The sequence below is a fragment of the Paenibacillus sp. JT22N12 genome, assembly GCF_056269365.1.
In genome coordinates, this window is record NZ_JBWDNU010000003.1 from 115,343 (window position 1) to 576,715 (window position 461,373).

Consider the following 461,373-nt stretch of genomic DNA (forward strand, 5'->3'; position numbering starts at 1 on the left):
TAGGGAAAGGCCTGCATGCCTTTCAGCAAATCATTGCGTATGGCCTCAAGGTAACGCACATGATCATCCCAAAAAAACAAAGCATAGCATTCTTTCATATATTCCCGGTGAATTCCCTCAGGGAAAATCTCCTGCCATGGGCAAATGGATGAATAAATGATGTTGAGAAGACGAGTCCGGTCGGGAATAGACTGCTTGCTGTCCTGGAGCAGCTTTTCAAAGACCGCATCATGATAAACCCAATGCAGGGCCTCCCATTCCTGGTAAACAGACGATTCCATCCCTTCATTTCTGTCTCCCCTGTGAAAATCCAGCAGCTGCTGCTGGGATATTTCATAAACCGTCTGGTTGACGGAGCCCTCAAAGAACAAGGTGGTGGAGACAGCTGCCTGAAGCGACTTTTTATGCTGAAGCAGAGGGTTGTCCTTCATATCCGTGACGATGACCAGGCGTAATTCCGTTGAACCCAAGAGGCTCTGATGGAGCTGCTTCAATTGGCTTTCTTCCCAATCCAGGCTAAGCCACATTCCAACGCCAACAGCCAGGAAACGGTGCGTACCGGATTCTTCGGGAAGGCTCTGTGAGGGGGAGACCGAGAGATCGACCAGAATGCCGCCAACCTTTTTCTCCCGGAACGGGGCTATCGCCCTGTGTGCTTCTTCCATGCGAATTCTGCCGGTAATGCGGGAGAGTACCTTCTCCACGCTTTCCTTCTCGAGCTGCGTCTTTACGATATAATCGATGGCACCGACACGCATGGATTCCTGAATATGCTCAAATTCCTGATGGCAGGTCAGCACAACGCTCCAGACGCTCGGGTATTGCTGCTTGACTCTTCTCATCAATTCGAGCCCTCCCATAACGGGCATCGTCAAATCGGCAATAAGCAAATCGACCTCATGGTTCCTCAAATAGGCCAAAGCTGCTTTTCCATTGCTTGCCTCACCCACAATCTCAATGCCAAAGCGAGCCCACGGGGTCGTGGTGATAAGGCCCTTTCTGACTAATTTCTCGTCATCCACAATTAATGCCTTGATCATGGCTAGCTCTCACTCCTTTATGCAAATGCCCGTGAAATAGGTCGAATGGGTTGTTCTAGCTATCATAGCCACAGTCGCATTTATTTTCAAGGAGCCGCCAACTCACTCTTTTACCGAGCCCATTACAATTCCATGTACAAAATAACGCTGCAAAAAGGGATAAATGATCAGAATCGGCACCATCGCCACGACCAGCTTCGCCGCATTCAGGGTTCTCTCGGAAGTATTCATAACCTTGATCAACTGCTCGGTGGTTAAGCTTTTTATCAGCTCGGGATCGATCCTGACGACCAGCTGTTGAATATAGGTCTGGAGCGGATACTGCTCCGGCCGGTTCATGTAGATCAAGCCATCCAGAAAAGCATTCCAATGGTTAACGATGCTAAACAACGAAACGGTGGCCAGCGATGGCAGCGCGAGCGGCAGATAGATCAGTATAAGCGTTTTCCAGGGGCCGGATCCATCGACCACCGCGGCCTCCTCCAATTCCTTGGGCAGGCTGCGGAAGAAATTCATCACCAGAATGACATTGAGCACCGGCACCGCTGTCGGGAGAACCAGGGCCCAAATACTGTTCTGCAGGCCCAATGTGGTTACAACGATGAACAATGGAATAAGCCCGGCAGTAAACAGCATGCACACAACCAGAAACCACATATAGATATTGCGCCCGGGAAACAGTTTCGGCTGCTTGGACAGCGGATAGGCCATCAGCACCGTAACGGCAAAATTGATCGCCCCGCCCAGAAGCACCCGCTTAACGGAAACGCCGAAGGCCGTAAAAAATTTCTCATCCCCCAGCACGATCTGGTAGGAGCTCAGATTAAACCCGACAGGAAAGAAACGAACAAGTCCCGCATTAGCCGATGCTTTCTCACTGAAGGAAAGCACTACCGTGTACCAGGTCGGGTATAGACTCAGCAGGGTGACGACAGCCAGAAAGATAAGGATTCCCGCGTCGACAAGCCGAACGGATAACGTTTGTGATCTTACCATGATCGATTCCCTTCCAACTAGAATATTCGGTATTTGGCAAATCTGGCGGCTAACAGGTACGAAATAATGATGAGAATAATGCTGACGACCGATTTCAGCAGCCCAACGGCGGTCGCAAGACCGTACTGCTGCTCCAGAAGACCGATTCGATAGACATACGTATCGATGATGTCGCTTGAAGAATAAACAAGCGGATTATATAAATTAAATACCTGGTCAAAGCCCGCATTCAATATATTTCCCAAGCTTAGGGTGGATAGCAGCACAATGGTCGGGGCAATACCCGGCAGGGTGATATGGAGCAGCCGCTGCATGCGTCCCGCGCCGTCAATAGCTACAGCCTCGTACAAAGCCGGATTAATGGCCGTAAGTGCGGCCAAATAAACGATCGTATTAAATCCGAATTCCTTCCATACATCGCTTCCAACCAGAATACCGCGGAACCAGGTATTGTCGGCCAGGAAGATCCTGCCCTCGAAGCCAAACAGACCAAACAGCTGATTGACGACGCCATCCAGTGAAAAGATGGATGCCAGCACGCCCGACAAAATGACCCAGGACATAAAATGCGGCAGGTAAACGATCGTCTGCACCCAGCGCTTAAACCAGCTGAGGCGTACCTCATGAAGCAAAAGAGCAAACACAATCGGGACGATCAGATTGGCAATCGTCTTGAGAACGGCAATAATCAGGGTGTTCATAAATACACTGCGGATATCCTTCAGATGAAACATGAAATCAAAATTATCAAAGCCTGACCATTCCTGTTTCCAGACTGATTTGCCCGGTATGAAGTCCTGAAAGGCAATGGCAATTCCCAGCATGGGAAGAACGCTGAAAATAATCAGCAGAATCATGCCGGGAAGCAGCATCGCATGATAATGAAGATAGGTCTTTTTGTTTTTCATCGCTAACCACCGTCATCCAAATTTTGTGTAAAAAGGCGCCGATCCCGGATCTGACGCCCTTTTGCGAAATGTTATTGCTTGGCGGCCTCCTGGACCTCTTTGACAATGTCGTCTCCGCCCGCGCTCTTCCAATCGGCTACGTATTGATCAAAGGAATCGACAGGCGCCTCGCCCACAATAATTTTCAGGAAAGCTTCATTCTCCATTTTTTGCAGAATGGCCCATTTCTTCTCCATCGTCTTCGTTGTGCCGAAGAACTCGCTGCGGGCGATATTGATATCGCTTGCTTCCACTACCGCAGAGCCGACATTCCTTGCGGTCGCTTCGCTCCAGGCGCTAAGATCCTTCTTCGGCGATTCCTCATTGATTTTCCAGGCTTCATACCACTTCTGCACTTCGCCGCTGGCCTCCGATTCACCCTTGGAATCGATCAGCTCTTTCAGCTTCAAGTAACCTTGATACACGATATCTTCATAGTCGACACCCAGCGAAAAGGGAAGAGCGCTGGAATCAACCACAATGCCTTTGTACAGATCGGCAGCATCAGGATCCACATTTTTCCCTATGGCCAGCATCTCGTTCAGTACCTTTACTACCGCTTCGGGATGCTTGTAATCCTTGTTCACCACAATGAAATTAGTCGACGGATTCTGATCGTATGTGTTGAACTTTCCGGCTTCGTCAAGCGGCGTGGTAAAAGCAACCCATTCCGCCTTGGAATCATTCTTGACGGAATCCTTCAAGGCGCCGTATGGAAACCACCAGGGTGCAAAAGCAATTCCCACCTGACCTGCTGCAACCAGCTCGTTCGGGTCCTTGCGGACGATAAACTCTTTGTCAATCAGACCATCCGCATACAGCTGATGAAGCTTGTCCAGCGCCGCCTTCATCTCTGGAAAGTTCGAGCTGTAACCGATCTGACCCGATGCATCCTTCATCCATTGACCCTTGTAGGCATGGAGGGCGCCGAGAATCGGATCAAATCCGTGATTGGTGTTCAGCCCTGTCAATACGGGCACGCCTGTGAAGCCATACGTATCTTTCTTGCCGTTGCCATCCGGATCGTTCTCTACGAAAGCTTTGGCAATCGCAATCAGATCATCCAGTGTCTTGGGAGGCTGAAGGCCTTCTTTCTCCAGCCAGTCCGCTCTGATCCAGGTCAGGTTGAATTCTCCGCCAATATTGGTGGAGGGAAGCGCCATCAGCTTGCCGTCGAAGGTTGCTTTGGACAACACCCGATCATCATAGGAATCATAGACTTCTTTGACCAGCGGACTGGCGGTCGTTTCATAAGCGCTGGTCAAATCTGCAATCTGCTCCGTTTCCACGAGCTGCTTCAGCTGCTGCTCATTGACGGAAAACACGTCCGGCAAATCGCGTGTGGAGATGGCAAGCGATATTTTCTGCTGATAGGCTTCGGGCGTTTCGACCAGCCAATCATTCTCGACCTTGATATTGAATTTTTTCTCCATAAATTGGTAATAGGCATTATCGTCGAAGGTTTCTCCGGCAGGCAGCCCGGAATTTTTGGAATTGATCACTTTGGCTACCGAGAACGTTACAGGCTCCTTGTAGGCGGTGAAAGGTCCCGCGCTTGCTTCGTCCGCCTGCGAATTTCCTGCGTTTTTGTCTGTATCCGCATTATTGTTGCTGCCGCAAGCCGTTGTTGCCACCATCATTACTGCAATAAATAAAACAACCCATTTTCGATTCAACCTGATTGCCCCCTTAGTTAATTTATGCGTATTTAAAGGTTTCCTAACGTTAGTATAGAGGCTGGAGGGAAGGACCCGGGAGAGAATCTCGTCACACCAGGGGGGAATTTCAACCGTTTCTTTGCCCGGTGAGGAGTGATAGCAGACGCAGCTAGTATCGGAAATAATCGGGCAAGAAGAAACGGCTTTGCCGTCCTTTGACGGGCAAGTTAGCTTCTTCCCTCCGAAAAATCAGAAAAGGCGAAGCCACATTTTATACTTTCTCATATTTTAAGAAAAAACCGTCAGGAATAATCCGGTTCCCTGACGGTTCTTTTTTTCGCCATAGCAACTTTTACGTTACCCCAACAACCATTCTCGTCAAAGATTACTCGCTTCAGTACCTTCTGTTCTGTTCCACACCTCTAATCACCAAAAATCGCAAAGAGGATGAAGTCCTGCTTCACCCTCACAAGAAAGGTCTGCCTGAGCTCCTGTAAGCCATAGGAGTTCAGGCAGACCTTTTGATTTTACAGCATCTGCTGTGAAGAAATTGCAATGATGCGGATATTCCGGTGGATCGTAAAGTCATAGCGGATAATGGCAAGCCACCTGTCTCTCCCCGTCTGCAGACTGGAGGAGAGGCTCCTCCACTCTGCAGCGATCCCGGGCAATGGGACAACGCGGGTGAAAACGGCAGCCCGAAGGCGGATTGGCGGGAGACGGCACATCCCCCTGCAAAATAATCCGTTCGTTCTTGCGGTGCAGTGCAGCCTGAGGAATAGCGGAAAGCAGCACGGACGTATAAGGATGCAGCGGGTGCGCAAACAGCTCATCCGTCGGGGCCACCTCCACCATTTTCCCCAAATACATGACACCAACGCGATTGGATATATGGCGCACCACATGAAGTCCATGGGCAATAAACAAATAAGTCAGCCCCAGCTCCTTCTGCAGCTTCATCATCAGGTTCAGCACTTGAGACTGTACTGAAACATCCAATGCGGATACCGCTTCGTCCGCTATGATGAATTTGGGATTCAGCGCGATTGCGCGGGCGATGCCGATACGTTGTCGCTGTCCGCCTGAGAACTCATGCGGGTACCGGTTGCGCCGGCTGACATCCAGCCCTACCAGCTCCATCAGCTGCACGACCCGGTCATCCTTCTCCTTGGACGACATTCTCCGGTGAATGCGCAGAGGCTCGCCTATGAGATCCCGAACCAGAAAGCGCGGATTCAAGGAGCTGTACGGATCTTGAAAAATAATCTGCATTCCCTCGCGGAGCCGGCGAAGATCCTGGCTGCGTACCTCATGAATATTCTGACCGTCAAACCGGATTTCTCCGCCGGTCGCCTTCTTCAGCTTCAACAAAACCCGGGCCAATGTGGATTTTCCGCAGCCCGATTCACCGACCAAACCGAATGTCTCGCCGGACCGGATCCCGAAGGAAACGTCATCGACCGCCTTCACATGGCCAACTACGCGATTCAGCAGCCCGGTCCTGATGGGATAATACATCTTCACATGCTTGGCTTCCACCAAATACGGCTGGTTCATGGAAGGCCCACCTCCGTCCCGGTTCCATTCACAGCTTCCGTCTTCTGCTGCTCTTCTGCGGCAGTGGCCGACTGAGTGGCTCCAACCGTATCGCGGAGCCAGCAGGCGGCCTTATGTCCGGTCGCAGATTCCAGCAGAGGAGGCTCCTCTTCCCGGCAAATCTCCATCACATACGGACAGCGGGAGTGAAAACGGCAGCCGGAAGGCAGCCTGCTGATGGGGGGAATGGCACCCTTAATCGTATATAATTCTTCTCCGCGATTCCCATCCATGCCAGGGATGGATCGCAGAAGTCCCATCGTATAGGGGTGGCGGGGATGCCCGAAAATCTCCTCTACCGTCCCCTCTTCCACAACGGTTCCCGCATACATGACCGCAATACGGTCCGCGACTTCAGCCGCCACCCCCATATCATGGGTGATCAGCAGCATCGACATCCGGAATTCCCGCTTTAATTGGAGAAGCAGCTCCAGAATCTGTGCCTGCACCGTCACATCAAGCGCCGTCGTCGGCTCATCCGCGATCAGCAATTGCGGATTGCAGGAGAGCGCCATGGCAATGACGACCCGTTGGCACATCCCGCCGGACATTTCATAGGGATACTGTTTCGCACGTATTTCAGGAGCGGGAATGCCCACCAGCCGAAGCATCTCCACACTTCTATGCCATGCTTCCTTCCGGTTTAAATGCTTATGAACCTGAAGAACCTCCGCAATTTGGTCCCCTACCGTGAAGACGGGATTCAGCGCGGACATCGGATCCTGGAATATCATGGCGATTAAGCTGCCGCGAATCCGCAGCATTTCGCTCTGCCTTTTCTGTGCCAGATCCTCTCCGTTAAATAGGATCTGACCGTCCATGATTACCCCGCCGGCATAATCGACGAGCCGTACGACCGAGAGCGCGGTAACGCTTTTCCCGCTGCCCGATTCGCCTACCACACAGAGAGTCTGCCCTTTATCCAAAGTGAGCGAGACGCGGTCCGTTGCCTTGACCATGCCCTGGTCCGACAGAAAACCGGTTGTCAAATTCCGGATTTCAAGTATTGTTTCCGCCATTGGTCCAGCCTCCTTCGCGGGATCGTGGTCTTCCTGGGGTCCAGCCCGTCGCGGATTCCATCCCCGATAAAATTCACGGACAGCACGACTAACAGGATGCACAGGCCGGGATATACAGCTTGTATAGGATCAACAAGCATAAATTCCTGCGCGTTGCTGAGCATCAGCCCCCAGCTCGTGTCCGGCGTCTGAACGCCCAGGCCCAGGTAGGATAAGGCCGATTCGCTCAGAATGGCACCGCCTACCATCAGCGTGGCCGTCACAATGATCGGAGCGGACGCATTGCGAAGAAGATGGCGGAAAATAATGCCCCAGCTGGTCACGCCGGTCGCCCTTGCCGCCTCCACATACTGCATCTCCCGCAGCTGGAGATAATTGCCCCGGACAAGCCGCGCCACGCCCATCCAGCTGGTGAAGGCCAATACCATGATCATGTAGGACATTTTCGAACCAAAAACGGCCAAAATCAAGATATTAAGGAACAGCGAGGGGATGGAATTCATGACGTCTACCAGACGCATGGCTATCGTATCCACCCAGCCGCCAAAATACCCGGATACCGCTCCAATCAGCGTACCGATCACGACGGACACGAAAGCAACGGCAAATCCGACCGAAAGCGAGATTCGGCTGCTGTACAACAGCCGGGAGAATATGTCCCTTCCCAGCTCGTCCGTCCCTAGCAGATGATTGTCCGTACCGGCCGGCAGGTTAGGGAACATCATGTCAATCCGGGTAGGATCATAAGGAGCGATCCATTTGGCCAGGAAAGCCGCCAGGATGAACAGAAGCAGTACCGCAAGCCCCGTAACGGCAAACGGATTATGCAGAAATTTCTTCCAGGCCGCCCTCCATGGTCCCGGCGGGCGCGCTTCCACCAAGGCATCTTGAAGATCTGCCGGCGGTCTTGGCTCCGGATTCCAGTTTCCTTGCGGGAGAGGCTTCCCGTGCTCCACTTCAATCATAATGAGGCTCCTCCCTCCCGTCCCAGCTGGACCCTCGGATCTACAAGAGCATAGAGGATATCCGCAGCAAGATTGCCGATAACGACGATGACCGATACGATCAGCGTGATGGACATCAGCACGGAGTATTCCCTTGCTACCGCCATCTCGACAAACAGCCGGCCCATTCCGGGCCAATTGAACACACTTTCCGTCAGCACGGCGCCCCCTACCAGAATGGGCAGATCGAGTCCGAGGACTGTAATAATCGGAATCAGAGCATTCCGCAAGGCATGGCGGAAAATGACTCTGCGTTCTTTCAATCCCTTAGCCCTTGCCGTACGGATATAATCCTGATTCAGAACCTCCAGCATACTGGACCGGGCATACTTGGAGTAGGAGGCCAGAAATCCAAGCGCGAGTACGGTCACGGGAAGTACAAGGTGAAGGAGCAAATTGCCGAGATTGCCTTCCATCCCCATCGTCCACATATCGGACAAGGGCAGCCAATTCAGCTTAACGGCGAAATACTCCTGCAGCAGAATCCCAAACCAGAACGTCGGCATGGCGAATCCGATATACGAGATGAAGGAAGCCGTGTGATCGGACAGCCCATATTCGACCGTGCTGTTATAAATCCCCCATGGAATGGCAATCAATAAGGAAATCAACCATGCCGAGCCCATCAGTACCATCGTGTTGAGCACGGTCGGCCACAGAATATCGCCGACTGGAATATGATTTTTGAAGGTGTGCCCGAGATCCCCCTGCAGCAAATTCCCAAGCCATATAAAAAATTGGACGGGAACGGAGCGGTCAAGCCCCAGATTATGCGCCTGAATCTTTGCCGCCTCCGGCGACATTCCGGGACCGAGAAACACCTGGGTCGGTCCGCCCGGCGCCGCATGGATCATGGCGAAGGTCAGCACAGAGATCAAGAACAGCACAAGGACGGATTGCAGCAAGCGGCGTATTAAATACTCAGTCATTGAGACGTCCCCCGATTCCTGTACAGGGGAAGGCATCATGTTACCTTCCCCTGTCATTTTGGCTGCTTGGCTTGGTTACTTTTTGTCTGACCACCAATTGATGGCGTGGAACAGGTACCCGTATGCCAGGGAAGATTCAGGACGATCCTCCTCAGCCCAATGAACGGTAGTGGAATCAATGCCTTGAGGAAGGCCGTATTGATACAGAAACACATAAGGCAGGTCGGTGGAGATCTCTTTGCCGATTTCGTGATAAATACTTGTCCGCTCGGCTTGGTCGACCGTCAGCTGCCCTTTCACCCACAACTCATCCAGCTTCTCATTTTTGTACCACCCGCTGTTTTGTCCGGCAGGCGGAAAATACTTGGACGAGAAAATGCTCTCCGCATCCGGATCAGGGTTGGACAGCGACCATGACAGAAGAACGGCCGGGAACTTGCCTGGCGTAACATTCTGGTCGATCCATGTGGCAAAATCGATGCCTTTGGGCTTGACTTCAATCCCGACATCCTTCAGGTTCTGCTGAATGACTGCCGCCACCTGCTCGCGACGGCTGTTACCCGCATTATATTGCAGCTCGAAGGAGAAGCGGTGCCCGTCTTTTTCCAGTATCCCGTCTTTCCCGGCCGCCCAGCCATCCTCTGCCAGCAGACTCTTCGCCTTCTCTGCATCATATGTGTAGTTGACCGCCTCATCGCCGGGATCTGCCCATGACCCGGGCAGGAACGGCGAGTTCATCAGTCCTCCGGATCCCTTCAGTACATTGTCTACCATACCTTGACGATTAATGGCGTAGGCGATAGCCTGCCGGGTCTTTTGCCCTTTGAACGGGGAATAGTTGTCCGGGAAATTCTCGTCTTTAAAGTTAAACGATACGTACTCATACGTCGGACCCGGCTCCAGGATGATGCTCAGGTTGTCATGCTCCTTGACCGCATCGATTTGAGTGACCGGAACGGCCTGCGTCATTTGGACATCGCCCTTGATCAGGGCTTGAACCTCTGTATTTTGATCCGCATAGATCTTGTAAATGATCTTGGCTATATGCGGCTTCTTTTCTCCCCAGTAATCCGGATTTGCTTCAAGGGTAATATACTGGCCTTGTTTCCACTCGGTCCATTTCCACGGGCCGCTGGTGACCGTTTTGGCGGGATCCACTCCGTAAGGATTCGTCTTGAGATCCTTGAGGGGGACATCTTTGAGTATGTGTGCGGGAAGAATGGAGATAAATAGCGAGAATTGAAAAGGAGCATAGACCTGCTTCAATTTAATGTCGACCGTCTGATCGTCTACTTTAGTAACGGATTCAATCTTATCGTACATGCTGATTCCCGGTGATGCCGCTTCCGGATTGCGGAGCGTATCGTATGTATATACGATATCGTCGGCGGTAATCGGCTGTCCGTCGCTCCATTTGGCCGTTGTTTTCAATTTGACTGTATATGTTTTTCCATCCTCGCTGATTTTCGGCAGCTCCGCACCGATCGACCAAGGCTCAACCGCCAGATTGGCATTGCGGTCCAGATCGTACAGCTTGGCAAAGATCAGGGTTTCGATATCTCCGGAGGACGTATCATTAATGTACAGCGGGTTTATGGAAACAATATCGGAGAACGTGCTGATTGTCAGCGTTCCTCCTTCTACAGGCGCACCCGGGGTTTCTGAACTGTCAGCCGGGGCGGCTGGTTCGTCAGTAGCATTGGTGGCAGGGGCTGTGGTGGACGGTTCTGTTGTTTCGGAGTTTGCAGGGCTGTTGGAATCGGTGCATCCCGCCAGCAGAATACCAATAAGCGCGATAATGGACAAACAGGACATCCATGGGGTAACTTTCTTCATAAATTAAACCTCCTCATAGTAAATAAACTCCCGGCTTTCACCGAGGCTAATTGGAGCCATTCCGCTCCTTAATAAACAAAAAACAAAACTACATATACCTAACATAAAATCATATAAACCTATCATTTATGTAACATTAAATATCACCTTTACCTCCCGATACATAATGTATCACATAAAATAAATGCTGTACATAAATTTCCATTCAAAAATACGCCATATTATGCAATCAAATTTGTCCTAATTCTAAGACTGCTTGTCATCCCTCATAAGATTAGTATATAAAACATTAAGATATGTTATTTTAAATAACATTATGGTTGAATCGTTTGATTTTAAAGTAAGCGCTTACTATTTTGTTGACAATGCTTCCAACAAAATCTTGCCGAGCTATCTATTTTACTATCCGCCACCTTTCATCCCTATAGATTTTTGTTACCAGGTTAGCTGATAATTCTCCCCTTACCTCTTGTAAAATGGATTACTTTCCTGAAATATACCAAATTTAACGAACGTTTACCATAGAAATAATTTAATTTTCTAAATAATCTAAAAATAACTGATTTGACTTCAGTCATTCGCCCTATCCGTTCATTTATGGCAGCTTCCACTTGCAGATCATCAGCAAATGACCGCCCTGCAGCTCGGCGTTCAGGCTTCCATTCATCTTCTCCATCAGACTTCGTGCAATGGATAAGCCAAGGCCTGTTCCCTTGCCCGATCTTGTCTGATCCGCTGTGTAGAACCGGTCGAATAAAACATTCAGATCGCTGCCGGTCAGATGTCTGGCCTCATTAGCAATGGTCAATACGGCCGTACCCTGGCGCATCTCGAGAATAATCCTGACCTGACCGCTCGTATGTTTAATGGTATTAAGGAGCAGGTTCTCGGCAACTCTCCTGACTGCCGATTCGTCCGCATACAGGATGATATCGGACTCCGGCAGCTGAAGATCCGGCGTTATATGATATTCATTGAACTGGTCGTACAAGCCCGTGACGATATCCGGGAGCAGAATGTTTAATCTCAGCCGTTCATGCTTCATCGGGTAATCCGGGGATTCAATAACCGACAGCTCAAAAAAATCATTCAGCAGCACCTGCAGCCGCTTCGTTCTGTTTTTGACGATGCCGACATATTCCTGCTTTTCCTCTCCGGTTATTTCATCCGACTCCAACAGCTGAATATAACCGAAAATCGACGTAAGCGGTGTCCGGATATCATGTGAAATATTGGCCACCGCCTGCCTCAGCTCATTTTCGGTACGCCTTCGCTGCGCTTCCGCCTCCACGACTAGATCCGACTGCCGGTTAATCTCCGCCGCGAGGGATTCAATATGCCGATCGAAGAACGTCAAATCCAGTTTTTTTCCTGTCCGCCCATCATTGTATGCTTTGAGCTTGCTTGTCATCCTTTTCATTTCCCGTTTCACAAACCAAAGGCGGACTAAACAGGCAGCCGCCGCTATAACCGAGATGATCGTGATATAGAGCATGCCCTTCATCCGCCTTTCCGCCTGCTATTTGATTTCTTTTCTCCGGTAAACCAGAACGCCAAGCGCCCCGAACGCCGCAATCGTCAGGACTGGGACCAGCAGGATCTCCAGCAGCTCACCGCTCCCGAAATGAAATTTTGTGATTTCGAGCAGCAGCTTGAACACCGAATAGTCATAGATGGTGCCCAGGAAATGAACATATTGGCCCAAACCGGGGAGAATGGAATCGATCATCAGAAATAAAAATATCAGGAAACCGATCGTCTTGCCGCTGTCCGTGAAGATCGTCGCGAACAATGCGGCTATAGCGCCAAAAGCAGCCGCATAAAGAAGCATCAATCCTATGGTGCCCGGGATATAACCGGCGGCAGCTTCCGCTGGCAGCTCGCCGAAGCCGGACAACACAGTGGTGATCAATGTGCTGACAACCGGGAAAATGATGGAGATGACCAGAGTCCCGACCGTGAAGCCAAACAGCTTGGCTATAAAAATCCGGATCCGGCTGCTGCCCGACGATGCGATGGTTTTCATGACCCCGGTCGAGTATTCGCTGGAGATGAAGAATCCAGCCAGAATGGCCGTTCCGAATTTGATGATATAGGTATTTCCAGCCATGCTCTCCAGAAAGAAATCCGCTCCGTGAACGACTCCCCCGTCTGATTGATTATCGATGTAGATAATAATCGGGTAAGCTGCCGCGATGAAGAGCAGCAGGTAAACCAGCATCCGGAAGGCACGGTCTTTGCGCAGCTTGAACAATTCCGCCATAATCAGGTTGCTCATGTCCGCGCACCCCCGATCCGCTTCGTGAAGAAGCTCTCCAGATCCTCGCCCATCGGCATGAACTCTTCTATTTCCAGACCCGAAGCCGCAAGTGCGGTCGAGATTTTCCCGGGATGTTCGAGAAGCGCGTACAACCGGATAACACCGCCAGGCATCACTTCAAAATCCGTCGTTGCAAGCTTGTTCTGAATAACCGAGGCCGCCTTGGCCGGATCATTCACCTTAATGTGCACATACTGTTGGCATTTCTCGTTCAATTCCTTCGCCGTCAGCTGTTCCAGCAGCTGCCCGTGATGAATAATCCCATAATGGCTGGCCAGCAGATACAGCTCGCTGAGAATATGACTGGAAATCAGAATCGTGATGCCTCTTTCACTGTTCAACCGTTTGAGCAGCTCCCTCATTTCAACCACGCCCATAGGGTCCAGACCATTGGTCGGCTCGTCAAGAATAAGGAACTCCGGGTCGCCCAGAAGCGCTATCGCAAGACCCAGCCGCTGCTTCATCCCCAGCGAGAAATTTTTCGCTTTTTTCCTGCCGGTGCCCTCAAGCCCGACAATTTCAAGCGTTTTGCGGACATTTTCTTTGCCCGGAATGCCCCGCAGCAGCCGGTTCGCTTCGACATTCTCATGCGCTGTCATTTGGGGGAACAACGCCGGACTTTCAATGATCGACCCGATCCGCTTGCGCGCGGCCACAAGCCCGCTTCCGCCGGTTTCCCCGAACAGCTCGAGCGTGCCTTCAGTGGGGAAAGCAAGCCCTGCCACGATGCGGATCAGCGTCGATTTGCCAGCTCCGTTCTGGCCGATAAAACCGTATATGGACCCTTTCCTGATCGACAGGTTCACTTTGTCCAAGGCATTGCTGCCCTTGAAGCTCTTGGTCAAATTATGGGTTTGCAGCAGATACTGACTCATTCCTCCTGGCCTCCTCTTATGTGATAGCTCAAGTATAGAAACGAAAACATAAGAGGAGCTAAAGACAATCCTTAAGAAAGTCTTAAGCTGCTTAATGGATGAACCACTCAGGGCTTAAGCCGGTATCCCATTCCCCATACCGTCTCGATAAATTCTTCGTTCGGACTTGCTTTGGCCAGCTTGCTCCGCAGATTGCTCATATGGACGTTAATCGTATTATCATCTCCGAAAAACTCTTCTCCCCATACGCTTTCATACACGTTCGCCTTGGTAAATACCTTCTTGGGCGAGGACATGAGGAGGGCCAGTATCTCATATTCCCTTGCCGTCAATGACAGCAGCTCTGCGCCTAAAGTGACCGATTTTGCTTCCGGATCAAGAATAATCGATTTATAGGCCAGTTGACGGCTTCGTGCATCCGACGTTGAATCGCGCCTGTATCTGCGCAGATGGGAGTCAATCCGGGCCGATACCTCCTCGATGTCGAAGGGCTTCGTAATATAATCGTCCGCGCCGGTCCGCAGCATGGCAACCTTCGTCCGCTGCTCCTCCTTGGCCGAAATCACGATTACCGGCACAGGGCCAAGCTCATGAATCCGGGCCAGCAGCTCCTCGCCGCTCATGCCGGGGAGCATCAGATCAAGCAGCACCATATGCCATGCCTGCTTGTCCAGATAGAGCAGAGCTTCGGTTCCGGAGTAGGCCGGCTGGGGCAGATAACCGCTTTTTCTTATAATATTGCACAGCAGCTGGTTGATGTCGTTATCATCCTCCACCACCAGGATTTGTATCATTTTGTCCATAGGAATCAGTTCACCTTCAGAGGGAGAGATTGTTGGAGACGTCCTTCAAGCGCAGGGAAGCAAGTTTTCACTTGATCCCTTTACTAATCAAAGGAGGTGAAAAATACATCATTGAGAATCGTTTTTGCTTTTTTCAGGCTGCGCGTATCCAGTTGTTTAAGCATGTTTACGATCGCGTTCATTTCCTCGTCTTCCTCTGACTCATGCCGGGTCATTGAGCGTGTTTTCTCAAGCTCTGATTCCCCGGGTTCCGAATTTACCCACGATGCTTGCAGGGTATCCTCGAAGCCACGGATAAGAAATATCAATTCAGCCTCGTCATATTTCTGGAGAAAACGGGTTATCCCTATATTCATCTGCTTATGCAGAGCTTGATGCAGTTGAAATATTTCTTTGCCCAAGGGAGTCGTGTGGAAGAGCACTTCTTTCTTATTATCCAGAAGATATTCCGTGCGGATAATTTGCTGCTGCACTAATTTTCTGGTGATCTTGGACACGCTGCCTTTGGGGATTCCAAATTGTCTGGAGATGGAAGCTCCATTCACCGGCTCAAGATGTCCAATGGCATCGATTACGTGAAGCATCATGACCGTGGACTCCTGAAGGAAATCAATGATCGCGGGATTGCCGCAGTTCCGGAGCAACCACTCCTTTTCTTCGTCATCCTCCGATTGAAACCGCTTATGTAATTTGGGAATTGTCTCGATCAATTTCTTTATTAGAATGTCCTTATCAGGCAGATGACCGGCAGAATGAATCATGGAAGGATCTCCTCGCAAGCTTTTCTTATGCCCAGTTTAACAAACAGCCAGGAATAAATAAAGTTTCCCGGAAACAATATTGACAGAAAGGAAATATAAACGTATTATTGTTTCCGTGATACAATTTTATATTCTGGAAACAATAATTCAAAGAGGAGATTTGTATATGAATGTCGTCATTATCTTCGATCATCCTTACGGAGCGTCCGCATCCGAGAATATTCCCCATCACAGAAGCTATTCCGCGGCTCTCTTGGCCGCCGTTATGCGGGGTCTTGCCGCCAAGGGCCACAAGATTGATCTTATCGATTTGGCTACAGACGGATTTAATCCCGTCATGTCTGCCGAAGAGCTTGCCTCCTGGCGGCAAAAGAAGACCAGTGACCCCCTCGCTGCCGATTACCAGCGGCGTCTTATTGCCGCGGATCATATTGTTTTCATTTTTCCCGTCTGGTGGGAGACGATGCCGGCTCTTACCAAAGGATTCCTCGATAAGGTATTCGTAGAGGGCACGATCTATAAGGAAACCAAACCGGGAAGACCATTCCACAGCCTGCTTCCCAATGTTAAAGGAGTTTCCCTCTTGACCGTAATGAGCACTCCCGACTTTATCTACCGGTGGTTATTCGGAAATCCCGTTACCAAGATTCTATTCCGGGGTACTTTCCGCAAAATAGGTATCCGCAAGCTTCGCTGGTACAACTACACAGGCATGAACAACCGCAGTCCGGAGACGAGGCGGCAGTATCTGATAAAAACAGAGCAGCGGTTCGCTCAATTGTAATTCATTTTAACAGGAGATGCCTGTCGTGGCCCCGTCTCTTGACAGAGGAAGAAGATTTTTTCACCATAGCAGTTTCCCGGGTTCCGGCTGCTTCCTCCTGTTACCCTATCTTAAAGAAAACTTCATGCAAGCAAGCATTAACACGATAAAGTATTTTGCAAAAGCAAAAAAACTACCCTCCGTATAGACCGGAGGGCAGCTGTGAAGCAGAAGTCAGGCTGATCTTCTCAATTTCATAAATTGCAGACAAGCGACAATAAGCAATTCGCTTAACGCCATGGCAATCAACAGGATACCCACGGAAAAGATCGCAATAAATCCTGTAAACAACAGTAAAGCGGCAGAGGTCATATAACCGGGAATGTATTTCCTCACTGACGAGAACAGTCCGACGACGGCGCCGAGCACAATCAGAAACCAATAAAAGACTGCAGGAATGGCCGTAATGATTCTCTCATCCTGAACATAGTAAACCAGAAAAACGAGGAGGAAAAAAAGAAAGACCCCATTTACCGAAATGAGAAAATTCGGGGAAACAGGATCTCTCTCCTCTTTGCTCCGGACGGAAATAAACATGGAGGCCAGGACGAGAAGTAAAGAGGCAACAGGAAGCAGCCACACAAAGATCATCCTTTCGTAAGGTGCCTTGGTAACACATATGCTGCAGCACTGGAATTCAATACCATTAGTGTAACACGAATATGTCATTATTTCCGATAAGAAAAACAACTTTCACAAGCCTTTGGCGGCAAACCGGGCTTTCATAGACCTTATTGGCATCGATTGAAATAAAGGGCAGGCGTTTCCCTGGGGAAACGGCCTGCCCTCCAATATCCTTTATCGTCAGATGCCGGTGAAAATCCGGCAGCATGGCACCACAGTTATATACCAGCCGGGCCGGTATCACTTACAAAACCGTACTCCCGCCTTTTGACTTCCTCCCGGCGCTGCTTCTCGATCGCCTTGAGGCCGATTTCGCCGGCGTCGCGGGGATTCACGACGAACAGGCCGTCATCGTCGCCGACGACCAAATCTCCGGGCTGCACACTTACGCCGGCTACGCTGACCGTTGTGTTGACCTCGCCTTCAAGCTCCATTGCGCGCGTCGTCTTGGCGCTGATGCCCCTGGAATAGACGGGGAAGCCGAGCTTCGTAATGGCGCGCACATCAGTGACGCAGCCGGATACGACCACGCCGGCAATTTGCTTGGCCATGGCCGCATAGGTTCTGAATTCCCCCCAGCACGCCCGGTCGTCATCGCCGGACATGTCGACGACCAGAACGTCGCCAGGCCGGGCAAGCTCCAGCGCGTGTCGAATCGCGGTGGAATCCAAATGCGGAATACGCACCGTGACCGCATTGCCCAGAAGCTGAATCGGCCGAAACAAGGGCTGCAGTCCATGGATGAAACCAAAATCGGTAAAGTGTCCGATGGTGGATGGACTGACCGCCTCATACATTTCCAACAGCTCCGGGGTTACGCCCTGGACCCTCGGTTCGATACGGAACATGAATACACATCCTTTCTTTACAATCCATCTTGTAAAACTCCCTCACCGTGTTCGCCGTCATAATCTCACCAGACTGGACGAATCCGAACCGATCAGCTGACTGGTCTTATCCAGCAGCAAATCATGGGACAGCGACGTATAGCAGGTGTAGAGATGCCTGGTGTTGTAAATATCATAAACATTCCCGCCGCGCACAGCTTTGAGCTCCTTCCAGCGCCTGCTGGCAAACAGCGTCTCTGCCTGCCGGCGGATCGCCTCATCCATTTTCCGGGTGCCGTCATGCTTATGGCTGGTCAACAGAATCCGATCCGCGTCATATCCCGCAAGCTCCTCCGGAGTTATTTCCCTGTAGTGCCTGATCTCGGCTACGCCCTTGGGCATATTCAACTGCAAATCCCCATACAGCACCGTGCCCAGATTGCGCTGGCCGTAAATGCAGAGGGAATCCTCCCCGATACCGACGATCAGCATCGTTTCGTCGCCGACTTTGCGGCGCACCTGCTTGCGGGTTCTCTCGGCCTTGTAATCGTAGCGCTCCAGCCACTCCCCCGCTTCCTTCTCCTTGCCCACAATTCTTGCGACTGATTGAAAATGGATCCGCCAGTCCTGGAAGAACGGCAGGGTGATAGTCGGAGCGATCTGGTCAAACATTTTCTCCTTTTGCGATTTCTCAAAGTCCCGAAATTCGCAGGTAACGATCAAATCCGGCTGGGCTGTCATCAGCTTCTCCAGGTCGGGCTTATAGCCGCCAATAGCGATCGTATTGCGGAACTGGGTCGTCACGGGATATCCATTATTAATCACAGCGGCGTAGGGCTCAATGCCGAGCGCCACGAGGTGGCCTGTCAATAAATGCTTCAGCGAGGCTATTTTCTCCGAATATCTGATCTTGTTCACATACGCGGAGGGCGAGCGTCCCGTCGCCGCTTTGAATTTGCGGCTGAAATAAAATTCATCACTGAACCCGACGCTGTGGGCAATCGTCCGGAAGGAATCGCGGGAAAGCACCAGCGACTGCTTCGCCTGATTGATACGGATGTCCGTGAGATATTCCATCGGACTTTTGCCGACCTTCTTCTTGAACGCGCGCGAATAATAATCCGCGCTCATCCCGGCCATAACCGCGAGTTTATTGCGGGTAATTCCCTCATGGTAATGCTGTTCCATATAATCGAGCGTCAGGTCCAATGTCTGGTTCGGGCTAGGACTTTGCTCGCGGAGCGTATCCTTGAACAAGACGCAGATCATTTCCTGGAAGAGAATATTGGCCTTCATCCGGTCCCAGGAATCCTTGCTGCGCAGCTTGCGCTCTATCTCCCCGGCCTTATCGGACAGAAAATCAAAAATAGCAATAGCCAGCTCAATCGGACCGTCCAGCGCCACAGGCACGAAACGATTCTCCGCAGCCTGCACCGCGCGAAACCGTATTTGATAATAATCCGTGCTCCGCCCCGGGTCGACGACCAGCTTCAGGCTCGCGCCGGGAGCCGCAAGAAATACCTTCTGCCGGTGCAAAGCGCAGATTTGACCGTCGACGATAATCTCCCCTGCTGCTTCCTTGAACAGCAGCAGGGTATGCATGGAGGCTTCACGCTGAAAAAAAGATTGCCCCGCACTGACATGCTCTATCTCTTCCAGCTTGTATAAATAGGAGGCGAACAATTCGAAACGGTCGTGATCCTTTTTCATGATTTAAGCCCCACACTCCACTAAATGAGAATAATTCTCAATTTAACGAGAATTATTCTCATTATATAGAAGAGGTACCGATTTATCCAGATGATGAAAAGGATTTTGCACAATTCCTTTCCCCGAAGGCATGCTGCCGGGAACGCCTTCCTGTTCCAGCAGCGGCTTCACAATAAGCTTGAGCGGCCAATCGTGGCGGGCAAATAAAATCTCTTCCATTTGTGAGCGGACCTCCACCTGGAACGGGAGAGACCGCATGGCTGCTTTCAGACTCACCTGCAGAGTAAGCCACAACGCTCTTTCTTCCACGGAATAGATGGCGGTCAGCATATCGATAATGGAATACAAATTGACCTGGATGCCCAATGTCTGCATGTAAAACAGCAGCTTCTCCGGCGTTTCGTTATACAGGCTGTTGGAGTAGCCCGGTCTGATCCGGTATTCCGGATCGCCAATACCCTGCGCCGCAAGCCACGGCAGATGAAGACGGACGGAGTCGTGATCGCGGAGCAGCATCCCTTCGATTCTCCCGTCCTTCCAGACCAGGACACTGTTCTGCCCATGGATCTCCGGAAGCAGGCCGATCCGGTACAAGCGCAAATTGATATCGAAGAAGGCATCGCATACTTCCCCGAACAGCTTCCTGACGGAAGCCTCATTGGCCTCCAGGCCGCGGACCTTCATCCAGACATCAAAGAAATGCCGGTCAGGGCCAGTCACCCGTGCCGCCAGCGCGGACATCGGCACCAGACGCACTCCGGAATCGGCGGCAAGCTCCGGCGGATAGGTCCGGATCATGGCCCCCAGATGCCGCGGGGGATCGTCGAACAGACTTCCGCCTTGGGGCATATACCCCCACCACTTGGTCTCCTCGCACAGGAACAGCCGTTTCCCCAGCACATCGTCGCGCTCCTTCGCCTGCGACAGCAGCGCCTGTCCCCGCTCTCCGTTCATCAGCTTGACGGCCGGAAGATAGCGGGAAGCGCCCAATGAAAACACGCTGAGCGGGAGTTTCACATAGTGACGGCCTCCGTCCTTCGGCGCCAGCGACCTGACAGATGAGGTCGCCTGGAATATGCCCGCTTCCGCATCCAGCGGGATACAGCTGCCCGATTCGAATGCCGGCGAAAGCTGCTGCGGAAGGATGTTCATTTGCCAGGGATGAACGGGAAGGGCGATAAAGCTTTCCGGCGGCAGCCCCCTTTGGGCCATTTCCCGGTACACAAGTCCGCGTTCCGCCTCTGAGAGCAGCAGCTCTGCGGGAGTGGCCGCAGGATCACCGGCCGCGGCACCCGAACCGGCCACGATGCACTCCCGCCGTACGGCGATCCAGCGCATGGGGATATCCCCGCCGAATTCCGCGATATACCGGCGGTAATCCTCCTGCGCAAGGCCCGTCTTGGCTTTGGCCACGGGATGGAACGGCCTGTCCCGCAGCGAAGCATACCGCTCCAGCTGCTGGAAGAAAGCCGCCGGGGGCAGGCTCAGCAGATCCTGCCCCGGAATGCTGCTGCCCAGAGACCATGAGAGCTGGCGGACGGTTTCCTCAAGCAGCTGCAGAAAACGGCCCACGCCTGCCTGCTCCCTCTTGTCCTTCTCCAGACACAGCCTTATGACCAGCTCCATCAGCCGAACGGGCTTCAGGCGCTCTATGGCTGCTCCGGAACCATCCGCATCCGTCCCAATTCGGTACACGCCGCCCGCCTTGACATAACGGTAGGGCTGAAAGACTGCGGCCCGGATCGGAAAGCAGACATATTCTCCCCTTTCTCTGCCCGTCCACCACCGGTACATCAGCGGATCATCCGGTCCCGCCTGCGCTGCTGCCGCCGGCATCCCGGTGGCATTACCGGCGACCGCCTCCCACTGCCTGCGGGAGAGCGCCTCCGCGTCCGCTTGATCCCAGAAGCCTTCCGCCAGCAGACTGTTGATCAGATCGGTCATTACCTGCTCCTCGGCGTCATTTGCCTCCTTGACGTCTGTATCCAATGCCTTCTCCTCTGTGCTTGTCGATTTCATTCGCTTAACTTTCCCCCTTCATATTCATTGTCGAGATACAGCCTCCCGGGATGGGGATGGCTGAGAAAATCACGATGCGAGATCGTCCAGCCATACGCTCCGGCAATCGTGAAGAGCAGGACATCCCCGATCCGCAATCGCTCCACCGGAACATCCCCGGCAAGTATATCCTTGGGCGTACACAGCTCCCCGGCAATCGTTACCTTGCTACGCACCAGCTCAGGCCTTGCAAAAGGATAATCCCAGCGCTCCACCGGAACTACTTTAAAGGGATGATTATGCTTCCATGACGCCGGCAGCCGGAAATGATGCGTACCGCCCCGGATTATGCCATAATGCTTGCCGTGGCTGGTTTTCAAATCAATAACCTCGGCCGCATAATAACCGCATTCCGCAACCATATAACGGCCGGGCTCGAACAGCAGCTGGACGCCCGGAATGCGGTGTGCGTCCAGCACCACCCGAAGCTCGCTCATGAACGTCTCCCATGCAAAATGGCGGAAGGGCTCGGTATAGGAAACCCCGAAGCCGCCGCCAGCATTGACATACTTGATTGACAGCCCAAACTGCTCGATCCAGCCCTTGACCCGCTGCAAATAGGTGGCAACGAGCCTTGCATGCAGCACCGCATCCAGGTTATTGGATATCGAATGCATATGGAAGCCTTCCAGCTTCACATGCGGCAGCGTCCTCAGCAGCGCAATCGCTTCTGGCACCTGCGCTTCGTCCATGCCGAACTGCGTGGCGCGGCCGGCCATCGTCACGGTCGCCAGCGGAACCTCCTCATGCAGATTGATCCGCAGCAGCACCGACACCGTCTGCCCCCTCCGCTCCGCAATCCAGGCAATCCGGCGCAGCTCATGCAGGCTTTCCGCATGGATCAGCATCACGCCGCGCTCCATTGCCTCCTCAAGCTCCGCATCCTTCTTCCCCGGTCCGCCAAACAGCACCGGAATATCCGCGGAAACCTCGCGGATCATGCGGACCTCGCCGATCGAGGCCGCCTCGAAGCCGTTCACCACAGGTGCCAGGCATTCCAGAATCCGGCGGTCGGGATTGGCTTTAATGGCATAAAACAAGCTGGCCTCCTGCTGCGGAATATCCCGGACCATTCCCTGCACATGCCTGCGCAGCGCGTTCAAATCGTAGATAAAGGAGCATACAGGGCCGCTCCCCCCATGAATCAGCTCTCTGAGGCCAGCTTCCACCCCGCTGTCCAATACCGCATTGCTCATGATTTCTCCCCCTGTCCAATCGGGTCTTTATCACTGGATTTGACCCCGTTCAGCCGCGCCTGCAGCGCCCGGAAAGCAATGCCCCGCTCATCCCCCAATACAAACGCCGATGCTCCTCTATCCCGCCAATACTCGTAATCCCCGTCAGCCCGGGGAATGGCGCAGTAGGCAACGCCCTGATCCCGGGCAGCACGCAGAATCCCGTTCAGCCCTTCTCTCACTTCCCGGGCGCCGGTCTGCCAGGGAACGCCGAGGGATTGCGACAGATCGGCCGCACCCTCCAGCACCATATCGATGCCGGGAACAGCCAGTATTTCGGCTGCGCGCTCAACGCCCTCACGGCTTTCAATCATGGGAACAAGCATAATCTCTCCGTTCGCGCGGCGCATATAATCGACGAGATCAACCTTGCCGAACACGCCGGGTCTGCCGCTGTTCATGCTGCGGCTGCCTTCGGGGTAGAATTTGGCGGCCCGAACGAGCCGCTCCGCCTGTTCGGCGCTCTCCATATGCGGCACGACAATCCCCTGCGCTCCGCTGTCCAGCACCTGCAGAATCAGCTTCGGGTGTACCTCGGGAACTCGCACCAATGCGGTAATTCCGGCCGATTCCGCAGCCCGTATCATATTTTCCAGCGTCTCCGGATTGACCATGACATGCTCCATATCGATAATGACAAAATCAAATCCGGCATAGCCGATCATTTCCACTGCAACCGGAGCCGGAATGGAAGCGAACAAGCCGAATGCCTGTTCACCCGCGCGCAATTTGGCCTTTAAGCGGTTGGACTTCAGCATGAGGACGGCCTGAACGGGTAAAGCGGGTTGCGGCCCGCTCTGAACCGGGATTCCCCATCGCCGAACAGCCGTCTTTTGGTCAGCTCTTCGATCTGCACCGTTTCTTCGAATAGGTCAAACAAGCGGTATCTCTCCTTATGCTGCGGATGCTTTTGCTGGTAGTCGACAATGATTTTTGCCGTTGCTGCCCAGAAGCGGTCCTCTCCCAGCTGATAGTGCTCCTCCAGAAACATCGCAAGCTCCGACAAGCAGATGAAGAAGAAAGCATCGTAGGAGAAATCCCTGACATCCGCAGGGCTGGTGGTCTTAATGAAGGAATTGGGATTGACCAATGCATGGCTTGCCGGCTCCGGGTTCAGATCGGGACAACGCTCCGGCTCAGTCAGATGCGAGACCGAGAAGCGGACGCCATCGTGAAAATCCTTCAGCGCCACCCGCTGCGGCAGTCCCTGCTTATGGAGAAGAATGATATTCTGTCCATGCGATTCCATGCCGATTCCGTGTGCATAGAGCATATGAATAATCGTTGAAACGGCAGCCCGGAGCATCTGCTCCGTCCAGTTCTCCACGCCGTAGGCCCGGATCCAGGGATCGATCAACGGTACGCCGGACGGCTCCACATGGCACAGCCCGTTGAAAGGAACGCCATCCTCATCCTTTTGCAGATAATGATGGAGGCTTTCTCTCCATACTGCGCCAAGCGTGCCGTAAGCCTTGTTCCTGTTATGCCCGGGCAGCTGCCCATAATCGTAGGTTACGCCCAGCACTTCCCGCAAAATAACGAAATTCAGCTGTTTGGCATAAGCGTCGTTCTGAATCAGGCCATGCAGCCAATCGGTAATAAGCGGCCCATTCAGCACTGTGTGGCCTGCCATGATGCGGCTGGTGGATGTGTTGGTAATACTCAGCGACAGCTTGAGATAGGCCCTGCTCCTGGATGTAAAGTTGGCGAGCGTCCGGATCGACTGCTGCGGGCGGTAGAGGTCACTGCTTTCCCCCAGCATGATGATCTCCTGCCCGGCCAGCGCCCTGTGAAACTGCGGAATAATGATATTCGCCCACTGCCAGGGGTGGACGGGCATGAAGTAATAATCCTCCGCCTGTCTTCCTTGACCGGCAATTATGGAGCTAAAAAGGGCATATTGCTCGCGGCCCATTTCCTGCCCGATATATTCCCCGTAGCCGATGCCCTCCGAATGGGCCATGCGGCTGCTCCTACGGTCGACGGCAATCCAGACGGGCCTGTGCAGCCTCTTGAATTCAGGTCCATAAGCGGCATTATCGCCTAGCGTAAACCCGATTCTGGATTTATAGCAGGGATGATAGGGATGGCCGTCCTTGATGTTTCCCTCCAGCTCGTCGTAGCTTCGCTGCTCCCCGCCAAGCTGCATGACCGGTTCAAAAGCTTGGGCCTGCACATCCTTCAGCAGCGTCTGCGCAAGCTCCTCCATGAAACGCTCCAGCCGCTCTCCCTGCTGAACCTGCGCAAGCACCTCGGTAACGAACAGACCGAGCTGCGCATTCATGGCTGCGCCTTCCCCCGGCAACCGTCTCACCGGAACGCTCTCCAGCCGGACCCGCCCGAAGCTGGCCATGCGCCGGCCTTGCGCTTCATACGCCACAGCCTCGCCTTCCTCTGTTCTGCCCGGAAGCTTGAACACGCTCCGGCTGCCTTCTGCGGGCAGGCCGCTGCTGTCGCAGGCCGCAATTTCCTCATAGATCACAATCTCTTCATAGATCAGAGCCTGTATCAATTGGCGGATAATCCGCTGCTCGACATGAAGCAGGTGCCCGGAGCCCAATGCCCGAACCAGGTATTCCCCCGCCGCATCACGCAATTTATCTATCGTTTCGGTTGATATCATGCCTGCACCCCGCTTATATTCATTGGATTTGGTATTGGGACAAACAGGGGGCGTTCTCCCCTGGACTTTAAACAGCTCGTAAAATTAGCTTTGGCCGGCAGATGGGGACTGAGCAGCAGATCGTTCAGATAGTAAAGCAGTTCCCGGCTTGCCGTCTGCTTCTCCTGCTGCAGCAGCTCCTGCACAATTCCCCAATAACGCCGTTCATCAACCTGCCCGTAAGCGGCAAGGGTATGAATAAGCGAGCCAAGATGATTCACGAAATAATAATATTTGGTTCTCATCCAGGCCTCGGACTGTTCATACAGCACAGGACTATCCTCCGGGATAAGGGTCCCGATCCACCCTGCCTCCGCTGCCTTGGCGCGGTGAATGCTCACGCCTTCGAGATCCCGCACGTAATAGCAGGCCGGCATCCCGTCCACTATCGCAAGCAGCGAATTTTGCAAATGCGCCTCAAAGCTGATGCCCTGATCCGCAAGCAGCCGGAGCAGCGGCAGCATCGATATCCGCAAGCAGGCTTCCAGCCATAATCCCAGATCAGGCAGCTGTCCATGCCCGGTCTGCCGGATGGCGGCGATCAGCATGGGCTCGGCTTCGCCGGGACAGGTCTCAAGCAGCGCAGCCATAACATAGGTATGCGACTGCCGAAGCTCCATCGGGCGGTAGAGGACGTTGAAGCCCGCTTCCGCTTGCGCGCGCACCGCGGCTCCCTGCTCCGATTGTTCGAACAGGGACTCATCGAGCAGCACGCTGCTGTACCCAGTTTCCGTCAGCACCTTGAAGCCGTCCGACTCTATCCTCCGGCGGATAGAACGAATCACCCGCGCGGCGTCCATCGTCCGCATGCACTGCTCCCGTGTATTGTCCCGGACCAGATTGGTAATCCGGACATGTAGAGGCAGCTTGAAGCCTCTGCCGCTGTTCTTATCCCATACTGTTCTTACCGATGAAGTCGGATATACGGCAGGGCCCAGCACGCCAAAATCAATCAAATCTCCCCGCTGCATCAATTGCTCCGCAAACGGCTGCCGGAGCAAATATTTGGCCTGCCAGGGATGCATGGGCAGCAGCCTGTACCTGTCCCATTCCGCGCCGAGCCACTGCCTGGTATGAAGAATCACCGCCGGGTCCACCATCTCCTCTTCTCCGGCAAGCCGCTGCTCCTGAACATAATCGCAACGCAGTGCTATATAGTTCAGCTGGAAGGAAGCGCCCATCTCAGGGCTGAAATACAGAAGCTCATCATCTCCGAAGCCTTCCGAGCTTTTCGGGAAAGGATGGAAGGGATGGCCCAGAAGCAGCGACTGCTCGGAGCGGATGAAATCCCATTTTGCTGCCGCTGTCTGCTCGGCTGGCGTATGCTTCATCGCATATTCGATATAGATTGTCATTTTGTGAATGCTGTTATCAATCCGCGCCTTCATCTGTTCGCGCTCCGGCCCTGAGGCATCACGGCTCATTTCGTCCAGCAATAAGGCGATCAGGCTTTTGGCATCGAGGTTTCTGGATGTACGATCCCCGTGCACCTCATAGAAAGACGAGCCGTAGACATGCTGCCCCATGACGGAGAAGTACGTCAAATAGCCCCTGATTCCCTTCCCCAATACGGGAAGTCGTATGATCATTTCTTCGACGGCCTGTCTGCTGCCCTGCTGTTCCGGCACCGGTTCCGCTATCCGCGGATCATAGGCGCCGGTCTCCCTCAAATAGCTGTTCAGCAGCACGCGTACCGCCGTCCGTTCCGCCAGCTCCTCGCTGACCGATGAGGCGGATGCGGTACCGGGCGCGGCAGCTGAGGCAAGTGTTGAGTATTGCGGCATTATTGGTGCTCTCCCTTCCTGTCAGGTTTTCGTTGTGGATACGGCAGAGTGCTTCTCCTTTGCAGCGGCAGGCTTTCTCATGTAGAAGGCGGCCGGCAGGGTCAGAAAAACAAGAATGCTGAGCGCAATAAATCCCTCGTTAATCGCCTGCAGCGTGCCTTCCACGGGTGAATAGCCGCTGGTCAGCAGCTGCGCCTTGCGCACCTCGTAATAGATTGACACCAGCACGATCCCGAGTGAAGACACCATTCTTCTCGACACATTATTGATCGCAGAGCCCTGCGATACCAGATGATCCGGAATCGCGCTCAGGCCTGCCGTCGTGATTGGCATATTGGACAAGCCCAGCCCCACGCCCCGCAGCAGCATGAGCACAAACACCACCCAAATCGGTGAACTCAGCTTCAGCATCCCGAGCATCGCCGTCGCGGCGCATGTTGTCGCGAGGCCAGCGAGCGCAATGCCTCTGGGCCCCTTGAGGTCGAGCCGTTTGCCTCCGACGTTGACGAACAGGCCGGTCGTAATCGCCGACGGCAGAAAAACAAGACCGGTCATAATGGAGTCATACCCGTACACATTTTGCACAAGCAGAGGAATCAGGAAAATGCCTGCGAACATGGCGAGCGCCTGGACGCTGGCCACAATCACGCTGAGGCTGTACATCGGCACCTTGAATATCCGTATATTCAAGAGCGGCTGCTGCTGGCTGAGCTCGATGCGGGCAAACAGGATCAGCAGGCACACTCCGGCAGCCAGCAGTGTCAGCTGGAAGGGAGCCGTCAAATCCGCCAGATCGGAAATCCTCCCAAGCGCCAGCAGGATGGCGCCTACGCCCAGAGTGACGGCGGCAAAGCCAAGCCGGTCGAACGTGCGCGACGGGTCAGGCGGCTTTTGCTTCAAATAACGCATTCCCAGCAGCAGGCCAAGCAGGCCCGTCGGCACATTCATCAGAAAAAGCCACTGCCAGCTGCTAAATCCAAGCGCTATTCCGCCGACTGTCGGTCCAATCACCGGAGCGACCATGACGGCGATGCCCCAGACACCCGTCACCCTGCCCCGTTCCTCTTTGGGGGAAGCCTCGAAAATCATCGCGAGCGACAAGGGGATCATCAGCCCACCCGCTATCCCCTGCATCCCCCGGGATATAATGACGGGAAGAAGTCCCCAGGATAATGCCCCCAGCAGCGAGCCGGCCACGAATAAACCCAGCCCCAGCAGATAGATTCTTTTTTTGCCGAACCGGTCTCCCAGATAGCCCGTGAGCGGCATCGTGATGCCCATGGCGAGGAGGAAGATCGTAATAATCCAGCTGGCTGATACGGCGTTAATATGGAAAACCTCCATAAATTCGGGTATCGCCGGATTCAGAGAGCTGTTGTTCAGAATAACCGTGAAGGTTCCAAGCAGAACAGCGAGCAGAACCTTCCCCTGCTCAGATTTCAGGCTGATTCCCATTCTATCCGCTCCCGCTCATTCCACAGAGAGAGCCGCAGAGGCTTCCAGAATGGCTTCCCCGAAGATGCGGGTAATGTCGTCGATCTGCTCCTCCGTTACGATCAGCGGCGGCAGGAAGCGCATAACCGAGGAATGCCTGCCTCCCACCTCCAGGATCAGGCCCCGCTTGAGGCATTCCTGCTGAATGCGGCTTGCCAGCCTCGGATAGGCCGGATAATGGCCCAGCTGGTCCAGCCCGCCGTTCTCGTTGACCACTTCCACGCCGACCATTAATCCTCTTCCGCGGACATCGCCGATACAGGCGGCCTGCTCCTTCAGCCCGTTCAACCGGCTCATCAGCTGCTTGCCCCGTTCTTCCGCTTTGGCCGGTATGTCGTTTTCCTTGACATATTTCAGCGTAGCCAGCCCTGCCGCCATGGCCATCTGGTTGCCACGGAAGGTTCCAATATGTGCCCCCGGCTTCCATACATCCAGCTGATCATTGTAAATCATCACCGACAGCGGCAGGCTTCCGCCAATCGCTTTGGAGAGGACCAGCACATCCGGAATGATGCCCGCGTGTTCAAAAGCAAACAGCTTCCCCGTTCTCCCGATTCCGGTCTGCACCTCGTCTATAATGAGCGGAATATTATGCTCCCTGGTAATCCGGCGCATCTCGCGGATCCATTCGACCGGCGCCGGGATCGAGCCTCCTTCTCCCTGCACCACTTCAAAAATCATCGCGCATGGTGGCAAAATCCCGCTTTCCGGATCGTTCAGCAAATTCTCGATGTAGCGGCTGCTGAGCAGATGGGTCTGATCGCCGCCGGCTCCGAACGGGCACCGGTAGGCATAGGGATACGGCAGAAAATGAACATCAGGCATCAGACCCTGCACCTTCTCCTTCTGTCCCGGCGTGCCGCTCAGGCTCATGGTCGCATGGGTCGAACCATGGTATCCGCCCTGGAAGGACAGGATGCTGCGTCTGCCGGTTGCGGTCTTCACCAGCTTGATTGCCGCTTCAATGGCATCTCCGCCGGTCGGCCCGCAGAACTGAATGCGCGCGGACCGGGCGAATTCCTCCGGCAGGCTTGCAAACAGCTCGTCCACAAAATGCTCCTTCAGCGGCGTCGTCAGATCCAGTGTATGAAGCGGCCTCTTGTTGTCGATCAGTTGTCTGATCGCCTCGATGACGACCGGGTGATTGTGGCCAAGCGCCAGCGTCCCGGCTCCGGCAAGGCAATCGTAATAGATTTTGCCGTCCATATCCTTGATGTGAATGCCCTCCGCTTCAAGAATGGCAATCGGAAGCCTCCGGGGGTAGGACCGGGCGCTGGATTCGCGGGCCTCCTGACTTTCCAGATACATCTTGTTTTTCGATTGTTCCATAACGGATGCTTCAACCATCATAATCTCTCCTTCCAATTTGTATGATTCTTAGAATTAGGCGCAAAGCTTCAGCAGCTGTAAATTTTGATATTGATTATCATTATCAATACGGTTCTGCCACGACTCCCCTCCGGAATTGATTTATCCTGATTTCTTCATTCAATTGAGATTCATTCTCATTACCTATTATATGGGATAAATCTCCATTAGCCATGGACATTTAAGACCTCTATTTGGACAATAGCAGACTATAGAAGGCCCGATTTATTTCTAAAGCCCGCGTTTCAGGCAGCTGGGAGAATACGGGGACCATTAAATTACCCCGCCCTGAACGCAAAAATAAAGCTGATACGAAATCAGCTTTGGCCGTTATTCTGTCATTTGGTTGTGATGAGGCTATAGCGGTTTTTGGAAGGACAAGGTGAATGTTGTCTCAAACTCCGTTGAACTGAACATAATGTCCCCGTTGTTGCGAAGCATGATTTCTTTGCAGATGGCCAGGCCAAGACCTGTCCCGTATTCTTTATTCGTTACAAAGGGCAGGAACATTTCACTTTTCATTTTCTCCGGTATTTCAGGACCATTATTCCAGATAATCATATAAAAATGATCAGCATCCTCATTGCATACGATACTTATTTCTTTGCCCTGCTCGATCGCAAACAGTGCATCGATCGCATTATTGATAATATTCGATAATACCTGCTGGATGGCCGTTTTCTGAACGTTGAAGATGAAGTCATTCTCATACGTGGTGGTGAAGCTGATATCTTCACTGATGATTCGGGGATTTAATAAAGACAGGGTTGTTGCGACTACTGCAGACACGGGGAAGTCCATCATCTCTTCTTCGATTTTGCGATTTCTCGAGAAGCTTAAGAAGCCTGTAATTTGCATATTTATCGATTCAAATTCATTTTCGATAATGCCGATATAGTGACCTATTTTATTCGATATTTCCGACGAGATATTCGACCGGATTAATTTCAGGAACCCCCGGATAGCTGTCAAAGGGTTTCTTATTTCATGAGCCATGCTGGATGCCATCTTCCCGATCAACTGAATCCGGTCCTCATGAATTTCGTTGATCTTGGCGTCCTTGTCCGTGATGATTTTCTTGGAAAGCTGCCAGAACTCTTCACTTACTTTCTTATCGAAGGCATCCTGTCTGGTCAGCAGCAAAATAATAAGCTCCAATGCAGCATTCGAACCGTCATAAGTATATAAAATTTCGATAATCGCGTTTCTCCAGCAGTGGGAGCTGATCAGAACATGGGAAATGGGAAGGTCCTCGTGAATAGATTTCCTGCACCACTCCGGGATCGTATCAAATAAAGCATGGTTTTCAATAGGATGCTCAAGCTCCGTACTGAATTGAAAAAATAAATTCACCTGCGTATGCAGATCGGAAAAAGAATAAAAATCCGGACAATTCTCGTGGATGGAACCGAACCAGTTGGAAAATAATTTTTCCTTTTGCTCGAAGAGATAGGTTAACTCCTTCTCAAAACTCATGATAAACCCTTCTCCCGCCCGTATAATCACCTTTTTTTTCAGTATATCAGACTGCATAACTATGAGTCACCCAGATATTGTATAATATTACAGTTTAATTTCAGAGAGATTAATAATAGTGCACTGGGCAAGCTTTTTCGACAAAAAGTAAGGAATGTCGCCATCCATTGGCAGAACAGCAAGCATCTCCCCCCAAATTTATCGTCCTATAAAGGCGTGAAACTTAATGACGCTAAAAGTTTAAAACAGGGCTCACACGTTTTGTTTGCCAGGGAAAAGGAAATGCTAATCCGTAAGAAGAATTTGACATGCGCCAATCTCTTTGACGGCCCCGTCATTCGGTGGCGCAGCAAGTTTCTTCCCTCAGAAATATAAGCGAAGTATGGAGGAGTTTTATACTTTCTTATATTTTCAAAAAACCAGCATCCAGGAGGACAAAAATCAATGAAAAAAATCATCGTGTCAGTCTGTATGAATTTGCTTGGCTTCCTTCTGATCGGATCCGTAATCCTTGTCCCGGAGGCCAATGCAGATCACATGGAAGCGAAGGTGACCGTACAATTGATCAACACCAAGGGAGAAGCCGTCGGCACCGCCATACTTACCCAGAAAGGCGAGGGAGTCCTGTTTCATATCGAAGCCAAAAATCTCCCGCCGGGCGTCCATGGCATTCACTTCCATGAAACCGGAAAATGCGAGACCCCGGACTTCACTTCCTCAGGCGCACATCTGAACCCGCGGAATAAGGAGCATGGATTTAATAATCCCAAAGGATTTCATGATGGCGACCTGCTGAACATAACAGTTGGAGCAGATGGAACGGTCAAGGCCGATATGGAGAGCAAAAACGTTACCCTGGCCAAAGACGCAGCCAATTCTCTGCGCAAACCTGGCGGCACAGCGATCATCATTCACGAGAAGGCCGATGACTATGTGACCGATCCTTCCGGCAATTCCGGCAACCGGATTGCTTGCGGGCCTATCCAATAGCATATACAGCATGTGAAGCCAAATTCCTTTAGGGGATTTGGCTTTTTTGCTGTTTCCGTTCTTGTTTGGGAAGCTGGGACTCCGGCGCTGCTCAAACAAAGAAACGAAATATTCCAGCTGTAAAATATTCGAATTCGGTCGAGAGATCCGTCTTATGCTCCCTTTATTGTTTGGAGGGTATGTCCGATGGCCGTAATCCAGACACCGAAATGTACTGGAAATCGAAATTTTGATAATCCGGATTGCAGGTTTTGTACAGTTTGTATGTTTTTGTACAGTTTACGATTTTTCCAAAGAATGACATGATCGATTTGAGAGGAGGGCGGTCACGAAGCACGGAAGAACGGATGTGCGGTTGTCGTAATACAAAGAGTATTAGGCGCATGACAGTTTTAAGAGAGCAGCAAATAACGAAAGCGAGGGATCAATGAAGATGAGGAGCAAGGCTATTAAACCCCGTAAACTGAAGATGAGGGTACTCAGTGTTTTTTGTGCGCTATCGGTAATTCTGCCGGTCATACCGGCGCAGATTGCTTCAGCCGCCACCATTAATGTAACCGCTTACGGCGCAAACGGAAGCGACACGGCGGATGACAAAACGGCGATCCAGAACGCCGTCAATGCGGCCGCGAGCGGCGATACCGTAAGCCTTCCGGCCGGAACCTATTATCTGTCCGGGAAGGTAAACGGCAAGTCCGGCGTCAAGATCGCCGGCGCAGGACGCGATTCAACGACCGTCAAATTCACGTCAACTTCGGATACCACATTCTTTCACTTATATAATGTAACGAACGCGGAAGTGTCAGACATGACGCTCGACGGCAATAACAGTACGATTGCTTTGTCCGCGGTCACATCCGAATTCGGCGACGGCAACAAAATGCGGCATCTGAGAGTCAAGGATTTAGCCGCTTCATCCGGCTTCGGCCCTTTTGCCCTCTACGGAATTACGACCACCAACCTTGAGATCTCCGACAACATCGTGACAAATACCGGCGTAAACTCCGATTGGGGCGGCGGTGTCCGCGTGGGCTGGGGATCCGATCATGCATTGATTGAGAACAATACGATCGCAGATACCGGACGCGGCGGGATTTTTGTCAATGACGACAGCCCCTACGCCATTGTCCGCGGCAATACGGTTACCGGCACCGGCAAGAAGATGGAAGGACTCGGCATTGAGCTGCACACCGGTGTCGACTATTCCATTGTGGAGAACAACAATGTCGACCATTGGATCAGCGCGGTACGCTCGGCATACATCGCAGTGCGCAATAACACCGTCAAGGCGACCGACGGCTCTGTCGGCAACATGGGCCTTGAGGTCATGGTTGACCATGGCATCACATCAGGCAACCTGGTCGACGGCGGCCAGCAGGTAGGCATGCAGCAGTCGCCCGGTACAGGCTATCAGCTGTGGAACTACAACACGGTCAAGAACATCGTCATGTGGGGCATGCAGCTCCAGGGCACAGGTACAGGAGAAATCGAACAGTATCAGTATTTCTACAAAAACATCTGGCAGAACGGTCCGATCGGCAATCCGGCCGCCGCTTACCCGGGTTATGACGGCAATGCCGTCCGGATTCACGGCGATACCAGAAACATCGTGTTCGACAGCAACCAGATCATCAATAACGGCCGGAAAGCGATCGAGATCACGACGGCAAGCGGTACCGACCGTCTGAGCTTCATCAACAACACGATCACAGGAAACGGCGGACCGTCAATCGATCAATATCCGTCCTCTGCTGCTGATCTCGAGTGGAGCGGCAACACCGTAAGCGGCAACGGCACGAATACGCAGCTTACGAGCCGCGGCTTCAGCGACGCGAAGCCGGTTGCGAATTTCACGGCACCGCTTACCGTACAGCTCGGGCAGCCTGTTACGTTCACGAACACCTCGACCGATAACGGCTCGATCGTCGAGAACCTGTGGGATCTCGGGGAAGGCCTTCCCGTTACGGCCGCAAGTCCGACCTATACGTATCAGAAGCCGGGTACGTACCATGTCATTCTGGGGGTATGGGATAACGGCGGACGGGCAAGCGTCAAGGAGCAGACGATTACCGTCTTTACAGGCCCGCCGGACACGACTGCTCCTTCCGCGCCGACGAATCTGTCCGCGCCGACGAAGTCCAACGTTACGGTCGATCTGTCCTGGTCGGCCTCGACCGACAATGTCGCTGTGATCGGCTACGATGTTTATAAGAACGGCGTGCTGACCGGATCAACATCCGGAGCAGGCGCCACAACCTTCCCCATCACGGGCCTAACGCCAAGCACGGCATACAGCTTCACGGTCAAGGCGAAGGATGCCTCCGGCAATATATCAGCCGCCAGCAACACGCTGAACGTGACAACCGACGCCGGTGATACACAGCCGCCTACGGCACCGTCCGGCCTGGCCTCCCCGTCGAAGACGGATACCAGCATAAGCTTGTCCTGGTCAGCATCGTCGGATAATGTCGGCGTAACAGGCTATAACATCTACAACGGATCCAATCTGGCGGGTTCCACGACAGGAGCGGGGGCGACGATCTTCAACGTCACCGGGCTTGCGCCAAGCACAGCCTTTACCTTCACCGTAAAAGCGAAGGATGCGTCGAACAACCTGTCGGCTGCCAGCAATTCTGTGAGCATAACGACCAATCCAGCCGCCAACTGGGTCAATTGCGCGGGCGAGAACAATCCGTGCAGCTTCACTGGCACCAAAGAAGTGCGCTACGGCGCGCCAGGCAGCTATGTTTACGGCACTTATACGAATACCGTCATGTGCTCCAACAACGCCTTCGGCGTCGATCCGGCACCCGGACAATACAAAACCTGCGATGTCAATATGGCTGGCAGCGGAAGCAGCGACACGCAGGCGCCTGCAGCTCCGGCAAGTCTGACATCGCCTTCGAAGACCACGACAAGCGTCAATCTGTCCTGGTCGGCCTCGACCGACAATGTCGGCGTAACGGGCTACAACATCTATAACGGCGGCACGCTGGCCGGTTCCACGACAGGCGCGCTGACTTTCACCGTGTCCGGCCTTACTGCAAACACCGCCTACAGCTTCACCGTCAAGGCCAAGGATGCCGCGAACAATCTGTCGGCAGCGAGCAATACGCTTAACGTGACGACGAATTCATCAGCAGATACGCAAGCTCCTTCCGTACCGGCAAGCCTGACCTCGCCATCGAAAACGAATACGAGCGTCAGCCTGTCCTGGTCGGCCTCGACCGACAATATCGGCGTCACCGGCTATGACATTTATAAAGACGGGACGCTGGCCGGCTCCACCACCGGCGCATTGACCTTCACGGTGTCAGGTTTGACGGCGAGCACGCCATACAGCTTCACGGTGAAAGCCAAAGACGCGGCTGGAAATGTGTCGGCGGCGAGCAATGCATTGAACGTGACGACCACGGGCTCAGCAGCAGCCAACTGGGTCAACTGCGCAGGCGAGAACAATCCGTGCAACTTTGCAGGCACGAAGGAAGTCCGCTACGGCGCGAACGGCAGCTATGTCTACGGTACATTTACGAATACCGTCATGTGCTCCAATCATGATTTCGGCACGGATCCAGCCGTCGGCTATTACAAAACATGCGATGTCAATATGGCGAGCGGGCTAAGCCTGGCAAATCAGCCTGGCCTGGCTTTATTCGGAGCGTCCGTCGTATCTGCGGACACCGCTGCGCTGATCCCTTCCATTGGCTCGGTCACAAATTCCGCTAGATGGAAAGCAGCAACCGGACACTGAAAATGGGCTGGTCTTCCGTTGAATATCGGCAAGGGGAGGATCAAGCACTCCCAGAGATAAGCATCACGATCCACTTGAGCAACGGCCATGGTTGGTATTGATTTTGTTGAGAGCCGGCAGGTCACAGATCTGATTGACTCCCCAGCTCAAATGTTTCGATCCAGCTAAAAAAAAAGGAAAACAAACAAACGACCCATTCGACGGTCGTTTGTTTTGTTTTTCTTGCTTAGATGTCTTGGCTTCAGAGCAGCGCCTCAGTCTGGTTTCCACGACTGGGAGAGGATCCAAATGTTCTCGTTAAAGACGTACATGACCGCATGCCGGAAGCCGTTTATTTGACTCGCGCGTAAGTGAGCCAGATGCAGAGTTGTCTCTGATATTGAGCCCTTGTGCACTGCGGCATTTAAAGACTGAATTGCCTTCATTGCGTCAGATATGATCATTGCAGGGTTTTTCATGCGTGCTTGCATGATGTCATCTCCTTGTCAGATAAGTTTTGCACAGAACCACACTGTTGGTTACTCGGTGTGACTTAGATACTAAGATTTGAATCCCACAACGGTCTCAAAGTAATTCTTCATGGTCCTCTTTTGATAGGATTTTCTCGTTCACATCACCTTCTCCCCGCTTTGAATGGATGGTTTAAGGTAACGTATTTTCAAGATAGACGGTGATCATTTCATCACCTCCTTAAAGTTTGCGGCTCTTCGGACGTAGCGCCCACGAGGCGAGAGCTAGGATTGCAAGACCAAGAGTGCTCCAAATATGGTACGCATAAGCCCCGTAGTCCCCCACGAATGCATGTGATGCAGCTGCGCCCGTCATTCCAAAGAAAATGCCTGCATACGCCCATTCCTTAAGCCGCGGAAAGCCCGGCACGAGGATGGCTATCGTTCCAAGCACCTTCCAAATCCCGAGAATGGTCAGCAAGTACACCGGATACTCTACTATCTCCACTGTATCGAGCGTTCCCCATTGATGGCTTAGTTCCCCAATTCCTCCGCTCCCCTCAACGAATGCAAGCAGCGCCGTTGTAACCCAATAGGTGACAACTTTTCCACGGGGATAGGTTTCTTCTTTTGAGGTTGTTACCGCATCGACAATCTTGCTCATTTGTTTCCTCCTCAAAGTCTATTGGACACCATTTACTGTCGAAATCAACTATAGGACACCATTTACTGTCTTGTCAATAATGATTTTTCATCTTCACATGAATCAATTGGTTCTCTTTGGAAGGAAGGTGGACCTATTGACTAGACACTATTTACTGTCCTATAATCAGAGGACTAATCTTTTTAATTTCATTTCATACGAGGGAGTCGGTGATGATGAGCGCAGTTGCACAGAAACGGGATGTCTATTATGCCGTGGCCGATCCGACCCGGCGCGAAATCATTCGACTGCTGGCGGATGCGGATGAATTGCCACTCAATCGGTTGACTCCGTATTTTACGATGGGCCGCACCGCAGTCTCCGGGCATTTGACGATTTTGAAGGAAGTCGGCCTTGTCACCGAGCGTAAAGTCGGCCGTGAGACGCGAAACCGTCTCAATCCCGCACCGCTGAAGGAACTCCAGGACTGGTTGTCGTACTACGAGAAATTTTGGAAACAAAATATGGTTCGCCTGGACCAGCTTCTTAAGGAGGAACAGGACTAAAGCAAGATCGATCTATCGCTCGATTTTAAGTTCGAAAGTTCTATCAAGCAGGCGTGGGATGCCGTGACCGACTATAGTAAGCTGGCGAAATGGGTCATGGACAACGATTTCAAACCGATTGTCGGCCATCATTATCAGTTCCGAAGGGAACCGGTCGAAGGATGGGACGGCATCATCTATAATACGAGGAGGATGGAAATGTCCCATATCGTTGATTTTAAAAATGTGTCTACGATTGATTTAGAGTCTTCACCAGTAGCAGAAGCGCTTGCTGGTTTACGTGCTAATGAAGCCCGTTACTTTATGAACAAATACAAGCATGAATTTACGGTTGTACCAGCTAGCGAAAGCCAGGAGACACTTGATTATGTGAACCGAATTTTGAAAGTAGAACGTGATATTGAGTTTGCAGCCAAACCTTTAGAAACGTCACGTTTTCAAGTGGAAAATATCAAATGGGCCTTCGTTTTTTATGAGGATGGTCTAGCGGTCAATGTCATGTATACGGTTGATGATCCTAAGAAACGGGCCGTTGGTTTTAAGCTTTCTGAGGGGATGGGGGTACCAAAGGAGTTAGAAGAGAAGAAGTTTAAGTTTGCCAGACAGAAGTCTAAACTAGCCGGGACAATTCGAGGCTCGTTTTTTGTAATTAAAGGCGAGTATTAAAAATAAGCAAAAAGCGCAAGCATAGCGGTGGATCCGATCCATCGCTATTTTGTTTTTGCAACACTGCTCTGCACCGCATTGCGCTAACATAATGAGAAATCAATTCTTTCAATTATATTTAAAGAAACCGTTTTAGACATTCAGCACTTTGGTAGCACATCAGTCCCCAGGATGTTAGCTAAACCAATTATTGATATATTAATTTTATGTGTACGGCAAGGCTATGCGAAAACGATGACAGGATCGGTTAAGACATGTGCTCCAAGGAGCATGTGTCTTTTTTTTATTTGATAGATAACATTCGATCCATAATTACGGGTAATATCGTGATTGGAGATGATGTGCCTAATTGCCGACATAGCAATCCAAAAGAAACTATTATATTCATTACATGTTATCATAAGCATGAAACTGCTAATAACCATATCCAAGGTATAGAAAGGGGTAGGACATGGCAAATATCGAGCACTTGCAAACCGTACATGTTCCAGCGTCGAAGGTGTATGAAACTTTAACCACCGCTGAGGGACTGTCGGAAATATGGACCAATGAACTCATTATCAATAATCAAATTGGCTTTATTAATGAATTTCGATTCGGCAGCAATGACATAACTAAGATGAAAATAGAGGAATTGATCCCTAATAAAAAAGTCATGTGGCAGTGTATAGATTCAGATCCAGAATGGATTGGTACGATTATTTCCTTTGATATTGAAGAAAAGAACGGGAAGTCTTATATTACTTTACGTCATATGAACTGGAGAGAAGTAACGCCATTTTTTCGCTCTTGTAACTACAACTGGGCTATTTTCCTTTATAGTCTCAAATCCTACTGTGAAGAGGGGTCTGGTCTCCCTTATCATAAACGTAAGTTTTAATTATCCGCCATCTCAATGTTTCCTTTTGGCTTTATATACTATAAATAATGAAAAGCCGGTTCCTGTACATCAGGAACCGGCTCCTCATAAGCCTGAAATATGGACTAACCCCGCTTAAGCGCCTCAAGACCAAGCGCCACCGAGCCGCATAATCCGGCATTGTCGCCAAGTCCTGGCGACACGATATAATCCGCGATGCCTTCCTTGACGCTGGGGTGATTCACATAGCCGTTCAAATTGCGCTGCACTTCCGCGTGAATGAGCGGGAACAGCTGCAGCTGATGCATGACGCCGCCGCCCAGAATGATCTTCTTGGGCGATAACAGGAGTATCGCGCCTGCTGCAGCTTGTCCGATATAGAATGCCTCCATCGCCCATGCCGGGTGATCCACCGGAAGCTCGCTCGCCTTCACCTTCCAGCGCTTCTCAATGGCCGGACCTGCCGCCATGCCTTCCAGACAATCGCCGTGGTACGGGCAGAAGCCCTCGTAAGCATCCTCCGGATGACGGCGCACCAGTACATGACCGCCTTCCGGATGCACAAGTCCATGCACCAGGCGGCCCTCCGTATAGACGCCTACGCCTACGCCGGTTCCGATCGTGTAGTAGATGCAGCTGTCAAGGCCTTTGGCTGCGCCCCAGGTGGCCTCTCCAAGCGCCGCGGCATTCACATCCGTGTCCCAGCCGAACGGAACGTCGAACTCCTTCTTCAGCGTTCCCAGAAAATCATAGCCGCCCCAGCCTGGCTTGGGGGTAGTTGTTACATGGCCGTATGTCGGGCTGGATGGATCGATATCGATCGGCCCGAACGTGCCGACTCCGATCGCCTCAACCTGTTTATCCCGGAAATAATTAATGACATTAGCAAGTGTAACCTCTGGCTGCTCCGTCGGAAAGCTGACCCGATCCTCAACATCGCCATGCTCATTGCCGATTCCGCATACAAATTTGGTTCCGCCCGCTTCTATTGCTCCGATACGCATTCAATTGTCCTCCATTATAGGGTAAGGATAGATTCTTCACAGGTTCGATGCACAAGTACCATAATAAAGGACAAGCTACCCTTTGACAATGAGGCGGAGCTTTTTGAAAATCCGGCTAATGGATCTCGCGCAGCGTCTGGCGGTACAGCTCGCGGAACTCGCCGGGCGTCACGCCCGCATATTTCTTGAATACAGTAAAAAAATGGCGGACATTCTCATACCCGACTTCCTCCGAAATCGTCTGAAAGGAGATATCCTCGTCGGAGAGCATCAGCTGCTTGGCCTTCCTGATCCGGCATAAATGCAGGTAATGAATGAAGGTAAGACCCGTTTCCTTCCTGAACAGGCCGCTGATATAGTTCGGATGCAGCTCGACATGAACCGCGATCATATCGAGGGACAGGTCCTGAGTGAAGTGCCGGTCAATGTATTCGACGACTCTGCGGATATTGCGCGACATCTGGCATCTTTTTCCCTCCGGGAGCAGCGGGCTCTCCTCGGCCAGAGCCGTCTTCGGACGGTTCGCGCTCTGCTCATGCACAATTTCCAGGCACACCTCCGACAGCAGATTAAGAAACTCCGCTTTATTGATCGGCTTGAGCAGATAGTCGATCACCTTGCGCCGGATCGCTTCCCGCAAATAAATTTTCTCTTCATATCCCGTAAGGATAATGAAGCGCTTGCACAGCTGCTTGTCCTGCGCCTCGCGGATCAGGTCGAGTCCGTTCATTTCGGCCATCTCGATATCCGTAATGATCAGATCGGGCTTGAACGCGGCCATTTTCTCCAGCGCATCCAGCCCGTCGCAGGCATTGACGATTTCCTTGAACGGGATATTGGATTTCTCCACGATATTGGTGAGTCCCTTGATGATAATCGGTTCATCGTCCACGATCATGAGATTCAGCATGGGAATCCCTCCTGATTTGGAAAATAAGCGTGAAGCACGTACCTTCGCCGGTCCTGCTCTCAATCTCGAAGATGCTGTCCTCGCCGAAATAGGCCTTCATCCGCTCGCTTACGTTATACAGTCCCATACCCGACCCGGTCGACTGCAGCAGGTCCTTGTTTATGCGCCTTGCCAGCACGCCGCGAATCATCTCCAGCCGGTCATGCGGCATCCCAGCCCCGTCGTCGGCAATGGTGATATGAATGCGTTCATTCTCCTGCCATATATGGACATCGATCGTTCCGCCCCTGCGGGTTTTGCTCAAGCCGTGCACAATGCAATCCTCAACGAGAGGCTGCAGAATAAACCGCGGACAGCGCACCGTCAGGACTTCGGCTTCCACCCGGAACCGGAAATGCAGCTTATCCTCCATACGTATCTTGTGCACCTGCAAATAATGCTTGATGTTCTCGATCTCCTCCTCCAGCGGCGTGTCGTTCTCGCCGGAGGACAGGCTGTAGCGCAGCAGCCGCCCGAATGTATAGATGGCCTCCACGACTTCCTCGTCATCGTTCAGCTCGGCCAGCATCCGGATCGATTCCAGTGTGTTGTAGAGAAAATGCGGCTTGATTTGCGCCTGAAGCACCTGATAGTCGGCTTCCTTCTTCATCAGCTCGGCCCGGTGGACCCGGTTGAGCAGATCGTCGATCCGCCGGATCATCGAATTATACGAAACCGTAAGCAGGCCGACCTCGTCCTGATCCACTCTTCCCGCATATTCCATCAAATTATTCTGATCGACCCTGCGCATATGCTTGGCCAGACGAACGATCCGCTTGGTCAGCATCGACACGGTCAGATAGTAAATAAGAGACAAGAGCGCCAAGAGCCCGATAATGATGACGGCAAATCCGACCGTCTTCTCCCTCATATCCGAGAAGGCCTCGTCAATTCCATTAATCAGCAAAATGCGGAAGGGCAGACCCTGTACGGCTACCGAATTGACGAAGAGCTTGTGTTCGCTCCAGTAATAAAACCCCGGCTGCTTCTGCAGGCGACCCAGAATCGCGGCCGTCTGCCCCTCGGAAAGCTTCATATTCATGTCGCGGTAAAGAATCCGGTCCTCCTGGAAAAACATAATATTGCGGTCCGGAACCGAGGATACCGAATTGAAGAAATCCTGTGTAATGCCGGGCTTCACATTGACTTCCATAATGCCAAGCTCAATTGAGAAGCTGCTGTCGTAAATTTTCTGGTAATACGTCATGGACGGGATCGTATCCGTCTGATGCGTTTCGACGATCCATAAGCCCTTGTTCATGGGAAGCGTTTTCAGTCTGCTGATCACGTCGGTATTTTTCAAATCGCTGTAGTACCCCACCTCGCTTGCAACCGGCAGCACATGCTCGTTATACATATAGAGCCGCACCGAGTTGATGGAGGAATTGCCGGAATAAGCGAAGTTGAATACGGGACGGATGCTTTTGAGATAATTGTACACCTGATCCGCGTCGGACATATAGTGACCGCCGATATAATCGATAACCTCCGGATTGTATTGAAACAAATTATAAATGGATTCCGTCTGCGCAAGGCTGACCTCAAGGCTGCCCGCCGCCTGCTCGATCAGATGCTGCTTGCTTTGAGAATAATCCTTGAAAATATTGGTGTAAAACTGATTGTAAAATATCGAGCTGAAGGCGATCGTCGGCAGCAGGACGAGCACGAAATAACCGGCAAACATTTTACTGGCGATCCGCATATCGCGGAAGCGCTGCACCATTTTATGAAAAAGCGTCAAATCTCTCACTACTTTTCCCTTGAATTGACTAGCTGTGATTTTCATCTTACATGGTTTTCACAATCGAAACAATCGCAAATGGCCGAAGGAAAGGTTATTCCTTGACCTGGAGAACAAAAAGCAATAAAGGGCAGAGCTCAAGCATGGCATGCTTGTCTCCGCCTTTATTTATGGTTCTTATTGATTCGTATCAATTCTGCTTTGGGCTTCCCCGTAACGCTTGACCGCCCATTCGTTCAGCTTGTCCAAACCGATTTTACGGGCTTGATCCATCATTTCATTATAGGCCTTAACCGCCTCCTCCTTGGATTTGGCCAGATAAATTTTCGCTTCCGCCGTCTTGATCATATTGTCGATATTGGATTGAATGACCGCTTCCGCCGACCCGACTTCCGGCACAAGCGTACCGAGCAGCGGATCGGATTGATACACCTTGGTCATCGCTTCCATCGCGGCGGTGGATTGCGGCTGATTCTCCGGCTGGTAACGGGCCAACCCTTGCGTAATGTAGGTATCCGCCAGGAGACCCCAATACACAAATCCGTTCTTCTTCACAACATCCAAATCGTTGGTATTGTAGCTGAATACCGGATAGCCGCCATCCGCCATCTTGTAATCCTCGCCTTCGATACCCCAGTCGCCAAGACGCGTACCCTCGTCGCTGCGCATGTATTCAATGAACTTGATCGCCGCTTCCGGATCCTTGCTGCTCTTCGTCACGAATACTCCTGCCCAGCCGGGATTATTGTTAATCAGCGCGGCCTTGTCCGTAAGCATTGGCGTAAGCTGCGTATACGTGAACGCCGCCCCGTTCTTCGCAAGCTCGGCGTTAAGCGTTTCTGCCGCCGTTTCGGTATATTCCCAGGCAAACGCCTTCCCGGTCAGCGCCAGCTGCTTGGACTGATTCGGATCCTTCCAGGTATACTGGTCGGCGGTAATGAATCCTCTCGTATATAATTCATTCATAAATTGATAATATTCCAGCTGGCGGGGTTCGCCGATGAAATAAGCCGGTTTGCCTTCGACCTCCGTGAAGCCGAAACGCGGCAGTCCGAGCTGCAGACGGAAATAAGAATCAATCTGTCCGGGCGTCAGCGCAAGCGGCGTCATATCCGGATATTTCTCCTTGACCGTGCCGAGCACATTCAGGAAATCATCCAGCGTCTTGATCTCGGGATTGCCGATTTCCTCCATGATGTCCGTGCGCAGCGCCATGCCGCCTCCCCGGAACAGGGCTTTGGGATATTTGGCCAGTTCGCCTGGCGGAGAGAATCCATCGCGCACCGTATAATAATTGCCGTCGGACACCGTGTTGACGGCCTTGGTCAGGTCGTCGATCTTGAAATCAGGCGTATACTTGTCGATCAGCTCCTGCCAGGGGTAGGATACCTTGGAATCCGACATTTTGGAAATATGGTCGTACGTAAACACCAGATCCGGAAGCTCGCCGGATGCGATCATCAGCGGCAGCTGATTGGCGTCGGAGGCTACCTGAACATGGATTGTGACACCCGTTGCCGTCGTGATGGCTTCCGGAATTTTTCCGCTCCAATCGCTCATCGGCCACCACGGAAAATCGACAAACATGGTTAATGTCTTCTGAGCCTGCGGGCTGCCTTCCCCATTATCGGATGCCGGCGCATTGCTGCTCACCGGCGGCTCATCGCCGCTGCCGGCATTGCCAGCGCCATTATTGCCGCCGCCGCAAGCGGCGAGCGATAGTGACAGACAGAGTACAACGAGAACGCCAAGCCATCTCTTTGTGGTAAACATTTTATTTCCTCCCTTTATCGGTTAAGAAGAACCGGCTCCGCCGTCTTCCGGCGGCAGAGGCAGGTTTCTTCCCTCAACCTTTATAGAGATTTAATGGCGTAAACCTTTATTATCTCTATAAAGTTAAAAATCTATATCGATGGAATGAATGAATCAGTGAATGCCATTCCATTTAATATACCAGCTTAGTTCGTTCAGCCTTTGACGGCTCCGATTGTCGTGCCTTTCACAAAATATTTCTGCAGGAACGGATACACGCATATGATGGGCGCGACCGCGATGACCATCGCCGTGACCTGCAGGGAAAACGGGGTAACCTGGGCTACCTGGGACGCATATTCCGCACTGCGGCTGTCCAGCGGAATATTGCCCTTGTTGATGATTTCAATCATCCTGAAGGTCAGCGTCCGCAAATTATCGCTCGATACAAAGTAAGCCGAATCCAGCCATGAGTTCCATTGCGACACGCCCAGAAACAAGGCCATCGTGGCCAGGAGCGGCTTCGATACCGGCAAAATAATCCGGTTGAAAATCGTCCATTCGCTGGCTCCGTCGATCTTGGCCGATTCCTCCATCTCGGGCGGAAGATCCCTGAAGAACGAAACGGCGATAATCAAGAAGAAGATGTTCAGCATCGTCGGGATCACAAAGACATAGAACGTATTGAGCAGATGAAGCTGGCGGAGAACCACGTAGTAGGGAATCAAGCCTCCCGATACGTACATCCCGACGATAAACAGCATGTAGTAGAATTTTTTGAACAGCAGCTGCCTGGCGGACAAGCCGTAAGCGACCAGCGAGGTGACGAATAACCCGAGAGCCGCGCCGACGACCGTTCTTGCTGCGCTGACGAAGAATGCCTTGATCCAGTCAGGATCATTCAAAAATGTGCTGTAATTCTCCAGGGTAAAGGCCCGCGGCCAAAAATAAACGCCGCCGAGAGCCGTATCCATCCCCTTGTTGAAGGAAACGACAAGCAGGTAGAAAAACGGGTAGAAGGTGATGAGAAAAACAAGGACCATCAATATATAGTTAACGCTGTCAACCAGCCAGTCCTCCAAGGTGCGTTTAGCCAAGATGCTGCCTCCTTTCTCGTTAAGCGGTCAGAACAGACCCGATTGCGTCGTTTTCTTCGCGATGAAGTTGCTTGAGAGAATCAATACTATTGAAATAACGGATTGGATCAGATCAATGGCGGTTGCAAAGGAATAACGCCCCTGCGCAAGCCCCATCCGAAACGCGTACGTCTGCAAAATTTCCGATTTGTCGGCATTAAGCGGATTCCCCAGCAGAAACGCCTGTTCGAAATTCGAACCGACCAGCCCTCCGCCGAGCAGGCTGCCCAGGGCAAGAATCAAGACGACGACGATCGTTCCCTTAATGCCGGGGAGGGTTACATGCCAAATCCGCGATAACCGGCCAGCCCCGTCAATCTGCGCCGCCTCGTACAGGGAGGGATCAATTCCCGATACCGCAGCGAGAAAAATAATCGTCCACCAGCCCATTTCCTTCCAGATCGCGCTTCCCACCGCCAAGCCCCAGAAATGATCCGGGTTGGTCAGAAAGCCGATCGGTTCATCGATAATGCCCACCGACATGAGAAAATGATTGACCATGCCGGATTCGCCGGAAAGGAAAACGACGATAAACCCGTATACGACAACCCAGGAAATAAAATGCGGCAGATAGCTGACAGTCTGTATGGTCCGCTTGAACCAGTGAATTCTGACCTCATTGAGCATCAGCGCAAACAGGATCGGGACCGGGAAGGTACAAACCAATTTAAGCAGGCTAAGCGCCAATGTGTTGCGCACGATATTGTGAAACTGGTAGTCGTTATAAAACTCCTCGAAATATTTGAACCCGACCCACGGACTTGTGAAAATGCCGCGGATGCCATCCGTGACCGAATAATCCTTGAAGGCCATCAGAATCCCGAACAGAGGCAGGAAGTGAAAAATGACAAGCAGGAGAATCCCGATCCAAACGAAGATCTGCGGATATTTCTCTTTTTTCAACCGCCTCCAGACCGAACCGGAGGAAGCCGATTGCGAGGAGGCGGTTATCAAGGGGGATTGTTTTAATTCTGCGCTCAAGGCCTTCCTCTCCTTTCCGAAGCCACAATAAATTGAAACCGCTGCCATGCTGTATCTCTATCTTACAGAGGCTGGCTTTGATGCGAAATTGAAGAAAAATAAGAAAAGCATGTCGATTTTTAAGAAACCGCTTCCAGTGTGAGATGACCTGCGCAAGGAGTGAAGCGAGCCGGTAAATAGGCTGCCCTCTGACTAGTCTAAGGATCACTGCTGGCGCGCCGCTTGCAGCCTGACTGGCCCGGGCTCAGGGCCGCAGTACGGTTTTTCCCGCTTACAGGGGCAAATCCCGCGGGCAGCATGGATAGTAGCAGGATTTTCCTTGCTGGAGTGCCGCTCCTTCATTATTTGGCGCCGAATTTGTCGATGGCGCGCTGCAGAACGGGATGTCTGGCCGCATACGCAGCCAACGACTCGCCTTTTACAGCCGCCTCCCACCCGAGCTTCATGCTTTCCACTCCCGCCGTCGGTCCGTCCGGATGCGCCAGAATGCCTCCGCCCGCCAAATGCATTACATCGACGGTGCCGGTCGCGGCGTAAGTATCAACCGCCGTCCCGGCCCACTGCCCGGAAGAAATAACCGGCATTGGCAGCCGGGTATCCCCAAGCGGCGTCAGACAGGAACGGATCGAATGAATGACAGACTGGTCGCTCTCGTAAAACTTGCTGCGCAAGCCGTTCACATGGATATGATCGGCTCCGGCAAGGCGGGCCAGCTTCTGGTAGACGCGAAAATCCATACCCAGCTGAGGACAGCGGGTCAGCATTCCCCACTGGTTGCGGTGCCCATGAATGGGCACCTCGCTGTACCGGCTCAGCTCGGTCAGGGCCGTGAAGCCGATGCTGTTGATGCTTGCCATCACGCAGCTGCCTCCCGATTGAACCACCTGGTCGTGATTGCGGCGCATCTGGTCCATATCCCCCGTAATGTTGAAGGCGTACATAACCTGCTTGCCCGTCCGGTCCGCCGCGCGGCGGACCGCCTTCATCACCGTCTCCACCTTCAGCGCGAACGGCGCATAAGGAGGATCCGCGTTCAGCTCATCGTCTTTGATGAAATCCAGTCCGGATAAGGCAAGCTCCGTAATCAGCCGGCCGAGCGCCTCCATCGGCAGCCCGACAGAGGGTTTGACGATGGTCCCGATAATCGGCCTGCCGGATACGCCGCACAATTCCCGTGTCCCTTCAATGCCGAACCGGGGTCCGCGGTAGGCACGGACGAAGGCTTCGGGCAGCTCGAGATCGAGAAGTCGAAGCCCGGACAATTCCTGCAGCTCATACAGGTTTCCGGCCACCGCCGTCATCAGATTGGGGATGGACGGCCCGAAATTATGGAGCGGGAAGGAAATCCTCACTTCTCCCCTGCGGTAGCCGCCGCTGTGACCGGCCGGAACACTCGCGCCCGGCAGTGACGGCACATCCACAATTTCGAGCGGACGTATGCCTTCCACTACTGCGCCAAATTCGCGCTTCAGATCATCCGTTTCTCCCGGCACCGCCGTGAAGGTGCCCGTCGACTGCTCGCCTGCCAATATCCCGGCCGCATACTCCAGGGAATACGGCGTTTCCACCAGATAAACCGCGACTACGCGTTCCTGACTTTGCTTCAATGATGGACTCTCCTCTCTTCATAATCGTTGGATGGGAGCGGCGGAAAGCAGGCACCGCTCCAGGGGCATCTCATGTCAGCCCGCTACTCACTGATTCTCACCGGTCCATACAACCCTCCGGATGGGAAGATCGGCTGCCATGCGGATTCATCCTTACGGGTCCAGTACATGATGGCGTTGTTCGCTCCGACTACACTGGATGGCCGGCCGGTTTCATAGTGGGTGCCAAGCGTGTTGGTCACGCGTATGCGCAGCCGGTGCGGACCCGCTTCCAGACTGCCGCAGGCATACCGGTATGGCCGCCATAAACGAACGCCGGCAGGCCTGCCGTCAACCCACACCTCCGCCGTCCCCCGGACATGTCCGAGGTCAAGGGTGAATACGCCCTGCTTGTCCGTGTGGAAGGCATGCTCATATTCCACTACGCCGCTATGATGCGGCAAACAAAGCGCTGTGCGCCAGTCCCCCAGCTCGCCGCGCACCTGCGAGGTGCGGAAGCGGATCGGCGCTGTCAGCACCGCCGCTTCGGATTCGGCGCCGTCCGGCTCGATGCGGACGGCAACGCATGCTCCGGCGGACTGCGGGGCGAATACCGCTTTGCCGCCGCGCAGCGCAATCTCTGAGCCGTTCAGCCAAATCCGCGCCCGTCCGGTATGGCGCAGCTCCATTTGGTCCGCTCCCGCCGGAAGAGGAAAGCGGATCCACACCGGTCTGCCGATCGCAGAGGAATCGGCATGGAACGGCAGGGGCTCGCTCACCGGAACGGAATCCGGCATCAGCCAGCCCACTCCTTTAAGCGGATGGGGACGCGGCGCGATCCAGAGCGTCTCCGTCTCGGCGAACTGCAGCACCGCTTCATGGTAGACAAGCGGCGGCTGTCCTTGTTCGTCGCGCCAGTCCGGCCCGGTGCAGAATACCGTCCTTCCCCCATCCTCATAATCGATAATGCCGTCTATCAGCACTTCCCCGCGGCCCTCGGGCAGCGTTATTCCGACCTCATTGAGTCCGCTGCGCCACCACTGGGTGACATCCAATTCTTCCTGTCCCTGGCGGATATACGGATTGAAGTCTCCATGCTCGGTAATGATGCTGCCATTCACATGGAGAGCGGCCCGGCCCCGTGCCGCGAACTCGATCCGGACCTGCCGCACTGGACGATCAGGCGGGCATTTCAATTGGGTGGCCAGCGCCGATTTCAAATTCGGGCTCTGCACATAGACATATTTGGGCAATGGCTGCCCCGCCTGCCTGTTCACTTCAATTCCGGCCCGGATCAATCCTGAGGAAAGCGCCGCTGCCCGGATCAGCAGCTCATTGCTGCCAGAGTCCAGCTCAACCCAGGCCGTCTGCTCCTCGGGGCCGCCGGCAAATTCAATGACCAGGCCGTTCACGCGGCAGGTCAATTCCGCATTGCTCTCCGCCCGAATCCAGTACCGTCCGGCTTCCGGCGCAATGACATGCGTCCGCGCCCAGACGATCTCGCCCTTCTCGGCCCGTCCAAGATTCAGATAGCGGCGCGGAACTCTGCCCATTCTTCCGGCCCAGGTACGGAAGGACAGATCGCCGAATGTTTGGCTGTAGACCACAGGCCAGGCGGAATCCTCCCGGAAGCGGTCTCCTTTGCAGGCCAGCCAGTAGGCCGATTCGCTCCACAGCCTGTCGAGCCATGCCGAGTCGTCGTATTCCGGCCGCTGCCAGCCCGCCTGCTCGCCTTCAGATTCTCCGCGCTCCAGACTGACCCTGAACTGACGGCGCTCAATGCCAAGAAGTGCCGTCTGCCCGTCATGCAGGTCAAAATCGCCATAGCGGTTATCCAGCGTCGGAACAGCCGTAACGTTCCAAGGGCCGTCCAGCTCCCGGCCTGTTCCATCCGGTATCGCTTCGGCGGGATCAGCGGCCCTCAGGCTCACGGAACGGGCCGGCTGGCCTCCCGGTTCCGCACGATTTTCCAGAACCGTCCGGGAACCCTTCTCCAGCATCGAAACAATCAGAGCGGCAGGCCAATCAGTGAATGGAATCTCCAGCTCGACCCATTCTCCGGCGCGTTTATGGGGAAGCGGTCTGCGTCTGCCGGCCACCGGATCCCACAGCTCAGGCTCACCGGCTGTGCGCAGCCGATATGGCGCCGTACCCGGCATGACCGCTTCCGGCCCGGCCGGTTGATGCATCGCCAGCAGGCCTTCCGGCGGCAGCAGCAGGAAAATATCCGCATCGTCCGTTTGCCGCTGCAGCGTCATGCCGTCCCCTATAATCCGCTTGGGCAGTCGCTCATCGATCAGCAAAGCCGCCTCTTCCGGCGTATCCACATAATCCGCGCCCGCAAGCTGCCTCTCCCCTTCGGGGACGTCAACCGCTACGACCCAGCCGCCCTGGACGATCCATTCCTCCAGCTTCCGCTTGGCTTCTTCATCCATTACGGTCGTTCCGCACAGCATGACGACCGAGAAGCGTTCTCCGGCTATGGCAAGCTGATTCCCGTCGCAGGATCCCTTGGCAAGCGCGGAATCGTCGACGATATCGTAATCCCGGCGGATTCTGCGAAGCTCACCTACATCGTCAAGCTCCTTGCGGTTCCACCTGCCGGTCAGCTGCTTGTACACCTGATCAATGCGGCCGACCGCGTCATTCGGAACCCGGTTGGATACAGCCATCGGATGCTCATCCCTGCCGCCATCCTCCAGCGTCATCAGCCCGCATACCGCATAGGAAGGATAGTGGACCGCCACATCCGCTATATGCGTCCCTTCACTGAGCAGGCCGCATACCCGGCTGACGGTATCGGCGAATACCGGGTAATGCTCATAATACGGCTGCCTCCAGCCCGTATCCGGCGGCGCCCACTCCCACCAGCCGCCCCGCGTACTGTAATACACAGCATGCGGACTGTACAGCGTGGCGCCAGCCTGGAACCAGGGGACAAGCCAATGCATCGTCTCTTCGAGCGTACCGCCCCATCCGCTGGAATGAAACGCCTCCAGCCATACCCGCTTGCCGCCATGCAGGTGGACCATCGAGGAATGCGGCTTGATCTCACCGTCCATGTCCGCTCCGGCCGAGTTGTACCAGCGGTGCGTCCGAAAATAATCCAGGTACAGCCGCTGCGCTCCGTGGACCTCAACGCGTCTGGCCGGGCCCGCCTGATCGCAGCCGATAAGCATATTATGCTTCTCATGCCAGGTACCGACCGGGATGAAGAACGACTGCTCCGCAAGCTCCGCGGCCAGGCGGTAGACTCTTCTGCGCACCGTTTCTGCTCCTGGTGCATCTTCGAACAGCGCCGGAATTAAAGGCGTAAGCTCTTCTCCATACCGCTTGCGGTAGGCTTCGGATACTTCCGGCGTCCACAGCGGCAGCGGCGGCAGCTCATCCTGAAAGCTGCCGGCCAGCGTCCTGCCGAGATCATGCGGGAAACGCCGCTCGAATTCCCCGTGAATGCGGTCAATAAGCAGGCCCGCCGCCTCCGGATCGAGCCAGTTGAAGCCCTGCCTGACCGCCGCATAAATATAGCCGCCCTGCTCGGTCAATTGCATAGAGCCTTCGGGAATCTCATCGGCCGACTGGAACCGGCGCAGCTGATAGCCGGCAAGCTGCGGCTGATCGGCTACGATGCGGGCCAGCAGATTGGCGCCGGAGAACCCGATCTGATCGTAGAACCACAAATACATGCCCAGGCGCTCCGCTTCCCGCAGCGCCACCTCGAACAACCTCCACCAGCCTTCGCTGAAGAATACCGGCTGATCGCCGACGGAGCCGTACTGCGGGCCTGTCGGGGCAAGCTGAATAATGCCGATATTTCGCATGCCCCCGGCATGAAATTTCTGAAGCTGCCAACGCACTCTCTCCTCGGTTATCTCCTCGCCGCTCCACCACCAGAACGGCACAGGCCCATAACGGGGATCAGCCTTGGCAAAACGCTGCTGCATCTGCTCTAAACCCATCGATAGAAGCCTCGCTTTCCATAGTTAACTATTTATTATGTTAGCGCTTCCCGAAAGGAGATTATAGAGAACGATTTTCATATTCGCATGCTGATTTTTAATGAGGGGGCCGGTATTGAATTGGTGGAAATCCTATCTTGTAAACTAAAAGGGAGAATAACTGCAAAAAAAAATGGCTGATCAGGTCTCTAACACCCTGATCAGCCACTTTGAAGCCTGCTGAAGATTAAACTTTATTTTTGAAAACACCATTCAGGCTTGGCACTTTATCGGCAGCATTTTCACTTGTCAGCGTCTGATTATCTTCAGTGGAATTATCGTCATTCTGTTGATTGTCATGCTTATCCGTACGATTATCTGCTCGCTGTGTTTTTGGATCGGCGTTATTGTCATTCATATCATTCACCTCCATTTTCTCCCTTAGTATGAGAAGATGGCTTGCATTTTATTCCAGCGGTCCTATAAGCTGCCGATACTGACGTGTACATTTCGTCAAGTGCGGGAATTCATACGGCTGAACCGACTTCTTTTTGCTTGTGGGTATGTATGTTCCGTTTTCATGATTGCCTTAATATTGACTGGGCTGCTCCTGTCTGATAAATACATTAAATACATTGCTGCTGTTAAGCCTTCCGGAAGCTCGTCTGTAAACCAAATAACTTATTGAACAAGTTCTGCTTCATTTCCGTAGAAAGTTGAGGAGATATGTTTTGTGAATTCCGACGATTTTGCCATCAGAAAAGAACGTACGTACAATACCGGTAATCACAACCTGCGCGGCGAAATGCTTCTTCTGCTGCTGCTCAGTTATTCGCTTTTGCTGCGCAATGTGTGGGGATGGAAGGTAGCCTTTTCAAGTGTTTTAGTGAAAATGCGTAACTGGAAAGACAACATTTTTACAGTTAGATAAGCCTTAAAGAATAAAAAACCATTCTCTGTTCATTGATCCCATGAAAATTTATAGTGTTGTAATAAAAAAATGAATGCCTATGGAAAAAACATTTGATAATTGACTTAATAAATCTCCGCATGATATATTGTGCATACACGAAATACACAATTTGATTAAGGAGACACGGAATGCTGGCCTTAGACATTCGAAGCTTACCCAATTTTCAGTTAAGAGACGTATCGCTTCAGCTTCCTAGACGAAGTTATTTCGCTGTTGAAAAGTAGGAGACGTACTATTTTAAAATTTCACAAAGGAGATGCATAGCCATGAAAGGTTTAGACAGAATATTTCTTATCGGAGCGATGCTGCTGGTTGTCGGTCGTGTGGGCGCTTACGATAAAAAGACATTGGAACGAAAGAGTGGATTTTACTATTGTTGATAATTGTATTGGGCTTCATATCCGGGTTAATTCAAGGGTGGGTAATATTTCTTAACAAAAGCGGAAAAATGGGAAATGGCAAAATGAAATTCTGGATAGTTGGAACACTTATAGTGTTTGTTGCTCTGAAAGTCGCAATGAATATAGTGATTCCATCATATTTAGCTACGGATGGGATTGGGATCTTGGAATCTATCATTTTTGTCATTGGGGGACTTTTCATCGGACGTTCTTACTACTCCCGGCTTCATCCGGTGAATGTAGCCGATAGACCATTATGAGGATTGGAATATTGGTTTTGGCCAATAAGGCTTACAGAACAATATATCTAATGATTTAAAATTAAAGGAGAAAATAGAAATGACTGATAAATTTAAATTCTTATACGTAATTACAGCAATTTTGGTAGTTGTTTGGCTATTTATTTTACCGTGGTATAACTTTCCAGCCTATTTGGAAGTTATAGTAAATGTCGTAGCTATTGTATACTTTGCGATTACCATCAATTACGTCAAAAATCATAAAAAGCAATTCCTCAAATAACACGCAAGTTTTTATTAATTAATAAAACTGCTATACAGTTGAAAATTTCTATTTAAGGATAAACAGTGACTTATACCGATGACCAATATTTGTCGAGTTATTCAATTTAAGGGGATCGTTGCCTTTAAATTAAACACAATGGCAGCCGACCAGCCCCAGCTACGTATCCGGAGCGTCTACAGTGAATGAAATTAAGTCAAGCAGAGTTTTAGAGCTGTAATATACAAACGGATAAAGTACACAATACAACGTCTCTCAGGACAGCAATGAAATTACTAGTGCGTGCGCCGATCGCGCCGAACCGGTGCCTTCGGGAAGAACAACCATGAGCGCACGCTTCTGCTTCCCCGCGCAGCTGGTCCCAGTGTCCTCGAAGTGTGCCAATGGCGTTGAACTGATGCCCCCTGACTACGATCAGTCTACAACTTTATTTTCCTAACCTAGTACTTTATTGAAAATTATCAAACCTAATCATAAGAAAATCAAATAAAATAAAGGGTTCCACATATTATGCATGACTAATATGTGGAACCCTTTATGATTAACTATCGTTCGCGGTTAGTTCAATAGCAAACGACCAAAGAACCGCAATCCTTTATTGAAAGCTTGATCTGTTGAATCTCTTATCGACGTCCTCGGAAGGTTCGGCGCAAATCCTCAACCCACTTGTCTGGAATTTCCCAAGGGATGAAGTGTCCTCCCTGTTCGTGAGCGGAAATATTGACGTGGTTGTACCAAGGAGCGCGATCGCTGTCGAGAAAATTCGGTACGCGATTTTCGGTTGTGATACCCGGCGGATTTTCGTAGCCCACAAAGGTTATACCGGTTGGTGCCTCAATGACAGGCGAGCGACTATGATCGGGTGTCCATGGATATCGGTTATTGTTCGCATAGACGCGCATCGAGGTTTCGATGGCATTGTTTACCCAGAAAATTGTTGCGTGTGTAAGGATGTCGTCCTTAGTAAAGACATTCTCGACGTTGCCTTTATTGTCACTCCACTTCACCCATCGTTCCAAGATCCATGCAAGCATTCCAACTGGCGAGTCGCACAGTCCGAATGCGAGTGTGCTGGGATCAAGAACGTGTACGGCGAGATGCGATGCAAAGCGGCGATCAAATTCCATTATCTTAGATCGAATACTCTCAGGGATATTATCAGGCAGAGGACGGCCTCCGGCAAAATCCCAGGCGCGATCCCCGTTAAAAAAATTCAGCTTTAGCGCAGACCCGATATGTATTGCGTAGAGCTCGTCACTATATTTGTGTCCCAGTTGACCGGTCACGAGAGCACCTACATCGCATCCCCCTGCCGCGTATTTCGCATAGCCGAGAGTATCGGTCATGAGCGTATGCCAGAGATCGGCAATTTTCCAAAAGTTCATGTCTGGGTTGTTTGGCAGTGGCGTCGAGAATCCAAAGCCAGGAAGTGAGGGCACGATTACGTCGAATGCTTCAGCCGGATCGCCCCCGAATGCTCCAGGGTCCGCTAGTGGATCAATGACCTTGGACCAATGCCAGAACGTCCATGGCCAGCCATGGGACAGGATCAATGGTACAGGTTTAGGCCCCACGCCAGGTTTACGCATAAAGTGCACAGGAACTCCGTCAACATTTACTTTATAGTGTTCGTAGGCGTTGATCGCCTTCTCGGATTTGCGCCAGTCAAACTCGTTAATCCAGTAGTCGACGAGTTTCTCAAGGTAGTTCAGACTAACACCGTAAAACCAGTCATCATTACCGGCATCGAGAGGCCATCTGGTGGACTTTAAACGATTTTGAAGATCAGCAAGTAACTCATCCGATACGTAGATCGGACTCGGTTCAAGCACGAAAGGAGCTGTTGTCATAAGTGTTCCTCCTAGTATTGTTTCGTCCGTCACCCGGGTATGAACAACGGAAATGCAACCGCGACTGAGACTACGAATCGGTTCCCAGTTCGACCAGACGCCTCAATGCGGGAATTGCGGATGCAATTGCCCGTTTTTCCTCCTGAGTGAGCCCTTCACTGAATTTCGAGAGCTGCGTCATGCGATTCAAACGACGCGAATCAATAACATTTGCCCCCAGCGCGGTAATATGCACTTGAACGACTCGGCCATCATTTGGATCTGGTCGGCGCTCGACGAGCCCGTCTCGTTCAAGTCGGGTCACCAACTGTGTGATTGCCGACTGCGTAACTTGCTCATTAACTGTCAACTCAGTAAGCCGCATGGGACTCTTGAGGGACAACGTGTGCAGGACGGAAAGTGTAGTGAAGCTTAGTTTTTCAATTGACGGCAACCGAATGAAAATCCTCGTTAAATCCTCGAACACCATAGCGAAGTCGCTAACGTTCAACTCAGTCAGGTTATTTTTAGGTTCCATGAATAAAAATATATCACAAACTTATATAAGTTTCTAATATGAATTCAGTGCGCCAAGACTCCAAACCAGCTTAAAGACGTTGGGTTCACGCCCCCATTTCAACGAAATCATGTTCTCTACTTGTGTCACCCAGTGCTTTGATTTTGCGTTTTAACGTTTCGACGAGTACATCCTTATTCGCATCGTTCATCTCACGCTTTATTTGCTTCGGAGTAGGTGCTTGTGATTATTGACAGCGTAAGTATTCGATCCTCTGGCGGATATCTGAATGGTTATATAAACTCGCTTTCGAGACACCGAATTCTTCTGATACGCTATTGAAATTGATGCTCTTGTTGACTCGTAAGCGGCGTGAAATCGCCTGATCTACCTTCTCTAAGGTGCTTGCCTTCCGTTGGGCATGGATGCTCTTCAGATGGGCTCAGATTCAAAAACATGCATTTCGTGCCGAGGTTACACGAAAAACACATTTGGCGGGCTATTTGCGATTGTTTCTTTCAAAGTTCTTGCAATTAACAGACACCCGTAAAGAATGGGAAAAAGATCGCTGGGATGTAAGGATACTGCAAGTCCATTAATGCTTGGGGGCATCAGGCGTCTGCCAGGAACGGGCAGTAGAGCGGCATTTCTGTTGCTTTACCGTTCAAATCTGTGGGATAATTTATTTGAGGTGGATACTATGAAACGAAGAATATTCATGGGTTTAGCCATAATAACCGTCATGGCAGCCATTGCCGGCTGCGGCCATAGGGAGCCGGACAGCAGCCAAAGCTCTCGCCATCAGGGCATGGGCTGGACGGTCTACCGCCCCATCAATCCGTCTTCCGAAGAGCGTTAGCGTTATGGAGCTTGCAGCGATTTACCTGTCAAATAAATCATAGAGACTGCGGAGTGATTTTTATGGAGATTAAACCAGATGACCTAACCGGGTACGAAGTGGCTGCATTAATCGGGGAGCATCTTCAGAGTATGACGCTTCATTCCCCGCCGGAGAGCATTCATGCCCTGAATCTTGAAGGATTGAAGAAACCGGAAATCACCTTCTGGAGCGCATGGGAAGACAACGAATTGCTTGGCTGCGGGGCGCTTAAGGAGCTGGATGGCCGGCATGGAGAGATAAAATCAATGCGGACCTCTGCGGCGCATCTGAGAAAGGGTGTGGCAAGGAGAATCCTTGAACACATCATGGAAGTAGCCAGGCAGCGCGGCTATCAGCGGCTAAGTCTGGAAACGGGCTCAATGGATGCTTTCGACCCGGCCAGAAGACTCTATGAAAGTTTGGGATTTCAATATTGCGAGCCATTCTCGGATTACATAGAAGACCCGAACAGTGTATTTATGACAAAGGAATTATAAGTGCCAAGTGGAGCAATCTCAGTGGTGATCGAGTTGCTCCTGCAATCCGATTATTCTTAAATCTGTCTGCTGCAGGGAGTCCAGGTTTATTCCTCATAAAAAATCATGTGCGATTTATCGTTTTTGTAATAAGAAAGCCTGTCGTGCAGCGTTCCCGTATGGAATTCAAATTTATGCCCATCAGGGTCAGTGAAATAAACTGACCTTTTATCCCTCTCCTCCCGTTTACGGCCTGCGAGAATATTTACACCCAGATCTTCAAGTTTTTTTACCACGGCATCAAAATCTTCGCTTTCCACGCTAAAAGCTACATGTGTATAGGAGTACTGGATTTCATTTCGCGGAATATCGTCCTCCACATTTAATGCCAACCATAGTCCGTTCAAATCAAAATAAGCCAGCTTGCTGCCTTTGACCAATAACTTTGCACCAAATACATCCTTATAAAATGGAATGGATTGCTCTAAATCGGCAACAGAAAAAAGCAAATGATTCATGCTTCCTATTTTCAACATTGTCCGCTCCTTCGCACTTCGTATTCGTTGGAGTCACTATCATGATGTTTGTTTGTTACCGGGCATATAAGTGAATCCAGGCTGGCCAGTAACCTAAACTAACTGCCAGCTGACTGGACTGGAGATTGCTAATCTCGGTTGAATAATAGGGTAGTATACCATCATTTAATATCGCCTTCGTCAGGGTGCCGACAATGGCTTTGCCAATCCCCAGACCTTGGTATTCGGGTACGACATCCACACCAATCTGCCACATTCGCTCACAATCCCCGGACGCTCCGGCAATGCCTACAATCTTTCCGTCACACTCGGCAATCGACGCCAGCATATCAGGACGGGAGCTGTCCGCTTGATAGGAGAGCGCATTTCTAAAATTCTGATGCTCGTAGAGATTTGTGACGTCGTTGCGGTCATAAGTTGAAACGGTTATTCCCTGCGGAATATGAAAGCCTGTAAAATCATCGATGGAACAAACATATTTCTGAACAGGTCCGGCTATATGCTGATGATCTTTTTGCACATAATCACCCATTTTGGCAATGGATTGCATGGAAAAGATCTGCCCGCGTGCGAGCTGCATAAAACTTTGTCTTGCCCATTCTAATCGTTCAGGATTACATGAAACAACGACCCCTCTGCCCATTGTTACAATGTTTAACACATGTTCGCGAATTGGAAAACGAGACCTTCCCTCTCTTATCTCAGCTTTGTGAACGGATACCCCGTCAGCAAGAAAATCAGACTCGCTGCAAGAAAGATCTGCTGACAGCACAGTTTGAATGGTTTGTATGGCTGATTCCCTGTGGGAAGCGATCATATTGCACCCCTTTTCATCTTAATTCCGCAATAGCAGCTTCGTTGCCTATAGCTTTTATTGTAAATTCAATAATGATGAATGCATAGTTGGTGCCATGCAATTGGTTTAATTTTATTCCCATTTTGTCATGGAACACACCATAAATTAATCATGCAAGCTCTATTGCCACACAGCAGCTCGTAGCGGATACGACAGCGGGCGTTCAGCAGGTTATTGGGACGAGGCCAGGAACTGCAAATTCCAATTTTACCATTGTAAGGGATACCCCTCCGTGGTAAATTAAACTGACGTTATCCAAGGAGTGTAGGTTCAATGATGATCAGCAAATTTAAAGCTTTCTGCATCGTTATGATCATATGCATACTGACGTTGCCAATATCAGGCTGTACGCAAGGGGTAGAAGCTGAAACGCCCGGGCCCACAGGACCTGCTGAAATAACAATGACTCCTGTTGATCTGTTCAAGGGCGACGGAGCAATATTTCAGCCCTTTCTGGGCTACATGTCCGGAGCATTTAAATTACGCTATGAAGGAAATAAACCACATGCAAAACTGGATATCGATATATGGAAAAATGGCAGGATAGCCGCTTCAGCCGGCTCTATCGGTGACTTGTTCTTCAGTTCGGATGCCCGAAAGAGCGGCGAGATCGAAGTCATAATTTCAGTCGACAACGTTTCCATCGAGGGACAGAATAATTTTAACACGATTAAAGTCGGTACTATATACGATTCCGGATCAGGCCTCGTTACCTATACCATCCCCTGGGAGAAGCAGTTGACTGCACGGGGATTAATCTTTAATAATGAACCGCGTACATTCATTGCCGGTGAACCTGTTCATCTTTGGGGCATGCAGGCATCGAGCAACAACGCAATACAATCCGGGGATCTCTCCCCGGAATCGTTAAGCAAACTCGAATGGGCACTGATTTTTACTTTGCGATATGAAGATGAATGATCTCAAACAACATGAGGAGAAAGCAGACCGTTCCTTGGGACTAATGAAAAATGACATAAAGCCTGCCGCCGTCGTGCGACCTATTGCTGGTTTCCGGCTGTAAGAATTCCAGTGGAGCGAATAAATCGGTGTCTTCCGGCAAAAAACAAGCGTCCCCGCATGATGCGGAAACGCTCTCCATCCAATGCGGCTTGCAACGAATATGCTGGGCCAGACGGTTAATATTTTATGGGCTAAATGAATGCCCGCTTTGTTCAATCCGATGCGGCTGTGCCGCTGCTATGATGCTCTCGAAGATATACGTACCCGACCCGACGGCATACAATGCGTATCCGTCTTCGTAGCTGATCTGCGTAACTTCCCGCGCAGCAGGATCTCCGCCCCTTCCCGTCTCCCTGGCAGATTCGGCGAAAACAGCCGGCACATAGACCAGCGCATCCGTGTTCACGGGAATGTCCACGGTCATCCGGAACCCGTTCTCTCCGCAGCGTTCCCACCGTACTGCAGTCTGGCCGGCAGGCGTAAAGCATAGTCCGTTGACATGGCTCAAATCTCCCACTACGGCAGGCTTCACCGTGATCCGGAACGCTTGCTCCTCGTGGTCGAACCTGGTCGTGATTCCTGCCAGCCCTTGATAGAACCATTCCTCAATATGTCCGAGCATAAAATGGTTCTGCGATTTGCCGACCGTCGGACCGTCCCAGGCCTCTGTCAGCGTCGTCGCCCCGTTCGCGATCTGATAGCCGTAGCTCGGATGGTCGGTCTGCCTGGTCATCCGGTAGATAATATCGGAACGCCCATTGTCCGACAGCGCCTTGAGCACGTAGCGGTGGCCGACATCCCCGGCATTGGTATGCCAGCCCCTCTCCTCGATATCCCGTACAATAGCACCCAGTATCCCTTCGCGGTTATCCGCTTCGGCCAGCCCGAGAACAAGCGGCAGAGCATTCGCCGTCTGGCTGCCGCCGGCATAATGACCGGTGTCCGGATTAAAATATTCCGCATTGAATGCCTGCGCGAGCGCAAGCTTCAATTTTTGGAAATATGCGCCATCCTCCTGCTGATCCAATATGCCCGCCATCTCCTCCAGGATCGCAGCCATCTGGTGGAAAATGGCCGTCTCGACAAGCGGTACCGGCGTATTTTGGGCAAATCCCGGCCCGTCCTCCCCGACATCGTACCAATCGCCCAGACCATGCATAATCAGGCCATCCACCATTTTCGAAGCCATATACTCGGCATAACGCTTCATGCCGGGGTAATGCGTCCGCATGCTTCCCGGATTGCCGTATTGAAGCAGCATATCCCAGTTCGAGATAATATAAGCCGCCCCCCAGGTGACGGAATCTCTGAACATATCCCAAGGCGGCTGAAAAACGATATATTCGGGAGCGGTGGTCGGAATCATGCCGCTTGGCTGCTGCGCATCGCGAATATCCTCCATCACCTTGGAGAAAATGGTCTCCACATCATAGTTGTACATGATAGACGGCCCCATCAGGTGCAGCTGTTCCAGCCAGCCCAGCTTCTCGCGGTGTGGACAATCCGTAAATACGCTCTTCATATTGCTTAGAACAGCCCAATTGATAATCTCGTGAATCCGGTTGATCATGTGATCTGAACATTCGAAGCTGCCCGTTTCGGCGATATCCGGATATATCATCTGGCCCTCGATTCCAAGCAGCACAGCCCTCCCCGATGCCAGTGCCGCTCCGCGCCGCAATGCCTGATCCATGCCCGGCTCCACAGCATCCAAGCCAGTAACAATGCCGGTGTCTTCGGGAACGTCCGGGAGCGGCTCTGCGCCCTCTACCTGCACATAACGAAACCCATAATAGGTAAAACGCGGCCGCCATACTTCCACGCCCTCCCCCTTCAGGGTATACGTCAGTCTGTAAGGAGCTCCTGACATCCGCTGATCCGGCCCGCTGCCCTCCAGACGTTCGCATGGCGTCAAGATGATCTCTGCTCCGGCCGGTCCGGAGACGGCAATCTCGGTCCAGCCGGAGAAATTCTGGCCCAGATCGATCAGCCACACGCCGGGCGCTGTCTGCGTCGCCTTCTCAGGCCGAAAACGGCGCTTGACCTTCAGCGGCTGCGCCTGCTGTACCCGTAATGTCCCGGGCGGTGCAGCTGTTTCCGCAGCCGCTGCCCAGCCCTTGTGCTCGGCGGCGGTGAAGCCGGGACGATCCCAGCCCGGCTGCTCGCGGCGGGCGTCGTAATCTTCACCCCCGTATATGCAGGCGAAGGTGATTGGTCCCTCGCATGCGCTCCAGCTCCCGTCGCTGGCCACGGTAGCGTTCGTGCCGTCAGTATAATACAGCTCCAGCTGGACGAGGCATTTGGGCAGGCCGAACGAATTCTTGAACTTCGTGTAACGTCCACCGCTGACGTTGTAGAAGCCATTGCCCAGCATCATCCCCGCCGCATTGACGCCTACGGCGAGCTGGTCGGTAATATCGTATACCGAATACAAGCAGGTTCTGTCGTAATGCGTCCAGCCCGGCTCCAGCTCGCGGTCGCCAATCTTCGCACCGTTCAGCCGCAGCTCGTAATGGCCAAGTCCGCTTACATAAGCCCTTGCCCTTCTCAGCGGCTTGCGGACGGAGAATTCCCGCCGCAGCAGAGGCAGCGGAGAATCTGGTGCCGTCATCCCCTCAGGCGCTCCGATCCAGCGGGCCTTCCAGTCATGCGCGTGAAGCAGGCCGGTTTCCCACCAGGAGAGGGCGCTCTCCCACAGGTTGCCCTCCCGGTCCCACACATTTACCCGCCAATAGTACCGTGTCGCGGATTCCAGCGGAGCTCCCGAATACGCAATACAGGTATGTCGGCGGCCGGGCTGCCTGCCCGAATCCCAGACCTCGGCTTCTTCCTGCTCCTGAATCTTATAGACGCGTAACCGGTAGGCCGACTGAATCACAGAACGCTCTCCCTGGCTCCTGTAAGACCACCCGAAGCCTGGTGTCAAATTATCGACGCCAAGCGGATGCTCCCTGCCTTCAACCTTTAATCCCACGATATTCATTGAACCGTTCCTTCCCCTGTCATTCGTTTCGTTTCAGAGCTTCCCTGGCGGCGTCCACGAGCCGCAGCAACTGATAGTTCCGGAAGCATGGCCCACATTGAAGCGTTACTCCTGATAGGAATGCTCCCGGATCATGTTTCTTACCGGTGGTTTGTGGTTTCCACGCCCGGCTTATTCACGAACTAACCAGCGATCCGGTACTCAGCTTCAGCGATTTTGACCTCCAATCGAGCGGTCGTTCCTCCTGCATAAGAATCCGCAGACCTACCTTCTTCTAGCCGGGCATAATTTCATAGGATTCGCCGGCCCGGGTATTGAAAACAAGGAGGGCCCCCGTACGGCCCCATGGCTGCTGCGATTCCGCATATTGACCGGACAGTACGGTGCGTCCCGACTCCGAGAATTTCCCAGGCTCTGCGGGCTGTCCAGTCACTGCTATGTGCCCCGACTCCGCGGACTGTCCGGACTCTGTGTACTGTTCTGACAATACGGTGCGTTCCGACTCCACAAACTGCCCGGACTCTGCGGGCTGTCCTGATTCCGCAGCTTCTGACCAGTCAGGTCCTCCCGATTCATCCGCCGGTCCTGCTCCCGCCAGCCTGAGCGGCATATTCGCCCGGATGCGGCATTCTCCGCCGGAGCGTGAACGGACGGCTGCCCGGGTCAAGCGGCCATCGGCCCATTCGATGTCCAGTTCGAAGCCACCGCGTGCGCGAATTCCGGTGATCCGGCCTGCCGGCCATGCCTTCGGAAGCGCGGGAAGCAGATCGATGCTGCCGTCATGGCTTTGCAGCAGCAGCTCGGCAATGCCGGCCGCCGCGCCGTAATTGGCCTCCAGCGTGGTGGGATACCAGCTCAGCTTCGGATGACGGTGGGCGTTGAGCAGATTGGGAAACGGGTTCTTCAGCAGCTTGACCAGATAGCCGTGCGCTTTCTCTCCGTCCTCCAGACGGGCATATTGATTAATCAGCCAGGCGAAGCACCAGCCGATCGTATCTTCCCCTTCATAAACCGCGCGGCGCTCCAGGGCGACGCGGCAGGCTTCCGCCAGCTCCGGCCGGCTGCTCGGCGTAATCTCGCTTCCCGGATGAAGCCCATACAGGTGGGCTGTATGGCGATGCCCCGGCTCCGCTTCCTCGAAATCCTCCAGCCATTCCTGGAGCTGACCGTGACGGCCGATTCGCAGCGGATGAAGCCTGCCGCAGGCCTCCTTCAGCAACTCGCGGAAGGCTTCGTCGGTATCCAGCGCAATGCTGGCCTCGATGCAGTTCGTGAACAGCTCCCGGATCAGCGAACGATCCATCGTCGAGCTCATGCTTACCGCCGACTTGCGGCCGTCCGGACCAATGAAGGAATTTTCCGGCGAGGTGGACGGGCTGCTCACCAGATGTCCTCCGCCGTCCTCGACAAGCCAATCCAGACAGAAGCGGGCCGCGCCCTTCATAAGGGGATAAGCATGATCCTCCAGAAAAGCAAGGTCCCCGCCGAACCTGTAATGCTCCCAAAGATGCTGACAAAGCCAGGGACCGGCCATCGGCCAGAACGCCCAGCTCGCTGAGCCCTTGGTCGGACCGCCGGAAGGGGCAGCCGACCGCCACAAATCGATGCCGTGATTGGATGCCCAGCCCCCGCAATTATAGTGGACCTGCGCCGTTCTGCCTCCCGTCACAGCGAGCTCCCCGATCATATCGAACAGCGGTGTGTGGCATTCGCTGAGATTGCCGGTTTCGGCCAGCCAGTAGTTCATCTGCACATTGATATTCGCCGTGTAATTGCAGGTCCAGGGCGGGCGCGTCATCGGGTTCCAGATCCCCTGAAGCGTGGCTGCCTGCGTGCCGGGACGGGAGCTTGCAATCAGCAGATACCGCCCGTAGCGGAAGAACAAGGCGGCCAGCTGCTCATCTGCTCCCCCCGCCCGGAGCGCCTTGATCCGCTCATCCGTCGGCAGATCGCTCCGGCCGGGAGCATCCAGCGTCAGGTCGGCGCGGTCGTAATAACGCCGGTGCTCACTGATGTGGCGGCTGCGCAGCTCCGCATAGGAAAGCTGCGCAGCTGCGTCCAGCCACCGGCTGCAGCGGATGCCGGGGTCCCGCCCCTCCTTTACCGGGTCCTTGTCAAAGCCGTTGTAGCTCGTATCCGCCGTCAACAGCAGCGTGACACAATGGGCATCCCGGATGAAGATGCGTCCGCCATGCACCTCCAGCCTGCCGCCCTCGTTCAGCGCCTGCAGATGAATTTCGAAAGTCATCCCCTCGCCGCTGCGGTCGAATACCACTTCATCCGCCTGGATGAAGTTCGGTTCCACATGGTCCGGGGCCTGTCCTCCGAGCAGGATGCCGCCTTGGCTTCTCCTGCTCACCCGGAAGGGCAGCGGACTGTTCAGCGAAGCCTCCAGGCTGAGCTTGCCCGGCTTATCCGCCTCAAGCCGCACAACCATAACCTGATCGTCGGCCGACACGAAGGTTTCGCGGGTGTAAGTGACACCGCTGTATTCATAGCTGGTGCGGCAGACCGCTTCTTTCAAATCCAGTTCCCGCCTGTATGCCTCCACCTGGACGCCGTGTCCCAGCTCAATCTCCAGATGGCCCATCGCCTGGTACGATTCGCCCCATGGGCCGAGCATATGCTCCTCGATCAGCGTTTGCGCATCGGCATACCGCTCCTCAAAGATCAATCGCCGGGCCTCGTCCAGATAGCGCGAAGCTTCGGCATTGTTGCCGTCGGTCGGATGGCCGGACCATAATGTGTCCTCATTAAGCTGGATGCGTTCCCGTTTGATGCCGCCATATACCATGCCGCCGAGCCGACCGTTGCCGATCGGCAGCGCTTCTTCCCACTCACCCGCAGGCGTGCGGTACCAGAGCTTCGAATTTAATGCGTCCATCGGTTCCATTGCCTCCTAATCAGTCTCTCATTTTCGGGTACTTACAGAGCCGGACCTTCCAGAATCAGCACATCCTTCGGCTGAAGCGCGACTGTGCCGTTCATCGTTGTTCCGCTTAGCAGCTCAGTTTGCTCCAGAGGGCCCAGATCAACGGCGGCAGCGGCATCGTTATGATTCAAAATGAACAGAAATGCCCGTCCATCCTTCACCCTGCGGCTGACCTCGATCCCCTCCGCCGCCTCCAGAAGCGGCTTGATTCCCCGCATCGCGCATAAGCTCCCCGCCAGATCCCGCAGGAACGATGCATCCGGACTGCTCGCCACATACCAGGCTTCTCCCTGCCCGAACCGGTTGCGGGTCAGGACAGGCATACCCCGGTAAAATTCTTCTCCGTATTCGGCCAATACCTCGGCTCCTTCCGGGTGCAGCAGATCGCATAAGAGACCGCATGCATACTCTCCGCCGAGACTGCCAAGCGGCTCTTTCATTACGATCCGGTTGCGATGCTCCGGGAACAGGGCGTCGATCTCCTCCACCCATAAGCCGAGCAGCTCCCGCAGCTCCCCGGGATAACCCCCTGCGGCAACCAGATCGCTTTCCCCGACAATGCCGCTGAAGAAGGTCGTGACGAAGATTCCGCCTCCCTCTGTGTACCGCTTCAGCTTGTCCGCGACACCCGGCTTGACCATATACAGCACCGGCGCAATGACGAGCCCATACCGGCTCAAGTCCGCATCCATGCCGACCAGATCGACCTGAATGTTCTGTTCATAGAACGCATCATAATAGTTCTGCATTTCGTTCAAATATTTCAATCCGGCGCTCGGACCGCTGGAATGCTCAAGCGCCCACCAGTTTTCCCAATCGAACAGGAGAGCCACACCGGCCTCCACACAGGCCCCCAGCAGCTTGCCGCCGAGCACCTGCAGCTCGCCGCCCAGCTCCGCGCATTCGCGGAAGACGCGCGTATGCTCATGGCCCGCATGGTCGATCACCGCGCCATGGAACTTCTCGAACGCGCCGGCCGAGCGGCGCATCTGGAAGAACATCACGCTGTCCGCGCCGCGCGCGATCGCCTGATAGCTCCACAGCCTCATGACACCGGGACGCTTAAGCGCGTTGTACGGCTTCCAGTTCAATTGGCTCGGGCTCTGCTCCATCAGCAGATAAGGATCGCCGTTCTTCAAGCCGCGCATCAGATCATGCCGCATCGCCACGACGCTCATCGGCATATCGTTCGCCGGGTAGCAGTCCAGCGCGGCGATATCCAGATGAGGTGCCCATTTAAAATAATCCAGCGGCTTGTAGGCCCCGTTGCTCTGCAGATTCGTTGTCACGACCGCGTCCGGAATGATCGTTTTGATTGCATGATATTCATCCAGATAAGTGCCCAGCAAGCTGTCGGACATGAATCGGTCATAGTCGAGCGAGATGCCCTGGAATGCCGTTTGGTCCACATCCCTTGCGCTCAGATGCTCGCTCAGCAGGCTGGGAAGCACGATTTCGTCCCAGTCATAGAAGGTGTGGCCCCAGAAACGGGTATTCCATGCGGCGTTCAGCGCATCAAGAGAGCCGTAGCGCCGCTTGAGCCATACGCGGAACGCCTGCTCGCAGTTGTCGCAATAGCAGCGGAGCCCATATTCATTATTGACATGCCACAGCAGCAGCGCCGGATGATTCTTGTACCGTTCGGCCAGCTTGCTCGCCATCCTCGTGGAGTATTGGCGGTAAGTGGGGCTGTGCGGACATGAATTGTGGCGTCTGCCGAATTTTCGCTTCCTGCCTTCAAAATCGACCAGCAGCACGTCCGGGTAGCGCTTGGCCATCCAGGCGGGATGGGCGGCCGTGCCTGTAGCCAGGCATGCCCATACGCCATTGCGGTGAAGCATATCCATCACGTCATCGAGCCAATCGAAGCAATACGTTTCCTCATCCGGCTGATTGAGCGCCCAGGAGAAGACATTCACCGTAGCGATATCGACACCGGCCAGCTTGAACAGCCGCATATCCTCATCCCATACTTCCCTGGGCCACTGCTCGGGGTTATAATCCCCGCCATAGAGGATTTTGTTTATTTTGCCCTTGAACAAACGCAGCTCACATCCTTATCTGGAGATTGCCCTCTTTAGACGGGCTCTGTCCTGCTCAGCCGCATGGGAGACGACTCATTCATGGAGAAAGGCTTCAGACGGAGCTTGAACGCCATAGGCTCCGGTCTGATCAAGTACTGCTCCAGAGTCGGCGCATACCCGCAGCTGTGATTGCCGATTCCGCTTTGCGCCGCGTCCAGCTTTACGATCGTCTCATCCAGACGGGTCAGCTTATGCCGATGCTTCGTCATGGTGAGATCCCCGGTCGAATAATGATGCACGCTCGTATCGAACAGCATACCGCCGGCGAACAGCAGTCCCGTGCCGCTCCTGTCCGTGACGGCGGACCAGCGGACATCGGATTTGTTGCCGTTCTCCTGCGGCTTGATGTAAGGTACGTACTGCTCCTCTACCGTTCCGCTGTAAACACCAAGCTTGCCGCTCTCCTTGCGGTCGGAATAGCATTCATGCGGGCCTCTTCCGAACCACGAGAACTGCCCGAATCCGGCCGGCATGGCAAGCTCCAGGCCGAAGCGCGGCAGTGGCGGAAGCCCCTCCCGCGGATTGATCGACGCTTCGATCTGCAGGTCGCCACTGCCGTGGATCGTATAAACCATGCGCGTACGAAAGGCGACTAACTCCCCTCTCGCCCCGGCCGCGGCATCCGTCACAATGCGAACGGTATGCCCGCCGGTCGTCTCCACCGTCATATTCCTGAACATCGTGACAAGCCTGTCGTAGCCCGCTTTGCGCCACGCCTTCGCGAGATTGACGTCGTTGTCAATCGGCGCGCGCCACAGATTGATCCTGGGTCCCGACAGCAGCAGCGGCATATTTCGGAAGGTCCAGGAATCCAATCCGCCTGTCAGCTTGTTGAAAACGAGGGAGAAATCCGCCCCCTGCACCGACACCGCTTGATCCGACGATGTCAGGCGCAGCGGCGGTGCGGCTGTCGGCCGTGCCTCCTGGTCCGTCGCTGCCGCCGCATACCGGGAATGATCTGACTTGGCCGCGCTCACTGTTCCGATCGGCAGATCGGCCCAGGCCACCTCATGACCTGGTTCCGCCCACACCGTATTGTCCGCAAGCGAGAAACGGATATGCAGCCAGTATTCGCCGTCTGCCGCCATGGACGGCGGGCTCAGTGGCACGGATACGTCCTCTTCCTCTCCTGCCGCTGTTTTGAGAACAGGCAGCGAGCCCTGTTCCATTATTTCGCCGTCGCGCATCAGCTGCCACTGACCGTGCAGATGCTCCAGGGTCAGAAAGTCGTAACGGTTAATCACCTTAAATTGACCGGACCCCGCGTCGGCGGCTTTGACTTTCACAGGCTCGATCGCCTTCTTGTACTCCAGAATCGACGCCTTCAGCTCGCGGTCCGGAAAGACCAGACCGTCGATGCAGAAATGCCCGCTGTGCGGCTCCTCTCCGAAATCTCCGCCGTAGGCGGTCCACTCCCCGCCGGATTCCGTCTGCCGGACGATCCCATGGTCCTGCCATTCCCAGATCAGACCTCCGATCAGGCGCGGATAGGCGTAAATGGCCTCCCAATATTCCTGCATATTGCCGACGGCATTGCCCATGGCGTGACCGAACTCGCACATCAGAAAAGGGCGATTGTCGCTTTTTTGCCCTTCCTTGATGATCGTCTCCACGGCAGGATACATGGAGCTTACGATATCCACCATCGGCGCTTCATAAGCCCGTTCATAGTGAATCGGCCGGGTGGGATCGGCCTGCCTGACCCATTCGGCCATCGCATCGTGGTTCGGCCCATAGCCAGACTCATTGCCCAGCGACCAGATGATGACTGACGGATGGTTCTTGTCCTTCTCCACCATCCGTCTGGCCCGCTGCACATACGCCTCCCGCCACTCCGGCTGCTTCGACAGCCAGCTCTCGCCGGCAAAGAATTCAGCGGCGCTCGATTCCTTATAGGCCGTATTCTCGATGAAGCGGATGCCGTGCGTCTCCAGATCCGTTTCGTCAATCGCATACATGCCGTAGCGGTCGCACAGATCCAGCCACCGCCGGTCGTTGGGGTAATGGGACAAGCGGACGGTATTAATGTTGTGGCGCTTCATCAGCGCAATGTCCTGCACCATCGCTTCCCATGTCGTAACGAACCCGAGCCGGGGATCGAATTCATTGCGGTTAACGCCCTTAATAATAACGGACCTCCCGTTGACGAGCAGACGGCCGTCCCTGGTCTGCACATCCCGGAAGCCAACGGCAATCCGCTTCACTTCCTGCAGAAGGTTCCCCCCGTCATACAGCGTGAGCAGCAGCGTATACAGATTCGGCGTCTCTGCCGTCCACTGCAGCGGCGACTTCACGGTCTCCTCGATATGGAACCGGCACTGGCCGCCTCCGGAAGAGGTCAGCGGCAGGGGAGTGCTTCGGTCAAAAACCACCCCGCGGCCCGCATCAAGCAAGGTTGCCCTCAGTTCATAGCCGTCGGCGGAAACGCCGGTTATGTTCTCCGCATCGATACGGATATCCAGTACGGCATCTTCGTAACGGTCGTCGAACCGGGTCTGCACATAAACGTCCGAGACGCGCACAGCCGGCAGCGCCATCAGGTAAACGTCGCGGAAAATCCCGCTCATCCGCCACTTGTCCTGACTTTCCAGATAGCTGCCGTCCGACCATTGATAGACGCGCACCGCAAGCGCATTCTCCCCCTGACGGAGCATATCCGTGATATCGAATTCGGAGTGCAGATGGCTCCCCTGGCTGTAGCCGGCTTCCTCCCCGTTCACCCATAGGTGAAAAGCGGAATCCACGCCTTCGAACACCAGATGGATGCGCCGCCCGTCCCAGCCGTCCGGCCGTATAAATCCCGTGCGGTAGCAGCCGACGGGATTTTCCTGCGGCACATGCGGTGGATCGACCGGAAACGGGTAGGGGCAGCTGCTGTAGTGAGGGCGTCCGTATCCATGCAGCTGCCAGTTGCCCGGCACGGGAATCGTATCCCATCCCGCCGCGTCATAGCCGTCGGCCTCGAAGCCTTCCGGCGCGGCCTGCGGCGATTTCGCATAACGGAACTGCCAATTCCCGTTAAGCAGCCGCACATACGGCGTTGTCCCGCGGTCAGGCTCAAGCGCCGACTCCCAGTCGGCATAGGGAAGCAGATCGCCGTGCGGAGCGACCGTATTTCGTTCCAGGACATTCAGATTGGACCAGTCGGGCTGCCTGTTTGCCGCTGCCGGTTCAGTTGTCATGGCTTTGGCACCTCCAGAAGCTTCTTAACCGCAAGTACGCCGCGCAGCGGGCTAGACAGCACCGGAATGCCGATTGCGCCAAGCTCCTTCTCCATCCGCGCCATCGAGCCCTGCGCCAGCACCAGGACGTCCGCCTGTCCGGCCACCCTTCTTGCGGTATCCAGCAGAATGGCATCATGCCGCTCCGGCTCTCCGCTCACCAGCGCGCCATAAGCGCCAGCCGCCAGACCGTCGATAATGGCAACGTCTCTGCCCAGAAGCTCCGCCTGCCTGCGGATCAGCCGCTTCGTCGGCTCAAGCGTCGTCGGCAGCGTGGCGAGCACGCCGATCCGTTCATACTTCGCCGCCGCTTCAAGCGTCATCGCGTCATCGATCTTGACGATCGGCACGTCGATCATGCTGCGGGCGAGATCGGCCACCTCCCCCACGGACGAGCAGGTATTGAAAATGACGTCAGCGCCCATCTCCGCTCCGTTCTGGTAATATTGAATCAGCCGCCGGGTGACCGCAGGCGTTACTCCTCCCGCCTGGACGACATCGTAGATCAGACTGTCATCAACGATGGTCACGACTCTGCACCCCGGCAACTGCTCCTCATAGATTCGTTTCATCGGCTCGGCCAATCCCTGACCGGTATATACCGCCACCACTGTTTTCAAAATAGTCCCTCCCTTAAGTCCTTCACGGTCAGCGGACGACATGCATTCCGCATGATTTGGTACCGGTTCATACGATTCAACTCCCGTTATTCCCGCCCATTCCTGACCTTGACGAAGAAATCCTCGCCGCCCATCTGGCCGCCCTTCAAGGCCAGCTCCAATCCGGCGAATGGAGGGTTATGGGAATAGGTCCGGCAGAGCGGCACGCCCGGAGTGATCTGCCCCGTCATTTCCAACGCGCAGATGTCGAGCTGCTTCATTACATAGCCGGATGTATCCCCTCCCGCCACCGCGATACGCCGCAGCCGCTTCCCCATCATGACGGCGCGGCAGATGCGTCCCAGCGCCTCGCCGATCATCGTTCCGGTATCCCGGCTGTTTCTGCCGGCGGCATGCAGGCCGGATTTCGTCCGGGCGATACTGGCATCGCCGGGGCCTTTGGCGGAATAGATGATCACGCTCGTTCCCTGACGCAGGAGACGGAGCGCCTCTGACGTGATGCGCGAGGATGCCGCCCCGCTTCCGCTGCCGTCTATCCATTCTCCCGGATCGATCCTGATGCCGGCAAAGCCGGATGCCAGCGCATAATCGATCTGCATTTGCGTCATCGACGAGCAGCTGCCGGAGACAACGAGGATCGGTTCCGCCGTTTCAGGGGCCACCGGTTCCGCAAGTCCAGCGGACGTCCCGTCGACCGCTCCAACAGGCGCCGCTCCCGCCGCTCCAACAGGCGCCGCTCCCGCCGCTCCGGCAGACTTCGCGCCCGACGTACATTGCAGCGCTTGATGGGGGACGAAGCCGCCTGCCGACCCGGCAGAGGGGGCTTTCTCCCCGTATGCCGTTCCCGAAGCCTGCCAATAGGCGGACAGCGCATATTCCACGCCGGACGAGCCAGCCGCAAACAGCGGTCCGCGGGCGGCTTCCTTCCACATCAGCCCGCCGACCCGGGCCAGACGCTCCTGATCCAGCACATCGAACAAAATTATCTCCGGGTGCTCTTCCAGCTTCTTTTCGACAGCCTCCTCCAGGGCATCCGCAGAATCGCCTTGCTCCAGAATATCCACGAGCGCGCTGCGCGCCGTTGTCTGCGCGGCGAGATGCCGGAGCAGATCGGCTTCATCCATCGGCGTCACCGGATGACGGGACATTACGGGATGACGGTCCAGCCGGTGCTTGATGGCATGCACCGCGGCAAAATGCTGGCCGAAGACGGTATACCGCTTCAATGCCGGAACGCCGACGACAAGCGGCACATACCGCTGGGCGGAGAAGGTCCGGCGCGCCAACTCCACCGCTTTGCCGATACTGCCGATTCCGGGAGAGGAATCGAAGGTCGAGCAGGTCTTGTAATGGCAGACAGCGGCACCAGATTCCGCCATAAAGCGGAATATGTCCGGCAGCTCCGCCTCCATCTGCTCCGGAGTGAGCGCACGCGCGGTGCCGGCAATGCCGAATGCCTCAATGTCTGCAAACTCCTGGTCCAGCATCTCACGCGTCGGAAGATCAAGAAACAGCACCGTCCGCAATCCCGCCAGCGTCAGCGCTTCCAGCGCGTCGGTCGAGCCGGTAAAATCATCGCCGTAATAGGCCAGCCTGACCGCTTTCTCCCGCGCAGGACTTACCATACCAATTCGGTGTCCGGCCGGCGGTAGTCGCCTTCCCGCATCGGGGCCTTGTCATGGATTTTCCGGTGATTATACAGCGGGTGGTAGCTGCCCTCCGGCGAAATATGGATGACATCGTCTCCCTGCCACTGCACCTCGAACTGCTGGCCTACAGCGTGCTCGGTCGTGCGATAGCGGCTGAGCGGGAAAGTGATGACTATGGTATCCCCCGCGCTTGCCCTGCCCAGACGGAAGAAGCAATCCTTGATCCAGACCCCCGGCTGATTGCCTGCTGTAATGCGCCCCTCCCCGCTTCCGGACCACTCCGCCTTCACCTGGTTGTAGCCGGCCCATTCGGGAATCCGCACTTCCAGATTGGCGATATCCTGATGAATCTTAAGCTCGAGCCTGCCTTCATGGGGAAGATAGCTGCTCACATCAAGGAGACGGGACCCGCGGCTGAGCAGCAGATTGACCCGTACGGTGCCTTTATCCTCGGTAATAATATTGCTCCAGCCCATGAACAATCCTCTTGTGCCCGATCCGATGCAGCACAGCTGCAAATCGCTGGTGTGGCCCCGGCCGTGATTGACGTCGCAGCAGAAATCGTTGGGCGCCGAATAGCCGGCGAACGCGCCGCGCGTGCGCTGCGCGACTTTGTAGAAAGTCTTTTTCCCAAGTATGTCGCCATCCTTGTTGTCCGCTTCCTCCACCCAATCGAGGTCAAGCAGCTGGGATTCCGTCAGATGATTGCGGATGAACCGTTCCACCACTCCCCAGTAATGGGTGTAGCCGCAGTGCGCAAGCGTAATGCCGGTGGAAATCAAATCAACCAGCGAGCAGGTTTCATGCTCATAGGCCTGCTCCTGCATATCGCCAGGCGTCCATCCGAAGCGTGTGCATTTGGTCAAGGCCCAATCGTAGCTCTTCTTCACAAAAGCGATGATCGAAGCATCCCCGGTATAACGGCCGAAGCGCGCCAGCGCGTCAAGCGTTCCGATTCGGGTATGAAAATGCCCGCTGCGGTAGGCCAGCGAAGAGTTGAAGCTTCCGTCCTCGTTATAGACGCCGCTGCGCTTAATGATTAAGGCCGTGAAATATTCACATAGCTCAAGGGCGTCCGGATTTCCGGTTACCTCGTGGTACTTCAGCAAGGGCATCATCAGCCGCCCGCAGAATGAAGCCGGGTCCGGCGCAAGACGGATCTGCACCGCATTTCTCGAAGGCCAGCCGGTTTCCAGGTGCTCGGATGCCGGGTAGTACCAGACATCCTTCTCCTTGACGGCAATCCGTTTCAATGCGGCAACATGCTTGTCCGCGGCTTCCTTCACCGCTGGATCGCCTGTCGCCATATACCATGTCGTCAAGGACAGAATGACAGCCCGCTGGTCGATCAGATTGGCCGCTTCTCCCCAGTTCCCCTGCCTATTGACCTGACGGTAGCTGAGCCCGTCCTCCTTGAAGAAGCTGAGCAGATTTTCTTTATAATGACGCTCCACGTCCTCGCCGAACATCTCTCCGGTCATATGCCGCGCAAGCGTAACCGAGTCGATCAGACGCCCGTGGCTGGAGCCGTAGTCCCAGTCGCCATGGGTCATAAAAGCCGGTTTGGACACAAAATCCGCATTAAAGAACGGAATATAGTTATAATCTTCATCCGCCATTCCGATAATGGCGTTCAATACATGCCTGGCCCGCTCTTCCAGCAGCAGCGTGTCCGGTATTTGGTGTTGGCTTTGTTGACTCATCCCGCATGCCCCTTCCGCATTTTTGATGATAGCGATTACATTTTAATCGTAACGCAACCCGCAGCATAAAAAAATAGATCAAAATTAAGGTTTTTATGCTCATTCTTAACGATACGGCGAATGCTTCGCGTTCAGGATTGGGAAGGCAATACGGTATCAGGGACGAGCCTGTCCCAGCCGGGGAGCAACACGGGGAATCCCGGCAGCATACTCTGCCGCCATCAATAGAGAAATCAAGCAACTTATCCCCATTTTATACACAACTTATCCACAAATGGAGGAACCACGATTCCTGAAGGATAAAGAAGGCTGCCCCCAATGTCCAAGTTTGGCATTGTCGGTCTCCGTTTTAATCCTCTTATCTGTAAAAGAAAAACCTCCATTCCCAGCTGTAACGCGGGACTGAAGGTTATTCGCCATACCGGGCGAGCCGGAAATTTCGGTCTCGCCCGGTATAGGTTTGGTAGCCCGCACGTACCGCCAGCAGCGCCTCGGAAGCCAACGGACAGTGCAGATGCCGAAGGGCAGCTCTTGAAGCTCCGCCTCTACCGCGTTGGAATGGACAATAAGACAAAGCGCCCCGGGCTCATGAACCCGGGGCGCTCGTCTTGCGGAAATATGGGCGGACCGTCTGAAAGCGGACCGCTGTCCCGCTCACGCCGGCCTGGAAGCCGGCTGCCCCATATTGGCGGCCATAGTCTTCTTCTTCGTCAAGCCGCTTGCTGTTGTTCTTCCTCCGGCGCTTTCGTGCGCTTGAGGAAGAACCCCAGGACTAATGCGATTACGGCGACTATTAAGCCGATCAGAAAGGCATTCTGCAGACCCGCAACCAGACCTAGAGCGGCTGCGTCCGGTGCGGTCGCATCATGAGAGCTCAGATACTTCTTCGTTCCCGATGCCAGAATGCTGATAAATAAGGCCGTACCGACAGCCCCGGCAACCTGCTGCAGCGTGTTGAGAATTGCCGTTCCGTGAGGGTAGAGGTGGCGCGGCAGCTGGTTGAGACCCGTTGTCTGTGCAGGCATCATCACAAGTGAAATGCCGACCAGCATAATAATATGACTCAAAATAATATAGCCTGTCGAGGTACCCATGTGGATGCCCATAAACAGCGCCAGAGACGCGACAACAAGCACAAGACCCGGCACAACAAGCAATCTTGGTCCGTATTTATCAAACAGGACTCCGGAGACCGGCGCCATGATGCCATTGAGAATACTTCCCGGCATCATGACAAGCCCCGATGTCAAGGCAGACATTAATAGGACGCTTTGCAGGAACTGCGGCAGCAGCGTCAGCGTGGAGAACATCGTCATCATCAGCACAAGCAGCAGGACGACAACCAATGAAAACATGGGAAATTTGAAAGCCCGCAAATCCAGCAGCGGTTCCTTCATGGTCAGCTGACGCCAGACGAACAGCGCGAGCGCAACACATCCGATAATGATCGTCCAGTAGACTTCAGGATCGGACCATGAGCCCCCGCCCGCTTTACTGAAGCCATACACAAGTCCGCCGAAGCCGATGGTGGAGATAATAATGGAGAGAATATCCACCTTGGGCTTGGTTATATCCGATACATTCTTCAAATACACCCCAGCGAACACGATGGAGAAAGCCGTCAATGGAAGGACGAGATAGAACAGCCAGCGCCAATCCAGAGAATCGATGATCAGCCCGGACAGTGTCGGTCCGATCGCGGGCGCTGACATGATTACAAGACCCATGAGCCCCATCGCCCCTCCCCGTTTATCCGGGGGATAGATCGCCAGAATCGTATTCATCATAATCGGAAGCAGCAGGCCCGTTCCCATCGCCTGAATAACCCGCCCGACCAGAAGCACCCCGAAGGTAGACGATATCGAACAAACCAGGGTACCCACAAGAAATAAAATCATCGCCGACAGAAACATCTGCCTGGTCGTAAACCACTGCTGCAGCAGCGCAGTAACCGGTACCAGCACGCCGATTACGAGCATATAAGCCGTGGACAGCCATTGAATGGTTGACAGCTCAATGCCGAATTCCCGCATCAGATCGGGAAGGGCGTTGCTGAGCAGCGTCTCGTTCAAAATCGCCACAAACGCACCGATAATGAGGGCGGTAATAATCGGCCCCCTCCTGATTCCGCTCAGATCCACGGAAGCCGGTTTTGACTCCAAACCTGACGAGTTCAATACAGTTCCTCCTCTATATATACATCTATCCAACCCAATCCTTAATATTATAACCTCTCCATTATTTACTCAACAACCGCCCCCGGGCTAATTTGATAAAGTTTTACAAGTCCGGACCTCCCTCCTGCTGCAGAAACTCCCTTTTGATCTTTTTGGGCTTCAAGGGAGACGAGAACCTCAGCCCTCATGCCTTTTATGCTGTTCATCCGCGGTTACAGGCAGTATGAAGTAAGAGAGCTCCCTCTCCCCTGCTCGCTCTCCACCCCGACCGTTCCATACTGGCGCTCAATAATCTCTTTGACGTCCTATAACTATCACTGCTGATAGGAGTTCCAGCTGCCCCCCGCATAGTCCTTTTTTTGTACTTATTTCCACCAGATATTGTCGATATCGGACTGCAGCTCAGCGGATACCTGGTTCCACTGGAAACGGGTTTCCTTCCCGCCAAGCAGCCAGCGGCGCGGGCAGGTCGTCTCCATCCAGTCCAGCGGCTCGCCAGGTGCAAGAGGCTGTGCGGCCAATTCAAAGGCCGCGCGAAGCTCAAGCTGCTGCTGCTTCGTTACGGCAGAAGGCGATGCCGAGACGAACAGCGGCGTGCCGCTTCCCGCCAGAAGCTCCAGCCACTGGCGGTTCAGCTCCCACGGCACCTGTTCGGTAATGCCGATGCAATCCGCATCATGGCTGTAGAATGTGCCATGCTGCGGCATGCGGAACGCCAGCGTATTGATGCCCATATATCGGGTCCGCTCCCACAGCTTCCCGCTCGTGTCATCCCCGGACCGCTGCACTTCGAATAATCCCGCCGACAGATGGCTGATCGTATTGCAGCCGATGACGACGCTGCCGCCGGAGGCCCGGGCCAGAACCCGGTACAGATCCAGGATAATCTCGGCCGTTGTCCTGGCACGGTCGTGAAAAGGCTGCGGCAGAGCATTTGTCTTCGACTTCATCTGAAAGCCCCACTGGCCCAGCATATCGAAGGTGGAGAAGTCATGCTTGATCAGCTCGAAGCCCCATGACACCATTCTGGCGACGGATTCGGCAATATCGTTCAGCACATCCGGCACGCTGGGATCCAGCACATACCCGTTATTGGCGCTGTACCGGAGCCATTCATCCGGGATTGCTTCACTGGTCAGCAGCGGACGGAACCAGATGCCCGGCTTCACGCCGGCATCCTTCATTTCATGCGCGAGCCGGTCCATCTCGGGGAAGAGGGAATTGCCTCTCCACGGTCCGCCGTTGCAGGCTCCGCCCCCGCTGGCCAGCTGCCAGCCGTCATCAATGACCATATAGGGACGGTTTATGCTGGAAGCAGACAGGGACGCCATGAATTTGGAATCCTCCAGAATCTCTGCGTGGGAGCTGTTCCCGTAAGCGTAATACCAGTTGTTCCCGCCATATACGGGCTGGTCCGGCAGCACGGGATTCTCGCACATCACGGAGCAAAAGCGGCTTGCCGCGGCAAATGCGCTTTCCCCTTCTTTTCCCTCATAACCGACGATTTCGGCCGCCACAAGCTTGCGCCCGCCCAACTGAACCCCCTCGCTGCCGCAGCGGACATCCGCCGACAACGTAATGCCATCCTGATCAAACTGCCAATAGCATAAGGATGCCGTCCCGGTCTTGACGCCGTAACCGTTAGTCACGTTGCCGTCATTCGCAAGAAAATACCAGGGCATGACGCGCTCCGGCACAATCCCTCTCCACTCCAGATCGCCATACGCCCGCTCCCAATGGTCGCCCAGAACGGCAAGCCGTCCTGTAACATTCTGCTTCCAATACAGCCTGACCGTCTTAACCGCCAGCAGCGGCGCAGACAGCCCGACAGAACAGGAATCATTCCTGCTGTTCAGCGTTATTTCGACACCGCCGCCGCTCCAGATCCCGTCGCCGCTGCGATTGGCCGTTTGCCAGCCGTTATCCGTTTCGACCAGAATCATATCCGGTTCTCTTCTTATTGCCAATGCCACAGCTTCCAGCTCCCCGTTGCCCTTCCCATAGGAAAGGCAGTATTCTTGTAATCGTTCCTATAAGTAGTATAGAATCCTTTGCATGAGGAAGTAATAACGAAAGGCCGCCTGCCGGGAAGAGAAAAGTTAACCAATTGTGACATTTGAAACAGGGGGTGCGTTATGAATCCGGACGGTGACAAAAAATTCGCGCACGCCTTTCCCAACAGCAAATCGGAGATTTACCTGTACGGCGCCCACACGGGGGAAGTAACGAGACCCTGGTCCTGCCAGCGGCATCTTCATCACCGGATGGTCGAAATCAATCTCGTGCTGGAAGGCTGCCAGACCGTTCATACCGGAAACGGGGAATACAGGCAGCGCAGCGGCGATTTGCTGATTATTCCGCCTATGCAGCTGCACGCCTTCAGCGCGGATGAGCCCGCTCCTTTAAAATATTTTGTGATGCATATCCAGATCGATGACCCTGTATTTCTGCAGCTGCTCGGCGGCTCATCCCAAATCTATTATCCGGAGGGCGGGACGCTTAACCGGCAGATTCTGCCGGATGTACAGGCGATTCTGCAGCTTCTGCTGGACGGTGCTTCAAGAATCTCCATATTTCACAGACTCTATACGCTGCTGGAGCAGCTTGAGGATTCCTTCACCAGACTGAACAGCGATCACGCGGCCAAGCTCGCCGGCAACCTGCCTGTACAAATTGCCAGGGAAATCGAGACCCTGATTGCCTCCCCCCAGGATGAGGAGCATGCCTGGTCCGCCAATTGGCTGGAGGAAATTGCGCTCAAGCTGGGTTTTACCCGCAGGCACTGCTACCGCGTTTTTCAGCAGATGTACCAGATGTCGCCGCGGGATTACTTCTCCATCCTCCGCCAGCAGGAGGCCATGCAGCTTTTGCTGAACACGCAGGGCTCCATCGAGCAGATTGCACGGCGCGTCGGGTATGACAATGTGCAGAGCTTCATCCGTCAGTTCGCGAAATGGACGGGCTCGCCTCCGGGCGAATTCCGCAGGAAGCGCCGGGACGATTTGATCTATTTGACTCCCCTCGAAGTCAAATGAAGCTGATCGATCGGCAATGAGCATCCTTCCTTTCCGAGTCCCTTCACCAAAGCCCGCTACAAGAAGAGCAGCATTCCCCTGAGAGGGAAAGCTGCTCTTCCTGGCGTATACTTGCGCTTATTCAGAAGGATAACGGCTGGCCTGCCTTCCTGTCATGCCGGCGGGAAGCTTTTATCCCCTGGACGATCAGACGCAGCAGGTAAGCAAGCGCCACCGAGACGACTGCGCTGAGCGCAAAGGCTGTCAGCGTCCGCAGCGTAATGGAGCCGCCGGGAAGCAGCCAGTCCGCCGCGCGCTCGGTGTACCTCAGCATATAAGCATGCGCAAGATACGCGATATACGAGTAGATGCCCGCCAGGGTGAGCATCTGCCGCAGCCAGACGGGTGCATTCTTCATGAAGCTGATCGAGGCCGCATATACGGCAAGCACCGAAACCGTGAGGAACACGGCCATCTCTGGCCTTAGGAGCGACAAGTCATCATAGCGGATAACAACGTCCGGATACAGCTTGAAATGAGATACGACCACATACAGCATCCAGCAAACCATGAGCGCATACAAGGCGGTCAGGTAGTGACGGCAGCGGATGAGCCATGCACGCCAATGATCCAGGTACAGGCCCGCCGCCGCTCCAAGCGCGAAATAAAAGAAAAACATCAGTGCGTTGCGATCGAGATAGGCAGTGAAGAACGCGCTCAGAAAAGGGATATCCCATGCATCCGCCGAGCGGTAGACAGCGCCGCCCTGATCCATCAGCCACACATAAAGCAGTCCCAGAGCCAGAACGATTATCGCGGCTGTCCGGACCGACTTTGGCTTCCACCTCCTGACCATTCGCTGGAGAAGCGGAAACAGCAAGTAAAATTGGGCAATCATAACGATATACCATAGGTGATAGGACGCTTTTCCCGTAAAAATCATCATCCCGAGCTTCGGCAGCGAGCCTGCCTCGTAGAGATTGAGCCGCTGGAAGGTCACGGCATATAGAACGGCCCATGGAATATAAGGCAGGATGACATCCTTGAACCGCTTGCGGATAAACGCGCCATAGCGAATGTCTCCGTCATAATTGTAGAAGAGCACGAGCCCGGTAATGAACACGAACAGCGGAACGGCGAACTTGGACAGCAGCAGCAGCAGACCGAGAATCACTCCATCCTCCAGACGGGTGTCCGTCATGGGAAAATAGTGGGCGAGGGCATGCTGCATCACGACCGCCAGAAACGCCATTCCCCGCAGCATTTCGATTTCATCTATTCTTGGTTTCTTCATGTAAACTCCTTCCAGGGGGACTGCATAAGCTCTTCCATTCCTCTATCAGTTTAACATATTAGGCCACTCCGGACAGGGCTCCCCCAGGGAAGCATGCCCCCCGCCGTCTTTATGATCAGGCAAAAAGATAAAATAGTAGCGCCGAACACGAAACATTCTTGTATTCAGCCTGCCAAATACGCCGATGACGATGTGATCGCCCCTGCCGCGGTCGGCAATCTGGCGGCCGGCTCGGCAACGGTGCCGTCCCTGCAGTTGACTTGGACGGCGCCGGGCGACGACGGAACGACGGGCACGGCGGCGTCTTACGACATCCGTGTCAGCACCGCGCCCATCACGGACGCCAATTTTGCAAGCGCCATCCCGGTTAAAGAACATTCCCCTGCCTGCAGCAGCGGGAACCAGCCAATCGGTGACCGTTCCGCCTCCCGGTGATACCGGGTATTACTTTGCCATGAAAACAAAGGACGACGCGAATCTCGTCTCCGCTATTTCCAATGCCGCAAGCGGTACGACCCTGCTGTTTCCCATTGGCACAAACGTCATGAAATGAAGCTGTACGGGGAATAGAGCACACATCCTGTGTCGATTTCGACGCGTTAACTGCGCATTACGCTCAGCTCGGAACGTTTACACACGGCTGAAATTGTATTGTACGGCTCGTAGGGATTTCTTCTAGCAAAACCCATAAAGAAGCCAAAAGACGGTTCGGGGCATTGCACCCGAGCCGTCTTTTTTATCTATGAGGGAATACAGGCAGTGTAATCTGGACTTGTAATGGCGTGATCTCCCGCGCCGTCGGCATTCTTTCTTTAACTCAGGTCATTCCACATACGAAAAACAGGTATCGAGCATAGCTGCGGCAGTCGGCAGATCGGCTATTTTCTTACAAAAAAAAGATGCCATTAAGCTTTAATGGCATCCCAACTCATGCGTACAATTTGCTGCAAATTTTCCTCATTAGCTTCAAATTCCCCTTTAAAATGGGCTTTGGCCAGCTGTGTGACAGGAAAATAGCAATAGCTCAGCAGAAAAAGTGTCGGCAGCGGCTTTAGCTCACCGTTTCGTTTCCCCTTCTCGACAAATTCGTGTATCGCTGTGAACATCGATGCCGTATCATCAAGATATAATTTATCTACCAGCGGCGAGGTTGAGAACTGCTCCAGAAACAAGAAATAATCCTTGTTCTCCAGAATGAACCTCATGGAATTTCTCATGAACTGCTCGCATATCTGCCGTGTAGGCATGCTGTCATCAATATCATGAATCAGCTGCCTGCTCATCTTCTCTTTGACTTTGACATAAAGCTTGCCGAGCATATCCTCCTTATTCTCAAAATAAACATAAATCGTCGCAGACGAGACATTCGCCCGCTTGGCGATTTTGGACATCGAAATGTCTGAAAACCCTATTTCGTTCAACAATTCAATTGTGGCTTGAAAGATCGCTTCGTTCTTGTTCTCGTCTTTGTGTCTCATGCTCTTATAGTGAATGACCGTTTGATTAAAGTCAAGTCATGCTGTACATGGCGGTATGCTCAATGCTGCCATATTCCTTAGTATGGTTAAAATTCAAGTCCATTAAAGGCAGAACAACCTTATATAAAAGACAAACCCCTGCGTCGGATGCACAGAGGTTGTCCAAAAAGCTTGTATAAAAACGTTATTTTACCATTCACCTATTCCAAGATTAAATTGCCAGTGGATGCCGAACTTGTCCACCACGCTGCCGTAGTATTTGCTCCAGAATGTTTCTTGAAGCTCCATTTCCACTTTGCCGCCTTCTTTGAGTTGATCGAACGCGGATTGGAGTTTCTCCTGGCTGTCGACGACGATGGCCAGACTGATGTTGTTGCCTTGAACAAACGGCATGCCGGGAAATACATCGGAGAACATCACATTGCTTCCATAAATATTAAGCCTTGTATGCATGATCAAATTTTCGGCTTCCTCCGGAAGCGGATATTCCGGGCTCGGCGGCGTTTCTCCGAAAGTCATAAATTTAGGCTTATCCGTTCCAAAAACCTCAGAGTAAAACTCTGCTGCTTCCCGACAATTACCATTAAAATTCAAATACACATCAACAGCCATTTGCCCAGCTCCTTTTTTTTGGATTGCCAGTTTTGCAAGTTTGATAACCTCATCTTATATCATTTGCGGTGTATCATCAATTGTACTTTGGACACTTTTTCTCAATGAAAATGAGGGATGCGGCAAACCGCCGCCCCCCTCATAGCTTCATTACATTTACTTATTGACGAAATCCAGAAAGCGCTTCAGCATAACAGCCGTATCTGCTCTTGCCACCGCAGCTTCAGGAAGAATCCGACCCTCCAAGTCTCCCTGCATAACACCGGACTCTACCATGGCTGACAGTGCCTCCCGTGCCCAATCCGCCGCAGCAGGTTCATCAGAGAAACCGGTAAGACCATCTCCTGAAGGAAGAGTTCGGTCAATGAAGGCCGCGGCCCTGGCAAGCATAACCGCCATTTCCTGCCGCGTCACTGGTGCCTGGGGCCGGAATGTCCCATCCTCGTATCCGTTCACCAGACCAATAGAGGCTGCCGCTCCCGCAGCAGCGGCGAACCAATCATCCTGCTGCAGATCCGTGAAAGAAGCCCTTCCTTCCAGATCCCCGAGACCAATGGCCCGGACCAGCAGCGCCGCGAACTCCGCACGGTTTACATTTTCAGCCGGAGCATAAGAGTTCTCTGTGATCCCGTTTGCAATCAGACGCGAAGCCAAATTCTCGACTTCCCGCTGAGCCCAATGCCCTTGAATATCCGCAAAAGACTTCGTCCCCGATATGACGGCATATACGCCGTTATCCCGGCTGCGCACGGTCACTTCGCCGCTATCGTCCGCCTGTGAAGAGAACGATGCAAGCACAGGAACCAGTCCGCCTTCACTTGAGAGCTTGACGGCTGCTCCACCGCTGCCGCTTCCCCCGTGAATCACATGCTCCACATACGTTTCCTTCAACGGATTCTCGTCGATGATCCCGCCGGAGGCATCTACAGCCAGAATGGCAAAATCCACGGCATGCCCCAGCTTGAAACCGGCCGGAAGCGCTGAGCGGATCGCCGCGGCGGCAGTCTCGTCTGCGTAAGCGATTTTAATTTGCAGTATTGCTCCATCCGGAAGCTGCAGCGCTTTGAGCGGCAGCTTATAGTCTCCATACATGCTCTTCACGAGCAAGGAAGCGTCAGCGCCTCCCTGCTCCAAGGCCGCTTGTATAATGCGGTCAGGAATCTCGGCCGCCAAGCCGCGCCGGTCTTCCTGAGATGGGAGCGAAATAACAAAGGCGCTTATACTCCCTGCCGCCTTGAGAGCCTCAAGGGCCTTGGCCTCGGAGAGCGACATACGAAGAATGTCGCCGCTATCAGAATCGGTCGTCACCGCATTCGACAAATCCCCAGCCGGTAAACTGCCGGCGGTTACGACGGGTGCGCTTGTCATTCCGCCACCGCCGTTCCCGTCACCCCCTCCAGTTCCAGGGTTCCCCCCATTCCCGCCATTTCCTCCATCTCCAGGGTTCCCCTCATTTCCGCCATTTCCACCATCTCCAGGGTTCCCCCCGTTCCCGCCATTTCCACCATCTCCAGGGTTCCCCCCGTTCCCGCCATTTCCACCATCTCCAGGGTTCCCCCCGTTCCCGCCATTTCCACCATCTCCAGGGTTCCCCCCATTTCCGCCGTCACCGTCTCCGTTATCTCCGCCTGAATCCGGCGCCGACAATCGGAACAGCCTGGAGGCCTTGGCTTCCAAATTCACCTGAAGCGTCCCTTGCGTCTGCGAGGTCTCGCCGTTCCAGAGATTCAGCGTTTCATAGGCCACATCACCCGCAAGACCTGCTCTTGCCAGGTTGACCGTCTTCTCCGTCGCAGAGCCGCTGTAGTTGAATACGGCAAGATAATAGGTGCCGTTATCATTCAGCACGAAGGTATCGGAAGCCTTGGAGCCCGTATTTCCCTCCACGGAACGGAACGCTTCTCCTTTCCTGGCCAGATTCAGCACATCCGTATTGGTCAGCAGCGCTTCGCCGTACTCCTGCGCTTTGGCATCATGGAAATCGTCCGAATCCAGGAATACCGTACCTGTAATAACAGCGGAATTCACTCTTGAACGGGCTTCCTCCAGCGATCCGGCCCGTGTCAATGCCATATGATCGGGGTCCATATAGGGATAAATGGTTCCATTCTGCCACCAGCCATAGGTTAAGGCGTTCAGCTCAAATTCCGTATCCGAGATGCTGCCGAAGGTATCGGTAGCGATTCTCCGGCTGTGGGCGTACTGGCTCGGGAACATCGGCGCAATCGAAGTGCTGATGAACATGCTGTCCGCCACCAGCGAGTTGACATAGGCCATACCCATGTTATACGCCTGGGTTCCCGTCTCTACCAGCGGATCATAATGTGAGCCTTCCAATGAGCCATGGGTCAGAAAATCCAGCTTGATATATTCAAAGCCCAGCGATTTGAACTTGTTCAAATAATAATCCATCCGCTCCTTCGCTCCCGGATGGGTCGGATCAACCGCGTAAGCGCCGTCGAGCTTGGGCAGCAGCTGGCCGGCGGAATCGCGCAGCAGAATGTCGCCATAGGTATAATCGGATCCCTCAACCTTCTGGCTCATATTGTCGCCCCAATAGACGAACGGCCCCCAGTAGATGCCGGCTTTCTGCCCGTTGGCCCGGATATGGGCGACCGCATCGGCCAGCTGCTCATCCGACAGATTATCCCAATAGGAATCCATATTGACATAAGTGGTATTGTCGTTGGACAAGCCCTTGTCCTGCAAATTCTGCTTGATATAATCCGAGGTATCCAGCACGTCCTGATAGCTGAGCTTGTCGGCATAAGCCGCCCAGCTGTTCCAGCCCATCGGAACGGCATCCGGAACGGCGCTGCTGAAGGAAAGCGGCGGAGTGATGACGGCATTCGCCTTCCCGTATTCCTCCATGCCCGTCCGGTAATCGTCGTAGAGACCGACGAAAGCTAGCGGCGACCACAGACTCGTGCCGGACAAGCTGCCGTGCGGCTGCGAATCATGCGTCTTGGCCGAGGAGACCCCGCCGTATAATTCAAGGCTGTTCAGGCGGTCATTGCTGCCGATAAAATGAATGCCCGTCTTCCAGACATCATGCTTCACCGAGCCGACGACCAGCCCCTCGCGGGTCTCGTTATCATAGATGGCCGATACCTCATAGCTGGTGTCCTCCGAATTGATCGGCACGGCCTGTGAACGAATCCACATATCATTGTCATAAGGAAGAGCCAGCACCCGGCCATCCCCATAGCTGCCGATATCCACGCCGCCGGTCGTATTGGTGATCACAGGAGCCATGTAATTGGTCGCGATAGCCGAATCGGAGACCGCTTCCAGCTGTGCGAAGAAGAAGGGCTGATCGGGATAAAACGTATACCACTGGTTAAGCGTTGGCTTGCCGGCTTCCGTATTGGCCAGCTTGATCTTCGCCCCGCTGCCGAAGCCGTCCTGAACCGGCTGCACATCGGACATGGAGAAGCTGTGGCTGCTGTAGCAGCTGCTGATATTATCCCCGGATTTGCTGTATACCCCCCGGACGATCACACGTCCGTTCCATGCGTACTCCGCAAGTCCGCTGTCCGTTCGATACGTCATCGTATAATCGCCGTTCTGCACGACGACCGCGCCGGCATATTCGGTAATGACGATGGACCCTTCCGTTTTGCTGGCAACAGGGGCGCCAAGCGGCAAGCTTGTCTCCGGCGCTTTCTCACAGGGCAATACATCTCTTCCGGTGCCTGGCGAGACGATAATCCGGTCCAGATCGGGGGCATAGCTCCCTCCGTCCGAGAACAGGAGCGTATTCGTTCCTGCTGCCAATGTCACGGTAATCGTCTGGTTTCCTACCGTGTTCCAATCCGCTGTGCTGGCGAACAAGATCGTCTGGGCCGGACCCCCGTTCACACTCACATCGGCAGAACGCGGATCTCCGGAAATATAGGCGAACGTCAGATCATAGGCGCCCTCCTCCGGAACGACGATGTCGTTAAACTGCACAGAAGCTCCCTGATACAGGTTCCCTGCTTTCTTGCCGCCCGAGCAGCTTGCGCAGTCTGAGATCGAGGCATTCCCCGCAAAGGTATTTCCTGCCGCTTCGCCTTCATAGCCGAGCGAAGCCGGGGAAATATCGATTTTGTCAAAATCGGGCGCGTAGCCGCCTCCGTCGGACAAATCAATATGATTGCTGCCTGCGGCCAAATGAAGCGTCAGCCGCATCTGGGCCGTCGTATCCCAATCCGCGGTCTTTGCGAACTCCACATGCTGGGACGCGCCATCGTTCACGCTGATATCCGCACTTCTGGGGTCGCCGGATATGTAAGTAAAAACCACATAATAAGGCCCCGCTTCCGGCATGTTAATATCATTGATACGCAGGCTGCCGCCTCCATACAGATTGCCTACCTTCTTCCCGCCGGAGCAGGCCGTGCAGTTGCTTACGCCCGCATTGCCTCCAAGCGTATTGCCCGAAGCCTCCGCTTCATAGGTCATCTGTGTAACAGAGCCGGCCGCTGACTGAGCCGGCGTATCCATGATTAAGGCAGGTTCTTCCCCCGATGTGCCGTCTGCAGCGCCGATAGCCGGATCTTGCTCCAGCGGTTCATTGTCCGCAGCAGCAGCCGTTTGCATAATGCCGAATATAAGCGTCAGAACAAGCATCCACGAAAGCGTTTTCTTCATTATTAATTCCTCTCCCTCGCTTCTATAAAATAGACCTCGCTGTGTGCGTTTGCGTTTTCGCCCGCCGTCTGGCAGCCCGCGAATCATACATGGTCTCAGGCCAAACCATGCGAATAATGTTATTTTGGCCAATCACATCCTTCAGCCTCTAACTGCATACAACAGCCAGATAGCGGCGGAAATAGGAGAAACAGACCTCAAGCCGGTCTGCTCTCCATTCTTTAAAAAAGGCCATTCTTTCGATCCTCCGATACAAACAGAGAGAAACCCTTACTCCAGCATCAGCTTGACCAGCCGGGATTCGGCAGGCTCCAGTTCAATGCGAACTCCGCCCCGGGCAGCCCAGGCAGCGCCTGACCATAAGTCCTTGAGCGTATACGGCGTATCTTCTTCCCAACGCCCGATCCCGCCGGGCGGAACCGTAATCTCTGCCGCAGCATCGGTCTGGAAGTTAAAGACAGCCAGATAGATGCAGTCTTTCCCGCTCTCGGACCGGACCAGCCCGAAGACGTTCGCCGCTGCCGGGCCTTCTGCCGCAACAAGCGGAAGGAAGGTCTCGCCGAGGCCTGCGAGCGCCACGATATCCTGATTCGCCAGCCATTCCTCCGCCCGGCGGCAGGCTTCCTCCTTGCGGAAATCATCCCCCATCATCATCAGGGTGCCGGCTATGACGGAAGCGTTGAGCCGGCTGCGCCCCTCGTGGTACGAGGTAGGTTCCTGATTGAAGCTCTGATACAGCACCGTATGGTCCGGATCGTTATAGCGGTAAATAGTTCCGTTCATCCACCACCCGTAGGTCAGCGAATTGAGCATATATTCGGTATCCGCCAGCGTTCCGAAGGCATCGCAGGATATGCGCCGGCTGTGGCCGTAGATATGGGGAAAGATCGGCGCGATGGACAGATTGATATGGAAGGGCCTGCCTATCTGCTGCGGGTCGAGGCTTCGCACGATATAATCCATTCCGTAATTATAGGCTTGAATTCCCGTACGGATATCCGGATTGTAATGGCTGCCCTCCAGCGCGCCATGTCCCAGAAAATCAAGCTTCACATAGTCGAAGCCCCACTCCACGAAGCGCTTCAAATGATAATCCGTCCGCAGCCGGTTGCCGGGATGGGTCGGATCAATCGCCAGCCCTCCATCCAGGCTCGGCAGCAGATTTCCCTCCCTGTCCCGCAGCAGCATATCGTTATACGTAAAGCGGCCTTCCGTTCCCTCCACCTCGCGTTCGAAGCCGGTGCCCCAGAACGCGAACGGAGTCCAATAGATACCGGCCTTCTGCCCGTTATCCTTCACCTGCCGCACAGCGGCCTCCAGCTGCTCCGGCGTCAGGTTATTCCAGAAGGAATCGAAGTTTACATAGACGGTTCCATCCTTATTAAATCCATTGTCCTGCAGCTTCCGGAGAAAATCCGACGTTTTGCTGTATACATCGTAATCCAGCTTTCCCCCGACGGCGGACCAGCTGTTCCATCCGAAGGGCACGCCATGCTCCCATGGGAGCGCAGGCGCAAAGGCGGCATTGGCATGCCCGAATGCCTCCAATCCGCCGCGGTAGCTCCCGAAGGAGCCAAGCAGAATAACCGGCGATTCAAGCACCGCCCCCGCAATGGCTCCATGCGGGATGGAGTCCCGGCTAAGCCCGCCCGCCGCGCCGCCATAAATCTCCAGGCTCTCCACGCATCCGGCGGCGGCGCTCCTTACCCGCAGACCCGTCTTCCATGTATCGTGCGTAACCGAGCCCATCACCATGCCTTTGCCCGATGCAGGATCGTAGATGGCTGTCGCTTCATACCCTTCCACCTCTCCCGGCATCGAAACCGATTCATAACGCACCCATTTGTCGTTATCGAAAGGGACAAGCAGCGCCTGCAGAGCGTGACCCTCCGGCAGCCCCAGCGACATGAACGGTCCTGACAAGGCATCCGCAAGGACGGGGGCCATATAATTCGATTCCAGATTACTACCGGATTCCGCTTCCACCTCCAGCTTCACGGTGATATACGCTTGCTCCTCATATACCGTGAACCGCTGTCGAAGCAGGGGGAGGCCCTCCCCCGTGTGCAGAACCGTCAAGCACCGCCCTGTGCCAATGGCATCCGAAACCTCATCAGCTGCCGCTCCATTCAGTTGGCGGGATTCATACTCCGACGCGCGGCGGATGGATCCATCCAGACTAAAGCCCGAGTCTATTCCAATCAGCCTGGAGCCGTCCCTCCAGCGTATGCCATATTTTCCGCTCCCAAGATCAACCGTCAATGCCAGGATGCCGTTATCCAGCGATACCGACGTTTTGTCCGCTTCCGTCTCTATCCGGATAAGCCGGGTGTTCATTTGGCGTTCCTCCTCTGTCTTTGTTTGATCTCTGCCGTTTCCCAGAAGGGTGAACAAAAGGTTCATCGCCTGTTAATCGGCGACCCTTCTAAAACAGCAGCTTACTTCCACAATTCCATGCGCTTGTTGTAATTATCCGTGATGATCGCTTCGACCTTCTCGCCGCCGGCCGCCTTGATCTGGTCCAGCATCGCATCGTACATGGAGTTCGCCGTCGCTTCATCGCCTGCAATAATGATCTTGGTAATGCTTTGCTTGATGACATCCTGAACCTTCTGGTAATTGAGCGATTCCGGCGTTCCGCCCTGCGGTCCCAGATTATCGTACGGCGACGAGTCAAATACGGTATCGGCCAGGTTCTTGATCGCCATTTTATCGATTATGCTGCGGTTGTATTGTCCCAGGCCGTACGGCGTACCATCGCTGCCGGCGCCGTTCTTGATGAACCAGGTCCATTTGCGGATGCCCGCTTTCTTCATCGGATCGTCCGGGTTATCGTTCTGGAGACCGTCAAGCGTTTCCTGCCGCGGCGTATGCTTGCCGTCCTTCATATCCCAGTGCACGCCCTCGATTCCCCACATCAGCAGGTACTGTCCTTCGTCGCTCGCCAGATAATTCATGAATTTCATCGTCTCTTCCGGATGCTTGTTGTTCTTCGTAATGGCGATGGCGTCCCAACCAAGGGGACTGCGCGGCCCAAATGTGGTTTTGGCGGGATCCACACCAGGAGCTACAACCTTGTAGGCCATCATCTGCATATCTTCGCCGCCGGTTTTTTTCAGCGCATTATTGGCGTTGCCCACATCCCAGTAAGCGCCAGGCGTCGAGAACACGATGCCGTTGGACAGCTTCTGCTCCCAGGTCTGCGTCTTGCTGACCGCCCAATCGCGGTCGACTAATCCTTGACGGTATAAATCATTCATGTACATAATCATTTCCCGGTATTTTGGATCCTCGACATCGAATCTCAGCTTGCCGCCGTCCTCATAATAGGTTTTCAAGCCCCACATGCCTTTGAAGGTTCCCAGCACGGCTCCCATATTCTCGGCATTGAAGGTAAGCGGAAACGTCGGTTTGCCGTCGACGGACGGATGAGCGGCCTTATAATCCTTGAGCAGCTGTGTAAATTCATCCGTTGTGAACGGCTGGCCGCCCTCCGCCTTATCCGGGGCCAGCTCCGTCAGGACGTCCTTGCGGATGTTCATCCCGAGCACCGGATCGGTATCCATGCCGTACCAGTTGGAGAGATAGTAGTTCTTGCCATCCGTATAGCGGGTTTTCTTGAGCACATCGCCATACTGCGACTGCACATCCGGACCGAATTTCTTAATCAGATCATCCAGGGGAATAATCGCGCCAGCGGCGATATATTTATTCACGATGTCGCTGCCCCGGTCCAGAAGCACAATATCCGGCAGATCGTTGCTGGCAAGCATGAGATTCAATTTCTCCGCCGGGTTGCCGGTCGGCTGCTGGATTTCCACCGTTACGCCGGTCCGCTTGGTAATTTCCTTGGCGACTTCATTCGTAAAAGCATCGCCCGTGTTTTTGTCAAAGAATGTGAGCGTAAGCGGCTCCGAAATTTTGGCGGGATCCCCGCCTGTGTTTTGGCTTCCGGCATTTGCGTTATTGGCGGCCTCGCCGTTGCTTCCTCCGTTGCTACCGCTGTTGCCGCAGCCTGCGAGCAGTGAGCCGGCAAGCGCCAGCATCATCAGAATGGATGCTGTTTTCTTCTTCTTCATGTTCTTTTCCCCCTACATTCAAATGTGAGTTTCATACATCCGGTGCACCATGCCCGGAATGCGCTGCCTGGTAAGAAGAAACGGCTGTGCCGACCTTTGGCGGCAGTGTGAGTTTCTTCCCATAAACCTTATAGAAATGGATAAAAGGGAAGCTAATACATTCTATAAGGTCAAGAAGAAACGGCTGTGCCGACCCTTGGCGTCAGCGTAAGTTTCTTCCCTGGGCTGCGTGCGCTCATTACGCGGACCGTCAGCTTTTCACCGCGCCCAGCGTCATGCCCTTCACGAAATACCGCTGCAGGAAGGGATAAACCAGCACGATGGGCAGCGTTGCCACCATGGTGGCCGCCATCCGGATCGTATCCGGGGAGACCGCCAGCCGTTTGGCGGAATCCGCCGTCTTCTGCGCGTCCGATACCATGCTGCCGGTCTGGTATTGGTTGAGAATCTTGACCAGCACGGCCTGCAGCGTCTTCAGGCTGGACTTGTACGTGAATACATAGGAATCGAACCAGGCATTCCAGTGTCCAATGGCTGTGAACAGGGCAATCGTAGCCAGCACCGGCATCGTCAGCGGCAAAATGATTTTGATAAACGTCTGCACGTCGTTGGCTCCGTCGATTTTGGCCGATTCGTCCAGTTCCTTGGGCAGCTGCTCGATGAAGGTCCGCACAAGAATCATATAGAACACATTCATCAGTCCCGGGGCGATATAGACCCAGAAAGTGTCGATCAGATGCAGGCTTTTCAGAACCATATAATACGGAATAAGGCCGCCGCCAAAATACATCGTGAAGATAAAATAAAGCGTAATGGGCCTGCGCATGAACAGATCGCGCTTGCTTAACGGGTAAGACAGCAGACTGATGACCAGCACCGTAAGCGGCGTTCCGATGACCGTCCGCGCCACCGTCACGACGATGGCGTTCAGAATCTCGGAATCGGTCAGAATTTGCTTGTAGCTGGTGAAGGAGAACTCTCTGGGCCAGAAGTAGATGCCGCCTTTAATCGTATCGGACGCGCTGTTGACCGACAAAACCAATATGTTCCAAAACGGATAGAAGGTCGCAAACAGCACAACCAGCAAGAAGAGATAAACAACCGAGATATAGACCCTGTCTCCCATGCTTTTGCTTTCCATGCTTGTACTCCTTTCTCTGCCGGGCGGCAAGTACGGGTATTCTCCCCATATCGTTCGTGTGCAAGAGGATCTTTCAAGAGATTCCCGCAGATTTAAAACAGCGACTGATCGTTGACCCGCTTGGCGATATTGTTCACCATCAGCACCAGCATAAAAGCGACAACGGATTTGAACAGCCCCACAGCCGCGCCATAGGAGAACATGCTGTTCTGCAATCCATACCGGTACGTGTAGGTATCGATAACATCCGAATACTGGAGGATCGTATCGTTCTGCAGCAGATACTGCTGGTCGAATCCCGCATTCAGCACGCCGCCCACCGCAAGAATCATCAGAATGACGATGGTCGGCCGCAAAGACGGCAGCGTAATATGCAGCATCAGGCGCCACCTGCTTCCCCCGTCCACTCTGCCCGCTTCATACAGCTCCGGATTGATGGAAGCAATCGCAGCCAAATACATGATGGCGTTGAAGCCCATATCCTTCCAGGTATTGGAGGAAGCGATAATCCACCAGAAGTAATGCCCGTTCTGGAAAAAAGCGATCGGCTCATTCGTCACATGGAGCAGCACAAGCACCTTGTTCAGGAGACCGTCCGAGGCGAGCAGGGTCACGATAATATTCGCGGCGATGACCCAGGAGATGAAATGCGGCAGATAGGACACGGTCTGCACCACCCGTTTGAAAGCCCGCTGCCTCACCTCGTTGATTGCCAGCGCCAGAATAATCGGTGCCGGAAAGCCGAGCAGCAGGCTGAGCAGGCTCTGGGCCAGCGTATTTCGCAGAATAATGCGGAAGTCGCCGTTATTCAGAAAATATTCAAACCACTGCAGCCCCACAAAGTCGCTGTGGAAGAACGAGCCGAAGAAGGAAGCGCCTCCCGGCTGGTAATTAATGAACGCCATGTACAGTCCGAACATCGGGCCGTACGAGAACAGCAGCGTGCAGATAAACGCGGGCAAAATCATCAGCCACAGCCACTTTTGCTGCCGCAAGCGCTTCCATGAACGTCCTCGCGTTTGGGTTGGTTTGCCCGGCATTTGTGCGTCCGCGTAGGCTCTCATGCCAATTCCTCCTTTTGTGCCAAGTCGCATTCGCCCTTGAAGTACCCTCATTATAAATTCAGCAGCGGGGAGGATTATATGCCAGAATTCTCCGATTCATAGTCCAAAATAACGGAATTCCAGCCGGAAGATTGTTGAAATGCGTCAGACCGACTACAATAAAGTTCAGCTGTTATCCTATTTCTGCGGCAAAGGACGTGGTCTTCCCTTGTATAAGATTCTGCTTGTTGACGATGAGAAAATGGAATTGCAAGCGCTTACTGACTGTGTTCCCTGGTCGGATATGGATATCCGCGTGGTTGGAACGGCGAAGAACGGCCGCGAGGCTCTGGAGCTTACGCAGCAGCTCTTGCCTGACATCATTCTGACGGATGTCCGGATGCCCATTATGGACGGACTGGAATTTGCCAGACGCGCCAAAGGGCTGCACAAGCAGATATCCGTCGTATTCTTAAGCGGGCATGACGAGTTTCAATATATTAAAAGCGCCCTTGCGGTGGAAGCGACCGGCTATCTGCTGAAGCCTGTCGATCTCGATGAGCTCGCCCAGCTGATGGAGAAGGTGAAGCTCAAATGCCAGGAGGCCAGGCTGGCCGCCCGTTCGGAGTCGCTGGCGAAGGAGAAGCTGCTGCGCGAGCTGCTGCTGGAGGAATCGGAGCAGGGCCGGGCGCAGCTTGCCCGCCAGCTTGCCGAGCTCGACCGCAGGCTGCCGCTCAGGTGGAGGTACACGGCAGTCTATATGCAAACCGCCGGGACCTCTCCCTCTGAACTGGCGGCGCCCTCTGCAGGACCGGACGTCCTGGGGCCGCTTGAGCGCAGCGTCCGTGTTTCCATTCGCAGCCAGCTCCAGGCCATGGGATTTGCGGGCGAGCTGATCGACTGGGGATATGGCGCTTTCGTCGCCCTGCTCCCCGCTTCTTTGCTTGACGGTGATCCGGAGCCGCTGCGGCAGCTCCAGAAGACAATCGGCGAGGAATACCCGCTCGCCCTGACCATCGGGCTGTCCCGTCCGGGCGAACGGCTGGAGGATGCGGGGGAACTGATGAAGGAAGCCCGCAAGGCATCAGGACAAAGCTTCTATTATGGCAGCGGAGCGCTGCTGTCTGCAGAGGAGCTCCGCGACACGGTGATGGGGGAGGTCGAGATCGGCGGCAGCCTCGAGACGCTGCGGCGCCTGATTGGCCTGATGCTGCCGGATGAAGCGGAATCGGAGATTAAGCGCTTCACCGCCGATCTGAGGAAGCGCCATATTCATCCCCAGCTTGCCCGCAGCGCCGCCGTCCGGCTGGTTACGGCTGTCGAGCAGCATTTTGCCGGAGCCTTCAAGGAGCAGCACCGCCCCTTCAACAGCGAGTGGATCATCATGAACGACTGCGCCACGCTGGAAGAAATTGAGGCACATATTCTCCACGTATGCAGTACGCTTGCTATGGCGCTGGCAGATAAGGACAAGGACCGGCACCAGCATGTCGCCAGGCATGTGCAGGAGATTATCGACCGCTCCTACTCGACTTCCCTTACCGTCGAAGAGATTGCCAAAGAAGTATATCTGTCGCCGAATTATATCCGGTCGATCTTCAAGGACAAGACCGGCAAGACGATTCTCGAGGCGATTACAGACCGCAGAATGGAGCGGGCCTCCATGCTGCTCTCGGACAAATCGCTCAAAATCCATGAGGTCGCAGGCAGGGTCGGCTACGAGAATGTTTCCTATTTCTGCTCGGTTTTCCAACGGACCACCGGGATGACGCCGAATCATTACCGTAAACAAATTTGAGGAGGAATGCTTCTTGCTCCGCGGGCTTCAGCGCGTCCTTACCCGGCCTTTTCTGAATATTCGCTTTCGCAACAAGCTGTTCGCCGTCTTCGCGCTGGTTGCGGTCGCGCCGCTCCTATTCTTCGCCTTCTATTCCTATGGAACGATGAAAGCCGAGCTGACCCGGCAGACGTATGCCTCCATGGCGGTCACGACCGACCAGATCAGCGCCAACCTGAGAACGAAGCTGGACGCTTACGCCAAGGTCTCCTCTTCCTTATATCTGGACCCGCGCCTGCGCGATATTCTGATTCAAACCTATTCCAGCGAAAGCTCGCTTATCGACGCCTATTCCTATATCAACAGCACCTTCAAGAATATACTTACCACCAATAACGAGATTATGAGCATGACTATCTATACGCATAATGAAACCATTCCGGCAGATAATGTGTTCCTGCGCAAAGCGGATGAGAAGATGAGGCGCAGCCCGTGGTACGAGCCTGTCAGCAAATCCTATGGAAGCGTCACATTCACCGTCATGACGGCGACCAATCCGCCTGACGATCAGGTTGTAAAGGGAATCGAGGAGCGCAAGCCCGCCCGGGTCGTACTTGCGCGTCTGCTCGATAATAACAGCCTTAATTATCCCTACGGCTATTTGACCATGGAGATCCCGGAGGTCGATATTTACGCGCTGATTGAGAAAGAAAACAAGAACAAGGAGTTGTTCATCGTCTCCGAGGAGGGTGCAATTGTCTCTGCCCGCGACAAGACGCTTCTCAATCAGCCGCTGGCCGGGCTTGTTCAGGGGAATTGGAGCGCGGAGCCCGATGGCAGCTTCATGGGGCATTACAAGGGGGAGCGCGTATATGTGGTCTACAATAGCATCGGCAGCGGATGGAAGACGGTCTCTATCGTCTCCTACGAGAGCCTGATCAAAAACGTCAAACTGGCTTTTTCCCGGTTGTTCACGCTGGCAGTTGCCATCGTCGGGCTCGCCATACTGCTCATCTATCTGACGGCGCGGTTAATTACCAAACGCATCGAGACGCTGCTGCAGCTGACCCGCCGCATTGAGCGTGAGGACTTCAGCATGCCAGACACTTTCATGGGCCATGACGAGGTCGGACAGCTGGCCTTCGCCATGCTGAAGATGTCCCGCCGTCTGAAGGAAATGATCACCGTTGTCTACAAGAAGGAAATCGCCAAGAAGGAAGCGGAGATGAGCATGCTGCAGGCGCAGATCAATCCCCACTTTCTGTACAATACGCTGGCCTCCATTTCCGCACTAGCGATGCTTAGCGAGGATGCCCGGATTCACAAGATGGTGACGAATCTGGGCAAATTCTACCGGATTTCCCTCAACAAAGGAAAGACGATCATCAGCTTTGGCGAGGAGCTGAAGCTGACCCAGGCCTATGTAGCCATACAGCAGCTGCGGTTCGAGGGAATGCTCAATATTCACTATGATATCGACGAAACGGTATCGCCTTACCCGGTTGTCAAGCTCGCGCTGCAGCCCTTCATCGAGAATTCCATCAACCATGCCATTTGGGATGACGAGGCGCCGCTCAACATTATTATCCGGGCCAGGACGCAGGGCGGCACGCTTGTGCTGGAGGTGATAGACGATGGCATGGGCATGCGCCCGGAGAGACTTGCTTTCGTGCGCGGCGGCGGGAATGAGGAGGACAAATCCGGTTACGGTATCCGCAACGTCGACCGCCGCATCCAGATGACGTTCGGCGAACGCTACGGCGTGCATATCTTCAGCCGTCTCGGCATCGGCACGACCGTGCAGATCCGCATTCCCGTCAGCGGGCCGTTGTAACATCTGGCACCGCGCGCTGCTTCCAGCGCGAGCTGTGGCGCTGCATGACCGTGCAGATCCGCACCGCGAAAAAACCTTGCTGCACGCTGAATCAACGGTCAACTCGGCCCAATCGACAGCTCCAGCAAGGTAAAACCTGCTTACACGTACCACACCCTCGGGTTTCGCCACTGCATCCCGAAAAAACCCTGCTGCATCGCCGCTGAAGACAGCGCCAACCGGTTCTCTTGATGCTCCCCCTTGATAAACTATGCTATTATATTCATATCTTCAAAAGTTTATCGGGTGAAGGAGCAGGGCTGCAATGAATCACCACCAGAATATCCAACAATTTAAAGCCGATTTCTATAAAGCGCTGGCTCATCCCATGAGAATTCGGATTCTGGAAGCCTTGTGCGAAGGAAATAAAAACGTAAACGAGCTGCAGAGCATTCTGGGCTCGGAGGGTTCCGCCGTATCCCAGCAATTGTCGGTGCTGCGGAATAAAAATGTGGTTTATGGCATTAAGGATGGCACCTCGGTCATCTATTCCTTAAGAGATCCGCTGATCAAGGATCTGCTCGCCGTGACGAAGCGGATTTTTGACAACCACCTTGTGGATGCCATCTCGCTGCTGGAAGATATTCGAAAAGAGACTTGACCGCCAGAACAAGGGCATTCCTGAGCATGATTCAGGATACCCTTGTTTTTTTGTTTCTTTCCATGCGCTTTCGTAAAAAGCAGCGGAATTTCATGTTTGACAGCTTCTCTCCACAAGGAGTACCATTCATCCTGTATATATTCAAATAATCAAATATATGAAGAAAAGAAGGTATCAGGATGAGATGGTCAGGAAGGTTCGAGGGCTATCATGCAGCCGCCCTCCGCAAGGATCTTGTTTCAGGTCTGATTGTGGGCATAATCGCCATTCCGCTGGGGATGGCGTTTGCTATTGCCGCTGGCGTCAAGCCGGAGTACGGCATCTATACGACCATTGTCGCCGGTATCATCATTTCCTTGTGCGGCGGCTCCAAATTTCAGATTGGAGGCCCAACCGGCGCCTTTATCCCCATCCTTTTCGCCATTGTCATGCAGTATGGCTATGAGGATTTGCTCCTCGCCGGTTTCATGGCCGGGATGATTCTTGTGCTCATGGGAATATTCAAGCTTGGCGCGCTCATCCGTTACATCCCCCGCCCTGTTACCATCGGCTTTACCTCGGGGATCGCCGTTATTATTTTCAGCGGGCAGATTGCCAATTTTCTGGGCCTGAGCGGGATCGCAAAACATGAGAATTTCGTGCCGAACATGAAAGAAATCCTCCTTCATTTGGGGACTGTCAATCTTTACAGCGTCCTGACGGCGGCGATTTGCCTGGCGGTGCTCCTGCTTGCGCCCAAATGGATGCCGAAGGTTCCGGCTTCCCTGTTGGGCATTCTTATCTCCACGGTCATTGCGGCTGTATGCTTCCCCGGACATGTCGCGACCATCGGCTCCTCCTTCGGGGCCATCCCGAGTGCGCTGCCTCAGTTTCATCTGCCGGACATGACATGGGGTCGAATAGAAGCTCTGCTCCGGCCGGCCTTTATTATCGCGATGCTCGGAAGCATCGAGTCGCTGCTGTCGGCAGTCGTTGCCGACGGCATGACCAGCAGCCGCCATAACAGCAATCGCGAGCTGATCGGGCAAGGAATTGCCAATATGATCACCCCGCTGTTCGGGGGCATTCCGGCAACCGGGGCCATTGCCCGGACGGCAACCAATATCCGAAGCGGGGCCGTATCCCCTTTCTCCGGCGTTGTGCACGGCATTGTCGTGCTGCTGGTGCTTGTTTTATTCGCCCCCTACGCCTCGGAAATTCCACTGGCCAGCATGGCCCCCATTTTGATGCTGGTGGCGTGGAATATGAGCGAGCGGCATGAATTTGCCCATGTCCTCCGGACAAGAACAAGTGATTCCCTCGTTCTTGCCCTTACTTTTGCGCTGACCGTATTTACGGATTTGACAACCGCCGTTGAGGTGGGGCTCCTGCTGGCCGTCATTCTCTTCGTGAAGCGGATGAGCCAGAATCTGGACGTTTCCAAGATGCTGCCAGACCCGCTCGCCAGGCACGGGAAGGTGAAGGCCTATATGGTGTCGGATGGCCATGACTGCCCCCAAATCAGCATCTACACGGTAGATGGTCCACTCTTCTTCGGCGCCGCCCATTTATTCGAAGAGTCGCTCAAGGCGGGTATGGAGGCAGGGCCCCGGATCCTGCTTCTGCGCATGGGCAAGGTCCCTTTTATGGATACGACCGGCGAATATAATCTGGCCCGCCTGGTGAGCCGGTTCGAGCGTTCGGGCGGCCGGGTGCTTTTGTCGGGGACCCGTCCGCAGCCTATGAAGCTGTTGGAGAAGACCGGTCTGGCCGCGCGAATCGGCGTCACTCATCTATTCCGGCATACGGGCGAAGCGATTGATTACGCCTTGACCCAACTGGATGCCGGCAGATGTGTGGGCTGCAGCCATTTTGCTTTTCGTGAATGCGGCAAATTATCGCAAGGAGGCGGCATAGCTGTTATTGAGCGGTCACATGAGCTAAAATAAGGGGTAGCCGCACACCAAGAGAGGAGCTATTTTCTCATGTTTGATGACGGAAAGCGAAGCGAACGCCCCAAATTGAAAGTGATTCATTTTGATAAAGACAAGCAATCGCTCATTGAGACCGAACAGCCCAAGACGACATTCGACGATGTAGGCGGGCTGGAAGAGGTCAAGCAGAATATCCGCATGAATTTTGTGCTGCCGCTGCAGCAGCCCGAAATGTTCGAGGCCTTCGGCAAGCAGGCCGGCGGAAGCCTGCTGCTCTACGGTCCTCCCGGCTGCGGCAAAACCTTCCTGGCCCGCGCGGTTGCCGGCGAAATCAATGCGAACTTCATCCATCTCGAGCTTCAAGCCATTTTATCCATGTATATCGGCGAAAGCGAGCATAATCTGCATGATCTGTTCGAGAGAGCCCGGCAGGAGAAGCCCTGCGTGCTGTTCATCGATGAGCTCGACGCTCTCGGCGGCAGCCGGCACCAGATGCGGCAGCATCACGAGCGGATGCTGGTCAATCAGCTGCTGCTGGAGCTGGATGGACTGGAATCGTTTAATGATCAGGTATTCGTTATTGGAGCGACGAACACGCCCTGGTATCTGGATACCGCCCTCCGCCGTCCCGGCCGCTTCAACCAGCTTTCCTTCATCTCGCCGCCAGGCGCTGAAGAGCGCGCCACCATTCTCCAGCTGAAGACAGCCGGCAAGCCGCAGCAGGAGCTTGATATCCGCAAGCTTGCCGGGCAGACGACCCATTTCTCCGGCGCGGATCTGAACCAGCTTGTCGACGATGCCACGCAGCTTGCGCTGCACCGGTCCCTGAAGGCGGGCAGCATTCAGCCGATTACCAACGAGGATATGGCGCAAAGTCTGAAAAGCCGCAAGCCGACCACCCTGGAGTGGTTCCAGACGGCCAAGAATTACGCCACCTTCAGCGATTCCAACAAAGATTATCAGGTCGTCCTGGATTATATGAAGCAGTACCGGCTTCGCTGACGGGAGGTGCAGACGCTGTGCAGCCTTATCGAATGCAAACGCAAACCCTTCAGAAAATCAATCAGCTGGTCGCTTGGGAACGCTATAAGGAAGCGCTGACCGAAGCCGAGGATTGGGTCCGGAGTGCTCCGGATGATTCCGTGGCGCTCGGCATGCTGGCCTTCGTCTACCAGTTTACCGATACCGGCAAAGCTCTCCATTGGTGCGAAGAGGCCTTGAAGCGCGACCCCGAATTCGAGCTCCCTTGGCGGATCATGCTCGTCATTGCCTACGAACGCAGGGAGTGGAAGAAATTCCTGCAGGTAAGCTCCGAGATGCTGCGGATGTTTCCGGAGGAGGATTATATTTACCGGCTGAAGGGGCAGTATCTGATTATGCATGGCAAGTATGAGGAGGCCCGCGTCCTGCTGGAGCAGGCCATCGCCCTTCATCATTCGGCGATTAACTACGCCGTTCATGCCTATACCCTTGCCTTAACAGGCAAGCATGACGCCTCGAGGGATTCAGAGACGACCGCTCTGCGGGAAGAACCGGAGAATATCGAGGTGCTTCTGTACACGGGCTGGGCCGCGGATCGGCGCGGCGAGCACAAACAGGCGGTAGAGCGGATGAATGCCGCCGTCCGACTTGATCCCGATAATAAACAGTCGCGCACCGAGTATCTGGAAATGCTGCAGAAATCCTATTGGTTCTACCGCATCCTGCTGCTGCCCCGGTTTGTGACCCGATTGAAGAGATGGCAGCTGCTTCTTCTGTGGTTCATTGCTTTTGTGCTGTTCAAGCCGCTGATTCTGCTGCTCATCCTGCTGCATGTTCTCTCTTACTGGACCAGCAAGTGGCTTGTTCATCTCAAGGTGTTTGGCTTCCGCCGGTCTCCCTCGCAGCGGGGAAAATGACATTAAGGCAAATGGAAAGGCCCGGTCAAAGGGATTAGCTGCCATTTGACCGGGCCTTTCATTCTGGTTATGAGGTTTTCCTTCTCGCCACTTCAATGAATTCCGCGATTGTAACGCTCTTGATCGGTTTGCTCATATAGGCGTCCATGCCGGCGGCCAGGCACTTCTCCTGATCGCCCTTCAGTGCGTTTGCCGTGACCGCAATAATATAGGGGCAGCTCTCCGGCGGCAGCGTTCTCTTGATCATTTCCGCCGCTTCCAGCCCGTTCATGACCGGCATCTGCACATCCATAAAAATAATATCGTAGCTGCCTGCCCCCGCCATTTGGACAACCTCGCTGCCATTAACCGCTATGCTTGTCAGGTGACCCTGCGATTCAAGCATTTTCTGCAGGACCAGCTGATTGACCTTATTGTCTTCAGCAATCAGGATGTTCAGAGACTGCTGGGTGCTTCCCTGCGCATTTCCCTCCGATTCGGCCCCCTGCAGCTGAAGGGAGGTCTGCTGCCCGGCCTTGCGCAGCCGTACGGTAAAAGCAAAAACGGTCCCCTGCTTATCAGCCTGCTCCACCCAGATTTCCCCGCCCAATAGTCCGATAAGCTTCTTACTGATCGCAAGTCCCAGTCCCGTTCCTTCGGTTTTGCGGATCATGAAATCATCCACCCTGTAGAAGGGCTCGAACAAATGCTTGATTTTCTCCTGCGGGATTCCGATCCCCGTATCCTTGATCACAAATTTAAGCCGGACCTGATCGACATCGTCCGTCAATCTTTCAATGGAAACCGCGATGCTGCCGTAATCCGTAAATTTAACAGCATTCCCGATGAGATTCATCAGCACCTGCTTGAGCCGCTCGGGATCGCCAATCAGTGTCTCCGGCCATTTGTTCCTGAAGTAGGTGTGGATTTCGAGATTCTTCTCCTGAGCTCTGGGCAGCAGGATGCCGAGCGTTTCATTCAGGCAGTCCATAATATTGAAAGGGATCTCCAGCATTTCCGTCCTGCCTGATTCAATTTTTGAAAAATCCAGAATATCATTGATTATATTGAGCAGGGTATTGCCGCTTTTGCTGATGATTTGGACATACTCCTGCTGCTTCTCATCCAGGCTGGTGGATTCCAGAAGAAGATCGGTCATCCCGATCACTCCGTTCATCGGCGTGCGGATTTCATGGCTCATCATGGCCAGAAATTCACTTTTGGCTTTATTCGTGTTCTCTGCCGCCTCCTTGGCGATCAGCAGCTTCCTCTGCTCCGTAATATCCTTCGCAATAATATACCAGCCCACATTCTTCTTATTGATTATGATCGGCGCCAATGTCGTCAGAACCTCGGTACTGTAGCCATTTTTATGATTAAAGGCATTAATTTGCCGTTCGGCCATTATATCGTCAGAGAGGATGCGGCTTAATTTGTCGGCGCCGATAAAGACGGACACCTTCATGCCGATCATCTCTTGAATGCTGTACCCGGTAAGCTTCTCGGCCATGACATTGGTATTGATAATATTGCCTTCCAAATCAAGAGAAAGCACGGCATCATGGTTATATTTCTTTAATGATGTATATCGTTCAATGCTTTCCTGCAGCTTCAGTTCTATCTTTTTGCTCTCTGTAATATCCTGGGTAATCCCGTTCATCTTGACAGGCGCTCCGCACTCGTCGAAAGTAACCGATACGCGCGTATTCAAGTATTTGACCGATCCGTCAGGCTGCAGACTGCGGAATTCCACACTGTAGCTGTCGCTTTTCATAGCTCCCTGCAGATGTTTGGGAATCAGCTCCCGATCCTCAGGATGAATCAGCGATAACAGGTCGTCAGGCAAGCGGCCGATGTCCAGGTTCAATATCCTGTATAGCTGGTCGGAAAACCTGATTTCCTGCTGGATGATATCCCAGTCCCAGCTGCCAAGAGCTGCAATGCGCTGAGCCTCCGCCAAATTTTCCTCAGTGTTCTTCCTCTCGGAGATGTCCCGGCTGATTCCAAAAATATTCTGGATCCGGCCCTGCTCGTCCCTGATTATTGTCGTTGTGGTTTCAAACCACAGGTAATGGCCGTCCTTGTGGCGGATCCGGTAGGTGAATATGCCATTATCCGCAAAAGGCGAGGCTTGAATCGATTCCAGATCCTGCGGGTGATAGAGTTCAATATTGCTTTGTCCTACTACTTCTTCCGGCTCGTAGCCAAGCAGCTCACGGACCGATGGAGAACAGTATTGAATGATGCCGTCCGAATTGCTGCAGCTGATAATATCCCATGCATGTTCAGTTATCAGCCTGTACAACTCCCCGGCCTCCATTATTCCTTGTTCAGCGGCTTGGGCTTTACTACGGGATGTTTCCTGAATATAGCATAAAATATATAAAGGCTTATTATCCCTCTCGTCTCCTGCGAGTGACAGCTGCGTGGAGGTCCAGACCGTACTGCCGCCGCTCGTTCTATATCGTTTCTCCATTTCGAATACAGTCGAATCCCCTTCGAGCAGCGTCCGGATTCCCAACGCTTCCGTCTCTATGTCTTCCGGATGGGAGATAACCGCAGAAGTGAGTCCTGTCAACTCGTTTTCCGTGTAACCGGTGAGATTGCAGAAGGCAGGATTGACCTTGAGCCACTTTCCGCCGATGGACATCACTGCTATACCTATTGGCGCATGTGTATGGATTTGTTCGAAACACGCAACATGATCGATTTGCACCTTCTGCATCCCAAGCTCCCCCCCGCGATCCATTTCCATTCTATAATTTCGTTTCACCATATTGTTATAAACAGAACCATCGCCTCACCCGCAAAACAACAAAAAAAGCCCAGCCTATTTCTCTTATTCGATCTTAAACGGTTATATTCCTTGCACATTTGATGGACAGATTTATTTCCCTGTTTTCCTGTAAGCGCACCTTCAGGCCCGGCTGTTTCCATCCATCCTGTGGCGATGAAGCATATCCCTCTGAAATACCAGCAGCGTATGATGGAATTTCAATCTTCACTGCATCAAAAAAAACCTGTCCACGAAGGACAGGCTCCTTGCCGCATTACCGCTTCCTATTCGCTCAGCCGCTTCTGTCTTTCCGCGCTGTAATGAAAGATCATCCGGATTAGCGGCGGCACCGCGAAAAAGATGAAAAATGTGCGGAATAGCTGGTAACCGGCCACCATCGAAAGATCAGCATTGATCTCGTGGGCGATAATGCCCATCTGGTCCATTCCCCCGGGAGCCAGGCTCAGCAGCCCCGTCGAGATAGAGATGGGCTCAAGCTTGGTGAGAAGAAAACTGAGTCCGCAGGCCCCGATCAACAGCAGGACGCCCCCTCCAACAGCAAGGGTCAATGTGCGCAGCTTGCTCGGCAGCTGGCCCGGCTTCAGCAGCAGCCCGACATACGTTCCGATCAGCAGCTGAGCGGCATTAATGAGCGGCGAAGGAAGCAGGGGGCCGTCAAGGCCGGCGAACTGGAGAATGGCTGTTGCGATAGCCGGCCCCAGCAGGAAAGCTGTCGGAAATTTGATTCTATTCCCCGCTATCGCGCATACCGTGCAGGCAGCCGCAAATAGAATCAGATTCGGAAACAGTCCGCTCCAGCTTGCAAAGGCAGCAGACACTGGCCCCCCGCCGGAAACTGCTGCATGAGTCTGTCCCATGATGGAGCTGAAGATGATCACCGGAATGCACAGCACAATCATCATCAGCCGGATAACCTGCGTGACCGTCACGATCGTAATGTTGACGCCCTCTGTCTCCTCTGCCAGGGCGATAACCTGCGTCAGCCCTCCCGGGATGCAGCCCAGCAGCGCCGTCTTGTAATTAATGCCGGACAGCTTGCATACGAGCCAGGCAATGCCTGCGCACAAAGCCAGAAGCAGCACCGTCATCAGCAGCATGATCGGAAGCTGATGGTACATCTGGCGCAGCGCTGCAGCGGTCAGGGACAAGCCGATCGTGTAGCCGACGATAATCATCCCCGTATTCCGGAAGAAGCCGGGCCATGCGTAACGCTCCTTCATCAGATTCGAGCCGATCAGGACGGCGATCATCGGCCCGAGCAGCCAGGGGATCGGGATATGCAGCAGCTTGAACAGCAGCCCTCCGGCAGCAGCGGTAATGAATGCGGTCAATATTCGTGAACGGTTGCTTTTATTCATGTTATGTACCCCGCCTGTCTGTAATATCATGCAAAAAACCACCGCCTGTTCCTGCGCGATGGTTTTAAATATGTCCGTATACCAGAAACTGCGAAACGATTCAAAACCTACTGGCATCATAACAAAGAGACAGCTGATCCGTCCAGTATGATAGAATGAGGCAGTAGAAGATTACTGACAACCGGGCTGCGGCAAGCCCGCTGGCCAACGGTTGCAGTATGGGGATAGGAGAACCGAAAAGATGCCGCAAAATGATCTCGCACGTACCCGGCAGCCGGAGAGACTCCGAAAGCCGGGTGTGAGAGCAAGAAACAAAGCTAAACGCCGCAGAATGTTGATGTGGTTAATTTTAGCAGTAACTGCCGTTAGCTTGTGGAAGGGCACTGAAATAATTGAGCGGTTATGGCCCTCGCCAGCGCCGGATGTGACCTCGCTGCATCCCATCGTTGCAACCAAACAGGCTGACCTGATCGCGGCAGCCGCGAAAATCGGAATTGCGATTCTGATTACGGATGGCCTTCGTACAAACGAGGAGCAGAATGCGCTGTACCGGCAGGGACGGGGCAGCAGCGGACAGGTCGTAACGAATGTGAAGGGCGGGGAGTCCTACCACAATTATGGTCTGGCGATCGATTTTGCCCTGCGCACCAAGGATAATGACGTAATCTGGGATCTGGAGTATGACGGGAACGGCAGCGGCCGCCCTGATTGGCTGGAAGTGGTGGACATCGCCAAGGGGCTTGGCTTCACCTGGGGAGGAGATTGGGAGGAATTCCGGGATTATCCGCATCTGCAAATGGATTTCGGCTACTCCATTCAGGAGCTGAGAAGAGGCGGGCGGCCGCCCCAGGAATGAATAAGGCTGCTTAAAACCGATGAGCGCCGCCATGGTAACGATTACAACGATCCCGCATGACGGAACATGATCATTCTGCGCCCCGCTTCAGCATCAGACAGCTTTCTGTATTTCGGTGCTCATATAGGCAGCGAATTCCGTTAATTCTGATCTTCCCGCTTCGATGCTGTCCGTTAATCCGGCATAAACATCCAGGCATTGCTGAATTAACGGGTGATATGCGCCGGGAAGCGTCTTTATCCCCCAGTCTCCGCCTTCTTTCTTGGAGGATATGACGCCTCCCTGGAGAAAGTACAATACTCTGCAGAGGTTCAAGGTCATGTATACCGGGTTTTCCACGATATGTTCGTAAGCGTTCTCAATATCATAAAGAATGGATGCCACATAGTACTGGCGCCCGACAGGCTGGAACAACGCTCGAAGCGGCTGGCCGTACAATGCCGTCCCCCGATCGTAAGCAACCGCATACTGTGCGGCCAGATCATAATCCCCGTAATCGCTGCAGCTGTAGTTTTCATCCGTTTGATACTTTTCCCGGTGGATTTCAGAGTAATGGAGTTCTACGGGAGTGGGGTAAACAAAGTCTGTCAGCTCCGATTCCAGGACAACACTCAGCTCGATTCCGCCTGCACCGGGCAGCTCATCGTTAAGGGCTAATATCTTCCGGACGATCTGTTTGCGATTCTCCACGGTCAGCTTCTTCCTGGCAACCACCAGCAGATCGATGTCGCTGCGGTCCGGGTTAAAGCATCCCATAGCCAGTGAACCGTGCAAATAAACGCCGGTCAGATTATCTTTCATGGCTTCTTTAAACAGCGCTGCGATCCTGTTCAAATCATACGGAATATCCAGTCTGGATCCCCTCCCTGGCCCTCGTCCTGAAGCTCACAATTCCGGCTGGCGCGCGGCGTTGAGTTCAATGATATTACGGTCCGGATCGAGCAGGAAAATCTGGGCAAAGCCGGTAATGCTGTTCGGGTTGGCTTTATGCTCGATATTATGGCGCTTGAGCCAGTCAATTGTCTGCTGATAATCATTAACGCGTATGGCAAAATGACCGTCGCGCGTATCGATGGTGCGGGTCCGCAGCGTCTCGCCATTGTGCACAATCAGGTGGAGCTGCTGGCCAGTCTTTCCGACCGAATACCATGCGCCGGGAAAATCAAACGGCGGCCGCTGCATTTCCTGCAAGCCGATGATTTCTTCATAGAAAGCCTTCGCCCGCTCAAGATCGGTCACAATCAAGCTGACATGATGAATGCCTTCAATCTCGAAAATTTGCTGGTTCATGATTTCGTCCCCCTTGTAATCTCACTTCTCATCATCTTATCACAAAGATTACCGCAATCGCTTACTGGATCTGCTCCCTGCGCATGGATATCCGTTATCGTGCCAACCTGCATGTTCGCCGGGAAAGCTCTTCTATCAGGGGCTATGGTGCACTGCCTGCAGCTGCTGGTACTGCTCGGTAACCTGTTGATCCGGCTCGATGCCCAGATCCAGGCGGAGCAGCTGTCTGTACGATTCGTAATAGTCTCTCATTTCCCTGTAATCCTTGAGCTGTGAATAAGCCTTCAGGATAAGCAGACAGAGCTCTCTGTCATAAGGCTCCCTCTCCTTCGCCTCCTGCAGCCGGTGAAGCGCCAGGAGCGCCTGCCCCGTTGAGAGCTCGTAACGCGCCATATCCAATGTGCCCTGTATAAACAGAATCTGCAGCCAGCTGCTCCTGGTCTTAGCCCATTCATAGTCGTGTTCCTCCAGATATTCGCCGCGGTACAGCTTCAGCGCGTAATCGAACTGAGTCTGGTTCTGCCTGTCTATGCCCGTCTGTCCATCCAGTATGCTTTCGAATTGCTCGACATCCGTAATAATCCCCTCCCCAAACAGAGCATAGCTCTCGAGGGCGAACTCCACGGAAGCTTGGATTCCCTGTTCCTTGAGCAGCTTGCGGATTCGATAGATGGAGGTATGCAGATGAGTTACGGCCTTATCCTGCTCGTAGCCTGCCCAGAGCGTTTCCGTGAGCTGCTGCTTGGGGATCCACTCGCCTTTGCGGTGCAGCAGATAGGCCAGCAGCTCCTGGGATTTCAGCGTGCGGAATTTGAGCCTGTCCCCTGCTTGCCGGCCTTTGCTCAATTCCAGGCGCTTAAAGCACAGCACTGTGGGACTCTCCATCGCGGGCTTATCCTCCTGATGGCTCTCCCTGACGCTTAAATACGCGCATATCCGATCCATGGTCTTGGAAAAACGGCTGGGATCTATCGGCTTCAGCAAATAATCCAGCGCATTCAGGTCGAATGCCTCCAGGGCATAATCGGCATACGCAGTCACGTAAATAATCCGGATGCTGCGATCAAGCTCCTGTATACGTTCCGCAGCATCCAGTCCGTTCATTTCCGGCATCCCGATATCCAGGAAGACAATGTCCACTTTCTCCCTGCCAATATGCTCAAGCCCGGCCTGTGCGGTCAGATAAGCCCCCGTCATTTCAACGCGGCCGTCGCTGCGGATCAGCCGTTCCAGTTGAATGAGAGCCGGCCTCTCATCATCAATCAATATCGCGCGCATGAGTCTCACTCCCTGCTGTAATGTATATGCCAGATTACGGTTTCGGCACTTCAAATGAAACCGTCGTGCCGCGCCCCCATTCACTGTCGATGCGCAGTCCTTTGCCATAAAGCGTCAGCAGGCGGCTGTGAATATTGATCAAGCCAACGCCACCTTTCTTCGATTCCATCAGGAGGGAGCCGAGTCTGTCCGGCGGGATGCCGACACCGTCATCAGTGACGGACACCTTCAAGGCATGCTCCGTCTCTTGAATGGCAATCCTGATCGTTCCTCCATCCGCCTGCTGCATAATGCCGTGCCTGACGGCATTCTCCACAATCGGCTGGATGCTCAGAGGGGGGACAAGGGTCCGGCTCTGCTCATCGATATCGTATTCGACCTGAAGCCGTTCCTCGAATCGGGCTTTCTCCAGAAACAGATAAGATTGAATCAGCTCCAGTTCCTTGTGCAGCGGTGCCAGCTGTTCCCGATTCTGAAAGTCGAAGCTGCCCCGCAGATAGCGGCTCAGCTCAATTAACAGCTGCATGGCTTTTTCGGGATCGTCGGGACATACGGCAATCGTGGTATTCAGCGCATTATAGAGAAAATGAGGCTTGATCTGTGCCTGGAGAAACGCCATCTCTGTGCGAATGGCCTGCTGGACCGACTTGCGCAGCTTCAGCAGGGTACCGACACGGGCTCTGAGCTCGCTCGCTTCCACCGGCTTGCTCAGAAAATCATTTGCCCCCGCCTGAAAGCCAGCCTGAACATCCTCCGCCCGGCTCCTTGCCGTGAGCATCAGCACCGGCAGCTCGAACAGCGAGCAGCGGATGCGGATCGCCCGGCACAGCTCAATCCCCGACATCCCCGGCATAATCCAGTCCGTGATAACCAGATCCAGATGCGGAGTGGCGGCGATCACGGCCAGCGCTTCTTCCCCGTCATAAGCCGTAATGACCTTGTAGCCGGTGATGCTCAGCAGATTTTCCAGCACCTGCAGGTTAACCGGGTTGTCGTCCACAACCAGAATGGTGCCTTCGTTGTTCGCCGGTTCTTTCACCTTGCTCATGGCCGGGGCCGGCAGCGCGGCATCCGACTCCAGGTCCGGTGACAAGGAAGCCGCCGCTTCCTGACGGGCATCTCCCGCCATGAGGGAGGACCTGGTACGGGAAGCGGCTGGCAGGGTGAAATGGAATACAGCGCCCTGCCCCCAATCCGATTCCACGCCGATCTGACCGCCTCCTAGCTCGACCAGCCTTTTGGTGATGCTCAGTCCAAGCCCTGTGCCTCCATACTCCCGGTTCCCGGCATGGCTGCCCTGATCGTAGGCTTGAAATATATCCTCAAGCCGTTCCTTCGGAATTCCCGCGCCTGTATCGGCCACCTCCACCCTCACATAGGCTCCTTGCGCCCGCGCCGAGATGCGGATTTCTCCCCTTGGCGTATATTTCACCGCATTGCCCAGCAGGTTGTAGAGGATTTGCCGAAGCCTCTCCTCGTCGGTATCCAGAAGCATCAAGTTCTCCGGCCAATCCTGAATGAAGCGGATATCCTTGACCCCGGCCAGATGCGCAATGACCTCCAGCACCGATTGAACGACAGAAGGCAAATCCACCTCCTGGCGGTAGAGAATGACTTCCCCGTTCTTCAGCTTCGCAAAATCGAGGATATCGTTGATCAGGAAGCTCAGGCTTCTTCCCGTTGCGGCGATCGTAGCCAGGTCCCGGCTCTGTTTGCTGCTCAGCACCCCTCCAGCTCCCTCCAGCAAGGAGTCCGCCATGTTGATGATGCCATGCAGCGGCGTGCGAAGCTCATGCGAGGTGTTGGCCAGAAATTCATCGCGCAAGCCGTCAATGGTAAGCAGTCTCCGGGACAGCTGTCTGACCTCAATGAAGGTTTTCTCAAATCGCCGGGCCATCAGAAACGCCTGTAAAATAATAAACATCAGCATCTCGTAGGGAACAAACACCTGATCGTCCAGCAGGCCAAGGACATTCAGGCAGCTTACGGTCACAAGAACCACAATGCTCCCCATGCTGAGCAGAATATAATGCGCATCCTCTCTCCGGTGGCGAATGCCCTGGATCAGGTGATAGATGCCGTAGAGAAGCACAATTTGCGAGAATGCCGTCATCATAACACTGCCAACAGCAAACAGCCCTATAGGAATGACGAGATTTATGAGCAGCAGAACCCCCATCAGGATGTTGATGGCAAGATAAAACCTGGCATGGAATTTCCCCGTGCCGAATGCGAGACCGTAACGGAACAAGCAATAATAGGCGATTACCGGGGAAGTGGCCTGCAGCTTCATCACGAGCTCATAGGAAAGCCCGGGCAGCAGATTCGCCACCAGCTTTTCCCCATGGGTCAGTACATAGACCAGCGCGCTGACGCAAAATGCGCCGATAAAAAGCAGTCCCTGCTCCTCTCCCCTCCGTGCGCGATAGATGACCAGAAAATATAAAGCCAGAATCGACATGCCTACAGCAGCGGCAAGATCAGCGGTCATCTTCCACTCTCTGCTCACAACGATGGCAGTCTGGTCACCGAAGAGAATCGGATAGATCATACCGCCCGTCGCATAGCTGTAGTTGGATACCTGAACCAGGATATCCGCCATATTCCCCTCTACCTCGGCAAACCCTACATAGGGAATATTGCCCTGCCCGCCCTTCCGGTTCAGCGCCCCCGGATCGCCGCTGTTTCCGACCTCGCGGCTGTTGATGAAGATCCGGTTGGCCATCCTGATATTCGTCGTGTGTATGCCGTACAAATCCGTTCCCGTCTCCGTGTCCGGCAAACGAATGCGCAGGCGGAAAGTGCCGTAGCCTGTCGCGGCCTCTTCGCCGTTCTCTGACAGATAATCATTCCAAGCTCCCGGTATTTGCGCCTTGACCGGATTTTCCGGCTTGACCCCGTTCCGGAAATCAGCCGGCTCCAGCAGCTGTCCGCGGTAAAACTCCCATTCTCCGCCAAGACTCACCAGACCATCCTTGTCAAACCGCCAATCCGTAAGATCCATGATGCCGGCTTCCGCCTGCACTTGTCCCTGCTGCTCCTGCATCAGATGAACGAACCAGAATATGGGTAATATGAGAACGAACAGAATGCCCGCGACAATGCCGATCAATTGATTCTTCATTCTTAGGCAGCTCCATAACCACAGTTGTTCACATTCGTAAAAGATACCGCTTGTGCTAATATTTAGGGTACCACAGCCTTAATGGACACACCAGATATGATTGCAAAACATTGGAAAAACTCATGAGGCTGACTGCCACTATGTACCGTTATTCCTTGCGCGAGGCTCCGAATCCGGCAGTCCTGCCGCCGGGCTATACCACCAGATGCCCCTTCTTGTCCGCAACGCCAATCACGGCCTCAATGCCGGAGTTGAATTCCAGAAAGTCGTCTTCCACGCCGTCACTGAAGATGACGCCGTTCTCGGGCATCTGCGACGTGATGCGCAGCGGGCAGTCTGCCGCAATCTGCCCGAAGACAAGCCCGGCAGCAGTCGTCCTGCTCGGGAACGGCTCCCTGACCGTGAAATAAAGATGCGGCGCATCCCATGCCATGGTCCGGCTAGCATGCTCCGGCTCCAGCTCGAGCTGCTGCTGTGTGGCACTGCGGACAATGCCCGCGGCTCCGGTCAGAACGCTTTTGAACCAGCCGGTAGCGCCCATGCCCGTGGAAACAATGACTCCGCTGGAGGATTGCTGCTCGGTCAGCTCGCCCAACGTCAGCTGGTAGCGGGCTGACACATGCGTTTTGCGGCCGATGAACAGATCGTTCACTCCGTACAGGGCTTGGCCGTCATTAAGCTCCGCCTTCGCCAGCGTCACCTCCTTGATGCTCCGGCGTTTATGCAGCACATCCGGTACGATCAGCCGCAAATCCTTGACCGTAAAGGGGAGCAGCACGCCATCCCACCGCAGAGGATCCGGATTAACACCAATAACCGGACGCTCCGTCACATACTTCAGTGTATTGGCGACCAATCCGTCCTGGCCCAGAACAACAATGGTATCCTGCCCGCCAAAGATGAAATTCGGCAGATACTCACGTTCGATCACCTGTACCCGGCCAAGGGGCGTAAGCCCGGCAAGCGCCTCGGCAGCCGCCTCGCGGTAGCGCTCATCTTCTATTATATAGTCGCTGAAATCCGCACCCAGCCGTTCAATGGTAAACTTCGCCTGCTGGATCGTATTATAGCGGACAACCAGCTCTTCGAGGCGGGTTTTGCGCTTGATCAAAATGATCTTGTGCTCCGTTGTCCTGCTGCTCATCGCGCACCAGCTCCCCTTGCTCCCGTGCCTCCTCCGGCCGGGGCCGACATTAATCCCTGCAGCAGATCCGGCGTAATATTCAGCTGGCCGATCTTGTCCGCGTTCTCCGCAAGCTCCTGGAAAGCGATCGCAATCAGCTTATCGGGCTTCATATCCATGTTGGTAAGAGACTGCAGCACATTCGGCGCAACACCCTGCAGCGAGTTCATCACCGCAGCAAGCTCATACGCCCTGGCATCCGCTTCGGCTCTCTTATTGGCAGCAACCAGCCCGATTAATTCCTGCTTGCTCTCTTCAAGAGCCGTATCGAACTGGAGCTGCTCCCTTTTCATCTCATTTTGTTTATGCTTCACGCTGCGCTCGGCGTCAAGCTGCGCTTCGCGGATTTGCTTTTTCTTCGTTTCCACGGCGATTTCGGTGCTGAGCTCGTTTTCCTTTACGCGCCTCTCCTGTTCGATGGAAGCATTGTGGCGCTCATACAGCGCGTCATCCGCGCTGCGGAGAATGTCCTCCCGCGCCTGCGCCTCCAGCGCCCGCATCGTCTCCTTATTCGGCAGAATCGCCAGAATGGACAGGCCCATGATCTCGATGCCAAGCTTCCCGATCTCCCCATTTTCCCCAATCTCTCCTGAAATGCTTTGTGCCAGCCGCTCGCTCGATTGGATCGCTTCCCTCAGCTGCATCCGCTCCAGATGCTTCTTGGTCAGCACCTTCGCAATATTGATGACACGCTGCGCCAGCCTGGCGGGATCGTCGGAGATATAGCTTTTCCTGCGGAGATTATACGTGTAGTTCAGAATTTGCATCGTTTTATGGTAGTCCACAATCCGGTAAGTCAGCTGGCCCTGTACCGTTACCGTCTGATAATCGCCCGTTATTTCTTCGAACATGAACGGCACATCAATCGAGGATACAGGCAGGACGACAACCGAGGTCGTAGGCGCATAATAGTAAAAAGAAAGGCCGATTCCTTCCCGGATCACCTTCCCATCCCTCACCTTGATCACATAATCGCTTGGCTGAAACTTCACAAAATTGAATCCGAACATGGCGAAAACCTCACTTTCTTCTGGATGAATGGAATGATCAAAACGAAGCCGCTGCTTCCGGCAATCAGGGTAAACAGCTGAAATGGCTGCTTCCCAATATTTCATATTGTCATTTTGATGTTATAAGAATGATAACATATCGTTTTGATAATATCAATACGACATTTATAAATGTCAGGAGCGTGGGTGTGACAGTCATTGACTTATGTGGATATAGCCGTCGGTTTTAATCCGGTTAAGCAAACAAAAACCACATGGAGAATTTACTTCGCTCGCATGTGGCTTATCGTTTCAAATTATTGGTACATTGATCAGTATGCAGTAATATGGATTGACGGCCTCTAAACTAACTTTTGTTACTCTCGATTCTCCCCGCACAAAAAAACGCCACGGACACACGAAGGCTTTTGACTGCCGTGTACCCGAAGCGATTTCTTATCGTATTCAAATCTATTATTCTTTTCCCGGCTCCGCGCACCATTTCAGGCAGTTCCCCAGAAGCTCCAGAAATGGCGCTGCCAGCAGACCTTCCCGCCGGTGCGCAGGCGCGAGGCAGCATACTTTTCCTTCGCCGTGCAGATGACGCCAGCCGCCGATTGACGAACCGTCCTCGGACTCCGAGCGCAGGAATACCCCGGTGCTCTCCTCGGCGCAGCTCACAAAATAATGCTCATCGAGAAATTGGAAACCTTCCGCCGACCAGCCGGTATCGGCTGTATTCACCGGTATGTAACGCACTTCCTTGTTTTGCGGCGGGTGGGAGATGAAGTACCCCTTCAGCATCCGGATATATTCGGAATCCTCAGCATAGGAAGCAAGCCCCGCATGCCAGGCCAGCCATGCTCCGCCGCCTTGGACGAAGCGCTCGATTGCCGCCGATACCGCCCCGTCCATCCACAGATCAACCTGTTCATCCTGCGGATTGAGACGGTTTTCCTTGAACAGGACGATCACCGCAGGGCCCTCTTCCAGCACCTGCAGGATTCGGTCCGTTCCCGTAAAATCAAGCGTCCACTCTCCACTTGATGCAGCCGCTCCAAACGCTTTCTCCAGTGATTCCCTGGCGAGCGCCTCATCATGATAAAAGTCGCCGACGATCGCCGTTATTCGTTTCGTCATACTCAAGACACAACCTTTCACGGCCGGATCGCCGGAAGACCCGCCTTTGCGGAATGTTTAATCCTGCTTCGGTCCAAGCTCCTGCAGTCCCAGCACTACGCCAAGAAGCGATTCCGTATCGAAGTAGCCGTACCGCCCCGAGCCATATTCGCCTTTGTGGGTCAGCGGGATTCCTTGTCCTTCAAGGAAGTTGATATGCTGCTGGAAGCCGTTGACCGTAAAGGTGATAAAGTGAACGCCGGGACCATGCTTTTGTTTGAATTCGTTCCAGGGGTTCGGCTCATCGAACGGCTCCATCAATTCGACGGTTACAGGACCCATTTGCAGATTGGCGAATTTCGTTCTGGCTGTAATATATTCGCCTCTGTACCAGGTGTAGGAGTTATCCGTGTGCTCCTGAACCGAATTCGGATCGGGCGTCTGAATCTCCGGCATTGCCAATCCGAACAGCCCGCAGTAGGCTTTGAGCGCCTTCTCGATATCGTCGACTACGATGCCGACTTTCAACAAGTTATTATTTTCGATATGTTCCATGACTAATCCTCTTTTCCGGGCGTCAGGTTTAGTTGTCGTTCTCGAGCAGCTCAAGCAGGATTTTCAACTGCTTCGACGTATCCATATAGGCGTAGCGTCCGCCTGTATATTCGCCCTTCTGCTGGAGCGGCATGCCGTTTTTCTCCATGACCGCAATCTTTTCCTTCATGCCCTTGACGACAAAAGCGATATGATGGGCGCCTTCGCCATGCTCATTCAGGTAATCGCGCCAGGTGCTCGGATTGTGATCGGGCTCGATCAGCTCCAGCTGCAGCGAACCCATATCGAAAAATGCCAGCTTCGAACGGGCTTCCGAAGAAACGCCGTTATATTCCGTTTGCGCCACATCAACCGTATCCGTCCAGAACCACTTCGGCGTCTCGATGCCAAGGAAGTCGGCATACGCCTGGGAAGTCGCTTCAATGTCATTGACTAGGATTCCGATTTGCGCAACCACATTCGTGCCCAATATATTTTTATCCATGATAGATCTCCTTTAGGTTGATCGAATTTGCGGCAGGCAGGCTGCCTGTCACACCTGAAGCTCGCTGATGGATACCCAGCGCCGCTCTGCGATGGATACGTCAACAGCTTCCAGAATTTCCTGACATTTGATGCCGTCCACGAAATTCGGTTCTGGTTGGCGGTCATCACGAATGGCGTCCATCAGCTCCAGGATTTCATGAATGAACGTATGCTCGAAGCCGATCGTATGGCCGGGCGGCCACCAGGCGTCCATATAATCATGGGCGGGGTCAGTTGCAAGCACGCGCCGGAAGCCCTGCACATCATCCGCATCGTCGGTAAAATAAACCTCCAGCTCATTCATGCGCTCAAAGTCGAAACGAACGCTTCCTTTGCTGCCGTTGATTTCAAACGCATTCGTGCAGCGGTGACCTGCGGCAAAGCGGCTTGCTTCAAAGCTGCCCAGAGCTCCGCTTGCAAACCGGGCCATAAACAGCGTGGCGTCATCCACCGTGACTTCGCCCATGGGGCCATCCGTATTTCCTTGCGCGCTCAGGCCGGTCATGGATTCGGCGATTGGACGCTCCTTGACGAACGTCTCGTTCATTCCGACCACCTCGTTAATCTCGCCAACCAGGTACCGGGCCAGATCAATCAGATGCGCGCCAAGATCGCCGTGCGAGCCGGAGCCCGCCACTTCCTTCTTCAGCCGCCAAACGAGCGGGAATGCCGGATCAACCAGCCAATCCTGCAGGAAGGTCGCGCGGAAATGATGAATTTTGCCGATTCTGCCTTCAGCAATCAGCTTCTTCGCCAAGCGGATAGCCGGTGCAAAGCGGTAATTGAAGCCAACCATATGCTTGACGCCGGCTGCTTCCGCCGCCTGCAGCATCTCTCTCGCGTCGGACAGCGTCAGCGCGAGCGGCTTCTCGCAGAACAGATGCTTGCCAGCCTGCGCTGCCGCAATGGCAATTTCCTTGTGCGCGTCGCTCGGGGCATTGATATCGACCAGGTCGATATCCTCCCGCTTGACCAGCTCGCGCCAATCCGTAACCGCATGCTCCCAGCCGAACTGCTTCGCCGCCTGCTGTACGCCCTGCTCGTCCCTGCCGCAGATCGCCTTCATGACCGGAGCCGGAGAATCCGGAAAAAACATCGGCAAATCGCGATACGCATGGCTGTGCGCCTTACCCATAAATTTATAACCGATCATTCCAACTTGTATCGATTTCATGCTTCATGCCTCCATTCCGCCTAACTATGAATCTCTCTCGTCTTCTATCGTTAGTTAAAGCATAACCTTCTGGCCGGTTCTTGCGCTTTCCAGCGCGCCGAAGACCATCGATACGCTCTTGATGTTGTCCGTACAATCCGTTTCGGCAGGACGATCCTGCTCCAGCGCCTCGAACATATTGTCCAGGCAGCCAAAATGGCCTTCCCGGCCCGTCCAGATATCCGGCACTTCCACTAGTTTGCCCGGACGGATAAAGCCTTCTTCGCCCTCGACAACCTCTGCGACAGGACGATTGTCCCCATCCCATTTGGCCGTCCCTTGGCTTCCTGTAACGCGCCAATCGGACTCCCATGAGGTTCCTGCTCCTTGAGCGCTCCATGAACCGCGGTACGAGAATACCGAACCGTCGCTCATTTCGAAGATGCAAATAGCCGAAGCATTGCCTGCGTACCATGAACCTGCCGGATTATATTCGTGGCAGTAGACCGACACCGGATCAGCTCCGCTCAGGAAGCGCGCCTGGTCGAACGTATGAATCGCCATATCCAGGATCAGTGGGCTTGCCATCGTCTCACGGAAGCCGCCGAAATGCGGCCCGAGAAAGAAATCAGCGTGCAGCGAGCCGACTGTTCCGATCGCACCGGATGCCAGAAAACTGGACAAGGCGCGGATATGCTTCAAATAACGGCGGTTCTGCATAACGGAATACCGCTTGCCGGACCCGCTCGCCACAGCCAGAACTTCCTGTGCGTCTGCCAATGTTTCCGCCATCGGCTTCTCTCCGAATACGTGGGCGCCAGCCTGCAGCGCAGTTGTCGCAATCTGCTTGTGGCTGGCAGGAATCGTGACGTCAAATACCAGATTCGCACCCGTTTGGCTGAGAGCCGTGGATAAATCCGTGAATGTCGGAACATTCAATCCGCGCTTCTGCGCCATTTTCTTGGCTGCTTCCTCGAAGAGGTCCACAAGCCCTACAATTTCAACATTTTCCCGCTGTGCGGCGTAGTCTAGCCACTCGTTGGCCATCCCACCACAGCCGGCAACCACAACTTTATGAAGCGCCATACCGCTCACCTCTTTCTATTCGTAATATTCAGGTATGATGTCTATGACGGATTTGGAATAAAATCGCCGCCACGGCAGTTTTTCAGATAGTTGAGCGCGTGTACCTGTCCTGTCATCTCCCAATCATCGCGGTAAACCGGATCATGCCAGCCTTCGATATCAATGCTGCCCTCGTATCCGTGCTGCCGGAGAATCGAAATGACATCCGTCCAATTGGTGTCGCCGAAGCCTGGCGTACGGTGCCATACGAACGGTTTCGGTCCATGAATGCCGTATTCGCGTACGACATCCCAAGCGATTGTGGCATCCTTGCCGTGCACATTGAAGATTTTCCCTACCCATTTCCGCAGCTGCGGGATCGGATCGATCAGGCTGACCATTTGATGGGTCGGTTCCCATTGAAGTCCGATATTCTCCGCAGGAAGGGCGTTGAACATTCTTTCCCATGCCGTCGGATTATGCGCGATATTCCAGTCTCCGCTTTCCCATGTGCCGCCCATATCGCAGTTTTCAAAAGCCAGCTTGACGCCCTTGTCTGCCGCGCGTTTCGCCAATTCCCCGAACACTTCCGTGTAACGCGGAAGAGAATCGTCGATCGTACCCGGCATACGCCCGGTGAAGCCCGCTACCAGATCTGTTCCGAATTCATGCGCATGGTCGATCAGCCGTTCCCAGCTGGCCAGCGTATCGGCGTTGTCTCCTTCGCCTGTGAGCGGATTGCCGAAGATGCCGAGACTGGAGATGGGAACGCCCTTCTCCGCCAGAATTTCCTTAACCCGCTTGGCGGTCTCGGACAAATCCAGACCATTGGTCGACTGCCAGAAGGTAAGACTGAATGATTCAAAGCCATGAGGAAGAATTTGCGGCAGGACGCGAACTGCGTCCCCGCCGCCAACAAGGGTGCCGATCCGAATTTGTTTCATATGAATAAGACTCCTTTAAGTAATTTGATAGCGCCGGCTTATTCCTTGACCGAGCCCAGCGTGATGCCGTGAATGAAGAAGCGCTGCAGGAACGGATAAACGATCAGAACCGGGATCATCGCGATGAATATTTTTGCCGCGTTCAAGGTCTTGTTGGACAGCTGGCTCAACCGCTGCAGCTGATCCGTGGACATGGTCGAAGGATCCAGCATGACAACGACCTGCTGGATATACGTCTGCAGCGGGTAATACTGCTCGCGCGTCATGAAGACCAGTCCGTATAAAAACTCATTCCAGTGATACACGATGCTGAACAGCGATACGGTAGCCAGTACCGGCGCGGACAGCGGAACATATACTTTGAGCAGGATATACCAGGGGCCCGCTCCGTCCACAAGAGCCGCCTCGTCCAGTTCCTTGGGCAGATTGCGGAAGAAGTTCATGGCCAGAATGACGTTGAATACCAGGGTTTGCGCCCCTCCGACGAGAACCAGCGACCAGATGCTGTTGAACAGGCCGAGCTGCTTGATCGTCAGGTACAGCGGAATCAAGCCGCCGTTGAACAGCATGGTGAAGATCATGGCCCACATGAGAAAGTTCCGCAGCCTGAAATCCTTGATCGTCTTCGACAGCGGATAAGCCATTAGCGGCACGACCAGTAAATTCAGGCCCGCCCCCAGCACGACACGCTTGATCGACGTCCAGAAGGAAACGAAGAACTGGTTGTCCTGCAGCAGCTGCTTGTAGGAGTTCAAATTAAAGCCGACCGGCCATAATGAGACTTGCCCTCCCGCCGCAGCGGATTTGGTACTGAACGAGATCGCCAGCGTATACCATAGCGGGAGTATGCAGGTGAGAGCGACTACGACAAGAATAATCACAATCAGCACATCGAATATTTTTGAACCGGCTGTCGTATCTTTGACCATTTCCGCCAGCCTCCTCTCTTAGAAAATCCGGTAATTGGCCCACTTGTAGGCCGCTACATACGAGATGGCAATAAGAATGAACCCGATCAGGGATTTGAGCAGCCCTACGGCGGTCGCAAGCTCATACTGCAAATTCAGCAGCCCTGTGCGGTAAACCCAGGTATCGATGATGTCCCCCGACGAATACACAAGAGGATTATATAAGTTGAAAATTTGGTCAAAGCCCGCATTCAGAACATTCCCGAGGCCCAGTACAGCAAGCAGGGCAGCGGTTGTGCGTATGCCCGGCAGCGTCACATGCCACAAACGGCGCATCCGCGACGCTCCGTCGATCCCCGCTGCTTCATACAAAGAGGGATTGATGCCGGTCAGGGCTGCCAAATAAATAATCATATTGAAGCCGAATTCCTTCCAGACATCGGTGCCTACCGCGAGAAAAGGGAACAGCGGCGCACTGGCGAAGAAATTGGTTGCTTTCAGACCGAAGACAGACAATATGCCATTGATGGGACCGTCAAAGGAGAACAAATCCAATACAATGCCTCCAAGAATAACCCATGACAGAAAGTGAGGCAGATAAACAATGGTCTGCACCCATTTTTTAAGCACGGTAATGCGCAGCTCATTGAGCAGCAAAGCAAAAACAAGCGGGACAATCAGATTGGCTATAATCTTCATAAAAGCAATGAAGATCGTGTTGAAAAAGATGCTTCTGGTGTCGCTGAGCGTAAACATGTAACGGAAATTTTCCAGACCGACCCATTCCGAGCCGAGCATTCCCTTGACGGGATTGTAATGCTCAAAAGCGATGATAATCCCGAACATGGGAAAAATACTGAATACTCCAAGCCATATAAATCCCGGCAGAAGCATAGCGTAATAATGCTTGGCAAACCCTTTGGTATTCACTGGTTATCCCTCCCCAAGTATTCATATGGCCGGGAATATAGGGGGGCTTGTGACTAAAAGCCCCCCTGGTCATCCTCTTTATTCCTTGACTGCTTCAGCAACCTCGGCGGTAATTTGATCTCCGCCTTGTTTCTTCCAATCGGTTACGAATTTATCGAAGGTGTCGAGCGGAGCTCCGCCGACGACGATTTTTAGGAAGGTTTCATCTTCCATTTTCTTCAGGTTGACCCATTTGGTCTCCATCGAGTTCGTCTGCGAGTAGAGCAGACTGCTTACCCGGTTCATCTGCACGTCCACGTTAGGCGCAACGCCGACCATGATCGAATACAGACGGGTCCAGGCGCCCATATCGGCCGTTGGATTCCAGTATTGGATATCCATCTTGTCGTAAGGCTCGATTTTTACTTTTTTGATATTCGTCAAATCGCCCTGCAGCAGCTTGTACTCCGGTTTGTCCGCAAAGTCCTCCGGCGTTTTCGCTCCGGAAAGCACATCGCGTACAGCTTGAACGGTAAATTCCGATTCATCGGAAGGTCCAAGAGCAAGACGGACAGGGTAGAAGCCGATTGAACCTTTGGTCAAATCAAATTTGCTTTCGTCGCGAAGCAGCAGATTTTGCAGCTTGATGACGGCTTCGGGATTTTTATAATCTTTGGACACGACTACGAATTGACCGGCTGGCGCGCTCAGATGCGGGCTGAATTGTCCTTGCGCATCAAGCGGCAGCGCGTAAGCTTGCCAGTTCGCTTTCGGATTTTGTTTAACGGCATCCGTGAGCGGACCGTAACCCATCCACCAAGGAGCGAAGAACATACCCGTTTGACCGCTGACGATCGACTCGCCGGAATCGGTGCGGATCGCCATTTGCGGATCGATCAATCCTTTGGAATACAGATCTCTAAGCTTGCCGAGCGCTTCTTTCGTTTGCGGCAGAGTCGAGCCATAGGCCGGATTGCCGTCCGCATCTTTTACCCAGTAACCGGGGTATGCGCCATAGGCCGAGAAAATCGGATCGAAGCCGTAGAGATTGTTCGCGGAATCCAGGAAGTTCGCATACATTTTTCCGCTGCTGGATGGTCCGGCGATGCCGATCGTATCTTTCTTGCCATTGCCGTCAGGGTCCTGGTTGGTGAAAGCGTCTGCCACTTTCTCCAGATCCGCCATCGTTTTGGGAGGCTCAAGGCCGAGCTTGTCGAGCCAATCCTTACGGATCCACATCTCGTGGATACCGGCATCCTCCGCCTGTGGCAGCGCCATGATTTTGCCGTCAAATGTAACGGTATCCATCGCGCGCTTGTTCGAATCCTCCAGAACGCGCTTCAGTGCCGGCGATGCATTCGAATTAAAAGCCTCCGTCAAATCAGCCAGCTGACCGTTATCGTACATAAGGCGCATTTGCTGGGCATTGACCACCATGGCGTCCGGCAGGTCGTTGCTTGAGATGGAAAGGCTGACTTTCTGATCATAGTTGGTTGGCGATGCCGTAAAGGCATTGGACACGTCGATATTCAAGTTGTCCTTGATGTATCGGGTGAACTGGTTATTATCCGGCGTGTCGCCGGCCGGCAGCGATTTGTCCGCCGGATCTACCTTTTGTCCGACAGCCAGGGTAACCGGCTCTGTGTATTTTCCGAATGGATCCGCCGGTGCAGCCGGTGCATTCCCCGTCTGATTTCCACCGTTGTTCGAAGATGTGTTCGAATTCGACTGACTGCAGGCGCTGATCACCAGTACAAATGCCAAAAGCAGCGTCAGCGTAGCTATGCCTTTTCTTTTGTTTCTCAACATGCTCCCCTTCTTTCCGAGTAGTCGTCAACTTGCATGATAAATGTATCACATCCAAAGCCCCAGTTTAGACAGGGAGCGGTTGTGTGATAAGGGGGAGAAATGAACGGTTTTCCTCCCTGCCGGATACCATTTTTCACCCTTTTCGGACAAACCTCTACCCTGCTTGTCGGACAAATGTCCCCCCAGGTAGAGGTTTGAAGGATGGATATGCGGTATAGGAGTGAAATCGACAACTTTTTCAGCCCTATTCCTTGCGGTGCGTTTTGCGGAAGGCGCTTGGCAGCTCGCCGGTCTGCTCGCGGAACACCGTGCTGAAATACTTCCCGTCCAGATAGCCCGTTTTTTCCGCCACCCACAGAATCGGCATGTTCGTATGCACCAAATACTCTTTGGCCTTGTCCACTCTGGCTTGGCGCACATACTCATTGAACGTCTTCCCGATAATATCCCTGAAGCACTGGCTGAAATAGCTGCGGCTCATATTGACCCGCTTCGCGATATCGGCGGCATACAGCTGCCCGCTCAGCTGCTCCTGAATCAATTGCACGGCTCTCATAACCGCATCCTGGACCTCCTGGGAATAATGAGGTGCGCCCAATGTCCTACTTATCGTTTTCCGAATTTGCCTGAACCATTCATTGGCTTCATGCCAGGAATAAAATTCCTCAGGAAGCACCAGTCCGGACGGGAGGACCGAGCTGTACAATTCATTCCATTCATCCGTCAGCTTGCGCAGAAAAAGCATGAGCCTGGATGGAGGCAGCTTCATCGACTTGAGCCTGTCCAGAAGCACGGCAAACCGCTCATCATTGTTTATCCAGCCAAGCGCCGACCACTGCTCGGCTGCCTCTGCGATTTCGCGATCATAACCGTCTGGCAGCTTCTCCTTCTCCTGCAGCTCGCGAAAGGACCGCCGGATCAGCTTGTCCTCCGGATGATAATCGTAAAATAAGAGATGCTTCCTGTATGCGAGCAGCGCCCGCTGCACCTCCGTCTTCTCGATGCCCCGCAGTCCTTCCAGACATAGAAGCGCCCAGTTCTCCCGGTTCTGAACAGCCTCCGTCAATACGGCGAACATCGCGTCATTCTCCCGTATATCGGCCGGATACCGGATCCACTGCTGCTCGTCCGGGCTGCTGCCTGAGGGCGCCGGATAAAGCGAATGGACCCAAGCCGGGTCTGCCTGCGCCTCCGGGGAAAGCAGCGCATAACCCAAATCCACCCCGATGGTTTCACCGGAGGCCGGCCCCGCGGCGGACTGTTTGCCTTTCTGCTGTTCCTCCTTGATCCGCGCATGAATACGCGCCAGTATCTCGGAGAACCGGTCCTGCGCCAGCTCCACTTTGGCAATATAGTCGATTGCCCCAAGCCGCAGCGCCTCCTGAATATATTCAAAATCCTGATGCAGCGTCAGGACAATAATATACAGATTCGGATAGCGCTTGCGGACAATCCGCATCAGCTCAATTCCCGACATGACGGGCATGGCGAGGTCCGTGAGCATCAAATCCACCTCGTTCTGCTCCAGAAATTCGATGGCCTTCTCGCCGTTTTTGGCTTCACCCACCACCTTCATTCCAAACTCCGCCCACGGCAATGACGTTATAATGCCCTGTCTTACCAATTTTTCGTCGTCTACGACTAATATCCGGATCACAGCGTATCCTCCTTCAATATCGGCAAACTCAAGTAAATGCTCGTCCCTTGTCCAGGCGCGCTCTCGATATGTATCCGCGCTTTGCCGTTGTAATAAACTTCAAGCATCCGCTTCACGTAATTCATGCCGATGCCCATGCCTACCTTCTCCCGTTCCATCTGTTCACTGTGGAGCAGCTTGTTAATGGCCTCCTGGGTCATCCCCGACCCGTTGTCCTGGATGGAAATCTCAATCATTTCCTGCGCCTTTACACGGACCTGGATAACCCCGTTGTCGCTGAAGCCATGGTAGAGGGAATTTTCCACAAGCGGCTGCAGAATGAAGCGCGGAATCGGCATGTCAAGCAGGCTTTGATCCACCTCGATATCAACCTGGAATTCAAAATCATAGCGGATTTTCTGCAGGATCAAATACTGCTTAAGCGCATCGACTTCATCGCGGATCGTGGAGGACTGCCCCAGCTTGCCGAGATTATAATGCAGCAGCTTGTTCAGGGAAGAAATAATCCGGTCGATTTCGTTCTGCCCGTTCATAACGGCAAGCCAGTGCACCGTATCGAGAGTATTCATCAGAAAATGCGGATTAATCTGATAGAGCAGCTTTTCCACCTCCAGATCGGCTCTCCTTTTCTCCTTCTGCTGAACCTCCACGAACAAATCCCAGATTTGTGTCTTCATATCGCGGAACTGATCCAGCAGCTGGTCAAATTCCGGAATTCTCGTACGCACAAGGAGAGACGGCGTCTTGTTGCTCGTCATCAGCTTGATTTCCTTGTTGAAATTCGATAAAGGACGATAGACCATTTTCCACAGCAGCCACGCCATAAGCACACTGACCCCCAGAAAGAAAAGGGAGGAAACGATGGTTTGCAGAAACCATTTGTTCATTTCTTTGTTGTAGTCCGCGTTGGAAATAACCGACACGATGCTCCAGCCCTGGTTGCTGGTTTCATCAAACCAATAATACTCGTTATGCAGACCATGCGATTTGAGAGCTGTATCACTGGTGAATACAGAGTTTATCGGAAATTCCTCAGGAATCTCGCTATATGTAATTTTATGGTTATTATCTAAAAAGAGATAAAAAGCATGCTGGGCATTCTCCCCGTTATCCAAAATGCTTTCCGTCAATTTAAAATTGCTCTCGATATAAACATAAACGTCATTCCGGCTTGGCAGATCCACCTTCCGCATAGCAGACAGCACATATTTATTATTAAAGCGGTCGTAGCTGACATGCGGGCCGTAATAGGTGATGCCGTAATATTCGGCCAAGAGCGGCAGACGCTTCGGATCAAAATCCGGCTTGACGCCAGAAGTTTCAAACTGATGGAGCCCGTCCTTTTGAAAATAATACATCGTGAGTCCGACATTCGTATTCGTGAAGGTAATCAGATTAAGCTCGCTGTTGATTTGAGTAGTCATTTGCGACCGCTCATACGCGTTGCCCGAGGTTAACAAAATTTCCAGCTCCCTGCCGATCGTTCCCTTGAACGCGAGCTGCTCGGATACGGAATTCAAGTTCCCGATCGCATTCTCCAGAGAATATTCGACCTGCCTGAGATTGCTTTGAATGCCATCCTGAATTTTATTGGTAAGAATGGAGTATATCGTGTGGTAGGAGATAAAAAATACAAAAATGAAGGGGAGCAGGGAGCTGATCAGGAAGAGAATGATTATTCTTTTTTTTAGCGTCATGGATCCGCTGGTGAGACGTTTCATCGTTCGTTTCATGGCTTGTGCCCTCGCTTTGGCTCTGTCGCTTTTTCTTAATCATGTCACGATTCGACAAACCGTGCAACACGGGATGGATGATCCTTACAGTTGCGCCAGCCCTCGTGGATAGGAATAATCGTTGACGATACTGGTATAAAAAAGAGATTGTCCCAGGTCTGCCGCTAAAGAGTGCCCCTGCCTTAGATGGTTCCCAATTTATGCAGAATGCATTTTCGAATCTGTTCTAAAAGTATCTGGTCGGGTAGATCGAGATCGTCGTTTGTTGGTTGAATTTAACCTCAAAAAAACCGCCCATGAAATGGCGGTTCATTGAACTATCGTTGTAATTGACCTCAAGGATTCGTTTATCTGCGGCGCAGACGCTTGTCTTCTAGGGCCGGATTCATCAAGAAGGTATTGTCTGCTACGTTGAGATCGGTGCCGGGTGGAACAATTTCGTCGATCCGATCAAGGATATCCTCGTTCAGTACCGCGTCCGCGCCCGCCAAAAGATCCTCGAGCTGCTCTGGCGTCCGTGGGCCAATAAGAACGGATGTTATAGCCGGATGTGACAGGACAAACGCGATTGCCAGGTGTGCTAACGGCATTTCCGTCTCTGCAGCAAGTTGATTGAGCTGCTGGACAGCGGCCAATTTCACTTGATTTCCCGGTATCGAGAGGTCGAAGGCACGCGTTTGCAGCGATGCGCGGTTGCCCGTAGTTGGGTCCACCCGTCCTGACAACCAGCCGCTACCCAGCGGCCCGTAGGACAGGACACCCATTCCATAGCGCTGCGTCGAGGGAAACACAGCCGATTCGTTCGTTCTATTGAGAATTGAGTACCTCGGCTGCTCCGTGAGGAAGCGGTGATGTCCGTGCTTATCTGCGGCCCATTGTGCCTCGACGATCTGCTCTGCCGGAAAAGTGGAAGAACCAATAGCGCGCACCTTGCCTGACCGAATTAGATCGGAGAGCGCTGAGAGAGTCTCACCGATGTCCGTATTCGGATCTGGACGATGCATCTGGTAGAGGTCGATGTAGTCAGTGCCGAGCCGCCGCAAACTATCTTCGACCGCGCGGATGATCCAACGCCGCGCCCCCCCGCTCTGGTTGGCATCCTGCCCCATCGGTAAGCCGAACTTCGTTGCCAGCACCACCTTATCGCGCTTTCCCTTAAGCGCCTTGCCGACAATCTCCTCGGACTCTCCCTTGGAGTATACGTCAGCTGTGTCAATAAAGTTGATACCGGCATCCATGGCCGTGTGGATCATGCGGACCGATTCGTCATGGTCGCTGTTACCCATTGCTCCGAGCATCATCGTTCCAAGAGCGTACTCGCTAACCGACATGCCGGTTGCCCCGAGAATTCTGTATTTCATATGTTTGGCCTCCTTATATTTGCGAACCTGGAATCTCTGTATTGAAGATTCCTCCTTCCTTACAACTTGATTATGAGTCAGTTGAGGTGCGGGAAGATAGCTAAATGATCGCAAATCATTGCCTAATCCTCTCAATCAGCTTTGTTCCGCCTCCCAAAGGGGGTATAATGGCGATAAAAAAACAAGGAGGGAAAGTCATGCCGAATCCATCTGCTCACCAAGATCCCCTGGTTCCATATCTGACAGAGTTGGCCCAGCTTATTGAAAATAATACAGGCAGGGACGGGGTTCAGCCGACAGTGATCCCGTCGCTTTCCTTGATACGCAACTCGGTTACGACATTCCCTTCGTTCTCCGTCCATGAGCCGACCATCTGCTTCGTCGCCCAAGGCACCAAAGTAGTCATACTGGGGGGCGAGAGCTATACGTATGGTCCCTCCAGCTATTTGGTTGTGTCCTTGGTTTTACCTGTTTCCGCACAAGTAATTCAGGCAACGCCGGAAGCTCCCTATTTATGCGTCCAGCTCAAATTTGACCCGAAAGATGTCCTTGAATTGATGAACGGTTCGGATCAGCAGGTCCCTGCCAAGGGAGATTCACAACGAGCTTTGTTTGTAGCCAAAACGAGTTCTTCCCTCTTGGATGCCGCTATCCGGCTTGTCCGTCTGTTAGACAATCCGGAGGATGTACCGGTACTCTCGCCGCTCATTATACGAGAAATTTTATATCGGATCTTAAGCGGAGGGCAGGGAAGTGCGCTAAAACAGATCGCCATGAGCGGCAGCAGCTCAAACCGGATTGCAAGCGTCGTGCAGCGGATTAAGCAGAACTACACTGCCCCTTTGCGTATCGAAGAGCTCGCCTCGATCGCCAACATGGCGCCTTCCTCTCTGCATCGGCATTTCAAAGAGGTCACCGCCATGAGCCCGCTGCAGTATCAGAAGCAATTACAGCTGCAGGAAGCACGCCGCCTTTTATTGTCCGAATCTGCGGACGCCGCGGACGTCTCCTTTCAAGTTGGCTACGAGAGCCCCTCCCAATTCAGCCGCGAGTACGCCCGCCTGTTCGGCCTCCCCCCGATCAGCGATATCAAGCGGCTGCGAAAGGAGTAGTATTTTGTGGCAGCACAAGATAGAAGATCTTGTTCACCGACCAGGAAACATATTCACATTTTAATAATAAAACGTTTTCCCATGGGAATGAATTCCACATGACCGTTCGGGGAAGTGTCTTCCGCCTGTCCGAAATGATCGCATAGCTATGATTCGGAGGGGAAGCCATACGGATTAAGCAAGGATTAAGTCAAGAAGATCAAGCAGGTAAGCGTCAAACAAGCCCCATCCGCCAGTCAAATGGAAGCCAGTGAATGATGCATATGGATTAAGGAAATTGAGGAGCAGGGCATATAGGATTCCAGTGCGCTCGCAGCCCGGGAATCCGGAAGCTCTCGGAAATTGCCCGAGATACTTGAAGTACCGGAACGGATGCAGTCCGTTTTCCTTCGCCGTCTTGATAATGCTGTATATCGGGGTTCGACTGCTTGCGGAACAACTCCCGCCATGCCATCTTAAATGCGCATGCTGAAGCTTGGAGCGGCGTGGAAACATGTGGACAAACGGCCGCATTGCACACATGCATCTCCCGGCAGCAGTCTGCGCTGCGGCTGCCGGGATAGATAGAAGCGCTGTAGACTTGACAGTCGTAAATCTAGACAGGCAGCGGCCCAAAAACAAGCAGCGGTATTCCCTTTTCATCCCGCACATTAACCGCAGGGTTGGTACCGCGGCCATGCCATAATTGGCAGGAATCCGGTGCAGGCCGCTCCAGCGTAAGGATGACCCGCTCTGCAGCTTCATCCAGTTGCCCTTCCAGCGGCAGCCGCTCTTCACCGTTTGTCAGCTGGAAGGAAAAAACGCGTTCAAGCTTCTGCAGCCTTCCATTGACTCCGCTGAACGTAATCGTCAGTTCCGTGCGCTGCTCATTCCAATACGCCGATGCAAACCGTGGACCCGGTTCGGCCGGGCTCCGGCCATCAACGAGCCGAAGAGCCGCCCACGCCATACGGTGCCCAATATCCCGCAGGGAGGCGGCATCCGGATGAATAAAGTCAGCCAGCGAAGCGTCGATGGTCGGAACAACCGCTGCGCGGCCCAGTACAGATTCAAGACGGACCTGATCGTCCTGTACCCGGTTCCATCCCTGCTCGAAGGACCAATTGGTCACAACAGATATCTGTGCGTAGATGAACGGAAGCTCCGGATCTCCCAGATCGCGTCTAAGGCTGGCCACCCATTCCGTCATCCGGTCGTAGTAAAGCTCTGAATCCGCTTCGGTAGCGTCGCTCTCTCCCTGATACCAAAGGCATCCCCGCACCTTGCCTCCGGCCTCGCGAATGACCCGCAGCATAGCGCCATATAAGGAACGGCCGCCTTCGCCTGCGAGCGCGGCATCCCATTGGCTCATTGAGGTTCCGCCATGCGCTACCATGAGCAGCCCAACGGGAACGCCGGTGTGACGCAGCATCATTTTGCCGAACGGCAGTCCAAGTCCGCTTCCATGCACTCTGTCTCTGCGGGCCATCCTGATATATTCTTTGCGCTTCTCTTCGGAAACATCCATTCCCTCGGGCAATGGCGTCCAATGTACAGGGTCGGGCGATTCCAGCAGCCAGCAAAGCGGCTCCACTGCCAGATCCCAGCGGTCTCCCATATAGAAACAGCTGACGCCCTGCTGAGGCTCCTCTACATGTATCAGTCTTCCGCAGCCTTCCATATTCGATTGCCCCGCCAATACCCACAGATCACCTACATAGACCGGACCAATATCTCCTTCCGCGAGCAGTTCTCCTGTCTCGGGAGATACGATACGAATATAGATCTCATGCTCGCCTGCCGGCACCCGTTCCAGAGCAGCTGAGAATTCCGGCTGGCTGGCCGAACCCAGACTCCACCATGGACCGGCAGATATCCGGCCTTCCACAAGCCCCTCCGCTCCCTGCGGCACCTTGACCGAGAAAGCAATATCCGCCTGGTCCCGATCGTCACGCTGGTATACCCGGTGCGCATTCGGTCCCGAAATTTCCAATTGAATGGCCATCTTCCAAGCTCTCCCCTTCCCTTGTTCAACCATTAGCTGTATCAATATCTCATGCTGTTAAAGATCTATATTCCGCATGATTTCTGTTAATCCTGCCGCTAGGTTCTTCACTTAGGAATATCAGTAAAGTAGAGGCCAGCTAAATGTTAACCGCTCCGAGATGTAAAGAAACAGCCTGCGAAGGGCAGGCCCCTGTACATGATGGATTATATTCGGTAAAATTCAAACAAAGCTTATGTAGCGAAGGGAGGCTTTCTGCTAAGATGCTGAGGAAGGCGGATGGATTTGAGGCAGAGAAAATCATTGTCCTGCCCCCGTATATCCTGAAAGAGATGGTAGCCCATCCCTTGATCAGGCAGCTGTATATAACGGATATCGGCTACTTCCCGCGGGCGCGGCACCATTACCGGGACAGGCCCTCCGGCTGCAGCATGCATATTCTGATCTACTGCGCGGGCGGCGAAGGATGGATCCAAAGCGGGTCACACAAGGCGATGCGGGTCACCGAGCAGACGCTCACCGTCATCCCTGCCGATACGCCTCATTCCTATGGGGCAGATGAAAACAATCCATGGAGCATTTACTGGTTTCATCTGATGGGGGAGGATGCCGGGGCCTTCTTCTCCAGCTTCAGCATGGAAGCAGGGCCGCTGCGGCTTGGGCTAAGCCATTCCGTCAAGCTGCTGGATTTATTCGAGCAATGCTACGATATCCTGTCATCCAAGCCGTATTCCATGGACCATCAGGTCCATGTTTCCCAGACGGTCAGATATTATCTCAGCTTTGTCGGATTGATGAAGGCAGGGGCAGGCGAGGAAAAATCGGAGCGGTATATCGAGCAGGCCATTCAATATATGAAGGAGCAGCTGGAATCCAATTTGTCGCTCGAAGAATTGGTTGCCCATACCCGGATTTCCAAGCAGCATTTGAACCATTTATTCAAACAATCGACCGGCTTTGCGCCGATCGACTATTATTTGCGGATGAAGATTCAGCGTGCCGGACAGCTGCTCGACCTGACGGACAGAAGCATGAAGGATATAGGTCTGTCGCTTGGCTTCCAGGACCCCTACTACTTCTCCCGTCTGTTCAAAAAAATGATCGGCTTGTCGCCAACGGAATATAGGAACAAGCTTAAAGGCTAAGCGCTCAGTGCAGGTTATCGACGGCAAGCTCCCAGTTTATCGTGAATGATGCGCTCTCCCCTGGCTGGAGGGTGTATGCCGGGCTGTGAATCTCGAGCTCATAATATGGATAGTTGCTGGCATTATACACTTCGACGACCGTATTATGGGGGTAAACTTGCTCCGGCTCAACCGCATAGGTCTTGGTCAAAGTATATGTTTTGCCGTTCGCGGCCTGATGCCGTGCGGCTGCCCGCCCCCCATCCGTCATAAAGCCGAGCTTATACAGCCGGTCATTATCCATGACCATCCTCCAGCCATCCGTGCCATGAACGGCTGCCGCATTGTGTTCGTCCAACAAGGGCAGCGGCTGCCTCGAACCGAGCAGCGGCCCGTGCGGGATATCCACGATTCCGCTGCGATTCAGCATGGTCACCTGCCACAAGCCTTTGGTTACCGGAACCGTTCCGTGGTTGATCAGCTTCTGCTCGATGCCGATCGACGGCATGCCGTTCACGCATGTGACAGTGCGGATAATTTGCAGCTGCGTCTCACGGCATATGGGGCTCGTCAGAACGATCCGGACAGCCTGTTCATTCCGCTGCACTTCCCAACTGTACTCGCCGTGATCCAAATCCGCATACGGGACGCCAACCCAGTCGCTTTGGGGAGCAAGCCATGTTTTCTCTCCGCCATAAAGCAGCTGCGGGCTCCTCTCGCGCAGTTCACGCATTTCTTCCGCATTCTCAGCTTCATAGCTGGGGCGGTAACCCGCCAGACTCGCGTTCTGATAGAGCAGATTGACGCCATCCGAGCCAAATTCCATAATACGCCCGCCGATGCCGGGTACGATCGCCAAATCATAATGTTCCGTTTGAATGGAGATTGAAAGAAATCCCATGCTTTCCCTTTCCATCACAATAATCATGGAATATACCGCCTCTCTGCAGATATAGCTGCTGCAATCATATAAGTGCCGCTGCATGCGCCGCGTGTTTTCCAGATGCCCGTTCCATATGCATACGCTTACTCTAACATTTCGCTGTTCCGGCGCAGAAAACCTTCCGCAGTCCAGCGTTCTCCTGTGATCCGGCGCGGCATCTGCCTATTTCCCCCACAGCAGGGAAAAACCGTGCTGCAGCGACTGGTACCTACCGTTTATGCGCTCCAGCACGGAATAACCTTCTTCCAGATGACTTCCATCCCCCGCCAGCTGCCTATTTCCCCCACAGCAGGAAAAAACCGTGCTGCAGCGGCAGGTATCCACCGTTTATGCGCTCCAGCACGGAATAACCTTCTTCAAGTATATAATTTTGTCTGACTCTATACCTGGGCAGTCCCTCAGCTCACACCAAGGGGAGACTGGATAAAAGCGGCAGCGCCATTTCCAGCTCTAAGCGTCAATCTATATGGTCTGATCGGCTTGTCATGCAACACGCGAAGCACGCAGTGTGTGGCGCCTTGCGAAAGTGCCGAATGCAGCAGCCATTACCGCCGGTCTGCACGCAGCTCCCAGTGCGCGGCGTTTCGCTTGCATGACGGCGATCCGTCGACCACATGCCGGCTCCTGCAAGCTTACTCCCGCGCTTTCAGCGAGATCAGCACGCTGTCAAAATCGCCGTGCAGGGGAAGCGGAAGGCCCGCATTCATCAAGGTGCTCCCGTGCAATTGCAGGACTTCATCGCCGATACCCTCGATGTCGTAGATTTTATGCTCCGCAAGGCCATCCAGCTTCAGATCCGGAAGACGTCCGCCGAAATTCTGAGCATGCAGAAATGCAAAAACAATGCTTTCCGTCCGGTCGTCGCTCACGTACTGTACAGCCGCTTGCGGGGACTTGCGTAATGAGGCCAGACGGTACTGCCTGCCTTTTTGAACGAGATGCCTGATCTCCTTGTACCGCTGGATATGACCGCCGGCCTCCTCAATTTCCTTCTCCGACCATTCCTTCAGATTGCCGCCGATGCCAAGCGAGCCTGTCATGGCGCTGTGGAACCGGAAGGAGAGCGGAAGCTTGCGGCCGTTCATGCCATTAGGCGAATCCGTTACCCAGCACATCATGACCTGAGGGCTGTAGACGTAGGAGAAACCCTCCTGAATACTCAGCCTGTCGAACGCATCGGTGTTATCGCTCGGCCATGCCTGATCGGCAAATCGCAGCATGCCAAAATCAATCCGGGCCCCGCCTCCGGCGCAGGTCTCAAATTCGACGTGAGGGAATTTCTCCCGAAGCTCCGCCCAGATCTCATACAGGCTTCGCACATGTCTGATCCAGATTTCCTTCTGCTGCCCTGCCGGGAAGCCGTGAAGTCCCGGCTCCGTAATGGTCCGGTTCATATCCCATTTGATGAAGGAGATCGGATGAGAGCTGAGCAGCTCCGTCATGAAACCGATAATGAACTGCTTCACCTCGGGCTTGGCTATATTCAGAAGCAGCTGATTGCGAAGCTGCGAGCCGGTCCGTGTCGGAAAATGGTATACCCACTCCGGATGCTGCCGGTACAGCTCGCTGTCCGGATTGACGGACTCGGGCTCCACCCAGATGCCGAAATCCATTCCCAGCTCCTTGACCTTCTCAATCAAGGCGCCCAATCCTTCAGGAAACTTCTGCGGATTAACATACCAGTCGCCCAGACCCGCCCGGTCGCTGTCGCGCTTGCCGAACCAGCCGTCATCGACGACAAAGCGCTCGACGCCCATCTTCGCCGCTTTCTGCGCAAGCTCAATTTGCTCCTCCACATTCACATCGAAGGTCGTCGCTTCCCATGAGTTGTACAGCACCTTGCGTGTCGTGGCTCCAGGCAGAATATATTCCCGCTGATACCGGTGAAAGCTGCGGCTCATCTCCCCGAAGCCCGATGGCGTATACCCGCCAACGAACACCGGCGCTGTGAACGCCTCTCCAGGCTGGAGCAGCCATTCACTGTCAAAATCATTAATGCCGCCCGTCACCCTCACATGATTGAAGCTGCTCTTCTCCGCGACTATTTTCCAGTTGCCGCTCCAGCCGAGCGCGCCGAACCAGACATTGCCTGCCGTCTCCGTGGCGGTGCCGTCGTCGATAGCGAACCATGGATTGGCATGCGGGCCCGTGAAGCCCCTTCTGGATTCAATCGTTTTCTTGCCTTCGGAGAGAACGGTGTCTCTGAGCTGATACTCGCCCGACCATCTTCCGGTAACATGGGTCATCCGGTATTGCGGCAAATAAGGGACCGCCCACGCCGCCGATTGCATATTTTCGATGACAATCGCCGTTTCGCCGGCATTAACCGCTTCTGCATAGCGTTCGATCATATCCCATTCCGCTATTACCTTGTAATGGAGGTGGACCAGCAGATCGTAATGAGCGTCCTTCAGGGTCAGGATCAGCTCCTCGACCCCATTATCGGTTACAATGCGATAGCCCTCGTATACCATTTTCAGATCTCTGACATGATCGGAGAAACGTACCTTTAGCGTCGGCTCGACATAACCGACGCCGCCCCAGAAGCTGTATTCCTCGTACTCCCGTTCCACCTGAGCGTCAAACGAGCTGTGGGATCTGGAACGGAGACGGTAAGCGCATTCCTGCGCTGCAATCGTCTTTCCCCAATACAAATGCTGGAGGATTCCCTGCTCGTTGACCCCGAATACATAGGAGGTCTGCCGGGTTTGAATTTCAAATAAACCTTCATGAACGGATATCGGCAACGCTTTCACCTCAATTTTGGATTATGATAGACATAGATTTGTCGTTTGGCTTGCTGACATTGTCCTACAAGTACACCATAGAATAGAGCGGCCTCCGGGGCAATTCACAATGTTCGGTTCAGGATGGATTATTCTCGGCTGCTGAAGTCCCGGTATAAATAAAAGCAGAGCCGCCCGGGATCTGCCTGGGCGGTTCTGCTTGTTGGACTCCTGCAGCATTAACCGATATTGGACTTCAACAGCTCGGCCAGCTCCTGCCGCTCCGGGCCTTCCAATTTAATAATGTCATTCAGAACATGATAGAACCGCTCTCGGTCTGCGGTCTCCATAATCAAATTCAACATATGGACGATCACCTTTTTTTGCTCCGGATTCAAGCGGGCGAAGATTCGGGGTTCTACCCTGTAAAGCTCTTGAATGACATGCTTCAGCTCCTCTTGGCGCGCGCTGTCCTCCGGCGTATCCTTGAAGGCGGGAAATGCATCCGACGCGATCAGTTCGGATATGATCAGATCGGAATGGCTTTTGAGGAACGGCTTGCGCTTTCCGCTGATCAAATGGTTGATTTCCTCCAGCAGATATTGGAAGGCCTCGCTTTTCCGGCTTAAACCAAACGCCATCTCCTGCTGCCCGTATTGTTCTTCGCTCATAAAGTCGAAGTCGTCAAACAGCTTGCTTTGGATGTAGACGCTGTGATAGAAGGAGTCCCCTTTATTGTTGAAGCTGGTGGGCTGCTTGTACTTCTCCCTCTTCCTGGAGTCCAGAAAATAGAGTCTGGAATATTCGTTGTTGATTCTCTCTGTCCAGCGGATATATTTGACGGCGAATTTGGTTTTGGTCGCGGGATGCACAAGCTCGATATTCTCCTTCGCGCCGATAATGCCGGAATAATCCAGGTATTCGCCCGTTTCCATGATGATACCGAACTTCTTGCCCGCATGAAGCTCAAGAAACCAGCCGAACTCCTTGCTCAGAAATTGTTTCAACTCCGTCAAGTCGATTTCCTTGTGGATATGGTCGAATGTGACCAAGGTTCCTGTTTTCGCCTTGCCCTCTGCATTGCCGGTCAGCGTATAGGAATCCAGACTTTCAGATGCTATATGAATGGAGTAGGTCTGATTGACTGGACCTGCTTTATAAGTCGTATTCCATGTCGCCTGGGAGCAGAAGCTGTGGAAGGTCAATCGGCCGATTCCATTCTTGCCATGCATCGCAGAGCTCATCCGCACCCTGTTGTTCGGATCGATCTGCTTCTCGGATTCATAGAAAGGCGTGAATTTCCGTTCCAAAACGGTTCTGTCGATGCCCTCTCCGTTATCCGATATGATCAATCTCTCCATACCGCCCAAAGCGTTCCATACGGCTTTAATTTCGACAATCGTCGCCCTCGCGTCAAATCCGTTCCAGACATATTCCGCGATCGCTTGTAAATAGTCAAATTTTTGCAGTGTTTTTTTGATCCCTCTGGATGTGATTCGAATTTTTACCACAGCTGTTCAACCCCCTTCTACTAGACAGTGTAACATAAACAGGCAAGAAATCTTGCTAAAATCAGGAGTCTCTTCCCCGATCTTTCGCGAAAAAAATTTGCAAAAAATGACTATATAAGCTATACCAAGTATAGGTACTATTATTTTTAAATTTGAGGAGGATGGTTCATGTCAGATCTGAATGTTTCAGCTGCTGCGTCCGGCACCTATGCCATTGGAGGCGATCTGCCGGTCAACCGTTTGGGGTATGGAGCGATGCAGATAACCGGCCCAGGAGTATGGGGAGATCCGAAGGATCCCGCCGAAGCCGTACGCGTTCTTCAGCGCGCTGTGGAGCTCGGAGTGAATTTCATTGACACAGCCGACTCCTACGGTCCGTTCGTTTCCGAAATGCTCATCAAGAAAGCCCTTCATCCTTATGCGGACGGCGTAATCATTGCTACCAAGGCAGGCCTCACGCGGTCAGGCCCCGGCGATTGGCGTCCGGTAGGGCGTCCCGAATATTTGCGGCAGCAGGTTGAGCTGAGTCTGCGCCATCTGGGTCTTGAGCGGATCGACCTGTTTCAATTGCACCGCATAGACGCCAAGGTTCCATTGGCTGAACAAATCGGCGAGCTGGCCCTGCTGCAGCAGGAAGGCAAGATCCGCCACATCGGTCTGAGCGAAGTGAGCGTCGAGCAGATCAAGGCAGCCAGCGAGTTCGCCAAAATCGCTTCCGTGCAAAATCTGTACAACCTGGCCAAACGGGATTCCGAGGCTGTACTGGACTACGCAGAGGCAAACGACATTGCATTCATCCCTTGGTTTCCGCTGGCAACAGGCGCATTAGCCAGAGAAGGCGGACCGCTCGATGCTATCGCCAAGCAGCATAATGCCCTTCCTTCCCAGTTGGCTCTGGCCTGGCTGCTAAAGCGCTCGCCCGTCATGCTGCCTATTCCGGGCACTTCGACAGTCGCGCATGTGGAGGAGAACATTGCGGCCGCTGCTATCACGCTGAGCAATGAAGAGTTTAATACGTTATCGAACATTGTGAAGCCGTAACATTTTTCCCAGGGTATTTCATCTGCTCCAAAATGACCGGTATTCGCGGCTATCGCCCGCAAATACCGGTTTTATTTGTCTTCACTGTGACTGCTTGCGAAAATTATAATGCGAGGTGAAGCATAAACAGGCTTCATTTTAACGATTAAGAGTATTCATTGTTATACGCATGAATAATTGGGGGGATTAAGACAGGGAAGCAAGCTTGCTTTCCTTATTTAAACGAGGAAATGGGGATTCCATAAATCAATATAAACAGGATCGTTCCGACAAGGAATAGAACGTAAGCCAACAGCGGCCTGATATGATGTATAACCAGCATCGGAAATAACGCGAAATCAAACAATATGGACTTCCAGAGGTTCCATCCGTGATGATACCGGATATTCTCCAGTCCATATTGAATGGCTTCCATTACCGTATATATAAATACCCAGAGAATAATGTACATCCCTTTGGTTATCACTTTTTTGTTGAATGGAAAATTGGTCAGGTAAACCAGCACCATTGGCGGATAGGCAAAAATAGTCAACAACAAATCATTAATTAAATGGCTGCCCAATTCAGAGCTGAGGTCCCACAACAAATAGCTATAGGTTAAAAGATGAACCAAGAAGCTTGATGCAACCATGAACAAAATGGTGGGTTGGTACTTTTTCCAATCCCTCCAATTGCTTTTGTAAAAAGCCACGACCAAAAACACAAGAACGTACACGATTCGCATCATATATATCACCCAGTAATCAACATTCCCATACTGGTTTTTTTTTAGTCCGCATGAAGAAAAAGTCATCTGCAAGCGGTATGTAAAATTTGCTGCTAATGTCCAAACAGCTGTCACCAAAATTAAAAGAAAAAGCCCCTCGGTTTGAGATGCAGCTTGATTCCAAACTCCAAAAAAGCCCCCCGCGGCGGGGTGCGCCGCGGGGGATCAGTGCTAACCCGCTGTAAGAAATCTGCGTTTATACAAGATCAGCCAGACCTGCGCGGCGATAAAGATGGACGAGTAAGCGCCGCTCACCAATCCGAATAGAAGCGCAAGCGAGAACAGGTGAATGCTTTCCCCGCCGAGCCATAACAAACCGACAGCGGCGATGAACACGGTCAGGACCGTATACAGGGAACGCCTCATCGTCTGCCACAGGCTCCTGTTCACCAGCTCCTCCAGCTCGCGGGCCGATGTGAGCTTCGTCTGCTTCATATTCGTTCGAATCCGGTCGAAAATCACGATCGTATCGTTAAGCGAATAGCCGACAATCGTCATAACCGCCGCTATGAAGGTCAGGTCGATCTCAAGCCGGAGGGCGGAAAACAACGCGACAGGAATCAAAATATCATGGGCGAGCGCGATAATGCACGCAATGCCGAATAAGTAGTGAAAGCGAAGTCCCGTGTACAATACGATACCGGCTGAGGCTATCAGTATGGCGTAGCAGGCCTTCTTCACCATCTCGGCGGCAATGACAGGATCGACTGTAGATTCCTGCTTGCTCACTTGAGCGCCGTACCTTTCCTGCAGCTTGTCCTCTACCGCGTTCAACTGACCGGCGGGAATCGGCTTGCTGAAGGTGGTTGTCGCGGCAAGGCCGTCCGTTCCGTATTTTACGACCGGCTTCATCGTGGCGGACGGGATTTCCTCGTGAATAACCGCTGCAATATCGCTTGTCTGGAAGGGGCTGCCTATATAGAGATCCAGCCTTGTCCCCGATTGAAAATCGACTCCTGGATTAAGCCCTCTGCCCAATATGGCAATAAGGCCTATAATAAGCACCATAGTCGAGAAGCCCAGATACCAGTTTCTTCGCTTCACGAGATCAGGCAGCGGCTTAACCGCTTTGTCTGCCGTCCGTTTCAGACTGACCCCAAACCACTCGGTGCGCTTAATCGCATTGTCCTTCAGGAGCAGCCACAGCAGGAGACGGGAACCGAATACATTCGTAACGAGACTCACCAGGATCGTCATCATGAGAACGATGGCAAACCCTTTGACCGCATTCGTGCCGATCATCATCAGAACCAACGCGGCGATAAAGGTGGTGGCGTGGGAATCCAGAATGGTGGCGAACGACGATTTCGCCCCGCTGCGGCTGGCCGAGCGGATACTTTTGCCCTCTCTTAACTCTTCCTTGATCCTCTCGTACGTAATGATATTGGCATCGACAGCCATGCCGACAGCCAGTATGAACCCCGCGATACCGGACAGCGTCATCGCCGCATTCATCCAATCAAGGAGCACGAGGCAGATAAAGGCAAACAGCAGCAGCGTAAGGTTCGCAATGATTCCGGCCAAGCGGTAGACGATCAGCATGAAGATGACGATGATCGCGGAAACCGCATATCCCGCAAATAACGTTCGATGCAGCGCTTCCTCCCCAAGACTTGCCGAAACGGAATTGACCTGCTTCTCGATAAGCTTCGCCGGCAGGGAACCAGCGTTCAGCAGATCCTTCAGCTCCGTCGCAGAATCCAGGTCCTCACTTGAAATGGAAGAGCTGCCGCCGCTGATTACCGCTTGAACAACCGCCGTGGAGACGACTTTGTCATCCAATAGAATCGACAGCGGCTTGCCCAGATTGTCCTTCGTTACGGTCCTCAGCTTGGCAGGGTCGTTGAATTTCACATTGACCACGGGACGGTTCAGCTGATCATGCCCGATGCTTGCGCCATTCGGGGCCAAGTCGCCGCCATCCAGCACGATCCGGCCCTGGCCGTCCTTGAACGTCAGATATGCCGGCTGGCCGATCAGCTCGCGCAGCTTCGTTTGGTCTGCGACCCCGGCTATTCTGGCCCGGATGCGGTCCGTACCTTCGATTGTGATTTCCGGCTCGGCAACCTTACTGATATTGATCCGCTTCTCTACCATGCGCTCGGTTGCCAGCAGCAATTCCTTCGTTACCTTCTGATGGGCGTCAAGAGGCTCGACCTGATACAGGATTTCGAAGCCGCCTTTCAGATCGAGACCCAGCTTGATATTTCCCGCCGCCTTGGGGGCTGCCCAGCCCATAAACGTCAACAAAAACAATACCGCCATGCCAAACGGTACAAACGATCTTCTATTTTTGCGCAAATCAAATACTCCCTTTCATTCTATAGTTATAGAAGAACAGGGATGGATGCTAAATAGTTGGATTTAAATTTAATGGGGTTAAGGATGTAGAGAAGCCGAAGAATGGGGACTGCCGAACGTATGTGGGATTTGAGACCGATGCGGAGGGCAAAGACAGCGAATAATACCATCATCATGATCATGAAGGGGATGGTCGGAAGCAGGGGGAGAACATTCTTGACTGCCGGCGCTTCAATGGCGCCGTTGGCATAAGTATCCATAGCCCACTCGAACTGAGGGGAATTGTCCAGATGGGCGGTTGCTTCATGCCGGGGCGGACTTAGAAAGACGGCAGCGATGAAGGCGGCGAGTAAAATAAACAGCATTAATCTTTTTCTGATCATAGGCTCACCTCCTTCATTTGGGTTAAGGGGGATTATATCATGGGGATATCCGGTTGTCTATTTTGGATTTCCCCCTCATCCTTCTGGTAAAGCGTCAGAAAAAAGCACGGTTGAACTTCTGAACGATATAATCAATAATCGGGCTGATCTGTGAATCATCCGCCATGGACAATTTGTCTGCCTGAAATAATTGAACTTTCTTGAACATGTAGTAGTCATGAAGAACCTGCTGCAGCGACACCTGGTTGATCAGCAGGTATTTGAAATCGATTATTTCCCGAAGCAGCACATTATCCTGAAGCAAAATAAATTTCGGATTCATCCGGTTAAATATCCCCTGCGTCATGCCATCCTCATAAAACTCCAGAATCTTCTGTTCGCGCTGATGCATGACATCCTTAAGACGATCGTACAGATCGGGGTAGATGGCCTGCAGCTCCTTCAGAAACACATCCGTAATATTACCGGCCAGCATGACGGATTGCTCGAACTGCTGCTGAAACCGGGTGCCGAACGACGGCTCCGCAACCTCGGAAGCCGGAATCAACAGTTTGTTTATATAATCCTCATAAGTGCCTACGACCCCCTCGATGACTTCCTCTTTGGAAGAAAAATATTTGTACATGGTGGCCCGGCTTACATCCATGCTTTTCGCAATATCATCCATCTTTAACTGTTGAAAGCCCTCTTTGACAATGACCGCATTCAGCTTCTTCAGCATTTTGGTCCTCGTTTTACTTTGATGATTTTCCGTTTCATCCATATTTGTTTTATCCTCCTCTGATTCCTATCCTTATATTATACACAATCCCCTCCTGTAGTATATACAACAATTACATAATAGACAATTTAGATTCTTTTTGTTTACTTTATTATAAAATGATGTTATCCTCATTACGAAGTTCAACGCTGAGGGGTGATTATTCATGGCGGGATAATGAGAGCCCGGTTACTGGCTGCATCATGAGAAAACAAAATCATGGAAAGAAGGATAAAAGTGAAACTAAGCACCCGAATGGCTTTGCTCAGCTTGTCCATAACGGCAGCGTTCGCGCCCATGCTCGCGGCACCGGCGATCAAACTGCTCAAGGTTGATTTTCCGGATACCAGCGCGCTGCTCATCCAGTGGGTCGTCACGTTGTCTTCCTTATTTATCTTGCCGACCTTATTCATGGCCGGTTATTTATCCAGAAGGTTTTCCAGGAAAAACATCCTTATAGTTGGCCTGATCCTGTATCTCATTGGCGGTGTGGGACCGGCCTTCCTGAATTCCATCACCGGCATTCTGGTCTTCCGGGCGCTTCTTGGTCTGAGCATCGGATTGATCTCTCCGACGTTCAATGCCTTGATTGCCGAGAATTTTCAGGGCAAGGAACGTTCCAGAATGAACGGATTGGTTACGGCGGTGAACGGAATCGGTGGCGCGATCTTTCTTACGATCGGCGGCTTCATCGCAGCGTATGGATGGAGAAGCGTTTTTTTTAGCTATTCCTATGCCGTTCTGCTCCTTATTCTGGTGCTGCTGTTCATTCCCAAATTCCCTCCGGTTCAGAAGCCCGCACAGAGCAGCGGCCGGCCTGCGGTGAAGCTTCCGCGTCTGTTCTACGCCATTGCGCTGGGCAGCGGACTTCACATTATGCTGTACTTCACCATTCCGACCAGCTTGTCGCTGTACCTGGCTGAGAACGGGATCGGAACTGCATCGACGGTCGGATATTTATCCGCGCTTTCCCTAATCGGAACCTTTGCCGCGGGACTTGCCATCACTTCTCTGACCCAGCTGTTAGGGCGAATCCTTGTCCCGTTCGCTTTTGTCGTATTTGGGCTTGGCTTCCTGGTGGAAAGCCTGGCGCATTCCGTGTTGGCGGCGGGGATGGCGGTATTATTGATCGGCTTTGCGGAAGGATTGTTCTTCCCGATGATGTTCAACAAGACAGCCGAGATTGTGCCCAAAGAGCGGATGACGAGCGCTTTTTCCATACTGCTGGCCTGCAATTATTTTCTCCAGTTTATGTGTCCGCTGTTCATGAAAGGCGTTCAATCGCTGTTCCATCTTTCTTCGACCAGAGAAACGTTCATGCTGTTGGCAGCCGCAATGGGCGTATCCATGATCGTTTCCCTGCTGCTCGTAAGAGCAAGACGGGTCCGGCAGCCGGCAGCTTCATTAGAAAATTAATTATTATGGATACGGCAGGCACTCCATCCAAACAATAAGAATCAAGCATAAGGAGCATGATCAAATGAAAACACTCAATCAATTCTATATAAATGGACAATTCGTGAGCCCTCAGGGCACGGATGTACTGGACCTCATCAATCCCTCAACCAAAGAAATGATCGGCCGCGTAACCCTGGGCAATGTGAAGGATACACAGGACGCGATTGCAGCTGCGAAGCAGGCCTTTAAGAGCTTTTCAAGAACAAGCGTGGAAGAACGCGGTCAGATGCTGCAGAGATTGCATGATGCGGTAATGGCCAATTCGGAGGCACTTATTCAAGGCAATATCGAAGAATATGGCGCCCCGCTGAATGCGGCCATCGGACGAGTCAATCTCGCGGCGGCGGATTTTCTTCGTACGAAGGAGGCGCTGGAGGAGTTTGAATTTGTTCAATATTTGGGCAAGGCGAAGGTCGTTCTTGAGCCGGTTGGCGTCATCGGCATCATTACGCCATGGAATGCGAGCTACTCCCAGATTGCCGCCAAGCTGGCCTCCGCGATCGCTGCCGGCTGCACAGTGGTCATTAAGCCGAGCGAGCTTAGCGCGATTCAGACACAGCTGTTAATGGAAGCTTTGGACCAAGCGGATATTCCGGCCGGTGTCATTAATATCATTAACGGAACAGGCGATGTGGTGGGAGCAGAATTAACCCGCCATCCGGATATTGCGATGATCTCTTTCACAGGGTCCACCAATGTCGGGAAAATCATTCGGCATGGCGTCGTCGATTCGATGAAAAGATTGACGCTGGAGCTGGGCGGCAAATCGCCGAATATCATCCTGGACGACGCTGATTTCAACAAAGCCGTTCCGCTTGCCGTCAAGATCGCTTACGGCAACAGCGGACAATCCTGTATTGCCGGCTCCCGGTTGATTGTGCCAAAGCATCGTGTTGAGGAAGTGAAACTGCTCGCCAAGGCGGCTGTTGAAGCGGTCAAGGTAGGCGACCCCCGGCAGAAGGATACGGTAATCGGTCCTATGGTAACCGGGAAGCAGTACAACAATGTGCAGCGGTATATCAAGCTTGGCATGGAAGAAGGAGCGGAACTTGTCATCGGCGGCGAAGGGCATCCGGAGGGGCTTGAGCAGGGTTACTTTGTAAAACCGACTGTTTTTGCTAATGTCACCATGGACATGACCATTGCCAGAGAGGAAATATTCGGACCGGTGCTTTCTATTTTAACGTATACAACCGAAGAAGAAGCGATAGAAATGGCCAATGATACCAGTTATGGACTGGCGGCTTATATCAGCTCCTCCAGCCTGGATAAAGCCAATCAAATCGCTTCCCGGATTTCATCAGGCATCGTCATGATCAATGGAGCCGGCCCCGAGATGAAGGCTCCGTTCGGCGGCTCCAAGCAATCCGGGATCGGCAGGGAATATGGCGTGTACGGACTGGAAGAGTGCCTGGAGCCCAAATCCATCACAGGTTACGATCTCGTAAAAAGGTGAAAGACAAGCAGCCGGAACCTGTTTCTGAGGTTCCGGCTGCTTGTTTATTTGAATCCGGTTCTGCTTCTCTAATATCCCGCAGTCACAAGAGTGAATTCCTCTGCAGATGCAGACCGCCATACCACTCGTCTCCCGGCGAAGACCAATGCTGTTCACCAGCCCGTACAAGCCGCCCCAATTCCGTCAGCAGCAGCACACATTCACCAAAATCCGGATTCTCCTGCCGGTATTTTGGAAATACCGCCTTCCCTTCTACATGCAGCAGGGGGCCAGGCTCCTCCGCCATAACCGCAAGGCGATGCCAGTATTCCAGATCGCCCATCCCGAGAGAATTCAATCTATCGCCGACCTCGCGAAACAGCTCATATGGGGAATGGATTCCCTTTTCGATATATTCCAACGTGGTTTGCTCCACAATTCCAAGCCCGTTGCCGGCAGATGGCAGCCTGGACAAATGTGCCTCGAACGCTGCCCGGGAGAAAGGCAGTGCAGACGTATCCTCCTCCAGAAACCGGGTATGTTCAGCAAGCTCCGGCGAAGCGTAAGCTTCCCATAACCGGCTGCCCAGCTCCAGCTCCCTTGGTCCGACCGGCTGCCATGTGCCCGATAAGGCTGCTAATTGGGAAGGCGACAGCTGCCCGAGTCCCCGGAACACCTCAATACCCGGATATGAGCCGACGCACAGTAAACTGATTTTCGTTGCTGCCTGCGCCTGCCGGGTGAACCAATGCAGCAAGCAGCCAAGCATCGTCTGGTCGAACAGATCGTGCTCGAACCACAGGATCACCTCATCATATCTGTGGAATTCCTGCAAAGCCGCCTCCTGCTCCTCGCTGCTCCGGATATATTCCTCCCGAGGGATTCCCAGCGTCCGTTCCAAATATCCGGCACGCTCCGTCCGGTTCCGGCGTTCGCTCATATCGCGGAACACGGGTCCAAACGTATACAACTCCCGCCATACGAGGATATCTCCCTGCACGACACCCTGTTTCAGTTTATCCGCTGTGGCATCTCCATTCACAATATGCAGCATGCGCCTTGACGGAATCATCTTCTTGTTCACCTTCCCCCGTATTCTAATTTATGATTTAACTCAAGCATCGTCCAAAATGTTGTCCCAGGGGACGAACCCCGTGCAGGGCAATTAACCGGGTGTCGCCAATGCGGACCAGATTTCTTATTCTCTAACGGTTCTACCAATTCCTCTATTGCGAGCTGAACCTGCCTCACATAATAATATGCACAATAACAACTTCTTCTGATCCTGGCCTGGAAGCACCTCAAAATTCTTTTTCATTAACTTTAAACTCTTCATGCGGTTGAATGAAGTCTATTCTTTATGAGGCTTGCCCGGTCAAAGAAAAGTTAACAAAGACAGGCGGCCGATGTCCAACATCCGCCGCCTGTCTTTTGTCTTACAAATCTGCACAACGTTTAAGCACGCTGCTTAATCGCCTTTACCGTTCGAGTAGAGCGTAAAGATCAAATCCCGCTTCCCGTCATTTTCGGCTGCCCAGGTAAGGCCGCCATCCAGTGAGAGCTTCTCATATCCATCCGGATACGTATCATCGTCGCTGTACGCAAAGCCGTAGTTGTTGTCTGTGGATGGTGTGTTCACGGATTTTGGCGATTTCAAGATAAGCCCGTATTTCCTTGTGGTATCCAAATTATCCAGCTTGGGATAGATCGAATACGGACTTACGCTCCCAGGGATGTTATACGCCGGAAGCGACGCGGAGAACAGGGTCGTCTCCGGGTTATCGTTGTCATCCAGGGTGACAATATCGAAGTAATACGCGTCCGCCGGAACGGCATTCACGTAGCTCTCATAAATGTATACATCGAGCTTCGGCAGATCGCTCTTATTCAGCTCGAACACCTGCATCCGCTGAATACCGGCACGGACGTCCGAATAACTCTGATATCCCGCATTGCTGTTGTCCTGATCAATGACAGAGCCGCTGCCTCCTTTGATGTAATAGGCTTCAATTTCATTAATCGACGGGATAATGTAACTGGTCGTCATGTACAATCTAAGTTTGCTTGTGGATACGGTCTTGAAAGTAATCACCTTATTATCACCGACCGTATAGCCTTTCGTCAGATCAACGTACTTCTCGCCGTCCCAGTACTGCAATGCGTAATTAGCAATCTGGAAATTGGTATCCCGGTATTCCTTGATCACAACCTGGTTCAGGGAAGTTGCCCTGCCAAAATCGACCTCTGACCATTCATCGTTCTTATGCCCGTCGGCGGCGCTCCATCTCGTCGACACTTGTCCGTCGGTCATATTAGCCGCTTCATATCCCGCATCACTCCAGGTAGAGGACACGTTGACCTGTTTGCCCAAAGCAAGATTCACAGGCGCGCCATCTTCGTCCCTGCCAGATCCGCCTTTCTCCATTCTAATAATCGCCGTACCTCCAGGCGGAAGCGTGTAAGAGAGCTTCCCGGACGCCTTGCCCAGCGTTCTTCCGGAATAGACCTCGTTTAACGTATATTTCTCATTCCCTCGCAGGCCCAGATCGGCAAAATCAACCTGGATTTGCGCCTCTTCCTTACTGTTCCAATTGGATAGACCGACAAGGATGCCACCCCGGTCATCCTTCACATAAACAGCCGATGGCGAATGCTCTCCTTTATGATACACATTGGTCATCTTAACCGGCTTGGCCGCTTGACCTTTGCCCACAATCCTCAAAAGCTCCTTATTCTCCAGAATACCCAATCGCTCTTCCGACAGAAAGGGAATATTATCGCCAATCAGCCAATGCCCGCCGCCAAGCGCAACAGTCGTCGCCAGCAGCTTCCCGTCATTCTGGCCATACTTATTCCAGAAGCCTTGGGCAAAGTTCTCCGGAATGATCATATCGGGATCGTTATACTCATAAAGCGTTCCGTTGGTCCACCAGGAAGCGGCCGTGTTGAACGCCTGGCGTTCAATTCCTGAATAACCATCGACGCCGATCGTCGTATCGCAAGCAGACCTTCTTCCATGTGCGAACGCCGCAGGAAGCAATGGAGCAATGGACTCATTGATGTAGATGGGCCGTTTGGCCGCGAGGACGGTATCACGAATTATCCCCATACCGATCCGGTAAGCCTGAACGCCATTTACCGTTTTGTCATAATGTTGACCTTCATACATACCCATATCGATAAAATCCAGCTTGAGGTAGTCGAAGCCCCAATCGATATATTTCTGAATGGCATTACGTATTGCCGTTTGAGCGGCAGGATGCGAAACATCCATCGCATATGTGCCCAGATAGGTTCTGATCAGCTGCCCGTTCTCATCCCTGAGGCAAATATCCCGGTGAGTATACGAGGTCCCTTCAACGGGCAAATCCAGCCAGGCGTCATAAATGGTGAACGGCGTCTGATAGCCGCCTACCTTGAGCCCTTTGCTGTGCACATAATCGGCAAACTGCTGCATCCCTTCATCGAAAGGAACCTCGGAGGAAGGCTGGAACCCCCCGTCCAGATTAAAATATTCATAACCGAGCGGCTTCAGATGCTCCGCCATATAATCCACCATACCTTCCAATGCTTCCGCAGATGCATAATTATAGTGGGAATAATAGGTGTTATATCCCATCGGCACATCGCCGTTCCATTTCATGCGAGGCTCTCCGATATCATATACGGTTCCGTATTCTTCCAAGCCGGCTTGATAATCACCGTAAAAGCCCAGAAAGAATCGGTCCGAGGAAACAATTTCTCCGCTTTGAGAGCCGCCCCAATTATAGAGGCTGTAAGAGGTGAGCGGTCCGTTTGCTGCCGCTGCCTGCCCGAGGCGCTGACTGCTTTTCCAATTCTTGACGGTCGCTGCGCCACCGATAAATCCCTGTTTGGCATTATTGTCGAAAACAGCGGATACCCAGTGACTGACCCCGTTGAAGGGTTCCCACTTCAGCTGCTCACCCTCGAAGCGGTCTGCGCCGTTCTGGCTGCCGCCGAAATCATTAACCGGCGCTACTCCAAAATCAAAGTTATTCGTATATGGAGTGGTAAATATGCGCTTATCCATCCCCGCTCCAATATCCAGGTAGGAGGAAGACACAGGCTCTAGAATATCAATGCTCTGGGCAGCCGGACCCGTTACATTCATATCGGTCAGAAAATAGGAGCTATCCGGATAGAGATAAACCGTCAGCGCGATTGCGGAACCGGAATCCAGCGCGTTGCGGAGCGTTAATTTCATGCCATTCCGGCCGTAGCCGTCGTTTGGAATCTTCCCCCACTCGGCTGTGCGTTTGCCCGGATCGCTGGAGCGGATTCTGGTCTCTTTGCCTGTGAGCTGATAATTGGAGTTGAAATCCCGTATGATTGTCCTGTCTCCCCAAGCCACATTCCCAAGGCCAGTCGACAAGTCATAGGTGAGCGTGTATTGCCCGTTTGTTGCTTTTACAATTTCATTCTTCTGCTCGATTGCCATTTTGGACTTGGCCAAATTGACTTCAGGCATCATCGTAATTCCTGTCACAAATAGCAGGACGACCACAATTGCTTTGACCAGACCCATTCTATGCATGAGTACCCTCCAGGATTTTATTGAAATCATTACATCTCTAATTTCAGATTATTTCCACAGCTCTTTACGCTTGTTGTAATTATCCGTGTATATCTTCTCAATGGCCGACAGCCCCGCCGTCTCCAGCTCTTTCATCATTTTGTCGTACAGGGACGCTGCCTCCGCTTCGGAAGGAGCCATCACCATTCTCGGGAAATACTTCGAGACGGTTTCGTTCACCTTCTGCTGCTTGATCACCTCCGGCGTGCCGCCGCTCGGACCCAGATTGTCGTACAGGGCGGTGTCGAACGAAGTGTCAGCCAGGTTCTTGATTGCCAGCTTTGCTACAGCATCCGTCTCGTAACGGCCAATCAGGTCATACGGCGTTCCATCCTCGCCCGGACCATTCTTGATTGCCCATGTCCACTTCCGGATTCCGGTATCCGTCGAATATCCGGCCCAATCCTTCTTGAAGCCTTCCAGAACCTCGGGTCTTGGCACATGCTTGCCGTCCTTCATATCCCAATGCGTGCCCTCCACTCCCCACATCAACAGGTACTGGCCTTCTTCGCTTGCCAAATAATCCAGGAACTTGATGGCGCTGACGGGATCTTTATTGCTTTTGGAAATAGCAATGCCATCCCAGCCAAGCGAGTTTTTGGGTCCGTAGGTTGTTTTGGCGGGATCTACGCCCGGAGCAACCACTTTATACGGATAGAACTGGCTCTCTTCCGCTTTGGACGGATCTGCTGCTTCCTCCTTCAATATCGTGTTGGGCTTGCCCAGATTCCAGAATGCGTCGGCTGTCGCAAACACGGCGCCCGAGGACAATTTCTGTTCGTACTGCTGCGTCTTGTTTGTCGCCCATTCGGTATCGATCAAGCCCTCCCTGTACAAGGAATTCATAAATTTAATCATGTCCAGGTATTTCGGGTCCTTCACATCGCTTTTGAGCTGGCCATCGGTTTCATAAAACGGCATAATCCCGAACATTCCCTTAAAGGTTCCGGTGATAGCTCCCATATTCTCCCCATTCAAGGTCATAACCGTTGATGGCTTGCCATTCACATTCGGGTATTTTTCCTTGAATTTCCTGAGCAGGTCCACGAACTCTTCCGTGGTGAAGGGCTCCCCGTTGTCGGCCTTGGCTCCGGCTCCAAGCTCCTTCATCACATCCATTCTCATCAGAAAACCGAATACCGGATACTGCTCAAGTCCGTACCAGTTAGCCAGATAATAGTTTTTACCATCGGTATGCCGGGTCTTGTTGAGCATGTCGCCGTACATTTTCTTAATGTTGGGTCCATACTTTTCAATAAGATCGTCCAGCGGAACAAGGGCGCCGGCCACAATATATTTGTCGAGCACATCGCCGCGCGCAATCGACATGAGGTCCGGCAGATCATTGCTCGCCAGCATCAGGTTCAGCTTCTCCGCAGGATTGCCGGTCGGCTGCTGAATTTCCAGGGAAACGCCGGTTTTCTTCGTAATTTCCTGGGCGACCGGATTATCGAACGCATCTCCGACATTCCGGTCGAAGAACGTGAAGGTAACGGCCGGTTGATCTTTGCCTGCCCCGGCCTCCTCTTCATTCGTGCCCTGCGCATCCGTTGCTTCTGTAAGCGGCGTGCTGTTGCTGCCGCATCCTACCAGTAGCGAGAATAATACAAGAATCATGACAGTCAACCGGTAATACTCTTTCTTCTTCATTGCTGATCAGTTCCCCCTTAAGATATGATAGCGATTTCAATTTTCCCATGGGCAGTATCCCTGGCCCATCATGAATTGCGCTATAACTTAGCTTAATTGTAGACAGCGGATCCTCCGCTTTCTATATAACAAAGTGATGAAACGTAACGGAAAACGCCTTTCATGTAAACGTGACTGTCTTCGGCAGGCGAATGCTCACCGCGGTGCCAATCCCGAGCCTGCTGTAGATGTCCACGCCATAGCGCTCCCCGTAGGCAAGCTTGATTCTTTTATCCACATTATATATACCGTAGCCCGCGGGCTGATCGGTTTTCTGCGCGAGCCTCTCCAGTACGTGCGCAGGCATGCCCATACCATCGTCGATAACAGAGAATACCAGATCATCTCCGTCGGGCATCAGTCTGATAATGATTGTAATGCCGGACTCATCATCCCAAATCGCATGATTGATGCAGTTCTCGATAAAAGGCTGCAAAATTAATTTGACCGTGGTAAAACGCAGGAGTGATTCATCCAGCAAATAATGGACCGTGAACAAGCCCTCGAACCGGGTCTTCTGAATAGACAGATAATGCCGGGTAAGCATAATTTCCTGTTCGATCGTAATCCGCTTCTTTCCTTTGTTGAGCGAGATCCGGTAGAACTTGGCCAGATCATCCGCCATGAGATGCCCCTGCATATTATTGTTGGTAACCGCGAGCGCCGATATGGAAGCTAGTGTGTTATAGAGAAAATGGGGGGTAATCTGCGCCTGGAGGCTGTCCATCTCCGCTTCCTTCTGCGCAATTTCCTTCTTGTAGACGTCATTGATCAAATCCTGTATGGTCATGGCCATTTTGTTCAAGGCAAAAGACAGTTGTCCGACCTCGTCATGGCCCATGGACCGGAAGGACAGATCGAAATTCCCCCGCTCCACCTTGCGGATTTGGTGAAGCAGCGCTTCAAAGCGCTTGGTCATGAGCTGGCTGGTCCCATAGATCAGGAGAGCAGCGGCAATAATGCAGCCCAGCGAGATGTACAGCATTTTCCGGGAGGCATTCCGGGCCTGCCCCAGCAGCTCGTCATAGGGCAGCAGGACAACCGTCCTCCACCCGTTCATCAGCGGTTTTTGAATAACCATGGCCTTTTTGCCGCCGCTAATTTCACTATTCAGGGTGCTGCTTGCTGTACGGGACAGCGCTTGGGGGATCACTTCCGCGATGTTCAGGATCTTCGATGGCTTGGTATTCGTGGTAATCAAATTGCCTTGTTCATCGGCCACAAAGATCGTTTTGTTCTTGTTCTCCTTCTCGATAAGCGAGAAGAATTCCCGCTCTGTAATCTCCATCGTGAGGATGCCGTAAGGGAAATTCAGGCTCAAGTAATTCAGGGAGCGCGCCAGAGTGACGACTCTTTCCTTGGCTGATTTCTGATCGGGGTAGAAGTTGGTAATCCGCCCCTCCGCCTGCATCGTCTGCATCGTCAGCGTCCCCGGAAGCTCATCCATATGCTTGATGAAATAACCGTCGGAATGAAGGGTTTCATTGTCCGTGTAGATGGTGATTGATTTGAGACTCGGATTCATGGCCATGACCTTGTACAGCAGCTTGTTGATATAATCGTAGGCGTCCAGATAGGATAAATCGTTCTTTTTATACCGGTAAAGCAAATAATTGCGCAGATCGGTGTCCATATAAATTAAGGTGGATATCTGGTAGTACAGATCAAGCTTGTTTTCGATATTATTGTTGATCTGGTCAATGGTGCTTCCTACGTTCTCAACCGCCTGATGAACCAGCTGCTCCTTGATCGTGAGATAGGAATAGATCACAAAAAAGGAAATCGGCACGATCGTAACAAGAAGAAAGACGAGAAACAGCTTGCTTCTGAAGCGTTTGTTAACCAGGCTCAGGTACAGGGTGGATGCAAGCCTATAGAAACTTTTTACGATATTCATTCGGTGTGACCCCTTGCGTTTTATAGAAAAACGAACAAAAATACGATGTATTGTCATAGCCGACTTTGCGGGCGACATCATGAATCCTCAGCGTTTTGTCCCCCAGCAGCTCCACCGCCTTCTGAAGCCGGATCCGGGTCAAATATTCATGGATCGTGCATCCCTTCTTTTCCTTGAACAGCACTCTCAAATAGTTGGGGGACAGATACACCTTGCCCGCCAAATATTCGATCGTCAGCGATTCGAAATATTCCGTTTCGATCACATGCACCACTTCCTGCACCAGCAGCGCATGCCGGTCCTGCTGCCTGTCAGCAAGGTACCCGGCGATTCTGCCGGTCAGCCCCTGGATAAACTCCTTAATCCCATTAATGGTGTCCATATTCCTGACCCGTTGGTTCCAGCTGTTCAAATCGCCAACCTCCAGGCCGGCTGCTGCCCCATATTTGGCGAGCTCCCCGGCAATCTTGTCGAGCAGAGCCGCAGCGGCGCGGAGAACCCCGTTTTTGCTCAGACGCACTCTGGCTATCCTGTCAAAATATTGACCGATGTCCTCCCGCAGCGGCTCTCCGTCAGCGAGATTCATCTTTTGCAGACTCGGCTCATCTTCGATATCCATATCCGCATCAAGCCCACTCTGAACCTGACCGGCACGGATAATGCCGCCATACCCCCGATAGAACCGTTCTCCCGCCGCTTTCTCCGCTTCCTTGAACATGCGGTAACCCTGATTCAGCGGGGCTGCCGTTTCACAAATGCCGATGGTCACCGTCCAATCCAGTGCCCCGCGAATGGCGGACGACATGTCCTGCCAGAATGGTTCATCATTCACACCTTCCCTATATTTGATGATCAGCAGCCATTCATGCTCCTGCTTCCTGACTGCCATTCCTCCCATCTGGCGGCTGTCCAACAGCGATTGAATAGTCTGGTCCGCCATACTGACCGCTTTCTGCAGCGGCGCAGGAGCTTCCGGGTAAAGGGGGTAGCCGTCCAGGCTGATAAGAGCGGTTACATAAATCCGGTCCCGATATTCCGCATCCATGCCGGACAGCGCACGCCAGGCCTGCTCCCGGATTTCGCTGTCCCCGGCGGTCAACACCTCCGACAGCTGCTGTGCGGCAAGCAGCCGCCGGGAGCGGCGGAGCAGCTTTATTTTCTCCACCTCCTGTCTGCTCCTGTCCATGACGGCAAACAGCTCCTTCCGGTCAATCGGCTTCAGAAGATACCCGACCGCGCCGGACTCAATCGCAGACTTCACATAGGTAAATTCATCATGCCCGCTTAGAAAAACAAGCTGAATCCAACCCAGCTTCTCCTGGATCAAGGTAGCCAGACGGAGCCCGTCCATAACCGGCATCCTGACATCCGTCAGCACAATATCCGGCTGCAGACGCTGAATCTGCTCCCAGGCTTTCCTGCCATTCCTTGCTGTGCCAACAACTTGAATGCCCATGCTTGCCCAGTCGATGTGATTCTCCATCAGGTCCAGCTCAATCGTTTCGTCATCCACAAGAAATATGGTCAACAATTCGCATCCCTCCTCGTGAATCAATTAAAAGCTCTCCTATTATACTATTGCCCCTTTACGCCATGAAGCCATAACCTGCCATTTCCCATCATGTAAGACGTTTTCCCGCATAGATCTGCACATTGTTATATTGAGGCGGCAACAAGCAGCCCGTATAATTTTCACATTACGACAGAACGGGGTGCGCACATGGAAACAGCCGTCAAGGTTGGCTCAAAAGAATACGTCTCAAAAAAAACCGTGAAACGCCGGCTAATCGAGCAAAGATACCTCATGATCATGCTGCTTCCGGCCCTGATCTGGGCCGTCCTCTTCGCTTATCTGCCGATGGCGGGGCTTTATATGGCATTCGTCAATTATCAGCCATCGCTGGGAAACTTCTGGAGCTCGCTGTTTCACAGTGAATTCGTTGGCATGTACTGGTTCGATTATTTCTTCAATAACGGCGATTTCTATATCATCATGCGCAATACGCTGGCCTCCACGCTGCTAACGCTGCTGGTGTCCTTTCCGGCACCGATCATTATTGCCATCGCCCTGAATGAAATCAAGAACGGCATGTTCAAGAAAACGATGCAGACTGTATCCTACCTCCCGCATTTTATCTCGTGGGTTATCGCCGCCAATATCGTCGTGACTGTGCTGTCCTCGGACGGGATCGTCAACAAGCTGCTCCAGCTGCTGCATTTGACCGACAAGAGCATCCTGTTCCTGCAGGAGGGCAAATACTTCTGGTGGATCGTGGCCTTCGGGAATACGTGGAAGGAGATGGGCTACAGCTCCATCATCTATCTCGCCGCTATCTCCTCCATTAATCTGGAGCTCTATGAAGCCGCCAAGGTCGACGGGGCCGGACGGTTCAAACAGATTATTTATGTGACCCTGCCGCATTTGAAGCCGACGATTGTCATTTTGCTCATCCTCTCGCTGGGCGGCGTGCTCAATGCGGGGTTCGATCAGCATTATCTACTGGGGAACGGACTCAATCAGGAGTACTCCGATGTGCTTTCGACCTATTCCTTCAGGTATGGTCTTCAGAATTCCATGTTCTCCTATGCCTCGGCGGTCGGCCTGTTCAGCTCTGTCGTTGCTTTCATCCTTGTGGTCATCGTTAATTTCTCTTCCAAGAAGCTCAATAACCAGTCGCTATTTTAACAGAAAGCAGGTACAGCCGTATGACAGAAAAAAAGACAATCCCGGATAAGCTCTTCGATATTTCGGTTTACGCCTATATGCTGGTTATTTTCCTGATTACGTTCTACCCCTTCTGGAACATTCTTGTGGTGTCCCTGAACGATGCGACCGATTCCGTTCGCGGGGGATTATATCTGTGGCCGCGGGTGTTTACGCTGGACAGCTATCAGACCATATTCCGGAACTCGGAGCTGATCAGCTCCGTGAAGGTGACTGTGCTGCGGACCGTTGTCGGTACGCCGCTTTCCGTCCTTTGCATCTGCATGATGGCCTATTCGCTCAGCAAACGCGAACTGATCGGCTGGCGGTTTTTCACGCTTCTATTTATCTTCACCATGTACTTCGGCGGGGGCCTGATTCCTACCTATATGATCATCAAGTCGCTCGGGCTGATCGATTCCTTCTGGGTGTTCATATTCCCCGGACTGATCGGTGTGTTCCTGATGATTCTGGTGCGCACCTATATCGAGCAGCTGCCTTCCGAGCTTGAAGAGTCCGCCAAAATCGACGGTGCCAACGAGCTGCAAATTTTCGTCCGCATCATCCTTCCGCTCTGCGTTCCCGTACTTGCGACCATTGCCCTGTTTATCGGGATCGGCCATTGGAACGCCTGGTATGATTCCTACATCTACACGTATAAGCCCGAGTTAAAAACACTGCAGGCCATCCTGGTCAAAATCCTGAACCAGTTCCAGACCGGCTCCATGGTCTCGGAAGCCGAGCAGATGGCCAACAGCACCAAGCGGATTCCCGTTTCCGGTGAAAGCATCCGGATGGCCGTCACGATGGTGGCAACCCTGCCGATCGTGCTCGTCTATCCATTCATCCAGCGGTTTTTTGTCAAGGGGATCATGATGGGAGCTATTAAGAGCTGATTAATATGGGGAAGAATATACATTCTTTAGCTTTGTGAAATTTTAAATTTGAAAAAAAAAACAGACCAACCATGATATTGATCATGGTTGGTCTTGCTTGGTATTACTTTATCATACCCGAATATCTGCTGAAGGAGCTCTGGAAGAGGAGTCTTATCCATCTTCCCGACTCAATTGATCTTCAGCTCTGTCTCGTCAATTCTTCACGCTCGGCCTTCAAACGAACCGTAACCGTCGTCCCTGCGCCAGGCTGCGAAGAGATGCTGATCCCATAATGATCTCCGGCATACAGCTTAATGCGCTCATTAACATTAAACAGACCATAGGAGCTGCCGCTTCCGGAACCGTCGTTCCTGGCTTCGGGCATCGCCTCCATCAGAAGCTGCCGCGACAGCCGCTCATCCATACCGATACCGTTGTCGGACACGGTAAAGAGGAGATCGCCGGTGTCCTCTCTGACGGAGATGACGATGGTGCCGCGTTTCCCTTTGGCTTTGCGGATCCCGTGCAGCAGCGCATTCTCGACGATAGGCTGAAGGATCAGCTTCGGCATCAGATAGGCGTCCAGCCCCGGCTGGATCTCCAGCTGAAAATCGAACGTATCCGGAAACCGGCTCTGCTGAATTTCCAGATAGACCTGGGCCAGGCGGAGCTCGTCCTCCACGCTGACGATATTCTTGCCCTTGTTCAGACTGAGCCGGAAATATTTGGCCAGGCTGTCGATCATCTGGCTGATGTCCGCTGCTCCCTTGCCGATCGCGATCCAGTTGATCGTATCGAGCGTATTGTAGAGAAAATGAGGATTGATCTGGGCCTGCAGCGCCTGCAGCTGCGCCTCGCGTTCATGAATTTGAGCCTTGTACTTCTCTTCGACAAGCGTACGCACCCGGATGATCAGATGATCGACGCTTCGTTCGAGCATGTGAAAATCGCCGTTTACGGGCGAGAGATCCTTCAGACTTTCCGTCCCCTCCTTGCGGATGACGGTAATGACATGATTCACCCTGCGGTTCATTCCCCGCACGATGATAGTCAGCAGGACAAAAGGCAGCAGGAGAAACAACGCGATATACTCCAGAAGCGACGTCCATTCCGACCTTTGCGTCAGCTTGACCGCGCGCTGCGACAGCTGGGATTCGGTTCCTTGGGCAACCAGCTTCCAGCCGGTTGAAGGAAGTGTCGTATACATCACGTCATTGACCTCCGCATCCAGCTTGAGCGAGCCGCTGCCTTCGCTTCCCTGCTTCAACAGGTCCAATATGGACCGGTCAATGACCGTACCGATCCGTGTCTTGTCAGGATGATAGACCACGGAACCGCTGGAATCCACAAGATAAACCTGCGTTCCCGGCGAGAACTGGAGAGCCGATAGAATATCCGACACCAGATTCTCCTTCACATCGACCATCAGCACACCGGATATCTTATCGTAGTGATTGGGGTCCCTGAGCATGCGGGCTGAGGAAAATATATTCACATCGCCCACATCCAGGTAGGTTTCCTTGTAATCGCCCGTCCACACGATTCCTCCATTGGCCTCGATGATGTCGGAGTACCAAGGTCTTCCCTTCAAGCTGTCCAATGCGAAAAAATTGATCTTCTCTCCCGCATAAAGCTTCGATTTGTCGACGAACAGGCGGACATGGAACACGTCGGTATTCAGCTGCACCGTATCGACCAGGTACCTCAAGTCCTTGATGACCTGCAGTTGAATGGCAATCGATTGGTCATCGGCTCCAACGGACAGGTAGGAATGGAGGTTGGAATTCATGAATGCCGCGTCGCTCAAATCCTGAATATGCTCCAGCCGGTAAGAGAGATTGCTGCCCGCCTGCTTCAGCGCCTGCTGCATCGTCCGCACCACTTCGCCTTTCAGAATCATGGCCGAGCGCTCGTAATAGCCGTACAGGAAGACGGCCGCCGGAACCACGATCAGCAGCAGATAAGCCAGCAGCCATTGGCGGGGAATCGTGAAGCGGCGGACGAGGCGGCGTAGCAATGCGGCTCCGGATGCCAGCAGACGCAGGATGGTTTTGACGGCCTTATACATAATTGTCCCGGTAAACGCTCGGCGTTACTCCCGTTGCTTTCTTGAACAGCTTGGTGAAGTAGCTCGGATCCATATACCCGATTGCATAGCAGATATCGTAAAACTTGTACTGGGGATCGCGCAGCAGCTCCTTCGCTTTATCCACCCTGACCTGAGTTAAATATTCGTTAACGGTCTGTCCGGTCTCCTGTTTAAACAACAGGCTGACATAGGTTGGCGTCAAATACACCGCCTTGCCGATATCGGCCACGGTCAAACCGCCGTCCGCATAGCTTTGTTCAATAATTGTCCGTACCCGTTCAACCAGATTAGCCACTTTGCCCGTCCGCTTCTCACGGATACGTTCGCAAACCGCGGACAAATGCGATTCAATCAGCTGCCGCATCTCGCCAAGCGTCTCCTGCTCGAACAACGCTTCCCACAGCAGGGATTCGGCCCCTTCCAGCTCGGAGGATTGCGCATTGAGCTCCAGCAAAAGCTGCCCTACCGCAAGCACGATCTGCAGACACACATTGCGCCCGTATTTCAATCCGTCCCGCCGGTTGCGGCTCAAGTCCGTGAATATATGGTCGAGAACCTCCCGCAGCTTGTCCGGATCGGCAGCCTTCAATGCCGAAATGAGCAGCTCATTATGAGCCAGATCATACCTGTTGATACTACTGGCATCCGTCTCGGGGATTTCCAGGCTGTCCATCGTGATGATCCGGTTTTTGCCCAGATACCATTTATGGTCAGCCGCCTCGCGGGCCTGCTTGTAGGAGTGAGCCAGGTGGGACAGAGCGGCCACCCGGTCGCTGATCCCGATCGTAACGCTGATTTTGAGCCAGCGTTCCAGGTTATCGCGGATATCTCCGGCTAACGCGAACAACGCTTCCGCCGCATCCGGAGCGTTATCGCCTTCCATGTCCATCCGCAAAACACCGACGAATTCGCCGTTTCGGTGCTCGAAGGCATAGCCGCCGAGGTGGGTAGCGATCAGCTCCTGGCATATGTTCAGCACCGAATACCAAAGCAGCTGGCGATCCCGCTCCGAACGGCTCGCCATCACTTCGGCCAGGTCATCGACGGAGATGACGATCACCCAATAGGAAGCCTCGACGGGCAGGTCCAGCCCGAGAAATTCAAGCCGCTCGCCAAGCTCCACCTTCGGCACGCTGTTATCGATCAGCGACAGCAGAAACTTCTCCCGCAGCAGCGGCATGCCTTCCTTCAGCTTGACCTGCAGGTCCTGTTTAAGCCGCTGCTCCGCCCGCTCCGCATCCAGATCCGCTACGACCCGCTTCATCACCGCGCTGAGCTCCTGCAGATTGACCGGTTTGAAGATGTAATCGACCGCGCTTACTTTCAAAGCGGATTTCAAATAATCGGCATCATCATGACCGCTGACAAAAATAATTTTGCACTGGGGATAATGAGCGGAGATTTGCCGGGACAACGTGATCCCATCCATGTTCGGCATGCGAACGTCCGTCAAGATAAGATCGGGCTGTTCCATTCCGATCATTTCAAGCGCAACGTCCCCATCGTCCGCTTCGCCCATCACTTCAATACCGAAGGAGGACCAGTTGAAATAGGTCTGCAAGCCGGATCTCACCGTCGGCTCGTCATCCACGATCAGCAATTTGTACAACGCTCTGTCCTCCTTTCCCGCTCATTTGCGTATCCGCTCCCGTCACTCGTTCGGACTTTTATTTCCGCAAAAATCTGACTCCTTGATGTTCTAATATTTCATGCAATTTGTCTATTGAAATATTTCTCATGGAGCTGGATTCGTCCAGAGAAACGGCAGCCGCAGCGCCTGCAGCCTGCCCCAGCGCATAACAGGTCGCTTGTACGCGCATGGAGGACATGGCAACATGCGTTGCGGAGATCGCTCTTCCCGCCACGAGCAGATTGTCGATTGCGTCGGGTACCATGCACCGATAGGGTATATCGTATCCGCTGACTTTACGCTCATCCGTTGTTTTCTTCGCATCGGGACTATGAATATCGATCTCGTAATTGGTCTGCGCGACCACATCCGGGAATCGGGCTCCGCTCACCACATCCTGCTCGGTCAGCGTATAGAGTCCCTCGATTTGATTCGTCTCCCGGACTCCGGTCTGCGGGGCAATATGGGATAAGGCATAGGTTTCGAATCCGGTTTTCTGCAAGTAATACGCGATGGAGAACACCTGCTTCAGCGCTTCTGTCTCCGCATAATTGACATCCTTGATTTTGGCGCCGTTCGCTTTGACCCGCGACATATTGACCAGCAGCGTGCCATCGTTATTTTGCTCCCAATACAATCTTCGTCCCTGCGGCAGATCCGATACATCCCCGTAATCATAGCATCCTTCCGGCAATACGGGCGTGACGGGCTTGCCGGTATTTTGCATGGTGAACATCAAAGTCATCGGCTGCGTCAAGCCGTCTTCTTCCCGGCCGGCGTGATAGGGGACACCTGCATCGATCGCTGCCCTGGCGTCGCCTGTACAATCGATGAAGCAATCTCCCTCGAAAGCCTTCAATCCTTCCCTGGTCGATACGATAACCGCCCGGATCCGGCTGCCCTCCTGAAACGTTCCGATGAATTCGCAATGGTAAAAGACCTGCACCTGTTCCTTTTTCATTTTTCCGTTCAAATACTGCCGGAGCAGGAACGGCGAATACTGCGGCGCAATGGACTGATCATGATCCGGCGGCAGGTATTCCGCCATCGTCTCCGAGATAATCTCCCGGTAAATTCCGGTTACATTGCCTACAGGCATAAATATGCTGACATTGGCGAGCGTCCCCATGCCGCCAAGCTGCGCCGATTTCTCCAGCAGTACGACCTTCTTGCCGCATCGCGCCGCGCTGATTGCCGCAGCCGTGCCCGCAGGACCGCCGCCGATTACAATGACCTCCGCATGCAGATACGTATCAATTTGACGCTTGAATGAATATTCCGTGTTATTCATAGCCAAGTCTCCTCCAATGAAAGGAAGCGACAAGCTGCTAACCACCTGCCGCCGCCTATTCTGTTATTTTTGTAGAGTCGCGTACCAATCGTTGATTTCTTTCGCGCTTGCTTCTTCTCCGGCCGCTTTATATTTGGCCTGGAATGCTTCCAGTCCGGACAAGGATTCGGCACCCGCGATAAGCTTCACCGTATAATCGCCGACCATGGATTCCAATTGAAGATTGTTCTTGGCGTAATCCGGCATAAACGGCGCAAGACCGAGCTTATTCGGGATTTTGACCTCATCAGGCTGCTGGTTGTTCAGGAAATCGAATGCCTCGAACATAACCGGATTTTTGCGGACACGAGCCTGCCAGTACAAGGGATAATTGGTCTCGTCCGTTCCCGCCATATAGTTGTTCGCCAGATTGCGTTCATCAGTGAAGATCGGCAGGATTGGCGTATAAGCGCCGTTCTCAAACTTATAGTGCTTGCCTTCTTCCCCGATAGCCATATCCTTGAACGTCTCTGCATCCAGGCTTGCGTTGATCCATTTGATCGCGTCCTCCGGATGCTTGGAGGCTTTCGGAATGAAGGTCAGCCGGTCGAAGCCCGCATTAGCCGCGAAGCCCGCTTTGCCTGCCGGTCCCTTCAAAGCTGGAACGTAAGCGAATTTCGCATCCGGGAGATTCTTGATCATCGCATCGGAGATCGTCGGAATGTCGGCCCAATGGACAATAATGGCGCCGGCTTTGCCGCTTGAGAACTTCTCTTTGGCGGTCGCATCTTTGTTGGCGACGAACTCCTTGTCAAGCAGGCCTTGCTTGTAAAGCTCGGACGTATAGGCGATATAATCCTTGTAAGCCGGGTCGAGGAGCCTTGGAACCAGCTGTCCGTCCACATCGTTCCAGGTATTCGGCATGCCGAACGCGCCTACGATATTATCGAGCATCGGAAGGTCCCCCCTGATCGTAAGCGGCACATTCTGATCTCCGTTGCCCCCCGGATCCTTCTCCTTGAACGTCTTAAGAACGGTGACCAGCTCGTCTGTCGTTGTCGGCATCTGCAGGCCCAGCTTCTCCAGCCAGTCCGTACGGATCAGGATGCTGCTGTTTACGGGATAGGTGATCGATGTCGGAATCGCGTATAACTTGCCGTCGACCTTGAGGGCATCTATGGATTGCTGCGAAATCGACGTTTTGATATTAGGACCGAATTGCTCGATGAGCGGGGTCAGATCGACCAGCGCTCCCTTCTGGGCATAATCCGAGTAGAGCGCCATATCGCTGGAAGTGGTGACGAGATCGTACGGTTCGCCTGAAGCCATAAGCAGATTGAGCTTCTCGGATGGCTTATCCTGCGGCAGCATGTCGTACTGCACTTTATATCCCGTCTTCTCCTCCAGCATTTTGGCAACAGGATAGGTGTTGTAGTCTTCGTTCTGCCAGACGTCCAACCGCTTCAAAGTGGGCTTGGACTCCGTGTCATTACCGGCTGTGCTTCCTTCACTGCCCGCATCTGCCGCCGTATTCGATTCCCCCGAAGCGTTCCCCCCGCCGTTGTTCGACGAGCAGGCTGCCATAGCCGCAATAAAAAATGCAGCCATGATCATAACCATGATTAACCTGGATCCTTTTCGCATTGTAAACCCCCCTGAATTTATTATATATCATTAAACTTTCACAAAATCCCTGAAAGCGTTAATGCTAAAATTGCGCTTACCCTTTGACAGAACCGATTAATACGCCTTTGATAAAATATTTCTGCAGGAAAGGATAGACCAGCAGAATGGGAATGGTCGACGCAATGACCGCCGCCGATCTGATCCCTTCCGCCGGAACGTTCATCATATCATCGGCGCTCTTATTCAAGGCCGAGGATGTATCGGCATTCATGACAATGTCCTGCAGATATAATTGCAGCGGCTTGAGCGAGGAGCTGTTGATATAGAGCATCGGATTGAAATAATCATTCCAGAAATAAACGGCGTAGAAGAGTCCGATCGTCGCCAGCACAGGTCCGCTCAGCGGAAGGATAATCCGGAACAGGATGGTGTAATTCCGCGCTCCTTCCAGCTTGGCGGATTCCTCCAGGCTCGAAGGAAGATTCTCGAAGTAGCTTTTGATAACAAGCAAATTGAATACGCTGATCAAGGCCGGCAGAATAAGCGCACCCAGATTGTTAATCAAGCCCAATTGGCGGATGAGCAAATAATTCGGGATGATGCCTCCGTTGAACATCATCGTAAAGATGAACAAGACAATGAGAACACCCATACCGGGAAGCTCCCGTTTCGACAGCGGATAGGCCGTCAGCGCCGTGATCAGCAGGGACGACAGCGTTCCGATCACGGTGATAAGCGCCGAAATGAGCAATGAATGAAGGAATTGACCGGAGGTTGCGACATAATGCAGCGTATCGAGCTGAAATCCCACCGGAATAATCCCGACTTTGCCTGACACGATTGCCCACTCTTCGCTTATCGACTTTGACAGCACATTCGCGAAGGGGAGCAGTGTCGCGAGCCCCATGACGGTCAGGATGATATAAATCCCGCCATCCAGCGCATAGTCTCCGATTTTTTTGCTGTGCACAATATCTAACCCCCTACCAGATGCTTCGCTGAAGAAATTTTCGACTGAGCATATTCCCGCCCATAATCAGCAGGAAGCCGACTGCGGAATTGAACAGGCCAACGGCCGTGCTGAAGCTGTAATCCTGCTGCCCCAGACCCATGCGGTATACGTACGTTCCGATTACGTCCCCGCTCTTGTAGACAAGAGGATTGTACATGGTCAGAATTTGTTCAGTCCCGGCTTCCAGCAGGCTGCCGATGCGCAGAATGAGCATGAGTATAATAATCGGCATGATGCCCGGCAGGGTGATGGACAGCATCTGTCTGATCCGGCCCGCGCCATCGATGGCAGCCGCCTCGTATTGCTCCTGCTCGATGCCCGCGATGGCGGCTATGAAGACAATGGCGTTCCACCCGATTTCCTTCCAGCCTGCCGTGAATACAACCACGCTGCGGAATAATTGATTGTCGGTCATGAAGGAAATAGGCTGTCCGCCGAGCGAACGGATAATCTCGTTGACGAATCCTCCTGAAGGCGAGAGGATGTTGATGAACAAGCCCGAAATAATAACCCACGACAGAAAATGCGGCAAATAAATAATGGTCTGGATCGTGCGCTTGAAGAACATCCGCCTTACTTCATTCAGAAGGAGCGCGATCACGATCGGAATCGGAAACAGGATTACGATCTTGTACAGACTGATCAGCAGTGTATTGGCAAGCACCTGCAGAAACTCATCCGAATGAATCAGCTTCTCGAATTGCGCAAGTCCCACCCACTCGCTGCCCGAAATGCCGCTAAAAATATTGAAATCCTGAAAGGCGATCACAATCCCATACATGGGCGCGTATTTAAACAACAGCAAAAAGATAATCCCCGGAAGCAGCAGCGCATACATGTCGAGATTTCCGCGGATCAGCCGCAGGCGGCCGCCTCTCTTTCCCATGCTGACGGCAGACTTGTTATCGATCGAGATGTCGGCCTTACTCAAAATTCATCACCTTCTTCTGTCTGTTATGTCTTTATTTTAAATAACCGGCTCACGCCTGAGTAGAAGGCAATCCATCGATTTCTGGTGGTATTCTATAGTGTTTTACAGATTTTTATAGGGTAAGAAGAAACGGCTGAAGCCGTTTTTTGGCGGCGCAGCAAGTTTCTTCTCTTATCGCAATGGATAAAAGTGAAACTTATACATTCTGTAGGGTTAAGAAAAAGCCGCTCTTCTGCTGGAGAAAAGTCGGCTTTCATTTATCCTGTTTATTCGCCCTTCATTACATCGTTTCAAGCACAGACAGCAGGATCTGGTATTCATAATCCGTTAGACGGGCGATATTCATCCTGCGGCTGTTCTCCCCGGTTGATCCAGGCTGTCTGAAACTCGAAATTTGCCGCTCCGGCAATATCCCATCCATGCGCAGAGACAAACGCCATCTTCTCCCGGTCTATGCCCGTGTGATCCAAAACCAGGCTTTACGTAGCGGTTGACGGTTTATATTGTCTGCATTCGTCTGCACTGATCACCCGGTCAAAGAGCATCTCTAATCCGCTGTTATGCAGCAGCGCAGCGAGCGTAAGTTAATGTTCCGTTTGATAGCCCGATCGTCTGCTTATAAATGGCCCCCGAGAAGATAGCTTACGCCCCGAAATCCCCTCATTAGCCCCTTCCAGAATGGTTGCCTCCGGCATATATAAAAGGAGAACAAACACATTGGACAAATGAAAAGGAGCGGATTCTCAGGTGCCATCGGGCGATGGAATCAAAATCGACGTCGTCATTCCGGCTATTGCCAAAGATTTGGGTACTCTTCCTCACGTGATCGAGGGCGTAAGGAAGCATGTGGCGCATCCTATCGGCCAGATCTTCGTCGTGGCGCCCGATAACAAAAAGATCAAAGCTGTCTGCAAGCGCAAAGGCTGCACTTTTGTTCATGAAGACACCGTCCTCCCCCTTCGAAAAAAACATATCGTCTATCACTCCAAGAAATGGGAAAGATCCGGCTGGTTGTACCAGCAGCTATTAAAGCTGGGGAGCAGCTCCTTCGTGGGTCAACAGCATTATTTGGTCATGGATGCCGACACTGTGCTTATCAGGCCTCACCGATTCCACGTGGACAGCAAACAGGTGTTTTATTGCAGGGGATGGAGCCAGCCGGAGTATTTCGTCACCTACCGCAAGCTCCTTGGGAAGAAGGCTCCCCGTCCCCGCTCCTTCGTGACGCACTATATGATGTTTGACAAGGAGAAGCTCAAGTCGCTGAAGAACAGCATCGAGGAAAGGCATGGAAAGAAGTGGTACAAAGCGATCATCGCAAGCATCAACCGCAAAAAGCAATTCGGGTTTTCCGAGTTCGAGACTTACGGCAACTATGTGTATTCGCTCAATCCCGGGAAAGTCCGTTTGAAGAGCGCGCTGAACAAAAGTCTGTTCTCCAGCCCGTCAGACCTGTCCCAATCGAAAATCAGCAAGCTGGCAGGCAGCTACCGTTCGCTTTCTTTTCATAAAAGAAAAGACTATATCCGGACGGAAAGCAAGCAGCCTGCGAAAAATTAGGCCGTGCTGTAAAGCAGGGGCGTTCAGGAATCCAGCCGCCGATGCACGCCGGCCCTCGGGTTATCCGACGGTAAGCAAGAGGATTTGCGAAGGTGTTGCTTGAGGGTTCAGTGGCTATTTCAAAGGAATACGTGACAAAGGCTGGCCTGATCATCCATGGAAAATCAGGCCAGCCTTGATTTCATATCCGGGGTCCAGCGCGATGCCGGTCTTATTTAATTGCCATGACTCTCAGCTCCTAAAGAGGGGGTTTGACTTGCACGCCGTGAAAATAAGAAATACATAAACGTACTGCAGAGTATAACCAAAATCATTAATAACGTTAAATTGACAAACAACAATGGCTGTTGTTCCACAACGAACGGGTGAAGCTGAAATGTCAGGAAAAAGCCATCCAGCAGTTTAGCCGCGACAGCTGTTCCCAGCGCTTGCGCAATAAACATGCCTAGACTGAATATTCCCATGCCGATTCCGATCTGATCCCTGCGAAGCGTTGAGGACACGCTTTCGGTTATTGACGTTTGAGCAAAAGCATACCCCGTGTTCATGACCACCAAGGACGCCGCTATCCACCATACCCATTGATCAATGCTAATCCAAATCAGTGCGAAGCCCAGAGAGATCAGGCCCAAACCGCTGAACGTAACATACCTGGCCCCTCTTTTCACAACGATATCGCCAGCTATTTTCCCGCACAACGCTGCGCAGATTGCGCCAGGAAACATGATCACGCCTATTGTCTCGGCACTTAAAGCGTAGATCTGAGACAGCATCAACGGCAGTAGGAACATCATCGTCATAATGGCGCTGAACATAAGGAATCCGATAATAACACCGATTCTGTACAAGGGATTTCTAAAGAGCGCAGTCTCAAGAAATGGATTCGCGCGTACCCGGACATGAAGGGCAAACCAAATGCCTGTAGCGAGACTACCCGCAAGGTACGCCACATTCAATCGTGTCAAAAACAGCATCAATCCTGAGACCGTCAAACTCATAAGAACAGCGCCAAGAAGATCGAATTTCCCTTGCTTCTTCTCCTCGACGGGAAGAATTTTCAAGAAAAAGGGGATGGCCGCAAGCGTAAATACCGGAATTAAAAATAAGTACGCCCAGTGTACGAGACCGGTAATGTATCCGCCGAGTACAGGTCCTGCCGCAACGCCGAAGGAGAATGCCGATGTCACCAAACCAAACATTTTCTTGCGGCCTGTGGCCGTAAAATAGCGGGTAATGATCGTGTTGTTTATTGCCGGGATGGCTGAGGCCCCCAGTCCCTGAATGGCACGAAAGAGAATAACCGTGCTGTAATTGTCATGAAAAATAAAACCGAGAACAGAACTCGCGACATAAATGGCGATTCCAATCACCATAAGATGCTTCGGGCTGAACATGTCGCTAAGCCTGCCAAACACAATAGAGCCGATCCCAAAGAAAAGAATAAAGATGGTCACTACCCAACTGACTTGGGAAGGAAGTAAATGAAACTGCGCTGCAATACTCGGTGTAGACACATTAAATACCGTTTCATTCAAAACGGAGAAAAAGATGACATAGAGGAGCCAAGGCATAATCCGCCTTATGTCAGCTTCACCCGGTTGAGATGTAGTCTTGGATATCGACATTGAATGCCCCCTTTGAACTGGATTCAATGACTATATTAGACTTTTCCAGGCCGTCAAAATAGTAAAAAACGGACTTCCTCAGTCCGTTCTACACTTGTTTGGGCAGTATCCCGTAATAACGCTTGAAGCTTTTAATGAAATGCGATTGATCATAGTAGCCGTATTTGACTGCAATGTCCGAAAAGCTTGAATATGCGCCGGTGCAAAGCTCCTGCAGGATGCTTTGAAATCGAACAATTCCCAGCATTTCCTTCGGGCTGAGTCCAAGCTCCTGAGCAAAGGTCCTTCTTAGATGCCGTTCGCTGAAGCTAAGCCTGTCCGCCAGCTCCGATGTTGAAATACTCCCCTTAAAAGCATACATATATTTCATACTTGCGAGCAGCAGGGAATTGGGTGAAGTGTTGCTGGAGCCTAATAAATATCGCAGCTTGCGTTCCATGATTTCAATCATGTCTGAGGCTGTACCGGCAGCTAAGATCTCCTCAACCATATACAGCCCTTCAACTCCCCATATCTCCTCCAGGAAGACATGCTGTCCGATAAATGCGGAGACGGGAAGTTTCAGAATGGACTGCGCGGATTCCGAAAAAAAACGAATGCCAAACAAAGACCTGGCATCGGAAATATGCAAGACTTCAAATTGATTCATCAATCCTTCGACAAAGGCGGCCTTCCGGGGGGCCGGCGACCGGAGGTCAACAATAATGTCCACGCAGCCATCCGGAATGATCCGGTGTAATTGATTATCGACATCGGCATGAAAGTCAATGGTCCAATAACAACTGACATGCGATGCCAGTTGTTCGCACGGAGCATATTCCCGGTACCTGTAACCGGGGTGCTCCGGCTCCTGCTGAAATATAGGCGATTGAATAGGACGATAATTACTCGTCATCTCCGCTGAAGCACCTCCCTGCCTAACCACTAGTTATAAATCCGGTAATTTAATAAAGCTGACCATCAGCAGCGGCAATATCGCTATCGTACTGCACGCTTATGCTTGCGGCAATTTCAATTGCTTTCACCATAACGTCCAGGCTCATGCTTGGCAATTGCGGCCGTGCGACAGTTTGGACAGGCAGATAAGGTATATGAATGAAGCCGCCTCGAATATTAGCAAATTCCGTTGCGATCATATGCTGGAGTCCGTAAAATAGATGGTTGCATACAAAAGTACCCGCGCTTTGAGATACAGAGGCTGGTATTCCGGCCTGGCGCATATGTGCTGCAATCGCCTTTACCGGCAGTGATGACCAATACGCTGCCGGACCGTCTACGACAATTTGCTCATCGATCGGTTGATTTCCCTCGTTGTCCGGGATGCGGGCATCGTCAATATTGATCGCCACTCGTTCGACCGCGATATCGCTTCGACCGCCGGCTTGTCCGATACAGATGACAACATCCGGCTTTACATCCAGAAGCATCTGCCTGAGTGCATAAATTGATTTTTTGAACACCGTCGGTATTTGCCTGACCTCCACCTCAAATCCTTCGTACATCTTAAGGTGAAAATGGCTGACCGCTTCCCAAGCGGGGTTAATCGCTTCCCCGCCAAACGGATCAAAGCCGGTTAGCAGCACTCTACTCATCCCATTCCCTCCACAGTCTGGCTTCAATGTATACTTATTTCTGCGCATCTCGCGGCATATTGCAGCATATTGCGGGGCCACCAAGCATCAGCAGGATACATGTTCATAGTACCTCAATCATACACTATTTTCTCTGCGGACAGACCAATCATAAACAATAGAAGCAAGACAAAGGAGCAGCACAGCTGCTCCTTTGTCTTGTAAATGGATATGAATCGGATCTCTTGAATCGGGTTTGATGTCCGTTTTTAAACGCGGTTACGATTACGGTTGCGACTGCCATGACGCTGCTTCTGATTCAGCAGGACCGCAAGCCCCATAATGATTACGCATGCGGCAGAGCCTATTTCGTAACCTTGTTCTCTTGCTCCCAATAGTCCGCCGATTTCTCCCACTGCAATCATACATAGTCCGCAAATCATGCCTGCTTTTCCGATCATTCTGAACACTCCCTCGTTTTTCTTATGTACTTATCTTAACGCATCGCCTATTCACAGATTAGTAGCAGTTATCATGAATATGGCATGACAATTGTCACATCAAACATGAGGGGAGCGTCTAGTCATATTTTCCAACGGAACGCTCCCGGGAACGACGGGCTGCAAGTCTTTTTCTTTTCCGTTCATCCATTTCCAGGCTTGCTTCGCCTCTTTTTCAATCTCCAATTGATTCTGGAACATCAGATACTCGGCAGAAAATATATTGATCATATTCGTTCACCTCATTAATCAAAATATCTTGATGAATCAGTGGATCAAACCCTATAATTATAAACGAACGGCAATCTGGAAAAGATACGGTGTTTTCTAGAGTCCTCACACCTCTCACTTCATTTTTCAAAAAAAAGCAATCGAAAAGAAATCACAGAAAAAGCATAAGATATAATGGAATTATAGTACTTAAAATACGGAGTGAAATACTCTAAATAAGGGGATCTACAATAATGGGGAATATTTTTAATCATACACATTCTATGGAAATTTTAGCCCGCATCGATAAATTAAGCACGCAATCACAATCGCAATGGGGACAAATGAATGTTGCCCAAATGCTGGCTCATTGCACATCATTCCAAGACATTCCAATGGGGAATTCTTTTCCACCGAGAGGTTGGATAGGGGTATTAATCGGAGGGTTTGTGAAACCACTTTTCTATAACGACAAGCCACTACCCCGCAATATGTCCACTATTCCAGCTATTTTGATTACAGAAGAAAAAGAGTTTGAGCAAGAAAAAGAAATACTGAAACAAAATATTATAGCATTCCAGAATAATGGGCCGGAGAGGTGTTCCACTCATCCCCATCCCTTTTTCGGAAAACTTACTCCCGAGCAATGGGGAATCGGAATTTACAAGCACCTGGATCATCATTTAAAACAGTTTGGCGTTTAGTCATTTAGATACCAAATTTTCATCTCTGAGCTATCGTACCCGTTAATTAATATGTCTTGGCTGGTCTTTAGTTATCCGCCAATCCATCCGTCATGATCAAATCCAGGTCCGGCGGGATATATCCTTTCATCCGTCCCATTGTGGCAATTTGCCCCTTGTGATGAAACTCGTGTGTCACGGTTTGTGTGAAAAGCCAGAGCGGTGTAGCTGTAAACTTTTGTCCATTGAACTGACCTTCAATTTGCAAATCCGATTCAAGCGCGAAGCGTTCCAGAAATTCGATAACCAATTGATCGACTTCCGCAAATACACTGCGCATCGCGGCCACATCCACAACCGTTTCCAATCTCCAATCGCAAGAGCGCCCCATACCGAACTCACCGAGCCAAAAAGCGTAGCATTCCGCAACATGGAAATGCGTTTCACGAATCGACCCACGCCCGAACTGCTCAATTTCCGTTATGTATTCATCGTCTGTCATTTTCTCACAGTAGCTAAACAGGATCCCCCGTGTACGTCTTACATAATCGTATTGCTTGAATAATAGCTCCACCCTGCATCTTCCTTTCTAATGTAGAAATTAACTCCTGCCCCACGCTGATTATTCAGTTCCCGTTTCCTGTTAGAATTCTTGCAGACTGGATATTTCTTGGTGTAAATAAAAAAAGCGCCTTTGTACGATGGGAGTATACAACGGGTCAAAAGGAAGCCCTGAAATCCACATCTGGAGGTCGCTCTACTATGAAGTTTATGGTACAGGTCCAACAAAATCAACTCATTCAAATTTATCGTTAATCTTCTTGTCTTTGCTGCAGGAATCGAGAAAAAGCCCTCAATCCCGAAGGAGAGAGGCTTTATGGTATTCATAATCTGCTGTTTTTGATTATCGCCTGGAGGCGCGTGTTTATTGGCGGCGGCGCAGGCGCTTGTCATCTATGGCCGGATTCGAGAAGACGTTGTCCGCTGCATTGACCTGATTTCGTCGATCCGGTCGAGGGTATACCCGTTCAGTTCCACATCCGCTCCAGCTAATAGATCCTTAAGCTGCTCTGAATTCCGTGCCCCGATCAGGACGGAAGTCACACCCGGGTGCGACAGGACAAACGCGTTGGCCAGGTGCGCCAATGGCATTCCCGCTTCTGCAGCAAGTTGAGTGAGCTGTTGAACGGCCTTTAGCTTCGCCTGATTTTCCGGTATTGAGAGGTCAAAATCCTTCGTCTGCTGCATGTACAAATATTTTGCTTCAAAAGAAGAAGTTATAGAGTCTACTGTGGCCTGTATTGTTGCTTATCATTTGATGAAGCATCAACTGTTTAAAAGTGAACAACTTCATACTATAGATGACTCCAATATGACAAGTAAAATTGATTTTATTACAACTAACATTACCCGTGATTTGTTTAGAGGACTGGGATGCCGCTATTTCTAAACTGTATAATTAGCTAATATTTTGGACAAGTTGAGACTCCTCTTCAAAATATAAAGAAAGTCCCGATGATTTATAAATTCATCGGGACTTTCTTCAGCGGTTTCACACATTTTTTACTGATCCCACAGTTTTTTATCACCAGACAACAGTGTTCGAAGATAATAAAGGTTTAGACTGCGTGAGCATTTAGTTTTCTATATAACTTATCTTTCGGCTATGCATCGGGGAGGCTGTTAATAAATCTTCTTCAACAGCTCAAAAACTTCATCTATGGTGAGGCCAAAGGATTTGTAGTATGAAGTGTCGCTAACCATTTGCTTCAAGATCATCTCGTTGCGTATTTGCAGCATCTCATTGGATGAGAATTCGGCCACAAAACACCCTTTACCCGTTACTGTATTGATCAAACCACGTCGTTCGAGTTCTTCCCAAGCTTTCTTTACGGTGATGACACTAATACGAAGCTCCTGGGCCGCTTGACGAATTGGCGGTAAGCAATAGCCGCTTTCTAACTCGCCTTTCAGAATTTGAGCGCTGATTTGTTCGAAAAGCTGCTGATAAATCGGTTTCTCAGATGTGTTCGAAATAGCTACGTTCATTGTATTTCCACTTTTAGAAACCGTTTAATCGCAATTCGATAAGCAATCATGGTGAATGCAATAAATATCACGATTCCCGCGACCAGGATGGAAGTTTGAAGGGCCATATTGTCAACACCGGCACCATAGAAAATGTCAGCTAAATAAGAATTCTGGATTCCCAACCATTGTGCAATTCCGGCAAAAAGCATAGCGGAAGCAATTGATGCTGTCGTTGCCGCACCATATTTATACGCCGTCCTGTAATACATAGAGATAAAGATAATATTGAAGGTCGCAAGCATGACAAAACATAGTCCCCAAAAACCCATGTATGGTCCGAAGAAATAGTAGGTCAGATTCGGGTATAAGCGAATCGTTATCATGCCATAGATCATGGCAATCACAATATGCAATAATTCCAGGATGACGATAACGGACACCCTTGCTTTCACCATGTCTTTTTTGGTTACAGGCATCATCGAGGTAAAGATTAAATCGTTCTGAATCCGAAATCCACCAAACATATTCGGTATCGTGATCCAGCAAAAATACAGAGGAACGAGAAAATATAACCAACCGGGAACGAGCATTAATGCGCCTATGAGAAACGGGAATACGAAAAACATAGGATTTACGCCTAATTTTAAATCCTTCATCACTAAGTTAACCATACATATCCTCCTTTTTCGCGAAATAAATCATGATTTCCTCGAGACTCGGCGTGGTTGCTTTAATGCCGGAAGAGGGATCGAAGTCTCGGGAGTGAATCAATCCCGTAAAGCCGAACGAATTTGTTTTGTAGGAAATCAACTTTTCCTTCACCTGGTTCAGTTGGCTCTCTTCACCGTTCAGCAAGCGATAGGACTCCATAAATTCGTCTTTCTCAGAACTGTTGATGATTTGCCCGCTTTCGATAAAGGTAATAAAGTCCGCGCATTTTTCCAAGTCGGATGTAATGTGAGTGGAGAAAAGAATACTGATTTCGCCATCTATGACGAGCTCTTGAAAAATATCCAACAGATCATCTCTTGCGACCGGATCGAGTCCGCTTGTTGGTTCATCGAGGATGAGCAGCTTCGCGCCATGGGATAAGGCTAGGGCCAAAGTGTACTTTACTTTCATTCCCGTCGACAAATCGGCAATTTTTTTGTTTTCATCCAATTTGAATCTTCTCAGATAGTTGTAATACGTTTCATCATCCCAATTTTTAAAAAATTTCTTAATCACATCGGTCAGTGTTTTCATTTTGCTTCGCATATAAAAATCGATGCCGCCAAATGCCCAGCCGATTTCCTGTTTCAATTCCAATTCATGTTCGGCCATATTGTTGCCCAGAATACGGACCTCACCGCTATCGATATGAACCATATTCAAGATCGATTTGATTGTGGTTGTTTTTCCTGCGCCATTGGCACCGATAAATCCCATAATATAACCCTTTTCAAGCTGAAACGATACATCCTTTAACTGAAAATTTTGATATTTCTTATTTAAATTTCGAATGTCTAATGCCAGCATACAGTACCTCCTTGATATATTGTGTATGTTGTTCATGCACAATATATCACGGGGAGTTTGTTAAGTCAATGAACCAGCTTAAACAAAAAATTATAAAGACCATTGACATCATTCTCTATCGCAAATATACTGAGCATACACAATATACACAATTAACAAAGGAGTTGTCATATGTTAGCTTTAGATTTATTCGACTTGGCCACAAAATCCAAACAGGAGCCAAATTAACGGCAGAAAGGAAACCGACTATGAATCGTAATGCTGCGGACTACGCTGTATCGGCAGAAAACTCTATTTCGTTTATTATTAAACTGCAATTCGTCTTTTTTCTGATGAGCCTCTTGCTTGTGCTGCTCGATTTTTTCGTGAGGGACTCTATCAACCAGTTTGTATGGATCCGGTCGCTCGTACTTACTGTTTTATCCCTTGTGTACATCCGAATCGGAATGCGACTGCGGACAGGTAAGCGCTCCACCTATTTCCGAGTTTTGATCATCGCAATACTCGGCACTCTGGGGATTGTCGCTATCTCGGTCAATGGTGAGGTATACCCGCTCTGGATGCGCGTTGAGCAGTGCGTGCAGGGAATCGTATTGATCGGCATAGCGGTCGTTTTGTTCCGCCCCAGCGTACGGGCCAAATTCGCGAGGGCCTAACGAATTATGTCGATTTTGATTATTTCCCCGACCTTCGTTTACACGAGACAACAATAAAACAAAAAAAAAGGACTTTATACAATTGCATATGTATAACGTCCTTTTTTCCATTAATTCAATTTGGCTTCTTTCACGATGGCTGATCCGACTCAAGAATAAGACAACCATTAATTATCATAACTTAAGAAAAAAGGATGAAGGTGATGATAAAATTGAAAATAAATAAAAAACTAATTTTATTTTACACAATCAAGGATTCAACAATTAAAAAAGTTATTATTACAGTGATAAAAAAGTTGAAAATAAACAAAAAACCAATTGTATTTTATACGATCAAAGGTTCAACAATTAAAAAAATTATTATTTTTGACATCTTTATTGGCACTGGAATATATTATATTTTAAAGATAATTATTTCAAGCACTATAATTGCAACTATAGGAAGTCTAATCGGAACGGAAGGAGCTAAAAAACTTAATTTCGTTGACGTCCGGAAGGAAGATGTGATAACCCTGTGACGTTCTCAGTTCATCTGAACACGACCAGTCCGCTATCGTGCCGTTAGTTGGGTTGATCACCTCGCTCTTTAATGATAGTGTCAGCAAAAAACACAGAACCTAATATAGTAAGGAATAACCCGATAAAGAAAGTCCAATTTGTAATACCCCAAATATAGGGTGGCGTTAAGCCCTTCACTCCCTCCATTTGTAATGTTCTGCTTGAAACAGCAATAAAGATTAACACCTTTTCTAATCCGCTTAATCCCATTAAACTTATACCCGAAACCAATATTGCGAGACCTAAGCTTTTCAATATTTCTACCTCCTTTGCTACATAGGTATTATGATTTATGATAATCATTCTCCGATGGCTTTGTTAAAACCATTAAAAATAATCAACAAACCAAAGTGGAGCTGCCCCGAAGTAAGCAACTCCACTATCGTTAAATAATTTATTACAATTTAGATAATACCTCGCCAATATTACTCCACTCATATATAAGGAGATTCAGTTCATTACCGGCAATTGTGATCATTTCCGATTTACATAAATTGGCACCATAATATTCGTAGAAATAACGAGTTTTATTATCTTCTAATACCTCAACAAAGACTCTATTGTAACCGAGCTCTTCAAATTGAAGAAAAAGTTTTTTTAAAAGTTGCTTCCCTACACCTTTTCCATGATATTCTTCAAGCAAATATATAGATGTCAAATCACCAGAACTATCAATATTATTACTTTCTCTTTTTCCGCAATCTGCAAATCCTACGATTTCCCCCTCATTATTTAATGCGACAAACACATAATTCCCCTTTTTAGAGATATTACGATCCCACAGATCCTTTCGCTGGTCATAAGACAGGTTCTTTAAAAACTCATCCGGAATAATGTTTTTATAAGTAGATTTCCAGCTATCGACGTGAACCTTTGCAATACCCTTTGCATCTTCTAAACAAGCTTTTCTTATGTACATTGAATCTCCCCCTCCCGCAGAACGCAATGCTCAAAATAGATATTCGTTCTGATTACAAATTCCCCTCCTTCAGTTGAACCCGTTCCAATATTTTAAGTACCTGTTCGAGCAGCTTCCCGATCCCAGAGCTCCTCAAGCGTTGGATGATTTCCTGCCGTGGTCACCGAAGCAGCCGCTGACTTGTCGCGTGTTCAAATCTTGATTCCAGCATAGCTAAGCCCACATCTTGAGGACAAGATGTGGGCTATTTGATGCTTAAAAATGAACAAAGAACAAGTATATGAACCATTCATGGAAAATAAAGCAGGGGCATACTGACGAGCGTCGAATCTATAATTGAAAAATCCGGTTCATAATCGAGTATGATGAATCGTTACACTCACCCCATTTAAGGAGGTTTCAAACATTGAAGGTCCATCGTCTCCTTTCTATCGTTATGCATCTGCTAAGCCGCAAAAGAATGAGCGGACAGGAGCTGGCCGATTTGTTCGAGGTATCCCTGCGGACCATCTATCGTGACCTGGAAACCATCAATAGCGCCGGGATCCCAATCATCTCTTATTCCGGCACGAACGGCGGTTATGAAATCATGGAGCAGTATCATATCGACAGACAAATCGTCACATTCGAAGACCTCCATTCCATTATGAATGCGTTAAAAGGCATTCAATCTTCCCTTGATGATCCTGATCTGGCCGATCTGATGGTGAAAGTTGGCGCACTTGTGACCAAATCTGAGCAAAGCCGGCTTGAGGAAGCTGGCGAAACACTCATATTCGATACGAACATCTGGCGAGGCGGCCATGTAGACAGGTCTATGATTGCAAGGCTCCGGCAGGCAGCCAGGGATCGATTCGTCGTTCTTTTCGTGTATACGAATTCCGAAGGGATGGGAGAGCTGCGGACTGTGGAACCCATCGGCTTGGCGTGGAAAGGCTATGCCTGGTACTTATACGCCTATTGCAGGCTTCGAAGCGACTATCGAACCTTCAGATTATCCCGGTTGAAAGAACTTGTTGTATCGGATGAAAGGTTCATGCGCAGAAATATGAGCTTGGAGGAACTTGACGTCAGATGGGGTAAACAACAAGATAGAGCGAATCTGATAAGAATGGTGCTGCGCTTCCATCCCCGGGCGCGAGTCAAGGTCGAAGAATATTTCCCTCCTGAGGAAATTACTATCGCAGAGGATGGCTATTTCATCGTGAGAACAGAGCACGCCGAGGATGTATGGTTATATGGAACCTTGCTGAGTTATGGTATAGATGTTACGGTCATCGAGCCGAAGCATTTGGCCAATAGCATCAAAGAACGGTCACTACAGATTTATAGCCTTTACGAATAAAGGTTTTACACTGCTGCCAAACCGCATATCTTAGTGATGCGTTGAATGATGGGCGCCTTCATTTATGTTTAAACCGGGGCTTCCATCCCCATGCTGATCCACTCTTCTTTGGAAGGACCGTAAATTCCGATAACAGGAAGTCCCGCTTGGCGCATCAAGATGGTTAACTGTCCGCGGTGGTGAATTTCGTGCTTGAGGAAGATCGCTAACGTGAAACCGTTCTTCCATTGTTGACCGAACATATTCACTGATTCCTGCAGCTTCTCATTCGTCCACTGTGTCTGCACCGCCTCGATGAGGGCAGCGGAAGCGGCGCGATACGCTCGAACAATCTCCGCTGCGGATTCAGGAGCCATGCTGTGCTCGGGCGGCGCTTCGAAATCGAGACCAGTCGGTTTCAGAATGCCGCCTGATGGCACCAGATGCCATGCCAGAGTTCCGAGCGTACGGACGCCTGATGCGATCTCTTGCTTCAATGACGCGTCCGTCAAGGAACTCAGAAGTTGCTGCGTAAACTTGGACTCATTCTGGTACTCGTTAATGAAGCTTTGAACGGATTGATACATAGGGGAAAACCTCCTAATTTGGTCTTTGTTGTTTGTTGAGTTATTTGAAAACTCATTTGCAATTCCTATTATAAGAAGCTCCGACTGACAACTGTGTGTCAGCAAATTTTAAATCAAACAAAAAAACGATAAGAATGAAGTAAGTACCGCTTTAATCATGGGCGAAAGGTAATCGGACTTCTTTTTCAGATCGTCTTGCCGCGATGCAGGTTCATGAACCTCGATGCCGACAAAAGGCTGCCACGCGGCAGCCCTTTGGTTATTGAACATCATTCCTCATTAGTGGGACAAAGGGCTGCGCACGGCAGCCTTTTCGATATTGATTCATCCCTTCCTGGTGCTACCCAGGGGCCGATTGTTAAAGGGTTGACGAATTCTTTAGAATGGTTTAAGGATCATAAGTACGGTTATGGCAATCATAAGCAGCTGTGACGCCGTCTCGATTGGTACAATCTTTTTCATCAATCGACCGAGCTCGGAGGGTACTTCATCCCCTTTGCTTTGACTTATAGATACAATCTCCATGACCTTTTTCATGCGCGGCCCGATCAATCCCTCGATCGTGGCGACCATGAGCAGCGATAGAAGGATCGATATATTTAGCCACATTTGGGACAACCCCATCTTCGTTATGATCATAAGCCAAACCCCGGTAATAATAAGTACGGCTCCGCCAATTTTAGGCAGGATGGCAAGCTTGTTCGTTACATCAAAAGCAAAGCGCAACTGGCCGGCGGTTCTAACGGACCTTCGAATGAAGGGTACCACGATAGCGGGACCGATTACCGCGATAGAAGCCAATATATGAAAAACGAGGAGCCCTCCAAACAAACTGATCATCTCCCTTCTTGCTCCTTAGCGCACCGGAATATCGCTTTGATAGGCGAGACCGACCCTTTTTCTCTTAAAAGGCCCTCCGAGCTCGATATGGTCCAGCATGCATTTCACGACATCATCATAAGCAACATCCAGCTCTTGAAGCCGACTGAACAAGTAACCGGCTATATCGGCCTCGGAAAATTCCTTAATGGTCTTCGGAATTGATATGGGCAAGGTTTCCGTTGTCACATGCAGACGAACCGGCGCAGGAGGCTCTATGGAATCCATCATAGTTCCCGGACACATAATTGACCAATCAAGCTCAGACTGCAGCAGTCGTTCAAAATTCCGGTTGTGATTTTTATACGCGGGAGGAAAGCCGGGCAGATTGTTGCCAATGAGATCCGTATATGGAATATCCAGCAGGCCGGCACCTCCCATTACCCATACCCTCCCGGAAAAACTAGGGTGGATTTCACATTGGCTTATAATGTTATCAACGAGACGAACGAACTCATCTCCTTGACCTGCATGGCCGGCAGCAATAATAGCGGCGTCTTGATGCGAGAGCGCCTCGCCGACGCTTACCGGGTTCATGATATCGTCCACGATCACCTTCACATGCTTGGCGGAACGCTCTCCTTGCTGTTCATAAAACTTCTCGGAGTTCCGCACGAATGCGGTCATTTCATGTCCCATTTTACATCCTTGCACAAGCGCTCTTCTCCCCGTATTTCCCGTTGCTCCGAAAACAATAATTTTCATCGTTTTTTCCTCCTTTTATAATTGACTCCCGATATTTCATCTCTGGATTGACTCAAGCTTAGCATCGTTTAAAAATCTTGATAAGAACCCACTTTAATGTAGGGTCCTTACTTAAAAGTAAGTATTAAGCAGCAAGGGTTATCCATGATGGTCCATGGCGAAAATCTTAAAGGAAGGTTGACTGTAAATAGCAAAAGCTGCCAGGGAAAATCCCGTGGCAGCTTTTGCTATCTTGAATTAGTGTGCAAATGAAATGAACCAGCTTTAAGAAGCAGATTCTTCATATTTCCGCTTATTATGGTTTTCTCCCCAAGCACACATGACTTCTGCTACAGGAATCAATGTTGTACCATATTCACTAAGGGAATATTCTACTTTTGGAGGGACGGTGGGGTAGACCGTTCTATCGATTATGCCCTCTCGTTCCAAGTCCCGCAGATGTTGTGAAAGCATTTTTTGAGAAACATCAGGTATAAGCTTTTCCAGATCGTTGAATCGCTTATTGGATTGGATCAAATGCCATAAAATCATTGGTTTCCATTTGCCGCCTAGAACATGAATGATTGTCTCCACTGGACATTCAAGCTGATGAATCATTATAAATCATCCCCTTACCTTTAAGTAAGTTCATTACCCTAAAGTATACACTTAAGAAAACATTACAGGATGTTTGCTATCCGGTCAACCAAATAAAATAAATTCGTTTTCGGATTCAAAATCGGTTGCGAAGATTAAACGAGGCTAATGAAATGGGGTTATTCTCCTCTATAACTGCCCGTTCAACGAAATGCAGCCGATCATTTCGACCGACTGCAATCCCGTCTTTTATTCAATTATCGTACCCGTTATTTTAATGACCTGGTTGTTGCGCTATCGTTCTCCGTTAGCTCAGCGATCCATCTCTTATGCAACTACTCGAAAGTATTTATTAGCAGCGGGCCGATACATTAGAATCAATGCAGTAATTACCGAAGACAAATGAACAATTCGACTTAACCCGAACAAACTGGAGTATAATGTCATACCAGTAAACGCTTTATCAAGTGAATTTCCTTCTAAGATCCAATGGATTGGATCAATTAGCAAGGAAAAAGTTCCAATCCCACCGAGAAGTATTGTTAGAGCTAAACGGGCCCAGTTTTTTCCGCGGTACATTTTAATAATCACGAAGACAAGGGCGGCAAATATTATGGATCTGAGCCCAACCGCGATAAGAATACTGCTTCCGGCTTCAGAGTCTTTAGATAGCATTTGAGTAACAGCGATAATCATTTCAAACACTCCCGCTGAAATTGCAACAAGCCAAAACAAATAAGACTTTTTCACCTCCTGCGGAATCCTCTTCTTAATCATCATAACATTCCCTTCCATCTGATTATATCTCCAGCTTACTTGGAAAGGGTGTATTCCAAAACCATCCCGAGCCTGATCATAGCTCGGTCTACAGCCTCAATATTTCTTGAGCCTCATTTGAAAGAAGTGCATATGTAACATCAACTCTAAACATAGACATGATTCATCATTTATACCTCCCTGTTGTTGAAATTAGCTGACCAGGCTGCCTGTCTCCCGGGCAACCTGGTCCAATTGCGTAATCGTACCCGTTACAATCGGTTTTCTGCTAACCATCAAGTAATACAAAATCGCCGCACCGAGCAAAATATGTCCGGTACGGCGATGTTTGGGTCGAATGACGAAGAGAATTACGAAAGGATCGCGCCGCCTTCGATTTGAATGACAGAGCCGGTCGTAAATGTATTTTTAGCCAAGTACACATACGCCTCGGCGATCTCTTCAGGCTTTGCAACATGCTTCAGCAAAAGTGATTGCGCAATCGCTTGGAACATCGCTTCGCGACTTTCCTCGTCCATCCTGCTGAAAATGGGTGTATCCACCACCCCAGGCGACACTGCGTTGACTCGAATCGGTGCCAAATCCACCGCCAAGCCGCGAACAAGCCCATCAATTGCTGAGTTGATCGCAGCCACCGTCGAGGAGCCTTGTGCCGGGCGTATGCTAAATGCACCGGAGGTCAGGGTGATTGACCCGGACTTCTTGATAAAAGGCAATGCGGCTTTCACACTCACGTATTGTCCCCAGAACTTGCTATCGAACGCTGCCCTTGCATGATCGGTGGGCAAAGTATCAAAGGGCGTCATAGCCGAATCTCCGGCGGCCGTAACGACGAGGTCATCGAAGGGGCCAATGTTCTCAAAGAATTGTTTCGTCTGGCTTTCATCCCGGAAATCCAGTACTTGCCCTTGTGCTGTCTGACCAAGCTTCTTCTTCGCCGCGTCTACTTTATTCTGTGACCGGCCGGCGACGATGACCTGAGCACCTTGGGTGAGGAATGATTTCGCGACTGCCAGGCCAATACCCGAAGTACCTCCTATGATGACGGCACGATGATTTTGCAATGACATGTTTCATACCTCCTTGTGATCGACAACAATCGATGGGCGTTCAGTTTTTGAAATAGTGACCCTCTTCGAGGTCCGGGATCAGTGAGGCGTGCTCTGGCCGCCATCCCAAGCGTTCCTGGGTTAGTAGGCTCGACGTAGGGTTGTCGGCTGATGCGGCGAAGGAAAGCCAGCCGAAGTGGACGTCTGCCTCTTCACGGGAAATGCTGACCACCGGCAGGTTCAGGTGGCGACCGATGACGCCAGCGATATCACGGAATGGCACACCCTCATCGCCGACCCCATGCAGCCGTGAGCCCGCCGGCGCGGCTTCCACCGCCAAACGAAACAGGCGCGCCGCATCGAGGCGATGCACGGCCGACCAGCGGTTGGACCCGTCGCCGATGTAGGCGGAGAAGCCCTTGGTGCGGGCGATGTCGATAAGGGTCGGGACGAAGCCATGATCGCCCGGGCCGTGCACGGACGGTGCGAGACGGACGATTGATGATCGCACTCCGCGCTTAACCAGCGCAATCGCCGCCTCTTCGGAGCGCCTCGGCGTAGTCGGGATCGGCGCGTCCCCTTCCGACCCGAGGCGTCCTGGTTTGAGCATGAGCGTCCCCGAGGTGACTACGAAAGGTTTGTCGGAGCCCTCGAGCGCTGCTCCGATCGCCTCGATCGCCAGCCTATCGGTCTCAGCGGCGGCCGCAAAGTCCGAGAAGTCGTGAATGAAGGCCAGGTGAATGACGCCGTCCGCTGCGGCGGCGCCACTGCGAAGGCTGTCGAGGTCGTCGAGGGCGCCGTGATGCACAACGGCTCCGGCCGCCGTCAATGCTGCAACAGCCTTGTCTGAGCGGGCAAGGCCGACGACCTGATGCCCTGCATCGATGAGTTCGCGGACGACAGCCGAACCGATGAAGCCCGTGGCTCCTGTGACAAAAACACGCATAATGAAGTCCTCCTAAAATGAATGATTACTTACATGTGCAATGATAAAGTATTGAGTGCACTCGATAGCAATACGGTTCGAATCAATGCTATAATAAAGATTATGGAAAACAAATTTTCAAGCAAACACGTTTCTGAAGAGACGGGATTAAGCATCCATACCTTACGATACTATGAGCAAATCGGGTTAATTGACGGTATAGAACGGGACGAAAATGGATATCGTAAGTATTCAGAATCCGATATCGTATGGTTTCAAGTTTTAAGTTACTTTCGAGCGATGGGGATGCCCATTCGGGAGATGCAGGAGTTTATCGCCTTGAAAAATAGTAAAGTCTCCACAATAACAGCTCGACGAGAATTCATGGAAACTTATCGCAGGAAAGTTATCGATCAAATGAAGGAACTTGAAAAGACGCTGGATAAAGTCGATGATAAAATCATTTTTTTCAAAAATCTAGAGGACTCAGATAAGCTACAAAAGAACAGATAATAAAACAGTGATTCTACCATGTTAAGAACGTTAGCAGTGAAGGACATCTGAACAAGACACCATGTTTAATGAACTAGTCCATAAAAGTGAAGAAGGAGCTGCCGCGGCAGCTCCTTCTTCAAATGTCTTTATTATTCTATCGTGATCCGTTAGCTCAAGAAAGGAACTAGGCATAACCTCCCGCAAGGAAGAGTAACCAACCAATATTGCAGTACTATTGCATGTCCGACTTTTCATCAATAAATAGCCGTCCAAGCTCAGTTAATTAATTATAGTATCGGTTAGCCTCAACGAACTTCACGATTTTAGCTTCTGTATCGGTAGACTCAACGGTGCAAATCCAGGGAATCGTACCCAGTCAGCTTAACATCCTCCAGACCTCTTCCGCTCATTATACAAGCATTTTATTGTCGCAATACATTTACGAATTTACAGAATTCTTCACCTTCTTCTTTTGCACTAGGTTATCTGATAAAGTTATTGTTTCGTTCTTTTCATTCCAGCAAATTGAAACCTCTACTGGCTCTTTAATTTTATTGTTTATTTGGATTTTACCCGTTAGTCTATAGGGGGCAGGAACGGGTTGATGCACATTTCCATCAGCTGTTAATGAACCTGTAGTTAATTTGTAGGAGATATTATCTAGCTCTTCTTCTTTTCCAATGTAAAGAATTGAATAGGCTCCATTTGGGTTAAAGTTGACTTTCCCAATTTGAACTTTCTCCACGCCAGTTTTTTTCACTGCAGCCTACCATGAGTATAGAGACGAGAAGGATAACAACCATTGTCAATGCTTGTGCTTGTTTGCTGATGTTCACTTTGCCTCCTTGAGGAATCCTGAAGATTGGTTGATTGACTATTCAATATTTATGCGTTTTGGTGCGGACACGACTTTCCAAATCCTAAAAATGACCAATACCTGAACGGCCTGATCCTTTAGTCCGGTCATCGGACCTTCAAATACGAGTGCGGGTAACTTTTCACTTCCCGAGTGATTTTCCGGTAAAAATACTTGCCCCACAACATTCAAACCATCCGATATGAAAGACGCTTTTTCCATTTTGTCTCCACCGCCTTGTTTTATTTTTTTTGTTGGCTGGCCAAGGTCATAATATTCTGATTGCCGCTGGCCCATACTGCGGTCATGACTAATTCGGCGATCTTCCACTGATCGTTTTCTTTCACGAAGCGGAACAAATACTTTCCGCCCAATGTCCACTGACTTCCTCCGAAAGAGTTCGGAAAATCATGTTGCGCTTGGAAGTAGGCTCGGCATACGGCCCGATGCTCATTTTCGAAATCCACAATGTGGTTGGAAATCAAATGCTGTGTCGATTTTAAAGGCGTTAATGCTTGATTCCAGCTATCCATCAGCACTTTAGCCGGTATGGTTACGGGTTCGCCTCCCGCCAGGGACGTATAATCGACTTTCACTTCTTCCGTGAATAGCTGCTGCAACGCTTCCCACTCCCGGCTGTCCGCATAATATGCAAATTTGGATACCGTTTCGATAACAACCAGTTTGTTCATCCATTTGAAAAGATCTTGATTATTGTTCATGTTTATTCCTCCTAGGTATGTTCACTCGCTATTCCCAAAAAATTATAGAGCCCTCCTTACATGCCCCACGACATCTTCTCGCGTCCCCTCTCGATTCCATATTGCGGCAAAAACACCTAATAAGACCACGAAAGTACCGGCTACCTGTATCCATCCCATCGGTTTGCCCATGAGGGCAGACAAAACCAGCGTCACGACAGGAACCAGATTAAAAAATAAAGAGGTTCGGCTTGCCCCGACCTTCACTATACCTTGATTCCACCAAAGAAACGTGAGTACAGCACCGAAAGTCCCCATAAAGGCGATGGCAACCCATGCCGTGGTGAGAGAAGCCCGCGAAACGTCTGCCGAAAAGTGATTAGCGAAAGGCAGGAAACAAACCGTAGCCACCGCCATGGTCATGGCGGATGTTGCCAGTGGAGTGCTGCTTCGGAGCAGCTTTCTCCCGAGCACTCCATAAAGCGCCCAGGTGATGCTGGCTCCCATCGCGAGAATGTCGCCAAATGAAACGGAAGCAACCTGCAATAACGCCCCATTGGTGATCACAAAAAGCACGCCTATCATCGAGCACAACATCCCGATCATTTGCCTTATACGAATGCTTTCCTTGAGAAGGGGCACAGCCAGGATTGAGGTTAGTATTGGATTTGTAGCCATAATCAAAGCGGGATGAAGCGGCGGTGTATATTTAAGGGCCGTAAACTGCAAAGCATTGGTCACGAACACACCGACTACGCCTAATAAGATATAAACCCAAAGTGACGACCGGATCGAGCTCCACGATGGTTTTTCTTTTACTATAAAAAGCAGTAACATGAGCATGGTAGCGATAATGAATCTCCACGCGGTCACCGTCAAAGGAGGCATCGCCTGAATGGCCAACTCACCGGCATTGAAGCTGGCCCCCCAAAAAACAGCTACAGCAGCTAGCCGGATATACGTCCATCCGTTTTTCATTGATAACCCCTCCATTTATCATTGATGTTAGTTGATCTCAATTTCAGTATAGGGGATTTCAACCCAGATATCTTGGACGTTCCTCTCGCATTTTTGTACAAAAAAACACACCTATTCATGTTGTGATTAAGAATCTCAATATATATCTTATCTGTGCTGATAGTAATTACCTTTGTCGGTTGTCCACATTGGCCTGTTAGATTGATTAACGGATAAATTCAATTCCCGGGTGCTCCGGTGAAGGACCTTGGAGTAAATCGCCGGACATGTATCGCAAGTGTCGGTCGAAGAAAGCTATGACATAATCGCGTTGGACTGCAATTGCCTGCCCCGGATCGATGGTACCGATCGACTCTTGGATCACCGTATCGGGTAAGCCCAGCTTTTCTTTCAATTGTGGCAAAATCGCCGGGTAATCAGTAAACGTAAAATGCATGCCTTGAGGCGCGTTCAGATCAAGCTTCCAGCCGGCTGAATGCTCCCACAACGACTTCCAGTCCGGCCTCGTCAAGTGGGAATCGGGTCCTTCCTCCTTGTAATACCCTGAGCCCAACAACATGAAGGGCCGATCCAGACCTTCCGTCGCGACCGGAAGCAGAGAATCCGGCAAATAGCCTAACGTGCCGTCCATGAGTATGCCGGCATCGATGCGACTGTCATCGTGCATCGTTTGCAAGGCAGCGGCACCTCCGGCCGAATGACCGAATATGCCGATATGCGCAAGATCCATCGCTTCGCCAAGCCCATAAGGTAGCCGGCGCTGATCGGCGTCGGGATTTCCACCGGTAGAGAGTACAGCAAGCTGGTCAAGGACGAATCGAATGTCCAGCTCGCGTACGGCAAGCGATCGCATCACTGATTCCTTGCTCAGCTTTGGCAATGCCTGGATTTCGACCCTCCCGTCGGGAAATTCAACTTCGGACGCGTCGTACGTATGATCAATAGTAACTACGACATAACCATGGCTGGCCAATTCCTCGGCCGCAATCGTGCCGGCCGTCCTCTGTACGCCGCTTCCTGGCGAGTACAGTACGACGGGATAGCCGCCACGGGCATTCGCGACCGGGGCAGCTATCCGACCGTGCGTCGTAATTCGCGACCAATTGATTGTCCCCGGCTTTATGCCGACGGAGGCAAGAGTCGTCTGCTCGTAGTGGGCCGCCGCTCCGGGCTGCATGTATGGGGCGAGCCGTCCGGGCTTCTCCTTGGCTGGATACCAGATGCTGATCATGAGTTCGCGCTTTTTGTCTTCCACCCACGGATCAGGCCGGCCCCGGTCAATCAGATGCAGCTCCGTCGTGCCGATCGAGTAAGGCCCGGTTGGCGCAGGCAAGCTGAACGTGACCGATGCGTTCGTGTCTTGAATCGGGACGGAGACTGACGATTCAGCATGCAAGGTCGGAACGGCTTCGGTCATTCCGCCAACCAGGAGGGCGCCTATGCTTAGATGGAGCAGAAGCTTCCGGCCCATCGCCGCACTGTTTAGAATGATTTTCCATTTGGTTTTCATGCTTTTGGAACCTCCATTCGCCTATTGAGGATAACTCAATGTCCTCTTTTCTCTTCTACACGAGGCTATACTAGTTCTGACTTACAATGCGGTTCCCCAAACTTACGTTTTTGTAACGATGATGGTCGCGGGACAGGTTCCCGCATCGATGTTCATTCCATAACTAAAATGAACAGAGAACTTCTGTAGCTACCGGCACTCATTGAGAAGTCTTCTCAGCTACGGAAATTGATATAGGTTCTTTGTAGTCCGGCGCTTGTATTGAAAAAGTCGCCCTCCTGACTAGGGACTTTTTTAGTTCTCCTTATAACAGTCTAGTAGATGCTTTTCCGGGTTGGAATGGAAAATAGGGAGGACCATAATGGTCCCCCCTTATTGAGCTATCGTTCCCCGTCAGCTTAACAGGCCACCAATTGTGTAGGCAGCCTGGCTCATTGCGCTATCGTACCCGTTAGTTGGGTTGATCACCTCGCTCTTTAATGACAGTGTCAGCAAAAAACACAGAACCTAATATAGTAAGGAATAACCCGATAAAAAAAGTCCAATTTGTAATACCCCAAATATATGGTGGAGTTAAGCCTTCACTCCTTCCATTGTATAACTTGAGAAAGCAACAAAGATTAACACTTTTTCTAATCCGCTTAATCCCATTAAACCTATACCCGAAACCAAAATTGCGACACCTAAGCTTTTCATTAACCCTGCCTCCTTGCAAATGGTTGAACACTATTTCTCTTCTAACAATTGTCACACTCAAAATCAGTACAAGAATTTAATAATTTTATCCCGCAAATCCTACAATTCCTTTCACCCGAATACCAATAACCTGTTTTATGGAACAAAGCAACGCTTTTATCCCAATGAATGTTATTTTCATGTGTCGGCGGATATGTATCACCTTCTTCATCGACTGGAGGTGATGGTTCATTCCCTGATAAGAAACCCTTAATCCAATACTTAGTAGCTAGAGACATATCGCCTATTTCCTCAAGTGAAACATTAAAGAACACATCTTTTTGTAGGCAATACGCTGATATTCTCCCATGAAAAGTATGAGGATTTCCAACTATGTAATGTTTGCCTTTGCAATGTTCTTCAACAGCCGCCAATTTCTGTCACTAAGTCTTCTCTATAATCGTCATCAATTGCAGCCGCAACCCGCCGACGCCCGAGAACATGAACGCTTATTCCGCAGATTTGTTTTGATGGTTTGCGCGTTCATTGATTCTTCAACCTTTCCTCTTCAATCCGAATTCATCTTTAAGAAAAATCCAATTACCGTCGATTTACCTGTAATCCTTAAGTTCGATCCCGTTGGACGCTTTCTCAATCGTTTTAGTAATCATTTTAAACATGGCAGTCATCACAAAGGGTACGCGAAGCATTAAGTCTTGCATCATAATCTTAAAACTCGAGCTTGCGACCATGCCTTCTGCTGCAGTGCGGCCGATTTTTTGGTTCTTCTCTACAAACACTCGCATCACTTGTTCATAAGAGGAAAATGCTTTTAGGAAATCGCCATTCGCGGATATTAGCTCACCAGCCAATACATATGCTCCGACAAGTGCAAGGCTAGTGCCTTGCCCAGATAGCGGAGACGGCCCGTAAGCGGCATCGCCTAAAAGCGCGACACAGCCCCTGGACCATGTCGGCATTTGAATTTGGCAGATTTCATCAAAATAAAAATCTTCGGCCTCCATCATTGCATGAACCAGCCGCTGGGTTTCCCAGCCATCGTCACTTCCATATGTCTCGGCTACAAGCCGTTTTTGCGTTTCTGAATCGTGCCGGTCGTAGTGCAGCGGCGCCGATTTGAAGATGAACATTCCCTTCGCTTCGGTATTTTTTCTTGCGCCATACATCCCCGCCGTTTTGCCCGGTGTCGCATAAAACTGCTGGATGCTGTTCAAATTAAGGTAATTGGCCATGGTAAAAATTGAAATATAACATCCCAGCGTTCGCTTAAATTGCGATTCATCACCGAAAGTCAACTTGCGCACATTGGAGTGAAGACCATCCGCCCCGATTACGGCATCAAATGTTTGTGGCTGGCCATGGGCAAATTGGACCCGGGTCCCCTCCTTCGTCTCTTCAATTGCAGTGATCGAATCTCCCCACATGTAACGGATGGTATCTTTGGTCAAATTGTACAAAATATCCGTTAGATCGTCACGCATGATCTCGATGTCCTGTCCTTGTTCGTTTCCCAGACTCGCTTCGCTTATACGCCCTTTAATCTTACCGGTACGGTCTACAAAATAAACACCGGTCATGTGTGTGTCAGCTGCACGTACTTGATCAAGAATGCCCATCCGTTCAATAACCGTTAGAGCCGCGCCGCGAATGTCCACCCCAAATCCGCCGCGCCGCAATTCTTGAGCACGTTCCACAATTGTCACCTCGAAGCCGTAGCGGTGCATCCAATAAGCGAGTGCCGGTCCGGCAATGCTCGCTCCCGAGATCAGAATTCGTTTTACTGTCGTCATCTATAAATCCGCTCCATCCATCTGAATTATACTGTGTATTGCATAAACAGTATATGACGTATACAATAAAGATGCAACAAATTTTTTTCGGTGATTTAGCTGAATTCAGTCTAGGGAGGGCCATTTTATATGGATAAAGATATTGAAGGCGCTTTGCCTCACGCTGTGGCGCTTAGTTGGGGGTTAGTCAAACACGCGCAGCGGGGACCTAAGCGCGAGATGAGTCTGGGCCAAATTGTAGATGCCGCCATATCAATAGCCGATAAAGAAGGACTATCCGCCGTTTCCATGAGCAAGATAGCCACATCACTTGGCTTCACAACGATGGCTCTCTACCGGTACGTTCCAAGCAAAGAGGATCTCATCCTGCTTATGCAGGACGCTGCAGTCGATATCTCGATCCCAGAAGAGGATTCTGCTTATTGGCGTGATAATATGCGGCTTTTTGTTCAAAGCATTATGCGAATCTATCAAGATCATCAATGGTTTTGCGATATCCCAGCCTCCGGTATCCCGATTACGCCGAACCATCTACACATTGTCGATTGGGCATTGCGAATTATGAAAGACCTTCCATTAGATCATCGGGAGAAGATTTCTATTGTTGTCCTCTTAACCGGTTATGTGCGAGTACACAGCCTATATGGGAGGGATATGGAGCGCGCTGCCCAAACCGGTGATCAATCGGAGGATGTCCCCGAATTTAATTACAGTACGACGCTAGAACATCTTGTTACCTCAGAAAGATTTCCCTATCTTCGGCCGGTCGTACTTGCAGGTGCTTATTCAGCTGAAGATTATGATGGCGATGATTACCCTAATGGGTTTGAGTTTGAATTCGGTCTTGCAAGGATTCTGGATGGAATTGAGTGGTATATATCTTCCAGGGGGGAGTACACGGAACGAAGTGAATCTTCCTTTTAAAATAACAGAAGCCTCGGTTTTTAAGGAAGCTGTCTCAGACTGTCGTTGTACTATTGAATTAGCGTACGTGACCGTTATACCGTTAGTTAAACGTTGAAGCTTCGTATACCTTGGTCTCAACCAGTAAAGCTGTAGGCAGGTCTGCCCGATAGCGCAACGCGGCGCCGCAATGCAAAAAATAGCGATGGATCGATTCCATCGCTTTGCACTTGTACCAAGTTAACCGGGATCGGAATTACTCCTCCTTCTCCTGTTTCTGGACTAGTTCATCTTGGTCGCTGCCCCAGATGTAGTCGATTCCTGATTCATTCATCACCTGAGCGTTTTTCTTCTTACCTTGGTTAACATTTTGTTTTGGATCCGTTATTTCGTTATTGTTCATCTGAAATCATCCCTTTCTCCAAATGATGGAACCCCAAGGTGTATCCTTTCCAATATCGGCAAACTTATGTAACAGCAAATTTAAAAGAAGGTGTTACGATGGCAGCACGGTGCACCGTGATACAAAATAAGCGAGTCCACAACGTAAGGCATTGGTCGGCCGTGCGGTTAATGAAGAGTTCAGGGAAGGTTGAACTTGTTCAACGAAAAAGGATGCAAAAAAACAGCGGCGAGTTCGTTCTGCCAATGGCACAAGCGATCCTGCCCGATCGTATTAGCGTAATCTGCCCATTAGTTGAGCCCAAAAAGGAAGCAGCTGGCGTCGGCAAGCTGCTCCAACATGTGTTGCTATCGTTTCCGTTAACTGAGTAATGGCCGCTGCGCGATCCAGCGGCCTAATCGAGTATCGAATTTCTGATCGACGCTGCTACTTGCTCCGTCAGTTGAAAGCTACCTGCCCAAGCCAAAAGGTCGGGCATCAGCTCATCTTCTTCTGTATCATCCCATCCCTTTCTTAATTCATCTCTCATGGATTTGTGCTCCGCCCTGACTAAGGGAGTAAAATGACTTTGCCTGACGTTTGGCGCGCTTCCATCAGACGATGCGCCTCGGCTGCCTCCCCAAGCTGGAAGCGGTGATTAACCTGTGGTTTGACTTGTCCGGCAAGCACGTACTGGAGGAGCGCTTGCCAATCCGGAAGGAACAAGTCGGGCCGCGTACCCATAAACCCAGAGTAATACCCCGTCACTGTATGGCAACGTGACGTAAGTTTTTCTGCGTCAATGACCCCGCGTTGCCCACTGACTGCTCCGAACATGACAATGCGTCCAAGCGGTGCCAAAAAGGTGAAATTATCCGAAAAGGCATTTCCCCCCTGCATATCCAAGATCAAATCTACACCTTTTCCTTCCGTAGCTTCAATAATATGATTCTTCCAATCCGTATGGCTGTAATTGATTCCCACATCTGCTCCAAGCGAAAGTGCAAAATCGAGCTTCGTTTGGGAACTGGCCCCCGCAATAATCTGCCCTGCTCCAAGTACTTTGGCCAATTGTACTGCTATATTTCCTACGCCTCCCGCAGCAGCCTGAATGAAGATGCGTTCCGTAGGCTTCAATCGCCCTAAGGTGGCAACGATCTGAAAGGCGGTAATCCCCTGAATGGGAAGCGCTACCGCTGCGATCGCATTGATTCCATCGGGTACCGGAAGGAGCAATGCTGCAGGTACCGTCACATACTCAGCGTAGCCGCCTCCTTGCGGTACCAACGCAATGACCCGGGTCCCGACAGGGACAGAAGTAGCGTCTTCGCCTCTTTCAACTACTTTTCCTACGATTTCTACTCCCGGTGTAAACGGTAAAGCTGTCTGTTCTCTAGTGGAATTACGACGCCTTGAGATATCCGTGTAGTTGACGCCTATCACTTCAGTTTGGATCAGCATCTCTCCTTTATTAGGTTTAGGGATATCCGTTTCTTCTAATTTCAAAACGTCAGGCTCGCCGTATTCATACATTCTTATGATTTTCATGTAATTTATCCTTTCATAGTCGTTTTTTTACTTTGCGCCCATAAAGCGTCAGAGTGCCTCGCGAACGGCTTCGTTGTGTCCCGTTTCCAGTTCGATAAGCGCAGCCTCAGCGGATAAAACAACAAATAAGCGGGTGCCGGTAGAAGGATCAGACCATCCCATCGCCAATCTTGAAACTTCCTTCTACTGTAGGATCAACAACAATTGCACGAATCGTACGCATGAACCATCTCCTTCTTTTGAACATTTTGACATAATGCAGTTCGACGTTTAGAGTATAAACTATAAAGTATACTTGAAGGTCAATACCTTTTTTTGAGGAGACCCCCATGAAAATTCATACGTTGGCGCAAAAGACAGGTTTAACGGCTCCTACCATTCGATTTTATGAGAAGGAGGGGCTACTGGATGAACGTCATGTGCAACGAGGAGAAAATAACTATCGCGACTATTGCGAGGAAGCAGTTGATCATCTTCGGATGATCAAAAAGATTCAGACCGTAGGGTTTTCGATAGCAGAACTGAAAGAATTGATTCAGGCAGATGAAGCCAATGAGCTTCCCCTGTCAAGGGTCATTGAGCTTCTTCGTCAAAAGATGCAGGAGATCGAAAGGAAAAAAGACGAGTTGGAGCAAGTTCAAACGCATCTCAAACGGATGTTAGCAAACAAGATGGCGTTGATGTATGCTGAAGAAAAAGGGAATATGTAATAGACCTGAACAGTGCTTAAGAGGCCAGAAAATCGGCATCGTTACTGGATTTTTCCTGCTTGGAACGAACAATTCGGGTTATAGGCAAATTGGAGTGCTGGGCAAGGCTTGCTTCAGTACTATCAAATTCACCAACTGATGCTTCGATTTCTGCCCAATTCAAATCCATTCCAGATTTATACCCTTCAAATGAAAAACCAGTTGGTAATTCATTATGAGTTATAAGGGGTCCTGCAGCTCTTTTCATAAAGACATTATAATAAGGAATCGATTTATCTAATTATACATGTAAAAGCAAAATAGATTTCCGACGGCATCTCAATGAAATATCTTAACCCGTAAAGTGGACCAGCGAAGATAAAGATAAATATAATGCTTATAATCCCAAAATCGACTAAGTAAGCTATTAGTAATAAGGTTTCGGACCCCTAAAACCAAGAGGAAGCTTTAATCCCAATGTTCTTATTGTCCATATATGAAGCGCCACGCACCTTAATACGATAAACGAAAAAGCCCGCAGAAACCGCGGACTTCTTTCGGACAAGATTGAGGCATTTATTCTTATTATTTTTTAACCACAGGCACCCAAAATTCGCCGTAGAATGTGCCGTCTCCGTTATCTTTTCGATAAGTCGCATTTGGACCGCCGATGTAAGCATAGTCAGTGATTTGGGACAAGACTTCACCAAAAGCACGGTAAGTCAGCTGATCGAACAAAGTTTCCTTGTCGCCATTTCCTGCGACCACGATGTACTCGCTCTCTGGAAACTCGATGATGCGCGTTGCGTCTGCCACTGATTTGCCAGCTACTACCGCAAAATAATTCCACGGTTTGCCTTGATAAACCTCGTTAACTGACCATTCGCGATCGTCCTTTGCGGATTTTTTGAGCCTATCAAAACGCCCGTCAGCTTTGAGTCTGCCCCAAAACTCAGCTTTTTCCTTTTGCAAAGTCGGCATGTCTTGGAAATTCGATTGGATTGAAAAACCATAAGCGGTCAATGTGAATGATTTTTTGTGTTCCAGTGTGTAATTTGCCATGTGAGTTCTCCTTATATTCAGGAATTAGCCTTCGACTTTTTTTACACGAAGCCACATTTCGCCGTAGAATTCACCGTTTTCAGCTGCTTTCACAAATGTTGAGTTACCAGGACCAACGTATTTGTAGTCTGTGATTCCTTGCAACATGCCGCCGAAAACTTTGCCAGTGATTTCGTCAGCAAGGCGGTCTTTGTCAGCGCTTGTTCCAGGCACGACGAGGTAGTCGCCAGCGAGGAAATCGAGGACGTCCGCACCTTCCGCGTCGAACTCGCCTATCACGCCGAAGCCGCGCCAAGCCTTGCCGGCGATGACGTAATTAATTTGATATTCTTGCCCGTCTGCGAGCGCGAGAAGTTCAGCAAGCTTGTTGTTTTCAGTGATTTCAGCTTTTTTCGCTGCAGTTTTTGCTGCATTACCTGCCCAGTCGTTGTAGTCTTCAAGTGAAACACCGAAAGCAGTCATTTTGTAGTTTTCCGAGATTGTTTTGATTGAGTAGTTAGACATTTTGTTCTCTCCTTTGTGATTTGTTTTTACAAGATTGATTCTATTTCCCGAATGTATCAAAAAATGATACTTTTTATTTTCATCTTCGTGCTTTCTGCTCCTTTTTTGATACAATAAAATCATGAAAAAAACAGAACGAGTGAACCTGATCATGCGCTACATCAATAACCGCGCACATTTTACGATTGCCGAGATTCAGCGGGAGTTCAAGATTTCCCGCGCAACGGCGATTCGCGACATTAACGAGATTCAGGCGATGGGTTTTCCGCTGACGACCGAGCTTGGGCGCGGTGGCGGATACAATGTCCTGCAAAATCAGTATCTGCCCTCCGTCCGCTTCACGTCAGAAGAGCTAAAAGCGATTTTTATCAGCTTTATCGCCTCAAAAAATTCGCAGCTGCCTTATCTGCAAAATCGCCGCTCAATCACTGAAAAACTCATAGGCATCGCGTCGCAAACCCAGCAAGACGAGCTAATCGAGTTGAATAATATCTTGCTTTTTGAAAATACAAATCCTTCCAATCCGAATCTATTAGAGCTCGATGATGCGGCACCTGAGGAGCTGAACCAGCTGATTTCGCTTGCCGTGCGGGATAAACACTTGCGCTTGACTTATGAGCTGAGTCCTGGCTGGCCGCAATTGATGGACGTTTTTTTGCTGCATATATTTAACACGAACGCTCAGTGGCTGGCCGAGGTTTATGATCTTGATACGAATGAGTTTCGTTATTTGCCTGTTGTGATGTTGCGGGATTCGGCAATTTCTGAACGGGAGTTGAAGTGGTCAGAGCAAGAGATTTTAAGCAAAAAACTGCTTTTTGCACGCGAGTCCAATCTTGTTGTGAAGCTTGATACGACTGGGATTCAGCGTTTTAAGCGCATGCACCCCCCGGGAATTATTTTGTCATTCACCGGGATGTTTCAGTCGAGCGGGATTTTCAATATTCAACTGGATGTGACCGATGTTGATTCGCTGGCGTATTATGCGGATTGGCTTTTGTTTTTGGGGAAAGGTGTCGAGTTCGAACGGATTCCCGATGAGCTGCGCGTGATTTTGGAAGAGCGTTTAGGGGTGCCACCAACATTTTAACGAGAATATACGGTGAGCCCGCCTTTAATAAACAAAAGAAGCAGCTGCCGCGGCGAACTGCTCCTTGATTCGTTAAACGATCGTACCTGTTAGTTGAATGAAACTGTCTGATTTTCGAATCCGATCGTTACTTCCCCTTCGTGATGAAACTCAATAACAAATTTAGCAGGAGAAAAAATAAAAGTGTCTGAACTAACAGCCAATACATCTTCAATTACATTTATCGCTTTATGAAATTGAGTTTGCAATACAGGGTAATTACCATAACTCCAAAGAATAAATACATTATCCTCAACTTCCCCATACATTTGGTAAGATGAGGAACAATTTCATTTACATTCTCTAACACAATCTTAGAGTTGACGCTCCCCCAATCTAGCCTGGACCACGGTGAGTATCATCGAAGAACGCGCCAGACAGCATAATCGGATCCAAAAGGTTTTAGAAGGAGCCACTATCAAACTTGGCTCTGTTGTTTCAGACATTATGGGGGTTTCGTCTAAAAATATGCTTTATGCCATTGCCGAAGGTGAAGATAACCCTGAAGAACTTTCAAACGAAAAAAGGATCAACTTGAACTTGCTCTTCGAGGGTACATCAGCCCCCATCAACGTCTCATGTTAAAAACCATTCTAACTCACATCGATTTTCTATATGAACAAATTAATTTACTCGATCAAGAAGTCGCACGACGAATGAGTTCCTATCAAAAAGATATCGAATTCCTTGATTCGATCCCTGGTATATCTACACGCATGGCCGAACAAATCTTAGCGGAAATCGGCACAGCTATTAAAAATCAGTCTCCAAGCTCGGCACATATGTGCTCCTGGGCAGGACTTGTTCCTGGACATAACGAAAGTGCAGGCAAAAGGAAATCGTCTAAAATCAAAAAAGGCAATAAATATTTGAGATCAGGATTAACAGAAGCAGCTCATTCGGTAAGAGGGTCTAAGAACTATCTCGGTGCATTATATAGACGTACAGCCGCACGAAAAGGAAAGAAACGAGCAGGGATCGTAGTCGCTCACGCCATCTTGCGAATCGCATACTACCTTCTAACCCGTAAAGAAATGTATGTAGACTTAGGCGAGGACTACTTTTGATAAACAAAGAGAACACTCCATTGTCCGACATGCTCTCCGCAGACTTGAAGGACTAGGTTACTCCGTAACAATAACACAGCCAGAAGCCTCTTGATCCAGTCCAAATCAACTCCGATAATCGTTAACCAGGCGCTCTCCCCTTTTTTAAAGCGAATGCGCTGCGTCTTTTTTAGTGCTGTCATTTACAGGATTCCAGCGACTTTAATTTTCATAGTAGTTCAATTACTTTATACCGTTCTCTTCGCACCATTCTTGGAGAAACTTTAAATTATGAGTAAAGTGATGATCGTAATGATTAGATCCCCAGATATGTGATTTTTCCGCATGAAGTCCCATTAACCATATTTCTCTGACTGCTACAAAAGTAGAAATCAATTCAAGATCGGTCTCTGATAAAGACTTCAATTTGAGATACGATTCCAAAAAGATGCTCCAAAGTTCGTTTTTAAAATGCTCTTTTGTACGACCTCGCACTCTTAATTTTCTAGAAAAGAGCCTATTACAAAAACAGTATGCGGGCAGCCGAAGCGCAAACCATGTTCGCGACGTGGCCGCCCGCGGAAGTCATATATTGCAATCACCTGTAACGATTTCGTTAATTGATTAACACATAAGAAATCGTTAGTTCACGATGCGGATATCGTGAATCTGCGTGTTGCCCTTCGTGTCGACATAGACCCTATACCCGCCGACTTGATACGTCCCCGCGGCGTTGTTGTTGATCTTCAGCGTCACAGTGATATAATTTTTCGTCCCGTCGGAATAGCTCTCTGTCACCGTGATCGCCAGATCGTTCATATTACCGGTGAGTTTCGTCACATATGCGGAAGGCGTCGCGCTGACGAGCGTGATTTCCACCCACGCGGCGAACAATGTTAAGTCAGAGGTTACAGGGTCGTCGAAGTTGTATGCGTCGCCAGCCGCGCTGCCTATACGCCAGCCGTCAAAAGTATAGCCTTCACGGGTTGGGTCCGGGGTTGGCTTGGCGACGGTTTGGCCAAGTGTTACAGTGGCGTTTGGAACTTCGCTGCCCTCGCCGATGTCAAAGGTGACCGTACATATATCCGCCGGATCTCTGCTATCCTTAAATACTTCCACAGTACGCATTGTGTTTCCGGTTATGTTGAAGGTCCCGAAGTTGTTTACGCCGACGGTGACAATGCCCCCTCTTGCCACACTTGAGAGGTGTACGGTGTAAGTCGCGCCGGAGCCGGTCAATGTAGCCCCCTTGACTGCCGATCCGGTGATGCCGCCCGTATTGAGCGGCGACGACCCCCAAAAATCCGTGGAGCCGCCGGTGACGGTTATATCATCGGCAGTCAGGCCTGTTACCGCCTTGTTGAATGTAATCTGTATGCCTGTGCTGTCGGCTGTACCGTCTGCGCCGCCCACTTGGGCCGCTTCGACTATGGCGACATCGGTCAGCACCATGCTTTCCGGTATCCAGGAGGCGTAAATCATTAAATTGGAAAGCACGGGTTTTCTAAAATCATAAAGGATCCCACGATCCGCGCTGCCTACCCGCCAGCCGTTAAAGATATAGCCCGCGCGGGCTGGGGTCGCGGGTTCCGTTGCAGTTTGGCCAACATCAACCTTGGTGGGGGTTTTCGCACCTTCGTCGTCAAAGGTAACAGTATATTGGCTCGGTATTACGTTTGTGCCGCTGGTATCGGCTACCAAAGTCACGGCGGAACGTTCCGGGATAGTGATGTCGCCTGATACTTTTCCTTTGGATGTGAAATTGTCAGTCGCGTTAGTTACATACATATCGTATTCCAACGCACTTACGCCTTCGATGTTTAGCACCTGGTTGTTTAGGCTTGAGTTTACCAAGGTTATAACCAGGGTTTGGTCTTCGTGATGGGTAAAGGCTGTAACAAGCAGGTCGCTTTCCGGCACACCTGTCACTTGGCTGTCAATCCTGACGGCACCAGGCCTGATATATTTGTAGAAGTGCTTTGAAGCGGCATACTTTTTGCTGTTTCGGCCTAAACTCTGACTCGTCAGCTCATATTGGTTTGGATTGGTACTCGACACATAGCCCTGCCAGAATGTCCATGCGGAAACATCGCCGTATAGCAAGGCGGATTGTATAGCCATGGCTAAGGTAAGCGTGCTGTTCCCGTTGCTCTCCCGATTAAGCCAGTTATTGCCGTAGCCGGATGTTTCGGTCATCCATCTGGGGTTGCCGGAAGGCGCGGTTGTAGCTTTTTCAGCCTCCCAAAACCCTTTATGCATACTGATATCGGTGGCCTGGGTGCCATCTGAGTAGCCGTGCACAGCGAAAGCGTCAAGGTTCTCTCTTGCTGCGGCGTCGGCCATAATCACCGGATGGTATGGGTTCCAACCCCGGTTCTCATGCTCCAGCATATGCTCCGCTCCGTATATAATTATGTCGGGATACGCCTCTTTGATAACAGGCACGGCGGCTTTTAACATGGCCACGTACTGGGTGGGGATGATATAGGCGGAATTCCAGGTCTGAGGGAAGAAAGGCTCGTTTTGCAGGCTTATGCCGTATACGTCCACTCCTTCGGCCTTGTACATATCAAGGACTTCCACCCACCAGCGGCCATAATCCTCAAAATGCTCGGGTAGAAGGTATCCCGTATGCCCGCCGATAGCTATCAAAGTCTCCTGACTGCCGTCTCCGCCGGATATGCTCTTTGAATGCTGGTTGCTTTTCCATTGCGGCGGCGGCGTCCAGGCGGTAAGGATAATCTTCAGGGGGATATCCAATTCCTTAGCCCTGTCGTTCAGGGCTTTTACCATAGGCTTTTGCCTTGCCCAGTCAGTATCCTGAGTGCCATACGTGGGGCTGTCGTAGGTAGTATGCCCCGTGTCCGGAGGTATAAAGGGATATACCTCGTTGCGCCACATAGTAAGGCCAAGGTCAAGCAAAATCTCGTCAATCCAAGCTTCTGAATAGTATAGATTCGGGTTGATGACGCTATTACTCCAGTTTCTCATAGCGCCGAAGAAGCCGAATCCCTCCATGACTTGGTACGTGACGCCGGGGTCGAGGGTGAGAGTAACGGCGTTTCCTACCCCCTCGCTAGACACGGGAGCCTCCGTGACAGGCGCCGCTGACAAACTTACAGACGTCCCCATCAACATGCAAATGGACAGCATAATGGCGATCCATTTCTTATGTGCTTTCATACATACCCTCCTAGTATAATGTATTTGTAACAAAGCTACATGATTTATCTCAAATCGGAGTACTGCTTTAGCAATTCCTGAGAGCCGCCTTCACCGAATACGCGCAGATAAACCCATGCCTCGCGATCGCCGTAGCTTGGAAGGATCCTGCGACTTCAAAATTTCGACGACTGCTTCGTGTCTTTCAATATTGGAGATTTGCGCCAGTTCCAGCCGTCTCCCAAGTGGCGTCGTACGGAATCGGAAACGCTTTCCAGTCTGCATTCGGAAGGTTTTTCACGCTGGACGGCGAGAATAAAGGCTAATACGATAAAATTATGGCATTTCAGAAAGAACTCGATTCCCTCCTGACTGTGGAATTTGCCGGCATCAGCCGTTTCGCTGAACTAATTTTTTACCGATTGATTGGCCAGAAGTATCACTGCTTCTGAGTGTTTGGCGCCCTTCTTTACGACGGTGAACTTGTTGTCAATATTAATTTGGGTGCGTAATTTTATCTAATCCTATTTTTGCCATAATATGTTTATATTGTCTACTAGAATTTTGAATATATCATCTATTTCATTATTTCTCCATATTTTCTCGTGCGGCGAGAAACAATTTGCATTCGCCATCTCCCCACAAAAGCATACCGGTGGTTTTTCCTGGTTAGGTTGTTAGAAAGTGAGCGGTACGATGATGTAATCGACAGGAGGCTACGCACCCAGATATGTCTCGGAAGAACCAAGGTATTTGTCGATGCGGGGACCTAACGAAGCCTATGTTAATTAAGACATCACAACGTCCTCCTTTATTGAATAATCCCGCTTGGGCATTGCCATTTGGCTTTGCTGCTGGGATGCTTAGTAGCGCCTTTAATTTTAATGGGGTACCTATCGTCGTCTACGGTACCATAAAGTCGTTGGAGCCCAGATCGCTTCCGAGGAACCTTACAAGCTCATTTCCTTATTTCTGGTATATTTGTGGTTGCCGGTCAAGCACTAGGTGGGTTATGGACAAAAGATTTGTTTACCCTTTTCGGATTATCTCTGCCAGCAATTGTTATCGCAACGCTACTGGGAACTTTTTTACATCGACGTATTCCTAGCCACAATTTCGAGAGGTTCGTGTTTATTTTCAATATTTAGACCTCGTTTTATAGACTTAGTTATCTTTTTTCTTTGCATGTGAATTACTACTGATATGCGGCAAGCTGATCGCCCCCCTTCTTAACACGTGTTATAAAGCAATTTCTCAATCATGATGCAAGAAGCCATCGATCTCCCATCATTTAAAGGAACTTGAAATTGCTGGGCTTATTCAAAATATTCGTGAGGGTAAATATATGAGTTTGGTCTTTCTACCGGATGTAATGAATGCTTATTTAAATAAATTATCGGAAATATACAACAAATAAAAATTTGGTTTATTTACCATAATCTAAGATTTGATACACAAAATACACCGCCTCTGAAGGCAATTTTTTTTATTCTTACGTGATTTGCTCTTCATTGTAATCGCTTGGTCTGTATCTTATCTGTTAGAGCTTGGTTTTAGGTCTCAAAGATTATTCCGAAGAATAATATAGAACATATCATTGTTGAACCAATTGTTCGTAACTTGACCCATTATAATTCGGTTATTATATGCAGGAGGGAATCACAAAATGCCCAGTATGGTATACATGATGACCAATACGAACGATATGAATCAGGTCGTGGCATTTTACCGGGACATGAATGGATTGCTCACCTTTATGGCTTCCTATCCGACCTACGGAAAAGGTACGGGGACAAAGGAAGTCTCAACCGCAACGCCGAACGATGGAATCGATCCTCTTCATTCTCAAGGCTCTTTAACTTTGTCCCGTGATGGTCGTTTCCTTTTTGCGGTTAATGCAGGTAGTCATAGTATCAGCAGCTTTATGGTAACTAAAAATGGGCATCTTATCTTCTCGGACATAAAACCATCAGGAGGTGCCCAACCCAATAGTATCGGTGTCTTCGGAAACCTTCTCTATGTCTCCAATGTAGGAGATGCCGCCAATCAATCGAATATTTCGGGTTTTTACGTAGATGATAACGGGCGTCTTATTCCTATTCCAGGATCTATTCGCTCTCTAAGCACCATTAATGCTCAACCCGCACAAGTCCTGTTCACTCCTGACGGAAGCAAAATAGTTATACCTGAACTTACCACAAACCGTCTCAGCGTCTTTAACGTTAATCAAAATGGCACGGTAACAGGACCAATGATTAATGAATCCAATGGTAACATGCCGTTTGGCTCTTATTTCCTTTCCTCCGGGCTGCTTTTAGTTACGGAAGTAGGTTCTAATGCGCTTTCTTCCTATTCCTTAAGCGATAACGGCATACTTCAAGTGATAAGTGGCTCTGTACCGACGGGACAAAAGGCCACTTGTTGGGTGGCGGCATCGAAAAATGAACGTTTTGCATATGCGACCAACACCTTAAACGGTACAATAACCATCTTTCTAATTAGCAGCAGCGGTGCCTTAACGGTAGCCGGGCATGTTACCAGTACGCCGGCAGGAATACCAACCGGTTTTCCTATGAATATTGAAGTCAGTCAAGATGGACGATATCTCTATACGCTTAACGGAAATCAGGGTACAGTATCGGTATTTCAAATCAATGACGAGGGCAGTCGTTTAGTTAGATTACAGGTTGTTGCTTCAAGTTATTCCCCTTATTTTGGATCACAAGGTTTGGCGGTACTTTGATCTATATGCTGTAATCTAATCTGTTATCCTCCTCATTGTTCGTAAAACCGAGATTTTGCGAAGAAGCAAAAAAGGAGCTGCCGCGGCAGCTCCTTCGTCAAATGCCTTGATTAACCTCTTGTAGTATCTATAATAAAAAGGATTAAAATATGTACAATTGTAATAAGGGATACAATCTGTAGTGCCTGTTTGAAATTAACACCTACAAAATAATAACTCATAAGCAAAGTTAAGCATGCAAATAATTTATATGCAAATTAAAGGAAAAAGTTGGCCGGACATCTGGACATAATATGTTAATAAATCGAATAAAGAAGATCGCCCTCCATCTTGCCCAGAAGGCCAAGTAGAAGGCGATTGCTGATATAGATATGCGGCTTCTTAAGCTTCTCGATGCCTTACATATACGTCTGAATATTAACCCGTCTACCGCTTTCGAAAGATTGAACAGCCGCTTCCGCAATTAATAACGCCCGGTAGCCCGCTTTAGCGTCTACAGGCGGCCGCTGCTTCTCCCTGAGGCTATGAAGCAAGGCATCTACGTGTTTATCGAAGGTCCGGTGGAATTCGCGATCCACATCGTTGAAATATCCCGCTTCCCAGCTTTCCCCGATTTCATTGCCAACCGAGTGAAAAGTGTAACGCTTCACCGTATCATGGATGACGGAACGTCCTTTCGTACCGTCTAATTCAACACGATGCGTGTCTGGATAGGCATAAGAGGAATCATAAGTGCCGATCAAGCTGCCCACTGCGCCGCTTGCGAACCGTAATGCAATCGACAGCGTTCGGTACCCTTTGCCTGTTTTATCTGTCATCTCCGCCATAACCGACTCAATCGGACCGCATAGGTGCTCCAGCATATCGAATCCGTGGCACTGTGTCTCGATAAGATTCGCATGCGGGTGGTCGCTTGAGCCTTCTCCGCCAAATCTCCAGGAAGCGAAGGTCAGATCGCCTAACCGGCCAGTGCGAATCGCTTCATGGGCGAGCTGTACAGGCTTCGAGAAGCGATGATTAAAATTAATGGCAAAGAAGACATTGCGTTTCGCTGCTTCGTTCAGAAGCACATCAGCTTCTCTCAAGTCAAAGACGAGCGGTTTTTCGACGAATAAGGGAACCCCCGCCTGTATGACTTGAAGGGTTGCTTCAAAATGCCCTTGATTCGGCAGACACATACTGACCAGATCCGGCGATGCTTTCGTTAACATCTCTTCAATACTATTGTACGCCTTCGCCCCATATTCCCGAGCCTTCATCTGGGTCTTATCCGGGTCTCTTCCCACAATTGCGCAGAAATCAACGTCCGGTCTCGTGGCGAAAATGCGCGCATGCTGCAACCCCCAGCTCCCCGCACTATTGAAGCCTGCCGACAATCCGAGGCGACTCGCCGTGCCGCCTGCTCCGACGAGCGCGACCTTTACTTTGCTTGGCTCATTCATTGCTCGATAACCACCTTACCCGTATCGCCTTTGAAAAACAACTCATACGCTTCTTGAATTTTGTCCGCGCCGAGGCGATGCGTAATAATCTGACTCAGATACGGCAGATTTCGTTGAATCAGGCTGTGATTTTCCTCTAATTCGCTATATTTAAAATATTCGCTGCCGAGCACGGCCCGTTCCGTCGCAATGAGGTCACTCGATACCTGCAGGTTCAGTTCCTGCCCATGCCCGACGCAGACAAGCACACCCCGCTGATTTAATGCGTCCAATGCCGTCTGACGTCCCGCCGTCTTGCCGCTCGTATCGATTGCAAGATCAGCGCCGCTAAGACCGGCCTGATGGATTGCATCCTTCACTGTTCCGCTAGCGAGTTGGATGGGAATCGCGCCCATCTTCTCGGCGAGGTCCAGGCGGTACTGCACAAAATCCATAATAAAGACCGGTGTCTCTGCGCCAAGCAGCAGCTTGGCCATAGCCAGAACGCCTAACCCGATTGGCCCCGCTCCTGCTACCAGGACCGAACCGATCTCCGGCTGAACAAGCTGAGCGCGTTTGATCGCATGTCCGCCCGTTCCCATAATATCGAGGAGCATGGTCGCTTCCGTAAGCGGAATGGACGGATCGATCGCAAAAAACACGTTTTCGTTGATAAGCATATACGGCCCGTAGCCGCCATCATGCGTGAACCCGTAATCCGCCCGCTTGCCGAGGCATTGATTCGTGAAGTCCAGCTTGCAGCTGCTGCATTCACCGCAATAGTCCATTAAGAATACGACGCCCGGCGTACCTACCGCCGCCATCGTATCCGGCCCTGCCGCCGCAACGATCCCGGCTGCTTCGTGCCCCGGTGTCGCCTGCGAGCCTTCAAAAAACTGACTCCGGTCGGAACCGCACAGCGCATTCGCCTTTACCTCTAATAATAATTGACCCGGTCCGGGCGCAGGCACTTGTTTTTCCCCGTACTCTATCTTCCCCTGTCCTACGAAAAGCGGCGATGTCATCGATTGCGGCACATATTTTACTGCTGTCATTCGTTTGCTTCCTCCTTCTTTCCTCTTCGATAACATTAATGATAACATTATCGTTAATGTTAAATTAACATCACCCTTAGTTAGCTGTCAATCGATTTTTTGAAAGAAAGGTCTCTAGGAGTTGCGCTGCGTGCTTTCCCTTAGTATTAGCCTGGTTTCGACGGTTTCATGGTAATGGTTCTGGATCTTGGGTTTATTAATCTTATTCAACAAAATATCCAAGGCTCGGCGCGACATTTTACTCTTGGAATTGCTGATCGAGGACAATGAGAAAGGAAGAAAGTTCCTTGATTGAATGTTGTCGAAGCCGATTACGGCAAAATCTTCAGGCACGCGGAATCCCATTTTTCGAATCATATAGATGGCTTCCCAAGCGAAGACGTCATTGAACGCAAAAATAGCGGTAAAGTCGGCTCCAACGGTTACAAGCTCCTTCACCGTTTTTCTCGCATCTCCCGTCAAAACCCCGTTCTCTGTAATAAGCTTGCTGTCTATTGGCATTCCGTATTCCTTCAGAGCCTGTTTGTATCCTTCTAACCGTTCCCTGGCGCTTGAGATGCGGGATGGCCCGTTCAGCAGCAGAATTTTTTGGTGTCCGTTCTCTAGAAGATGGCGAGTCGCCAGATAACCGCCGTTAAAATCATCGCAAATTACATAATCGAAATCCTTCTCATCCGCGAAATGCCGACCCAGCAATACAAAGGGAACGCCGTTTTTTTGAATGAAACGAATATTATCAGGGCTGTGTTGAGCCGGACATATAATAATGCCATCCACATTTTTGCTAATCGCGGTATAAACGGCCCGCTCTTCCAATTCATTATCTTCTTCCGTATTCAGGACGATAATTGTATAGTTATGCTTCCTTGCGGCCTTCTCGATATCTTTGACCATGATCGCAAAGTGGGGGTTAGCAACGTCGCCGACGATGACAGCGATTGTTCGCGTAAGACCCGACCGAAGGGAACCGGCCAGGGAATTACGGACATACCCCATTTCCTTCGCAACGCCTTGGATCATTTTGCGCGTCGCTTCGGCAATGTCCTCTTTATCTTTTAAAGCTCTCGAGATCGTATTCATAGACAAACCGGTGGCTTGAGCAATGTCTTTTAGCGTTATTTTCTTTCCATCCATTTCTTCTCTTCTCCTTGACAAAGATCGATGCCATACGCTGACATTATCGTTAATGCAGGAAGCATAACATGTTACTCCATTTCCGTCAATCATGGTCAATTGCCGGAAACATCACCATCCGCTGTTGCTTTCAATGCTTCAGCGACGCAGCTTGCCAAATGAGCGGCTGCCCGCCTTACCGCTTCGTCGGCGCCCGCCATTGCCCAGCTGTGAGGCGTTTCTCGAAACATGGCGAGATCATTGTACGAGTCCCCGATGCAAGCCACCTCATGCGCTTCGATATTCAGGTGTCTCATTAACGAAAGCAGGGCATTTCCCTTATCTACCCCTGCCGGCATAATATCGATCCCGTCCGGATCTGAGAAAGACGCGGTAACGTTCTCCCCGAAGGCGTTCGCGAGATCATCAAGCAAACGCCCGAGAACTCGGACTTCTCCGTAAATCGATAACTTCGTCACCCGAAAATCCCGGCTTCTGACCGATTCGATTAAATCCCGTTTCTCCATAAGAGGATTCAGGAAGCGTTTGCCTACTCGCTGCACGGATGCATTCCATTCGACGACGTAATTCCCATATGTAGCACAAACGACGGGGACCAATCCGGGAGCATTAACAAATTCAAACAAAGCCGCCGCCAGCTCGCTATCAAAGTGGTAAGCATTTAACAACTCCCCCGTATCATCGTATACGGATGCGCCGTTCTGACAAATCGCATAGCAAGGCAGCAAAAGCTGCTCCATCACTAATTTTATTTCGCTGTACATTCTCCCGGAGGCCAGGCAAATGGTCATTCCCTTCTTTGCTGCCTCCCGCAAGGCTTTGATGTCCCGCTCATGGATCTCTTTGCGTCTGTTCATCAGCGTTCCGTCGATATCGCTCGCAAATAATTTTATCATATCCCTACCCTTTCACCCCGGACATCACAATGCCCTCAACGAAATATTTCTGCCCGAGAAAGAAGACAAGAACGGCCGGTAGAACGACCATTGTTGTGGCTGCCATCATTAAATGCCACTGCGCGTTGTACATGCCTTTGAACAACTGCAAGCCTAAAGCAAGCGTGAATTTCGCCTCGTCATTTAAATAGATAAGCGGTCCGAGGAAATCGTTCCAGCCGTTTAGAAAGGCAAAGAGGCCAACAACGATCAAAGCCGGCTTCGCGAGCGGGAACATGATTTGGGTAAATATCCGAAAGTATCCGGCCCCGTCGACCAGCGCCGCTTCATCCAGATCCTTCGGTATGGTAAGTAAAAATTGCCGGATCAAAAATACATTAAACGCTCCTCCCCCGAACCAGGCCGGTACGGTCAGCGGAATAATCGTATTGATTGCACCAAGCGCCGACCATCCCAGAAATACCGGTATCAGCGTTACGGCTCCTGGCAGCATCATGCTTGTCAAAACCATCATAAATACGATATTTCTTCCTGGCCATCGCAAGCGGGCAAACGCATAGGCGCATATTGAGCTTGTCAAAACAACGCCGCTAACCTCCAAGACAACGATGAGGAGCGTGTTCGAAAAATATTGCCCGAACGGCAAGATCGTCAACGCTTCCGAATAATTGCTGAACTGAAAGGGCGATGGTATCCAGGTCGGCGGGGTTTCATAAATTTGAGACATCTGCATCAGAGAGCTTCTGATCAGCCAAAAGAAGGGGAAGATGCAAACGCATGAAAGCAAAAATAAAACCGCATACAACCCAAAATTAGTTTTTTTCGAGCGGATCATCGTTTCCCCTCCTCATTTTCGTTAAACACCCATAGATTCGAAGTTTTAAACACCAGCAGCGTTAAGGCTAAAATAATGACAAACAATACCCATGCAATGGCTGAAGCGCTTCCCATTCGAAAATTGTCAAACGCTTCCCTATATAAATAGAAGGAATAAAAGAGCGTGGCATTATTGGGCCCACCTTGCGTCATAATATAGGCCTGGCCAAAGATCTGAAAGCCTCCTATCAAACCCATGACCGTATTAAAGAAAATGGTAGGCGTCATCAGCGGAATCGTGACGTACAGCAGCCTATGCCAGGCCTTCCCTCCATCAACCTCTACCGCTTCATATAAATGCCGGGGAACCCCCTGCAGCCCGGCTAAGAATATAACCGTTATGCCGCCGATTGTCCATAAGCTCATGAATACAAGAGAGGGAACCGCCATTCGTTCCGAATAGATCCATTGCGATGTCGGGAGCCCCAAAAGCTCTAATAGTTGATTAAATAAGCCGATATCGGGATTGAACAGCCATAAAAACAGCACGGAGGAAGCAACGACCGGTACGATCGTCGGAAGATAAAAAATCGTTCTGAAAATCGATCTTCCCTTTACGTTTTGATTCAATAACAATGCCAGAAAAAATGAGCAAACGATTTGCAGCGGAACGCTAAGAAGCACATAATAAGCGGTAACCCCCAAAGACTTATAAAAAAAGGGATCCGTGCCGTCGAACAAATGCTGATAGTTGCTCAGTCCGACAAAATTCATTTTGCTGATCACGTTATAATCGGTAAAGCTGAAGACAAAGCTTGCGATCATCGGGCCCAGCACAAAAATAAGAAAGCCCAGAATGACAGGTGATGCGAATAGATATCCGTACAAAGCCTCTTTCTTTCTTCTCTTCTTGAACGACGATACCGGATTTGCAATCCAGGCTGCAACTTCGGTCAAAGACGCCACCTACTTTCTTCGTCTCGTTGGAGCGGCCAATCGTCACGACTAACCGCTCCCAAATCTACCTACTTGGCATAAACGCCTTTCAGTACGGCCTCGACCTTTGGCTTTACATCGCTCAGCGCTTCCTGAGCCGACTGCTTTCCTTGCCATATCAGATCAAATGCAGGTTGCAATACCGAATTTATTTCCGGAACATTTCTTACGAAATACACCGTATTTTGAAACCCGTTCTTAAATCCATTATCCAAAATCGCGTCCACATATCCTTCAGGGTGAGCCGGATTTCCATGCGCCCATTTCGCGATCAATTCCGGGTCTTCATACCACTTTTTGAGAACGGGCATCCATAATCCGCTTGCCTGAAGCTCCAGCGTATTCTCGGGGTTCATCATCCATTTCAGCAGAAGCCAGGCCTCTTGAGGATGCTTCGTGTCTTTAAAGATGACGATCGGTTCGCCCAGGTTCATCGTTTTCATTTGCTTCATGACCGGGAGCACCCCGATTCCGAAATCCAGCCCTGACACGCCTAAATCAACCAAAGTCCACTGTCCATCCATCGATATTGCGAATTTTTTGCTCTGAAGCCCTACTGCCCCGCCAGGGAAGGAAGAGGATTGGGTCGGCGTCGGCGCCACATGGTATTTGTAAATCAAGTCCTGCCAGAGCTGAATGCCCTCGATAGCCTCCGGTTCTGAGAGCATGAGCTTCGTGCCGTCTTCGTTCACGAACTTCCCGCCATTACTCGCAACGGCATTCATATAAGCCCAAGTCGGCAAGCTTACCCCAAATTGTTTAATCTTTTGCGGATTGAATGCCGGGTCAAGCGCATTTCGTCCATTGCTGTCGATCGTCAGTCTTTGTGCAACATCAACAAACTCTTCCCAAGTTAGCGCGTCCTCCGCTTTAGTCGGGAGCGGATCTACGCCAAGCTCTTCGAACATCGTCTTGTTATAAAAGAGTCCGAACACCTCGAGCGCTCCATTTATGCCAGCTAGCTTGCCTTCATCCCACCAGTACTGGGTGTTTTCCAAAACATCCGATAACTGAATTTCCGAATCGGTGTCAAAAAAATCCTTAATATTATACAATCTGCCTTCCTCTGCCCATTTCATCGTATCCTCACCGTACAAGAGTCCAATGTCGGGCGTCTCGCCGCTTGCGGCCATCGTTTGGAGTTTAGTCGTGTATTCCTCGGGGATATGCTGCGCTTTGACCGTAATCCATGGGTATTTCTTCATAAATCCTTTAATGGCTGCCTCCTGGACCTTCTTCTCATTCGGGCTTCCCCAGAAAGTGTACTTCATGGTTACACGCTCTTGCTTACCGCTGCCGGCTTGATTCGTAGATTGTTCAGCTGCAGCACCTGACTGGCCGCTGTTCGTTTCGTTACTGCTGCAAGCAGCAAGAACTAGAATAATGACCGTCCAAATAAAATAGGGTTTTATCATCTTCATCTCAATTAACCCCTTTCTTTTTTACATTAACGTTAATGTAAAAGCGATTATGAAAAGTGCTTCTATGAAAGAAAGCACTTTATCTAAGCGGGTTCACACATTTTCATCTTGCCAGCCGTTCGAACTTGCAGTAATCGTCCGATATAGCCGGTTTTCCCATCCGTCCATCCCATTTTGCTTCTCATATTGCAGCCATATGTTCATCGCCCCGCGCGATCGATTATTCCAATAAGGATATGGAATCGCGGTAAGGTCATTATTCTCCGCATCTTTCGTGTGAACGATAACGGCGCCGTCAAAGAAGTCCTTCACGTACTCCACCTCAAAAATGGGCCTATGCGGAAGTTGGCGTTTCAAGCCCATTCCTTTGTCCAACGATTCACGCGTATACTGAGCCATGCCGCGTTTTATCACATACCTTTCATTGTCCATCGATTCAAGACAATAGAGCATCGGACCACGCCTGATTGCCGCCTTATTCGCATGCGTCGTCACATAAGGATGGGCTTCAATCAGAACGACGGGCATATCCAGCTCGAGACGGATGACATCCTTGAGTCCCCACTCCCTGTCGATCACGGCATATCCGTTCTTGACGCTATATGCTGCCGGCTCGTTGTTAATGCGAATGGAGTAGTTCTCGCACCACCCCGGAATTCTCAGACGAACTTGAAAATGAACCTCTCGCTCAGGCAATACCGTGATGTCAACCGAACCGTCCCAAGGATAAGCGGTGTGCTGGGTCAGCTTGATGTCCATATTCCGGATCTTCATTTCGGCTTCGCCTTCCACATAAAGGTTTACGAATGCCCCATCCTCATCGTATGCGTATATAAATGACGGCAATTCAGGCAGCATCTTAACGATCATCGGCGGACAGCAAGGGCAGTTGTGCCATTCCCATCTGTTATGTCCGCCATTGCTGACAAGCGGGTTTTCATAGAAGTATTTATGGCCATTCATGGAACGGCCGGCCAGCAAAATATTATAAAGAACCGTTTCCAGCGTATCGATATACTGGCATTCGCCCGTCGCCAAAAACAGATTCCAGCTAAAATACCCCATCCCCACGCCAGCGCAAGTTTCCAAATAACCATCGTCGGGAAGCTCGTAGTTATGTCCGAATTTTTCTTCATTATGCACGGCGCCTACCCCACCGCTGATATGAGATTTTTGGAGTGCGATATTGTTCCAAAGCTTCTTGGCTGTTTCTAAATAATTCGGCTCCCCCGTTGATAAATGGAGAGCAGTCAGACCTGTGTACAGAAGCGTTGCTCGAACGGCATGGCCGGCTGCCTCGTCCTGTTCCAATACCGGCTTGTGATCCTGTGCGTACTCTCCCCAGGAAGGTCGATCTTCGCAGTTGCCCCGGTTTCCTATCCAAAACGTTACCAGATCCAAATAGTTGGATGCCTCGAAGGGAGCGTTCAATGCCTTGGCGAGTACCGGCTCGTCGACGGCTAACTGGTAGAGCTTTAAGAGAGCCTCTTCCGGAAGCGAATGCGCGGGTACGATATTTCGTTTCGGCGGTGGACCCATAAGATCGCTCATATGGTTCGCGAACTTCACGCCAACTTCAAGCAGCTTCGTTTTCCCGGTCGCTTTGTAATGATGGACGGCTGCTTCTACCAAACAACCGGCATTATAGACATCGTGCTGCCAACGCAAATTGCCTCCGTTGTCGCCCCATCGCTGGTTCGGACGATCAAGAAGCGTATACGTGTTAATATAGCCATCTCCTACTTTCCTTTGCGCCCGGGCTATCTTTTCGATGATCCCATCGACTCTTTTGTCCAAAGCTTCATCGTAATGTACGGCCAAAATATCCGATATGCCTCTTATCGTCTCGTAGATAAGTCCATCAAACCACGGTTCACCTGAGTGATAGCCGTTATTCCCCTCGCTCACATAATCGAAATTTCTCATCGCTCCGTCGCTTTCGAACTTGTTTAACACATCGTGAACGGTTACTTCCCGAATGACATTCAATTTAGGCGCCCAAAATGTATCGTTGATTCGCACAGCGCTGACAGGGAGATTTTTTACTCGTTGATACTGAAAAGTAGTCGGCAGCTTTTTAGCCCTTGTTGTTTGAAAATTTGACAATGCATACACCCCTTTTGAACTTATTAGAAAGAAAACGCTTACCAATAATGAATGATTATAAAAACCGATCCTCCTTTCCGTATGGTCGACGTAATATTAATGATAACATTAACGTTAATGTAAAAATACCATTGGACTTGCTATTGTGTCAACCGTTAGTTTGGAAAGATTGTAACGAGCCTGCTCGCCAGATCGGGAAACGGACTGACAACAGCCATCAGTCATCTTCTAGGATGTAAATGGGTATGTGTCCGCCAAGTACCACACCAGTTGTACACCCGGGGGCAGCATTGCCTTGTTCTGTTGTACGCAAATATTATGGAAATACCTACTTTTCGGTCAAGTACCATTCCGGCCTCTTTAAGGATTGTCAAATGTTTGGATACCGCTGTGCCGCCCATTTGATACTGTGCTGTTAATTCATTAGCAGTCCATATATGACAACATTTTATGCCATTTGGCTCTTTGTCTAAATGTTAAAAAGCCTCGGCGCGATAATGCCGAAACTTTTTGATCATGACTCCGTTTTGGTGGGCGACAGGACTGCTTGATTAATCTTGTTCCTGAACCCTTCCGATTTGAGCACAGTCTTGAAGGGATTAGCGTCCATACTGGCAGCGGCAATAACTCTCCTACTCATTGGCTGACCAAATCAATCTCGGGACACACACTTCGTTTCCTGGGGGTTCAAAGATAGCCGTTTTCCTGCAGTTGTTCTTTAAAGCGGTCATAATTCGCCACATACCGTTCAAAGCGCTGATCGCTTAGCGGCTTTGTGGCATGCTCCAATTGAGTCATATTTCGGTTTGCTTCCTCCAAATGAGAGAAGTATGTGCCGGAAGCCGCAAGAATCGCTGCGCCAACGGCCGCTTCAGCATGCTTCATTTTGTATATCGGCTTCTGCATGACACAACTTCTTATACGCAGCCAGGTCCGGCTGTTGCTTGCTCCACCCGCTGTAAATATCTTGGATATCGTTTCGCCCGATAATTGTTCTATGATTTCATATGACAACTTCTCCAGATAAGCAACGCCTTCCATTCGGGAAGCAAACCTTTGAATTTTATTCAAACCCGGCGAATCAAACCCTCTGGCTTTGTCGGAAATAAAGGGAAACCGCTCGCCCGCCTGCTGCAGCGGATACGAGATCCATGGCGTAGGGACTAGTGATTCGGCATGATGGTTTAGTGCTTCCAATTCCTCATCTCCATATTCTGCGGCAATCCAATCGCCCCCTGTATTGCTTGCGCCTCCAGGCATCCAATAGCCTTGCGGATGTTTGTGGTTGTATAGACGGCCATGCGGATCAACAAGCCTGTTTCGCGTAACGCCCTTGATAACCATTGTGGTGCCAATTGTGGTATTCCAGTCCCCTGGCTTGACCGCGCCGGATGCGATTTGAGAAGCACAGCCATCCGTCATTCCGAGCACGACCTTAACCGTACCCGGGAATCCCGTTTGCTTTGCTACCTGCAGATCAAGGCGACCGATGACCGTACCTGGCGGTGAGACTTTTGGAAACCAGGACGCTGGCAAATGAAAGGTATCCGCTATATAGGATGGCCAGCGCGAGGCTTCAAGACTGTAGCCTGATTTCAGGGAATTGGAATAATCGGTCACTCCCCAGACCCCGCTTAATTTCCCGATGATATAATCGGCCGCGTGTGCCCACAGTCTGATCTTGCTTGATTGTTCTGGGAAGCTGCGTGTATACCAGATTATTTTGGGTAACCCGGACGAGCTGGTGAACGTATGATAGCCCTGACTTTCTCCAGCCAACTCTGCTTCATTACACGCTCGTGCTTCCAAATGTGATCGCGGATCACTGTACATCAAGGCTGCGCTTAATGGATGGAAGCTGCTATCCAATGCTATCATTGTTCCTGATGTCGCAGTAACGGAGATCGCTTGAATAGCGTCCGTCATATCCAGCTGTTTCAGGTCAGCAGCTGTCTGTTTCAAACATTGTAAGAGAGTAGACCACCACTCCTGCGGAGATTGCTCCTCTCTTGAACTCACCCATTCAAATCGCTGCGACCGTGACGATAAAACATCACCATGGCCGTCGACGGCCATTACCCGCACGCCTTGCGTGCCTATATCCGCTCCGATAAATACAGGATGGATTTGCTGCTGCACTCCCTCTTCCCCCTTGCTTAATCAGGTTGTCCATTGTTCATTGAACTTGTTTTATTCCTTAACGCTGCCAAGTACAATTCCTTTGGTAAAATAGCGCTGCAGAAAGGGATAAACCATAAGAATGGGTAAGGCACCCAGGAATATTTGTGCAGCCCGTACAGTTCTCGTAGAAATTTTATCGTACTCCTTCAGCGTATCTCCCGTTCCGCTTAGCGAGCTCAGGTCCAGGTCGATTACGATAGTCCGAAGATAGGTTTGCAGCGGATAATGGGTCGGTGTATTCATATAAATCATACCGTCGAACCACGCATTCCAATGGCCGACGATACTGAATAAGCCGATCGTTGCCAGTGCAGGCATCGATAACGGCAGATACACTTTGACCAGCGTTGTCATATGCCCCGCACCATCCATCATCGCAGCTTCATTCAATTCCTTGGGCAACCCCCGAAAAAAGTTCAGCAGCAGCAAAACATGAAACACGGGAACAGCACCAGGAAGGATAAGCGCCCATATCGTATCGAGAATTCCAGTTGCGCGGACAGTCATGAAGGTGGGAATCAATCCGCCATGGAAGAGCATCGTGAATACCAGCAGCCAGGCATACAGCGTACGCTGTGGAAACACCTTCTCTTCCTTTGATAACGGATAAGCCAGCAGAACAACTAATATCATGTTAATGGCTACTCCAAGCAGCACACGCTGCAGCGTTACTCCAATTGAACGAAGAAACTCAATTTTAGTAAGAACAAGCTCATAAGCATTAGTTGTGAATTGCACCGGCCACAATTTAACATATCCACCCGCAACCGCTACGTCGGAGCTGAGAGAGACAGCAAATATATGCAGCACCGGAAATATGCAGGAGAGCGAAAGCAAGACAAGAAACGTATGGTTGCAAAACATGAACAATTTGGATGTGAATGCAGCATTCTGAACCAACAGCCTTCCTCCTCAGGACTAAATGGTTACACACGAATATCTGTTTAAATACGGAGAGCGGAGAGAGGGACGTTGAAGAGCCACAGAAGAGTGCTTCAACGTCCCGCTCCGTCCGGACCAGCAGATTGCTCAAGAAGGCCGCAGCCCTAGAAAATGCGGTAATTCGCAAAGCGGTAGGCTAAAAGATACGAAACCGATATGAGAATAAAAGAAACAACCGATTTGAAAAGACCCACCGCAGTCGCCAATGAATATTGAGCCTTCTGAATACCCATCCGATATACAAGCGTGTCGATGATATCTCCACTTTCATAAACCGCACTGTTATACAGATTGAATACCTGATCGAATCCCGCATTCAGAATTTGACCAAGACTTAGCGTAGCAAGAAGGATGATTACAGGCATCATACCCGGCAGGGTAATATGCCAAATCTGTTTCCATCGATTGGCTCCATCGACAACGGCAGCTTCGTATAAATTCGGGTTAATACTGCTGATTGCCGCTAAATAGACAATTGTGCTGAAACCGAAATCCTTCCATAGATCGGTACCTACAAGAGTATATGGAAATATTTTGGGGTCACCGAGGAAAAATACAGGTTGAAATCCCAGCCATTGCAGTGATAAATTAACAATTCCCGTAGACGGAGACAATATATCGATGAGAATACCGCCCAATATAATCCATGACAGGAAATGCGGCAAATAAATAAGAGTCTGTATACTTCGTTTGATAAACCGGATACGGATTTCATTGAGCAGTAGAGCTATCAGAATCGGAAATACAAGCCCCGCGATTACCTTCATCACCGCAATGTATATGGTATTCCATATGACCTGATATATATTAGGCAGCGCCATCATGTATTTGAAATTATCCAAACCAACCCATTTCGACCCGAACAATCCATGTGTAGGCTTGAAATTCTGAAAGGCGAGCGTGATGCCGAACATAGGAATGTAATGGTACACAATGAGTAAAGCAAATCCGGGTAAAATCATCAAATGCAGCGGCAATCGTGAAGACCTGATTGTCCGTAAATCCCCCACTCTTCATCACTCCTTACCTTCCATCCTATTTTTTCTGCTGGGCATACCATTCGTTTACTTCATCCGTGATTTCTTTACCACCGAGTTTATTCCAGTCCTCGACGTACTTGTCAAACAAATCGAGCGAGCCTCCGAGCAAAATTTTATTGAATACTTGACTCGTCAAGTCGTTCAGGGTACTGCTCCTGTCCGCCATCATATCTGAAGGAAGCCCGTAATACTCATCATAGTTGAACAGGTTTTCATTCATATATTTGTCGATAACCGTCTCCGCTCCATCAGGACCGAATATTTTCGCATAACGCCACATGGACTTGTCGCCAGCCTGATACTGCTTCACCTGTTCGTAATAGCCTCTGCCTTCGGGATTCAGCTTGCTTTCGTCCCCATTCAATGCCGCTTTAATTGCAAGATGGTGTTCAAGGTTCTTCGTGGCACCGAATGTTCTTACCTCCTGGTACAAGTAGACGGCATAGTCCCCATCGTACATGTATTTGAAGTCCGCTGTTTCCCCGAACATCTTCTCTACGTACAGATTCATCATTTTAATAATGGCTTCCGGATTTTTACAGTCTTTATTTACGACCCAATATGCGCCAGGCATTGCGGACACCTGTGGCATAGCCGGCTTATCGTCGACAGAGGTGAGAGGATACATCTCCCAGACCATGCCTGGATCGTTCTCCACGGCTCTGTTCAATTTATTCAACGGCTCAGAGAAGCCACCGTAAAACATGCCGATCTTGCCGGCAACGATATCCTGGAGCAGCAGTTCGGCTGTTTTCACTGTGAATTCCTTGTCGATTTCGCCTGTTTTTATGAGCTCCTGAAGCTTGCCGAGCGCCTGTTTCATTTCTGGTTGAAGATTACTCATAACAAGTGCGTTGCCGCCGGAATCCTTCACCCACATGTTCTTATTCGCGTGATAACTGTTGAAGAATCCTGTCATGCCGCCGAACCCGCCGAAAATATTCTGGTAGAAGCCAATCCCGAACGTATCGCTCTTGCCATCTTTGTCCGGATCGTCATTTTTAAATGCTTTAGATATGGCCAATACATCGTCCATGGTCTTCGGTGGCTGCAAGCCCAGGTTATCCAGCCAATCTTTGCGTATCCAGAGCATCTGAGCCCCTTCGCTTGGCGAACTGACATATGGAATGGCCATCAGCTTCCCGTCAATTGCAGCCGATTCCATACCTACGCCCCCATCACTACGGAGCTTCTCATCGGCAAGCTGCGAGATATTATTTTTATATACGTCGGTCAGATCGGCAGCCACTCCGGCATCGACCAGCTGCTTGAGCTGAGCCGGCTGTACCCGGAAGATATCCGGCAAATCGCCTGATGCAATCGAAACATTCAGTTTTTCATAATAAGCCGTTCCATCTGTCACCCATTTATTATCAATTTTGACCCCATACGTTTCCTCCAGCAGCCTTGAAAAAACATTATTGTCCAGCGAGTCACCTTCCGGGAAGGTAAGTGCACCCGGCATTTCGCGTACCATCGAAACGGTGATTGGTGGATCGTATTTGCCACTGGCGTTTGGCTGCTCTTCGTTTCCTGCTTGACCGACGTTTTCCTGTTCTTGTACAGGCGCATTTACTTTTCCATTGGTATTGCTTGAGCAGGCGGATAACAAAAGTGTAATAGCCAGAATAATTGATGTTGCGGTAAAGTAGAATCGATTCTGATTCACTATAATTCCTCCATTTGATTCTCATATTTTCATAAAAGTAAACGCTTTCAATTTACAATCGTTCTCTCAGCCGAATACACATTTGGATACCAACGGCCCAGAACGAATAGACGATCTCTCAACTATGTAAGCCCACCTCCTTGCAAATGCTTATGGTTCGAGTGACCATTATTAACTTTGGACATTTGCTCAGTTTTGGATTATTTGACCACGCCATGATCTTAGCATACCCTCAAATGAGTCGTCAACAATCTGATTGTAAAGAATTGGTTGAGCCTAAATTCGAGCCGCACATACAAAGAAGCATTATATCAGCACACTGATATAATGCCTCGAATGGATATTCTCCCCGCTTTAGCGGGACTCCAGAAATGATTTCCATCGTTCCAATTGATTGGTGCAAATCAAAGCAGACGGGTATCTGCTCATCACAAGTTCCATCTCCACATAACTATCAACAGGCCATGCAATCAGTTGAAGCCCTTTTTCCTCAATCATCCTGGCATATTGCTCCGTCAGGAAAGAGAGCCTTACCGCCAAATAACTGGCCTGAATTTCCTTAACAAAAGGAAACACGTAGGGCAAGCTGCCATGAAAGACCAACCCGATTGGAATATCCCTATTCAATTCGCGCAGGCGGGCCAAAGAAAAATGATCAAACGAAATGACATATACCTGTTCGATCATTCCCACCTTGAGAACCACATCAAGCACCGCTTGTTCAAGACCCGGATACAGGTCCCCTTCCTGCTTCATCTCGATACTGACAATGATCCGATCCTTCAACAAAAGAAGCGCTTCCTCCAAAGTAGGAATCACTTCCGTCTCACCAATCCTAAACTGACGGAGCTCAGCAGCTGTATAGTCCTTCACATATCCGGATCCATCTGTCATTCTCTCAAGTGTCTTGTCGTGTATGACTACAGGTACTCCGTCTTTACTAAGATGCACATCCAGTTCCAAATGGCTGAAAGACAACTCGCACGCCGATTGAAAGGATGGCAATGTGTTCTCATGATATTTGACCGGATAACCTCTGTGCGCTATGCCTCTTACAGTCATTCTTAGTCCCTCCCAGGCTACTTAGCCAACTTATCAGGTCGTTACCCAAAGCTGTCGTATCTGCTGTTCAGCAGCAGGATGCGCATTTCCTCTTCGTGAACCTCCAGTACAGAAACACTCGCATTATGGATGTTCAGCTTTCTGTAACCTCCAAGCGCCATTCCTAATATACCTGCCACCAGAATCCTTATAGCTGTACTATGACTGACTACGAGAATCCGTTTATCGGGCTGCTTAGCATATTGATCCGTCATAAATTCAAACATGCGTTTATATACCGAAGCTGCCGTCTCTCCTGTATCTCCGGCTCCCACCACCACTGGATTATTACACCAATTCCTCCAGATATCCGGATATTGCTCCACGATTTCACGAGCCTTCAACCCATCCCAAAGACCAAAATCAATCTCTGTCAGCCGTCGGTCCTGAATGACGGTCAACTGCCTCTGCTCTGCGAATGGGATAGCTGTATGCACCGCTCTTTGCAGATTGGAAGCATACACCAGATCGATGGGAACGGACTTCATGAAGGTAGAAGCAAGATCTGCTTGCTCCACTCCACGGGGGGATAACGCAATATCAGATAGGCCGCAATAACGATTATGATCACGGTTCCATTGGGTTTCTCCATGTCTCATCAAATAGATTCGGGTCAAGAGCTCCCACGCTCGCTTATAAGGACAGACCGATTAAACAGCTGCCGGATTTCAGTGTTATTTTGTGAAAACCACTTTTCCAGCGCATCATTCATAATGGCGACGCTATATCCATCAACCTCGTAAGAAGCACCTGCAATGTGCGGGGTCGCATAGACATTGGGAAGATTTATCAGTTCGTAATCCGACTCGTCCGGAGGTTCGTGGTAGTACACATCCATTACAGCACCTGCGATGCGCTTCTCCTTCAATGTTTTGAACAAAGCTTCCCGGTTAACGACTGCTGCACGTGCACTGTTAACAAACAGAGCATTTGGCTTCATCAGCTTAAACAAGGATTCATCAATTAATCCAATCGTTTCATCGGTTACCGGCAAGTGAATGGACACAATATCACTTGTTGAGAATAATTGTTCTAACCCGCATGATGAATAATCCGTCTTTGGTAATTGCTTTATATAGGGATCAAAGTATTGGATCTTACATGAGAAGCCTTTAAGAACCGCCGCAACTCTTTGCCCAACTCCCCCAAATCCGACAATGCCCACCGTCTTGCCGCAGAGCTCGTGCCCACGGAACTGGAGATATGATTCATGCGCATCTCCCTTCCACTCCCTGGATTTCAGCCACTGCTCTCCTTCACGCATTTTCCTTAAAAATACAATTAATCCCGCTGCCACTAGTTCAGCCACTGCCTGTCCGTTTCGTGCGGGGGTATGAAATACCGGAATCCCCTTTTTTGTTGCGCTTTCAACGTTTACGTTTGAAGGTGTTCCCCGGCATACACCGATAAATATCAAGTTGGTGGAGCTGATCACCGCATCATCCACATGATCATGTTCCGTAATCAAGGCATCCGCATTCGTTTCTTTCAGCAGTTGAAGCAATTCATCGGCATGAAAGGCTCTGCCATGATCCTTCCATGGTCTGAAGTGCACGTTTCCATAACGCCCTACTTCTTCCAACGCCTCCGGTGTATAAGGGGCCGTCACTAAAATATTCATTAGAATCCCTCCTTTCATAAGTCTTCCTTGGTTAATGAACATTTGTCCAAGTTTGACTAATTTGTCCGATTTATTCATACTACCATTTTTCTTTTTTTCTGTAAACGGATTTCTCCCTGTATAAATTAATCCTGATTTCCAACCAAACAAAAGTAAGCCAGCAATCACTTTTAAGGTGATTACTGGCTTGAACGCTGTATGTTTGCCCATTTGCCGCACGATTAAGTATGTTCCAGCAGTGATTCCGCTGTTTCTTCTGACGTGATCAGCACGTGAACAAGTCCACCATTCAAAGCACCGAGAATGGACTTCGTCTTACCGACTCCGTGGGCAGTACCAATACGCATCCCTATTCGCAGGAAATCCTCCGGTGAAGCACCGACAATTCTGTCACTGAGATCTTTATTCGAAAACTTGCCTTCCTCGTTGAAAAAATGAAAAATAACATCGCCGACACTTGCAGAGGACAGCATACCGCTATCCAAGCCGCGAACCAGACCCGAAGATATAATGGTCGCATCTTCTCCAGTGCCGCCTATGCCCACTACCGCAGCGGATACATTGCTGATCTCCTGTACAATATCCTGAATGCTTGGATCCGTGAGAAAATTATTCTTGCTTTCCTCACTCGCTGCCACCGCCGGCGCAGGAAACAAAAGCGGCCTGCCCCGCAAAGCCTGTGCCCACAATTGAATGACCGACGCTGCCGGAATCAGCTCTTCTTTGGCACCGGAACCTCCCGAGAGCTGCACGATTTTCAAATCGGGACGGGAGTCGCATAAATGCATTTGGGTTCCGATCTCATATAACGTCCTTCCCCAGCCTAATCCTATGGTCCCATGTGTTGGAAGCACGGAGTTGAGATATTGGCTGGCCAGCGTTTCGTAAGAATTAGCCGACTCTTCCTTTCGGAACACGACGCAATCCTTTAAGTTATATTTGCCCGAGATCCGTTGTTCAAGTGCGGTGCATCGTGAATTTTCCAAATCCGAACGAATATGAAATTGAATGATGCCCCGATCCCGGGCTTCACTAAGAAACCGGGCTACTGAAGATCGCCCAATTCCTAACTGATCCGATATTTCCTGCTGATTCATGTTAAGCATATAATACATCCGCGCAACACGTTCGAGAAAGCTGTCTTTCGATATTTGTTCATTATTAAATGTTTTTACCATATCTGCCCCAATCCATTACCTTTCTAAACATATGTTCATCTTTTAACCATATGTCCATTATCTTAGCATGTGGGTATCTTTTTATCAAGAATACTTTGGAATACCCCTATTCATCCAAACTTCAACTTGCCAGATGGCAAAACGACCGGGGTACAGGGCATTTCCCTTATCATGCGCAATGGTCTGAATATCCGCCGCGCCACTCGTTCATGGTAAGCTTGCTTTTATCCGTTTATGAGAGCAAAAGTGAAAAGAGAGCCGCAATCGGCCCTCTTTTCACTTTATCGCATTGACGGATGTTATTCTATTATGCAATTATGCAGCAATCTTAAGACCGTTTACAACATTGTAATGAACATCACATATAGTTGGGATTGCCCCGATCATCAAGCCAAAGCTGAGCAGGCGTAATAAATCTTTAGGCACTTTTACTACATGACTTCTTCCGAACGATCGGTTGCCGGCGGAGGAGTGATGGAAATGGCCGATATTTCATTTCTCCACTCCGGAGTCATGTTAATTTCAAGTGCTGAGAGAGAGTATTCCAGCTGTTCCAAGTTTCTTGCCCCGATAATCGGTGCCGTAATCGCCGGGTGTGACATAACCCATGAAACAGCGAGAGTCGCAGGATGAATCCCTTGTTCTTTGGCATAGGCGCTGAAACGGTCTGCCACTTCAAAGTTCATCTGATCGGCATACCGGGCTGTATACATTTTTTGCTCGATTAAACGTCCTTGCTCTGGTTTGCGATTGACCCCGTACTTACCCGTTAAAAGCCCGCCGCCCAGAGGGCTATAGGAAATGACCCCGATTTGTTCAGACTCAGCAAGAGGCAGTATTTCCACCTCGGATTGACGTTTCACCAAGTTGTACATAGGTTGGATTAATTCAAAACGTGCGAGTTGTTCCCTTGCCGAAATGCCCAATGCCTTGGTGATTTGCCATGCAGCCCAGTTGCTGACAGCAGGATATAAGATTTTTCCTTGATCCTGCAAGTCATCAAGGGCACGAAGCGTTTCTTCCATCGGTGTTAAATGATCGAATTGATGAACAAAATAAAAGTCAATACGGTCTGTTTCCAAACGTTTTAAACTATTTTCGACCTCTAGCATAATATGACGACGGGAGAGTCCTTTTGCATTAATATCTTTTCCCATGGGGTTAAACACTTTTGTTGTCAGTACTATTTCATCACGGCAATCTTTTATACAAGAACCTAATATTTTCTCTGAAGCACCAATGCCGTAGGCATTTGCGGTATCGAAAAAGTTAATGCCTGCCTCACGGCAGCGGTTAAACATTTTTTTGGATGTTTCCTCATCTGCATTCCCCCCGAAAGACATGGTTCCGAAACACAAACTTGAAACTTGAATTCCTGTTTTGCCGATTGTGCGATAGTCCATCCGTATCATCTCCAATTTTTGTATTATATTTAGTTTACCTGATTCAATAAACAAACAATAGCAAGAAGTCCGATATTGAGCAATAGTACGAGAAGCACTTTATGATAGGACCTGACAAAATCCCCTAGTAGAGAGATTGGCTGTTTGCCTCCACGCCATCCAGTCCCGCTTTATTCTACAATAAAACCGAAAGAGGAGCTGCCCGAAGCAAGCTCCTCCACTATGGGATATATGTTCAATGAGCAGCTTTTTAGCTGCGGTGCAGTTCACCATAATCTGCCTTATCGTCGTAGAGCCTGGTTATACGGATCAATTCCCTTGCAGGATGCACCCCCCTATGGTTGATTGGTGTTAATTTACCATTTGGGCTGCAAAGGATAGGGGCAGTGTCTCCCATCAATTTTCGTTCTGATTTGCACGAGACAACCACAATATTTACAAGTGCCTCCGTGTGCATAAGCAGTGCAGCTCATACATAGAGAAAGCCTTCTATTACTCGTTTCCTCATCCACAAACAGAATATGTCTCGCTTGTACCAATTGCCGCAGCATTTCCTCTATTTTATCCTGAGTTACTTCAATATTTTCGGAGCAGTTTCTGCATGGATTTTGTGTTGTCATTTTGTCCCCTCCAGTCAAACCAACGTCAGTACAACAACGGACATAGGCGGAATATCAGCACTCAACCCTCCCTCATTCAGCTGCATTTTGTTAAACACCGCGGGCTTGACCTGTTCCGGTTGATCGAACGTATTATGACTGTTCATTGAGGACGACGTTAATATCCTGCCAGATACTTGCTTGGCTGCAAATCCTCCGGTATCGCATTCCACTTGAGCGTTATTATGAGGGTCTGTATTGCACAGGGTGATATTCAGCCTGCCGACAGTATCGATAGAAGCCGATACACTAAGCTGAGGAACATCCTCCTCTCCAAAATTGTATCTACTTGAATTAAGCTCAATCGGCTGCAATATGGCATCCTGGTGCACCTTGAACATTTCGAAAACATGATAAGTTGGTGTAAGTATCATCTGATCGCCTTCCGTCAAAATAACGGCTTGCAAGACATTAATCGTTTGTGCAATGTTAGCCATTCTTACACGGTCGCAGTGGTTGTTGAATATATTCAGGCTGATCCCTGCAGAAACAGCATCCCTCAATGTATTTTGCTGAAACAGAAAGCCCGGATTGGTACCCGGTTCGACATCAAACCAGGTTCCCCATTCATCAACGATCAATGCTACCTTCTTGTCGGGGTCATATTTGTCCATAATCGCCGAGTGTTTCTCAACAAGCTCTTCCGTGTAGTAAGCGGCTTTCATAATGCCAAACCATTCGCTCTCATCGAAGTCAACCGCCTGGCCTCGCACCGCCTTAGAGTCTTTTACGTAAATCTTGTTTCCGTCCTCCCCCTCTATGACGATGCTGTGGTCTCTTACTCTCGTATAATAGTGGAGCGCCAGCCCATCCATAAAGAGGCCCGCTTCCCTCATCAGAACTTCTGTCCAGTGATAATTGTCCCCACGGGGACCGGCAGCGATTTTATAGATGGAATTGTCTCCATAATCCCGAACATATAAGCTGTATTGTCTGTATAGATCAGCATAATACTCCGCTCGCATTCTACCACCGCAGCCCCAGTTTTCATTTCCTACTCCAAAATAGGTTAGCTTCCACGGCTTCTTTCTACCATTAGCTTTCCGCAGGTCTGCCATAGGCGATTCACCTTCAAAGGTCATATATTCGACCCATTGTTGCATCTCATGAACCGTTCCACTTCCTACATTTCCGCAAATGTAAGGTTCGGTATCCAGCAATTCGCACAAATCATAGAATTCATGGGTTCCAAAATGATTATTCTCTACCACGCCACCCCAATGCGTATTAATCATATGCGCTCTTTCTTCCTTGGGCCCTATGCCATCCTTCCAATGGTATTCATCGGCGAAGCATCCTCCCGGCCATCGCAGGATAGGAATATTCATTTCTTTCAATGCATGAACAACATCACTTCTCATTCCTCGAATATTGGGAATATCGGAATCCTCTCCTACCCAAACACCCTCATAAATACATCGTCCCAAATGTTCGACAAAATGTCCGTAAATGTTCCTGTCGACCTTGTGGACTCCTGTGTTCGTGTTGATTTTTAACGTATTCATTTTATCAGCCTCCTGAGTTCTAAATTTCAAGATTAAAATAATCAAGTATACGTCTTAACCTTTAACTCCACCAGCTGCCAATCCTGAAATAAAAGCCTTTTGATTCAACAGAAATAAGATAATAATTGGTATAATGGCCAGGACAGCTCCTGATATCAACATGTCGTAATTGTTCCCGTAAGGCGACATTAGGGAGGCAAGACCTATCGGGATCGTAAACATGGTATTTGTGCGCAGCACGATCAAAGGCCATATGAAACTGTTCCAGTTCTGCATGGCAAGTAGTATCCCCATAGCTCCAAAGGCTGGCTGCATTAGAGGCGCCATAATTCTAAAAAATATACCAAACTCGGTGCAGCCATCCACCCTCCCGGCATCCATAAAATCCTTGGAAATCCCCCCCACATACTGTCGGAAGAAAAATATCGCCATGGGCGACACCATAAAGGGAAGAATCACTCCATAATACGTATTGATGATGCCCATACCGACAATCAGCTTGTATAAAGGAAGAATAAGAATTTCAAGCGGTACCATCATGACAAACAGCACCAAGGTAAAAATAATGTTCCTTCCCTTAAAGTAATAGGCTCCTAGACCATAGCCCACTAATGAAGAAAGAAACAGTGAGCTCACGGTATGAAAGGCGGTAATAAGAAGGCTGTTCCTGTACCAGTATAAATAAGTATCGCCTTTGCCGGTGAAAAGCAGCTTATAGTTATCAAGACTCATCAAGCTCGGTATAATTCTGAAATCCATCCCGTTTCTGAACAGCTCCGTGGAACTCTTGAACGAAGCCATAAGCATGTAATATAGCGGAAACAAGATGATAAAGCAGACGATCATGAAGAAAACAGTATTCAATAAGGTCATGCACTTCCTTCTAAGTTTAATATTCACACTCAGTCGCCATCCTTTTTGAAGAGTCCGAACCACTTCAACTGCACCAGGTTAATGGTAAGCACAATCATAAGCAGTGTAATTCCTATAGCCGATCCCATACCCATATCATTGCGCTGGAATGCCTGCTGGTAAATATACCTTACAATGGTAAGTCCAATATCCCCCGGCATTCCTTCATTCCAGAATACAAAGCTTTCCCCGAACATCCTGTATCCTTCAAAAATACCAATTGTCAAAGTATAGATGATAATAGGTTTTAAAAGCGGTAAAGTGATTGTATATAACCTGGTAAATGCACTGGCTCCGTCTATTTCTGCAGACTCGTACAATTCCTTCGGGATGCTCTGAAGGCCGGCAAGATAGTACACCATATTGATCCCTGCATGTCGCCAAACGGTCAAGATCACCATCAGCATCATCCCGGTACTATAGTTCAACATCCATTTTTGTGGAGAAAACCCCAATTTGATCAACAGAGAGTTAATTAAGGCAGTATCAAGCTCGCCAAACATTAACCTGAAGGAAACGCCTGCAACAATAACCGAAGTCAAAGCCGGCAAAAAGATAACCGATTTGAACAACGTTTTGCCCTTTGTCAGCTGTGAATTCAGCAGCACGGCAAATACGATGGGGATCGGAATCAACACTATAATCGATAAAATTGTATAAATAGTAGTCGTTAGCAAGGCGTTATAAAAATGCTCATTGAACAGTCTCGAATAGTTATCAAATCCTATAAACCTTGCATTATTGAGCCCCAACACCTCCTGAAAGCTCATCTTGAAGGTTGAAATCGTAGGATATAAAAAAAATATGAGAAAAGACAGAATAAAAGGTGAGACAAAGATGTACGGTGTCCATTTTCCCGAATAAAAAATGCTTCTAAAATTGAACCGTTTCTTCATCATTCTTTGGCTGAAACCGGAATTGTTCATACCTCTTAACAAACTTCCACCTCCTTTCTGTAGCTCAGCTGCAAATAGAAACTTTTAGCTTCACATGCATTTAACCGGTTTCATTATTTTTACTGCTTGCGCAGCTCATCGGCAGCAGTCTTTAATGCCTGTTCCGGGGTTTGGCTCTGTTCTTTCAGCGACTTGAACAAGACATTCGACTTTACAATGTCCTGGGAAGCGGAGCTCAATTCTCCCATATTAGGGGATTTAATCTCTTCTTTCATGTTAATAAGCACATTGAATACTTTTTCATTACTGAAGTACGCATCAGGATTCTGAAGCTCTGGAGAATCCCATACGTCCCATCTTATTGGGTCAAACTTCAGTTCCTGCCATATCCTTATATTCGACTCTTTGGAGAGTTTGGCATAAGCGAGGAATTTAACGGCAATTTCCTGATTCTTGCTCTGCTTGGTAACAGCTGTACCCGTCCCCCCCATTCCGGCAGACCTCGCGTTGCCTTCCTCCCAGATTGGCATCGGACGGACAACAATTTTACCTTTTAAATCCGGCATATAGTCTAAAAACCTGCTCATGTACCACATTGGCATAATCAGTGAAGCCATTCCGCCTTTATTCATATAGGTAAAAAATTCCTCGGAGCCTGTAGCGCCTCCTGGCATGGGAATGGCAATTTTATCCTTATAGATCATATCCTGCATAGATTGCAGAGTCTTTATATTGATTGCGTTGTCAAGAATAACCCCGCCGTCTTTATCAAGATAGTCAGAGTCCTGCTGAACAATCATTGGCCAGAACGGCCTCTGGTCGGTAACCTCGAAAGCCGTCATGGGCTTACCTGTGGCTGCCAAAACCTTTTTCCCCGCTTCGATATAGTCACTCCAGGTCTTAATGTTATCCGCACTCACACCGGCTTTATCCAAAATTTCCTTGTTGTAATAAACCACTGTAGCACCTACGTGGAAGTCAATACCGTAATATTTTCCATCTTTACTGTAAATATCGAATCGGGATTGAATGAACTTATCTAACTCGGGTTCGATGATGTTATTCAATTCTAATAATTGAATATCACCTTTCAGAAAGTTTTGGAAGAAATTGATGTTTATATCGGCAATATCCGGTGCGCCAACTCCCGATTGCAAGGCAATCAAAAGCTTGTTATGCATTTCTGCGTTGGGGTAAGTATCAATGGATAATTCAACAGGCTCGTTGGGATTGCTTTTATTCCAAAGTTCAACCGTCTTTTCATAGTATCTTTTGTGCTGCTCCTGAAATGTCCACAATGACAACTTAGTCGGTTTCTGAGATTGATTAGTCCCACTTTGGGATGATTGTTCCTCCCCGCCGCTGTCGCTGCACGCTGATAAAATGGATGAAAGTAAGAACAGAATAGATACGGCAATAATGGAAACCCTTTTCATATGCTTCCCCCTCATATAAATGAATGTAGCGAATATGGCTACCCGCCTATATCTAATTATAAAAACCCATCCACCTATTTCGAACTCCAATTATTTGTACTCTACTCTAACTTTTTGATGTGGCATGGCATTGGGATGTCTCTGTTTACCTGCGGTAGGCAAGCTCATATTCAAGGGGCGTCATGCCCGATACCTCTTTAAATACCTTAAAAAAGTAGTTATAATTGTTAAAACCCACCTGACTTACAATTTCTTTTAGCTTTAGTTCACCATTTTCTATATGTAGTTTGGCATTTTCGACCCTGACATGGTTCAAGTATTCGGCAAAGCCCATCCGGCACTCCTCTTTAAAAAGCCTGCTGAGATAAGAGCTGCTTACCCCAGCGAAGTCGGCCGCATCGATTAAAGAAAGATCCTTTCCGAAATTACGATGAATAAATTCGACAGCCTTCTTAGTAATTCTGCTTAGTCGGTTGTCTATTTTTATCCGCTCCAGCATAGCAATCAATTTACGGTTAAGGCTCAGAACCCAGTTCTTAATTTCCTCGAGGGTCTCATATTTCTGGATCATATTGTAGGGATTATCCTCACTGGCATAAAGCTTAGACATCTCAATACCGGTATCTTTGGAAACTTTATTGACAATATTGATTAATTCCACACATATTATTTGAGTTGATTTACTGCTTAATCGTAAAGTTACGATTTTATTAAAGGTTTTCTCAATCAGTCTCTCCGTGCTCTCGTATTCCAAATTTCTAAGAGCCGTATATATAGCTTTTTCATCCTTGATATCCAGGCAAAAGAAGCCCTCCTCATGCTTTTCGCTTGCATTTTCGAAAAAAATTTCGTTTTTCCCCTTATAAAACTTGTCCTTCAATCTGGAATTTGCTTCGCTATACGCTTGATATAGATCGAGTATTCCCTTGCAATCATTACTTACACCAAAACATGCCGTTATGTTCAAATATCTGGTAATCTCCGACCTTATTCTGTTTAAAATAGTATAAAGTTTATTATATATATACATCATGCTGATGTTCTTGCCTAAAGAAAAAATCACAATAAATCTCCCTTTTATATCCTGGAAAATGACTGATTTCTCCCAATCGGCGAGTATCTCCTTAGATATATCCATACAGGTTTTCAACAAAATATCTATTTCTTTGGGGGAGAACTTTTCTTCAATTAAGCGAAAGTCATCAATCTCAATAACAGTTACAGCCAAGCTCTGCGTATCGATTTTTATCTCAAGGGAGTCTAATTTGTTCTTAATCTCATGGATATCTGACAGGCTTCCCTCTATGAGCTTGTGAAAAAACTCATGACGCAGAACCACCCTCCCATTTAAAAGCTCTTTGTTAAACTCACTCTGTCTGTCGCGTTCATTTTTATAATGCATTATGGAGCCTCGGGCTGCCTCAAGTATATCCAGCAAAACGACAGCATCCAGCCGGTGCTTCAGCACATAGTCGATGGCCCCCTTTTTCATACTCTGCCTAACATAATCGAAATCGTCGAATGCGCTTATAGCAATAATCCTGACTTGCGGACAGTGTTTTTCTATATGTTCGATCAGTTCTATGCCATTCACTACAGGCATGTTCATGTCGGTGATAACGATATCAGGCAGTTCATGCTGTAGTAAATGAATTGCGTTTGTTCCGTTATTGGCTTCCCCCGAAATATAAAATCCATTGCATTCCCAGTCGATCATAGTTTTCAAGTCTGTCCGTGAAAAGGCATTATCATCCACTATAAGTACCTTCAGCATATTGGTCGACCTCCTTCTCTCCTGCGGCAGGAATCGTAATCTCTACAGTAGTAAACAGGTTCGAAGCGCTTTGGATGGAAATCCCGTATTGCTCCCCGAAATACAGCTTGATTCTTTCATCAACATTACGAATGCCAATACCGCTCAGGCTTCTTTCCTTAATTGGCAGGTTCCCCCGCAATAAATGGTTCATAACCTCGCTAGCCACCCCGACCCCGTTATCGGTGATAGATATTTTCAATTCGTTCTCCACCCTGTAGCCTTTGATGATGATCAAGCCCTGCCCCTCCGCAGGCTCAAGCCCGTGCAGCAGTGAATTTTCCACGATCGGCTGCAATATAAATTTTAATATTTGGCAGTCTAGAACGCCTTCCTCCATCTCAAAATGAACCTTGAACTTATCATAATATCTGTATGTCATTATATTTAAGTAGCTTTTTACATATTCGATCTCTTCCCTTAAGCTGATTAGTTCACTTCCTTTTCCCATGCTTGCGTGCAGCAGTTCGATAAGTGAGGTAATAATGCTTGCTATATTGTCCGCCTTCTGTTTATTAGCAAGCCACCTTATGGTATTCAGAGTATTAGAAAGAAAATGCGGGTTTATTTGCGCCTGAAGGGTTTTCAGCTCTGCAAGCCTTTTCAAATTTTCTTTTCTTTTGACTTCATCAATAAGGAATTGAAGTTCCCTCACCATAGTATTGAATTTGGTCGTTACTACCCCTAGCTCATCACGGCTATTGTCCTCAATCTGAACTAAAAATTCGCCTGTTTTTACGTTATTCATGGAATCGACCAGCTGTTTTAAAGGCATTGAGATACTTTTGGATACGATAAGGGAAAGAAGGAGCGCAAGTAGAAAACATACAATTCCCAAAATAGTAATATAAATACCTATGCGAATGGACTCCTCGTTCAGATAGGAAAACGGTATCGTACTAACTACATACCAGTCGGCGCTTGGTATATAGTTATAGGCAATTAAATTCCGTTTTCCCGAGACTGTACTATTAAATGAATATATATCTTTTTCTTTATTTTGTTTAATCTTCTCAATGAGAGAGCTGTCAAGATACGTCTTGGCAACTTGCATTTCAGGGCTCCGGCTGGAAATAACCGTACCTTTTCCATCCAATATAAAAACATCGGCACCGTCTCCAATGTCTATATCCTGATACTTTTTTAAAATATATTTCTCATTCACTCTGATCATAATATACCCAAGGGGTATTCCCTGCCGCAGTGACTTAAGGCTTCTCGATAGCAGGATACCGTACTTACCGTAATTATTTATTCTATAGTCCGAATTCCAAGAAACTTCTTCATTACTCCTATCCTCAATTGTCCATATGGGAATACCGTTATTGAACAGCGTCTCCTCAAAAATACGGTTTAAATAGTCAGGCTGCAGTTTAAATTTAAAATTAAAGTCCCCAAAAGCAATGATTTTCTCTTTGTTCCTTGTATACAGGAGCACATCCGAAATGCTGCGATAAAAGGTAAATCTTTTGACCAGAACATCATGCATTTTTAACTCAATATCATTTTTTTCCCATTCGTTGAGCTTATGAAAGGAAAGCAGCGTATTTTGAACGATATCCAGGAAGGCAATATCAATGCTGTCATTTTCAATTCGGACAAGTTCATTTTGAATATTTTCACTCACCTGATTCATCACCTGGATCGAATAAGTGCTTATCTTGGTCTTCATGGCTTCACTTGATTTATAGTACGTAAAAAGTCCGGTGATTAGTAATGGAACCAATGATAGAACAGCGAAGGAGACGACCAGTCTGTTTTGAATCTTTATCTGTCTAATAAGGCGATCCATCTTCATTCTCGCATTTCACCCTCTAGTACTCTCTTTTTCACTACTCTCATAATTATTATATAAAAACCCGCATATGCTTAGACTCACGCATAAAAATTCGTTAAGGAACAGACAAGATGCTTACCTGACCAGTCGCTTTCGATGAGTTACGAGAATAAATAAAACCGGCAGCCGAAATTTCAGCAGCCGGCCGTATAGGGATTTTACGTGATTTTCACTGCTCGAGATGACTGAGCTACAATAGCATTTGCCTCCAACTTTGAACATGATCCATTTGCGCGTGATACCCATCGTATAATGTTTACATGTTCAATAACAAAGCTCTACCTCCGGAATTCCTATGAAGGATTCTTGTATATATGTAAACTTCCCGTCTGCCCTTACCTTCGTATAATATTCAAACTGACCGATAACACGAAAGACGCCTTGCATGACGCCTGGATAAACTCGATTTACAGAGTAAATTTGGCTTCTATGCGATTGAAGCGCCCTCCCCTTTGCTTCACGATGTTGAATAATGTTCACTTTCCCGGTTATAGGAACTGCGCTGGATGGTGCTGAGTCTGAACAATAGTCGTAATAATGGGGAATCGATGTAAAGTAAAAGGAACACAACTGGGTTGGATCCAGTTTCTTCTCGGACTGAAGAATTGCTTGTACCGTAGCCTGAGATATTGCAATGTGATCCTGATGTCCGGTAACTCCGTTGGGAGGAAACGTTACGATAACATGCGGCTTCAGCTGCAGGATATAGGATTCGATCTTTGCGGCTACCTCGACTATGTCTTGATTGGCTAAACTTCCATCCTGATAACGGAGCAGATGCAAATTCGATACGCCTAAAATGTCGCAAGCGTGAGTCAGCTCCCGCTCCCGGACTGAGGCAAGTTCCTGCTTACAGGTTACAAGGTACTCACCGGACTTTCCCCCACAACCGGAAGTTGCGCATATCAGATAGATATCATGACCGGCTTCTCGATATTTCGCCATTGTTCCCGCGCAAGCGAATGACTCATCGTCGGGATGGGCAAAAACGAACAACAGCCTTTTTTTCATCTAACTCCTCCCAGAGATTCATGGTCCATCATTTATTCATGAATTCTTATTCTTTCTTTGATAGTAGTGATCTAAGGCCAAAACCATCATTCCATAAATAGGCTCCTTCGCCCCGCTTTCTATTTGACCAAAGGGTGTATGTTTCATGAATTGATTTGTTACATATTCCCTCACAAACTCATTATTGTGTAAGACCCCGCCTTGCAATATGATTTGAAACGGCTTTGTATATAAATTTATTTGATCGATGACTGCCATAGCACATGCAAATAACTCCTTTGCAGCTTGCTTCATGATGGAAAAAGCCAATGGATCGCCTTGCATATGCGCTTGTGAGACAATCCTGGACAGCTCACCTACTTTTTCCACCGAAAAGCTGGTACTATAAATCCAATTAAACAATTCTTCGTGATCCTTGAGCCCCAAATAAGGAAAAATATAGTGGGCCAACTTGTTCGGAGCCATCCTTCCATCCCTTGTTCTCAAAATGTGAATAATGGCTTGTTTACCGATCCAATACCCGCTCCCCTCATCCCCAACCCGATGACCCCACCCTCCTGCTCTGACAACCACTCCTTGATCATTCATGCCATAGACAATTGATCCAGTTCCGGCAATCATAAGAACTCCGGGTTGACCATTGGTGGCTCCCATTAGCGTAGCGAAGCCATCGTTTTCGATGATCAAATGTTTTGCACTAATGCGTAAATGCTGGAGGGCATCTTTGACAATCTCTTCGATGATCCTGCGGTCATAATCCGTATCCAAGCCGGCTAACCCGAGCGCAGCACAATCCGTTACAAATTCATCTTCACCAATCACCCATTCTCCCATGAACTTGCAATCCTCCAAGGCATTGCGAATGGCAAGGATGAGCTCTCTCACGGCAGCTTCCTTTCCGACTCCCTGATAATTACAGGAACCAGACCTGCCCTGACCTAGAATTTGGCCATACTCATCGAAGAAGTTGCATAGGCTTTTTGTACCGCCTCCATCTAAGGCAAGGAGGGGAATTTGATGTGAAGACATTATGGGTTACCCCACTCCATCATAACTTCATCTAGAAACTGCAGGGCGGTTTGACTTTTATGATTGGACTTGGTAAGCCATTTAGCGAGAGCCAGCTGCTGATGGCCACGATCTTGAATCATGCGGTTCATTTCTTGAGGATTTGGTCCTCCTGGCAAAGAGCGTATGTGAATAAAATTCATTGGATCCAAGGACTGCTTCAAGGTGTTTGTATCGATTGTTAGATCACGTCCTATGATTTCACCAGCTACTTCATTAACTAATTCCAGTGTCATTTCTTTAGGAGATAAACCTTCCGACATCGCTCTTTTTACCAATGAACTAACGATATGGTGAGAGGTTCGAAAGGAGAGATTGTCCGTTCGAACCAAGGTATCCGCCAGCTCTGTAACGGTAGCGAAACTGCTTGTTGTCCGTTTGCGGAGGACTTCTTTATTGACGTCCATAGTCCCCACTACAACGGCTAGCAATCGATAGATCTTGTCCATAAGTTCAAGAGACTTCCATGCATATGGCTGCATGTCGTCTTCGGTATCGACAATATCGCCGAATGGCGTATTATGCATCATCGTAAGGACGGAGTCCGCATTGCCCACACAGCTGGAAAGTAAGGCACGCATATGTTCCAGAGAAACAGGATTCCGTTTCTGAGGCATAATGGAACTGATCTGCACATAAGGAGCGGCTACTTTGATAACAGCAAATTCCTGTGTGCACCAGAGCAGTAAATCCTGAACTACCCTCCCCAGGTTGACAGCTGCAAGTTTTATTGCGTTTGCCACCTCACCCAGATAATCCGCCCCGCCAATAGCATCATAGGAATTTTCTACCAGATCGTCAAAAGCAAGAAGCTCTTTCACACGGTGCCGATCGATAGAAAAGCCCGTCGTTGTGAGTGCAGCCGCTCCCATGCTGCTGTGGTTACAATTATTAAAAGCGGCCGTCAACCGCCGTAGGTCTCTAGTAAGCGAGTCCACAACAGCCATGATATAGTGCGCCATAGTCGTAGGCTGCGCGTGCTGGGTGTGTGTGTAGCCAATCATCACGGTTTGGACATGCTCTTCTGCGAAGTGAAGAAGCTGCTCGCGCAACTGTAACGCGGATTGCATCGTGATGAGCAGCTTTTCCCGAAGTACTATGCGATAGATGGTGACGCCCATATCGTTACGGCTCTTGGCCAGATGCAAATTTCCCGCAACATCGCCTGCAAGCTGATGAAGCTGACTTTCCACCTGAAAGAATAAGTCCTCATACTGGCCCGAATAACTGGAATGGCGGAGACCATCAAGATCAAGATTTACGATAGACTTCGCAATCTCGCAAGCCTCTTCTTGTGTTATTAGTTGCTGCTCCTTCAGCATGATCAAATGAGCCTTATTGACAGCCATCATGGCCTCCAACAGATGCTGCTTGGCTTCATTATAAGATGGTTCAAGTACGGCTTCGGTATATGTTTTGCCCGGGAATACTTGACCTTCTTTTGTCAGAATGTCCTCACGATTTCCCATATTGTTACTCACCTCCGTCATTTTTCACCGGCTTGTGCAGCCAATTTTCGATTAATTGATGTAAATTGGCGAATGCCTTCTCTATGATCCAATTTCCGGCTTGTATGGATATCTGTTGAATGTGCCCCGTATATCCATCCCACCCATCGGGACTGCCTTCCACCAATATATAAGGCAGATCCGATATTGAAGGAATTGCCGTTAATTGCTCATCGCAATCCCTTACGTGGACCAAATCCTGCCGAAATGCTTTGACAACTGACATTTCATATGGACCTCCATGTCCTCTACCCTGTGTGCCCGTGAAAATTCCGGCTTCTTCCGCACTTTGTGCCGGCACCATTTGCCACCAGTTGACCAATAGAATATTCGCGTCCTTATAGGTAGCCGTTATCGCTTCGGCTGCCGTTCTCGACACACCCATATTCCCGTCATGTGCATTTAACAACAATATATTCCGGATGCCCAGTTGGCAGATCGAGTCAATAATTTCATATAGATAATTGGTTATGACAGAGGGACTAATTGAGATCGTCCCCGGAAAACGATGGGTTTTGCCAGGACACGAAGTGTAAGAAACAACAGGATAAATGAGCGGTTTTAAAGAAGGATGGAGACCCTTGGCGAATTCATTCGCCAGGATGACATCCGTACCCAGTGGAGAATGAGGCCCGTGATATTCGATAGATCCGAGCGGTACCACCGCAAAATGAATCTCTTTAAGAATGGACTCTATATCCCGACCATGCACATCGATAATATCCATTATTAATCCTTCCCCCGTTTGGTGAAGGAGGCCCATTCCAGGGCCTCCCTCTGTCCTTAAGGCTATTGTTTCAAGCTGATCATGTTCACAAAGAGGCGAATCGTGCCAGGAACCAGTTCAGGAATTTCACGGTACCATACAAGTGAACTATAGGTGTAGGTTCCTTTTCCGTATTTGGCAGTTAAGAATGTTCCGGTGAATTCCTTCTCTCCCGGGTCTCCGTTCGAGATCAGCTGCGTGTACTCTTTGCCCCACTCGGAAGGATTATAGGCCGAACGGTCTTGAACCCAATTGCTCCAATCCTCTTGTGTAATTTTATTAGGAGTAGTAAAGATCGGATGCTCAGGCGCTAGCATTGTTACCTTGGAGTTTTCATCCGTTACGCGCCATTTAATTAATGGCTCGCCGATTTGAATTGGATAAGGGGCAAGGTCAGGCTTCCAGTTATCCTCCGGCTTATGATATTGAACGACCAAATTTCCTCCATGCTCCACATAAGAGAGCAATCTCTGATTGCTTGACAGCAGCTCTGGACGGAAACCATATGCGCGAATACCCAATACAATCGTATCGTATTGAGACAGGTCAGCCGATTGGATCGCTTTCTCATCGAGCTGTGTAACGTTCACACCAAATTGCGTTAAGTATTGATCGATATTGTCGAACCCGCTGGATACATATCCAACTTTCAGATCTGCCGGCACTTTCAAATCAAAAGCCTGAATCTTCAATTCGGCTGGCTGGATCAAGTAATTTCTGCCAATATGAGAATACTCGATTACCTGTACGTTCTCCTTGCTTGTGACCTTTCCACTTGTTGCCGTCGCGGTTACGGTATATTTGCCAACGGCCGTTCCTGCTGGCGCTTTGATCTGGAACGTTAGAGGCTTCGTCTCACCTTTGGCTGCGAAGCTCACTTCCTGGGATGCAGGTGTTACCGTCCAGCCCTTAGGCACGTTCAAGGCAACGGCAGTATTGGCTGCGCCTGGCGAGTAATTGTGAACGGTAACCTTGACCGGGAGAGACTCTTCAATCTTCAACGTGTTTAGCACCGTTGCGCTAGGACTTAACGACAGGGCAAATGCCGGCAGTACCGCCACTTGCGTGGATGGGGCAACATGTATTTTCCCCGAAACGCCATCTAACTGATACCTGACATCAGCACTTACGACAGAGGGCTGATAGACTTGAAATTCTGCTGCATTCAGCGGAACTTGAACTTCATAAGTAGCGGTTACCGTCTGATTGTAGTTTAATTGGTCAAACTTCGTGGTTCCAACTGCTTTTGTTGTCCAGCCCTTTGGCACATTCAGCTGCAGCTTAATATTACCCAGGTCGCTTCTGCCACCATTGTATGCAGTAACCGTCATCTTAACGGTTTGGCCTGCAACGATTTCACTAGTTTCCGGGTTTACCTTCACCACCATTGACGTTGCTTCCATACCTGCTTTGTTCAATTGATCTTCTTTCACCTGAAGACGATACAGCAGATCCGTCTTGACGCTTGCGTCCAGCGTCGAAGCCTTAATATCCATAATGGCAGTTTCGACATCCGCTCTCATTTCCTGAACTTCCCGTGCTACGTCAGTGAAAACAGGATATGCTTTTATAACTTCGTCCGCATCCTCGTTTAGTGCGCGTAAATCCTTGATCACTTTCTGATCTTTGCCCTTTGCTTCCACCTCATTTGCCAAATCCTCGAAGGAGAAGGCAATACCGTCAAAGAAATCCTGCTCTTTCCCCGAATTAGGTGATGAATTTAACTTATAATAGTTGTAGCCCGGTCCTTCTTCTACATGTCTACCCATCCCCTGACTTTTATGCATGAAGCGGGATTCTTCGCCTAATTGAACATAAGATGCGCCGTAGATTTCGTCATAATCCCCCACAGGAACGGCAACATTATAGTCCTTCTCATCTGCGGGTAGATACAACTTCTTGATCTGCCAAGGCTGGAGCCCTTTTTTCAAATGTTCCGGGAACACCTCAGGGTTAGCAGCGTCCTGAAAGGCACGAACCGTTATTACGTTAATGGCGCGGTGATGGCCGTGTGTAGATTCTTCATTGAGAAAAGAGGGAATGACAACATCGGGACGCAGCTCCCTTATTTTCCGAATAAGTCTTTCATAGACAACGGAATCTCCCCACTTTTGCAGCGTCTCATCCGGACTTTTGGAAAATCCGAAGTCAAATATAGGGTCATTGATCTGCTCGCTTAATATGCCCAAGGTGACATTTGTGATTTTGGAAGCTTCCTGCAGCTCGCGTGTACGAATAATGCCCAGTGCGTTGCCGAGCTCACTGCCAATCTCATTCTGGCCCCCTTCTCCGCGGTTGGCAATAACACTTAACGTATTGACGCCTCTTCCCAATGATAGATAGGCAAGCATTGCACTATGCTCGTCGTCCGGGTGGGCTCCCGTATTCATGGCGCTGGCAATCGTGGTAAGAGGTTTAATGGATTTCCAGAGATCAACAACACCTCTATCGGCGCTGGCAGGCTGCGCCATACCAGGAAGCAGCATGCTTCCTAATACAGCAACACTAGTAATACTGGTGAACACCTTCAACCATGTACGCTTCATCACTTTGTCTCCTCCTTGTTTCTCCTCTGAGTGCTGAGCCGGAAATCGTGAATTTCCGGCTTGTTCTATCATGCAGCGGTTGTGAGCCTTAAGATCCCCGCGGAATGATCAACCTTTTATACAGCTGTCCCCGCTTTGTCGCCGGTCAATTTTTTAGAGAGAAAGAGAACGATAATGATGAGGATGATTTGCAGCACGCCATAAGCGCAGGCGGTTCCAAATTCAAAGGAATACATTCTTTGGAAAATTTCCACTGATATCGGAGCTGTACTTGATGTAAACAAGAGAATTGACGAGACGAATTCACCGATGCCTGTAACGAAGGCTAATAAGGTACCCGCCAGAATTCCGCTAAGTGACAGGGGAAATACGATACGGCGGAAGCTATACCACCATGACGCTCCCAAGTTACGGGCAGCCTCTTCGATGGAAGGATCCATCTGCATAAGCGTAGCTGACGTTGAACGGAATACAAGCGGTAAATGACGAACAAAGTAGGCTAATGGCAGAATCCAGAACGTCCCCACTAAAACTTGCCCAAAACTAAATGCTGACGGTGTGCTGAAAGCCGTAATCAGATTAATCCCTACAACCGTCCCGGGTAAAGCCCACGGGAGCATGATGAATACATCCAGCAATGTTTTTCCTTTAAATTTGAGACGAACCATCGCATAGGCGGCAGCAACCCCGAATATCACATTGCCAACCGTAGCAATAAAACTCATTTTGAAACTATTTGCAATAGGACGCCATGTTTTTCCGTCAGTGAACAATTCCACATAATGCCTGAAGGTGTACTCAGGCGGCAGTATTTGTGTCGTCCAGGTACCATCGGTAGAAAAGGAGATGAGAATCAGCACCAGTATGGGCAGGAGCAGAATGATGACACCTATCACAGAGAGTAACATGGCTATGTATTTTCCCCATGCACTCTTGACCTCTGTCCGGTGTACACTGACACCTTTACTCGAATTCTGGTAGCTACGTAAGCCTTGATACCAGCGCATGATAACGAGAAACAGGACGGAAACAATGGATAATAAGGTAGACTGTGTAGCCGCCATATCCAAATTTCCGTTGGTGCGCGACAAATAAATTTGCATCGTCATCGTTCTATCGATTCCAAAGATGAGTGGTGCCGTATAGGAGGCCATGGCAATCATAAATACAAGCAAGGAGGATGCGACGATAGCTGGAGTGAGCATAGGCAGTATGATGCGCCGCCATATGTAGATTCGTCCTGCTCCAAGACTTGCGGCCGCTTCCTCCAATGACGGATCCAGCCCTTTGATCGCGGCTGAAGCGGTCATATAGAAATAGGTGTACATCGTAAAAGTGTGAACCACGAGAACGCCCCAAACGCCTTTTAGTGAAAATGGTACGTGGTCCATCTCTAACCACAGCTTGAGAGTCCGGGGAATAATACCGCTTTCTCCATATAGAAAAGTGAACGAGAGCACGCCTACAAGCGGAGGCAGTGCCATCGGCACCATGGCGAGAATCATCAGCACCTTCCTGCCGGGAAACTCATAGCGTTCCAATAGAAAGGCCATGGCTACTCCTACTATCGCGCAGGTTATTACACTTAGAACGGAAATATAAACACTCGTCCAGAGCGCCTCCAAATTGGCGGTATGCTCTAGGCTGAAAAACCGCGCATAGTTTTTCAAAGAAAGACTGCTTTCCATGCGGATACTCTGAATAAAAGTCTGATACAGCGGGAAAAGCACATAGGCAAGCAGCACCAGAAACAAGGGAGCGATTAATATATACACGAAGTAAGGGGATGCAGTGAGGGAACGATGTCTGTTGTCAGGCTGAGGAGATCTTGTATTTTTGAACAACATGGTTTCATCCTCCACCTATTCTAAGAGATAAATACTTTCTTTGGGAATGTGTATCGCAAGCATATCATCACGCTGACGAACCTGGTGTCCCTGGTTGACGAACATCGCTTTAAACGTCCTATCCGCGGCCTCCGTCAAGTAATGGACATTCACACCGGTGAATTCGGAAATGACTACTTTTGCCAAGAATGTGTTCTCCGAGTGATAAGACTCTGGCTGAGCCTCTCGGATAGCCTCAGGACGAATAGAAATGGTGGCTTGTGCTCCCACTGCAAGATGGCTACGAGAGTCACTATTCTTTATGAACCCGCACAGGACCAGATCAGGCGAAACCCGGACATAGAACTGGTCACCCTCGATTCGCTCCACGACTCCTTCCCACAGGTTAGACTCACCTATAAAGGAAGCGACAAATCGGTTGAGCGGCCGGTTGTAGATTTCATCCGGCTTTCCAACCTGCTGCACAACGCCGCCTTGCATGACCATAATCCGATCTGACATCGCCATTGCCTCAGCTTGATCATGCGTCACATAAATGGTTGTAATACCGGATTCAAGCTGCAGTCTTTTTATCTCCAAACGCGTCTCTTCTCTCAATTTGGCATCCAAATTCGATAAGGGCTCATCCAGGAGCAAAATATTCGGCTCAATTACCAGCGCTCTTGCAAGAGCAACACGCTGTTGTTGACCACCGGATAATTGATCAATACGGCGATTGCCGTATCCCTGCAAGTGTACCTGCCGTAAGGCGCGTTCTACTCTTTGGAGCCGTTCGTCTTTCGGCCGCTTTCTAACCTGGAGGCCAAAGGCTACATTCTCAAATACCGTCATATGAGGAAATAAGGCATAATTCTGAAACACCATCCCGGTATTTCGTTTATGGGGCGGCAAAGTCGTTACATCCTCATTGCCGAATATAATGCGGCCGGAGGTTGGATAGTAAAAGCCTGCGATCATTCTGAGCGTTGTCGTCTTACCGCATCCGCTTGGACCAAGGAACGTGAAGAACTCGCCGGGCTGAATTCGAATGTTCACGTTCTGAACGCCCGACACTTTTCCAAACTGCTTGGTTACATGTTCCAGAGCGACTTCGATCACGTACGGTGCCTCCCTTACAAAGTTCAGGAAGAGGACCTGCGCATCCCGCCACTAAGCGGAATCACTTTGATCCTTTTCCTTTAATGTTTTCATCCCAATACTGCATCCATTCCATTTCTTTATCAGCCATTACCTTCCAATCAATATTCATTGGCTTCAACTCGATACCGTTTAGCCAAGCTGGAAGCGTATCTTTGCTAATATCTGTGCGAGTAGGAATCTGGAATAATGTTTCAGCCAATTCAACTCGAAGTTTGGAGTCGAATAAGAACTCATAAAATTTCTCAGCGGCCTCTTTGTTTTTGGCATTCTTCACCATGCCAACTCCGTCTACAAGAATAGGAGCTCCGCTTGCCGGATAAATAAAATCAAACGGCTGATTCTTCAAATTCTTCAGAATCATAATGTCCTGTAAGTTCCACAACGATAACGTTCCTTCTTCTCGGGCTAATTTCAAGTAAAGGTTAGTTGGATCCTGCGCATATTCTTTCGTATTCGCATCCAGCTTCTTGAGCCATTCATAGCCTTTTTCAGGTTCAGCAGCACCTTCCTTAAAAATCATGGCGGAATAGATGGTTCGCATCGTTCCAGATGCAAGAACACCCCGGATGATGACTTTGTCTTTGTATTTCGGATCAAGCAGATCATCCCAATCCTTGGGAGCGTCTTCTGGTTTAAGCGCTTTGGAATTATACATGATCACCTCTGGCAGCAGCATTTCGCCATACCAGCGATCCTTTTCATCTTTGTACAAAGCCGGTATGCTGTCTGCGAAGCTGGGCTTGAAGCTTTCCAGGAGATCTTCATCGGCAGCAGTCATCAAAGCGGATTGCGTTCCGCCCCACCAGAAATCGGCTTGAGGATTGGCTTTCTCTCCCCGGACGCGCTCTAGAATTTGCTGCGCTCCCATCGTTAATACCTCGACTTCTACTTCCGGATGCTCCGCATTAAATTTTGGAATGATTTCATCGACGACACTTTTATCTCTCGCCGTATAGATGACCAGCTTTTGCTTCTCTGCCGATTTAGGCGCCTCCGCAGCAGCCGGAATGTCAGAGGGCGCCGAGGGGGGCGGCTCGCTATTATTTACGCCGCTCGGCGTGGAGCCTCCGCAAGCTGCAACCACGGCCATCATAGCGCCGACAAAAATACCCAAGAGCAATCTGTATACATTTCCTTTATTTGTTGTCATATGTATAACCTCCCGAAGGGTGTATTTTGTTGGATTTCACTACAGGGAAAGCTTCCAAAACACTGTGAATCGCCCCTATAATACCCGCTCTGGTATCAAGAGTCGCCAGCTTGATTTGAGGCACATAGGGAACCCACTCCGTCAACATGTTTTGGATTTTCTCTAAACCGCTATCTCCGATCTCAATCATCTCCCCGCTTAAAATCAACAATTCCGGGTCCAGTATGCTCACCATATTTGCGATTCCGTAAGCCCAATGCCTGTAAATATCATGTAATAATCGGCTTGCCGCTTCATGGCCATCTTCAGCATGCTGTATCAGCTGCTGAATCACGCCAGACTCCACTTCGAGAGAAGGCAAAACTTTTTTTGCCTTTTCATAAATGACGGGTGCAGAGTAATTTCTTTCGAAAACCCCATATTCACCCCGGCGAAGCTTCTCAACCTGCCCCACCATCATATAACCGATCTCGCCGGATGCTTCTCGGGAACCCCTGTATAATTGGCCATCTATAATAATGCCTGCGCCAATCCCCGTGCCCACATACATATAAATTTGATTCAGAATGCCATTCCCGACGCCCTTATGAAACTCCCCTAAAGCCATCAAATTTACGTCATTATCGATCATAACCGGTATGCCTAACCGTTCTTCTATCTCCTGCTTAACCGGCAAACCCATCCACCCTGTGCTTGGCGCATAACTCACTGTTCCATTGTTACGCTGTGTAATCCCGGGCAAACCTAAGCCTATTCCAAGCAATCGGGATTTTTCAAACCCACTTTTACCAAGCAAGGTTGAGAGACCTAATTCCAGATAACGAATGGCCATTTCCCCGTTTGTAGGCTGCGGCAATCGAAAGCTGTAATCAACCAACAAATCTCCACTTAGATCAGCGATGGACATATACAATGTACTGCCCTCAAAAATAGCCCCGACAACACCGTAGGCCTGAAAATTATATTCGAGCAGGATCGGCTTTCTACCGCCCTTGGACTCACCTATACCGACCTCATAAATAAGTCCTTCCTTTATCATTTCATCGACCAATGAAGATACGCATGGCCGGCTTAGTTCTGTAAGCTTAGACAAATCCGCTCTGGAAGCCCGTTTATTCTCCCGGAGCTTACGCAGAATCTCTTGCCGATTGATTTGTTTCATATACTTGCTGTTTCCTGTTTGACTGCGACCAAGCACCCTGTTCACCCCCTTTGATAGTTAAAATGACTAACAAAGTTATCTAGTACGAATCTTATTATGATTTTTCCGATTTAAGTACAACTTCAAAAAAAACGATTTAAAAGTGCGTTTCCTGGCCTGCAGACTGAGCCTTGTTCTTACCTTAAAATAGTCCTGTCCAGATTGCGTCTGTATCCTTGTGTATCAAAGGTTTTGTTGTCGGTTGAATAGAACTTGATGTTGGCTGCTGATCGGAATGATGTAATGATTAAATGTGCAGACATAAACGACACAAATTTAAGGACATCCACTCGGATAAATTAAAATGACATGCCACCTTTTCTTGGCATGTCATTTTATTTTAATCAATTGAACAAATCGAAGTTCCTTTTTCTTTGCGCTAGCACATTCCTGTCCTGAGGGGGGCAAACTGCCAAAATTGACTTTTTACCGTTACTCCAAAATCTTAAGGCCGAATTTCCGTGACCATTCGTTCAGTTTGTCTACTAAACTACTTTTCAGCTCAATGGCCTCTTCACTCAACAGCCGGGCTTTTCTTTGGTAAGACTGCTGGCCCGGAATTTGCAGGTTCGCGGCTCTCGCTTCCATTCGGTCCAGCATCTCGGTCGTTTTGTCTCGAAACGGCTGCTGTCCGAGCAAGCCGCCTGCGTTAATGCAAATGGCGGTATGGGACGGCATGCCCACCAAACCTGTGCCCGGCTGAGGCTCGTCGATAATTTGACCTTCTGACAATAAGCCGGAAATAATTTCGCCAAATAACGTTAACCCGAAGCCTTTATGGCTGCCCATCGGCAACCGGGTGCCCTTGGAAATGGCGGCGGGATCCTTAGTTGGCTTGCCGTCGGCATCGAGCCCCCAATAGTCGGGCACCTCCTCCCCTGCTTTCGCTTTCTCCGCCAATACCCCGTTGGAGGCATAGGCCAGGCAAGCGTCGAACATGATCGGATATTCGCGGTTGGTCGGAACGGCGTAGCCCATCGGACTTGTGCCGATGACCTTTTCCTTTCGGGCGGGAGCGCCCATCGTCGGCGCCCCGCGAGTAATAATATAGCTGATATACCCGTCCGCAGCAGCTTGCTCCAAGTAAGGCGCCGAGGACAGCAGATGGTTGGAATTGCGGATGGCGCAAAGTCCTATCCCATGCTCGTCCGCCAACTGCCGGGCCCGGTTCATGATAAACATCCCGCCTATTTCTCCTAAGCCGTTATCACCTTCATAATTTTCCAATGCGGCGAATTTGTGGATCAATGCGGTATCGGGATTCGCTTTGATCTTCCCCGTGGTCAGGCTCTCGATTCTGCCGGGAAGATCGTACACGTCGTGGTGGCCCACGCCTCGCAGCGTTGCCCGCATGAAGACCCCGGTAGCCACAGCCGCATTGTCCGGATTTAAACCAGCCGCCTGCAGCAATTGGCTGATCACCCGTTCCAGTTCGGATAGTTGTACTCGCATTCAAGCCCCTCCTATCTTCTGATTTCGATTCCGGCTTCCTGTATCCCCTGCTTAACCGCATCCAGAAGTGCGAAGGTCGCCCCGTCGTAATGCCCCAGCGACAAGCCGTCAACACCCAATGTGCTTAAGATTTTGATGCTTTCGCGCACCAGTTCCGGCGTTGCGTTAGGTCTTGGGGCAAAAGCTGCGATCAGGTCCTTGTCGTATCCGATTCCCCGGCGTATTTTCAGGATCGTATTTTTTTTTCGTTTAAATCGGTCGGGAGCGCCTAACTGCTCGGTATAATCCGAATCTCTGACCGAATCCAGATAATCCTTCACCGCTATATAATCCAGGCCGACCAGCTCGGGATATTTCACGTAATTGTTGTAGCGGAAATCGGTATTCGGATTGGCAGCCTTAATGGACGCATGAACATCCTTGAGCAGGCTGGTCACTGATTTCATCCTGAATTCCAAGAACTGATACAAGGACGGATATTCCAGCAGCAGCCCCGTTTCAAGCAAATCGCTTCCCATCAGTACATGATTATCCATGACCGTCTCCAGATTTCTTGAAGCCGAGGCATGAACCAGATGCTCCAAATATTGAAGATCGTTAATGATTTTGTCCCAGTCATAGCCCATCGAGATCGCTTTTTCTCTGCAATGGCTGCAGAAGCATCCGCCTTTCACTACGCCGAGCAGGGCTCCGACCTTGTTCTCGGGATCATTCTCCATAAACCACGGCGCTTTTACGGGTTCGCCGGTCGCAAACAGCCTCATGCAGGTTTGAATAAAGTCGATGTCATGATTTTTTACGGTATCGTAGTAAATGGCTTTCATATATTCTCTGACATGATCGTTATTGCAGCAAAAATGATCTTCAATGATATTGCCGTGTATATTTTTTTGCAGCACATCCGGGAACTCGGCCTTTGCTACCTCGCAATCAAAAAAGCTGTGGGAAATTTCCGCTCCGGTTTTCAGATTCTTTTTTCTTCCGTATACGGTTAACTCGTCGAGCCAATCCTTATCCTTCAGAAAATCTCTTGTCGAATACAGTGGTTTAAGCGGTGTGTTTTTAAAATTGCTCTCATCCATTCTATAGTAGACTCGGCTGTCTTCAGGCAAATAAAACTTCCGCTTCGGGTTGTGGGTGTAAAACAGGCTGGTTAAGGGCCTTTTTTCCTTATGCATGATTCCCACCAAATAGACGCTGTTTACCAGGCTGTGCTCCATCACATTGTCAACGCAGGTTTCGACGCCTTCATCCGCCAAATCCCACGGATACAAGCTCGATGCCACTTCTTTGATATACATGTTTCATTCTCCTTCTCTATGTTCAATTTATTGGTAAAGATCTTTGGTTAAAAATGCCGTATCCTTGTTGGCTGCATACCAGTCCTTATACCACTTCTCGGCCTTTTCGCCGCCCGCATTTTTCCAAGCAGCCTTTGCTTTCTCAATCGCATCGTCAACGGTAAACGAAGGTCCCGACACGATCGCTTTGGCCAAAATATCCGAGATTTCCTTGCCTGTATTCGTTTCAATCAATTGGATATCCGTAGGCGTGGCCGGCAGGGTCGAGCGATGCGTAAAGCCGGGCTCGGGCCGGTCCTTCGATACATATTCTTTCTGGGCAATATCGATAAAGTTGATAAAATCTTTATCGATCGGCTTACTCGGATCCAGTGAATTTTTAAAATCGATGCATTTGTCAAAATAAAGACTGGAAGAACTGATCATATTAAAATCCGAGGCATACGTGACCTGCTTGGCAAGGTCGTCGCTGATGAATTTCGGGCAGCCGTCAGGCCCTGTCTTGGACTGGACGCCTTCAAGCCCGTAGTTAAGCGCATGGATATAAGGCTCGGAGTTCATAAAATCGATAAATTTCATGACCGCAACCGGGTCCTTGGCCGACGCGTTGATCATCCCGAGCGTCCGGGCGGGAACGCCGATCCAGGAGCTGAACTGGCCGAACGGACTCTTTGGCAGCTCGATCGGAGTAATTTCCGCATTGGGATTATTTTTCTTCAGCGTCACATACGACTGATAGCCCAGCTTCGTGGTCCCGTTATTGGCTCCCCAAATGCCCAATTTCCCCGTTACCCAGTCCTGCTCTCCTTTGGCGCCGGCCGTATCTACCAGGAAATCTTTATCAACGATGCCTTCATCGTAAAGCCGCTTTTTAAATTCCGTTGCCGCTTTGAGTCTGTCCCAATCCCGGATCAGCTGCCCGTTTTCAACGACCCATCCGACATTTTGAAACATGTTGTCAAGAACCTGCCCACTGACGAAGCTTAAGCTCATGCCGTACGTGTCGTTCTTTCCATTGCCGTCCGGGTCCAGGTCGGTGAAGGCTTTGGCGACTTTATACAGCTCCTCCGTCGTTTTCGGAACTTCCAGATTCAGCTTCTTCAGCCAGTCGACCCGTATATAATAGGCGTGATTCGGCGTCACCTGAGTCGATACCGTACCGACCTCATAAATCTTGCCGTCCGGCTTTCTTCCCAATTTATCGAGCGTCGGGTATTTTTTCAGTAAATCCTTATATATGGTGCTATGCTTTTCGATTAGATCGTCAAGAGGCATAACCAGCTTTTTGGAATACAATTCGTTTTTATAATCGGCCAAATATTCCATAATCAGATCTGGCGCGTTTCCGGCTGCAAACAGCGTATTGAATTTTTGCACGGATTCCCAGCGGGGAATAGGAACGAACGTGACCTCGACAGGACCGTTTTCGTTAATCCATTTGGTCCAGCGATTGTTTTCCAAGGTTCCTTCCGCTGCTGGGACAGCTCCCCGGTCGTATACGCCGACCGTTATTTTCGGCTTCTTCTGGGGCTGCGCGTCCGCTTTTTCCGTCTTATCCGTGGCGTCGGATGCCGCGCCGCCTCCCAGGGAGCATCCCGAAACGACGAGCATGCCAGCCAAAATGCCAAGCGCAACGATATGCAGCCGTTGTAATGAAAACAGCTTGTTCATTGAAAATCCCCTCCAATAAAGGATGTACTTGCCTGCTGAGCAGTTTGTGCCTCCGTTCGGGCATCCCCGTTTTACATGTGTGATCACCTCCTTTGAACAGTCGGTCTTATCCTTTAATCGCGCCGAGCATAATGCCTTTGATGAAATATTTTTGAATAAACGGATAGACGATCAGCATCGGGGCAACCATGATCAAAACGGCGGCCGCTTTGATCGAGTCCGGCGTCATCGCCTTCATATCTTCCGGCTGCAGCATGTTCAACTCCTGCATCAACGATTGACTGCGAACCATTTGCTGCACCATGACCGTCAAATTCAATTTCAAGGTGTCGTTAATATAAATCAGGACGCTCATGAACGCATTCCAATAGCTAACTCCATAAAATAGAGTCAATGCAGCCAATACTGGAACTGATAACGGCAGGATCACTTTTAAGAGCAGCCACATTTCGTTGCAGCCGTCGATCCGGGCGGCCTCTTCCATCTCGACCGGGATGCTTTCAAAAAAGCTTTTCATCACCAGCATATTAAACCCGCTGATCAGGCCGGAAGCCCAGATCGCGCCGTAAGAATTGACCAGCCCCAGGCTTTTAATGACGAGAAAGGTGGGCACCAGGCCGCCTGTAAAAATCATCGTAAAGACAATCGCCAGTGTGAAGAACCGCCGGTAATAGAAATTCGGCCGGGACAGCGGATAAGCAGCCATAATGGTAAATACCATGCTTAACAGGACGCCTATAACCGTAATGGTCACACTGTTCAGAAAAGCTTTTACAATGCTGGTTCCGTCAATCAAGGTGGCATAGCCCGCAGTCGTCCAATCGATGGGCCAAAAGATGACATAACCTGACGCTATAGCCGTGGCGTCGCTGAAGGATAATGCGAACAAATGTAAAAACGGAAGGATGCAGCTTAATCCGGCGAGACCCAGCAGCGTATAATTAACGGCATAAAACCATTTTTCGCCTGCGCTTTCTCTCAATGTCTCTCACCTCCGATTGAATTTACCATAGTCCCCTGCCGAATTTTCTGGCTATTTGATTTGCCGTTAACACCATAATTAAGCTGATGACCGCTTCAAATAGTCCAATGGCCGTGGTCAGACTGAACTGCATGCCGAGTAGACCAATCTTATAAACATACGTGCTGATCACCTCTGAAATATTGGAGACGACTGAATTTTGCAGCACGAATATTTGGTCAAAACCGACCTCCATGATCTGTCCCATGGAAAGAATAAACATAAGCACAATCGTCGGGCCGATTCCCGGCAGCGTAATATGCCATATTTTTCTCAGTTTGCCCGCTCCATCCAGACTGGCCGATTCGTATAAGCTAGGATCGATCGTTGTAAGCGCCGCCATATAAATGATCGCCGTCCACCCTGCCGTTTTCCATATGCCGGAACCGACAAATATCGCGATCCACGGATATTCCTTGTAAAGAAACGGATAGGCGCTTCCGGTCCAATGATTGATCCAATAATTCACAATGCCGGATTCCTGCGAAAAAATGCTTAAGATCATCCCTCCAATCACGACCCATGAAATAAAATGCGGCAAAAATACCAGGGTTTGCACCGATTTCCGGAACCAAAGCATGCGGGCTTCACTTAATAAAATCGCCAGTACAATGGGAAACGGAAAGCCGACGAATACACTTAAAACGCTCAGTATCAAGGTGTTGCGAATAATATCCAATGTTTGGACCGAGCTGAACAAGGTTTTAAAGTTGCTTAAGCCCACCCAAGGGCTCCCGAATATCCCGTCCACAAAGTTGTACTCCTTAAACGCGATGATCAATCCGACCATAGGCGTATATTTGAAAATAATGAAGTACAACGCAGGTGGTAGGAACAGAAGAAGCAGCGCCAGGTTTTGCCTCAATTTTTTGCGTCCCTGCATCCATGCGGATCTGGATTGCGTTTGAGTTGGCATATTCGGCCTCCTTTCCCTTCAATTGTTACTCTCAGAGTAAATCCGGACGCTGTTCGGGTCAATATACATGATTCTCAACGTATACTATTGGTACAAATCCATATAAAAAGCCGCCCATTTATGGGCAGCCCGCTGCGCGAACAGATCCTCTTTCCAATCGCTGTTGTCAGAAAGCTTGGAGCTTCTCCAAGTCGATTCTATTCGCTCTGCTCTTTATTCACCGGCCATTTAATTAACCGTAACCTTGCGGTAATCGCCCGGCGTAAGCCCAACAATTTTTTTAAATACGCGAATGAAGGAAAGCGAATGCGTATAGCCTACCCTCGCTGCGATCTCGTGGATGGATTGAGTCGTTTCGCTTAACATTCGTTTCGCATTCTCCATGCGAATGGACACCAAATAATCGACGAATTTCACCCCAAATTCATCCTTGAACAATTTGCTGAGATACTTCGGACCGATTCCGAACTCATCGCTCAAGCTATTCAGCGAAATGTCCTGATTGGCAAAATGCCGCTCGATATACATCTTCACTTCCTGCATCTGGGAATGATTATGCTTCACCTCGCGCAGCACATTCATCCGCTCCCTAGCCTCCGCCAGGATGTCAAAAAACTCGTCCTCTACCTCATCAACCGTATCAAAGCGGTCGATCAGCTTATTCAGCTGCGGCAATGCCGTATGCTTCCATATATCTTGAAATTCAGCAGGCAGCTCCATCAGATCCTTGTACAAATAATAAATTAAATAGTTCAGTTGGGAGAGGATTTCGTCTCTTGAAAAAAAACCTTTCCTGAGCTCATCCATGAACTGCCGGAATTGAACCTCCCATTCCTGCTCACCCAGGCGGAGATGCTGCGACATGGAACGAATGAAATGCAAATGACGAAAGCTTTCCCCGTACTCCTTCGCCACAATTTCCCAATACCCGATAATCCGGTTGCTGCCGAGAGCTGTCTTGTATTTGATGCTGTCCAGCGATTCCTGATACGAATGCGGAATCATCGATATTTGATTAGTCGAGCTGCCAATCCCGATCGTTACTGTGAATTTCAGATTTTGCCCGACCCATGACCGCATTTGCTCGCAGATGTCAAAAACGATTTCCTGTGTGTTCACATTTTTCTCGGTAATTTGAAACAGCACACTGAGCTGATGCTTTTCCAGCCACTCGGACCAAATATTGACCGAGTGATCCTGGGCTATTTCCATGACGACATTGACGAGTATAAATTTCAACAAAGAATGGTCTTTGTTCGAATACTTGTTTTTGAAAGCAAAATATTGATCAATCTCGATGACAACGACATTCAATTGCTCGAATTCATTGTTGAGTCCCAAGGTTCCCACTTCAAAGTCCCATTCGGCCACATTTATTTTTTGATGCTCGCTCATCAATTTGCGAAAAAAATGCGTTTTCCGATAAATTAGATTTTCTTCATGCCGCTTTAAAAAGCTGGTGGACTGTTTGACGAGATCGTCAAACACCACTCCAATAAATCGGACATCGTTATTATCCGCCTTCGCCACGGCCCCGACACTTCCAGGCGCCGAATACGAGCGGGCACGCGCCAGAATCGTTTCAATCGGCTTGTAGTTCCAACGAATGACATAAAAAATCAACAAACCTCCAAGCAGCGCAATAAACAGGCCACCGGCAATCCAGAAATACGATATCACCGATGATGCTACCCCGTACGCATTGTCACCCTTCAGTCCGCTGTGATAGGTCCAGTGGGTATAGTTCGATTTGGACCGCTGCAGCTCCGTTCCCGTCGTTTGCTCATGGAGGCCGCCCTGCTCGTCCGGATTGCCCCACAGCAACCTGCCGGTTTGATCGAAAATATCGATAAACGTGACCTTTGATGTCGACATATTATCAATGTTGTTTTTAATCGAATCCGTCTTTACGTTGACGACCAGATAGCCCTGCTCCCCCGAAAGGAGCTTTCTTACCAAGGAAACGACCCGCACGGACTCCGGCTTGTTTTGAAACTCACGGTAGCTCCTGATGCCAGACCATAAATACTGCTGGGGATCGCCCTTGAGTTGAAGAAGAAAGTCCCGGTCGGTAAAATGGTCGATCGATATCAATTGGTTGGTCGTTAAGATGGTCCGGTCCGTTTGACGGTAAAAATAGACAGAGTCGATTAACGGGTTGACCAGCATAAGTTCGCGCAAATCGCCAGATAACTCGTAATCGATGAGCGGAGAATTTTCAAGGGCGGAACCACTTGCAAAATTTTGCAAATTCATATTCATCAAAATTTCTTTGACCATCTGCTGATCGATATTTTCCAGTGCGTAATCGATCGATTGAATAGCGTGCTGGAGATAGACGTTGTCCGCTTTCGTAACATCGCCCTTAATAATTTGACTGGTAGACAAAAAAATAAAAAAGATAAGCGTCGACGACATAATCATAAAAATGGGAATATAAGTAAATAATTGCCGATAAAACCAATTGTTTCGAATCGTTGCAATCATAGTAGAAACTCCCCCCTATCGATTATTCATTGAGTGCGCTTTCATCCTACAATTCGCGATATCATTGCGTTATACCTGCTGATTTTTCTTCCAATTCCCTAATTTTCCAGATCAGCTGGAGGCTTTGTTTTACAATGGGTTAATGGATATGATCTTGTCTCCAGACAACAAAAAAGCCACGATCTACGTGACTTTTAATGTGCCAATATTCTTGTCGTCCAACATCATTCACTCAATTACAGATACGTTTGTTCGTATTGTTTCGGAATGTTGGTCTGCATTGAGATGGAATACATCCACGCCTGCGTCACGGTAAGCTTCGCACAGACGGATCGCGTGATCGATGTTATTGCCGCCGTCCGTGTAGCTGGTATCCGGAGCCAGCGTCGCTGTTGCGGCCAACTCACACTTTTGCCTTCAGCCGCGCTATAAACTCCGTCGTATACTTCGTTAATCGAACTCCCATCTCCGATCGCATGACATCACGTGTCATTCCGAATCGTTCTTCGTAACCCCGATAAAAACACTTATGATAAATGACCATGTCCTCTTGTTCCTCAGGGATGACGCGAATATTCCGTTTCTTCAACTCGCTTCGTAATCGGTAATAGTCTTCGGCTACCGTAGTTAAGACTTTCTGCCCAGCGGCCAGGTAGAGTCGTTTCAAAACATTAGATGAATTCTCGATATCGGATATGCTTTTCTGAATCATCTTATCCATATGCGGCAATAAGATATAATCTCGGATCATGATGCGTTCCTGAAGGCGGAGGAGCTTTTTTCTGGAGATCATTTAATCATTTTTTCTGTAAAATCCTTTAACAAGCAATTACATTGTCTTATAAAATCGAGTACCTTTTGAAGTTCGTTATCATTATAGCTCGATAACAGTTGATTCAGTTGTTGACCGAATGAATGAAAGAGAGGCAAAATATCCTTTTCCGCCTTTTCCCTATCGACAGAGATCAAAACCGACCGTTTGTCTTTCGGATCTTTGACTCGGAAAACATATCCCACTTTCTCCAGCCTGTCTAATACACCCGTGATCGCACCCGTTGTTAACCCGGTTAAATCGGAAAGACGACCGGCAGTAATGGGTTGATTGTTCAATATGACGTCTAAACATTTGTGATCCGTCGCATTTAATCCCAGTTTTGTACCGATTGCTTGGTGAAACATGATCGTCACCGTACTGTTATTTCGTAATTCTTCCGCAAGGGTGTCTATGATTTGATTTCTTGACATTTAGGTCATCCTCCGTTTAATATTATCTTATCTCATGAGATAAATTAATTAAGGTCAACTCTCATTTTACCAATTAATCGATTGACAATCAAACTTAAAAGGGGATAGCTGTAATATGTCCGAAATTTCAGTTGCCATAGCCGGTGCTGGGTTAAGTGGCTTGTGCCTGGCACATTCGTTGCTTCGCGCTGGGTTCGATGTGCAAATTTATGAACGCGATCCTGCGCCGTATATCCGTCGCCAAGGTTATCGAATCAGTGTTGACGAGCACGGTATCGCAGCTCTTCAGCGATGCCTGCCGCCTCAATTATTTAAGTTGTTTCTTGCCACTGCTTCTCCTACGGACAAAGAGAGCTACTTCCGCGTAACTAACCAGGAGCTTGGCGAGGTATTCAGACTCACTTTTAAAGGCGATCCGAGTGGTGCTGACTTGCGAACGCCACGGCAGGTGGATCGCCAAACACTCCGCACCATTATGCTCGAGGGACTTCAGGATAGGGTGCATTACGGCAAGGAGGCGCTGCGTGCTGAGACAACATCGAATGGAGCAACACTTTACTTCTCGGATGGAAGTTGTATCCGTGCTTCACTCGTAGTTGGTGCGGATGGTGTTAACTCGGCCCTTCGGAAGCAGCTTTTGCCCGACTGTGAGCCGGATGATACCAGCAGCTGGGGGATTTATGGCCGCTCGCTCCTTTTTCATAAAGGCCGCTCGCTCATTCCTCGTCCTCTTGAAACCAGCGGAGTATTCGCTATGGGTCCAGCCGGCCGTGGATTCTTCTTTACCGCAATGCGCTTCGGTGAGGCACCGCAGAAGGCTTTTGCACGTCTTGGCGTGAACCAAGCACCGCCAATCAATGATGATTACGTGATGTGGGGAATTCTGCTGCCGAAAGAGCAGTTTCCGGAACATCAAGAGAAACTTGACGCCATGGCGCTGCAACGCCTTGCACAAGAGGCCGTACGCGACTTTCATCCGGTTGTCCAACGTTGTGTAGAGCAGGCTGATGTCGACTATACCATACCGGTAAGATTTAGAGTGGCCAAAAAACCGGATATGTGGCCAGTCTCCCGAGTTGTATTTATGGGAGATGCGGTCCACGTCATGCCCCCTACCGGAGCTCATGGAGGTAACACAGCATTGCGTGATGCGGCACTTCTCGCGGATAAACTGGAAGCCATGGCGATACAAGGCGAAACGCTTGAGAGGGCAATCCTTTCCTATCAAGAGGGTATGAGCAAGTATGCCTTTCGTGAGGTTGAAGCATCAAAAAAGATGATGAAACGATTCTCAATCAAGAACCCGCTCATGAGTTGGGTCATGTTACGCACGATACCATGGATGCGTTCAATTACAAATAAATCGCTAACAATTGAATGACTTATACAAGATGCGCAAAGTCGGCCCCCACCCGGAAGCACCCGAAGCGAGAGCCGCAGTTGCTCGAACCGGCTGCCGCCGCGCCAGTCCACAACTTTATTTTCCTAGTCTAATACTTTATTATCTCGTTTTATATTATAACGCTTTGTTAATCATGGGGTCAGTCTAATAGAACTTCCAGTCTAAAACTTTATTTTCTTCGTACAGCTTATTGGACCAAAGACAAAAAAAGGATGCAGCCCATAGGCAACATCCTTTTTTGTCTTTTGCCTTTTAACAAGGATATCGTTCATCACTACTTTACACTTTACTGCCATGAGAAAATAAAAGATTAAATTGACCTTAAAAAAGTCCTAGACTTTTGCTGTTTTATTGAACTATCGTACCCGTCAGGTCAATGCCAATCCCATTCCGAGTGATGGTGATTATTAAGCCCTGTTAGAGCCTCGCGAACGTGATGTAATCGACTTGGACAGGCTCTGCCGATTCGATCCGAAGTGCCCGGTTGATCTGTCCCCGGTGATATTGCCCATGTAAGAGGACCTGCGACAGGATGTCCCGGACGGACGTTCGGAACGGAACCCCGCTCTGGTTCGCATAGTCGACCATCTCGTCCAACTCGGATTCCTCGAGCCCTTCGATATAGACGCGATATTGCTCGACGTTTTCTTCGAACATCGTCCGGATAGGCATCAGGTCTTCCGCTTCCTCCCACAACGAATATTGCGCGCTGCCCTTGCCCTGCAATCGGGATAGCCAGACTCGTTCCGCGACCGCGACGTGCCGAACCAGCCTCAGAAGGTCCTTGTTGTTCGTCTCACTCTCCTCGAGCGCGTCCAATATGCGTCCGTCCGCCCAGTACAGGTGGTCCATTATGCGCTTGATTGTCTTCATTTCGGTTTCCCCCTCTTCGTCTCATCCATTACTTGAACCTACTGTTATCCGTTAGTTTAATCAACTGAATGAACGAAAACAACCTTTTTTGGGTGAGTTCCTTGTTGCTGTAACACTTCCAAGGAGAAACGTGCATTTTCAAAGCTATTAGTTGCTTTATCTTCTTTAAGTAATGATTCTGTTATCTTTAGCAAGTTTCGCAATTAACATGACAGCCATATTGGAGCACCCAAAGGAATACAGTGCGACCATCTGACCATAAACAGCGTATTAAGAGAATATTTGCCACATTTTTATTAATGAAATGGAGGAGAACACTTGCAGCTGAGCCTTAACAACATCATTAAGAAATTTGATGATAAAAAGGTGCTTCAAAGCGCCGAATACACCTTTCAGAAAGGCAAGATCTATGGATTGCTTGGACGTAACGGAGCAGGAAAAACGACGTTGTTTAATTGCTTGAGCGGTGAAACAAAGATGGACGACGGAGAAGTTCTGATTGAGGAAAACGGGGCCGTTAGAGAACTACTCGAAGAAGATGTCGGGTTTGTCTACTCGCTACCTATCTTGCCTGAGTTCCTGACCGGCTATGAATTTGTAAAATTTCACATGGATATTAATCGCGACAAAATTGTGTCTAGCCAAAGCATTGATAACTATTTTGATATGATGAGCATGTCGGAGGAAGACCGACACCGGCTAATCAAAAACTATTCCCATGGGATGAAAAACAAGATTCAGATGCTGCTGTTTCTAATTACGAAACCGCCGATCATTTTGCTTGACGAGCCGCTCACGTCCTTCGACGTCATAGTGGCGCATGAGATGAAGAATCTGCTGCGTGAAATGAAGCATGATCATATCCTTATTTTTTCCACCCATATTTTACAGCTGGCTGCCGACTTGTGCGATGAGCTTGTCGTGCTGAACAACGGGCATCTGTCCGGCGTGCCTTCCGAGCTGCTGCACAGTCCGGAATTTGAACAGAGCATTATCCACTTGCTAAAGGATGAAGACCAGCATGAGAACTCTTAGTATCGTACTTAAAGTCCGTATGTTCTCCACTGCCAACCGCTTCATCTATTTTGCCCAGAGGCTGCCGTTGATTGGAAAGCGAATAAAAGACACTACCTATGCCAAACGTGGTGGCAAAAGAGTCATTTCCCTCATAGCGCTGATACTGAATGTGCTGTGGGGACTGGTTTCCAAGCTGGCTTACACGGGACTGCTCGTTTACTTTCCAACCGTTGCATTAAGTGATGGGACGAACCAGGAAGAACAACTTCAGCTCTTTTTGCATCTATTTCTGTTGCTTAGCTTTGTGGTGGGGGGTGTTACCGTTGGTACCATATTGGAACCGAAACGGGAAAAGTACATTGCTGTAAAACTGATGAGGCTGCAGCCGACCAGATATATGCGCGCTTCTCTCAGCTACCGCTACTCCACTTATTTGGTCTATTACATCCCTGCCCTGCTGATCTTCACTTCATGGCTGGGAGCCACCTTCTTTCAAGCGCTGTCAATTGCAGTTTCGGTCACGCTGTGGCGAATATTTTGCGAATATCTGCATCTGAAATGGTTTGAGAAAACCGGTATAGTTCTAATCAAGCAGAACTTGATTGTCTGGTTGACGATTGGACTCGGCTACTCGGTCGCCTATGCTCCGCTTTTTCTGAATTGGATCCCCGCAAGCGGGACGCTGTTGCTTCGTTTGCCCATTGTACTCGTCATTGCAGTATTGGGCATTTATGCAGCCATACAGCTGTATCGATATCCTGATTACCGAACAGTGGTCGACGCAGCTACGAAACGGGATGATCCGCTGCTTGATCTCGGACGCATGGTGTCAGAAGCCAAGCAAACCTCTGTTCGGTCCAAAGCCAGCGACTCTGCATTAACAGCGCAACAAACCGGCAAGTTTAAAAACAAGGAAGGCTATTCTTATTTGAATGCACTTTTTTTCGCAAGACATCGCAGTCTGATCATACAACCAGTGTACAAAAGATTGATGATCATCGGTGTTGTAGGCGCTGTTGGCTTGGTTCTTGCCATTACGGAGAGCCAATGGATCTCTTTTGTGACTTCAAATCCGGAGGGAACCCTACCCTTTTTGGCATTGACTCTGAGCTTTCTGTCTATAGGAGAAACAACGTGCCGCGCCATCTTCTACAACTGCGATCTCAGCCTGCTGCGCTACAGCTTTTATCGAAACGCAGCGAGTAGCCACTTTCGCATCCGGCTATACCGAATCACAGGACTTAATCTGACGATCGCCGCTGCGTTCGGAACAGCGTTCACGATAATCGTCCTGGCTGCAGGCGGGGCTCCTGTCCGTGAGCTGCTTCTGATGTGGGTATGCGTGCCGACACTATCTGTCTTTTTCTCAGTTCATCACCTGTTAATGTACTATATTTTCCAGCCTTATTCTACCGAATTGAATGTGAAAAACCCGTTCTTCTATTTTGTAAACATCGCTGTGTCATCCGCCTGCGGACTCTGTATTATCGTAAAAGCGCCAGGCTTTATTTTCACGTTAATCTTATTGATTCTAACCCTTGTTTACTTGGTTGCTGCGCTGATTCTTGTTCACAAATTTGGCGAACGCACATTTAGAGTAAAATGAGTTGATACAGCCGGAACAAAGGGCTGCTGCGTGGCAGCCCTTTCGGTATTGAACTATAATAATTATCGTACCCGGTAGCTTAATAGTTTCCTCTGGAATTGGCTGTTCGCAATACACCGTAAGGTGCACAGCCGAGTGCGACGATCTATAGTATCATTGAGACGGCCAAGGAAAATGGGTTGGACCTGTTACGCTATCTGTGCTACTTGTTCGAGCAGCTCCCGGATGTCCATGATCCGTTCCGCTGGAGCCGTTTATGCCGTGTTCGGATTCGCTACTGATCTCTTGTCGTATGTTTAGGTCCTAGCTCCAGGTTAGTTGCCCGCATCTGATCTCAAGGTGTGGAGTATTTGATATTCAACAATTCATAAAGCAGGTAGGGAGAAGCATTTATTAAGCCATGTATAATTATTAGACTCCACACGTTACGATATCGAGCCCAAAGATAGCCGAGGAATAAACCGGTTACACCTTGGTTAGCTATCACTGTCGCGATATCAACATTCAATCGTCCAGTGCTCTGTATCGCAATATGCCAGCTAGCCCAAAGGATGGAAGTAAGAAGAATAGCTGGCCATGTGCCAAGCAACATTTCCAAACGGGTTTGTAACCAAACTCTGTAAAAAATTTCTTCCAGTAAACTATTGATGAGAAAACCGAATAGTAAAGTAACAATCATTGTAGCTGGATCTGTGATATTACTTGGAAAATTCGTTGAAGCAAATACAGAAAAATAGTTCAGATAGACCCAAACACTCATGATAATGAGTGGACCAAGCCAATTCCATCGTGTAAATAAATGAGATGGCGCAGGTGTAGAACCTTTTGTTTGGTGAGATGGAATGATACGCAATAGCATCCAGGGAATGAATAGTAAAAAACCAAGTTTGAGTCCAATAAACCACAGTTGAAATTCAAGTCCTTTATTCATAACAAGAAGAAGAGTAGTTGTGAAGAAGACTGCTCCCAGAATAAAGACCCATGATTGGATAATAATGAGTCGCTGAGACAGACCAAAAAGTGGATTAAAGCCAACCAGACGAAAAGGAATGAGACGAATGAGTAATATACTAACCAGAGCAGGCGCCCATTTGTTCCAAATCGGGATTGTACCATTGTGATCGGCTGTATATCGAATATCGGAGTGTCCACTCCACAGCAGCCAAGATGCAGCAGTAATGATGATAATGAAACTAGTGATTCCTATGATCCGGCTCCATTTCGGATGAGGTGCAAATTGATGGGAATCCATTCATTCACGCTCCTGTGGTTGAAAAAATACAAAGACGAGCTGAGCGTTCCTCAAAATGTCAGGTCTTATCCTATCTCGCGCCTATCTTTTTAAAGTTCATTCATTGCCGCCCCCTCTTTTAAATACTTCTCTATTAAGGAGTCGATATACCGAATTAGCTTTTCATCCAATCCCCAAATTGGCGGTTTCTGCATGTTCGTCGAATCGATAAACGCAAAATATTTTTCCTGAAGTTCGATATCCCCCTTGAACCAGCCGGCTATGCAGTCTCTCCACCTTTCAACGATCTCCCGCTCAGCAGACTCATCGAAAGCAGAACTCATAATGGCTCGGGTTTTCTTTAGGAGCATAAGAGCCTGCTCAATCCGGGAGTCTTCACTTCCGAGCAAAGGCAGCTGCTTAAGAACTTCCATTTCCCCCTCATTGAAGTATTCAGATGGGAACGACGCCGGTATCTCTCCGTCCTGAAAATCCTGGCTTTCCATTCTTTCGATCAATTGAAGTACATGCTCTTCATTTCGCTTGCCCGACAGCCCGATCGTATGAAGCACACTCCTCAAAATAAATTGTTTTCTTCTTAAGTTCTCGATTTTCAATGCGGCATAGTTGATTTGCTCCTGTAACAGCGGGATCCATGGATCTTCCTGTGCTATATTCGACGGTACTTTCGTGTCAAAGAAATCTTTTATTTGCTCTAGAGAATAATCCATGGACTTTAAGGAAAGAATCGTTTGCAGTTTTAATAATGCTTTATCATCGTAATAACGGTAGCCATTCTCTTTGGAGACGGTCGGCTTCAGTAAATCGATTTGGTCATAATAATGCAGCGTTCTTCGACTGACTTTTACTTTGTTAAGAATATCCCCAATCAAGTAGATAGAGCCTCATCTCCTATTTGCCAAAAATACATTCACCGCTTCGGCGGTCATAAAGTCCGGGCTGTATAAGCGACGCAATACTTACACTATCAAGCCAGATTAATCCGATTATGACAACCCACATCACTCCTCCACTCATTCATAAGATTTACCAACATTAAATCATTCACGTTAACGTTTAAGTCAAGTGGTAATTTTGGAGCGTTTTCGCAGCGTCTCGGCAGCTTGTCACGTCCGTAAGAAGTCGTTTTCGGCAGCGATGTCCAAAAACCGTCGCAGATGAGTAAGAAATGAGTGTCAACGTTATTTCTCCCTTCTCCTAGTTACTCTTCTTTGCCCTAAATACGATGGCAAAATAAAAACCGCCAGAGGGGACTGGCGGTTTTGTGCTACAGTATCAAGATTCCTCGTTCATCTTTGTCAATCTTGTCGGTCAGTTCTGCAGTAGCTATTCTTCCTGCGCAAGTTTCTGATAATAATTTAGTTTTTAAGGAAGTTAATTAAAGCGGTATTGAATTGTTCAGGGTGAGTCGCGTTCAAACCATGCGGTCCACCTTCAATTACGACGAGTTGACTGTCTGCAACAGCTTCGTGGGAAAGTTGACCGCTTACCTCAAGCGGCACAATCGCATCGGAATCGCCATGGATAACCAGCAATGGGATATCAAATTTCGCCAAATCGCCACGAAAATCCGTCCGGCCGAAGGCATCAATGCAATCCAGCGTCCCCTTTGGCGAAGCGTAAGAAGCAATATCAAGGTTGTAAACACGGAAGGACTCGCTGACAAGGTCGGTTCTATCCCCGGCTTTAAAGAAATTTTGAGTGAAGCCGTCAAGGAAGGCGATGCGGTCTTTTTTCAAACCTTCTTGGAAGCCCTGAATGGTGGCTTCATCCAGACCGCCTTCCGGATGCTCGGCGGATTTGTAGAAGAACGGCGGAACCGCAGCAGCCAACACGGCTTTTTTGACACGGCTTGTACCGTATGTGCCAATGTAACGGGCAACCTCTCCGCCGCCCATCGAAAATCCGACCAGTGTCACGTCCTTAAGGTCCAGATGTTCGATCACCTTATGGAGATCCGTCGCAAACGTATCATAGTCGTAACCGTTCCACGGTTGGGAGGATTGTCCGAATCCGCGGCGGTCATATGTAATCACGCGGTAACCCGCATCAATGAGCGCTGGAACTTGACTCTCCCACGAGCGCCCGCTCAGCGGCCAGCCATGGATCAAAACTACAGGTTTGCCTGCGCCAAGATCCTCAAAATACAATTCAATGGGTTGACCGTTTTCTGTTCCGACTGTTAATTTAGCCATGTTTCATACTTCCTTTCGAATTGGTTTTGGTTAGGCTGTCGCAAGTCACATTAGGCATATTCCACAAGCTGTTGAAACCCAATTGTGACGTATTTTGTCAATGTCGTCCTGCAAATTGCGGCTCGAATCGACCAATCTCCCTTTTCAACTCCAAAATTCCAGTTTACTATAACACGTTACCGGATCATTTGTAAGCGTCAAATAGCCCACCTGTTCATCCGTCGCACATCTATTAATTCTCCTTCAAGCATTGCCACACGCACAATTTATTTCACCGGGATAGCGAAATAGGCGTATTTAAAATTGTTTTTTTATACTTGGATCATTTCATAATAAAATGCAACCCTCGATTTATTTATTGCGTTTAGAATGTATCTTAAAAAAATTAAGGGGGCCTCGGCATGAAGATCGTAAAAGCACTCCTTGCTATAATAATGTTTTCTGTCACATTTGCATGTGCAACTAATTCGAATAACGCTCCTGTTGCCGCAAATGGCTTAAACACAAGAGTAAAGCTGAATTACGATGTAGCAAGTGTAGAGGATGCCATGGAAGTCAAGGGAATAAAATTCTTATCCCAACCTTCCCAGCAAGATTGGGTCCTGGCAGGCGTGAAGCCCCATGGATATGCTGTTGTCAGCACGCGTGATCAAACCGATCCTGAGGAGGAAGCTTCGATTTATATTTTTGATTCCGAGCTGCACCGCGAAGAAGGAATAGCGGACTTCCACATACAGATTGAAACATATGACATGCTTCACCCACGAATTTATGAAAAACGCAATGTTCTGATTATATATTGGGGCTCAGGTGACATAAATAAGCCTGAAAAGCTGGAGGAGAAATTTACAAATGCCATGAACAGCCTTCGTATTATTACAGAGTTCAGAGGCGCCTCGTCGGGCGACAAAGAAGTTCCCTACACAATACTAGTTGGCGGGGGGCGTTACGGTGGAATCGCTTTTGAAAAAGGTACAGCAATTAACTCTATCGAAACACATATGAATGGAAAGGTGCATACCATTCAAATCCGTGGCTGGAGGCTTCCTTCAACGATTACTCTCGGGTATAAAGGTAACAATGTAGAGGTTAATTATATAGAAAGCTCTTCTTCACAAAAAGAAAATGTGTTGGTCAGTTTCCGTGATGACAGTTTGGATCCGACTCATATCAAAGTGTTTTTAAACGGGCGAAAAGAACGTGTTGTTGGTATTGAACAGGGGATCGAATAACGGTGTTTAGCCTCTCTCTCATCTCGCTTAACTCAATTCACAACTGTTGCGTACTCCTCCGCTAGCTGGGTGAGACCGCCGCTCGATCCCGCGGCAGCCTCATTAGCTCTTGTACCCGTTAAGCTCCATTTTTATAGCAAAGGGCTGCCGCTTGGCAGCCCTTTTGCATTGAACTATCGAACCCGTTAGTTGAATGCCGCTACCAAGACAAAACCACTCCTGGCATGGAGTGGTTTCTTAATAGAACTTCCCTTTTATTCAGCATACAAACTACTTTACAGATTCTGGTATTCCAATGAGTACATCCGCTGTGAAAAATCTCGTTTCATAGTATAGTGACGAGCAAGTACCGCTTGATTGTTTACCATATTCTTTAAAATTTTTTTATTTGCGTCTTGTCATCAGGGGAATATAAAGGCCGCTTCCCGTCAAGCCCTCCGGAGTTGAACTTTCGAACTTTCGTGTCCAGTTTGCTTAATGATGCCGCAGAAAATAACTACGAGATATTGGTCCTCCTGAATTGCTTTAATGTTGTCCATTGTTGGAATTCATTTACTTCGCGGTTCAATCCGTAACGTACCGATAAACCCCATTGCTGCGGGCTGCAGCTTAACTCAAAATTATTCTTTACTGATCGTTCCCGATATGATAATATGGGTTTGCGGACAGGAGCCAGGGCAGTAAAAGGGCGTGAGAATGATCATGGCGAGAAGCAAAGAGTATGAAATCAACGTGGTATTAGACAAGGCAATGGACTTATTCTGGCGGCAAGGCTACGAAAAAACCTCCATACAGGAGCTTGTCGACGGCATGGGTATTCACAGAAGAAGCTTGTATGATACGTTCGGAGACAAGCATCAGTTATTTATGGATGTCTTGGACCGATATAATTCGATTTCGAATTCAAATATTAAGAATCGCATTCATCGGTCAAATTCTGCCAAAGAGGCCATCAGGCAGTTGTTTGAAATGATAACCAGTTTTGAAGAGAATCAACCCAAGGGCTGTTTAATGGTAAATACGGCCGTTGAGCTGTCACTGTTCGATCCGGAAGTAGCAGCTAAAATTCATGAGCAATTTTTTGCTTCAGAGCAGTTGTTTCATGACTTGCTGGTGGGCGGTCAGCAAACGGGAGAAATTCCCGAACATTATGATGCTGTAAACCTTTCCCTCTATCTGCATAATGCTTGGGTGGGATTGCGTGTAATGATTAAAACGACAGAAGACAAAGAGAAGCTGGAAAGCATTATTAATACAACCTTAGCAGTCCTGGAATAAATTTTTTTTAACATAACTAGAATGATCGTTCTCGATACAAATCGAAAGCGGCATTAATTTAAGGTGTGATGCCAATCCTAATAATCATCAAGGCTAGGTCAAAGGGCTGTATTAAAATAAATCTTAAAGGAGAATTTAAAAAAATGACTACAAACGCAAACAATATGGACGGCAAGGTTGCTTTTATAACTGGAGGAAATCGTGGTATTGGATTGGAAACGGCACGTCAATTAGGTAAGCTTGGCGCCACTGTCGTTATTGGGTCACGCGATTTGGAGAAAGGGAAGGTTGCTGCGGATACACTCCGTTCAGAGGGAATCCAAGCGGAGAGTATCAAATTGGACGTCAAGCTCGCCGAAGACCTTCAAGCTGCCTACAATTTCTTTGAACAGCGGTACGGTAAGCTTGATATGTTGATTAATAATGCGGGGATACAGATAGAGATTGAAGATCTTGCGCCCATTAATGAAACAAGTACCGTTTCGCCGGCCGTTATGCGTGAAACCTTCGATGCCAATTTCTTCAGCATGGTTGAATTAACTCAGCTGCTGCTGCCGTTGATTCGCAAAGCGCCTGCCGGAAGAATTGTTAATGTATCCAGTGCGCTTGGATCGAATACCCTGCATTCCAATCCCGCTGCTCAAATTTACGATGTCAAGCTTCTTGCTTACGATGCCTCGAAGGCGGCAATGAATACCTTTACGACTCATCTTGCACACGAGCTTAAGGATACACCAATCAAAGTGAATTCTGCTTACCCGGGTTGGGTAAAGACTCCACTGGGCGGTAAATACGCGGATATGGATCTTGAAGATGGCGGTAAGACAAGCGTGATGCTTGCCACGTTGCCTTCGGACGGACCGACTGGCAAGTTCTATCATATGGACACAGAGCTGCCTTGGTAATAAGGTAGTTACTAGTAAAACGTGTTAATGCGGCGAGCGCTTTCCCAATATTACGGGAGAGCGCTCGCCTGATTAAAGCGAAAAAATGATGTTAACTTGAATGAAATAAGGTTTAAAAGCTCGCTGCTTTTTTTATCGCTTTATGATGCATAGGCTAAAAACCACAAGGGGTTGAGAATAATGTCAACAGTTAAATTTGTTGTTTCACCATACGCAATTAATAATGTTGAATTAAAAAATCGTGTCGTACTTTCTCCCATGACTCGCATGTCTGCCGAACTCGATGGGAGAGCATCTGCAAAGATGGTTCGCTATTATTCAAAGTTTGCCGAAAATGGGTTCGGTCTTATTATTACCGAAGGTGTATATACGGATGAATTACACAGTCAAGGATATTCAAATCAGCCTGGACTAGTAAACGAATCACATGTACATTCATGGAAATTAGTCACAGATGCTGTTCATGCAAAAGGCAGCAAAATAATTGCTCAGTTGATGCATGCTGGTGCTCTTTCTCAATTCGCAAATGAAACGGTTGCTCCTTCCGCAGTCAAGCCTATGGGTGAAAAACTTGCTTTATTCGGCGGTAGCGGAGAATTTATGGTGCCACGAGAATTATCAATTGATGAAATTCAATTAATCATCGAAGGCTTTTCAAACGCTGCTTTAAATGCTCAAAAGGCCGGTTTTGACGGCATTGAGATTCATGCAGCAAACGGATATCTGTTAGATCAGTTTCTAACAGATTACACCAACGAACGAAACGATGCATATGGCACTACTTCAGAAAATCGTGTCCGACTGATTAGGGAAGTTATTAAATCGATCAAGAAGAATGTCAGTGAAAATTTTATAGTCGGCGTTCGTATATCGCTTGCAAAAGTGAATGATTTTACGCACAAATGGTCAAATGGTGCAGAGGATGCCAGAGTAATTTTCGAGAACATAGGAGCAGAAAATCCCGATTATATTCATACTACAGATTATCAAGCACTCAACCCTGCGTTTAGTGAAAGTGAATTAACACTTTCTCAACTGGCAAAAAAATATGGAAAGACAACCGTAATAATTAATGGCAATCTTGATCAACCCGATGATGCTGAGAAGGCTCTTGCTCACGGAGACTTGATATCCCTTGGTAAAGCAGCTCTTGTAAACCATAATTGGATTGTTAAGGCTAATTCTGGAGAAGCTATTAACACCTTTACTGGTGAAATTTTTATTCCTGATGTCACCATTAAAGACCAAGAAATCAATTAATAAATCACGGCACCTTGGGTTATCTTACACCGGGTTGAAGCTCGGTCCATGTAAGAATGGAATAATGTTTGAAGGTGTTTTCCAGTCAGGGCTGGGTTCATGCTGTACCGCGTCATGTATCCTCCAAACTTCCTCAATACTTGCACAAATGTCAAGCAATCTGTGCACTAATGCACCCATCGTCGTCATTTGGTCATTGAAGCGATTCCGATTCAGGTTATAATGATACACAGTTGTGCAACAAGACATGAATATGCGTTTTTCAGGGCGCCCTGTTAAAAGGAAATAGATGGATTTGGATAACTGCAGTTTTTAAGTCGAAAATTTCGGCTACTATGACCTTGAGGTGAACATCATGTTAAAACTTGGAATATTAGATCAATCTCTTGTCGGAGAGGGCCACACTGCTATCGAGACCCTTGCAACAACGACCCGCTTGGCCATTGAAGCTGATAAAATGGGTTATTCCCGTTATTGGGTATCTGAGCATCATGGCTCCAAAGGACTCGCTCACTCCAGCCCCGAGGTCCTCATTGGATACCTGGCTTCGCATACCAAGCGGATTCGCATTGGCTCTGGCGGTATTATGATGCCCCATTACAGTGCATATAAGGTTGCCGAGAACTTTAAGCTGTTGGAAGCTCTGTACCCCGGCCGAATTGATCTAGGTATTGGCCATGCTACCGGTAGTCTTCCCTTGGCGACAAGCGTTCTTCAAGAAGGGCACCAACTAGAAAAGAACTATTCGCAGCAGGTTGTTGATCTCGTTGTGTATCTGCATGATGCTGTACCGGCATATCATCGATTTCCTGATATTATTGCGTCTCCTTCCGTGCCAACTGTGCCAGAGCTATGGTTGCTTGGTTCAAGCGGTAAAACAGCCGAACTTGCTGCTGAGGCAGGTGCTTCTTATGCGTTTGCCCATTTTATTATCTTTGCTTCTGGCGGCCCTGAAGCTGCAGCGTTGTATCGCGAGCGATTTAAGCCTACTGGAATGAAGAGCAAGCCACAGTCTTTGGCTGCTGTCATTGTCATTTGCGCCGACACAGAGCAGGAAGCACGGAAACTAGATTCCAGTGTAGGTTTTTATTATCAAGAATTGGCAAAGGGTAAGGAAATACCATTCTTCCCTACAGTCGAAACGACTGAGCAATACCCATACACCGATGAAGAACTGGAAAAACTTAAGGCCGGACGTGCAAAACGAGTGGTCGGCAATCCCGAGCAAGTAAAGCGCGGACTCTCCCAGCTGGCTGAAGAATATCAGACCAACGAATTGCTCCTGGTATCGCCCATTCATGACTTCGAAGCCAGACTTCGATCTTATCGACTCATTGCACAAGCTTTTGGAATGAAATAATCAAAAATCTCAGCTCGAAATGAGCAACAACGAATAAGACAGCCAGAAGAACTGGCTAGATCACTTGCCAGTTCTTTGCCGTAGGCGCCGAGAAAGATCATTTTTTTTGGACAATTGGGAACGATCATTCTCATAATTATGACAGGAGAATCCATCCATGACTAGTGAAATTTCAAACCAAACCCGATTACGAAATCCATGGTTATCGGTTATTGCCATCGCTCTAGGTGCATTGGCCCTTGTCATTACCGAATTTTTACCAGTCGGTATACTTCCTGAAATCGCTCGAGAATTCGATATATTAGAAGGAACTGCCGGATTAACCATCACCTTTACCGCGCTATTAGGCGCGATTGCTGCACCGCTTACGACGCTCGTAATTAAAGAATTAGATCGACGAATTGTATTATTAGCCTTAACGTTTTTGCTTATCCTATCCAGCTTTATGTCATTTGCCGCACCTAATTTTATCGTGTTCATTATAGCTCGTATCATTCTTGGAATCGGAGTTGGCGGTTTCTGGGGAATCTCCGTGGCAACCGCAAGTAAGCTAGTGCCTAGAGATAAGGTGGCTCGAGCTAGTGCCATTGTGTTCTCTGGCATATCGATCGGAACCATAATCAGCGTGCCGGCAGGAGCATTTATTGCGGCCCATTCGGATTGGAAATCAGCATTTATGGATGCCGGTGTGTTTGGGGTTGTCGTTATTATCCTTCAACTCATTCTGCTTCCTAAAATGCCGATGGAACAAGGCATTACAGTTCATGACTACATCAATTTACTCCGTTCGAGAAAAATCCAAATGATTCTGATTTTCACTGTTTTTATCGTCGCAGGTCAATACGGGGCTTATACGTATGTAACGCCATTTTTGCAGCAAGTCACAGGCGTGTCGGATAACGTATTGAGCATATTGCTTCTTGTCTATGGCGGCGTTGTTATTGTCGGTAATTTCTTAGGAGAGTTTCTTGTTAAGTTGGGCCTTCCTCGAATGAATGGTGTTATCGCCATCATCTATCTTGTTTCTTTTATAGGAATCGCAGTATTGGGTCATCATTGGATTATGGCTACAATTGCACTCATTATCTGGGCCGTTGCGTGGGGCATGGTTCCCCTTGGATCGCAGCTTTGGATCTTTCAAGATTCCAATAAGCCCGATGCAGCGCAAGCGATATTTACGGGCACATTTCAATTATCAATATGCATTGGGTCGCTGATTGGCGGTGTTGTCGTAAATGCGGTTAACGTAACTGGTGCTATGTGGTTGGGGGCTATTTTAGCGGCTATGGCAATGTTAATGGTCTTTATCTATGTGATAAAAGCAAATCGATCGGTTAAAACTGCTTAGATCGCATGTCTTGGATGATTTCTATAAACTGGTTGACATCTTTGGACGGATGTAAGGGGTATAGCAAACCATAGGGCAGCGTGAAGTCCAGTCGCACGGAATGGTCACTAAGGATGGATGAACATCCGCCCAAGCATCCAATGTCAGGAGGACAACGCCGCTTTCCTCGCAAATTGCCGGCGCACGAAAAAAGTAAATTGCGAAAAAAGAGCCATCCCAAAGGATGGCCCTTGACATTAGAATGAATAATGTCGATCTTCCGAGCTAACTGAAAGAGTCTGTATTCCATTCAGCCCTTCGATGTACACGCAGACGGCGACAAATATTTTCGGTTTTTCGGTTATGTAACGAGCTGACAGAGCGCGGTGTTTTTCGATAAGGAGCTCACTGATGACACGCGCACTTTTCACTCCACTTTCAAGAATCTTTCGCGTTGGTTCCTGTAAGTCAATCGGCAGTTCAAACTCCGGGACCTTTTGTGCTGCAGCAACTACGTTTTCCTCCCACGAGAATAAATCATGGGATTCATTCTTAACCGGCATCGTACTGGCGATTGGCCGATCAAAAACCGCCGGCCGGGGTTACGGAGTAACCAGCTGCTTCAGTTTCCTGATCTGCTTTTCGAGCAGCGGAAGTCCGAGCGAAAGATGCTCCATAATCTCCGCCGGGATATTGCCCTGAATCAAGTCCGGATCGATCTGCCAGTTGTTTTGAATTTTGAGAAGCAGTTCATCCAGTTCGTAGTCAACCGCATCAAAGCCCTTTTTAATGATTGAAACCACAGCTGCATCAATTTTTAAGTGCTCCTTCAAATGCTCGATACCGAATTTCATGACCTGTCCGGTTGCTTTATGCTGAACATGATGCTGGTAACGTAAGGATCTGCCGCATTCGCACTTCAAATCTGAGCTGACCTTGCCTGCATCAATGTACCCGGTGTAGACCCATTCATTAAGTAGCGCTTCAATATCTTCCGGATCGGCATCCGTAGGAACATGAGCACCTTTTTCTTTCGCCATTGCATTTGCAAAAACCGTACGCCGGCCTCAGACCATTTGTTCTCAAAGGAATCGTTGCTGTCCATCATTTAATGTAGCTAAAATTTTGTCACGTTGTTCTACAGTTAGGATCAAGCTGTTCTCCCCTCTCTCTCCCTAATTCCTAAAAAAATTGCGCGTTTACTTTACATTTATTCGCGTGCTTCTCGCTACATCCACGCTCATGTCATTACCCTCCAAGCTCCATGGCTTTATTGATCTGCATATTTCGCACCGGAGATGCAGCAGCCATATCGAGCATTTCATTTTTCCGTGCAACTGATAGGTACGGATGCTTGTCCATTGGAATACCTCGAGCCGACTCTTCTCCCCGCATTTTTACGTGAAGCGTTTTTGTGTCGTTCTCGAAATGAAATCGCTCGACATACCGATTAAGATCATGCACCTCAAGGCCAGACTTGATCGAAGGCAATCCTTCGGTGATTTTTAGTACATCCCTCAATTTCATTGACGTTCTGGTGTTCGCCATTGGACTTGCTCCTGAGCAGGCTCCGGTATGGGCTTAAGGCATTTTTCAAAGACGCGAACCAGTTCCTGCCGTTTACGAGGATCGTCGGTTAATTTGACCGCCTGGAAGGATGCGGCGCGCAAAGTGGCGGCATGCCCGCCTAATGTCCACTGCGAAGGCATGGCCGAGGCAGTGGCGCAGGCGCACGAGCTGGCTACACCGGGTGACATTATACTGCTGAGCCCTGCCTGCACTGCGTTTGACCAATACCGCAACTTTGAAGAGCTCGGGCATCATTTTGTAGAGCTGGTCGGCGCGCTGCACAGGTCGGAGTAAGGTTAACCAAAAGACGGTTCTTAAGAGGAACTGAATAAATTATTTCATTGCGCTAACGGGAACGATAGCTCAATAACAAGAGGCAGTCTACGACTTTATTTTCCCAAGTCTTAAACCTGCCTTTCGTTATTGTGAAGTGTAGTCTAATACTTATATCTTAAAAGCTGCCGACCTTCTAATCCAAAATACCGCGTTAAATCAACGATTCCAGTCTAAGACTTTATTTTCATCGGACACACACGTGGCTACTTTATCTCCCTATATACATTTATTCTTGAGATGTACCCGCGGCGACTTCTTGTGTTTCCACATCACTTACAGGCTTCTTCTTCAAATGATCGAAGTTGCCTTTCTGAATCTCTTTGATTAGGTCCTTAAAAAGACAACCGTAATTATTAATGGCAATCTTGATCAACCCGATGATGCTGAGAAGGCTCTTGCTCACGATGGAGACTTGATATCCCTTGGTAAAGCAGCTCTTGTGAACCATAATTGGATTGTTAAGGCTAATTCTGGAGAATCTATTAACACCTTTACTGGTGAATTATTTGTTCCTGATGTCACCATAAAAGACCAAGAGATCAATTAAAGAATAATATTTGAAGAGGACGCGTAAAGTAGCGTTCTCTTTTTTTTTGCGGTACTAACATAGTCAGGGCTGCTGCTCCAGAACAGTCCCTTTACCCTCAGGATGCTGGCAGATGTAACTCAAAGTTGGGGTCAAGGAATCCGTATCCAATTCAATCAAGTTGGGAATATTAATTTGGGTAACAATTGCTTATCAATGGAAAGTAACCCTTTGTACCCTAGAAATGGTCTGTCACCTGGAAAAAACAATTTAATTGGAAAGAAGGGGAGTTTCCAATGCAACATTATGTTTGATACCTCTGCCTTGGCATTATAAGCATCATCATTGACGTATTTACAGTTATAAAAACAAAGAAAATCAAATTAATCAGTTTACTTTTTGGGATGATTGGAGTCGGGTATTCCGTCGAATTTTTTATCTGTAAACTTTTTGACAGCTATCGTTATATCCCCGATATTCTTGATAATTCTTATGACGATAACATTCTTGGCGCAATTGCATCCAATGCGTTTTCTTTGCAATAGCCGGTTTTTATTTAAACATTGGATGGATTGTGTTATTCTCCGGAATATTTTTCGGAATAGAGTGTCTTTTCCTCAAGCTGGGTATTTATGAGCACAATTGGTGGAAATCTATATATACATTTGTTGCCCTTCCGTTTTATTTCGGGTTCGCAAAAATCTGGTTTCGAAAAATGGAAACGATCCTTCACCCTTCTCTATACTTTGCAACGCTATGCTTCATTATTTTCAGCATTCGCGTATCCATGGATTATGTACTCTACGCAATCATAAAGAGTCACCTTTTTTTAATCGGATGGTTTGAGGACCCGTCTCGGGATAATACCGTATTCTCTCATGTTCAATGTTTTTTAATTAGTATTTTAATCGTTATCCTATTTAAGCTTAAACTGCGCCTATCCGTTAAAATAGTCCTCGTCTTCCTGATATCTGGGCTTGATTCTTTAATATTGGTTTCATTGGGTATTTTACATATGAAGTCTTGGGATGTGTTTTTTACATTTTCGGCAAACCTGATTGCATTCCTTATCCTGTTTCCGTTCAGTTGGTCTTTATTATCATATAGGGGTTACCTCGGGTACCGTCAACAAAACGCGGAAAACGAAAACTAAGAAAAAAAGTGATTAGTTGAAATAACTGCGCATACTAACGACAATTCTTATCTTGTGGGACATCGCATAGACTGACCTGACATGATGTTAGCGGAGAAGTCCGTTGAAACTATTGGAAGTGCACCAATTATGTAATTATTTTCCTTTACACAATTCGATGTATGGCAGCGACGATAACTCTGTAGCTGTTAAATAAAAGGAGATTACATCACATGTCAAATACAGAACAAACGCTTTTACTCGCTCGATTTAAATTGAAACCTGGAACAAAGAATGAATTTCTCAAAGTAGTGGGGACATTATGCGATAGAATGTCCCAAGAGCCAAGCTTTGTAAGCACGATTGTGCATGAAGATCCTGATGAACCCGATGATGTCATTTTTTATGAAGTATGGAACTGCTCAAGAGAGTATTTCGAAACCGTTATTGAAACTAGAGAGTACCGCGATGAGCTAATTAAAGCCGCTTCTGAATTCATCCTTGACAGACCTTTAAGCTGGTTAGAGCCAGTTGGCGAATGGGGAAGCCAATTGACAAAACCAAAAGGAATTGAGATGTAATAATCATACTCCATCAGGCGGACGGTAATGGCTCAAGTTAAAGCCATACGGCATAACAAAATACTTATCCAACACGACTAGCTCAGTCATTCGCGACAAGCGGAAATGGCGGATATCCTTCCGCAGGTCGCAGCGTCCGATCAAAATCCAATTGCCCTGAACGAGCGCCAGTCCGTACGGCTCGACCCTTTTCAGCGAGACATTGAACGTCTAGATACCACTACAGGGATCGGCCGGCGTACCGCCGAACAAATCTTAGCCGAAGTTGGGACTCATGTCGCTTCACACTTCCCATCTGCCGCTCATCTCTGTTCATGGGCTGGTCTCGTTCCAGGGCAAAATGAAAGTGCCGGAAAACGTAAATCCTCGAAAACTCGCAAAGGCAACAAATATCTCCGAGCGGCACTGATCGAAGTCGCCCACTCCGTATGCAGATCTGACAACTACCTGGGAGCAGGATGCGATTGTTAGACAAGCCGTACGAAAGCTCGAGAATCTTGGTTTTCAAGTCGCTCTTTCTAATTCGGAGGCCTCTTAACTTCCTCATGTTTCATAAATTCCTAAGAAGCACAACTTTTAAAAACCATCAAAGCTGGGATTAGCTTCGTGCTGCCATTTTTGGGTTTGTGCTAAGAGTAATTTTCGGGGTAGCGTAATGAAAATTTGAATTACCAGAGCCGAAAGCCCCGAAACAAATTTAAATCAGCTAATGTAAAATATTATAATTCACTTGATTCACTGATTGTTTTAATTTGTTGAATTATTTCCATTAGCTTAGTTGGATCCTTAATGACAAATATATAATTAGCTTCATCTTCTCTCGGTTGTACCTGTTTCGAGATTTCTTGTCGCTCTAGCACTTCTAGAAAGCTCGAAGCACTTCGAAAGATCGCTTTAGTTCTCTGTGTTTGTTCTATACGCTCTTTCAGTAATTCAACAGGTAAATCAAAGTAAACTATAATGCTTACAAATTCTTTTTCATGAAAATAACGAAGTACATTCGTTCGTGCTGGTTCATGCAGATTGGAATTGCTTAGGATTATGTGTAAATTGCTTTGCTCCGTAGCATACTCAACAATCGTATTTGTAAGAGAGAATTTAATTGTATTTGGTCCTTCAATGGGGCGTAGTTTCTTATAATGGTTATTTATAAACTCTGCGTGGTTGTCCTGGTCAATGACAACAGCTTGTTGTAATACTGATTCTAATTCTTTTGCGAAAGTAGTTTTTCCACTATGAGTCTTTCCTACTGTCATGATTACTAGTCGGTTCATTTATAATTCTCTCCATTCTGTTTAGGAGGACGCTCTACTTTGAAGTTTAAATCGCAGGACAAACAAAATCAACTCATTGAAAAAATTACGGCCCAACATCTAGTCATTGGGATCGACATTGCCCAGCAAACATATGTCGCACGTGCCGTTAACTTTCGAGAGATCGCGCTTGGTAATCCCCTATCCTTCTCCAATGATGAGGAAGGTTTTCACAGCCTTCTTCGGTGGATCCAGTCGCTGCGATCCGAGCTGCCATTTGTCTCGGATCATCTGCCTTATTCGTATTAAAGCCAAAAGGCAATGTACCAGAATCTCGGTCTACATATCGCTTATCCCGCATTGTTACGTAATTAACGTACTTCCCGCATCAATGACACGTACCAGGCCCTCTTGAGATCCAATAATCGGAAGAATTGTCCCGGCAGCAAGAACCCACCGTGAATGAGTTCACGGTGGCCGCAACGATCTGTTTATTTATTTTACAAATGGGGGCTGAAGTCGCCGGATTGTTCGATCGCAATCGTCTCTTCGATCGCTTTGTCCATATCTTCGTTGACCAGCCTCAGCGCCGTCTGACTGTCTTTCGATTCCTCAAAGATATTGGGCTGGAACACATAGCGAACCTTCGGATCGATAAACGTCAGGCCCGGCTTGCGGGCTGCCGGAATCGCGCTCTTCAGCGCATAAACAGATTGGAGGTTCTTGCCCCGCAGCTCCGCCACTCCTTGACCAAACGCCTGCTGAACGGCATCGCTTATGACGGGAGATCTGACGCCCAGCTTGGCCCGTTCGATCTGGACCTCGTCGGACAGCAGATAAGCGAGCACCTGAAAGGCCAGATCTTTATTGTTGGATTGATTCGTGATGAACGCTCCGAACGAGTAGGGCTGATATTCGGTCCCGGTTCCCTCGAAGACGGGTACGGACGATACGTCGAAATTCAGGTCCTTGTAATTTATCCCATAATCGACGATCATTTCGTCCACATCGACCGCCATGGCGATTTGGCCTTTGGGAAAATCCTTCACCGTTGTGAACTGATTGCCGGGAATTTCGTAGAATCGCCTCAGGTTGTTTACGATTTTCAGCCAGTTTTGCGACAGCATGGATGCTTTGTCTTCGGTCGGGCTGAGCGCAGGCTCCCCGAGCTGGTTCAGCATCATATAATATTCGGGATGCTGCTGATAGCCTTTATAGGTGAGGTCACCCTCCTGGCGGGTCAGCTTTTTGGCCAATTCGTAGATTTGATCGTACGTCATGCCCGGCTGTGGATAATCAACGCCGAATTTATCAAACAGATCCTTGTTGTAATATAGTACATAGTCGCTGGATTCGAACGGAAGCGAAAACAGTTTTCCGTCCGAAGCGTTAATGGATTCCTGCATGTAGGCCGGACTCAGCCTGCTCGTATCGAAATTGTACTTTTTGATCAGATCCGACATATCGTATTCAAGATTGAATCTGCGAACGTACCGGTATGAATTGCGCCTCACATCCTCCAGAACGATATCAGGGAAGTCCCCTTTCGCAATCATATCCTCGTAGCGCGTGCCGTCGTCCCACTGCACATGCCGGATTTTGATATCCGGAAATTTTTTCCTGACAAACTGGCCGATAAGCTGCTCGAAGTTGTCTTCGTCAACATAGCGTTTGTTGAACAGCTGGTCGCCCGTATAGATCAATAACTCGTTGTCCGGCGGTGCAGGCGTTTCTTCGCCAGGCGGTGTCTTTTCTTTTTCTGAAATATTGGGACTGTTATTCGCGCTTTCGAAGCATCCGGAGAGCGTTCCCAGCGCAATCAAGAGAATGAGTGCCGTGCTGATAAACTTTTTCACGAATTGGTACCTCCGCATCCATTTTAATAGACTTGCAGATCCTTGCGATGAAAAGAACGTATGGTTCGAGTGCAGCTGTTATATGTTGGGTAACCGCAACCGATTGACAGCGCTTGCAAAAGAGATCATCACCCTGCACCCCCTTTCGATTCGATGTATCAACCAAGATTATCGTAAACCTCCCGAGGATTGCCCAACAATAGGGCATTCACACAAAATATAGGCGATATGAATCCAATAGGGTCCAGACTGAAAAAAAACGCAGGGGAAACCCTGCGCGTGTAAGCTTTATTTTAAATTCTGAAAGGAAAAATTTATTGATAAGGAGATGAGTACACAAGCATTGCCATGTTAAACCGATGCGGCTGCTGCCGTGGTAAGTAAAAAAAAGATTGAAGATCACGACAGTGAATGCAGATTACGTCAGTAGTAAGAGTTCTTGCCATTACTCAATTCCCTAATTTCGATAACTGGTATCCGGAGCGAAATAAACTCAGCTTATCCGGGTTCCGGATAATATAAATGTTGTGAATCGTATGTCCTTCGGCATGAATCATCACGACAGATTCGGCTTGCTCTCTTACACGGACAACGACCCCGGTCTGGCCGTTAATCCTACTTACCTCCAATTGAATGCCACCCTCGTAATGGAGCGACTTGCGGAAAAAACCGAAAAGGAATTTGGAGACGGCCTCGCGGTATTCGATCGGGCGAACCGCGGCGAACACTTTCCCTCCCCCGTCTGAGATGAGCGCGACATCGTCCGCAAGCATGGAAACGACCTGCTCTGTGTTATCCTGCTCAAGCGCGGCAACGAATCGGCGGATCCATGCTTCTCTATCGGTCTCGGCATGGACCGGTTCCCCTTCGCCGATTTCCATCTTTCCTTTCGCGCGGCTGAAAAGCTTGCGGCAATTGACCTCGCTTTTACCGATGATCTCGGCTATACCGGCATAATCGAAGCCGAGCGCCTCACGCAAGACGAACACCGCCCGTTCTGCTGGGGACAGTTTTTCCAGCAGTACCAGTGTTGCATAAGACAGCAGCTCGTCTTGTACTATAAAATCGAGCGTTTCGTCTTCCGAGGTCGGGATTGGCTCGGGAAGCCATTCTCCGAAATACCGCTCCCGCCGTTTGCAAGCCGATTTGTATAAATCGCGGCAGCGATTGACGACCATTTTGCACAAATACGCCTTAGGTTCTTCGGCGAGACCAGACGGATGTACGTCACACACCTTCAAGAACACGTCCTGCACTACGTCTTCTGCATCAGACCACGTACCTGTCATCTGATAAGCAAGCGTGAGCAACAGTCCCTTATAATGCATGTACAACTCCTCCATCGGTGTACCGTCTCCTTTTCACGTTTTAACCTGTCTTTCATTTCGTCAGCAAGCTTGCCGTGTCCCATGTATATTTTTTGATCTTCCAGCCCAACTTACCCTTGATGACGATATCGAGTCCCCATTTGTTCACCCAGGTTAATCCTTTGTCGGGACCGAGCCCGATGCTGAAAGATTTCATATAGCTTTTATGCACCGGCGCCTGGCGTCCTTCAAGATCGGCCAGCAAAATTTTGGCACGTTTTGCAGCTTGAGGAATCGCTTCCTTGCGCGTCATGCCGTCGACATACCCGTTGACCGGGTCTGCGATTAGGCGCAGTCACCGATACTGTATACGCCTGGCATAGGGGGATTATTCGCATCACCAGGCAGCGGCAAGCTTGTAAGCTTTCGCTATGGCCGTACGGACGATTTCTTTCGCATTCTCCGGTTTATTTTCATGCCCTTCCACAAACAGAGCTTCTACATCGCTTACCCCAACAATACCCAAAACCATTTTTAAATAAGGATGGCTATGATCCATCGCCGTAAAAGGCCCTTCGGAGAAAATGCCGCCGCTCGCTTGAATATGAATCGCTTTTTTGCCTTTTAAGTGTCCGACGGGACCGCTTTCCGTGTAATGGAACGTTTTTCCAACAATGACAAAGGAATCGATAAATGCCTTGAGACGTGGCGGGACTCCCCAATTCCACATGGGAGAGACAACCACATATTTATCGGCACGCGTCACCATTTCGGTTACTTCGTTCAGGGCGTGAAGTTTTTGCTGTTCGACGGGACTCAGCTCGGAGAAGTCCATATTCAACTTTCGAATTTTCCCCCATGCCATTATGACATCGCCGTCGATCGTCTGAAACGATTCTTTATAGATATCGAATTCTTTCACTTCATCGTCCGGGTGAGCTTCCCGATAGGCTTGAAGAAAAGACTGGCCTACTTGAAGTCCGACTGAATGTTCCGGAGACTTGGGATTCGCGGTAATATATAATAATTGTGCCATGTTGTTTCCTCCTATGCTTATCGTACGCCGACGTTAATCGACAAGGTTTAGTTTTTCCAATGAAAAGTAAAGTAATGTGCGGCCGCTTCCTCGATCCCGACTAGCGCGAGCCAACCCTTCATCTCGGCTTAACAAGGCCGTGCACTGGCCCCGCAGGATTTTGTGTTTCAAGGCCCAGGTAAATTGAAGATGGCCTGCAAATGCTATAGCTACCTGATATTTGACGGGCCGGAGAGGCGGCGGATAATATCTCCTACGGTTCCTGACGGCTCGCCCCTATGCGGCAAGGGCAGTTTCCGTCATTTTTAACCGTGAGGAGGGGAAGCGGCCATTTCCTTCGTTCTACAGTTTTACAGTCCGAAGCGCGAACGGAGCAGCTCCTTATAGCGCAAGCCGTCAATGTGCTCCTTCGTCACGGTTCCGTCCTTCCATTCCGTAAATGAATCTTCCGTTAACGTAACGTTACCACCGGCCGTCAATTTCGTGGCGAGCGGACGTTTGTTGAACTTCGATCCGGGATACTCCGCAACTATCTTCCGAATGTCTTCGCTTTCCGATAGGTCGGTGATCGGCTTCCCGGAATCAAAGGCGTATCCGATATGCCAATCCGAATCCTTATGCATTATCTTCACTTCGAGTTTGTAATCTCCAAGACTGCCGTCCTCCGGCCGGATCCGAAACGAACCGTTACCGGAAATGACGTCTTCCCCGGATAACGGAACGGGCTTCAGCGGCAAATTCGCCCCAAATCCTGTATCGACGAGATAAAGCCGTCCTAAGTGGGCTAGAAGAACGGCGATATGACTCCTTCCCCATGACAAATAGTTTTGTGCTTCCCGGTCATAGATGATCCCTCTTGTCAGCACCACGTTAAATCCGTTTTCGACAAGGAACAGATATAAGAGCGAATTCAGCTCGTAGCAAAGTCCCCCTTCTTTCTCAAGCAGCAGCTTGTTAATCAAATATGGCTCCGTAATCGGAAATGCCCGGCCGTTCAGCACACGCAAATTTTCAAAGGGAAACGTTATTGCCGTTTTCTCCAGAAGGCAATCCAGTCCATCGAAATCGAGCACTTCGTCCGCCGGCAGTCCGATTCTTTCGCGAAATAACAAATTAATCCCGTTCATAGGTAGTCCTCCGATCAATGAATGCGATTTTCGTTCCATACCTTAAGCATAATGAGTACGTAGGAGACGGACCATCGCGAATATCGCGAACTGTACCAATACAGTTTGATGAAGGAGAAGGGAGTACGGCGCATAATCTATATCCTTCAAGGGTATATAGAAGTTATGCAGCGGCATCATAAAGACAAAGATGTACTTTTTGGCCCGCTTAAACTGCTGCAGCACCCTTGGCCGACCCGTGCCATAACGCATGAATATTTTCAAAAAATGATACAACACATTCAGACTGAACTTAGCGGTATCATCGGACGGGTCTTTACTATAAGCGGCATTTTTCTCCATCTCCCATTTCTTCTGGACATTTTTACGCTACAGCCAACATCATTGCGGCGTATGCCGATTGACCTTGTAATTCAATCTCATCCTCTTCACTCCTCAGAATTTTATTTAAATTTGAATTTCCGGGAGGCAGCCGCTCTTTCCCGGTTTTTCGTCATCTTAAACGAAATAGGGCCGATGTCTGTGACATGTCGCATCATTTCCAAATCGAATTAGACGGCATCCGGAACACAGACCAGCGGCATTGCGGCAAGGGAACGTCCGCTGGCGCAGCATTGTCACATATAAGGCGGCTACATCGTTCTATATTCATCAATTCAACAGGAGATGGTGATTAAAGGATAGGTCTGATAAGGCAAGCAAACTGGTTTGTCATTGTTATTGGCGCTGGGATTGCCGGTTTGATGGCATTTTGTCCGATTATCCGCTGTCTAGAAATGGAATCATTCCAGGTGTTAACTCCATTCTGGACAGAGTGGTCTTCCTCCATGATCGGTTGGAACTTTATCAGCTATTGAGGGCACTCATCATTGGAGAAGTATTCGGGGTTCATAGCTTGCAAAAAATCAAAAAAACGGAGGTAGATTCAAGTGAAAATTTTAGTGGCGGGAGCAAGCGGGGTCATCGGGAAATCGCTCATTCCGATGCTGGTACAAGCGGGACATGAAGTGACCGGATTAATACGCAATCCGGAACATGCTGCAAGAATGAAGGAAGCTGGGGCTTCATTTATTCTTGCAGATGTATATGATCGCGATGCCCTGTTCGGAGCACTTGCCGGGGCATCTCCGGAGGTGGTCATTCACCAATTAACCGCATTGCAGGCCATGAATTTGGAGGACAATGCACGAATCCGCAAGGAGGGAACGAGAAACCTCGTGGACGCTTCGCTCGCAGCTCGCGTTCGCCGAATGATTGCACAAAGCGTCTCTTGGACATATGCACCTGGGGAGGGGCCGGCGACGGAGGATTGTCCACTTGATCTTGAGGCGCCCGCGCCACGCATATCAACTGTACGAGGTGCTCATGCACTGGAGACCACCGTGGCGGAGATGCCGGAGCATGTTATACTTCGGTACGGATTGCTATACGGTGACGGAACCTGGTATGCTCCGAATGGTTTGATCGCGGAGCAGGTGCGCCGGGGGGGACTTGCCGCTACAAACGGCGTCAGTTCCTTCGTTTATACGGAAGATGCCGCAGCAGCCGCTGGGCTAGCACTGGGCTGGCCGTCGGGAGCGTACAACATTGTGGACAGCGATCCGGCAGCCGGCACTAAATGGTTGCGCGTCTACTCGGACTGCCTTGGTGCTCCGGAGCCAAGGATAGAGCCGGGAAGTGCAAGAGGCGAACGCGGAGCACTGAATGCAAAAGCACTTCAGCACGGCTGGAAGCCGAGGTTCGCTTCATGGCGCGAAGGATTCCGCCATACTCTTCGAGGGAATTCATAAGCGGCGGTTTCTGTGTAATGAAGCAGTTGTACAAATGAATGGGTTCAAATCAAAGCAGAGGTTTTCGACCTCTGCTTCTTCTTATTAGATTTTTCCTTATTTAAAAAGATGTAAATAATTTACTAACTTTGCAAATCCTGTTACGAAATGGTTTGAACTTCTCCTCGGTTTGCTAGCCGCTTTAATGCCCACCTTATCGTCGGAATTCTCACAACTTATCAGGTATTTTCTCAACCAGACCTTGCATTCGGTGTAAAGTAAACTTCCCTTTGTTTCGCACCTTGCCGTTTACAATCGCTGAGCTCCCAGTTAAGTACTATATAGGAATTCAAGCAAAGCTCGTTCTCGAAGGGAAAGACAAGAGATTTTTAATTGAATCACATCCTCTTCGATCAAGAACTTTGGAATGCGTTTATCCATCTTTGACTCGCATTTGAAAAAGGCCGTACCTTATTGGTACGGGCCTTTATTTATAACGTTACTTAATGGCGTATTCATGCGCTTCAGTCGATCACTGCCTGATAGATCATTGTCCAGAAATCATGAGCGATCAGGCTGTTCTTAGGAAGCTGCGCCCCTCTGAGCTGAATCATTAGCGTCGCCATTAGCTCCTCACGCGGATCTGCGATCCAAGTCGATCCCAGAGCCCCCGGCCAGAAAAACGAGCCTTCGCTAGGACCGATTCCGATTTGCCTGGTCCTGACTGAGACGCCGTACCCGTATCCTTTGTTCGTCCACATCATCGACCCGTCGTAATCGGTCTCATCGAAGAAGGGATGCGTATGCTGTTCGGGAGTGAGATAGTCGGTTATCATCGCCTCCACAGATTTGCGTGACAGAATGCGTACCCTGTCCAGCTCCCCATGGCCAAGCAGCATTCGTCCGAAACGCTGGTAATCATCCGCCGTGGAGAGAAGGCCGGCTCCCCCGGATAGGAAGAGAGGAGCTTCCGCCCAACCAGTCGATTCCGGACGGTCCAGTGCGAGGAGGCCTCTCCCCTCCTTCGGCGCGTATGCGACTGACAGCAGGCCTCGTTTTTCCTGCGACATCGTGAAACTTGTGTCTCTCATCCCTAGGGGCTCAAAAATCCGTTCATGGAAAAACTCATCCAGCGTTTGACCCGTTACCCGGGCAATTAATACGCCAAGAACTTCGTGTGCAATGTGGTAGAGGAAGCGGGTGCCCGGCTGATAAAGGAGCGGCAGCTCGGCCAGCCGTTTCATCCAGGAATCAGGATTGAGATGCTCCTCTGCATTCTGGACCCCCAGCGGCTTTGCCAATGGAGCGGGAAGCAGCTTCATCACCTCGGACTGCAGCTGGTGATCCCCCCAGCCGATACCGATACGTGAAGTAAGCAAGTCGTGAAGCGTGATAGGGCGGGACGATGGCAAGACGTCGTCCAACCTTCCGTTCGGATCGCGCAGAACAACCCGGTTGGAAAGCTCCGGAAGCCATTCATTCACCGGATCATAGAGACGAATCTTTCCTTCTTCGACCAGCATCAATGCGGCTGCAGCCGTGATAGGCTTTGTCATCGACATGATTCGGAAGAGCGTATCCCGTCGAACGGGAATGCGTGCCTCTTTGTCCTGCCAGCCGATCGCATCGGTATAGGCTTCCTCGCCTTTGCGGTGAACAATGGCGACCGCCCCGGCGATCTCTCCGCGATCCACATAACCCTGCAAGGCGCCGCTTAGTCGGCGAAGACGTGTTGCGGAAAAGCCCGCTTTTTGCATCGATATCTCTCCTTAGAACAGTATTACTTTGATAAACCATCACAAAAAGTATTCACGCTGTTTTCTATAAATTCCTCTTTGGTGTCACTGATAAATTGAGTATTCCATAATGCATGAGAAGAAAAATAACCGTAATACATGGTCAACAACACCATGGCTTGTTTAGAAGCATCAGTAATGACCATTTTGTTCTGATCCTGCATTACCAAAAAGTAATCTGTTAATAATCTTTGCAATTGCTTTGTATTTTCAGCAATAAGGTTGATTAATTCGGGCATAGTCGTTCGTTCTTGAATGGCAATTAAAAAAATTTCCCTGTTATTCTCCATTAAGTCAAGATACGACTTTGCAATAAGTTTTAGGTCTTGTTCCAACTCGTGTACGACTTTTTGTTCAAATATTTTTTTTAAACTAGGGGCATATGAATATTTTTTAACGGCTGCTTCGAGCACCCCTTTTTTGGTCTTAAAATGGCGAAATACCGTCATCTCGCTTACTTCCGAGGCGATGGCAATATCCTTTATTGTTACTGATTTGAATCCCTTTGCTTGCATTAATTGAAGAGCAGCATCAAGAATTCGATCAGAAGTACCTATCTCTTTTTCATGCATAAAGGCGCGCCCCCATTCTTTATAACAATTCTCTTTACACTACTCCTATTCCATATAACTTCCTCCATTTACTGGCGTATACGTACCTGTAGTGAATTGACTGTCATCGCTTGCCAGGAAAGAAATGACCCTTGCCACATCATTGGGCTGAGCCAAGCGACGAAGTGGAGTGAAATTGCTTATCGTTTGCTTCATTTCTTCGGACATAAACGCAGTAGCATCTGTTTCAACCACCCCTGGAGCAACCACATTAGAAGTGATCCCATAGGGTCCGAATTCACTGGCGATATACATAGCGAAAGTATCAAGGCCGCCTTTAGCTGTACCGTGAGCAATCATGTTGGGGGCAATATGCTTGCCTGAGCCAGAGGAGATATAAATAATGCGCCCATATTTTTGTTCGACCATAAAGGGAATAACAGCCTGCGTCATGACAAATACTGATTTTAGTTCATCATTTAACTTTTGGGAAAACTCACCCCATACCATTTCAGCAAATGGCTTTGTTACAAAAGACATGTTTGCATTATTCACTAAAATATCAATTCGTACACCAAAAGCTTCTTTCGTTTTCTTTATAAGCTCAGCAACTTGGTTCTCATCACGAATATCTGCCTGAACAGCTATGGCCTCACCTCCATCTGTTCGAATAGCATCAACCACTGCATGTGCAGCATCATGATTACGAACATAATTCACTACGACTTTTGCTCCGCGTTGTGCTAGTAATTTTGATGTTGCACTTCCAATACCGCGCGCTCCTCCAGTTACAATAGCCACTTTTCCTTGCAAATTCATTTGCACCTCTCCTTTGCATGTATGTTATCGATAACTAACATCATTATAATGATTGCTTAAACTTACTGTCAAATTACAAACATATCCAATAACCAAAATCACTCCATTTTGCTCAGTTTGCCTCAGGCAACGGCGCCATCCGTCGAGCAATTGTCTTCGTCGGAAATCAGATCATGTTCTTGTCACCATTAAATAAGCGATTTTGCGAAGAAACAAAAGAAGGAGCTGCCGCGACAGCTCCTTCGTCAAATGTCTTTATCAAGCTATAGTACCCGTCGTATTATGAGGTCAGCCAGTTTTTACTGGTTGACCTCTTTGCTTTACGCTGTGTTGACAGCCCCCTCATTTAGCTTTCCATATCGGTTTGGGTATGGTTAACAAATTTCCCTACACTTCTTATTCTTACAAAAACTTTACCATTCTATGATTTTCCATTTACAGTGCTATGTTATTGTAATGCAAATACGAACAGAAAAATGTTCAAAATCAAAATGAGGAGGTTTTTTATGAAAACTCACACGAATCGCGTAAAAATCGCAGCACTTCTTTTGTCAGGATCGTTTATGTTAGGCGCATTCGGTTTGCCGGCATCTGCTGCGAACGTACAGCAGCCCGCACAGTACGAACAAAGCTACGAAATCACCAATCCTTATGGAAATACGAAAACAGCCAATATCTGGTCGCCAAGGGCAAGCAACCCAGCCTTTGCTCAGCCCGGTCAGTCTTTCGATGTTGAGGTTCGATCTACAGCAGCTTTATCCACTACCGGATGGACAGCTGAATTGCAGAATGACCTGAGATCATGGAACGCTACGGTTACTGTCAAAACAGGGAAAGTTTACTACGGCGGTGAGGATGGCTATATTTTTACGGTTACCGTTCCTGAGGATATTTCTCCTGAGCTTTTCTCTCTAGTACTTAAAAACAGCAGCAATGATACTCTTACCTCCAGTCGTTCCATAAAGGTAGAGCAGAATTTAGAGCAGGACTTTTATATTTTACATACATCTGACGAGCACGTTATGAGGGTAGATGCAGTAAAGTCAAGCGGAAAGTCTCATGCTACCGGCGGCAACGGAAGCTTTGATCAGATAAACTGGGCTGCTTCAGTTATCAATATCATTAATCCCCGTATGGTCCTCCACACCGGTGACAATATCCAGTTTTATCATGAAGCGAATCTTCATAACGGAATAGACGCACCTACCTGGGCAGGAGACCTTACCGGTCCTCAAATGCTCAGCGGCTATATGCAAGCCAAATCAAATTATACTGTGCCCACAGTTATGGTCGGCGGAAACCATGATACAGGCTACAGTGACTATAAGGATTCCGCGAGATGGTACGACATTTATGAAAGCATTGTAGGTGCGACTGCGTTTTCAATACGTATGGGATCATTCTATCTGTTAGCAAGTGAGTGGACCTGGGATGGCCATTTACAATATTCAAAAGATACATTCAACAACAGCTTTAACGATCCAACCATAAAATATCGTCTATGGGCCTCCCACTTCTATGGTAATGAAGGCAGTCAAACCCTTGACTATAAATATACGATCCCTACGGCAGACAAACCAAGTGATCTTGCACTTGTAGGTCATAACCACACTGCAAAAAAATTGCAAACAACTCCCTTCCCCGTATTTTCTGCAAGCGCCGGACAAAATTACGAAGAGCATGGTTTTTACAATTTCAAAAAGCAGACCGACGGGTCCTGGGTATCCCCTCAGGCAAGCCAATCATCAATGGTTATGGGTGTTGACAGGTTCAGGATGTACAATATGAGCGAAACTGCAGATACCTCCGTTCCAACGACCTATGAGCCTACCGAATTTGCTGTTACAGAGTCCTTTGCCAACGCAAATGACGGAACAAAAAACCAAAACAGCGTGGTCGTAACCAATAATATAAAACAAAACTTCTATGACGGCAGGGTGCGTTTCCTTATGCCCAGAGGCGAATATTCTGTAGAAGGTGGTACAATTCTATCACAATACAACTATGATACAGACAAAACTGCCGTTTTAGTTAAAATCGATATAAAGGAAGCTACAACAGAACCATCCAGATTAGAAGTTACTATTAACAAAGACGCGAGCGTCCAATTCGTATCGGCTGTCACCTATGAATTGGAAGAATCCAAAGTTGTCAACGTCAAGCTGGTCCGGGCGGGCACAAGCAAAGGAGCGGTTACCGTATCCTATTCCACCCAGTCCAAGACGGCAATGAAAGGCAGCGACTTTATTGATTCGTATGGTACAGTGACGTTCGCAGATGGTGAAACCAGCAAGATCATTCGTATTCCTATCGTGGACGATTCTTTGGTGGAGTACCGGGAAACATTCGGGGTTAAACTGAGCAACCAGGGTCCTAATGACAATGCGAACGTGGGAGCCATTGCGGAAACAGAGGTTGTCATTTACGATCAAGACCATTTAAAAACAACAAAGTAAGCTGTTCGAACACGCCTCAAACGAGAGGCGTGTTTCTTTTTTTATTAGACTCGATACTCTTGGTATTGAAGAATGAGGGTGATGAGAACCTTTAAATTAATCGAATCTAATCAGCTACCATCCACTCAACAGACTGCTGTTAAAATTGATTTATGTTCGATGATTTTACTGCTTTCAAAAAATCCTCCGGTGCTTTTGCAAATTGTAACTTTTCAAAATCCTTTTGAAACATATTTGCTTTTAGAAAAGGCAAGCTTTCTTCCAAGTCATTTGGTCTGTACCCGATTACTTGATCTGTCAAAAAAGCAAAGCCAAAATCTGAATATAGTTTTATTGCTCGAAAGCTGGGTGGCTGAGTATGAAGATAGACGGGATAGTCATTCACTGCAAAACTGTTCATGACAATAGAAAGCAACGCTCTGCCTATGCCTAATCCCTCGTCTTTTTTCAGAACCTTAAACCAATGTATCGTAGTGATTTTCTCGTACGATTTCCATCCAAAGCATGTTGCGATAGGAGTATCGTTTTTATCACAGACAAATAAACACTTCTGGAAAAATAAGCTTTCTCTATCTGCATAGACATCATTAAAATAACTTTTCATAAAGCCATAATATTCTTTGGCGGACTTCGCGTCATCAAAAGGCATCTCTTTCCAAATATTTATCTCGTTTCTTCTACATGTTCTTACATGATACTCATTTGACAATTCAGTAAGGGCACTGGGATTCAGTGCTTTGCACATCATAAACAGGTTTTTATCGACGATTTCTTTTTCCAAAACATAACCTCCTTTATCTGGATTTATTACTACGTACACTTTATTATGACATGAGGAATTTACCTTTCATATCATTGGAATTGGTACAACTAAGATGACTGATAATTAATAACACTAGAGGAACCTCATTAAACGCACATTGCCACGTTCCATTTCACTAAGAATAACGAGTTTCTCTGACGCTGAATATTGTTTTTTGCGTATGAAAAAGCCCCCCATAGCAGGTTTTATTATTTCACCTGTCTACCGTATGGGGAGCATATCACAACGCGGCGGTACCAGTTGTTTCATTTGGAAGTTGTTTCATTTCATGTAGCGATATTCCAGGAGATTCTTCAAATTTGAGATTTTCTGCAGCAGCTTCTCCCCTACATTGGTTTCCCTCACCAGCTTCCGCTCCAGTTCTTTGTCCACCAGCCTTTTTACAGACAATACGTCCGTTCCGTTACATAATACATCTTCTTTTGAATTAAATTTCTGATGGGCAACGAGCTGCATGCCAAAGGAATTATACAACAAGGTATATCCGGCGATGCCCGTTGTGGATTGATAGGCTTTGGAAAAACCGCCGTCAATGACAACCATTTTCCCGTTAGCTTTAACGGGGTTCTCTCCACGAATTTCTTTAACTGGCGTGTGGCCGTTAATGATATGTCCATGATTCGGATTCATATCAAACTCCAGCATGATTTTCCGGCAGATCTCCTCATTTTCACGCAAATGGTAATAAGGGTTCTTTCTTTCTTTGTAGGTTTCTTTATCTTGGATAAAGTACCGTTCAAAGGTGGTCATTTCTCTCTTTCCAAAGAGCGAGGAACATTCCCCTGTCCAGATGTACCATACCATATCCGTAGCCAGATCATCCGTCTCTTCCGGATGCGCAAAGGCGTAACGTAAATAATATTCAAAAACATCGAGCAGCTGACGGCCCGAATACGTCTTGTCTTCAATCTGCATTTCTTCCATGTTTCCTTCTTCATCCAAAGGAATACAGCCGTGAAATAACAAATTCCCGTTGTATTTTAAATAAAGACTGCCCTTTTTCATAAGAAAATTCATATGTCTGGCCAGCTTTTCGGAATGCTGAACGGAGAACAGCAGTTTTTCCATCACCTGCTGTTCTTCCTCCAGCAATTGCTCAGGCTGCTGCGGATTTACGGTTGCGAAACAGGTGTTTTCCAGCGGGTAAGTTTTTCCGCCGATCTTGATTTCAGTTTTGTCGTAATCGATCTCCTCAAGCAAAAGCCTTTTAGACATATTAAAGTATGGGCGTCTCTTGATAATCGGGATTTCAAGCTTAAACTGGATCATGGCAATGGCTTGATGAATTTTGGTAATCTGCAGGATTTCCTGCTCCGAACCGTTATGGTCGGTCTGCAGCTTCGGTCTAAAGGCCGGATTGTCATCATAGTATTTCTCCGCCAAGTTTAGCAGTGGGCGAAGATTGATTCCATATACGTCTTCGATGATGTCCATATTGTCGTATCTGGCGCAGATCCGGATAATATTCGCAAGGCAGACCAGGGAACCCGCATAGGCGCCTATCCACAGGACATCATGGTTCCCCCACTGAATGTCTACAGAATGGTAATTGATCAGCGTGTCCATAATTTTATCGGGGTCCGGCCCGCGGTCATAGATATCTCCGACCACATGAAGATGGTCAACCACCAGGCGCTGGGTCGTATAAGCAAGGCCGATAATGAGCTTGTCCGCCTGGCCCAAGGAAATAATCTGCCGGTATATCTCCTCATAATAAGGGTCCTTATTGTTGGTCGAATCCGTCTTGTATAGAAGCTCTTCTACAATATATACAAACTGCTCCGGCAGAGCTTTACGCAATTTCGCGCGCGTATATTTGGAAGAGGCATAAGAAATGAGCTTAAGCATTTGTTCAATCGTTTCTCTGTACCATCGGTTTAAGGCTTGTTTATTGCACAGGTCTCCTTTAACCAGCTGTATTTTTTCTTTCGGATAATAAACTAACGCAGTAAAATCATTGATTTCATGATCCGTCCAAACCTCACGGAACAAGGCTTTGATTTTCTCTTTTACGGTACCCGAACCGTTTCTTAGTACATGCTGAAAAGCCTGGAACTCCCCATGCAAATCACTGACAAAATGCTCAGTTCCCTTGGGAAGATTGGAGACCGCTTCAAGGTTGATGATTTCAGTTACAACTTTTTCTTCCGTATCATATTTCTGGGCCAATAAATCTAGAAACTGCGAATCCAAAACAGATGTCCCCCTTCAAGGAAGTATGGTGATGTATATGAGGTTTTTTTAATGGGGCTAGCCGCGTACCTTTAAGCTTAGTGTAAACAGTAAAGGGAAAAACATTAGGTTTCCGAGGTTCCCTTTGGTACTCTTACTAATACTATTATAACTGAAACTTCCCACGATATCCTGCCCGTTACTTCAACGAACTAAAAAGAGGAGCTGCCCTAAGCAAACTCCTCCACTATCGTAATCCGTTAGTTCAACAAAAAGCCCTGTACTGATACAAATAATGAAAAAAGGAAGACAACAACCAGAAGCCAACCATATGTTTTTCGCTCTTTTTGAAATTCCTCTAACCCCATCACCAACATCATTAAACTCAAAAGTAATATCATAAGTGTTTGAAACTCAAAATTCTTTGTAATGAGTCCATAAGCAGCAATTATAATAATAACTGGTGATAAAACATAACGTAATATCTTTAACAAAAAATACCCCCTTTTTTCTTATTGCACTTATCTGCCCTTTAGCTTAAGGCAGCTGCCGCCGGCAAACTGACCCATGATTCGTTGAACTAACGTACCCGTTAACTTAACGAAGTCGCTTTAATGTTGGCACTTAGTCTATTGGTTTTTTATTTCGTATTAATCGTTGCTATCTTCTTTTCATTATCCCAACTAACTGTTGCCCCTACAGCTTCACTTATGAATCTAAGATTCACATAAACAGTTCCTTCAGGAGAGTCAAACGGACCTTGAGTTAAAGTATATTCCTTTTCATTGACAGTTGCTTTAAAGCTCCCCAGAGTCATTTCAATTGTTAAATCATCTTCTCTTGCTGTGATATTCTTTGTTTTGGAATCCCAATTAACATTCATCTTTAAAGTTTCAAATAGCTGACGGAATGGCACCATCGTATTTCCATTTATCACAATCGGTTTTGCATCAAAGCTAAGGGGTTGACCATCTAATATAACGGAACCGTTAACAGGAGGTGTTGCTGCATTAGCGATAGAAATTGAAAAACATGCAACAGCCGCCGTAATAACAAAAATTTTGATAAATAATTTTGATTTCAAAATTCATCCTCCAATTTGTGGTTATTTGGTTATATAGATACTTCAATAAAATTGACGTTCCTATGCTCCTAAATTGTTGCATTTTCCAAAAACAAATTCCGTTTGCTTCATTGAATTTCATTAATAATCGGATGATTGTATGAAGTTAACCTGCCTATTTGCACGGAATAGGAAGCCGGTTATTTCGACTACCTCAACGTGATTTGTATTGAGCTATCGTACCTGTTAGCGTAATCAAATTTGGCCTGTTTTTCATTAAGTAATCTTCTCTTATAACCTTCTGTAGTACATACCCTCCCTTGATCACTCCACCAAAGAAAGTCTTTCTTTTATAGTATTAGTAGGCGATACCCACACGTGATTTTACAAAATCGCTACTTTTTATCTGGCTATATGTAAATTCTGCTGTATCCGACACGGATATTTCAACACCACCTTCCGGCAAAAAATTAAGGTCTACACGATATTTACCTACACTTTCTCCATCCGGCAAATACGTAGGACAGACAATAGTCCATTCGAGTGTTGATTGTTTTAGCATATCGTAAACTTTATGATGTTCTTTTGCTGCACGGACTGACTTCCGCTTTGATTCACTTGACTGATAACGCAGTGAATCTGGGGTGGTTCTACTTTGCAGGATACCAGCAGTTCCTATAGTTATAATTCGTTGTATACCTTCGTTTTGCATTGCTTCGATAATTAGAGGCATACTTTCTGATAGAGTAGTTGTCCCATCAGTATTTAGTGCACTAATAACTACATCAATCCCATGTGTTGCACGTATGATATCATCTTTATTTAAAACATTACCTTGAATAATCGTTAAATTTCCATTATTTATTTGAATCTTCTCTGGAGTACGAACTAATACAGTAACATGATGTCTGTCATGAAGGGCATAAGTAACTATTTGACCTCCGACTCGTCCAGTTGCACCTAAAATTAAAATATTCATGAGAACGAACCTCCTCTTGCGAATACAAATATTACTCTATACTTTAAAAGTTATTATATCGTCTTTTTCAACTAATGGAGGCTTTTGTCCAATAAGGTTTAACGAATGCTGCCCGTTAGTTGAGCGCCGTCCCTTGAGTCTAATACTTTATTTTTCAGTCTACAACTTTATTTTCCCAGTCTAATACTTTATTTTCACTGAACACGAAAGGCTGTCTATGCAGTCGTTAGGGGAACGCTATCCGGGATTTCGAACGAACAGCAAAACTTCGATGGTCATCGTAAAGGCTACTGTAATCCATTCCGTACAGGGGAGTTTGTGGATTGGGACACAGGCAAGGAATTGACCAAGGCAATGGAGGTTCATTTTTATGATAAATTTTTTAGTTATTGTTAGGTGTCTCTCCTCTCCCTGCCAGGAGCGCAGGGAGAGGAGAGGGAAAGTAAGTCACGCTATACTGCGACGTGGATAAATATAAAAATCTTTCGTTTCGGCGCAGTTTTTGTCCTTTCGGCTAACGATATGCAAGTTCTTGTCGAGCGCATTGGACAAAAACTTGTATCGTGAAAATGAAGAAATCCGCGGTTTACGCGGATCTGCCCCTTCCTGCCTTGAGATACGGGAGCGCAGCCCAGTCATGTAAAAATGAGGAAACACATTTGTATGATAGATATCCAACAATTGTAAAACTAAATAGACTCCCGGATGCTCTTAGGAAGGCTTTTAACAACCAAATCGTAAGATTGGTCAATCATTGCAAAGATATCCGACTCTGACAAAGAACCCTCGAGAATAATCGTATTCCAGTGCTGTTTGTTCATATGATACGCCGGTCGAACATCCTCATGCTGCTCTCTCAAGTTTTCCGCAATCACCGGGTCGCATTTTAGGTTCAAGTACCCTTTTTCCTCATAAAAAAGAGCGAATATTTTACCTGCAATTTTTATCGCGAATGGATCGGGTCCCCCCAAGGGATAATCCTTAATCGCACCTTTTTTGTTAAGACAGTATTCGATGATATTATTTTTCAAACCGGATCATCTCCTTCGTAAATGAGATCGTATAATCCACGCCGTTAATCTAAACCGTCGGCAAGCATCGCTGGAAGACGTCGGCGGCGTCGATCTGGTAATCGACGTGATCTGGTGGCGAAATCGGGAAGAGGTCCGCGGGTCTGGTTTACCCCGGCGGAATGCTGGTGACCATCGCCGGCCTGCCCGAGGCACAGCCGGCCGAGTGCTTGGCGGTTGATTTCGTCGTCGAGGCCGATCGCGCGCAAGTGGGTGATATCGTCCAGCGGGTCCGGGATGGTCGGCTGCGGACAAACATCGGCCAAATCGCGACCCTCGACGATGCCGTCGCTGCTTTCAACCCGAATGAGCGGATCCAAGGGAAAAACGATCATCCGCGTTCGTCCGTAAGGGCTCAGGGACAGTGACCAGGCCTCGTGGATCATCGTCAGCCGCGACGCCCCGTTCATTTCCGGCTTCGGACATGGGAACATTTACGACAAAGCAAAGACCATCGGTGGTCTTTGCATGTCAATGTGTAGAGTTTTGAGGAATATTTTCTTCAAGTATTGTAACAGCAAGTTGAACAGACAGGCGTGAAGTCTTAACGACGCCCTCCTTGGCAAGCTCGCTCATCACGCCACTGACCGCTTCGCGGCTAGCACCGAGCATATTGGCAATCTCTTGATGGGAAAGAGGCAGATCGATCAGCGCATATCCGTCTTGAATGACGCCGAATTTTTCGCTCAGTGTGGAAAGGAGATGGATCACGCGTTTTCTAAGACCATGAAGCGCAAGCTGTTCCAATTGATCATCCCGCTCCTTTAACCGGTCACTGAGTGCTTTAAGAAATTTGAGCGCGAGCTGAGGCCGATTGATCATCAGCCGTTCGAACTGAGGCTCGAACATGGTGCAAAGAAGTGACGATTCCAGTGTTTCAATATAAACCCGGCTGGTTCCGAACGAGAATGAATTTAACTCTCCGAATATATTTCCTTTTGTGAGTATGCCAAGCGTGAACTGTTTTCCGCTGTCGTTCAGTTTATAGAGTCTAAGCTTACCCTCCTTGACGAAATAGAGTCCCTCGCGGGTGGACTCCGGGGTTTGGACCAATGTTTTTTTTGTGATCCAATTGAAATGATGGATGGTATCTAACTGATCAATCTCTCTCATCTCTTCTTGCGACATTTCTTCAAAAATGCTGATTTGCGATAAATACCAGAGCTTGTTCATTGAATATCGAGCCTCCAAATGGTGTTAGCCAACGGATACGGATTCTTGATAAGTTGCCATGCTTCTCCCGTAGGTTGTTTCGTAAATATTTAAATGTTGCAGCCGTTTATTCCAATGCCCAGTCGCGCCATGCTTTCCTGGACCATACCGGCAATCGACTTCCGAATATTCGAAAACGCAAACCCGGTAGACGCCGCTCTGCTATTCGACAGCTTCCATGTATAAGGCATGGCATAAGGGGATAAGTTATGATCAGCCCGATTAGCTGCAAAAATGAGGCTGAAAGAAGCCAGACCAAGCGGGAAGGTAAGCGTTTCAGCAGCATCTGAACCACCAGCCCGCCCGGTATTTGAATCAAGGCAAACATCGTCAGTAGCATTCCCGCGTAAAAGCGTGAGTACCCCGCACTTTCCATCATACGGCAACCATTCCATCAAGGAATAAAAAACCAAAGCCATAAGTCCAAAATGGAAGGTTAACAGCCATGCCTTTTTATTCCTCACGGCAACGCCGACGTTTGAGACGGTTCCACAGCCTCCACGATTGGAGAATAGACTTGCTATTTAACTACTGCATACCACACCGGAACAGCCGCGACCGCGAGCAGCGCCCAAAAAGCAAACGCCGTTTGCCCATGAGTGTAATTTCATTTGAATAGGAGCGGACAAGCTGGCCCCAAGAGCTGGCCCCCAGCAACAAGGCCATAGAGTATTAGGCGATCATCATTGGAATGTTGCGGAAAAAGTGCCTTTTTGATAAATCCGGATATTAGTGGCCCCATCACAGCTACGCCAACACCTGTCAAAACGGCGGTAAGAAGCAGAATGCGCGACCATACGCAAAAGCGTGCCTCCCGTTATCATAACCAGTGAACAGGCAATCCCCCGTTCAAAGCCAATATGTTTGCCAAGTCGAATGGATAGCGGCGAAAATTTGCTTCACTGTTTCGAACATTCCGTTCACGGGTCCGAATAAACAAGGTTCGAAGGTTCATCGATTTCGTCTTCTTTTTGAAACTTTGTATTGGCAATATCCATCTTAGCATGTAAAATTGGATTCCATCAGATCCACTTTTATTTGAAAATCAGCATACCACTTATTTGAAATGAAGGAGGCTCGCTTTATGCCCCGACGCACGTTTTCTGCTACAAGTGAATCGAAAACCAAACAAATCTATTCCTTACTGCGCGAACAGATATTTCAAGGTATCTATGCAGCCGGTGTTAAGCTCCCATCGACGCGGGATTTGGCAAACGAATTCGGAGTATCGCGGGCACTCATCGTGGACGTGTTTGAACAGCTAATCGCCGAAGGATACTTGGAGGGCCGTCAAGGTTCTGGCAGCTATGTCGTTGATTTGGGCGGAAGTAAACGACAATTCCCTTCTCAGCTCCAAGAAATCGATTCTTCCGGTGAAGGAACTGTTGCGGAACCACCGGCTCGCTTCCAAGGCATTGATTTTCGTCCAAGTTTTCCGGCTTTGGAGCACATCCCTTTCAAGAGATGGAAAGAAACCGCCATTGCCGCATATGCAAATACTCATTCAGGAGAATTTGGCTATGACGATGATCCTGCAGGCCATTGGCAGCTTCGCACGAATATTTGTCGGCTTTTGCTGCATACCAAGGGGATTCGGTGTCTGCCTTCACAGGTGATCATAACCGCCGGAGCGACTCAAGCCATATCCATTCTGACCCGGCTTTTATTGAAACCGGGGGACGCAGTAGTCATAGAAGATCCTAGCGCCACCTTCATTCAAAATATTTTTGCATCGACAGGTGCTGATATTATACCGGTTCCCGTAGATGAGCATGGCCTGCGCGTTGACGACATGCCGACTCATCGGCACCCCAAATGCGTGTTCGTCACTCCTTCACATCAATTTCCTTTAGGCAGCATTCTTTCCATTGGGCGGCGCATTCAGCTTATAGATTACGCCCGACAAACCGGATGTTATATTATCGAAGATGATTACGACAGCGAATTCCGTTATACAGGAATGCCGGTACATGCCCTACGAGAGCTCGACTCGGAACGTATCGTCTATGTCGGGACTTTCAGTAAAAACTTGTTTCCTGCGTTGCGTATTGGTTATATGGTAGTTCCGCATGAGCTGCTAACTCCGCTTCTTCGTTTAAAGCAGCTGACAGACATGCACTGTCCGATCTTGCCGCAAATCACTTTGGCGAGATTTATCACCGAACGCCACCTGGAACACCACATCGCCCATATGAAGCGCATTTACAGCAAAAGACGAAAATGTCTCATCGCCGGTTTGTCCAACATTTTCGGCAGCAGAGTGAAAATATCCGGGGATGCCGCAGGCCTGCATTTGGTTGCGGAAATGTCCGGAAGCCTATGCGACTCCCAAGTAGTCGCTCAACTTGAGGAACTTCATATTAAAGTATATCCAGCAGAAAAATACACCATCGTTAAAGGAAGGTACGAAGATCGACTTATTATGGGATTTGGCAATGTCGAAGAAATCAACATTTTAGAGGGCACCAAGGCGATTGCGAGTGTCTTAAGACATCCTAAATGATTATCCACATGATGATATGACCAAACCGCTAAACAATCTTAAACAGACCGAAATCGATAAACTTATTCAATTAAGAAAGGCACTACGAGATGTAGAATGGGGATTGGGTTTTCGAATTCAGGGAATGGGGATCTTTTATTGAGAAGGTAAAGAAGCTATTACCTCTTTTCTGCTTCTTTGCAAACAAGACGAGATAGCTGGGCTCGATGTGACGCCAAAGGACAAAAAATCCCCTCGAGGGAGGATTTTTCGCTTCCGGCGCGTTACCAGGCCTTGGCAAGCTTGACGGCCTGTTCCATTGCTGCCCGGACGATCTCTTTCGCGCGCTCAGGTTGAAAATCATGGCCTTCCACGTACAGCGCTTGTATGTCGCGAATCCCGACGATGCCGAGCACCAGGCGCAGATAGGGATGGCTGTGATCCATGGCCGCTGCCGGCCCTGCGGAGTAAATCCCGCCGCTAGACTGGATGTGCAGCGCTTTTTTGTCGCGCAGCAGGCCGACCGGCCCGCGTTCCGTGTAATGGAACGTTTTGCCGACGATGACGAAGGCGTCGATGAACGCCTTGGATACGAAATAAAGAAGAACAAGACGCCAACATCGCCCTGGAAGCGTTTGGCGACCGCGTTGAGCGACATATTTTAACCTCGAGCAGGAACGCGCGATTTTTGCCGGCGGCTGCTTTTGGTGTATGGTATCTCCGTTCGAGGAAATGCCGTGCATCGTTTCGGTCGTCCCGGCTATACGGGAGGCCACAAGCTGAACCCGACTTATATAAAACGGCGAGCGTCGCCTTCTTCGCGAGTGTTGCCCGCTGTCGGACGACAAGAACTTCTATATAATAAGATTGGTAACATCATAATGGAAGGGGCTATCCAATGAAAATAAGCCAGCTTTCGAAAGAGACCGGTGTCAGCGCCCGATCTATCCGATATTACGAAAAGAAAAAGTTGCTGACTGCAAGGCGTTTAGATAATGATTATCGAGAATTCGACGAGGTTGACGTCAAACGAATCAAAATGATACAAATTTGTTTAGAGCTCGGTATGTCAACGAAGGAAATTCTTGAAATTTTGAAGTGCCATGATAATTACGATGCTTACCCTAGCGATGAGTTCTGTGAGGAAATGCTCGGAGCCTATGAGGAAAAACATGCAGAAATCGTCCATCAAATTCAAACGATGACTACTGTACAAAGAAAACTGGAACAACGCATTGAACAAATGAGAGTAAAGAGAACGATGATAAGCACGGCGATCGGTTCCGCCGAACAATTAAGCAAAACTAAATAAGCGAAAAAGGTTACGAAAAAGATCAGGTCCATTTTGTGGACCTGTTCTTTTTCGTAAAATTCAGACAAGATGTTGGTAATCGGTTAAACCGAGACTGGATTGCGGATAAGCTCAACTAACCTTGAAAGTCCATCGGTACCGTAGCCTTCCGCGACACCACGATTGATCAATCCTTGAATCGGCGTCATTAACTCAGTACTGATGCCCTGCTCTTGGCACACTTCGATGAAATTAACAAATCCCGTCTGGTTGATGTAAAGACTGGACACGTTCGTTCGATGTTCGCCTGCATCTACCGCCTGTGCCATCAAGGGCAACGAGGCCGACATGGCCTGGAGCCAAGGAACCGCAAGCTCTGTAAAAGCTTCCGCTTGGATCTGTTCCGAACGGATCATGGCCGTAGCATGGAAGAAACCACCGAACATCCCGTACATGGCACTTAGGAGCGCCAAGTCATAAAGAGGCGCCAAGCCGGGGTCTTCACCAAGATAATTCATTGCCCCGAGCCCCTTTAGCGTCGGTTGGTAGGCTTGGAAAACCTTTTCTGATCCGCTGTACAGCACAAGTGCACCAGAGGTGCCAATCATCTGGGGTACAGCCATGATTCCGCCGTCCAGATAATCGGCCCCCCGATCGATCACCCAATCGGCTGTTCGACGGCCCTGTGCCGGAGTTCCGTTTGTAAGGTTTACGATCGCCCGACCGGCCAATATCTCGCCTGCCTCCTCAAGGATTTCATCTACGGCCCCGTAATCCAGCACACAAATCACCACAATCGGGCTTGCTGCAATCACTTCGTTCACTGTGCTAGCGAGCTTCGCCCCCTGCATCATAAGTGCATCAGCTTTGCCTGGCGTACGATTCCAGACGGTCGTCTGATGTCCTTCCTTAAGGAACGTTTGGGCAAGAGCCGAGCCCATCATGCCTAATCCGATGACGCTCACTGGCTGGAGGTTAACTATCGCTGTGTTCGAATCATAGCTTTCCTTAATCTCACTTTGTTCAATCTCTTTCATTCTGATATCTCATCTTCTTTCCCCCTTATCTTAAAAGATTGACACTGTGTCAAAGTCAACTTATTCTTTTGATGAATTAATGAGAAATTTTCTGCCCATTATTTGAGAAACGGCAGCCGGTCCTTCTGGACGGCTGCCGTTATGTCATCATTTAGCTCCCTCGGTACGATTAAGTTTTCTCACGAATGCTCGCTATTGTGATCCGTCAGCTGAATGATGGAGCCTTTGTCATTTTACCGACTTGGCTATTTCAATCATATGCTCTTTGGTCAATTCAAGGCTTTCCATTTCAATATAAGTACCTTCTTGACTAGCACAACCAACTGGCACTTGCGGCTTTTTAAGAATTCTTCATAGGTGACTACATCTTCTATACTCTCACCTTGTAGATACGCCTTAAATTCTCAAATATTATATAATAATCTTTTGATTTCAGAATTTTGCTGAGGTCTTGCCCCTTCATTCCAAATATCTCACCTTGGAACAATGGTTCTATTTTGCCCTCGTTGTCCTGGTATGCCTCTTCTCCCCCAATGTGCAGCAATGGTAAATACGAGAAGGGATTATCAAGTGAGGGTCGAATAATGAATTTAGATTATACTCCCAAATTCACTCATCTCGACTCTTATTTATCCAACCAGATGCGTATACCTCCGAAATTCTCTAAGTCATTATATCATGTCCAGCATATGCCTTTGCGCCAAGTTTTCTCCTGTTTATGGCCCCTCTCGATATAGCTTTATGTCGAGAAATATCCAGTTATCAAAAGGAAAGGAGGATAGAGAATTCGCGTTCTAAACAAAAATAAGGAGGGATTCGCTTAGTGAAAAAGATAACTTTCGTTCTACTAGTGATCGTACTTAGTTTTTCCTGGATTAGCATCGTAAGTGCTGAAGAGAACGGGGCTGGTAGTTCCGAGAGTCCCGGCTATTTCCAATTTCAGTTTCCTTACGTAGACGTGACTGAAGGTGAAGGGAATGTTACGGTGACCGTCCAGCGACTCGGAGGAACGAGCGGAGAAGCGGAAATCGATTTCAAGACCGCTACCTATCCGAACGATGACGCCAAAGAATATATCCATTATATCGGCGTAAAAGGAACGCTCGTATTTGCGGACGGCGAAACATCGAAGACGATTGAGGTGCCGATCGTCGAGAACGGTTATGTCGCGAAAGTGTCCCCTGTTTTCCACGTGATTCTCAGCAATCCCGTCGGTGCGACGTTAGGGGAGATGTCCGATATTCCCGTAAATATCTATGAGAATGACCCCTACAATCCGGAATTGGAGAGGAACTATATTTCGTTTTCCACCCCCCCCTACCAGGAAATCGCAGAAAACGCAGGTACCGTCTCATTGGACGTGCAGCGCGAGTTCCCAGAAGGCTCCGTAACGGTAACATACGCGATCGTCGATGTTACGACAACGCGCGGCGACGATTATAATGCGGCTGCAACCGGCTCGGTATATTTTGTAGAAGGTGAAACGCTGCAGACGATTCAGATCCCGATCGTGGACGACGCGATTTCGGAGGGGCGCGAGAGCTTTAGGGTCATTCTCATAAACACGACGGGAAGTCCATCCGAAATCAGGCCGCCTTCTGATATCCAAATCGATATCATCGGCAACAATAACGATGCCGACACGAGGCCGAAGCTGCAGTTCAAGCAGCCCGTCTTCTATACGATTGAAGAGTCCAAAGTCGCTACGATCGAAGTCATTCGCACCGGAAACAGCAGAGGGAACGTCTCGGTTCGCTACGAAACGGCAAACGTTTCCGCCAGCTGGAATGGCGATTATGCCGCTACCTCTGGAACGCTTACTTTCGCGGACGGTGAAACGAGCAAGAAGATTACCGTGCCGATTGTGGACGATCGTTATATCGAATATCGCGAAACGTTCAAGGTCGAGCTCTCGTATCCGTCATTCGACGCTTCCTTGGGCTCGCCGGCCGAAGCCACAGTGGTTATTTACGACAAGGATCATTTGTAATTATCAGAAGAAGGCCATCGGTCATATAAAGAAGGTCATGCAGCCGTCCTTTGTCGGACAACAGCATGGCCTTCTTTACACTGCACCTCTTATTCGAAATGAAACATTTCTTTAAAATGCTCCCTCTTCATATCACACTATCTCCCGTTCGCGTGGCGGATGGGCCGCGGCGCGGCAGCCCATCCGGGATTTAACTATCGTACCCGTTAGCGGTATGCTCTTTTCGGTACATTACTTATGTACCAAAAAACTAGGGGCTGAGCTTAAATAATTTCTTCAAATTTTTTAAGACATTGTCCACAAGCCATAAACCTACTGCTGCCGCAAAAACCCCGAATACAAAAAAGCCGTATTTAAGAGTATCATCAGCAGTAATAAACAAATATGCAACAACTCCTGCAAAAATAAGGTGTAAAATCAGACCCGTGACATAATAAATAATTGTCCTCTTCATTTTGTTAATCACCAGGTCGGTAACAATTGAGCAAGGTACACCAATTATTAGCGAGTAGCCTGCAGAGACCGTAAAAATGGGAATAAAGTTTGAAACCTCAGGGTAATCATAAGCAGTAAATGTTAGAAATAATGAAAGAATCACTGAACTTATTAAACTAGCTATAATCTTCCTCCCGATTCCAACTATTGTGATCATCTAGTCCCCTTTCGTTTTCAAGTACGAGATAATGACCTTCTAAAAAAATTTATCATGGAAATACAATGGATTCCTTCCGCACTCTTCTTTTCGTTATCGTAGCGATGGGCAGCCACGCGGCTACCCTTCGGAATTGTGTTATCGTGATCCTGATGCTCTGCTGATAATAGCCATTAACGTAGACGGGCAATGCTGCGTATGCAGAAGTCCCGGCCAACAGGATGCAGCTTGCCAGCACGGCGCTCGCCGTTGTTTTGACCCAATTGTTCACGATGATCACTCTCCAATCGGAATTAGGATTTGTATTCTTATGACGTGATTCGATGGGATAAGTTGCGCTGGCATCCTTTATCTGGATGCTGGAAGACGTATTCTGCCCGACACCGGTGTGCACAGAGAAGCTACTTCACCTCGAATATGCCAAGCGCCGTAGAATCCTGCCCCGTTAGCCAACCATGCCCCTCTCGCGGCAACAGGAGTGCCCACCAGCGGATCATGCTGAAAACCATGCTCACTCACGTCGATTTTTTGAATGAGCAGATTCTCGAACTGGATACGGAGGTAGCCAAACGGCTCGACCCTTTTCAGCAAGACATGGAACGGCTGGAAACGATTCCAGGGATCGGCCGGCGTACCGCCGAACAATTCTTAGCCGAAGTTGGGACTGACGTCGCTTCACGCTTCCCATCTGCCGCTCATCTCTGTTCATGGGCTGGCCTCGTTCCAGGGCAAAATGAAAGTGCCGGAAAACTTAAATCCTCGAAAACTCGCAAAGGCAACAAATATCTCCGAGCGGTACGGATCGAAGTCGCCCACTCCGTATGCAGATCCGACAACTACCTGGGAGCCCCGTACCGCCGCATCGCCGCCGAAAAGGGAGACACCGAGCAGCAGTAGCTGTTGCGCACTCGATCATGATCATTGCTTACCATCTCCTTGCGCGCAAAGAGGAACAGCGACAGCAAGATGCGATTGTTAGACAAGCCTTACGAAAGCTCGAGAATCTTGGTCTTCAAGTCGCTCTTTCTAATTCGGAGGCCTCTTAACTTCCTAATGTTTCATACATTCCTAAGAAGCTCAGCTTTTAAAAACCATCAAAGCTGGGCTTAGCTTCGTGCTGCCATTTTTGGGTTTGTGCCAAGAGTAAGTTTCGGGGTAGTCCAATAGACGGATGCCCGCGACCAGTGTGCTGTACATTGCTTTTTATGGGTAGCCATTAATGCTAACTATTTCTATGGATATCGAAATAAAAATAGAAAAAGCCCCGCATAAGCGAGGCCCTAATAACTATGTAGCGACAAAACATAGTTGATTAACGGACAAGAACTTGCTTGAATAAGTCTAACAGCTGCCTGTGGTATGCTACTCCGCTTGCCCGTTAGCCCTACATGCTGCTCAAGCGCCGCACCAGAGATTATAGAAGTAATTTCGACCTACAATGGGAGCATAATTCACTACCCCATAGCTCGCACCAGCCTTTACGGCTGAATGTACATTTTTTCCAACGTCAGGTCGACATTGGTTGATATGGTGAATTTAATATCGATATGGGCCCCTTGGGGAATTGGGGTAGCCGTCGTCAAGTACAGGCTGAAATTGTTATAGTATTTCGGATAAACCCTAAATGCCCCCGCCAGATCGGATGGCTCCTTCTGACCGATCACATTGCTTCTGTCGATGACAGACGTGTTCACAAGCGCTTTTCCGTCTATGCTCACCGTCACACTGTTCCAAAACGTATTCTGATTGTCTACTTCAATTTGTGTTGGCACTCTTGATTCTTGTAAAGGGAAATATATATTTGGGTAAAGCTGCGGTATTCTTGCGTATGGAATAATTCTTAAGTACATGCGGGTGTTGCCCGCCAGCGTCAATTCAGGGGCCTTATCTTGAACCACATCTAGATAATACGGACTGCTGAGATCATCGACCTGCTTCTCCAAATCTGCCACTCGCTGCTCCAGCGTTCGATTATCCGTGCCTTCACCGAAAGCAAGGCTTGATGTGACGAGTAATGAAATCGTCAAGACGGCCACCAAAAATTTCTTCTTCGTCAACAACATTCACTCCACCCGCCATTCTTATATGTTGGATTCGAACTGGCCAGTTCCAGTTCCTAACCAAGTATGCAATACCACCGAGAACTTGTTAATCCTACAAAAGATTCTTTTATTTTGTCGAAAATGAGCGAAACGGCAGCGAAATACATAAGAGCGGACGCCGGTTCCATGGGCTCGAGACCCTCCGCCGAAGCGATATTCGATACCGCTGAAATAAAAGGTAACAATAAGAACGATACGACCAACAACCATTTTGACAATTTCATGCTATGTCTCCTATGCTCTCTCTTTTGCCCCCAACGCGAAAACGCGTTGGCCGGCAGTTCTTTTTGACTACATTGGTAAGCAAGACGATACACTACTTGTAATAGTTTATAAATACTGAAAAATATTTTTTTTGTATACCCCATATAAGGGGCAACAAATCAAACACGAAAAAGACGCTATCCGAAGATACCAGCTACAACTTGATTTTCCGATTAGGCAGATTCGAACGATTTCCAGCTTCAACGTACTGTCCGATTATCCCTTTCAAGTAATTCTATAGTTGAAATTAAAAAACAAGGTAAACGCCATTTGGCAGTAACAGTGTTTTTCTGAAAAAGTAGCTGCGCGCGGCAAGCTCCTCACTAACGTATCTTTTAGCTGTCCTGTAACTGTCCAAGAGAGGTATACTATATCATATTAACGCTGGGAAGTGTTAAATTAGATGGACATAGAAACGGCTGTCGAGTCTTTCTCGACAGCCTGACAAGCAGAAACTGATTGACTTTTACTTGTTTGAAAAAAGTATGCCTGCAATTTCGTTAGCGTCCTTTTATTACCGGCATTATATTCAGTCCGGGTCATTACTCGCTCTGAAGATTCAGCTGTTTCCGGTACACGACCTTGGAAATCGCGATGCTGATTTCGTACAGCAGGAACAATGGTACCGTTACAACCAGATCGGATAAAATATCCGGAGGCGTAATCGCAACAGCGACGATTAGGAGCAAGAAATAAGCGAGTTTACGCGCTTTAGCAAGGCGATGCGGATTCAGAATGCCAAGACGGGTCAGAAACATAACGACCGCAGGCATTTCAAACAGCAACCCGAACGGCACGGTCATATGAATCATGAACGTAAAGTACTTATCCGCTGTATACATCGCATTGAAATCAGCCGCTGCCATCTGATTCATGAAGGAGAGCACCATTGGAAATAAAATAAGATAACCGAAGCTGATTCCAATGATGAACAATATTGTCAATCCTGGAATGAACAAGAGAGTTGCTCGCCGAGCTTGCTCGGAAAGAGCCGGCTTCACAAACTTCCAGATTTGATAAGCGGCTATCGGGATGGTTACTGCCAGTGCAAACACGCCCGCTATCATAAAATAGACCCACATCACATCAGACGGTCCAAGAATAACCAGCTTCTTATCCATTCCGCGCACGAGCCATTGATAGATATCCCGCACATAGAGGAAAGAGGCAACCATTGCGACCAGAAACGCAAGCAAGGTTCGAATAAGCCTCTTCCGCATCTCTTCAAGGTGTTCCATTACATTCATCTGTTTATTGCTGTCCGTACCCATGCTACTTGCCAACCTCAATAGATGACTTCGAAGACTCAGTATCGCTCTTTCCTTCATCAGCAGAATCGCCATTAACGAGTCCGCGCGTAGCACCTTTAAACTCGTTTAGCGTTCTGCCGACAGCTCGTCCAAGCTCAGGAAGTTTGGATGGCCCGAATATAATAAGCGCTATAACCAATATCAAGACAAGACCGCCAATTCCAATGTTTCCAAACGGCATAACCATTCATCTCCTCAGACTATTATAGGTCAGCCACAGCTTTTTTTGGATGCTGTGGCTGACGGTTTTCTAATCGGGCTTAAATCCAGTGCGTTCTCTATACTGTGACCGCAGCATCGTAAATTTTCTGCAATCCCGGTTTGCCCTTTTCCATCAGGAAGGAAGCACGGGTGAAAATCCCGGCGCCGGGACGGGTAACAAACGGAACAATCTGGTAATCAGCCTGAAAACTTTCATGCGTAGCGGTGCAGCGCACATAACCACGCTGGTTATTATAGAACTTGATATGCGGATTTTCCGCAAGGATGGCTTTTTGGGCATCGGTAATATCGACGCCGTCTCCTCCGGAGGTTATGGAAGTGCCGACAAATTCAGCTCCAAGGATCCCGGAATCCGGATTGTTGAAATCCGCCTTGATATCGCAAGCCCAGTTTGAGTGAACATCCCCGGTCAGGACAACAAGATTGGAAAGGTTCTTCTGTTTGGCGAAGCTTAGAATCCGGTCACGATTGGCGGAATAGCCATCCCATCCATCCATGCTGAACTCTTCCCCCTCTCCTATCAGATAGTCCCTCTTACAGAAAAACACCTGCTGCGGAATAATGTTCCACTGCGCTTGCGATTGATTGAGCCCTGAAAGCAGCCATTGCTCCTGCTCTTCGCCCATAATCGAGCGTTCCAAACTCGTGGATTCGGGTGTTGGGGGTTTGAGTCCGTCGCCACTCGCCTGATCATCACGGAATTGGCGGGTGTCCAGTACATGAACATTAGCCAGGTCACCGTAATTGAAATGTCTGTACAACTGCATGGTGAAACCGCTTGGCAGGGAAGCGCTTCTTAAAGGCATATTTTCATAATAGGCCTGGAATGCCGCAGCCTTGCGGGCCAGGAAAGGTTCGATCGGCTGATTGGCCTCAGGGATCAGACCGGCGTGGTTGTTCTCGACTTCATGGTCGTCCATCGCAACTACCCATGGGAACTTGGCATGTGCGGCCTGCAGGTCGCTATCACTTTTGTACAACGCGTAGCGGTTGCGGTAATCGTTAAGTGTAATGATTTCAGGACCGTTATGGTACCGTGGGCTTGGAGTATTCTGGTTGGGGCCGGGACCCTCATAAATGTAATCGCCCAGATGAAAGACGAGGTCCAATTCATCCGCAGCCATATGCCGGTAAGGGGTAAAGTATCCCGTTGGGTAGTTTTGGCAGGAAGCAAAAGCAAATGTCATTTTCGAAACGTGAGATCCGTATGCCGGCAGCGTTTTCGTCCGGCCTGTGGGACTGATTTCCTTTCCGGCTTGAAAGCGGTAGTAATAGACTTGGTTCGGTTTCAGTCCATCCACCTCGACATGCACAGAATGCCCGAGCTGGGCTCTGGCAAAGCCTGCTCCTTCACGCACGACCTTGCGGAATTTATCGTCGATGGCCACTTCCCATTTGACAGGAACGTCGCTGCCTGTCATGCCTCCGCCATTCAGCGGGTCTGGTGCAAGCCGGGTCCACAGCACAACGCTATCCTGCCAAGGGTCACCGGACGCCACCCCTAAAGTAAATGGGTATGCTGAAAATTTCGGGGCTGCATCGACAAAACCCCCTTGAAGTGAAGCGGCGATTGTCAAACCAAGCGATGCGATTGCGACCTTTCCTGTTGCCTGGAGAAAATCGCGGCGATCCATCTTGCCTTCCCGAAAGCGTTGTTCCAGATCCTTGAATAATTTTTCCTTGCTCATTACATCGACCCCTTTTCATTTGTATTCAATCTTCTTCCCTTGTCCACTTCATCGACTCCTTGAATTAATAACGTTTATGATTTCAATTGTCTGTTTCAGATGTAAAGGTCACGCGTGTTGAACCTCTTTGGCGGTTTCTGCATGACGTATTTTGCCAATCTTTAGTACACGGTTCGGCTCCCGTCCATATCCTTTAATCTCTAATCTGTCAGAATACACCCTGACTAGTGAATACGCATTAGTGTTGGCGGTTTCTACCATACCTTTGAAGTTTACGAAATAGATTCCGTTCTGCTCCGCATAGTTCCCTTCATGATTATGACCATTGAAGTAGGCAACTACATTTCCGGAGGACCCCAGCACCTTGACCAGAGCTTCGTAATTCCAGGCGTTGTGAACATTCAGTGGAGCGATCGGGTGATGACCGATAACGATTACCTTTTCTCCAGCCTTGACAGACTTTGCAAGTATATCCTGCAGCCAAGTCATTTGAACCGAATCTACACCACCGTTCCAAGTCTGGGCGTTGTCCGCCCCACTCCAGGTCAATACATCTAACACCGTCTTGGCCTGTTGGTGTTTCTCAGAATTTACAGGATTTGCGTATAAGCTGAGGTCATTTGTGTCAAGCACCACAAATCGCCAACCCTCATAGCTGAAATCATAATAAAAATTAGGCATGCCTAGCAGGTCGGCCACCTTTTTGGCATCCATAGCATAGTCATGATTTCCAAGCAAATGGTACTTTGGCCCTTTAACCTGATTGTAGACAGGTAGAATTTTTGAAAAACTGGAAGCGTTTTGGTCAATGATGTCGCCAAGATGGATGGTGAAAGTGACATCGTTTTCGTTGAAGGTTCTAACCGCTTCCGCAAGCTTGCCAAGAGAAGCCCGGTAATAACGTGTTGAACCGGACGGCGTATCGATATCGGCATATTGAGCGTCTGCCACGAGACCAAACTGAAAAATAAACTTCTTTTGGGAGAGAGTATTGGAATGATCGGGATCGTCTGAAGCTGCCAATACACTTCCAATCGGGTTCAACATGGATAAAGCGAAAGCAGCTCCAGCCAGCTTGGTTGTCTTTTGCAAAAAGGTACGGCGATCTATTTCTTGATCAAAGACAAAGACATTTTCAAGCTTTTGCTTTTTCTCTTCCTGTACTTCTCTATCATTTTTCATTTGTTCTCAACACTTCCTGTTCATCGTATTTTCAACAGACTCCCAGGACAAAAGAATAGAATATGCCATTTTATGGGTTCCTCGCCTATTCCGATTAAGTTATCAATTCCTCCCTTTCAATTATTTTGGTCATAAAAAAATCAAGGCGAGTACAAAACAGACGCCTCCCTCCTTCCATCTGGGTAATATGGCTATTCTTTCCTGAGTCGGCTTAATAATAACGTCTTTTTATTTGTACAATTTCAACTCAATTTGTAGATTTTGTAAATATATGCTCAAGTCGGTTTTATTTTTCTTTAGATCTATCAATTTCTGCTGCCTTTTGAACATATGCAAGGATCGATTGTATTTTCACAGAACATTAATCATGAAATAATTGATAGATTTCTGAAACAATTGTTATAGAGAGGCATCTCCGAACAAAATATAATGAATTTAATACAACGTTGTATGTTTCCAATTGACAAGGAGGGCGGTATTTTTGAAAACGTTATCACTATTGATCGTAACAATTGCTATGACATTGGCTCTGGCGGCTTGCAGCAAAAGTGGCAACAAGCCGGTAGACCAGCCTTCAGCGACATCGGACGGCTCGGCGGTGGACGCGGACAACACGGCCTGGGATCCCTACACCCCTTATAAAGAAACCGTTTCCTTTACGAAGGGGGTCATCAAAGGCTCGGAAAACTTCCCGGAAGGCGACGATTTCGCCAACAATGACTTCACCCGTTACGTCAAAGATCAGATGAACATTGAAACGAAGATCGCCTGGGAAGTGGATGCAAACAATTACGCTCAGAAGATCGCACTTTCGATTGCCTCGCAGAACATTCCCGACATGATGGTGGTGGATCGAAAAATATTCAAGCAGCTCATCGACAACGACCTGATTTGGGATATGACGAAAGCGTACAACACCAGCATTTCTCCATTTCTGAAGGAGCAATACGATACCTACGGCGACCGTCTGTTCGATGAAGTGACGGTAGACGGCAAGCTGATGGGCATACCGGCGACGAATATCGGCTATTGTCAAAATGTGCTCTGGATCCGCAAGGACTGGCTGGACAAATTGCATCTCGACGCTCCCAGGACGCTGGACGACGTCATCAATGTTGCCAAACAGTTCGTAGAGCATGATCCCGGGGGCAACGGGCCGGGCAAAACGATCGGCCTGTCCGCGGCCGGCAACGTTTACAGTGGCTACAATTCAAGATTCGGCCTTGATACGATCTTCTCCGTATTCGGCGCTTATCCCGGTTCCTGGGTGAACGTGGACGGCAAGCCGGTTTACGGCTCGGTGATGGACGGCATGAAGCCGGCCCTGTCGCTGATGCGCGATCTGTATGCGCAAGGCATTCTGGACAAAGAATTCGCTATCCGCAAAGACAGCGACCGCGACGCCCTGCTCGCTTCCGGACAGCTTGGCATGTATTTCGGTGTCTGGTGGCCGGCGGGCGGGCAGACCGATGCGGTCAAGAACAATCCTGACGCGGACTGGATTGCGGTCTCCGCCCCCGTCAATAACGAAGGGAAGCTGACGACAATCGAGAACGATCCGCTGGCTGGCATAGTTGTCGTAAGCAAGAAGTTCGCTCATCCGGAAGCGATCGTGAAGGCGCTTAACGCCGGCTACGACAGTCTACGCGGCAACGGTGAGGCTGGCGCTGCATCCTATAAGCAATGGAACGAGCATTCTCCTGGCATGGGCTGGGGCACGATGTTGATTCCGATTGCTATTGATTATCATAATTCCATCGGTATATTGCTGGCCGATTTGAACAAAGCGCTTAAAGCGGATGATCCCAGCCTCATTTCGCTCAAAGGCTTCGAGGGCGCCTTCGAACGGATCAAGGCAAATAGGGAACATCCGAAGAAGGATATTAACGCCTATATGGAAGAGCAGGCGCGCATCTTCGGCACGACGGCTGCGGTTGACGGTAACCTGGAAGTTATACCAGCGGCATTTTTCGGCCAAACGGCGACAATGGCAACCAAATGGTCCAACCTACAGAAGATGGAAACTGAAATGCTGATCAAAATTATTATGGGCGAGCGGCCGGTCGAAGATTTTGACAGCTTTGTCGATCAATGGTACGCAGCGGGCGGGCAGGAAATTACAAACGAGGTCGCCGCCGAGATGAAGCCATAGGGAAGGACCGAAGGAGGACCGTTATGACGAGACCGAATCGAAAAGCAAGAAATACAGAGGTGCTCAGCTACCATTTGATGGTGCTTCCCGGAGTCGTCCTGCTGATCATCTTCAGCGTCATTCCCTTGTTCGGGCTTGTTATCGCCTTTCAAAATTATATTCCCGCCAAGGGCATACTCGGTTCGAAGTGGGTCGGTCTGGACAATATCCGGTACATGTTTCAAATTCCCGACGGCATCCGCGTATTGAGCAATACCAGTATTATCGCCGCGGCGAAAATCGCAGCTGGCATTATCGTTCCCGTGGGCTTCGCGCTGCTGCTTAACGAGGTGCGGAACCGCACATATAAGAAAACGATTCAAACTATTGTCTATATGCCGCATTTTCTGTCTTGGGTCATTGTGGGGAGTATCTTCGTCTCGATGTTTTCGATGGACGGCGTCATCAATTCGGCTGTTGCCGCATTCGGCGCCGAGCCAGTTATGTTCATGGCCAGCAACTTCTGGTTCCGCCCCATTCTTGTGGCGACGGACGTCTGGAAGGAATTCGGCTACGGCGCGATTATTTATCTGGCGGCCCTGACCGCCGTCGATGCGAACCTGTACGAGGCTGCCGCCATGGATGGCGCCTCGCGGTTCAGGCAGCTAATGCATATTACGCTGCCCGCGCTTGTTCCCACCGTTATTCTGATGTCGGCACTCAGTCTAGGGAACATATTGAATGCCGGCTTCGACCAGGTATTTAATATGTACAACCCGCTCGTCTATGAGACCAGTGATATTATCGACACGTACGTCTACCGGATGGGACTGGTCGATATGCAGTTCAGCCTCGGTACGGCCGTCGGTTTAATGAAGTCGGTCGTCAGCTTCGTACTGATCTCCGTATCCTATTTTCTGGCAAACAGATTCGCTGGCTATAAAATCTTCTGAGGACAAGGGGGCCGTTCAATGGTGCATTCGGAATCGCTGTCAGAGAAGCTGATGAACGCCGTCGTCTATATCGTGCTGACGATTGTAACGATGGCTTGCCTCTTCCCGATCGTTCATACGATAGCCGTTTCGTTCTCGGACAAAGCGGCGGCCGTTGCAGGCATGGTTACGGTCTGGCCGGTCCGGTTTACGACTGCCTCCTATCATGCCATCCTGGAGGACGAGCAGTTCTTTCGCTCGTTTGGCGTCTCAATCTTCCGGGTTTTGCTTGGAGGAAGCATCAATCTCATCCTGAGCATACTGATGGCTTATCCATTATCCAGAAGCAAGCGGTATTTTCCGCAGCGCAACCTTTATATCTGGTTTCTGGTGTTTGTCATGCTTTTTAATGGCGGCATCATTCCGAATTATTTGCTCATCGACAAGCTGAATATGCTGGACACGATCTGGGCGCTCGTTCTGCCGGGCGCCGTGCCGGTGTTCAGCGTCATTATCCTGATGAATTTCTTCAAAGGATTGCCCGGCGAGCTGGAAGAAGCGGGCCGCATCGATGGCGCCGGCCCGTGGAACATGATGATGAAGATTTTCGTTCCGTTGGCCGCGCCTTCGATCGCCACAATTACGCTGTTTTCCATCGTGGGGCATTGGAACGCCTTTTTCGATGGGATCATTTATATCAACACGTCGGCCAATTTGCCACTCCAGTCGTATATGCAGCAGCTCGTTGTCGAGCTCAGGGAAACGAGCATGCTGTCGATGGAAGAGCTGCAGCGCATGAACGAAATTTCCAACAAAACGTTTAATGCGGCCAAGGTGTTCGTGTCCATAATCCCGATCCTGCTCGTCTATCCGTTCCTGCAAAAATATTTTGTTACAGGCCTTGTAATGGGTGCTGTAAAAGGGTAGCGTTCCCCGTCCGACCCGCCGGTCCAGCACCCCACCGCTTGCGGTTTGCGCAATGCCGGCTGGAGCCGGGAAAGCACGACGCGACGTTGGACGCTGCCCGCTATCTGTTTCATTTTTACAACAACCTTTAGCTACAAAAAAAATGCAACTGCTGCGAAATTGCAGTACGCTGGTCTTGAGCGGATTTCGTCATTTTCTCCCGCTGTATGAAAGCGACTTCATTTTTGATTATGAAGTTAAACTATTTTCACAAGGGAGGATGTCTATGTATCGTGTTCTGGTTGTGGACGATGAATGGACGGAACGGGAAGGACTGGCATTTCTGATTAAGCAGCAGGAGCTTTGCTTCGAGATAGACAAGGCGTGCAACGGGCAGGAAGCGTTTGAGCTGCTGCAGCGGTGGCCGGCGGATGTCCTCATTACGGACATTCAAATGCCGCTGATGAATGGGCTGGAGCTGTCGGAGAGAATAAAGGAATTGTACCCGCAAATGATTATCCTGATCTCCAGCGCTTACGACGAATTCGAATATATGCACAGAGCGATCAAGGTGAAGGTTGAGGATTATATTTTGAAGCCAGTTGACGTCAATCAATTTGTACCCATCATTTCCCGTGTACGCTCGAAGCTGGACGAACGGAGCCGGGAGCGCGAAAATCGGCGCAAGCTGTTCGAAGATTATAACGGCGCATCCTTCTTCATAAAAGAGAAGCTGATGCTGCAGCTGCTAGACAATATCCCCCCTTCGCAGCCATTCAATGATTCCGATACAGGAAAAAGCGAGAAAAAAGCGATTTCCCAAGCTGTTGCCTTAATCGAAAGTCACTATTGCGAAGAAATCGGCCTGGAATGGGTTGCTGGGCGAATTTACCTCTCCCCCGGCTATTTAAGCGGTCTGTTTAAGAAGGAAACCGGCAAAAGCATTATCCAATACATCACACTTTGCCGCATGGAGAACGCGAAGAAGCTGCTTCTGGAAACGAATATGAAGATTGTCGATGTGTGCCAGAAAGTCGGCTATAACAACCCCTCCTATTTTACGCTGATCTTTCGCAAATATTTTGGTGTTACGCCCAATCATATGAGAGAAAAAGGGGAACGGGCATGAATCCGTTTGTTCGTTTCTTCCTTAATCTCCGCTTCAAAAACAAATTGCTGCTGTCCTACCTCGTCGTTGTGCTCATTCCGGTCGTGACCTGGGTCATCTATTCGTTTATCCAGACGAATCGATTTATTATCGATCAGTCAGAAACAACCTTCCAGAATATTTCGGTCACGACCCGAAGTAATTTGGAGCAAAAGCTGAAAAAAATTGAAAACGCCTTCGAACTGATGACGTCGGACACGACGATGATGAGAATCATCAACGGGAAATACGCCAGTAATTACGATAAATATTATGATATCACCTTTAAATTCGATCCGATGGTCAACGCCTTGAAAATGATGAACAGCGAGATCTTGCAAATCAGCATTTTTACTAACGGCGACATTAAAAATGCCAGGGAAAACTTTATTGATCTGGAGGAATCTATCGATGAATTCGAATTTTTGTCCGTCGTCGATACGATTGATGCCGTCTGGATTTTCAAGGACGGTCATCTGAGCGTGGCGCAGCAGGTGCTGTCGCTGGACGAGCCGGGCCAATCTGCCATCGTCTCTCTGGACATCGATGCGAACTATATACTCAGCAACAATGTTTCTTCCGAGCTGAAAAATTACGGTTTGCTGATTATGGATAGCGACAATGACGTCGTCTATCGGGAAGACCGTCTGGAGCATCCCGTCGCAAACGGCAATGCCACGGTTGCAGAATTAGAGAAAATGAGCCAACGCAATGATGATTTCCTTCTCTTTCATGAAAAGGTATATCCGGAAGGCTGGGAATTGTATATGTACACCGATACCCGCTCGTCGATGATCTCCTTCGGCAGCGCCTTCCGCTCCACCCTATCTATTACAATTGTTGTCGTTACGCTGATCTTTATCGTCATCATGCTGTTCTCCCATACGTTCGTCAGGCGCATCGCGCGGCTCAACCGTCTGCTTGCCGGAGTCGTATCGGGCGGATTCGAAGCGAGTATCGCTTCCGGCTACCGGGATGAGATCGGGGAGATGACCAATAATATCGGCGCGATGGTGAAGCAGACGAGACAATTGATTGACGAATTGCACGTCAGCCATGCGCAGCAGCGGGAAGCCGAAATCAAAGCGCTGCAATCACAGATCAATCCTCATTTTTTATATAATACGTTGTCAACAATCAATTGGAAGGCGATACAAAGCGGGAACGAGGATATTTCCAAAATAGCCGTCTCGCTCTCGGCCTTTTACCGTTCGACGTTAAACCGTGGGCACATGGTGACAACGGTCGAGAACGAGCTGGCCCATGTCCGGGCTTATCTCGATATCCAGTTAAGTTCGTCTCACCATTCTTTCGATGTAGCTTACACCATCGAAGACAAGATTCTGGAATATCACATGCCCAGCATTATCCTGCAGCCCATCGTCGAGAATGCCATCGAGCACGGTCTAGCATCCAGGATCAGCAAGGGTGTTCGGGGCGCTATCCTTATCAACATTTACGAGCAGGGAAACGATATTTTGCTCGAGGTGATCGATAACGGCAGCGGCATGAGTGACGAAACCGTGAGTGACGTGCTGGTGAACGGCAAAAAGGGGTACGGCCTCCAAAATGTCGATCATCGGTTGAAACTATTTTTTGACCGGCAGTACGGTCTGACGTTCCATAGCTTGAAGCCATACGGCACAAAGGCTGTCATTCGCATTCCGAAATATGTCCATTTCTAGAGAGATACCGCAAGCCCGGCACGAAAGAAAACCAATCTTAATCCGAATACGAAAGGAATGGATCATTATGAACCCTCTATTGGCAGGAAACTCACTGGACACGCTATTCCAATTGAAAGATTGCAAGAGCAAAAGAATTTCAAGCCATGACAAACTGGGTGGAAACAAGGACTGGATCGATATCGCTCTAGGTGAAACGCGAATCTTCGCCGAAATTGATGAGACGGCCATCATTCGTCATCTATGGTGCACAGTAGGAACGAGTGATCCGCTGTATGCACGGAAAACGGTTTTGCGAATGTATTGGGATGATGAAACCGCTCCCAGTGTTGAGGCTCCCTTGGGTGATTTCTTTGGAATCGGTCACGGTCTGATTAAAAATTTCGTCTCCGAGCCGCTGATGATGAGCCCCCAAGGAGGTAAAGGATTTAATTGCTTTTTCCCGATGCCGTTTAAAACATCCGCGCGGCTGGAATTGACGAACGAATGCAAATCCGCTATTAGCCTCTACTTCTATGTGGATTACGAAACTTACGACGACCTGAGCGGAGATGTGGGCTACTTCCATGCCCAGTGGCGTAGAGAGCGGGACACGCAGGGCTGGGCTGATCCCGGCGTCAATATTCTTACCCGGAAAGCGAACAAGCCCGGTTATCCGGACTGGTTCCCCGAGGCGTGGCTGACGCCGAATCTGGACGGCAAGGACAATTACGTCATCCTGGAAGCGGTGGGTAGAGGCCATTATGTCGGCTGCAATTTGAATATAGACTGTACCGAAATGCAGGCTAATGACTGGTACGGTGAAGGGGACGACATGATCTTTATCGACGGCGATTCGTATCCCACTATTGTCGGCACAGGGACGGAAGACTATTTCAATACGGCATTCGGTCCCAGCGAGGAATATAACGCTCCCTGGCATGGCATCACGGTAAACCAGGGCGATGCCAAATGGCGCTGGAGAGGAAAAAACGCCATGTACCGGTTTCATATCAAAGATCCCATCCGCTTCTCCTCATCCATTCGCGTCACCATAGAGCATGGACATGCCAACAAGCTTTCCCATGATTATTCCAGCACGGCTTACTGGTATCAGACGGAGCCGCATAAGCCTTTCGCTACGTTACCTCTCGCGGCACTACGGCTTCCCAAAGATGCGGAAGATAAGTGAGAAGAATTCAGGAATGTGAAATCCTTTGCAGACTGGTATATCGAAACGTCGTTCGATTCACGAATCCTTTGTCGTCCGAAGAAGTAAAAGGAGCTGCCGCAGCAGCTCCTTCGTCAAATATCTTTTAGCAAGCTATCGTGCTCGTTCGTGTTGCATTCCTGAGTCTTACGGCAAATTATTCCTGTATTTTCGCTGATTCGTAATCATCTACTATTATATTAATTATTTTATATGATTCTTCTGCTATTGCCTTACTTGTATTTTTATTACCATTGTAGGTTATTAAAGCCTTCCATAAAGCCCATCCTCTTGCTCTGTTCCAGGTTTCTTCATCCATATTTAATACATTCTTGAATATCCTTCTACTATTAGCGTCAAAAAATGTCCATGCCATTGCCGCATCGCAAGCAGGGTCTCCTGCACCCAATATTCCGAAATCAATAACTGCACAAAGTTTCCCATCCTTAACCAGCAGATTTCCTGGTGCTATATCGCCATGAACCCAAACTGGAGCTGATTCCCATTTAGAATCTAATGCCAGTTGCCATATTTCGTTCAATACATGTTCATCAAAAGTATCTCTATTATTCTCAATTGCATTTCCAGACTCTTCATCGTATACAGCTATAGCTCCACCTCTATAAAAATTATGCTGCCCGGCTAATGGACCTCCACTAGCATCAATAGATTGTAATTCCATTAAAAATGTCCCTAAGTCACTGGCAAATTGATTTAAATCATTAATATTCTTTTGAGCTGCTGTCTCTCCCTCCAACCACTTGTTGATAGACCAAGGGTATGGATATTCTTCGCTTGGATTACCTTTAGCTAAAGGTGTAGGAATGGGTAAAGAGAGTTTTCCAGATAATATTGGCAGCCATATTTGTTCTTTCTCCACTTGAGGAACATAGGATGCTGCACTTGGTAACCTTACACTCATATGTTCGCCTAAATGAAAAGTTCTATTATCATTCCCGCTAACTTTTACAGGCCTGATATCCAGATCAGACCATTCTGGAAATTGTTCATTAATTAATTTCACAACCAAATCGACGTTTATATTATTCATATAATCCCTCTCAAACCACCCGGAATTTTGTAAGAGTATAAAATTTAATTAAAAAAAAAAGACATCGTTCAATACGTACGTCTGGTTAATTTGAAAGACAGACATACAGGAATGAGGCGCTACCGGTGATCCTTGTAAAGGTTCGGTCTGGTCGCAGCCCGTATTGCTTCTAGTTCCTCGACGGACAGCGGTACAGCAGCGGCCGATACATTGTGTCGCAGCTGCTCCAGGCTACTTGCGCCGGGAATTACCACACTCACCGTTGGATCGCTCAGCACATACCGAATGGCGGTCTGCGCCAGCGTTCGCGTATCGCCAGCGAGCCCAAGGAGACTCCGGCGCAGGGCGGGCAATTCCTCACGGCTGTAATCGAGATAGTCCCGGTCCGCCTTGCCCTCCCCGCCCTCTGCGAGGATGCCGCCAGCGAGTGGTCCGCGTGCGATCAAGCCGATCTCGTGTTCTGCAAGCAATGGAAGAACTTCCTCCTCGGCACGCCTGTCAAGAATGCTGTACTGGTTCATTACGCTTGCGATGCCGCTGCGCCGGACGTATTCCCTGATTACATTCGGACGTATGGATGATATCCCGTAGTGGCGGATCAGCCCGTCCCGTTTAAGCTCCTCAAACGCTTCGATCGTTTCCCCGATCGGATCCCCAATCGTTCCTCCGTGCAGCTGGTACAGATCGATATAATCAGTCCCAAGCCTTCTTAGGCTCTCTTTGACTGCTGATTGAATGTAAGCTTTGGAAGGGTCCCAGGACCAGCCCTCTTTGCCCGGCTCCCGCCGGTTGCCGACTTTGGTTGCCACGATGACATCGGCGCGGCGGTGCCGGATCGCCCTGCCAACAATTTCCTCATTGCGCCCCTCATTATAGAGGTCGGCGGTGTCGAGGAAATTCACGCCATGCTCCAATGCTTCATGGATAATGGAGACGGCCTTGGCCTCGTCCGAACCCAGCGACATGCACCCGAGACCGATCTCACTAACGTACAGATCCGACCTTCCCAAGCGATTTCGTTTCATCTGCTTCCCCTCCTGTGTGCGGATTGTTCAAGTATACCAATTCAATTGGCTTAACGCCGCTGCCTGGCTGAAATAATATTAAAAAATAGTCGGTACCATCCCCCCATCCATACGGATTGGAGAACCCTTGAACGCGGATGCATATGGACTACATACAAAAGCAGCCAGTCTGCCTACTTCAACAGGCTTGATAAATCGCTGTATTTCAGATTGAGGCAGGTTTGCAGCCATAAATTGTTTTTCTTTTTCTGAAAAAGTCATATCTTCATCAGGGTATATACCCTCGATTATTTGATGCACATTTTCAGAGAGTGTTGGTCCCGGCATGATCGTATTGACTGTAACCTCTGTTCCTATTGTTAATTTGGACAAGCTTTTTGACAATGATAACAGCATTGATTTTGTCATACCATACTGAGGCATTTGACCTGAAGGCATAACTGCTTCTTCACTCGCAATAAAGATAATGCGGCCATAATCATTTTTCAACATTTTAGGCAAATAAAATTTTGATAATCCATTTGCAGCAAGAACATTGGTACGGAAGTATTTTTCCCATACCTCATCGTCAACGTCCTCATATTTCATCATTTCATAAATCCCCATATTATTAACTAAAATATCGATATTGGGGTATTTTTCAAATAATGCTTCTCTTTGCCCAATATCCACAATATCGGCTGCGGCATTTTGAGGAGAGGTAGTCGGAAAATCTGACTTCATTTCATGTACAATTCGTTCTGCCTCTTCATAATTTCGTCCATTAATTAGTACATTAACACCTTCTTTGGCTAGTTCAATGGCAATTGCTTTACCTATACCTTTTGTTGATCCTGTAACTAAAGCTGTTTTATTGGTTAATCCCATTTCCATAATAGATTTCTCCTTTAGTTGTCATTTATTACTTTATTACCCTGTTTTGATATAGGGTTAATAAATTTACGTTGAACAGTGATTATATTACCTTCTCCGGATTGTTCAGTAACTAGCATACTGCGCCAAAGTTCTTGTTTGACACGCCAAATGATAAAACTCAGTAAATACGGGTTCTCTGCCGTTTTGGTTAGGTTGTGAATTCTATATTAATGAATGGGCGGCATTCCTTGCCGTCCTTCTGATATTGAGTTTGTACCTGAATGTTCAGTACGATAATTTGAAGGAGTGTCACCTTCCCAAAGGCGGAAGGCGCGGTAGAACGAGTTCTGGTCTTCATATCCAATCAAGAAAGCCACTTCTTTAATATCGAGCGAGGGGTCTGCCAAGTACTCTCGTGCCTGCTCATGTCTGGCTTCTGTCAACAGCTGCTTGAAGCTCGTGTTTTCGTCAGCAAGCCGGCGCTGCAAGGTACGATCGCTCATATTGAGCTCCTTCGCAACAGCCTGAATGTCGGGGCGCCCTCCTGTGAGGCTGCGTTTCATGATCCATTTGACCATCTCGGAAATTGAACGTCTGTGCTGCTGTTCATTGAGCGACCGGTCCAGAACGGGAGTCAGGATCTCCAGCAGCTCTTCGTTGTACGAGACAAAGGGGAGGTCCAGATCTCTTCGATGCAGCGTCAACCGGTTACATTTTGCACCAATCCGGATACGGCAGCCGAAGTAAGCTTCAAGAGCCTGCACATCGCCCATGGAGTGCGAAAATTCGACGGACTGAGCCGTCAAAGGCTGACCTGTGCCCCGGCGCCCAAGCTCCAGAAGATATGCCAGCGTGATACCAATCAGCATCGGCGGGCCGGGTTGCCCGGTATGCAGCCATTCCAGTTCGATTGTACAATGCTCGCCCTCCTCGGTGATACGCAAGCTTTCGGGGGGACATAGTTGTTTGTACCGGGCCATTCGGTTTAGAGCGTCGCGATAGTCACGAGCATGGTAAGTAGCCAAGACGGACGGAGGGTACTTTGCTGTTTCAAAGACAGTCGCAAGCTTGATGATTCCTTTGGCAGTGTCGCCGATGAGATCGGAATATGCCTGCCAGATCGCGAAATATTGGGCGGTGGTGACCAGTGGTTCACTAATAATAGTGAGCGGCAGTCGTGCTTTGCGAGCTACGTCGTGCGCGGAAATCCCTAATTGACATAACCCTGCCCAAAATCCCGGCGGGAATTTAATACGGTCAGAGGTATGAGACTTCATATATGCGGGCCTCCTTTAGGTAGTTCATTAGTTTTGCCCTTAAAAATGAAAAAGCCGCGATTTACGCGGCAATTGATAAGATAATGTTCTTTTTACTTGCGGCGAAGCGATTTAACATCTTACATATTTGCGTTTGAAGCCAAGCTGTCCTTTATCAACTGCCTTTTGAATATTTTCGGAAGCGAGCAGAAACTTGCTTTTGGTCTTGTCCCGTTTGACTTCTACCGGACCTACTGCCTTTGCGGTGTCGAACGCCTTATCATGAAGAGGCAAATAGGATACCCCGACTGTATAAATAAAATTATTCATAGCATATTTTGTTCGTTCGGGAGAATCTTGAATCGTAGTTTGCGCGATTTCAAGCATATTGGCAAGTTTGCTCTCGGAAAATTCACCATCGGGTCGATTTCCCAAAAGCCAGCAGTAACAGCTCCAGCCCGCTGACATTCTCAGCTCTTCGCCGCTTGCAATCCATTTATCGGCAACTTCTTGTGCAATATCTGTTTCTGCCAAGGTAACTGCCACCACATAATCGGAAAGCATAAAAAAATATGCCGCATCTATCCAACGCTCAAAGTCAGCTTCAGTCATTTCTTTTGGATCGGAAATTACGCCGGCAAAGTACATGGCGTCATAATTTCCCGTGGCGTAAAGCTGCTCAGCCAAAGGCTGATTTTTTTTGATTTTCTTGGCGATGGGCTTCATTTCGCCTGTAGCCACACCAAAAAGCGGTTCGTGCGCGCCATTGGATACGTATATTTTCTTGGTTCGTTCCTTGCTGAGAGCTTCTAGCTCCTGCATAACCATTTCAAAATTCATTGTTTAACACTTCCTTATTTTGAAGGCTTTCATCAAGTTTATCATATTCACATACTGCAAAGCTATAGTGAAGCAACACCGGTTGCGTTCGGAAAGCCATTGTATTTGCATATGCAATCCATTGTCCCTATTGCTGACAAATATAACTGAATGTTGGTTTAGGAATCCGAATCCAATCCGATCAAACAGGGAATAATTAGTTTGGGTTACTCATTCATTTGGAAGAAGGAAGATGTCAATGCCAAATTATGTTTGGTACCTCTCTCTCGTCGTTATAAGCATCATCATAGACGTATTTATGGTGATAAAAACAAAGAAAATCCAATTAATCAGTTTACTTTTCGGGATGATTGGAGTCGGTTATTCCATCGAATTTTTTATCTGTATACTTTTTGACAGTTATCGTTATATCCCCGATATTCTTGATAATTCTTATGACGATAACATTCTTGGCGCAATTGTATCCAATGCGTTTTCTTTGCCTTCTGCTTCGATTGTAATAGCCGGTTTATATTTAAACTTTGGATGGATTCTACTGTTCTCCGGAATATTTTTCGGAATAGAGTGTCTGTTCCTCAAGCTGGGTATTTATGAGCATCACTGGTGGAAATCTATATATACACTTATTGCCCTCCCGTTTTATTTCGGATTCGCAAAAATTTGGTTTCGTAAAATAGAAAAGTTCCTCCACACTCCTTTATACTTTGCAACGCTATGCTTCATTATTTTCGGCATTCGCGTATCCATGGATTATGTAATCTACGCAATCATAAAGAGTCACCTTTTTTTAATCGGATGGTTTGAGGACCCGTATCGCGATAATACCGTATTCGCTGCTGTCCAGAGTTTTTTAATTTGTATTTTAATCGTTATCCTATTTAAGCTTAAACTGCATCTATCCGTTAAAATAGCCCTCCTCTTCCTGATAACTGGCCTTAATTCTTTAATATTGATTTCGTTGGGCATTTTACATATTAAGTCTTGGGATGTGTTTTTTACACTTTCGGCAAACCTGATTGTACTCCTTATCCTGTTTCCGTTCAGTTGGTTATTATCATATCCTGAAAAGAAGCTCCCGTAATCCGGCATCGGAATGTCATTATTGAAATAAAAGTACATGCTCCCTGATCCAGAGAACGGACAATAAGACACTTTCTCATATAATGAGATTGTGTCTTATTCGGGTATCCGTCAGTTTCCCTTTGATTCTGCTATGGCAGCTTCTCAAATCTATTTTCCTGGGCGTCAATCAACGCCATTTTATAGTTCAGCTTTTCTAATGTTTTCATTAACTTTTGTATTTGTTCTTCTACCTTGTATTTCTGGTGGGCCAGCATGCCTTTCCTTTGCTGCAGCGTACTGTCCCCAGCCCTATAAAGCTCGTTATATTGTTTGATTTCCGCTAAAGGCAAACCTGTTGAACGCAGGGCTTGCACCGTTTCGATCCAATCGATGTTCGAGTCATTATATACCCGCCCCCCATTCACATCCCGGTCAACATGGGGCAGCACGCCTTCTTTCTCATAAAAACGCAAGGTATGCGGAGTGATGCCCGTTTTTTCTGATACCTCTTTAACTGTATAGAGCATACAATATTTTCACCATCCACATTAGAGTTACTTTAATGTATTTTACATTATGAAGGTCGTTTTTTCAACTAAATACCTGTAATTTATAGGTTCAAAAAAAAGGTTGACTTAGAGTCACTTCTACCTAGTAAGCTTATATAGAGTTAAGACAAACGCTGCAGCGTTTTAACAAAACGGGGTGATTTTAGTTTTCAATTGACACTTCCTTCATGGGAATGGAAGGGCGAAGCCGTCATTCTGTCGTTGCATTCGCATTTCAGATTTTTCTATTGTTTCGTCACATCATAACGATATTATACTGTTCTTGACAAGGAGATGCTTCAATGACAAAAACTGTATTAATCACGGGCTGCTCGACTGGATTGGGAAAAACAACAGCCAGAAAGTTTGCTTCCGAGGGATGGAATGTAATTGCGACAATGCGTAAGCCGGACGAAAGTATTGCGGCAGAAAATCCCGATCGGATTTTCGTAACAGCGCTGGATGTAACCGATCCTGCCAGCATTGAGACGGCAATTGCGGCGGGAGTCGCCCGGTTTGGGCGGATAGACGCCGTTGTGAACAACGCCGGTATCAGCGTTGTTTCGATTTTTGAGGCGACACCTATGAAGATGGTGCGCGACATTTTCGAAACCAACGTATTCGGCGTCATGAACGTGATTCAGGCGATCATACCGCATTTTCGCGAGCATGGCGGCGGAGCTGTCGTCAATATCAGCTCGGGTGTGGGCTACGCGTCGAGCCCGCTGCTGACGGTCTATACGGCGAGCAAGCATGCGATCGAGGGGTTGTCGGAATCGCTGTCCTACGAGCTTGAATCGCAAAACATCACGGTAAAACTTGTTGAGCCGGGAGCCATTAGAACCACAAACTTTACGCCAAGCACCCTGTCTGCCTCCCAGGATGCTCCCACTCCTCCTGAATATAAGGTGTATGTTGACCGGATGATGAATGCAATGATGAATTATCCGTTCGAAGATGCGAATGAGGAACATGTTGCGGCTATTGTCTATGAAGCAGCAGGCGACGAGTCTGTCCGGCTCCGGTATGTCTCAGGCCCCGATGCAGAAGAGATGGCGAGGCTGAGATGGTCGACGTCTGAAGAAAATTACATGACAGTCATGCGTGACCTGATGGGCCAGACAGCGTGGCGCAACAGTCTTGGCAAGCAAAGCCTTGAACAGCCAAACACTTGAAAGATGTCTCTTAGATGATTCGGGCCATCACCCGGTTCAAACGCAATGTCCCATAAGCATTTACAAGAATAAAGCTGAATCCAATTATAGGGTTCAGCTTTATTACATAGAGCGCTTTGAGCATTACAACAAATATTTCATATTCCTCCAATTATAAACCTTAACTTTCTCCAGTTGATTTTTTGCGGCATTATTCATTGCTTTGGCAATGTTTTTTCCTTCGGTACCTTTATAATGATTCAGTTTCCCAAAGAAAAACGGGTCAATTATCGTCCATATTCTCATTATGAGTCTTTCTAACGGGCGATTTTCCTTTCGTTTACCCATAATCATCGAGGGACGAAAAAAGTGCGTATGATCAAAATCCAGCGCTCTAATATCCCGTTCGATTTCGCCTTTGGTTTTTACATAAGAAATCCGTGAATTGACATTTGCCCCGACCGCTGTAACCACGAAAACAGATCTTGCTCCTTTTTCTTTGGCGATCTGTGCCGCTAAAACCGGATAATCGTGCGTTTCGCCAAGTGTAATGAATATTTCATCTGCTTCCATATGTTCTTTCAAGCCAGGCAAAGAATAGTAATCACCGATCAATCTCTTTAATTTGGGATGATTGATATTCAAGTTTCTACGAACAACAGCGGTTACTTGTTCATAATCATCATTATTCAACAGCTCATCAAGAAGGTATGATCCTACGAAACCGGTTGCCCCGAAAATAATTGCTTTTTTCATCTTTGTCCTACCTCCTGCTCGCTCCATTCCCATATTTGGATGAAGGCTGTTTATCCTGTGCCTGGGAGGAAACAGGAGCAACCTTTTTTCTCCTGTCCAGAGCATTGCCGCGGCGAAAATGCGAGACGCCGCGCGAAGTTCCGGTCGGCTAAGCAGCCTCGTTTACTTGAGAGATAAACCCGCCAGCAGCGATAGATCGCTGCCCTCGAAGTCTGTCGACCTGCTGACTTCTTCCCACTCGGCGGCAGCCTTCGCGTGCGATTGCATCCCCATCTCGAAGCCAAAGAGCGCGTCGCTCCCAAGAATGAGATGGCTTGGAAGTTCGTCACGGCGAGACAGGTCAAAGATGACCTTGGCGATCTTAACCGGGTCGCCGATTTCATTCCCCCGGTAATTTCCCAGCATAGTCAGCATTGCGCCGACACTGGCATCATAGTCCGGTATCAGACTGGGCGTGTTGCTCATGGCGGTCTCGGCACAATCTGTCCGCATCCCGCCGGGTTCTACCGAAATAGCCTTGACGCCAAAGGCGGCGACCTCGGCTGCAATAGACTCCGTGAATCCACTAACCGCGAACTTCGCGGCGTTATAGGCAGCCTGGCCGGGACCGCCGATCCGGCCGCCTACAGATGAGATGTTGATGATGTGGCCGGACCGCTGCTCACGCATGACGGGGATCGCGGCCCGCATCAGATTGACGACGCCGTAAAAGTTCGTGTCGATCAACGACCTGAATTTCTTTTCAGATACCTGTTCAAAAGGAGCAACGTAACTAAAACCCGCATTGTTAACCAATACGTCCAGACCGCCAAAGACTTCGACCGCAAGCTGTACGGCATCCTGCGCTGCTTTTGGCTCAGAAACATCAAGTGTTGCCAGCTTGACGCGGTTTCCATAGCTTTCCTTAAGGTCGGCTAGACTTTCGATATTCCTCGCAGTTGCTACCAAGCGATCTCCATTCTTGAGTACAGCTTCCGCAATGGAACGTCCTAATCCGCGACTACTGCCCGTTACCAACCATATCTTTTCCATATACATCTAACTCCTTTGTTTTTGAGTGTGTTCTCACTCATTTAAAAGCTGAAAAGAATGCACGCGTTACCGGCGTGCGATGGCCCCCCACAATGCCTCCCAACCCATTGACTTGTATTGATCGAGTTTGACAGAATCCTCCGAAGCCTTCTGCAGAACCATGTCGGCCAAAGCATTGATGACCCCGCCTAAAAAGGAGATAGGCTGTTTCCGGAGAATACCCGCCTTGAAGCCATCCTCCACTACCGTCTCGAGGTTGTAGAACATCTCTTCGCTTTCACTCTGGCTTGCCTCGGTGATTCTCTCCGAGACGCTAAGCTGCCGCAGCGCCTTCCGCTTGTCCGGGTTGTTCGCTCCCCAGTCGATGAAGCTGCTCCAGAGATGGCCGATCTGCTCCCGGATGCTTGCATCAGCCGGATAGTCAGCGGCGAGAAAGCCCATAAGATCAGACTTCAATTCCAGATAAAGCTGGTTAAGCAGATCGTCTTTGGTCGGGAAGTAGACAAACAGAGTCCCCTCCGCAACACCTGCATTCTTGGCGATCCTGATTGTGGATGCAGCAACGCCTGCCGATGCTACCTCATTCGTCGCAGCTGTTAGTAAAGCCTTTCGTTTCTCTTCGCTAAGGGGGCGGGCCATGGTTTGACCTCCTTCATTAAATTATTGAGTGAGAACATACTCAATTATATGACCCATTAAATCAGTTGTCAAGAATGGCTATTAGATTCACACTGGGGAATGTTGTTTCGATGAGGCAAATAAAAAAAACGGCCCATTCAGGCCGGTTCATGAAAAGTTTTCTACCTGGCATGCCTTCCGCATTACCGGCGGTCGATCAGGACGCTTTGCTGCAGCAGCTGCTGCACGAGAGTCGCGGCTTCCGCTCTCTTCAAGTCGCTCTGCGGCCTGAACATGCCATCTGCACCTTCTGCAAGTCCCCTGAGGACGACGGTGGCGACCGCTTGTCTGGCCCAGCCGCTGATCTGCGCGCTGTCCCCTAAGTCTACAAGCGCAAAATCCCTGTCTGCCCCGGCTGAGTCCGTCTCCAGGCCAGTGAGCTTCATCGCTCTGGCCAGCACTGTAACGGCTTCCTCTCGCGTTATCGTCTCTTCCGGCCGAAACAATCCGTCCATGCCACCCTCCATGAGGCCGTACTGCCGCGCCAGACTGACCGCTTCCGCGAACCAGTCGCTCACTTGTACGTCCTTGAAGCCAGGCGCGCCGGTCTGCCCGGTCAGCCCGAGCGCCCGGACAAGCATCTCCGCATACTGGACGCGGGTTACGGCGGCTTCGGGATGAAACAGTCCATCCGACATTCCGTTTACGACCAGACGCGAGCCTAGATCGCTGACGGCCGATTCGGCCCAATGCCCCGCCATATCGGGGAATGCGGCATCATGATGAATCAACGAATACGTGCTGCCCGTCATGCTGCTTATTACGGCGAAGGTATGCCCATTGCGGATGATCTTGCGCGTTGGCGCAGGATGGACGGAGCCGTCCGCATCCAGTACGACAGCCGTCGACAGCAGGCTTGGATTCATCCAACCCGGCAGGGCGATTTCCCGCTCTACATAAGCGTCAAAGCTGTCCGCATCGACCGTCATGCCGCCGTAGGAGGCGGTGACACGGAAATCAAGCGGCTGGGCGATCGTCATAAAGTTCGCTTCCCCGCCCGCAGCATTCAACGCCGCGATTTTATCCGCGCTGCTCCTGACAATATCGAGCTGCAGGGTGAATTCCTCCGGCGGCGGCGTTCCCCCGAGCAGAGCGGTCAGCCGCTTGAATGACAGCTGCGTCGCCGGCAGCCGATAGCTGCCTTCCTGTGCCCGCAGTTCAAGGACGGCTGCTTTGTCCTCCAACGCCTTAAGCGCTTCTCCCGACAGCTGCAAGGACGCTTGATCCGCTGCCGAATCCAACTCGACGGCCACGAGCGGATTCGCAGCCGTTTCTTTCGCCAAATCGGCGATGAGCTTGGCCGTGTCCAGCTTCACGGTGATGATCGCGCGGCCTTCCGAATCCTTGTTCGTTATAGTCGCCGCGCCGCTTGGCCGGCCGTTCACGCTCAGATACGAGAAGTCAGCGGAATTGTCCCAGTCCCTGCTCTCATCTCCTTCGCCTGCGGTATCCGGGCTATCATCTTCAGGCGGCTGCTCTGCCGGTGGAACATCGTACACAGATGCTCTTGTCACCGTAATATTGTACGCTTGCGACGTACCGTCCTCAGCCAAGACATTCAGCTCGATCCGGCTGCGGCCGAGATCGACCGGCAGCGTTCCGCTTGCCTGCCCGTCGGCCAGCGGGAACGGACCGCTGACAAGTCTCCTGGAATCGTCATACATACTGACGGTCATGCCTGCACGACTCTCATACACCGATGCCGTAACCGTCAATCCGGCGACGGAATTCGGCAGGGAAATTGTATAATCCGTCGTATTTCGCCCAAACGCCGGGCTGATCGGCAGAAGTTCTGCTCCCGCGTAAACATTCAGCCCCTTGAGCGTGGCGTCGGCGCCCGGGACCGGGTCAATGGCTTCCCGGGCTGTCGTGAACGTCCACGCCCTCGGGCCGGTAATGCCGGCATAATCGTTGCCCGCCGCGTCCTTGAATGACCCGGGAGCCACCTTAACGTTATACGCCGTTCCGTAGGAGAGCCCGGAAGAGAGCCGTATCGTTGCCGTTAGACCGGTTATTGTTACCCGGTCCGGGTTGGAGGCGTCAACGGCTTCCACTGGACTGTCATCCTCTGCTCGGCTGACGACAATCGTCCTGCCCGCCACTGCGGAGATCGGCTCGTCGAATGTCAGCGACAGCTTTGTCCCGACGCTCACTCCTTCAGCACTGCTGCCAGGCACCGTAGAGATCACCTTCGGCGGCTCCGTGTCGGCCGCAGAATTCGGCACCCACTGCGCGTACAGGGTAATATCAGCGGCATCGAACGTCAGCTGGGCGCCTGGCATATAGGGCGTGCCGCTGCCGTCCGCTGCTGTATTCCAGCCGGCAAACATATACCCGCTCCGGAACAGCAGTCCCATGTTTCCCTGTATGGTTGTCGACATGCCCTGCTCATAGCTGCTTCCGTCCGAAGGAGCGGCGCCCCCGGTATTCCCGTTGCCATCATACGTCAGCGTATAGGCCGGAATAGAAGCGGTTTTCACTCGCAGCATCTTATAGGCGCTTTTGTTCCCTGCAAGATCCTCGGCAATGACATTGAAATAATAGGCCGTATCCGGCTGCAGACCCGCCATCTTGAAGGAGCCGCTGTCTACCAGATAGGATCCGGCCGCTTTTCCGTTGCTCTGGGCATGGCTTGCGGTGTCGATGTTGCCGCTGGAGGAGATGTAAGGGATATAACGGATGCCGATCTGCTTCGTCATATTATCGGCGGCTTTCGTCCAGCTCAGCGTCACTCCGGACGTCGTAACTCCGGTCGCGGCAAGCATGCCGTCCGAGGGAGCCGGCGCCGTTAGGTCAAAATTGGCCTTGTTCTTGACGGGATAGGTTTTGGGCGCAGAGGTTCCGTCGCCAAGCATGCCGCCGTCGTTGTAACCCCAGGCCCATCCCGATCCGCCGCTGTCCATGGCGATGCTGTGAAATTGCCCCGCTGCTACCGCCGCTATGCTGCTTAACCCGGGTATCTGGATCGGGGCATTGCGCTTGACATTATCTCCGCCGCCAAGGCCAAGCTGATAGTAATTGTTCAGCCCCCAGCCCCACACCGTGCCGTCCGCTTTCAGCACAAGGTTGTGAAAGAAACCGGCGGAGATGGAGACGACGCCGTCGACTCCGGCGATTTTCACCGGACTTCTCCGTTCCGTATAGGTGCCGTCCCCGATCGCACCGTTCGTGTTCTGTCCCCAGGCCCACACGAAGCCGTCGGCATCGAGCGCAAGCGCATGGTTGTATCCGGCGGAAATCGCCACGATGCCGCTCAAGCCCGGGACCGGCGCAGGAGTCTCCCGCTGCTGGTCGGATGTCCCATCGCCCAGCTGGCCCTGCTTGTTCCAGCCCCATGACCATACTTTGCCATCCTCGGTCAATGCCAGGCTGAAGGAGCCGCCCGTCGCAGCGGCTTTAATGCCGCTTAAGCCGGAAACCTGAACCGGCGTATTGCGCTGGTCGGTCGTACCGTCACCCAGCTGACCGCCGTCGTTCGCGCCCCAGGCCCATACGCTGCCGTCGGTACCGACGGCAAGCCCATGAAGACCCGGGCCTCCTGCCACCGCCCTGATATTTTGCAGTCCAGGCACCGTAACCGGCACAAGGCGGTTATTGGTTGTGCCGTCGCCCATCTGGCCGGTGTCGCCCATTCCCCAGGCGCGCACCGTTCCGTCGCTCATGACCGCATACGAGCTGTCGTACGTGGAGCCGATCGATTTGGCGCCGGATATGCCGGCGACCTGTACGGGAGAGGCATTGTTTCGGGCCTCTCCATTGCCGAGCTGGCCATCGGCGCCCCTGCCCCAGGACCACACCGTTCCATCGCTGGCGATTCCTGCGCTGAAATAATCCCCTGCCGCCAGTTGGGGAATGACAGTCCCCGCTTCCGCTGCGACCGCTTTTTCGCCGTAATACTCGAAAGCGCCCGATAGCAGCAGCAACACGAGCAATAGGCTGACTCTCCGTTTCATCGTACACTTCCTTCCGTATTGCCGATCTCACCTGCATCTTACCAAACCGGTGCAGAGCGATAAATTAACTAAAGTTAATTGCGGCAAAATTTACGAAAGGACTTCAATGGTATACAACAAACAGCGAATCCTGCCATTATCAGAATCAGCCTCCGTCTAACGGGTTAACGAATTTATAATTGAGGCAACGGCATCTGGTTACGGAAAATAAAAAAGCCGCAGAAGGTATGCGGCTTTCGGCTTCTGCGGAGTCTGAGTCCTACCCTGTATGCCATAAGACGAAGATATCCTCGGTTCTTGCAGGCAGCATCAGGCTGAGGCTTGTTATCGGCCATAGCTTCACCGATGGCCAAGACATGCTGTCATTCAGAAGTCAGGTATCAATTAATGTTGAATTTGACTGGAGGCAGTATGGTTATGCTCAGATATATTGCTTAATGCCTCTCCGGCTTCGTTTACGAATATTTCGCGTATGGCCATGTCTCCCAATGAAATGACACCCAATAAATCTCCATTGGAAACGACCGGCAGCCGGCGAATTTGCTCAGCAGCCATAATCTCGGCTGCTTCATCGACAGTTGCGTCGGGTTTAACCGTTACAAAGTCTTTCGTTAACACTTCTGTAACCGGGATGGTACCGTCTTTTTTGGCTGCATAGCCGCGGATTACCAGGTCCCGGTCCGTAATGACCCCGATCAGTTTATTTTGATCAACGACCGGTAAGAAGCCGATATTATGTTGATTCATTAACCCGGCTGCTTCATAAATCGTATTATCCTTGGAAACAGTTATACAGCTGGATGACATGATTTCTTTTATTTTGCGCATGTTGAACTCTCCTTTGTGATGTGGTGGAAAATGCGATATAATGCCGCCTTCTATTTGCTCATATCGACTAATCCCGGACTATGCTCATTCGGCATTTCCGGAAACTGCGGTACCGGGAATCCCATAGGAGGCTGTGCAACAGTCAAGTCCCCACCGTTTCGGCTCGGAGATTTCCCTTGAAATATCTCGCCAATCCGGGTATTGTCCAGCCTGAAATTGAACTGCATATTATGATATCCCATATCTACATATTTACGGCATTCCGGATATTTGTTGATATCATAATTCGGTACGGGGAAGAGCTTTCCCCAATTGACTCCCAAAACTTCAAGAGCCTTGGCGAAGGCATTTTGATGGGCGTTGTCGCGTACGATCAAAAAGCCAAGGGTTTCCCGGAATGTTTTATTGGAGCTCATTTCGTAAATTCTTGTTTTTTGAAGAACACCGGTCGATTCGAGTACAACATTGTTCAGCATATCGCTGATTAAATTACCATGACTGTATACCCAAGAACCATTCCATGGGTTTCCTCCGGCATCGACCGGTAGAGCGCTTTGAGCACCCATTATAAAATGATGGGGGTTCGCGTGCTTGACAGCCTCGTCAATCGGCGCATTATCCATGCCTGAACTGCCTGGCATCGATTCTCCCGCCCCATTCAGCAGTTGATTAATCGTCGTTTGGACAAGCTCGACATGAGCGATTTCCTCAAGGAACACGCCACGCAGCAAATCGCGGAATTGCTTCTCATTGCCTCGAAAATTGGAGCTTTGGAAAAAATACTGCATCATGGTCCGCATCTCGCCGAATTGTCCGCCCAACGTTTCCTGCAGCACCTTTGCGGCAGCTGGATCGGGTTGATCCGGTTCGATAATGTTAATCAGTTCTTCCTTGTAATAATACATCGTTATCTCTCCCTTTATCGTTGCCAAATAGCAATCCATTAACAGCGACTGGCGGTTTCAGTTCGGCCAAAGCTACTACGGAATGGCGGGCCGCTAGACCAGTCGTCATACCGACAAAGCAGATACTCGCACTTCAAACGGTCGGTATCGATTGACTGACCTAGTATTGCCTTGGACGGATTCATTATGTAAAAAAAGCCCTTGAAATGAATAAGAAAAACTTGCCTGTTTCATAATACATGAGGAAGGAAGTTGTACAGGGATTTTGGGAATCCAAGGAAAATAGGGTCATTTGGCGGGTTCCAACGCATGGACAGATAAGCTGCCGGACCGCAAAGGAGGTACAGGCATGAACGAACATGGTTCAAATGATAACTATTCACGCAAGCAGTCTCAAGCGCCCGGCAAGCTGCCGATTGGCAAGAATGAGGATGTCGAGTTCTCCGAGACACTTGCAGACGAGAACGACAAGGAAGCCCAGCAGCGTGCGGCAGAAGCGGATAAGAGGGCTGAACAGGAGTAGCTGGCGTCAACTCCATGACTTTTGTTGGGCACTACGGAAGGGTTGGGGCGATGTTTCCATTAATCCGCCTGTATTCCGGAAGTGCCGATCGGGCGAGTTACTCCAAAGCGGCAGCAAAAAGGGCCGGTTATTCTGCAGCCTGGCAGAATAACGGCCCTTTTCCTGCTACGGATTGTTTGTATGCTGCACGTTCTGCAGCTTCTGTGAAGGCTTGCCTTTACCATTGTGTTCCTTGTTCTTCTGCTGCTTGGACTGCGTATCCTTGACCTTGTTCACGAATTCATTCGTCGATTCCATTCGCGCTTCAATCCTCCTTCGGCTCTGTCTCCCTTAGGTAGGCTTTCCCCACTTTTATCGCGTTATGCAGCCTGCGGCCTCACAGTGCCTGGTCAAATGTTAAATGATCAGCACACCATTCTTTTATTTCATCGCCAAAACCACTTCCTCCGTTGTCCGGATCTTGCCCATTCTGGGGAAAATGGTCTTGACTACATAATCGTGTTCCTCTTGTGCCGTAGCTGTCATGGCTTCTTCCACAAAAACTTGGTTATATCCATGTTGAAAAGCTTCTCTTGCTGTTGTATCCACACCGATGGAAGTGGAAATTCCGCATAACACGACGGTGTCGATACCGCGGCGGCGCAGCTGCAGATCCAGGTCCGTACCGAAGAAAGCTCCCCACTGCCGTTTCGTCACCACATGGGCATTTTTAAAATCCGACAGTTCAGGGATCAGATTGTCCCAGCCTTCCGGCCACTGCATGGCATTCGGTTTGGCGTCCGTTTTTGGCATTAGCATATCTTTGCCGTCCAAGGTGGAGACTCTGACGAGCACAACGAAAGCGCCTTTTTCCGTGAAAGCTTCAACCAGCTTACTTGCCTGTCCAATCACCTGCTCAACCGAGTTGGGAGCGCACTGGCGACCCGGGGCTGCAATTCCATTTTGCAGGTCTATAACGACCAGCGCTGTTTTCTCCGCATCCAGCACTTCAGTTTCCGCTGTTTTTACGTCTGTCATGTTTTTCTCTCCCATTCTGCTTAATTTTTGTATAAGTCCATGGTTATGTTAAGTTTCTTATACACCTTGAAATAAACCCACACCGCATTGAGCAATAACAGGGCGCTCGTAGTAAAAAATACATACCGGATTCCGAGCCAAGCAGCGACTTGTCCTCCAAACACCGAGCCTCCAAAGGCACCTAAATATAAGGCTGATATGTTAAACCCGAACACCCGTCCCGTTAGGGAATCCGGGGTGATTTTCTTAAGCAGGATGTTGATCGACGGGCTAAGCCCGGCCGCCGCAAGTCCAAACAGGAAACGCAGTCCTGTCAGCTGCCAGGGATTAGTAACGAAAGCTTGGGGAATAAATACGATGCCCGCCACGATGAGTGCGACCAGTACGACCTTGTGAGCCCCCACTTTATCTGACAGTTTTCCAAGTCCGGGAGCGGCGAGAATATTGGCCAGACCCGAGGCGGAGAATGCGATCCCGGCGATGAGAGCCACGTGGCTGGTGGTCCTGGACAGCTGGGTCACATAGACAGTGATGATCGGTTCAACGGAATACAACGCCACAGTCAGGACAAAAAAGGTGATGAAAAGGGTGATCGTCAAACTTTTTTCAGGTACGCTGGCCCAGATCTCTTTCATACGGAGTACTTTTTTATCTTGACGGGTGAATGATTCTTTGACAAACAGGGCCGTTGTAACAAAGGCAATCAGCATAAGCCCGCCGGTTAAAAAAAATGAATTCTGCAATCCGAAATTTTCGGCTATGAAACCGCCGATCGTTGGCCCGATTAAAGAACCCGAAATATTGGCGGTCGAAAGGGTTCCCAGCGCCCAACCCGAATGCTCCTTATCTGTCTGGGTTGCAATCAAGGTCGTACAAGCGGTGCTGTAGCCCGTGATTACCCCCTGCAGCAGCCGAAGGCCGATCAATACGTAAACATTGTGCGCAAAACCCATACAGCCTACAACGACCGCCATTCCCAGGCTCGCCCTGAGCAGCATCGGTTTGCGTCCATATTTATCTGCGGCGATCCCCCATATCGGTGAGAAGATAGCTGAAACGATAAAGGTAATCCCGAATGCAAGCCCTGCAAATTGGGCAATAGATCCGGAATCGTGCACGCCAAGCTGCTTGATGTAAAGCGGCAGGATCGGGGCGATCTGGCTCATCCCAATACCGGTGACGAACATTCCAAACCAGCAAAAGAACAAATTCCGTTTCCACATGGGCATAAAAATAGCCTTCCTTCTGTCATGGTTCCATTACTGTGTTTGTACAAAAGCACTTCACAATAACATCCTCATCATAGCTGCCGGAAAGGCTATATACCATGGAACATATTAATCTCCATGGACATTTTTGCTGTAGAATTCCGAGGGGCTGAGTCCCTCCGTTTTCTTGAATATGCGGCTAAAATAAAATTCATCCGTAAATCCAAGAGCTCCTGCAACTTCTTTGATTTTCCTGTTCCCTTCCAGAATCATCTCTTTGGCTTTGTCCGTCTTCATCTTATTAAAGAACTCGATAATGGAATAACCGGTAATTTCTTTAAATGCTCTGGATAAATAAGCTGGTGACAACTGCACAAGGTCAGACAATTTCGTCAGGGTGATCTTATCATGTACATGTTCATGCATATATTGAATAATTTTCTCTACTTTCAGTGAAATTGAGAAATTTTGGTTTTCTTTTTTTATGTTTTGGGCAATGGCAATGAGCAGTTGCTGGAACAAGGTTTTGGACATAAACTCATAGCCCGGCAATTTTGCATCCCAGCTCTCCGCCAGTTTTTTGAACACATCCTCAATTTGATAATAATCCTTTAATCCTTGCGCAGCCTGGAGGGGGAGAATTTGCCGTTCCTCTTTAATATTCCATTGGCCTTCCTCTATATTCACACGCGCATAGCTGAAATGGACGGTAAAGCAGCTAACGGGAACCTCAGGATCCGTTTCGATTTCATGCAGCATGTCAGGCCCAATGTAGAGCAGCATGCCATCCTTCAGCTCATATTTCTTTTTATCCATTGTAAAACTGCCCTTTGCATGGGCAATAAAAATAAGCTCATGATGCTGAAGGGTTCTCTTGATTTTGATCGGAAGGATTTCCGTTTTGTTGGACAGCCTGAAGTTGCAGTAGTGTATATGAAAGAAGAGATTTTTAAATTTCATGAGCGCCTCCAAGGTTTATATTGGGTTAATTATCTTCCAGGAACGGCCAAAACTCAAATTTTGTGATGCAGGGGTTGATGGGTTAAGTTGCGAGGGGCAATAACAACCAAAAAAAAACCACATGGAGTGGTTTTACTCTCATGTGGTTAACATTTAAATATCAAGATCTCTTTGCCAACAGTCACAGATGTGGAAGCGTCAAATTTGAGCGGAACCGCCGTCTACCTGAATGTCGGCACCATTGATGAAGCTGGCTGCATCTGAAGCCAGGAAGGCGACCACCGCGGCGATTTCGGCCGGTTGGCCGTTCCTGCCGAGGGGAATCTGACTGCCGAGGAATTCGTAAAACCCGCTGACGTCTGCGTCAGAGCCCGCCAGGGTGGCAAGGCCCGGTGTTTCGGTAGATCCGGGGCTGATCGCATTCACCCGAATCTTCCTGCCCTTGAGATCAAGCACCCAGCTTCTTGCCAAATTACGGATAGCCGCTTTCGTGGCGGAGTAAATGCTTAGACCTGCCGTTCCCTTGATCCCGGATACAGAGGCCGTGAGGATAATGGTCGATCCCTCACCCATCAGAGGCAAAGCCTTCTGGACGGTAAACACCATCCCCTTCACATTAATGTCAAAATGGCGATCGAAGTGAGCTTCCGTGATTGCCTCCAGCGGAGTTCCTTCTGCGATGGCGGCGTTCGCAAAGAGAATATCAAGTTTGCCTTTTTCCTGCTTCACCACGGAATAGAGCCGGTCCAGATCGGCAAGGTTCGTAACGTCACCCTGGACTGCAATAACGTTCTTGCCAATCTCGGATATCGCCTGATCGAGCTCAGCCTTTCGCCGACCGGTGATATAAACAAACGCACCCTCAGCGACAAATTTCTTGGCGGTTGCCAGGCCGATGCCCGAACTCCCCCCAGTAATAACGGCGATTTTACCTTCCAATTGTTTTAGCATGTTTGGATGCTCCTTTCTCATTTCCGATCGGTCTAAACGATCCAGGATTACCCCCTTAAATCGTGAATATTTCTCTTGTTTGTAAAATGTTCAAGTTAACACGATTCCCGGCGCTATGGGTTAACCGATTCATCATCTCTGGCGTCTGCGTATAGATAGGCGGCTGATGCGCTGCCTTATAATGGATTGGGATAAGCGTCTTGGCCCCAAGGATCTCGGCCGCCGTAACCGCCTGTTCAGGCGTAAGACAAATGGGCTGGTCGCTGTGCGGCGAAACTCCCGGAAATTGCGTTACGGCACCATTTACAGGCAGACAGGCGGCATCAAACGTGCCGAAGGCTTTAACCAGCTTCCACCAATACCCATGCCACAACGTATCTCCGGCGTGAATCATCTGCTTGCCGCCACCGCGTACGATCCAGGATACTTGCGGGTCACCCGAGCCGTCCACCGATTGTGCCGCAATAATCGTGAATGGGCCGATGGTGAAGGTGCTGCCAACCGCAGCTCCGGTTACGCGGCTTAATCCGTTGGAAGCCGCCAGATCAACGATTTCCTCGGGGACGAATACCGGAACGTCAGAGCCGTAAGCCGAAATGATCGCTTGCGGGTCATAATGGTCCGCATGTTGGTGCGTGATCAGCACGGCTGCGACAGGCCCGTACGATTCTAAAGGAAAGAAAGGCTCATTAGGCTCACCTAATTTGGCAGGGAAATGATAAAGAGGATCGATGACAATAGCGGAACTTTCTAATTCGACTCGAATGCCGGCCCAAGGAAGCTTCTGAATTTCCAAGAATATCAATCCCTTTCTTTTTTCAAATGGCATAACAATTTCCATCACAATACCTACGATCTAGCTGTGATTCCGAATTATACTCTTTGGAAGAACTCGATCCATTCCTTCTCAGGTCCGTAAATGAAAAAGTAGCGAATTCCGTTCGGCATGGTTGCGATCTCTTGATCGATGAACTCGACACCTTTTTGCTTGAGCCGGTCCCATTCTGCTTGAATATCAGTTACGGAGAGCGCAACGTGATGCACTTTACCTTCGGCTGGCAATTGATTCTTGAAGCCGTTTATCAATTCGATTTCCGTCTCGCCCTCAAGGCCGTAGCCCAGAAAAGCCACTTCAAGTCCATTGTCATGCATGTTTCGATTTTTCACCACGAGTCCAGCTACCTCTGTGTAGAAGCGGATGGATGTGTCCATATCATTCACCATGATTCCCACATGATCGATCATTCTTTTCATGGTTATTTACGCCTCCTATCTACTTAAGAAATCAATTGCCGGGATTCAAAGGTACCATCAGGAGATGAAATCTCTAACGGATATTACAAATTCATTCGGTTTCTCGACATGGCTCATATGTCCGCTTTGTTCGAAGACTACAAGCCGCGATCCAGGAATCGCTGCCCGCATTTCCTCTGCCCATCTCGGACCGCAGATAAAATCGTACTCGCCGACAAGGACCAGCGTCGGAATGCCGATGGAATTCATAACATTCCGAATATCCCACAACTCGGGCTTTCGGTGTGGATCGATGGTTGCGTCCAAATTGGCTTGCCAGACCTCGAATTCCGCCGGAAGATTCTTATAGTCCCCGAAATAAGCAGGCAGCAACCGCTTCAGGACGCCAAGAAACGATTCTCTATCCCGAAGTGAGACGGCTCCCGTCGCCACATCCATCCAGGCTTGTCCGGCTTCCTGAGCTTCCGGCCGTTCAGGCCAGCGCTGTGTGAATCGCTCTATGCCCCGTGTTGCTTCCATCCCATGATCGGGTCCTGTGCATGGCGCGCCGTCATAGACGATCAGTCCTCCAAGTTCATCGGGGTAATCCAAGGCATACTGAAGTCCAACGAAGGCGCCGTGCGAGTGTCCCAGAAAATAAGGGTGCTCGGCTCCAATGTGCTGAAGCACCTTTCGGGCAAAGCCCGCATACCGCGAGACGCTATAATCTCCATCGGGCAGCATCCCCGATTGGCCTGTGCCAACTGGTTCCAGATAGACAGCAGTCATGAACTTTTCCAACAACGGCATGCGCAAATATTCCCAGTGAAACCCCGGGCCTCCGGGATGAATAAGGCAAATCGGTCCGCTGCCGGCAACGTGATAAATCTGCCGAACACCGTCGATCGTCATTTCATGTGCGCCGGGCGCAATCGGACCGACAGTGTCAGCGCTTGGAAGCTTGGAGGATTTCTCGTTCAATGGTATGCCTTCTTCCTGTATTCATAATAGTATTGCTGACAAAATGTTTTCCATCGGATGATCGTCCGATGATGCGCATATTAAATCGAAAATTTCAGTCCGACCAGCTGCTCGGTTGCCTGCCACAAACGGTGAGCCTGCCCGGAATTAACGGCCCACTCAAACACGCCTGGCGCAAACCTCGTATCCGTCAAGTCCGCGATATCCCCATTCTCGCAATAAACGCCGCCTTTGTCTTTCAGCTGAGGGCTGGTTGCGCACCATACGATCGTAGCTGCTCCTTCCGGAATGGTTTTAAACTCATCGTTGAATTCGGGAAAAACAAGTTCCCCATGCTCGTTGAGCACACCCATGGCGCGCTTATCATCATCGGTCAGATAACGCGACAAATCCGTCAAGATCGATCCCGGATGAACCGAGAACGCACGTACGCCATACGCTTGGCCGCGCTTGTCCATCTCGACAGCGAATAAGACGTTGGCTGTCTTAGATTGCCCATAAGCGACAAATTTGTCATAGGGATGGTTATTGAAGTTGAGATCTTCGAAATCGATACCGCTCATTTGGTGAGCGCGCGATGATACCGAAACGATCCTTGCCCCTTTTGCCTTCTCAAGCGCTGGCCACAGTCTGGCGGTCAACTGAAAATGCCCCAGATGATTTGTCGCCAGTTGGGATTCGTAACCGCGGTGGTCTCGGACGAGCGGGTTCGCCATAATACCGGCAGCGTTAATCAGCATATGCAAGGGCCGATTCGACGCAAGGAACTTCTCGGCGAAGGCGTCGATCGACGCAGGATCCATGAGATCCATCCTTTCAAGCTCGACACCTGGAATTTCACTTAGTGCAGCTTGGGCTTTCTCCGCTGTCCGAACAGGCACAATGACCGTTGCTCCTGCAGCGGCCAGTACCCTCGTCGCTTCCAGGCCGAGTCCGGAGTATCCGCCTGTGATGATGGCAATTTTCCCGGTCAAATTTTGACCGACCAATACCTCCTGAGCTGTTGTACGCGGTCCGAAACCGGACAAAATAGGTTTTTGTGGCGTTGCATGGTTGTTCGTATTCATGATGAACCTCCGTCATAGTTGTGATTGTTTAATTGTTAGCCTGAACAAGTCGTTAACTTTTAAGCCCTTTAAGGATATATGTTCTTGTCTTCCGACATAATGAGAAGAAGAAACATCAACAAACCGACAGCCATATAGATAAGACCGTTTGTGTCATCTTTACAAACATCCCACATTATTGAGTGGACCTTGTTCATTTGTTATAATCCATTTATTGTTGCAGCCATTAGTAATGACTTCTGAAAAGCGAGGCGTTTAAATGATACATTTTAACAATAACACTTACCGCTGCACCTCTGAAATTTTCCTGCACTTGATTAGCGGGAAATGGAAGATACCGATCCTTAATCTGTTATCGAGCGGCACCTTGCGGTTTAATGAGCTGCAAAGACAGCTGCCCGAAGCCACCCAAAGAATGCTGACCATGCATTTAAGAGATCTCGAACGCGATGGTCTGATCATCCGTAAAGTCTATCCGGTTGCGCCTCCCAAGGTAGAGTATTACCTTTCTGATTTGGGGAATGAAACGATTCCCATATTGAAGATGCTCTATGATTTTGGCGCGACCTATGTGGAGCAGTTCCAACCAGAAGAACAGGATTCGAAAATATAAGCGCCGATAATTTTCCTGAATTTCGTTTTTGTCGTTACCCGGACCGGATACCAGTCTTAAAATACTTGTATGCCGACATATTCATTGCACCTCACTTTCTTCTTATATAGACTAGCAATTCCTGATTGTTCTGAACAGTACGCACATTTATGTGCTGACGGATGCATTTTGTGCGATAAGATCAATTATGATCCTATATAAACCCGTCAAATTATCCAGCCGTTCCGTCCAATTCTTACATCGGGAATAGACCATGCTTTTGTCCCTTGATCCCATAAAAATGAAAAAAGCCGCTATGCAAGCGGCTTTAAAGGGTACAAAGTTCTCGTTCATTAACGGATGAATGATGACAAATTGGCAAAGAACATATAATGCCTATTTCGACCAGTTTATCGGTTTATCCAGAATGACACCATCAGTCATCACCCATTGGCGGAGACTGTCCGCCTGGACTTGAATAACGATGAAATACAAATCCCCGGTGCCGTTATTGCGGAGCGTGCGTTCGCCTTCTGGTCCTACGCGAATTGCTGATCCTTCCTTGACTTCAAAAATCTGCCCATCCACTTGAAACTGACCGCTGCCGCCAATGAAAAGGTACAGCTCCTCATTCTCGCGATGTGTGTGGAGGAACGGAACCGCCCCTCCCTCCGGCATTTGGTTAAGAGAAACTTCCATGCCAGTCAGCCCAAGACTGTCTTTCAGGAAGTACTTGCCTGCGGCAGGACCCTCCGTCACACTCAGAAGACCGCCAAAAGACCCCGCCTCCACAACACTGAAATTTGTTCCATTCAACATACTTAAACAGCTCCTCTTGACTTTCTGTGGTCCATTTTAATTTAACACACAGAGGATGCTGTCGTTTCTTCCCGATTGCTAACATTCCAATAGTGGAAGGAATGCCTCCCTCGTAACAACAGCTAGATCTGATCAACTGCATTAGTCCCGCCGTCCCGGTTGAGTCGCTGCCGGCTTACGAGCTATACTTCCCCTATATGCGATCGATAAATGGCATTATTTCCGGACGAATTCTTAAAGTCCATTAAATTACAACTACGGAACAACATACTGTAACAGGAAAAACAGACGCCTCGTACTGAGCCGGCGTCTGTTTTGATTATCCCCACTGTATCATAGGGTTATTTTGGGATCATCTACTGCGGTCAAGCTGCTCATATTCCAGAAAAGGATCAGGAATCTCGATCTGATAGGCCTCGGCATCGCTTGCCCCGGCATAGAAGTCGGCCAAATCATTGGCTTTGCGGATAAGTCCCCCGCTAAAGATCACATCCGTCAAATCGATCCTCTTGCTGGCTCCCTCGGGGAAATTACTGCGCCGCGCAATGATTTTCACCGGCGTCCTCTCCATGGTATCCGGATTGAAGGCAAATCCCATGGCATGATAGTGACGCAGCCCGTTCTCATCGAAAGAAGCAATATGGCCGAGTACGCCGACAAGACCGTTGGCAAGCAAATGCGGCTCGTTGGCCCCTCCCCACTCCTCTTTGATGAACATGTCCGGAAATAGCGGAGCAAACGCGATATCTTTCACATTAATCTCTTCCAGGGAGCTGACTTTATAAAATCCGATCTGGCCCCTTCCGCCTATAAATCCTTGCGGCCGTGTTAGCACGCCAATCTCGCCGCTTGCCAATTCTATCAGCCGCAAATCCTTCATATGATAGGGTCCCATGAGAAATAACTCCAGACTGGCAATATCCTTGCCGCGATAGAGCTGGGTAACCCACGACACGATATTCTCCGGATAGAGAGGATCGGGAATAACCCGTACTCCTCCAAAAATAAGCTCTCCATTGATCCATGTAAAGAATGGATCCTGCATATCATATACCTGATATTCGGGATGAGGAACCCACACGTCATCTTCCTGACGGAAAAACATGACTTGCGAAAATTCAGTATGGCGGACTTCCACGCGTCCGGCAATAATGAGTTCGCCCCGGTCCATGAAAGGAGCCGTAATATTATAAACGTCTCTGCCGTTCGTCCCTTCAAACCGGATACGCTGACCAGTTTGAAGGTTCTGACTATCAAATTGCTGCAATAATTCCGAAGAAGTTTGGATATGAGTTCGATCTAATAGCATAATATGCCTCCGTTAGAGGTTTCTGACGAAACCCTTATTGTTGCCTCAGGACTGCCGGCAATCCGCTGCATAGACAGATCATACCGGCTCCAGGCTGTCGAGAATGTCCTGCAGGCTAAGCTCAGCACAGGCCATGGACGTATCGGACACGCCGTAATACATGGCTATCGTATCTCCGCGCACGAGGGCGCCGCAGGAGAATACAACCTCGCCGAAGAATCCCTTCTTTTCGTATTCCGCCTCCGGTTCGAGAACCGGCTGGCCGGATCGGGCAATAACCTTCGAAGGATCGTGCAGATCCAGCAGCACCGCTCCCATGCAGTAGCGGTGGTCTTTCGTCGCCCCGTGGTAGAGCTCCAGCCAGCCGCGTTCGGTCTTGATCGGCACGGCCCCGCCGCCGATTCTCCCACTGTCCCACATATCTGGGCGCAATCCCATCAGATGCTTGTGGTTTCCCCAGTACAACAGATTGTCCGACTCGGCCAACCAGACTTCGGGACGGCCGCAGCTTTTTGTTGTCGGGCGGTGCAGCGCATAATATTTGCCGTCTATTTTTTCCGGGAAAATAAGCACGTCCTTGTTGTCGGGACCAAAAATCATGCCATGATGCGTAATGCTTCTGAAATCTTTCGTCGATACCAGCGATTCCCCGATGCCGACCGGGGATACCGCAGAGTAATAGATATAATACGTCTCCCCGATCTGCGTGATGCGGGGATCTTCGATGCCGAAGGTCTCCAGGCTTTGTGACGGATAAACAAAAGGCTGCTCATCCACCGTAAAATGATGGCCGTCCCGGCTGCGCGCGATTCGCAAATACGACAGGCTTGTCAGGTATTCGAATGCCGGCGCGTTCTCTTTGCGTATAATGACGCGGGGATCGGAAAGATCGTAGCGGTCATCATCCCTGCGGATTTCGATCAGATCGAGATCAGCGCTTTCGATGTTGTAAACCGGAGCCAGCACGATGTCCGGATCGGGACTTATGGGGCGTTCCGCCACACGCAGCAGCATGATGACCTCGCCTTTGTATTCGGCAATGCCGGCATTGAATGCGCCAATGACTTCAAATCCATCCCGGTGCGGCGTTACGTCAGCCGGTGTAATGAGCGGATTCTGTTCATATCGGTCTATCTTCATCTGAGCAGCTCCTTACTTGTTTAGGTTTAACATGATGTTATCCATTATTTCAGGCTGAACTGCATGCCCTCCTGGAATTTTTTACTGAAAATCAGGAACACGATAATGATCGGCAGCGTCAGAATCGTCGAGGCCGCATAGAGCGGACCAGGATATGATCCATAAGGCCCGAACATTTGCGATAACAACACGTTCAGCGTAAGCATGCCGTCGCTTTTGACCACGATCATATCCCAGAGCAGCTCCGTCCACCGTTCCATCAGCAGGAACAGGAAGATGACTGTCGTGATCGATCTGGACATAGGCAGCATAATCCGATACATGATCTTCAAGTCGCTCGCTCCGTCCAGCCGCGCCGCTTCGATAAATACGGACGGCACGGCCTTGAAGAAGTTCGTATACATGAAGATCGCCCACAGGCTGACCGCCTTGGGGATGATCATCCCCAGATACGTATCGTACAGTCCCACCCGCTGAACGATCAGAAACGTCGGAATCAGCAATATAATCGCGGGAAAAAACATATGAAACAGCACGAAGTTATTCATGGCATTGCGTCCGAAAAAATTCAGCTTGGAGAGCGCGTAAGCCACCATTATGCCAAAAATCATCATAAGCGCCGTAGAAGCCACCGATACGATAATGCTGTTCATAAACGCGTGCAGCCATGGCCGCGTCACGCCGGTTTCGCCTCCTGTGAACAGCCATTGGTAAGATTTTGCCGAAAACTTGGTTGGAAACAGGCTCTTATCAATTTGCGCCCAATCCGCGAACGAGCTGAGCACCATGTAGAGATAGGGATAAACCATAACCAGCAGCAGCGCAAGAGCCAGAACATAGCGGATCGCAATTCGCAGACGACGGTTCTGTTTAGACCCAACCATAGCGCTTCCCCCACAATTCCAGTAGTTTTCGAATAATAAAGATGGAGATGAACGTGGCAACCGATGCCAGCAGCGCTACCGCGGATGCATAACCCGCCTGCAGATTGGTGAAAGCCTGTTTGAAAATCTCCATCTGCCACGTATTCGTTGCGTTCTGGGGCCCTCCGCCCGTCAGCTGGTAGACCTCGGTGAAGATGCCGAACGTCACGCCGAATGCCAGAATAAGCGTCGTATAAAGCGCCGGATATAACAGAGGCAGTGTAATACGCCAGAAGCGCTGATTATCCTTGACCCCGTCAATGGCCGCGGCTTCATATACTTCCTTGTCTATGCTGGCAAGGCCCGAGGTCAGAATAAGCGCATAATAACCCGTAAATTTCCAGGCCAGTATCAGTCCCACAATGAACAGCGCCGAGAATGGCGTACCCAGCCAGTCGATGTTAATGCCGATTCCCCGCAGGGAAGTATTGATCGGACTGTTGTAGGACAGTAGCCCCTTCACGATCAGCGAGGAGACGACGCCTGAAGACAGATACGGCAGAAAGAAGCCGATCAGAAACAAACTCTTGAAGCGTTTCAGTCCATTCACCAGCACGGCTACCGCTATCGCGAGCACGGTGACAAGCGGTACGAAGATCAGCATAAATTTGTAGGTCACCCAGAATGCCGCATGCACCCCGGGCGAACGGATAGCATCCATAAAATTCTCTAATCCGACAAAGTTGAACGTAGGCGCAATCAGATTCCAGTCCGTTACGGACAGGAAGAACGACCAGATCAGCGGCCCGAAGAAGAAGATCAGCGAGTAAATCAGGTAAGGGCTGGTGAACAGCCAGCCCAGCTTGTTGTTTCTTTGATCCATAGGGGATAAGCCTCCCTTGCTGCGATTTTCCCGGCTATGGCTCCCTTATTTCAGGGCGCTCTCTATAGCCTTTTTCATATTGGCCCATCCTGCGTCGGGAGTAATGCCCCCTTTGACCACCTTGTTAAACGCCTGTTCCCCGATAATCGTCTGCAGATCATTGTACTTCGCGTTGTCCATGGGAGGAATCGCGTTGGGTACATTTTCAGCATAGGGCTTCAACTCCGGATGCTGGTCCAAAATCGATGTGAAGGCCTCGTTGCTTGTCAGATCGTCGCGTGCCGGAGGCAGCATCGTTTGCTCGAACCAGGCCGCATCATTCTTCGCATCCGAATACACCCACTTGATAAAATCGACGGCCGCCGCCTGCTGCTCCTTCGTGGCGGAGGCGTAGATGACAAGCCCCTTTGTATCGGCAAATGTCTTGCTGTCCGCCGGGTCGACATCGTCCGGTACCGGCGGCATCGTCAGCGTATAGTTGACATTGTACTTCAGCTCGGGATATTTCTCCGCCCAGGTTGTGAAGGTCCATGGTCCCACATCGACGAACGTACCAACACCGTTTTCGAACGGATCCGTTACCTGGCGGGCCAGCAGCCCGTTCTCTTTGCGTAGACTATCGACAAAGGTCAATACATCCAGACCTGCTTTATCAACGCCTGTAAACTTGTCGCCTTCAATGAATTTATTGCCGTTTGAGGCGGCGTCATACAGCATATAAAAGTCAAACCAGCGTTTCCAGGCCGTCGGATCGGCCAGATCGGCCTTCGCCCACAGAAACTTCTTGTCCCCGTATTTAGCTTTCAGCTTCTTGGTAAGCTCCAGAATCTCGCTGTATGTCTTCGGAGGTTCGCTGTAGCCGAGCTCCTTCAACGTATCCAGACGCCATCCGAATAGCATCGCATTGGAGTAGATGGGCAGCACATATTGATGGCTGTCAGCAAATCTCCACGGCTCAATCGTATTGGTCATACTGCGGCTTTTCACGATATCCTGAAAGCCGTCCAGTGTATCAAGAGGTACAAGCGCTTTACTGTCTGACAGCTGCGCCGCAAAGCCCCGGTTAATGTTCTCCGACATTGTCGGCGCGCTTTTGGCAGCGATCGCTGCCTGGATGCCCGCTTCGGAAGTAGGTGATTCCTTCATCGCACTGACGTTAACCTTAACCTTCGAATTAACCGCTTCGTAATCCTTGGCCATTGTCTGCCAGAACGCCTGCTGCGTCGGATTCGGCGCAGCCCAGAATTCGATTGTTGTAACGCCGCCAGCGCCAGCGTTCGGGGCATTGTTGCCATTTTGCGTCGAGCTTTGACCTGTCGAGCAGGCGGAGAGCACTCCTGCTGCCATGACAGCTGTCAGCAGCACCGAAATCATTTTCTTTTTCTTCATGATAAGCATGACCTCCAACTTGTATTGTAATCCCAATGAATCCGACAAATAGCTTTTTGTAACGTTACTTTGAAGCGAAATCATAATTTGTAAGCGCTAGCTTCCTCATTATGCTCCTTGTTCTTGTTTACTGTCAAGTGATCATTCAATACAATCTACCAGGTTTGCATTACAAAAATATTAGTTTATAATGTTTGTAACGTTACAATAATAGAAAAGATGGTTGTAAGCCCTATCCCGTCAAGGATTACTTGACAATGATAAGGGAAACATTAAAAATGAAGACAGTCCTATGTTTCGGGTGATTTATAGGCCTGATCGTCTTCAAGCAATGACCGGAGGTTGAATGTTTATGAAAAATAAAGTGACGATGCAGGATATCGCCGACATGCTGAATGTATCCAAAAACTCCGTTTCCCAGGCACTCACGGGCAAGGATGGCGTCAGTGAGGAAACCCGCCGGTTGATTGCCGAAACGGCTGAGCGTATGGGTTATGTATACGGCAATGGACGAAGGACCAGGATTGACGAAACCTCAGGCTTCGGCACCATCGCCCTTATCGCTTCTGACTATGCCTTCTCGATGAAAAGCTTTTTTGGCGAAATCTATTTGAGTATTGAGAAGGAAGTAAAGAACCGCGGCTGCGAGCTGATTATCCAACCCATTGGCAGGGAGAATGCCCAAGCTCTCTATTTACCGCCTTTCTTACAGAAACCGTCGGTTGATGGCGTTCTTATTCTTTCCCATATCACGACAAATTATATAAATGCTGTGATAGATACCGGTATCCCTACAGTGCTGATCGATCACCACGATCCCGACATTCAGGCCGACAGCATATTGACCAACAACCGTTTCGCCACTTATGAAGCGGTACGGCATTTAGCGGAGCTGGGCCATCTTCACATCGGATTCATCGGAAATATCGATGTCTCACCCAGCTATTACGAGCGGTTGGAAGGCTTCCGGATGGCGGCTCACCGGTTCGGCCTGGAGATAAGAGACGAATGGATGCTGACCGATGCTCTGGAGGAAAGCGGCTTTGTCCTAGAGAAGATGACAAGCTTGAAGCAGCAGCCAACCGCTTGGCTGTGTGTCAATGATGGACTTGGTTTCATGGTCAATTCCGCACTTCAGCAGCTGGGGCTGAAAGTGCCGGACGACGCCTCGGTTGTCAGCTTCGACAACGGCTACCTCTCGCGTCTGGCAACCCCGCAAATAACCACGGTCGATATCGACCTGCGCCTGTTCGGCGTATACGCAGTCGAGCAGTTATTCAAGCGCATTGCCCAGCCGGAGCAGCTTTGTAAGGAGACGCTGCTGCCGACAAGGCTGCTCGTGCGGGACTCGTCAGCCCCGCCGAAGACTGCCGATAGAGCAGAAGCAGCGGATGAATCCATAGAAGCCAGAGTTGCGGATGATAGGAGCCGGCCTTGAGAAATACAGGCTAAAAGAGAGTGGATAAACCCCGAAAAAAGGTTAGGAGTGCCCCCTTTGGAATAAAGATAGGATAACCCCCAGGGAACCCGGTGAATGTTGTCCAGCCCCCTTTTAACGGACATTGGAAAAACACCCAGGCAGCAGCAAACTACTGACGCCGGTCATGAGCCGGCGTCAGTTTGCATGTTCTCTGGGTGTAATAATAATTATAAAATTCCAGTGGTTAGAATACCCGATTCCGCCATCCGAGCAGTTTGCAGATCGTCTCTACATAAAAATAATCCCCATAAATCAGCGAGACATTGACATTCTGATTGGCCGGCTTATTTCCAGTGCCTTCGCGCAGCAGCCCCTGATAGACAGGCTCATCCAAGGATGTGTAATGCTGCGTTAGCGACTTCAGGATATTTTCAGCCGCTTGGCGGTAGATCCTGCCCTCTTCGGCGGACAGTAGGCCGGCGATTTCCAGCAATCCGGAGGCGGCGCAGCTGGCAGCTGAGGTATCCCTCGGCTGGCTCTGCGGGTCCGGCGTGCGGAAGTCCCAATGCGGTACATGATCCTCCGGCAAGCAGCTGAGAAAATAATGTGCCACCCGCTGTGCGGCGCGAAGATAACGGATATCGCCCGTGTACCGGCAGGCTATGGCCATGCCGTATAGTGCCCATGCCTGGCCTCTGCTCCAGGAAGAATTCGGCGCATACCCTTGACCGCCCAAATACTCGTCTACCTCACCGGACTCCGGATCGAAAGCCACGATATGATGGACAGAGCCGTCCTCGCGGATGAAATGCTTCAGCACGGTATCCGCGTGAGCGCAGGCGATCTGTCTGAACCGGGGATCGGCGATCTCCTCGGACGCCCAGAAGAGCAGGGATAAATTCATCATCGAATCGATAATGGCCCAACCGGTTTTTTCCTGGTTCCAGGCGCGGAGAAACCTTCCGTTCAGATTAAAGCGTCCCGCGAGAAAGTTGGCAGCGGCCAATGCCCTCCTGCGGGCGTCTTCATCTCCGGTCAATTTATGCTTGATTACCGCTGTGGGCAGGAACTGAAAGCCGACGTCATGATGGAGATTATTGTCAGCAACGAAACATTGCTCAATCCGAGCGTCCCATCCCCAAGCCGTATGGCGGTACCTGTCATTTCCGGTTATGTCGTGCAATACCCACAGCATTCCCGGCCAGAAGCCGGATGTCCACCAATCCACCCGCATATCGTCATATATGCCTGCCGCCGACACATGCGGCGATTTATCGCCGATCTCATAAATCATCCGGTCTACCTTGCTTACGGCCTTATTCAGCCATAATGTCAATTGTTCCTGCTGCAAATTAACGGAATCCGTCATACGAATCTCCTCCTTTTTGCCCTGCGCAGCCGATAACGCGGTAAGACTTGCCGGGTTCCAGCCGGAATCGCGCCAATTCGGAGCGGGACGCTTCGGCGATCTTTTCCTCTCCGGCGAAAATAACGACCGGGACATTGCCGCATCTCAGAAGGCAGTCGACTTGTTTCTTCGCCGTGATGCGCGCCTCCTTCAGCAGACCCTCCTCCCACTCGAGCTCGAAGGTTAGTCCCCCCCTCGCCCGCAGCCCCGTCACCTTCCCTCCGCTCCAGGCGGAAGGCAGCGCCGGAAGCAGGGCGATCTCCCCTCCATGCGACTGCAGCAGCATTTCGGTAATGCCGGCAGCGCCGCCAAAGTTGCCGTCGATCTGGAACGGCGGATGCGCGTCCAGCAGATTCGGATAGGTCGAGTGCGTAAGCAGCTGCTGAAGATGTGAATAGGCTTCATCCCCATCCTCGAGCCGTGCCCAGAAGTTTATGATCCATGCCCGGCTCCAACCGGTATGCCCTCCCCCGTTCTCCAATCTGCGCACGATCGTCCGTCTCGCCGCTTCTGCGAGCTCCGGTGTCCGCCGCGCATGTATCCGTTCTCCGGGATGCAGAGCGAACAACTGCGAGATGTGACGATGACCGGGATCGGCTTCGTCCCAATCCTCCAGCCACTCCATAATCTGCCCGTGCATGCCGACCTCTGGACGCGGCAGTTTGGCAAGCGCCTTCTCCAGCTCTTGACGGAACTCCTCTTCTTGCTCTAACGTCAGCTGCGCCTCGATGCAGGCGCTCCATAGGGCGTGAACAATCTGGCTATCAATCGACGGCCCCATGCACAGCGTGCCGGTTTCGCCGTTAGGTCGAACGAAATTATTCTCCGGCGAGATTGACGGTCCGGATATCAAACGGCCGGAGTCGTCTTCCGTCATGTAGTCGAGTAAAAACAAGGCCGCCTCCTTCATAATCGGATATGCCCGCCGCTCCAGGAACTCCTCGTCCAGACTATACCGGTAATGCTCCCACAGATGCAGGCACAGCCATGCAGCCCCCATCGGCCATATGGAGGAAGAGAGCAGAATACCTTCGATGTTTGTATCGCCCCAGAGATTCGTATTGTGATGGGCCACGAATCCGCGGCAGCCGTATACCTGACGGGCTGTTGCGCGGCCTGCGGGAAGCATGCTCTCAACAAGACCGAACAGCGGCTCATGGCATTCCGGCAGGCTTCCTGTCTCAGCCGGCCAGTAATTCATCTGCGTATTGATATTGATCGTATACTTCGACTCCCATGGAGGCGTGAAGCTGGCGTTCCAGATACCCTGCAGGTTGGCGGCAAGCGTGCCCGGCCGCGAGCACGACAGCAGCAAATATCGTCCGAATTGATAATACAGCGAGAATAACCCCGCGTCCTCCGCGCCTTCCTCCAGTTTCCGCAAGCGGACGTCGGTCGGAAGCTTCACGGCTTCCGCCTCCTGCGCAAGACCGCCTGATCCATGAAGCTCCAGATCTACTCTGCGGTAATAAACCGCATATTCGCTAATATGGCGTTCCCGAAGCGAGGCATAGGATAGTCGGCTTGCGGCATGCAGCTGCTCCAGGGATGCCTGCTCCGGGTCGGAATGTCTGAATGACGTATTGGCGGCCAGCAGCAAGGTCACCGCGTCGGCTCCTTCGATCGAGAGGAAATCCCCGATAATCCGCACGCTTCCTCCTTCGGCAACCGCTTGTATAGCGGCGGCGAATCGCACGCCCCCGGGTCCGCTTTGTCCACTCATCATGATCGTACGGTCTCCCGCAGCCGTTGTCCCCTCATCGAAAGGCCGCCGCATCAGGTTCACGCCGACCGTAATTGCTCCGGGCGTGTCGGCCGTCAGACGGACCGCCAGAACCTGATCGGCGGCGCTGCTGAAGTACTCTCTTTCATACATCGTCTGATCCCGGACATAACGGACACGGGCAACGGCTTCTTCCAAACACAGCTCCCGCTCATACTCTTCGACGGGGCTTTCACGCTTTTGCATCCACAGCAGCATTTCGCCCAAGGGCTGATAGGGATGAAAGTACTTCGGGCTGGACATGAGCCCCATCCTTGCCAGATGCTCGGCCTCGGCCTGCCTGCCCTGCTGCAGCAGCCCCCGTATTTCCGGGATATATGTATGCGCATCCGGATTATCCCCCCGGATTGGACCGCCGTACCAGAGCGAATCCTCGTTCAGGTGGATCGTCTCCTTCGCCACGCCGCCGAATACCATGCCGCCAATACGGCCGTTGCCAATGGGCAGCGCCTCCTCCCATTTGCTTGCGGGCGCTTCATACCACAGCCTGCGGTTCATTTTGTCGTTCTCCCTTCTGGTGCTTCTAGTTTTGTCGTACTCCCTTCCGGTGCGCCTTGGCTACTTGCCATGGAGATCAAGCCCCATCCTGGCAAAGATCCAGCTCACGCTGCTATAAGAAGCCGGAAGCGCCGCCGGACCTGATAATTCGCCCTTATAGATGCCATCCTCCGATTTCGTCACGACTGCCTTCCACCAGCCGCAGGCACCGCGTTCATGATCCAGGGTTTCCCCGTCGTCATCGTATAGCTCGCACTCCCCGGCGGCGGCGCCGAAATGAACAAATTCGAGAGGAGCCTGTTCGCCGGGACGAAGCGCATGCGGCAATGCGGCCGTCATCGGAATGACCGCTCCATCCCGCACGAATACCGGAATCGTCTCGATGCCCGCGCGGACCCGTATAATGCCTCCTCCTTCGTACCGTTCTCCAGTCTCGAAGCCGATCCATGAGCCTGCTGGCAGCAGAACCTCCCGCTCCTCTTCTCCCTCTACGAGCGGGGCGACAAGCAGCTGATCCCCGATCATGAATTGATCGTCCCATTGCGGAATGCTCCGCTTACCATATGCGCCGTCCGTTGTGTTCAACGTCATCTCAGCCGACCGCCGCTCCTCGGCGCGGACAAGCTCTTCCGGGGAGACGACGAACGGCATTGCCCGGAAGGGAGGAAGCCCCGTTTCCCTATAGCGGGCGAAGGCCGTGTATAGATAGGGCAGCAATCGCATCCGCAGCTTGATGTAGCGGCGAATGACCGGCTCCGCTTCCGGGAAAGACCAAGGCTTTGTCCCGTCTCCCCAAGCGTTCAGCATCGCCAGGGGAGAGAAGCAGACGGTCTGCATCCTTCTGATCCAGTCCTCGGCGCTGCGTGCCCGGCGCACCTCCGGCGACCATAGAAGCCCGCTGAACGAAGAATTGCACAGCGCCCTAATGAAATGCTTATGCTCGTACAGATCCGAATAGAGCACATACGGAAGCGAAGAAGCCGCGGCATTGGACGCCCGCACCAGTCCGTAAGTTCTCCGATTGTCCGCGCGGTACAGGTCATTCGTCATCTTCTGAAACATCAGACCGTACAGCTGTCTCATCTGCTCGCCGTCCAGCCCGGACGGGAAGCTCGCATGCTCGGGGAAAATCCAGGCGTTGTTCGTCAGCTCGCTGCCGTCGCATTCGTCCAGCTTATAGCCGGATACGCCGATATCAATATGCTTCTCCTTATGCTGCTTTGCGTACAGCTCGCGGGCTTCGGGAAGCGAATAGTCGGGGACGAGTCCGCCCCATACCGAATAATCGCCGGATAATGGCTTGAGCGGCCCATAAAGCCCGCTCTCGGGCGATACATACGGATGCTCCCACAGGTTGACGCGGAAGCCGTTGTCCAGCATCCCGCTTACGAAGCCCTCTGGATCCGGGAAGCGCTCTCGGTCCCATTCATATGTTGCCGGATAGCTGCGGGTGTGCCAGCCCGGCTCAAGACCGATCACGTCGCAAGGGTAATCCCGATGGCGGAACTCCAGGGCTTCCGCCATCGCCTCCTCCGCACTAAACAAGGCCGGCACGCGGTGCCAGAATCCAAGACCCCACTTCGGCGGAAGAACGCCTCCGCCGCAGAAGAGATTGTACCGGCTTACCGCATCGGCGAGCGCAGGACCGCCGAAGACATAGACGTCGGCGCCTTCCTCAGGCAGGCGGATCTCTGCCCTTGACGAAGGAGGCGTCGCCTTCCAGCCTGCGTCGCGATTGCGATCCCGCACATCTGCCTGGCATGTTTTATCCAGGCGCACGGCCGATCCGAGATGCATCGTAATCGCGCGCGCCGAATCAATGAGCACGCCATATCCGCGGTCGCTGACATAGAAAGGAACCGGCGCGTGCGTCTCGCCGGTATCCTGCTTCGGATCGCTGTTAACGCGGAGATACCGGGTCCTTCCCCGCTGGTTCATGCGCATGAACTGCAACCCCGTACCGTGAAGCTTCTCGTCGGCCGCCAGCGGCAGCACGAGCAGGCGCCGTCCTCCTCCCGCCGCTTCCACGCGAATGTCATTCCACTGGAAAGGCGGAGCGGCCTGCGCCATTCGTTCCAATGCTTTCATCCGCGGAACAGCGCCAACCACGGCCAGCGGCGAAAGCGCCTGCGGATCTCCAATTCTGGCACGCCATACACCGGGCGCTGCTTCCGTCCATGTCAATGTCGTCATTCAGCTGCTCCTTTCATCTTGAACATCATGTGACTTTCCTCAAGTCCGGCAGTTCGACGGGCATTCTCCCACCTGACTCACAAGACAGATTCGTATAATGCACCAGCGCCTGCGTCAGCAGGTAGTCGCTGCCGCTCGATTCGGCCTCGCGCCCCGTCTCAAGCGATATCAGGAAATCGGTCAGCGTATCCCGTTCAATCACATCGGCGCAGCTAGCGATCAATCGTTCACCGTCATCATCATATAAACGTATTTCCTTTCCCGTCAATACCATCGCGCCGCGCGTGCCCTCGATATGCCAATCCCCGCTCCATAGCGTCTGCGGACCTCTTGACGCAATCGTCGCGGCATAGCCGGCGATTATGCCGCCATCCATCTCTATTAACGCGTTTGCGCTTTGAACTGCCCCTTCCTCTTCCCAGCCGCCAAGCGGATTATACAGCTTCGCCTGAACAGCCCTGCCTTCTTGTCCGGTCAAATAGCGCAGCATATCGAAGTGATGGACGCCGATATCGTCCAGAATCCGCACGGCATACTTTCTCTGGACCCGATGGTAGCGGCGGAACGAAATGTCTATCGACGAGATTGCGCCGATTGAGTCCTCATCGAGCAATTGCTTCATCTTGCGGACATAGGGAAAACGCCGGTAATTCTCGGCGATCATGAATGGGATGTTCTCCTTCGCCGCCCTTGCTACAATCCCGATTGATTCCGGATAGTCGAACGAAATCGGCTTCTCGCAGAGAACGGGAAGCCCTCTGTCGAACGCCGCATGGTTAACCTGCGTATGAGAGGCCGGCGACGTTACGTTAACGAGGAAGCCCGCCTCCTCATGCGCGAGCGCCTCCTCCAAAGAAGTATAGAACGGAAAAAGGCCGCCATCCATCTTGTCCTTCATCGCCGGATCCGCCTCAACCACAGCCGCGAGCAGTCCTCTGTCCCTCAGCCTTTTGTACCAGCTGTAACCCGCGCTTCCAAGGCCAACCAGTATCGCCTTCATCGCATTATTTCCCCCCCCGTCTGTTCCAAAGGAATGACCATATTCCATGTATGGGCGGCATTGCGGAAGCCACCCGGCCCATCCGCTGCCGCCATGAAGAGATGCGTCGGCTTCCCGTCCTGGAACAGCAGAAATGGCCGTTCGAGGCTTCCCATCGTCTGCACCGTTCCATCATCCCAGAGGATGGTGCGCGAGTAAGCCTGCGGTTCGTCGGCAAGCTCCCAATGTATGCCGTCCCTGGAGACAGCCTGAATGCCGCCGTGCTTCTCCCCGCCAAGCGTCCCGTCCATATCCTTGGCGATCAGCGCGTAGCCTCCCCGCATCCTCCAGATGAAGGGATCCTCGATATGGAACAGCTCCGGCGGGAAGACAGGCTCCTCTGTCATCACCCGGTAAGGCCCGTCCCAATGCTCCGCGGCGGCTGCTCCGATCGTCATCCTGCCATAATCGCAGCCTTTGTAACGGCGGGCTTTATAGATCAGCAGGACGGAGCCGTCATGATCCACGCAAGGAGCCGGATTCGACGTCAAATAGCTGTCGAATCGGCCCGGGCGGACCGGCAGCAGCGGCGCATCGCGCCTCTTCCATGGACTTAAGACGCTGTCTGCGACCGCAAGTCCGACGCGCTTATTCGAGCGGGCGACGATACAGCGCGCATCCTCGAGATTGAGGCCGCCACCGGGAGCCGTCTCTGGCAGCGGATGCGTAGAACCCATATAATAAAGCAAATAGATGCCGTTATGCTTGACGATATGCGGATTATGCGTGCTGCGCCCGTCCCAGTACTCGGCTCCCCTGGCCGGGAGCACGACCTCCTGGAAGATATAAGGTCCCTCCGGCGTATCGGATACCGCTCTTACGATTTCCGATGCTACCAGCCATCCCGGATGCATAGGCAGACTCTTCGGCCATCTTGAGGCGAACATATGGAAGCGGCCGTCCTCTCCCTGAATGACGGAGCCGCACCAGACCCAATAGCCTTCCATCCGGAAACCGCCGTTCCTCGGCGCCGGCAGCATCCTTCCTACTAAGCCGCTTGCTGGCATCGCTGCTCACCCCTTTATGGTTTGGCGTACTTCCTCTACTCCGTATCGCTTAACCGCACTTCCGTACAGCCACTGCTGCGCAGTATGCAGAGCCGTCTCCCGGTCGATCCAGCCTGATTCGAGCCGCTCCCATAGAAATTCCGCCGCCAGCTTCTTTACGAGCAGAATCTTGCCGTAGCTCCATTCCATGCACCGGGCATCGGATACGATGACGGAGCTTTTGCCCGCAGGCAGCGCCTCCAGCCGGTACTGCATGCTGTCCTGGTAGGTGCTTGCACGGAAGTTGAACCACCACATACCCCCGATATGGACGTTCGGAAAGTTCCAGGCGGCCTGTACCGCATCCAGATTATTTAATTCCGAGGCGAGCACAAGCTCGAATTCGCAGGCGTAATTCTCGAATAAAGCCGTCAGCTTCAGAATCCGCTCCGTGTCGTTCGCCGGGAACGCGGTCCCGCACCACGAGCGCTCTACGCCCAGGAAGAACTGGATAAGCAGTCTGTTTCTCTCTGCCGCGGCGCATATGCTATGGAGCAGTTCCATCATGATATCGCCATGCGTGCTGTCCGGACCGATTATTTGGCGGAGATGTGCGCTTGATTCGTAACGCGGCAGCGTTGTCATAATGCCGGGCAAGCCGTCATCTCCATAACCGTTGAGAAGAAGGTCGGCTTCGTCCTTCACCTTCACGAATTCCTGGGCGGGATCCGCCGACTGGACAACCCGTTCGACCCACTGGCCGAGCGCCCCGTCAATCCGCGGTATGAGTATGGCATTCTCCCGCATACCCTCGAAGACGGCGTGCTCCGGACGATTCACAACGAATCGGCGGATGTTCATCCGGTCAGCCGTTCGCTGCGCCCAGCCCTCGTCGGCATAGGAGCGTTTGACCGCCGCATCCGCCTCCCTGACTGAAGCGGCATCCCGAATTTCAATGCCATACAGCTCACGCATAATTGAGGTGAATACCCAGTTCATCAGAGTACTTCTCGTTGCCTTGTATGATTCCAGAAATGCAGCGATGCGCTCTTCTTCAGGAAGCTCCCCGGCATCTGCGGGATAGCCCCCTGCTTGAAGCTCCCGGAACAGCCAGAAATAATGCGCAATTTCCCAGAAATCCCCCGCGCAGAGCCGGTCGCCTACCAAGTGGGTATGGGTATCAAACACCGGCAAAGTCATGATGCGTTCGAAAAATTCGGCTTTTTCGCCGCCATTGCCAATCATGCTCATTTGAACATCTCCTTCATTTGGCTCAAATTTGCCGCTACCATTTCCCTTATCCGGCAGAGCCCCCTTGAATTCTCTCAATCGCTTCATGCTCCCTATCCCGCCTCTAGCTTGAAACGCCTTCATGATACTCCGCTTGCCGCTTCTTGACATGTCATTTCTTCAGATCAAAATGTGTTTTCCTGAGCTGCCGCGGGACGTTCCGTCTTATTCCCAGTAACCCGGGAGCTCTTCGGCATCAGCATCGTGACCTTCATACCCTGCTGCTCCTCGCTCTCGATACGAAGACCAAACCGGTCGCCGAATACCATCTGGATTCGCCTGTGTACGTTAAGCACGCCGATGCCGCCCTTGTGGCCGGCGTTGCCCTGGTCCTCCTCATCCGCCAACCGGTTTGCACGAAGCTTCTGCCGCAGCCTTGCCAGACTCTCAGGCGGCATGCCGCAGCCATTGTCCTCTACGCTGACCCAGAAGACGCCGTTCTCCTCACCGCAATCAATGCGGATAAAGTGGTACTCCTCCACACCTTCGGGGAACGCATGCTGGAATACATTCTCCACGAGCGGCTGCAGGGTAAGGCGGACCATGGCATGCAGCAGGTACTCGGGCCTGGCGGCGACTTCGATTTCGAACTCCCGGCCGATCCGGTGCTGCATGACCTTCATATAATACATGACGTGCTTCAATTCGTTAGCCACCGTAATCTCCTCCAGATTGGTCTGAACGGAGTACCGCAGCATATAAGCCAGCGCTGTGACGATTTCGGTAATATCCTCGGAATCCTGCACCGCAGCATAACAAACGATCGTTTCAAGCGTGTTGTACATGAAATGCGGATTAATCTGCAGCTGCAGGGACTGGAACTCGGCCCGCTGCCGTTCAAGCCGGATTTCCTGGTTGCTCAGCTCCACCTGTACAACCTTGTCCACGGCATCGGAAAGGCGCTTCACCATCAGATTGTACCGCAGAATGAGCTCGGCGACTTCGTCCCGATGCTTCGGCAGCGGTATCGGGGCCCAATTGCCCTTCTCCGTTTCCCGCATCCCCAGTTTCAGCGTCTGGATCGGCCTGGTGATCGATTTGCTGAAGCGGTACGCCAGCAGTATGGCGAGCAGCAATGTGAACATCCCGATGACGAGCGTCGAATTACGGATATTCGTAACCGGCTTTCTCACCTCGTCGACAGGCATGGAGACAATCAGCTTCCAGTGTGAATAGTCTGACGTTTCCGCCATATACATCCGCTTCTCTCCCTCGCTGTCGTCGAAGAACGCGGCATCTGCGGAATGTTCCAGCTTGGCGCGTACGGCATCCGGCAGCACCGTCCCTTCCTTCATCTCCTCCGGGTGATAAATGACGTTCCCGTTCGCGTCCGTAATGAACAGATAGCCGAATTTTCCAAGATCGACGCCTTTCCAGAGGGCTGAGAGATCTGCTGAGCGCAGCTCGATTGCAAGCAAACCGCTCAATTCGGGTGAACTGTATCCGCGGATGCGCCGGACGAGCGTTACCATCTGATTCTCCTGGCCCGTCAGAATGCTGTTCTTCAGGATGCTCAGCTGGCCGTGCGGACTTGTATTGCCCATAAAGTAATCCCGCTGCCGGCGGATCTCCTCCGGCGAGAACGACTGCTCGCTTACCTCGTTGAAATAGTAGACGGCGTTGCCTTTGTCGCTGATCAGGTAGATGGAAGCGATTTTCGGATTGCGGATAAACAGCGGGTCCGCCACGACCTCGCGTATCATTTTCCGGTAATTATAATAGTCGTATTCCTCCCTGTCGGTCGGCAAATCCATAAACTCCATCACGTAGCGGAATGTCAGCAAAGAAACCATGGACCGTTCGTAATCCTTCAAATACAGATCCGTATGATGGACCGCGTTGCGGACGATCTGCTGCATCTGTTTCTCGGCCAGCTCGTCAAGCTCGCGGGTGGAGGTCGTATAGGAGATGCCCACACCGCTCAGCGTAAGCCCGATTACGACAAGAAAATAGAAAGTCAGCTTTGCATACAGGCTGCGGAATCTCATTTGATTCCCAGCGCCGCCCGGTATTCCGATGGCGTGATGCCGACGAGCTTCTTGAACGTCTTTGTAAAATGCGGGTAATCGTCATAGCCCACTTCCAGCGCAATGTCGACGATGCGGAAATGCGGTACGGCCAGCAGTTCCTTGGAGCGGTCGATCCGCCTGTTGATCCGGTATTTTACGAACGTCTCGTTCGTCATCTTCTTGAATAGTGAGCTGAAGTACGTCGGTGTCAGACCGACCAGCGCCGCCACTTGGTCGAGCGTGATTTCCTGCGACAGCTTGCTGTCGATATAGCATTTTGCCTCTTCGATCATATCCCGGAAGTTGCCGCTGCGCATCGACGCAAGTCCGTCCCTGATATCGCGAAGTCCCGCTTCGAAGGCTTCGATCGCATCCTTCACGGATCCGGTCTGCATGAAGGAGAGGTTCGTCCTGGGAGAGAATTCCCGGGCCTGCAGCCGTTTCAACAGCATCTCATAGCAGTCATGAAGCAGCTCCTTCAATTGGGCCAGCGACAGATTGGCTGACTGGCAGTACTCCCGCAGCCGGCCGCTCAGCTCATCCAATCCGTCCGTCTGGAGGGACCAAATCTGCTGCTCCATATGATCGATCCATTCCACGTAACGGGAAGGCGCGACATATCCGGCCGTCTGCTTCTTGAGCAAACGGCCCAGCACCTCATGCACATCCACCCTTGTAATCGGTTTCAACAAATAATGCTTCACGCCGTAATCCACACACTTCTGCGCGTAGCTGAAGTCGTTGTAGCCGGAGATTACGACCGTTTTGATATGGGGGTACGCCTCCTGCAGAATCCTGCACAGCTCCAGGCCGTCCAGCTTTGGCATACGGATATCCGTAAGCACGATATCGGGTTCCATCGCCCCTATTCTCTCGAGAGCGGCTTGCCCGTTCTCTGCAGTCGACACTTTGGCGAAGGCGGGCATATATTGCTCTGCCATCCTGGAGATTCCTCTGCGGATGACGGGTTCATCGTCTACGATAAGCACATGCATGAACGTTCCTCCTGCTCGATAGTGGGTTATGCCTGCAACCTACATCTTACCGTGTAGAAGCGCTTTCATCAATGGACGAATAGAACTGCTGCCTTATCCTCATCATTGCGCATAATGAGCGATCCCGATAGGATTAATTTCCGGTCTCCTGTGTTTTTTTACGATTTCACACCCATTCGTATTCCACAAGAAGAAGCGGCCGCAGCCGTCCTTTGGCGGCAAAGTTAGCTTCTTCCCTTAAACCCTATATAAATGTACGGGAGTGAAACTTATACATGCTATCAGGTTAACGAAAGAAAAGCTCGCCTCTATTCGGAGGAGAGCTTTTTCGTTTTAAGTTTCGGAGAGCCTACTCTCTGTCGATCATGACAGCGCCCTGCTTGTTATTCCAGCGTTCCGTCGCTTCCTTGACAATCTCGTCGCCGCCCTTGGCTTTGTATTCCTCAACAACCTTCGGCCAGTCGGAGATGGGTTCCTTGCCGTAGATCATTCTGACCATATGGTCGATAACAAGCTTTGGTCCCACATCCGGCTGGGGAGCGGCCAGATCGGGATACTTGCTGAAGGTACTCAATTCCGGATAAAAACCGATTCCAGACAGACCTTCCTGGGACAACACATTATCGAAAGCGTCCAGTGTTGCCTGGCCGTCTTCATTAAGCTCCAGCCGCAGTTTATTGTATGTGGAGTCATGAACGGCCCACAGTGTACCGCTCCTCCAGCCCTCTTCCTCCTGCTGCTCCTTGGTCTCCGGGAATTTATAGTTCACCACACCGGCCGCATCCTTCGTGTAGGTATCGCCTTCGACGCCGAACGTGAAGAACTCCTCTGCTTCCGGGGTGACCATCCAGTCGAAAAATTTCACGATCTCGGCGGCTCTTTCTTCCTCGACATTCTTGTTGATGTAGAACGTGCGGACAACCGGCGAATAGAAGAAGTAACCGCCTTTGCCCTCAGGTCCCTTCGGGGAAGGAATAATGTCGATCTGCGCATCCGGAACGGCTAGCTTCACATTCGCCCTGTAGCCCGGCATTCCGGCTGCGTTCTGCGACCAAATGCCCGGCTTGCCGGCATCAATGCTCTTCGTAAAATCAGTCGATGATATGGTGGCGAACTCCTTCGGAATCAGCCCCTCTTCATACATCGTCTTGTACACCTCAAGTGCCTTCTGCATATTCTCGCTGTCGAAAAACTTGGGGACCACCTGGCCATCGACCAGTTCGAACTGGTCTTTGTACGGCAGGACATCAAAGGCGCCAAGAACGATATCCGCATACTTGAAGTTCTCGCGCATTTGGTACGGCGTCTCGACTCCAAGCTTCTTGAAGGCGCGGAGCACGTTCAGAAATTCATCGACCGTCTTTGGCGCCTGCAGTCCGGTCTTCTCTAGCAGATCGGTGCGGATGTATGTGGCCCGGCGCGAGGGGCTCTTCAGAAATTCCGGAATGCCGTAGATCTTGCCTTCATAAGAGGCCGTCTCCCATGCGGCTTTCGGAATCAGCTTCATCAGATTGGGCGCGTACTTCTGCAGCAAGTCGTCCAGAGGCATGAAGATGCCGCTCTCGATCGAGCCAGACATCGACTTGCTGCCGGGGCCGCCTATGCTCCCGACCACGTCAGGAATGTCGTTGCTTGCAAACATGACGCCATATTTCGCGTCCTCCATCACCTTGATGTCCAGATCGGTGTTCGTTAATTCTTCCAGCTTCAGCACCCATTTGTCCTTGTTCAGATCCGGCACCCGGGTATGATAGCCCGAGCTCACTGTCGTCGGCAGCAGGAAGGAGAACTTCGCCCGCTCCTTCTGGCCTTCCGCCGTCTGCTGATTTCCGCCGTTATCCGCCTGCTGATCTGCCGGCTGCTGCTCGGCCGGCTTGTTTGCCGAGCATCCCGCCATCAGGCTCGCCGCCAGCACCAGCGACAATCCCATACCTGTCCATTTCTTCATACGACAACCCTTCTTCCCTCATGATTTGTAAGCGTTTTAGTGTTGAGAGCTGCTTCTTCCGCGTAATGTCTGGTTGTTATACGTTACGACTTGATGGAGCCCACCAGCATGCCCTGAATGAAATGCTTCTGCAGGAATGGATAAACGAGCATGATCGGAAGCGTCGTGACGACGATGACCGCCATCTTGATGCCTTCCGGCGACAGCATGACGAGCAGCTCCGAGGTGACGTCCGATTGGCCGTATTGATCGGTAAAGACAATTTCGCGCAGGCGGACCTGCAGCGGGATCCACTGCCTGTCGCTAATATAGAACACCGCCTCCGCATACCGGTTCCAGTGTGCGACGGCATAGATGATCCCCATGGTCGCCAGCGCCGGCTTGGAAAGCGGAAGCACGATTTTCCAGAATATCCTGAACTCGCCGCAGCCGTCGATCTTCGCCGAATCGATGAGCTCCCCTGGCAGATTCATGAAGAATGAGCGCATGACAAACAGGTTGAACGCGCTGATCGCCATCGGTAGCATGAGTGCCCACAGCGTATCAAGAAGTCCCAGCTGCTTTACCAGCAGATAGTTCGGAATAAGCGGAGCACTGAACACCAATGTAATCAAAATAAGGATCAGCACGAACTTGCGGTACAGATATTCCGGCCGGGAAAGCGGATAAGCGAGGCTTGACGTCAAGATCAGGTTGATAAGCGTACCGAATAAGGTAATGATTACGCTATTGCGAAAGCCCAACCAGATGGACGGGTCCTGCAGAATGAGCTTATAACTGCCGAATGTGAAACCGACAGGCCAGAAGCTCACCTCTCCCGCGTTGATGGCGACCGAGTTGCTGAGCGACTGCGCGATAATATGAATCAGCGGCAGCACCATACTCAGGCCGATAGCGCCGAGAAATACGATATTGCATGCGTTGAATATTTTCTGGCCTCTCGTCATTATCATATCGATTTTCACCCCGTTTCTCCAATGCCTTAGTACAGCCCGTTGCCGGTTACCTTCTTGCTGAATATGTTGCCGATCATGATGAGCGCAAGTCCCACGATCGACTTGAACAAGCCGATGGCGGTCGTGTAGCTGTATTGACGGTCAACAAGCCCCGCCCGATACACATAGGTATCAATAATTTCCCCATTCTCGCTGTTGAGCGGATTAAGGAACACGAATACCCGCTCGAAGCCGAAGTCCAGGAAGTTGCCGATTTGAAGCAGAAACAAGATCGCAATGGTCGGCAGAATAATGGGGACCGTTATGGAGGTTGCCTGCCGCAGCCGGCTTGCGCCATCCACCTGTGCCGCTTCGTACAAGTCGGGATTGATTCCGGCGATCGCAGCCAGATAGATAATCGTTCCCCAGCCGCTATCCTTCCATATGCCCGAACTGATGAGGATCGTGCGGATATATGAATTTTCGCCCAAGAAGTAGATGGGCTCGACGCCAAACAGCGCCAGCAAATGGTTGACGATGCCGGTAGAGGGTGACAATACGCCAACCACGATCCCTCCGACAATGACCCATGAGAGAAAGTGCGGCATATAGACGACCGTCTGAACAATCCGCTTATAGGCCATGATGCGCAGCTCATTGAGCAGAAGCGCCAGAATGATCGGCACCGGGAAAGCGAAGCACAAATCATAGATACCGATCAGAATGGTGTTCTTCAATATCGGAACAAACTCCGCATATTCGATCATTCTCTTGAAATTATCAAGCCCAACCCACGGACTGCCCTTGATGCCTTTGAAGATGTTGTACTCCTGAAACGCGATAACCGATCCGAACATCGGAATGTACCGGAAGATCAAAAAAAAGATAATGCCCGGAATCGACAAGACGTAAAGCGGCCAATACTTCCGCATAAACTTCACTTTGTGGCCTGACGTCGCGAACTGATACATCATCCGGTCGGAACTCTCCACCTTGCCTGCCATGCTCTCCTCCCCTTTCCGCGCCAGACACAAAAACGGTACATAAGCGCATATCCTCTACGATTGTTTATGGTGGCGGTGCGGACCGGCGTGACACCAGAGCGTGACGATCGGATCCTCGGCGTCCGAGCAAAGATGATGATTCTCGCCAGGCTCGACGATGACGATATCGCCCGCTCTGACGGGATGATGCTCGCCGTTGATCTCCATCGTTCCAATCCCCTGCAGAATAAGGAACGCTTCCCGATCGTCATGGACGTGAAAATCTCTGCCGTCCGGACCGTCGTTCGTATGGCTGCGTTCGCTTCGCCCGGCGAAAGCGAGTCCGCCGGAAGAGAGATAGGCGCCGGGCAGCAGTTCCCCGAACACATGCCCGTTCTGCTCCGGGTTCACCCGCATCTCTTCTATTCGTGTACGGATCATGACGCCGCCCCTTCCCTGTAATCGTTCTTATTGGCTTCGCCGGTATACACAATCTGTATCCCGCTCAACTTGCCATTAGCAGCCCTCATGAGATTCCTCCCCTTCACCTCACCATTATAGAATTCGGACATCAGTCCCGGTATGGCAAAACTTTGGTTGGGTTGTTGTTTTTTATTATCGCTCCCGTAACATAATCCTGCCGTCTTAATCCATACTCGTCAGAATAGCTGTTCATCTCAACTTAAAAAGGGAAAAGTTCAATTTCTTCGCCTTTCTGCGTATCGAATTCCAGCAAAGAGCCTTTTAGTGCTATATCCTTGCCACCCGCTTTGCGCAATGCGACCTCAGCCTCGCCCCAGGGATTCCTTATTCTGCATGCTCCTCCCAGCGTTGAGCTGATTTTGACAAACGGAATGCTTCCCGACCGAATGGCGGAGGTGACATTGAATCCGCCATGGCACCATAGGGATATCTCTGCATTCCAGTCAGCCGGACACGCAGGGAAGACACGAATGACGGATTCTTTGCCCGGACCCGGAGGCCCGCTTTGGCAAAGCGCTGCCTGCAGTGCAGAGGCGGCATTGCCTAAACGCTGCACGCTCATGCAGTTGACTCCCTCTCTGACTGTCAGCCTGTTTTCAAAAAATTTCACTCTTCCCGTGTCCGCGAAATAACAATATTCCCGTTCCGCATTCACGCATTCCAATTGTGCCGATACAGCCTGCTTGAACGGTTCCGCGAGTCCCATGTGGGCATGCACACGCGCCGTACTCGACATTTCGGATGCTGCACGGCTCCAGTCATGGTCAAGCATCGCTTCCTGGTACCTGATCGTGGCCATGGTCGTTTCGAACATTTCCGGATTGTCATATGCCGTTTCCAGCGAGCACAGGCTGCCAAACCTCCCCGGCTTCAAATCGACATTGCTCTTGTTATCCAAAACAGGGCCGAGAGCGCCCACCCACACTGCGGGCTCATTTTCCGGAGTTCTCAACACGGCATCGGGATGATCGCTTCGCGGCAGCGGGGCAAGATTATCGTAAAGCTCCTGCCACACAGGCCGGATATCTTCATCCGCTTCCAATATTTCCGAAGCCTTCAGGACAATCGGGAATATGGTGTGCATGCCCGCCATCGAATCCATCGTATTTTTGCCGCCGTAATATTTTTCGTCGCTGGTTGTTTGGTAAATGTGATAGCGGCCGTCCTCGTCCTTTTTCAGATTCGGGAAATGGCGGAAAAACTCGGCGACTCCCTTCATAATCGGATATGCCCGTTCCCGCAGCCATTCTTCGTCCTTGGTATACTCATAGTACATCCAGAAATGACTGGCAATCCCGACCTGGGATGCGAACATATGCGTCGTGAAGCCGAATGACCCGAAGCCTCTCTCTACATATACTAATTTGCCGTCCACGTTTTGTTCGTGATACTTCCAATTCCATCTGCTTTCATGCGGACGCTTGGAGAAAGCGAATTCGCGGAAACGGCCGGACATTTGATCCCACGGCTTGCGCACCAGATATAAATCTCTCATTTCCGCCGCGATATCCTCCGGCAGCTTCTCCATTCCGTCAAACGTCACGACCTCGGGTATGAAGATACCCTGACTTCCCCATTGCTGCCTGGCAGCTTCAGCACAAGATTCGTACATGGACGAGTACATGCTGAAATACGGATGAAACAGCTCATGATGACCGGAAGGAAGCACAGCGTTGTAGTACAGGCTCATGTTATTCCACCAGTGCATGGCTCCCCAGTGTCTGAGATCTCCCCGCGGGCTGAGCAGCATGCCTCCGAAGTTAGGCGGGAACTGCCCTCCCCTGGAGCTTGACGCCATCAGGTACAAATAATACGTGTAATGAAGCTCCACAAACTCGGCGGTTCCATCTTCGCTGCTTAAGCGGATATAGGATTTTTCCCAAAACCGATTCCACCAGGACTTGTGCTCCTGAAGCAGGAGGTCGAATCCCGCTGCTGCTGCCTGCTCTACGATGTTGACAGCGGCAGCGGCAATATCTTCATTTTCGTCAAAACTGGCTGCGCTTCCTATAAAAACGTCGAATACTCCCTGACCCGGCTTTACGCACAAACGCATCTCGGTTTCATTCGGCTGACCGATCACTTTGCTCTCCCTGAAGCTGCCTACAGGCGCCCGTCCGCCAAGCTCATCATTCATTCTCGCTTTGGACTCCCGTCCGGAAATTCCAATTGCGACGGCTGAGCTGCAGTAATAGTTGCCCTCCCTGAATTCCTGTGTTAATACAATCATCCCGCTGCGCATGCTTAAACGCGATACAGCCGAATGATTCTTGCTTACGACCTCCGCAGGTCGGAGCATCTTCAGTCTGATGTTGATCACCTGGGGAGCTTCTCTGTCATCCTGCGCTCTGACTGCGAAAACATCCTCGTTGGCCGAAGCGAAAGCCCGGGCTTGCACCCCATCGCCCGAGACCAACGCCGTCCCGTCAAATAAGCTTAAATGCTGCTTTATTCCGCCGTCATGAAAGATGTCTTCGCCATAATCGACAAAATCGATATCGACAAAGCCGCATGCATACGCATAATCCGAATGTCTCTCGTTGAAGCTGTTCGTGCTGCAGTCATTTGCAAATACATCAACCCGGTTGATCTGAAATTTAATGGCGGAAGGGGAAGTCCACAGCAAGCTGCCCATTCTCCCGTTGCCCAGCGGCAGTCCGCCTTCACTTCGTTTGACCGTATGCTCATAGTGCAGATCCGCACGCGACACAAGCCCGGCATAATCCATTTTTGATTCGGCAGCCGTGTTTCCATGATCCATCAGAAGCTCTCCTCCCAAGACTGTTGATTTAATAATTGTATAGAACAAATCCGCTTCCAGGGATGTTGAAATTTATGATAAAACTTGTTTTTTTTATTATTTGCGGTCTCTTATCCAGAGAAGGTCAGCACAGCAAAACAACCCTATGAAGCACTCACTCGCATAGGGTTGTTTGGTTTGGTTAAATAATTTCCAGGCTGTTCTTTATTTTCCGGACCAGGCTTTGATCAAGGCGGCCGCATCAGCCTTGAGGACGGACTTCGCGGCTTTGGAGATTTTATCAGCCACCAGTTTGTTATCCAGATGCTTCAGGAAATCCTGCATATGCTTGACCGCTTTGCCTTTGTCGCCTTTGTCCAATTGATGCTGCGCCTGCTTCAGGCTGCTGCGCAGCTGGTCAACCAGCGGTTTCTTCAATTCGCCTGCTTGGACATAACGGTCCATCAAGCTGGATATCCCTTCAAGGGTGGCGTTAATTGTAAAGCGGACAGACTCATCCGTCGTATTGCCCGCCAGGTCGGTGATGACGATCTTCAGGGTATGCTGGCCAAGCTTGCCGGCAAAATCTACGGAAGCGCCGTTCTTCAAACGCATTCCGTCCAGGATGATTTCCTGGTTCGTTACGCCGGAGAGCGCATCGCTTGCGTTCAACTGGAGCGCAAGCGGACGGGCGTCGGAGAAGACAGCGCCTCCAGCAAGCGGTTTACCGTTAGCCGCAAGCTCAAAAACAGGCCTCGTCTTGTCAATACGGACGGTAATCTCCTTCGCATGCTCGATGTTGCCTGCAGCGTCAATTGAGCGGAACTGCATCCGGTATACACCGTCATTCGTGAAGGTAACCGGTCCGGTGTAGGTTTCCCACTCCGCAGCAGCATCCGATTTATATTCCGTTCTCGCTATTCCGGAAAGATCGTCATGAGCCGTCAATGCGGCAGACGCAGCCGTGTTCAGCCAGCCATTCCGCGGAGCTGGTTCGATCTTTGCCTCTGTCTCCGGCGGAGCCGTGTCCTTCAATTCTTCCGGAAAGGCCGGTGCCGAAATCATAAACTTGCGGGAGTACGGGTCTGTTCCCTTCGACCTTACGGCGACTTTGGATAAATCGGTCATGCCGCCCGGCAGCGTATACCTTGCTGCACCCGCCGGTAGTTCGGCAAGTACCGCTGCGCCATCATACACAATGTAGCCCTCGCTGGAATTATTGGAAGCCCACTTCAGGTTTTTTACCGGACCGCCGGCTTCAATCATCAGATTCTGCGGAGGAGTCGGCGCATTGAACAACTGAACCTGCGTAAGGCGCGGAGGCCCTGTCAGATCCGTGCCTGTATTGCCGCCGGATGCGTTCTCAACCGTTACTTTGACATATCTTGAATGATAGGTCCTGCCAAGATCTATCGGATGCGAGCTATCCTCCGAATCGGTACCGCCATTATCGTTGACGGTCGCATACGTAAAGCCTTGGTCTGTTCGTTTATCCACTTGTTTAAATGCCACTTCGTCAAAATCGGCTGCCGATGTGTAGTTTCCAAAATCATCGGATACATAAACGGTTGCGCCTTTTAGCCGGGTGGACTTCGCAAACAGCCTTATTTGGCTGAAATCCATTGCCTGGCCAAGGTCCAGTATGAAGCTGCCTTTCCTCTCTCCGTCCGTACCCAGCCAGGAATACTGCCCAATTTGATCCAGACTGGTAACATTCGTTACATCCCATTTTGTCGGATCCTCCAGCACGCCGCTCGTCAGTTTGTTCGCATTGCCGAATTCATTCGCCGCAGCGGATTGCAGCTGAATCGGGTTGGCGCCTTCTGTCCTACCTGCGTTATACGCTTTTTTATGAAGGGCCAGATTTACGGACGGTATACCGGTCGCCACCTTGCTTATGGTGATGTCGGCAAGTTGAAGCCTGGCGTCATATGCGGAATTGGTGCCACCCGCAGAACTGCGGTAGATGCCCCACTTGGGGCGCAGGTATTGATCGAACACAGCGGGATACTCTGTCTCGAAGCCGCCGCTTCTTTCCGGTCTTCTCCACAGGTCCTTGACACCGTCGCTTGCGCCTTGATTGGAGAACATCTGATAAACATCCGGGCTGTCAAACGAGTATACCTTGCCGGTTACCATATCCGTGATCTTAATGGTGAGCCAGCCGGAATCCGAAATAAGCGCGTCTAGCTCTACCTTGATCCAGTGGCCGTCGATTTCCTTTAATGGAATTCTCATCAAGTTCTTATCCCCGTCATACCGGTTATGATTGACAACAAGATCTCTGCTGGTTGTTCCGGAAATGGACATCGCAATGATATATGCGCCGTTTTCACCGCCGCTGTTGCCCCCAGGCAGTGTATCTGCCCCTTGTGCATTCACAGCCTTCAACTGAAAGATATGCCGGAAGTTCGGCTGATTCCACTGGTCGCCGTCCGGTATATTCCAGAGCCATTCGTAGGAAACCTGGTCGCCCTCGTAGGCTGTAAAGTCGCCGGTTGAGTCCTCGCTGGGGCGAATTTCGATTCTTTGCCTGTCCGTAATGGCCGCCCCGCCAACCACGTAGCCCAAATTCCGGTCAAAAACCCCCTTGTGGCCGTACTCGCCGTCGCGAACCTTATCCATGAATTCATTATTCAAGCCTCTGCCGTTGGCGGTAATCTCGAATACATCCTTTTGCAGTGTGCTGTCCCAAACGCTCTTGATATGGTCATCGGCGGCAGCCGCTTGGGGCTGATCGCCGTAAAACTCGTGGTACGCGTCTCTTATCCGTTTAGTCACGCCTTCTACCGGTTCATCGGTACCCATTGCGCCGCCCAGGATGTTATAAGGTGATACGCCTTCAATGGCATTCATCCTGATTGTCTTGTCATTCCCGCCATAGCCGCGTGCCGTTACGTCCAGTGCAAATATGGACGGGTCGCCGCTGTTGAAACGAAGCATAAATTCGTTTGTGCCCAGAGGCAGCTTGGAAAGGTATGCAGGTGCAAATATAACCGTATTTCCTGATAGCGAGTAATCTAAATCCGGACGAAGCGCAGCAGCGCCTTTGCTTATGCCTGCGAGCGTCTGCCCGCTGGCAAGGTTTATATCCACCGATACGGGCTCGGCCTGATCCCAGGTGCTGTAGGTACCCTTGGCCGGCGCCAGTTCAGTCGCGTTGGATACCGGATCTTTGCCGTAAACAGCCAATCCGGACAAGCCCATCATGGAATTGTTATCATCCGCTCGCCTGTCGCCGGGGCCGACCAGAATCATGTTTATCATCACGTACCGGGCTGTAAACGGATACAGGAATGTCTTGGTATCATAACCCCATTGTTGTCCGTTGTACGTTACATAAGACCACAAGCCTTCCGTTTCCGTACCTCCGGCCAGTGTCCAGCCATTCGACTTCCAGTCGTAATCGGATGCCGCATCGGATGCCGCAGGCGCAGTTGCCCAGGAATTGGGGTCATTGGAGTAATAGATCTCGAATCTTCTCGCATTGCTTTGGATATTCGAGATCGTGTTGGGTATTTCGAGGTACAGCTTATCAATTGTTTTTGGAGCGCCCATATCAAGGGATAATGCCAATGATGATGGAGAAAAGCCGTTCATATATACATTCGGGCTTGAATTGCGCCAATACCCGCTGCCGCCCGACCGTAAGGCGTCTACACCCGGATGATCGGGCGCTTCCGAGCTTGCCTTGAGATTCACGCCTGCCTGCGGCGAGAAACGGGTTGGGTCCAGCAGATTGACAGAACCTGCTGCTGCTGGAGGATAAACCGTATCCGTTACTGCCGGCTTCCCAGACTCATCGCCAGTCGAAACGGCATGAACGGTTGGCACAGGAAGAGCGGATAGACCAACAAATGAAAGTAAAAGCGCTGCTATAAGAACGGTGCTGAATGCCTTTTTTAGAACCTGCTGCGTGATCATCGTTAAACCTCCTCGGATCTCATAGAAACTTGTATATGAATACTTATTTGTTATTTCACAGACCAGGCTGTGATCAAGGCATTTGCATCAGCCGTGAGGACGAGCTTCGCGGCATCGGATACGTTGTCCGCCATCGGATTATTGTTCAGATGCTTCAGGAAATCCCGCATATGTTTGGCCGCTTTGTCATTGTCGCCTTTGTCCAATTGATGCCGTGCCTGGTTCAGGCTGCTGCGGAGCTGGTTAACCAGCGCTCCCGTCAATTCTCCGGCTTCGGCATAGCGGTCAATCAAGCTGGATACCCCTTCGGGGGTGACGGCAATTGTAAAACCGGCAGACTCATCTGCCATATTGCCGGCCAGGTCGGTGACCACGATCTTCAGGGTATGGGGGCCAAGCTTTCCGGCCAAATCAACGGAAGCGCCATTTTCCACATGAATTCCATCCAGGAAGAGTTCCTGGCTCGTTATGCCGGATAGGGCATCGCTTGCATTCAAGAGCAGCGCAAGCGGGCGGTCGTCGGAGAAGGCTGCGCCATCCGCAAGCGGCTTCCCATTTGCCGTCATTGCCAGGACTGGCTTCGTCTTGTCTATCCGGACGGTCAGCTCCTTCGTCTGCTCAGTCCGGCCTGAAGCGTCTACAGAACGGAATTGCAGCAGGTAAACGCCGTCTTGCGTAAAAGCGACCGGTCCGGTATAGGTTTGCCATTGCGCGTTATCTTCCAGCCGATATTCCGTTTTCGCGATACCGGAGGGCTCGCCTTGGGCTGTCAGTGCGACGGTCGCGTCCGTGTTCAACCATCCGTTCCGCGGCGCCGGTTCGATCCGTGCCTCCGTCTCCGGCGGAGCCGCATCCTTTCGCGACAGCTTGATATAATCGAAGGTAAGATGATAGCCGGAGCTGCCGGCATTCTTCCCGGTCACCACAAACCGGAACTTATGGCTGCCGGCTTCGAGATTGCTGCTGCCCATAGCAATCGCCGGAAAAGTTTGAGCGGTATGATACTCGTCTACGGGGCTGCCCTGGGAAACCCCATCCACATACAGCTGGGCGATTCCTCTATTGTTGTTCGACTTGTAGCCAAATTCGATATCATAGTTTCCAGTCTCGGGAACATCAACGGTTACTTCAACCCAGTCGCCGGCCACGGGGGCCGAGGAGGTCTGCAAATACCTTCCTGCAGGCGTATTACCGCCTGCCGCCGTATTGATCGACGGTCCGCCGGGGTTGACGGTATAACTGGCGGTCGAAACCGGGATTATCGTAACAGAAGATGAATCTGTCAGCGAAACTTCAATATAGGGCTTGATGTTTTTGGAGTTCGTAATACCCGGACCGGCAAATTCGCCAAAAATCTTATAAGTCCCCATGTTATCGGGATTGTAGCCTTCCGGGCTCCATGATACGTTCACCTTCTCTGTCTTGCCGGTGCTCAAGGTGACATCAAGCTGTGCAGGCAGCAGCAATTGACTAAACGGAGTACCTTTGGAAGCTCTAATCTCTTGCGGCCTTGCCCATGCTGCCATATCCTTAGGCTGCACATTGGGATTCCAGCCATCAGGAAATATATAGCTGTTTTCATCCCTTTTGATTAAGTGCACATCAGCCAGATACATGGTTGCAGACTGGAATTCATCTGCATAAGCCGCATCTGCCGGGCTGTTGTACATCCCCCTGTAAAGACCCCATTTGGAGCGGTTCTGTTGACCCGGCTCTACAGGCAGATCACCTCTTTCGTCTCTGCCGGTAGCCGGATTGTTTACTTCAGGGCGTCTGTATGTTTCGGCTGTCATACCGCCTTCGAAAAGCACCTCGCCAGTCTCCAGATCGACAAGCTTGCCGTACAAATAACCTTTATCGGCTGTTAAAATCGTTACTTCAAAATCAAGCCAGCGGTCAACGACCCTGTCAAAGGGTATCGTGAACAACGGCTTGATTCTGTCCGCGTAGCTGCCATCGGGGTTGTTCCTGAATTCAAGCTGGCCTTGGCCTCCGCTTGAAACCAGCGAGAGGGTAGCCACGGGCTGGCCGGCCGCATTGCCTGCTACTTCTTTCAGTTGGAATATGTGCCAAAACCTGTGGGGAACGATAAAATCACCGGCATGCTTATCACCGGTATCCTTCTGATATCTTAACGTTTCCGAAGGGAGCATCAGCCTCCAGTGATGGGTCATAATGTCGCCGCCAAAACTATTTGCCTCCATATTGGCTGCGCTGGTGCTGCTTTTAATCTCCAGTCTCTGGCGGTCGCTGTTGACTGCGCCGCGATCGCCGTCGTCCCGGCTCATGCCTCCCGGGGCAACAAAAGGCGAAAATTCGTGAAAACGCAAAATGTCGGAGTTAAGCTTCCCGGCGCCGGGAATATTTGCAATCCCGTACTTTCCAAGCGCATCCACATTACTTTTGCCAATGGTCTGCAAATACATATTGTCTCCCAGCCATGATTCATCAACAATCGAAGCCATCGGGTAGTCTCCCGAACGGTCGTAGACTGACTCCGGCCATGATTTCCCGCTGTACGACGAAGGCGTGCCCGGGCCTTCTATAGAACCCGTAGTACTGCCATTGCCAATTTTGGATGCGCCCATAACATCCCATGCGTGTTCACGCGCCTGAATATTGAGCGGCAGATATTTGTCATTAGATCCCATAGGGCCTGTAATTGGAGGCAAAGACATACCCACGGTGACCGTAATTGTATATCTTCGGATGCTGCTGCTGTCATTCTTATCGGTTACTGCCAAATAATATAACGTGGTTCCGCTTGTTGAAAACTGGTCCATTTTTGCATCGCCTTTGTTCATGCCGCTGGCTGCAAAAGAAACGGCAGTCGTTCCATCGCTTCTGTACAGCGCTCCGGAAGCGCCGGGATTCATTGTTACATTCAGCATCTGGTATAAGGTGCCGTAGGGCAATGATATATGAATGGTTGCATGATCAAGATCAACTTCTGCGTTTACCGGCTTGTTCACTTCAATGTCCAATAGTCCCAGGCTGTTTGCCGGCGCTGCATGAACCGTTGAAGCTGGAAGCCCGGACAGATTAATAAATGGAAGGACAAGTGCAAATAAAAGAACGGAGCTTAATGCCTTTTTCAGGACTTGCGGCTTAAACATCTTTAAACCTCCTTTAATTTCGTAAACTTTAGCTTTTAAATAATAAATCCGGATCCCTTCTTTCCGTTTTTTTTTTGGATTTGAATACATGCCTCAAACTACCTTCATCATAATTAACAATGATATTTCCTGTATTGGTTAATTTATGGCTCTATGGAATTTTTTACGATTGCATGATTCTTACGCGGTAATCGGCTATAAAAAAAAGACCAACGGGATCTCTGCAGTCAGAAGATCATCGTGGTCTTTTTCTCATGAACTGAATTTCAATACTTTCTCCTGTAACAGGCTTACGAACGGCCTGCTAGTTGCTGTTCAGCAATTTGTACAAGTGTACGGGTGATGTTGCCGCCAATTGTACCCGCTTCACGGGTAAGAAGTTGTCCGTTGTAGCCATTCGGTTGAAGTTGAATTCCGAATTGCTGTGCAATTTCATATTTCATTTGATCCAGTGCTGCATTTGCTTGAGGAACGACCAATTGGTTGGTTGAAGAAGATTTGCGGCTCATATTGTAAAACCTCCTTTGTAATGTGAGGTTATTATGTGTCGCTAAAATGCTATTATACCCCGATAAAAAATGTAATTATTTCCAATTGATTCTGTGCCCGCTGCCTTCTATATCATTTATGGGAATAGGCTCTCATCCGGGAAAACACATTCCGAAAGCGGCCGGTCCACAAATGCTTGAATGCTTGGCTGACGCAGGGATCGGCCTTCCTGCAGGCGCCATTCGGTGTACATCACTTTAACGGCGAGCGAGGGCTTCACCCATATTGCGTCTTTATGCCGTTCCGGTGTATTGAAAAAAGGACACTCCTTTACCGCATCAGGAGCGAGCCGTTCCGTCAAATCCCGCCAATCCGCCCTGCTAAGGCGGCCGGTGCCAGTATGGCCTATATACCAAAAGCGTCCTTCCCTGTCATATAACCCCAGAATTATTGCATTGATAATGCCGCCGTTCAAGGTAAAACCACCGATCGCGGCAATGACGTCACCGTAATTCTTGACTTTGACCCAACTTGCGGTTTTACCTCCAATTATGTAGGGGCTGTCGATCCTTTTGCATACAATGCCTTCCATCCCCTGCTGCTTCATTAATTGAAATAGCGCCTGGCCGTCGGGATGATAGGTAACGGGCTGAACAGTCTGATTGGGGGTCAGTATGCCATGAAGCAGATCGGTCCGTTCTCGAAACGGTAGGTCATGCACCCAATTCCCGTTTAGAAACAGCAGATCGAATACCATGTAGTAGATTGGAACTTCCTTCTGCACTTGAGGAACCCGTTCCATTCTCCGCAGCCCGTCTCTGCGCATGACTTCATGAAAGGACGGTTTACCGTCCGGGGCGAGTGCCACGATTTCCCCATCCATGATAAATGATTTCGCTTTGCAGTAAGACGGCACATCGAGAAGCTCCGGATAATGGCGCGTCCTTTCATTCAAACGCCTATTATAGAGGAATATCCCGCTTTCGTCGGCGTACGTTAACACTCTCACCCCATCCCATTTAATTTGGTACACCCAAGGATCTCCAACAGGTATGGTGTCTTGCCTTACAGGTTCGAAGGGCACAATTGGTTTCAAAGTTAGGCTTCTCCCGACTCTTGTTTTTACATAGTGTTACCGATCTGCAGGAAGAATATGACACATCCAATAAAAGAGCGTACCTTCTTACTTTCGCCAAGGCCAACGCTTCAAAGCGATGAACAGGAGTCACCTTCAATTATTTTGCTGCTTATGATCATATGTTCCGGAAAATCGCCATCAAGGATACCCAGCTTATGCATAAGCAATCTGACGGAATGAACTCCGAGCTCCGAAGACTGCAAATCCATGCCCGTCAATGAAGGCGTTGCCTTATGCATCATGGAGAGATCGCCGCAAATAACAAATAAAGAGAGATCTTCCGGCACGCTCAGACCCAAATCCTTAATGGCATTCATAACACTGAATGCGGTGCGGTCATCATCCGCAATAATTGCCGTTACCTGCTCCTTCAACTCGCTCAGCACATGGACCGTCTCATCGTACCCGTAGTTCATATATTTGCTTGAAGTTAAGGCGGGTTTATAGTGAATCATATGTTCCTGCACGTCGATCTGGTGATTTGTCAGCAGCTCGATGAAAGCCTCTCTTCTTTCGATGGCAACGGTCATAAGCTCATTGGCATTTAGAAACATCATGCTGCGGTGGCCCTTGTCTATCAGATAGCTGCAAATATCACGGATAATCTGGAAGTTATCGTTGTTTACGGTCGATGCATCCTTGACATTCGAATTAAAGATTTTACCGATTGTGACGAATGGGATTTGGTTCAGATGCAGCAAATTGATACGCTCATCCTCTTCTGTAGGACCAAGCACAATGGCTCCGTCAATCGGATAACTAGCCAAAGAAGGAGTTTTCACCTTTTCTACCGGGATCATATCGAGCAGCACCCTGTACCCGTAATGAGAAGCTTCCAAAATAACTCCATTGATAAACTGATTATGGAAAGTATTGAAAAAGAAGTTTCCATGCGGGATCGTAAGCCCGATGGCCATTGTTTTTTTGGTCACCAGGCTTCTTGCGATATGATTCGGAACGTAATTTAGTTCTCTGGAAGCTTCCAGGACTTTATCCGTTACTTTTTCGCTGGTAGGTCTCTTTTGGCTGAAAACATTGGATACGGTTCCTTTTGAGACACCGGCAAGACGTGCAACATCGTCGATTTTCGCCATTTCTTGTTACATCCTCTCAAAAAACGCAGCATCCATAATGGAGCCCAACGCTAATTGACATTCACTGTTATTCAACGGCTGCCGGTTCATTCGCTGCACCCCTCAGATTTAGTTGTTCCGCATAATGACAAGCCGCATATTGGTTGTCTCCTACCAGGCGCAGCTGTGGTGCCTCCTGCATGCATTTATCGGTCTTGTACGCACATCTTGGGTGGAAATGGCATCCGCTTGGCGGATTCGCAGGATTCGGAACCTCCCCTACCAATATAATTCTATCTTTCTTCTGATCCGGATCAGGCTGGGGCACTGCCGACATGAGCGCTTCCGTATAGGGGTGTTTGGGTTGACCAAACAACGAATCCACGGTTGCCAATTCTACAATTTTGCCCAGGTGCATCACTGCTACCCTGTCGGAAATATTCTGAACGATCGATAAGTCATGCGAGATGAAAATATACGTAATTTGAAATTGCTCTTGCAGGTCCTTTAAGAGATTTATAATTTGGGCTTGAATTGAAACGTCCAGGGCCGAAACCGCTTCATCGCACACAATTAGCCTCGGTTGGGTAATGAGCGCCCTCGCAATGGCGATACGCTGTCTTTGTCCGCCGGAGAAGGCATGAGGGTAGCGTTTAAGGTAACTGACATTTAAGCCGGTTTTTTCTGCAATTGCCGCTACTTTTTCTTCCACTTCCGATTTATTCAACTTGAAATTGGCGATCAGCGGCTCGGAAATAATGTCGAATACGCTCATTCGCGGGCTGAGAGAGGAATAAGGATCCTGAAAGATCATTTGAACATCTCTTCGCAATCTCTTCGATTCTTTACCCTTCAGCTTTAAAAAATCAACGCTCTCTCCGCCTTCGGTATGATAGATGACCTCGCCGGATGAGGCATTCATCCCCCTTACGATGCACCGTCCCAAGGTCGTTTTTCCGCAGCCCGATTCTCCAACGATGCTTAAGGTTTCGCCTTCGAGAAGCTCAAATGAAATATCGCTTAATACTCGAACGGGCTTAGGCTTTGCAAACAAAGCTTTTTTGGACCTGACTTTGAAATCCTTGTTCAGCTTAATGACATCCAGAATTGGTTTGGACATGGCTATTCTCCTTCATGCTGATCCGAATACAGAAAACACCTGACCATATGTTTGTCGGATAGACGGGTTTTTGGTACGGCCTGCACATTGCATACCCCTTCAATCCGATCCTTGCAGCGATCGTAGAACCCGCACATAGGAGGCATATTGATAGGAATGGGCACGGAGCCTTCAATTGAGTCCAGGCGCTTGCTCTTATTTCCGCCTAATCTTGGCATCGATTTGAGCAAACCCTTCGTATAGGGGTGTTTAGGATTATGAAAAATTTCCTTTACGGGTGCCTGCTCAACAATTTTGCCAAGATACATGACCGCCACTTCATCGCACATTTCCGCAATGATGCCAAGATCATGAGTAACCAGCAGAATGGCCATACCGAACTCTTGCTGAAGCGACTTCATCAATTCCAGCACCTGCGCTTGAATCGTCACGTCCAGTGCTGTTGTTGGCTCATCGGCAATTAATAATTCCGGATTGCAAGATAAGGCCATCGATATCATCGCCCGCTGCCGCATACCACCGGAGAATTCATGCGGATATTGGTCAAATCGCTTCTCCTGATCCGATATTCCCACTTTACTCAGCATTTCGAGCGTGATTTTCTTGGCTTCCTTCTTGTTCTTGGTGCGATGGATTAAGATCGCTTCCATGATCTGATTCCCGATCGTATACATCGGTGAGAAAGCCGTCATGGGCTCCTGAAAGATCATGGCGATTTTCCGACCGCGAATCGAACGAATCTGTTTGCCGCTCGGGTCCATGGACAACAGATTCAGCGGGTTTGCCGACTGCTCGGATGAGGATTGGTACATAATGCTTCCTGTCGTTTCGCACTCTTTCGGATTAATGCTGATAATGGCTCTGCTTGTCAGACTTTTCCCACAACCGGACTCGCCCACAAGGCCTAAAGTTTTTCCTTTTTGAATGTCAAAGTCTACCCCGTCCACTGCGTTCATTTCCCCGTTATCCATCTGAATCCGAATTTTAAGGTCTTGAACGGAGAGAAGGGGCTGCTGAGCTTGAGCAGCCTGAGCCGTCATATTATCCCCTCGCTATGGCCTCAATTTATTGGTTTATTTCTTGTAAGGGTCCGCGGCATCGCGCAAGCCATCGCCCAGAAAGTTAAAGGTTAATACAGTTAAGATAACCGCACCAAGCGGAATAAGCTTCCATGGATACAGAGCAATATTCTGGATCTGCTGGGCTTCCTGAAGAAGAACGCCCCAGCTGGTAGCCGGAGAGCGAATCCCTAAGCCGAGAAAGCTCATTGCCGTCTCGCCAAGAATCATCCCTGGAATCGCCAACGTCGTGGCTACAACCAAATAACTGATAAAACCCGGCAACAGATGCCTTGTTATAATTCTCGCATCGCCAACGCCTGCAATCTTGGCCGCAAGAACATAATCTTCATTTTTCATAGAGATAAACTTGCCTCTCACGACCCTTGCCAGACCGGTCCACTCGATAAAAGCAAATATAATAACAATGTAAAGATACATACGGACCACCGGTATTCGCGGAGGAATAGCAGCGGATAACGCCATCCATAACGGAAGAGTCGGGAATGAGCGTATGATGTCGATAATCCGTTGAATCAAGGCATCCAGTCCGCCTCCGAAATATCCGGATATGCCGCCGATAATCAATCCCAATATAAAGCTGATGCCAACCCCTACGAGAGGGATGCTAAGCGATACTTGACTTCCCAGCAAAATCCGGGAGAACATGTCTCTGCCAAGCGCATCGGTGCCTAACAGAAATATTCGTCCGGGTTGTTCCACTCCGAATAAATGCGTTTTTGTTGGAAGGAATCCGAGAAATTTATAGCTTTCACCTTTGGCAAACAGCTCAAGCGAATACCGCTTTTCTTTGTTGGGCTCGAATATTTTACGCATCGTTTCCGGGTCTCTGCCTGACTTCAATTCATATACGAACGGTCTAATATGGAATTTACCAGACGCGTCTACGAATCGCAGGGTCATTGGAGGCGCATTCACATATTTGCTGTCGTAGCTTTGCAGCCCGTAAGGCGCCAGGAACTGGGCGAACAGCGCGCCGGCGTAGAGAATAGCCAGAACCATTAAGCTGATCCGAGCTAATTTATGCTTCTTGAATCTCAAATACATGAGCCGCCATTGCGAGCTATATTGAACATCCTTATTTTCGAGCGGCTTGGATAGGCGCACTTTCTGTTTTCTGAAAATCGGCAATGTTCTCATAGGCTAGTTACCCCTGAACTCTGTTCGAATTTTTGGATCTAGCCACGCCAGTAAAATATCCGACAGCAATGTCCCCAGTACCGTTAACAACGCCATGAACAACAGCCAACTGCCAGCCAGATACATGTCCTGACCCAGTAAGGCATTAAACATTACCGGCCCCTGTATGGGCAAATTCAATACGATAGCGGTAATTGTGGAGCCGGTGAAGATGTGGGTCAATGACCAGCCGAACGTACTGACAATAGGATTTAAAGCTGCGCGCGTCGGATACTTAAAGAGGATTTTTCTCTCCGACAGCCCCTTGGACCTGGCCGTTACCACATTGGGCTTATTCAGTTCGTCCAGCATTTGTCCTCTCATAACCCGAATAAGGTCCGCAGTGCCCGATAGTCCGATGACAATTACGGGGATAATCATATGCTTTGCCAAGTCCATAGCCTTGTCCATCGACCATGGCGCATTCACGTACTCCCCCGAAAATAAACCGAGCAACGGATCGCCGAACCAGGTGTAGGAAAGGAACATTAATATAACGGCGAGCAGGAAGTGAGGCGTCGCCATTCCCAGAAAACTTAAGCCCGAGAAGAAATAATCTCCTTTGGAATATTGCTTTACGGCACAATAAATGCCGACTGGAATCGCTACGGCGTATTGAAAAACCATCGTCACCAGTGAGACGACCAGCGTCAATCCCATGTACTGCTCGATCACGGCTGTAACGGGCTTGTTATAGTTGAAGGAGTATCCGAAATCCCAATGCACAACAATATCTCTAGCCCAAATAAAATATTGTTCGTAAATCGGACGGTTCAAGCCCAAATCCACCCGCATAGCCTCCATGTCTTCCTGTGTAAACACTTCGCCCGCAACGGACATTTGCGCCGAATAATTGGATACATAATCGCCGGGCGGAAGCTGAATGATGTAGAAAACGATAAATGAGATCAATATCACGACAGGTATGGTCAACACGATTCTTTTCAAAGTGTACTGGAGCATCTCTTGTCCTACCCTCTCCTTGACAATTCAGAGATATGAATGCCTTCAAAATCTTTGGAATGAACCCGATAATGGAGAGCTCTTCCCCATTATCGGGTTTACGGTATAATCCGGCTGTTATTGCTTAATGTAGAATTGTGCAGGATGGCCTGCCCCCAAGGAGCGGAACTCATCGGCCCATATCATGGATTGCGGTATGTTGCGCATATTGTTCGATGCTGCAATCAACGTCGGCGTCGGGCCTGCATAACCGATCACCCACTGATTTTTCATATGCAATTTAATAATTTCATTACCCCATTGGGTAATTTCCTCTTTTGAACTGGCTGCCTTAAGCTTATCCCAATCCTCCAGGAGCAAAGCAACATCGCCTTCCGGCTTCACTCCCTCTTTGCCGCCCGATGAGGTATACAATCCGTATTGGCCATACCACGGGGTAAGCACACGGAGCGGTACTAGCGCATCAGGCCGGAATGCCACATTGACAACAGATATGTTTTCTATGTTCGCAGGGACTTGATTCGAATACTTCAACTCCTGCAGAGTTGCCTGATCGACAACCTTCAGATTGGTCTTAATCCCCATCTCCTCATAATACTTCTTGAGCAGCTCCAGGAATTTCGCCGAATCTTCAGAGGAATCCATAATCGTGATCGTCACATCCGAACCGTCCGGGAATAACCGGAAATTGTCCTTGTCCCGTTTCGTTAATCCGAGCTCATCCAACAGCTTATTGGCCTGGTCTGGATCATATTTAGCCCATTGATCTGCCCAGCCTTCCTGATATCCGACGAGCCCTTGCGGTACTGAAGCCTGAATCGGGTCGGCAATTCCGTTAGTCACGATCTCTGTGATCTCTGTACGGTCTACCCCGAGAGAAAGCGCTTCCCTAAATTTGATGTCCTGGAACAGCTTTCGCAGATTAGGATCCTCGATCGTCTGATTTAACTGAATTCCCGAAGTTGACCACGCTGGCTGCTGCCATGGAATAACCCGGTAATCACCTTTCTTCTCATTTTCCTTCAAGACAGTGAAGTCCTGTGCGCCAAACGTGGAGAGATTGAAATCTCCCGCCAATGTGCCGAGCACTCTTTGACTGGGATCCTGAATTTTCGTCGCGATGAGATTATTCATATAGGGGAGCTGGTGACCGTCGACATCCGTTTTCCAGTAATAAGGGTTGCGTTCCATAACGAACTGGTCACTCTCGGGATCATTCTTGGCTACCCAAGCCCGAAGTGTCGGGATCTGCGGATAAATCCAGTAATAATAACCCGTTTCCTTCAGGAAAGATGCCGTATCCGCGAAGCCCCATTGTTTGGCGATTTCGAGTGCTTTATCTTCGCCTACAAATTCCGGCAGGATTGTCTTCTGGAAATGTGCCGGTGCAAAGAACCACTTATTGTCGATCGCAACGCGCTCAAGGAACTGGACGCTTGGATATTTATGTGTAATCTTGAACGTGAAGTCATCAATCTTTTCCACTTTGGCCAAAGCTTTTTCTCCACTTACCGGATCAATCGAGTAGTAAGCATCATATATTTTTTTGCCGAAGGTTTCTTTGGTCAGCATATGCTCCCAATAGAACAGGACATCATCTGCTGTAAATGGCACGCCATCCGACCACTTCATGCCTTTCCTGAGGTGAATGGTAAATTCCGTGGAATTTGCATTCACTTCATAACTTTTGGCAACATTAGGTTCAACCCCGCTGCCATCCTTGTTGAAGCGGAACAGCGCTTCTTCGGTTGGCTGCCCAACAGCCCATTTGTCACTGGATCCCATCCAGGCCATTTTCCAATCTCCGCCGTATTGTCCGACCTCATCAACAACAGGCTCAATCATGATATCTGCCGGAGCTGGCATACGATCTGCCAAAGCAGGCAGTTTGCCTGCGGTTACAAGGTCAGTCAGCATAGGAGCCTCTTTGGCATCAGATTCCGTGGTTCCGACCGGTGTATCCTTGACCACTGCCGTTTCGTTGGTTTCTTTCACAACATTCGGTTCCGATGCATTATTTGTGCATCCTGCAACAATAATGGCAAAAACGACTAGCAGAACTATAAGGAACCTCTGTTTTTTCAAGTTAACCCCTCCAAAAATCTATTCATTTCCATTCGTTGCCCTGCTGTTACCATTGCTGTTTTCTTCTTCACTGGGTTCAATGCAAGCCTCCCTGACTCACCTCCGCCATTTATTAAACCGGTTTAATTCATAGATGTCTATTTGTATTCCTTTAGGCAAAAAAACAGTATGTATTTTGTATTAAACCGGTTTAATAATATAAGGTATTGTAAGCGCTTTTATTGTATTCGATATATTAACAAAACACAATAATTATTTAGCAGTCCTTCCAGTTGCTGTGAAGTCACATGCCAGGCTCTAAGACCTCGGGAGAGCTTATTCCTTTGCCCCCATTGCTTGCTGGCGCCACAAAGAGACAAAAAAAGATCACTCCCCCTAAGAGGAATGACCTTTTTCTCCGTTCCTTGCTGCTGATCGCTTCGCGTTTGCGCCAAACACTTCCCTTTAACCGGCCTTCTGGATCGACTCCAAGTGCTCGACCAGTCTGTCCCACGTATCCGTGATGCCCTCCAGCATACCCATATCCAGAACCTGCTGCAGTCCTTCAACCGTTGCGTATTCAGAACGGCTAATGATCTTTGTCCCGCCATCCGTCTCGATAAAGGTCATGTCTACAACCGTTGCCGGCATATTTTCCGCCACGTTTCCTTCCGCATCGGAGAAATAATCCACATACCCGATCTTCTCCGGTACGATGATTTCACTATACACACCCTTCCCCCATGATTCCATTCCATAGTATTCGCCCTGGTTCTTGTCCTCGCATTTCATGCAATAATGCCAAACTCCGCCAACGCGGAAATCAATATGGCATACCGGGAGCGACCAGCCTCTTGGCCCCCACCAATGCTTCAGATGCTCAGCCTGCGAGAACGCCTCGAACACGAGCTCCCGAGGTGCCTTGAATTCACGCTCCAGAACAAGCACCTTATCCTCTACCTTGGATACCATTTGATTTGTCATTTTAACATCCTCCTCGATTAAAATAGTTGATCGAAATAGTCCTGCCGCAGCTCTTCTCAAAACTGATCCATCATTCCAAGCTCAGTCCTGCTGCGCTCTCCGAGTTTCCTTCAGCAAATAATCATCCAGGCGGCCGAACTGTGGCTCTGCCAAGGCTCTCATGACGTCAGCATTCATCGTCATCATCCAGTAGTAACTGGAGTTTTTTGCTGAAATAAATATACCACGACAGGAATATTCCTGTAAAGGAATATTTGAGAAAAATGTTCATTAATTTTTAACGAAAGATTTAACCCTTTATAGGAACCCTAACTCGGAATACAAGACAAGCTGACTTTGTGTTTTTTACATTTTCCTCAAAATCCGGACGCCTTCAGCTCTTGATGAGGAGTGGCAGGAAGCTGTTCCCTTTCAATTAGACGAAAACAACCAATTATGGTTGCGCTGCCCTCTTCGGATAAAATTAAAAAAAAGAGACCTGGAGTCTCTTTTTTGGTATCCGTATCTTGTCGTGCGGAAGTCTATTCTGCAGATCCGGCACCCGCCGCCGCTCGCTTGGAGCCTGAACGAGAGTGTCCTCCAGCTGCAGCTGCAGGTTCGCGGAAACTACTCCTTCCCTTCCCGCTTCTCGAAATAGTGGATAGGGCGGACCTCAATGCGCCAGCCGAATTGCTCGCCCGCACCTACTTGCGTGGCTGGATGCAGCGAAGCAATCCGGATTGCATCCTCCATGTCACTTGCTTCAATGAGAAACGCGCTGCCAATCATTTCCTTGGTTTCGATAAAAGGACCGTCGGTAACCTTCACTTTCCCGTTTTCACGCCGCAGGACTTTGGTCTCGTGGGCAAGGCCTGCGTCGATGATCACTTGTCCGCTCTTGTAGAGCTCCTCGAGATGGGACTCGCATTCGCGCATGACAGCATCGATCTCCTCCTTGGGGCGGGAATCCATTTTCTCTCGATCGAAGTAACCCAAGCACAGGTATCTCATCTTAATTCTCCTTTCCATGGTTGGTTTTTTATTGTCTCTATTTAAGTCGACGAACAGCATAAAGCAAACTCGACAAATCCTCAAATAAAATTTTCAAGCGCTTCTTGGACTGTTAGTGTCATTTGAATAGATGCATTAAATCCATTATTTGGCACTTAAGAAAGCTATGAGGCAAATCTGGTAATCTATCTAGGTTAATGAGTAATGTTATAAAATCCAGAACAGCACAGCTGCGAAATACATATAAATATATTATATTTTGTCATCCATGATAGATATCACCGGGGCAAGTAATGAAGGGATGGGAGCCGAAAAGAGATGAATGAACTGTATATCAGGTTGTTAAGATCTATTTGTACCGGACGACCTTATGAATGACATTCTATCAATTAAATGGCGAACTGAACGGAATAATACAGTTCATAGAATCTGTGAGCTGCAAACCATATGGCATGTACGATGGTAGCTAAAGTAAGTGCTGGTAACAACGGACAATACAAATCCAAACAATATGGGGGTATCAACAACTACTATGGAACAACATGAAAGCAGTGAGGACCATGAAAGCTATTTAAACAGTAAAATCGGGAAGTTAATTAAAATCAACCGTGGAGGCCCGGAATCGTTTGACGGGGTATTGCTTGGTGTTCAAAGTGATTATGTTGTTTTGCGTACTAAAGCAGGCCTCGTTTATGTCAATACCAGCCATATTAAGAGTACAACCGATCTGCCAGGTCAAAAAAGCGGACGCTCGACTTCCAACAACTTTATCGCAGCCGAAAGCTTTATTGGTGTTCTGCGCAAATTGACTCAGCAATCCGCTCAAATCAACTGGGGCGGACCAGAGAAGATCGACGGTATCATTACTGAAATTGGCAGTCAATCTCTGCTCCTTATTGTTGGTAAAGAGAAGGTGCGAATCCCGCTATTCCACATTAAAACGGTCAAACCTGCTGGCCAGTATATTAGACAAATTGTCCAATACGAGAGCTATTTGAGCAGTAAAATTGGGAAGTTAATTAAAATCAACCGCGGGGGACCGGAGTCGTTCGACGGAGTATTGCTTGGTGTTCAGAGTGATTATATTGTTTTGCGTACTAAAGCAGGCCTCGTTTATGTCAATGCCAGCCATATTAAAAGTACTACTGACTTACCCGGTCCAAGAAGCGGATACTCGACTTCTCATAACTTCGTCGCAGCTGAAAGCTTTATCGGCGTTCTGCGCAAATTGACTAAGAAATCCGTTCAAATTAACTGGGGCGGGCCAGAGAAGCTCGCTGGTCACATAGCTGAAGTTGGTAATCAATCCCTGCTCCTCATGGTTGGCAAAGAGAAGGTGCGCATTCCTCTATTTCACATTAAAACCATAAAACATAATGGCAGCTCTGGAAACAGCTCGAAAGGCAGCAGCAGCTCAGGAACCAATAAAAACAACTCCAGCAACAACAAAAAAAATAAAAACAACGATAAAAAGAAAAATTCCAGCAACAAAGGGGGAAAATCGAGAACCTCATAGTTCCGCTGAACTCCAGCTTTTTTCTAAAAGAATTTCATCCCGGATGGGAATTCCACTTTTAGCGATAAACGGAATGACGGGCTTCAACTTTCCCGGTTCATCAACTGCATTTTGTAATATCTTGACAAGGACATAGCCCCTTCTCTGATAAAATCCCAATGCATGCAAATTATCAGTTGTTGTGATTAGCTTTATACTCTGACAGCCAATTTCTTTGGCTTTATTTTCTAAACGATGAATTAACATTGTCCCAATACCCTTATTTTCTTCAATGCCATCTAATGAGATAATTTCGCATTCATGCCTGCAATAATATGTATCGATCCCCCCAAACAGAATTTATACTTATTCTATTGTCATATGTAAGTGAGCTGAATAGCTAAATACAATCACCTGCTACGTTATCTGCCGCTCGCATAGTTCAAAGGCTGCCAATGATGTTGGCAGCCCTGACATTGTGCTATCGTGCACGATTGTCCGATCAAAGAAAGGGATTATTGCTATGTTGAGTTATTGCAGGCTCGGCATGTACTTTTCACGTACGACATTCAGGTGATGGAGGGCATGCCCGAGTATGAAGTATACGATTGCAGCGGCTGTGGTTGTGGTATTGTTGATCACCCCGGCACGGCGTAATTCTTCCTCGTTCAATCCCTGTACCAGTGATAGGGTAGCAGCCCGCACAGCTTGAAAATCGGCGATCAGCTCGGTGTGAGGACTGCGGTCGAAGCTCGTACCGTTCACGAACAAGTCCTGGTGGCGCGGCAGCGGTGTCCTGTCTCCCCTGGCAACACAGAGAAGCCGATAACTCATAATCCGTTCAGTGTCGTTAATATGGCCAAGCACCTCTTTAAGGCTCCATTTTCCCTCGTCGTAACGGTACAAACTTTGCTCTTCACTGATGGAGCTGTATAACGATTTAATGTCCTGCTCTTGGTCCTTGAGCAGCTGCGCCAGGTCGCCTTCTGGCACTCCGTGGATGTAATTGCCCCAGTGCGGGTTGAAGTCTCCTTCATTCGGTTTGGGCATATGCATGTTTCTGCGCCTCCTAATAGATCAGTTTACAATAGACACATTAGAAATAATAACATATTCCCGATTGCATTGAATTGCCCTATTGCTCAATAATACCTATTTTCTCCAGCGCCGTGAATAGGGCCTTTTAACCGGATCAGGTTTCAGACCCGCGCGTATATCACAGTAGCGTCATCTAATATGTTTTATGTTTTGGGAATGTCGTCAAACCGTTCATTACCAAGGAAGCGGGCCGTATTCGCCAAAGAACCCGCCGCTCGGGCTGTTTTCATCCCATTGAACAAGAAGCGGCCCTGCGCAGTCTGGCTCAATTCCGTGCCGGGTATGGCCGTAATGCAGAAGACCCTTGGTGGGGATAATTAGTTGCGGAGTTATCGGGAATCAGCCCTGAGTTTAATCTCCAGGTGCCAGGTCTTGGTTCAGCGGATTATTTTATATCAATCCCCTGCCTTAAATTTAAAACAGCCTTTGCCATCCCGTGGATAGCAAAGGCTGTTTTGTTTCTGCATCTAATGCTTAATAATCAATAAAAAATGAAAAATTATCGTTTATTATTCAAATGGCATGTTTCATAAATCAGCAGAGATCCGCGATCGTCATCGGGCACGGCATAAAGCCGCAGCTCTTGGCCCGCATTCTCCATGAATACCGGATTTCGGGTAATCACATGCCCTTGAGGAGAAAACTCAGTGATGGGCACTTCATGAATCGTATTCAACGTATTCATATCGATCAGAGCTAATCCGCCCAGCTCGTACGGCTTGGAATTGCCGCCGGAAGAATTGTCCAGCTCAGAGATGCCACTCAAAATCATTTTCCCTTCGCCTGCATATTGACCATCTTGATAATCAACAAAGTGACTCGAATTTTCTTTCACAAGCAGCAGCTGTCCATTTTGGTCCCATTCATAGAACTTGCGCGAACCCCAGCTGTTGCCTATAAGTTTTCCGTCTTGGCCATCGCGAACCATCCCCCCGATATGATCTGGGACTCGAAAGAATTCTTCTGCTCTCATGGTCATAGGATCCACTTTGTAAACTATAGACTCGCTGTCAGGCCGGTATTCGGCAACTGGCACCCAAATCTTATCGCCATCAAAATCTATACCGCCCGGGTGATAGATATCCCCCTCCCCCAGAAGAATATCCTGGACCAGCTTCCCCTGTTGATCAAAGACAAACAGATGACCGATTCCTTTTCCTGGAGTGCGGTCGTAACCGAGCCGAGTCTTGTCAAATCTAGCGGGTTTTTCAATAAGTTCTACCGAGGACAGATAGAAGAGGTCCCCGATCCGAACCATCCCTTGTGAGTGGTAATTGTTGAATTGCAGATCAATCTTATTGGTTAGCTCCCATTTCGTGCTTCGTGCAAGACTTTGGAATTGGGCAATGAGCTTCTGATTATCCATCACAATTCATTCCCCATTCCTCAATTATATAACGCATCGAATCTTCACTGCCTTCCATTAATAAATACTCTGACTGAAAAGGTGATGGGCTGGTTATTGTTTGGATTGAGCCAAACGGATGACATTCCACGATTGATGCGGAAGCTCGGATATCAGGACGCCGTCGCTCAACCGCGAACCCGTATAAGACACTGGACTTACCTGTTCGTCCTTCGCTGTGTTCACCGCCTTCAAATTGTCATGCCGGACAACGAGATGCTCGATTAGACGATAGCCTTCGAAATGGCGAAGATCGCACTCCAATGGGAGCCTCTCCTGCAAATGACGGTTCACGGCGAAGATCGTAAGCTCGTCCTTCTCTTCATTCCAGACGACGGCGGTCTCAAGATACGGCACATCCGTAAATTCCTTGCTGTCATATTTGGGAGAGGAAACCATCGGCCTTAGCGCGATACCCCGGCCATAGACGGAAGCATGCAAATACGGATAGAATATCGTTTGCCTCCAGGCTTCCCCATTGTTTTCCGTCATAATCGGTGCGATGACATTCACTAATTGTGCCATGCAGGCAACCTTGACCCGGTCTGAATGTTTCAGAAGCGTAATCAGAATACAGCCGACAAGCAGCGCATCTTCGAGATTGTATTCGTCTTCCAGAATAGGAGGGGCAATCTTCCAGGGCTCGCGCCGTATCCATTGTTTATCCTGCTCTTTGGAATGGTACCATACATTCCACTCGTCAAAGCAGAGATTGATCGTTTTTTTACTTCTTTTTTTGGCTTTTATATAATCGCATGTGGAAATAATGGTATGAATAAAATCATCCATATTCATCGATTTCGCCAGGAAATTGGCGGAATCCTCCTCGTAATTCCCATAATATTGATGCAAAGAAAGATAATCCGCATGCTCGTAAGTATGGTCCAGTGTTGTCGCTTCCCACTCCGGGAAAGTAGGCATCTTGGAGTTCGAGCTGCCGCAAGCGATCAGCTCGATGCCGGGGTCCACAATTTTCATCACTTTTGCCGTTTCTGCCGCCAGCCGGCCATATTCTTCTGCCGTTTTATGACCGATCTGCCAAGGTCCGTCCATCTCATTGCCCAGACACCACATCTTAATGCCGTGCGGCGTCTCGCAGCCATGCTGCTTCCTTAAGTCACTCCAGTAGGTTCCTCCCGGATGATTGCAGTATTCGAGCAAATTTCTGGCGGCATCGATACCGCGTGTACCCAAATTTACAGCCATCATGACATCCACATTTGCTTTCCTTGACCAGCTTACAAACTCATTTGTTCCAACCTGATTCGTCTCCACTGATCTCCAGGCCAGATCAAGCCGGCGGGGACGGGTTTCTTGAGGTCCGACACCGTCCTCCCAATTATACCCGGAGACCATATTCCCGCCAGGGTAACGTACGACAGGGACGTTCAACTCCCTGACCAATTCGATGACATCACTACGGAATCCCAACTCGTCTGCCAGCGGGTGATCCGGTTCGTAAATCCCTCCATAAACCGCTCTTCCCAAATGCTCGATGAAGGATCCGTATATTCTCGGATCTACCTCTGATATACGAAATTCCTTGTCAACGATCATAACCGCCTTAAACTGAGTCATCCTCTCGCCTCCATGGTTAATATAAATGTTATTTAATTAACATTTCAACAGTATGATACACGACTTTAGTTTGTCAATTCATGAACATAAACACTTTCGGAACACGGATCAACATGATTCCACTCAACGCGGATTTCCGAAATTGTGCATCAAGTCATTATTGCTGCCGCAGGCCGGTTTTTAGTTTCCTATGCAAAATGAACGAAAGCGGTTCGTCATTGTACATATGGTGCATGCAAGGGAATCTTGTTTGTTGAACAATAGATCCAGATTCCTTATCGTAATGGAAGTACGGAACAACTAGCGAAGGAGGGAAGCCTTGTATGGAGAAGGCAGACATGGATTTGGATCTCCTCAGTACGGACCGGGTGAGCCGGTCCAAGGGGCGGTCGGACTCCTCGTCGTTATGGAAAGCTTGCGTTAAGAATAAAACCTTATACTTGTTCTTGCTGCCGGCCATCATCTGGTATATCGTGTTCTATTACGTCCCCATGTACGGAATTACAATCGCTTTCAAGGACTTCACGATTGACAAAGGAATTTTGGGCAGTCCCTGGGTGGGCATGGAACATTTCAAGACGATGTGGAACTCGCCTGAGTTTACCAGGGTACTTAGAAACACGCTTGTCATCAGCGGATTAAAGTTACTTTTTGTGTATACTTCCGGAATTGTATTGGCGCTGGCCCTGAATGAAATTTTCCATGAGAAGTTCAAGAAGCTCGTACAAAGTGTCACTTACCTGCCGCATTTTCTGTCCTGGGTCATAATCGGCAGCATCATGGTTGAGCTCCTCTCTCCTTCCAGCGGACTGATCAATAAAATCATCATGCTTTTTGGAGGGAATCCCATTTATTTTCTGGCGGAAGAGAAGTGGTTTGTGCCGATTCTGATTCTGTCGGACATCTGGCAGAGCTGCGGCTGGGGCTCCATTATTTATTTGGCCGCTATTGCAGGCATCGATCAGCAGCTTTACGAAGCGGCTACCATGGATGGCGCAGGCAGATTGAGGAAGATGGTCAGCATCACGCTGCCGTCCATTGCCAACGTTATCGTAATTATGATGATCTTCAATATCGGCTATATCATGAACAGCGGCTTCGATCAAATCTTCAACCTGTACAACCCGCGCGTCTACGAGGTGGGCGATATCCTCGATACGTATGTCTACCGGGTCGGGCTCGTTCAGATGAATTACAGCTTCTCGGCGGCGGTAGGCGTCTTCAAGAATGTCATCGGTCTGGTGCTGGTTCTGTTAGCCAATCGATTGGCTCGACGTTTTGGGCAAAAGGGATTATGGTGAGGGGGATATGACATGTCAACTGCCGGACAGCGGCAACGCATGAATGTGCTGGATTATCTGAATTATGTGCTGCTTATTTTTTTATCGCTTTCCGTCTTATATCCGATCCTGTATTTGTTCTTCCTTTCACTCAGCTCGCGGGAAGCGATGGCGGGTTCAGGCGGCAGCGTATGGTTCTGGCCGCAGGGCTTCACTCTTGAAGCGTATAAGGGTTTCTTGCGGCAATCGTTTATCTACTCCGGTTATTTCTATACAATTTTCAGGACGGTGGTCGGAACCTTCCTGTCCGTGCTGCTCATGTCGTTTGCCGGTTACGCCATCTCCAAGGCCATACCTTTCCAGAAATCCGTTACACTGTTTTTCGTATTTACAATGTTCTTTACCGGAGGGCTTATCCCCACTTATCTCGTTATTAAAAGTCTGGGATTGATCGACAATCCATTGGTTTATATATTGGCGCCCCCCTTTCTGTACAATACGTTCTATATACTGATTCTGAGAAATTTCTTCATGACGATTCCGGATAGTCTGGAGGAATCAGCCCGGATAGATGGAGCGAGCGATACACGTATTTTCTTCAGCCTGATCGTCCCGCTGGCAGCTCCGGCCATCGCAACTATTAGCTTGTGGGTAGGCGTTAATCACTGGAACTCCTGGTTCGATTCCCTGATCTATGTCCAGAACCCGGACCTTCAGGTTATCCAGGTTCATATCCGTAAGCTTGTCATCGAACAAAGCGCCTTGCTCATGAGCGACGCCTTGAGTTCCATAGACAAGAAGAATGTCCCCTCGCCGGAAAGCATGCGGGCAGCAGCTATATTGATCACCATGCTTCCGATTTTGTGCATTTATCCGTTCATCCAGCGTTTCTTTGTCAAAGGGGTTGTCATGGGAGCGGTCAAGGGCTAGACACGCCCCGTCACGCCGCTCTCGCATGATCTGAAGGAGGTGATGCCTGGCAAGATAGGCGCAGCGCTGCATTGAAGCAGATGTACACATTGAAAAAGGAGGGGAACAAGCCGCGGCTAAACTGATTCCATCCTTTCGGATCTTTCAAGAAAAGCCGGTCCGAAGCACAATAAACAAGAGCGCCTCATACAGACAATGCGGCTGTTTCAAATCGAAAGCACCACTGTTGCTCCCAGCAAGGATATCGTCAAGGAATAAAAATTCAGTCCACACCAAAACGGAGGAATCACGATGCCGAAAATGACAAAAAAATCAATGATGATGCTGTCGTTAGTCGTGTTCTTAATCTTCCCCGCCCTGATCGGCTGCTCCGACAGCCCGGGTTCCAACACCGGCTCCGGCAGCACCGACAGCGCCACGGAAGCAGCGCCGGCTGCAGAAGCCAAAGACCCCGCGGATCCGCTGTCCGAAGCGGCCGACAACAAAATCATAGAAGCCGATCTGGCGAAGGTCGAGACACCCGAATATTTTGCAAACAGCCCGCAATATGAATACACGATTCAGCTGGGGCCAACTCCGCTCAGCGAAGGAACGTATGGGCAGCGCTATTTTGAGAAGAAATTTAATGTGAAGCTCAAGTTCGTCAATATTGACGAATCCAACCGGAAGGAACAATTGAATTTGATGTTTGCGACAGGCACGATACCGGATATCGTTCAAGTCGCGCTTCCGGATGTATCCGATTACAGCAAGCAAGGTCTGTTAGCCGAAATTCCGGTTGAGATGACCAAGGAAAATATGCCGAACTATTACAAAGTCATAGAGAAGTACGACCCGCAGCTGCTCTCGATCACCAATGTCGATGGGAAGAACATGGGACTTGCCCGCTTCAATCCCAATGGCGGAGTTCCGCGTCCTGCAAGCATCCGGGCGGATTGGCTCAAGAATGTCGGAATTACCAAAGTGCCGCAGACCATTCAGGAGCTTGAAGATGCCTTTGTCAAATTTCGCAACGACGACCCGGATCAAAACGGAGCAAAGGACACGTATGGGATGTCCAATCCCAGCGATTTTGCCGGAAACCAATGGTTTCAATCGATATTCGGCGCCTATAATACCAATCCGTTCAACTGGGTGGAACGGGAGGGCAAGCTGCAGTTCGGACTGACCACGCCCGAAACCAAAGAAGCGCTGAAGCTGCTCAACAAATGGTATAAGCTGGGCTTAATTGATCCGGAATTTATCACGGATAAGGGACGAAGCAGCGATGCTCTAGATCTGGCCACCAAGTTCGCACAAGGAAAGCTCGGATACATCGATAATCTGAACTTCGACGACGTTCAGTGGGATAACGACGGGCACCTCAGCTTCCGCTGGGTAGCCAATCAACCGGACTGGCAGAAGTGGTTCGAAGCGAATAAAGACGATAAAGCCAAACTGTATTCAACCAAGATCTACACCGACTTTGACGAGAATGCTCCAGGACCGATCTACATTACCATGCCTCCGGTCAAAGGGCCAAGCGGAGCAAGCGGTTATCAGCGGGAAGGGTATCAAAACTCCGTCCTCGTATTCGGCAAGCAGCTGGCAACGGATCAGGACAAGTTTGTGAAGCTGCTGAAAATCATGGAATATCAGCATACGGATGCGGACGCTTATCTGCATCTAGGCTATGGTCCCGAGGGCTTGATGTGGATTACCGACGATAAAGGCAATAAACTGTTGAATACCGATTGGCCCAAGCATGAGCTGTTCCACCCGCAATTCAAGAAACTGGGCGTCAACTGGATCACCAACATCATGACGTGGACCAATCCGGATTTCATGGCGATCTGGGGTCCTCAGACAGAGCAGCGCTACGAGCTGACAGGCGACATCATCCGCGAATTCCCTTATTACGAGAACCAGCTGAAGATCGTTCTGCCGTCTCAGGGAAAATATACGGAGCTGCTTGACACGAGGGTCAAGGAATACGTTATCAAAACGGTTACCGGCGATCTGGATATCGACAGCACCTTCGACAAGACCGTGGAACAATGGTACAAGGATGGCGGAGAGGCGCTTACGAAAGAAGCAAATGATTGGTACAGCACGGTCAAATAATCCGATTAGTGAGGTGCGAAGCAGTGAAAGATACGTTAAGCCCCGAGGAATTCAAAAAGAAATATCCGAACATTCATATCACAACCAAGGATCACAAGCCCTATTCGGGGGCTCATGTACTGGATAATCCGCCGAGATTTCATGAGAAGCTGCTCGATTACGGTGAACGGCCCTACTGGTCTCCGGACGGCAAAAGAATAGCATTCGTCGGAAGCAATTACGGGGACATATGCGAGATTGATTTCGAAACAAGGGAAGTCCGCAACCTCACCAGGGACCTGGGAGAGCATCACTCCTTTCTGCGTGTCCTCTTCCTGCCCAACGGAGATTACCTGCTGATCGGACCGAAGAAATTTAAAAACCGCAGCATCAGCAGACATGTGGAATCGGAGCTCTGGATTATGGATAAGGACGCATCGTCTCCTCCCAAAGCACTCGGGAGAGCCATGTATGAAGGCTGCGGCGTCTCCGCCTTGTCCAACAAAATCACATATTCAATGAATGGCAATCATGATCCCCGGCTCAAATCGCCGCTAGACTTCGAGGTTCATGTCACCGAGATTGAATATGGGCCGAACGGCCCTGAGCTTGGCCTTGATAAGATCATCCACCGAACCGACAGCGGAGGCCGGCCCGAGCCGCAGGATTTCCGCCATAACGATACAGAGGTGATTATGGCCGAGTATTATAATAACGCTTCCACTTCACCCGAGGACTGGAACGCCAAGGTAAAGGGTATCAACATTGCAACCGGGGAAGTGCGGACCTATATAGACGAAGCGTTGACCCACAATGAGTGCGAAGGAATCTTCCCGGATAACGAGCATATCTGTCTGGAAAGCTCACGGGATTTCGAGAACTCCTTCCCTCCCATCGATCTCTGGAAAATGAAGCTTGACGGAACGGGGCGCCGGGTAAGGATGACACGTATGTTCGAGCACCCGCCTTGGCGGATGAACAACTCCAACGTTAGCCCGGATGGAAAATGGCTGGCTTACATGGTCAATACGCTGACCGATGAACCCGGCTATGGCAGAGGATTGGGACTGTTGAATCTGGAGGAATGGGAAAAGAGCGATTGGGCTCAGCAGTGGGAGCTGCCTATTCCGAGAAAATAGCCATCATAAACGCATCTTTTTAACGGGCTGTTCCCTGCAGGAGCAGCCCTTTTCATTATTTCCGGTAATCCCCTGGCGTGATGCCCTCGTTGTTCTTAAACATCCGGATGAAGGAAAAGGCATGGATATATCCAACCTTCAAGGCCACCTCATGAATGGGATCTTTGGTTTCCCGGAGCAATTCTTTGGCCTTCTCGAGGCGGACCCTGGCAAGATAATCCACAAATTTCTCACCGAACTCATCTTTGAACAGACGGCTCAAATACCGGGTGCTCAGATTAAATTCATCACTCAGCTGGTTGAGCGAAAGATCAGGATTTGCATAATTATCTTTGACGTACTGTTTGACTTTGTGGATGATTTGGTGCGTGCTTCTGTGCTCCCTGAGCTTCCCGATTTCCTGAAAACTCATGTTCATAACCAGCCTGGCGCTGGCTTGAAATTCTTCCAGCGTATCGAGATTATCAAGCAGCTTGTTCAGCTCAGGCAGGCTGTCCTTTCTCCAGTAATCGCAGATGGATTCGGACAATCCCATTACCTCACGATCTAAATTATAAATAAGGTTGTGCAGGATATTCGTCACATCGTCACGAGAGATCATGCTGATCTGGATCGTGTGAAACAGCTCCTCGTAACGGGCTTCCCATTCCGATTCGCCCAGCTTGAAGGAAAGAGTTACGGTCCTGATCAGCTGGATGGACTGAAACATATCCGTTCTGCGTCTGGAGGGCATCTCCTGGCTGAGAATAACGCGGGAGCTACCCAGAACAGCTTTATATTTCAGTGCCTCCACCGCATCCTCGTAAAGGAGGGGAATATCATCGACCAGATCTGAAGTCCCCCCCATTCCGATTGTGACGGTAAATTTCAAATGACCGGTCACCCAATGAATAAAGGCAGTGCAGGCCTCCTCGATACTGTCCTCTTCGATTTGCTGTTCATTCTCACCGGCATGCTCCAGGAGAAATACAATTCCGAGACGGGAGCTGCCGATATATTGGGTCCACGCCCTGATTCTTCGCTCCTCTGCAAGCTCGGTAAGGACGCTGCTTATGACAAATTTAAGCAAATACTGGTCGCGTTCAGAATAAGAGCTGCAGAAATCGGCATACTTGTCGATCTCCATCACAGCGACCTTCGCCCGTTTGAACTCATAATTTAGTCCCAGCCGCTCCATCGCCAATTTCCATTCTTCAACACCAATCTGTCTGGTGCCGTCAAGAAGCTCATTAAAAAAATGCCGCCGCATGCTGACTTGATCCTCTTCAACCCTGCTCTGCAGCTTGACTGACTGCTCCAGCAGCTTGTCGATGGCCGTAGATATGAACCGCATTTCATCATCATTGTTCCTGGATAAAAGCTCGCTGCTCTTATTGACGAATATTTCATTGATATGCCCGACAATCAATTCAATCGGTTTGTAATTCCTTCTGGTTACATACACGATAAATACCGATCCGGCTACAATGGATAAGAACCCCAAGGTTACCCAAATATACGGAAAGGAAGAGAAAAACTCAAAGGCGTGGCTTTGCTTCAAACCGCTTTGTATATTCCAGCCCAAATAAGGAGAATGAGTGAGCGAAACTTTATTACGCGGATTATCCTGTGCGCTTCCTTCTTCTGTACTGACAATCAGATGCTCCTGAGCATCGATAAAATCCACGTAATTGATTTTCAGACTTGACATATTCATGGTAAAATCACGAATCGAATTTGTACGTATGTTGACTACAAACAAACCCTGCTGGCCGGAAATGATCGGAACTCTCCGGACAAGCGAGACGACATCCTTGGTGGTAAAGGTTCTCGGATCCTGGTAAGACCTTTTTCCCGTCCAGGAAACAATGCTGGAGGTTTCCAGCTGACCCAGCAGAAATTCGCGGTCTGCGAACGTATCCGCATGTGTGAACATATTATTGGTCAGAACCAGTTGGTCCGACAAACGGTACACATAGATGGAATCAATTATCGGGTAGCTTGCAATCATATTATTGAGAGCCTGAATGCTTTGATAAATCATATACGAGCTGTTTTCATCTTCAAAAAATTGGCCGATCGTATCATTCGTCATAATTTCTTTTATGATCAGTTTATCAACGGGCTTCAGGAGGTTTTCCACGGATTGGGCGATTTGTACATTAAAAGCCTGAGTTGCTTTATTGGTGGACTCCTTGACGTATTGGCTGAAAGCCAGAAAGAACAGCAGGAACAAAATCGAGGTTATGACAAAAAATATCGGAAGATATGAAAATAAGGAGCGATAAAACCAGGTTCTGCTATTGCGCATTCTGTTATCTCCTCTTATTTAACCTCCCAATCCTGGCCACTCAACCCCCGAGCCGGAGAACAAGGTAATGGTATATCATTCTATTTTCGACGGAAAGTTTTGGAATCCTCCATTCCGGGGCCGTGAGTCTTGCCTGCTTAACGGCTGAAACTAGAAGAAACGGTTATGCCATCCTTTTGGCGGCAGAGTGAGTTTCTTCCATTAGAAATAGAAGCAAAGTATAGGTTAAATTTTATATTTCATCTATTTTTTTTAAAAAAAGGCGACAACCGGCTCCTTGCAGCACGGTTGTCGCCTTTTACTTTAACGGGCAGAATCGTCCGCCCTCACCTGAGCTTGATTTCGCAATCGGCCATCCCCGCTTTGATCGCCTCCAGTCTTTCTATCGTTGCGCCGTCGTAAAAGCCGTACGCCAGACCGTCGGCCCCGCCCAGCGCAACCGTGCGTATTCCTTTGCGGATCAGGTCCGGCGTTGCCTTGGCGCGGGGAGCGATGCTGTCGATGATGATCTTATCCTCGCCCACCTGACGTCTGACATTGGCAAGCCATTTGCCTTTGTTCAGCACACGCTCTTCATCGCCGGTCTGCTCGGCATAGTCCATGATCCGGATCGAATCCACATATTTGCCGATCTGCGTCAGATCCTGTCCGATAAATTCAGCCTCTGGCCAGCAGGTATTGAAGCGGAAGTCGACCTTCGCGTTGGCGGCATGGATGGCCTCCGATAATTCCTTGAAGTAGCGGGTAATCGAATCGCAGCGGAATTTAAGCCATTGGTACAGCTCCGGGCTTTCCAGCAGGAACATGACCGCTGATGAGCTCCCCCTCTGCAGCAGAAGCCAATCTTCATTCGCCTCCAGGGTCGCTCTTTTCATAATATCCGCATAATGCCGGACCGTGGCCCTGATTTTGTCCCAGTCCAGCCCCGCCTTGCGGGCTTCCCGCCCGCAGTTCTCACAGAAGCAGCCGCCAAGCGTAACGCCAAGGAAGGGATGGATGGCCAGCTGTCCCTGATTGAGCAGGAACGAGCATGTCTGAATCATGTCGATATCGTAATGGGTGACCAGGTCGGTCGCAATCGCACACATGTACGCCCTGGCATCCGGGCTGTTCCAGCAAAGCTGCTGGTTCGAGAAATAGCCGTGACCCGGCGGATTTCCGTAGATGTCCCGCTGGATGCAGTCGGCGAACTCTCCCGCTCCCCTCACAGAATCAAGCGGCGTATGAGAAATTTCGGCTCCGGGACTCATCCCCCGTTTGCGAAGTGCAGTAGTGAAGATTTCCAGCCAATCCGTTCCCTGCAGAAATTCGCGGTCGCTTGGCAGCGGCTTGATCCGGGAATTTGTGTACGATTCCGGGTGAATGGTGAAATAGCTTCGGCTGTCCTCGGCCAGATAGCGCTTGCGCACGGGGTTGTGATGATAATAGTTGTCATGGAGCGGACGTTTCTCATGATGCATGACGGCGAGCATATACGCTGCGTTGTTGCCTGCATGGTTTTGTAAATTATCTAAGATATTTTCAATCCCTTCGTCGTGCATATCCCATGGATAAATTCCGGTTGTCAGTTCCTTCCAATACATGCCGATTACCTCCGATGAATGATCTGGATTTTCTTGGCCCATTGACTCCTCAAGGTCTATTTCGCATTATACTTGGACGGCGTAATCCCGTAGAATCTTTTGAAAATTTTGCAAAAATAATAGTAATCGTGATAACCCGTCATATCGCTGATCCTGTCGACCGAATATTTGCCGGATTGAATCAGCTCTGCAGCCGTCTCCATCCGCAGCTTTGTTACATAGTAACGGAATGTATAGCCGGTCGCTTTTTTGAACAGCTCGCTGCAGTAGCTCATGTTCAGGAAGAATTTGTCGGCCAGCTCGCTTAGCGAAAGCTCCTTGGCATAATTTTGATTCACATGCTCAAGCAGCGCCATAAAGTTGCCGTTGTAGCTCGTATGACGGTCCGCCGCTTCCACCGGATGGCAGACGTTTCTGATCATACCCGCAATGGCTGCGCACAGGGAGGACAGGCTCCCAAACCGGCTGACCAACTCCTCATAGTCAAGAAAATCATTGACAGCGGCAGCCTGGCCGCATTCCTGCCTCTGACTGATCATGACGGCGAACTGATTCCATAAGCAGGCGGCGTGATAGATGCCATAATTCTCCTCCCGGAAGAGACCGGGAAGACTCTCCATGATTGAGCTGATCTCCTCATCGTTTTTAGCCAGCATCAATCTTTCCGTCTTCCTGACCACTTTATCGAGTCCGGCGCTGCCGGCTGCGGTGAATTTGACGGCACCCGGCTGCCCGCCGACAAAGTAATGAGATGCCGCCATATCAGCCTCTTTGATCAGCCTTCCCAGATTCCCGATGTCATCCGCGGCGCTGCTGATTCCGACATACGCGCTTGTCCCTCTGGCCCAGCTGTCCATAATCGGGATCAGCTCCTCTTCATCCTCCTGCCTGTCGCCATTGAGGATCAGCAAGGACCTGGCATCCCCGACCGCAACGGCAAGATGATGTACAGACGTGATGAATGGCGGCAGCTTACCGTTGTCATCGGGCAATTTCCCTGAAACCATGATAACCTGCCAGTATTCCCCCTTCGGTATAAATCCCCTTGTCTTCAATACCTCCAGCGGGCTGCCCGAACCGGAAGTCAGCTCTTTCATCATGTTCGCACCGGCGCTCCGCTCCTGCTCCAGATTCTGATCGAGCTGCGCCTTCAGCTTCTGAAGCAGCAGGCCGGCTTCATCCGGATCGATTGGCTTGAGCTGATAGTCGAAAGCGCCTCGACGCAGCGCTTCCTGCGCATATTCGAATTCGGCAAAGCCGCTTACGATCACAAATTCACTCTGTATTCCAGCCTTTCTTGTCTTGGTCAGCAGTTCAATGCCCGATATCTCAGGCATTCGGATATCCGTAAATACGACATCCGGTTTGGTGCTGCATATGAGATCGTAAGCTTCTGACGCATCGGTTACCTGAGCTGTCACTGTAAAGCCTTGTTTCTCCCAGTCAAACAGCTTTCTTATTCCTTCCAGGGACCATATCTCATCGTCAACCAACAGAACGCTGTACATATGCAACCCCCAATTTATTTTCTGATTTCGATTCCCGCCTCCTGCATTCCCTGCTTCACCGCATCCAGCAGCTCGAAGGTTGCACCGTCATAGTGTCCCAGCGACAGCCCGTCGACGCCGAGCGTACTCAGAATCTTGATGCTTTCCCGCACCAGCTCCGGCGTCGCGTTTGGTCTTGGGGCGAATGCCGCGATCAGATCCTTGTCGTAGCCGATGCCGCGTCTGATCTTGAGGATCGTATTCTTCTTTCGCTTGAAATTGTCGGGAGCGCCGTACTGCTCCGTATAATCGGAATCCCGCACCGAATCCAGACTGTCCTTCACCGAGGCGAAATCGAGTCCGGCAAGCTCGGGATACTTCAGGTAATTATTGTAGCGGAAATCGACATTTTTGTTGGCTGATTTAATCGATGCGTTAATTTCGGTGAACAGAGCCGCAATGGACTTCATCCTGAACTCAAGGAATTGATAGAGGGACGGATATTCAAGCAGCAGGCCCGTTTCCAGCAAATCGCTTCCCATCAGCACATGGGCGTCCATGACCGCATCAAGGTTGTTATAGGCGCTTGCATGTACAAAACGCTCCAGTTCCTTCAAGTCGCTCACAATCTTATCCCAATCGTAGCCCATATGGATGGCTTTTGCCTTGCAGTGGCCGCAGAAGCATCCGCCTTTCAGCACGCCGAGCAGGGAGCCGACCTTGTTCTCGGGATCGTTTTCCATGAACCAGGGGGCTTTGACGGGTTCGCCTGTCGCGAACAGCATCATGCAGGTCTGGATAAAATCGATATCATGATTCTTGACCGTATCGTAAAAGATAGCTTTCATGTAGGCTTTGACATGGTCGTTATTGCAGCAGAAATGGCGTTCAATAATGCCGCCGTGTATATTTTTTTGCAGCACATCGGGAAAATCGGTCTTCGCTTTCTCGCAGTCGTAGAAGGTATGGGAAATTTCGGCCCCGGTTTTCAGGTTATTCTTTCTTCCGTATGCGGTAAGCTCGTCAAGCCAGTCTTTCTCCTTCAGAAAATCCCTCGTCGAATACAGCGGCTTCAGCGGTGTATCCGCAAAATTAGTCTCATCCATTCTGTAATAAATGCGGCTGTCCTCGGGCAGATAGAATTTCCGCTTCGGATTATGCGTGTAGAACAGGCTGGTGAGCGGTCTTTTCTCCTTATGCATGATGCCTACCAGATAGACACTGTTGACAAGGCTGTGTTCCATTACATTGTTCACGCAGGTCTCGACTCCTTCGTCGGCGAGGTCCCACGGATAGAGGCTGGATGCTACTTCTTTGATATACATAACGCATTTCTCCTGTCTGTTTTTATTTTTGTCCGCCCGGGAAGAATTGATCGTAGCTGGCGGCAAATTCGGATGCGGACTTGATTACATCGGGATCCTGCAGCAATTTCTCTTGATAGGCTCTGAATTCATCCATGGAAATCGCGCCGGTAATTGCCTTTGCCTCCATGGATTCAAACTCATCCTGCACTCTGGACCATGCGCTGCTCCACGAATCGGATTGCAGCACATTGAACAGTTCCACCTTTGCATCGATATCGTAAAGCGCCTTCATCTCTTCCCGGGTCTGCAGATTGTAGGACATCGGGGCAAGCGGGCTGTCGACCTTGGCGAATTCGGCTGTGGAGAAAATAAACGGCGCGTTAAACGAGCTGTTGACTTCTTTCTTGCCGAGATCAGTCAGCGAAGGGAAGCCATCCTGCATGGTGTAGTTGACGCCTTCAATTCCGAAATTGACGAAATTATAATATTTCTCGTCCGTCGTCGCATTGAAAAATTGCAAAATCCGCTGCATTTTCTTCTCGTCCACTTTCTTGGAGATCACCATCCCGCCGAAGTAACCCAGATCATAGATGTGCGCGTAGCCCTTGGGCCCTTCCAGATAAGGAATCAGCGTCAGCTTCGCTCCCGGCTGGGTTTTCTGCAGATCCTGCTCCATATCGTATTTATGCCAGGCGTTCTTGACAAAAGCGGCCGAACGGCCCGTCGTGAACATCTCCTGCTGCTGCGTGCCGTTGATCAGAGCAAATTCCTTGGGAATGGCCCCGTCCGCATAGAGGTCTCTCATGTACTGAACATAATCCGCATAATTAGAGGTTAAATTCGCATGGATAATGCCGCCGTTGCTGTCCCGAAAGGGATCTCGCGTGCCGAAGGCGGCTGCGAAGAAGCCCGAAACCGGTATCGTGCCGATCGTATCGATCTTCCCGTTGCCGTCCGGATCGCTTTGTCCAATAACCTTCATCACATTCTCGAACTCCTCGATAGTGGTCGGTACCTGCAGATTCAACTTATCGAGCCAGTCCTGCCGGATAAACAAGGCGGAATCGAGATTTCCACGGGTCCGCGGGATAAAATAATTCTCCCCGTTCACCTTGCTGAGCACCCAGGCATTCTGATTGGTGTACTGCTTGAAGTTCGGATACTTGCTAAAATCGCCCAATTCCGTGGTCAAATCCCAGAATGCGCCTGCTTTAACCGCTTTCAATACACTTGGCGCCGTAATGCTGGTGACCTGCATAATATCGGGTATGTCGCCAGATGCCAGCACCAGATCCAGCTTCTGCTGATAATTGTCCGCCGGTACCCAGTCCACCGAGTAATCCACGTTAAACTCCTTCTCCATGCTCTTCCAGAAGTCGCTGTCCTTGGCAGGCGCCTGCTGATAGAGATTGGCCATTCCTTTGAGCACGAGCGGAGCCTCCTGCTCGCCATTCTCCGCTGCCGCGCCTGGCGCATTCGTTTCCTTCGGATTGTTGTCCGAGGCGCTTGGCGTGTTCGTCGATGTCGAGCTGCAGGCCGCCAGGATGGACAACGTAATCGTGATGCAGGTCACAAGCAATAACCTTTGCCGCTTCTTCCCCATTTCGCTTTCTCCCTTCGTACTTGAGATGAAATTCATATCGAGCTCAGCCCTTGATAGAGCCAAGCATGACACCTTTAATGAAATACCGCTGCACGAAAGGATATACCGCCATAATCGGCAGCATGGCCAGCACCACTGTCGCCATCCGCACCGTCTCGGAAGGAAGATTCAGCATATCCACCGATCCGGTGCTGCCCGCACCGCTTGTCGAAGCGTCGACCAGGATGGATTTGACGTAAAGCTGCAGCGTTGTTTTCTGGGAGTCGGTCAGATAGATAAGCGCACTGAAATAGGTATTCCAATGGCCGACCGCGAAGAAGAGCGTAAGGGTGGCGATGGAGGCCTTGGACAGCGGAATAATAATGCGGAAGAATGTCCCGATCTCGGTGCACCCGTCGATCTTCGCGGAGTCCTCAAGCTCCTCCGGCAGGGCATCGATGAAGCTCTTGGCAACGATCAGGCTCCATGAGTTCGTTAGCACCGGGAGAATCAGCGACCAGAGACTATTCATTAATCCAAGATTTTTGATCAGCAGGTAATTCGGAATAATCCCCGCGCTGAACAGCAGTGTGAAAATAACAATGCCCATGAACAAATTCCGGTGCGGCATCTCCTTCTTCGTCAGCGCATAGGCCATCGTGTAGGTAAACGCAATATTAAGCGCCGTTCCCACTACCGTTATGAACAGGGTGTTCTTCACCGAATTGATGAAATTCGACGTCGAGAGAATATACGAATAGGATGCGAGCGATAATTTTTCTGGGATAATATACAGCTTAAACGGCACATAGATCGATGGATCGGTTAACGACACGCTGACAATGTAGAAAAAGGGAGCGATACAAATCAATGAGATCAGGCCGGACACGATATAAATGACGACATCCGCAACCGACATTTTTTTGGAATGCATATCACCTCATCTCCTTCAAATCCATTATCGCTTTTCAATAAATACCGGTATGCCCCATTCTTTTGACAATGCGGTTGGATATGATGACCATGATGAGTCCGGCGAGGCTCTTGAATATGCCAACTGTCACCGCAATGCTGAAATTCCCTTGATTGATCCCCTGATTGTACGAATAAGTATCGAATACTTCGGCAACGTCCCTTACGAACGGATTGCCCATCAGCAGCACCTGCTCGAAGCCTACATCCATGACCTGCCCGAGCCTCAGAATAAAGAGCACGATAATGGTGGGCAGTATCGATGGCAGCGTAATCCTCAACAGCCTCTGCATGCGGGAAGCCCCGTCAATGGTCGCCGCTTCGTACTGGGAGGGGTCGATCTGTGTGATTGCCGCCAGAAATAGGATCGTTCCCCATCCGACCTCCTTCCAGGTGTTCTGAACCAGCAGCACCCACCAGAAAAGCTTCGGATTGGAAAGGAAGGCCACGGGCTCGCCGCCCGCATTTACAATAAACTTGTTCACCAGCCCGATATCGGAGCTGAGCATGAAGAAGGTGATCCCTGTAATCACTACCCAGGATAGAAAATGGGGCATATAAATAATGGTCTGATTCAGCCGTTTGAACTTGGCGGAGCGAATTTCATTGATGAGCAGTGCAAGAATAATGGGAGCCGGGAAGTAGAAAATAATATTCATCAGGCTGATGACCAGCGTATTGCGGAACATCATATAAAAATAAGCGCTGGAAAAGAAATCAGCAAAATATTTAAAACCAACCCACGGACTGCCCCATATCCCTGCGAAGGGACTGTAATCCTTGAAGGCGATAATCAGGCCCCACATCGGCGCAATTTTAAAAATCAGGAAATAGATTAATCCGGGCATGACTAAAAGATAGACATAGCGGTATTTGTAATACAATCCTTTTCGTTTATCCCATTTATTCTTCAAGATGCGCTTTTCGCTGCCTGCACGTAACGGATACACCTATACTTGTCACCTCCATTCATCTATGGTCATGCCATCAACGTATGAAACCGCTTTATTAACAATCTAATCCAATCCGGGCAGCATTAAAATGTACGGTTTTCGGAACTATTGGACAGATTTCGGTTTTCGGTTTTGGCAGGCAGCTCGATCACCACCTTGGTTCCTTCCAGCTGGATGCTATTGATCGAGAGTCCGTAACGAGTGCCATACAACAATTTAATCCTCCTGTCGATGTTAATAATGCCGATGCTTTTCTTTTTCATAGCGGCAGGCAGCTCATCCAGCATGTCTTTTTCAAAGAAGCTGCTTCTTATCTGCTCCAGCACCTCCGCGGACATTCCCTTTCCGTCATCCTCGATAGTAAACCGGATCGTGCCGCTGCCGTCCGCATGCCCTCGAATAATCAGAGTCCCTGCTCCCTTCTTCTGCTCGAGACCGTGGAATACGGCATTCTCCACAATGGGCTGCAAAATCATCTTTGGGATGATGCAGTCCATGATCGCTTCATCTACCTCATAGATGATGGTAAACCGGTTCCTTTGGCGGATCTGAATGATTTTAAAGTACTCCTTGATACAGCCGATTTCATCTCCTACCCGCACATCGTTGTTTTCCTTGATGCTGTACCGGAAGATCTTCGCCATGGCGGTTGTAATCTCGATAATCTCCGGCACCTCCCGGGTTAAAGCGATACCTCGGATGCAATCCAGCGTGTTGTACAGAAAATGCGGATTGACCTGACTTTGGAAAGCCGAGAACTGCGCATTCTTCTTGGCCAGCTCTGCTTTATACAGCTTCTCCTGCGAGGTTACCACCGCTCCGGTCATCGTATCGATATTATCCAGCATTTTATTCAGCGCTCTGGCCAGCAGGCTAATTTCATTGGCCGTATGGATGGTCAGCCGCTGACTGCTGTACCTGTGCCCGATCGAATTCATGAAGCGGGCCATTTTTATGATCGGCGTAGCAATGCTTTTATTTATCGCAAGTCCGAATCCCGTCAGGACGATGACAATTACAACTCCCATGAGAAGTGCAAACTGCTTCAGCGCGAACAGATCCTTGTCAATCTCGACATTCGGAATAATCCCGATAACCCGCCAGTTCAAATTGCTGACCGCTCTTTGGTATACCAGCGAATTTTTACTGCCGTTAAACCCTCCGTCGAGGCTAGCCGTCTTCTTGTCGGCCAACGCGGCGCGGATCAGCTCCATGTCCTTCTGCTTCAACTGCTTGTGGTTGGAGGCCACAATGTTATCTTCGGCATCTGCAATAATGAACAGCGAATTATAATCGGGCTGCAAGCTTGAGACGGTGCTGATGAAGCTGTCCGCGTTATAAATGACGACGGTAATAAATTTGTCGTTCGTTACCTCCGAGATGAACGACTTTGTTATACATACATAAAATGCTCTGCCGTTCTCGCGGTCGTTCAGCAAATAATGGGTAGGCTGCTCTAACTGGATAGTGCCGTTATTGAAGCGTCTCTTGATTTCATTCAGCACCCAGAAGTCCTCGCTTCGATTGGCGCCGATATTGATCATATCGAGATCGCTAATAATAATGCCGCTGATACTCCTGTTGGAGAGCATGATGGATTCGATCATGAGCTGCATGTCATTGCTGAATTTGAGCAGCTCATCGATACGCTGTGTGTTTATAAATTGGTTGGTAATATTGTTATAAGAGGTAATGTTGGCAATATTATTAACATCCGTTGTAAATGTAACCGCTTTCGAAACTAGTTGGTTTGAGGCCTCTTTCAGAAATTCCGAATAGTTTCTTCTGTTGATCGAGTCAAACCAGCTTAGCGATATCGCCTGGAGCATGATAATAATGCCGATGGATATGCATATCAGAATCAGCAGCTGAGACTTCAACTTGATCTTGCTAAACATTCATGCGCTCCCTCCTCTAACGCTGACACCAGTTTGCTGACGGGGACAAGCGGGGATTTAATCATCTCCATTCCGGGATTTGGCTGTAGAGGCGGGCCGGACAGGCAATGAAGCCGGCAGCACGCCCCTATCCCTTGGCTGCATTTGACAGGGGTCAGACTGATGTGAGGCCAAAAAAGAAAAAGCTCCCGGCCTTTGTGAAGGAGCCCGGGAGCATGAACAATTTGACAAGACCAAAATACTATCTTTCGAATATTCTTGCAAGACTTATTTTTCATTTTCGTATTCCGCGACTGCCGGCTGCGCCGTTATTCCAAACAGAATTTCACCTGCGCTTTAAGTCCAGTCGCCCAGAAGGTCCCGATAAGCCTCCATATAATCCCCGACAAGCCCCTTTGCAAGCGAGTACGAGTTGACAAGCGGATGGACGGTGAGCGCCTGAACCGCCAGCTCGCGCGAGCGCCTGGCCACAGCTTCGACAGTCAGCCGCTCGAACAGCTTTACGTTTTTCATCAGCAGCGTCATATCCTCCGGTACCGATCCTATGAACACGGGCCTCGCCCCGTCCTTCGTGATCGTACAGGAAATCTCCACTACATCGTCGTCCGCGAATCCCTCGATGGCGCCTTCATTCGGCACTGACAATACGATATTATTCTCTCTCCCCGTCTGAAGCGATTCGACAAAATCCAGCATAACGCCGGCATAGCCCAGCGAATTCGGCAGCTCCAGCTTCTCAGCCGCGGGAATGGCTCTGGCTTGCGAATTGGTCTCAATTGCCATATAAGACGCTTCCCGTTTCTGCGTATAGTACAAATAAGTTTGAATGGCGGCATCGGGATCAGCCCCGATATCCATGTGACGAAGCTGCTCCAGCATGGCTCTGTTGTTCTCGGCAATCATTCCGCCCCGCGTCATCTCCGCGTCCCGGATATTCGCAAAAGCCTTCTCGCGATGATAATAATAGTACAAATATTCGTTGGGCAAATACGGCAGCGTATGCAGCAGATCGGGATCGAACATCGCAAATTCGCTGACCCGGCTTGTGAACCCGATATCGTTCTTCAGCTCCGGCAGCAGATCCCGGCCGCGGTACACAGCCTTGCTCATCCATGACAGATGATTCAGCCCGAAAAATTCAACATGCAGCTCCCGCGGATCGATTCCGAGGGTTTCCGCCATTCGCAGTTTGGTATGGCTGGGCGTATCGCAGATGCCGATAACCCGGTCGTAACCGGCACTTCGCAGCGCCTGGGTTACAAGCCCGGAAGGGTTGGAGAAGTTGAAGATCCAGGCGTGCGGAGCAAGCTGTTTGGCAATTTCACAATACTCCATCAACACGGGAATCGTCCGGATGGCCATCGAGAAACCGGCCGGACCGGTCGTCTCCTGCCCGATGACGCCATGCTTCAGCGCAATCCGCTCATCGGTGTAACGGGACTGCTCTTTGCCGACACGGACGGTCGTTACGATATAATCGGCGCCGCGAATCGCCTGCCGGCTGTCGGTCGTCATCGTCAGCTTCAGTGCGATGCCGCTCCTGTCGATCACAATCCGGCACAGCTTGCCGATAATGCCGAGCTGCTCTTCATCTGTATCGTGCAGCGTCAGCTCGGTAATTCCGGCAGCCTCGGCTTTGAGCGTCAGACTTTTTGTGAAAAGAACAGCCCGCACACCGCCTCCGCCTATCAATGTCAACTTCATGACGAGACCTCCTGGTTCACCGATTGATCCTGGTTTGCGCGAATGAAAGCCTCCAGCTCCGCCCGGTCAGGCGCCCCCCCGCTTCCTCCGTACGAAGCGACCGAAAGCGCACCGCATGAATTGCCATAGCTGAGACAGGTGCCCGTGTCCAGCCCGTTAAGGAACCCGTACAAATACCCGGCGTTGAACGAGTCTCCCGCACCCGTGGTATCTACCGCTGTTACCGGATATGCGGGACGGTGCATTCTGATACCATCCTTATGTGCAATCGCGCCCTTGGGTCCGAGCTTGACTACAATATGATTGCTGAATGCCGACATATGCTCCAGGCTGTCTTCAACCTGTTCAAGACCCGTATAGTGCAGCGCTTCGGTCTCGTTCATCAGAAAAACATCCATATAGGTCATCAGCTCAAAAACGCCCTTATTCCATTCGCCCGTATCGTCCCAGCCAACGTCGCAGGACAGCGTTACGCCCTTCGCCTTCAGCGCCCTTGCCAGCGCAATGACCGCAGCATGGTTGCGCGTTCCTTTATAGCAGGTCAAATGAACGTGCTTGCCCTCCGTAATCCGGTCGAGATCAAGCTTGCCGACGTCGAGCTCCTGGTTCGAGCCTGCGTAAGTGATGAACGACCGGTCCACCTGTGGATTGATGGCGATCGTAACGCCGGTATTGTAAATTTGACTGGTTCCCAATAAACTGGTATCGATACCATATTGAACGAACTGATCCCGGATAAAGTGTCCATAGCCATCATCTCCGAGAATCCCGTTGAAAGCAACCTTCATGCCGAGCTTGGCGAAGGAGATGGAGAACAATGCAGCTCCCCCGCCAACGTGCATCATCATATTGTCCACGAATATTTCCTGCCCCGGCTGGGGGATTTCATTGCATCCCACCACTACCAGATCGATATTGGCATCGCCGATCACAACCGCATCGAATTTTTTCACTGCACTCTCCCTCTTCCACTCCAGGTCTTTGTATGACCCCAGTTTTTCATGTCTCTTGCTGTTTGACGACGGGTCTGCAGCTGTCCCGGACAACCAGGCGGTGCTTTAAAATCAGATCCTTCTTGAAGCCCGTTTGTTGTTGCGTCATGAAATCGATCAGGGAAAGAACCGTCACCTTGCCCATTTCCTCAATCGGCTGCTCCATGGATGACAATCGCGGTCTTACCAGCTCGGTCAATTGAGAACCGTCAAATCCGATCACGGAAATATCGTCAGGGACCGAGAGCAAATGGTCGTTAATACTGTTCATCGCGCCTGCCGCCATATCATCGCTGACCGCGAATACCGCCGTCGGACGGACGCGGCTCGCCAGCAGCTCCTTCATCCGCTCGTAGCCGCTCTGCGGCTTGTAATCGCCGAACCGGATGTAATCGTCCACGATGGGAATATGGTTGTCTTCCAGAGCTTTCCGGTATCCGGCATACCTGCTTTGCCCGGACGTTACGTCCCGCATATCGCCTCCGATAAAAGCAATCCGCTCATGGCCAAGGCCGATCAGATAGCAGGTCGCGTCGTAAGCCGCGCTGTAATCGTCGATTATGACCGACATAAACTTCTGGTCCGCCGGTCGGACGCTGGAAAAAATAACGGGTATATCCAGCTTGTCGAGGAACGCGCGGATCTCGTCGTCCAGCTTCTCGTGCATGATGACGATCCCTTCCACGCGCATTTCCTTGAATATGTTCAAATATTTCAATTCTTTGCCGGTGTCCTCATGAATATCGCATACGAGCAGAAAGTAGCCCGCTTTGCTCGCCGTCTGTTCGACGCTGCTCAGAATGGTGGCGTAGAAGCTCGAAGTCAGATCCGGAACGATGATCCCGATCAGGTTTGTCTTCTGGCGGACAAGGCTTCTGGCGATATGGCTAGGTGAATAGCCCAGCTCGTCAATAACGCGCTGCACCTTTGCTTTCAGATCATCCTTGACATATTTTTCACCGTTCAGCACTCTTGAGACCGTCGTCGTCGATACTCCAGCCTGCTTGGCGACATCCTTGATTTTCGGTTTCAACCCTCTCATCCTTCCCGTCTAAGCACTACTGACAAACAAACTATATTTTACTCCAGATTATTCCTTTATGGAACCAATCATTGCACCTTTGGCAAAATACTTTTGAATAAACGGATACACGCAAATGATAGGCGCAACGACAACCATAATGGTCGCCATCTTGAGCGAATCGCCCGTAAGCTGGATTTTGGCAAGCAGATCCTGTTGATTGGATCCCGCCGCTGTCATCAAATATTCGCGGATCGCATCCTGCTTGGTCAGCATCTCCTGCAGCAGGGTGGATAGCGGCCGGAGATCGGCTTTTCGTACGAAGAAAGAGCCCGTAAACCAATCATTCCAGTGGCCCACCGCCGTAAATAGGGAAATCGTCGCAAGAACCGGCTTGCTGAGGGGCAGGATGATGCGCCAAAATATGCTGAAATCGTTGCAGCCATCAATTCTGGCCGCTTCTTCAAGACTTATGCCGATCTGCTGAAAGAACGTCCGCATAATGATAATATTCCATGCGCTGTACAAGCTGGGGATGACATAAACCCATATTGTATTTGTCAGATGCAGACTGCTGAGCAGCATATAATACGGAATAATTCCACCGGAGAACAGCATGGTGAAGAAAATCATCAGCGTGATAAATCTCACGCCCGGCAGCGTTCTGCTCTTCAGGGCGTATGCCGCCATTGCCGTCAGGAAAACGCCCGCTGCTGTACCCAGCACCGTCCGGAACAGGGAGATGGCAAAAGCCCTGCCGATGTTCGCGGAGGTGAATACCTCCTGGTAGTTCTCAAGCGTCCAGACCCGCGGCCAGAATGAGATGCCTCCGCGTTCCGCATCTTTGCCCGCATTAAAGGAAAGCGCCAGAATGTTGAAGAAAGGAAGCACAATTGACAGGCACAGGAGAATGATCAGCGCGTAATTGACGAACTTGAACAGCTTTTCTCCGGTTGTGAGCTTGTAAAATTCGTTGCCCACGTCTTTCCCTCCTCATGCGATCGGCTGCGTTCCCGGCGTTGCCCGGACAGGAACGCAGCCCTCTTTAGGCTTTTGTGATGAACCGGTTACTGCAAAATGAGCTTTGTTTTCGGATCGGAATCTTTTTGATCCAGCAGCTTCTCGTAATCTTCCAGTCCGGCCGCCTTCAGCTGCTTCGCAGCCGAGTCCATGATCTCCCTGGCTTTATCCATGCTTTTCGCATAGAAAGCGCGGATCATGCTGTCATTGTAGTTGTCCAGCGCCGTCTGCAGATCGGTTCCCGATGGGAATTCGTTGATAAATGAGAGCGGACGGTAGCCGTCGACCACGACCTCCTGTTTCTTCTTCTCGTCATAGCCCCAGTAATCCGCGATTTTATTTTGCGACTCGTAGAGATTTGGCATAACCGACAATCCGTATTCCGCCTCGCCGAAGTCATCGAACCGATTGGCGTCGGTCAAGCCCAGGTACTGCCCCCAGTTGTTACCCGCTCCCTCAAACCCCAAGGCCTTGGCTGCTTCCGGATCCTTTGCCTTCAAGTCGAGAACCTCCTGCTTTACAACCGGATTGCCCTTGGCATCAAGCGTATAGTCTCTGCCTTCAAGGCCGTATTGCCAAAGCAGCTTGCCTTCGCGGCTTGCAAGGAAATCGGCGAAGTCCATCACCTCTTGCGGTTTTTTCGTCGTGCTCGGAATTGCCCATATGAAGGAACCTTCCTTGTACGTCCTTGTCATCTGGAACGGACCGTCGACGTAATTGATCGGTCCAAGCGGAAGATAGGTCATATCTTTATTGAAGTCCAGGTTGTTGTGCATTTCGCTGATGATGCCGAACGACCCGTTGATCGCGCCTTCTGTCGCCTTGCTGCCTTCCATGGCGTAATAATCAGGCGCCATCAGCTTCTCGCCCAGCATCTTCTGAACCAGCTCGATGCGTTTCATCATATAATCGGTCTGGCTTTCGTGAATGATCTTGCCGTCCTTGTCCTTATAAAACTTCTGGTCAACCTTGCCCCAGGTAACATCCCGGAAGAGCGTGCCGACCTCATGGTTGCCATTCCCCCAGTACTGCGGACCGACCGGAATGACCGCCTTTCCGTTTGCATCCTTGAAATTGCCGGCCTTGATTTTCTGTGCCAGCTCGTACACTTGTTCAGTCGTCGTAATCGTGCGCGGGTCGATGCCAAGCGCATCGGCGATATCTTTCCGGATAAAGGGACCGCCGAAAAATTTGAGGCCGTCATGGGGCTCGCCCTTGGCTATGCGCATATGGATGAAGTAGCTCGAGCCATTGAACTCGGGACGGAACATGATTCCATATTTCGTATCCAGCGGCAAGTAATCGTCTTCCAGATAATTCTTGTAAACCTCGGTGTTTTTCATCAGGGGCGTCAGGTCGGTGAGAACGCCTTCCTTGGCTGCCTTCGCAAGGACCGGCATTTCCGGACGGGCACTGTTGTCCAGGTAGGAGACGATAAAATCCGGCAAATCGCCGGAAGCGAATCCGGCAATCATGCCGTCTACCGCGCTGCTCGCATTTACAGCTTCCAGCTTGAGGGTAATGCCGGTCTTCTCTTTGATGACCTTCGCAATGTCCGGATTGATGTCTTTGCTCACATCGTCGCTGTCGATGAACAGCAGTCCCGTTACCGTCCGGTCGGCAATCCATGTCGCCGGCTTTCCGGCATTGTTCTCGGCCGTTGAACCTTCATTGTTTGCCGGCTTTGCCTTGTCCGTACAGCCAGCCAGCAGCATGACGGCCGTCAGCGGCAATGCAATCCATTTGCCCCATTTTGTAAGCATACTCATCCTCTTTTCTGTCATTTTTTTATGATGATTCGGAATGGTATCGCTACCATATCGATTCGTCAAGAAATTTTTTGGAGGCGCGATTGGCCGAAATAACCAGAATCAGTCCGATCAACCCCTGCATGAGACCAACTGCCGTGGCATAGCCGTATTGTCCATTTTGCAGACCAACCCGGATAATATATGTATCGAGGATATCCGCCACTTCCATATTGCCCGGCGTTCTCATGAGATAAATCTGGTCGAAGCCCGCCTGCAGAATGCTGCCCAACCCGAGAATGAACAGGATCGCAATCGTCAGACGTATGCCCGGCAGCGTAATATGCCAGATTTCATGCCATTTGTTGGCTCCATCTATCTTGGCTGCTTCGTACTGCTCCGGGCTGATGCCGGCAATGGCAGCCAGATAAATGATCGAATCCCAGCCGATACTCTGCCAGATATGGCTGCCGAACATGAGCGGATAGAAATAGCTGCTTTCCATCATGAAGAAAGTGCTGCCCTCTCCGCCGAAATACTTGATCACTTCGTTGACAATGCCGGTATCCGGAGCGAACACGCGCTGCATCAAGCCGATCACGATAACCCAGGAAAGGAAATGCGGCAGATAAGCGATGCTCTGCGTGATGCCCCGGAACCGCTTGCTCCGTATTTCGTTGAACATGAGTGCGAGAAGGATGGGAAACGGCAAGCCCAGGAACATTTTGACGCAGCTTATAATAAGGGTGTTGCGGATCAGGGCTCCACTTTGATAGTTGTCGAAGAAGGATTTGAAGTAAGTGAATCCGACCCATGGACTTCCCAGAATCCCCTTATTGAATTGGTACTCCTTGAAGGCCAGAATAACGCCGCCCATCGGGATGTAGGAGAAGATAATGAAGAATGCGATACAAGGCAGCAGCATCAAGTATAAAATTCTATGCTCAAGAATTCGCTTCATCAGCTTTGACTGCATCTTCATCTCCGCTTTGCTTCTGCCCCTAACCGGCAGCTCGGTTTGCATGGTCGATCACCGTCCCTATTTTGGTCTGCCTGGAAATGGTAGCGATTTCATGTTGCTCAATAGCTGCCAGGCTTTTGTGAATCTGTCATAATTCTGATCGAAATCCGTATCCTTCCGTCTCTATCGTTGACTCCCCCAGGATGGGACAAACGCTTTAACCCGTCATGGACAACACCTCCCCAATAAAGTAAATAAACGCAGTCCGACAGGATAGAAGGATACTGGAATCGATACCAAAAAAAGCGGCAGCTGTAAATCTTTAGATTACATCGGCTGTAAGGCTGCGGCTGCGGAAATTGAACACGAATGTTACAACAGTATTCTCACGTTCGATTTCCAGTGTTGACCGGGTTTCCGATCCGCTGCGCGGATAAGTGTCGATCGAATAGAGCTGGGACAGCGTTCCGTATGGCGCTACGGCATATTCGAAGGATCCCCGGAATGGAAAGACGAAGGAGCGTTTATAGATGCCGTCCCCAATGTAGTACATCCGTGTTGTTTCACTGTTGGAGTCATGGTTGATCGCGCCCAGGTGATGCTGGAAGCTGCCGAACAGGATGACGCGGGCAGGCAGCTTGATGCCGGTTTCCGGGTCATAGATGTCCTCGGCTCCATAGGAAGTGTTTGGCAATGGGTTGCCAGCCTTCTGCCGCAGGTCGGTTTCCGATTGCCACAGTCGTTTAATCGTCTCTTCCTGTCCAAAACCGAGCGGACATCCTTCGCCAGGCGTATTCGCCTGATAGCAGCTGCTTGAGCTTTCTTCTCCCGTACCCCAAGCGGTCATCTGAATCCGGCAGCTGCCCAGTGTCCTTCGCACGGGCATTTGCAAATACGCGTTGGTATTGTTCACAGCCGTCCATTTCAGGGCATATTCGAGAAACCGGTTGCGGCTCTCGTCATCCTGTGAAGCAAACCATGAGATCTGATCATAACCCCACCATTCCATCCATGCCCGGCGTTCGTCAGGAATGCCTTCCTTCTCATCGAAGAATTGTCCGCCCCAATTGTCGAGCTCCATTATTACTGGCAATGCATCGCAGCTCCAGCCGCTTGGCGTTAATCCGCCTTCACTGAATCCTTCCTGCACCAGCGCGAGCTTGTCGCCCGGCGTATCGAGGATCGGCATCCGCGAATACGGCATGGAGTGGAAATCGAACAGAAGTCTGCCCTTCACATTCACCCCGTGCGTATGCGCGTCGAGCAGCACAATGCCGCGTCTCGCGTTGGATTTGGCATAGTCCCGTATTTTTTCGAATAACGCGATTGTTTTCGTGAATCCGGTATCCTCGGCGGTGTATAGATGAATCTGTCCCATATGAATGGCCTCGAAACCGGCATCGATATAGCTCGCGGCCCTATAGAAGAACCACAGCCTCGTCTCCTGCTTGTCGATATTCGGAATTCCGCCGTTGTCGTCCCAGACGTATCCATGCGGCTTCCCATCAAATAACATATCTGAAAAACGGAATGTCCGGCGTTCAACCGGCAGCTGGAATGCCTTGAACACCCAGTCCGGTATTTCAATGTTTTCTACCCCTTTGAATATGGCCTCAAAAATGCATGTCTGCAGCATAATGTCCGGATCAACCTCGTGAACGCGTTCCGCCAGTGTCCTGGACTTTCTGAAATGCGCTTCATCATCGGGCTCCAGCGTCCATACACCGGAAGCGCGGCCGAGAAACTTGGCTCCGATGTTCCTGATCATTCTCAAGTCATCGTCCAATGTCTCGCTGTTGACCAGATCTGCGGCCGTAATGGCTCTGGAGAGATATCGTTCCAGAACATCCCGGCTGATACTGCCGTTAAAATTAGAGTGGTTCATAGATGCCTCCGTATTATCGATTTGTTAATCGTCCTATATGGTATCGATACCATATAGAGCAATATAAGAACATTTTACCTTAGATTCAGGTTGAAAAGAAGAGATGGACAGGAAGTTGGTATCGATACCATAAAAGCGTTTTCAGTGGGAATTGATTTTAGTATAGGTCACCTTTATACGCTTGTAAACACTTTTTTTCTCTGCATTTTTACGATGCTTATGATAATTCTGGCATGCGGCTGCCGGGCGAACGGCTACAGTTTGAAAAAAAGCGGACAGCCTTATGCAACATATGTTGCTTTCAGACTATCCGCTGCAGTTTCATCTCTATTTTTCACACATGCAGAACACCCGTCCACAGGACTCTACGGTTGAAACAGCCTTTCATCCTGAAATGGTTTGCAACGAGATTCGGGAAGGATTAATTTGATCCATACAGCTGCCCGCAGGCTGCATTAATATCTGATCCAAATTGGGTTCTGACCGTGACATTGACTCCCCTTGACTTCAGGCTCTGAACGAACTTATTGACACTGTTCCGGTCAGATTGGCTGTAGCTTTGGGGTGTCTCATCGGACGAATTGTACGGTATCAGGTTAACATGATAAAGATGCTCCCATGCCCCCCTTCCCCGCAGCAGCTCAGCAACGGCTTCCGCGTGCTCTGTTGAATCGTTGATTCCCCTGAGCAGTATATACGCAATGTACACCTTTCTTCCCGTATGCCGGATATGATTGTCCAACGCATTCATCACTTCTTGCAATGGGAACCGGTCATTGATGGGCATCAGCCCGCTTCTTTGCTTGTCGAAAGGCGAATGCAGCGAAAAGGTCAGGTTGACCTGCGGGAAGTCCTTCATCAGTCTGTGTATTCCCGGCAGCAGACCGATTGTGGAAACCGTAATTCTGCGATGGCCTAAACCGAATAATTGCGGATCGGTCAGCATTGCAAGCGCATCAAACAGATGCGGATTTGCAAGCGCCTCCCCCATTCCCATAAAAGAGACACTGTCCAGGGCATGGCCATTCAAGTGAAAGTGCAGCAGCTGGTCGGTTATTTCATCGGTTGTCAGATTTCTTTTCAAGCCGATCGTGCCTGTAGCACAGAAGCTGCAGCCAAACCCGCATCCACATTGGGAGGATATGCAATACGATTCCCAACCGCGTTTATAACTTAACCGGACTGCTTCGATACGCTCGCCGCCGGCTATACCGAACAAAATCTTGCTGACCTGGTTTGACGATTTCTCGATTAACGGCGTGACGCTGGATACCTGATTTCCAAGCTCACGGATCAATTCGTCACGCAAAAGCTTGGGTATCATGGTCATGTGCTCAAATTCACCGATTCTTTGCTTGAAAATAGCGTCAGTAATTTGAAGATATCTGTAACCCGGCTGTTTCAGGGCGGCGATTATTTGCTGAATCTTTTCATATTTTGATTTTGGCTTCATTATTTTCTCCCTCTTGCACGGAGAAAAAGCGCAAAAAAGCACCAGCAAACCGGTGTTTTTGCGCTTTACATTAACCAGACTATACGACTAAAAACACCAGGCGAATATGGATGTCATCGCGTAGTGAATCTATATATAGAAGGATAAAGCTCCGGTAACTGCATCGTTATTTTGTGAACCATGTCAACGATCATGTTAAATGACAGGTCCACATAAACATCTACAACCTCAATCATCGCGTTCATCCTCCTTTAGTAGTTGCATTGACTAAATACGTCAACCCAACATGAATTCTTACCATAGTCAAGCTTCAAATAAACATAACGCCAATCCAAATCACATTAGAGTTCAATGGTTTTTGTAGCAATATTTTTGCAAAATTCACTGTCATGCTCCACAAAAAGAATGGTTGGCGAGTACTCAAGCAGCAGCTCTTCAATTTGCATGCGGGAAATAATATCAATAAAATTAAGCGGTTCATCCCAAATATGCAAATGAACCTTCTCACAAAGACTTTTGGCAATCAGCACTTTCTTTTTTTGGCCGCCGCTAAAAGCGGAAATATCCTTTTCAAATTGAACCCGGGAAAAATCAAGCTTTCTTAAAATCGATTTAAAAAGGCTCTCCTCAATCCCGTTCCTGGCAGCATAATCAGATAAATTGCCCTGTAGATGGGATGTGTCCTGTGAAACGTAAGATATTTTCAGCTGACTGCCCTTTCTGAAAGTACCCGTATAGTTGATATCCTCACCGTAAACAAGCTTGATAATGCTTGATTTTCCGGAACCGTTTTTACCTGAAAGCGCAATTCGGTCGCCCTGCTCAATCGTAAAGCTTATATCGGCGCAAACCATCTTCTCACCGTAGTAGATCGATACATTTTCAAGCTCAGCAAGCTGGTTTTTGTGAAATGCAAGCTGCGAAATCTTTAAGCTCTCCGAGCCTTCGATATTTTTAAGAAGCTTGGACTTTTCATCAATGGCAGATTGCTGCCTTTGCTCCATCGATTTGGATCGTTTCATCATTTTAGCAGCCTTGTGGCCAATATACCCTTTATCCACCTTGGAACCGGAATTTCGTGTTCCGTTTTTTGTCTTCTCCACTTCATGTGACCAATTGCCCGTTCGTTTGGCGGATTCTGACAAGTGCTTGATGTCTTTTTTCAGTTTATCGTTCTCTGCAAGCTCAAAGTTATCCTGCCGCTTTTTATTTTCCCACCAATCGGAGAAATTCCCTTTTTGAATTTCTACGTTGGTTTTATTGATCGACAGTATATGGTCCACGCAGTTATCAAGAAATGATCTGTCGTGAGAAACCAGAATAAATCCGCTTTTGGTTTTGAGATAATCACTGACAAGTTTTCTTGCATCCATGTCAAGATGATTAGTTGGCTCATCAATTAACAGGAAACTGTTTTCCTTAAGGAACAATGCAGCCAGCAGCACTTTCGTTTGTTCTCCGCTCGATAGTGAATCGAAGGGCCGGTATAAAACATCCTCAGAAACCTTCAGCAAGGAAAGCTCACGCATTAACTCCCAGTGTAGATAATCCGGAAAAATGTCGTTGATTACATCAAGGGTATTGTTTTCCTTGTTTTGGACATGGAATGGAAAATATTCAAAACTGACATTAGCAGAAATATTTCCGCTGTATTCATATTTGCCAAGCAGCAAGTGAAGAAAAGTCGTCTTGCCTCTTCCGTTTCGTCCCGTAAACCCTAATTTCCAATCGGTATCGATTTGAAAATTGACGTTTTCAAATATGTTATCGTAGCTGCCATCATATGCGAACGTCAGGTTGGTAACATTTATTAATGACATGAAATACATCCTCCTGTATACAAAAATAAAGAGCCGCAAGAAAGTTACTTCTCGCAGCTCAAATAAATACAGTTAATCCAACCCCCTGTGGAGGTAGATAAGGATATATTGTTTGAGTGAAAAGAATGTAACTTTCTTGCCCATAAAAAATAAAACATGCGCAAAATACCGCTTTTATTGTTTTATTATTTGATATGGTTAGCAAGAAATATTACATTATTCTTTTCAACTCCAATCACTAAATTACAGGTATCTTATCATACCCATTTTTCGATTTCAATAAATAAATCATGGGCATTAGCGATTTGTACCCCATGTTATTTCCTTTTTAGATCAATTTGGGCAATCGAAGCACCGATTCCCGGTTGATTGGGCGAATTGGTTCCACGGTCGACGTCAAAATTGCTTGCGTATAAGGTACGCCCCACAAAATGAAGGCTCGCCGGGAACTCCAAGGGTCCATTATTGTTGTTGGACGTAATTTCCGTTACTTTGCCCGACCGCGATATTTTTACAATCGCATTCCGTTCATTGGCTGCGACATACAGCGCGTCATGCGGACCAAAAGCAATGCCGTCTGCTCCGTAAAGCAAAGGACTTTTCGCAAACCGTTCAACTTCTCCGAAAGCACCGTCCTTGCCAATCCTGACACGATTAATTTCACCTGAGCTGGTGTTGGAAATGTACAATCGCCCGTCCCGGCCGAAAGCCAGTCCGTTGACCACGATTGGCTGCTCCGGTCTCTCTGCCGTAATTCCGCTCGCCCAAACAGTGCGTTCACCTTCAGGAGTCACAACATAGATATTGCCGGTAGCTCCGCCGCTGACGTATAAATTCCCTTTCCGGTCAAACGCCAGCCCGTTTGCACCGTCTACACCTTCTGTGAACGTTTCCACTTTATCCGGACTGAACGGTCCTTTTTTCAGATTCTCTGAAGACACGCGGAGAATAACCCCGCCTTGTCCTGCTCCTCCACCGCTTGCCATATACAGATTTCCTTTTTTATCGAATGTCATGCCTGTAGCCTGTCTTGGCAGAACCGTCAGCGTTTCCGTTGTGCCTTTGCCCGGCATGATCCGCAATAATTTCCTGGAATCCAGGTCAATGGTATAAAGTCGTCCTTTCTTATCCCCGGTAAGCCCTTCAATTCTCATCCCTGCCGCACTGGCCGGATCCAGATCTGCTGCAATGGACACTTTAACCTTATCCTGCCTGTTTTGCCCGCCGGAAGCAAAAATTGCGGAATTTAGCGACACCAACCCTATCAACGCCACCACCAATACCACCATGACCTTTTTACGCACTTCCATCATCTCCTCCTTCAAAATGAGAGTTAAAATCCTGATTACCATTTTACCCGATATCCATAAATATGAAACGAAAGCCGCAATCAATCACATATTCTTGAAAAACAGGGTTATGGATGATCTCCGCTGCCGTCTCTCCCTGACATCCTCTCGATCCGTACCAGCAACACATCTTAGTGGACCGTATGACCGCTTCCCAAGTCATGGATAAAGCCGCTTGTTTCGAGTATATTATGAGGAAACCTAATACATGAGAAGGTGGATAAACAATGACTTTAACCAAATTGCCCCCGAAAGAGAAAATTCATGAAGCATATAGTGCGATTGCAGATCGCAGAGTCATAATTGAAGGAAATTCGGCCCGGGTATCATCATCCGATCATACCAAAATATACACCGTACAATGGGACAACGAAGTTTATTCATCTAATGACAGTGCTTCCTATTGGCAAGGATACCCTGGTTATCCGATCCTTGCTGTTTTAATGCTTCAAGGTAAACTGTCTCTTCATGCAGCCACTGCAGGGTATTTCAAGGGGATCAATTGGAAACAACTGAATGCCGAGCATAAAGCAAATTATGCTGCTGCGGTTTCGGTCATTATGGAGGATCTTCGGCAGAAAGGAGTGGATGGCACTGCGATTCAGGATGAAGTTGAGAAAGTATACAGTGAGTTAAAAGAAGTAGACATCCGAACGAAACGAAGCTCAGCCCGTCCGCCACAATGACAGGCAAGAGAGACATTCTAATCATGTATAGAGACTTGCTTCATGTAATTGGATGGAAGAAGCTCCCCGCGCATGCAGACAGGCAAGCTGAGGAGCTATTATAATAACGAACCGCCGTAAAGCAAAAATGTCCTGCTACACGACTTTAATAGAGGTTACAAGACCGTTGGTAAGGGTAAGCTCGACTGATTGTCCCAATTTCAGCAGAGCCGGGTTCCCGACAATAACGACATCACGAGAGACGTTCAGCACAATCGCTGACGTACTGTTGTTCGCGTTCTTGGTGATCGACAGAGTGGTAATCTTACCTTTATCATTTAGTGCGATCGAATTATATTCCCCTGTTTCAGTTGTTACAATGGGTTGGACCGCCGTTTTGGTCACTTCAATAAATACGGCTTTGTTCAAGTAAGTACGGACGAGCACTTCATCGCCTGCGGCCATAGCCGACGGTGCCGACTTCACATCATGACGGAATATGAACACGCCCGGGTCGAGCGGGATCGTCACTTCCGTATTGTCCGGCTTTACGATTACGATCGAGCCGTTGGCTGGAGCCGCTTTCAACTTTCCGGTAATGGCTTGTCCATCGTTGTCCGGCAGCTGTGCGTCCGTACGGTCCAGCAGCGCAGCAAGCTCCCCGCGCGTGACCGGTTGGTCGGGGCGGAACGTATTGTTATTGTAGCCTGTGATGAGGCCCTTCTCCAATGCAACGGCAACATAGCCCACTGAAGCAGCCGGGATTTTATCCGCATCCTTGAAAGACAGCTGCGTATTTACTTTCGCTTTCGCGTCCGCTTCCAGACCCAGCGCTTTCACAAGCAGCGTCGCTGCAAATAACCGCGTTGCAGGCTTGTCCGCCTGAACAACCTCATCCGTTTCGGAGAACAAGTCTTTCTCCAGCGCCACGGCTACATAGCCGACAGCCCAAGGATATTTGCGGGCCAGCTGATCCGCGTCCTTGAAATTCAGCTTTGTGCTCATTTCCGCTTGGGATTCGGCTTGTTCACGCAGCCCCATCAACCGGACTGCCGCAACGATCGACTCTATGCGGGATATGCTTTGCTGCGGTTTGAACGTACCATCGTCATAGCCGTTGAAGACCCCTTTGGACGCAAGGCGGATAATATGCTCGAAAGCCCATTTAAGCTCCTTCTCGTCCTTAAAGTTCAATTGAATATCGATGTCGGCTTTCTTGCCATGACTTTCCGCTTTTCCATGGTCGTCGTTATTATTATGTCCTTTGTCTCTGCCGTCTGCAAACGCGCCAGTTGCGCCGCCAGCAAGTGTTAGTAACGCCACCGATGCAGCTACTGCCCTCTTCAACATTGCTTGTTTCATCGTGTTGCCACTCTCCTTTACGATTTGCGGACCAGGCCGCTTCTGCTTTCGCATATAACGTTCGGGAGTGGTCAAGGGATTTTGGGGGGTGGTCGCATAAACTTAAATGGAATTGTCCGCTGAGTTACATCCGCTGGAGTGTGACTGATTTAACCTTGTAATGCCTGAAATCCATTTGGATAACGACGCTTCACTCTTGTTGCCAAAGCAAAAACACCTCCAAAGTTGTCCCCCGCATCTTACGACATGGGCTGATTCTCTTGAAGGTGTTTTAAATTTGTTTCACGTCAGGGAGTCGGCCCCAACTGGCAAAATAGTCCTATGCTCAGCGAGCCGGGGGAATGCTTTGCGGATTATTGAACACATTTTTAGGGTCATATTTAGCTTTTACTCTCCGTAATCTCGGGAAGTTCGCCCCATAGTAAACCGGACCGGAATTTTTAATCCCCTGGTCTGGAACGTTAATATATGACCCTACGATGTAAGGCGCAAGCTTCCGGCGCGTATTGCGAACGACGGCAATATTTTTAGCAGCTTGGGATGGCTTGATCCATGAGCTGTTCCACTCAACGTAAAATTTCGCTTTACGCCAGTAGAATGCCGTAGCTCTAGGCGCCACACGGCTTACGGCTCCGCCCCAGTTGAGGAAGAAGAATCCCGCGTCTTTGCCTTCTACCTGCTCTAAAAACTGGCGCATGGACTTGATGGCCTTATCCGGGAACGGACGCCGGCCGAAACCGCTGGAGAACTGGTTGCTTTCCCTTTGCGTAAGGACAGGATCTGGAGGCAGCAGGAAGTCCACGACTTTCGGGTAGGGTAATAAACGAATGAGTTTGCTCGTTGTCGTTCCGACGCTCGTCATGGGCTTTAATAGGCGGATGGCCTCCGTTTTGGATCCAAGGAACAGACCCTCCATGCTGACATTGCCGCCTTTTTTCGGACCGATCGTTAATTCGCTGCCCAGCCTGGTATTGACGCAAGGCGCCCATTTTTGCCAGGCTTTGAGTACCTCCTCAAATTGCTCCCATGGCCAGGTGATACGATATACAGTAGCCTTGTCCGGAGCGGGATGCACTCTGAATTTGTACCTGGTGTATACGCCAAAATTGCCGCCGCCTCCCCCTTTGGAAGCCCATAGGAGATCGGCGTTGCGTTTTTTGCTGGCACGAATAACCCTTCCCTTCGCGTCAACCATTTCGAGTCCAATCAGATTATCGCTGACGAGGCCAACCGTCCGTTGAAGCGGCCCGATTCCTCCGCCGAGCGTGATCCCGCCGATCCCAACGGAAGGGCTGTCTCCGAAAGGAGCTATATAACCTTGCGGCGCAAGCGTTTTAGCGATTCTTCCCACTGTATTGCCCGATCCAACAATTGCAGTGCTCTTTTTTTTGTTTAGCGTAATTTTCTTCATTTCACTTACATCGATGACAAGGCCTCCGTTGACCTGTGAAAGATTGACTTCCAGCGAATGTCTTCCGCTTCTCGGCCGAATGGGGACATTATTCTCGCGGCCCCATTTTATGGCGTTTGCCACATCCTGTGTTCTTTGAGCAAAAACAAATACTTTGGGGAATCTGTTCGTATGGGGGTCCCAATTCTTGCGTGCCACTTCATAGCCCGGGTCTCCTTTAAAGATAACTCTCCCGGTAAGCTTCGTTTTGGATTTCACTTATCCAACTCCCTTTGAGCAATTTATTTCACTGTATCCAAACAATAGTGACCATATAACGTATGAAGGACATCAGTCTAAGGAGTGGGCTGATTTAGAATATTACGGATATAAGGTTGGTCGAAATTATGTTTTATTCATCGAAGTAAACGTTAAACAGCCCCCACCATGCGGACATGATGAGGGCTGATGCTATCCAATCGCTGTTGTTTCAGTAAGCGGTAAGCTAAAGGCAGCTCCGGTAGCCGCGGAAGCCGCTTGTCAAGTGCTTCGGAACCGCTTGGTCCATCAAGATTGGTGAAGAATTAAATTCCTCCATTAAGTTCAATCAGGTTCCCGGCAGGGTCACGAAAGTAGGCAACACGATGACCCCATTCAGGCGTGTCATGTGGTTCCTTAACAACTTCAACATTTCTGCTCTTTAATTGATTGTATACTGCGTCAACGTCATCCACTCTGAAAATGATGGCAACCTGATCATGGGCGCTGAACTCATGGGGCCTGCGCATGTCCTTGACGGGTTCGCTTCCCATCCGGGGCTCTAATGCGACATTGATGTCCCCCGTCCGAAACTCGGCATACGGAGTGTCTTCATTTCCATGGAGGACTTCGAGTCCAATGATGTCTCTGTAAAACAAAAAACACTCTGGAACATTCGGCACTAATAAGCGTACATGTGAAACTTTCAAGTTATTCCCTCCTAAGAACATATTGTTCATGCCAGATACGTTCGGATAACACAAAACCTGAGCAGATTTCATTATTTCCCCTTTGCTATCAGAATAACATGCTGCCGGAACAAGGATTTCTTATAGATTGCGGTGTTTTGGATGCGAATCTTCAGACTCTTGCTCAAACCGCCTCGCCGCCAAGCGTGGACGGGAACGAAGCAGTATGAGAAAAACCAGTCATATGGACGGCGCTCAACATGGCGGTCCTTAAGCCTGGACGGCAGCCGCCTGCTGCTCCGTCTCGGGCTGAGGCGTCAGCACTTCCCGCTTCATGAACCAGCAGATCAGGAAAGCGCCTGCGGCGAATACCGCTCCGATCAGGAACATCTCTTGAAACGCCTCCGCGAACACCGTCTTGATGCTCAGCACCAGATCGGCCGGCAAGCCTTGCGGGATGCCACCGTTCATGATGGAAGCCGCGGAACCGGCCGGGAATTGGTTCGACATTCCGGCAATACCGTCGTGAATATGACGGGAGAGCATACTTCCGAAGATGCTGAAGCCGAGGGTCGCGCCGAGCGATTGAAACAGCTGCACCGTTGCGACGCCTACGCCGGTATGCTCCTTGTCGACGGTCTCCTGCACAATCAGGTTGTCGCTTCCGAAGAGGACGCCGATGCCAAGACCCAGGACGAAGAAGGCGACAAGGATATAGATGACGGTCGTTTCGACATCGATACGCGAGAGAATGAGATATCCGGCGATCGGCAAAATAAAGGATACGATGAACAAATACTTATAAGCAACACGCGTGATGAGGAATCCACACAGGACGCTCATTGGAATGGCGCCGGCCATGAAGGCGAGCGACAAGTAACCGGAAGCCGTCGGGGTCAGGCCCATGACGTTCTGCGCGAAGAACGGGAATCCCGACATTCCGCCCATGACGCCGAGCATCGTAACGAACACGATCAGCGACAGCACGACAACGGAACGGTTGCGGAACAGCTGCAGCGGAATGATCGGCTCAGCAGCTCTCGCTTCGATGCGGACAAACAACAGGATGAACAATGCGGATAGCACGAGCAGGCCGATCACGACGGGAGACGACCAGGCATAGCCTTTGACGTCGATCAGAACCGGGGCGAACAGCAGCGACAAGATCGCGAATACGAGCGTCGTTGCGCCGGCCCAGTCGATCTGCTTCTTCTTGGGGCTGACCGATTCGCGCAGCCCCTTGGCAACGAAGAACGCCGCAATAAGGCCGACCGGAATGTTAATCAAAAAGATCCAGTGCCAATCAATATGGCTGACGAAATAACCGCCGATCGTCGGTCCGATCAGCTGCGGCAGGATCAGCATCGGCCCTACGAGGCTCTGTACCTTCGCGCGCTGTTCCAGCGGAAAGGAATCGCCAATGATGATCATCGCGAGCGGCATCAAGCCGCCGGCGCCAATCCCCTGCACGCATCTTCCGAGCAGCAGCATCGTCATGGATTGGGATAAACCGCAAATGATGGAACCGGCCATGAACATCGCGACGCACATGAGATAAATTCGTTTGCGGCCGTACAGGTCGGCCAGTTTGCCGAAAATCGGCATGAAGACCGTTATGGACAGCATGTAAATGCCGGCTACCCAGCCGAACAGCGACAAGCCGTGCAGTTCACGGATAATCGTCGGCAGCGCGGTCGATACCGCCGTCTGGTCCAGCTCCGAGAAGACGAGACCGAGCAGCAGCCCGATCATGATAAAGCTTTTGTTCGTGGATTCATTAATCAACTGGATTTCACCGCTTTCTTCGATGTTAAGCTTACTTGAGGAGCAGCCGGATCATGAAATCAGGCGTGGGACGCCGATAGCCTTCCAGGTTATCGGAACGTATATTCATCAACCCGGATAGCGTGCTCAAATACCACATACTCAGCTCGCCCGGGTCACCGTCGATGAACTCCCCGTTCTCCTGCCCTGACTTGATGATGGGTGCCAACGCGACTATCATCGCAAGAGGATCGTAATCTGACATCAGCTTCGCCACTTCGTCCGGTACATCGCGGGCTGTCATCACCTGCTGCATCAGGATGAAGGCATGGTTGTCTTCCTGCAGAATTTCCTGGGCCATCATACGGATCTTGTCCGTAGGCGTACCCGGCATCGTTCCGACAAGCGCGAACGCTTCCTTGGCGCCTTCCACCGCAGATTCGACGAGCTCGGCCAGAATCTCATCCTTGGATTTGAAATACCGGTAGGACAGCCCGTCGCTGATTTTGGCTTCCTTGGCAATCATGCTCATTTTTGTACCGATCAAGCCGTGCTGGGCAAATACCTTCAGTGCCGCCTTCTTAATCTGCTCCCTGCGTTCGTCGCGAATATGTTCCGAATCGATGGTCATGCGCCTTCCTCCCCTTCACTTTAATTTGAGTGAATAATTCATTCATTCACTTTGTGAACTTATCTTATTCATTTTCGGGACCAATGTCAATCCTTTTTTTCGCATAAACATATTTCAGATTGATTCGGTCGTTCCGCCTCTGGAAGCGCGCCATGCTGATGATTTTCTTGTGCAGCCGCACCGTAGTCGGTTATTATGGATAACCGGTATCCAGGCAATAAAGCCTGTCCGCCACCAGCTCGTTCGCATGCTTTCCCGAATGATGAATACATTTAAGTATTCGATAATCAGGAGGAACCAAGCTATGGCACAACCGGGGCAAACATTCATGAGAGGTACGCTGGTGTTATCTGTTGCTGCTTTTATCAACCGTATTCTCGGCTTTATCAGCGGCATGTATGTCGCTCGCGTATTGGGCGCGGAGGGAATCGGTCTCTTGATGATGGCACATCCTCTCGTGCCGCTCGTCATAACCATTACGGAGCTCGGCTTGCCGGTGGCGATCTCAAAGCTGGTCGCGGAGGCCAGCGCCCGCAATGAGCGTGTGAAAGTAAGACGCATCCTGCATGTCTCGCTCGCTGTCACCGGCGTCTTGAGCGTGGCGCTTACGACCATCTCGTTTCTGGGCTCCGAGTGGATCGCATCCATCCTGCTGAGCGACCAGCGCGCCTATTACGCGATGCTTGCGATCACGCCGATCGCGCCGATTGTCGCCGTCTCCGCGGTGCTGAAGGGATACTTCCGCGGCATGCAGGAGATGAAGACCATCGCCGCTTCCGATGTGCTGGAGCATACGGTTCAGATCGCCTGTGTACTGGCCATGGTGCATCTGCTGCTGCCCTATGGCATTGCGTATGCGGCTGCGGGCGCAATGGCCGCCTCTGTCGTCAGCGAAGCGATCAGCCTCTTATTCCTGATGACCAGCTACAAGCTATACGGTGAATCGAAGGCTAGGGGCGAGACCTGGGGAAGCCACCTGAAGCAAGGTAGAAGCACACTTTCCGAGCTGCTGAAGATCGGCCTGCCAACGACAGGACATGGCGTTATTCAATCGCTATTCGGCGCATTCCAGCCGCTGCTCATTACAACAAGCCTGGCGATGGCCGGTATTGGCACGGTGCTCGCCACCAAGCAATTCGGCATGCTGGCCGGATATGCCTTTCCGCTTCTGTTCATGCCGAGCTTTATTACGCAATCCCTGTCCACCGCGCTCGTACCGGCCATTGGCGAGGCAGCCGCGAATAAGAACGGTCTGCTTATTCATGAACGGATGAATCAGGCGCTGGGCCTGGGACTTCTGATCGGTGCGCCGGCGACCGTTATTCTGTTTGAATGGGCAACTCCGCTCACGACGCTCGTCTATAATGCGCCGGAAGCGGGATTGCTGCTGAAAATTCTGGCGCCGATGTTTTTCCTGCATTATTTCGACGCACCGCTGCATGCAATCCTGCTCGGACTCGGCCGTGCGAATGCAACACTGTGGAATTTCGTCGTAGCCACCGTATTCAAGGCAGTCTCCATTTTCGTATTCGGCAGCCAATTCGGCATCATCGGCGTCACTTACGGCATCGGCATCGGCATCATCATGCAAACGCTGCTGAACTTCTTATCAATTTCAAGCTCGATCGGATTTTATTGGAGCATCCAGCCCTATATCAAGGCTGGCCTCTCCATGGTGCTGATGGCGTTATGCGGGCGCTGGACCTTCGACTATCTGACCCACCAGGAGCTGCCGCTGTTATGGAGCGTAATAGGCTCAATTGCCGCTTCTCTGCTTCTTTACTTCGCTGCGCTCTTGTTGATGGATACGTTGAAGTGGAAATACACACGGGGTACGATTTCGATTCCGCGGTAAGCGGTTTGTAACATGGCAAGGTACAGCGACAGTGTTGGAAGGAGCGGGACTCTCAGGCTGCGGCGTGATTCCCGCTCCTCTCTTCCGGTTCTCGCATCCATTTCCCGTATATTCAAAAAACTTCCGTCACTAAAAGACAGAAAAGCCGCCTGCTCAAAGAAAATGCTAATGAGCGCCGCCGGGAATGCACTTCGAAACCCGCTCGGCGAGGCCGGCGACAGTACGTCCGAAGATCAGGTCATCCTTGAGCGCTCTGGCAAGAATTAAACCTCCCTGGATTCCGCCAACCGCCTCCTCCGATACAATCGCGGCGGTTTCGCACGTGGTTCCCGCCCGTACTAGAGCTGCACACAAGGCGTCGATCCATCTTTTGAAATATTGACTAATGACCGCGGCGAAGCGGTCTCTGGTCTCGTCGAGGGCAAAAGCGCCCACCAGACAAATCCGCTTTCCAGAATTAAAATATGCTTCGACCTCCAGCCACATTTCTGGAATAGCCTGGTGAGGATCATGTTGTTCGAGAGGCTCAAACACCTTGCTTACGAACCATGCATCAACATGCGCAAGAATCTCGGCCGCCATTTCCTCCTTCCCCCCCGGAAAGAAGTAATACAGGCTTCCTTTCGAAAGTCCGGTTCTTGCCGTGATTTTGCTCATGGATGCGCCTTCGTATCCGAGCTCCCGAAAAACCTCGGCAATAAGCGGAACCACATCGGTCTTCTCGAAAACGGTACGAGTCATAGATTATTCCCCTCTTTATTCGAATTGTTCCAGTATAGACTGATCGGTTTAGAGATGCAAGGGTTCCTTTCGCCTATCCCCCAACGGATCTTCCGCCATATCCAATGGCAGAAAATGAAAACAGTTGCTTTTTATAAACCGATCGGTCTATACTAGGACAATCATATTATTTAAGGAGTGATTATATGGCTGCTCTTGTACCGCCATTCACGCGGGAAACCGCGATGGCTAAAGTTCGCTTGGCTGAAGATGGCTGGAATAGCCGGGATCCGGAGCGTGTGTCAATGGCTTATTCGGAAGATAGCCGCTGGCGGAATCGTGCCCAGTTTCCTGTCGGCCGGGCCGAGATCGTCGCGTTTCTCTCACAAAAGTGGGCCAGGGAGCTGGAATACCGGCTGATCAAAGAGCTTTGGGCATTCACCGATGATCGAATCGCGGTCAGATTCGCGTACGAATGGCATGACGACAGCGGACAATGGTTCCGCTCCTATGGGAACGAGAATTGGGAGTTCGATGCTCACGGTCTGATGAAGCGAAGATTTGCGTCGATCAATGACTTGCCCATTCAAGAGTCTGAACGAAAATTTCACTGGCCTCCCGGCCGCCGGCCTGAAGGGCATCCCGGTCTCTCCGATCTTGGCCTGTGACACACCGGGCGATAGCGGTATCCATGACTTGTATGTCAAATCAATCTGGTTTGTCACGTTCAGCCAAATGCAGGAATTCGGTATTAAAAAAAAAGCTTGCCTCCTCCACAGGACGCAAGCTTTTTGCTCGAATTTCTGTTTCAGCGTTTATGAATCTACTTCTTGCTATCCTTCCTGCTGATCGAAATCCAATCTGCCAATTGTTGGATGTCTGACTCTGGCGCGTAGCGTAAAGTAAACTTGGCAGCTCCTCTTCTTCCCGCAGCAAGAGCGATTTTCATATTCGCAAGCTTTCTTTGTTCCTGAAACGGCTTCTGTGACATTTGGATCCATTGAATGCGGCGTTTCGGTATAAGCGCCTGATGGAGCGAGAAACCTCCATATCGAACCGCAATATGCCCGTTAGCGACCGACCAACCCATCTGTCTGTAAGCCATTTGCTCCGTCAACAAAATTACGGCCGGGAGCAGGAGCGTTAGCCGGCCAAGGCTTCCCGGAATCCAAATAATCGCCGGAACGGCAGCAATCAAGCAGCAAAGCGCCCGGCGTAAAAACAAAATAGCGCCATGCCCTCAGCTGAAGTCACCTCCATGCTTCCGGCAGCGTGAAAGATGGAATAAACCTCTTCAATACATCGGCGGCTTCTCCGCTTCGGACAATCCGGAAGCCAGAAAAACCTCCTTGACCTTGAATCGCCAATTCCGGTTAGCGGTCATTTTTTATATTAATGACAAGACTTGTCACTATTGCGAGCTACAATTGGAATCAAGCCCGGCATACGCGGGCTGGCGGTCAAAAACATAAAAGGAGACATTCATGATGATTTCACATCAAACAATCGGCATTAGAAAATATTTCAAATCAGGTGGTATGAAGCTTTCCTATCTTGATTTTGGTGGAGAGGGTCAAAAAATACTGCTGATGCTGCATGGACATATGGGAAATGCCAGAGAATTTTCCACACTGGCATTCAGATTCGACGATTGGCGGGTAGTCGCCCTGGACCAGCGCGGCCATGGCTGGAGCGAGCATCCCGCTGACAAAGATTACACAAGAGAAAGCTATGCAGCGGATATCTATAACCTGATTCGCCAGGAATTGGGCGGAACGCCTGTAACCCTGCTCGGTCATTCGCTGGGCGGAGTTAACGCTTATCAGTTTGCTGCCCTGTATCCTGAACTGGTCCATGCAGTTGTTGTAGAGGACATCGGCGTCGAATTAAACCATGATATATCTTTTGTAGTCAAGCTCCCGGAGCGTTCCGCTTCGCTGCAGCAGCTGAGAGAAGCACTTGTCCGTACAGGATTCAAGGCAGTCGATTACTTTTCCGAGAGTGCGTTTGAGGATGAATCAGGCTGGGGATTCCGCTTTGATATTAAGGGGATGGCCATTTCGACCCAAAGCATGAATGGAATCTGGTGGGAGGATTGGCTGGCTTCCACTTGTCCTATTTTGCTCGTTCATGGTAAAAAAAGCTGGGCTCTCCGACTGGAAGAAGCGGAGCGCATGGTGTCACGAAGACCTCATACCAGACTGGAGGTTTTTGAGGAATGCGGTCATGGTGTCCACTCTGATGACGTCAACGGTTTTTATCAGGCCGTAAAGAATTTTTTGGACGAGCTGCCTCTGGAATGAAACAAATAAAAATATACTTGATGTTAGCCGGTTTTGCGGTCTTCACGGGACCCTCTTTTAATCTTGCGAAATATACGGTAGGTTATTTTTCTCCATTCTCTGCCGCCGCATGGCGCTTTGGGTTTGCCGCTGCGGCCTTGCTGATTATTTTATTCGTTACGGAAGGTATTGATAAACGTCAGATAAAGCGCAATGCCTTCTGGTATATCGTGCTTGGGGTTGTTGGAATTTTTGGATTCAGCACTTTATTTTTTGTAGGGCTCCAGTATACATCCTCTGTCAATGGTGCGCTAATTATGGCGCTGAATCCTTTACTGACCACTATTTTAGCCCGGATTATTTTAAAAGACAGGATTACCAAAAAACAGGCGGCCGGTATATACCTGGCATTTATTGGTGTATTGTTAGTCGTTGTGAACGGATCTGCCGATACGATCAAGACGTTGTCGTTTTCAATCGGAGATGTAATCATTTTTGGCGGAAACTTGTGCTGGACCTTTTACGGCGTATTTGGACGTCGACAAATTCAGGATGGAAGTCCCTTATCCACAACCACGTATACGATGATCATTGGCGCTGTATGTTTAATCGCGGCTTCTCTGTTCACGACTGGCCCTGTAACGCTGCCTGACATTCCGCTCGGGGCTTGGGGAGCAATCTTATTTATGGCCTTTTTCACCAGCGTATTGGGCTATCTGTGGTGGAACAAAGGGATGAAGAAAATCGGGGCAAGCCAAACATCTCTATTTTTCAATCTCGTCCCTGTCGTAACCATGATTGTTTCGTTTGCTGCTGGCATTTCTGTATCCGTTATCCAAATATCTGGAGCAGTTTTGGTGATACTCGGGGTACTGACGGCTTCAGGGGTATTTCATAAGCAGCGGCATCCACAGACATGAAAGGAATGTCCGGAGATGGACTGCCGCTGCCACCATTTCACGATCACGCTTCCGGACTATTCCGGACCGACCTCCCCACTGCCGTAACGGTCCCGATTCGTAAATGATGTCCTGCCAACCTCCCAGATAAGGATCCGCATAATGAGCGAGCCTGCCATTACTCAGATCTCTCCGCGCAGCAACTCCAATCCGGATCCGGTTCTCATCAGCAGGATGATATTCAGCGGCTTATAAATGAGACCCCAGATATCCGTACCCTTGCCGACAAGGACGACGGCTTTCAACCATTCATTTTCCAGACTGACCGCTTGAAGGCCCGCGATAATGTCTTCTAAAGCTTCGCATCCTCCCCGCATGATGACCTACACCTCCATTCCGCTCACATCGTGTCTGGCTGCCAAATATGTGCGGGCGGGGAGAGTGCCAAACATAGACGGCTGTAGTTGGGAAAACAAAAATAGCAGCAGATCAGGACGGTAAAAATTCCTGGTCTGCTGCTATTATTTAATAAGTTGTTTCTGCGGGTTAACCCATTTCCATCATTGGAGCCGTTGTTCCGGCACCTTCCACTTTCGGACGTTTGAGCGTAGTAGCCAGCAGCAGGCCGACTAATGCAAGCCCAGCCAGAATCAGATAGGTGTAATGAAAAGCATGTGTCGTGGCATCCGGCATTTGCTTTTCTCCTGCAGCAACATAATGAGTCGTACGGCTTACAATAATTGTCGTAAGACCTGCGACGGAGAAGGATGTCACTACTTGCTGGGCTGCGCTGGTCAGGGAAGTAACCCGGCTGACCAGCTTTTGCGGCGCGGATTGGATCAGATGCGTGTTAAGTGCAAGAAACGACAGCCCCATCCCCATTCCAATTAACGCGCGGGGAATCAGGAATGACCAGGCGCTCTCGGTCGGATCGATATTGGACACCAGATATGCGCCCAAGGTGACAAAAGCTAACCCGATAATAACGAGCGGACGCGCTCCGATGCGGTCATATAACCGCCCTCCGATCGGCATGAATATACCGGCTGCGATTGCCTGAGGAAGCGTCCATATGCCCGCATGGAAGGCACTCATCCCCATTAACAGCTGCATAAAGTAAGGCACGGTGAAAATCATTCCAAACATGACGAACTGCAGCACCCATTGAACCAGGATTCCACGGGTGAATAAGGATGAGCGGAAAACTCTGAGCTCCAGCAGAGGTTCTTTTTTTCTGGTCAATTCAATGTAGATGAACAGCAGAAGGGAAACGACCCCTACCGCTAAACCGATAATGGTTTTGGCAGACGTCCAGCTGTTGCCTCCTTCGCTCAATCCGTAGGAAAGACCTACGAAGGCCAGTGGCCCAAAAATAATCCCCAGCATATCCAGCGAGCTTGAGGATTGCTTCGGGAACTTCGGCAGCAGGATCATCGTCAGGATCAATCCAACAATTCCGACAGGTACGTTAATCAGGAATATCCATTCCCATTTTACATAATCGACGAGGTAACCGGACAGGATGGGACCCAGTGCAGGTGCAAGCAGAATCGGAATCCCCATCATCCCCATAATGGCTCCTACTTTCTCGGGAGGACTGAGCTTGTAGGTCATTGCAAATGCGATCGGTGTGACCATGCCGCCACCCAGGCCTTGCAGAATCCGGAAGAAAACCAGTTGATCCGAAGTCGTAGCGAATGCGCACAGCACGGAGCCGAGTGTGAACAAAATGAGGGAAATCATAAAGATAAGCTTCGCTCCAAAACGATCCATCATCCAGCCGGACAATGGAATTACAGCTGCCTGCGCGAGGGCATAGCCCGTTACGGTCCACTGGATGACTGCCAATGAACTGTGGAAATCCTCCACCAGTACGGGAATGGCCACATTAACCGCAGTACTGTCCAAAATAACCATAAAAATGCCAATAATTATCGCTATCAACGGTCCTACCAGCTCACGAACAGACTTCACGGGGGTAATGGCTGCTGTTTCTTCGGACATATTCAGGAAATCCTCCTCATGACGCTTCTTTGTTTTAAATACTTAATCACATTAACTGCTAGCTAATCCATATTGATCATTGCGGCATGTCCATATTCTTATCATTTCCGGTTAAGCCTATACGGACATGCCTAGGAGACTAGCATCAGTCTTATTTCATGAAGCTGTCTTCGAAATACTTGCCCAACATAACGGTCAGCGTATCGAATGCCCGGTCATAGTCAAAATCGGGGTCCACAATTCTTTGCATGCCCAATCCGTCAAAAACGGAATACATAATCGATGCCACTGCCGATGCGTCTTCCTGGGATAGATGGGTGAACGTCCCGACTATGGAGCCGATCAACATCCGCTTTGTCTGAAGCATTTCCTTTAAAATTGCCGATGTATTGCCCTCACGAAGACCGATCGCATACAGCTCGTAGCGAAGACGATACCAATTCGGATCTTTCTTCGCGTTCTTTTTGACTTCCTTCAGAATTTTCATCAGGGCATCTATAGTTAACGGCTGATCGGATAATCTCGCCAATTGATTGAAGGAATCACAGTATTTCATGGTTTCGCGGCGGAACACTTCCTCAAATAGCAGATCCTTGCTGGGAAAATAGTAATTGATCAGCCCTTGGGCAACACCGGCGCAGCGCGAAATTTCTTTGGTGGATGCCCGGTCGTAACCATTCTCCGATAACACCTTGTAGGCAGCGACTATTATTTTTTCTCGCTTATCTGGCTCTGACATAGCACTCTCCTTCGTTACATGTGATGAATTTGAATGAACGATCAAACAAATGATAACATGTATGGATGGGAAGCGCAATTTCTGTTTTCACATTTTCGGATCTGACATTCATATCTGTGACGTTATTGCAACAAAGATCTCTTGATTATATTTGGGGCACAAGATTAAATCACCAGACAAGTGAAGTAATCTTATGCCCGTCTCAATTCATTACTCAGTGAACATATGCTCTTGTTATGACTGCATATGTTGAATGACTTTTAATTGGCTGGAAATAGTCCCAAGATGGATCGCTTCATGGAAGAATGCAAAATTATAAAGCTCGCCGGCGGTTTCAAACCGGAACGGCCCCATTTCGAAAGGCGGCTTCAGCAGCTCGTCCAGTTCACCTGGAGATATCTCGGATATTCTGTGAAGCTGAACGGACAAGTGGTCAACCAGCTCCTCTTTGGATGGCGGCGACAAGGTCCAATCCGAAGGTTTGGTTCCGGAATTAAAGAGAATTTTGATGCTTTCCGGAATTTGCGATGCAGCCCCAAGACCAAGCGTAGAATAGGTGTCCATCCAATATACGATATGTCCGGCATTCCATCTGATGGTGTTGTTGAACCCTTCCGGTTGGACATCGAACAGCTCCTCGGGGATTCCCTGGACCTGCCCGATAACCAGCTGCCGCAAAATCTTGCCTGTGTGAAGAATGGACTGTGTCATGATAAAATTCCTCCCGTTCATATGATGGGTATTGATTTTTGCAGGATCATCGTAGCCCGGGATCCACTGCCAGAACCATACTTTTCACTGCCATGCGCTGCCAAATTCACTGAAATTCAAGGATTTTCAAGTGAAAAACGCAAATTTACACCATTTTATGGACAATTTATTTATGTATATCCAATTCCCTCATGCCTGAGAAAAACAAACAAGACCCCTTGATTTACAAGAGGCCTTGAAGGTGATTTACAGTATATTGGGCATGCAGCGCTATCTGTATTTCGCCATAATTTCGGAGAGCTGCTCTTTCATGACATCAATCAGCTCGGGCGGATTCTCGACCGTGGCCGCAGTTCCCAGACCGATAAAGAACCTTGCAAAAAAAGAAAGGTCATTCTTGGAAATAGGGTCGTCCAGCCATCCCGTTCCATCCTCACGGATATGCAGCTCGATATGCCTGCCTAATTCCGTTTCGCATCTCTGAACCCCCTCCTTGTTCAGCTCCACATGAAGACGGGTCGGCATCGGTTCCTGCTGAATGTACGACATCCAATTACCAAGATGGACATGCCGCAGATCAAGCGGATTAACCACGGTGGGATCATAGTCGGCGGAATGAATCCGGTCGCATCGGAATAACCGGATTTCGCCGCGAAGGAAACAATAAGCCGGGCAGTACCAGAAGCCATTGCTGGCATATACGCCTACCGGCTGGATTGCGCGGCATGACTCCCCTTCCCGCGAATCATACTCGATGCGAAGGACTTTCTGCCGGATGGCTCCATCCAGCAAAGTCAACAAATGCGGGGACTCCAGCCGCCTCGTCGGGGTAACAAAATCGATCCGGTTCTTCATCTGGTCTATACGATCCCTCACATCCCCGGACATATACAAATAAAACTTGTTCAGAGCGGAAGAGGATTCCGTCTCGAATGGCGTGTATAAATAGTGACGCAGGGCGTGACTGGCAAAAAAGATAGCTACAGCCTCCTCTTCGGTAAACGCGATCGGAGGCAAAATTCTTTCCTTCAATACCTGGTATCCACCGTGAGGTCCCACCTCGGAATACAACGGAACTCCAAGCTCGCTCAATTCCTGCAAGTCTCTCAATATGGTCCTTGTGGACACCTCAAACTCTTGAGCGAGCTCCTTGACCGTAAACTTCCGCTTCCGGTTGACGGTCATCATTAACTCCATTAGCCGTTTCGATTTGGACATGGTTATCTGCTCCAGCTCCATCATTCATATAATCATGACAATCCATGTCACTATTATAAGCCGCAATTCACGACAAAGCCAGCTCTGCTGCCAGGGTCAAAGATTAGGCGCTCTCTCACCTGCCGGGAACATCAGCTTGAGCAGCGGCGGCGTAAGCAGCGTCGTTAAAATCACCACCATTACGACGGAAGTAAAATACTCCGGCAGCAGCAGACCGGATTCCAGGCCGGCAGCAGCTATGATTAATGCCACCTCTCCCCTCGAAATCATTCCCGTGCCTATCGCAAGCGAGGAGCGCATGTTAAACCCTGTAATACGTGCACCCAATCCCCCACCCCCCAGCTTCGTCAAGGCGGCTACAACTGTAACAACAAGGATAAATATAATTTGGCCGCCAAGACCCGCAAAGGTAATATTCAAGCCAATACTAACGAAGAATACGGGGACAAACAACGTATAGGCAATCGGTTCGACCTTTGCTTCCACAGCATGCCTGAATTTGGTTTGCGAAACGGCAATTCCGGCTGCAAAAGCACCGATGATTCCTGCAATCCCCATCAGCTCGGCAAAATAGGAAAAGCCGAAGCAGATCACAAGGGCAGCGCTCATCACAGCCTCGCTGACTCGAAAAGGAGCCAGGAAACGCATCAACAGAGGAACGATAAACCATCCCGCAAATATGACGATCACAAAAAACAGGAGCTTTTTGGTGAACATAAAGGCAAGGGAGCTATCATCGGCAGTTCCGAGCACGCTCATCATGACCGCAAGCAGAACAACGACAATCACATCATCGACAACGGCAGCTCCCAGAATCGTAGTTCCTTCTCTTGAGTTCAACTGATTCATTTCCTTCAAGGTCTGGACGGAAATGCTGACAGAAGTCGCGCAAAGCAGCATACCCAGAAACAGCGAATGGGTATTCGACAATCCCATGGCGGCTGCAATGCCATATCCCCCGATAAACGGTAAAATAATGCCTCCAACTGCGACAGCAAACGATGCCTTCCAGTTCTTCTTCAATTGATCCAGATCGGTCTCAAGCCCTGCGATAAACATCAGCAGCAGCACGCCGATTTCAGAAAAATGAGAAATAAATTCATCTGCATGCACCCACCCGAGGACCGCCGGCCCCAGCACAATGCCCGCAAGGAGCTTGCCCAATACAGCAGGTTGACCCAGCCGGACCGACAGATCTCCTGCCACTTTAGTCGATAAAATAATCAACGCCAAGTACAAAATAAACTCCATTCTCGAATCACACCTCTCAAAGCTAGTCTAACCATCAAATCCGGTTTTACAAATCCAGGATTAGGACGAGAACGACAAAAAGAGAGCCTGCAAGATACAGGCTCTCATCCACAAAACACAGAAAGAGCCGTAAGTGACAGGCTCCTCCAGGTCGTTCGTATTCAATTAGCTTTCTACATTGTACACGTTCATATTGACAGCCGCAACTTCTTTTTAACGGAACGCCATTAAAAACCGCTCTTATATTTACGTTGACTGGATGAGCTGTTTTTGGTTTTGTCCTTGTCCTTCTCATCCTGCTGCTCGATATTCAGGTCTTCGAGGGGAATCGGATCCACATTGCGCTCGCTCTGAAAACGGTCAAACAAGCTTTTCTTCTCCGTTGGGAACTGCTCCGGATTATCCCGGCCCGGCTGATTGTTATGCTTGAGCTTCTGTTCTTCAATCGCTTTTTTGTCTGCTTCTGCGTTTTCCATTGCCTCTCACCTCTTTTAGGGTATATATTCCTTTACCTTAAACGGAGGTGATCCAAACCCGAATATATTTAATGGGATTAAACAACTACTCGTTCAACCGCTGCCGCATCATATCGGCCAGCTCCTCGGTGTTATCCCAGACGAAAGGCTGAAAATGATTGAACATCCCTGCCGGCAGGTTCACAGCATCCCTGCTCTGTACGGTCCAAATTACCGGGATTTGCAAGCCCAGCGCCAATCCGGCTGCGAAATACACCTCTGGCGACTGGCCCGTCAGATCGGCCACAACCAGCTTGCTCTCCGTAATGTTCCTGACATGATAATCGGAGGATTCGCTATCCTGGGCATCGTCGCCAAGCAGCGGCGAATACCCGCATTCTTCAATCCGGGGAAATACCTGTTCCGCCCAATCCGCCCGGTTCACAGTATCATGATCCAGGTATACGAGACAGGACTTTAATCGTTTCCCGCCCGATAATGCTTCCGCCTTGCTCCACCCTTCCGCTGTCAGCTTGAAGGTCGTCCCGATCCGCTCAATCAGCAGCTCATCCTTCAATCTTTCGATGATGTACACGAGCTCCTGCAAATTGAGCGAATACGTTAAATTGTAGCTGTCCGACAGCCGGTGGATGACAACCGGCTGCAGAGGGCTTTCGGAATGCCTGTACAGGTACTGCAGCAGGCGATCTGCCTTATCTTCTATCGTTACCGGGATCAGCGGTGATTGTTCGATTTTTTCCAAATCCTCAAAAGACAAGGCAACCGCCTCGCCCACATCTGTGGTTTCCCGTATGTAAGCGGACATAATCGGGAACATCTGGCGCTTGACCGCATAGGACAGCGCATGAAATTGCTCGTAGCTGTCTTTAGAAAGGCTATAGGAATCGCCTGGTGCGCATGAGCAGTTGGCAAAGCGTTCATATTCGCCGATGAACTGCACATGAACAATTTGATCGCAAAATAAACAACGTTTCATATCCATGGTCATAAACCACCCCTTCCATTTACCTTTCGCACAGTGTAACGGAAAAATGGGGGTTTGGGCGATTAAGCTTTTCTCATGAAATTAGGGCGGTTCTCATTAAGTATAATTATACCAGTGATAACAGGGTCTATTTGCGCTCATCTTTGCCAGAGAATGACAGCTGCCAGTTTATTTGGTCGCCAGCGGGCGGATTACCATATTCGTAAACAACCATTTGCCCGCCTGGAATTTCCTGACCAAGCACATTCGCTTTCCAGCAATCCGCGGAATCCAGCTTCGAGGGATCATTTATAATCGCATGACGAGGCTCTGCCTTCGATTGCCCGGCGAATAATCCGGGAGCGGACATTCCTGGGCAACCTGCACATAATCCGTTAAAGCCCGCCAATATTGGGTTCGGGCGAGCTCACAGCTTTCTTCCACCGCAGCGTAATCTCCTGAGAAATCCACATGTACCGCTTCTGCAGATTCCTTTTGCCTCCATGCATCGTAATGCAGCAGCTCCTCGCTTCAAATTGAGGTCCAATTAATCCATTTCATAAATCGATCCGGAGCGGCTGGCAAAAAACTCGGCATAGACCTTCTCGGCGTAGGCATCGGTCATTCCGGAAATATAGTCGGCGACCATTCGCTCCCATGACCATTTCCCTTTCTGCTGCTGATAGCTTTCCAGCCAATCCGGGGGCATGATGAGCCGCCCGGTTTCCTCGATTTTGAAGCTGTCCCATAAGCGTTTAATCATGATCTCACTTCGTTTATGGAGACGCTGGACACGAAAATCCTTGATCAAGGTAACCCAGGCCAGTTTCTTGAGTATTTCCATTGTGCGCAACAGCTCCAAATCCTTCTCGCCCTCGCGTACAAACGTAACGCGTTTCCAGCCTGTGGCAGGATCGTCGATAATCCCGACCTGATTGGCAAACCTCCTCACCCAGCGGGCTTTCATCTCCCGTCTTGTACGGGAAGGCTCGCGGTTGCATTCAATATATATCGTCTCCCACTGCTGGACATATTGGCTGAGCACCTGCTTCACCATCTTTTTCATATCGACCTGTTCCCAGCTCATAACCCCGTTCCCGGGATCGTCCACGATCTCTGCGATGACATGCTCGATCAGCCAATCGTCCTCGAACAAGTGGCGGTTCATCTGGATTTTCCCTGCACGGATGCCATCCTCGATATCATGGGTGGAATAGGCAATATCATCGCATAAATCCATCAGCTGCGCTTCCAGAGTCGCTTCTCCTTCGGGCATTCCCCACATCTGCCTGAGATAACGAATCCCTTCCCATTCCATACTGTAAACGCCTTTGAGCCGCCCGGGATCATCGAGACTGAACGGATATTTATTGGTAGCCAGCAGTACAGCCGCCGTCAGATCCAGGCCGCTCTCGCTTCCCGCACGCTTCTCCAGAAACATCAAAATCCGGAAATTCTGCGCATTTCCTTCATAGCTTAAGCCGCATTCCTTTGTAAGAAGCAAATTCAGCACTTCTTCTCCCTTATGACCGAATGGTGGATGCCCCAGATCATGCGCCAGCGCTGCGCATTCCACCACCTCGGGATCCAGCATTAACCCCGGATGCTCCCTCTTGGCGATCCAGGAATAGCTTTTTCCCAGCCGCCTTGCCACTTCACGGGCTATTTGTGATACCTCCAGCGAATGCGTCAGGCGAGTACGGTAATAATCTCCCGATCCTGCACCGAATACCTGCGATTTTCCCTGCAATCTTCGAAAAGCAGGCGACTGGATCAGCCTGGCGTAATCCTTCTCATACTCATCCCGATCTTCATTGGAATGGATATTCTCAGAATCGTTCAGTCTCAATTTGCGTACGTTCATATCCATCCCCCCAATACTCCTTGCCGATCTTGATAATTTATGATAATAAACCTTACATAGTCAAACAAGCCGACACCGGCGGTCCGGATATCGGCTTATTTGGGCTGAAGCAACGGATATTAGCCTTCCAACAGAAGGGATTCCGGATCCTCAAGCAGCTGCTTGAGCGTCACCAGGAAGCGCACCGCTTCCGAACCGTCCACGATACGATGGTCGTAGGAGAGCGCAACATACATCATAGGGCGATTGACTGTACGTTCTTCGTCGAGCGCGATTGGACGAAGCTGGATTTTGTGCATGCCCAGAATACCAACCTGAGGCGCATTCAGGATCGGTGTCGAGAGCAGGGAACCGAACACACCGCCATTGGTGATGGTGAAGGTTCCGCCCTGCAGATCATTCAGCGCGAGGCTGTTGGAGCGGGCTTTCTCAGCCAGGCTTCCGATTTGTTTCTCGATTTGAGCAAAGCTCAGCGTATCCGCCTGACGCACAACAGGAACAACGAGACCTTCCTTGGCCGATACGGCAATCCCGATATCATAGTAGTTCTTAACGACAATCTCGTCGCCTTGAATTTCGGCATTCAGCAGCGGGAAAGCCTTCAATGCGCCGACAACAGCCTTGGTGAAGAAGGACATAAAGCCGAGGCCCACATCATGCTTCTTCTGAAAATCCTCTTTCCGTCTTTTGCGGATATCCAGAATGGCAGTCATATCTACTTCGTTAAAGGTCGTCAGCATAGCTGCTGTACGCTGTGCTTCTACCAGCCGGTTGGCAATCGTTACCCGGCGGCGCGACATTTTGCGGCGCTCTACCGGTTTGCCCGGCTCGCTTGCAGGAGCCGCTGCCGCTGCCGGCTGGGCTGCCGCAGGAGCGCTGCTTGCTGCTGCAGGCTTTTGTCCGCCGTCAGCATATGCTTTGACATCCTCTTCGCGAATGCGTCCCAGCGGATCGCTTGGCGTGATGCGGCCCAGATCAATTCCGCGCTCGCGTGCCAGCTTCCTGACCGCTGGCGAAGCATTGTAGGACGAGTTGTCTCCAGCCGATTCCTTATTGGAATCGTTCGCGGGCGCTTCCGCCTTTGGCGCAGCCGCTGCCGGAGCAGGCTCCGGTTTGGCCTCTGGCGCAGCGGGCGCTGCACTTTCCGTCTTGCCGCTATCGCCGGCAGAAGCGGCACCGCCTGCTCCAGCTCCGATAACGCCGATCGTTTCGCCAACGCTGACCGTTTCGCCTTCCTGGCGGAGAAGCTTCTCCACTACGCCGCTTTGCTCGGCGCTGATTTCCATGTTAACCTTGTCCGTTTCCAGTTCAGCCAGCACATCTCCCTGACCTACCTGGTCCCCTTCTTTAACATGCCACTTGGATATCGTACCTTCTACGATTGACTCGCCCATTTCGGGAATTTTAATATCACTCATCGCCGTTATCCTCCTTCGCGTTAACTGTTAATGTGCCCCGGTTCAAAGCAACCGAAATGATGCGCTGTTGTTCCATGTTATGAATATATTGAAATCCGCTTGCGGGACTGGAGCGTTTCGGCAGGCCGATGAAGCGGACAACCGATTTGCGCGGCGCCCGTGCACGGATACGCGGCTCGATGTAATTCCAGGCTCCCATATTTTGCGGTTCTTCCTGAACCCACATAATTTCCTTCAGGTTCGGGAAACGCGCGATAATACGTTCGACATCCCCTTTGGGGAATGGATACAGCTGCTCTACGCGTGCGATATGGAGCCAGCTCCAATCCTTAGGCTCGGCGGACTCATCGTCCTTGCCTGCCTCCAGTGCCGTTGCCAAATCAATCGAAATTTTACCGCTGCAGAGAATGAGGCGTTCCACCTTCTTGGGGCTGCCGCCAAGCTCAGGCTGCTCCAGAACAGGTTGGAAGGCGCCTTCGCTCAGCGCTTTCGGATCGGAAGCCACCAGAGAATTACGGATCAGGCTCTTAGGCGCCATAATGATCAATGGCCTTGCTTCCTCGGTATTGGTGATCGCTGCCTGACGACGCAATAAATGAAAATATTGCGCTGCTGATGTCAGGTTGGCGACGGTCCAGTTGTCTTCAGCCGCAAGGGACAGGAAACGCTCCAGCCTTGCGCTTGAATGCTCAGGCCCTTGTCCTTCATAACCGTGAGGCAGCAGCATGACAAGGCTTGAATTCTGCGACCATTTTACCCGCCCTGCTGAGAGGAACTGGTCGATAATGACCTGGGCCGCATTGGCAAAGTCGCCATACTGGGCTTCCCATATCACAAGCGTTTCAGGCGAATGGACATTGTATCCATAATCAAAGCCGAGTACCGATGCTTCGGAAAGCGGGCTGTTATACACGGCGAAGGAAGCATTCGCTTCGGGCAGTGTATGCAGCGGGCAGTGGGTCGCACCTGTTTGCGGATCATGTAGTACCAGATTGCGGTGGGCAAAGGTGGCGCGCTCGGAATCCTGTCCGCTGAGGCGAATCGGCTTGCCGTCAGCCAAAATTGTGGCAAAAGCCAGCGTCTCGGCTTGTCCCCAATCCACTTTACCGCCTTCTTCAAGCGCGTCGGCGCGGCGCATCAGAATACGCTCCAGCTTGTTGTAAACCGTGAAGCCTTCCGGCCACTTCAACAGGTTCGCATTGATCGAGCGGAGCTTGTCAAGCGGCACAGCCGTCTTGATTTCTTTGCTGCGCAGTCTGGCGCTTGCATCCAGTCTTCCCGTCTTGCCTTGTTTATCGTTTTCCTTCACTTCATCCAGGGCCGCCTGCAGGCGGTTCAGACCTTCCTGCTTGGTCTGTTCCAGCTTCTCGTCTGTGACAAGGCCTTTTCCTTTGAGCACATTCTCATAAATCGATACGACACGGGGATGATTACGCTGCTTCTGATAAAGCAGAGGTTGAGTCGTTTCCGGATCATCCGTTTCGTTATGGCCGTATCTGCGGTATCCGATCATATCGATCAGGAAATCCTTGTGGAACTTGTGGCGGTACTCGCAAGCCATACGGACGGCTGCGATGCAGGCCTCAGGATCATCTGCGCTGACATGGACAATCGGAATTTCATAACCCTTGGCCAGGTCGCTCGCGTAATGCGTCGAGCGCGAGTCGCTGCTCTCGGTTGTAAAGCCGATCCGGTTGTTCACAATAATATGAATCGTACCGCCGTTCTCGTACCCCGGCAGCTTCTTGAAGTTCAACGTTTCAGCCACGATTCCTTCTCCGGCAAAAGCGGCATCGCCATGAATCAGGACAGCGGCTGCAGCTCCGAAATCAGGCACCGGATAACCCGGCTTCGACCTGTCGTCCTGCGCAGCACGGGTAAAGCCTTCGACAACGGGGTTCACATATTCAAGATGACTTGGATTGTTCGCCAGCGAGATGCGCGTTTCTACCGTCTCTCCCGCCTTAACCGAACGGTGGGCGCCAAGATGGTATTTCACGTCTCCTGTCCAGCCGAAGCTGATGCCGATCGAGCCTTCGGATGGAATGAGGTCCTTGTTGGGCGCATGATGAAACTCGGAAAAAATCTTGCCGTACGGCTTGCCGAGCACATGAGTCAGAACATTCAGCCGCCCACGGTGGGCCATCCCCATCAAAATATGCCGGGCACCGTCATGAGCCAGCTCACGCACGATTTCGTCCAGCATGGGAACAAGCATATCATTGCCTTCAATGGAGAACCGTTTCTGTCCAACAAATGCGCGCTGCAGGAAGGTTTCGAACTGCTCGACTTCAATCAGCCGGTTCAGCAGCTCCGTCCGCTCAGTCGCAGTAATCGGCTTGCCCGCCATTCCTGTTTCCGCCTGGCGGTTAAGCCAAATGCGCTCGTTCTCCTCATGAATATGTCCGAATTCAAAACCGAACGACTGCGTGTAGGTCTCCTGCAGCTTCTGCAGAGCGTCCCAGCCGTTTTGAATCGATTCCGGCGCTTCTTCCCAAATAAGCGAGGCGGGAATCGCCGCCAGATCCTCCTTGGTCAAACGGTAGGTCTCGGGCTTCAATAAACTCGTATCTGTGCCATTCGTCAGACCCAGCGGATCATTATGCGCCGCCAGATGTCCATACGTGCGAATATTTCGAAACAGTTTCCCGGCGTCGACCACTTTCTTCAAAAACGCGGGATCTGCTGAAGTTATGGTTTGAGCTGCTGCAGCCCCGTTCTTGACAGACTGTTCCTGTGCCGCAGGAGCAGCTGCAGCCGGTGAAGGAGGTCCCCAAAGCTCGAACAGCTCCCTGTAAGATGAATCGACATCATTCGGGTTAATCAGATATTGTTCGTACATTTCCTGGATATAACCCAAATTGGGTCCGTAATAAAACTTCCATGGTGACTGATTGATTTCATGGTCCGTCCTCATTACCGCCTACCTCCGATTATGTTAGATAAATGGTTTAGACTTGCTTCTTTCCCGGTTTTTCAACGTTCACAAGCTCATCCCTACATCATTATACGCAAGTATCAGGTGGGGAACAAATCAAATTCGGTATAGGTATTAATCAAAATCTGTATAGATTCTTAAACTTGCGGCCCGTACAAAAAAAGACCCTGCTGTCGGAGCAAGGGTCCGTTATGAGATATTCTATCCAATTTCGACAATATTTATGGGATATACTGCTGAACGATTTTCACAATTTTGTTATTCTCCATCGTCAAATGGAACGGATAGCCGCCGACGTCGAACGTATCGTTGTCCGCAAAGATTGCCCGCAGCTTGTTGACATCGATCTTTTCGTTCCAGTTAATATCCATCTCATTCACATCACCGGTGCGGTTATAGATCTGCATCAGCACGATGGCATCGCCCGAAACTTCGAATGTACGCAATTTGTCGTTCTCATTCAGGATATAATAACCGTCGGGAGCTCCGTCCAGACCGGAGTCCTTGTTGTGCTCAAGGAATACTTTATTGGCTTCATCGCCTTCGAACCATTGAATGTAGTCGGCGGTGACGTATGTTTTGCCGTTAGCCTGATAGATTTGGTTGATAAAGGCTGCGTGGGTATCCGGGTTTGTCGGCACAGCGTGATAATCATTGTCACCAGCGAAGCTTATCTGCGTCAGCATCAGAAAAGCAACGACGGCAATCAGCATAATCTTACGCATATGTAACACTCCTTTGAAGACAATTTGCGAACCTGTTTCGTTTTACCTGATCCTTCATTCTATATACATGTCTTGGACATTCTATGCGTCTGCTAAACAAATGTTCTTTCATTCACCAGATACCTCCCTGTAATTCAAGCTGCTTATCTATAAGAACGATTCGGCGGGCAGGAAGGTTGCAGAAATAAATAATTTGGAATCACACGCAGCAGTTATGCTTATAGCTGGTTCCCTTTCGTTCGATGCAATAGAAGCCCGGCAAGACGAATCAGTCCGCCTTGCGTACGTTCCTGCTCCCTTTCTTTCGGGCTCGCGTCGTTTTGGAAGACTTAGCGTTATCCGTCTTGGACTTCGAAGACTCCGGAACGGCTCGGTTATCGGTTGCTGATTTGCGGCTGCTCTTCGCTCCTGATGTTCGTTTGCCTGCTTCTTTGCCAACCGACCCGGCCTTCCCATTCTTGCCCGCATTCCGTTGCCCGGTTTTCGTTATGGCTGTTCTGGATGCCGCCCTGCCCCGGTTTGATTTTCTCTTGGGAGCGGGAGATTCCTGATTCTTCGATTGTTCCCCGTCAGAATCGGTCCCTTTGACGGATTTGGGCTGCTGCAGGCTGGCCTTCAGCGCTTCCATCAGGTCGATGACATTGGCAGGCTTCTCTTCCGGCGCAACCTTCACTTCCTTGCCCTTCAGCTTGCCTTCAATCGCATCCATCACACGCCCGCGGAACACATCCTTATACTGACCGGGGTTGAAGCTGCTGCTCAGCTGCCCGATCAGCATCTTGGCCATATCGAGCTCCCGGTCGTCAATGCTGACCTTCTCGGGAAGACCGGGGATCTCGGCTGCCGGTCTGATCTCTTCTTCATAGAACATTGTAACCATTGAGAGCACATTGCCGTCGATCACACGAATCGCGGCCAGACTGCTCTTGGAGCGGATTGTCACATTGGCTATGCCGATTTTATTCGTCGCTTTCAGTGCTTCGACGAGCAGGGAATAGGCATGTTTTTCCGTCTTCTCCGGTGCAAGGTAATAGGTTTTCTGAAAATAAATCGGATCAATCTCCTCCAGATCAATAAAGTCAAGAATCTGGATTTCTCTCGATGCCTCCGAAGCCAGCTTCTCCAGCTCTTCCTTCTCGAACGTGACATAATGGCCGGGTTCATATTCGTACCCCTTCACAATATCATCCCAGCTCACATCCTCCTTGCATTTGGGACAGGTGCGATGGTACTTGATCGGCAGATTATAATCTTTATGCAGCATCCGCAGCGGAATATCGTTATCTTTGGTAGCCGTGAACATTTTGACCGGCACATTCACAAGTCCGAAGCTGATTGCGCCCTTCCAGATCGTTTGCAAGGTGAATCCCTCCTCGTTGGCCTTGCCTTGTATTGATTTATAACCGCGATGACTGATGGTCAATCCGGCATATGTTTACAGTCATGCAAAAAAATGCGATCCCGGCCTCGCCAAAATCGCATTTTGTATGTTCTCTGATGCCGCGAAACGCTTATTTGGCCCTCAGCCTACCGTGTCCAACCGCATCCGATAAAACTGACTTCGTCCCGCTGCGGGGATGGATGCCTGTTCTCGGGAAACATTATTTTAACCATAGAAAAAAGCTGCGCATTCGCGCAGCTTCTACTTGTTCGCCTAAAACGGCTGATTATTCGGTTTCTTCTAATCCGGCTCCCCTGTTTCTTCCCATAAACAAAAACACGGTAATGAGAATAAATGCGGTCAGTGCCAGAATTGGAATCGTGATGAACCCCAGCCAATTGATATAATCAGTGTTGCACGGAATGCCGCTGCTGCAAGGCAGAATATCGGCGAAGCCTGGAACCTTCTGCTCCAGGACATGGTAGATCGAGATGCAGCCCCCCAGAATGGACAAGGGCAGCGCATAACCGATGATTTTCCGGTCATTCAGATAACTGGCCCTGCCCAGCAAGTAAACAAGCGGGTACATGCATATCCGCTGCAGCCAGCACAGTTTGCACGGCTCAAATCCCATAACTTCACTGAAGTACAAGCTTCCGCCGACAGCAACCAGGGATACGACCCAAGCAAAGTATAAACTTAACGCATGTATCCTCGCCTGCATTAAGATTCACCGATTGCGCTGTCGATTGCTTTTTTGAGTGCGTCGTAATTAAATACGTCCTCGAACTTGACCCCGTTAATCAATAGCGTAGGCGTGGCAGTAACTTTAGCATCGTTCTGGGCGAATCTTGTATGCTCGGTTACTTCATCCATATAGGTCTGATTGTCAATATCCTGCCGGAGCTTGTCATAATCGACTTTAATACCCGCCGACTTGGCTAAATCCGTCAGAAAGTCCGGCGTTGCCCATATACTTTGTTCTTCCGCCTTCTGATTCTTGAATAAAGCGTCATAATATTTCCAGAACTCTTCATTGCTCTGATGGAAAACGGCTTGGGCAGCAAGTGCCGCTGTCGTGGAATCCTGATAAATGATCGTATCGTTCATGAAATAAAGCGAGGCTTTACCGGTATCGATATAATCGGTCTTTAGCAGCGGCATGATATTCTGCGAGAAATATTGGCAGGAAGGACATTTATAATCGCCGAATTCGACGATTTTGACCGGTGCCTCGGCTTTGCCGAGTATCGGCAATTGATCGTAAGCCACTTCAAGCGGTTTTGCTTTCGGTTGAAAAATAATAGCAACGGCAATCAATGCTATGACGACAACACCTGTAGTCCACATGATAATTTGCATTCGTCTTTGTTTCTTTTTCTTCTCTTGCTCTCTTTTTGCTTTGTTGGATAACTTGATTTCTGATTTGTTCTGCACAGACACCCTCCTAAAAGACACAATTAGATCTATTATAACCGATTTTCCTTAAAAATAGCTGAAAATAGAAGGGCTGGATATGAAAGAATAGTGAAATAGGAACGACTCTGGCCGCTTGTTATTACGGTGGCTGCTGGATCAGCTGCCGACCTCGATCATCCGGCCTTCCCGATGGCTTTGATAAGCCAGTTCAATCATGCGGATCGCCATTCCCGCTTCTTCGGGCTTGACCGCAAGCTCCGCCCCTTCAAGCAGATGATCGCTGATATTCTGATAGAAGTCCTGATAGGCTCCGGGCAGCGTCCGTACCCGGCCTTGCAATTCCAGCGCACCCATCACAGCATGAAGCTTGCCCCATTGCTCCTCCGGTTCGGCTCCCCAATCGGGCGATCCCGGCGTCTGACCGCCACGCAGCGCTCTCTCCTGCGGATCGACGCCATATTTGACATATGAACCCTCGGTTCCGTGAACCACGTAACGCGGACCCGGTTCTCTGATCAGCAGCGAGGAACGGAGACTCACCTTCAGACCATCCGCATAACCCAGTCCGATGTCGAAGTAATCATCGGCGATGCCGCCCTCACGTTGGATGCGGATGTCCGCGGTGATTGTGGCCGGAAGCCCGAATAAAGTAAGCGCCTGATCCATGAAATGAACACCCAGATCATAGACGGTACCGGACCCCTGCTCATCGCCATCCCGCCATCTCCCCGGATTTACAACCGGGCTGAAGCGATCCCAGCGGAATTCCGCTTCAATCACTCGGCCCAGCAGCGACTGGTCCAGAACCTGGCGGAGCGTCATAAAATCGCCATCCCAGCGCCTGTTCTGATAGACGCTGACCACGACATTCTTCTCCCGAGCCAGGGAAATCAGCTCATCCGCTTCGGAAGACGTTGTTGTAAAAGGCTTCTCGACCACGACATGCTTGCCTGCCATAATCGCTTCTTTGGCCAGTGCATAATGATTGGTGCTCGGCGTTGTAATGACCACCAGATCGATATCATCATCTGCATATAACTCCTGAACGCTTCCCACTACGGTCACCCAAGGATATTTTTCCTTGGAAGAGGCCCCATTGCGCTGCACCACTTTGGCCAAGCTCATATTCGCGACATTCGTTATGACAGGAGCGTGAAAGGTGCTGCCCGCATAGCCGAAGCCAACCAGTCCCACCTGTAAGGTTTTCTTGTTCATCATAAGCCTCCTATTTTCCAAGATAGTGAATCACTGCCCTTAATAGTTCTACATCTTCACTCGGAAATCCTTCGGCGGATTGACCAGCCGTTCCAAGGCAATAGCCTCCTCCTTGGCGGATGCCCCGCGGCAGAGGTGGCCATGCAGACAATATGCTCACTTTTTCAAGGGGGGTTAGAAACGCAACGGAACAAAAAACTCCTTCTCCACCTGATGGGCGGATAGCGGACGGCTGAAATAATACCCCTGAATTTCCTTGCACTGATTACGGGTGAGAATATCCAGCTGATCCTTCGTTTCGATTCCTTCCGCCACCACATCCAGATTCAAATGATGGGCCATGGAGATAATTGTCGCAACGATAGCTTTATCATTGTCATTCTCGGTTATTTCGGAAATAAAGGAACGGTCGATCTTGAGCTTATGGATCGGGAACGTCTTCAAATAACTGAGTGAGCTGTACCCTGTTCCAAAATCATCAAGGCTGATCCGCACGCCCAGCATATTCAATTTATTAAGAATATCGATGGATACAATCGGATCCATCATCATGCTCTCCGTAATTTCAAGCTCCAGATACTTAGGCTCAAGCCCCGTCTCAGCAAGCACGGCCTCAATATATTCCACCAGATTGGCCTGATGGAACTGACGGGCTGATAAATTGACCGACACAGGAATCAGCGGTCCGCCATGCTCATGCCATTCGACCATTTGACGGCAGGCTTCATAAAGAACCCAGGTGCCAATTTCATGAATCATCCCCGTCTCTTCAGCAATCGGAATGAAGCTGCCCGGCATCATCAGGCCTTTTGAAGAATGATTCCAGCGGACCAAGGCCTCCACACCAATCATGCGGCTGTCTTCCGTACGGATCTGGGGCTGATAATAGACAAGCAGCTCCCGACGCTCAATGGCTTTTCGCAGCTCCGCCTCCAATTCAATACGATCCATCAAATGCTTGTCCAGCTCCTGCGAATAATAACGGTAACCGTTCTTGCCATGCTTCTTTACCTCATACATCGCCGCGTCGGCCAAGCGCAGCAGCTCCTCACCGCTTTCGCCATGCTCAGGAAAACTGGCTATTCCGATGCTTGCCGATATATAGAAGTCGTTGCCCTTGAGATGGAATGGCTGGCGGAGCAGACTCAAGATCCGTGTGGCCAACAGGTCAGCTGCCTGGTCGGTCTCCGACCGGCAAATAATCGAGAATTCGTCCCCGCCCATACGGGCAATGGTCAC

Annotated in this window: 385 protein-coding genes and 8 pseudogenes (2 of these 393 only partly in view); 84 read left to right on the plus strand and 309 right to left on the minus strand. The window is 49.9% G+C overall.

The window, feature by feature from the left end; genetic code table 11:
• The 14 genes from AC0YOA_RS11940 to AC0YOA_RS12005 all read right to left on the minus strand — a co-directional run.
• Positions 1-1,040, minus strand: the 5' portion of a protein-coding gene (locus AC0YOA_RS11940; RefSeq protein WP_475786746.1) for a response regulator transcription factor. 343 nt of this gene lie to the left of the window's left edge; 1,040 of the gene's 1,383 nt are visible here — the first part of the coding sequence; it begins with the start codon at positions 1,038-1,040; the stop codon falls past the left edge of the window.
• 102 nt (positions 1,041-1,142) lie between these two features.
• The gene (locus AC0YOA_RS11945) at positions 1,143-2,036 is read right to left on the minus strand and encodes a carbohydrate ABC transporter permease (protein WP_475786747.1); all 894 of its coding nucleotides are present in this window, start codon (positions 2,034-2,036) and stop codon (positions 1,143-1,145) included.
• Between the two features lie 17 nt (positions 2,037-2,053).
• Entirely contained in the window at positions 2,054-2,944 is an 891-nt protein-coding gene (locus AC0YOA_RS11950; protein WP_475786748.1) for an ABC transporter permease, read from the minus strand.
• Between the two features lie 71 nt (positions 2,945-3,015).
• A complete protein-coding gene (locus AC0YOA_RS11955) occupies positions 3,016-4,659 on the minus strand; it encodes an extracellular solute-binding protein (RefSeq protein ID WP_475786749.1) in 1,644 nt (547 codons plus the stop codon).
• Positions 4,660-5,226: 567 nt separating this feature from the next.
• On the minus strand, positions 5,227-6,198 hold the full coding sequence (locus AC0YOA_RS11960) for an ABC transporter ATP-binding protein (protein WP_475786750.1): 972 nt from the start codon (positions 6,196-6,198) through the stop codon (positions 5,227-5,229).
• Positions 6,195-7,256 carry an ABC transporter ATP-binding protein gene (locus AC0YOA_RS11965; protein WP_475786751.1) on the minus strand — a complete coding sequence of 354 codons (1,062 nt, stop codon included), beginning with the start codon at positions 7,254-7,256 and terminating at the stop codon, positions 6,195-6,197. The genes AC0YOA_RS11960 and AC0YOA_RS11965 overlap by 4 nt, the downstream gene beginning before the upstream one ends.
• Positions 7,223-8,221, minus strand: a complete 999-nt coding sequence (locus AC0YOA_RS11970) for an ABC transporter permease (RefSeq protein WP_475772360.1) — start codon at positions 8,219-8,221, stop codon at positions 7,223-7,225. The genes AC0YOA_RS11965 and AC0YOA_RS11970 overlap by 34 nt, the downstream gene beginning before the upstream one ends.
• Positions 8,218-9,189 carry an ABC transporter permease gene (locus AC0YOA_RS11975; RefSeq protein WP_475786752.1) on the minus strand — a complete coding sequence of 324 codons (972 nt, stop codon included), beginning with the start codon at positions 9,187-9,189 and terminating at the stop codon, positions 8,218-8,220. Before AC0YOA_RS11975 ends, AC0YOA_RS11970 begins: the two co-directional genes overlap by 4 nt.
• 75 nt (positions 9,190-9,264) lie before the next feature.
• A complete protein-coding gene (locus tag AC0YOA_RS11980) occupies positions 9,265-11,025 on the minus strand; it encodes a peptide-binding protein (RefSeq protein WP_475786753.1) in 1,761 nt (586 codons plus the stop codon).
• A 595-nt stretch (positions 11,026-11,620) separates the two neighbouring features.
• Positions 11,621-12,529: a sensor histidine kinase gene (locus tag AC0YOA_RS11985; RefSeq protein WP_475786754.1), complete on the minus strand. Its 909-nt coding sequence runs from the start codon at positions 12,527-12,529 to the stop codon at positions 11,621-11,623.
• 15 nt (positions 12,530-12,544) lie between these two features.
• Positions 12,545-13,303, minus strand: a complete 759-nt coding sequence (locus tag AC0YOA_RS11990) for an ABC transporter permease (RefSeq protein ID WP_475786755.1) — start codon at positions 13,301-13,303, stop codon at positions 12,545-12,547.
• Positions 13,300-14,220, minus strand: a complete 921-nt coding sequence (locus tag AC0YOA_RS11995; RefSeq protein ID WP_475786756.1) for an ATP-binding cassette domain-containing protein — start codon at positions 14,218-14,220, stop codon at positions 13,300-13,302. The genes AC0YOA_RS11990 and AC0YOA_RS11995 overlap by 4 nt, the downstream gene beginning before the upstream one ends.
• A gap of 107 nt (positions 14,221-14,327) precedes the next feature.
• Positions 14,328-15,023: a response regulator transcription factor gene (locus AC0YOA_RS12000; protein WP_210045816.1), complete on the minus strand. Its 696-nt coding sequence runs from the start codon at positions 15,021-15,023 to the stop codon at positions 14,328-14,330.
• Between the two features lie 83 nt (positions 15,024-15,106).
• Positions 15,107-15,784 (minus strand): MarR family transcriptional regulator, encoded by a 678-nt coding sequence (locus tag AC0YOA_RS12005; protein ID WP_475786757.1) that lies wholly within the window; start codon positions 15,782-15,784, stop codon positions 15,107-15,109.
• A gap of 166 nt (positions 15,785-15,950) precedes the next feature.
• On the opposite strand from AC0YOA_RS12005, the gene AC0YOA_RS12010 reads away from it, so the two are divergent.
• A complete protein-coding gene (locus AC0YOA_RS12010; RefSeq protein WP_475786758.1) occupies positions 15,951-16,568 on the plus strand; it encodes an NAD(P)H-dependent oxidoreductase in 618 nt (205 codons plus the stop codon).
• Positions 16,569-16,781: 213 nt separating this feature from the next.
• Here the strand turns inward: AC0YOA_RS12010 and AC0YOA_RS12015 are convergent, their stop codons facing one another.
• From AC0YOA_RS12015 to AC0YOA_RS12065, 11 genes are all read right to left on the minus strand, one after another.
• Positions 16,782-17,189, minus strand: a complete 408-nt coding sequence (locus AC0YOA_RS12015; protein ID WP_475786759.1) for a hypothetical protein — start codon at positions 17,187-17,189, stop codon at positions 16,782-16,784.
• A 260-nt stretch (positions 17,190-17,449) separates the two neighbouring features.
• Positions 17,450-18,079 (minus strand): RraA family protein, encoded by a 630-nt coding sequence (locus AC0YOA_RS12020; RefSeq protein WP_475786760.1) that lies wholly within the window; start codon positions 18,077-18,079, stop codon positions 17,450-17,452.
• Positions 18,080-18,136: 57 nt separating this feature from the next.
• Complete coding sequence (locus tag AC0YOA_RS12025; RefSeq protein ID WP_475786761.1) at positions 18,137-19,768, minus strand: AraC family transcriptional regulator; 1,632 nt, start codon at positions 19,766-19,768, stop codon at positions 18,137-18,139.
• Positions 19,769-19,810: 42 nt separating this feature from the next.
• Positions 19,811-21,787 (minus strand): IucA/IucC family protein, encoded by a 1,977-nt coding sequence (locus tag AC0YOA_RS12030; RefSeq protein WP_475786762.1) that lies wholly within the window; start codon positions 21,785-21,787, stop codon positions 19,811-19,813.
• The gene (locus AC0YOA_RS12035) at positions 21,784-23,022 is read right to left on the minus strand and encodes a type III PLP-dependent enzyme (protein ID WP_475786763.1); all 1,239 of its coding nucleotides are present in this window, start codon (positions 23,020-23,022) and stop codon (positions 21,784-21,786) included. Before AC0YOA_RS12035 ends, AC0YOA_RS12030 begins: the two co-directional genes overlap by 4 nt.
• Complete coding sequence (locus AC0YOA_RS12040) at positions 23,019-23,819, minus strand: HpcH/HpaI aldolase family protein (RefSeq protein ID WP_475786764.1); 801 nt, start codon at positions 23,817-23,819, stop codon at positions 23,019-23,021. The genes AC0YOA_RS12035 and AC0YOA_RS12040 overlap by 4 nt, the downstream gene beginning before the upstream one ends.
• Positions 23,813-25,684 (minus strand): IucA/IucC family protein, encoded by a 1,872-nt coding sequence (locus AC0YOA_RS12045; protein ID WP_475786765.1) that lies wholly within the window; start codon positions 25,682-25,684, stop codon positions 23,813-23,815. The genes AC0YOA_RS12040 and AC0YOA_RS12045 overlap by 7 nt, the downstream gene beginning before the upstream one ends.
• Positions 25,681-27,507 carry an IucA/IucC family protein gene (locus tag AC0YOA_RS12050; RefSeq protein WP_475786766.1) on the minus strand — a complete coding sequence of 609 codons (1,827 nt, stop codon included), beginning with the start codon at positions 27,505-27,507 and terminating at the stop codon, positions 25,681-25,683. Before AC0YOA_RS12050 ends, AC0YOA_RS12045 begins: the two co-directional genes overlap by 4 nt.
• A 21-nt stretch (positions 27,508-27,528) precedes the next feature.
• Positions 27,529-28,962, minus strand: coding sequence for an MDR family MFS transporter (locus AC0YOA_RS12055; RefSeq protein WP_475786767.1), 1,434 nt, complete (start codon positions 28,960-28,962; stop codon positions 27,529-27,531).
• Between the two features lie 15 nt (positions 28,963-28,977).
• Entirely contained in the window at positions 28,978-30,351 is a 1,374-nt protein-coding gene (locus AC0YOA_RS12060) for a diaminobutyrate--2-oxoglutarate transaminase (protein WP_475786768.1), read from the minus strand.
• A 375-nt stretch (positions 30,352-30,726) separates the two neighbouring features.
• Positions 30,727-31,845, minus strand: a complete 1,119-nt coding sequence (locus AC0YOA_RS12065) for a sensor histidine kinase (protein ID WP_475786769.1) — start codon at positions 31,843-31,845, stop codon at positions 30,727-30,729.
• Between the two features lie 444 nt (positions 31,846-32,289).
• Between AC0YOA_RS12065 and AC0YOA_RS12070 the strand changes: the two genes are divergently transcribed.
• Positions 32,290-32,835 (plus strand): superoxide dismutase family protein, encoded by a 546-nt coding sequence (locus AC0YOA_RS12070; protein WP_475786770.1) that lies wholly within the window; start codon positions 32,290-32,292, stop codon positions 32,833-32,835.
• A gap of 433 nt (positions 32,836-33,268) precedes the next feature.
• Positions 33,269-36,586: a fibronectin type III domain-containing protein gene (locus AC0YOA_RS12075; RefSeq protein ID WP_475786771.1), complete on the plus strand. Its 3,318-nt coding sequence runs from the start codon at positions 33,269-33,271 to the stop codon at positions 36,584-36,586.
• A gap of 690 nt (positions 36,587-37,276) precedes the next feature.
• On the opposite strand, the gene AC0YOA_RS12080 is transcribed toward AC0YOA_RS12075, so the two are convergent.
• Entirely contained in the window at positions 37,277-37,699 is a 423-nt protein-coding gene (locus AC0YOA_RS12080) for a DoxX family protein (RefSeq protein ID WP_475786772.1), read from the minus strand.
• A gap of 215 nt (positions 37,700-37,914) precedes the next feature.
• Here AC0YOA_RS12080 and AC0YOA_RS12085 point away from each other — a divergent pair, with 215 nt between their 5' ends.
• From AC0YOA_RS12085 to AC0YOA_RS12100, 4 genes are all read left to right on the plus strand, one after another.
• Entirely contained in the window at positions 37,915-38,244 is a 330-nt protein-coding gene (locus AC0YOA_RS12085; RefSeq protein WP_475787373.1) for an ArsR/SmtB family transcription factor, read from the plus strand.
• A gap of 198 nt (positions 38,245-38,442) precedes the next feature.
• On the plus strand, positions 38,443-38,910 hold the full coding sequence (locus AC0YOA_RS12090) for a phage tail protein (protein WP_475787374.1): 468 nt from the start codon (positions 38,443-38,445) through the stop codon (positions 38,908-38,910).
• A gap of 114 nt (positions 38,911-39,024) precedes the next feature.
• Positions 39,025-39,201, plus strand: a complete 177-nt coding sequence (locus tag AC0YOA_RS12095) for a GrpB family protein (RefSeq protein ID WP_475787375.1) — start codon at positions 39,025-39,027, stop codon at positions 39,199-39,201.
• A gap of 160 nt (positions 39,202-39,361) precedes the next feature.
• Positions 39,362-39,790, plus strand: coding sequence for an SRPBCC family protein (locus tag AC0YOA_RS12100; RefSeq protein ID WP_475786773.1), 429 nt, complete (start codon positions 39,362-39,364; stop codon positions 39,788-39,790).
• A 104-nt stretch (positions 39,791-39,894) separates the two neighbouring features.
• Here AC0YOA_RS12100 and AC0YOA_RS12105 read toward each other — a convergent pair whose 3' ends face one another.
• The 9 genes from AC0YOA_RS12105 to AC0YOA_RS12145 all read right to left on the minus strand — a co-directional run bounded on the left by AC0YOA_RS12105 (position 39,895) and on the right by AC0YOA_RS12145 (position 53,274).
• Positions 39,895-40,773 carry an ROK family protein gene (locus AC0YOA_RS12105; protein ID WP_475786774.1) on the minus strand — a complete coding sequence of 293 codons (879 nt, stop codon included), beginning with the start codon at positions 40,771-40,773 and terminating at the stop codon, positions 39,895-39,897.
• A 115-nt stretch (positions 40,774-40,888) separates the two neighbouring features.
• The gene (locus AC0YOA_RS12110) at positions 40,889-41,683 is read right to left on the minus strand and encodes a response regulator transcription factor (RefSeq protein WP_475786775.1); all 795 of its coding nucleotides are present in this window, start codon (positions 41,681-41,683) and stop codon (positions 40,889-40,891) included.
• Positions 41,655-43,508, minus strand: a complete 1,854-nt coding sequence (locus AC0YOA_RS12115; RefSeq protein ID WP_475786776.1) for a sensor histidine kinase — start codon at positions 43,506-43,508, stop codon at positions 41,655-41,657. The genes AC0YOA_RS12110 and AC0YOA_RS12115 overlap by 29 nt, the downstream gene beginning before the upstream one ends.
• Before the next feature lie 132 nt (positions 43,509-43,640).
• Complete coding sequence (locus AC0YOA_RS12120; RefSeq protein ID WP_475786777.1) at positions 43,641-45,236, minus strand: extracellular solute-binding protein; 1,596 nt, start codon at positions 45,234-45,236, stop codon at positions 43,641-43,643.
• Between the two features lie 194 nt (positions 45,237-45,430).
• The gene (locus AC0YOA_RS12125; RefSeq protein ID WP_379113713.1) at positions 45,431-46,312 is read right to left on the minus strand and encodes a carbohydrate ABC transporter permease; all 882 of its coding nucleotides are present in this window, start codon (positions 46,310-46,312) and stop codon (positions 45,431-45,433) included.
• 27 nt (positions 46,313-46,339) lie between these two features.
• On the minus strand, positions 46,340-47,332 hold the full coding sequence (locus AC0YOA_RS12130) for an ABC transporter permease (protein WP_475786778.1): 993 nt from the start codon (positions 47,330-47,332) through the stop codon (positions 46,340-46,342).
• A gap of 341 nt (positions 47,333-47,673) precedes the next feature.
• On the minus strand, positions 47,674-48,939 hold the full coding sequence (locus tag AC0YOA_RS12135; RefSeq protein ID WP_475786779.1) for a ribulose-bisphosphate carboxylase large subunit family protein: 1,266 nt from the start codon (positions 48,937-48,939) through the stop codon (positions 47,674-47,676).
• An 83-nt stretch (positions 48,940-49,022) separates the two neighbouring features.
• Positions 49,023-52,877: a glycosyl hydrolase family 2 protein gene (locus AC0YOA_RS12140; RefSeq protein ID WP_475786780.1), complete on the minus strand. Its 3,855-nt coding sequence runs from the start codon at positions 52,875-52,877 to the stop codon at positions 49,023-49,025.
• Positions 52,878-53,103: 226 nt separating this feature from the next.
• Entirely contained in the window at positions 53,104-53,274 is a 171-nt protein-coding gene (locus AC0YOA_RS12145) for a hypothetical protein (protein ID WP_475786781.1), read from the minus strand.
• A gap of 315 nt (positions 53,275-53,589) precedes the next feature.
• On the opposite strand from AC0YOA_RS12145, the gene AC0YOA_RS12150 reads away from it, so the two are divergent.
• Entirely contained in the window at positions 53,590-53,787 is a 198-nt protein-coding gene (locus tag AC0YOA_RS12150; RefSeq protein ID WP_475786782.1) for a hypothetical protein, read from the plus strand.
• A gap of 1,588 nt (positions 53,788-55,375) precedes the next feature.
• Here the strand turns inward: AC0YOA_RS12150 and AC0YOA_RS12155 are convergent.
• The 3 genes and pseudogenes from AC0YOA_RS12155 to AC0YOA_RS12165 form a co-directional block, all read right to left on the minus strand.
• Positions 55,376-56,602, minus strand: coding sequence for an epoxide hydrolase family protein (locus tag AC0YOA_RS12155; RefSeq protein ID WP_475786783.1), 1,227 nt, complete (start codon positions 56,600-56,602; stop codon positions 55,376-55,378).
• A gap of 70 nt (positions 56,603-56,672) precedes the next feature.
• Positions 56,673-57,119, minus strand: a complete 447-nt coding sequence (locus tag AC0YOA_RS12160; RefSeq protein WP_475786784.1) for a MarR family transcriptional regulator — start codon at positions 57,117-57,119, stop codon at positions 56,673-56,675.
• Between the two features lie 85 nt (positions 57,120-57,204).
• Positions 57,205-57,534, minus strand: a pseudogene (locus AC0YOA_RS12165) (DUF6262 family protein).
• 264 nt (positions 57,535-57,798) lie between these two features.
• On the opposite strand from AC0YOA_RS12165, the gene AC0YOA_RS12170 reads away from it, so the two are divergent.
• Together AC0YOA_RS12170 and AC0YOA_RS12175 are read left to right on the plus strand one after the other, a co-directional pair.
• The gene (locus AC0YOA_RS12170; protein ID WP_475786785.1) at positions 57,799-57,957 is read left to right on the plus strand and encodes a hypothetical protein; all 159 of its coding nucleotides are present in this window, start codon (positions 57,799-57,801) and stop codon (positions 57,955-57,957) included.
• A gap of 62 nt (positions 57,958-58,019) precedes the next feature.
• Positions 58,020-58,475, plus strand: coding sequence for a GNAT family N-acetyltransferase (locus AC0YOA_RS12175; protein WP_475786786.1), 456 nt, complete (start codon positions 58,020-58,022; stop codon positions 58,473-58,475).
• Positions 58,476-58,561: 86 nt separating this feature from the next.
• Here AC0YOA_RS12175 and fosB read toward each other — a convergent pair whose 3' ends face one another.
• Positions 58,562-58,990 carry a metallothiol transferase FosB gene (gene fosB, locus AC0YOA_RS12180; protein WP_475786787.1) on the minus strand — a complete coding sequence of 143 codons (429 nt, stop codon included), beginning with the start codon at positions 58,988-58,990 and terminating at the stop codon, positions 58,562-58,564.
• 55 nt (positions 58,991-59,045) lie between these two features.
• The gene (locus tag AC0YOA_RS12185) at positions 59,046-59,807 is read right to left on the minus strand and encodes a GNAT family N-acetyltransferase (RefSeq protein ID WP_475786788.1); all 762 of its coding nucleotides are present in this window, start codon (positions 59,805-59,807) and stop codon (positions 59,046-59,048) included.
• A 312-nt stretch (positions 59,808-60,119) separates the two neighbouring features.
• Here AC0YOA_RS12185 and AC0YOA_RS12190 point away from each other — a divergent pair, with 312 nt between their 5' ends.
• Entirely contained in the window at positions 60,120-60,767 is a 648-nt protein-coding gene (locus tag AC0YOA_RS12190) for a hypothetical protein (protein ID WP_475786789.1), read from the plus strand.
• Positions 60,768-60,993: 226 nt separating this feature from the next.
• Here AC0YOA_RS12190 and AC0YOA_RS12195 read toward each other — a convergent pair whose 3' ends face one another.
• The 9 genes from AC0YOA_RS12195 to AC0YOA_RS12235 form a co-directional block, all read right to left on the minus strand.
• Complete coding sequence (locus AC0YOA_RS12195) at positions 60,994-63,792, minus strand: alpha-L-rhamnosidase (protein WP_475786790.1); 2,799 nt, start codon at positions 63,790-63,792, stop codon at positions 60,994-60,996.
• Between the two features lie 274 nt (positions 63,793-64,066).
• Positions 64,067-66,676 (minus strand): glycoside hydrolase family 95 protein, encoded by a 2,610-nt coding sequence (locus AC0YOA_RS12200; RefSeq protein WP_475786791.1) that lies wholly within the window; start codon positions 66,674-66,676, stop codon positions 64,067-64,069.
• A gap of 41 nt (positions 66,677-66,717) precedes the next feature.
• A complete protein-coding gene (locus AC0YOA_RS12205) occupies positions 66,718-68,766 on the minus strand; it encodes a beta-galactosidase (protein ID WP_475786792.1) in 2,049 nt (682 codons plus the stop codon).
• 35 nt (positions 68,767-68,801) lie between these two features.
• Positions 68,802-71,990, minus strand: a complete 3,189-nt coding sequence (locus AC0YOA_RS12210; protein WP_475786793.1) for a glycoside hydrolase family 2 TIM barrel-domain containing protein — start codon at positions 71,988-71,990, stop codon at positions 68,802-68,804.
• The gene (locus AC0YOA_RS12215) at positions 71,987-72,640 is read right to left on the minus strand and encodes an aspartate/glutamate racemase family protein (RefSeq protein WP_475787376.1); all 654 of its coding nucleotides are present in this window, start codon (positions 72,638-72,640) and stop codon (positions 71,987-71,989) included. The genes AC0YOA_RS12210 and AC0YOA_RS12215 overlap by 4 nt, the downstream gene beginning before the upstream one ends.
• A 95-nt stretch (positions 72,641-72,735) precedes the next feature.
• A complete protein-coding gene (locus AC0YOA_RS12220; protein ID WP_475786794.1) occupies positions 72,736-74,274 on the minus strand; it encodes a four-carbon acid sugar kinase family protein in 1,539 nt (512 codons plus the stop codon).
• On the minus strand, positions 74,268-76,001 hold the full coding sequence (locus tag AC0YOA_RS12225) for a glycoside hydrolase family protein (RefSeq protein WP_475771926.1): 1,734 nt from the start codon (positions 75,999-76,001) through the stop codon (positions 74,268-74,270). The genes AC0YOA_RS12220 and AC0YOA_RS12225 overlap by 7 nt, the downstream gene beginning before the upstream one ends.
• Positions 76,002-76,711: 710 nt before the next feature.
• Positions 76,712-78,163, minus strand: a complete 1,452-nt coding sequence (locus AC0YOA_RS12230; protein ID WP_475787377.1) for an MDR family MFS transporter — start codon at positions 78,161-78,163, stop codon at positions 76,712-76,714.
• A 380-nt stretch (positions 78,164-78,543) separates the two neighbouring features.
• On the minus strand, positions 78,544-80,151 hold the full coding sequence (locus AC0YOA_RS12235; RefSeq protein ID WP_475786795.1) for an alpha-amylase family protein: 1,608 nt from the start codon (positions 80,149-80,151) through the stop codon (positions 78,544-78,546).
• 162 nt (positions 80,152-80,313) lie between these two features.
• On the opposite strand from AC0YOA_RS12235, the gene AC0YOA_RS12240 reads away from it, so the two are divergent.
• Positions 80,314-81,213 carry a helix-turn-helix domain-containing protein gene (locus AC0YOA_RS12240; protein ID WP_475786796.1) on the plus strand — a complete coding sequence of 300 codons (900 nt, stop codon included), beginning with the start codon at positions 80,314-80,316 and terminating at the stop codon, positions 81,211-81,213.
• A 121-nt stretch (positions 81,214-81,334) separates the two neighbouring features.
• Here the strand turns inward: AC0YOA_RS12240 and AC0YOA_RS12245 are convergent, their stop codons facing one another.
• Positions 81,335-82,486 carry an acyltransferase gene (locus AC0YOA_RS12245; RefSeq protein ID WP_475786797.1) on the minus strand — a complete coding sequence of 384 codons (1,152 nt, stop codon included), beginning with the start codon at positions 82,484-82,486 and terminating at the stop codon, positions 81,335-81,337.
• 93 nt (positions 82,487-82,579) lie between these two features.
• On the opposite strand from AC0YOA_RS12245, the gene AC0YOA_RS12250 reads away from it, so the two are divergent.
• Positions 82,580-82,921, plus strand: coding sequence for a hypothetical protein (locus AC0YOA_RS12250; RefSeq protein WP_475786798.1), 342 nt, complete (start codon positions 82,580-82,582; stop codon positions 82,919-82,921).
• A gap of 470 nt (positions 82,922-83,391) precedes the next feature.
• On the opposite strand, the gene AC0YOA_RS12255 is transcribed toward AC0YOA_RS12250, so the two are convergent.
• The 7 genes from AC0YOA_RS12255 to AC0YOA_RS12285 all read right to left on the minus strand — a co-directional run bounded on the left by AC0YOA_RS12255 (position 83,392) and on the right by AC0YOA_RS12285 (position 95,495).
• Positions 83,392-83,964, minus strand: coding sequence for a TetR/AcrR family transcriptional regulator (locus AC0YOA_RS12255; protein WP_475771932.1), 573 nt, complete (start codon positions 83,962-83,964; stop codon positions 83,392-83,394).
• Between the two features lie 189 nt (positions 83,965-84,153).
• A complete protein-coding gene (locus tag AC0YOA_RS12260; protein ID WP_475786799.1) occupies positions 84,154-84,576 on the minus strand; it encodes a VOC family protein in 423 nt (140 codons plus the stop codon).
• 156 nt (positions 84,577-84,732) lie between these two features.
• On the minus strand, positions 84,733-89,211 hold the full coding sequence (locus AC0YOA_RS12265) for an S-layer homology domain-containing protein (protein WP_475786800.1): 4,479 nt from the start codon (positions 89,209-89,211) through the stop codon (positions 84,733-84,735).
• Positions 89,212-89,481: 270 nt separating this feature from the next.
• On the minus strand, positions 89,482-91,548 hold the full coding sequence (locus AC0YOA_RS12270) for an alpha-galactosidase (RefSeq protein WP_475786801.1): 2,067 nt from the start codon (positions 91,546-91,548) through the stop codon (positions 89,482-89,484).
• Positions 91,549-91,649: 101 nt separating this feature from the next.
• Positions 91,650-93,290: an extracellular solute-binding protein gene (locus tag AC0YOA_RS12275; protein WP_475786802.1), complete on the minus strand. Its 1,641-nt coding sequence runs from the start codon at positions 93,288-93,290 to the stop codon at positions 91,650-91,652.
• 250 nt (positions 93,291-93,540) lie between these two features.
• The gene (locus AC0YOA_RS12280) at positions 93,541-94,431 is read right to left on the minus strand and encodes a carbohydrate ABC transporter permease (protein ID WP_210046239.1); all 891 of its coding nucleotides are present in this window, start codon (positions 94,429-94,431) and stop codon (positions 93,541-93,543) included.
• A gap of 92 nt (positions 94,432-94,523) precedes the next feature.
• Complete coding sequence (locus tag AC0YOA_RS12285) at positions 94,524-95,495, minus strand: ABC transporter permease (RefSeq protein ID WP_210046240.1); 972 nt, start codon at positions 95,493-95,495, stop codon at positions 94,524-94,526.
• 139 nt (positions 95,496-95,634) lie between these two features.
• Here AC0YOA_RS12285 and AC0YOA_RS12290 point away from each other — a divergent pair, with 139 nt between their 5' ends.
• The 6 genes from AC0YOA_RS12290 (at position 95,635) to AC0YOA_RS12315 (ending at position 103,536) form a co-directional block, all read left to right on the plus strand.
• Positions 95,635-97,272, plus strand: a complete 1,638-nt coding sequence (locus tag AC0YOA_RS12290) for a response regulator (protein WP_475786803.1) — start codon at positions 95,635-95,637, stop codon at positions 97,270-97,272.
• 13 nt (positions 97,273-97,285) lie between these two features.
• Complete coding sequence (locus AC0YOA_RS12295) at positions 97,286-99,085, plus strand: sensor histidine kinase (protein ID WP_475786804.1); 1,800 nt, start codon at positions 97,286-97,288, stop codon at positions 99,083-99,085.
• Positions 99,086-99,389: 304 nt separating this feature from the next.
• Positions 99,390-99,725: an ArsR/SmtB family transcription factor gene (locus AC0YOA_RS12300; protein WP_210046243.1), complete on the plus strand. Its 336-nt coding sequence runs from the start codon at positions 99,390-99,392 to the stop codon at positions 99,723-99,725.
• A gap of 179 nt (positions 99,726-99,904) precedes the next feature.
• The gene (locus tag AC0YOA_RS12305) at positions 99,905-101,653 is read left to right on the plus strand and encodes a SulP family inorganic anion transporter (protein WP_475786805.1); all 1,749 of its coding nucleotides are present in this window, start codon (positions 99,905-99,907) and stop codon (positions 101,651-101,653) included.
• Positions 101,654-101,689: 36 nt separating this feature from the next.
• Positions 101,690-102,640, plus strand: coding sequence for an ATP-binding protein (locus AC0YOA_RS12310; protein ID WP_475786806.1), 951 nt, complete (start codon positions 101,690-101,692; stop codon positions 102,638-102,640).
• A 17-nt stretch (positions 102,641-102,657) separates the two neighbouring features.
• The gene (locus AC0YOA_RS12315) at positions 102,658-103,536 is read left to right on the plus strand and encodes a tetratricopeptide repeat protein (protein WP_210046246.1); all 879 of its coding nucleotides are present in this window, start codon (positions 102,658-102,660) and stop codon (positions 103,534-103,536) included.
• A 67-nt stretch (positions 103,537-103,603) separates the two neighbouring features.
• Here AC0YOA_RS12315 and AC0YOA_RS12320 read toward each other — a convergent pair whose 3' ends face one another.
• Positions 103,604-106,240, minus strand: coding sequence for a PAS domain S-box protein (locus tag AC0YOA_RS12320; RefSeq protein ID WP_475786807.1), 2,637 nt, complete (start codon positions 106,238-106,240; stop codon positions 103,604-103,606).
• 335 nt (positions 106,241-106,575) lie between these two features.
• Positions 106,576-107,670: an AbrB family transcriptional regulator gene (locus AC0YOA_RS12325; RefSeq protein ID WP_210046248.1), complete on the minus strand. Its 1,095-nt coding sequence runs from the start codon at positions 107,668-107,670 to the stop codon at positions 106,576-106,578.
• Positions 107,671-107,911: 241 nt separating this feature from the next.
• On the opposite strand from AC0YOA_RS12325, the gene AC0YOA_RS12330 reads away from it, so the two are divergent.
• On the plus strand, positions 107,912-108,526 hold the full coding sequence (locus AC0YOA_RS12330; protein WP_475786808.1) for a M15 family metallopeptidase: 615 nt from the start codon (positions 107,912-107,914) through the stop codon (positions 108,524-108,526).
• 93 nt (positions 108,527-108,619) lie between these two features.
• On the opposite strand, the gene AC0YOA_RS12335 is transcribed toward AC0YOA_RS12330, so the two are convergent.
• From AC0YOA_RS12335 to AC0YOA_RS12420, 18 genes are all read right to left on the minus strand, one after another.
• Entirely contained in the window at positions 108,620-109,360 is a 741-nt protein-coding gene (locus AC0YOA_RS12335; RefSeq protein ID WP_475786809.1) for an aminoglycoside adenylyltransferase domain-containing protein, read from the minus strand.
• Positions 109,361-109,411: 51 nt separating this feature from the next.
• On the minus strand, positions 109,412-109,804 hold the full coding sequence (locus AC0YOA_RS12340) for a VOC family protein (RefSeq protein ID WP_475787378.1): 393 nt from the start codon (positions 109,802-109,804) through the stop codon (positions 109,412-109,414).
• Between the two features lie 147 nt (positions 109,805-109,951).
• Positions 109,952-111,094 (minus strand): response regulator, encoded by a 1,143-nt coding sequence (locus tag AC0YOA_RS12345; RefSeq protein WP_475786810.1) that lies wholly within the window; start codon positions 111,092-111,094, stop codon positions 109,952-109,954.
• A 34-nt stretch (positions 111,095-111,128) separates the two neighbouring features.
• Entirely contained in the window at positions 111,129-114,218 is a 3,090-nt protein-coding gene (locus AC0YOA_RS12350) for a hybrid sensor histidine kinase/response regulator (protein WP_475786811.1), read from the minus strand.
• Between the two features lie 193 nt (positions 114,219-114,411).
• A complete protein-coding gene (locus AC0YOA_RS12355; protein ID WP_475786812.1) occupies positions 114,412-115,362 on the minus strand; it encodes a diacylglycerol kinase catalytic domain-containing protein in 951 nt (316 codons plus the stop codon).
• Positions 115,359-116,411, minus strand: a complete 1,053-nt coding sequence (locus AC0YOA_RS12360) for an SPFH domain-containing protein (RefSeq protein WP_475786813.1) — start codon at positions 116,409-116,411, stop codon at positions 115,359-115,361. Before AC0YOA_RS12360 ends, AC0YOA_RS12355 begins: the two co-directional genes overlap by 4 nt.
• Positions 116,412-116,864: 453 nt before the next feature.
• Positions 116,865-117,530 carry a ThuA domain-containing protein gene (locus AC0YOA_RS12365; protein WP_475786814.1) on the minus strand — a complete coding sequence of 222 codons (666 nt, stop codon included), beginning with the start codon at positions 117,528-117,530 and terminating at the stop codon, positions 116,865-116,867.
• Between the two features lie 57 nt (positions 117,531-117,587).
• Positions 117,588-118,064 (minus strand): VOC family protein, encoded by a 477-nt coding sequence (locus tag AC0YOA_RS12370; protein ID WP_475786815.1) that lies wholly within the window; start codon positions 118,062-118,064, stop codon positions 117,588-117,590.
• Between the two features lie 28 nt (positions 118,065-118,092).
• Entirely contained in the window at positions 118,093-118,548 is a 456-nt protein-coding gene (locus AC0YOA_RS12375) for a VOC family protein (RefSeq protein ID WP_475786816.1), read from the minus strand.
• A gap of 48 nt (positions 118,549-118,596) precedes the next feature.
• Positions 118,597-119,763, minus strand: coding sequence for a Gfo/Idh/MocA family protein (locus tag AC0YOA_RS12380; protein WP_475786817.1), 1,167 nt, complete (start codon positions 119,761-119,763; stop codon positions 118,597-118,599).
• A gap of 54 nt (positions 119,764-119,817) precedes the next feature.
• Positions 119,818-120,828: a Gfo/Idh/MocA family protein gene (locus tag AC0YOA_RS12385; protein ID WP_210046266.1), complete on the minus strand. Its 1,011-nt coding sequence runs from the start codon at positions 120,826-120,828 to the stop codon at positions 119,818-119,820.
• A gap of 41 nt (positions 120,829-120,869) precedes the next feature.
• Positions 120,870-121,751, minus strand: coding sequence for a sugar phosphate isomerase/epimerase family protein (locus AC0YOA_RS12390; protein WP_210046267.1), 882 nt, complete (start codon positions 121,749-121,751; stop codon positions 120,870-120,872).
• A 38-nt stretch (positions 121,752-121,789) separates the two neighbouring features.
• Positions 121,790-122,680 carry a carbohydrate ABC transporter permease gene (locus tag AC0YOA_RS12395; protein WP_475786818.1) on the minus strand — a complete coding sequence of 297 codons (891 nt, stop codon included), beginning with the start codon at positions 122,678-122,680 and terminating at the stop codon, positions 121,790-121,792.
• 18 nt (positions 122,681-122,698) lie between these two features.
• Positions 122,699-123,589, minus strand: coding sequence for an ABC transporter permease (locus tag AC0YOA_RS12400; protein WP_210046269.1), 891 nt, complete (start codon positions 123,587-123,589; stop codon positions 122,699-122,701).
• 78 nt (positions 123,590-123,667) lie between these two features.
• Positions 123,668-125,377, minus strand: coding sequence for an extracellular solute-binding protein (locus AC0YOA_RS12405; RefSeq protein ID WP_475786819.1), 1,710 nt, complete (start codon positions 125,375-125,377; stop codon positions 123,668-123,670).
• A gap of 244 nt (positions 125,378-125,621) precedes the next feature.
• Positions 125,622-127,034, minus strand: coding sequence for a response regulator transcription factor (locus AC0YOA_RS12410; RefSeq protein WP_475786820.1), 1,413 nt, complete (start codon positions 127,032-127,034; stop codon positions 125,622-125,624).
• Positions 127,031-128,731: a sensor histidine kinase gene (locus AC0YOA_RS12415; RefSeq protein ID WP_475787379.1), complete on the minus strand. Its 1,701-nt coding sequence runs from the start codon at positions 128,729-128,731 to the stop codon at positions 127,031-127,033. The genes AC0YOA_RS12410 and AC0YOA_RS12415 overlap by 4 nt, the downstream gene beginning before the upstream one ends.
• Positions 128,732-129,114: 383 nt before the next feature.
• On the minus strand, positions 129,115-130,128 hold the full coding sequence (locus AC0YOA_RS12420; RefSeq protein WP_475786821.1) for an aldo/keto reductase: 1,014 nt from the start codon (positions 130,126-130,128) through the stop codon (positions 129,115-129,117).
• 197 nt (positions 130,129-130,325) lie between these two features.
• Between AC0YOA_RS12420 and AC0YOA_RS12425 the strand changes: the two genes are divergently transcribed.
• On the plus strand, positions 130,326-131,240 hold the full coding sequence (locus AC0YOA_RS12425; RefSeq protein WP_475786822.1) for an AraC family transcriptional regulator: 915 nt from the start codon (positions 130,326-130,328) through the stop codon (positions 131,238-131,240).
• 595 nt (positions 131,241-131,835) lie between these two features.
• Here the strand turns inward: AC0YOA_RS12425 and AC0YOA_RS12430 are convergent.
• Complete coding sequence (locus AC0YOA_RS12430; RefSeq protein ID WP_475786823.1) at positions 131,836-133,224, minus strand: sialate O-acetylesterase; 1,389 nt, start codon at positions 133,222-133,224, stop codon at positions 131,836-131,838.
• A 263-nt stretch (positions 133,225-133,487) separates the two neighbouring features.
• Between AC0YOA_RS12430 and AC0YOA_RS12435 the strand changes: the two genes are divergently transcribed.
• Positions 133,488-134,369 carry a helix-turn-helix domain-containing protein gene (locus tag AC0YOA_RS12435; RefSeq protein ID WP_475786824.1) on the plus strand — a complete coding sequence of 294 codons (882 nt, stop codon included), beginning with the start codon at positions 133,488-133,490 and terminating at the stop codon, positions 134,367-134,369.
• Positions 134,370-134,373: 4 nt separating this feature from the next.
• On the opposite strand, the gene AC0YOA_RS12440 is transcribed toward AC0YOA_RS12435, so the two are convergent.
• The 3 genes from AC0YOA_RS12440 to AC0YOA_RS12450 all read right to left on the minus strand — a co-directional run bounded on the left by AC0YOA_RS12440 (position 134,374) and on the right by AC0YOA_RS12450 (position 139,528).
• A complete protein-coding gene (locus AC0YOA_RS12440) occupies positions 134,374-135,276 on the minus strand; it encodes a hypothetical protein (RefSeq protein ID WP_475786825.1) in 903 nt (300 codons plus the stop codon).
• 647 nt (positions 135,277-135,923) lie between these two features.
• Positions 135,924-138,038, minus strand: coding sequence for an alpha-galactosidase (locus AC0YOA_RS12445; RefSeq protein WP_475786826.1), 2,115 nt, complete (start codon positions 138,036-138,038; stop codon positions 135,924-135,926).
• 218 nt (positions 138,039-138,256) lie between these two features.
• Positions 138,257-139,528 carry an ATP-binding protein gene (locus tag AC0YOA_RS12450; protein ID WP_475786827.1) on the minus strand — a complete coding sequence of 424 codons (1,272 nt, stop codon included), beginning with the start codon at positions 139,526-139,528 and terminating at the stop codon, positions 138,257-138,259.
• Positions 139,529-139,696: 168 nt separating this feature from the next.
• On the opposite strand from AC0YOA_RS12450, the gene AC0YOA_RS12455 reads away from it, so the two are divergent.
• The gene (locus AC0YOA_RS12455) at positions 139,697-140,569 is read left to right on the plus strand and encodes an aldo/keto reductase (RefSeq protein ID WP_475786828.1); all 873 of its coding nucleotides are present in this window, start codon (positions 139,697-139,699) and stop codon (positions 140,567-140,569) included.
• A 214-nt stretch (positions 140,570-140,783) separates the two neighbouring features.
• Here AC0YOA_RS12455 and AC0YOA_RS12460 read toward each other — a convergent pair whose 3' ends face one another.
• The 4 genes from AC0YOA_RS12460 to AC0YOA_RS12475 all read right to left on the minus strand — a co-directional run bounded on the left by AC0YOA_RS12460 (position 140,784) and on the right by AC0YOA_RS12475 (position 144,782).
• Entirely contained in the window at positions 140,784-141,362 is a 579-nt protein-coding gene (locus tag AC0YOA_RS12460) for a CBO0543 family protein (protein WP_475787380.1), read from the minus strand.
• 144 nt (positions 141,363-141,506) lie between these two features.
• Positions 141,507-143,636 carry a protein translocase subunit SecD gene (gene secD, locus AC0YOA_RS12465; RefSeq protein ID WP_475786829.1) on the minus strand — a complete coding sequence of 710 codons (2,130 nt, stop codon included), beginning with the start codon at positions 143,634-143,636 and terminating at the stop codon, positions 141,507-141,509.
• A gap of 26 nt (positions 143,637-143,662) precedes the next feature.
• Positions 143,663-144,019, minus strand: a complete 357-nt coding sequence (locus tag AC0YOA_RS12470; protein ID WP_475786830.1) for a hypothetical protein — start codon at positions 144,017-144,019, stop codon at positions 143,663-143,665.
• Between the two features lie 94 nt (positions 144,020-144,113).
• Positions 144,114-144,782, minus strand: coding sequence for a TetR/AcrR family transcriptional regulator (locus AC0YOA_RS12475; RefSeq protein WP_475786831.1), 669 nt, complete (start codon positions 144,780-144,782; stop codon positions 144,114-144,116).
• 216 nt (positions 144,783-144,998) lie between these two features.
• On the opposite strand from AC0YOA_RS12475, the gene AC0YOA_RS12480 reads away from it, so the two are divergent.
• On the plus strand, positions 144,999-146,195 hold the full coding sequence (locus AC0YOA_RS12480; RefSeq protein WP_475786832.1) for an MFS transporter: 1,197 nt from the start codon (positions 144,999-145,001) through the stop codon (positions 146,193-146,195).
• Positions 146,196-146,259: 64 nt separating this feature from the next.
• Positions 146,260-147,693 (plus strand): aldehyde dehydrogenase family protein, encoded by a 1,434-nt coding sequence (locus tag AC0YOA_RS12485; protein WP_475786833.1) that lies wholly within the window; start codon positions 146,260-146,262, stop codon positions 147,691-147,693.
• 82 nt (positions 147,694-147,775) lie between these two features.
• On the opposite strand, the gene AC0YOA_RS12490 is transcribed toward AC0YOA_RS12485, so the two are convergent.
• From AC0YOA_RS12490 to AC0YOA_RS12510, 5 genes are all read right to left on the minus strand, one after another.
• The gene (locus tag AC0YOA_RS12490; RefSeq protein ID WP_475786834.1) at positions 147,776-148,744 is read right to left on the minus strand and encodes a DUF1835 domain-containing protein; all 969 of its coding nucleotides are present in this window, start codon (positions 148,742-148,744) and stop codon (positions 147,776-147,778) included.
• A 396-nt stretch (positions 148,745-149,140) separates the two neighbouring features.
• Entirely contained in the window at positions 149,141-152,227 is a 3,087-nt protein-coding gene (locus AC0YOA_RS12495) for a discoidin domain-containing protein (RefSeq protein ID WP_475786835.1), read from the minus strand.
• 48 nt (positions 152,228-152,275) lie between these two features.
• A complete protein-coding gene (locus AC0YOA_RS12500) occupies positions 152,276-153,916 on the minus strand; it encodes an ABC transporter substrate-binding protein (protein WP_475786836.1) in 1,641 nt (546 codons plus the stop codon).
• Positions 153,917-154,076: 160 nt separating this feature from the next.
• Complete coding sequence (locus AC0YOA_RS12505) at positions 154,077-155,852, minus strand: sensor histidine kinase (RefSeq protein ID WP_475786837.1); 1,776 nt, start codon at positions 155,850-155,852, stop codon at positions 154,077-154,079.
• Positions 155,827-157,383, minus strand: coding sequence for a response regulator transcription factor (locus tag AC0YOA_RS12510; RefSeq protein WP_475786838.1), 1,557 nt, complete (start codon positions 157,381-157,383; stop codon positions 155,827-155,829). The genes AC0YOA_RS12505 and AC0YOA_RS12510 overlap by 26 nt, the downstream gene beginning before the upstream one ends.
• A 273-nt stretch (positions 157,384-157,656) precedes the next feature.
• Between AC0YOA_RS12510 and AC0YOA_RS12515 the strand changes: the two genes are divergently transcribed.
• Complete coding sequence (locus AC0YOA_RS12515) at positions 157,657-158,538, plus strand: ABC transporter permease (protein WP_475787381.1); 882 nt, start codon at positions 157,657-157,659, stop codon at positions 158,536-158,538.
• Positions 158,539-158,558: 20 nt separating this feature from the next.
• Positions 158,559-159,452, plus strand: coding sequence for a carbohydrate ABC transporter permease (locus AC0YOA_RS12520; RefSeq protein ID WP_475786839.1), 894 nt, complete (start codon positions 158,559-158,561; stop codon positions 159,450-159,452).
• Between the two features lie 181 nt (positions 159,453-159,633).
• Here AC0YOA_RS12520 and AC0YOA_RS12525 read toward each other — a convergent pair whose 3' ends face one another.
• The 7 genes from AC0YOA_RS12525 to AC0YOA_RS12555 form a co-directional block, all read right to left on the minus strand.
• Positions 159,634-161,502: a cache domain-containing sensor histidine kinase gene (locus AC0YOA_RS12525; protein ID WP_475786840.1), complete on the minus strand. Its 1,869-nt coding sequence runs from the start codon at positions 161,500-161,502 to the stop codon at positions 159,634-159,636.
• Positions 161,495-163,132 carry a response regulator gene (locus tag AC0YOA_RS12530; RefSeq protein ID WP_475786841.1) on the minus strand — a complete coding sequence of 546 codons (1,638 nt, stop codon included), beginning with the start codon at positions 163,130-163,132 and terminating at the stop codon, positions 161,495-161,497. The genes AC0YOA_RS12525 and AC0YOA_RS12530 overlap by 8 nt, the downstream gene beginning before the upstream one ends.
• Before the next feature lie 58 nt (positions 163,133-163,190).
• Positions 163,191-164,444: an FAD-dependent oxidoreductase gene (locus AC0YOA_RS12535; protein WP_475786842.1), complete on the minus strand. Its 1,254-nt coding sequence runs from the start codon at positions 164,442-164,444 to the stop codon at positions 163,191-163,193.
• Positions 164,445-164,507: 63 nt separating this feature from the next.
• On the minus strand, positions 164,508-166,067 hold the full coding sequence (locus tag AC0YOA_RS12540; protein ID WP_475786843.1) for an extracellular solute-binding protein: 1,560 nt from the start codon (positions 166,065-166,067) through the stop codon (positions 164,508-164,510).
• A 76-nt stretch (positions 166,068-166,143) separates the two neighbouring features.
• On the minus strand, positions 166,144-167,019 hold the full coding sequence (locus AC0YOA_RS12545) for a carbohydrate ABC transporter permease (RefSeq protein WP_475786844.1): 876 nt from the start codon (positions 167,017-167,019) through the stop codon (positions 166,144-166,146).
• Positions 167,020-167,032: 13 nt separating this feature from the next.
• Complete coding sequence (locus AC0YOA_RS12550; protein ID WP_210046787.1) at positions 167,033-167,947, minus strand: ABC transporter permease; 915 nt, start codon at positions 167,945-167,947, stop codon at positions 167,033-167,035.
• A gap of 325 nt (positions 167,948-168,272) precedes the next feature.
• Positions 168,273-168,425: a hypothetical protein gene (locus tag AC0YOA_RS12555; RefSeq protein ID WP_475786845.1), complete on the minus strand. Its 153-nt coding sequence runs from the start codon at positions 168,423-168,425 to the stop codon at positions 168,273-168,275.
• A gap of 314 nt (positions 168,426-168,739) precedes the next feature.
• On the opposite strand from AC0YOA_RS12555, the gene AC0YOA_RS12560 reads away from it, so the two are divergent.
• Positions 168,740-169,552, plus strand: a complete 813-nt coding sequence (locus tag AC0YOA_RS12560) for a DUF6492 family protein (protein WP_475786846.1) — start codon at positions 168,740-168,742, stop codon at positions 169,550-169,552.
• Positions 169,553-169,767: 215 nt separating this feature from the next.
• Here AC0YOA_RS12560 and AC0YOA_RS12565 read toward each other — a convergent pair whose 3' ends face one another.
• From AC0YOA_RS12565 to AC0YOA_RS12585, 5 genes are all read right to left on the minus strand, one after another.
• Positions 169,768-171,177 carry an MFS transporter gene (locus tag AC0YOA_RS12565; RefSeq protein ID WP_475786847.1) on the minus strand — a complete coding sequence of 470 codons (1,410 nt, stop codon included), beginning with the start codon at positions 171,175-171,177 and terminating at the stop codon, positions 169,768-169,770.
• Positions 171,178-171,265: 88 nt separating this feature from the next.
• Positions 171,266-172,072 (minus strand): DUF6597 domain-containing transcriptional factor, encoded by an 807-nt coding sequence (locus tag AC0YOA_RS12570; RefSeq protein WP_475786848.1) that lies wholly within the window; start codon positions 172,070-172,072, stop codon positions 171,266-171,268.
• 49 nt (positions 172,073-172,121) lie between these two features.
• Positions 172,122-172,769, minus strand: coding sequence for a pyroglutamyl-peptidase I (gene pcp / locus AC0YOA_RS12575; protein ID WP_475786849.1), 648 nt, complete (start codon positions 172,767-172,769; stop codon positions 172,122-172,124).
• Between the two features lie 248 nt (positions 172,770-173,017).
• Positions 173,018-173,209 carry a hypothetical protein gene (locus AC0YOA_RS12580; protein ID WP_475786850.1) on the minus strand — a complete coding sequence of 64 codons (192 nt, stop codon included), beginning with the start codon at positions 173,207-173,209 and terminating at the stop codon, positions 173,018-173,020.
• A 99-nt stretch (positions 173,210-173,308) separates the two neighbouring features.
• The gene (locus AC0YOA_RS12585) at positions 173,309-173,479 is read right to left on the minus strand and encodes a hypothetical protein (RefSeq protein ID WP_475786851.1); all 171 of its coding nucleotides are present in this window, start codon (positions 173,477-173,479) and stop codon (positions 173,309-173,311) included.
• Between the two features lie 233 nt (positions 173,480-173,712).
• On the opposite strand from AC0YOA_RS12585, the gene AC0YOA_RS12590 reads away from it, so the two are divergent.
• Positions 173,713-174,162, plus strand: a complete 450-nt coding sequence (locus AC0YOA_RS12590; protein WP_475786852.1) for a DUF1569 domain-containing protein — start codon at positions 173,713-173,715, stop codon at positions 174,160-174,162.
• A gap of 67 nt (positions 174,163-174,229) precedes the next feature.
• Here AC0YOA_RS12590 and AC0YOA_RS12595 read toward each other — a convergent pair whose 3' ends face one another.
• The 5 genes from AC0YOA_RS12595 to AC0YOA_RS12615 form a co-directional block, all read right to left on the minus strand.
• A complete protein-coding gene (locus AC0YOA_RS12595) occupies positions 174,230-174,715 on the minus strand; it encodes a DinB family protein (RefSeq protein WP_475786853.1) in 486 nt (161 codons plus the stop codon).
• Between the two features lie 380 nt (positions 174,716-175,095).
• Complete coding sequence (locus AC0YOA_RS12600) at positions 175,096-175,389, minus strand: aldo/keto reductase (protein ID WP_475786854.1); 294 nt, start codon at positions 175,387-175,389, stop codon at positions 175,096-175,098.
• A gap of 435 nt (positions 175,390-175,824) precedes the next feature.
• Entirely contained in the window at positions 175,825-176,190 is a 366-nt protein-coding gene (locus AC0YOA_RS12605; RefSeq protein ID WP_475786855.1) for a GntR family transcriptional regulator, read from the minus strand.
• A complete protein-coding gene (locus AC0YOA_RS12610) occupies positions 176,187-176,843 on the minus strand; it encodes an ABC-2 transporter permease (protein ID WP_475786856.1) in 657 nt (218 codons plus the stop codon). The genes AC0YOA_RS12605 and AC0YOA_RS12610 overlap by 4 nt, the downstream gene beginning before the upstream one ends.
• Positions 176,836-177,690 (minus strand): ABC transporter ATP-binding protein, encoded by an 855-nt coding sequence (locus AC0YOA_RS12615; RefSeq protein WP_475786857.1) that lies wholly within the window; start codon positions 177,688-177,690, stop codon positions 176,836-176,838. The genes AC0YOA_RS12610 and AC0YOA_RS12615 overlap by 8 nt, the downstream gene beginning before the upstream one ends.
• Positions 177,691-177,938: 248 nt before the next feature.
• Here AC0YOA_RS12615 and AC0YOA_RS12620 point away from each other — a divergent pair, with 248 nt between their 5' ends.
• Positions 177,939-178,346: a hypothetical protein gene (locus AC0YOA_RS12620; protein WP_475786858.1), complete on the plus strand. Its 408-nt coding sequence runs from the start codon at positions 177,939-177,941 to the stop codon at positions 178,344-178,346.
• 203 nt (positions 178,347-178,549) lie between these two features.
• Positions 178,550-178,864, plus strand: coding sequence for a hypothetical protein (locus AC0YOA_RS12625; protein WP_475786859.1), 315 nt, complete (start codon positions 178,550-178,552; stop codon positions 178,862-178,864).
• 43 nt (positions 178,865-178,907) lie between these two features.
• Here the strand turns inward: AC0YOA_RS12625 and AC0YOA_RS12630 are convergent, their stop codons facing one another.
• Positions 178,908-179,159 carry a hypothetical protein gene (locus AC0YOA_RS12630; RefSeq protein ID WP_475786860.1) on the minus strand — a complete coding sequence of 84 codons (252 nt, stop codon included), beginning with the start codon at positions 179,157-179,159 and terminating at the stop codon, positions 178,908-178,910.
• 142 nt (positions 179,160-179,301) lie between these two features.
• Positions 179,302-179,823 carry an N-acetyltransferase family protein gene (locus AC0YOA_RS12635; protein ID WP_475786861.1) on the minus strand — a complete coding sequence of 174 codons (522 nt, stop codon included), beginning with the start codon at positions 179,821-179,823 and terminating at the stop codon, positions 179,302-179,304.
• Between the two features lie 73 nt (positions 179,824-179,896).
• On the opposite strand from AC0YOA_RS12635, the pseudogene AC0YOA_RS12640 reads away from it, so the two are divergent.
• A pseudogene (locus tag AC0YOA_RS12640) lies at positions 179,897-180,025 on the plus strand (transposase domain-containing protein); the annotation flags it as partial.
• 204 nt (positions 180,026-180,229) lie between these two features.
• Complete coding sequence (locus AC0YOA_RS12645; protein WP_475786862.1) at positions 180,230-181,168, plus strand: helix-turn-helix transcriptional regulator; 939 nt, start codon at positions 180,230-180,232, stop codon at positions 181,166-181,168.
• 68 nt (positions 181,169-181,236) lie between these two features.
• On the opposite strand, the gene AC0YOA_RS12650 is transcribed toward AC0YOA_RS12645, so the two are convergent.
• From AC0YOA_RS12650 to AC0YOA_RS12680, 7 genes are all read right to left on the minus strand, one after another.
• A complete protein-coding gene (locus AC0YOA_RS12650) occupies positions 181,237-181,734 on the minus strand; it encodes a DinB family protein (RefSeq protein WP_475786863.1) in 498 nt (165 codons plus the stop codon).
• A gap of 378 nt (positions 181,735-182,112) precedes the next feature.
• Positions 182,113-182,574, minus strand: a complete 462-nt coding sequence (locus AC0YOA_RS12655) for a DUF2269 family protein (protein ID WP_475786864.1) — start codon at positions 182,572-182,574, stop codon at positions 182,113-182,115.
• A 15-nt stretch (positions 182,575-182,589) separates the two neighbouring features.
• Entirely contained in the window at positions 182,590-183,318 is a 729-nt protein-coding gene (locus tag AC0YOA_RS12660; protein ID WP_475786865.1) for an NAD(P)-dependent oxidoreductase, read from the minus strand.
• A 264-nt stretch (positions 183,319-183,582) separates the two neighbouring features.
• Positions 183,583-183,915, minus strand: coding sequence for a winged helix-turn-helix transcriptional regulator (locus tag AC0YOA_RS12665; protein WP_475786866.1), 333 nt, complete (start codon positions 183,913-183,915; stop codon positions 183,583-183,585).
• 306 nt (positions 183,916-184,221) lie between these two features.
• A complete protein-coding gene (locus tag AC0YOA_RS12670) occupies positions 184,222-184,689 on the minus strand; it encodes a hypothetical protein (RefSeq protein WP_475786867.1) in 468 nt (155 codons plus the stop codon).
• A gap of 332 nt (positions 184,690-185,021) precedes the next feature.
• Positions 185,022-185,741 carry an SDR family oxidoreductase gene (locus AC0YOA_RS12675; RefSeq protein ID WP_475786868.1) on the minus strand — a complete coding sequence of 240 codons (720 nt, stop codon included), beginning with the start codon at positions 185,739-185,741 and terminating at the stop codon, positions 185,022-185,024.
• Between the two features lie 40 nt (positions 185,742-185,781).
• The gene (locus AC0YOA_RS12680) at positions 185,782-186,666 is read right to left on the minus strand and encodes an SDR family oxidoreductase (protein WP_475786869.1); all 885 of its coding nucleotides are present in this window, start codon (positions 186,664-186,666) and stop codon (positions 185,782-185,784) included.
• 33 nt (positions 186,667-186,699) lie between these two features.
• On the opposite strand from AC0YOA_RS12680, the gene AC0YOA_RS12685 reads away from it, so the two are divergent.
• Positions 186,700-187,158, plus strand: a complete 459-nt coding sequence (locus tag AC0YOA_RS12685; RefSeq protein WP_475786870.1) for a MerR family transcriptional regulator — start codon at positions 186,700-186,702, stop codon at positions 187,156-187,158.
• Positions 187,159-187,579: 421 nt separating this feature from the next.
• Here the strand turns inward: AC0YOA_RS12685 and AC0YOA_RS12690 are convergent, their stop codons facing one another.
• The 8 genes from AC0YOA_RS12690 to AC0YOA_RS12725 form a co-directional block, all read right to left on the minus strand.
• Entirely contained in the window at positions 187,580-187,900 is a 321-nt protein-coding gene (locus AC0YOA_RS12690) for a hypothetical protein (RefSeq protein WP_475786871.1), read from the minus strand.
• Positions 187,901-188,014: 114 nt separating this feature from the next.
• Complete coding sequence (locus AC0YOA_RS12695; protein WP_475786872.1) at positions 188,015-188,218, minus strand: hypothetical protein; 204 nt, start codon at positions 188,216-188,218, stop codon at positions 188,015-188,017.
• Between the two features lie 20 nt (positions 188,219-188,238).
• Positions 188,239-188,718, minus strand: a complete 480-nt coding sequence (locus AC0YOA_RS12700) for a nuclear transport factor 2 family protein (protein WP_475786873.1) — start codon at positions 188,716-188,718, stop codon at positions 188,239-188,241.
• 42 nt (positions 188,719-188,760) lie between these two features.
• Positions 188,761-189,675: a DMT family transporter gene (locus AC0YOA_RS12705; RefSeq protein ID WP_475786874.1), complete on the minus strand. Its 915-nt coding sequence runs from the start codon at positions 189,673-189,675 to the stop codon at positions 188,761-188,763.
• Between the two features lie 205 nt (positions 189,676-189,880).
• On the minus strand, positions 189,881-191,185 hold the full coding sequence (locus AC0YOA_RS12710; protein WP_475786875.1) for an alpha/beta hydrolase family protein: 1,305 nt from the start codon (positions 191,183-191,185) through the stop codon (positions 189,881-189,883).
• A 573-nt stretch (positions 191,186-191,758) separates the two neighbouring features.
• Positions 191,759-191,881: a hypothetical protein gene (locus AC0YOA_RS12715; protein ID WP_475786876.1), complete on the minus strand. Its 123-nt coding sequence runs from the start codon at positions 191,879-191,881 to the stop codon at positions 191,759-191,761.
• Positions 191,882-191,922: 41 nt separating this feature from the next.
• Positions 191,923-192,294: a hypothetical protein gene (locus tag AC0YOA_RS12720; protein ID WP_475786877.1), complete on the minus strand. Its 372-nt coding sequence runs from the start codon at positions 192,292-192,294 to the stop codon at positions 191,923-191,925.
• A gap of 177 nt (positions 192,295-192,471) precedes the next feature.
• Complete coding sequence (locus AC0YOA_RS12725) at positions 192,472-193,671, minus strand: FAD-dependent monooxygenase (RefSeq protein WP_475786878.1); 1,200 nt, start codon at positions 193,669-193,671, stop codon at positions 192,472-192,474.
• Positions 193,672-193,800: 129 nt separating this feature from the next.
• Between AC0YOA_RS12725 and AC0YOA_RS12730 the strand changes: the two genes are divergently transcribed.
• Entirely contained in the window at positions 193,801-194,595 is a 795-nt protein-coding gene (locus tag AC0YOA_RS12730) for a TetR/AcrR family transcriptional regulator (protein WP_475786879.1), read from the plus strand.
• 235 nt (positions 194,596-194,830) lie between these two features.
• Here AC0YOA_RS12730 and AC0YOA_RS12735 read toward each other — a convergent pair whose 3' ends face one another.
• From AC0YOA_RS12735 to AC0YOA_RS12745, 3 genes are all read right to left on the minus strand, one after another.
• Positions 194,831-194,977 carry a hypothetical protein gene (locus AC0YOA_RS12735; protein ID WP_475786880.1) on the minus strand — a complete coding sequence of 49 codons (147 nt, stop codon included), beginning with the start codon at positions 194,975-194,977 and terminating at the stop codon, positions 194,831-194,833.
• A 394-nt stretch (positions 194,978-195,371) separates the two neighbouring features.
• Complete coding sequence (locus AC0YOA_RS12740; protein WP_475786881.1) at positions 195,372-195,506, minus strand: hypothetical protein; 135 nt, start codon at positions 195,504-195,506, stop codon at positions 195,372-195,374.
• Between the two features lie 20 nt (positions 195,507-195,526).
• Positions 195,527-196,504: a quinone oxidoreductase family protein gene (locus AC0YOA_RS12745; protein ID WP_475786882.1), complete on the minus strand. Its 978-nt coding sequence runs from the start codon at positions 196,502-196,504 to the stop codon at positions 195,527-195,529.
• 329 nt (positions 196,505-196,833) lie between these two features.
• Between AC0YOA_RS12745 and AC0YOA_RS12750 the strand changes: the two genes are divergently transcribed.
• Positions 196,834-197,214 (plus strand): MerR family transcriptional regulator, encoded by a 381-nt coding sequence (locus AC0YOA_RS12750; RefSeq protein ID WP_475786883.1) that lies wholly within the window; start codon positions 196,834-196,836, stop codon positions 197,212-197,214.
• Positions 197,215-197,230: 16 nt separating this feature from the next.
• Here AC0YOA_RS12750 and AC0YOA_RS12755 read toward each other — a convergent pair whose 3' ends face one another.
• From AC0YOA_RS12755 to AC0YOA_RS12765, 3 genes are all read right to left on the minus strand, one after another.
• Positions 197,231-197,461 carry a hypothetical protein gene (locus AC0YOA_RS12755; RefSeq protein WP_475786884.1) on the minus strand — a complete coding sequence of 77 codons (231 nt, stop codon included), beginning with the start codon at positions 197,459-197,461 and terminating at the stop codon, positions 197,231-197,233.
• A gap of 317 nt (positions 197,462-197,778) precedes the next feature.
• A complete protein-coding gene (locus AC0YOA_RS12760; RefSeq protein ID WP_475786885.1) occupies positions 197,779-198,255 on the minus strand; it encodes a GyrI-like domain-containing protein in 477 nt (158 codons plus the stop codon).
• Positions 198,256-198,279: 24 nt separating this feature from the next.
• Positions 198,280-198,759 carry a hypothetical protein gene (locus AC0YOA_RS12765; protein WP_475786886.1) on the minus strand — a complete coding sequence of 160 codons (480 nt, stop codon included), beginning with the start codon at positions 198,757-198,759 and terminating at the stop codon, positions 198,280-198,282.
• A gap of 121 nt (positions 198,760-198,880) precedes the next feature.
• Between AC0YOA_RS12765 and AC0YOA_RS12770 the strand changes: the two genes are divergently transcribed.
• Positions 198,881-199,849 (plus strand): helix-turn-helix transcriptional regulator, encoded by a 969-nt coding sequence (locus AC0YOA_RS12770; RefSeq protein WP_475786887.1) that lies wholly within the window; start codon positions 198,881-198,883, stop codon positions 199,847-199,849.
• Between the two features lie 89 nt (positions 199,850-199,938).
• On the opposite strand, the gene AC0YOA_RS12775 is transcribed toward AC0YOA_RS12770, so the two are convergent.
• Positions 199,939-200,157, minus strand: a complete 219-nt coding sequence (locus AC0YOA_RS12775) for a CDI toxin immunity protein (protein ID WP_475786888.1) — start codon at positions 200,155-200,157, stop codon at positions 199,939-199,941.
• Positions 200,158-200,239: 82 nt separating this feature from the next.
• Here AC0YOA_RS12775 and AC0YOA_RS12780 point away from each other — a divergent pair, with 82 nt between their 5' ends.
• Positions 200,240-200,473, plus strand: a complete 234-nt coding sequence (locus AC0YOA_RS12780) for a hypothetical protein (protein WP_475786889.1) — start codon at positions 200,240-200,242, stop codon at positions 200,471-200,473.
• Positions 200,474-200,544: 71 nt separating this feature from the next.
• Complete coding sequence (locus AC0YOA_RS12785; protein WP_475786890.1) at positions 200,545-200,955, plus strand: transposase; 411 nt, start codon at positions 200,545-200,547, stop codon at positions 200,953-200,955.
• 621 nt (positions 200,956-201,576) lie between these two features.
• Here the strand turns inward: AC0YOA_RS12785 and AC0YOA_RS12790 are convergent.
• Complete coding sequence (locus AC0YOA_RS12790; protein WP_475786891.1) at positions 201,577-204,117, minus strand: InlB B-repeat-containing protein; 2,541 nt, start codon at positions 204,115-204,117, stop codon at positions 201,577-201,579.
• A gap of 1,645 nt (positions 204,118-205,762) precedes the next feature.
• Here AC0YOA_RS12790 and AC0YOA_RS12795 point away from each other — a divergent pair.
• The gene (locus tag AC0YOA_RS12795) at positions 205,763-206,839 is read left to right on the plus strand and encodes a lactonase family protein (protein WP_475786892.1); all 1,077 of its coding nucleotides are present in this window, start codon (positions 205,763-205,765) and stop codon (positions 206,837-206,839) included.
• 398 nt (positions 206,840-207,237) lie between these two features.
• Here AC0YOA_RS12795 and AC0YOA_RS12800 read toward each other — a convergent pair whose 3' ends face one another.
• From AC0YOA_RS12800 to AC0YOA_RS13010, 43 genes and pseudogenes are all read right to left on the minus strand, one after another.
• The gene (locus AC0YOA_RS12800; protein ID WP_475786893.1) at positions 207,238-208,281 is read right to left on the minus strand and encodes a Gfo/Idh/MocA family protein; all 1,044 of its coding nucleotides are present in this window, start codon (positions 208,279-208,281) and stop codon (positions 207,238-207,240) included.
• Complete coding sequence (locus AC0YOA_RS12805; protein ID WP_475786894.1) at positions 208,278-209,315, minus strand: zinc-dependent alcohol dehydrogenase family protein; 1,038 nt, start codon at positions 209,313-209,315, stop codon at positions 208,278-208,280. The genes AC0YOA_RS12800 and AC0YOA_RS12805 overlap by 4 nt, the downstream gene beginning before the upstream one ends.
• Before the next feature lie 114 nt (positions 209,316-209,429).
• Positions 209,430-210,449 (minus strand): LacI family DNA-binding transcriptional regulator, encoded by a 1,020-nt coding sequence (locus tag AC0YOA_RS12810; RefSeq protein WP_475786895.1) that lies wholly within the window; start codon positions 210,447-210,449, stop codon positions 209,430-209,432.
• A 95-nt stretch (positions 210,450-210,544) separates the two neighbouring features.
• Entirely contained in the window at positions 210,545-211,345 is an 801-nt protein-coding gene (locus AC0YOA_RS12815) for a Cof-type HAD-IIB family hydrolase (RefSeq protein WP_475786896.1), read from the minus strand.
• A gap of 4 nt (positions 211,346-211,349) precedes the next feature.
• Entirely contained in the window at positions 211,350-212,180 is an 831-nt protein-coding gene (locus tag AC0YOA_RS12820; protein WP_475786897.1) for a carbohydrate ABC transporter permease, read from the minus strand.
• Entirely contained in the window at positions 212,177-213,118 is a 942-nt protein-coding gene (locus tag AC0YOA_RS12825) for a carbohydrate ABC transporter permease (protein ID WP_475786898.1), read from the minus strand. The genes AC0YOA_RS12820 and AC0YOA_RS12825 overlap by 4 nt, the downstream gene beginning before the upstream one ends.
• A gap of 68 nt (positions 213,119-213,186) precedes the next feature.
• Positions 213,187-214,578, minus strand: coding sequence for an ABC transporter substrate-binding protein (locus AC0YOA_RS12830; RefSeq protein ID WP_475786899.1), 1,392 nt, complete (start codon positions 214,576-214,578; stop codon positions 213,187-213,189).
• A gap of 93 nt (positions 214,579-214,671) precedes the next feature.
• On the minus strand, positions 214,672-216,684 hold the full coding sequence (locus tag AC0YOA_RS12835; RefSeq protein ID WP_475786900.1) for a glycoside hydrolase family 127 protein: 2,013 nt from the start codon (positions 216,682-216,684) through the stop codon (positions 214,672-214,674).
• Positions 216,685-216,986: 302 nt separating this feature from the next.
• Positions 216,987-217,109 (minus strand): annotated as a pseudogene (locus tag AC0YOA_RS12840) (transcriptional regulator); the annotation flags it as partial.
• A 262-nt stretch (positions 217,110-217,371) separates the two neighbouring features.
• Positions 217,372-218,823: an FGGY-family carbohydrate kinase gene (locus AC0YOA_RS12845; RefSeq protein ID WP_475786901.1), complete on the minus strand. Its 1,452-nt coding sequence runs from the start codon at positions 218,821-218,823 to the stop codon at positions 217,372-217,374.
• Between the two features lie 51 nt (positions 218,824-218,874).
• Entirely contained in the window at positions 218,875-219,765 is an 891-nt protein-coding gene (locus AC0YOA_RS12850) for a carbohydrate ABC transporter permease (protein ID WP_475786902.1), read from the minus strand.
• Between the two features lie 146 nt (positions 219,766-219,911).
• Complete coding sequence (locus AC0YOA_RS12855) at positions 219,912-220,769, minus strand: ABC transporter permease (RefSeq protein ID WP_475787382.1); 858 nt, start codon at positions 220,767-220,769, stop codon at positions 219,912-219,914.
• 73 nt (positions 220,770-220,842) lie between these two features.
• Positions 220,843-222,516, minus strand: a complete 1,674-nt coding sequence (locus AC0YOA_RS12860) for an extracellular solute-binding protein (protein ID WP_475786903.1) — start codon at positions 222,514-222,516, stop codon at positions 220,843-220,845.
• Positions 222,517-222,870: 354 nt separating this feature from the next.
• A complete protein-coding gene (locus AC0YOA_RS12865) occupies positions 222,871-223,578 on the minus strand; it encodes a glycerophosphodiester phosphodiesterase (protein ID WP_475786904.1) in 708 nt (235 codons plus the stop codon).
• Between the two features lie 41 nt (positions 223,579-223,619).
• Positions 223,620-224,234, minus strand: coding sequence for a histidine phosphatase family protein (locus AC0YOA_RS12870; RefSeq protein ID WP_475786905.1), 615 nt, complete (start codon positions 224,232-224,234; stop codon positions 223,620-223,622).
• On the minus strand, positions 224,231-225,238 hold the full coding sequence (locus AC0YOA_RS12875) for an NAD(P)-dependent oxidoreductase (RefSeq protein WP_475787383.1): 1,008 nt from the start codon (positions 225,236-225,238) through the stop codon (positions 224,231-224,233). The genes AC0YOA_RS12870 and AC0YOA_RS12875 overlap by 4 nt, the downstream gene beginning before the upstream one ends.
• 221 nt (positions 225,239-225,459) lie before the next feature.
• The gene (locus AC0YOA_RS12880) at positions 225,460-226,416 is read right to left on the minus strand and encodes a sugar-binding transcriptional regulator (RefSeq protein WP_475786906.1); all 957 of its coding nucleotides are present in this window, start codon (positions 226,414-226,416) and stop codon (positions 225,460-225,462) included.
• Between the two features lie 431 nt (positions 226,417-226,847).
• A complete protein-coding gene (locus tag AC0YOA_RS12885) occupies positions 226,848-227,819 on the minus strand; it encodes an aldo/keto reductase (protein ID WP_475786907.1) in 972 nt (323 codons plus the stop codon).
• A gap of 356 nt (positions 227,820-228,175) precedes the next feature.
• The gene (locus AC0YOA_RS12890) at positions 228,176-228,439 is read right to left on the minus strand and encodes a DUF6171 family protein (RefSeq protein WP_475770660.1); all 264 of its coding nucleotides are present in this window, start codon (positions 228,437-228,439) and stop codon (positions 228,176-228,178) included.
• 14 nt (positions 228,440-228,453) lie between these two features.
• Complete coding sequence (locus tag AC0YOA_RS12895) at positions 228,454-229,983, minus strand: alpha-N-arabinofuranosidase (RefSeq protein ID WP_475786908.1); 1,530 nt, start codon at positions 229,981-229,983, stop codon at positions 228,454-228,456.
• A 54-nt stretch (positions 229,984-230,037) separates the two neighbouring features.
• Positions 230,038-230,856, minus strand: coding sequence for a carbohydrate ABC transporter permease (locus AC0YOA_RS12900; RefSeq protein ID WP_475786909.1), 819 nt, complete (start codon positions 230,854-230,856; stop codon positions 230,038-230,040).
• A 29-nt stretch (positions 230,857-230,885) separates the two neighbouring features.
• Positions 230,886-231,821, minus strand: a complete 936-nt coding sequence (locus tag AC0YOA_RS12905) for a carbohydrate ABC transporter permease (RefSeq protein WP_475770883.1) — start codon at positions 231,819-231,821, stop codon at positions 230,886-230,888.
• An 89-nt stretch (positions 231,822-231,910) separates the two neighbouring features.
• Positions 231,911-233,227, minus strand: a complete 1,317-nt coding sequence (locus AC0YOA_RS12910; RefSeq protein WP_475786910.1) for an ABC transporter substrate-binding protein — start codon at positions 233,225-233,227, stop codon at positions 231,911-231,913.
• Between the two features lie 145 nt (positions 233,228-233,372).
• Positions 233,373-235,001, minus strand: a complete 1,629-nt coding sequence (locus AC0YOA_RS12915) for a response regulator transcription factor (RefSeq protein ID WP_475786911.1) — start codon at positions 234,999-235,001, stop codon at positions 233,373-233,375.
• The gene (locus AC0YOA_RS12920; RefSeq protein WP_475786912.1) at positions 234,976-236,838 is read right to left on the minus strand and encodes a sensor histidine kinase; all 1,863 of its coding nucleotides are present in this window, start codon (positions 236,836-236,838) and stop codon (positions 234,976-234,978) included. Before AC0YOA_RS12920 ends, AC0YOA_RS12915 begins: the two co-directional genes overlap by 26 nt.
• 303 nt (positions 236,839-237,141) lie before the next feature.
• Complete coding sequence (locus AC0YOA_RS12925; protein WP_475770666.1) at positions 237,142-237,888, minus strand: PIG-L deacetylase family protein; 747 nt, start codon at positions 237,886-237,888, stop codon at positions 237,142-237,144.
• A gap of 36 nt (positions 237,889-237,924) precedes the next feature.
• Complete coding sequence (locus tag AC0YOA_RS12930; RefSeq protein WP_475786913.1) at positions 237,925-238,917, minus strand: N-acetylglucosamine kinase; 993 nt, start codon at positions 238,915-238,917, stop codon at positions 237,925-237,927.
• Positions 238,917-240,425 carry an argininosuccinate lyase gene (argH, locus tag AC0YOA_RS12935; RefSeq protein ID WP_475786914.1) on the minus strand — a complete coding sequence of 503 codons (1,509 nt, stop codon included), beginning with the start codon at positions 240,423-240,425 and terminating at the stop codon, positions 238,917-238,919. The genes AC0YOA_RS12930 and argH overlap by 1 nt, the downstream gene beginning before the upstream one ends.
• 4 nt (positions 240,426-240,429) lie before the next feature.
• On the minus strand, positions 240,430-241,191 hold the full coding sequence (locus tag AC0YOA_RS12940) for a creatininase family protein (protein ID WP_475786915.1): 762 nt from the start codon (positions 241,189-241,191) through the stop codon (positions 240,430-240,432).
• A 62-nt stretch (positions 241,192-241,253) separates the two neighbouring features.
• Complete coding sequence (locus AC0YOA_RS12945) at positions 241,254-243,779, minus strand: NEW3 domain-containing protein (RefSeq protein WP_475786916.1); 2,526 nt, start codon at positions 243,777-243,779, stop codon at positions 241,254-241,256.
• Between the two features lie 113 nt (positions 243,780-243,892).
• Positions 243,893-245,623, minus strand: coding sequence for an ABC transporter permease (locus tag AC0YOA_RS12950; protein WP_475786917.1), 1,731 nt, complete (start codon positions 245,621-245,623; stop codon positions 243,893-243,895).
• A 15-nt stretch (positions 245,624-245,638) separates the two neighbouring features.
• Complete coding sequence (locus tag AC0YOA_RS12955; RefSeq protein ID WP_475786918.1) at positions 245,639-246,721, minus strand: ABC transporter ATP-binding protein; 1,083 nt, start codon at positions 246,719-246,721, stop codon at positions 245,639-245,641.
• A gap of 61 nt (positions 246,722-246,782) precedes the next feature.
• Positions 246,783-247,913: an extracellular solute-binding protein gene (locus AC0YOA_RS12960; protein ID WP_475786919.1), complete on the minus strand. Its 1,131-nt coding sequence runs from the start codon at positions 247,911-247,913 to the stop codon at positions 246,783-246,785.
• The gene (locus AC0YOA_RS12965) at positions 247,900-249,111 is read right to left on the minus strand and encodes an ROK family transcriptional regulator (protein ID WP_475786920.1); all 1,212 of its coding nucleotides are present in this window, start codon (positions 249,109-249,111) and stop codon (positions 247,900-247,902) included. The genes AC0YOA_RS12960 and AC0YOA_RS12965 overlap by 14 nt, the downstream gene beginning before the upstream one ends.
• A gap of 435 nt (positions 249,112-249,546) precedes the next feature.
• Complete coding sequence (locus tag AC0YOA_RS12970; RefSeq protein WP_475786921.1) at positions 249,547-250,566, minus strand: Ldh family oxidoreductase; 1,020 nt, start codon at positions 250,564-250,566, stop codon at positions 249,547-249,549.
• An 11-nt stretch (positions 250,567-250,577) separates the two neighbouring features.
• On the minus strand, positions 250,578-251,867 hold the full coding sequence (locus tag AC0YOA_RS12975; RefSeq protein WP_475786922.1) for a hypothetical protein: 1,290 nt from the start codon (positions 251,865-251,867) through the stop codon (positions 250,578-250,580).
• Positions 251,868-251,894: 27 nt separating this feature from the next.
• Positions 251,895-253,538 (minus strand): extracellular solute-binding protein, encoded by a 1,644-nt coding sequence (locus AC0YOA_RS12980; protein ID WP_475786923.1) that lies wholly within the window; start codon positions 253,536-253,538, stop codon positions 251,895-251,897.
• Between the two features lie 106 nt (positions 253,539-253,644).
• Entirely contained in the window at positions 253,645-254,520 is an 876-nt protein-coding gene (locus AC0YOA_RS12985; RefSeq protein WP_475786924.1) for a carbohydrate ABC transporter permease, read from the minus strand.
• 22 nt (positions 254,521-254,542) lie between these two features.
• Positions 254,543-255,475, minus strand: a complete 933-nt coding sequence (locus AC0YOA_RS12990; RefSeq protein ID WP_475786925.1) for an ABC transporter permease — start codon at positions 255,473-255,475, stop codon at positions 254,543-254,545.
• Between the two features lie 228 nt (positions 255,476-255,703).
• On the minus strand, positions 255,704-257,962 hold the full coding sequence (locus AC0YOA_RS12995) for a helix-turn-helix domain-containing protein (RefSeq protein ID WP_475786926.1): 2,259 nt from the start codon (positions 257,960-257,962) through the stop codon (positions 255,704-255,706).
• Positions 257,963-258,190: 228 nt separating this feature from the next.
• Positions 258,191-258,364 carry a hypothetical protein gene (locus tag AC0YOA_RS13000; RefSeq protein ID WP_475786927.1) on the minus strand — a complete coding sequence of 58 codons (174 nt, stop codon included), beginning with the start codon at positions 258,362-258,364 and terminating at the stop codon, positions 258,191-258,193.
• A 1-nt stretch (position 258,365) separates the two neighbouring features.
• A complete protein-coding gene (locus AC0YOA_RS13005; protein ID WP_475786928.1) occupies positions 258,366-258,755 on the minus strand; it encodes a YhjD family protein in 390 nt (129 codons plus the stop codon).
• Positions 258,752-259,207: a MarR family transcriptional regulator gene (locus tag AC0YOA_RS13010; protein WP_475786929.1), complete on the minus strand. Its 456-nt coding sequence runs from the start codon at positions 259,205-259,207 to the stop codon at positions 258,752-258,754. Before AC0YOA_RS13010 ends, AC0YOA_RS13005 begins: the two co-directional genes overlap by 4 nt.
• Before the next feature lie 115 nt (positions 259,208-259,322).
• Between AC0YOA_RS13010 and AC0YOA_RS13015 the strand changes: the two genes are divergently transcribed.
• Positions 259,323-260,588, plus strand: coding sequence for an FAD-dependent oxidoreductase (locus AC0YOA_RS13015; RefSeq protein ID WP_475786930.1), 1,266 nt, complete (start codon positions 259,323-259,325; stop codon positions 260,586-260,588).
• Positions 260,589-261,026: 438 nt separating this feature from the next.
• On the opposite strand, the gene AC0YOA_RS13020 is transcribed toward AC0YOA_RS13015, so the two are convergent.
• Entirely contained in the window at positions 261,027-261,482 is a 456-nt protein-coding gene (locus AC0YOA_RS13020) for a DinB family protein (protein ID WP_475786931.1), read from the minus strand.
• Positions 261,483-261,800: 318 nt separating this feature from the next.
• Between AC0YOA_RS13020 and AC0YOA_RS13025 the strand changes: the two genes are divergently transcribed.
• The 3 genes and pseudogenes from AC0YOA_RS13025 to AC0YOA_RS13035 all read left to right on the plus strand — a co-directional run.
• Entirely contained in the window at positions 261,801-262,517 is a 717-nt protein-coding gene (locus AC0YOA_RS13025) for an ABC transporter ATP-binding protein (protein WP_475786932.1), read from the plus strand.
• A 67-nt stretch (positions 262,518-262,584) separates the two neighbouring features.
• Entirely contained in the window at positions 262,585-264,105 is a 1,521-nt protein-coding gene (locus tag AC0YOA_RS13030) for an ABC transporter permease family protein (protein ID WP_475786933.1), read from the plus strand.
• Positions 264,106-264,227: 122 nt separating this feature from the next.
• Positions 264,228-264,386, plus strand: a pseudogene (locus AC0YOA_RS13035) (transposase domain-containing protein); the annotation flags it as partial.
• Between the two features lie 53 nt (positions 264,387-264,439).
• Here AC0YOA_RS13035 and AC0YOA_RS13040 read toward each other — a convergent pair.
• The 3 genes from AC0YOA_RS13040 to AC0YOA_RS13050 all read right to left on the minus strand — a co-directional run bounded on the left by AC0YOA_RS13040 (position 264,440) and on the right by AC0YOA_RS13050 (position 267,552).
• The gene (locus tag AC0YOA_RS13040) at positions 264,440-265,357 is read right to left on the minus strand and encodes a lysostaphin resistance A-like protein (RefSeq protein ID WP_475786934.1); all 918 of its coding nucleotides are present in this window, start codon (positions 265,355-265,357) and stop codon (positions 264,440-264,442) included.
• 89 nt (positions 265,358-265,446) lie between these two features.
• On the minus strand, positions 265,447-266,229 hold the full coding sequence (locus tag AC0YOA_RS13045; RefSeq protein WP_475786935.1) for a MerR family transcriptional regulator: 783 nt from the start codon (positions 266,227-266,229) through the stop codon (positions 265,447-265,449).
• A 486-nt stretch (positions 266,230-266,715) separates the two neighbouring features.
• On the minus strand, positions 266,716-267,552 hold the full coding sequence (locus AC0YOA_RS13050) for an alpha/beta fold hydrolase (protein ID WP_475786936.1): 837 nt from the start codon (positions 267,550-267,552) through the stop codon (positions 266,716-266,718).
• A 401-nt stretch (positions 267,553-267,953) separates the two neighbouring features.
• On the opposite strand from AC0YOA_RS13050, the gene AC0YOA_RS13055 reads away from it, so the two are divergent.
• The 6 genes from AC0YOA_RS13055 to AC0YOA_RS13080 all read left to right on the plus strand — a co-directional run bounded on the left by AC0YOA_RS13055 (position 267,954) and on the right by AC0YOA_RS13080 (position 274,935).
• On the plus strand, positions 267,954-268,784 hold the full coding sequence (locus AC0YOA_RS13055; protein ID WP_475786937.1) for a hypothetical protein: 831 nt from the start codon (positions 267,954-267,956) through the stop codon (positions 268,782-268,784).
• 702 nt (positions 268,785-269,486) lie between these two features.
• Entirely contained in the window at positions 269,487-270,062 is a 576-nt protein-coding gene (locus AC0YOA_RS13060) for a TetR/AcrR family transcriptional regulator (protein ID WP_475786938.1), read from the plus strand.
• A 143-nt stretch (positions 270,063-270,205) separates the two neighbouring features.
• Positions 270,206-270,967 (plus strand): SDR family oxidoreductase, encoded by a 762-nt coding sequence (locus tag AC0YOA_RS13065; protein ID WP_475786939.1) that lies wholly within the window; start codon positions 270,206-270,208, stop codon positions 270,965-270,967.
• A gap of 180 nt (positions 270,968-271,147) precedes the next feature.
• Positions 271,148-272,227 carry an NADH:flavin oxidoreductase gene (locus tag AC0YOA_RS13070; protein ID WP_475786940.1) on the plus strand — a complete coding sequence of 360 codons (1,080 nt, stop codon included), beginning with the start codon at positions 271,148-271,150 and terminating at the stop codon, positions 272,225-272,227.
• Positions 272,228-272,582: 355 nt separating this feature from the next.
• Positions 272,583-273,587, plus strand: coding sequence for an LLM class flavin-dependent oxidoreductase (locus AC0YOA_RS13075; RefSeq protein WP_475786941.1), 1,005 nt, complete (start codon positions 272,583-272,585; stop codon positions 273,585-273,587).
• A gap of 157 nt (positions 273,588-273,744) precedes the next feature.
• Positions 273,745-274,935 (plus strand): MFS transporter, encoded by a 1,191-nt coding sequence (locus tag AC0YOA_RS13080; protein ID WP_475786942.1) that lies wholly within the window; start codon positions 273,745-273,747, stop codon positions 274,933-274,935.
• Positions 274,936-275,516: 581 nt separating this feature from the next.
• Here the strand turns inward: AC0YOA_RS13080 and AC0YOA_RS13085 are convergent.
• Both AC0YOA_RS13085 and AC0YOA_RS13090 read right to left on the minus strand, forming a co-directional pair.
• Positions 275,517-275,954 (minus strand): hypothetical protein, encoded by a 438-nt coding sequence (locus tag AC0YOA_RS13085; protein WP_475786943.1) that lies wholly within the window; start codon positions 275,952-275,954, stop codon positions 275,517-275,519.
• 208 nt (positions 275,955-276,162) lie between these two features.
• The gene (locus tag AC0YOA_RS13090) at positions 276,163-276,462 is read right to left on the minus strand and encodes a hypothetical protein (protein ID WP_475786944.1); all 300 of its coding nucleotides are present in this window, start codon (positions 276,460-276,462) and stop codon (positions 276,163-276,165) included.
• A 93-nt stretch (positions 276,463-276,555) separates the two neighbouring features.
• Here AC0YOA_RS13090 and AC0YOA_RS13095 point away from each other — a divergent pair, with 93 nt between their 5' ends.
• Together AC0YOA_RS13095 and AC0YOA_RS13100 are read left to right on the plus strand one after the other, a co-directional pair.
• A complete protein-coding gene (locus AC0YOA_RS13095; protein WP_475786945.1) occupies positions 276,556-276,777 on the plus strand; it encodes a hypothetical protein in 222 nt (73 codons plus the stop codon).
• Positions 276,778-278,710: 1,933 nt separating this feature from the next.
• A complete protein-coding gene (locus AC0YOA_RS13100) occupies positions 278,711-279,058 on the plus strand; it encodes a putative quinol monooxygenase (protein WP_475786946.1) in 348 nt (115 codons plus the stop codon).
• A 3-nt stretch (positions 279,059-279,061) separates the two neighbouring features.
• Here the strand turns inward: AC0YOA_RS13100 and AC0YOA_RS13105 are convergent, their stop codons facing one another.
• Positions 279,062-279,202 carry a WYL domain-containing protein gene (locus tag AC0YOA_RS13105; RefSeq protein WP_475786947.1) on the minus strand — a complete coding sequence of 47 codons (141 nt, stop codon included), beginning with the start codon at positions 279,200-279,202 and terminating at the stop codon, positions 279,062-279,064.
• A 33-nt stretch (positions 279,203-279,235) separates the two neighbouring features.
• Here AC0YOA_RS13105 and AC0YOA_RS13110 point away from each other — a divergent pair.
• Positions 279,236-279,502: pseudogene (locus tag AC0YOA_RS13110) on the plus strand (transposase); the annotation flags it as partial.
• A gap of 275 nt (positions 279,503-279,777) precedes the next feature.
• Here the strand turns inward: AC0YOA_RS13110 and AC0YOA_RS13115 are convergent.
• Positions 279,778-280,332, minus strand: coding sequence for an ATP-binding protein (locus AC0YOA_RS13115; RefSeq protein WP_475786948.1), 555 nt, complete (start codon positions 280,330-280,332; stop codon positions 279,778-279,780).
• A 39-nt stretch (positions 280,333-280,371) separates the two neighbouring features.
• On the opposite strand from AC0YOA_RS13115, the pseudogene AC0YOA_RS13120 reads away from it, so the two are divergent.
• A pseudogene (locus AC0YOA_RS13120) lies at positions 280,372-280,578 on the plus strand (IS110 family RNA-guided transposase); the annotation flags it as partial.
• Between the two features lie 233 nt (positions 280,579-280,811).
• Here the strand turns inward: AC0YOA_RS13120 and AC0YOA_RS13125 are convergent.
• From AC0YOA_RS13125 to AC0YOA_RS13145, 5 genes are all read right to left on the minus strand, one after another.
• The gene (locus AC0YOA_RS13125; protein WP_475786949.1) at positions 280,812-282,167 is read right to left on the minus strand and encodes an ABC transporter substrate-binding protein; all 1,356 of its coding nucleotides are present in this window, start codon (positions 282,165-282,167) and stop codon (positions 280,812-280,814) included.
• Positions 282,168-282,616: 449 nt separating this feature from the next.
• Entirely contained in the window at positions 282,617-283,510 is an 894-nt protein-coding gene (gene sigJ / locus AC0YOA_RS13130; protein ID WP_475786950.1) for an RNA polymerase sigma factor SigJ, read from the minus strand.
• A 37-nt stretch (positions 283,511-283,547) separates the two neighbouring features.
• Complete coding sequence (locus AC0YOA_RS13135) at positions 283,548-283,787, minus strand: hypothetical protein (protein WP_475786951.1); 240 nt, start codon at positions 283,785-283,787, stop codon at positions 283,548-283,550.
• An 84-nt stretch (positions 283,788-283,871) separates the two neighbouring features.
• Positions 283,872-284,510, minus strand: a complete 639-nt coding sequence (locus tag AC0YOA_RS13140; RefSeq protein WP_475786952.1) for an FMN-dependent NADH-azoreductase — start codon at positions 284,508-284,510, stop codon at positions 283,872-283,874.
• A gap of 350 nt (positions 284,511-284,860) precedes the next feature.
• Positions 284,861-285,637: an arylamine N-acetyltransferase family protein gene (locus AC0YOA_RS13145; RefSeq protein ID WP_475786953.1), complete on the minus strand. Its 777-nt coding sequence runs from the start codon at positions 285,635-285,637 to the stop codon at positions 284,861-284,863.
• Positions 285,638-286,566: 929 nt separating this feature from the next.
• On the opposite strand from AC0YOA_RS13145, the gene AC0YOA_RS13150 reads away from it, so the two are divergent.
• Positions 286,567-287,427, plus strand: coding sequence for an NAD-dependent epimerase/dehydratase family protein (locus AC0YOA_RS13150; RefSeq protein ID WP_475786954.1), 861 nt, complete (start codon positions 286,567-286,569; stop codon positions 287,425-287,427).
• 503 nt (positions 287,428-287,930) lie between these two features.
• Here AC0YOA_RS13150 and AC0YOA_RS13155 read toward each other — a convergent pair.
• Genes AC0YOA_RS13155 through AC0YOA_RS13165 form a run of 3 tightly spaced genes read right to left on the minus strand, consistent with a single transcriptional unit; the run spans position 287,931 to position 290,572 of the window.
• A complete protein-coding gene (locus tag AC0YOA_RS13155; protein WP_475786955.1) occupies positions 287,931-289,163 on the minus strand; it encodes a serine hydrolase domain-containing protein in 1,233 nt (410 codons plus the stop codon).
• Positions 289,164-289,186: 23 nt separating this feature from the next.
• Positions 289,187-289,774 (minus strand): TetR/AcrR family transcriptional regulator, encoded by a 588-nt coding sequence (locus tag AC0YOA_RS13160; RefSeq protein WP_475786956.1) that lies wholly within the window; start codon positions 289,772-289,774, stop codon positions 289,187-289,189.
• 45 nt (positions 289,775-289,819) lie between these two features.
• Positions 289,820-290,572, minus strand: coding sequence for an SDR family NAD(P)-dependent oxidoreductase (locus AC0YOA_RS13165; protein ID WP_475786957.1), 753 nt, complete (start codon positions 290,570-290,572; stop codon positions 289,820-289,822).
• A gap of 506 nt (positions 290,573-291,078) precedes the next feature.
• Here AC0YOA_RS13165 and AC0YOA_RS13170 point away from each other — a divergent pair.
• Positions 291,079-293,028, plus strand: a complete 1,950-nt coding sequence (locus AC0YOA_RS13170; RefSeq protein WP_475786958.1) for a Calx-beta domain-containing protein — start codon at positions 291,079-291,081, stop codon at positions 293,026-293,028.
• 139 nt (positions 293,029-293,167) lie between these two features.
• Here the strand turns inward: AC0YOA_RS13170 and AC0YOA_RS13175 are convergent, their stop codons facing one another.
• The 5 genes from AC0YOA_RS13175 to AC0YOA_RS13195 form a co-directional block, all read right to left on the minus strand.
• Positions 293,168-293,809 carry a GNAT family N-acetyltransferase gene (locus AC0YOA_RS13175; protein WP_475786959.1) on the minus strand — a complete coding sequence of 214 codons (642 nt, stop codon included), beginning with the start codon at positions 293,807-293,809 and terminating at the stop codon, positions 293,168-293,170.
• Positions 293,810-294,112: 303 nt separating this feature from the next.
• Positions 294,113-296,044, minus strand: a complete 1,932-nt coding sequence (locus AC0YOA_RS13180) for a fructose-1,6-bisphosphatase (protein WP_475786960.1) — start codon at positions 296,042-296,044, stop codon at positions 294,113-294,115.
• A 239-nt stretch (positions 296,045-296,283) separates the two neighbouring features.
• Entirely contained in the window at positions 296,284-296,517 is a 234-nt protein-coding gene (locus tag AC0YOA_RS13185; protein ID WP_475786961.1) for a DUF3953 domain-containing protein, read from the minus strand.
• Between the two features lie 146 nt (positions 296,518-296,663).
• Complete coding sequence (locus AC0YOA_RS13190) at positions 296,664-297,107, minus strand: copper amine oxidase N-terminal domain-containing protein (protein WP_475786962.1); 444 nt, start codon at positions 297,105-297,107, stop codon at positions 296,664-296,666.
• Between the two features lie 337 nt (positions 297,108-297,444).
• Complete coding sequence (locus tag AC0YOA_RS13195) at positions 297,445-298,065, minus strand: NAD(P)-dependent oxidoreductase (RefSeq protein WP_475786963.1); 621 nt, start codon at positions 298,063-298,065, stop codon at positions 297,445-297,447.
• Between the two features lie 216 nt (positions 298,066-298,281).
• Between AC0YOA_RS13195 and AC0YOA_RS13200 the strand changes: the two are divergent.
• Positions 298,282-298,461: pseudogene (locus AC0YOA_RS13200) on the plus strand (hypothetical protein); the annotation flags it as partial.
• Between the two features lie 293 nt (positions 298,462-298,754).
• Here AC0YOA_RS13200 and AC0YOA_RS13205 read toward each other — a convergent pair.
• The 4 genes from AC0YOA_RS13205 to AC0YOA_RS13220 all read right to left on the minus strand — a co-directional run bounded on the left by AC0YOA_RS13205 (position 298,755) and on the right by AC0YOA_RS13220 (position 300,811).
• A complete protein-coding gene (locus tag AC0YOA_RS13205) occupies positions 298,755-299,096 on the minus strand; it encodes an MmcQ/YjbR family DNA-binding protein (RefSeq protein WP_475786964.1) in 342 nt (113 codons plus the stop codon).
• 44 nt (positions 299,097-299,140) lie between these two features.
• Positions 299,141-299,470: a hypothetical protein gene (locus tag AC0YOA_RS13210; RefSeq protein ID WP_475786965.1), complete on the minus strand. Its 330-nt coding sequence runs from the start codon at positions 299,468-299,470 to the stop codon at positions 299,141-299,143.
• Between the two features lie 136 nt (positions 299,471-299,606).
• Positions 299,607-300,308, minus strand: a complete 702-nt coding sequence (locus AC0YOA_RS13215) for a Crp/Fnr family transcriptional regulator (RefSeq protein ID WP_475786966.1) — start codon at positions 300,306-300,308, stop codon at positions 299,607-299,609.
• 89 nt (positions 300,309-300,397) lie between these two features.
• Positions 300,398-300,811 (minus strand): hypothetical protein, encoded by a 414-nt coding sequence (locus AC0YOA_RS13220; protein ID WP_475786967.1) that lies wholly within the window; start codon positions 300,809-300,811, stop codon positions 300,398-300,400.
• A 620-nt stretch (positions 300,812-301,431) separates the two neighbouring features.
• On the opposite strand from AC0YOA_RS13220, the gene pdxR reads away from it, so the two are divergent.
• Positions 301,432-302,850, plus strand: coding sequence for a MocR-like pyridoxine biosynthesis transcription factor PdxR (gene pdxR, locus AC0YOA_RS13225; RefSeq protein ID WP_475786968.1), 1,419 nt, complete (start codon positions 301,432-301,434; stop codon positions 302,848-302,850).
• A 263-nt stretch (positions 302,851-303,113) separates the two neighbouring features.
• On the opposite strand, the gene AC0YOA_RS13230 is transcribed toward pdxR, so the two are convergent.
• Positions 303,114-303,572, minus strand: coding sequence for an FMN-dependent NADH-azoreductase (locus AC0YOA_RS13230; RefSeq protein WP_475786969.1), 459 nt, complete (start codon positions 303,570-303,572; stop codon positions 303,114-303,116).
• Here AC0YOA_RS13230 and AC0YOA_RS13235 point away from each other — a divergent pair.
• On the plus strand, positions 303,541-303,612 hold the full coding sequence (locus AC0YOA_RS13235; RefSeq protein ID WP_475787384.1) for a hypothetical protein: 72 nt from the start codon (positions 303,541-303,543) through the stop codon (positions 303,610-303,612). The genes AC0YOA_RS13230 and AC0YOA_RS13235 overlap by 32 nt on opposite strands.
• A gap of 115 nt (positions 303,613-303,727) precedes the next feature.
• Positions 303,728-304,141: a MerR family transcriptional regulator gene (locus tag AC0YOA_RS13240; protein WP_475786970.1), complete on the plus strand. Its 414-nt coding sequence runs from the start codon at positions 303,728-303,730 to the stop codon at positions 304,139-304,141.
• Between the two features lie 83 nt (positions 304,142-304,224).
• Here AC0YOA_RS13240 and AC0YOA_RS13245 read toward each other — a convergent pair whose 3' ends face one another.
• Together AC0YOA_RS13245 and AC0YOA_RS13250 are read right to left on the minus strand one after the other, a co-directional pair.
• Positions 304,225-305,157: an NAD(P)-dependent oxidoreductase gene (locus tag AC0YOA_RS13245; RefSeq protein ID WP_475786971.1), complete on the minus strand. Its 933-nt coding sequence runs from the start codon at positions 305,155-305,157 to the stop codon at positions 304,225-304,227.
• 269 nt (positions 305,158-305,426) lie between these two features.
• Positions 305,427-305,549: pseudogene (locus tag AC0YOA_RS13250) on the minus strand (hypothetical protein); the annotation flags it as partial.
• A 431-nt stretch (positions 305,550-305,980) separates the two neighbouring features.
• On the opposite strand from AC0YOA_RS13250, the gene AC0YOA_RS13255 reads away from it, so the two are divergent.
• Complete coding sequence (locus AC0YOA_RS13255; RefSeq protein ID WP_475786972.1) at positions 305,981-307,147, plus strand: Calx-beta domain-containing protein; 1,167 nt, start codon at positions 305,981-305,983, stop codon at positions 307,145-307,147.
• 250 nt (positions 307,148-307,397) lie between these two features.
• Here AC0YOA_RS13255 and AC0YOA_RS13260 read toward each other — a convergent pair whose 3' ends face one another.
• Both AC0YOA_RS13260 and AC0YOA_RS13265 read right to left on the minus strand, forming a co-directional pair.
• Positions 307,398-307,799: a hypothetical protein gene (locus AC0YOA_RS13260; RefSeq protein WP_475786973.1), complete on the minus strand. Its 402-nt coding sequence runs from the start codon at positions 307,797-307,799 to the stop codon at positions 307,398-307,400.
• A 52-nt stretch (positions 307,800-307,851) separates the two neighbouring features.
• Positions 307,852-308,070 carry a hypothetical protein gene (locus tag AC0YOA_RS13265; protein WP_475786974.1) on the minus strand — a complete coding sequence of 73 codons (219 nt, stop codon included), beginning with the start codon at positions 308,068-308,070 and terminating at the stop codon, positions 307,852-307,854.
• A 224-nt stretch (positions 308,071-308,294) separates the two neighbouring features.
• On the opposite strand from AC0YOA_RS13265, the gene AC0YOA_RS13270 reads away from it, so the two are divergent.
• Entirely contained in the window at positions 308,295-308,696 is a 402-nt protein-coding gene (locus AC0YOA_RS13270; RefSeq protein ID WP_475786975.1) for a transposase, read from the plus strand.
• Between the two features lie 581 nt (positions 308,697-309,277).
• On the opposite strand, the gene AC0YOA_RS13275 is transcribed toward AC0YOA_RS13270, so the two are convergent.
• The 5 genes from AC0YOA_RS13275 to AC0YOA_RS13295 form a co-directional block, all read right to left on the minus strand.
• Complete coding sequence (locus tag AC0YOA_RS13275) at positions 309,278-309,856, minus strand: hypothetical protein (protein WP_475786976.1); 579 nt, start codon at positions 309,854-309,856, stop codon at positions 309,278-309,280.
• Positions 309,857-310,707: 851 nt separating this feature from the next.
• Positions 310,708-311,436: a twin-arginine translocase subunit TatC gene (tatC, locus tag AC0YOA_RS13280; RefSeq protein ID WP_475786977.1), complete on the minus strand. Its 729-nt coding sequence runs from the start codon at positions 311,434-311,436 to the stop codon at positions 310,708-310,710.
• A gap of 1 nt (position 311,437) precedes the next feature.
• Positions 311,438-311,656, minus strand: a complete 219-nt coding sequence (locus AC0YOA_RS13285; protein WP_475786978.1) for a twin-arginine translocase TatA/TatE family subunit — start codon at positions 311,654-311,656, stop codon at positions 311,438-311,440.
• Between the two features lie 97 nt (positions 311,657-311,753).
• Complete coding sequence (locus AC0YOA_RS13290; protein ID WP_475786979.1) at positions 311,754-313,385, minus strand: alkaline phosphatase D family protein; 1,632 nt, start codon at positions 313,383-313,385, stop codon at positions 311,754-311,756.
• Positions 313,386-313,493: 108 nt separating this feature from the next.
• Complete coding sequence (locus AC0YOA_RS13295; RefSeq protein WP_475786980.1) at positions 313,494-314,567, minus strand: metallophosphoesterase; 1,074 nt, start codon at positions 314,565-314,567, stop codon at positions 313,494-313,496.
• Positions 314,568-315,048: 481 nt separating this feature from the next.
• Here AC0YOA_RS13295 and AC0YOA_RS13300 point away from each other — a divergent pair, with 481 nt between their 5' ends.
• The 6 genes from AC0YOA_RS13300 (at position 315,049) to AC0YOA_RS13325 (ending at position 322,539) form a co-directional block, all read left to right on the plus strand.
• Positions 315,049-316,719: a type 2 periplasmic-binding domain-containing protein gene (locus AC0YOA_RS13300; RefSeq protein WP_475786981.1), complete on the plus strand. Its 1,671-nt coding sequence runs from the start codon at positions 315,049-315,051 to the stop codon at positions 316,717-316,719.
• A gap of 23 nt (positions 316,720-316,742) precedes the next feature.
• Positions 316,743-317,651: an ABC transporter permease gene (locus tag AC0YOA_RS13305; RefSeq protein WP_475786982.1), complete on the plus strand. Its 909-nt coding sequence runs from the start codon at positions 316,743-316,745 to the stop codon at positions 317,649-317,651.
• A gap of 18 nt (positions 317,652-317,669) precedes the next feature.
• Entirely contained in the window at positions 317,670-318,557 is an 888-nt protein-coding gene (locus tag AC0YOA_RS13310) for a carbohydrate ABC transporter permease (protein ID WP_475786983.1), read from the plus strand.
• Positions 318,558-318,822: 265 nt separating this feature from the next.
• Positions 318,823-319,665: a response regulator transcription factor gene (locus AC0YOA_RS13315; protein ID WP_475786984.1), complete on the plus strand. Its 843-nt coding sequence runs from the start codon at positions 318,823-318,825 to the stop codon at positions 319,663-319,665.
• Positions 319,662-321,368 carry a sensor histidine kinase gene (locus AC0YOA_RS13320; protein ID WP_475786985.1) on the plus strand — a complete coding sequence of 569 codons (1,707 nt, stop codon included), beginning with the start codon at positions 319,662-319,664 and terminating at the stop codon, positions 321,366-321,368. The genes AC0YOA_RS13315 and AC0YOA_RS13320 overlap by 4 nt, the downstream gene beginning before the upstream one ends.
• 67 nt (positions 321,369-321,435) lie before the next feature.
• Positions 321,436-322,539, plus strand: coding sequence for a glycoside hydrolase family 172 protein (locus tag AC0YOA_RS13325; RefSeq protein ID WP_475786986.1), 1,104 nt, complete (start codon positions 321,436-321,438; stop codon positions 322,537-322,539).
• A 175-nt stretch (positions 322,540-322,714) separates the two neighbouring features.
• Here AC0YOA_RS13325 and AC0YOA_RS13330 read toward each other — a convergent pair whose 3' ends face one another.
• The 5 genes from AC0YOA_RS13330 to AC0YOA_RS13350 all read right to left on the minus strand — a co-directional run bounded on the left by AC0YOA_RS13330 (position 322,715) and on the right by AC0YOA_RS13350 (position 327,584).
• The gene (locus AC0YOA_RS13330) at positions 322,715-323,608 is read right to left on the minus strand and encodes an aminoglycoside phosphotransferase family protein (RefSeq protein ID WP_475786987.1); all 894 of its coding nucleotides are present in this window, start codon (positions 323,606-323,608) and stop codon (positions 322,715-322,717) included.
• A 119-nt stretch (positions 323,609-323,727) separates the two neighbouring features.
• The gene (locus tag AC0YOA_RS13335; protein ID WP_475786988.1) at positions 323,728-324,633 is read right to left on the minus strand and encodes an aldo/keto reductase; all 906 of its coding nucleotides are present in this window, start codon (positions 324,631-324,633) and stop codon (positions 323,728-323,730) included.
• A 78-nt stretch (positions 324,634-324,711) separates the two neighbouring features.
• On the minus strand, positions 324,712-325,506 hold the full coding sequence (locus tag AC0YOA_RS13340) for an SDR family NAD(P)-dependent oxidoreductase (protein ID WP_475786989.1): 795 nt from the start codon (positions 325,504-325,506) through the stop codon (positions 324,712-324,714).
• Between the two features lie 209 nt (positions 325,507-325,715).
• Positions 325,716-326,765 (minus strand): helix-turn-helix transcriptional regulator, encoded by a 1,050-nt coding sequence (locus AC0YOA_RS13345; protein WP_475786990.1) that lies wholly within the window; start codon positions 326,763-326,765, stop codon positions 325,716-325,718.
• A 111-nt stretch (positions 326,766-326,876) separates the two neighbouring features.
• Positions 326,877-327,584, minus strand: coding sequence for a DNA alkylation repair protein (locus AC0YOA_RS13350; RefSeq protein ID WP_475786991.1), 708 nt, complete (start codon positions 327,582-327,584; stop codon positions 326,877-326,879).
• A gap of 238 nt (positions 327,585-327,822) precedes the next feature.
• On the opposite strand from AC0YOA_RS13350, the gene AC0YOA_RS13355 reads away from it, so the two are divergent.
• Positions 327,823-328,665, plus strand: coding sequence for a hypothetical protein (locus AC0YOA_RS13355; protein ID WP_475786992.1), 843 nt, complete (start codon positions 327,823-327,825; stop codon positions 328,663-328,665).
• 130 nt (positions 328,666-328,795) lie between these two features.
• Here AC0YOA_RS13355 and AC0YOA_RS13360 read toward each other — a convergent pair whose 3' ends face one another.
• Complete coding sequence (locus AC0YOA_RS13360) at positions 328,796-329,173, minus strand: MerR family transcriptional regulator (protein ID WP_475786993.1); 378 nt, start codon at positions 329,171-329,173, stop codon at positions 328,796-328,798.
• A 323-nt stretch (positions 329,174-329,496) separates the two neighbouring features.
• On the opposite strand from AC0YOA_RS13360, the gene AC0YOA_RS13365 reads away from it, so the two are divergent.
• Positions 329,497-330,369 (plus strand): SDR family oxidoreductase, encoded by an 873-nt coding sequence (locus AC0YOA_RS13365; RefSeq protein ID WP_475786994.1) that lies wholly within the window; start codon positions 329,497-329,499, stop codon positions 330,367-330,369.
• Between the two features lie 123 nt (positions 330,370-330,492).
• Here AC0YOA_RS13365 and AC0YOA_RS13370 read toward each other — a convergent pair whose 3' ends face one another.
• The 6 genes from AC0YOA_RS13370 to AC0YOA_RS13395 form a co-directional block, all read right to left on the minus strand.
• Positions 330,493-331,104 carry an NAD(P)H-binding protein gene (locus AC0YOA_RS13370; protein WP_475786995.1) on the minus strand — a complete coding sequence of 204 codons (612 nt, stop codon included), beginning with the start codon at positions 331,102-331,104 and terminating at the stop codon, positions 330,493-330,495.
• Between the two features lie 162 nt (positions 331,105-331,266).
• Positions 331,267-332,136 carry an SDR family NAD(P)-dependent oxidoreductase gene (locus AC0YOA_RS13375; RefSeq protein WP_475786996.1) on the minus strand — a complete coding sequence of 290 codons (870 nt, stop codon included), beginning with the start codon at positions 332,134-332,136 and terminating at the stop codon, positions 331,267-331,269.
• 66 nt (positions 332,137-332,202) lie between these two features.
• Positions 332,203-332,775: a TetR/AcrR family transcriptional regulator gene (locus AC0YOA_RS13380; RefSeq protein ID WP_475786997.1), complete on the minus strand. Its 573-nt coding sequence runs from the start codon at positions 332,773-332,775 to the stop codon at positions 332,203-332,205.
• A 182-nt stretch (positions 332,776-332,957) separates the two neighbouring features.
• Positions 332,958-336,767: an RCC1 domain-containing protein gene (locus tag AC0YOA_RS13385; RefSeq protein ID WP_475786998.1), complete on the minus strand. Its 3,810-nt coding sequence runs from the start codon at positions 336,765-336,767 to the stop codon at positions 332,958-332,960.
• 384 nt (positions 336,768-337,151) lie between these two features.
• Positions 337,152-337,595 carry a CBS domain-containing protein gene (locus AC0YOA_RS13390; RefSeq protein WP_475786999.1) on the minus strand — a complete coding sequence of 148 codons (444 nt, stop codon included), beginning with the start codon at positions 337,593-337,595 and terminating at the stop codon, positions 337,152-337,154.
• 50 nt (positions 337,596-337,645) lie between these two features.
• Positions 337,646-338,500 carry a manganese catalase family protein gene (locus tag AC0YOA_RS13395; protein WP_475787000.1) on the minus strand — a complete coding sequence of 285 codons (855 nt, stop codon included), beginning with the start codon at positions 338,498-338,500 and terminating at the stop codon, positions 337,646-337,648.
• A gap of 349 nt (positions 338,501-338,849) precedes the next feature.
• Between AC0YOA_RS13395 and AC0YOA_RS13400 the strand changes: the two genes are divergently transcribed.
• Entirely contained in the window at positions 338,850-339,023 is a 174-nt protein-coding gene (locus tag AC0YOA_RS13400) for a YfhD family protein (RefSeq protein ID WP_475787001.1), read from the plus strand.
• Positions 339,024-339,188: 165 nt separating this feature from the next.
• Here AC0YOA_RS13400 and AC0YOA_RS13405 read toward each other — a convergent pair whose 3' ends face one another.
• The 4 genes from AC0YOA_RS13405 to AC0YOA_RS13420 form a co-directional block, all read right to left on the minus strand.
• Positions 339,189-339,320: a DUF4023 domain-containing protein gene (locus AC0YOA_RS13405; protein ID WP_210040941.1), complete on the minus strand. Its 132-nt coding sequence runs from the start codon at positions 339,318-339,320 to the stop codon at positions 339,189-339,191.
• A gap of 123 nt (positions 339,321-339,443) precedes the next feature.
• Positions 339,444-340,040: an isochorismatase family protein gene (locus AC0YOA_RS13410; RefSeq protein WP_210040939.1), complete on the minus strand. Its 597-nt coding sequence runs from the start codon at positions 340,038-340,040 to the stop codon at positions 339,444-339,446.
• 20 nt (positions 340,041-340,060) lie between these two features.
• The gene (locus AC0YOA_RS13415) at positions 340,061-341,269 is read right to left on the minus strand and encodes a multidrug efflux MFS transporter (RefSeq protein WP_475787002.1); all 1,209 of its coding nucleotides are present in this window, start codon (positions 341,267-341,269) and stop codon (positions 340,061-340,063) included.
• A gap of 108 nt (positions 341,270-341,377) precedes the next feature.
• Positions 341,378-342,064, minus strand: a complete 687-nt coding sequence (locus tag AC0YOA_RS13420; protein ID WP_475787385.1) for a helix-turn-helix domain-containing protein — start codon at positions 342,062-342,064, stop codon at positions 341,378-341,380.
• On the opposite strand from AC0YOA_RS13420, the gene AC0YOA_RS13425 reads away from it, so the two are divergent.
• A complete protein-coding gene (locus AC0YOA_RS13425) occupies positions 341,951-342,274 on the plus strand; it encodes a hypothetical protein (RefSeq protein WP_475787398.1) in 324 nt (107 codons plus the stop codon). The two genes, AC0YOA_RS13420 and AC0YOA_RS13425, sit on opposite strands and share 114 nt — an antisense overlap.
• A 132-nt stretch (positions 342,275-342,406) precedes the next feature.
• Here the strand turns inward: AC0YOA_RS13425 and AC0YOA_RS13430 are convergent, their stop codons facing one another.
• The 5 genes from AC0YOA_RS13430 to AC0YOA_RS13450 form a co-directional block, all read right to left on the minus strand.
• A complete protein-coding gene (locus AC0YOA_RS13430; protein ID WP_475787003.1) occupies positions 342,407-343,159 on the minus strand; it encodes an SDR family NAD(P)-dependent oxidoreductase in 753 nt (250 codons plus the stop codon).
• A gap of 55 nt (positions 343,160-343,214) precedes the next feature.
• A complete protein-coding gene (locus AC0YOA_RS13435) occupies positions 343,215-343,955 on the minus strand; it encodes an MBL fold metallo-hydrolase (RefSeq protein WP_475787004.1) in 741 nt (246 codons plus the stop codon).
• A 77-nt stretch (positions 343,956-344,032) separates the two neighbouring features.
• Positions 344,033-344,419, minus strand: coding sequence for a VOC family protein (locus tag AC0YOA_RS13440; protein ID WP_475787386.1), 387 nt, complete (start codon positions 344,417-344,419; stop codon positions 344,033-344,035).
• A 51-nt stretch (positions 344,420-344,470) separates the two neighbouring features.
• A complete protein-coding gene (locus AC0YOA_RS13445) occupies positions 344,471-345,373 on the minus strand; it encodes an alpha/beta fold hydrolase (protein ID WP_475787005.1) in 903 nt (300 codons plus the stop codon).
• A gap of 80 nt (positions 345,374-345,453) precedes the next feature.
• Positions 345,454-346,440, minus strand: coding sequence for an oxidoreductase (locus AC0YOA_RS13450; RefSeq protein WP_475787006.1), 987 nt, complete (start codon positions 346,438-346,440; stop codon positions 345,454-345,456).
• A 259-nt stretch (positions 346,441-346,699) separates the two neighbouring features.
• Here AC0YOA_RS13450 and AC0YOA_RS13455 point away from each other — a divergent pair, with 259 nt between their 5' ends.
• Positions 346,700-347,053, plus strand: a complete 354-nt coding sequence (locus tag AC0YOA_RS13455; RefSeq protein WP_475787007.1) for a winged helix-turn-helix transcriptional regulator — start codon at positions 346,700-346,702, stop codon at positions 347,051-347,053.
• Between the two features lie 375 nt (positions 347,054-347,428).
• On the opposite strand, the gene AC0YOA_RS13460 is transcribed toward AC0YOA_RS13455, so the two are convergent.
• The 6 genes from AC0YOA_RS13460 to AC0YOA_RS13485 all read right to left on the minus strand — a co-directional run bounded on the left by AC0YOA_RS13460 (position 347,429) and on the right by AC0YOA_RS13485 (position 353,435).
• Positions 347,429-347,851, minus strand: coding sequence for a cupin domain-containing protein (locus AC0YOA_RS13460; RefSeq protein ID WP_475787008.1), 423 nt, complete (start codon positions 347,849-347,851; stop codon positions 347,429-347,431).
• Between the two features lie 352 nt (positions 347,852-348,203).
• Positions 348,204-349,160: a DUF1861 family protein gene (locus AC0YOA_RS13465; RefSeq protein ID WP_475787009.1), complete on the minus strand. Its 957-nt coding sequence runs from the start codon at positions 349,158-349,160 to the stop codon at positions 348,204-348,206.
• A 78-nt stretch (positions 349,161-349,238) separates the two neighbouring features.
• Positions 349,239-350,300, minus strand: coding sequence for a BtaManbiosPhlase (locus tag AC0YOA_RS13470; RefSeq protein ID WP_475787010.1), 1,062 nt, complete (start codon positions 350,298-350,300; stop codon positions 349,239-349,241).
• Positions 350,301-350,344: 44 nt separating this feature from the next.
• The gene (locus AC0YOA_RS13475) at positions 350,345-351,184 is read right to left on the minus strand and encodes a carbohydrate ABC transporter permease (protein WP_210040919.1); all 840 of its coding nucleotides are present in this window, start codon (positions 351,182-351,184) and stop codon (positions 350,345-350,347) included.
• Complete coding sequence (locus tag AC0YOA_RS13480) at positions 351,171-352,046, minus strand: carbohydrate ABC transporter permease (RefSeq protein WP_475787011.1); 876 nt, start codon at positions 352,044-352,046, stop codon at positions 351,171-351,173. The genes AC0YOA_RS13475 and AC0YOA_RS13480 overlap by 14 nt, the downstream gene beginning before the upstream one ends.
• 45 nt (positions 352,047-352,091) lie before the next feature.
• Entirely contained in the window at positions 352,092-353,435 is a 1,344-nt protein-coding gene (locus tag AC0YOA_RS13485; RefSeq protein ID WP_475787012.1) for an ABC transporter substrate-binding protein, read from the minus strand.
• Positions 353,436-353,787: 352 nt separating this feature from the next.
• Between AC0YOA_RS13485 and AC0YOA_RS13490 the strand changes: the two genes are divergently transcribed.
• Positions 353,788-354,873 carry a LacI family DNA-binding transcriptional regulator gene (locus tag AC0YOA_RS13490; RefSeq protein ID WP_475787013.1) on the plus strand — a complete coding sequence of 362 codons (1,086 nt, stop codon included), beginning with the start codon at positions 353,788-353,790 and terminating at the stop codon, positions 354,871-354,873.
• 226 nt (positions 354,874-355,099) lie between these two features.
• Here the strand turns inward: AC0YOA_RS13490 and AC0YOA_RS13495 are convergent, their stop codons facing one another.
• The 25 genes from AC0YOA_RS13495 to AC0YOA_RS13615 all read right to left on the minus strand — a co-directional run bounded on the left by AC0YOA_RS13495 (position 355,100) and on the right by AC0YOA_RS13615 (position 392,264).
• A complete protein-coding gene (locus AC0YOA_RS13495) occupies positions 355,100-356,224 on the minus strand; it encodes a glycoside hydrolase family 88 protein (RefSeq protein ID WP_475787014.1) in 1,125 nt (374 codons plus the stop codon).
• Complete coding sequence (locus tag AC0YOA_RS13500; protein ID WP_475787015.1) at positions 356,208-358,544, minus strand: glycoside hydrolase family 95 protein; 2,337 nt, start codon at positions 358,542-358,544, stop codon at positions 356,208-356,210. Before AC0YOA_RS13500 ends, AC0YOA_RS13495 begins: the two co-directional genes overlap by 17 nt.
• A 60-nt stretch (positions 358,545-358,604) precedes the next feature.
• Positions 358,605-360,737 carry a TIM-barrel domain-containing protein gene (locus tag AC0YOA_RS13505; RefSeq protein ID WP_475787016.1) on the minus strand — a complete coding sequence of 711 codons (2,133 nt, stop codon included), beginning with the start codon at positions 360,735-360,737 and terminating at the stop codon, positions 358,605-358,607.
• Positions 360,738-360,762: 25 nt separating this feature from the next.
• A complete protein-coding gene (locus tag AC0YOA_RS13510) occupies positions 360,763-361,737 on the minus strand; it encodes a Gfo/Idh/MocA family protein (RefSeq protein WP_475787017.1) in 975 nt (324 codons plus the stop codon).
• Positions 361,734-362,783 carry a glycoside hydrolase family protein gene (locus AC0YOA_RS13515; protein ID WP_475787018.1) on the minus strand — a complete coding sequence of 350 codons (1,050 nt, stop codon included), beginning with the start codon at positions 362,781-362,783 and terminating at the stop codon, positions 361,734-361,736. The genes AC0YOA_RS13510 and AC0YOA_RS13515 overlap by 4 nt, the downstream gene beginning before the upstream one ends.
• Positions 362,784-362,789: 6 nt before the next feature.
• A complete protein-coding gene (locus AC0YOA_RS13520; protein ID WP_475787019.1) occupies positions 362,790-364,100 on the minus strand; it encodes a glucuronate isomerase in 1,311 nt (436 codons plus the stop codon).
• Positions 364,101-364,177: 77 nt separating this feature from the next.
• Positions 364,178-366,040: a cache domain-containing sensor histidine kinase gene (locus AC0YOA_RS13525; protein ID WP_475787020.1), complete on the minus strand. Its 1,863-nt coding sequence runs from the start codon at positions 366,038-366,040 to the stop codon at positions 364,178-364,180.
• The gene (locus AC0YOA_RS13530) at positions 366,037-367,056 is read right to left on the minus strand and encodes a response regulator transcription factor (protein WP_475787021.1); all 1,020 of its coding nucleotides are present in this window, start codon (positions 367,054-367,056) and stop codon (positions 366,037-366,039) included. Before AC0YOA_RS13530 ends, AC0YOA_RS13525 begins: the two co-directional genes overlap by 4 nt.
• 349 nt (positions 367,057-367,405) lie before the next feature.
• Complete coding sequence (locus tag AC0YOA_RS13535; protein ID WP_475787022.1) at positions 367,406-369,004, minus strand: extracellular solute-binding protein; 1,599 nt, start codon at positions 369,002-369,004, stop codon at positions 367,406-367,408.
• Positions 369,005-369,087: 83 nt separating this feature from the next.
• A complete protein-coding gene (locus tag AC0YOA_RS13540; RefSeq protein ID WP_475787023.1) occupies positions 369,088-369,957 on the minus strand; it encodes a carbohydrate ABC transporter permease in 870 nt (289 codons plus the stop codon).
• 29 nt (positions 369,958-369,986) lie between these two features.
• Positions 369,987-370,943, minus strand: coding sequence for an ABC transporter permease (locus AC0YOA_RS13545; RefSeq protein WP_475787024.1), 957 nt, complete (start codon positions 370,941-370,943; stop codon positions 369,987-369,989).
• A 54-nt stretch (positions 370,944-370,997) separates the two neighbouring features.
• Positions 370,998-371,363, minus strand: coding sequence for a cupin domain-containing protein (locus AC0YOA_RS13550; RefSeq protein ID WP_475787025.1), 366 nt, complete (start codon positions 371,361-371,363; stop codon positions 370,998-371,000).
• Between the two features lie 241 nt (positions 371,364-371,604).
• Entirely contained in the window at positions 371,605-374,166 is a 2,562-nt protein-coding gene (locus AC0YOA_RS13555) for a glycosyl hydrolase family 95 catalytic domain-containing protein (protein ID WP_475787026.1), read from the minus strand.
• Between the two features lie 204 nt (positions 374,167-374,370).
• Complete coding sequence (locus AC0YOA_RS13560; RefSeq protein ID WP_475787027.1) at positions 374,371-378,069, minus strand: OmpL47-type beta-barrel domain-containing protein; 3,699 nt, start codon at positions 378,067-378,069, stop codon at positions 374,371-374,373.
• Between the two features lie 50 nt (positions 378,070-378,119).
• Positions 378,120-381,185, minus strand: coding sequence for an FIMAH domain-containing protein (locus tag AC0YOA_RS13565; protein ID WP_475787028.1), 3,066 nt, complete (start codon positions 381,183-381,185; stop codon positions 378,120-378,122).
• 290 nt (positions 381,186-381,475) lie between these two features.
• Positions 381,476-381,694 (minus strand): alpha/beta-type small acid-soluble spore protein, encoded by a 219-nt coding sequence (locus AC0YOA_RS13570; RefSeq protein WP_210040882.1) that lies wholly within the window; start codon positions 381,692-381,694, stop codon positions 381,476-381,478.
• A 116-nt stretch (positions 381,695-381,810) separates the two neighbouring features.
• Positions 381,811-382,770 carry an ATP-dependent DNA ligase gene (locus AC0YOA_RS13575; protein ID WP_475787029.1) on the minus strand — a complete coding sequence of 320 codons (960 nt, stop codon included), beginning with the start codon at positions 382,768-382,770 and terminating at the stop codon, positions 381,811-381,813.
• Between the two features lie 110 nt (positions 382,771-382,880).
• A complete protein-coding gene (locus AC0YOA_RS13580) occupies positions 382,881-383,906 on the minus strand; it encodes a LacI family DNA-binding transcriptional regulator (protein WP_475787030.1) in 1,026 nt (341 codons plus the stop codon).
• Positions 383,907-383,973: 67 nt separating this feature from the next.
• Positions 383,974-385,005, minus strand: a complete 1,032-nt coding sequence (locus tag AC0YOA_RS13585) for an ABC transporter ATP-binding protein (protein WP_475787031.1) — start codon at positions 385,003-385,005, stop codon at positions 383,974-383,976.
• Between the two features lie 2 nt (positions 385,006-385,007).
• On the minus strand, positions 385,008-386,045 hold the full coding sequence (locus AC0YOA_RS13590; RefSeq protein ID WP_475787032.1) for an ABC transporter ATP-binding protein: 1,038 nt from the start codon (positions 386,043-386,045) through the stop codon (positions 385,008-385,010).
• A gap of 33 nt (positions 386,046-386,078) precedes the next feature.
• Positions 386,079-387,224, minus strand: a complete 1,146-nt coding sequence (locus AC0YOA_RS13595; RefSeq protein WP_475787033.1) for an ABC transporter permease — start codon at positions 387,222-387,224, stop codon at positions 386,079-386,081.
• A 3-nt stretch (positions 387,225-387,227) separates the two neighbouring features.
• Positions 387,228-388,226 (minus strand): ABC transporter permease, encoded by a 999-nt coding sequence (locus AC0YOA_RS13600; protein WP_475787034.1) that lies wholly within the window; start codon positions 388,224-388,226, stop codon positions 387,228-387,230.
• A gap of 117 nt (positions 388,227-388,343) precedes the next feature.
• The gene (locus AC0YOA_RS13605; RefSeq protein ID WP_475787035.1) at positions 388,344-390,311 is read right to left on the minus strand and encodes an ABC transporter substrate-binding protein; all 1,968 of its coding nucleotides are present in this window, start codon (positions 390,309-390,311) and stop codon (positions 388,344-388,346) included.
• A 444-nt stretch (positions 390,312-390,755) separates the two neighbouring features.
• Positions 390,756-391,274: an SRPBCC domain-containing protein gene (locus tag AC0YOA_RS13610; RefSeq protein WP_475787036.1), complete on the minus strand. Its 519-nt coding sequence runs from the start codon at positions 391,272-391,274 to the stop codon at positions 390,756-390,758.
• Between the two features lie 606 nt (positions 391,275-391,880).
• On the minus strand, positions 391,881-392,264 hold the full coding sequence (locus tag AC0YOA_RS13615) for a YciI family protein (RefSeq protein WP_475787037.1): 384 nt from the start codon (positions 392,262-392,264) through the stop codon (positions 391,881-391,883).
• A gap of 532 nt (positions 392,265-392,796) precedes the next feature.
• Between AC0YOA_RS13615 and AC0YOA_RS13620 the strand changes: the two genes are divergently transcribed.
• Complete coding sequence (locus AC0YOA_RS13620; RefSeq protein WP_475787038.1) at positions 392,797-393,780, plus strand: hypothetical protein; 984 nt, start codon at positions 392,797-392,799, stop codon at positions 393,778-393,780.
• Here the strand turns inward: AC0YOA_RS13620 and AC0YOA_RS13625 are convergent.
• The 4 genes from AC0YOA_RS13625 to arfA all read right to left on the minus strand — a co-directional run bounded on the left by AC0YOA_RS13625 (position 393,775) and on the right by arfA (position 397,840).
• Positions 393,775-394,119, minus strand: a complete 345-nt coding sequence (locus tag AC0YOA_RS13625; RefSeq protein WP_475787387.1) for a GNAT family N-acetyltransferase — start codon at positions 394,117-394,119, stop codon at positions 393,775-393,777. The genes AC0YOA_RS13620 and AC0YOA_RS13625 overlap by 6 nt on opposite strands.
• Positions 394,120-394,290: 171 nt before the next feature.
• Positions 394,291-394,815 carry a DinB family protein gene (locus AC0YOA_RS13630; RefSeq protein WP_475787039.1) on the minus strand — a complete coding sequence of 175 codons (525 nt, stop codon included), beginning with the start codon at positions 394,813-394,815 and terminating at the stop codon, positions 394,291-394,293.
• Between the two features lie 541 nt (positions 394,816-395,356).
• Entirely contained in the window at positions 395,357-396,223 is an 867-nt protein-coding gene (locus tag AC0YOA_RS13635) for a DUF6454 family protein (RefSeq protein WP_475787040.1), read from the minus strand.
• A 93-nt stretch (positions 396,224-396,316) separates the two neighbouring features.
• Positions 396,317-397,840, minus strand: coding sequence for an arabinosylfuranosidase ArfA (gene arfA / locus AC0YOA_RS13640; RefSeq protein WP_475787041.1), 1,524 nt, complete (start codon positions 397,838-397,840; stop codon positions 396,317-396,319).
• A 323-nt stretch (positions 397,841-398,163) separates the two neighbouring features.
• Here arfA and AC0YOA_RS13645 point away from each other — a divergent pair, with 323 nt between their 5' ends.
• The 4 genes from AC0YOA_RS13645 to AC0YOA_RS13660 all read left to right on the plus strand — a co-directional run bounded on the left by AC0YOA_RS13645 (position 398,164) and on the right by AC0YOA_RS13660 (position 403,271).
• The gene (locus tag AC0YOA_RS13645; protein ID WP_475787042.1) at positions 398,164-399,141 is read left to right on the plus strand and encodes an ABC transporter permease; all 978 of its coding nucleotides are present in this window, start codon (positions 398,164-398,166) and stop codon (positions 399,139-399,141) included.
• Positions 399,142-399,153: 12 nt separating this feature from the next.
• Positions 399,154-400,050 (plus strand): carbohydrate ABC transporter permease, encoded by an 897-nt coding sequence (locus AC0YOA_RS13650; protein ID WP_475787043.1) that lies wholly within the window; start codon positions 399,154-399,156, stop codon positions 400,048-400,050.
• Positions 400,051-400,341: 291 nt separating this feature from the next.
• Positions 400,342-402,153, plus strand: coding sequence for an extracellular solute-binding protein (locus AC0YOA_RS13655; RefSeq protein ID WP_475787044.1), 1,812 nt, complete (start codon positions 400,342-400,344; stop codon positions 402,151-402,153).
• Between the two features lie 23 nt (positions 402,154-402,176).
• Complete coding sequence (locus AC0YOA_RS13660; RefSeq protein WP_475770443.1) at positions 402,177-403,271, plus strand: hypothetical protein; 1,095 nt, start codon at positions 402,177-402,179, stop codon at positions 403,269-403,271.
• Positions 403,272-403,326: 55 nt separating this feature from the next.
• Here AC0YOA_RS13660 and AC0YOA_RS13665 read toward each other — a convergent pair whose 3' ends face one another.
• The 18 genes from AC0YOA_RS13665 to AC0YOA_RS13750 form a co-directional block, all read right to left on the minus strand.
• On the minus strand, positions 403,327-405,561 hold the full coding sequence (locus AC0YOA_RS13665; protein WP_475787045.1) for a helix-turn-helix domain-containing protein: 2,235 nt from the start codon (positions 405,559-405,561) through the stop codon (positions 403,327-403,329).
• A gap of 326 nt (positions 405,562-405,887) precedes the next feature.
• Positions 405,888-407,144, minus strand: a complete 1,257-nt coding sequence (locus tag AC0YOA_RS13670) for a hypothetical protein (protein ID WP_475787046.1) — start codon at positions 407,142-407,144, stop codon at positions 405,888-405,890.
• 56 nt (positions 407,145-407,200) lie between these two features.
• Complete coding sequence (locus AC0YOA_RS13675) at positions 407,201-408,652, minus strand: response regulator transcription factor (RefSeq protein WP_475787047.1); 1,452 nt, start codon at positions 408,650-408,652, stop codon at positions 407,201-407,203.
• Positions 408,653-408,666: 14 nt separating this feature from the next.
• Positions 408,667-409,956: a hypothetical protein gene (locus AC0YOA_RS13680; RefSeq protein WP_475770447.1), complete on the minus strand. Its 1,290-nt coding sequence runs from the start codon at positions 409,954-409,956 to the stop codon at positions 408,667-408,669.
• A gap of 22 nt (positions 409,957-409,978) precedes the next feature.
• Positions 409,979-411,541: an extracellular solute-binding protein gene (locus AC0YOA_RS13685; RefSeq protein ID WP_475787048.1), complete on the minus strand. Its 1,563-nt coding sequence runs from the start codon at positions 411,539-411,541 to the stop codon at positions 409,979-409,981.
• A 43-nt stretch (positions 411,542-411,584) separates the two neighbouring features.
• Positions 411,585-412,454, minus strand: a complete 870-nt coding sequence (locus AC0YOA_RS13690) for a carbohydrate ABC transporter permease (RefSeq protein ID WP_210040838.1) — start codon at positions 412,452-412,454, stop codon at positions 411,585-411,587.
• Positions 412,455-412,488: 34 nt separating this feature from the next.
• Complete coding sequence (locus tag AC0YOA_RS13695; protein ID WP_475770448.1) at positions 412,489-413,442, minus strand: ABC transporter permease; 954 nt, start codon at positions 413,440-413,442, stop codon at positions 412,489-412,491.
• An 86-nt stretch (positions 413,443-413,528) separates the two neighbouring features.
• The gene (locus AC0YOA_RS13700; RefSeq protein WP_475787049.1) at positions 413,529-415,343 is read right to left on the minus strand and encodes a sensor histidine kinase; all 1,815 of its coding nucleotides are present in this window, start codon (positions 415,341-415,343) and stop codon (positions 413,529-413,531) included.
• A gap of 336 nt (positions 415,344-415,679) precedes the next feature.
• A complete protein-coding gene (locus tag AC0YOA_RS13705) occupies positions 415,680-417,047 on the minus strand; it encodes a family 4 glycosyl hydrolase (protein ID WP_475787050.1) in 1,368 nt (455 codons plus the stop codon).
• On the minus strand, positions 417,044-418,000 hold the full coding sequence (locus AC0YOA_RS13710) for a carbohydrate kinase family protein (protein WP_475770451.1): 957 nt from the start codon (positions 417,998-418,000) through the stop codon (positions 417,044-417,046). Before AC0YOA_RS13710 ends, AC0YOA_RS13705 begins: the two co-directional genes overlap by 4 nt.
• A 46-nt stretch (positions 418,001-418,046) precedes the next feature.
• The gene (locus AC0YOA_RS13715; protein ID WP_475787051.1) at positions 418,047-419,072 is read right to left on the minus strand and encodes a LacI family DNA-binding transcriptional regulator; all 1,026 of its coding nucleotides are present in this window, start codon (positions 419,070-419,072) and stop codon (positions 418,047-418,049) included.
• A gap of 57 nt (positions 419,073-419,129) precedes the next feature.
• A complete protein-coding gene (locus tag AC0YOA_RS13720) occupies positions 419,130-420,041 on the minus strand; it encodes a carbohydrate ABC transporter permease (protein ID WP_210040828.1) in 912 nt (303 codons plus the stop codon).
• An 86-nt stretch (positions 420,042-420,127) separates the two neighbouring features.
• Complete coding sequence (locus tag AC0YOA_RS13725; protein ID WP_475787052.1) at positions 420,128-421,843, minus strand: extracellular solute-binding protein; 1,716 nt, start codon at positions 421,841-421,843, stop codon at positions 420,128-420,130.
• Between the two features lie 49 nt (positions 421,844-421,892).
• Positions 421,893-422,852 carry an ABC transporter permease gene (locus AC0YOA_RS13730; RefSeq protein WP_475787053.1) on the minus strand — a complete coding sequence of 320 codons (960 nt, stop codon included), beginning with the start codon at positions 422,850-422,852 and terminating at the stop codon, positions 421,893-421,895.
• 259 nt (positions 422,853-423,111) lie between these two features.
• Entirely contained in the window at positions 423,112-424,674 is a 1,563-nt protein-coding gene (locus AC0YOA_RS13735) for a hypothetical protein (RefSeq protein WP_475787054.1), read from the minus strand.
• A 421-nt stretch (positions 424,675-425,095) separates the two neighbouring features.
• Entirely contained in the window at positions 425,096-426,127 is a 1,032-nt protein-coding gene (locus tag AC0YOA_RS13740) for a Cfr family 23S rRNA (adenine(2503)-C(8))-methyltransferase (protein WP_475787055.1), read from the minus strand.
• 341 nt (positions 426,128-426,468) lie between these two features.
• Complete coding sequence (locus AC0YOA_RS13745) at positions 426,469-427,947, minus strand: Lsa family ABC-F type ribosomal protection protein (RefSeq protein ID WP_475787056.1); 1,479 nt, start codon at positions 427,945-427,947, stop codon at positions 426,469-426,471.
• Positions 427,948-428,264: 317 nt separating this feature from the next.
• Complete coding sequence (locus AC0YOA_RS13750) at positions 428,265-429,251, minus strand: SMP-30/gluconolactonase/LRE family protein (RefSeq protein ID WP_475787057.1); 987 nt, start codon at positions 429,249-429,251, stop codon at positions 428,265-428,267.
• A gap of 272 nt (positions 429,252-429,523) precedes the next feature.
• On the opposite strand from AC0YOA_RS13750, the gene AC0YOA_RS13755 reads away from it, so the two are divergent.
• Positions 429,524-429,982, plus strand: coding sequence for a hypothetical protein (locus tag AC0YOA_RS13755; RefSeq protein ID WP_475787058.1), 459 nt, complete (start codon positions 429,524-429,526; stop codon positions 429,980-429,982).
• A 135-nt stretch (positions 429,983-430,117) separates the two neighbouring features.
• Here the strand turns inward: AC0YOA_RS13755 and AC0YOA_RS13760 are convergent, their stop codons facing one another.
• From AC0YOA_RS13760 to AC0YOA_RS13780, 5 genes are all read right to left on the minus strand, one after another.
• Positions 430,118-431,323 carry an S-layer homology domain-containing protein gene (locus tag AC0YOA_RS13760; protein ID WP_475787059.1) on the minus strand — a complete coding sequence of 402 codons (1,206 nt, stop codon included), beginning with the start codon at positions 431,321-431,323 and terminating at the stop codon, positions 430,118-430,120.
• 325 nt (positions 431,324-431,648) lie between these two features.
• Complete coding sequence (locus AC0YOA_RS13765) at positions 431,649-432,992, minus strand: FAD-binding oxidoreductase (RefSeq protein WP_475787060.1); 1,344 nt, start codon at positions 432,990-432,992, stop codon at positions 431,649-431,651.
• Positions 432,993-433,297: 305 nt separating this feature from the next.
• Entirely contained in the window at positions 433,298-433,681 is a 384-nt protein-coding gene (locus tag AC0YOA_RS13770) for a VOC family protein (protein WP_475787061.1), read from the minus strand.
• 249 nt (positions 433,682-433,930) lie between these two features.
• A complete protein-coding gene (locus AC0YOA_RS13775; protein ID WP_475787062.1) occupies positions 433,931-435,445 on the minus strand; it encodes an MDR family MFS transporter in 1,515 nt (504 codons plus the stop codon).
• A 31-nt stretch (positions 435,446-435,476) separates the two neighbouring features.
• Positions 435,477-436,055: a TetR/AcrR family transcriptional regulator gene (locus AC0YOA_RS13780; RefSeq protein WP_210040808.1), complete on the minus strand. Its 579-nt coding sequence runs from the start codon at positions 436,053-436,055 to the stop codon at positions 435,477-435,479.
• Positions 436,056-436,359: 304 nt separating this feature from the next.
• On the opposite strand from AC0YOA_RS13780, the gene spoVB reads away from it, so the two are divergent.
• A complete protein-coding gene (gene spoVB, locus AC0YOA_RS13785) occupies positions 436,360-437,910 on the plus strand; it encodes a stage V sporulation protein B (RefSeq protein ID WP_475787063.1) in 1,551 nt (516 codons plus the stop codon).
• A gap of 165 nt (positions 437,911-438,075) precedes the next feature.
• Here spoVB and AC0YOA_RS13790 read toward each other — a convergent pair whose 3' ends face one another.
• Positions 438,076-438,651 (minus strand): TetR/AcrR family transcriptional regulator, encoded by a 576-nt coding sequence (locus AC0YOA_RS13790; protein ID WP_475787064.1) that lies wholly within the window; start codon positions 438,649-438,651, stop codon positions 438,076-438,078.
• Between the two features lie 185 nt (positions 438,652-438,836).
• Here AC0YOA_RS13790 and AC0YOA_RS13795 point away from each other — a divergent pair, with 185 nt between their 5' ends.
• Positions 438,837-439,298 carry a nuclear transport factor 2 family protein gene (locus AC0YOA_RS13795; protein ID WP_475787065.1) on the plus strand — a complete coding sequence of 154 codons (462 nt, stop codon included), beginning with the start codon at positions 438,837-438,839 and terminating at the stop codon, positions 439,296-439,298.
• Positions 439,299-439,453: 155 nt separating this feature from the next.
• Here the strand turns inward: AC0YOA_RS13795 and AC0YOA_RS13800 are convergent, their stop codons facing one another.
• Positions 439,454-439,828, minus strand: coding sequence for a PH domain-containing protein (locus AC0YOA_RS13800; protein ID WP_475787066.1), 375 nt, complete (start codon positions 439,826-439,828; stop codon positions 439,454-439,456).
• 289 nt (positions 439,829-440,117) lie between these two features.
• Between AC0YOA_RS13800 and AC0YOA_RS13805 the strand changes: the two genes are divergently transcribed.
• Together AC0YOA_RS13805 and AC0YOA_RS13810 are read left to right on the plus strand one after the other, a co-directional pair.
• On the plus strand, positions 440,118-440,933 hold the full coding sequence (locus tag AC0YOA_RS13805; RefSeq protein WP_475787388.1) for an alpha/beta fold hydrolase: 816 nt from the start codon (positions 440,118-440,120) through the stop codon (positions 440,931-440,933).
• Positions 440,930-441,832 carry a DMT family transporter gene (locus AC0YOA_RS13810; protein WP_475787067.1) on the plus strand — a complete coding sequence of 301 codons (903 nt, stop codon included), beginning with the start codon at positions 440,930-440,932 and terminating at the stop codon, positions 441,830-441,832. Before AC0YOA_RS13805 ends, AC0YOA_RS13810 begins: the two co-directional genes overlap by 4 nt.
• Positions 441,833-441,993: 161 nt before the next feature.
• On the opposite strand, the gene AC0YOA_RS13815 is transcribed toward AC0YOA_RS13810, so the two are convergent.
• The 18 genes from AC0YOA_RS13815 to AC0YOA_RS13900 all read right to left on the minus strand — a co-directional run.
• Positions 441,994-442,188 carry a hypothetical protein gene (locus AC0YOA_RS13815; RefSeq protein WP_475787068.1) on the minus strand — a complete coding sequence of 65 codons (195 nt, stop codon included), beginning with the start codon at positions 442,186-442,188 and terminating at the stop codon, positions 441,994-441,996.
• Positions 442,189-442,357: 169 nt separating this feature from the next.
• Positions 442,358-443,815: a DHA2 family efflux MFS transporter permease subunit gene (locus AC0YOA_RS13820; protein WP_475787069.1), complete on the minus strand. Its 1,458-nt coding sequence runs from the start codon at positions 443,813-443,815 to the stop codon at positions 442,358-442,360.
• A 151-nt stretch (positions 443,816-443,966) separates the two neighbouring features.
• A complete protein-coding gene (locus tag AC0YOA_RS13825) occupies positions 443,967-444,554 on the minus strand; it encodes a TetR/AcrR family transcriptional regulator (protein ID WP_475787070.1) in 588 nt (195 codons plus the stop codon).
• A gap of 234 nt (positions 444,555-444,788) precedes the next feature.
• Positions 444,789-445,265: a DinB family protein gene (locus tag AC0YOA_RS13830; protein WP_475770472.1), complete on the minus strand. Its 477-nt coding sequence runs from the start codon at positions 445,263-445,265 to the stop codon at positions 444,789-444,791.
• Positions 445,266-445,535: 270 nt separating this feature from the next.
• Positions 445,536-446,483, minus strand: coding sequence for a helix-turn-helix transcriptional regulator (locus tag AC0YOA_RS13835; protein ID WP_475787071.1), 948 nt, complete (start codon positions 446,481-446,483; stop codon positions 445,536-445,538).
• Between the two features lie 96 nt (positions 446,484-446,579).
• Positions 446,580-447,734 carry a cation:proton antiporter gene (locus tag AC0YOA_RS13840; RefSeq protein WP_475787072.1) on the minus strand — a complete coding sequence of 385 codons (1,155 nt, stop codon included), beginning with the start codon at positions 447,732-447,734 and terminating at the stop codon, positions 446,580-446,582.
• A gap of 227 nt (positions 447,735-447,961) precedes the next feature.
• On the minus strand, positions 447,962-448,210 hold the full coding sequence (locus AC0YOA_RS13845) for a hypothetical protein (RefSeq protein WP_475787073.1): 249 nt from the start codon (positions 448,208-448,210) through the stop codon (positions 447,962-447,964).
• Positions 448,211-448,295: 85 nt separating this feature from the next.
• A complete protein-coding gene (locus AC0YOA_RS13850; protein ID WP_475787074.1) occupies positions 448,296-449,192 on the minus strand; it encodes a hypothetical protein in 897 nt (298 codons plus the stop codon).
• Positions 449,193-449,322: 130 nt separating this feature from the next.
• On the minus strand, positions 449,323-449,544 hold the full coding sequence (locus AC0YOA_RS13855; protein WP_475787075.1) for a hypothetical protein: 222 nt from the start codon (positions 449,542-449,544) through the stop codon (positions 449,323-449,325).
• Between the two features lie 177 nt (positions 449,545-449,721).
• The gene (locus tag AC0YOA_RS13860; protein ID WP_475787076.1) at positions 449,722-451,038 is read right to left on the minus strand and encodes a deoxyguanosinetriphosphate triphosphohydrolase family protein; all 1,317 of its coding nucleotides are present in this window, start codon (positions 451,036-451,038) and stop codon (positions 449,722-449,724) included.
• Between the two features lie 119 nt (positions 451,039-451,157).
• A complete protein-coding gene (gene odhB, locus AC0YOA_RS13865) occupies positions 451,158-452,456 on the minus strand; it encodes a 2-oxoglutarate dehydrogenase complex dihydrolipoyllysine-residue succinyltransferase (RefSeq protein WP_475787077.1) in 1,299 nt (432 codons plus the stop codon).
• Positions 452,449-455,373 carry a 2-oxoglutarate dehydrogenase E1 component gene (locus AC0YOA_RS13870; protein WP_475787078.1) on the minus strand — a complete coding sequence of 975 codons (2,925 nt, stop codon included), beginning with the start codon at positions 455,371-455,373 and terminating at the stop codon, positions 452,449-452,451. Before AC0YOA_RS13870 ends, odhB begins: the two co-directional genes overlap by 8 nt.
• Positions 455,374-455,615: 242 nt before the next feature.
• Positions 455,616-456,119 (minus strand): hypothetical protein, encoded by a 504-nt coding sequence (locus AC0YOA_RS13875; RefSeq protein ID WP_475787079.1) that lies wholly within the window; start codon positions 456,117-456,119, stop codon positions 455,616-455,618.
• Positions 456,120-456,387: 268 nt separating this feature from the next.
• Positions 456,388-457,479: a non-homologous end joining protein Ku gene (gene ku / locus AC0YOA_RS13880; protein ID WP_475787080.1), complete on the minus strand. Its 1,092-nt coding sequence runs from the start codon at positions 457,477-457,479 to the stop codon at positions 456,388-456,390.
• A 307-nt stretch (positions 457,480-457,786) separates the two neighbouring features.
• Complete coding sequence (locus AC0YOA_RS13885) at positions 457,787-458,224, minus strand: disulfide oxidoreductase (RefSeq protein WP_475787081.1); 438 nt, start codon at positions 458,222-458,224, stop codon at positions 457,787-457,789.
• Positions 458,224-458,937: a DsbA family protein gene (locus tag AC0YOA_RS13890; RefSeq protein WP_475787082.1), complete on the minus strand. Its 714-nt coding sequence runs from the start codon at positions 458,935-458,937 to the stop codon at positions 458,224-458,226. Before AC0YOA_RS13890 ends, AC0YOA_RS13885 begins: the two co-directional genes overlap by 1 nt.
• Before the next feature lie 138 nt (positions 458,938-459,075).
• Positions 459,076-460,137: an oxidoreductase gene (locus AC0YOA_RS13895; protein ID WP_475787083.1), complete on the minus strand. Its 1,062-nt coding sequence runs from the start codon at positions 460,135-460,137 to the stop codon at positions 459,076-459,078.
• 171 nt (positions 460,138-460,308) lie between these two features.
• Positions 460,309-461,373: the end of an EAL domain-containing protein gene (locus tag AC0YOA_RS13900; RefSeq protein WP_475787084.1), read on the minus strand. It continues 1,362 nt past the right edge of the window; only the last 1,065 of its 2,427 coding nucleotides appear in the window; its start codon lies off the right edge, out of view; it ends in the stop codon at positions 460,309-460,311.

Excerpts from the sequence above, each read along its gene's own strand:
- AC0YOA_RS13760 (WP_475787059.1), bottom strand. The coding sequence starts at position 431,323 with ATGAAACAAGCAATGTTGAAGAGGGCAGTAGCTGCATCGGTGGCGTTA.
- AC0YOA_RS13240 (WP_475786970.1), top strand. The coding sequence starts at position 303,728 with ATGAAAATAAGCCAGCTTTCGAAAGAGACCGGTGTCAGCGCCCGATCT.
- AC0YOA_RS13010 (WP_475786929.1), bottom strand. The coding sequence starts at position 259,207 with ATGTCAAGAAATCAAATCATAGACACCCTTGCGGAAGAATTACGAAAT.
- AC0YOA_RS13140 (WP_475786952.1), bottom strand. The coding sequence starts at position 284,510 with ATGGCACAATTATTATATATTACCGCGAATCCCAAGTCTCCGGAACAT.
- AC0YOA_RS12385 (WP_210046266.1), bottom strand. The coding sequence starts at position 120,828 with ATGGCGCTTCATAAAGTTGTGGTTGCCGGCTGTGGTGGGATGGCCAAC.
- tatC (WP_475786977.1), bottom strand. The coding sequence starts at position 311,436 with ATGGGTACGGACAGCAATAAACAGATGAATGTAATGGAACACCTTGAA.
- AC0YOA_RS12365 (WP_475786814.1), bottom strand. The coding sequence starts at position 117,530 with ATGACGAAACGAATAACGGCGATCGTCGGCGACTTTTATCATGATGAG.
- AC0YOA_RS13885 (WP_475787081.1), bottom strand. The coding sequence starts at position 458,224 with ATGCAGGCGAGGATACATGCGTTAAGTTTATACTTTGCTTGGGTCGTA.
- AC0YOA_RS12220 (WP_475786794.1), bottom strand. The coding sequence starts at position 74,274 with ATGGTAAGTCCTGCGCGGGAGAAAGCGGTCAGGCTGGCCTATTACGGC.
- AC0YOA_RS13870 (WP_475787078.1), bottom strand. The coding sequence starts at position 455,373 with ATGAGGACGGACCATGAAATCAATCAGTCACCATGGAAGTTTTATTAC.
- AC0YOA_RS13815 (WP_475787068.1), bottom strand. The coding sequence starts at position 442,188 with ATGCGGGGAGGATGCGAAGCTTTAGAAGACATTATCGCGGGCCTTCAA.
- AC0YOA_RS12600 (WP_475786854.1), bottom strand. The coding sequence starts at position 175,389 with ATGCAGCAGACGAAGGATTTTGACCTCTCAATACCGGAAAATCAGGCG.
- AC0YOA_RS12145 (WP_475786781.1), bottom strand. The coding sequence starts at position 53,274 with ATGAATGACAATAACGCCGATCCAAAAACACAGCGAGCAGATAATCGT.
- AC0YOA_RS13145 (WP_475786953.1), bottom strand. The coding sequence starts at position 285,637 with ATGAACGGGATTAATTTGTTATTTCGCGAAAGAATCGGACTGCCGGCG.
- AC0YOA_RS12540 (WP_475786843.1), bottom strand. The coding sequence starts at position 166,067 with ATGCGAAAAGGATCCAGGTTAATCATGGTTATGATCATGGCTGCATTT.
- AC0YOA_RS13005 (WP_475786928.1), bottom strand. The coding sequence starts at position 258,755 with ATGATCTCCAGAAAAAAGCTCCTCCGCCTTCAGGAACGCATCATGATC.
- AC0YOA_RS13680 (WP_475770447.1), bottom strand. The coding sequence starts at position 409,956 with ATGTATATCAAAGAAGTAGCATCCAGCCTCTATCCGTGGGACCTCGCC.
- AC0YOA_RS13700 (WP_475787049.1), bottom strand. The coding sequence starts at position 415,343 with ATGTTTAGCAAGATCAAGTTGAAGTCTCAGCTGCTGATTCTGATATGC.
- AC0YOA_RS13245 (WP_475786971.1), bottom strand. The coding sequence starts at position 305,157 with ATGAAAGAGATTGAACAAAGTGAGATTAAGGAAAGCTATGATTCGAAC.
- AC0YOA_RS12710 (WP_475786875.1), bottom strand. The coding sequence starts at position 191,185 with ATGAAAACCAAATGGAAAATCATTCTAAACAGTGCGGCGATGGGCCGG.
- AC0YOA_RS12245 (WP_475786797.1), bottom strand. The coding sequence starts at position 82,486 with ATGAAGAAACCAAGAATAGATGAAATCGAAATGCTGCGGGGAATGGCG.
- AC0YOA_RS13050 (WP_475786936.1), bottom strand. The coding sequence starts at position 267,552 with ATGGCTAAATTAACAGTCGGAACAGAAAACGGTCAACCCATTGAATTG.
- AC0YOA_RS13350 (WP_475786991.1), bottom strand. The coding sequence starts at position 327,584 with ATGAATTTTGAAATGGTTATGCAGGAGCTAGAAGCTCTCAGCAAGGAA.
- AC0YOA_RS12190 (WP_475786789.1), top strand. The coding sequence starts at position 60,120 with ATGATGATCAGCAAATTTAAAGCTTTCTGCATCGTTATGATCATATGC.
- AC0YOA_RS12160 (WP_475786784.1), bottom strand. The coding sequence starts at position 57,119 with ATGGAACCTAAAAATAACCTGACTGAGTTGAACGTTAGCGACTTCGCT.
- AC0YOA_RS12475 (WP_475786831.1), bottom strand. The coding sequence starts at position 144,782 with ATGGATGAAACGGAAAATCATCAAAGTAAAACGAGGACCAAAATGCTG.
- AC0YOA_RS13670 (WP_475787046.1), bottom strand. The coding sequence starts at position 407,144 with ATGTATTGGAAGGAACTGACAACCGGAATTTATCCATGGGATATGCAC.
- AC0YOA_RS13085 (WP_475786943.1), bottom strand. The coding sequence starts at position 275,954 with ATGGCGAAAGAAAAAGGTGCTCATGTTCCTACGGATGCCGATCCGGAA.
- AC0YOA_RS12020 (WP_475786760.1), bottom strand. The coding sequence starts at position 18,079 with ATGTTCCGTATCGAACCGAGGGTCCAGGGCGTAACCCCGGAGCTGTTG.
- AC0YOA_RS13165 (WP_475786957.1), bottom strand. The coding sequence starts at position 290,572 with ATGAATTTGCAAGGAAAAGTGGCTATTGTAACTGGAGGAGCGCGCGGT.
- AC0YOA_RS12090 (WP_475787374.1), top strand. The coding sequence starts at position 38,443 with ATGTCCCATATCGTTGATTTTAAAAATGTGTCTACGATTGATTTAGAG.
- AC0YOA_RS12285 (WP_210046240.1), bottom strand. The coding sequence starts at position 95,495 with ATGAGAGCCTACGCGGACGCACAAATGCCGGGCAAACCAACCCAAACG.
- AC0YOA_RS12260 (WP_475786799.1), bottom strand. The coding sequence starts at position 84,576 with ATGGCTGTTGATGTGTATTTGAATTTTAATGGTAATTGTCGGGAAGCA.
- AC0YOA_RS11965 (WP_475786751.1), bottom strand. The coding sequence starts at position 7,256 with ATGGCGGAAACAATACTTGAAATCCGGAATTTGACAACCGGTTTTCTG.
- AC0YOA_RS13365 (WP_475786994.1), top strand. The coding sequence starts at position 329,497 with ATGACAAAAACTGTATTAATCACGGGCTGCTCGACTGGATTGGGAAAA.
- AC0YOA_RS12350 (WP_475786811.1), bottom strand. The coding sequence starts at position 114,218 with ATGAAGAATCAATTGATCGGCATTGTCGCGGGCATTCTGTTCGTTCTC.
- AC0YOA_RS12500 (WP_475786836.1), bottom strand. The coding sequence starts at position 153,916 with ATGAAGAAGAAAGAGTATTACCGGTTGACTGTCATGATTCTTGTATTA.
- odhB (WP_475787077.1), bottom strand. The coding sequence starts at position 452,456 with ATGAGTGATATTAAAATTCCCGAAATGGGCGAGTCAATCGTAGAAGGT.
- AC0YOA_RS12005 (WP_475786757.1), bottom strand. The coding sequence starts at position 15,784 with ATGATTCATTCTGCCGGTCATCTGCCTGATAAGGACATTCTAATAAAG.
- AC0YOA_RS11985 (WP_475786754.1), bottom strand. The coding sequence starts at position 12,529 with ATGAAGGGCATGCTCTATATCACGATCATCTCGGTTATAGCGGCGGCT.
- AC0YOA_RS13790 (WP_475787064.1), bottom strand. The coding sequence starts at position 438,651 with ATGACTCGTACCGTTTTCGAGAAGACCGATGTGGTTCCGCTTATTGCC.
- AC0YOA_RS12075 (WP_475786771.1), top strand. The coding sequence starts at position 33,269 with ATGAGGAGCAAGGCTATTAAACCCCGTAAACTGAAGATGAGGGTACTC.
- AC0YOA_RS12120 (WP_475786777.1), bottom strand. The coding sequence starts at position 45,236 with ATGTTTACCACAAAGAGATGGCTTGGCGTTCTCGTTGTACTCTGTCTG.
- AC0YOA_RS12330 (WP_475786808.1), top strand. The coding sequence starts at position 107,912 with ATGCCGCAAAATGATCTCGCACGTACCCGGCAGCCGGAGAGACTCCGA.
- AC0YOA_RS12655 (WP_475786864.1), bottom strand. The coding sequence starts at position 182,574 with ATGATCAGTTTGTTTGGAGGGCTCCTCGTTTTTCATATATTGGCTTCT.
- AC0YOA_RS11960 (WP_475786750.1), bottom strand. The coding sequence starts at position 6,198 with ATGAACCAGCCGTATTTGGTGGAAGCCAAGCATGTGAAGATGTATTAT.
- AC0YOA_RS12970 (WP_475786921.1), bottom strand. The coding sequence starts at position 250,566 with ATGCGAGTACAACTATCCGAACTGGAACGGGTGATCAGCCAATTGCTG.
- AC0YOA_RS13020 (WP_475786931.1), bottom strand. The coding sequence starts at position 261,482 with ATGAAGACAATCAAGCGCATAATGGACCACCTGTACTGGGCGGACGGA.
- AC0YOA_RS11970 (WP_475772360.1), bottom strand. The coding sequence starts at position 8,221 with ATGATTGAAGTGGAGCACGGGAAGCCTCTCCCGCAAGGAAACTGGAAT.
- AC0YOA_RS12345 (WP_475786810.1), bottom strand. The coding sequence starts at position 111,094 with ATGCGCGCGATATTGATTGATGATGAGAGGCCGGCTCTCATTCAACTG.
- AC0YOA_RS12905 (WP_475770883.1), bottom strand. The coding sequence starts at position 231,821 with ATGAACAATTCCGGTTTCAGCCAAAGAATGATGAAGAAACGGTTCAAT.
- AC0YOA_RS12980 (WP_475786923.1), bottom strand. The coding sequence starts at position 253,538 with ATGAACAAGCTGTTTTCATTACAACGGCTGCATATCGTTGCGCTTGGC.
- AC0YOA_RS13810 (WP_475787067.1), top strand. The coding sequence starts at position 440,930 with ATGAAACAAATAAAAATATACTTGATGTTAGCCGGTTTTGCGGTCTTC.
- AC0YOA_RS12495 (WP_475786835.1), bottom strand. The coding sequence starts at position 152,227 with ATGCATAGAATGGGTCTGGTCAAAGCAATTGTGGTCGTCCTGCTATTT.
- AC0YOA_RS11980 (WP_475786753.1), bottom strand. The coding sequence starts at position 11,025 with ATGAAGAAAGTTACCCCATGGATGTCCTGTTTGTCCATTATCGCGCTT.
- AC0YOA_RS13755 (WP_475787058.1), top strand. The coding sequence starts at position 429,524 with ATGACTTTAACCAAATTGCCCCCGAAAGAGAAAATTCATGAAGCATAT.
- AC0YOA_RS13405 (WP_210040941.1), bottom strand. The coding sequence starts at position 339,320 with ATGGAATCGACGAATGAATTCGTGAACAAGGTCAAGGATACGCAGTCC.
- AC0YOA_RS12355 (WP_475786812.1), bottom strand. The coding sequence starts at position 115,362 with ATGAGCAGCAGGACAACGGAGCACAAGATCATTTTGATCAAGCGCAAA.
- AC0YOA_RS13390 (WP_475786999.1), bottom strand. The coding sequence starts at position 337,595 with ATGCGCAAAATAAAAGAAATCATGTCATCCAGCTGTATAACTGTTTCC.
- AC0YOA_RS12210 (WP_475786793.1), bottom strand. The coding sequence starts at position 71,990 with ATGACAACTGAACCGGCAGCGGCAAACAGGCAGCCCGACTGGTCCAAT.
- AC0YOA_RS13840 (WP_475787072.1), bottom strand. The coding sequence starts at position 447,734 with ATGGAGTTTATTTTGTACTTGGCGTTGATTATTTTATCGACTAAAGTG.
- AC0YOA_RS12085 (WP_475787373.1), top strand. The coding sequence starts at position 37,915 with ATGAGCGCAGTTGCACAGAAACGGGATGTCTATTATGCCGTGGCCGAT.
- AC0YOA_RS13520 (WP_475787019.1), bottom strand. The coding sequence starts at position 364,100 with ATGAAGCGATTGAGAGAATTCAAGGGGGCTCTGCCGGATAAGGGAAAT.
- AC0YOA_RS12930 (WP_475786913.1), bottom strand. The coding sequence starts at position 238,917 with ATGTCTTCACATCAAATTCCCCTCCTTGCCTTAGATGGAGGCGGTACA.
- AC0YOA_RS12580 (WP_475786850.1), bottom strand. The coding sequence starts at position 173,209 with ATGATCGGAAAAGCAGGCATGATTTGCGGACTATGTATGATTGCAGTG.
- AC0YOA_RS12535 (WP_475786842.1), bottom strand. The coding sequence starts at position 164,444 with ATGAATAACACGGAATATTCATTCAAGCGTCAAATTGATACGTATCTG.
- AC0YOA_RS12830 (WP_475786899.1), bottom strand. The coding sequence starts at position 214,578 with ATGAAGATGATAAAACCCTATTTTATTTGGACGGTCATTATTCTAGTT.
- AC0YOA_RS12200 (WP_475786791.1), bottom strand. The coding sequence starts at position 66,676 with ATGGACGCATTAAATTCGAAGCTCTGGTACCGCACGCCTGCGGGTGAG.
- AC0YOA_RS13070 (WP_475786940.1), top strand. The coding sequence starts at position 271,148 with ATGTCAACAGTTAAATTTGTTGTTTCACCATACGCAATTAATAATGTT.
- AC0YOA_RS12700 (WP_475786873.1), bottom strand. The coding sequence starts at position 188,718 with ATGAACAATAATCAAGATCTTTTCAAATGGATGAACAAACTGGTTGTT.
- AC0YOA_RS13555 (WP_475787026.1), bottom strand. The coding sequence starts at position 374,166 with ATGGATCATGGAAACACGGCTGCCGAATCAAAAATGGATTATGCCGGG.
- AC0YOA_RS13565 (WP_475787028.1), bottom strand. The coding sequence starts at position 381,185 with ATGTTTAAGCCGCAAGTCCTGAAAAAGGCATTAAGCTCCGTTCTTTTA.
- AC0YOA_RS13430 (WP_475787003.1), bottom strand. The coding sequence starts at position 343,159 with ATGCTAAAACAATTGGAAGGTAAAATCGCCGTTATTACTGGGGGGAGT.
- AC0YOA_RS12485 (WP_475786833.1), top strand. The coding sequence starts at position 146,260 with ATGAAAACACTCAATCAATTCTATATAAATGGACAATTCGTGAGCCCT.
- AC0YOA_RS13100 (WP_475786946.1), top strand. The coding sequence starts at position 278,711 with ATGTCAAATACAGAACAAACGCTTTTACTCGCTCGATTTAAATTGAAA.
- AC0YOA_RS13685 (WP_475787048.1), bottom strand. The coding sequence starts at position 411,541 with ATGGGGAAGAAGCGGCAAAGGTTATTGCTTGTGACCTGCATCACGATT.
- AC0YOA_RS13040 (WP_475786934.1), bottom strand. The coding sequence starts at position 265,357 with ATGGATTCCCATCAATTTGCACCTCATCCGAAATGGAGCCGGATCATA.
- AC0YOA_RS13850 (WP_475787074.1), bottom strand. The coding sequence starts at position 449,192 with ATGGATATGAAACGTTGTTTATTTTGCGATCAAATTGTTCATGTGCAG.
- AC0YOA_RS12370 (WP_475786815.1), bottom strand. The coding sequence starts at position 118,064 with ATGGAACATATCGAAAATAATAACTTGTTGAAAGTCGGCATCGTAGTC.
- AC0YOA_RS12650 (WP_475786863.1), bottom strand. The coding sequence starts at position 181,734 with ATGTATCAATCCGTTCAAAGCTTCATTAACGAGTACCAGAATGAGTCC.
- AC0YOA_RS12425 (WP_475786822.1), top strand. The coding sequence starts at position 130,326 with ATGCCGAATCCATCTGCTCACCAAGATCCCCTGGTTCCATATCTGACA.
- AC0YOA_RS13305 (WP_475786982.1), top strand. The coding sequence starts at position 316,743 with ATGACGAGACCGAATCGAAAAGCAAGAAATACAGAGGTGCTCAGCTAC.
- AC0YOA_RS12105 (WP_475786774.1), bottom strand. The coding sequence starts at position 40,773 with ATGCGTATCGGAGCAATAGAAGCGGGCGGAACCAAATTTGTATGCGGA.
- AC0YOA_RS13260 (WP_475786973.1), bottom strand. The coding sequence starts at position 307,799 with ATGATCACAATAGTTGGAATCGGGAGGAAGATTATAGCTAGTTTAATA.
- AC0YOA_RS13860 (WP_475787076.1), bottom strand. The coding sequence starts at position 451,038 with ATGAACGTACGCAAATTGAGACTGAACGATTCTGAGAATATCCATTCC.
- AC0YOA_RS12155 (WP_475786783.1), bottom strand. The coding sequence starts at position 56,602 with ATGACAACAGCTCCTTTCGTGCTTGAACCGAGTCCGATCTACGTATCG.
- AC0YOA_RS12280 (WP_210046239.1), bottom strand. The coding sequence starts at position 94,431 with ATGGAAAGCAAAAGCATGGGAGACAGGGTCTATATCTCGGTTGTTTAT.
- AC0YOA_RS12815 (WP_475786896.1), bottom strand. The coding sequence starts at position 211,345 with ATGATAAAATTATTTGCGAGCGATATCGACGGAACGCTGATGAACAGA.
- AC0YOA_RS12440 (WP_475786825.1), bottom strand. The coding sequence starts at position 135,276 with ATGATTATTGTGATGGAAAGGGAAAGCATGGGATTTCTTTCAATCTCC.
- AC0YOA_RS13325 (WP_475786986.1), top strand. The coding sequence starts at position 321,436 with ATGAACCCTCTATTGGCAGGAAACTCACTGGACACGCTATTCCAATTG.
- AC0YOA_RS13855 (WP_475787075.1), bottom strand. The coding sequence starts at position 449,544 with ATGTCCGCTCCCGGATTATTCGCCGGGCAATCGAAGGCAGAGCCTCGT.
- AC0YOA_RS12115 (WP_475786776.1), bottom strand. The coding sequence starts at position 43,508 with ATGAAAATCACAGCTAGTCAATTCAAGGGAAAAGTAGTGAGAGATTTG.
- AC0YOA_RS12390 (WP_210046267.1), bottom strand. The coding sequence starts at position 121,751 with ATGAAACAAATTCGGATCGGCACCCTTGTTGGCGGCGGGGACGCAGTT.
- AC0YOA_RS13295 (WP_475786980.1), bottom strand. The coding sequence starts at position 314,567 with ATGAAAAATGATAGAGAAGTACAGGAAGAGAAAAAGCAAAAGCTTGAA.
- argH (WP_475786914.1), bottom strand. The coding sequence starts at position 240,425 with ATGGGAAATCGTGAGGACATTCTGACAAAAGAAGGTCAAGTATTCCCG.
- AC0YOA_RS13835 (WP_475787071.1), bottom strand. The coding sequence starts at position 446,483 with ATGTCCAAATCGAAACGGCTAATGGAGTTAATGATGACCGTCAACCGG.
- AC0YOA_RS12890 (WP_475770660.1), bottom strand. The coding sequence starts at position 228,439 with ATGACAACACAAAATCCATGCAGAAACTGCTCCGAAAATATTGAAGTA.
- AC0YOA_RS12610 (WP_475786856.1), bottom strand. The coding sequence starts at position 176,843 with ATGGTTAACTTAGTGATGAAGGATTTAAAATTAGGCGTAAATCCTATG.
- AC0YOA_RS12395 (WP_475786818.1), bottom strand. The coding sequence starts at position 122,680 with ATGGTCAAAGATACGACAGCCGGTTCAAAAATATTCGATGTGCTGATT.
- AC0YOA_RS12875 (WP_475787383.1), bottom strand. The coding sequence starts at position 225,238 with ATGAATATTTTAGTGACGGCCCCTTATACACCGGAGGCGTTGGAAGAA.
- AC0YOA_RS12790 (WP_475786891.1), bottom strand. The coding sequence starts at position 204,117 with ATGAAAGCACATAAGAAATGGATCGCCATTATGCTGTCCATTTGCATG.
- AC0YOA_RS12745 (WP_475786882.1), bottom strand. The coding sequence starts at position 196,504 with ATGAAAATCATAAGAATGTATGAATACGGCGAGCCTGACGTTTTGAAA.
- AC0YOA_RS13730 (WP_475787053.1), bottom strand. The coding sequence starts at position 422,852 with ATGCAAACCGAGCTGCCGGTTAGGGGCAGAAGCAAAGCGGAGATGAAG.
- AC0YOA_RS12715 (WP_475786876.1), bottom strand. The coding sequence starts at position 191,881 with ATGAAAAGCTTAGGTGTCGCAATTTTGGTTTCGGGTATAGGTTTAATG.
- AC0YOA_RS13355 (WP_475786992.1), top strand. The coding sequence starts at position 327,823 with ATGCCAAATTATGTTTGGTACCTCTCTCTCGTCGTTATAAGCATCATC.
- AC0YOA_RS12990 (WP_475786925.1), bottom strand. The coding sequence starts at position 255,475 with ATGCCAACTCAAACGCAATCCAGATCCGCATGGATGCAGGGACGCAAA.
- AC0YOA_RS13500 (WP_475787015.1), bottom strand. The coding sequence starts at position 358,544 with ATGAACCGCAGGCTGTGGTATGAAGCGCCCGCAAGCAAATGGGAGGAG.
- AC0YOA_RS12520 (WP_475786839.1), top strand. The coding sequence starts at position 158,559 with ATGACAGAAAAAAAGACAATCCCGGATAAGCTCTTCGATATTTCGGTT.
- AC0YOA_RS12795 (WP_475786892.1), top strand. The coding sequence starts at position 205,763 with ATGCCCAGTATGGTATACATGATGACCAATACGAACGATATGAATCAG.
- AC0YOA_RS13615 (WP_475787037.1), bottom strand. The coding sequence starts at position 392,264 with ATGAGATACCTGTGCTTGGGTTACTTCGATCGAGAGAAAATGGATTCC.
- AC0YOA_RS12705 (WP_475786874.1), bottom strand. The coding sequence starts at position 189,675 with ATGAAAAACGGATGGACGTATATCCGGCTAGCTGCTGTAGCTGTTTTT.
- AC0YOA_RS12920 (WP_475786912.1), bottom strand. The coding sequence starts at position 236,838 with ATGAAGATGGATCGCCTTATTAGACAGATAAAGATTCAAAACAGACTG.
- arfA (WP_475787041.1), bottom strand. The coding sequence starts at position 397,840 with ATGACTCAGTTTAAGGCGGTTATGATCGTTGACAAGGAATTTCGTATA.
- AC0YOA_RS12550 (WP_210046787.1), bottom strand. The coding sequence starts at position 167,947 with ATGGGAAAGAGAGGCGGCCGCCTGCGGCTGATCCGCGGAAATCTCGAC.
- AC0YOA_RS12060 (WP_475786768.1), bottom strand. The coding sequence starts at position 30,351 with ATGATGGTTGAAGCATCCGTTATGGAACAATCGAAAAACAAGATGTAT.
- AC0YOA_RS12185 (WP_475786788.1), bottom strand. The coding sequence starts at position 59,807 with ATGATCGCTTCCCACAGGGAATCAGCCATACAAACCATTCAAACTGTG.
- AC0YOA_RS13580 (WP_475787030.1), bottom strand. The coding sequence starts at position 383,906 with ATGGCGAAAATCGACGATGTTGCACGTCTTGCCGGTGTCTCAAAAGGA.
- AC0YOA_RS13735 (WP_475787054.1), bottom strand. The coding sequence starts at position 424,674 with ATGAACCACTCTAATTTTAACGGCAGTATCAGCCGGGATGTTCTGGAA.
- AC0YOA_RS12065 (WP_475786769.1), bottom strand. The coding sequence starts at position 31,845 with ATGAGTTTTGAGAAGGAGTTAACCTATCTCTTCGAGCAAAAGGAAAAA.
- AC0YOA_RS13340 (WP_475786989.1), bottom strand. The coding sequence starts at position 325,506 with ATGGAAATGGGATTAACCAATAAAACAGCTTTAGTTACAGGATCAACA.
- AC0YOA_RS13345 (WP_475786990.1), bottom strand. The coding sequence starts at position 326,765 with ATGAAGTCTCATACCTCTGACCGTATTAAATTCCCGCCGGGATTTTGG.
- fosB (WP_475786787.1), bottom strand. The coding sequence starts at position 58,990 with ATGTTGAAAATAGGAAGCATGAATCATTTGCTTTTTTCTGTTGCCGAT.
- AC0YOA_RS12240 (WP_475786796.1), top strand. The coding sequence starts at position 80,314 with ATGAATCCGGACGGTGACAAAAAATTCGCGCACGCCTTTCCCAACAGC.
- AC0YOA_RS12755 (WP_475786884.1), bottom strand. The coding sequence starts at position 197,461 with ATGAAAAGAGCTGCAGGACCCCTTATAACTCATAATGAATTACCAACT.
- AC0YOA_RS12900 (WP_475786909.1), bottom strand. The coding sequence starts at position 230,856 with ATGACCTTATTGAATACTGTTTTCTTCATGATCGTCTGCTTTATCATC.
- AC0YOA_RS12300 (WP_210046243.1), top strand. The coding sequence starts at position 99,390 with ATGAATCACCACCAGAATATCCAACAATTTAAAGCCGATTTCTATAAA.
- AC0YOA_RS13210 (WP_475786965.1), bottom strand. The coding sequence starts at position 299,470 with ATGATCGTTTTTCCCTTGGATCCGCTCATTCGGGTTGAAAGCAGCGAC.
- AC0YOA_RS13560 (WP_475787027.1), bottom strand. The coding sequence starts at position 378,069 with ATGATCACGCAGCAGGTTCTAAAAAAGGCATTCAGCACCGTTCTTATA.
- AC0YOA_RS12225 (WP_475771926.1), bottom strand. The coding sequence starts at position 76,001 with ATGAGTCAACAAAGCCAACACCAAATACCGGACACGCTGCTGCTGGAA.
- AC0YOA_RS13510 (WP_475787017.1), bottom strand. The coding sequence starts at position 361,737 with ATGAAGGCGATACTGGTTGGCCTTGGAAGCGCGGGTTACAGCTGGTAC.
- AC0YOA_RS13415 (WP_475787002.1), bottom strand. The coding sequence starts at position 341,269 with ATGCCCATGTGGAAACGGAATTTGTTCTTTTGCTGGTTTGGAATGTTC.
- AC0YOA_RS13705 (WP_475787050.1), bottom strand. The coding sequence starts at position 417,047 with ATGAAGTTGACATTGATAGGCGGAGGCGGTGTGCGGGCTGTTCTTTTC.
- AC0YOA_RS13805 (WP_475787388.1), top strand. The coding sequence starts at position 440,118 with ATGATTTCACATCAAACAATCGGCATTAGAAAATATTTCAAATCAGGT.
- AC0YOA_RS12680 (WP_475786869.1), bottom strand. The coding sequence starts at position 186,666 with ATGCGTGTTTTTGTCACAGGAGCCACGGGCTTCATCGGTTCGGCTGTC.
- AC0YOA_RS12045 (WP_475786765.1), bottom strand. The coding sequence starts at position 25,684 with ATGATATCAACCGAAACGATAGATAAATTGCGTGATGCGGCGGGGGAA.
- AC0YOA_RS13635 (WP_475787040.1), bottom strand. The coding sequence starts at position 396,223 with ATGGATAATCAGAAGCTCATTGCCCAATTCCAAAGTCTTGCACGAAGC.
- AC0YOA_RS11945 (WP_475786747.1), bottom strand. The coding sequence starts at position 2,036 with ATGGTAAGATCACAAACGTTATCCGTTCGGCTTGTCGACGCGGGAATC.
- AC0YOA_RS13820 (WP_475787069.1), bottom strand. The coding sequence starts at position 443,815 with ATGTCCGAAGAAACAGCAGCCATTACCCCCGTGAAGTCTGTTCGTGAG.
- AC0YOA_RS11990 (WP_475786755.1), bottom strand. The coding sequence starts at position 13,303 with ATGAGCAACCTGATTATGGCGGAATTGTTCAAGCTGCGCAAAGACCGT.
- AC0YOA_RS12505 (WP_475786837.1), bottom strand. The coding sequence starts at position 155,852 with ATGAATATCGTAAAAAGTTTCTATAGGCTTGCATCCACCCTGTACCTG.
- AC0YOA_RS13745 (WP_475787056.1), bottom strand. The coding sequence starts at position 427,947 with ATGTCATTAATAAATGTTACCAACCTGACGTTCGCATATGATGGCAGC.
- AC0YOA_RS12050 (WP_475786766.1), bottom strand. The coding sequence starts at position 27,507 with ATGCCGCAATACTCAACACTTGCCTCAGCTGCCGCGCCCGGTACCGCA.
- AC0YOA_RS13530 (WP_475787021.1), bottom strand. The coding sequence starts at position 367,056 with ATGCATGTGCTTATCGTAGACGATGAACCCGTCATCCGCAGAGGAATC.
- AC0YOA_RS13015 (WP_475786930.1), top strand. The coding sequence starts at position 259,323 with ATGTCCGAAATTTCAGTTGCCATAGCCGGTGCTGGGTTAAGTGGCTTG.
- AC0YOA_RS12195 (WP_475786790.1), bottom strand. The coding sequence starts at position 63,792 with ATGAATATCGTGGGATTAAAGGTTGAAGGCAGGGAGCATCCGCTTGGC.
- AC0YOA_RS13540 (WP_475787023.1), bottom strand. The coding sequence starts at position 369,957 with ATGATAATGACGAGAGGCCAGAAAATATTCAACGCATGCAATATCGTA.
- AC0YOA_RS12770 (WP_475786887.1), top strand. The coding sequence starts at position 198,881 with ATGAAAAAAACAGAACGAGTGAACCTGATCATGCGCTACATCAATAAC.
- AC0YOA_RS12170 (WP_475786785.1), top strand. The coding sequence starts at position 57,799 with ATGAAACGAAGAATATTCATGGGTTTAGCCATAATAACCGTCATGGCA.
- AC0YOA_RS13285 (WP_475786978.1), bottom strand. The coding sequence starts at position 311,656 with ATGCCGTTTGGAAACATTGGAATTGGCGGTCTTGTCTTGATATTGGTT.
- AC0YOA_RS13425 (WP_475787398.1), top strand. The coding sequence starts at position 341,951 with ATGGACGGTAAAGCAGCTAACGGGAACCTCAGGATCCGTTTCGATTTC.
- AC0YOA_RS13170 (WP_475786958.1), top strand. The coding sequence starts at position 291,079 with ATGAAAACTCACACGAATCGCGTAAAAATCGCAGCACTTCTTTTGTCA.
- AC0YOA_RS13215 (WP_475786966.1), bottom strand. The coding sequence starts at position 300,308 with ATGAACAAGCTCTGGTATTTATCGCAAATCAGCATTTTTGAAGAAATG.
- AC0YOA_RS12430 (WP_475786823.1), bottom strand. The coding sequence starts at position 133,224 with ATGGCCATTCAATTGGAAATTTCGGGACCGAATGCGCACCGGGTATAC.
- AC0YOA_RS12305 (WP_475786805.1), top strand. The coding sequence starts at position 99,905 with ATGAGATGGTCAGGAAGGTTCGAGGGCTATCATGCAGCCGCCCTCCGC.
- AC0YOA_RS12730 (WP_475786879.1), top strand. The coding sequence starts at position 193,801 with ATGGATAAAGATATTGAAGGCGCTTTGCCTCACGCTGTGGCGCTTAGT.
- AC0YOA_RS13590 (WP_475787032.1), bottom strand. The coding sequence starts at position 386,045 with ATGACGGCTCAGGCTGCTCAAGCTCAGCAGCCCCTTCTCTCCGTTCAA.
- AC0YOA_RS13650 (WP_475787043.1), top strand. The coding sequence starts at position 399,154 with ATGTCAACTGCCGGACAGCGGCAACGCATGAATGTGCTGGATTATCTG.
- AC0YOA_RS13075 (WP_475786941.1), top strand. The coding sequence starts at position 272,583 with ATGTTAAAACTTGGAATATTAGATCAATCTCTTGTCGGAGAGGGCCAC.
- AC0YOA_RS11975 (WP_475786752.1), bottom strand. The coding sequence starts at position 9,189 with ATGACTGAGTATTTAATACGCCGCTTGCTGCAATCCGTCCTTGTGCTG.
- AC0YOA_RS11995 (WP_475786756.1), bottom strand. The coding sequence starts at position 14,220 with ATGAGTCAGTATCTGCTGCAAACCCATAATTTGACCAAGAGCTTCAAG.
- AC0YOA_RS12915 (WP_475786911.1), bottom strand. The coding sequence starts at position 235,001 with ATGCTGAAGGTACTTATAGTGGATGATAATGCCTTTTCACGGACAGAC.
- AC0YOA_RS13155 (WP_475786955.1), bottom strand. The coding sequence starts at position 289,163 with ATGCAAAAAGCGGGCTTTTCCGCAACACGTCTTCGCCGACTAAGCGGC.
- AC0YOA_RS13465 (WP_475787009.1), bottom strand. The coding sequence starts at position 349,160 with ATGCTATTAGATCGAACTCATATCCAAACTTCTTCGGAATTATTGCAG.
- pdxR (WP_475786968.1), top strand. The coding sequence starts at position 301,432 with ATGCCCCGACGCACGTTTTCTGCTACAAGTGAATCGAAAACCAAACAA.
- AC0YOA_RS13570 (WP_210040882.1), bottom strand. The coding sequence starts at position 381,694 with ATGAGCCGCAAATCTTCTTCAACCAACCAATTGGTCGTTCCTCAAGCA.
- AC0YOA_RS13270 (WP_475786975.1), top strand. The coding sequence starts at position 308,295 with ATGCTGAAAACCATGCTCACTCACGTCGATTTTTTGAATGAGCAGATT.
- AC0YOA_RS12070 (WP_475786770.1), top strand. The coding sequence starts at position 32,290 with ATGAAAAAAATCATCGTGTCAGTCTGTATGAATTTGCTTGGCTTCCTT.
- AC0YOA_RS12100 (WP_475786773.1), top strand. The coding sequence starts at position 39,362 with ATGGCAAATATCGAGCACTTGCAAACCGTACATGTTCCAGCGTCGAAG.
- AC0YOA_RS12685 (WP_475786870.1), top strand. The coding sequence starts at position 186,700 with ATGTGCAATGATAAAGTATTGAGTGCACTCGATAGCAATACGGTTCGA.
- AC0YOA_RS13370 (WP_475786995.1), bottom strand. The coding sequence starts at position 331,104 with ATGAAAAAAGCAATTATTTTCGGGGCAACCGGTTTCGTAGGATCATAC.
- AC0YOA_RS12435 (WP_475786824.1), top strand. The coding sequence starts at position 133,488 with ATGCTGAGGAAGGCGGATGGATTTGAGGCAGAGAAAATCATTGTCCTG.
- AC0YOA_RS12585 (WP_475786851.1), bottom strand. The coding sequence starts at position 173,479 with ATGATCAATATATTTTCTGCCGAGTATCTGATGTTCCAGAATCAATTG.
- AC0YOA_RS12910 (WP_475786910.1), bottom strand. The coding sequence starts at position 233,227 with ATGAAAAGGGTTTCCATTATTGCCGTATCTATTCTGTTCTTACTTTCA.
- AC0YOA_RS12010 (WP_475786758.1), top strand. The coding sequence starts at position 15,951 with ATGAATGTCGTCATTATCTTCGATCATCCTTACGGAGCGTCCGCATCC.
- AC0YOA_RS12565 (WP_475786847.1), bottom strand. The coding sequence starts at position 171,177 with ATGTCGATATCCAAGACTACATCTCAACCGGGTGAAGCTGACATAAGG.
- AC0YOA_RS12455 (WP_475786828.1), top strand. The coding sequence starts at position 139,697 with ATGTCAGATCTGAATGTTTCAGCTGCTGCGTCCGGCACCTATGCCATT.
- AC0YOA_RS12775 (WP_475786888.1), bottom strand. The coding sequence starts at position 200,157 with ATGTATGGGGAAGTTGAGGATAATGTATTTATTCTTTGGAGTTATGGT.
- AC0YOA_RS13600 (WP_475787034.1), bottom strand. The coding sequence starts at position 388,226 with ATGCTCCAGTACACTTTGAAAAGAATCGTGTTGACCATACCTGTCGTG.
- AC0YOA_RS13135 (WP_475786951.1), bottom strand. The coding sequence starts at position 283,787 with ATGACGCGCAAGGAAGCGATTCCTCAAGCTGCAAAACGTGCCAAAATT.
- AC0YOA_RS12310 (WP_475786806.1), top strand. The coding sequence starts at position 101,690 with ATGTTTGATGACGGAAAGCGAAGCGAACGCCCCAAATTGAAAGTGATT.
- AC0YOA_RS12810 (WP_475786895.1), bottom strand. The coding sequence starts at position 210,449 with ATGGATGGAAAGAAAATAACGCTAAAAGACATTGCTCAAGCCACCGGT.
- AC0YOA_RS12880 (WP_475786906.1), bottom strand. The coding sequence starts at position 226,416 with ATGGTAAAAACATTTAATAATGAACAAATATCGAAAGACAGCTTTCTC.
- AC0YOA_RS12785 (WP_475786890.1), top strand. The coding sequence starts at position 200,545 with ATGAGTTCCTATCAAAAAGATATCGAATTCCTTGATTCGATCCCTGGT.
- AC0YOA_RS12025 (WP_475786761.1), bottom strand. The coding sequence starts at position 19,768 with ATGAAAAAGGATCACGACCGTTTCGAATTGTTCGCCTCCTATTTATAC.
- AC0YOA_RS12660 (WP_475786865.1), bottom strand. The coding sequence starts at position 183,318 with ATGAAAATTATTGTTTTCGGAGCAACGGGAAATACGGGGAGAAGAGCG.
- AC0YOA_RS13675 (WP_475787047.1), bottom strand. The coding sequence starts at position 408,652 with ATGTACAGCGTTCTGTTGGTTGACGATGAGATATGGTCCCTGGAAGGA.
- AC0YOA_RS12895 (WP_475786908.1), bottom strand. The coding sequence starts at position 229,983 with ATGAATACGTTAAAAATCAACACGAACACAGGAGTCCACAAGGTCGAC.
- AC0YOA_RS12975 (WP_475786922.1), bottom strand. The coding sequence starts at position 251,867 with ATGTATATCAAAGAAGTGGCATCGAGCTTGTATCCGTGGGATTTGGCG.
- AC0YOA_RS12800 (WP_475786893.1), bottom strand. The coding sequence starts at position 208,281 with ATGAATGAGCCAAGCAAAGTAAAGGTCGCGCTCGTCGGAGCAGGCGGC.
- AC0YOA_RS13460 (WP_475787008.1), bottom strand. The coding sequence starts at position 347,851 with ATGTTGAATGGAACAAATTTCAGTGTTGTGGAGGCGGGGTCTTTTGGC.
- spoVB (WP_475787063.1), top strand. The coding sequence starts at position 436,360 with ATGGCACAACCGGGGCAAACATTCATGAGAGGTACGCTGGTGTTATCT.
- AC0YOA_RS12080 (WP_475786772.1), bottom strand. The coding sequence starts at position 37,699 with ATGAGCAAGATTGTCGATGCGGTAACAACCTCAAAAGAAGAAACCTAT.
- AC0YOA_RS13360 (WP_475786993.1), bottom strand. The coding sequence starts at position 329,173 with ATGCTCTATACAGTTAAAGAGGTATCAGAAAAAACGGGCATCACTCCG.
- AC0YOA_RS12480 (WP_475786832.1), top strand. The coding sequence starts at position 144,999 with ATGGAAAGAAGGATAAAAGTGAAACTAAGCACCCGAATGGCTTTGCTC.
- AC0YOA_RS12805 (WP_475786894.1), bottom strand. The coding sequence starts at position 209,315 with ATGACAGCAGTAAAATATGTGCCGCAATCGATGACATCGCCGCTTTTC.
- AC0YOA_RS13630 (WP_475787039.1), bottom strand. The coding sequence starts at position 394,815 with ATGCATATGCCCAAACCGAATGAAGGAGACTTCAACCCGCACTGGGGC.
- AC0YOA_RS13895 (WP_475787083.1), bottom strand. The coding sequence starts at position 460,137 with ATGATGAACAAGAAAACCTTACAGGTGGGACTGGTTGGCTTCGGCTAT.
- AC0YOA_RS13060 (WP_475786938.1), top strand. The coding sequence starts at position 269,487 with ATGGCGAGAAGCAAAGAGTATGAAATCAACGTGGTATTAGACAAGGCA.
- AC0YOA_RS12925 (WP_475770666.1), bottom strand. The coding sequence starts at position 237,888 with ATGAAAAAAAGGCTGTTGTTCGTTTTTGCCCATCCCGACGATGAGTCA.
- AC0YOA_RS12940 (WP_475786915.1), bottom strand. The coding sequence starts at position 241,191 with ATGGATATTATCGATGTGCATGGTCGGGATATAGAGTCCATTCTTAAA.
- AC0YOA_RS12635 (WP_475786861.1), bottom strand. The coding sequence starts at position 179,823 with ATGTACATAAGAAAAGCTTGTTTAGAAGATGCAAAGGGTATTGCAAAG.
- AC0YOA_RS12740 (WP_475786881.1), bottom strand. The coding sequence starts at position 195,506 with ATGAGAGATGAATTAAGAAAGGGATGGGATGATACAGAAGAAGATGAG.
- AC0YOA_RS12615 (WP_475786857.1), bottom strand. The coding sequence starts at position 177,690 with ATGCTGGCATTAGACATTCGAAATTTAAATAAGAAATATCAAAATTTT.
- AC0YOA_RS12110 (WP_475786775.1), bottom strand. The coding sequence starts at position 41,683 with ATGCTGAATCTCATGATCGTGGACGATGAACCGATTATCATCAAGGGA.
- AC0YOA_RS13320 (WP_475786985.1), top strand. The coding sequence starts at position 319,662 with ATGAATCCGTTTGTTCGTTTCTTCCTTAATCTCCGCTTCAAAAACAAA.
- AC0YOA_RS12055 (WP_475786767.1), bottom strand. The coding sequence starts at position 28,962 with ATGGGAATCAGCCTGAAATCTGAGCAGGGGAAGGTTCTGCTCGCTGTT.
- AC0YOA_RS12415 (WP_475787379.1), bottom strand. The coding sequence starts at position 128,731 with ATGACGCTAAAAAAAAGAATAATCATTCTCTTCCTGATCAGCTCCCTG.
- AC0YOA_RS13780 (WP_210040808.1), bottom strand. The coding sequence starts at position 436,055 with ATGACCATCGATTCGGAACATATTCGCGACGAACGCAGGGAGCAGATT.
- AC0YOA_RS13195 (WP_475786963.1), bottom strand. The coding sequence starts at position 298,065 with ATGAATATTTTAATTTTAGGTGCAACTGGACGAGTCGGAGGTCAAATA.
- AC0YOA_RS12760 (WP_475786885.1), bottom strand. The coding sequence starts at position 198,255 with ATGGCAAATTACACACTGGAACACAAAAAATCATTCACATTGACCGCT.
- AC0YOA_RS12275 (WP_475786802.1), bottom strand. The coding sequence starts at position 93,290 with ATGAAGAAGAAGAAAACAGCATCCATTCTGATGATGCTGGCGCTTGCC.
- AC0YOA_RS13795 (WP_475787065.1), top strand. The coding sequence starts at position 438,837 with ATGGCTGCTCTTGTACCGCCATTCACGCGGGAAACCGCGATGGCTAAA.
- AC0YOA_RS12035 (WP_475786763.1), bottom strand. The coding sequence starts at position 23,022 with ATGAGCAATGCGGTATTGGACAGCGGGGTGGAAGCTGGCCTCAGAGAG.
- AC0YOA_RS12460 (WP_475787380.1), bottom strand. The coding sequence starts at position 141,362 with ATGACTTTTTCTTCATGCGGACTAAAAAAAAACCAGTATGGGAATGTT.
- AC0YOA_RS12360 (WP_475786813.1), bottom strand. The coding sequence starts at position 116,411 with ATGTTCGGATTCAATTTTGTGAAGTTTCAGCCAAGCGATTATGTGATC.
- AC0YOA_RS12470 (WP_475786830.1), bottom strand. The coding sequence starts at position 144,019 with ATGATCAGAAAAAGATTAATGCTGTTTATTTTACTCGCCGCCTTCATC.
- AC0YOA_RS12665 (WP_475786866.1), bottom strand. The coding sequence starts at position 183,915 with ATGATTCATCAGCTTGAATGTCCAGTGGAGACAATCATTCATGTTCTA.
- AC0YOA_RS13725 (WP_475787052.1), bottom strand. The coding sequence starts at position 421,843 with ATGCTTACAAAATGGGGCAAATGGATTGCATTGCCGCTGACGGCCGTC.
- AC0YOA_RS12620 (WP_475786858.1), top strand. The coding sequence starts at position 177,939 with ATGAATCGTAATGCTGCGGACTACGCTGTATCGGCAGAAAACTCTATT.
- AC0YOA_RS13375 (WP_475786996.1), bottom strand. The coding sequence starts at position 332,136 with ATGGAAAAGATATGGTTGGTAACGGGCAGTAGTCGCGGATTAGGACGT.
- AC0YOA_RS13505 (WP_475787016.1), bottom strand. The coding sequence starts at position 360,737 with ATGACGACATTGACATGGACGGAAGCAGCGCCCGGTGTATGGCGTGCC.
- AC0YOA_RS12570 (WP_475786848.1), bottom strand. The coding sequence starts at position 172,072 with ATGACGAGTAATTATCGTCCTATTCAATCGCCTATATTTCAGCAGGAG.
- AC0YOA_RS13825 (WP_475787070.1), bottom strand. The coding sequence starts at position 444,554 with ATGTCAGAGCCAGATAAGCGAGAAAAAATAATAGTCGCTGCCTACAAG.
- AC0YOA_RS13115 (WP_475786948.1), bottom strand. The coding sequence starts at position 280,332 with ATGAACCGACTAGTAATCATGACAGTAGGAAAGACTCATAGTGGAAAA.
- AC0YOA_RS12735 (WP_475786880.1), bottom strand. The coding sequence starts at position 194,977 with ATGAACAATAACGAAATAACGGATCCAAAACAAAATGTTAACCAAGGT.
- AC0YOA_RS13490 (WP_475787013.1), top strand. The coding sequence starts at position 353,788 with ATGAAAAATAAAGTGACGATGCAGGATATCGCCGACATGCTGAATGTA.
- AC0YOA_RS12590 (WP_475786852.1), top strand. The coding sequence starts at position 173,713 with ATGGGGAATATTTTTAATCATACACATTCTATGGAAATTTTAGCCCGC.
- pcp (WP_475786849.1), bottom strand. The coding sequence starts at position 172,769 with ATGAGTAGAGTGCTGCTAACCGGCTTTGATCCGTTTGGCGGGGAAGCG.
- AC0YOA_RS12820 (WP_475786897.1), bottom strand. The coding sequence starts at position 212,180 with ATGATCCGCTCGAAAAAAACTAATTTTGGGTTGTATGCGGTTTTATTT.
- AC0YOA_RS12255 (WP_475771932.1), bottom strand. The coding sequence starts at position 83,964 with ATGAGACACAAAGACGAGAACAAGAACGAAGCGATCTTTCAAGCCACA.
- AC0YOA_RS12950 (WP_475786917.1), bottom strand. The coding sequence starts at position 245,623 with ATGTTGTTCAAAAATACAAGATCTCCTCAGCCTGACAACAGACATCGT.
- AC0YOA_RS12490 (WP_475786834.1), bottom strand. The coding sequence starts at position 148,744 with ATGATTCCGTCAAGGCGCATGCTGCATATTGTGAATGGAGATGCCACA.
- AC0YOA_RS12265 (WP_475786800.1), bottom strand. The coding sequence starts at position 89,211 with ATGAAGAAAACGCTTTCGTGGATGCTTGTTCTGACGCTTATATTCGGC.
- AC0YOA_RS13665 (WP_475787045.1), bottom strand. The coding sequence starts at position 405,561 with ATGCGCAATAGCAGAACCTGGTTTTATCGCTCCTTATTTTCATATCTT.
- AC0YOA_RS13845 (WP_475787073.1), bottom strand. The coding sequence starts at position 448,210 with ATGGAAAACGCAGAAGCAGACAAAAAAGCGATTGAAGAACAGAAGCTC.
- AC0YOA_RS13690 (WP_210040838.1), bottom strand. The coding sequence starts at position 412,454 with ATGCATTCCAAAAAAATGTCGGTTGCGGATGTCGTCATTTATATCGTG.
- AC0YOA_RS13230 (WP_475786969.1), bottom strand. The coding sequence starts at position 303,572 with ATGCACGGCATTTCCTCGAACGGAGATACCATACACCAAAAGCAGCCG.
- AC0YOA_RS13585 (WP_475787031.1), bottom strand. The coding sequence starts at position 385,005 with ATGTCCAAACCAATTCTGGATGTCATTAAGCTGAACAAGGATTTCAAA.
- AC0YOA_RS13090 (WP_475786944.1), bottom strand. The coding sequence starts at position 276,462 with ATGGCGAACACCAGAACGTCAATGAAATTGAGGGATGTACTAAAAATC.
- sigJ (WP_475786950.1), bottom strand. The coding sequence starts at position 283,510 with ATGGAGGAGTTGTACATGCATTATAAGGGACTGTTGCTCACGCTTGCT.
- AC0YOA_RS12960 (WP_475786919.1), bottom strand. The coding sequence starts at position 247,913 with ATGACAACAAATAAAGGAAATGTATACAGATTGCTCTTGGGTATTTTT.
- AC0YOA_RS13160 (WP_475786956.1), bottom strand. The coding sequence starts at position 289,774 with ATGCATGAAAAAGAGATAGGTACTTCTGATCGAATTCTTGATGCTGCT.
- AC0YOA_RS13480 (WP_475787011.1), bottom strand. The coding sequence starts at position 352,046 with ATGGATCAAAGAAACAACAAGCTGGGCTGGCTGTTCACCAGCCCTTAC.
- AC0YOA_RS13875 (WP_475787079.1), bottom strand. The coding sequence starts at position 456,119 with ATGCGTAAGATTATGCTGATTGCCGTCGTTGCTTTTCTGATGCTGACG.
- AC0YOA_RS13410 (WP_210040939.1), bottom strand. The coding sequence starts at position 340,040 with ATGACAGACGTAAAAACAGCGGAAACTGAAGTGCTGGATGCGGAGAAA.
- AC0YOA_RS12000 (WP_210045816.1), bottom strand. The coding sequence starts at position 15,023 with ATGGACAAAATGATACAAATCCTGGTGGTGGAGGATGATAACGACATC.
- AC0YOA_RS13395 (WP_475787000.1), bottom strand. The coding sequence starts at position 338,500 with ATGTATTATTACAAGGAAGAACTGATTAACATTATCGAACCGGATCAA.
- AC0YOA_RS13380 (WP_475786997.1), bottom strand. The coding sequence starts at position 332,775 with ATGGCCCGCCCCCTTAGCGAAGAGAAACGAAAGGCTTTACTAACAGCT.
- AC0YOA_RS13515 (WP_475787018.1), bottom strand. The coding sequence starts at position 362,783 with ATGCCAGCAAGCGGCTTAGTAGGAAGGATGCTGCCGGCGCCGAGGAAC.
- AC0YOA_RS13400 (WP_475787001.1), top strand. The coding sequence starts at position 338,850 with ATGAACGAACATGGTTCAAATGATAACTATTCACGCAAGCAGTCTCAA.
- AC0YOA_RS12855 (WP_475787382.1), bottom strand. The coding sequence starts at position 220,769 with ATGATTTTACCCGGATTTGCTTTACTCATTGTGTACCATTACATTCCT.
- AC0YOA_RS13420 (WP_475787385.1), bottom strand. The coding sequence starts at position 342,064 with ATGGATAAAAAGAAATATGAGCTGAAGGATGGCATGCTGCTCTACATT.
- AC0YOA_RS12140 (WP_475786780.1), bottom strand. The coding sequence starts at position 52,877 with ATGGGTTTAGAGCAGATGCAGCAGCGTTTTGCCAAGGCTGATCCCCGT.
- AC0YOA_RS13475 (WP_210040919.1), bottom strand. The coding sequence starts at position 351,184 with ATGGTTGGGTCTAAACAGAACCGTCGTCTGCGAATTGCGATCCGCTAT.
- AC0YOA_RS13550 (WP_475787025.1), bottom strand. The coding sequence starts at position 371,363 with ATGATCCGTACACGAATAGAAGAGATGCGGGTGAACCCGGAGCAGAAC.
- AC0YOA_RS12995 (WP_475786926.1), bottom strand. The coding sequence starts at position 257,962 with ATGATTGCAACGATTCGAAACAATTGGTTTTATCGGCAATTATTTACT.
- AC0YOA_RS12675 (WP_475786868.1), bottom strand. The coding sequence starts at position 185,741 with ATGTCATTGCAAAATCATCGTGCCGTCATCATAGGAGGTACTTCGGGT.
- AC0YOA_RS12695 (WP_475786872.1), bottom strand. The coding sequence starts at position 188,218 with ATGGAAAAAGCGTCTTTCATATCGGATGGTTTGAATGTTGTGGGGCAA.
- AC0YOA_RS13450 (WP_475787006.1), bottom strand. The coding sequence starts at position 346,440 with ATGAATACGAACAACCATGCAACGCCACAAAAACCTATTTTGTCCGGT.
- AC0YOA_RS12405 (WP_475786819.1), bottom strand. The coding sequence starts at position 125,377 with ATGTTGAGAAACAAAAGAAAAGGCATAGCTACGCTGACGCTGCTTTTG.
- AC0YOA_RS12515 (WP_475787381.1), top strand. The coding sequence starts at position 157,657 with ATGATCATGCTGCTTCCGGCCCTGATCTGGGCCGTCCTCTTCGCTTAT.
- AC0YOA_RS13385 (WP_475786998.1), bottom strand. The coding sequence starts at position 336,767 with ATGAAACGGAGAGTCAGCCTATTGCTCGTGTTGCTGCTGCTATCGGGC.
- AC0YOA_RS13455 (WP_475787007.1), top strand. The coding sequence starts at position 346,700 with ATGATACATTTTAACAATAACACTTACCGCTGCACCTCTGAAATTTTC.
- AC0YOA_RS12250 (WP_475786798.1), top strand. The coding sequence starts at position 82,580 with ATGCCCCCCGCCGTCTTTATGATCAGGCAAAAAGATAAAATAGTAGCG.
- AC0YOA_RS12175 (WP_475786786.1), top strand. The coding sequence starts at position 58,020 with ATGGAGATTAAACCAGATGACCTAACCGGGTACGAAGTGGCTGCATTA.
- AC0YOA_RS13330 (WP_475786987.1), bottom strand. The coding sequence starts at position 323,608 with ATGAATAATATAAACGTCGATTTGGTTGTGAAATTAATTAATGAACAA.
- AC0YOA_RS13470 (WP_475787010.1), bottom strand. The coding sequence starts at position 350,300 with ATGAAGATAGACCGATATGAACAGAATCCGCTCATTACACCGGCTGAC.
- AC0YOA_RS12030 (WP_475786762.1), bottom strand. The coding sequence starts at position 21,787 with ATGAAATCGACAAGCACAGAGGAGAAGGCATTGGATACAGACGTCAAG.
- AC0YOA_RS12885 (WP_475786907.1), bottom strand. The coding sequence starts at position 227,819 with ATGGACTATCGCACAATCGGCAAAACAGGAATTCAAGTTTCAAGTTTG.
- AC0YOA_RS12040 (WP_475786764.1), bottom strand. The coding sequence starts at position 23,819 with ATGCTGAAGTCCAACCGCTTAAAGGCCAAATTGCGCGCGGGTGAACAG.
- AC0YOA_RS12375 (WP_475786816.1), bottom strand. The coding sequence starts at position 118,548 with ATGGATAAAAATATATTGGGCACGAATGTGGTTGCGCAAATCGGAATC.
- AC0YOA_RS12325 (WP_210046248.1), bottom strand. The coding sequence starts at position 107,670 with ATGAATAAAAGCAACCGTTCACGAATATTGACCGCATTCATTACCGCT.
- AC0YOA_RS13610 (WP_475787036.1), bottom strand. The coding sequence starts at position 391,274 with ATGACAAATCAAATGGTATCCAAGGTAGAGGATAAGGTGCTTGTTCTG.
- AC0YOA_RS12670 (WP_475786867.1), bottom strand. The coding sequence starts at position 184,689 with ATGGAAGGGAATGTTATGATGATTAAGAAGAGGATTCCGCAGGAGGTG.
- AC0YOA_RS13495 (WP_475787014.1), bottom strand. The coding sequence starts at position 356,224 with ATGACGGATTCCGTTAATTTGCAGCAGGAACAATTGACATTATGGCTG.
- AC0YOA_RS13525 (WP_475787020.1), bottom strand. The coding sequence starts at position 366,040 with ATGAGATTCCGCAGCCTGTATGCAAAGCTGACTTTCTATTTTCTTGTC.
- AC0YOA_RS13335 (WP_475786988.1), bottom strand. The coding sequence starts at position 324,633 with ATGAAACGAAATCGCTTGGGAAGGTCGGATCTGTACGTTAGTGAGATC.
- AC0YOA_RS13290 (WP_475786979.1), bottom strand. The coding sequence starts at position 313,385 with ATGAGCAAGGAAAAATTATTCAAGGATCTGGAACAACGCTTTCGGGAA.
- AC0YOA_RS12625 (WP_475786859.1), top strand. The coding sequence starts at position 178,550 with ATGATAAAATTGAAAATAAATAAAAAACTAATTTTATTTTACACAATC.
- AC0YOA_RS13545 (WP_475787024.1), bottom strand. The coding sequence starts at position 370,943 with ATGGCAGGCAAGGTGGAGAGTTCCGACCGGATGATGTATCAGTTCGCG.
- AC0YOA_RS13655 (WP_475787044.1), top strand. The coding sequence starts at position 400,342 with ATGCCGAAAATGACAAAAAAATCAATGATGATGCTGTCGTTAGTCGTG.
- AC0YOA_RS12865 (WP_475786904.1), bottom strand. The coding sequence starts at position 223,578 with ATGACTGTAAGAGGCATAGCGCACAGAGGTTATCCGGTCAAATATCAT.
- AC0YOA_RS13620 (WP_475787038.1), top strand. The coding sequence starts at position 392,797 with ATGGAACAACATGAAAGCAGTGAGGACCATGAAAGCTATTTAAACAGT.
- AC0YOA_RS12320 (WP_475786807.1), bottom strand. The coding sequence starts at position 106,240 with ATGCAGAAGGTGCAAATCGATCATGTTGCGTGTTTCGAACAAATCCAT.
- AC0YOA_RS13740 (WP_475787055.1), bottom strand. The coding sequence starts at position 426,127 with ATGAAGCCAAAATCAAAATATGAAAAGATTCAGCAAATAATCGCCGCC.
- AC0YOA_RS12525 (WP_475786840.1), bottom strand. The coding sequence starts at position 161,502 with ATGTATAAGGCCGTCAAAACCATCCTGCGTCTGCTGGCATCCGGAGCC.
- AC0YOA_RS11950 (WP_475786748.1), bottom strand. The coding sequence starts at position 2,944 with ATGAAAAACAAAAAGACCTATCTTCATTATCATGCGATGCTGCTTCCC.
- AC0YOA_RS12765 (WP_475786886.1), bottom strand. The coding sequence starts at position 198,759 with ATGTCTAACTACTCAATCAAAACAATCTCGGAAAACTACAAAATGACT.
- AC0YOA_RS13315 (WP_475786984.1), top strand. The coding sequence starts at position 318,823 with ATGTATCGTGTTCTGGTTGTGGACGATGAATGGACGGAACGGGAAGGA.
- AC0YOA_RS13310 (WP_475786983.1), top strand. The coding sequence starts at position 317,670 with ATGGTGCATTCGGAATCGCTGTCAGAGAAGCTGATGAACGCCGTCGTC.
- AC0YOA_RS12290 (WP_475786803.1), top strand. The coding sequence starts at position 95,635 with ATGCGTCAGACCGACTACAATAAAGTTCAGCTGTTATCCTATTTCTGC.
- AC0YOA_RS13595 (WP_475787033.1), bottom strand. The coding sequence starts at position 387,224 with ATGAGAACATTGCCGATTTTCAGAAAACAGAAAGTGCGCCTATCCAAG.
- AC0YOA_RS13485 (WP_475787012.1), bottom strand. The coding sequence starts at position 353,435 with ATGAAGAAAAAGAAAATGATTTCGGTGCTGCTGACAGCTGTCATGGCA.
- AC0YOA_RS13065 (WP_475786939.1), top strand. The coding sequence starts at position 270,206 with ATGACTACAAACGCAAACAATATGGACGGCAAGGTTGCTTTTATAACT.
- AC0YOA_RS12380 (WP_475786817.1), bottom strand. The coding sequence starts at position 119,763 with ATGAAATCGATACAAGTTGGAATGATCGGTTATAAATTTATGGGTAAG.
- AC0YOA_RS13645 (WP_475787042.1), top strand. The coding sequence starts at position 398,164 with ATGGAGAAGGCAGACATGGATTTGGATCTCCTCAGTACGGACCGGGTG.
- AC0YOA_RS12605 (WP_475786855.1), bottom strand. The coding sequence starts at position 176,190 with ATGAACGTAGCTATTTCGAACACATCTGAGAAACCGATTTATCAGCAG.
- AC0YOA_RS12725 (WP_475786878.1), bottom strand. The coding sequence starts at position 193,671 with ATGACGACAGTAAAACGAATTCTGATCTCGGGAGCGAGCATTGCCGGA.
- AC0YOA_RS12420 (WP_475786821.1), bottom strand. The coding sequence starts at position 130,128 with ATGAAATACAGAATTCTCGGGGCAACCGGCATGTCGGTTAGCGAGTAC.
- AC0YOA_RS12270 (WP_475786801.1), bottom strand. The coding sequence starts at position 91,548 with ATGAACACCCGGCTTATCCGGATAGAGACGGAAGCGGACAAAACGTCG.
- AC0YOA_RS13535 (WP_475787022.1), bottom strand. The coding sequence starts at position 369,004 with ATGAAGAAATGGACAGGTATGGGATTGTCGCTGGTGCTGGCGGCGAGC.
- AC0YOA_RS13080 (WP_475786942.1), top strand. The coding sequence starts at position 273,745 with ATGACTAGTGAAATTTCAAACCAAACCCGATTACGAAATCCATGGTTA.
- AC0YOA_RS13055 (WP_475786937.1), top strand. The coding sequence starts at position 267,954 with ATGAAGATCGTAAAAGCACTCCTTGCTATAATAATGTTTTCTGTCACA.
- AC0YOA_RS13830 (WP_475770472.1), bottom strand. The coding sequence starts at position 445,265 with ATGACACAGTCCATTCTTCACACAGGCAAGATTTTGCGGCAGCTGGTT.
- AC0YOA_RS12750 (WP_475786883.1), top strand. The coding sequence starts at position 196,834 with ATGAAAATTCATACGTTGGCGCAAAAGACAGGTTTAACGGCTCCTACC.